Raw genomic sequence first — 461,373 nt, forward strand, 5'->3', positions numbered from 1 at the left:
ACACGACGAGCCACATGGCGACGAGGCCAAGCCATGCGGTCAAGCGGTTGCGAGAACGTGGAGTCATGATGGTCGAAAGAGGAACGCGGCGATTCTAGCACTGCCACGCGGTCTTTTTCTTCGAAATACGCAGCATAGCGGCGAATTAGACGGCAAAAAGCCGCTCAGTTCGGCGCGCTGGAGTCGCGACGGATCGCCTAAGCTGGAAGATCGCGGAAGGTGCGTCCGTTGTTGCCGCGGCACTGGCGCAGCGGCTCGACATCACCACAACACGCGCGACTTTCTTCGCCACGACTCATGACGCCCACGCCTGTTGCTTCGACTACGTCTTCGCTCGCCGACATCAACCAGCGGGCCGCTTTGCTCTGTTCGACCGGACAGTTCGCCGAGGCGTTGCCGCTCGTTGCGCCGTTTCTCGACGATGCGTCGTTGCCGCGCGATGCGCGGGCCGACGCGTTGAATATCGCCGGTGTCTGTGCGTTCGCGTTGAACCGGGCCGCGGATGCGGAGCACTACTGGCGTCAATGTCTGTACCTGAAGCCCGACTACGCCGACGTGTACGCGAGTCTTGGCTCGCTGCTGAGTTCGCTTGGCCGCCTGTCGGCCGCGAAATCGGTGTATCGGCAACTCGTGTTGCTGCGCCCGCACGATGCGCACGCGCACTATCAGCTGGGCAATGTGCTGTACGGACTCGGCTATAAGGACGAGGCGCAGGCGTCGTATCGCGACGCGGTGACGCTTCGTCCCGACCATGCGGAGGCGCACTACAACCGCGGCGTCGTATTGCGTGAACTGCGGCACTTGCACGAAGCCGAAGCGTCTTTCCGCCACGCGTTGCGCGGGCTGCCGGACCATGCGGAAGCTCACAACCACCTCGGCGGCGTGCTGATGCAACTCGGGCGCATCGAGGAAGCGGACGCCGCGTTTCGCCAGGCACTCACACTGAAACCGCAGTATCCGGAGGCGCTGAACAATCTCGGCAGCACGCTGAAAGCGATGCAGCGTCTCGCAGAAGCCGAACTGGCCTTCCGGCTCGCGTTGGCTATCCGGCCCGACTACGCGGAGGCACATGTGAACCTCGGCGTGGTGCTGTTCGAAGTCCAGCGAGTGCCGGAAGCCGAGTCGGCTTATCGCACAGCGCTGACTCATCGTGAGGATTATGCGGACGCGCATTACAACCTCGGTGTCGCGTTGTTCGGGCAGCAGCGCTTCGCGGAAGCGGAGCAGGCGTACCGCGATGCGATTCGCGCGCAGCCGGATTTTGCGCATGCGTATAACAACCTCGGTTGCGTGTTGCGCGTGCTCGATCGTTTGCCCGAAGCCGTCGAGGTCTTCCAGCAAGCGCTCGTCGTCGATCCGCAACTCGCGCAGGCGCATGCAAACCTCGCCATTGCGCTGGTGCAACTCAGGCGCTTTGCCGAAGCCGAATGCGCGTATCGCGACGCGCTCGCGTTGCGAGCCGATTACGCGGAAGCGCGTTTCGGACTAGGCGTGTTGCTGCTCGGCATGGGGCGCTTCGATGAAGGCTGGCCGCTGTACGAAGGCCGCTATGAGCAACCGGGCTTTATTCATCGCAAGACGCGGGCAATGCTTGGCGCTTCGCAATGGGCGGGTGATTCGCTCGGCGGCAAGTCCGTGTTGCTATGGCAGGAGGACGGTCTCGGCGACATGCTGCAATTCAGCCGCTACATCGCGTTGCTGAAGGCGCAGGGTGCCTCGCGTATCGACTTTGCGTGCGCGCCGGCATTGCATCGACTGATGGCAAACGTCGACGGTGTGGATGCCGTGCTCGATCACAGCACCGCGCTCGCGCGTGTATCGACTTACGATTGCTGGACGAGTCTGCTGAGCGTGCCCTTCTATCTGCGCACGACCATCGATACGATTCCACGGCCCACGCGGCTGCAACTCGATCCTGCACTCATCGAGCAGTGGGCTCCGGCGCTCGACGCGCTACCGCCTGGCCACAGAATCGGGCTCGTATGGAAGGGCAACGCAAAGCACCATAACGACGTGCATCGCTCGCTGCCTTCACTGGCCACGCTCGCACCGCTGTGGACTGTGCCTGGCCTTAGCTTCGTGAGCCTGCAAATAGGTCAGGGCGACGATGAGGCGCGCAATCCGCCCGCGGATCAACCACTGCTCGACATCGGATCACGCGTAACGGATCTCGCCGACAGCGCGGCTATCGTCGCGCAGCTCGATCTGGTGATCTGTGTCGATACATCGATTGCGCACCTGGCCGCGTCGCTCGGCAAGTCGTGCTGGATGATGCTGCCGGAGCGGGATGTCGATTGGCGCTGGATGCACGAACGCGAGGATTCGCCGTGGTATCCGCACACGTTGCGGCTGTTTCGTCGCGCGCCGGGCGAGGGCTGGGCGGATTCGGTCGAGCGCGTTCGGCGCGCGTGTATCGAGCGATTCGGCGCAAGCAACTAGTTGGCGTCGATGCTGACGGTACGTGCAACGTCGACGACCGACAGACGGATCGCATCGATCAACGCGCGCGCGGCCGGCGACGGCGCGCTCGCCGCGCGCATCGTTAGCCCGATATCGCGCCGCGTATTGTGCAGCGGCACATCGAGCACGACCAGTTGCCCGGCTTGAATCTCGTGATGCAACTGCTGCGCCGACAGCACGGCCGCCATATCGGTGCCGAGCAGCAAGCCGCGAATCACCGCGAGATCGGCGGTCTCGACGGTCGGCAGCGGCGGTCTGACCTTGAGCCGCTTGAATTGCGCGTCGAACAGCGCGCGCGTCGGTGCCTGGCTGCGCGGCAGAATCCACTGCGCGTCGCGCAGGCCCGTGATCGTCAGGTTGCGTGCGCGCGCAAGCGGATGATCGCGCCGTACCAGCACCACGAGTTCTTCCGACATCAACCGTTCGTTTTTCAGGCCACTCGTTGCATCGTTGTCGCGCAGCGCGCCCAGAATAAAGTCGACGTCGCCCGCGCGCAGACTGGCCACGAGTGTTTCGTACGCGCTTTCGTCGGTGACGACGCGCACGCCCGGATGCTCGGCGCTCATACGCGCGATCGCTCTGGGCAGGATCAACGTGCGTCCAAGCGGCAATGCGCCGACTATCACGGAGCCCTGAATCTTGCCGTGCAACGCGGCGATATCGTCGGGCACGTGCCGCAGTTCGTTCAGCGCGCGGCGCACATGTAGCACGAATGTTTCGCCTTCGGCCGTCAGCAGCAGGCCGCGCGGACTGCGATGAAACAGACTCAGACCACAGCCGCTTTCGAGCACGCGAATCGCGGTACTGACCGCGGGCTGACTGATGCCGAACGTTTTCGCGGCGCTCGGCATGTGCCGATGCCGCGCGAGCGCGACGAACAGTTGCAGCCGCCGCGTATTCAGCAGATAGGCAGGCAGTGCGCCGTCCGCGACAGCGCGGCGGCGCGTCTGACGCGCCGCGCACCATTGCGCGAGTTCTTCGAGTTCGGCGAAGATGCGCTCGCAACGATGCAGCACCGCGCGGCCGACCGGCGTCGGCAGCATGCCCGATGGACCGCGATCGAATAGCGGTTCGCCGAGCGCCGTTTCGAGTTCCTGCACGGAACGCGTGACCGCCGATTGCGCGCGAAACAATGCGGCAGCCGCGCGCGTTGCGCTGCCCATGTCGGCGACGAGTTTGAATGCGCGCAATTGCGCGAGATTGAGCAGGTCGTTGCTGCTTGCCGGTGGCGGCGTTCTGGCCGTTGCCGGTTTGGTGCCGGCGCGCGCGGTGTCGTTCGTCATGCCGCACCCGCGATCAGATGCAATGCCGGCAGCGACAGGTTCAGGCTCTCTTTCGAAATATGCGTGTGTTCCCTCATCAACGCATCCACGCGCGCGCCTTCGCCTTTCTTCAGCGCGTCGGCGATTGCATGGTGCTGCCGATGCGCGTACGTCAGCATTATGAACTGGTGTTCTCGCGCGGATTCGTCGAATGCGATCGTGGACGGCGCGACGAACGGGATCTTGTCGTTCAGACTCAGCGCGGCCGTGACAGCCATGTTTTGCGCCGCGTCGACGATCAATGCATGAAAGCGGCCATTCATTTGCGCATAGCGCACGTCGTCGCCGTGCTTCAGATGCTTTTGATTGAAGATGTCGTCACCTTCGCGCAGACAGTCGTCGAGTGCTACGGCGAGCGCGTGGCTCACGCCGCTTTCCGCGACCGAGCGCGCGGCGAGTCCTTCCAGCACGCCGCGCACGTCGATGGCGTTGAGCACGTCGCGCACGCTGAAGCGGCGCACCACATAACCACGCGAGCCGGAACGATCGAGCAGACCTTCCGACGACAGCACACTCAACGCATAACGCAACGGCGTGCGCGATACGCCGAGCCACTGTGCAAGCTGCGCTTCGACGAGGCGTTGGCCGGGCGACAGTTCGCCCGACAGAATCCTCTCGCGTAAGGTCTGGACAATCGCCTGCTGGGTCGTCTCGTTCATCGTCGTCTAACTCGTCGGGAGCACCGAAGTATAGCCATGTGCGCAGCGCCGTACCAAGCGTTAATAAGTGCCTTGCGAGTTGTTTTCCTTGGCATCTATTTTATTTATCGGCTATTGGCCTCTAGAAGTATGATTCATAGTCTGCTGCGTGGGTTTGGGATACCAAATGAGTCATACGCGGTACGGCTCCTGGAGATGTGAAGATCTTGATCGAAGCCTCATTTACGCTGGTTTTACGGTTATGGTGCTGATGATCGAGGTTTACCCGTCCTTCCGGAAAAGCGGCACAATCCCTATCTTTGTATCCCAAAGTGGTTGCTGTGGCTAGCAGGGCGAAAACCCGATCCTATCCGATCGACTCACATTCGACCCGCGACGAACCAGCAACCCGGACACGATCGACACGCAACACGAAGTGACGGAAGAGAGTGAATATGGCAATTATCATTGGTGGTATCGGCACATCGCACGTGCCCACTATTGGCCTCGCGTACGACAAGGGCAAACAGAACGAGCCGGCGTGGGCGCCGCTGTTCAAAGGTTATGAGCCGGTGGCGCAGTGGCTCGCGGACCGCAAGCCCGACGTGATGGTGATGTTCTATAACGATCACGCCAACAGTTTCTTCTTCGATTGCTATCCGACCTTCGCGCTGGGTGTGTCACCTAATCACGAATTCGCCGATGAAGGCGCGGGCAAGCGTCCGCTGCCGGACATCGCCGGTCATCCCGATCTGGCGATTCATATCGCCGAGCAACTGGTTGCCGACGAGTTCGATATGACGATCTTCCAGGACCGGCCGCTCGATCATGGCTGCAATTCGCCGCTGTCGTTGATGCTGCCGCATCGGGACGGCTGGCCGCTGTCGCTGGTGCCGCTCGAAGTCAACGTGTTGCAATATCCGCTGCCCACCGCGAATCGCTGCTATCGGCTCGGTCAGGCGCTGCGTCGCGCGATCGAATCGTTCGAGCAGGATCTGAAGGTCGTGGTGGTCGGAACGGGTGGGCTGTCTCATCAAGTGCACGGCGAGCGCAGCGGCTTTAACAACACCGAATGGGATATGGAGTTTCTCGATCTGATCGTCAGCGATCCGCAGCGTCTTGCCGCGATGAAGCATGTCGACTATGTGCGCCTCGGCGGCGCGGAGAGTGTCGAGACGATCATGTGGCTCGCGATGCGCGGCGCGCTCGGCGACAAGGTTCGCGAACTGCACCGCAACTACTATCTGGCGACCAGCACCGCGATGGCCGTGACGATCTACGAAGACGAGGTGGCGCAATGAACCCACAACTGGTCGGCATCGAGGAACTGACGGGCACCTATCCGTTCGATATTCGCCAGAGCATCAAGGCGATGCGCCTGAACCGTTTCTTCTGGCAGATGCGCGAAGCGCCGGCGCGTACGCTGTGGCTGGAGAACCGCGCGGCCGCTTACGATGCGGCGAAACTCACGCAGGAAGAGCGCACACTGGTCGACAACACGGACTGGATCGGCCTCGTGCGCTATGGTGTGTGCTTCTTCGTGCTGGAGAAGTTTGCGCGCGTGGTGAAGATCACGAACCTCGGCATGTACGCGAGCATGCGCGGTGAAACGCTCGAAGCGTTTCTGAAAACGCGCAAGGTGCCCGAGGCGGTTTAAAGCCGCCGGGGGCTGGTTGGCCGATCCGGTTGCCTGGTATCAGTGTGCCGAATCACTCGCCCAATCGCGTGAAGATCATGCCGACGCCATCACGACTCTGAAAAACGACGCGGTCTGGCAGTTCATCGTCACCGTCGGCATTTGCCGGTGCGGCGTCGACGTTTATCGGCAGCATGAACTCGGTCGCCTGCACCTGAGCGTCGGGATCGTTGTCGAGAAAACATCGAACCACCGCATCGATGACGGACGTGCGGCAAAACGGTTGCATCGTCCATGCGCGCTGCGTGCCGGTAGCAAGTACTTGCGATGGTCCGAGATAAACACGCTCGCCGTTGTCGATTTCCTCGGCTTGCTGTTTGGCGGTCGACCTTTGCTCATCGATTTGAGTACGAGTAGGCCGACGAACTCTTTCTTGCGTGTCCGAGGGGATCAATGCGGATGCGAGCGTATTCAGACCGAGCAGAAAGAACGCATTGGTGTAATTGACTCGCTGGACAGAGCGCACGGCGCCCGGATTAGGAGAACCTTGCTGCTTTGCCTTGACGGATTTCGCGCTGCCGGCTGAGAACTTGCCATGCGCTGTGACGAGATCCAGCCCGGTGGGCGTGAGAGCGGAAGCGATAACGCGTCCCTCCGTCGGCGCTCCACCGAGTTTCATCTTGGCCTTGGCGTTCGAGTAAATCTGGCGTTTCCATTCGCTTTTCGCCATGCCGCCGATCTCGCTGAATGCGCTTGCGGATCCTTTCGCATCGACGAGACAAACCTCATTCGCCGAAGCAAACACGAAGTCCGGATACGCGCTAGCCGTCGTGGAGGCGACGCAGTCCTCCCAATGACCGCTCCACGCATAACCGAGTCCCTGCATTTCCAGATATGCAATTGCGGCGCCGATCGTTCCTTTGATGCTCGAAGCCACGAAGTCTTTGGCGTTTGCGAAATTGTGGTGCAGATAGATGCGCTTCGTGGGCGGTGCCGCAATTCCCTTAGGAGGATAGAGCGTCAAATAGGACAGTGACGCCGTCGCCAGCCCAGCGCCTGCCAGATGACCCCTCAATCCGATCCTGGGGCCCAATATCGAGGCGCGCGTCGCGGCATACGCGAATAGCAAAGGATTGATACTAAGCGGCGTGCTGCTGTATGGGGAAACCACCTTGTCCCATACGGCGTTTGTTGTCTTGATGTGCCTGAACTTGTAATACTCGCGACGCGGTACGTCCGCGTTACCTAAGAACCACATCGATTTCCCCGTTTTTTGTGCCGGCCGAAAAGTGTCTAAGTTGCTATTCGCGTATTGGAAGCAAAGAGTCGTTCGGTACTTTATGTTTGTTTTGCCACACACGAGCTGCACTAAAGAACACACGTGCGCAGGCAGCCCGGGATCATAGCGCAGGTTGCCTCAGGCAGTGTTCACCGGTTCGACTCGCATTCCGACGCATATGCGAAGGGCATGGATGTCGTGACTTTTCTGTGAAACGCAGCAAGTCATTCGCGAATGAGTCTTTTCCGCTTTACTCAATGTTCTCCGTCGCATTGCAATGAGCGCATCGGTACTCATCGGGTTTTCCCGCATCGCCTGTCGCTTCTCCACGTTTCTCCTAATGCGCTAAACCCCTCATCCGTAAATAAAAAAACCTACCGACCTCAATGGAATGTGCTAGAAAATAACAATTGCACGGGCACGAGAAATAGCCGCACGGGGCAAGTCGTTTTCGGCTTTCAAAACTCTTATCGGCCGCGAGGTGGATCATGAGAACAAAGACCCTATTAGGGTTTGGGGTGACGGCGGTTGTCTCGGCGTTAACGCTGCAATGTGCCCCAGCCTGGGCCGACGGACCGGAAAAGGCTTATGCGACCGCTGACGACGACGTGCCTACCGGCTCGCTCAGTCCGAACGAGTATCAGGTCAATGCGGACGGCATGAAAGAAGATCCGAATGCCAAGATGTCCGAAGTGGCCCGCGCTTATCGCAACGGCTATATCAATCGCGGCAAACAGGATCAGGCCGATTACCAGGCCATGATCGACTCGCACAATCACGGACAACGGCAACCCGCGAAGACCGATGTCGCGCGGGTGGACGTACCGCCGCTGCCGGCCGGTGGCGTTCCCGAAGACGACAACTCGAAGTACACGAGCATTCCGCCGCAACCTCGGCAATACGCACAGCGTCAGGTGCCGCAACCCGTACAGCCGGCGCAACCGCTCCAACCCGCACCGCAGCCGCAGTATCGGCAGGCTTATCAGGAGCCGCAATACGCACCGGCCATGCCTATGCAATACCAGCAGGCGCCCGCTTATGCGCAGATGCAGCCGCAACCGATGTACGCCGATAATCAACCCATGTACGTGCAGCAGGAATATGCGCCGCGTCCGCCTGTGCAGTACGTGCCGGTCTATGCACAGCCGCAGTACGACGAAATGCCGGTCGTGGAAACGGTGATGCAACCGGTCGCGCCTGCCGTTGCTTATCAGGTTTATCGGCCGCCGGTCTATTGGGGGCAGCCGCGTATGTACGCGTATCGCGCGCCGATGGTCAGCTATCGCGTGTGGCGGTGATGTAGCTTGTAATCGCAGCGACGAACTTGAAGCGGTGGCGCGGCGAATACGGCGCACGCTCTACATGCTCGCTGCGCGGTCATCGATCTGAATCAGCCCGGCGAAGGCGTGCCGGGCTGAGTACTTTTCGCGTGGTATTCCGCAATTGCCGTAATACGGCATGCGTTTAATTGCGCATTGTTCTATTGCTCGCCAGTTCTCTTTGTTCTCACCGTCACTCTGCCTGGACTATTCGCGGCGATCCGGGTGACAGCGGCAAATGCATTTTCAGCTTCGCCGAGTCCCGCTTCGTTCCTCTTCCTCCCGCCACGGCAGCGCATCGTCCGTTGAAGCAGAGTGACGATGTCGACTTTTGGCGTGTTGGCGAAAAGCTGGCTGGTAGTCGCAATGTCCGATCACAATGAAGGTGCCTAGCTGTCTTCGCGCAGCAGCGCGTCCGTGGTAACGACGGTGCAGTATTCCAAGTGCAGATTCGCGAGTGACATCGCATGAACCTCTTCCGCGCTGCGACGCGTTCCGTTCCAGTCGATTCGCGCGAAAGTGAAGCAGCCGTCGGCAACGAGGTAGGTATCGAAACTGAGATTGCCAGCCATCCGGACCGTAGCTTCCACGGAGTTGTTGGTGATGACGCCGGCGACGACCAGCGTATGGTGGCCCGCGGCTCTCAGCCGATCCTCCAGACCGGTCCTGATGAACGCATTGTTCGTCTGTTTGGCAATAACGGGTTCACCGGCAATGGGTGTGTTCGACGCTTTGAATTCATGTCCAGGTTGGCCGGGTCGATAGTGGGACATGGCCTCGGTAGAGTCGTGCCGGATATGCCATACGGGCCAGCCCCGGCTGCGCCAATACGCGAGTAGTCGGCTCACCTGCGTTTCAGCGTGAGGGTTGTTGCGTTCTCCCCAGCTGGGATGATCGATCGCCTGTTGCAGGTCGATCAGCAGGAGGACGGCGCCAGCGGAGGGAAGCGGAGGACGCATGTGTCGAATGAATCGATGTGGGTCGAAGGCCGGAATCGCGAGCCGGATATATGCGGACTCTATCGCATGACGGCCACTGTACTCTGCAAAGAATCTACTGTCGCACGGCTAGCTCGCGATTTCCCCGCCCGAGAGCCATGTATGATGGCGGGCTCGCGCCCGGGCACTGTGCCCACGGGAGCGGTCGGCAGCAGACTGCTCGCCGCGCCGACCCGGCGCCCACGCATCCATTCACGATGATCCAGAGGAACACCGCCATGACGGCTGCAACGCAATTCGATCAGGTTTCTGTTGTTAAGAAAGCCAACGTCTACTTCGACGGCAAGTGCGTGTCGCACACCGTTCTTTTCGCCGACGGCACGCGCAAGACGCTCGGCGTGATCCTGCCGGGCACGCTGAACTTCGGCACCGACGCACCGGAGCTGATGGAAGTGCAGGCCGGCAAGTGCCGTATTCGCCTCGATGGCAGCGACGAGTGGAAAACCTACGCCGCGGGCGAATCGTTTTCGGTGCCGGGCGAGAGCCGCTTCGATATCGATGTGGTCGAAACGCTCGATTACGTTTGCAGCTATCTGTAAGCAGTAGTGGGTGCGGGCTTACGCCTCATCAACCACACTCATCCGCACCCCCAGCGTCTCGTACAACTGCGCCCAGCCACGCGGCGTAACCTGCACCGCGCGCGACGAAGGCGAACGCATCAGCCAGCCGTTATCGCATAGCGTCGACATGAATTTCGCGCCGAGCGGACCAGCAAGATGGTGCTGCCGCTCGGTCCAGTCGAGGCACTGGCGGGCGATGCCATGCTTACCCGGCCGCAGCGTCGCGACATCGATACCGAGATCGCCGAAAAACTGCGTGCCGGTGGGCGTCACCTCGAAGCGCTTGTCGCTTCCGGCCGCGAGAAAACCGCGCTCCATCAATTGCTGCGTGATCGCCACGCCGACCTGACCCGCCAGATGGTCGTAACAGCATCGCGCGACACGCAGTGTCCGCGCCTCGCGCCCATGCGGTTTGCGGCGCACTGGCGTTCGCGCGGCGATCGTCGCAAGGTTTTCGAGCAGCGCGGCCACTTGCGCATCCGCAAGCCGGTAGTAGCGGTGACGCCCTTCTTTTTCGACGCTGAGCAGGCCGCCATCCAGCAATTTCGCGAGGTGGCTGCTCGCGGTCTGCGCCGTGACGCCGGCCGCGTAGGCCAACTCGCCGGCGGGCAGCGCGCGGCCATCCGCGAGGGCCATCAGCATGGCCGCGCGGGCGGCGTCCGCGATCAGGAACGCCGTGGCGGCGACTTTCGGTTGAACGTCCATATCTGTCTCCTGCACATTTATTCACAGCGTAGCCGAATCTCGCAGTCGCATACTTCGACGCGTGTCGAAGCATCCCGGGTGGCCGATCCTGAATACTGAAGCGATACCCGCCGGAATTTACCGGCTTCGCTTCGGGAAATCGCCTGATGAACACTCGAATACAGCAGCGTGCCGTACTGCTCGCGACCAGCATCAGCTACGTCGTCGTGATCCTCGATACGTCGATCGTCAATGTCGCGCTCGCGCCGATAGCCACGAGTCTCGCAAGCGGGCTGAGCGGTCTGCAATGGGTCGTCAACGCCTATACGCTGACGTTTGCGAGCCTGCTATTGTCGGGCGGCACGCTGGGCGACCGCGTCGGCGCGCGCAACGTCTATATCGCCGGGCTCGCGATTTTCACCGGCGCGTCGGCGCTGTGCGGCATTGCGTCCGGCCTCGCGATGCTGATCGGCGCGCGCATTGCGCAGGGCATCGGCGCGGCGCTGCTGGTGCCCGCATCGCTCGCGCTGATCAATCGCGCGTGCCCGCATCCTCGCGAGCGCGCGGCTGCGTTCGGCGTATGGGCGGCACTCGGTGGTCTCGCGATGGCGGCCGGGCCATTGATTGGCGGTGTGCTGATCGGCCTTATCGGTTGGCGCAGCATTTTTCTGCTGAACGTGCCGGTCTGTCTGGCCGGCATTGTGCTCGCGCTCAGAGTCGATACACAGGTGTCGGCCACGGCCTCGCGTCGTTTCGATATTGCCGGACAGATCGCGGCCATCGCGACGCTCGCGCTGTTGAATATCACGGTGATTGAATTGCCGGCCTACGGGTGGTCGGCGCCGATTATCGTCGCCGGCTTTGCGGCTACGCTGGCGGCGGGTTGCGCATTCGTTGCAATCGAAACCAGACGTTCGCAGCCGATGCTGCCCATCGTGCTTTTTCGCCATGCCGGCTTTTCCAGCGCGATTTTCGTGTCGATGGTGTCGGCGTTTGCGTTTTACGGGCTGATGTTCGATCTCAGCCTGTACTTCCAGCATCAGCGTGGCGACACGCCGATGCAGACCGGACTCGCATTTTTGCCGCTGACGGTGGTCGTGCCGATCGGCAGTCTGCTGTCGAAACGCGCGGTGAGCTGGCTGGGACCGGGACGTCTCGTGGCCGGCGCGTGCATGCTTGCGGCGCTGGGTTATATCGGCCTCTGGGTGATCGTTGGCCGTTTTCCGTCGTTGCCGTTTGCGTTGGCGTTGCCCGCGATCGGCGTTGCCGCGAGTCTGATCACGCCCGCGACAACCGCAACGTTGATGGCATCGGTCGACAGCAGCCGCTCCGGCATCGCGGCGGCGGTGCTCAATGCCGCGCGTCAGACCGGCGCGGTGCTCGGCGTCGCGATTTCGGGGAGCATGATCGCGATCGCGCATTCGATCGCAGGCGGCATGCGCGGCGGGCTACTGCTTTCGGGCGCGCTGTCGATTGCAGCCGGCGTGTTCTGGTGGCTTGCGTCGATCCCGACCCAAGCCATCCGCAATCAGACATCCGGCTGATCGCGGGTCAGGCTTCTTCGGCGTCGCCCTTCGCGACGATCTGCTGGATCGCCTGCACGAATTGCTCGACCGGCTGTCCGCCCGTCACCAGATAGCGCTGGTTGAAGATAATCGACGGCACCGACTGAATGCCCATCTGCTGATTGCTTTGCTCCGCCTCGCGAACCTCGTCGGCATAGGCGCCGCTCGTCAGCACTTCGCGCGCTTCGTCGGCATCGAGTCCGACCGATTGAGCCGTTTCGACCAGTACGTCATGGTTACCGGGGTTCTTGCCGTCGGCGTGATAGGCGCGCAGCAGCGCGAGCTTGAGCGGCAGCTGTTGCCCCTTCAGGCCCGCCCAGTGCAGCAGGCGGTGCGCGTCGAACGTGTTGTAAGTGCGCGTGCGCGGGCCGAAATCGAAGCCGACGCTCGCGCCGCGTTCGCGGATCATCGCCTGCGTTTCGGCGATTTGCGCGGGCGTGCGGCCGTATTTCTTGCCGAGATAATCGACGATGTCTTCGCCGTCCGGTCCCATCTCCGGATTCAGTTCGAACGGATGGACGACGATCTGTGCGTCGACGCTGTCGTGCAGGCGCTCGAGCGCGAGCTGAAGCGACGACAGGCCGATTGCGCACCACGGGCACGCGATGTCGGAGACGAAATCGATCGTGAGCTGCTGTTTCATGACGGTCCTTGCGGGAGTAACGTGCTGGCGCGCCGACTGGATGCCGGAGCAACGAATAGCGACAGCGTAGCGTGAATCGTCCCTGCGTGCAGCCGTGCCGAATTTGACCGCAAGAGCCGGAGTGTTTTGGCGTCGGCGCGCTCGTACACTAGCGTATCGAACCATTTCCATAGCGCTGCCGGCGAAGCCGGCCGCCAGCCAACCGACGATGAACTCACACCGAACCGCGACTTCCCCACTCGCCGCGACGATCTCCCCCGCGCCAACCATCGATAGCCGCGTCGATGCGCTCGACTGGCGCCAGATCGAACAGGACCTCGATCAATACGGTTGTGCCGCCGTACCGCAACTGATCAGCCCGCGCGAGTGCGACGCGCTCGCGGCGCTCTATCCGCGCGACGACCTTTATCGCAGCCGCGTCGTGATGGCACGCCACGGTTTCGGCCGCGGCGAATACAAGTACTTTGCCTATCCGCTGCCGACGCTCATCGGCGAATTGCGCGGCGCGATCTATCCGCATCTGGTGCCGGTTGCGAACCGCTGGAACCGCGCCATGGGCATCGACGTGCGTTACCCGGAAGAACACGCGGAATTCATTCGACGCTGCCACGACGCCGGCCAGGTTCGCCCGACGCCGCTGATCCTGCAATACGGCGAAGGCGATTACAACTGCCTGCATCAGGATCTTTATGGCGAGCATGTATTTCCGCTGCAGGTCGCGATACTGCTATCGGAGCCGGGGCGTGATTTCACCGGCGGCGAGTTCGTGATGACCGAGCAGCGTCCGCGCATGCAATCGCGCGCCGAAGTCGTGCCGCTCGCGAAGGGCGACGCGGTCGTGTTTACCGTGAATAGTCGGCCGGTGCAGGGCACGCGCGGGCCGTATCGCGTGAATCTGCGGCATGGCGTGAGCCGTTTGCGCTCCGGGCATCGGCATACGGTCGGGATCATCTTTCACGACGCGCAGTAAGCGCTCTAAAGGCAATGGCGCGGCACCGAGCTCCATGAGACGATAAAGGCCGCGTTTTCAGCGATTCCCGAAGCTCAGCGAAATAGCCGCCACGTCCGATGGAAAACCTGCTCAAGAAACTCGACCTCACTTCGCTGCGCCTGTTCGTCGCCGTCTGTCAGGAGCGCAACATCGCGCGCGCGGCGGAGCGCGAGTTCATCGCATCGTCGGCGGTGAGCCGGCGCATCGCCGAGATCGAGGCAATGATCGGTCTGCCGGTCATTCAGCGCCAGTCGCGCGGCATCACCGTGACACCGGTCGGCGAAACCGTGCTGCGCTACGCGCTCGCGATCATCGGCAACATCGAGCAGATGAGCGCGGAGTTGTCGCGCTTTTCGTCGGGCGTGAAAGGGCGCGTGCGGGTGGTCGCGAATCTGTCGTCGATCGTGCAGTTTCTGCCCGAAGACGTCGCCGCGTTCGGCCGCGCGTTTCCGGACGTGTCGATCGAACTCGAAGAAGAAAACAGCGCGGACGTGCTGCGTATCGTCGATGAACACGGCGCGGATTTCGGCATCTGCAACCGGGTAGAAGGCAGCGAGGCGTTCGAGCAGGTGCCGTATCGCCAGGACCGGCTTGCGGTGCTGGTACCGGGCGGTCATCGGCTCGCGGGCACCACGCGCGTCGCGTTCGATGAACTGCTCGACGACAGCTTCGTCGGGCTACGCAGCGAAAGCGCGCTGACGCGTCTGCTCGCGCAGCAGGCCACGAGCGCCGGGCGGCCGCTCGATGTGCGGATCCGCGTGAGCAGTCTCGACGCGCTGTGCCGGATGGTGCATGCGGGGCTCGGCATTGCGATCGTGCCCGAGCAGGTCGCGCAGCTGTATGTGAATACGCTCGACGTGCGCCTGCTGTCGCTCGGCGATGCATGGGCCGAGCGACATCTGATCATGATCTTCAAGGCACGCGAGCAGTTGAGCGCGAGCGCGGCCGCATTGGTCGCGTTTCTCGGCAGCCAGGGCCAGAGTCAGGCTTAGACAGCTCACGTAAAACACTGTGCCGAACGCCGCGGGCAACGCAAGTACCGCGGCCAACTCATACCGCGGCGCAGCATTCGAGCATTCGCGAAACGAGACGGCAGCATTGCCAGACCAACACTTCGGCATCGACATTGCGCGCCGTATAGTGGGCGCAAGGAGATGCCTCGATGAGCGATACGATTCGTCTGGACGGCCGTGTGCTGTACCTGTCGCAGGACCCGGCGGTGATCGAAGCGCAACTGGCCGGCGAAAACTTCACGTGCGCGACGGCAGGGCCGCTGCGCGACAACGTTTCCACCGACGAAATCACACCGGTCACCGTGATGCTCACGTACGACGAGCGCCTCGGCCAGTATCCGTACGTCGGCTTCAAGGCGGGCGAGCGTGTGCCGATCGGCCGCAACGCGGTGAAGGACGGCGGCTTCCAGGTGACGGTGGCGGGCAAGCGCTATGGCAAGGGTTCGTCGCGCGAATCGAGTCCGCTCGCGGAGTTGTCGGCCGGTATCCGGCTGATCGTCGCGGAGAGCTTCGAGCGGATCTATCAGCAGAACTGCGACAACATCGGCATTCTGACCACCACTGATTTTCCGGTGCTCGATCGCCTGGTTGCGGGCGAAGCCGTGCCGATCGACGAATTCCTGAAGGGCCGCGATGCGCTGACGCAACAGATCATCCGCAGCGGCGGATTGCTCGCGTACAGCAAATTCGCGGACTGGCCGGTGCCGGGCGAGCGCGATAGCGCGACCGCAATCGATGCGGCGTCCACCGAACCGAAGACGCTGGTCGAGAAGATCATCGAGCGTCATCTGCATCCGGGTACCGTGAGCGCGCGACGGGGCGATGGCGTATTCATCGCCGCCGACTGGCGCTTCAGCCACGACTATTTCACCGGGATGTGCGCGCACCTGATGCATCGCGCGTTCGGCAAGCCGGCGCCGTTGCATGCGCCCGATCACATCATCGCGTTTCAGGATCATCTGGTGCTCGCGCCGCAAAGTATTCCGCACGTGCGCGACGGCTTGCTGCCTGGTGTCGCGAATCTGATGGAAGGCCATACGTCGTTCGCACGCGACTATCCGGTGCGCGCGCATGGCGCGCTCGACGGCGCGCCGGGTTCGGAAGGGATCTGTCATGCGTTGATGGCCGAGCAATACGTGTTGCCGGGCCAGGTCGCGTGCGGCACCGATTCGCACACGCCGCATTCGGGCGCGCTCGGCTGCCTCGCGTTCGGTGCGGGCGCAACCGAGATCGCGAATAGCTGGGTAACGGGCTACGTGCGCTGCAAGGTGCCGCAGACGCTGCGTATCGAGATCGACGGCCGCCTGCGCGATGGCGTCAGCGCGAAGGACGTCGTGCTGCATCTGTTGCATCTCGATGCGATCCGCTCAGGCGGCGCGATCGGTCTCGTGTTCGAATATGGCGGCGAGGCGGTGCGCGCGATGTCGATCGACGAACGCGCGACGCTGGCCAACATGGTCGCGGAACTCGGCGGCTTTACCGGCATCGTCGAGCCTGACGAACGCACGGTCGCGTTTCTGAAGGAACGGCGTGGCATCGATTTCGCGCTTGAAAGCTGGATGAAAAGCGATGCGGGCGCGAGCTATCACGACACGATCCGTATCGATGCGAACGCAATCGAACCGATGCTCGCGCGTCCGGGCGACCCCGGCAACGGCATGCCGGCGCCGCAACTGAACGAGGACGTCGCGATCGATATCGCGTACGGCGGCTCGTGCACCGCGGGCAAGCGCGAAGACTTCGATTTCTATCACGAGGTGCTGCGCTGGGGTGTCGAGCATGGTATTCGCGTTGCGGACGGCACGCGTCTGTATCTGCAGTTCGGCACGATGGCGGTGCGCGCGTACTGTGAAGAGCAGGGCTATCTGCCGGTGTTCGAACGCGCGGGCGTGACACTCGTGATGCCGGGCTGCGGCTCGTGTGCGAACTGCGGGCCGGGGCAATCGGCCGATGCGAAGGACGTGACGATCAGCGCGATCAACCGCAATTTCCCGGGCCGCTCGGGGCCTGGCGATGTATGGCTCGCGAGTCCCTATACGGTCGCGGCGAGCGCGTTGGCCGGAAAAATTATGACCTTCGAACAATTGAAGCGCGCGCACGGCTAGAATGCTGGCCGGAATTCGGCCCGGCAGCGCAGCCTGACAGCGCGATCCGGCAGCAGCGTGACAAAGGAGACACACAACATGGCATCCCCCGACCAAGCGGGGTCCGTCGCGCGCAGCGGCGGCAACGCAGCCTATCCCGCCGGCGCGGCGACTCAATCCGCCGACACGGCCGACACGCCCGGTACCACCGGCGCCACCGCGTCGCTCGACGCAGGCAGCATTTCCGCACGCCTCGACAGGCTGCCCGCCACGCGTTCCATCTGGAAGTTCGTGGTGCTGCTGAGCCTCGGCTTCTTCTTCGAACTCTACGACCTGCTTTATTCCGGCTATGTCGCGCCGGGTCTCGTCAAGAGCGGAATACTCACCGCGACCACGCACGGGCTGTTCGGCTCGACCGGTGTCGCGAGCTTTATCGCCGCGCTGTTCAGCGGCCTGTTTATCGGCACGATCGCGTGCGGTTTTCTCGCGGATCGCTTCGGGCGCCGCGCGGTGTTCACGTATTCGCTGCTGTGGTACACGGCGGCCAATGTCGTGATGGCGTTTCAGGAGACCGCCACTGGCCTCAATTTCTGGCGCTTTATCGCGGGTGTCGGCATCGGCGTCGAACTGGTGACGATCGGTACTTACATTTCCGAGCTGGTCCCCAAGCAGATTCGCGGCCGTGCATTCGCGTGCGAGCAGGCGGTCGGTTTTACCGCGGTGCCGGTCGTCGCGTTTCTGTCGTGGTTTCTGGTGCCGCGCACGCTGCTCGGTCTCGACGGCTGGCGCTGGGTCGTGCTGATCGGCGCGCACGGCGCGTTGTTCGTGTGGTGGATTCGTCGCGCGCTGCCGGAAAGCCCGCGCTGGCTCGCGCAGCGCGGACGTCTTGCCGAAGCCGATAGCGTGATGCGCACACTCGAAGCAAAAGTACGCAGCGAATACGGCCGCGAGTTGCCGCCGCCCGCGCCGCCGGTGCCGGTCGCGCCGCGCGGCAGCTTCCGCGACATGTGGGTGCCGCCGTACCGCAGCCGCACGCTGATGATGACGATCTTCAACATCTTCCAGACGGTCGGCTTCTACGGCTTCGCGAACTGGGTGCCGACGCTGCTGATCAAGCAGGGCATCACGATTACGACGAGCCTGATGTATTCGAGCGTGATCGCACTGGCCGCGCCGATCGGTCCGGTGATCGGCCTCTTTATCGGCGATCGTTTCGAGCGCAAGACCGTGATCGTCGTGATGGCCGGCGTGAATATCGTGTGCGGGCTATGGTTCAGCCAGGCATCGGGCGCGGTGCTGCTGGTGAGCCTCGGCGTGTGCCTGACGCTCGCCGGCAACATCATTTCGTATAGCTATCACGCGTATCAGACCGAGCTGTTCCCGACCAGCATCCGGGCGCGCGCAGTCGGCTTCGTCTACTCGTGGAGCCGTTTTTCCGCGATTTTCACCGCGTTCATGATCGCGGCCGTGCTGCGCAACTTCGGCACGACCGGCGTGTTCGTGTTCATCGCCGGCGCGATGCTGATCGTGATGCTGGCGATCGGTTTGATGGGTCCGCGCACCAACGGGCTCGAACTCGAGAAGATCTCCGAGTAACGAGCAAGTAGCGCGCGTTCAGAACAACTGCCTTTGCCCCGACATCAGCGTCGTGAAGTCGTCGCGCAGCATAGGCAGAATCGCATCGGCCACCGGCTGCAATTGCCGCGTCAGATAGTGCTCGTAGTCGATGGCCGAGCTCAGCGTTTCGAGCGGTTCGGGGCCGGCCACCGTCATCACGTAGCTGATCCAGCCGCCGTTCTGATATTGCAGCGGACGTCCCTGCTTGCGGTTGAAGTCATCGGCAACGCGCGCGGCGCGCACATGCGGCGGCACGTTGCGTTCGTAAGCATCGATTGGCCGGCGCAACTGCTTGCGATACACGAGCTGTTCGTCGAGCCGGCCCGCGAGCGTATCGCGTACATAGTCGCGCACGTAATCCTGATACGGCTGCTGTCTGAAGATGCGCCCGTATAGCTCCTGCTGGAATTGCTGCGCGAGCGGCGTCCAGTCCGTGCGCACGGTTTCGAGCCCTTTGTAGACGACGTCCTCGCTGCCGTCCGGCAGCACGGTGAGACCCGCATAGCGTTTCTTGCTGCCTTCCTCGGCACCGCGCACCGTCGGCATGAAAAAGCGCCGGTAGTGCCGCTCGAATTGCAGTTCGAGTGCGCTGTCGAGTCCGAAACGGGCCTGCAGTGTGTCGCGCCACGCCGCGTTGATATGTTCGACCAGCGCGCGTCCGATGCGCGCGGCGTCGTCCTCGCCGTGCGCATGCTTCAGCCACACGAAGGTCGAATCGGTGTCGCCGTAGATCACTTCATAGCCTTGCGCCTGAATCAGCTCGCGCGTCGTATGCATGATCTCGTGACCGCGCATCGTGATCGACGACGCAAGACGTGGGTCGAAAAAGCGGCAACCGGTCGAGCCGAGCACACCGTAGAACGCGTTCATGATGATCTTCAGCGCCTGCGACAACGGCTTGTTGTGTTCGCGCTTGGCTGCTTCGCGCGCCTGCCAGACCTGCGTGACCACCGACGGCAGACAGTGGCGCGTGCGTGAGAAGCGCGCGCCGAGAAAGCCCGGCACCGAGTGCTCATCGTCGGGATGCCGCATCCCTTCGATCAGACCTAGCGGATCGATCAGAAACGTCCGGATGATCGACGGATAAAGGCTCTTGTAGTCGAGCACCAGCACCGAATCGTAGAGGCCAGGCCGCGAGTCCATCACGAAGCCGCCGGGGCTCGCGGCACCGGCCACGTCGCCGAGATTCGGCGCGACATAGCCTTGCCGATGCATGCGCGGCATGTACAGATGCGTGAATGCCGCAACCGAGCCGCCGCTGCGATCGGCGGCGAGACCGGTGACGGTCGCGCGTTCGAGCAGGAACGGCAGCAGCTCCGTCTTCGCGAAGATGCGCGTGACCAGCTCGCAATCCTTCAGGTTGTAGCGCGCGAGTTCGGGCTTGTCCTCGTCGAAGCGGCGCTGGATTTCATCCATCCGCTGATACGGGTTGTCGATCGCCTTGCCTTCGCCGAGCACCGAACGCGACACGTATTCGAGGCTGAACGACGGGAAGGTCCACGTCGCCGATTTCAGCGCCTCGATACCGTCAATGATCAAGCGGCCCGCCGCGCCCGCGAAGAAGTGATTGCGCGTGACGCCATGTTCGCGCCACTCCATCACCGCACCGCCGCGGCCGATGCGCAGCGGCACCCGATACTGCTCCGAATGTTGCTGCAGCACTTTCAGATCGAACTGCACGAGATTCCAGCCGATGATCGCATCGGGATCGTGCCGCTCCATCCATTCGATCAGCTTTTCGAGCAGTTGCGCGCGGGTGTCGCAGTATTCGAGTTTGAAGTCGAGCGGGCCCGCTTCGGCATTTGGCGGTCCGAGCATATAGACCTGCCGTTCGCCGCAGCCTTCGAGCGCGATCGAATACAGCTCCGCGTGCGCACTCGTTTCGATATCGAGCGACACGAGTTTCAGCGGCGGACGATAACCGGTGGCGGGTTTCAGTTCGCCATTCACTAACGAAGCCGGCGCTGCAGCCGGGGAACCGTTCTGTTGCGCGTCGCCGGTGAAGTACACGGGCGCGGTGATGAAGCGCTCCATCATGTAGCGCTCGTGAGGCTGGATATCGGCTTCGTAGACGTCGACGCCGCCTTCTCTCAAGCGCTTTTCGAGCCCCTTCAGTTGACGATATTGCGGGCAGTAAAGCCCGATGACCGGCCGATGCTGGAAGTCGTACAGGTCGAGCGCGCGCAGCTCCGTTTGCGTTTCGCGGCGCAGGATCGTTTCGGCGCGTTCGCGCTGTTCGGCGGGAATGAAGGCGACCGAAGGTTGAGGGCGCAAGCGGATGTGGCGCGGCCCGCTGTCCGTGGCCAGCCAGAATTCGATCTCCGTGCCGGCGGGAGTGTCCCGCCAATGCCGGGTCAGAATGAAACCCTGCTCAAGCTCAGTCAAACTTCCACCTTTTATCGGACGTCATCGCCTCGCGCGATTTTACCGCCGTGGGCGGCGACGCAGAGGTCCGCAGAGGTGCGGGATTCTGTAGTTTGACCGGCCGATAGAGGGTAGAGCAGGGTAGCGTGCGGTGAATAAAAAAGGCGCTTCGTATGAAGCGCCTCAATGAAGAAAAACACCAATCCGTCAGTCAAGCATGCTCAGGCTTCCAGCGCCAAGGTCGCGAACGTACCCAGCCAGTGTTCGCCCATGTAGTCGCCGGCCACATGCGCCAGCGCGCTTTGCAGATGATGTTCGGCGGTGTCGAACAGCACGGTGCGGCGCACGTCGCCGGCCGGCAGCGCCCGCGCGAGCGAGCGCTGGCACCATGCGCGGCTCAGATTCAGGCCGTCCAGATGCGCGATCTTGCCGTCACTGCGATCGGTTACGGTGGCCGGCTCGAATAGCGTCGCCGGCTGTTTCGCGCCGAGGTCGGGCAGGAAGCGGCCGAACCACGTGGCGAACTGCGCGGGCGGCAGCACGCGGCGCATCAACTCCGCTTCCATCAGCGACGGCGACAGGAATTCGTCGCCGGCCGGCTCCCAGGCCTGACACGCGACGTCGTTCAGAAACCAGCGCTCCGCGGTACTGACGATCAGCGCTTCGAGCGATTCGCGCGAGGTTTGCCGCGCGAAATCGAGCGTCAGTGCGAGCGCGAACGCCATGTTGAAGTGCGTGCCGACGCGCAGCGGGTAGGTCGCCTTCGGCAAAAATTCCTCGAAGCGGTCGACGAAGGTAGCCGTCAGCGGCGCGAAGGATTTGTTCCAACGCGCGGCTTCCGAAATCTTCATCGACTGCAATTGCGCGCTGAGCGCGAGCAGCCACGCCCAGCCATACGGCCGCTCGAAACCGCGGTTGTGCGGCAGGTCGAGATAGGCGAGTTCACCGGCAACGTTCGCGTCGGTGAAATGCTCGTCGACCACCGCGACGATGCGCGCGGCCTCCGGCAGATCCGGAAAGCGCTCCAGCAGATGCAGGATCAGCCAGTAGCCGTGCACGCACGAATGCCAGTCGTAGCTGCCGTAAAAGATCGGATGCAGCGCGCGCGGACCCTGCACGTCCTGCGGCCCGTCGAGCGAGTGCGTGAGCTTGTTCGGATATTCGCGCGTCAGATGCGCAAGCGCGAGATTGGCGAATTTGGATGCGAGTTCGCGGGTGAGTTGGGCAGTCATCGGCGGCTCCTCAGAAGCGGAATACGAACAGGTACAACAGTATGGTGTTGACCATCAGCAATAGTAAAGCGGTCGGCCATTGCGCCTTGATCACGCCGTTCTGGTCTTTCAGTTCCAGCAGCGCGGCGGGGACGATGTTGAAGTTCGCCGCCATCGGCGTCATCAGCGTGCCGCAGAAGCCGGACAGCATGCCGATCGCGCCCAGAATCGCCGGGTTGCCGTGGAACTGATGCACGATCAACGGCAGGCCGATGCCGGCGGTCATCACCGGAAACGCGGCGAATGCGTTGCCCATGATCATCGTAAAGAGCGCCATGCCGAACGTGTAAGCCGCGACGACCGCGAATGAGGAATCGACCGGTATCCACGTCTTGACGAGATCCGACACGACATGACCGACGCCGGCCACCGCGAACAGCGCGCCGAGCGCGGCCAGCATCTGCGGCAGGATCGCGGCCCAGCCGACGGTATCCATCGTGTGGCGGGCGTCCTTCAGCGCATGCACTGGGGAGTCGCGCAGCATGAACAGCGCCGCGCCGAATGCGACCAGCGTGCCGAGCACCAGCGAAATCAGCGTGACGTTCTTCGCTTCGACGAACGGCACGTATTTCAGCGTCAACGTGCCCACCAGCGTGATGACCGGAATCAGCAGCGCAGGGATGAACAGCTTGTTGCCGAAGCGTTGCGCGTTCGCTTCGCGGCGCGCGGCGGCCGCTTCGCCGGCGTTGTCGTTGCGGCCTTTGCCGAGCTTGCCGGAACCGGCGATCAGCGCCAGCGCGATCGCGAGGCAGCCGGTGACGAAATGCGGCAGTTCCGCGCCGAACAGGAACGTCAGCGCGTAAATGCCCCAGAACAGAAAGTTGACCACGCGGCGCGGGTTCGAACGGTCGCGCAGATTGAAGAACGCGAACGCGGCGAACATCAGGCCGGCGAGCACGTACAGCGATTCGAGCTTGATCATCGCGCGGCGCCTCGTCCCAGGGTGTTCATCTTGTGCGACAGATTGCGATCGAGCAGAATCAGACGCACGACATGAATGACGAGCGCGGCGATCGCGGTCGGAATCGCCCATACCGACACCTGCAACGGCTCGACGATGACGCCGTTCTGTTCGAGAAAGCCCTTGATTAGCAGGATCGATTGAATCGCGATGAAGATGTCTTCGCCGAAGAACACGGCGATATTGTCGACCGCCGATGCATTCGCGCGAATCTGCTGACGCACCGCGTCGGGCAGTTCGCCGTAGCGGTTCGCGGCAGCCGCTTCGGCCATCGGCGCGATCAGCGGACGCACCATTTGCGCGTGACCGCCGAGCGACGTCAGACCGAGCGCGGCGGTAATCTGCCGGATCACGAAGTACAGCATCAGCACACGGCCGGTAGTCGCCGCGCGCAGCCGCGAAATCAGATTGCGCGCCTGTTCCTTCAGGCCGTTGCGTTCGAGCAAGGCAATCACCGGCAGCGTGAGCCAGATCAGGCCCATATAGCGGTTATCCGCGAAGGCTTTGCCGAATGCGCTGATGATCTCGACCGTGTGCAGGCCGCCGGCAATACCGGTTGCGATGCCCGCAATCGTCACCACCAGCAGCGCATTGAAGCGCAATGCGAAGCCGAGTACCACGATCGGCACGCCAATCAACACCCCCATCCGACTCTCCTTTTGATCTTCCCCGATGACCCCGTTGTATTGCCGTTGCGCGTCAGCGCGGCGACGGAATCTACCACGATAATTTATCGATAAATAGTTAAGAAAATGTTTTTATGGGGTAAACGCCAGGACGAGCGATTGCGCGATGGAACGCAGTGGTGAAGGAAATGCAGTGAAGGGCGGACGTGATGCGCACACGCTTGCTCGCTCGCGAAGATGCAAGCGTCGCATGTGTGAAGGTCGATGCTGGAGTAGCGGACGAATGAGCGTCGCGCTAAAGCGCGCCTTTACAGGTGCTCGCCCATTGAGCTATCGCCCTGAGTGGTCAACTGCCGCAATTGCTCCAGCAGCTTCACCGCCGGACTCGGCAAGATGCCTTGGCGCCGGCGAAACGCCGTCAACGTACGGCGCCCGACCGCGCCCGGCATCGCCAGCGTATCGAACACACGCGCCTTGCTCTCGGTCACGTACATCGTCGACGCCATCCAGCTCAGGAAGCCGGAGCGCGCAACCAGACTTTTCAATGCGGTAATCGAGCGCGTTTCGACGACCACATTCGGCAGTCCCAGCCCCTGCTCGGCAAACACGCTTTGCATATGCTCGAACGGCGCGGTGCCGCGCGGCGGAATCGCCCAGCGCTCGTTCAGCGTATCGGCGAGCGTCAGACCGGACTTACTCCGCAACGGATGATCGGTTGCGGCGACCACATAGCTGGTGTCTTCCCAGCGGCAATCGGCGATCGCCGTGATCTCGTCGGTATCGGGCACCACCATGCTGAGCGCGAGATCGATTTCGCGTTTGACGAGCGCATCGGCGAGCCGGTCCCACACGCCTTCGATGATCTGCACACGCAGATTCGGCCACTTGCCGAGCACGCCGCTCACCGCGAGCGGCAGCACGAGGCTCGCGACACTGCCCACCGCGCCCACGCGGATCGTGCCGCGCGCAAGGCCGCGCAGCGCGTCGATTTCCTCGCGCGCCTGTTCGGCTTCGCGTTGCAGCAGAATGGCATGCGGCAGCAGTGCCTCGCCGACCGCGGTCAGATGCATGCCGCGCGAGTGCCGCTCGAACAGCGGCGCGCCGACCTGTTCTTCGAGCCGCCGGATGGTCCGGCTCAGCGCCGGCTGCGTGATATGCAGCGCGTCCGCGGCGCGGCCGAGACTGCCGCTGGCGACGATCGTCGCGAACGCCTGCAATTGCTGAAGGTTATAAGTCATGCCGAAAGGTAATGCCTTTTCTCAAAATAGGCAATTTTGGGTTGGCGAAGCGGCGATGATAATGGCTGTCGGATCTTTCGCGGTTACAAGACAGGAGACTTCGCATGACAGGCAGCGCGCCGCAACACAATCACGGGCAGGCGGACAAACCGGGCGCTCAGGACGCTCAGGCTCAGGTCACCCCGCAATGGACCGTTCGCGACGCGGTGATCGACTTCGCGCGCCGCGTCGGCATCACGACGATCTTCGCGAACCCCGGCTCGACCGAGCTGCCGATGTTCCGCGATTTCCCGGCCGATTTCCGCTACGTGCTCGGTCTGCAGGAAGCGGTGGTGGTCGGCATGGCCGACGGCCACGCACAGATCACCGGCAACGCGGCGCTCGTCAATCTGCATTCGGCGGCCGGCGTCGGCAACGCGATGGGCAACATCTTCACCGCGTTTCGCAACCGCACGCCGCTCATCGTCACCGCGGGTCAGCAGGCCCGCTCGATTCTTCCTTTCGATCCGTTCCTCGCCGCGACCCAGGCCACCGAATTGCCGAAGCCCTATGTGAAATGGAGCATCGAACCGGCGCGCGCCGAGGACGTGCCGCTCGCAATCGCGCGCGCTTACGCGATCGCGATGCAGGAGCCGCGCGGCCCGGTGTTCGTATCGATTCCCGCCGACGACTGGGACCAGCCGGCCGCGCGCGTGGCCGAACGCGAGGTCGCGCACGTGATGCGCCCGGACCCTGCGATGCTCGCGCGCATCGGCGCGCTGCTCGACGCGTGCGAGCGGCCCGCGTTCGTGGTCGGCAGCGCGGTCGATCGCGCGGGTGCGGCGGCGGATGTCGTGCAGCTCGCGGAGCGGCATCGCGCGCGCGTCTACGTGGCGCCGATGACCGCGCGTTGCAGCTTCCCCGAACAACATCGGCTGTTCGCGGGCTTTCTGCCTGCGATGCGCGAGCGCATCGTCGAACTGCTCGACGGGCACGATGCGATCTTCGTGATCGGCGCGCCTGCATTTACGTATCACGTCGAAGGCAGCGGCCCGCATGTACCGGCGGGCGCGCAGCTGTGTCAGCTGATCGACGACCCGGGTGTCGCCGCGTGGACGCCGCAAGGCATCGCGGCGGCCGGCAACGTGCGGCTCGGCGTGCAGGAACTGCTCGCGCGCGCCGCGCCGAAAGCACGCGAATTGCCGGCGCCACGAGCAGTAGCGCCGCGCGCTCTGCCGCCGGCCGCAGGCGAGCGGATGTCGGCCGCCTTCGCGTTGCAGACGCTCGCCGAGGTGCGCGATCCCGATGGCATCGTCGTCGAGGAAGCGCCCAGCTCGCGGCCCGCGATGCAGACCTACCTGCCGATCCCACGCGCCGGCGCATTCGTGACGATGGACAGCGGCGGCCTCGGCTATGCGATGCCGGCGGCGGTCGGCGTTGCGCTGGCACGACCGGGCGAGCGCGTGATCGCGCTGGTCGGCGACGGTTCGAGCATGTACTCGATCCAGGCGATCTGGAGCGCGGTGCAATTGCGGCTGCCGATTACGTTCGTGATTCTGAACAACGCACGCTACGCGGCGCTGCAGGATTTCGCGCCGGTCTTCGGCTTCGCGCCGCACGAGACGGTGCAGGGCACGGATCTGACGGGCCTCGACTTCGTCACGCTCGCGGCGGGCATGGGCTGCCCCGGTGCGCGGGTCAGCGACGCGGCGCAACTGGCGGACACATTGCGACACGCGCTGTCGGTCGATTCAGCTAATAGCGCGCACGGCGGCCCGACGCTGGTCGAAGTGATCATCGCGTAATAGCCGATGTGTGACGCGCATTCCCATTCAAAACGGAGACAAACGATGAAGACCGTATCAATGCTGATCGCTGGCGAGCAGGTGCAGGCACGTAACGGCGCGACCTTCGAGCGCCGCAACCCGCTCGATGGCGAAGTGGCGACGCGCGCGCCGGCCGCGAGCGTCGAAGATGCGGTGGCCGCCGTCGATGCCGCCGCCGCCGCGTTTCCCGTGTGGTCGGCGATGGGCCCGAGCGAGCGCCGCGCGTTGCTGACGAAGGCCGCCCATGCACTCGAAGCGAAGGCCGACGCATTTGCCGCCGCGATGGCCGCCGAGACCGGCGCATCGGGTATCTGGGCCGGCTTCAACGTGCATCTGGCGGCGGCGGGTTTGATCGAAGCGGCTGCACTCACCACGCAGGTGGCCGGCGAACTGATTCCATCCGATGTGCCGGGCAGCCTCGCGATGGGCGTGCGCCAGCCGGCGGGCGTGGTGCTCGGCATGGCACCGTGGAATGCGCCGGTGATCCTCGCGGTCCGTGCGATCGCGCTGCCGCTCGCATGCGGCAACACGGTGGTGCTGAAGGGCTCGGAGATTTGCCCGGCAACTCACGGCCTGATCATCGAAGCGATGCAGCAAGCAGGCTTGCCGCGCGGCACCGTGAACTTCGTCACGAACGCGCCGGCCGACGCCGCGCGTATCGTCGACGCGATGATCGGACATCCGGCCGTGCGGCGCGTGAACTTCACTGGCTCGACGCGCGTGGGCCGCATCATCGCCGAGATCTGTGCGCGCAATCTGAAGCCCGCGGTGCTCGAACTCGGCGGCAAGGCGCCGCTCGTCGTGCTCGACGATGCCGATATCGGCGCGGCGGTGAACGCAGCCGTGTTCGGCGCGTTCGCAAATTCCGGGCAGATCTGCATGTCGACGGAACGCATCATCGTCGACGAAAGCATCGCCGATATGTTCGTCGATCAACTCGCCGCGCGGGCGCGCGCGTTGCCGCTCGGCGATCCGCGCAAGGGTCCGGTCGTGCTCGGCTCGGTGGTCGATATGAGTACCGTCGAGCGCTGCAACGCGCTGATCGACGACGCGCTCGCGAAAGGCGCGACGCTCGTATGCGGCGGCAAGAGCGAAACCACGCTGATGCCCGCGACGCTGCTCGATCGCGTGACGCCCGACATGCGCATCTACCACGACGAATCGTTCGGCCCGGTGAAGCCGATCGTGCGAGTGCGCGGCGAAGACGCCGCGATTGCATGCGCGAACGACAACGAATACGGGCTATCCGCCGCCGTGTTCAGCTGCGACACGGCGCGCGCGTTGAACGTCGCGAAGCGCATCGAATCGGGCATCTGCCATGTGAACGGCCCGACCGTGCACGACGAAGCGCAGATGCCGTTCGGCGGCGTGAAGGCGAGCGGCTTCGGCCGCTTCGGCGGCAAGGCGGGGATCGCGGAATTTACCGATCTGCGCTGGGTCACGCTGCAAACGACGCCGCGTCACTATCCGTTCTAAACCGAAGCGTCGCGATGCCGGAGGCTGCGGGTAGCGCGGTTTCCGGCGTGGGCGCGATGGTTGCGCAGGCCAACAACCCACTTGCTTTCGACGAAGTGCACGTCGCCGATAACGTGCGGCATGCGCTCGCGCCGTCGACGCGCGCGGCTCGTCTTGACACGTCAAAGCAAAGTCCGAAGTAAAGCCCGTAGTAAAGCCCGTAGTAAAGCCGCCGGAGCCGCGGCCAAAGTCATGCCGAAACGTCATGGCTTTTGCGCGAATCGGAAATGCCCATCGCATCCGGCGCTGGCCATACTTGACGGCACCCAAAAAAGATAAACGCGCACCCAGCGCAAATCATGGAGACAAGCTGATGAATTACGTTCCTCCGGCTTCCGCGACGGCTTCGAGCGCGCGCGACGAAGCGGCGCTTGCCGGCATCACGCGCAGCGGCGCGGTCGATATCGGTCACGCGCTCGACGATGGTCCGTACACGCTATTGCAGAAGATCGCGGTGGTGCTCGCGGCACTGTCGATCATCGTCGATGGGTTCGACAGCCAGTTGATCGGCTTCGCGATTCCGATGCTGATCAAGGAGTGGAATATCACGCGCAATGCGTTTGCACCGGTGGTTGCGTCGGGGCTGATCGGCATGGGCATCGGCAGCGCATTCGCGGGTTTGTTCGCCGATCGCTTTGGCCGGCGCTGGGCGGTGATCGGCAGCGTGTTCGTGTTCGGCATTGCAACGTGCTCGATCAGCCTCGCGCCGAACGTCGCGGCAATCGCGGCGCTGCGCTTTGTCGCGGGGCTTGGCATCGGCGGCGCGTTGCCTTCGTCGACCACGCTGACCGCTGAATTTACGCCCGCGCGCTTTCGTACCTTCGCGGTGACTGCGACGATTCTGTGCGTGCCGGCTGGCGGCATGATCGCGGGTCTGTTCGCCGCCCAGGTGCTGCCGGTGTATGGCTGGCGTGGGCTGTTCGTCGCGGGCGGCGTGCTGCCGCTTCTGCTCGCGATCGTGCTGCTGTTTGCGTTGCCGGAATCGCCGCGCTTTCTCGCTCGCCGTCCGCGCCGCTGGCCGGAGCTCGTCAAGCTGCTGCGGCGCATGGAGCGCGACGTGCCGGCCGAGGCGAGCTTCACCGACGTGCGCGAGCAAAGCGCGGAGAAACACGTCGGCTTCACCGCGTTGTTCCGCGACGGCCGTTCGCGCGACACCGTGGCGATCTGGGGCGCGTTCTTCATGTGTCTGCTCGCGGTATATGCGGCCTTTAGCTGGTTGCCGTCGATGCTGACGAGCGAAGGCCTCAGCGTTTCGCTGGCGGGCTACGGTCTGAGCGCTTACAACCTCGGCGGCGTGATCGGCGCAGTGCTGTGCGCGCTGGCGATCGGCCGCTATGGTTCGCGCTGGCCGCTGCTGCTGTGCTGCGCGGGCGGCGTCGCGAGCGCGTGGATGCTGCTCGGCGTCAGCGCAACGCACAGCACGACGCTGATGATCGTCGGCCTCGCGCTGCATGGCCTGTTCGTCAATGCAGTGCAATCGACGATGTACGCACTGTGCGCGTACGTCTATCCGACCAGCGTGCGGGCCACGGGCACCGCGTCGGCGCTCGCATTCGGCCGCGTCGGCGCGATTCTGAGCGCATTCGCGGGCGCGGCGGTGATCACCGCGGGCGGCGCATTCGGTTATCTGCTGATGCTCGGTATTGCGATGGCTGTGGTGCTGGTCGCATTGGCGGTGGTGCGCCGGCATATTCCGCGGGCAGGTGCCGCACCGGCGCACTGATCGACGCTCCCTCGCGATGTGTTCGTATCGCGAGGGGCCGCTCGACACGATCTGATTTTTCCCCTGCTGTCATTCATTCCTCGCGTACCGCGAGGGGATCGCGCACGCGCATTCGATACGCGTTGTGAACTAAAAAATTGCCGGGTGCGCAGCGCGACGCGCATTCAAAACAAGCCTTAAAACAGGAAGCGATGGAGACTATGAAACTTCGGATTGCAGCAGCATTGGTGTTGTCGAGCATCAGCACGATGGTGTGCGCGCAGAGCAGCGTGACGCTCTATGGCATCGTCGATACCGGCATCGAATATGTGTCGCATGCGAATGCGGCGGGCGATAGCGTCGTGCGCATGCCGGGCATCACCGGCGAATTCCCGTCGCGCTGGGGCATACGCGGCACGGAAGGATTGGGCGGCGGCGTGTCGGCGATCTTCGCGCTCGAAAGCGGCTTCAACCTGCGCAACGGTTCGCTGAATCAGGGCGGCCGATTGTTCGGCCGCCAGGCATGGGTCGGCCTGAATACGGCGTATGGTGCGCTGACTTTTGGGCGCCAGTACACGATGACGTTCTGGGCGTTGTCGGATGCCGATCTGTTCGGCCCCGATATCTACGGCGGAACCGCGTCGTTCGATCAATACCTGCCGAGTTCGCGCAGCGACAACACGATCGCGTACAAGGGCAGCTACGGCGGCTTTACGTTGGGCGCGACGTGGTCGTTCGGGCGCGACGCGACCGGCACCGGCAATTCGCCGGGACAGGGCACGTGCGCGGGTCCGACGGCAGGAAATGGACCCACCTGTCGCGAGTGGTCGGCGATGCTGCGCTATGACCGCAACGGCTATGGCGTCGCGGCGGCCTACGATCAGCAGCACGGCGGCCCAGGCGCGCTGGCCAATCTGTACGACGGCACGCCTTCGTTCGACTTCTCGAACCCGAACGACACGGACGTGCGCATGCAATTGAACGGCTATGGTCACGTCGGCAACCTGAAGCTCGGCGGCGGCTGGATCGGCCGACGTGTCGACACCGTCTCGCCGGCCACGCCGAATGTGCATTCCGATCAGTTTTATCTGACGGCCTCATATCCGGTGACGCCGGCGTTTATCGTCGATAGCGGCGTGTATCGCATCGTCAATAGCCGCGACGACGCGCGCGGCACGATTGCCGCGCTACGCACCACGTATCTGCTGTCCAAGCGTACCGCCGTGTATCTGCAGGGTGCGTATCTGTGGAATAGCGACAAGGCCGCCTATACGGTCAGTCAGGGTGGCGGCGGCACGACGCCGGCGCCGGGAGCGGGGCAGCTCGGTTTGATGGCGGGGCTGCGGCATAGCTTCTGAGCGCGCAAGCGCGAACAGCACGCCGGATTCGCGGGCGCTTATTGCTGGTGTTGCTGATGAGCCCCGAAGCGGCGTACCGCGGTCCAGCCCCACTCGGGCCTGACCGCGGTGTTGTTTGTGCTCAACCTTGCCGAATGAAATCCGGCAACGGACGCGCGTTCGGAGTCGGATTGCCTTTCGCATTGGTCGGAAGCTGCTGCGTCTGAAACGCGGTGAACATCGCGGCGAAGCCATCGGGGCGCTGCACGATCACCGCGCCGTCCTGGAACGCGCCGTTTTCCTTGTAGTGCTTGCCCGGCGGATTGCCTTGATTCATATGGGTCTCGTGAAGCCCGTCTTTTTTCGGCAGGAACAGAAAGCCGAAGCCGTACACGATGATTCCGGCCGTTGTCGGCGTCCAGTAATCGCGGTTGCGCAACTGGCCGCTGCCATTGTCGAACGGCAGGCTCTGTGACGGCTGGCTTTCATCGATGGTCAGGATTTCGTCGATGATGTCGTTGACGTCCGCGCGCTGGCCGTTTTCATCTTCATACGGCACCGGACGCATCCGGTGGATGTCGAGCAGGCTGCTGTCCTGCCAGTAGTCGAGCCGCGGAAAGCCGCTCGTGTAGAGGCCGGGATCGAGCGCCTCGAGCTTCGCGGTCAACGGGTCGGTGAAGTTCAGATCGGCATAGAAATACACGTCGTCGTTGCCGTCTTCTCCTGGTTCCGTCGAAGCGGAATTCACGACGAGGTTGAATGGCACGTTGTCCGCCGCGCAGATCGTGATCACGTAGTGCGGGCTGCCCACATACGAATCCTTGAACGGCGCCGCGCGCAGAAGCTTGCCCTTGAACATGCAGTATTCGTTCATTGCTGAATAGCCTTATGAAGTTGACCGGATAGCGATTCCATGATCGGGCGGGTCTGTTGCCGCAGCATGACCGGCTTGGTATTTCTATCTCAAGATCCGGCATCCGGCCGGCATCCGGCCATGCGTGCGACCAGCCTGGTTATAGACGCAAACATGCGCGAAAAAATCCGTGCACGTCATGTCGGGCACGCGCGATGCGCGTGGTTCAAAGGCGAGCGGGCAAGGAGCTGACCATGCGCGTGCAGACGATAGAAATAGCGGACTTCCTCGTGACCTCGACAGTCATCCGCGATTCGGAGGGAGCGTTTCAATGGGTCGTGCTCGTGACCGAGCGTACCGGCGAACATCGCACGCTTGTGGAGCGCAGAGGTGTATGCGGCCACGTGTCGTGGGGCGATGCGCTGGATATGCCGCGCAGGCGGCGAGTCGCATTGCATCGGGACTGGACCGGGCGGGCTACGGAGGCCAGTTGCACGAGCAGCAGCGTAAGCCGGCAGACGGCGCGCAGAACAAGTCTGACAGCCACGCGGACAGCGGACCGGAGAACAACCCGCGGCGTGAGCCCATGCGCCGGCCGCCAGGCGCGCATTGTTAATACGCCGTCAGGCGCGGCGTGACATCGGTGAGAGGAAGCTATGCGTGGACGGCCATGCTCATGACCGGAGTCGCGGCGTCGTTGTCGTGCTCGACCATGTCGTCGATGATGCGGCGGCCCGCGCTGTATCCGCCCATCAGCGCATCGACCTCGGTATCGAACGGTTGCGCGCCCGCATTGCTGAAGCGCAGCGGCGAGAAAATCGCGATCGCGTGGCCGTTGCGATACAGGGTGACGATCGCAACATGGCGCGAGCGGACCGCTTGGCGTTCGCAGGGGCGAAGCACAAAGTCGGACTCGACCGCCACGTCGATGATCAATCCGCGGTGTTGATAGGTTCGCATCATCGTTTGCTTCCTCCGTGGGTATTGACGCTTTGTAAGGAAGATCCGGCTTTGCGCTGTGCTGGTTCATTCAGTACGTCAGCAACCGGCGGGCGTATGCGCACGCTGCTCGATAACCGCATCGATCGCATCGAGTCGATGTAGCAATACCTGGGCCTGAGGTTCCAGTTCCGGCGGAACATCGAGATTGGCTTCGATGCGCGCTCGCCAGTAAGCGGGCAGCGTGACTACCGTCGCCTGCAGATCGATATGGTCATGGTCGTGCCGTACGAGCTGTTCGAGTCGCTGGATCATCGCGCTGATATGCGCGAGTTCGTTGGCTACATCGTCGTGGTTACGCAGAAATTTCACAGGATTGCTCCGTGCATTTCGCATGCTCGTAAGTTACGCGCGGGCGGCGACATCTGAAGCATAGGACGGCGGCTTTTAAAAAGTACATCGGAATTTGCGTGTGCGTATTTCGCGGCTTCTGAACAGCCGCGCCAACGCGGTCGCTGCGCGGGCCGTGAGCCGGTGATGAAGACTGTTTCGCGCGGGAACGCCACATGCTGAAACAGCATGGCGTGATATGTCGAGGGTGAGGGGACTCATCGGTAGAAGCCGGCACGGGCTTGCGCGCAAGCCCGTGCCGGAACGACATCGCGCGTTACAGCTTGCCAAATGCTCGCGCGGTCGCGTCGATCGCCACCTTGGCCTTCGACACGATCTCGTCGATTTCCGGCCGGCTGACCACGAGCGGCGGCGACAACAGCATCCGATCGCCGCTCGCGCGCATGATCAGATTGCCGTTGAAGCAGAAATCGCGGCATACGCTGCCGACTTCGCCGCCATTCGCGAAACGCTTGCGCATGCGTGGCTCCTCGGCAAGTTGCAGACCAGCAACAAGCCCAGCGCCGCTAATTTCACCGACGATCGGATGATCGGCGAACGTATCGCGCAGCTTGCTCTGAAAGTACGGACCCGTATCCGTTTTCACGCGCTCGACGATCTTCTCGTCGCGCAGCAGCTTCAGATTCGCGAGCGCGACAGCGGCCGCGACAGGATGTCCGGAGTAGGTGAGCCCATGGTTGAAGTCGCCGTTGTCGATCAGCGCGCGGGCGATGCGATCATGCAGACCCACGGCGCCCATCGGCACATAACCGCTGGTTAGCCCCTTCGCAAGCGTGATCAGGTCGGGTTCGAAGCCGAAATGCTGATGCGCGAACCATTCGCCGGTACGGCCGAAGCCGCCGATCACTTCGTCGGCGACGAGCAGCACATCGTATTTGCGACAGATGCGCTGAATCTCGGGCCAGTAGCTAGCGGCCGGAAAGATCACGCCGCCTGCTCCCTGGAAAGGCTCACCGATAAACGCGGCGACGTTGTTCGCGCCGAGTTCGAGGATCTTCGCTTCGAGCTGACGCGCGCGGGCCAGCGCGAATTCTTCCGGCGTTTGATCGGCAGCGGCCTCGCCGAAGAAATACGGCTGATCGATATGGACGATGTTCTCGACTTTCGACGGCATCTGCTCGTGCATATAGGCCATGCCGCCGAGCGTGCCGCCTGCAATCGTCGAACCGTGATAAGCGTTGTTGCGCGCAATCACGACCTTCTTCGCAGGCTGGCGCTGCGTTGCCCAGTATTGATGGACGATGCGCAGCACCGTGTCGTTGCCTTCCGAGCCGCTATTGCAGTAGAAGAAGTGATTGAACGGTTCGGGCGCCAGCTCCGCGAGCAGCGCCGATAGTTCGATCACCGGCGGATGCGTGGTCTTGAAGAACGTGTTGTAGTACGGCAGTTCGCGCATCTGCCGATACGCGGCATCGGCCAGTTCCTCGCGGCCATAGCCGACATTCACGCACCACAGCCCGGCCATGCCGTCGATGATCTTGTTGCCGTCCGAATCCCATAGATACACGTCCTGTGCTTTCACGATCACGCGGCTGCCGCTGCGATTGAGCGCGCCCATATCCGAGAACGGATGAAGATGATGCGCGGCATCGAGTGCGCGGTATTCGGCGGTGCTGCGCGAGGAGCTTTGCCGCGTTTGCGAGCCTGTGGGTTCATGCGTGGCTTTTTCGAGCGTTTGCGTGCACGCGATTGCTTCGTTGTAGCTCATGTTGCTCTCCGTATTTTTCGACGTGACCTTCACTTATTGCACTCACACGTGCAGCAGCAAATGGCGGCGTTCCCACGAGCTGATCACGCGGAAGAACGCCTCGTATTCGGTCTCTTTCAACGCGAGATAGGCTTTCACGAATTTGTCGCCGAGCACTTCGGCGAGCGGCTCGCACGCGTTCATCAACGTGAGGCCGTCTTCGAGATTGCGTGGCAACTGATAGGGCAGTGCGTAGCCGTCGCTGGCGAGCGGTTCGGTCGCGGCGAGCCGCTGTGTGATACCCAGATAGCCGGCGGCCAGCGTCCCGGCTATCGCCAGATAAGGATTGCAGTCCACCCCCGGAATGCGATTCTCGACACGGCGTGCGGCCGGCCCCGAATGCGGAACCCGGAAGCCCACCGTGCGATTGTCGTAACCCCACGCGACATTGATCGGCGCGGCCATAAAGCGCGACAGCCGCCGGTATGAATTGATATACGGCGCGAAGATCGGCATCAGCGCGGGCGTGTATTTCTGCAAACCGCCGATATAGCTGGTAAACAGCGCGGTCGGCTCGCCGTCGGCGGCTGTGAACAGATTGCGGCCGGTTTCCGCGTCGACGAGACTCTGGTGCATATGCATCGCCGAACCGGGTTCGCCTTCCATCGGCTTCGCCATGAACGTCGCGTACATCTTGTGGCGCAATGCCGCTTCGCGCACCGTGCGCTTGAACAGAAACACACTGTCCGCCAGTTTCAACGGATCGCCGTGCATGAAGTTGATTTCCATCTGCGCGGCGCCGACTTCGTGAATCAGCGTATCGACTTCGAGCTCCTGCACGTCGCAGTACTCGTAGATGTCTTCGAACAGCGGATCGAATTCGTTGACCGCTTCGATCGAATACGCCTGGCGTCCCGTTTCCGCGCGACCGGTACGGCCGATTGGCGGCTGCAGTGGCAGGTCGGGGTCGCGATTCATATCGACCAGATAGAACTCGAGTTCCGGCGCGATCACCGGCTTCCAGCCGCGCGCTTTATAAAGATCGAGCACGCGGCGCAGTACGCAGCGTGGCGAGATTTCGACCGGCGTGCCATCGAAATGAACGCAATCGTGAATCACCTGCGCGGTGGGATCGACCGCCCACGGGATCATCCGGATCGTGCTCGCGTCGGGCACGCACACCATGTCGGGGTCGGTCACGCCGGTGAGCGAGCCGCCTTCCGGATACTCGCCGGTCACGGTCTGCACCATCACCGCTTGCGGCAGACGCATCGACTCGCCGGATTCGAACTTGCTGCGCGGAATGATCTTGCCGCGCGCGATGCCGGCCATGTCCGGAATGATCGCTTCGATTTCGGTGACGTGGTGCTTCTTAAGGAATTCATCGATGTCATGCATGATTGTTCTCGCTGTTTTGATCCGCGAATGACTCGCGTGTGCATGGCGTTTCTGTCGCGTGACGAGTGTTGTGAGTGTCGTGAGCGTTGCGCGCGAGCATGCGCTGGCGGCAGGCGTCGCCGAATGCGCGGAATATCGCGCTCGATAACGCGTCGTCGGCATGCTTCCATTCCGGGTGCCATTGCACGCCGAGCGCGAAAGCACGCGCGTCGCGCACGCTGATGGCTTCGATCAGACCGTCTGTCGCGGTGGCTTCAACCGTGAGCCTTGCGCCGAGCCGATCGATGCCCTGGCCATGCAGCGAATTCACACGCGCTTCGCTCGCCCCGCCCGCGATGCGTTGCAATAGACCGCCTGCCGTCAATGTGATCGTGTGCGACGCGGCGTATTGCGTGTCCAGTGGATCGTCCTTGTTCTCGCGATGGTCGTTCAGTCCCGCCACCGCATGAATGCTTTGATGCAGGCTGCCGCCGAACGCGACGTTCATCTCCTGCAAGCCGCGGCAGATCGCAAGCACTGGGATACCCCGGTCGATCGCTGCGCGCAGCAGCGGCAACGTAGTCGCATCGCGCGCGGCGTCGTGCGGTGTTCCCGTCGCGCTGGGAACACCGTCATAGTGCTGGGGTTCGACGTTCGTATAGCTGCCGGTGAACAGCAGGCCATCGACCTCAGCGAGAACGTGATCGATGCGCTGACGTTCGCCGAGTGCCGGCAGCAGCATCGCGAGAGCCTGAGCGCCATCGACGATCGCGGCGATGTATTTCTCGCCGACCGCATGGACCGGATGCGGACCGATCAGGGTTCTGTCGGCACTGATTGCCACGAGTGGTTTGTCTCGCATAACGGATAGGTAAAACGAATAGGTAAAGCGAATAGACGTGTTGAGCCGACACCGTGCATCGAGTGAACGGTGTTGAATAAGCGCGAACGATTAAAAGCAGACGTTTGGCAAAAAACGCAAAAGCGAATACCAGACCGTGCAGCGCTTATCAGACGAAAAGGCGGTTCAATTCAGTTCGTTGCCCAGCTAATGCCGCGCAAAAACGTATAGGCGGCCGAACACATCGCGTGCATCGCGTGGATTACGCGAACGCAAGCCGACAATTTGCCGGCCACGCATGCACGCACGCGCAGCGCCAACGGGCAAACAAACGAATCGAACAGCGAAAGGAGAGAGGCGCTACGGCAGCAGCGAAGCGACGTCGTCTTTGCGCACGGCGATGAAGGCGCGGGAGATCGTATTGCGGCGCCGAATGCAACGGCGCGACGGGACTGTGAGGACGGACAGGAAGCGGCGAAACGCAAGGCTGCCGTTGCTGCCGTCGGCGATGGCGCGGTCAGCGCGGATACCACTCGCGTGACTGCGATTCCAGCTCACCAAGGGGCCTCGGACTCTCACGATGACACTCTGCGTTGTTGAGGGTATGGTGCGGCCTGATTCGAACAACGATGGACATTGAAGAAGCAGGACGCGCGGTGATCGTCGTCAGCGAATGCGAAACGGATTCGCGGCACAGTAAAACATAGGACAGTACTTAATACAGTATCTGTTTCATTGTTTTATCGATGCAGCCACGACGAACACCTGATAGCAAGCATATACGAGCCATTAATGCCGTCAATTTATTTTTGTTATTGCGACCCGTGGCATCGGGCGCGATAAGCGTTACTCCTGCGTTATTTCCCGTTATTCCGCGAGCCGCGCGCGCACCGTGTATTCGCCTTCGTTGCCCTGGTCTTCGAGCAAATGCGCCATCGCCGTATTGAAGTCGGGCGGCAGCGGCTCGACCGGATAACCGCGCTTTTCCCATGCATCGAGGCCGCCCTTCAGCGCGCGCACATGATGGATGTTCTTGCGATGCAATTGTTTGACGATATGCTTGGCGGTTGCTTCGTTCGGGCACACGCAATAGACGACGATCGGCCGCTTCAGATACGCCGGATGAATCGGATCGGGAGACTCGAGATCGAGCGGCCGCGCGCCGGCAATACGATGCGATTCCTTGTCGCGCACGGTGGCGGGACGCGCATCGAGAATCAGCGGCGGTTCGTTCGACTTCATCATCTCGTCGAGCTGGTCGGGCGAAATGCGCACATGCGCGAGCCAGCGGCGAAACTGCAAACGGCGCAGCCAGCGATAAAGCAGCACCGCCGCGAAGATTGCCGCGAACGTATCGAAGATCGTGCCGCCGTTGTGCCGCACGAGCAGCATCAATTGCACGATCTGATCGTGCAGCGCGCCACCGCCGATGATCCATGCGCTCGCCCACAGCGTCGCGCCGACCAGATCCCACCACAGGAATACGCCGATACCGATGGCCGTCGTGCCGAGCAGCGGCGCGGAAACGAGCCCGAGCCCCGGCAGAAACTTCGCGATCGTCAGAATCGGCGCGCCATAGCGTTCATAGGTATTGCGCGCGATGCCTACGGCTGTATCGAGCGACAGCGAGAAGCGCACCAAAGCATTCAACAGACGGCGGCCATACGCGCGGCCGGTGAAAAACCATAGCGTATCAGCGAGCAGTGTCGCGCCGACCGCCGCGCCGATCACGCTGGCATACGAGGTTTGTCCCATCTCGGCCATGGTTCCCGCGAGAATCAGCATCGGCGCGGCCGGTACCGGCAGGCCGAGTTGCGTAACCAGCACGCTCATGAAGACGGCCCATACGCCGAGGGTAGGTGGAATAGCAACCGGGAAATGCCACACAACCGCGCTCCTGTGAAAGCAGGGAAAGAGAGGGGAAAGATTCACGCGTGCTTGCGTTGCGTGCGTTGCATAGCTCGAACGAAGCGATGCAAGCTCGCAGGCATGCGGCTGACACACACGGCGGCATCACGCGCGCCGGCGCGAAACACGGATTTAAGCACAGGTGACGCGCAGGCGTTGTGAAAGGATACGAGCCTGTGGGGTCACGAACGGCGAGCACGCACGGCGGCGATGCGATGCCAGCGCTCAGACCATCTGCAACGAGCTGCTTAACAGATGAACGCAAACGCGGCTTACATCGCGGCCTAACTGCTCAAGCAGGCTCAGTCATCCTCTGACGGATCGTACGGCACCACGCGTTCATGTTCGTCCGCATGGTTGCGCGCGACGATCGCGCGCGCGGCGTGGGTAGCGTCGAGATTGAACGGCTGATGCGGAACGCCCGGCGCAATGAACAGAAAGTCGCCCGCTTCGGTGATGATCGACTCGCGCAAACCCGGCCCGTAGCGCGTTTCGATCCTGCCTTCGAGCTGATAGATCGCGGTTTCGTAGTCGGCGTGATAGTGCGGCTCCGCATGGCCGCCCGGCGGCACGACGACCATATACATCGACAGGCCCGTAGTGCCCGCGGTGCTCGCCGAAATACCGACGAAGTAGGGCAGCCGCTGCATCGTCGCCATTTCGTGCTCGGGGCGTACCTTGACGACGCGTGCTCGCGCGTCGCGCGTATCGTTGGACATGGTCACTCCTGTAGTGGTCGCCGCGTCGTGCGGCTCACGCATGCCGAACTGGAAGTCTAGACGATACAGGCGGCAATGTCCGACGCAATGCAGCCGCAGTGGACCATGAGCCGCACAGTGCAGCGCGCGTTGCTAGAATCGTCCCCATACCCATACAGACGTCACGGAGACAGCGTATGACCCCCCTTCAGCCGATCAGCCGTTACCCGGTGCCGGAGCCCGCCGAGTGGCCCGCGGACATCAGCGCCCGTATCCTCGAAGTGCAGGAAAAAGCGGGTTTCGTACCGAACGTGTTTCTGACGCTCGCGCATCGGCCCGACGAATTCCGCGCGTTTTTCGCCTATCACGATGCGTTGATGTTGAAGGAAGGCGGCCTGACCAAAGGCGAGCGCGAGATGATCGTGGTCGCGACGAGCGCGGTCAACGATTGCCTGTATTGCGTGGTGGCCCACGGCGCGATTCTGCGCATCTACGAGAAGGCGCCACTGCTTGCCGATCAGGTCGCGGTCAACCATCGCAAGGCCGATATCACCGAGCGTCAGAAAGCGATGCTCGATTTCGCGCTGAAGGTGTGCCGCGCGTCCGGCACCGTCGGCGAAGAAGATTTCCAGACGCTGCGCGGCCATGGCTTCACGGATGAAGACATCTGGGACATCGCGGCAATCACCGCGTTTTTCGGTCTGTCGAACCGGATGGCCAATGTGATCTCGATGCGTCCGAACGACGAGTTCTACCTGATGGGACGCGTGCCGAAAGCCGTCGCGGATGCGCCGAAAAAATAGCGTCGGCTGGATATAGCAACGCAACGGCGGCATCGAAGCAGTCCGGCCACGTTAGCCGCGCGCGGGTTCCGCATGCGGCGCGCCGGTTCGCACCGCCGTATCGTTGATCGGAAAGTGCAGCATCGCGGCCATCAGGCCGGCGATGACCGTTGCGTCCCACAGCAACGCATACGAGCCGGTCAGATCGAACACGAGGCCGCCGAGCCACGCGCCGAGAAACGAGCCGATCTGATGGCTCAGAAAGCATATGCCGAACAGCGTGCCGAGATGGCGCGTGCCGAACACTTTGGCGACGAGTCCGCTCGTCAGCGGCACGGTGCCGAGCCATGTGAGCCCCATCACCGCCGCGAAAATCACTACGGAGGTCGGGCTTTTCGGCAGCAGGAAAAACGCGCCGATCGTTACGCTGCGGACCACGTACAGCCAGCCGAGCACATGATGCTGACGATACCGGCCGCCCAGCCAGCCGCATGCCCAACTGCCGGCCATATTGAACAGCCCGATCAGCGCGAGCGCGGTCGCGCCGAGTCCGAGCGGCATATGGCACAGCGTCAGATATTCGGGCAGATGCGTCGCGATAAACGCGAGCTGGAAGCCGCAGGTGAAAAAGCCGAGCGTCAGCAGCAGATAGCCGCGATGGCGCGTGGCCTGCGCGAGCACCTCGCGCAGCGGCACGGCTTTTTCCTCCGTTGAGTCCTGAAGCTGGCCGGCCGCGCGTGCCGGATTGCGGCGGTCGAGCACGATGCCGAGCGGCGCGACCAGCAGCATCACGAACGCGAGCACGACGAGCGACGTCGCGATGCCGCCATGCAGCCGGACCACCTGCACGAGCGGCACCATCAGCACCTGCCCCACGGAGCCGCCGGCGCTGACGAGTCCCATCGCGACACTGCGTTTTTCGGGCGACGCGATGCGGCCGACCGCCGGCAGCACCACGCCAAACGTCGTGCAACTGACGCCGATGCCGACCAGCAGCCCCATGCCGACGATCAGCAGCGCACCGCCTGGCGCGACGGCCGCGATCCCGAGGCCGGCCGCGAACGTCGTCGCGCCGAACGCGACGACCGGCGCCGAGCCGTAGCGATCGGCGGCCGCGCCCGCGAACGGCTGCGCGAAACCCCACACGAGATTGTGCAGCGCGATCGCGAACGCGATCTGCGTGACGGGTACGCCGCGATCGAACGAGAACGGCCCGATGAACAGGCCGAAGGTCTGCCGGATGCCCATCGCGGCGCTCAGAACGAGCGCGCCGGCGATGATCACCAGCGTGGTTGTCGTGGGATTGAGAGCGGGGGCGTAGCGTTTGCTAGAGGCAGTCGACATGATGGTTTCTCCTTGGCCATCATCGTGTCAGCCCGCCGCGCGGGCGGCAAAAGAAAAATTTTCGACGACAGGTGAGCGCGGCTCACCTATATGTGCCGAACTGACCGTTCCCCGGCCGCGCTAGCTGTCGGCCGATGGCGGCGCGTCGAATTGCGCCGCCTCGTCGGCCAGCCAGTGCTTGAAGGCGGCCAGTTCGGGCCGCCGGATCGCGCTTTCCGCGTTCTCGGCGCTGACCAGCCAGTAGGCGGTGCTCGATTCGATCGCGGCCGTATGCGCGGCGACCAGCGTGCCGCTCGCGAGATCGCTGTCGACCAGCGGCTGGCGACCGAGCGCGACACCCAAGCCCATGCTGGCCGCTTCGAACGCCAGCTGGATCGTGTCGACGCGCAGGCCGCCGGCCGCCGCGTCGATGCCCTCGGTGCCGGTCGCGTCGAGCCATGCCCGCCAGTCCTCGCTCGCGGCGTTCACGTGAATCAGCGTCGCGTGTCGCAGGCTGATTTCGCCGCGTTCGTCGCGCAATGTGTCCAGATAGGCGGGGCTGCATACCGGCACCAGCCGCTCGCCGAACAGACGCGTCCACGCGGTGCCGGCGACCGGTGCGCGGCTCATGCGCACCGCGAAATCGAAGCCATCGACCGGGAAGCCCACTTGCCGATGCGACGTGTCCACGCTGACATGGACGTTCGGCCAGCGCGCGCGAAACGCGGCGAGACGCGGCAGCAGCCAGCGCGACGCGAAGGTCGGCGCGCAACTGAGCGCGATCGGACGATCGGCGCGATGATTCGGCAGACGTTGCGTGCCGATCGCGATCAGCGAAAAAGCTTCGGCGACATACGACAGATAATCGGCGCCGACCGCGGTCAGCGAGATGCCGCGCGGCTCGCGCACGAACAGTTCGACGCCGAGCGCCGCTTCGAGACCGACGATGCCATGGCTGATCGCGCTCGGCGTGACATTCAGCTCGGCGGCCGCGAGCTTGAAACTCTGATGCCTGCCGGCCGCTTCGAAAAAACGCAGCGCGGGCAAAGGTGGCAGACGAAGCGGCATAAGCGTTCCCCAGGGCGGCCGTCGCGTGGGCCGTGTCGCAGTGGCGGATGGCATGTGGCATGTGTCGTGTCGCGCAAGCATACCTTGTGGCGGCGTTTGTCGAGCGTGCAGCGGCCGGGCTGGCAAATCGCGCTGGGAGATTGCGGTGGGTGCCGCTGTCGCGCGGCATCTCGCGCTGCAAAAGCCTCCAGCAAGTGGCGCTGCAAAAAACCGCCGCAACAATTTTCACAACGACTGTCGATTCACCGTCGCCCCATTCGTCGTCATTGCAGGGGCGGCCGACATCTCGCGCGGCCGCTCGCCTTTCGTCCGTTTTTCGCCCGATTTCTCACGAGGAGATAGCTGATGACTGACGCACACGTATCGACGCAAATCCTGAAACCGGCCCGCGAACTGGCCGACATGCCGTCGCGTTTTCCTGGCGAGAGCGCCGAATACCGGCGCGCGCGCAACGAATTGCTCGCGGCGGAAATCGAATTGCGCCGCCAGATCGAACGGGTCGCCGAGCAGCGCCGCGCGCTGCCGCCGGGTGGCATCGTGCCCGAGGATTACCGCTTCGACGGTGAAGCGGGGCCGGTCACGCTATCGCAGATGTTCGGCAGCCACGACACGCTGATCACGTACAACTGGATGTTCGGTCCGCAACGCGCGCGGTCGTGCCCGATGTGCGCGTCGCTGCTGAGTGCCTGGGATGGCGAAATGCCCGACATCCTGCAACGTGTCGCGTTCGCGGTGATTGGCCGCGCGCCGATCGACAAACTGGTCGCGTTCAAACAGGAGCGCGGCTGGCGGCATCTGCGGATTTATTCGTCGGGCGGCAACACGTTCAATCGCGACTATGCGGGCGAAGATCCGGCCGGCGATGACAATCCCGCGTTCAACGTCTTCACGCGTTCGGGCGGCGTGATCCGGCACTTCTGGGCGGAGGAGATGGGACCGTCGACCGCGGACCCTGGGCAGGATCCGCGCGGCGCGCCTGATTTGATGCCGTTATGGACGATTCTGGATACGACGCCGGGTGGGCGTGGGACTGATTGGTATCCGAGGCTGGAGTATTGAGCTGCATTGTGGTGGGGTCGAACCATTGGAGCCGACGTGCCGAAGTATGCGGTCATGGCTGCAATTCCGGCGGCAGGGGAGGCAGCATCGGTGCGGCCCCCGCCTTGCCGACAACAAAAATTCTTTCGGGCATCTGGAACCCGCGCAGCTTCAGCAGTTCGAGCGGACCGGCTCCGACCTGCGTGCGCAGCACGTAGCGCAACGGGTCACCATTCGCATCGTTCCACATGAGCTGGTAGCGGGTGCTGTCCAGTTGCTTCACGTCGGCTTTCGCGAGCAGGCGCAGGAACGCCCAGTCGCCCGTCGAATCGAACGCCTGCCTGAGGCCCGCGTTGATTGTCTGCCACGTCAGACCGGCGTGCCCGTTGAGGCCGTCACCGGGCCATGCGAGCGGCGTCCAGCTTTCCTGCTGGTTGAAGTAGACGATCTGCTTGCCGTCGATCGACAGTTCCGAGCGCGTCACGTTCGGCGTCGGCAAGGCCATGATCTCGAAGCGTTCGTTGGCATCGCCCTTCATGTAGAACTGCGCGCCGACCGTCGATAGCTGGCGCAGCCCCGCAAGAAACTTCGGATCGAATTGCAGTGCCTGCGGCGCCAGTTCGTTCGGTGCCCAGTGATCGCCTTCGAGCTTCAGCACACCTGCCAGTTGCGTCGACATGAAACGGACGATCAGTCCGGTGTCGGGACGCACGAAACGGCCGAGTTCGGCGAAGGATGCATCGGCCTGCGTATCGAAGAACGGGTAGCGGCCGCTCATCGCGGCATTGAACGGTGCGGCGACGCTGGTGCGCCATGCTTCGTTCAGACTTGCCGCGGCCGGTTGCAGGATCGTTTGCCACGCGGCTTCGAGCGGCTGCTCAAACGCCGCGTTGCCGAAGCCCGCCCATGAGGAGCCGAGACTTGCGGCTGTCAGTGCCGCGTCATCGCGGGCTTGCGACAACTCGGAGAGCTTGCCCTGAAATACTGCCTGTGCAAGCGAGCGCGCCATCGCCTGCGCGTCGGGACTGCTCGCGATCTGCTGCAGCTTCAGGCGCATCGTCGTGAGGGCCGTCAGATAGCGTGACAGGCTCACGCCATTCAACGCGATATTCGCCGACGTCCCTGCGTTGCCGCTTGTGCCGTTCGCGCCGTCCATCGCGGCGCCGCCAGTCTCTCCCATCAATGCGAGCAGCGGGCCGAATGATTTGTTCAGCGGATTGACGGTCGATGCCTGCGCGTTGTCGTCGTTGCCGACGCCCTGCAGAAAGTCCCCTTGGGGGATCAGACTTTGCGCCTTGCGCACCAGCTTGTCGGTGAGTGCCTGCGAGGGGCGTCCCGCCTGTGCCTGATACTGCACCGACTTCATCAACGCGATCAGCGGCGAGGTCTGCGCGTCGGCGAGGCGGGTGAGTTGATCGATTGCGCCATTCAGGTTCGTCGCTGGCTGCCACTGGAGGCTGTTGAGCATGGTCTGCCAGGCCGCGGTGTACTCCGCGAAGTACCGTGCGGTGAGCCGCTGCTTCAGTGCTTCGGCGGCCCGCTTTTCATCGCTCGCGGCGCCGGTGCGGATCGATCCCTGTGCAAGCGTGTTACCGATGGTCTGCGACGGCTGCGCGCCGGTCAACACCCAGTCGCCACTCACGCGTCGCTCGCTTGCGGCCTTGTCGATGGCATCCGCGATGATGCCGTCCCATGCAGCCCGCGTGTAGATGCCTGGCACCGTCTGGGACGTATTGAAAAGCCCCTGCGCGTCCGCGCCGTTGAGCAACGTTTGCAGCGACGTATCCGCGTATTTGCCTTTGACGTCGTCGAGAATGCTCTGGTACACGGTGTCGTCGGCTGACGCGAGTCCCATCTGCGTGACCAGCATGTTGCGGGTCGTACTCACGAGGATGTCGTCGGGTGTGATGCGCCATTCGGGATGGGTCTTCAGATGATCCGCATAGAAGGTCACAAGCCGACGGCCCGTATCGTCGCGCTCGCCTTCGGACATTTCTACTGGACGTCGCCACAGGGAGACGAGCGTGCGTTGGAGAAACTTCGCATCGGCGTGAGCGGGATCGCCGAGCATCAGGTAGGTCTTGAGCGCGTTATAGGTGCTGCCGCGAGCGTCCTGCGATTGCAGTGCATCGACGCGGGCTTTACCCGCAGCCTCGAGCAGATCGGTGATGGTTCGTACGACCGGCGCCTGTAGATTGCGGGTCGCGACGGTACGGTATGGCTGCCACAGGGTATCCAGCAGCGCGTCGTTGGAAGCAAGGCCGGCGCGCAGGTACCACGGCGCGCCGTGCTGCCGACGGTATTCGAGTTGTTCCATCAGTTGCTGAAGCGCAAGTTGGGCGCGCCAGGATTCGGCGGTTTGCGGTTTTGCATCGACAGCGGTCTGCGCTGTGTGATTTGCCACGCGCGCCAGTTGCCGGTTGCCGATAAAGGAGACCGTCATCCACGCACACCACGCGATTGCCGCTGCGGTGACCAGTGTCGCGATTGCGTTGGGCCAGTAGAAGCCGACGCGGCGGCCCCGGTATTGGGGCGATCCGTCCGCGATTTCGCGCCATACGGGCAACAGCGCGGCGGGCTGCGTGCGCGTCACGGTTATTGCGAGCGGTGCGTTGGCGGGCTCGTCGGGTGTTCCGTCGCCATTGGCTACCGGCATCGGTACGGCGGTTGACCCCGGAAAAACCGGCGCAAACATGACGCCTGCGAGTGGTGCGCGCAGCCAGTTCGACGCAGCGAGTTTCCGCAGGCCTTCGACGATGCGCGCGCTATGATCGCCGACGTACTTCGAGACTTCGATCAGCCATATCACCCGAAGGTTATTCCGCGTGCAAAGGACCAGGCCCGCGTCCGCGGACTTCTGCTCGATCTCGTTCAGCAGTCTGGGTAGTCTGGCGACGGCCTCTGTCTGTCTGCGCGAATTGTTCGGCATGAACGCGCCGACGGCATCGAAGCGCTCCGACGGGTTGCCATGTGCGTCGACCGGATACAGAAGCGTAACGGGCGCGGCCCAGCCGAGCGCGGTCGCGATGCCCGAGAGTGCGCGGGGCAGTTCGGTTTCCGTGTGGTCCGCGCGGGCGACATGCACGACAGCATCGACTGGACGGCGGCGACGCAACTGCCGGATCTGGCCGAGCCACTTCGCCGTCTCGACTCCATCCGGTGACACATGCACGAGGATGGTTTCGTCCATATGCATGATGCCCTGCTGCTTGAGTCCGGGCGCTATCCGATCGATGTGTTCGTCCGCGCCGTTGATCAGCAGCCAGCGCAGGCGGCGACGCCAGAGCCAGCCGTGCGAGACGCGCAGTTCGTCGTAAATGCGTTGCAGACGAGCGTCGCGCTTGAGTGGCTTCGCCGCGGTCGTGCGATCGCCGGTCTCGCCGCGAAAGACCCGTTCCGTGAAGCGGTAAGCGCCGGTCGCGAACAGCACGAGATGAGCGATGACGACGATCGCGAGAGTGATGAGAATGGCGATAATCGCTTTGAGTCGCGGCTCGCCCGCGGTCACGCCAACCATGTCGCCGCGCAGCGATACGATGCCGATGGCAAGCAGCGCGACGACGAAGGCCGCGACGGGTAGCCCCCAGATCGCGAGACGGCTCGACGGCGCGGTTCCCTCTGTCGCAGCAGCGGGCTCAAGCGAATGCAGGGTAAGCCTGGGGTCTGTCATCAGTATTCCGGTTGTTATCTGTTGTTGCAGGCGTTATGTGCAGCAGCGCGGACTGTGCGCCGTCTATGACGAGTTGTGGCCCGTCTGCCGCGCCTGACTCGATGGCCGCCGCGACGGAAAGCCAGCCATTCCCGTGACCGAAGTCACCGACGATACGGTCGGGGCGCCGCTGCGCCTCGTCTTTTGCAATGGCATTCATATTGGCCGCGCGCAATGCCTTGTCGCATCCATCTACCGGACGGGTTATCCACGCGCTTACGATCGAGGCGAAGTCAGCGTTGCCCCATACCGCGGCGTTTGCAAAGCCATATTCGACTTCCGTGGCGAGTCCCGCGACGGGACGATGTAGTAGTGCGGCGACCTTGACCGTGTCCGGCAACTGAAGATATCCCGTCGCAAGAAGTACGGCGACGCATCCTTCGGCGCTGCCTTCAGGCGGACCAGCCTCATGCCATGCGGTTGCTACGACGAGCAGCGGTCGTGCTTCCTGCGCGTCGAGCCATGCATCGGCGACCATCAACCCCTCTGCATCGGACGTCGCCTGGACCGCGAGTGGCGGCAGGTCTGCGATGCGTAGCGCCTCGGTTACCCGCGCGACGTCTGCCTGCTCGCTGCCTTGGGCGCTCAGTACGCGAACCTGCGGCCACCACACCCGCTCGTAGCACGTCAGGGCGCGCAGACTCGTCTCCAGAGGGGCAAGTGCCTGCGCGATCTTGAGCGTCAGCAGCTGAATCTTTTTTGACGGTTGCTCCGAGCCAATGTGTTCTTCGCCAGGATTGGGACTAGACATAACGGGCTCGTCGACCATCCAGTTCGCTTCGTTGAAGCGGGCGTGAATAACGAGTTCCGAACCGGAACGCGGTATCTGCGCCATGGGCAGACGCTTCCCCGAGACAATCGCATCGGCGAGTGTCTGTTCGCCGAGCGGCAGGCAGTAGCCGACGCCGAGTACCTGGAGCGGCTTGCGCGCTGTGCGTAGGCGTTCCGCCAACCACCGGCTACGATGATGATTGCGCCAATACGCGCGGTACCAGAGGCCTTCGTAGCCGGCGCGCTCGATGGCAAACAGAATCAGGAACACGCCGTTAGGGGCCGCGACGAAGCAAAACCAGAACCATGCTCCGCTAGCCGCCAGGCCCTTCGGCCAGAGCAGCATCGCGATGGCAACGCCGCACAAGTTGCAGGCGAGCCAGATGCAGAACCACCATGGCCAGAACCGGGGCCGACGCGGATAAGCGCTCGGGCGTCCCGCTGCAGAAAGGTCGACCGGCATTATTCGATATTGACGTTCTGAAGCGATGAGATCAGGCGGCATCCACATGCGCAATGGTGGTGGTGCATAGCGACTGGCTTACCGTCGCGGTCGGGGAATTTGTCGTAGCCCTCGTCGATGATGGTCGGACCGTGTCTGTCGCAAAGCGCGGTGTCGCCTTTGCGCGCGAGTGGGCGGCCCATGAATTCGGTCCAGGGTGAGCCGGTTGTGACTTCGCCGCCGTTTTCGAGTTTGTCGCCTTTGCGGATGGGGGATTTCATTTCGACGATTTCATTTTCATTTAAAGAGTGCGGAGCAGGCGTCATCCGTCGCCACGACATGTCGGTTGCGATAGACGTCCCACACTCCCGGATACGCATCTTGTGAGCAGTCCATTTGCCCAGTGGGCGCAACATAACGCCCGTCGGGAGAGATGATTGCAGTTCCCGCCTCGCCGCTACCACCAAAAGCGGCTTTCTGCAGTTCGCTAAATTTCTGGCCTTTAACATACGCGCCCTTTAACGACACAAGGTTTCGCGATGTTCCAATATGGGCAACGGTAGCTAGATATGCGAATGGCTGCGTGCTAACAAAATCGAGGGCAACATAGATACCTTTCGAGAGGTTTATATCGGATAGCACACCCACGTTCGATGGAATCGAGAGGACGTGTACCGCTCGTCCAATCCGACAATTAGTCAGTTCTTGTTTCGTGACATAGCCTGCCTCAGAGACTATGACCGCCGATTTGTCGAAGCTCTCGACTGCGTAAAGCGGAGTCTTATCAAGCAAACACATTCTAGAATCGTCGATTTTTAGTGATGATTCTGCTACCTGGTAAGTAGTATTTGCATATGCGATTCCGACGATAAAAATCGATGCCAACGCAAACAAACCTTTTTCGATTTCGTGCATTTTCGAACTCTCCCGAAGTGATATATTTGTCAGAGTGGAGGAGATCAAGATGTTGATCAAAATCGATATAATCGCCATTTTAATTTATTATTAATTGTTGTAATTTTTTGATTTCAAAAATATCAATCTCCGAATTCAATCTGCGCGGATGCGGGTCGTTGAGATAAAATATTTTGAAATCTCCTCAATTTTCGCTAAATCGAAGGGTTTTCATCATATTGAAAAACAAATCATAACTAAATCCGTTTTCCAAGCTATATTCGCGCTTCCGTAATAAGCAAACGCCGTTCAATTGCGCAGACATTTTGTCGTTACCCACCATTACATGAATGCATCTGTAGCGGTCTGTATATTCCTTGGCCGGTACACAGCGCCCGCTCGCTTTGGAGAATGATTCTTCGGCGATCCAGCCGTGCCAATTTCCTCTCCTAATCGGTGAAATTGTTGTCTTGATTACAGGGTTCCCGCAATTCGATTCCTTGTACGCAACTTCGGGAGACAAATTAAGATGGTCGCCATCAAGGCTTATCTGAAATATGCTACCGCGTCCGTCAGATATTTTCTTGTCAACACTCACTTGTTCAACAATGAAGCTAATATTGTCTCCGCCGCGCGGATTAAAATTTGGATCATATTGAAAATCCATATCCATAACTGCTTTTTCGCCGTTCTTGTACGAACCCGTGCATCCAAATCCAATAGTTTGATCAGATACACTTTTTAAATCGGGAGTGTCAAATGACATCCCGCACTGATCGACCACCTTTGGATTGGTGGGATTACTGCCAACCCCCTGAATGTGAGCTGCATCAGACTTCGACTGACCATAAACCACGGAGGTCAATAGCAAACAAAGCATAACAAGTTGACGCTTCATTACTTCAAGTTCTATGATTTGCATGATTTATTAATCAGGGAGACATTGGCCAGGCGCTGTCGTGCGAAATTGAGGGATAATTCGCTACCAATCCACCCCGTCAGATTGGCGGTTTGTTTTTCGATCATGCTTTCCATATGCGAGGCTTCAGTTAAATAGTTATCTGCAAGGTTTGCGCATGCAATCCCATTTCTGGTCTTGATATCATTTTTTAGCTTGGTTATCTGATTGTTTATGTCCGCAATTCCTTCGTCGTAGCATTGCTGAACAATCATTCCGCAGCCAGTCTGACAACTAAGGCGATCATGTTTCGTCCGGGCTATACACTGTGTGTAAATATCAGCAGCCGGCGTCTGTGAAAACGTACCGCCGGATACAAGCGCCATAGATGTCAGTAAAAAAATGAAGAAAGCAATTTTCATGGAAATAGTCCTTTATGCGGGTCGCGTCAGATCAATTGCGACTGTAGTATGTCTCGGGGTTGCTACATTAACGCTCGTAGCAGAAGGTAGCCAGTCGGTAAATATATCTCTCGCATACCAGGTAAAAGCAAATCTTTCAAAATAGCCGAAAAAACCACCATTCACAAGAATATTAACTCTGTGAATTGTTTCCGGTGAAATGCCCAAGTCGGCAACTCGGTTAATATTTCTGCTCCCGTCATGATGCTTCCAAACCCAAAAGAATCCTCCGCTATCACATGCCGTCAACGAATTAGTCCCAACGGCGTCGGGATCATGCCGCGGCCCCCAACGCTTCGGGATTCCAACTATAGTAATGTGCCCATTAGCATCTTTATGTCTTGGGTCGTCAAAATAATGAAGAGATGTTTGGGTAATTCGTGGATCAATATACACCCCAGGATTATCTGATTTTGCTGAAAATTTCCCATACGCTTCATATGCACTAGCCCATGTCAACTGCATGATCCCTCGACCATAGAATGCGGCATAGTATTGGGCTCCCGGAATATTGGGGTTGGTAGCACCTTGTCCATATTCCTTGAAGGTCTTCCATCGATCGGTCTCGAGATATGTTTGTGCCAAAAAAATCGCAAGCCTTTCCGGAGAGGAGTTAAGTGAGTATTTTCTAATCGTCTTGTTCAGACTTGAAAGATGCGGGGAAATTCGGGCAACTACTTGTGTCGACGTCAGCGTATTAGACGTCGGTGTTCGAAGCGATCCGCTTTGAGTTAGCCATGCGTGCGCTGGGATTAATTGCTGCAACTCCTCTGTCCCAATCCATCCACACGTTCTAAACTGCCGAATAAACGCAAGCGGATGAAAGAACCACAAATTCTCCTCATCCGGCAACCCAGTAACCTCCCAAAATTGAATCTGTTTCAGGTAATCGAGAAACTTGTTATAACCCGTCTCGTTGCCGTAATAAAAACCACCCTCACCGAGCAGCCCCGCATAACGCGTATCGTTGTTCCTGCTATTCCATTCACTGGGCGCATTGCAGATAAAACCACGTAACGCCTGCCGTACCCCATCGCGGCTCCTGACGTAACCCGAAAGCGCATCCGCCCGTTGCACTTCCGTCGTCTGTGCCGACTCCGCAGGCTGTGCGTTTTCCGCGGCATCCTTGACGAGCTTTTTGAGCTCGTCGATATCACACATTCCATCGTTGGCGAACGGCGTATTACCCTCGCTGATTTTTTGCCAGCCCATGAACGACGGGAAATCAGCGTCGGACAGCTTTTTGATCTCCGACCTGTTGATGTCGATATAGCCGTGCTTTCCCGCCGCGTAGGTCACTTTCACCCACGTTGCACAGGCTGTCCCGGAAAGGGTCGCGGGCGTTGAGAGAATGCGTCCGAAGCGCAGCATCTCGTAGCCGTCGCTCGGGCACGCTCCGTAGAGGGCTGTCGCACGGCGATAAAGATCGTATTCGTAATCGGCCTCGGCGACTGGCTGCTCCGTCAGCAATGTGCGCGAGCCGTCTGTCGCGACGCTCCAGACGTTGGTGTATTTCGTCCCCTTGCTGAAGTAGGCCTCGACAACGAGCGGTGACGCGTTCGTATCCGTCTGGCCGGCTTCGAACGCGATGCCATGCAGTTTGTTGTGCGCGTCCGTTCCCGGCGGCAGTGCAAAGAACTGCTGTCCGGCCGGAATCGTGTAGTACGTGTGCCCCCAGCAGTCTGAACCTGTCGGCGTGTCCGGCGCGGCGCTATCGAGTTGCGTATTGCCAAAGTACGTATCGAAATCATGGGACGTCATGAAGATTTCGAAGTGCGTGTAGGTCACGCCCTCGTAGCGCCCGAGAAACCCGATGACGTCCTTGCGCCGCACCGTGTTGTTACCGTCGGCCACCGCAGGTTCCACCGCGCCTTCGGCAACCTGACCGGTAGGTTTGCGTAGAAACTCGGGCAACCGTCTCCCGTCGTGCCCGAACGACTGGTACTCGGCGAGTGGCAGCAGATGCATATACAGCGAATAGAACGTCAGGTTGCGACCATCGCCCGTTTCGGTCGAATGCCTGAGCAGGACGAAGCCCGCGTTGCTATTGCCCGAGTCAATCGCGTTCTGGCAGACCCGGTACGCGACGACCTGACCATCGGCAATCGCATGGACCGGGCCATGCACGTCGGGCGCCAGATGGACACCGCAATGCCAGCGCCGGTCGAACGCGATCGGGTAAATGCCATGGGCGAGTTCGAATTTGTCGACCGTGTCCATCATAGGGTCGGGCTTCGATCCGTCAGCAGAGGTGAGACCGGATTCCGGCAAAAACGGAGGGCTGATAATCATGAGATGTCAGTTCGTATGGGAGTACCGCTCGTTGAGCGTCAGATCGCTTTTCGGCAGGACGGGCAGGACGGCGGGCACATTGTCGGGGCCGACAAAGGTGAATGAACCGGCCTTGATGGTGAACGCGCCAGGACAGTGAAATGTCATGTTGCCGTTCTCGATCACAAGCGAAGCACCGCCACTGTTGAGTGTGATTTTCGACTTCGCTGCGACCTGCACGTCCGCGCTTTCGCTCGCGACGCGTAACTGCTTCTGCGCAAACAGGTCCATGCCGTCCGTCAGCGCTGCAACCGAAACCTTCCCCTTCGCTGCGGTGAGGCTGATGCCAAGCTTGTGTGCGCACAGCGAGATGAGCTCGCCCGCCACCATGCGCAAACGCTTCGCCACGCTCACGTCCATGTCTTTCCCCGCGGTCGCGATCACGTTCTCGCCCGCCGAGTGCTGCGCCGACTTCGGCGTCACGAACGCCATGCCGCCGGGAGCACTGGCAAGTAGCCCCGCATCTCGAAGCCCGTTGAGCCCATCGAGCAGCGCCGCTTGCGTAGCGCGATCGGCTGGTTCGGCGGCGGCCTGCTTCGTCGCCGCTGCCAATTCCGTTACACGCTGCAATGCCGTCTTGAGTTGCGCGACGGCGGCAGCCATCTCAAGATGCGGCGTGTCAGCGCCGGCTGCCGCGTCCGCCGAAAGGAATAGCCCTTTAGGCGCGCGCATCGTGCCCCACGCCTGTGTGGAAATTTCGAACCCTTCACCGCGTTGCAGTTTTTTGCTGTTGAGCAGATAACCGAGATTGATCGCCGACTGGCTATACACGGTCGCGATGCGCGCGCTTTCCTTTTTCTGCAGATCGTTGAAGACGATCTCCGCGCCGCGCAGCGGCGAGCGCCATATCGCGTAGCTAAACATCGCCTGCGCGCCATGGACGACGTCAGGGTGCGAATAGTCGTGAAGGGCGCCGGATATATGGAGACGGTCGACATCGTTGTGGGCCGCTTCGAGCAGAACCTCGGTGCTCGGAAGCAGTGGCGAGTGAAAGCCGCCCTGATAGGACGACGACGGACGCAGCAGGCGCAGATAGAGCACCTGCTTTTCGGCGCTCGCCGAGCCCTGGAGGAACTTCGGGAGGACGGGGTAGCGTCCGTATTCGTCGAGACACGCATAAGGTGCGGCATCAAACGTCGTCACCACGCCGACGACGGGGCCGCCCAGGAATCTCCAGTCCCGCTCGTAAATGAATTCCGGACGATAGGCGAGGTGCGCGGGCATCGCCTTGAACTTCGTATAGGCGGGCTTCGTGCGGCTGCCTTTCATCTTCATCGAAGTGACCACGAGGCCATATTCGGCGCTCGCGAGCTTCGTGTTGGTCAGCTTCATGACGATGCCCGGCGTCACGCCTAAGGCATTGGTCGTACCGGATAGCGTGACCTGCCGCGCGACCTGTTCGTCGCGCCGTACCTGCGCCAGTGTTTCGCCCTGTTCAAGCGTCAGATGGAACTCCGCGCTGCGACTGATCGTTCCGAATACCGAGCGGTCGTCAGCTTCGCTGGAGATGTTCGCCGTCGCCCGTAGCGGGTCATCGGGCGTACGGTAGTTGCGCTCCCACAGCTCGACGGCGGCGGCGACCAGCGTGCGTTGACTGTTGACCTCGAGTACCGCTTCGTGCCAGTTACCTGTCAGACCTGAATCCGGCATCAGCGGAAGTTCGAGCGAGCGGATATAGGCGCGCGGATTATCCGCGAATACGATCGTGTCGAGCTTGCCTGCCTGGCCGCGTCCCTGCTTGTAGAACCAGAAGATACCTTTGCGCTTCGCGTGCCGGGCAATAAATGCCCACACCGACTCCTCGTACATGACGACCTGTTCGAGCCTTTCCTGCGCGCCTTCGAGATTGAACTCGATATCGAAGGCATCGAAGTTTTTGCGGTCGACGACCAGCTCGGTGACGATTTCCTGAAACGTCCTGTCCCTGAACGTTTCGGACTTGTGCACGCGCTTGAGGAGCGCCGCGAAGCGCGGCTCGATACGCAGCCGGTAGGCAGCTTCGTCGCGGCTCGTGCGGATGCGTTTCCAGCGCGTGACAATCCCATTGAAGGTAGCCGCCTCATGGTTGACAGGATCGACGTAATTCACTGAAGGGACCGCGGCCAGTTCATCGATCTGGAGTCCCGCCCGCCGCCCAACGCAGAGCTTGCCGTCGATATCCAGTTGTGTCGACGTAACCGTTACGTCGACCGTGTAGTCATCGCAGAAGCCCGCGTGAATTTTGAAATCGAGCACGTCGAGGCCGACATCGAGCGTACCGATCCAGATTCGAAGATGCTGGGTCAGGCGTGCGCCTGGATGGCGTAGGGCATCCGTGAAACGCTTTGTCACAGCATTCATATGCATTCCGATTCGTTGAAAGCAATGAGGCGAAACCGCGGGAATCGGAGGTCATTCTCCGAATCGCGGATTGCGAAGTATCGAATTAGGAATTGAGGAGGGAGAAACGTCAATGCAGGTCACGATCCGCGTCTGCAATTGCCAACGGATGTGTGAACAAGCGTTACAAGATGACCGAATCGATTTTTTGAGATTGAATAACGTGGTATGCGAGCATGGCTCGCCGGAAAAAGAAACTTCGGCGGAAGCTCACATGCATGCAGCGCGACGTGTGCCTACGCCTACGCCTGCGTCTCCGTATGCGCCTGCGCCAGCTCGGTCCACAGATAAGTGCCCACCGAGCTCGCGCTCATCGGCAGGCTGAACAGATACCCCTGCACCGCGCGTGCGCCGAGCGCTTTCACGACCGCGGCCTGCGCCGGCGTTTCGAGTCCTTCCACCACGCATTCGAGGCCGAGGTTGCGGCACAGGTCGATCACCGACTTGACGATCTTCTTCGATGCGCTATTCGTGTCGACATCGGTCACGAAGCTACGGTCGATTTTGATCGCGTCGAACGGCAGGCGGTGCACGTAGCTGAGGCTCGAATAGCCGGTGCCGAAATCGTCGAGCGACACGCGGCAGCCGGCCTGCTTGAGCATCGTGATCGCGCTGTGCGCCTGCGCGAAATCACGCGTCAACGCGGTCTCGGTGATCTCGAACGTGACGCGATACGGCACTACGCCGCTCGCCGCGACGATGTCGATCAAGCGGCGCGCGCGCGCCGAAGTCGAGATATCGACCGCGGACAGATTGAACGACAGATACGGTTGCGAAGGCCAATGCGCGACTTCCGCGAGCGCCTGGCGCAGCAGTTCGTCGGTGATACTCAGAATCAGTTCGGTACGCTCAGCAATACGGATGAACTCTTCCGGTCTGACCATGCCGAGCCGCGCGTTATGCCAGCGGCCGAGCGCTTCGAGTCCGATCGGGCGACGCGTGAGCAGATCGTAGATCGGCTGGAACTCGAGAAACAGTTCCGTCTCGAGATCGGCATGGCGCAGCTCCTGCGTGACGAGGCTCAGGCGTCGCATGCGCGTTTCGTGTTCGGCCGAAAAGATCACCGGTCTGCCGCGGCGATTTTCCTTGCCGACGTAGAGCGCGGCGTCCGCGCGCTCGAAGACCTGCGCGACCGTCGCGCCTGCTTCGGGAAACGCGGCCCAGCCGATCGTGCCCGACAGATCCGCGACGTTATCCGCGACCAGATACGATTGACTGAGCGCATCGCAGATGCGCTGCCCCAGTGCGACGAGCGCTTCGTTCGACAAGCGGTGCTGCACCACCACGCCGAATTCATCGCCGCCGAGACGCGCGAACGTGACGCCCGTTTCGCCGAGCGACAGCAGCCGCGTGCCGACTTCCTGCAGCACGAGATCGCCGCTCGCGTGTCCGTAGATATCGTTGACCTGCTTGAAGCCGTCCAGATCGATCACGCCAACGTTGAAGCCGCCGCCGTCGGCGAGCGTATGCTCGGCCAGCGCGCGCAGCGATGCGAAGAAACTGCGGCGGTTCGGCAGGCCGGTCAAACTGTCGAGGTTCGCGAGCCGGTGGTTGTCGTCGCTCAGGCGTTGCGTGTTGTGCTGACTCGCCTGTAATTCGTGCTGCGCATGAACGGCGTCGGCGAAGGTCCGGCAATACAGCTGGATCACGAGCGCAAGCGCGACGCCGACGAGCGTCATATCGACGGCGATTGCGATGAACACCGGGCGCCCGGTGAACACGAGAAACACCGAAAGACTCGCGGTGACGATGCCGATCAGCAGCAGCGAGGGCACGCGCAGATGGATCAGGCAGAACACGCAGCCGACCAGCGTCGTGCCCATATAAAACGCGACCTGCGTTTGTTCGAACGCGCTGCCGTACGGAAGCAGCAGCAACGACCAGCTACTGAACGCGACGCCGAATAGTCCGACGAGCCACGTGAGCTTGCGCAATTCGGGCATCGCCTGTTCGCGCGTCAACACGCGATGACGAACCCGCCACCAGTGCCAGCAGCGCATCAAACACAGCGCGCCGAGCGCCGCGGGGATATACACCGATAACCACAGCGGCGCGCTGCCCACATGCGTGATCGCAACCGCCGCGGTGTTGACCAGCAGAATGAAATAAAGAAGCGGCACTTGCCGGCTGAATGCCTGCAATTGCGCGCGCACGAGTCCCGGGTCGCTTTGCGTGACCGAGAGCGCTTCTTTCAATCTGGCTAGTCGAACCATCGCCATGTCATCCCTGTTTCCGTACCAAGCGCATCTATTGATAACGGCGCGTCTGAATTTATCTTGAGCGTGTCGGCGGGTGAGCGAGCGATGACGAATAGGGGGAGGTTCGGTAAGTGCTACCTGGTGTTGAGCTCGAGAGAGTGAGAATCAGTCGTTTCTGCCGGATCTGATGTGAACCTTAGAGCGCAGGGCGTGGAGCGTGATGCGAAAAACGCACTGCACAACGTGATGTTTTTCAAAGCGCGGGGCAGGACAGTACGTGTTGCGGCGGCATCGTGACGCCGGGGCCGCCGTTGGGCGCGGGGCTGCCCTGTGGCGCGGATTCGACCAGTCGCACCGCATTGGTATCCGCATTCGCGAGTACGTATTTCTGGGGGCGATCGTCGGGCTGCCAGTACACGCGGAACATGTCGCCGTTGCTGAAAACGAGCAGTTTGCCGTGAACCGTTTTGGTGGCGCTGACGAAGTCGACCGGTTCGCCGTCGCGTAACTGGAACCCTTGCGGCGACTCGGAATGACCGGCGCCGACGAGTGTCGCGCAGCTTTCGTCAGCGGCCGTGGCGAGCGCCGGACAGAGCGCGGCGAGCAATACGCATGTTGCAATCAGGCGATTTTTCACTTTTTTTGTTTCTTGCGGAAAGTTAACTTGCACCCGGTTATGCAAGTGCCGTGCCGCTTCATCGTGTGCCGCGCCGCGCTGCCGGAACACCTGCCGCATTCGCTCGCAGTGCGCTAAAGCACTGAAATTGCAACGGATTGTGATGCGCGGGCGGCGCGTGCAAAACGGTACGCGCGGATAAGCCCGCGATTCTTATGGCACTTTGCCGCGCAAAATCGTCAAATTGGCTCTGGGCCGGTGATACAAGCCTTACACCAAGGGGTTTGCGCGAAAGCACGCCTATGCGTTAACGTGTCGGTCCCGGCGCCATAGAGTGGCGCCGGTTCCATGATTACCATACGGGAAGTGCTATGAACAAACAGGAACTGATTGACGCAGTCGCCGCAGCGACGGGCGAAAGCAAAGCGGCCACCGGCCAGACCATCGACGCGATCGTCGAAGCGGTGACCAAGGCAGTGGTGAGCGGCGATACGGTGCAACTGGTCGGTTTCGGTTCTTTCTCGACCGGCGCGCGCGCTGCACGCGTGGGCCGCAATCCGTCGACCGGCGAGGAAATCCAGATCGCTGCCGCCAAGACGGTGAAGTTCACCGCGGGCAAGGCGTTCAAGGAAGCCGTCAACGCGTCGTAATGCAACGCGCTTCACGCCGCGGTATCGACGGTGCGCTGCGCAGCCTGCTGCAACGCGCGCAACAGACGATCGATCGGGCGAGAAGCATCACGCGCTGCGCGACCAGACCCTGGCGGTCCCGCCAGACGGCTGGCGCGGCGCGTGTGCCTGGCTCTTTAGCCGGGTATTCAGTTGGCTTCGGTTGGCCTCGGTTGGCTTTCCATCTGGCTGCCTGCCTGGGGCTTCAGCGGGCTCTGTAGTCAGGGGAGATAGTCAGGCAGGACCGGACACCTTGGACGCCGCCTTGCGCGGCGCCCTTGCCATCTCTGTCAGCTTGCGCGACGCTTGCGCGCGGCATCGGCGAGCGTGGCGAGCACCGGCTCCGTTTGCGCCCAGCTCACACACGCATCGGTAATCGATACGCCGTAACGCAACGGCACGCCTTCCTTCAGATCCTGACGGCCCTCTTCCAGATGACTTTCGAGCATCACACCGATGATGCGGCGATCGCCATCGGACAATTGCCGCGCGATATCCTCCGCCACTTCGATCTGCCGCAAGTGCGACTTGTTCGAGTTCGCATGCGAGCAATCGATCATCACCTGTTCACGCAGACCCGCTGAACGCAGCGATTCGCAGGTGGCTTGCACCGACGCGGCATCGTAGTTCGAGCCTCGCTTGCCGCCGCGCAGAATCACGTGAGCGTCATCGTTGCCGCGCGTTTCGAAGATCGCGGCCATGCCCATTTTCGTCATGCCCATGAACGCGTGACTCGCGCGCGCCGCGACGATCGCGTCCGCCGCGATCTGCACGCCGCCGTCGGTGCCGTTCTTGAAACCGATCGGGCAGCTCAGACCCGACGCGAGCTGACGATGACTCTGGCTCTCGGTCGTGCGCGCGCCGATCGCGCCCCACGCGACCAGGTCGGCGATGTATTGCGGGCTCAACAGATCGAGGAATTCGGTCGCGACGGGCAGCCCCAGACCGTTGATGTCGAGCAGCAGTTGCCGCGCGAGACGCAGCCCTTCGTTGATGCGGAAGCTGCCGTCGAGGCGCGGATCGTTGATATAGCCTTTCCAGCCGACGGTCGTGCGCGGCTTCTCGAAGTACACGCGCATCACGATCAGCAGATCGTCCTTGTAGTGATCGGCGGCGGCTTTCAGCTTGCGTGCGTATTCGATCGCCTGGTCGTGGTCGTGGATCGAGCAGGGGCCCGTGATCAGCACGAGACGGTCGTCGCGGCCGTGCAGCACGTCGGCGATTTCGACGCGGGTCTTCTCGACCAGCGTTTGCACCGTGGGCGGCACGGGCAGTTCGTCCTGCAGCAGCGCGGGCGAGATCAGCGGACGGACCGCGCCGATCCGCACGTCGTCGATGCGTGTAGTGTCCTGGGTGGCGTCGGCCGAGCCGACTTCCTGATCGTGCAGCGGATTGTCGAGGGCGCTCAAGATATTCTCCGGAATCGATGGATAAGGCGGCAGCGCGAGCCGGTCGTGGCAGTTGCCGGTCCGAGCCGGCGCACAGGCGCTGCGTGGGTTTGACGTGGGCCGTGCGTGGCTTGGCGAGATCGAGCGCGCGATGATCGGGAAACGATTCGCGCGCGAACCTCGCCCGGGACTTTGCGCGTTTGCGCGGCATCTCGCGCCGGGCTCTACCCGAACCGGCAATGAACTGGGACCCAGGCAGGCAAGCGGGAGCGAGGCTGAGGCGAAGTCGGAACGCCAGCGCACGGCTGCGCTGGCGCGATTATGACACCCGCGCGTGACGGTACGCAGCGTGACGTGTCAGAGCTTGCGCAGCAGCGCCATCGCGGCGGCCGGATTGCGCTCCTTGAAGCCGCTGATCACGTACAGATAGACGTCGCGCGCGGCTGCTTTAGCGGTCGTTTTCGCGAGCGGCTCGCCGCAGGTTTCCAGATCGTCGGGCGTGGTGCCGGCGGCAAGCTGGTGCGCGCGTTCGGCCCATGCGTCGAGCGCTTTCGCCGAATAGCCGTGTGCTTCCTTTTCGCTCGTGCCCATGATGCGCGCGTACACGAACGGCGCAGTGATATCGGCGATCTGCGGATAGTCGCTGTCGGCCGCGAGCACGACCGCGACCTGGTATTTGCGCGCGAGCGCGATGAATTCCGGCGTCTTGAACGACTCGTGACGGACTTCGATCGCATGCCGCAGCGGCTGTCCTTCGATGCTCGCCGGCAGCAGCTTCAGAAAGGCCTCGAAATCGTCGGGATCGAATTTCTTGGTGGTCGCGAACTGCCAGTTGATCGCGCCGAGCTTCTGTTTGAGCAGCAGCACGCCGCTCGCGAAGAAGCGTTCGATCGTTTCGCCCGCTTCGGCGAGCACCCGTCGATTGGTCGCATAACGCGGCGCTTTCAGCGAAAAGACGAAATCGTCCGGCGTTTCCTGATACCACTTCTGATAGCTCGACGGCTTCTGCGAACCGTAGAACGTGCCGTTGACTTCGATCGACGTCAGTTGTCGGCTCGCGTATTCGAGTTCGCGGCTTTGCGTCAGATCGGCGGGGTAGAACGGGCCGCGCCATGGCGCGAAAGTCCAGCCGCCGATGCCGACGCGGATGCGGGTGGTGGATGCGGATTGGGGCTTGGTTTGCGGGACGTTTTGGGTTGCCGCCTCGGTTGTGCGCTGGGTGGTGGTGGCTGTAGCGGTGGTAGTGGTAGTGCGTTTTTCAGGTCGAATGGCAGGCTTTGGTGCAGGTGTGGCTTTCGATGCAGGCGCAGCCTTTGGCGCGCGTGCAGCCTTCGGCACAGACGCAGCCTTCGACACCGGCGCGGCTTTTACACCGGTCCCGCCTTTCTTCGCGGCCGTCTTTCGAGCTGGCTTGTCGGCTTGCGGTTGGCGTTGCTTTTCGCTGGCGTTTTCGCTTTTGTTGCGGCTTTCCTTCGCGCTTTTCGCTGCGGGCACTTGGGCTCTCCTTCGGGCTGCGGCGGGAAGCTCGTAGATTAGCCGCTTTTCGCGCGCCGCGCGGTCTTTGCCGCGCTGCTCGCCTTCACCACACCGCCTGCCTTCGCACTGCCAGCTACACCCGCCGCGCCGGCCGCCAGCTCGAAACGCCGATTCGCCTCGGCCACCTCCGCCCTGAAGCGCTGCAATGCGCTGACGTCGAGCGCGGGCGGTGTCAGCGCAACCCACAGCACGTCGATCAGTTGATCGGCGGTCGCATCGATATCGATCTGCCGGTTCGCCAGCGTCGCGTCCCACAGCACGTGCTCCATCGGCCCGAACACCATCGAGCGCAACAGACGCAGCGGCATATCGGCGCGAATCTCGCCGCTTTGCTGGCCTTGCGCGAGCACCCGCATCAGCGGCGCGGTATAGCGGCGTTGCAACTCAGTCAGCGCTTCACTCAATTCGTGGTGCCGAGCGCGGCCTTCGGACAGCACCAGCGCGCATAGATCGGTGCCGTTCACGAGCATCAGCCGCAAATGCATGCGCACGATGAACGCGAACTGCTGGCGCACGCTGCCGTCGCGCGGTAGGCCCGCTTCGATCGCGTCGATGATCTCGTCGTACCAGTCGCCGATCACGCGCGCGCATAGCTCGCGCTTGCCGCGGAAGTAGCTGAATACGGTGGCCTCCGAAATGCCGAGGCGCTGCGCGATTTCGGCGGTCGTGGCGCGCTCGTAGCCCTTTTCGGAGAACACGTCGCGGCCCGCCTGAAGAATTTCCTTCACGCGCTGTTGCGACTTGCGCCCGGCCGGCTCGCGGCGCGATACGGGCAATCCGGCTTTCACGGCAACCGTCATATGAGTCGAAGTCAGATTTGTGACGTAGGGGGAGGCGAGGCAGAGTCTATCTATGCCCGATGAACGCGATCCTAGCACCGAATACGCTGTCTGGAGCGGCTGTCGGCAAATTTCTGAGTAACACTCAAAAATACCTATTGACGCATACGTCAATCTGGCGTGAAATGCGCGTTGACACGATCGATGATCCGCGCGCCGCCGCCATTGCCCGCTGGCCGCCCCGAACCCTGGAGACACCGCAATGCTCAACCTGCCCGGTTTGCAATTCCCGCTCGGCGAAGAAATCGAAATGCTGCGCGACAGCATTGCGTCGTTCGCCGCCAAAGAAATCGCGCCGCGCGCGGGCGAAATCGACCATACCGACCAGTTCCCGATGGATCTGTGGAAAAAGTTCGGCGATCTCGGCGTGCTCGGTATGACCGTCGCCGAGGAATACGGCGGCGCGAACATGGGCTACACCGCGCACATGGTCGCGATGGAGGAAATCTCGCGCGCGTCGGCATCGGTCGGACTGTCGTACGGCGCGCATTCGAATCTGTGCGTGAACCAGATTCATCGCAACGGCACGGAGCAGCAGAAGCAGAAGTATCTGCCGAAGCTCGTGTCCGGCGAACACGTCGGCGCGCTCGCGATGAGCGAGCCGAACGCGGGCTCGGACGTAGTCAGCATGAAACTGCGCGCCGAAAAGAAGGGCGACCGCTACGTGCTGAACGGCACCAAGATGTGGATCACCAATGGCCCGGATTGCGACACGCTGGTCGTCTATGCAAAGACCGATCCGGAAGCCCAATCGCGCGGCATTACCGCGTTTATCGTCGAGAAGGGCATGAAGGGTTTCTCGGTTGCACAGAAGCTCGACAAGCTCGGCATGCGCGGCTCGCATACCGGCGAGCTGGTGTTCCAGGACGTCGAAGTGCCGGAAGAAAACATCCTGGGCCAGTTGAACGGCGGCGTGAAGGTGCTGATGAGCGGCCTCGACTACGAACGCGCGGTGCTCGCGGGCGGCCCGACCGGCATCATGGTCGCGGTGATGGACTCGGTCGTGCCGTATATCCACGACCGCAAACAGTTCGGTCAGCCGATCGGCGAATTCCAGCTGATCCAGGGCAAGGTCGCCGATCTTTATACGACGTTGCAGGCGTGCCGCGCGTATCTGTACGCGGTGGGCCGTCAACTCGACACGCTCGGCAAAGAGCACGTGCGCCAGGTGCGCAAGGACTGCGCCGGCGTGATTCTCTATACCGCCGAAAAGGCGACGTGGATGGCCGGCGAGGCGATCCAGATTCTCGGCGGCAATGGCTATATCAACGAGTATCCGGTCGGACGTCTGTGGCGCGACGCGAAGCTCTACGAAATCGGCGCGGGTACCAGTGAGATTCGCCGGATGCTGATCGGCCGTGAGTTGTTTGCCGAAACGCTGTGATGCGGGCTTTTCTAAAGCTCTAAAAGCTCTTAAAAAACCGGACTTCCGGAGAACCCACGTCATGCCGATCATCGAATCGAAACTGAACCCGCGCTCGGATGATTTTCGCGCCAACGCGGCGGCGCTCGAAGCGCTCGTCGCGGATCTGCGCGCGAAGGTCGAGCAACTGGCGCAGGGCGGTGGCCAGGCCGCGCGCGACAAACACACGAGCCGCGGCAAACTGCTGCCGCGCGATCGCATCGCGCAACTGCTCGATCCGGGCACGCCGTTTCTCGAGCTGTCGCAACTGGCCGCGTACGGCATGTATAACGACGACGCGCCGGGCGCCGGGGTGATCACCGGTATCGGCAGGATCGCCGGGCAGGAATGCGTGATCGTCTGCAACGACGCGACCGTGAAAGGCGGCACCTACTATCCGGTCACCGTGAAGAAGCATGTGCGCGCGCAGGAAATCGCCAGCGAAAACCGCTTGCCGTGCGTGTATCTGGTCGACTCCGGCGGCGCGAATCTGCCGAATCAGGACGACGTGTTTCCCGATCGCGATCACTTCGGCCGCATCTTCTACAACCAGGCGAATCTATCGGCGGCCGGCATTCCGCAGATCGCGGTCGTGATGGGCTCGTGTACCGCGGGCGGCGCGTATGTGCCGGCGATGAGCGACGAGTCGATCATCGTGAAGAACCAGGGGACGATTTTTCTCGGCGGCCCGCCGCTCGTGAAGGCGGCAACTGGCGAGGTGGTCAGCGCCGAAGACCTCGGCGGCGGCGACGTGCATACGCGGCTGTCAGGTGTCGTCGATCATCTCGCGCAGAACGATGCGCATGCGCTCGGTATCGCGCGTAGCATCGTCGGCAATCTGAATCGCGCGAAGCAGGCACCGCTCGTGTTGCAGGAACCGAAGCCGCCGCGCTACGACCCGCACAGCCTCTACGGCGTGATTCCGGTCGATACGCGCAAGCCGTTCGATATCCGCGAAGTGATCGCGCGCATCGTCGACGATTCCGCCTTCGACGAATTCAAGGCACGTTACGGCACCACGCTCGTGTGCGGCTTTGCGCATATCTGGGGGCATCCGGTTGGCATCATCGCGAACAACGGCATTCTGTTTTCGGAGTCGGCGTTAAAGGGCACGCACTTTATCGAGCTTTGCTGCCAGCGCAAGATTCCGCTGGTGTTTCTGCAGAACATCACCGGCTTTATGGTGGGCCGCAAGTACGAAAACGAAGGCATCGCGCGCAACGGCGCGAAGATGGTTACGGCGGTGGCCACTGCGAAGGTGCCAAAGTTCACGGTGATCATCGGCGGCTCGTTCGGCGCCGGCAATTACGGCATGTGCGGGCGTGCGTATTCACCGCGTTTCCTGTGGATGTGGCCGAACGCGCGCATCTCGGTGATGGGCGGCGAGCAGGCCGCGTCGGTGCTGGCCACGGTCAAGCGCGACGGCATCGAGGCGAAGGGCGGAAGCTGGAGTCCGGAAGAAGAAGAGGCGTTCAAGCAGCCGATTCGCGAGCAATACGAACATCAGGGACATCCGTACTATGCGAGCGCGCGTCTGTGGGACGACGGCGTGATCGACCCGGCGCAAACACGCGACGTGCTCGGCCTCGGCCTGTCGGCGAGCATGAACGCGCCGATCGAAGATACGCGCTTCGGCGTGTTCAGAATGTGATCGGCTTGTTGCAACGACGTATGGCTCAACGATGTATGACGCGATCGCATATGACGCAACGATACGGCGCGAAGGAGTGACACGCATGCAATACGAAACGCTGAAAGTGGACTTTGCCGGGCAGATCGCGACGGTCACGCTGAATCGTCCGGACGTGCGCAACGCCTTCAACGAAACGATGATCGCCGAGCTGACGTCGGCGTTTACGACGCTCGATACGCGCGACGACGTGCGCGCGGTCGTGCTGGCCGCGAACGGCAAGGCGTTCTGCGCGGGCGCCGATCTGAACTGGATGAAGAAGATGGCCGGCTACTCGGACGACGAGAACCGCGCCGATGCGATGCTGCTCGCGAACATGCTGTCGTCGGTGTATCGCTGCAACAAGCCGGTGATCGCGCGCGTGAACGGCGATGCGTACGCGGGCGGCATGGGCCTGATTGCCGCGTGCGATATCGTCGTGGCCGTCGACAGCGCGCATTTTTGTTTGTCCGAAGCGCGGCTCGGCCTGATTCCCGCGACGATCGCGCCGTACGTGATTCGCGCGCTCGGCGAGCAGGCATCGCGCCGCTATTTCATCAGCGCGGAAGCATTCGATTGCGCGACTGCGTTGCGTCTCGGTCTGGTCAGCGAAGCGGTCAGCGCGGAACAGTTCGATGCGACCGTCGCGAAGCTCGCGCAAACGCTGTGCGCGAACGGCCCGCAGGCGGTGCGCGCGTGCAAGCGGCTCGTGCAGGACGTCGCGGGCCGTGAACTGAACGACGCGCTGATCGAAGACACGGCCGCGCGCATCGCGCGTACGCGAGCCGGCGCGGAAGGCCGCGAAGGCGTCGCGTCGTTTCTCGAAAAGCGCACGCCAGGCTGGCGCAACTGATGCGGGTTTTTGCGTGTTTGCCTGAGCACCGTTCGTTAATAACAACCGCCCCGTAGCGCCTATTTCATCGAGATACTTATGTTCAACAAGATCCTGATTGCCAACCGGGGCGAGATTGCGTGCCGCGTCGCCGCCACTTGCAAGCGGCTCGGCATCGCGAGCGTGGCCGTTTATTCCGACGCGGATGCCAACGCGAAACACGTCGCGGCTTGCGACGAAGCGGTTCATATCGGCGGCTCGACGGCGGCGGAAAGTTATCTGCGTATCGAACGCATCATCGAGGCCGCGCGCGCGACCGGCGCGCAGGCCGTGCATCCGGGCTACGGCTTTCTGTCCGAGAACGAGGATTTCGCGCATGCGTGCGCGGCGGCCGGCATCGTGTTCATCGGGCCGCCGGTCGAGGCGATCGCCGCGATGGGTTCGAAGGCCGCCGCGAAAGCGCTGATGCATGCAGCCGCGGTGCCGCTCGTGCCCGGCTACCACGGCGACGACCAGGACCCGCAGCTATTGCAGCGCGAAGCGGATGCGATCGCCTATCCGGTGCTGCTGAAGGCGAGCGCGGGCGGCGGCGGCAAGGGCATGCGCGTGGTCGAGCGCAGCGCGGATTTCGCGGCGGCGTTGCAGTCGTGCAAGCGCGAAGCGGCGAGCAGCTTCGGCAACGATCGCGTGCTGATCGAAAAGTATCTGATGCGGCCGCGTCACGTCGAAGTACAGGTGTTCGCCGACCGGCACGGCGGCGCGGTCTATCTGTTCGATCGCGATTGCTCGGTGCAGCGGCGTCATCAGAAAGTGCTCGAGGAAGCACCCGCGCCGGGGCTCGCAGCCGATGTGAAGCGCGCGATGGGCGAAGCGGCGGTGGCCGCCGCGCGCGCGGTCAACTATGTCGGCGCGGGTACCGTCGAGTTCATCATGACGCCGGGCGGCGAGTTCTATTTCATGGAGATGAACACGCGTCTGCAGGTCGAGCATCCGGTCACCGAGATGGTGACGGGGCAGGACCTCGTCGAATGGCAACTACGTGTCGCGGCGGGCGAACCGTTGCCGCTGATGCAGGATCAGTTGAAGCTCGACGGCCATGCGATCGAAGCGCGCATCTACGCCGAGCATCCGGCGCGCGGCTTCCTGCCGTCGACCGGCACGCTCAAGCATCTGCGCATGCCGGAAGGCGTCGAGTTCGCGATCGACGCGGCCGGGCTCGGCGAGCCGGGCCGTAAGGCGCCGGTGCGTATCGACAGCGGCGTGCGCGAGGGCGATACGATCACGCCGTTTTACGATCCGATGATCGCGAAGCTGATCGTGCATGGCGCGACGCGTGAGGAAGCACTGGCGCGGCTGTCGCGCGCGCTGCATGCGTGCGAGGTGGTCGGGCCGCATACGAACGTCGAGTTCTTGCAGCGGATCGTCGCGAGCGAGCCGTTTGCGAGCGGCGATCTCGATACCGGTTTGATCGAGCGTCATCACGATGCGCTGTTCGCGCCGGCCAACAAGCCGTTCAAGGAAGCGCTGGCGCTCGCGTGCGCCGCGCTGCTGACGCGCGAGGGCGGCACTGCGCACGGCGCGTCGCCGTGGGATGCGTTGTCGCACTGGCGCGTCAATAGCGGCTATACGCAAACGCTCGGCTGGCGCGCGATCGACGACAGCGCCCGCGACGACAGCGACGACGCGTTCACCGTCGTATTCGCGCGCAATGGCGACACGCAGTCGCTCGAACACGACGGCGTGCGCGAAGACTTCACATGGTCGGCCGGCACGGGCGCGCATGAATTCCGCGCGACGATCGGCGATGCGCGCGTGACCGGGCGCGTGTTCGTCGATGGCGACAGGTTCCATGTGTTCTGTCATGGCGAGACCTTGGCGTTCGAGTGGCAGAACCTGCTCGCGCATGCCGGCGATATTGAGGGCGGCGAAGGACGGTTGACCGCGCCGATGCCGGGCAAGGTGATCGCGGTGCTGGTGGAGCCGGGCGCGGTGGTCGAGAAGGGCACGCCGCTGATCGTGATGGAAGCGATGAAGATGGAGCACACGATCGGCGCGCCGGCGGCGGGTACCGTGGCCGAGGTGCTGTATGCGGTGGGCGATCAGGTGACGGATGGTGCGCAGTTGCTGGTGCTTGATGTGGGGTGAGTTGGGGAGTGGGGATGCGTCGGCTGATTGGTTGGGGGAGGGGTGGTTGAGGGTTTGCGGTTGGGGTGGGATTTGAGGTTGGGTCTGGTGGGTGCCGTGTGTTGAAGGTGGTTGGACGCTGTCGGCGTCCTGGCTGGTGGTTGTGACGCTGGTGGATGACGAGGAGGTGATCGGGTAGGCGGGCAAGTGAGGCGAATCAAATCAGGCCAGACGCGCGTACCCCGCGGCGCGCGCTTCACTTTCCATCTGGCGGATACGCGCGTAGTCGGCGAGCGGCAGCGTCGAAAAACCTGTTAGACGCAGGCGCCGTGCGCGCTCGGGCCGGACCGTCAGCGTGTCGTTCAGTGCGTCGCGCAGCGCCGCGATCGTGGTCGGCGGCACGTTGGCTGCCGCGATCAACGGCAAACCCGGCGACGCGGCGGTCATGCCGATCGCGCGAACTCGCATCGCCAGTTCCGGCAACACATCGCGAACGAAAGCGAACGTCACGCAGTCGATTGCGGCGATGTCCGCGCGATCGTCGGCGACCGCGCGCAGCGAGCCGAGATGCGAGCCGGTGCGCAGCACGGTGCCGAAGAACATGCCGGCGCGAGCGAGCGGCGCGACCGCGTGACGAAACGCATTCATACCGCTGTTCGAATCGTCCTGGTTGTAGGCGGCGCGTGCGCCGCGGCAGGACGCGAGCGTGTCGAACTGTGCGTCGGCGCGCGTGATCAGCACGCTCGAATAATGCGCGCCGTCGCAGCCCGGCGCATCGAAGCAGGGCGTCGCGACCAGTTGGACCTGCTCGTGCAGGCCGCGCATCAGCGGATAGCCGCAGGTTTGCGAAATCAGCAGATTCGGACGCCGCCAGAAGCCGTGCAATTCCTCGTCCGGTTCGACGATGCGGCACGCGGGTTTCACCCGGCGTAGCACGTCGTCGAGCCACTCGCGCCACTCGAGGTCGAGCGCGGGTGTGACGTTGTACATAGGCAGGGCGGCGATCCAGGTCATTGCACGCGATTCGGACTAATGTCTGACCATCTTGAATTCGTCGAGCCCGAGCCGTACCGATTCGGTCGGCACGAACCTCCATTTCTGCGCGGCGACCGACAGGATTTCGTCCTGCGCGTCCTCGAACGCAACCAGCAGGTCCTGCCTGCGGTTGCTCACCGCGCCGCAGAAAGCCACCAGTGCCTCCGCGCTCACTTCGAAAATCTGCGCACGATCGTCGCAGCACACGCGGAACGCGACCGTCTCGCTTTCCGTCACACAGGGCCGAAACCCTTCATCGACATAGACCGACATGGCGAACTCCTTCGGACGCCCGAAACGACAGAATGACAAACCGCGAATGCCGGGTATGTTAGAGAACCGGCATTTACGGCGAAATGCCCGGTGCCGTGGTTCACACGGCAGGCCGGTCGCTGGCTGAACGTATGCCAGAAGCTGGCCGGGACAGCTCGTGTGGAGCCGGGGCCAGGACCACGGTGGAGAACCATGGCCGGAACAAAGCCGGTCGCGGCCAGCGCCGCGAGCAGGCAATGACTTGAATGGGCGCTCGACAGGCTTCCGGGTAGACCCTGAATGACGGTTCGAGCGAGCGGCCTGACACTGTTCGGAAGGCGCTTAAATCGACTCCAGAAGTGATACACGAACTGCCCGCGCGACCTGTCCTAGGCCTGCCTGCAAAAGCGAACCGTGCCGCGGTTCTTTCCTGCGCGGTTCGCACCGGTCTCGGACGCTGTTTGGAATTTTCCCTTCAACTTTGCTGCTTACGCTCAGCTCGCCGTACTCCGCTGACCAGCCGCGCGTTAGCATCCACTTTACGATCTCCACGCGTTTCGTGCAGGCGATAGTTCGGGCCTACCGCGTGCATCGCGTGCGATGCACGGGAAGGCTTGCGGCTTGCGCGGTGTGCGGAAGAGCTGAGCGAGTGTGTTTTGACACTGGCAAGTACTAAAAGTTGACCCTCCGATTTGCCTGACGAACGGCTTGACCATTGCTGATCAAATCCTGTTGAGCTTCGATCAGCTTGCTTCGTCGTGAAGCCCCGCGCCGTGCCTGCCGAGCACGACATGGCGCGCCAACTCAGCCACGACACGGAGCGCAAACACGTCGCGCGTTCATTCCATCGCTGCAACGTCGGGACTTCGTGGTGGCGCTACGGCACTGGCCTGCGTTCCCGCGAAATTGAGCCGCCGGATCAACAGCCCCAGCGTGGTTGCCTGAATCAGAAGGCTGAATACGACCACCAGATAAGTAACGCCGATCAACATTTCACGCCCATGAAATTCCGGCAACGACAGCGCGAGCGCGATCGAAATGCCGCCGCGTAGCCCGCCCCAGGTCAGCACGACCGTCGAATGTGGATTGAGCCGGCGGAAATTCTGCAGCGCGAGCAACGGGATCGCGACGCTGACGCCGCGCGCGATGAGCACGACCGGAATCGCCGCGAGTCCGAGCCACACGATATGGATGCGCAGCGATAGCGCGATGATTTCGAGCCCAATCAGGCCGAACAGCAGCAGGTTCAGCAGTTCGTCAAGCAGGTCCCAGAAGTTGAACAGATGCTCGCGAGTCTTCTCCGACATCGACGTGAGCGCGCCATGATTGCCGATCACGAGCCCGATGATGACGACCGCGAGCGGCGCCGAAACATGCAGTGCTTCCGCGAGACTGTAGCCACCGGTGGCAAGCGCCAGCGTGATCAGAATTTCGACCGGATAGCTGTCGATGCCACGCAGCAGCAGCGATGCGCCGAAGCCGAGTACCACGCCGAGCACCAGCGCGCCCGCGACTTCGCGGAACAGTTCGAGCGCGACCGCGTTGACGGAGAACTCGTTCGCGCCGCTCGCGAGCCCGACCAGCGTGACGAACGCGACGACCGCGGTGCCGTCATTGAACAACGACTCGCCGGTGATCTTGGTTTCGAGGCTTTCAGGCGCCGCCGCGCGCTTGAGCACGCTCAGCACCGCGATCGGATCGGTCGGCGAAATCAGCGCGCCGAACGTCAGACACCACAGCAGACTGATCGGATGACCGAGCCATTGCGCGACGTAGAAAAAGCCGAAACCGACCACCGCGACCGAAATCAGCACGCCCACCGTGGCCAGCATCAGCACCGCGCGCCGCTGCGTGCGCATCTTCGACAGATCGACGTGCAACGCACCGGCAAACAACAGCAGACTGAGCAGCCCGTGAAACACGATGTCCGCGAAATCGACCTGCACGACGATCTTGCGCGCGGCGACCGCCATCGCGGGATAGTAAAAGCCGAGCGCCGAAATAGCGAGGCAGACGACGAGCCCCACCGCGGTGATGCCGAGCGTGTCGGGCAGCTTGATGAACCGGTAGTTGATGACGCCGAACAGCGCGACGATGGTGAACAGCACACCTGTGATCTGGAATACGCTCATCGTAATTTAATTCGAGACGGCATCTGGAACGACACAGCTACTTCGGTTGATAAAAGATCGAGATATCCGCGTGGACGGGTAAAAGCCGTTCAACACGATGATTGCTTGATTCAACCTGGTAGACCGCGTCGGCCGGACACTGCGTCTTTTTAATCGGACCGCAGCAACGCCGCTCGCGGCGCACGCTACGAACGGATGGTGGCAAGCCGCGCTGGATGCGGTACTCACCGTCGGATCGCCACGAAATGAAATGACTATACTCGGACCGGGCTTGAGCGAGCCGAGTTCCGGTTTGACGGTTTATATCCGGCTATCTTCTATTTCAAGAAATTTTATTTCGAGACAATTCGACTGCCGACGGACAGCGCAATTGACCAGTCTTTGCTTCGACTAGATTTGAGATTTGCTGCGGGTAGCGGTTTGAGATCCGACGACGGCAACACACGGAAAGTCATGGCCACCACGCGCGCCTACGTGTGACGGTTCCTCTATGCCACCTCGGTGCGGTGCTTTTCGTCCGCTCGCTGCGCTTGACGGGCTATTGTCGACCGCTTGCAACGAATTGTGTGTAAAACAACAGCTTTGACCTTTCTTTACACCGAATCCTTCGCTAAATCGTTATAGTGCGTTCGATATCTCTAAAATGGCCACGAAGTAGAACGGAGAAGTGCGCACCCGGTTCGATATGCAATCACGACAAACGAACACAATTGCGCGACTTGAGGTGTTGATCACTCGGGTCAAGCGAACCGTGGATGAAGAAGAAAGCGGGGTCGATAATGATTATTCGAAAATCTATTTTGTTTATCGGTAGTTTCGCGATTGCCGCCGCGGCAATATCGGCTTACGTCAACCTGACGGCGAATGGGCAGGCCGACGCGGTCGCGCAACCTCACTGGATGATCGCGCTGCATATCGGCTCGGCATTTGTGGGTGCGCTTTTGCTGGCGAATTTTATTGCCGGCAGTCCCGCGGCGTTGCAGGGGCCCACGGAAAAATCGAGTTACGGAGTCGGCATGGTGCCTCGTGTCGGCGCGGTGAAATTCTTTATCCCAGGCAAAAACAGTTTCTTTTCCAGCCGGCGCAGTATTCAGCTGATTGGCGTGCTGCTCTGTCTGATGCTGCAGTTCATCTCCGTTGCCGGCACGGCGGACGACGGCAATCCCGATCATCGCCAACCGCCTGCCCGGATGAATGCGACAGCCGGCACATTGGCAACCTGAATGACTTTCGGATGCTAAAAAATAAGCCTCGAAAGCAAACAGGCAATCGAGGCTTCTGAAGGACAGGTTCCAACGCCTGTCCGGGAGAGTCGATCGGACCCGTGATCGACGGCTTCTACTATATCGAGATTCAAGCGCGTGAATGTGAACAAATGTAGCGTTGATATGCGTTGCTGTACCGGTACCTTTAGGCATATGGGGGTAACCGAATGATTCCTGGAGAGTACTGATGCAAACCAGTTTTGGCTCCCGGCGAGTACGAAAAGGAGTGGCTTCGCTGCTCCTCGTACTTCTCAGCGTATCCGCGCAAGCCGCCGTACAAACTAATGCGGCTACAGAGGCTTTGATCGATAGAGTCGTTTCGTTGACCGAGCGCGGAGACCCTGCCACGATGGAAAAGACAACGGCAGGCTATCTGATCGATGCTGTGAAAAAATTCAATGCCGGGGCTTCGGACGACACGTGGAAATCTGTTCGCAGTGACGTCAATGAGATTATTGCAAACAAAATCAGACCGGGATACGGAGAGCAAGCGCTTCTAACAAGATACTTCGTAGAAGACGCAAAGTTCTCCGATGATGAACTGAGGCATCTAATAACGATGCTGCAAGATCCCGTCATGCAAAGGTGGACCGTGGCGATGCGAGACAGCAACACGGCCAACTATATGGCGACGCTATCGCAGCAGGTAAATAATCAGATGTGGTTTGTCGTTTCTATCGTTTTGCGACGACACGGGCTACAAACAACGGACACGTCGTCTACGACGGCGAAACAGAGCCATTGAACGCGCGGGTTTGCGCAGGTCAATACGTGTATGGCGCGCCTTACACCCGCTCCTGTATCCGTCGCCTCACATACAACCGCCCCGGCGGCTCGAAGTAAGTTCCGAACCGCACAAGCCCGGCTTTCTTTAGATGGCACGTCATTTCGAAACTGACGAGCACACCGGGGTCCCCATCCTCGAGAATGTCGATATCGATTGCGCGAATACGTGGCTCATATTTCAGCAGCGTCGCCTCCATCTGCTGCCGGAGCGCGTGCGCCGACGACGGCAGCGCCTTGTAGATATTCGTCATATCCGGTAGCCCGTAGTCGGGCAGATGCTTGAGCGCGCCCGCGCGCGTGTTCAGGATGCGCTGTACGTTCTGCTGCACGCTCAGGCATTCGAGTGTGCGATCGTCGTATGCGTCGAGCGACTCGCCGCCGATCTGGCCGAGCAGCATGTCATAGAGAGAGGGTCCGGCGGGCATGATGCGGCTCCTGTCAAGCGATCACCGGTGTTGTCGTCGTATGCTCCACCGCGGCCTCTTCACGGTCCACAAAGTCGATCGTCAAATTGCCTTCCGGCGAACTGGTCAGTTGAATTTTTGCGGACGGGGTACCGCTTGCCATGCGCGCGAGCAATTCACGCGATATCGTGGGCAGGATGCGCTGATTAAGAAAAGCATCGACGTTGCGCGCACCCGATTCGCGCGCCAGACACAACTGTGCGATCGCGTCGATCAGCGATTCATCGCAGCTCAGTTCGACATCGTGCACGCGGCGCAAGCGCTCCGTGATCTTCGCGAGCTTCAGACGCACGATCGACGCAAGCGCGATTGCATCGAGTGGCCGATACACGAGCGTCTGGAAGCGCGCGAGCAGCGCCGGCTGAAAATGCGCGACGAGCTGCGGATGAATCGCGTCGAGCAGTTCGCTCTGCGAGACCACCGGGTTCTCCGTGGTCGCTTCGTCGATCTGCGCGCTGCCGAGATTCGACGTCATCAAGATCACGCAATGGCGGAAGTCGATCTCGCGCCCTTCGCCGTCGCGCATCATGCCGCGATCGAACACCTGATAGAACATGTCGAGCACGTCGCGATGTGCTTTTTCGACTTCATCGAGCAGTACCACGCTATACGGCCGTTGCCGTACCGCTTCGGTCAGGACGCCACCGCGACCGTAACCGACGTAGCCGGGCGGCGAGCCTTTAAGTTGCGAGACCGTGTGCGACTCCTGATATTCCGACATGTTGATCGTCGTGAGCGCGGCTTCGCCGCCGAACAGCAGGTCGGCGAGCGCCAGCGCCGTCTCGGTCTTGCCGACACCGGACGGTCCAGCAAGCAGAAACACGCCGAGTGGCGCATGTTCATTCGACAGCCCGGCCTTGCCGGTGCGCAGGCTTTCCGACAACGCCGCGAGCGCATCGTCTTGCGCGACGACGCGTGCCGCGAGCTGTGCTTCCAGCGTGAGCAGGCTTTGCAGTTCGTCTTCGACAAGACTGCCGACCGGCACACCGGTCCATTCGGCGACGACGCGCGCGATGGCCTGTGCGTCGACGTCCGCGAAGATCAGCGGCGCCTTGCCTTGAGCGCGCGCGAGTGCATGACGGGCCTGAGTGAACGCCACGGCATCGCGTGTGGCGGGATCGCCGTCGCGCTGCAGATGCAGTGTCTGGACGAGTTCGCGTTCCCTGTCGTAACGCGCTTGCAGGTCGGCGAGGTCGGCGTGGGCCGTGGCGAGCGCGGCGTCGAGCGTGTTGTGACGTGCTTCGAGCGCGTCGATGCCGGCGCGGCTGTCATCGTCGAGGGTCGCATGTTCGAGTTCCAGCGCCGCGACCACCGCGCGCGCGCGTTGCAGTTCCGCGGGCGGCGCCTCCAGACCCATGCGTACGCGCGCGGCGGCAGTGTCGATCAGATCGACGGCCTTGTCCGGCAGTTGCCGCGCGGGGATGTAGCGGCGCGACAGTTTGACGGCAGCGATCAGTGCTTCGTCGCGGATATGCACGTTGTGGTACGTCGCATAGCGGCTCTTCAGGCCGCGTAGCATCAGGCAGGCCGCGTCGTCGTCCGGCTCATCCACTTTGATCATCTGGAAGCGGCGTTCGAGCGCGGCGTCGCGCTCGAAGAACTCCTTGTATTCGGACCAGGTGGTTGCAGCGATTGTGCGCAACTCGCCGCGCGCGAGCGCCGGCTTCAGCAGATTCGCGGCATCGGCGCCGCCGGCCGCGTTGCCCGCGCCGATCAGCGTATGTGCTTCGTCGATAAAGAGCAGGATCGGCTCGGCCGATGCCTGTACTTCATCGATCACGTTCTTCAGCCGCTGTTCGAATTCGCCCTTGACGCCGGCGCCCGCCTGCAACAGTCCGAGATCGAGCGTGAGGATGCGTACGTCGCGAATCACGTTCGGCACGCTGCCTTCGGCGACGCGCAGCGCGAGACCTTCGACGAGCGCCGTCTTGCCGACGCCCGGCTCGCCGACGAGGATCGGATTGTTCTTGCGGCGTCGCGCGAGCACGTCGACCATCTGCTGGATTTCGCGATCGCGGCCGAACACCGGATCGATGCCGCCGCGCCTGGCCTTGTCGGTCAGATCGATGGCGAAGCGGGCGAGGGCGTCGGCGCTGGCAAATGATGTCTGTTTTGCTCGCGTCTCGCCCGTTGTAGTTGACGTGTTTTCCGCGCGTTGGGGTGTTCGCACGTTACCTGCATGCACTGCGGTGATCGGACCGTCCGCCGACGTGGGTGTTGCAGGCTCGGAATCGTCCACCGCGGGCTCTTCCGGTTCGCTTTCACACGATCGATGCGCGATACGCGGCAGCACCCGCTGGACCTGCGCGCTGCTGACCGACAACAGCGGCCATGCGTTCTGTGCGCGCAGCAGATGCGGCGCATCGGCGAGCGCCTGCAACAGATTAGCTGAGCGGATCTGCGCGTCGTCAGTCTGCGACGATGCATGCACCCATGCATCCTTGAGCAACGCGGCGAGTTGCGGCGCGAGCGCCGGCTTGCCGCGCAGGTTACGCGGCAGATGATCGATCGCGGCGAGCAGCGCATCCCAAACCGCTTCGATATCGATCGTGTAATGCCGCAGGATCGCCGGGATGTCGCCGTCGGCGGCTTCGATCAGCTTCAGCAGCCAGTGCTCGACGGTGATCTCGTCGGCGAGCCGCGTCTGGCAAAGACTCGCCGCCGCTTCCAGTGCTTTCGCGCAGTGCGGATTGAGTCGGCGCAGCAGATGAGTGGTGTCCCAAAGGGCGTTTCTTCGGTCGTCGCGCAAGGTCATGTCGGCAGTCCGGTCGCGGAAGGCAATGGCGGGCGCCAGATTCGCTCGCCGCCAGAAAAGGAATAAGGGACCAGCCCGGGATGCGGACTGGTCGGCATGCGTTGATGCACGTCAGTGCGTCAATGCAACGGTGCATTGACGCGTCGGCGTACCGGTTGCATCAACAGGCCGGCCGCAACACACCGGCTGCTCGTGCATGCTCAAACGCGCGGATCTCAGGAACGCTCGTTCCACGTGTCCTTATGGATGATGTTGCCGTCCTTGTACGACCACGTGATCGTCTCGTAGCGCAACTCGACGTCTTCGAGATGGTTGTGCTTCTCGTAGTCCGGGTTCTTGATGTCGAACATTTTCGGCCGCACCGCGACGATCTTCACGTTATCCAGCTTGGTGTTGAAGTACTCCTTCTCCTTGCCGGCATCGTCGATCTTGTACCACTTGATTTCGACCGACTTCAGCGTCTGGCCGCTCGTCACTGCCTTGTACAGATAGGGCGTCGACGCATCGGTTTCCTTCGTCAGCGTGATCGGCTTGTGCACGCGCGTTCCGGTCAGCTTGCCGGTGTTGCCGTCGGTTGGAATATGGACGCCATGATCGAACGCGACGAGTTCGACGCTGCCTTCGCGTTCCTGCACCGTCACCGACCCCTTGATGTCGGCGCCGCCATCGTCCTTGAGCCACATGTAGGCTGGAATTGCCATGCTTTACTCCTATCTTTACTGCTACGACAACCGCCCGGAGCTAGCCCCCGAGCTTCAGAATCCCGAAGCGCGGTGCTTCGGGGACTAAAGATCTGTTTGCCTGAGGAGGGGGGACTACTTCCCGGCGTCCGGCACGAGCGTGATCTCCACGCGCCGGTTTTTCGCGCGACCCTCCGGTGTTTCGTTACTCGCGATCGGGCGCGTATCGCCGTATCCCTGGATCGCGAATTGCGTGGCCGCGATACCTGATGCATCGGTCAGCCAATCGCGCACAGCCTCGGCGCGCGCCGTGGAGAGCTTCAGGTTGCTCTGCGGATTGCCGACGTCGTCGGTATGACCGGCAACCAGAATCCGCTTGTCCGGATGCGTCTTGATCATTTCGAGCGCGCCGACCATCGCGCGCGTCGAACCGGGCTTCAGTTGCGCACGGCCACTGTCGAACAGCGACATGCTGTCGAGCGTGACGATCGCCGGCGGTGGGGGCGGCGGCACGTACGATCCGATCGCATCATTGAGCGCCGGCAGCAATCGCGCGCCGCGATACATGCCGAACGACAGATGCAGTGGCACGCCGATGCGCGCGTAACGATCGAGCCGGTCACGGTCGCTAACGAGCGCTTGCAGCGCGTCGCGCTTCGCCGCATCGTGCGCGGCGGGGATCATCGAATAGCGACCGAGATCGGCGCTGATGCGGCCGAACAGTGCTTCGTTGTTTTTCGCGCTGGACCAGAACGTGACGGCTGCCGCGCAGGCGAGCAGCGCGAGCGCATGCGCGAGGGCGGCGCTGCGCGGCGATATCCAGTAGCGCCGCGGCATCGCCTCGATCAGCGGCTGCGGCAATGGCCACGGCAGTGGTGATGCGGCGACGGCGGCGAGCGTCACGCACGTTTGCCGCTGCACGTCGCGTTCCCACGGATTGGGCGGGCCGCTCGCGGGACCGCGGTCGATCCAGCCCGCGCCGAATAGCGCCCACGGCGTGGCCGGTTGCAGACGGTCGGTCAGCGTGCCGATCACGACGCGCTGCGTCCAGCCGATCAGCGCCGCCAGAGCTGCGGCGCGCGCCGCGCTTGTTGTCGCGGCGATGCTCGTGCCGGCGTTCGCAGCGCTCATGGTGCTGCAGTTCCCCGTGGACGCGCGTTGCACTTCGGTTTCAGCCGCGTGGATCACCGCGTCAAAACGCGCTGTATCGACGCTGCCCGAAGCCGACGACGCCCCATACCACGTGGGCACTGAAACATCGGCCGTGCCACGCGTAAGCCGCTGATAGACCGCGACATAGCCAGGCAGACGCGTGCCGAGCGTGCGAGCCGCATCGGCGAGCGCCTGACGCGTGACGCGCAGTTTTTGCGTGAGCATGTCCGTGTCGACATGCAGCGCAGGCGCAACCGATAACACCACGCCATCGGGTGCGCGTCCGTCCCGCCACTGCCTGACGGCGACCGCGAGATGTCGTAGCTCCTGCGGCTGGTCGACGCGCAGCCAGATCGCGCCTTCGCCGACGTGCGCGAAGCGTTCTTCATCGTTGCGGTTGAAGATGGCCGGCAAGCCGTCGCCCGTGACCAGCATGAGCGGCATGCGGATGCGCAGTTTGGGCGGAATATCGACGGTCGCGGCGCCAAGCGCGGCCAGCGCGTGTTGACTCTGTTCGCGCGCACGAGACAGCCACACGCTGCGCCACACCACCAGCACCAACGCGACCAGGCCAATGATGGCGGTCAGCGCCCACACCGTACCGTGTCCCGTCGGCAGCATGAACCAGCTCACCGCCAGCGCCAACGCAGCCGCAAATACGATCAACGTGCGCAACGGATAACCGAGCCCTTCGTAAGCACGATCGGGCACACGTGTCGGCGTCGCGGACAGCACAGGCAGATCGGACTTCACGGCTGGTTGATCCTCGCGTGCACGAGCTGGGCCACTTGCGCGTCGAGCGCGGCCGACCAGACCAACCAGACGATCGCCGCGATGACGCACGTGAGCCCCGCAATCGCCCACGGCGACAACCGATAAAGCCAGTCAGAGAGCCGGCGCCCGGGACGGTCCGCAATAAAGGTTTGTGTCGGCGTTGCGCGCAGCTTTTCTAGTTGTGTATTCAGCGAAGCGATCAGCGCCGAGCGTTTCGCCTCGCCGTCGCGCGCGTAACGGCCGATAAAGCCGAGGCTCAGAATGGCCGCATAGCATTCGAGCAGATCGACTTGCGGCGACGCCTCGCGCATACGCGCTTCGAGACGTTCGAACACCCGCTCGCCCGCGTCATGCAGGTTGAAACGGTCGACCTGCAGCGGCTTCATCTCCCAGCCGGCGCGGCTTTCAGCGGATAGATGGCGTAGCGCGATTTCGTCGAGCAGCCCGCATTGCGCGACGAGCGCGTCTTGTTGCACGTCGCGTGCATAGCCGCGGCGCTCGAGCGCGCTCGAAAAATTCTCGATCAGTTGTCTGCAACGGTCGCGGAAGTCGGCCGGGTTATCGGCTTGACCATTGGGCGCGAACGTCGTGACGAGCAGTGCGGTGTCGCGCAGCAGATCGCGGATACCCGTGCGTGTCTCGCGGCCCACGCCGGGACCGCCGTCGAGCAGCGCTGATTCATGGTGGCTTCGGGTCAGTGCGTTCATGAGCGCAGCACCGCATAGAGTTCGAGCGACGCGTCGGGCACCGACGCCGGCAGATAAATCTGGCATGCGCGCGCCGCGAGCATCTTCGCGTGCGCGACGCTGGCTGGATCGAGCGCGAAGTATTGATTGTCCAGACGCACGGGAATTGCGGCCGGCACGCGCGGCACCGCCTTCAGCGGAATGCCGAGCAGCGCTGAATTGATGATGTGTTCGACGTCGTCGGGCGCGCCGATCTTGCATAGGCGCGGGAACTGTTCGGCAAGCTCGAACGCCGGCAGCGGCGCATTGACCGACAGATACCAGTCGGCCGCGCCTTCGACGATGCGCTCGTCGAGGAACTGGCCGGCCCATGTGGTCGTGCTTTTGCGGGTGAGGCCGATCGACACCACGCGCGACGGAATGATCGCGTCGAGCAGATCGCGGATCGTCGTTTCGAGCTTCGCGAAGATCTCGTCGGCACGCGCGTGATCGTAGGCGGGAATGTCGGTGAGTTGCGCGAGCGTTGAAAACGTCATCAGCGCGCTCGCCAACTGCGCGAGCGTGCCGTACAGCTGTTCCGGCGAGCGGCGCGGATGCGATGCGTAAAGCCGCAACTGGGGCCACGCCGCGTGAATGCAATGCAACAGCCAGAACAGTTGCACATCGGCGACGCCATATTCGGCGACCTGTTCGAGCCGTTCGCTGCGGCGCGCGCCGAGCGCCGCGCTCTTCGCCTGCAGGATTTCGGCGACACGACTGATGCGTTCGAGATGCAGCGGATGACTGCCGAGCGTCAGACACGGCGGCACGAAGCGATGATCGACCTGGAACTGACCGCTGGTCGTGCGCACGAGCCGCGCGATCGCACAGACCGTGTCGTCCGCGTGCGATTCGAAATCGAATAGCAGGCGCAGCGCATGACGTTCCGCGGCGATTTCGGTTTCGCCGCTGCCGTTCAGATCCGCGACCTTGACGAACTCGCGATACGCGCGACGTGGACGCGCAAGCGGCGTTTCGTCGAAGCGACAGTTGTTGCCGTTTGCATCGGGTAGAGCGAGCGCGGCCAGTACGACGACGCTCTGCCGATCGGCGGGCACACCTTGCGTCAGATCACGCGCGAGCGGCAACGCATCGGCCGCGGTAGTGTCGACTGGCGTGCCGTCCGGAAAGCGCAGCTTGAGCCGTGTGAGCTTCAGGCGCCCCGTGGCCAAAGCCTCTTCGTCGACTTCGACGCCGAGCGTGCCCCAAGGCTCGGCGAGCGCGGCGGTTGCGAATTGCTGCAGCGCGAATCCGGCCCATCGTTCCTGTTGCTGGAAGTGCTGCTGCGTGAGGATGAGCCCCTCATGCCACAGCGGTTTGTCGATCCGCATAGGTGTGGTGTGTCGCTGGATGTTGATTATGTCGGGTTATTCGAAGCGCGAATTATATATGGAGTTTTTGCTAATCGTATACCCATATTTTATTTTATGTAGAAAATTCACACATATTCAGATTGAGTTTATTTTGATATAGAAGAAATCGTCAATTTTATCTGTCATGAAGTGTGTCTTTTCCGGATGAATGTCAAATCAATGTTCGGTGAATTAACGAATATCTAAAAAATCAATGGAAGATGGAAGGGCCTGCAGATAAGGGTTTGGGCGATTTTTTGATGCGCCTATACACTGACAATGAACCACAAGTCAAATCGACGTTATCTTTAAAAAGTATGATCGTGACCATTGTTGACAATTGTTCGTGTATAAATGTGCAGAATGAGCTTCGGCGATGTATCGTTAGCCCTGTTTTAATACCGCCTGCGCTAAATGTCGCGCGAATTGCCGCGCAATAAGGCGTCGGCGTTATTTCCTTTGCGTGTCGCATATAAACGCGTCTGAGTGCATGCGCACGAAAGGTGTCACCGCATCGCAACGGACGGGTTCTGCGGGGCGTCTCGAACCTGATTACATGAGGAACACAAATGGACAGCTTTCAGCGCGAAATTCCGAAGAGTCGCGTCTCCATCACACTGGATCTGCACACCGGCGGCGCCCAGAAGAAGATCGAGCTGCCGCTCAAGCTGCTCGTCGCGGGCGACTTCAGCGCAGGCCGCGAGCAGGCGCCGCTTGCCGAGCGCAAGAAGGTGAACATCGATAAAAACAACTTCGACGCAGTGCTCGCCGACTATGCGCCGGACCTGAAGATTGCGGCCGAGAACACGCTCGCCGACGACGGTTCCGAGCTGCCGGTCAAGCTGTCGTTCCGTTCGATGAAGGACTTCGAGCCGGAGCAGGTGGCTCGGCAGATTCCGGAACTGCAGGCGTTGCTCGCGATGCGCAATCTGCTGCGCGACCTCAAATCGAACCTGCTCGACAACGGCACGTTCCGCCGCGAGTTCGAAAAAATCCTGAAGGACAAGCGCCTGTCGGACAGGCTGCGCGGCGAACTCGCGCAGATCGCGACGGCCGCTACCCAGCCGGAAGGCCATGCCTGAGCGGCGCCGATCGAAGACCGCCTTTACCGCATTTCGTACCCACCTAGCTCCAGGAACGCAGACAGGAACAACCATGGAACAGAACGAATCCCGCCGGGGTGCAACCGAGACCGTTGTGCTCAACGCAGCGCAGGAAGCGTCGGTCGCCGGTGACAGCGTGTATGCATCGCTGTGCAATAAGATCAACCTCAAGCCCGTGTCCGAAGCACGTCCGCTCGAGGCGTTCCGCGACAACGACATGCTCTCCGAGGCCTCGGCCGACGAGCGCATCGCGCGCGGCATCGGCGCGTTTCTCGATCTGGTCGCGCAATCGAGCCAGCCGGTCGATCGTCTCGACAAGTCGTTGCTCGACTTTCATATCGGCCAGCTCGACCGGCAGATCGGCCGCCAACTCGACGCGGTGCTGCACACGCCCGAGTTCCAGGCGCTCGAAGGCCGCTGGCGCGGCCTGAAGATGCTCGTGTCGCGCACGGACTTCCGTAAGAACGCGCGCATCGAAGTGCTCGATGTGTCGAAGGAGGCGCTGCAACGCGACTTCGAAGATACGCCGGAACTGATCCAGAGCGGCCTGTATCGCCTCACGTACATCGAGGAATACGACACGCCGGGTGGTCAGCCGATCAGCGCGCTGATCAGCGATTTCGAGTTCGCGAATTCGCCGCAGGACGTCGCGCTGTTGCGCAATATCTCGAAGGTTGCCGCCGCCGCGCACATGCCGTTCATCGGTTCGGTGGGGGCCGCGTTCTTCGGCAAGAAGTCGATGGAGGAGGTCGCCGCGATTCAGGACATCGGCAACTACTTCGATCGGGCCGAGTACATCAAGTGGAAGAGCTTCCGCGATACCGACGACGCACGTTATGTCGGCCTGACGATGCCGCGAGTGCTTGGTCGCCTGCCGTACGGTAAGGACACGACACCGGTGCGTGCGTTCAACTACGAGGAAGCGGTCAAGGGTCCGGATCACGACCGTTACCTGTGGGTCAATGCATCGTTTGCGTTCGCGGCCAACATGACCCGCAGCTTTGTCAACAACGGCTGGTGCGTGCAGATTCGCGGTCCGCAGGCTGGCGGCAAGGTCGAGGACCTGCCGGTTCATCTGTATGACCTCGGCACGGGCGTACAGCCGAAGATTCCAACGGAAGTGCTGATTCCGGAAACCCGCGAGTTCGAATTTGCCAATCTCGGCTTCATTCCGCTGTCGTTCTACAAGAACCACGACTTTGCATGCTTCTTCTCGGCCAATTCGACGCAGAAGCCCGCGCTCTACGAGACGAAGGAAGCCACCGCGAACAGCCGCATCAATGCGCGGCTGCCGTACATCTTCCTGCTGTCGCGTATCGCGCATTACCTGAAGCTGATTCAGCGCGAGAACATCGGCACGACCAAAGACCGGCGTCTGCTCGAAATCGAGCTGAACAACTGGATCAAGGGTCTCGTGACCGAAATGAAGGACCCGGGCGATGAGTTGCAGGCATCGCATCCGCTGCGCGAGGCGAAAGTGACGGTCGAGGATATCGAGGACAACCCCGGCTTCTTCCGCATCAAGCTGTTCATCATCCCGCACTTCCAGGTTGAGGGCATGGACATCGGGCTTTCTCTGGTGTCGCAGATGCCGAAAGCGAAGAGCTGATCCGAGGTTTTCGGTGTGAACTGCCGGGGCACTCGTGCGTGCCCCGGTGGTGCTGCTTTGATTGCGTATCCGGAGGGAATTGCATGTCGATGGTTATGCCGTTGCAGGCTTATGAATTGAAACTGGCGCCGCATCCGGCGCCGTTCTCGATCCTGAAGTTCACTGGCGTCGATCGCGTCAGTGAGCTGTACAGGTACGAGATTGAATTCACAAGCGCGGTAGCGGGTATTCCGATGGATCAGGTTCTCGGGCGTCCGGCACGGTTCACTGTCGAGCCGGGCGATCCGAATATCGACTATCTGCGCAAGATGTTCGGCGAGAACGCCGAGAAGTTCAGCACGAAGCCGCCGGCGCATACGATCCACGGCATTGTGACGAAGTTCGACGAATTCGACACGTCGGAGGATGAAACGCGTTATCGGGTGATCGTCGAGCCGAAGCTCGCCGATCTCGATCGAGGTGTGACGAGTCGGCTGTTTCAGAAGCAATCGGTCGAGGAAATCATCACCGATACGTTGCGGCACTTCGGGTATCGAAGCGGAGTGGATTTTGTATTTCAGCTGCGTGGTCAGTACAAACGCCACGAGTACGTCACGCAGTATCACGAGACGACGTTCGCGTTTATTCAGCGCTTGTGCGCGCGCGAAGGGATCTGGTTCCGCTGGGAGCAGAAGAAGGATCGCGCGACGATTGTGTTTGGCGACGATCTCGACGCGTACGCGCGCAAGCAACGGACGGTGCCGTTTCGACGCGATACGGGGCTCGAGAGTGTGGGTGCCGATGCGATCAAGACGCTTCGGCGACGCACGCGACGGGTGCCCGAGTCGGTGCGGTTGCACGACTATAACCATCGGCAGGCTGGGGTTTCGCTGCTCGTCGAACAGAATACGTCGCGCGGTGACGACACGACGAATGCCGTCGATTATCACTGGGGCGAGCATTACGAAACGCCGGAAGAAGGTCAGCGCATTGCACAGTTGCGGCATGAAGCGCATCTGGCTAAACAGATTACTTTTATCGGGACTGGCAATCCGTTCTGGCTTGAGGCGGGCGAGGTCATGGCCGTCGATCCGAATCCGGCCGATGCTAAGTACGGGATCTTCGTTACGTCAGTGCGCTCGCATGGGGCGCGGAATCAGGCGTATCGGGTGACGTTCGAGGGGATTCCTTCGGATCGGGTGTGGCGCACTTCGATGGAGTCGATTCAGCGGCCTGCTATCGATGGCATTTTGCCGGCGCGGGTGACGTCGCCGGGTAGCTATAAGTATGCGTATCTGACCGAGCAGGGCTGGTATGTGATCGTGTTGCCGTTCGATCTGGACACGTGGAGTCCGGGTGGGACGAGTCGGCCAGTGCGGTTTGCCAAGCCCTATAGTGGGGATGACTATGGGCATCATTTTCCGCTGATTGACGGGGCGGAAGTGGCGATCGTGTTTACCGCCGGCGATCCGGATCGGCCTGTGATCATCGGCGCGATGCACGATAGTCTGCATCTGGATCTCGTCAATAACCTCAATAACACCCGGAATATCGTTCGTACCGCTGCTCAGAATGAGATGCGGATGGAAGATAAGGAAGGGGTTGAGCATATTCATCTCACTACGCCGTTTCAGACCAGTGAGCTCAATCTTGGGCATATGGTCGATGCCGATCGGAAGGAGCGGGGGCGGGGGGCGGAGCTGCGCACGGATGAGCACGTGGCGGTGCGTGGGGCGAAGGGGGTGTTGATTTCGGCCGAACAGCAAGCCGCCGCGGCTGGTCAGCAGCTCGCGATGCAGGATGCCGACGACACGTTCCGGCAATCCGAAGACATTCTGAGGTCGCTCAATGAAAGTGCTGATGCGGCAAAGGCATTGTTGGCGGAAGTCACAAGACAACGTGCTCTTGTCGAACAGAATCTGTCTCAACTGAAGAAGTCTGTGGTAGTCGCGACTGCGCCAGACGGGATGGGCCTTGCGAGCGGCAGCGACTTTCAACTCGCGGCGCGTAAGCAACTGTTTCTTACCGCTGGCGACGGGCTCGATATCGGCGTGATGAAGCGCATTGCGATCGCCGCGGGCGAAGCGATTTCCGTTTTTGCAGCCAGATTCGGCATCCGCATTTTCGCCGCGAAAGGCAAGGTTCAAATGCAGGCGCAAGGCGACGCAATGGAGCTGATGGCACTCAAAAGCATGACGATCAGTTCATCGACCGATGAGGTGAAGATCACGGCATCGAAGGGCATCACGTTGGGTGACGGCGCGGGAGCCTACGTCAAGATCGCGAACGGACGGATTGAACTGGCCAGCCCGAGCGGGCAGGTCGACGTGAAGGGCAACCTGGAAGTGGATGGTCCGGCTGGTGGGAATTTCGCGTTCCCAAGTTGGTCTGGTGTTCCTGTCAAAGATGTCAAAGGGAACATGAGTTTCGGGTTTTCGGAGTAAAAGTAATCATGGCAAATACGACTCCACCGAATCCGCCTAGCACGCCCGTGAAGCTGCTTTCGTTTGCGTTTCCGTTTCGCAAGAAAGGACAGACGAACGGAGGTGCGGCGACAGACTTTACTGACGAGCACGAGATATACCAACTTCTGAAACAGGAGTCTTCAGGCGCTTTCCCGGTTAGCAGCGGCGGGATGTGGCACGGAGGTATTCACATCACCGAGGCGGGCGCCGGTCAGTCGATGGATATCCAGGGTGGGATACGCTGCATTGCTGATGGCGAAGTCGTCGCGTGGCGTCTGAATCGTGCCTACCCAGTCAGCGAGATCCCGGCTCATGATGGACAATCCGCAGTCCAGGCGCCGTACAGCACGGGTTTTGCATTGGTCAAACACACGATGGAGTTTCCGCCGGGCACGAAGCTCACGTTCTTCAGCCTGTACATGCATCTGCAGGACTACGCTGGTTATGAAAGCGACCCGACGCTTCCTTGGCCGGCTTATTGGGCTGCCAAGGTCGAAGTGACACAGGACACTATTGACAAACCGAATCCCGGCGCAAACGGGCAGCCAGTGCCGGGTGGACAGACAGGACTGAATGTCCATGTCAGCAAGCCTAACGGAGCCGTTCTCGGCATTCTCCCGCAGGGTACGCAGGTGAGTCTTTCCAGGCGGGAGGGGAACTGGGGGCAAATAGCGGACGATCCGGGTGCGTTATATCCGCCCACGATCGGTACATATGTGCCATCCAGCGTTGCGAAAGATCGGTGGATTTTTTTGGGCAAGGAGATCGGCCGCGAGGGTCCCGTCGTGAAAAACGTCGTGCCGGATTCGTCCTTTGACTGTGTGAATGTCGTACCCGAGGAGAAGCGGGTCAAGGTCAAGGCTGGTGACGTGGTCGGTTTCCTGGGGCGCTACGACTCCTTGCGCGATTCAACCTCGACCCGGATGGTGCATATCGAGGTGTTCTGCGATGACAGTATCAAGCAGTTCATCGCGGCAGGACGGGCTTGGGTCAACAGCAATGTTGGGAACGCGTCCCAGTGGAGTCAACTGGGGTTGTCATCGCAGCCAACGATCCTGCGCGTCGGCACTGGAGTGCAACTGTACCAGGCACCGCCACCCGGGCAACCTGGTCAGGACCAGAAGCAGACCGATGTGATACAGGTTTATCAGCTTGCGTCACTGCCGCGTGATTCCAATCACATGGTCGCGGAAACCGCTACTGGCAATGACGGACAGAAGCGCAATTGGTGGAAAGTCGACAGCGCGGATATACAACGCAATCCCATTTCAGGATGGGTGCGTGAGCAGAGCTTCGCCGGCGGTATGGTTGCCAGCGAGCATGCGCAAAGCTGGGTAGATTTTGTCTGTCACGACGAGGACCATGATCCAACACATACCATTTTTGCGGCGAGCCAGGACTATGTCGACTACAAGACCGATAAGCAGACGCCTAACCCGGGCTCCAAAGACAAGCTTAGCCCACTCATGGCCGCAATCTACAGTGAGCTCTTTCCGACTGGTGACGGTGCTCATGCTGCCGACGAACTGGCCGACATAGGGCAGGGCCCACAGGGTTCTGGATTTCCGTGGGTTGCGTTCCGGGCTTCACGTCTGATTCCGAAGCATGAGAGCGAATGGGCCAACCCCGCGAAATGGCAGGAATTGGTCAGTGCGATTGAGCAGCACACCGGCCCGAAACCTGAACACGAAGAGGAAAAGAAGCGTATTGCCAATCTGGTCTGGTGGGATGAGGTCCAGGCGGGTGTGCAGGGGTTTCCGGGGTCGGATGTTTTTCATATTCATCCGGTTGGGCTGGTGGGGAATTTTTGCCAAGGTGGTTTTCGCTTTACCCTGCCGATGATGCAGCACATGTTTCCTAACGCGAACTCGGTGATTCTGCAACAGGTTATAGACGAGCTTAATCCCCATCTAGATCTATTCAGGTTGGACAGCCTTGTCCGTCGTAATCATTTCTTCGCACAGGTTAAACAGGAGGTTGGACCCAGCTTGGCAATTGACGACGAAAGTCTAAATTATTCCGCCACGGCACTGGCAACTGGTGGAATATATACCTACTTCACTTCTCATCCGGCAGACGCGCAGACGTATGGAAGAACAAACCAACATCCTGCAAATCAAGAGGCTATTGCTAACCATGCATACGCTGGGCAAGATGGAAACGGCGGTATTTTGACTGGCGATGGATATCGCTATCGAGGCCGAGGGATGATTCAGTTGACGCATAGAGGTGGATATAGACGCTTTACTCTTTGGCATCGTCAAAATGGTGAAAACTGGATTGCAGACGAGAATATAAATTTCGAAGAAACTCCTGACATAGTGGGCCAAGTGAAGTTCGCCGTTCGTTCAGCCTGCTATTTTTGGGTGGTGAACCGTCTATACAATGTGGCGGATGCTGGTTCGGCATTGACCGTTGTTGACAATGTCACGAGAGTTGTAAATCCAGGATTGTTTCACGGAGCACCAAGTTCACAGAAAACCGCAAGTATTACTGGACGGCGAACTAACTTCAGTGAAATCGATAATTGGGGAGGTCTACAGTGATGTTTAGATTATTTGGCAATATGGCCTTTGCCTATTTGATTTTCGCATTCAATTGGTGTCATGCTGATTTGATTGATCCGCAACGATCTACGTCTCTCTGTGCAGATAGTGAAGATATCTACTTTAGCTGCGAAATAGAGGATACAAACAAGGTTGTGTCTATCTGTGCTGCGCAGAACACGTCGCCTAATGATGGCTATGTGCAATATCGATATGGAACCAGATCTCAAATTGAATTTAGATATCCGGAATCGTTTGTGCCACCGCAGAATATATTTTCCATCGTTGACGTCTCCAGACTTTCCGCGGGAATTGGCACACATCTCAAATTCAAGAATGGTGACTACCACTACGTTGTATCGAATGCTCTTGTTCCGGGTGAAGTGTATGTCGTGAGAAAGGGGAAGCTCGTGTTTGACAAAGCGTGTAAAGGTACTGGATACATTCCATATTCGCAAAAAACGCGACAAGGTGTACCGTGGGGAACCTTGGACATAACAGACGGCCTTAATAATCATTGAAGGAAGTGAGCGTATAGGGCAACTCCGAACTTCCGATTATATGAACGCAGTGCAGCGCCACGTTCGACCGCGCCCTAGCGATATCACCATTCGATTCAGGTCGTGGAAATACCATCTTGAAAAGTGCGACTTCAAAATTGATGAAGACAAGTATTCAACCGTTTGGCACCGGCTTACTGAGTGTCCATGCCGTTCGTATCGGTGCAGTGATTACCACCGTCTTGCTGCTGACAGATGGTGCTTCCAAGCCAGCACTCGCTTTTGCGCCGTTATCCACGTTCCGGTTCGCTTTGCCGGGTGGGGCGGCTATTCTCTATAGCAAGGCCTCGAACCCTCAAGCGCCACTGCCCGAACGTGCCTGGCAACAGGCGGTATTTTATTTTCCAAGCGGAGCGACGTTCAGCCTGCTGCCAAGAGCCGGCAAATCGAACGCGGGCGGTACAGAGATTGAACCGCCGAGCGAGAGCAATATTTCCCCGTCTGGCCGATATGTTGTCATCGCGCGAATCGAGTCTGGGCTTGTATCGTCGGGGCCGGGGCAGCCGGAGTTTAACGCGAGTCGTGAATACTGTTCGGCCATTGAGATTCGCTCGGGATGTATCACTGCTGACCAAACCGGCGAAATATGTGGAGAGGGATGGCAGGCTGGCCAGCATGCGCAATGGGGAACAAACGACCAGACAAGTTTAATGCTCAAGAGCGATCGTCCGTCGGCTGGCCGGTTGCTGCACTTTATCAATGCTGGTCAGTCACCGCAGTTACTTGTCGATACTAATTCTGGTGCCGACAATCTCCTACGGTGCGATCCGCCGTCGCCGGCGAATCGTGATGTCTATCAGAAGATTGCGAGCATCTTGCATGCGGCAGGTGCTAGTTACGACGCGCGGCTGATCGACGCTGCGATTTCTGAAACGGAAGTCGGCGTCGGTGGTACGTCAGAGCTAAAAACTGCGAAAAACGAAGATCGTACGGCGACCGTATCGGCGCAAAAAGCGACGCTTTATACGGCACCTGATGATGCTCATCCGAGTCGAGCCTATTTGGTCCAGAATGACTCGGTGACTGTATTAAAGCAATCACCGTCCGGCTGGGCCTATGTGGATTACGTCAGCGCTTCTGGAAAACATCTGCTTAGATGGATCAAGGCCGACCAACTGGTGATTGCACCGTGATGCGATCCGCTAGTTCCATTGCTATTGGTAACGAGAGGCCTAAGAAGCATAGTGAGTTTTTTCCGGCTGGTGACGGTACTCATGACGCTGACGAACTATCCAGTAGCAAAGCGCGGAGGGTCCCGGATTTCCGTGGGTGCGTTCCGGACTTCGCGTCTGATTCCGAAGCATGAGACCGAATGGACCAATCCCGCGAAGTGGCAGGATCCGGTCAGTGCTATTGAGCAGCAATTGCGAGTAGATTGGTTTTAAAAACGACGTGATGGTAAATATTTTTCGGAAATTGATTTTGATGTCGTCGTTGATTCTGTTGATGTTCGCATCACCGTGTGAGGCGCATGACATTGCGATTGGGACGGATGCAGCCTTACCGATTCGTTTGGCTGATCCATTGACAGAGAAGAATAGATCTATTTTTGGAGATGGTTGGGTCACCGCATTTTTACACACGAAAGATGAGAGCCTCATTCAACTATTTCAGGATGAACGGCTAACTAATACTGGTGGAGTAGTTTTTGAGCGATTTGATCGAAGCAATATCTCCCCAAGCGGTGACTACGCGGTTTTGCCATTAGTAAGACAAGGCATTCTGGATATGCCGGGCGAGAATTCAAAGGTACAAGGTAGAGAGTACTGTCCTGTTGTGGAGCTCCATACTGGATGTGTTATCAGTATGCCGACAGGAGAGGTATGTGGGGGAAAGTGGTCGGCGATGCATGACAGGTGGTTTGATGGAAGTGTAGATAAAACACCGGAAATGTTGAATAGGACGACGATTGGGGCGCAGCATTTGTGGATCAAGTTTTCCGATCAGATTGTCACGATAAAAATGCATGATTTGATGTTTGAAAACTTGGGTGTGGAAAATATTCTGATTTGTGACCCTGTTACTGATAAAAATAAATCATATTATGTGGATATCGCGCGACAGTTGAATAATGAGTTTTATACAGGAGAGGCTAAATATATAGAAGGGAAGTTGGGTGTAAGCGGTGTCAGATCTTTGAAATGGCGAGTTCAAATCGAGAGGGCTCCGCTTTACGGCGACCGGAGCGAGCAAAGTAAGTCAAAGATGTATTTGGTGAAAAATGACGTCGTTCATGAAATTCAATCGACACCTGATGGCTGGATGAAAATTAAGTATGTCTCAAGAAATGGAGTGGCGTTGATAAAATGGATGAAAGCTGCCGATCTCGAAAATCTGTAATGGCTTCTTGAGGGAAGAGGTTTTAACCTGTTTGAAGAATCTCACGTGCGAAGGCGGCGGGAAAATCAGCTTTCCTCTATTGAGTCGCAACCCGAAGCGCGAATTCAATCGCGTATAGCGGAATGCCATGACGATCATGCAAGAGATTAACGAAGGGTGAAATGGAATCGCAGAAACACACGGGGCATATAAAAAGATTTCTGTCCTCCTGGGTCTTTTGCAGGAGCAAGATTAGACTGATATTTGGATGTTTGTTTGGTAATGCATTGCTGTTATCTGCAACGCTTGTTTCCGCAAGCGCCGAGGAACGACCTGTCTGTCCCATCGCAGCACCTGCCGCTAGTATACTTTCTAGCGAAAAAATATACAAAAAATCGACTATTGAAATTAAAAAAGACAATGGGGAATATCCAATAATCTTGTCACTATATCGTTTGACCGGAAGTGAATGTAAAAAGACAACGTTTGCAAGATATTCGAAAGACGGCGGCAACCCGAATGTTGATTCGATATTTTTCATGCGTTTTGACAGGGTGCCTAACGTCTTTGTTATTGTTCATTGGGAGGTCAATTCGCGAGGTGTTGGAACGTACGGAAATTATTATCAAGTATATGCGTACGTTTTGGATGGGCGCGGTGGGCTGAAAGAAAATAAAGTGTTAATTAATAATAGTGCAATGTCGGGGATGGACGGATATCAAGAGGGTCGGCAGGTTTCATTTCAACTGAAGAGCGCCAATGCTTTGAGAAAATTTTTAAAAAATAAGGACCGTGCGCGCGGATGACTTACGCTGCGAAAGTTGGGTTTGGTGGCTAAGCCGCAAGAAGCCGCCGATTCAGGGCATATAAAATCATGAGCATAATTTGTAAAAAATTGCTGTTGGTGTTGTTGATAACTTGGACCTCGATGGGACTCGTCCAAAACGCCATTGCATATGAGGTTGTATCAGGAAACTGCAGCGACGCAAACGAATGCGTGGTTTTTTTGAAAAATCCGGTTCCAACACAGGATAAATTGTGTAATTCATCTGATTTTTCAGTTACTTGGACCCCGGGGGACGGGAAATACCTGATTCAATGCAGAAGCAGCGGCTCTGACGAGGACAATGTCGTGTGGATCGTCGACTCTAACGCTAGGATTTTCGCTAGATTAAATTACGGTAGATTCATAAAAAAGAGTGTGCTTGAAAAAACTCCAAATATGGAAATTCCGGATAAGTTTCGTTCACGCAGTCTTTGCAGCCCGATAGACATGTCAATGCTTAGGGCAGGAGATTTCGTCCTTCTTGACAAAAGGCCTGCCGATGAGGGTGAGAATCCATATTGCTATGCACCGGTTTATTTGATGCTTAAAGGGGGAAAACTCGTTGTCAGCATTAATGGCGGTTCCGCGAGGCGCAGCGATCCGGATCATGCAGTTCACTCGGTTTCGGCTCGTGATAAGCAACTTCTAAATCGTTTGCTGGATGTGCTACGTCAATGGCATCCGTAATCGTAGAGGGGCAGGAAATCAACCAGACCGACCCAAAAGAAGACCATTGAAAAATGAAAAACCTCGCCTACGAAGGTGACAGCACGAGCCACGGCGGCAAAGTCCTCTCAGGCTCCGACCGTATCAAAGTGAACGGCCGGCGTGCCGCAAAGGTCGGCGTCCTCGTATCGTGCCCAATCCACGGCGACAACCCGATCGTCGAGGGGAGCAGTCGGATGAAGGACGCAGGTACACCGTTATCCAGAGACGGCGACGCAACGCAGTGCGGCAGCGTTCTGATTGCGTCCTCCGATGGCGCAAAGGTCCGCTAAGACTCATGCCTGTCGATTTTTTGCGCATCCCTCCAAGAAGCGATGTGCCAAATGTCTCCCAGCCTTCGATTCTGGCGTGGGCGTTATTGCTTTGCCTGATGCTCGCGGGGAGTACTGCCGTGGCGGTCGTTATCCGGCCGGCAGGCAAGCCAGACAGCCTGTTGTTCTGGTTTTGCGCGGTTGGTCTTCCGATTCTGGCATGGAGTTTCCTGCTGAGTTGTCGATTCGCCTATATGTACGGTTGCGTCAACGCGGTATTGGCGACCAACAGGACCAGCGACGCAATCGAAACGCAATGTCACGAGTCGTCGAGTCAGCCACTTGCCGTACTGGGGCACGCATGGAGATTCAGTTCTAGCGATGGGGAAAATGGCATCGATGCGCTGATTGAGGGAAAAACAAAGCTACGTCCGGTATCGAGTCAAGCCGCGCCCAACACCGACGTCATTGCCCGATGGCTCGATGTGCCCGGTCGTCGTTTTTACGCGGGTAATGCGTTGACCGAGCATGCCCGTCAAGCCGCTGTTTGCGAGTGGTTGCTCAATCAGTTAGTGCACGACTTGGTTCGTCAGTTTGCTGGGCTTCCCGCAGGAGTGTCGATGAATGTCGATCTTTGTATCGACTCTGTATTGGACGCGGAAACCGTCGGTAAGCGCGTGCTTTCCCTTCTTCAGGACACGTTCCGCACTTCGCGCATCGACATCAATCCGCCGAAGAGCGCGTTGTCGTTATTTCACATGGACTCGTGGTTCGATGACATGCGTTCCGATGAAATCAAACTGCTGGTGGCCGTTCAATTGCGTAAGGCGACAAGCGAAGTCCTGATCGATGGAGTTGCCGAAGCGGGAAGTATGTTGCTCGTTTCGGCTCCTTCGGTTGCCCGAAAAATGGGCGAGCTATCACCGCTATGCATCCATCGCCCGGCGACGGATATGGCGGAGCAAGTGGCCGACACACTCAAGTTAGCCATTCGTTGGGGAAGAGCATCGTTCGACAACATCGGGGCGATCTGGCGCACCGGTCTTGCCGGCGAAACCGCACGAATAATCCACTCGTCATGCCACTTCGCGAGCGGGATGGAAACGGTCGATCTCGACACGACTATAGGAAAGGCGGGCGTCGCAAGCGCCTGGCTGGCTACGACGCTGGCAACTGCAAATGCTGCGCTGACGAATGAACCGCAGCTAATCACCGTGCAAGAAGGTGATGAAACGCTTGCACTGGTATGCGAGAAGCAGATATGAAAGAACACAAACCACGGCCCGCAGCGTTTTTTATCGGTATTGCACTCGTTATTCTGTTTCTTGTTCTTGCCTTTGCGACGTTGATTGTCGCGCGGGAGCAGAGGTGGAATACGGAGAGGCTCATCATTGTCGAGCTTCTGCTTCTGTGCGGGCTGCTGTTATCGCTGATTTTCGCGAAGTTCTTCGAAGGCATTCTGCTCTGGATCGCTTCCATGCGGGCGACACGATGGCTAATGCGATATGACGAGCAAAAGTACATTCAGAAGCCGAAAGACGCCACCGAAACATCACTTCCTCTAGCGGACGCGATGAGAAACCGCCATGGATCCTGGTGGCGCTATCGTGACCGCTGGCTGCTTGTCGTCGGCGATGAGCCGCTTGTCAAGCGCCTGGCGCCGGGTCTTGTCGACACAGGCTACTTGATTACCAACGACGCGGTGTTGCTCTATGCGAAGCAGACAGGCGACATGCTCGACACTACCTGGCTCGACAAGATCCGCCGCATGCGACGCCGTCGTCCGGTCGATGCGATCGTGGCGGTGACGCGTAATCGCGGTTCGGTAAATGCGCCATTCGATGCCGACGGGCTCGCCCGACGACTTGCCCGTCATGCCCGCACGCTACGCTGGGCCGCGCCGGTCTATCTGCTCAACGTGACGGATTTTGGTGCCGGCCATGAAAGTCCGGACGAGGCTATCGGTTTCACGTGGGCGAACGTCCGCGTGAACGCCGACGAAATAGACGCGTCGCTACGGAATCTCAGCAGCAACCTCGCAGACGCGGGAGTCGTCCGTGTCGCCAGGAACGCAGTTGACCGCTATCCGGCCGAACTGTCCCGGCACATTGAAACGTTGGGCAGCGCGTTGTCGGGGCTCGTACTGCAGACGGCCCGCTCGCGTTACTGGCGACATGCGGTGCATGGTCTTCTGTTCACACCGCTTTTCACGCCGCGGGAACTGACTTTGGCCGCATCCACGGATAAAACGTCTGATGGAGCAGAAGCTGATCCGGTAACGCTGAAATCCCGAACAATCTGGCAAACCATCGCCACCCACAGCCGCAACCTCCACGGCCGCCGCGTCGGCTTCTCCCTGTCGACCGCCGCCGCCTGGGCAACCACCGCGGCAGTGGCCCTGTGGATCACCGGCACGATGCTCTCCGGCTTCACCAACCGCGCGACGATCCACACCGCCGGCACCACGCTAGCAACACTCGCCAACCCACAGAACAGCACTCAGTCGCTACAAACTCTCGAAAGCCTCGACAAACAGATCGACACACTGGAATCGCACCAACGCGACGGCGCGCCACGCTTCACCCGTTTCGGCCTGAATCACGACACCGCATTACTCGACGCCCTCTGGCCTAGCTACGAAATTGCCGCCGGCCGCATCCTCGTCGGCCCGATCCGCGAAAAACTCGAGGCGCGTCTACATCAACTGGCATCGCTGACCGACGCCGAAATCGCCAGCGGCGGTAACTCCCAGGTACAAGCTGCCTACGACACGCTAAAGGCCTACATGATGCTCGCAAAGCCTGAGCGCGCGGTCGCGGCGTTTCTCACGCCTCAGCTCGTCGCAACAACAGCCCCCACGCGCCCGGACAACTCAGCGCTCACAGTCGGCGCATGGGAAGACCTACGCCAGCACGCAATCACATTCTTCGCAAATCACCTGGGGCGCCGCGTTTCAACGACTGGTTCATCGTTGGCGATCGTGGCCGACAATGGCCTGATCGCGGCAGCGCGCCAGACCATCATCGGCGTGCGCGGCATCCAGAACTCGACCGACGCGGTCTATCAGCAGATTCTCGACGACGCCAAAGCCAAGTACCCGCCCGTGTCGCTCGCGACGCTGCTCGGCGACACGTCGAGCCACGGCCTCTTCAGCACGACCGCGACGATTCCCGGCGTCTTCACGCGCGCCGCGTGGGACGAGCGCATCGCGAAGGCAATCGACGACGCGAGCGAGCAGAGCAACGTCGCTGGCGACTGGGTGCTGTCGGACATTAAGGCTGTGAACGAGCCGCCGTCGTCGCTGAAAGCCGCGCTGCGACAGCGCTATTTCGACGACTACGCGCGCGCGTGGGGGCAGTTCCTCAATAGCCTGCGCTGGCAGTCGGCACCGACGCTGTCCGCCACCGCCGATCAATTGACGCTGCTCGGCGATCCGCAACGCTCGCCGCTCGTCACGCTGATGAACGCAATCGTCTACCAGGCGGGCACGGGCGCGAGCACGCAGTCGCTATCCGATACGCTGATCAGCAAGGCGCAGCAACTGGTCGGCGCCGACGAGAAAGATCCGTCGAAAAGGGCGCAACCGCAACTCGCGCCGCTCGCGGTCGCGTTCGGTCCGATCCTGCGCCTGACCGGCAGCGATCTGTCGTCTGCCGCCGCGCCGGCCAACGGCAAGGCTGCCGCCGTGCAAATCGCGGCGACCGGCGATCTGAGTCTCGCGCGCTATCTCGAACGCGTGACCGCGATGCGTCTGAAGATCGAGCAGATGGTGTCGAGTCCCGACACCGACGCGATGTCACGTATCGCCGCGCAAGCCGTGCTGCAAGGCAAGACTTCGGACATCGCCGACAGCCGCGACTACGCGAGCCGCCTTGCGGCGAGTCTCGGCGAGCAGTGGGCCGGGTTCGGCCAGCTATTCCAGGCGCCGCTCGATCAGACCTGGCAGGTGCTCGTGCAACCGGCCGCCGCGAGCCTCAACGACATCTGGCGTAGCGCGATCGTCGCCGACTGGAATGGCGCGTTCGGCGGCCGCTATCCGTTCGCCGACTCGGACAACGATGCGTCTCTACCGGAAATGGCGCGTTTCATGCGCCCGGACAACGGCGTCATCACGCAGTTCGTGACGACGCAACTGGCGGGTGTCGTCGAGCGCCAGGGCGACCGCTGGGTCGCATCGCAAGGCGCGAGCCACGGCGCGTTGACGCTCGATCCGACGTTCCTCGATGGTCTGAACCGGATGACGCGCGTATCGACGGTGCTGTTCCCGGCCGGCGACGCGCACGTGCGCTACGAGTTGCGCGCGGTGCCGACACCGGGTATCACCGACATGCGCTTCGTACTGTCGGGCCGCGAGCTGCACTACTTCAATCAGAAGGAAGAATGGACGCCGTTTCTGTGGCCCGGCGATTCGCTCGAAAACCTGTCGCATATCGAATGGCAAACCGATCACGGCGGCTTGCGCTCGGCGCTCGATGCGCAAGGGCGCTTCGGGCTGATTCGCCTGCTCGAACGCGCGCAGGTGTCGCAACAGGACGGCGCGCGCTATCTGCTGTCGTGGCTGCCCGATCAGAGCGAGAGCATCCCATTGCGCGTGCAGCTACGCAGCGAAGCGGGCTCGGGACCGCTACAGGTGCTCGAACTGCGTCATTTCAAGCTGCCCACGCGGATCTTCGTGACCGGTAGCGCGAAGGGCGTGCCGAAGATGTCGGCCGCCAATCCGCCGCCGTTGCCGCCGGCCGCGCTCAGCGCGGCGAAGCACGCCGCTGTGCCGTTGCCGCAGGGCGCGTTGCCGGAGATCGAATAAATGCTGTCCAGTCTGCTGAAATCGCTGTTTCCATCGCGCGATGAAGAGCAACGCGTACGTGCGCGTCTCGATGCCTGGAGTACGTGGCTGCAACCTCTGCCGGGCGAGCATGGTGTAGGCCGCGATCCGGGCTATGAAGACGTGTTCTTCGAGCTGCGCGAAGAAACCCAAAAACTTTCCGGCATCGACGATGCGCTGATCGTCCGCTCATGCGAGCAGTTGCTCAAGGAGACCGGCAAGGATCTGCGGGTTGCCGGTTACTACGCGTTGGCGCGGCTGCGCCAGGACGGGGCGGCCGGTTTCGCCGACGGGCTCGAACTCGCGGCGTCGCTCGTCGAGCGCTTTGGCGAGAACGTGTTGCCCGTGCGCGCCGAGGCGAAGAAGGGCGCGCTCGACATGCTCGCCACCACCCGCATGATCGACCTGCTCGACAGCCGTGGTCCTTTCGCACCGGCCGATCTCGAACGCGCGATCGCCGCACTCGATCTGCTCGTCACGCGCACCGCCGCATGGCCGGAAGCAGCGCTGCCGAACCTCGTTGCGCTGGTCGCGCGCTTCGAGCAGAAGGACGAATCGGCACGCGGCGCGCAGACGGATGCCGCCGTGTCTTCGGCGTCGACAGGCATGTCGTCAGCGGGCGGTGCGAACGCAACGAATGCAGCGCATGCATCGAGCGCATCAATTACATCCACCCGCGATCTGCTCGAACAAGCCCGCGCAATGGCGATCTGGTTACGCGATCAGGAGAACGGCTACCTGCCGTCGGTGCGGCTCGTGCGCAGCGTACGCTGGGACACGCTGCACGAGGTGCCGCCAGCCGATGCGGCGTCGCGCACGCGTCTGACGCCACCGCGCGGCGAGTTGCGTCAGCAGATGAAGCGATTGGTATTGCAGAAGCAGTGGCATGAACTGCTGGAGCGCGTCGAGGGCGCGTTCATGGAGGGCGTCAATCACCTGTGGTTCGACCTGCAGTATTTCCAGCATGTCGCGCTCGATCATGTCGGCGCGCCGTCGCAGCGGGGCACGTCTTCCGGCGCGCATAGCGCGTGGCGCGAACAGTTGCGCGCGGATTTCGCGCTGTTTCTCGAACGGCTGCCGGGCATCGAGCGGCTTGCGTTCAACGACGGCACGCCGTTCTCCGACGACGCGACGCTCGAATGGATCGCGCGCCATGCGGTCGTGCGCAATCTCGAAGCGGGCGAGAGCGTCGCGCCGCTGCCGGTCTCGGCCGGCAACGACGACGTGGCGACCGGCGATTGGCCCGAGATCGAAGCGCAGGCACGCGATGTCGCCGCGCAGGACGGCATCGAAGCCGCGTTCGCATGGCTCGAAGCGCTGCCGGGTCTGAAGACCGATCGTCATCGCTATCTGCAACGTCTGGTGATGGCCCGCCTCGCCGATCACATCGGCCGCGTGGACACGGCGCTCGCGCTGCTCACCGAACTCGACACCCGTGCGCGCTCGCTGCCGCTGACGCACTGGGAGCCGGCGCTCGTCTTCGAGGTCAAGCAGCAGTTGCTGCGCGCGCTGAAGGCGCTGAGCAACCGCAAGGACGCGGACAAGGCCGCGCTTGCTCGCCGTATCGGCGAACTGCAGGCGGAACTGACCGTGCTCGATCCGGCGCGGGCGCTGACTTTTTCATAAATAAGCCGTCTCACAAGAACTCACACGCATGCAACACGACGATCCCATCCTGCGCTATTACGAAGCCGAAATGCGCTATCTGCGCGAGGCCGGCAAGGAATTCGCGAACGCGCATCCCGACCGCGCGCGCATGCTGAACCTCGATCGCGTCGGCGATCGCGATCCATACGTCGAGCGGCTGCATGAGGGCTTTGCGTTCCTCACCGGACGTCTCCAGCAAAAGCTCGACGACGAGCTGCCTGAATTGACCGAAGGCCTGGTGAGCCTGCTATGGCCGCATTATCTGCGGATGATTCCGTCGCTATCGATCGTCGAGCTTCAACCGCTCGCGGAAAAACTGCAGAAAACCGAGATCGTGGCGGCGGGCGTGCCGGTGCGGTCCGCGCCGATCGCGGTGCCGGCCGCAGGCGGCGTCGAGGGCTCGGCGCCAAGGACCGTGCAATGTCTGTACCGAACCACCCAGCCGGTCACGCTGCAACCGTTATCGATCACGCACGCGGGGCCGGGCGTGCGCCACGATGGCCGCTCGATCATCCGGCTGGGCTTCGAACTCGATGAATCGGCGCGTCGCAAGGAAACCGATCTGTCGCGTCTGCGACTGCATCTGAGCGCCGATCTGCCGACCGCGTTTGCGATGCATCTCGCACTCACGCGCGACATCGATACGATCCATTGGCGCATTCCGGAACTGCGCGACGGCGAGCCTGTGCCGCTCGCCGACGTGACGATCGAGCCGGCCGGCTTTTCCGCCGACGAGCGTCTATGGCCGAAAGCCGATGCGGCGTTTTCCGGCTATCAACTGCTGCTCGAATACTTTACGTTTCGCGAGAAATTCCTGTTCGTCGATTTATGCGGACTCGACGTGCTGAAGCTGCCGGAAAAGTCGACGCGCTTCGAACTCGAAATCGTGCTCAAGCACGCGTATCCGTCCGACCAGCGCTTCGATGCGCGCAACGTGCGGCTGTTCTGCACGCCGGTGATCAACCTGTTCGAACTGGACGCGGAGCCGATCGAGATCGATCACCACGAAACCGAATACCGCGTACGGCCGGCGGGTCATCAGGGCGAGCATGTCGAGACCTATTCGGTCGACGCGATCGAGGCGTTCGATCACGATACCGCCGAGCGCTACGAATACGTGCCGTTCGCGACGTTCCGGCATCGCGGCGGCATGCTGCGGCACGAGGCGCCGGAGCGTTATTTCCATGCACGCGTGCGCGCGGGTGCCGCGGGTCTGCACGAGACGTGGGTCGTGCTGGGCGGTCACGCATGGGACACGATGAACACGTTGCCGGAGGAAAGCCTGTCGCTGCGCGTCACAGGCACGAACGGCATGCTGCCGCGCAAGGGGCTGCGCGAGGCGAGCATCGCCGAACTCGCGACGAGCACGCCGAATATCGTCGGCGTGAAGAATCTGGTCGCGCCGACGTTGCCGCTTTATCCGCCGACCGGCGATCGCTTTCAGTGGCGTGTGTTGTCGCATCTCGCACCGAATTTCCTGTCGATGATGAATGCGGAAGTGCTGCGCGGCGCGCTCGCGCTCTACGACTGGACCAACGACGAACTGAATCGACGGCGCCTCGCGGGCATTCTGTGGGTGTCGCAGCAACTGCTCGAGGAAGTATCGGGCGGCTCGGTCGAGCGCGGTGTGCATATTGAGGTGACGCTCGATTCGCACGCGTTCGCGGGCGACGGTGATGTGATGCTGTTCGGCGAACTGCTGCAACGTTTTTTTGCGCTGTACGCGGAGATCAATCTGTTCACGAAGCTGTCGATCGTGAGCCTGCCGTCGCAGACCCGTACGGTCTGGCCGCGCAGCAAGGCGCAACGGGCACCTCTATGAGCGCTTCCACGAACGCATTCGCGGCGCGCGACGAGCCGCCGGATCTCGAACCGCTGGTTGCCGCGCTGCTCGCGCGCGCGCCGCGGATGAATTTCATGCAGTTGTGCCGGCTGCTGGAGGTGTGCGTACCGGCGCTGCCAGGCTTCGGCACGCGCGATACAGCCGAACACGAACCGGTGCGCTTCCGGCCGCGCGCGCGTACTGGCTTTCCGGCGGGCGAGATCGCGGCGGTCGAGTTCGACGACGATCCGGACGCGTTCGGACCGCCCGCGCCGCCGACTGTGCGTACGACCTTCATGGGGCTGTACGGCGTCGATGCGGCGATGCCGTCGCACATGATCGACGAGATCGTGCTGCGCGAGGAAGGGCACGAGGTGGTAGAAGCGTTTCTCGATCAGTTCAATCATCGCTTCGTCACGCTGCTGTATCGCGCGTGGAAAAAGTATCGCTATGCGGAGAGTTTCCGTCCCGGCGGCAGCGACGCGCATTCGCGCAATCTGCTGTGTCTCGCCGGTTTCGGCTGGGGTGACAAGCCGCAACGCGCGGGCTTGCCCGACTCGCGAATGCTTGCGCTGCTCGGGCTGCTGATTCAGCGTACGCGCACGCCGGAGGGTCTTGCCGGTGTGATCGCGCTCGCGGTGCGTGGGGCTGACGTGCGCGTCGATGAGTTCTTTCCGGTCGTGACGCAGGCGGGCGTGCAGCCGCCGCTGTCGTCGTCATCGGCTGCTGCTGCCGTGGCTTCTGGTGATGGCGTGCGTCGCGGACTCGGCGGCGGTTATGTGCTCGGCAAGCGGCTCGCGTATCGCAGCCGCGCGGTGCGCGTGACGCTACGGCCCGCCGATGCGCGGCAGGCGCATGATCTTTTGCCCGGCGCATGGCTGCATCGCGAGTTGATCGCGTTCGTGCAGTTGTATGTGGGCCTGAAGGCCGACGTGCATTTGCGCATGGAGATGTCGTCGCGGCTTGCTCCGCAGCCGTCAATCGGCGCGGCGGACTCGGACGACGCGATTCATACCGCGTCGGCGAATCCGATGCCGCGCCTCGGCTGGACCACCGTGCTGCCCGCCGCCTCCGAGCGGCTGATCAACGTCGCGCTTGGCGTCTACGAGGCGTTTCCGAAGCCCGCGCCCAATCCGTATCTGAATCAATTCGCGTGATGATCGACGCGCCAAAGGACTTTTCAATGAACCTTCGCTTCACCATTTTGAGTGCGGTCTCCGTTGTGCTGCTGTCCGCATGCGGCGCGTGGCAAACCGTATCGGACACGTCGTCGAATGCGTATCACGCGGTGTTTTTCAAGCAGATCAAGGTACTCGATGTCGACCTGTCCGCGCGCGACGCGCTGAATCCGGACGACGCCGGCCGCGCGACATCGGTGGCGGTGCGCGTGTATCAGTTGAAGGATCGCAAGATGTTCGATGGCGCGTCGTACGAAGACCTGCTGAAGAACGATCGCACCGTGCTCGCGCAGGATCTGCAGGCGAGCATGGCGTCGGTACTGAATCCGGGCGCGTCGGCGAGCCTGTCGCAACCGATGCAGGCCGAGACGAAGTATGTCGCGGTGGTGGCGTTCTATCGCAATCCGGGTAACGGCGACGGCTGGAAGTATGTGATCGAGAAGAAGAAGCTCGATGCGGATAAGCCGTTGAGGATTTCGTTGATGGATCAGTTGCTACTGGCGCAAGGCAGCGCACCGCGCGACGCGTCGCGGTGAGCATAAGCGCCATGCTCCCGAAAATCGTTCGGTGTTGGTGGGCGCGAGCCTTCACCCCCGCACCCCCAACAAAACCCCTCACACCTCGCGCAGCAACCTCCCAAACCCCTGCACCGGCTCGCCGATGCCGCTGACGCGAAGCGCATTCCACATCATTGCCGACGCCGCGGATATCACCGGCTTGCGCAAATCCTGTTCGAGCAGTTCGAGCACGTCCAAAGTCGGCATCCCGACGCCGCTCAGGAACACCGCATCGGCCTCCGGCACATCGACCTTGCGTGCGACCGAATACGCGCGCTCATCGCTCTCTTCGTAGATGTTGCGCACATCCGCGAGGCGGCCGTAGTTCACCACGTCGATACCGTGTACGCGAAGATGCTCGACGCCCTGCAACGTGGTGGCTTCGCTGTACGGCGTCGCATAGGCAATGCGCTTGATGCCGAGCTTCGAAAACGCCGCCATCACGGACCCGAAGGCGGTGATGAACGGTATGTTCCAGCGCTTTTCGATGCGCGCCACCAGCTCGGCCTCGGCGGCGCGCCCCAGCGTGTAGCTCGTCGCCGTATGCGCCATCACCACCACGTTCGGCGAGACCATCGCGAGCAGTTCCATGCAGTTGTCGAAGCTCTCGATCTGACTGCGGTTGCGCTCGTCCTGTCCATCGTGCGTGCCCGCCGCGCCGCTCGCGCTCATGCGCGTAAAGTGCAGCGATACACCACGCGGCGCCATCCCGTACATCTCCGGCTCGACGGTCGGATTGCCCGGAGGCACCATGAAGCCGATGCGCGCTCTCCATCCTTTCATAGGTTCACCTTTCGACTGATTTCTGTTTAATGTCCGGCGGCAAGGCCGTCGATGAATGCCGCGGCCGCGCGCGCGCAATCGTCCGGATGGCTTGCTGCGATGTGGTACGAATCCGCGGGCACCTCGGTCCACGCCGAACCGGGCACGCTGTCACGCAGACGCTGCAAGTCGGCCGCGGCCGGACGTTGCTGGTACTTCGAGCCGGTATCCACCGGCGGCGCGCCGGCCGCGATGAACAGCGTCGGACATTGCACGCGATGCGGATTGCTCGGGCCATCGATCGCGGGCAGCAGCCGCAGACACGCCGCCACGCTCGCGGCGGGCGCGGTGCCCATCAGTTCCGTCCACCATTGCAGCGCGTTGGTCGACAGACTGCTGCCCATGCGGCCAGGCATCGTCGCATCGGCCCAGCGCTCGACGCCATTGCCAGGACCTTCGACCATCGCGAGCCAATCGTCGAGCCACGGCCCCAGCGACTTGTTCGGCGACGGCAGCATGCCCGCCAGCGTCATCGAGCGGATCCAGGGCAGGCGGCGCTGCGCCAGTTCGAAAGCGACCAGCGCGCCGAGCTTCGTCGCGACCAGATGCACACGCTTGCGTCCGAGCGCGGCAACCAGTTGCTCGATGTCGTCGGCCCAATCGGCAATGCCGAAGCCCGCCGGCATCGCACTCGAACGGCCGAAGCCGCACAGGTCGACCCGCAGCACGCGGTGCTTGCGCGCGAGTTGAGGCGTCCACGCCCGCCAGATCTCGGCGCGCTCCGCGATGCCATGCAGCATCAGTATCGTGTCGGGTTCCCGCCAGCCGTCGGTGAAGTCGTCTTCGACGCAATACAGCTCACGGCTCGCAGCGTCCTTGCTGCCTTTTACCGTGACGCGATGCGCGTGGGTCGCCGGTTCTTCGTTGAACCGCGATGGTTCGGTCATGTCGTTTTGCTCCTTTGCTTTGCTGTTTGTTGCTTCGGATCCGCTCATCGATTGATCGGTCCGCGTTCCGTATCCGTTCAACGCGCCTGCCGCGCGGCGCCGTCAGCGAACCCTGGCGCAATGTCCGCCGGCCGCTCGCGTCTGAGCGTCAGCGTGACGAGCGTACCGATCAGCGCGAGCACGACCATCGGCAGCAGGCCCATGCGAAAGTTGCCGGTCAGATCGCGAATCCAGCCAACGAGCGTCGGACACAGCACGCCCGCGATATTGCCGATTGCGCAAACCTGCCCGATGCCCGCCGCGGAGGTCCGCGCCGACAGCGATTCGGCGCACAGCGCAAACATTGGCGCCTTCACCGAGTAGCAGCCGGCCAGCGCCACGGTCAGCGCGATCACGGTGGGCGCCAGCGTGTTCAGAAACATGCAGGCGATCAGGCCCGCCGCCGACACCATCAGCGGCAATGCCGTGTGCCAGACGCGCTCGCCGCGTCGATCGGAACGCCGCGCCCACAGAATCATCACCGCGCTTGCGATGCCAAACGGAATCGCGTTGATCAGACCGGTGTCGAAATTGCTGAGGCCAAAGGACTTGATCATCTGCGGCTGCCAGTAGCTCAACGCATAGTTGCAGCCGACCGATCCCGCGTAGATCACCGCGAGACCCAGCACGCGCGGATGCCGCAGCACCTGCCAGATCGAGGTCGCTTCCACGCGCGCCGGCTGACGTCGCTCCTCGGCGAGGCTGGCGGTCAGCCATTCGCGGCCTTCGTCGGACAGCCAGCGCGCGCGGGATGGATCGTCGGGCAGCGCGACCAGTGCCAGCAGGCCCATCACGACGGCGGGCACGGCTTCGATCAGGAACAGCCACTGCCAGCCGTGCAGTCCGAGTACGCCGTCGAGTCCGAGCAACGCGCCCGAAATCGGCGAACCGATGAAATTGGCCAGCGGCATCGCCATCAGGAACAGGCTCAGCACGCGCGCCCGGTGCTGGCTCGGAAACCAGGTGCCGAGGTACAGGATCACGCCGGGGAAAAAGCCGGCTTCGGCTACGCCGAGCAGAAACCGCAACGCGAGAAACGACTTTTCGCCGGTGACGAACGCGGTCGCGCCGGAGACGAGCCCCCAACTGATCATGATCCGGCAGATCCACAGGCGCGCGCCGACCTTCGCCATCAGCACGTTCGCCGGCACCTCGAACAGACACAGCGATACGAAAAAGGCCCCCACACCCCAGCCGAATGCCGTCGCAGTGAAACCCAGTTGCCGGTTCATCTCCAGCGCGGCGAAGCCGACGTTGACCCGGTCGATGAACGAGATGAAAAACGCGAGCACGAGAAACGGCACGATGCGGCCTGAAATTTTCGCGATCGTTCGTGTCTCGATCGACGCGTTCGCTGCTTGTGGCGCGTTCGGCGCGTGTGGCGCTTGTGGCATAGGCGGCAGTCTCCGTAAGTCTTCTTATCGAAATGCGGCCGATACCGATGCGGCTCGACCAGGAGAAAGAGGTTAAGAAAAACTGTCACCGCGCGCCATCGACATTTTGTTGGTCCGGCTTGCAGTTTTTATTGGCGTGCCGACAGGTGTTGGTGTTTGCCCGTGGGCGCGAGAGGGCGCGCGTCGTCATCGCCGGCATCGGCGGCATGGCCCGTTCACGGGCGAAACGATCGATCGCGTGACTCGCGTAATGAACGCGCGGACGTAGCCGCGAGGAACAAGGACAGTCCGGTTCGACATTGAACGACGCCGACCGGAACAGACGAAGATCAGGCCGCGCTCAGGGCGCCAGTTCGTGTGGCTTCGGCAGGCTTTCGATCCACCTGATAAAAGCCTCGACGGCCGGCACGTTCATCGTTTCGGGGCGGCACACCAGATGAAAACCGCGGTCGCGTTTGAGCACGACCGGCGAGATCATATGCAGCCTGCCGGCCGCCAGATCCTGAGTCAGATAGCAGCGTTGCGACAGGCCGACGCCCAGACCGTCGAGCGCGCCCTGGAAGATCAGCGCCATGTCGTTGAGCGGCATGCGCCGCGCCGGAATGACGTCGCTCAAGCCCGCTTCCTCGAACCAGTCGGGCCAGTCGTCGAGGCGCAGCGTGTGCGTGAGCAGCGTCACGGATGCAAACGCTTCGGCCAGCGTCTCGTGCTCGAACACGTCGCGCAGACCGGTGCCGCAGAAGGCGACGAGTTCGTCGTGAAACAGCAGCGTCGAGTGCAGGCCGGGCCAATTGCCGTGTCCGTAGCGCACGCCGAGTTCGACGTTGTCGCGGTTGAAGTCGACGGCATCGAATGCGGTGGTGAGCCGCAGATCGACTTCCGGATGCTGGCGCTGGAAATCGGGCAGTTGAGGAATCAGCCAGCGCACCAGCAACGTGGTGTACGCGCGCAGCGTGATCGGGCTGCGGCTCGTCGTATCGAGCAGCAGATCGGTTGCCTCGCCCATCATTTCGAATGCGCGGCCGAGCGCTCGCGCGTATTGACGGCCCTGGTGAGTCAGCGTCAGCGTGCCGCCGTCGCGTTCGAACAACTGGGCGCCGAGCGAGTCTTCGAGATTCTTCACGTGGCGGCCGACCGCGGTCGGCGTGACCAGCAATTCCTCCGCCGCGCGGGTCAGGGTGCCGTGGCGGGCGGCGGTTTCGAACGCACGCAGTGCATTCAGGGGCGGGAGTCGACGCATACGCGGAGTCTCCAGCGGAGGCCCGCTGGAGTGCCTTGACGAGAATGTTTCAGGCTTTTTACTTTACCGCAGAAGGCCGCTGGTGTTGCGGGTCATCGTTGCGAGCGGGTTCCGATGCCGGCGATGCTTATCCGCGGCGCACGCGATTTCACGACCTGATGACCGCGCGCGCCGCATTACGTTCGCTCTGATGTCCCGCCGCGCGGCGCGACATCTGGCGCGCGAAGATCACGCTCGCGGTGAGCCCGCACACGGCGCCGATGCTCATCCAGATGCCGGGCGCAGCCTTGTTGTCCAGCACATGGACGAGCCACGTTGCGATCGCCGGCGTAAAGCCGCCGAAGACCGCCGCGCTGACGCCGAACGCCAGCGAAAAAGCGGCCGTGCGGATTTCCATCGGCATCACTTCCGCGAGCGCAATGTACATCGCGCCGTTATAGCCCGAGTACAGGAACGAAAGCCACAGCGACACGATCAGCAGATGCGCGAAATCCGGCGTGCCGATCAGCCACAGCATCGCCGGATAGGCGGTCGTGATCGCCAGCGCCGAGAAGCCGATCAGCACCGGCCAGCGGCCCACGCGGTCCGACAGCGCGCCCATGATCGGCAGCCAGAACGCGTTCGACACGCCCACCGCGAGCGCGGCCAGCAAGCTGTGCGCGGTACTCAGGCGCAGCACCTTGTCGCCGAACGTCGGGGTGTAGACGGCGAGCAGATAGAACGACACGTTCGTCATCGACACCAGCAGGATGCCCGTCAGCACGACACCGATATGACTGCCCAGCTGGACGAAGATGTCGCGCGTGCCAGGCCGCGTGCGGCGCGCGAGGAATTCATCGCTTTCCTCCAGCGAGCGCCGGATCAGGAACAGGAACGGCACCATCAGACAGCCGATGCCGAACGGGATCCGCCAGCCCCAGGCCGAGATTACGTCGGGCGCCATCCACGCGTTGATCGCATAACCGAGCAGCGCCGCGATGATCACGCCGATCTGCTGCGCCACCGATTGCCACGCGACATAAAAGCCCTTATGGCCGGGCGTCGCCATCTCGGCGAGGTAGACCGCGACGCCGCCCAATTCCGCGCCCGCCGAGAAGCCCTGCAACAGCCGTCCAATCAGCACCAGCAGCGGCGCGAGCACGCCGATGCTCGCGTAGCCGGGCGTGAACGCAATGATCAGCGTCGCGATCGCCATCATCATCAGCGTGACGATCAGACCTTTGCGCCGACCCACCCGGTCGATGTAGCCGCCGAGGATGATCCCGCCCAACGGCCGCATCAGAAAGCCCGCGCCGAAGGTGGCGAAGGTCAGCATCAGCGAAGCGAATTCGCTGCTCGCCGGAAAGAAGGCTTTCGCGATATGCGACGCGTAAAAGCCGAACAGGATGAAGTCGAACATCTCGAGAAAATGGCCGCTCGTCGCTCGCAACAGGGCCTTGACCTGCCTCAGCGGATCGACCGGCGTGGGAGTGTTCATTCGTTTTGTCTCCTGGCTTGGTGGAAGTCCGACCATTGAGATAGCGAATCTCGGGGATCAGGGCGTCGCGGTGCGCGGGCGGGGTGCCGCGTCAGCGCAAGACGCCGATCGGGTCGGCTTGCCGCCTCCCGGCGCGATCGCCCCGCGCTTTGCAAGCCGCTGAGGTCGACCCCGCGTTCGGGGGCGGAAATATAGTCGACAAAGAATATGGCGTGGGCGCGCCCCGCACCATCGACTTTATTTACGCTCGATGCGGAGTTTTTGTTCGGCTTAAGGGCTTCCGTCGCGGCAAGGGTTTCATCGGCGGTAGTGCCGATAAGAGCATGGCTCGCCACATCGCCCACGCGGTGCTGCGCCGCTTTCTTTATTGCTATAGTATCGATTATCGAGATAATAGCCCGATTAGCGGAACACTATAGCGGGTGCAGTGAAACGCGAGCGGGCAAACCGGGTGAAAAGATGACCGTCATGCATGAGCAAAAACCTGCGCAATCGTCGGATGCCGTCGCAGCGGCGCCGATCGCGGTTCAGTTGGGCGCATTCGTTGCCGGTACGCGCGTCGAAGATATGCCGGCCCACGTGCTGGAGCAGGCGAGAAGCCGCCTGCTCGATTCGATTGCCACCGCGATCGAGGCGCGCGGCTTGCCGGTGCCGGCCGTCGCGCAGCGGTTCGTCGGCGCGTCGCAGGGGCCGGCCACGATGATCGGCAGCGCGCAGCAGGTGGCGGCCGTCGATGCGGCATTCGTCAATGCGGCGCTCGTCAATGGCTGCACGCATGACGACTTCCTCGCGAAGTCTCATGCGGGCGCCGTGGTGATACCCGCCGCGCTCGCGGTCGGTGAAGAGGTCGACGCTAGCGGCGCCGATCTGCTGGTGGCAATCGTGCTTGGCTACGATGTGGTGGCCCGCGCATACCTCGGCGGGCCGGGTATGCTGCCGCGCTTTCGGGCCTCGGGCGTGCCGGGCGCGGTCGGCGCCTCGGCGGCCGCGGCGCGGATGCTCGGCTTGTCCGCGGCGCAGACGGCCAACGCGCTGGGGTTGTCCACGATGTTTGCGTCGGGCTTCGGTGAGGGGTTCCTCGCGGGCACGACGGACGTCAAGCTCAATGTCGCATGGGCCTCGCGCAGCGGCGTGTCCGCCGCGCAGCTCGCGCGTTGCGGCGCGACCGCCGCACCGAGCGCGTTCGAAGGGAAATCCGGCTATTTCAATGCCTTCGCGAATTCGGCGGAGCGCGCGGGCGAAGCGATTCGAGACCTGGGTCAGCGATTTCTGATCGAGGACACGGTCTACAAGGAACGGCCCGTGTGCATCTTCGTGCAGACTCCGGTCGAGCTTGCTCACAGATTGACGACGGCTCACCGTTTCGATGCCGCGAAGATCGAGCGCGTGCGAATTCGCGCTCCGCTTGAGACGTTGACCAACCCCGGCTACCAGAACGTCGCGCCTTTTGCGAGCCAGTTGCAGGCCCGGATCAGCGTGCGCTTCTGTGTGGCCGCCGCGCTATTGGGTCGCCCGGTCGATACCTATGCGTACTTCGATCAACTGGACGATGCGCAGGTATTGGCGCTGGCCGAGCGCATCGATTTGCTGCCTCCCGAGGACACCCGCAGCGTGTTCGTCGAGGTGCTGCATGACGGCAAGTCGTATAGCGAAGAAGGCTTCGAGATGGATCACCTGTTGCCGTCGCAGGAAAAGATCATCGCCAAATTCCGGCATCTGACGGCGGGATTGCCGGCCGGCCTGAGCGAAAAGCTGCTCGATAGCGTGATGAATCTGGAGAAGCTGCCTGGCCTACGCAGCGTGACGGCGTTGCTGCGCGATATCTGAGCGGGTTGGGTACGGCTTGCGCGGACTAGACCCGTCCGAGCCGATGCGTCAATTCATTGGCGGCGCGTTGCAACAGCGCGATGAATCCATCGACACGCGATTCGTCGAAACGAAAGTGCGGAATGGTCAGCATCACGCTGCCTCGCACCGCGCCGGAGGCATCGAAAAACGGCACCGCGATGCCATGCATGTCGGGCGCGCGTTCGGAATAGCTCAGCGCGTAGCCCTGTTTGCGGATCGATTCGAGTGTCGTACGTAGCGCGTCTGCACTCAGCGCGCGGCCATCGAGCGGCGACGCTTCTTCGCGGGCCAGGACCGAGTCGATTTCTTCCGGACTGAGAAAGGCCAGCAGCGATTGTCCGGCCGCGCCCCACGCGAGCGATTCAAGCCGGTTGAGTTCGCTCGTATAGCGCAGCGGATGCACCGGAGAGGCGATGTGCGAGAAGAACATTTTCTGTTCCTGGCGCGCCAGTATCACGAGTAGCGTGGTTTCGTCGGTTTCGTCGCGAATCGCTTGCAGCAGAGGATCGGCGAGCTGGTTGATCGGCATGTTCGCGCTCAGCCGTCCGGCTATCCGGTACAACTCGACACCGGGCATATAAAGGCCTGCGGCATCCTGTTCGACGTAGCCGAGCGGCTTGCAAAGACCGAGCAGCCGATGCGTGCTTGCGCGCGGCAGCGACAGCGCTCTCGCGAGTTCGTTGACCGACCATCGGTCCTTGATGGCAAACGCGGACAGGATCCGTAGGACTCGATTGACCGTGCCGCCATCGGCGGAAGATGCTGGCAGTGTGGGATCGGGCGATGCCATGAAAACCGCGCGGTGACTGAGGCTATGAGGTGGGGCAAACCCGCGCCGGGCGGGCGTAAGAGCGGCGAGTATAGCATCGCGTTTCTGCGGCCCGGCGTCGGGTCTGTGCGTTGCGATGGAGGACTTTTCGCGGGCTATGGCGAAGCAATTTCACTGCAAGCTGTGGCCGTTGGTCGAAACCATCTGGCTCGGTATTCGCACCGCGTTTTGCAGAGCTTGTCGCGATGACGATGGCCTGCCGTCGGTCTGTGTGACCCAGAATTCGAAAAAATCCAAATCTGTCATCCACACCGGTCACGCATAACGCGCGAGAAACATATCGGCAGCCGATTCCGCGACGCGCTGTTGTTCCCGTTTGCCGAGCGCCGGCTGACCCATCGTCACCTGCGGCCAGAACGCGAACGCCTTGACCAGCGCCTGCAACTGTAGCGCGGCCAGCATCGGATCGTCGATCTTCAGACGGCCGTCAGCGACGGCGGCCCGCACCCACACGGTCAGGTCTTCCTCGCGTTCGCCGAGGCGGGCCACCATGTCCCGCGCGCGTTCCGGCGAATGAATGGCGGCCGCGATCGCCACGCGCGCCAGCGACAGAAACGCCTCGTCGTTCAGCAGCCGCAGCTTGCGTCCCAGCAGATCGAGCAACTGCGCGCGCAACGGTTCGTCCGCGCGGTAGGTGGGCGCGTCGCCCTCCAGGCTGGCGCTCCACAACTGATGAAGAATCGCCGCGAAAAGGGCTTCCTTGCTGGGGAAATGGTTATAGACCGTGCGTTTCGACACGTTCGCGCGCGCCGCGATACGGTCCATGCTGGTCGCGTCGTAACCGGACGCGAGAAATTCCTCGATCGCGGCGTCGACGATAGCGACACGCTTGCGGTCAGTCAGCCGTTGGTGGGTGGTATCGGGATCCATCGCGAGATTTTACTGTTCCTCAACGACAAACTTAAAAAACGAAAATGTTAGCTAGGTGTCAGGCGTTGGGGAGTCAATGGTCACCGATCCAGATATCGTGGATACACAAGCGTCGGCAAGTTCTTTTCCCTTGACTCTGAAATGATCGCGGAAGAACTGGTTGTGCTCTTCGGTTGCATGATATTTATGTGGTGTGAGCACGCCCGACAGGACCGGAACATCTGTTTCGATCTGAATCTGCATAAGCGCACTGACAACCGTCTGTGCAACGAAATCGTGCCGATAGATACCACCATCGACAACGAATGCTGCTGTAACGATGGTCGCATACTTCCCGCTGGCTGCAAGCCTCTTTGCCGCCAGCGGAATTTCAAACGCCCCCGCAACCTGCTGGATATCGAGGTCTTTCCGGTCGAATCCGTGCGATTTCATCGCCTCAAAAAATGCATCGCGACATTGGCCGACGATATCCTCATGCCAGCCTGCCTGAATAAAGGCAATTTTAGGTCGTACGCCACATTGGGAAACGTTAGAAAGAAGGGACTGTGTGAGCGGGGAATTCATTTTGTTCTAAACCTGAAATCTTGATGGTTACACCCTGTCGTGAGTCGATTGCCGCGATTGCTCCCAACGAGCAACGTTGTCGAACGATTGCATCAAACGCTGATGACGCTTCTCGATCCATTCGCGCGGCGCGCTCGCGGTGAAGATAAAGAATTCATCGTTTCTGATTGCATGCAGCACGCGCTCGCCCGCTTCCTCGGGTGTGAGACCATCTTTCACGAGCTCACGCAGGAAATGATTTTGTGGGCGTTCCACCGCACCGCCGAAACGGACCGGACGCGCGCCGCCCGACTGATCCAGGTTCGTTTGCACCGCCGCCGGGCACAGAACCGACACGCCGATACCGCTGCCTTCCAGATCCTGTTCCAGCGCTTCGGTGAGCGCCACAACGGCATACTTCGTCATCGAATACGGCCCGGTGTGCCAGTCCGGATGAATCTGGAAGCCGCCGATCGAAGCCGTGTTCACGATATGACCGCCTTCGCCGGTTTTGCGAATCAGTGGCACGAACGTTTGCATGCCGTTGATCACGCCGCGCACATTTACGCCGATTACCCAGTCCCAATCGGCCTGCGGCAGTTCGAGCATGGGCACGCCGTGCATCGCAACGCCCGCGTTATTGAAGGCCATGTGCAGTTTGCCGAATTTCTCCATGACGGCTGCGCCCGCGGCCTGTACGGATTCCGGCGATGACGTATCGATTTCGATGGCGAGCGCCTCTACGCCTTCCGACTCGATTGCGGTCACGGCTTCGTTGAGTTTGTCGCGACGAATATCCGCTATCGCGACGTGAACGCCGGCACGCGCGAGGTTCAACGCAATGCCGTAGCCGATACCGGACGCCGCGCCTGTGACGATTGCCACCTTGCCTTTCAGGTCTTTCATCTGTGTCTCCGTTCGGTTTGAATCGGGAGGTGCTGCGTCAGGCAGCCATGCAGCCGCCGTCGATCGGGATGGCCGTACCGGTGATAAAGCTGCTGGCGGGCGAGGCGAGCAGCAACGCGAGGCCCTTTATTTCGTCCGTACTCGCCACGCGGCCGAGCGGAACCGACACGCGGAACTGCTCAGCCACTTCCGGCAAATTCATTCGGCCACCCGCAATATTCGTCATGAACGGCCCCGGACAGATCGCGTTCACCGTAACACCATCAGGTGCCAGGTCGATCGCCGCCTGGCGTACGACGTTGACGATTGCGGCTTTTGTTGCCACGTAACCGTAACCGCAAAAACGCTCGGCCCTCAGACCGCCTATCGATGCCGTGACGATGATGCGCCCGTACTTTCGCGCGCTCATGTGCCTTGCCGCCGATCTGATTGTGCATGTCGCGGCCGTCAGGTTGATATCCAGCACGCGCCGCCAATTGTCCACGTCGAGATTCGCGAGCCGGCCGCTTTCGGTAAAGATCAGGCCGGGACCGGCGCTGATACCAGCGTTCGCAAACACCGCATCGATCCTTTTGTGGCGAGCGACCGCCGTATCCATCACGGCATCGATCGCTTCGAGATCCGCGACATCCAGAACCTGCGCATCGACACTCAGGCCTGTCGCAAGCAGACGCGCAACCTCGGCGCGCAGCGCGGGGCCGTTGATGTCCGTCATCACGACGTGCCCGCCGGCTTCCGCGACGCTTTCCGCCATCGCCAGACCCAGACCGCTTGCCGCACCCGTAACGAGTGCAACGCGCCCCTTCATATCCATTAATTCGGTCACTTTCACGCGACGTTTTCCTTGGGAGCAATGCCACCCTGGTCACTCTCATGACCAGGATTCTTAAGTACCAGTGGAAAGAAACAGTCCAACGGATCAGCCCCACAGATCAGGTGGGGCTGCGAGAATCAGGTGTTCTCGATAGGTTGCCGGCTGAGGAAGAAGCAGGCGATCGTGCCGATGATGGTGAGGCTCGACAGCATCTGGAAGATCGTCGGCGCCGAAACATGATTGGCAATCAGCGCACCGCCGATCAGCGGTCCGACAGCGGCGCCACAGCGACCGATGCCGAAACAGCTGCCGATACCATTCGCGCGGACTTCCGTTGGAAACAGGATTCCCGACATGCCGTTCAGGCCGCATTGCAAACCAAGCAGCACGACGCCGATGATGAACATCCCGGCGAGATAAACCGGATCCGATGCCTGGACAACATAGCCGGTGAGTGCAACGACCGGAATAGCCAGCACGGAAATCCAGACCAGCAATTTCATGCCGTACCTGTCGGTCGGACGCGCAATCGCGAAACTGGCGAGCGTACCGCCGATCTGGAACATGGTGAGGCCCATCACTGCCGTTTGCTTCGCGATGCCTGCCTGGACCGCAAGGGTAGGGACCCAGCTATTGACGAAATAAAACGTGCCCAGATTCGCGATGAACACAATCCAGATGAGTGGCGTGACTTTCGCCAACCGGCCTTCAAACAGCTTGCGGAAACGGTCCTTACGCGAGCCTTTTTGAGTCGAAGCCATCACCTCAGTGTGCAGCACCGCGTCATCATCCACGCTCACGTCGGGCAGTAACCGACGCAACGTGATGATTGCACGTTCACGGTGTTTCGGATCGAGCGCGAGGAAACGGATCGACTCGGGAAGAGCCGCCATAAAGAATGCCGCGATCAGCAGGGGCAGAATACCGCCAACCCACATGATGGCCTGCCATCCATGGGTCGGCACCAGCATCATACTGACCAGAATAGGAAGCGACGAGCCGAACGTATTACCGCAGAACATGATGATGACGGCCGTTGCACGGTATTTCTTCGGTGCGTATTCGGAAGTCAGCGCAATCGAATTCGGCATCACGCCGCCGATACCCATACCGCCCAGGAAACGGAAGATAACCATTTCGGTGACATTCGTCGACGTACCGGCGAGAAGCGTCAGCGCACCGAATGCAATGCAGGAAAGGATCAGTGCGCCTTTGCGGCCGATACGATCACCGATATAACCGAAGATCAGCGAACCACACAAAATGCCGAACAGACTCGAGCTAAAGATTGGTCCGAGGTCAGACGGCGGAATATGCCACGCGTCTACCAGGTGCGGCGCGATGAAGCCAACGGCCATAATGTCGTAGCCATCGAGCAACATCACAATGAACATACACAGCAGCAGAAACAGATTGAAGCGGCCGATTTTCTGTTTGTCCAGTAGCTCATCCACATTGAGCACTGGCGCTTTGAGTACCGTTGACACGTTCGTGTCTCCTTGAGGTTATAAAGGCCGGTTTCAATCGTAGCCGGCCTGGGCGGCTATGTCAGAAGAACAGTTGCGTGCCCATGTAGGCCGCGAACTGCGAATGCGTGGACGACGGAGCAAGCATTGCCATTGCGGCAGTCCCTTGACCGGTCGTGTGCTGGTACACCGTCGAAACGAACAGTTGCGTGCGTTTCGAGAGGAAATACACGTCGCTCAGGCCCGCGGTGTAGTAGTTCGTGTCGTTGACATGCTGATACGAGACAGCACCTGCAATCACGTTGAACGCGCTCGTGTGCCAGTTCGCGCCACCTTCACCCACGTCCATGTTCTCGGTCGTGCCACTCTGGGCGACAAAGTGCACGTGGGAATAACCGGCGTGCACCATCCATGACTGGTTGAATGTGTACATACCGAACGCATGCATACTTTCCTGCGACTCGGCGATGAAATTGCCGCCAGGAATCAGATTCTCGCCTGCGAACTCCGTATAACCCACCTTGGAGTTCAATGCGATTGCGCGGTCGTGCACCGCACTGTAGACGAAGGCTGCACGCAGAGGACCATTGTTGTACGTCACGCCCGCGCCCAGATAACGGCCGGGCTGCGTGCTCGGGTCATCGAAGCCGTACATCACCGACGTCGTGAAGCCGCGGTAATCCGGCGACGTGTACTTGATGCCGTTGTTGAAAAACGTGGAACCGATGTCATCGACGTTGGCGATGTGGTAGAGCTGATAGATCGTCGTGTTGTAGCCACTCGCCAGCGGCATGATCATTTCGTTCGTGATGTCGAACTGACGGCCGAGTGTGATCTTGCCGAAGTTGTTTTGCAATCCGACATACGATTGACGGCTGAACATTTCGCCCGGAATCGTGCTGGATCCCGATGCGGTAATGATGCCTTCTTCCAGTTTGAAGAGTGCCTTGAGACCGCCGCCCAGGTCCTCAGTGCCAGTGAAGCCGATCCATTCCGGCGTCGTACCGCCGCCCATGAACACGCGGTGACTACCGTGTTCGTTACTGCTGTACGCGATGCTGTCGCCCAGAGATCCGTAGATCGTGACGCTGTTTTGCGCCATTGCCGATGCACAGCAAACCATAGCGCCCGCGGAAATAACCAGATGCTTCTTCATTATCGAGATGTCTCCAACGCTTCTTATTGAACTCATACTTGGTAACTACCCTAATAGCGAGATCGACTATCAGGAATGCTGTCCCGTATCGACGTAGTCCTTTCGATTTCTGTTATTGCGAGGCAACTCTACGGTTTTGCCTGTTGATATGTCGATGCGTTGCGTGTGATAGTCCCTATCAATTTTGTTGATCTATCACCGCTGCCAGCGTGAAAGGCCGCTGGATAGCGCCTGCCACCTATTTACCGACGTACCCGTCCGATAAGCACCAGGGTTTTTACGTGTGAGTATGATACATAACAATAAGTACACTTAGCATTTCCTAACCAGAGGAAATTTCAATGACTGACGTTGCGGAAATCTTCCACGAACTCAACGGCTGCAAGGTTCGTGTATTGCGTGGTGGAAAAGGTGCGCCCGTCCTGTTCCTGCATGGCGCTCGCGGCGCGACGAACTGGACACCGTTCATGCACAAGCTGGCTGAACGCTACGATCTGATCGTCCCGGAACATCCTGGCTATGGGGGATCGGACACACCTGAATGGCTCGATAACGTGGGGGATCTAGCGTACTTCTACCTCGACTTCATCAAGTCGCTGGGCCTGACCGGCGTGCGCGTGATCGGCAATTCGCTTGGCGGCTGGATCGCTACCGAAATCGCGGTGCGCAGCACGGCGGCGATCAAGTCGCTCGTTCTCATTTCACCGGCAGGCATTTATGTACAGGGTGTGCAGCGTGGCGATATCTTCCTGTGGAATCACGCACAGACCACGCGCAACCTGTTCCACGATCAGGCGATTGCCGAACGGCTGCTTGCCGTCGAACCGGCCGAAGCCGAAATCGACCTGATGCTGAAGAACAACCTCATGACCGCGAAGCTCACGTGGGCGCCGCGCCTGTATAACCCCGATCTTTACAAGTGGATGCACCGCATCGATGTGCCGACACAGATCATCTGGGGTGACGATGACAAGCTGATCCCGGTCGCGTACGCAGACGCATTCCAGAAGCTGATTCCCGGTTCGCGCATGCAGGTCATTGCGAATTGTGGTCACCTGCCGCAGATCGAGAAGGCTGACGAAACGCTGGCAATCATCGCTGAATTCGACGGAGAAGCACAATGAAGTTCCACATGATGCATCTGATGCCGTACGCGGATCTGGATCCGTCCTATTCCGAGAAGTACCCGTCATCATGGCTCACGTTGCCGAACAGCTACTACGATCCGAAGAAGGGCGCGAAGCTGTACAACCGCTATATCGATGAACTGGTGTATGCGGATACGTGCGGCTTCGACGGCGTGTGCGTGAACGAGCACCACAGCAATGCTTATGGCCTGATGCCGATTCCCGGCGTGATTGCCGGCGCACTTGCCCGGGCGACGAAGAGGGCAACCATTGCCGTGCTCGGTCGCGCGCTGCCGCTGCTCAACAATCCGCTGACCGTCGCGGAAGAGTACGCAATGCTCGACAACATCACGGAAGGCCGTCTGATCGCCGGTTTCGTTCGTGGCATCGGCGCGGAATATCACGCGTGGTCGTCGAACCCGGCCAATTCGCACGAGCGCTTTCACGAGGCGCATGACATGATCGTTCGTGCGTGGGCCGAGACGGAGCCGTTCGCGTTCTACGGCAAGCACTACCAGTTCAATTACGTCAACGTGTGGCCGCGCATTTACCAGCAGCCGCGCCCAAAAATCTGGATTCCGTCGCAGGGTTCGACCGAAACGATCCAGTGGGCCGCGGACACGTCGCGCCGTTACACGTACCTGCAAACGTTCAGCCCACTGGCCGCGCTGCGCAAGTACATGACGATGTATCGGGAGCAGGCCGACAGGAACGGTTGGACGGCAGGCCCGGAACACATGGGCTGGTCGTGCCCGGTGTACGTGGCGGAAACCGATGAGCAGGCACGTGCCGAGGCGAAGCCGCACATCGAATTCATGTTCAACAAGCTCCTGCGCATGACGCCGGAAATGCTGCTGCCGCCTGGCTACACATCGGTCGCATCGATCAAGGGCATGTTGCTTGCAAAGGGAAATGTCACCGCCGCAGGCAAGGCAGAGAAGACGATTGATGATCTGATCGCGAGCGGTATGTTCCTGTGCGGTTCGCCCGCCACGGTTCGCGAGCAGATCACGACCATGCAGAAGGAACTTGGTTTCGGCGTATTCATCAGCCTGATGCAGTTCGGCTCGCTGCCGCATGAGCTCACGATGAAGAACATCAGGACGTTCGCAGATGAAGTGATTCCACACATTCGTCCGTTGGGTGAAACCGTCACGGAAACGGCGGTGGCCTGAACCTGCCGTACCCGCGAGCGGCGTTGTGCCGCCGCTCGAGTCTTATCAGTAACCACACTGGAAATACACGTATGTCCGAAACTACACCCCTGCGCATCGTTGGTATTGGCGGCACGACGCGTGCGGGATCTTCCTGCGAAACGGCCTTGCGGATTGCACTGCAAGCTGCCGGGAAGGCCGGCGCGCAGACCGAAATTATTGCGGGTGACGATCTGGTGCTGCCAATGTACTCGCCAGAGAATCGCGTGGAAGATGCACGCTCGGAGCGGCTGGTGAAGCTGCTGCGCGAAGCCGACGGCGTCATTATCGCGTCGCCGGGCTATCACGGTTCGCTGTCCGGCCTCGTGAAGAACGCGCTCGACTATACCGAGGATATGCGCACCGACAATCGCCCTTATTTCGAGGGCCGTGCGGTCGGCAGCATCGTGTGCGCCGCGGGCTGGCAGGCGGTCGGTACGACGCTGACGACGCTTCGCTCCATCATTCACGCTTTGCGCGGCTGGCCCACGCCGGTCGGTGCGGGCATCAATACCGCGACGAAGCAGTTCGATCAGGGTGAGGCAATCGATCCCGCCGTGGCGGCCCAGTTGCGCCTCGTCGCGCAGCAGGTCGTGGAATTCGCGCGCATGCGTGTGGCAAATTCGACTGCGGGATGAGTGCCATGACGCGTCTATTGGATAACATCGATTTAAAGACGCTTCATCTTCTTCTCGAATTGCATCAGACTCGCAGTGTTTCGGAAACCGCCGAGAACCTGCATGTAACTCAATCGTCCATCAGCATGACGCTTGCGCGTCTGCGCAAGCATTTCAATGACGCGTTGTTCGTGCGGACGTCGCTCGGCATGGAACCGACATCACTTGCGGAAGAACTGATTATCCGCGCTAGTGAAGTATCAATGAAGCTGAAGGCGTTGCTCGGATACGAGGCTGCATTCGATGCCGGTTCAACCAGGCGTGTGTTCCGTATTGCACTAGCCGATGTCGGTCAAATCGTGACCTTGCCAGTGCTGATTCGCGAGTTTCAGGCGCATGCGCCGAATAGCATGCTCCAGGTCTCCCTGATATCCGACAGGACGCCTTCGCTGCTAGAATCGGGTGAGATAGATCTTGCCATCGGATTTCTGCCTCCCTTCAGCGCCGGATTCTTTCAACAGCGGCTCTTTCTGGATCATTTCGTGTGCGTGCTGCGTGAGGAGCACCCGCGTATTACGGATAAGCTGACGCTGGACATGTTTAGGGAAGAATTCCATGCGATCATCCTGCCGAATGGTACTGGGCACAGTGTGCTTGAGCAGGCCATGCGTGATCACAGGATAGACCGCAAATGTGGTATTGAAATTCCGAATTTTTTAGGTGTATCGGCCGTCATCGAGCATACCGACTACCTGGCAGTCGTGCCGTCACGCCTGGCAGAACATTGGCGGAATTGCAGATTAGGGATACGTACGCTTCCGTTGCCTTTTGAGGTACCCGAGTATATGGTGATGATGCACTGGCACGAGCGCTACAAGCGTTCGCCCGAATTGAACTGGTTACGTAATCTGGTTTCCGAAATTTATATCTGATACACGCCGTTATGCCTACTCAGCACAATGCAGAAATCCCGAGCGACTTTCGAGTCAATCACATTCCGGGATTTTTAATCCGCCGCATCCAGCAAATCCTCACGGCGATGGTGTTCGAAGAAACCGAAGGTTATGAAGTGACACCGGTTCAGGTCGCCGTGATGATGTCGGTGCGGGAATTCCCCGGTAGCGATCAACGGCGCATTGCCGAAATCCTGGCGATTGATCAGTCGACGATGGGTAACGTCGCTGGTCGCCTGGAGCAGCGCGGTGTGCTGGTACGCAAGACCTTACCTCACGATCGCCGCTCGAAGGTGCTCGAATTGACACGCGAAGGCAGGAATTTGCTGACGAAGTCCGAGCCTGGCGTATGGGTGGCTCAAGACAAGTTTCTTGCCTGTCTGACCGCGCACGAGCGCGAAGCGTTCGTGAACACACTTCACAAGCTCGTGAAGTTCAACGGCGATCATGTGCGCGTGCCGCAGGATTTGCCGCCAGCATCGACACGGGTAACAAAACGTTCGCGCTAGAAACACGGAGGCCATCTGGCCTCCGTTGCGCTTAAGCCTGTTCGCGCCACAGACCTAGCACCTGCTGGGCAGGCCGGTCGGAGAAGCTGAACAATACGGCTTCGTCATCTGGCGTGTGGTGCGAAACCGGTATCCATGACGGCACGACAAATACATCGCGGTGCGTCCAGTCAAAACGCTGCCCACCGATCATGCTGTAGCCGCGACCCTCAGCGGCAACGAAGACAGTCGAATCGGTGCTGCGGTATTCGATACCGTCAAAACCCTTCGGAAGGAGCTGCAGATAAGCACCGATGGTCGGCATCGGCGCTCCCCCCGTGGTCGGGTTGCTGTATTGCGCCTTGAATCCGTGTGACGGATCAGGATCGCCACGCTTCGCAAGTTGCGCGAGAGCCGCACGTGATGGTTCATAGCGATACGCAAAAAGCGGGCTGTTAAGACCGTGGACCTCATAGCCGAAGGGCAACATGTTAGTGCCGTAAAGCGCCAGCGCGTCGCCCTCCGCGCGCGTGACCGGCTGCGTTTCGTTCGGGTAACGATTGGCAAAGCTCGTGCTGAACAGATTGACGATGGGCACGTCCAGACCGTCCAGCCAGATCACCGGTTCATCGCCCGTATTGCCGTGATCGTGATAAGTCCACGACGGGGTGAGAACGAAGTCACCGGGACTCATCGAAACGCGTTCGCCATCAACGGCCGTGTATGCACCCGTCCCTTCCAGCACGAATCGTAGCGCGCAGGCTGCGTGCCGATGGCTCGGCGCTATTTCTCCCGGCAGGATCAGTTGCAGACCAGAATAGAGACTTCCTGTAATCTGCGACTGGCCCGGAATGCCCGGGTTCTCCATGACGAGTACCCGGCGCTCAGCCTCGGCGGCGGTGATCAGCGAGCCCGCTTCCATCAGAAATTCGCGCGTGTCGTCATACTTCCACAGCGCGGGCAAGCAGGCCGGACGCGGTTGTGGCGTCACGAGACTGGCAAGGTTCTCCCATAGCGGCGACAGATCTTTTTTGCCGATGCGACCGTAAAATTCCTCACGTTCCGGCGTAGTCGCCGGTTTTGCATGTTCCTGCGCGCTCATCTCTCCCTCCATGAATTAGGCGGCGTTGATTCAGGCAGCGCTGACCTGTACGGTCAGCGTGCCGACACGCTCAATCGTGGCGACCATCGTGTCACCTGGCACGATGGGGGATACGCCCTCGGGTGTACCCGTGATGATCACGTCACCCGCGTGCAGTGTGTAAAAGGACGACGCGAATGCAATCAGGCCGGGCACATCGATGATCAGATCGCTGGTATTGGCTTTCTGACGCACTTCGCCGTTGACCGCGATCGACAGATCGAGCGCGCCGGGATTGTCGATTTCGTCTTTCGTCACGAGCCACGGGCCGAGCACGGTGTATGTATCAGGTGACTTACGGAAGCTGCGCTCTTCCGGCCCGCGAATTGTCATGTCCAGGCCGATGCTGTAACCGGCGACATAGTCGAGTGCCTGTTCGCGCGCAATGTTGCGTCCGCACTTGCCGATCACGACAGCAAGCTCCACTTCGTGGTCGTTGCGCCGGTCCGTGTGCACGAGACGCACGTTGTCACCCGCGCCGATCAACGAACTGCCTGCCTTCAGAAACAGGCCTGCCTTCTCGATGTGGTTGATCATGTTGCCATGATGTAGATGCTGATCCGCGAGTACTTCCTGCAGGTGCTTCGTGTAGTTGACGGGCGCTGCAATGATCTTGCCCGGGTTTGCAACGGGACTCAGCAGTCGCACCTTGTCGAGCGGGATGGCGGGTGCGTCCTTCTTTAATTGGGTCGCCCGTTCACGCACCGCGTCGAGGTTTGCGATCAATAGATCACTAGCGGGGAACGGATAGCGCACCTGTGGTAGAACGTCCAGTGCCTGCGTCACGTCATAAACCACGTCTGCTTCGACAATGCCGAAGCAGTTTGCACCGAACCGACAGAATTTCATTGTTTGCGTCTCCTGGGTATGCTGCCGACCCTATATCGGCACAACACCGAACGTTATTCTCTGCGACATAATCCGTCGAGGTCTGGCCCGTGATAGGCCCTATCAAAATTATTGATCGCTTATTGCAGGAGAGTTGCCATTAACGGCAATTAACACGGGAGAGTACGGCGGGACGAAGATCAGACATCAAGGCCCGGATCGGGGAGGCGACAGGAGCGTTGAGTGGTTGGGCGCTCGCCTGTTTGACGACGCGCCTATGGCTGATATCCGTAGGGAATGTTGCGCAGTGACGTTCGGAGTGGACCGTTCGCGATAGGGCGCTTCGGTAGGCTGGCCGGGTGAGAATGGAAGGTCGCTACGCGCAGCGCACTGCGCGCTGCGCGACTCACCGCTTCGTTACATCTGTGCGCCGATCATCCAGGGGACGAATTCTTCATTGCCGACGCCCAGCGCTTCGCTCCTGCTCTGACGGCCCGACGCGACCTCGATGATCATCCGGAAGATCTCTTCGCCCTTTTGCTCGACAGTCGCCGTGCCTTCCATGATGTCGCCGCAATTGATGTCCATGTCGTCGGCCATCCGCTTGAACATCGCCGAGTTGGTCGCGAGCTTGATCGACGGTGCCGGCTTTGCGCCGAAGCACGAGCCGCGGCCCGTGGTGAACACGACGAGATTCGCACCGCTCGCGATCTGACCGGTCGCGCCCATCGGGTCGTAACCCGGCGCATCCATGAAGACGAGCCCGTTCGTGTCGATCGGTTCGGCGTAGCGATACACGCCCATCAGTGGCGACGAGCCGCTCTTTGCAACCGCGCCGAGCGACTTCTCGAGAATGGTCGTAAGACCGCCGGTCTTGTTACCGGGAGTAGGATTGTTGTCGATGCTGCCTTTCTCGCGCCTGGCATAGTCTTCCCACCAGTGAATCCGCTCGACGATCTTCTCGCCGACGTCCTTGCTGATCGCGCGGCGAGTCAGCAGATGCTCGGCGCCGTAAATTTCGGGCGTTTCCGACAGAATTGCGGTGCCGCCATGGCGCACCAGCAAGTCGACCGCCGCACCGAGTGCCGGGTTCGCGGTGATGCCCGAATAACCATCGGAGCCGCCGCATTGAAGCGCAACGTTGATGTGAGAAACAGGCAGCGGTTCGCGCTCGGCCTGGTTCGCGACGGGCAGCATCTTTTCGATTGCGGCGATGGCCGTGTCGACGGTTTTTTGCGTGCCGCCCTCGTCCTGCATCACGAGCGGCACCAGCAATGGCCCCGGCTCGACACCTTCCGCGATGAACATCGCGCCCATCTGGTTCGCTTCGCAGCCCAGTCCGATAATCACGATGCCGGCAAAGTTCGGATGCTTTACATAGCCGCCGATCGTGCGGCGCAACTGCTGGATACCCTCGCCGTGATGGTCGATGCAGCAGCCAAAGCTATGAGTGATCGGCACGATGCCATCGACGTTTGGATAGGCGGCGAGCGCGCCCGGTTGTGAAAAGTGTTGCGCGACCAGCTTCGTGACGGTCGCCGAGCAGTTGACGGTGCTGACCACGCCGATATAGTTGCGCGTCGCGACGCGGCCGCTCTCGCGTTTGAAGCCGTTGAACGTAAGCGGCGCGGCAGCGGGTTCAACGGCCCTGACGTCCTCGCCGAAAGCGTAGTCGCGCGCGAACTCGCCCATCGACATGTTGTGGACATGTACGTGATCGCCGGCGCGAATAGGCTGAGTCGCGAAGCCGATGATCTGCCCATAGCGCCGCAGCGGCGCGCCCTGCGCGACGTCGCGGCAAGCGACCTTGTGTGCGGCGGGAATGTCCGTGGCAACCACGAGCTTATTGAAATCGGTGAGAATAGTGCCTGCTGCTAACGCGCCGCGTGCGATCAGCACATCGTCGTTGTCGTGCAGTTTGATGGCAAGCGTGGCCTGGCTCATTCCGGTTCTCCTGAGTCGTAATGTGAGGTGTGCCGGACGCTGCTCTTCGTTTAAGCAGCACGCGTTTTCCGGCGCGGGCTAATCATGCGACCGATGAAGCAGCACGTGCAAAATGGTCAGACCACTTTGCCGTAAGCTCGGAAACAAAGCTCCCAGGAAGCCGCATAGGGTGGACAGTGGAAAGTCGTTCGAAAAGTACGAGTGTGCTGAGCCGGACAATTCGCAGCATCGAGTCGGGCATTCAGGACGGTCGCTGGCAGGCCGGCGAGCGTCTGCCGTCGGAGCGGGCGCTCGCTGAATCTTTCGGTGTCTCGCGCGCGACGGTGCGTGAAGCGATCGCGCGGCTCGCGAGCAATGGGCTGCTCGAGGCGCGGCACGGCAGCGGTGTCTATCTGCTGCAAAGGAAGCCGGCTACCTTATCGGCGCCGTGGCTGCAATTGATCGCGGACACACCGCCGCTGCGCTCGGAAACGCTCGAGTTCCGACTCGTGTTCGAGTGTGCGGCGGCGCGCTTCGCCGCGCAGCGTTCGTCGCAGCGGGAGGTAGAACATTTCGCGGCGATTCTCGAGCACATGCGCGACGCAGTCGCACGAGCGGACGTTCACGCTGAAGCCGCAATGGATGGCGAGTTTCATACCGCGCTCGCCGCGGCTTCGCACAATCGTGTGCTCGATCAGTTCTATGCAAGCATGATCGGCATGTTGCGCGAACATATCGCGAGCAATACCTACGAGGCGAGCGCTAATAATGCGAACGCGGCGCGACAGTCACGCGACCGTCTGATTCAGCACGAGTCGATCTTTCTTGCAATTCGCGAGCGTAACCCGGACGCGGCGCAGCAGGCCATGTATGCGCACATCGACTATGTGGGGAAGCAGTTCAACGTTTAGAGTGGCCAAGCCAAGCTGGGATGCCGTCGGCGATCACCCACTAGCAGAGCAAATACGGCGGTATCTATAGAAACGATGCAAACCGGAACGGGTTCGACGTAAGCGCTTCCGTGGAGGTCGGCCAGTCTTGGCTGACCCGGTCCACGAGCGTGGCAGGGTTTTCTTTCTGATATTTGCGATGGGCAATATTGCACTGATCAGTGTACTTTTAACGAAAATAAACTACACTGCCGGGTGTACATTTTTCCCCGGATGGCCTTGCTCATGACGTCGCTTCCCTCTGTTGTCAGCCGCATGCTCGGTTTTGCCGCCGCGAAACGCGGCCGCGCGTTGTCCAGTCATTCGCCGCAGCATGACGGCGAGCGTTTTCGCAACGTCAAGCCGCGCCCCGCGGAAGGGCTGCGCAAGACGCTCGGCATCGCGTGGAACGTGCTGTTCAACAAACCGAACGGCACGATGCCCGCCGCCGCGTTACCGATCGATGCGCTGAGCCGCGAGCAACTCGATACGGCGCCCGATCGCAGCCTCTACCGGCTCGGTCATTCAACGATGTTGCTGAAGCTGCGTGGTGAGTTCTGGCTGACCGATCCGGTGTTCGCCGAGCGCGCGTCGCCGTTCCGCAATGTTGGCCCAAAGCGTTTTCATGCGCCGCCGATTGCGCTCGCCGATTTGCCGCAGCTGCGAGGCGTGATCCTGTCGCACGACCATTACGACCACCTCGATCGTGACACCGTGCTCGCGCTCGCACACAGCACCGGTGTGTTTCTGACACCGCTCGGCGTCGGCGACCGGCTGATCGAATGGGGCATCGACGCATCGAAAGTAAGGCAGCTCGACTGGTGGCAAGGCGCGGAGATCGACGGCATGCAGTTCAGCGCGACGCCCGCGCAGCATTTTTCGGGGCGCAGCCTGTTCGACGGCAACAGTACGTTGTGGGCGTCGTGGGTGATCGTCGACAACGATCTGCGAGTGTTCTTCAGCGGCGACACCGGTTACTTCGACGGCTTCCGGATGATCGGCGAGCGTCTTGGGCCATTCGATGTCACGCTGATCGAAACCGGCGCGTACGACGCGCAATGGCCGTACGTTCATATGCAGCCGGAAGAGACTGTGCAGGCGCACATCGATCTGCGCGGCCGCCGGCTCGTGCCGATTCACAACGGCACGTTCGATCTCGCGATGCACCGCTGGCAGGAGCCGTTCGAGCGGGTGATGGGCCTTGCCCTCGCGCGCGGCGTCGCGCTGTCGACACCACGCATGGGCGAACGGCTGGACCTGGCCGCGCCGCATCGCGGCGAACTCTGGTGGCGCGATGTCGCCGAGTCCGTTGCGGTGCCGAAGGCGGCACGAGGTGTGCGCGCCGACTCGTTGTGCGGCTGAGCGTGTCGCGTTGCGCGCTGGCGTTCAGCGGCGCGGCGTGCCGAACATCCGGCTGAGCATCCGCGCGAGTTCCTTGACGACCGGATCGGCGGTCGGCCGATGCAGTAGCGCGATGTCCATCGTCTCGATCGGCGGCAATCCGCTTTTGCGCGTCAACACGACATGCTCGGCCGTGACCGCGCGCGCGGGCAGCAGACTGATGCCGAGGCCGTCGGCGACGGCCGCCTGAATGCCGCTCAAGCTTGAACTGATAAAGCTGATCCGGCAGCGGCGTCCGAGTCCTTCAATCGTGTTGATCATGTCGTCGCGGTATATGCCACGCGGCGGGAACGCGACGAGTGGAATCGGATCAAGGTGGATCGACGGGCTTTTCGCGCTGTCGATCCACCTCAACTGCTCGGGCCAGCACGCGACGGCTTCACGGCTATTGCGCCGCTGCTTGACGAGGATCAGGTCGAGTTCGCCGCGATCGTAGCTATTGCTTAAATCGCGGCTCAAGCCGCTGGTGACTTCGAGTTTGACTTGCGGATGCTTGCGATTGAACGTCGCGAGCATATGGGTAGTGGGGCCGCCGACGAAGTCTTCCGGTACGCCGAGCCGGACCGTCGAACCCACTGTCGCGCCAGCCAGCGCTTCGATCATTTCATCGTTGAGCGCGAGCATCCGGCGCGCGTAGGCCAGCAGCAGTTCACCGGCATCGGTCGGCCGCACGTCGCGGCTGCCGCGATCGAGCAGCTTATGGCCGGCCATCTCTTCGAGGCGCCGCACTTTCTGACTTACGGTCGACTGGGTCGAATGAAGCCGTGCGGACGCGGCGGTGAAAGTGCCGCAATCGGCGACCATCACGACCGCTTTCAGCAGATCCAGATCGAACAGCGGCCTGCGTGTTTTTGCGGTTGCTTTTGCGCTCGTTGTTGTGCTCGCCTTTGCACTCGGTTTTTCACTGATCTTCATCGAATTATTCGAATTCCGAATGGGTTAGCCGACTTGTACCATGCGTCCCGGTGGAGGGCAATTGCGTATTGCCCGCCAGCCGCCCGCTTTCATATCGTTGGCGTAGTTCGCCATATTTGGATTTCAACTGAGTCCCAGTGGAACATTTCATTTTTTGAATGTGGTGGTGTGTGGATACCATGCAATGATTAGCGCCACAGCGTGTGGCGGTATTCTTGTCGTCACCCTGCGCGCCCCCATCGCAACTCCGGTCAAATCATCATGACATCTTCCCAGCCGTCTCTCGTCGTTACCAATGTCCGCTTGCCCGACGGGCAGCAGGTGGCCGTGTCGATTTCAGGCACGCGCATCGTCGCGCTCGGCGCGGACGTCGTGCCGCCACCGGGCGTCGCGGTGGAAGACGGTGGCGGCGCGCTGCTGTTGCCCGGTTTCGTCGAAGGCCACACGCATATCGACAAGACCAACTGGGGCCTGCGCTGGTATCGCAACGAAGTCGGCGCGACCTTGCGCGATCGTATCGATAACGAGCGCCGCTGGCGCAAGGAATCCGGTCACGATGCCGCCGCGCAGTCGCTTGCGATCGCGCGCGCATTCGTGCAGGCGGGCACCACGCGTTTGCGTACGCACGTCGACGTCGATACCGATGCGGGATTGCGCCATATCGAAGGCGTACTGCGGACCCGCGAGACGATGCGCGATCTGCTCGACATCCAGATCGTCGCGTTTCCGCAGTCGGGTCTGCTCGGGCGTCCGGGTACGGACGAACTGCTGGCGCGCGCGCTGGCCGCCGGAGCGGACGTACTCGGTGCGCTGGACCCGGCATTGATCGACGGCGATCCGGTTGCGTCGCTCGACGCGACGTTTGCGCTGGCCGGGCGCTATGGCAAGCCGATCGATATCCACCTGCACGAGCCCGGCGAAGTCGGCGCGTTCACCTTCAAGCTGCTGCTCGACCGCGTCGAGGCATTGAGCATGCAGGGGCAGGTGGTGGTGAGCCACGCGTTCTGCCTTGGCGCATTGCCGGAGCGTCAGCGCGATCTGCTGCTCGAACGGATCACACGGCTGAATGTGGCGCTGCTGACGTCCGCGCCGCCGTCGACACCGGTTCCGCCGTTAAAGATCTGTCGGCAGAAAGGCATCACAATCTTCGGCGGCAATGACGGGATTCGCGATACGTGGTCGCCGTATGGCTCGCCCGACATGCTCGAGCGCGCGATGTTGATCGGCATGCGCTATGACATGCGCCGCGATGACGAGCTGGAGATCGCGTTCGATTGCGTGAGTATGGCGGCGGCGCGCGGCTGCGGGTTCGACGACTACGGTCTGCATGCGGGCGCGCGCGCCGATCTGGTTCTGGTCGACGCCGAGACGGTTGCACATGCGGTGGCGGCGCGGCCGAAGCGCAAGCTGGTGATGTCCGGCGGACGCATCGTTGCGCGAGATGGTGAACTGCTCGCGGAAGTGTGACTTATGAGGCGAGGCCTTTTTGAAGACCTCGCACCTCATTGAATTCACGGCGCGACGCCGCGTTGCGAACGATGCAAACCAAACTGATCGCATCAATCGTCTGCCGCCACACCAAGCCCACCGGCCAAGCCGCAAGATTTCTAACGAAGCCTACAGTTTGTCGATAAGCGCCATGCTGCGCCGATAGCTGGCCGGCGAAAACGCGGCGGTCAGCGCGCCCATTGCGACAGCCACCGCGAGGTGCATCGACCATGCGGCGGCAAAACCGCCGCCCGCATCGCGCAACCAGCCGATCAGCCACGGCCCTGTCGCGGCGAGCAAAAATCCCACACCCTGGACGAACGCAGCGAGCGCGCCGGCGCGTTGCGCATCCGACAGATGGTCGAGCGTGACGATCAGGCTCAACGCGAAGAAACCGCCTAGCCCGACGCCCGCGCAGGCGACCCAACACCACGGCGCGAAAGAGGGGAGCGTCGCGAAGCCGGCAAAGCCGACGGCCTGCAGCGCGAGCGTGAGCCACAACGCGCCGCGCCGGTCGGTTGCGCGACGCGCGAGCATCGGCACCAGCAGCGCGCCGGCGGCCTGGAACACGGCCATCCACGCGAGCAGGTTGCCGCTCGCCTGCGGGCTCATGCCGACTTGCCGGTAAAACGATGGCAGCCACGCGACCAGACTCGAATAGCCGCTGTTCGCCAGGCCGAAATAGATTGCGAGCTGCCACGCTCGCGGGTTGCGGAAAAACGCGGAGATCGCGATTCCGTTGCCGTTCGTGCCCGTCGCGATTCCCGCGCGTGCTCCAATGCCCGCCGTGCCGCGCGGCGCATTCGCGAGCCACAGCGCGAGCGTGCCGAGCGCCGGCACCGCCCAGACGGCGAGCGCGAGATGCCATCCACCGTGCGTGGCGAGCCACGGGCTCGTGACAGCGCCGAATGCGCCGCCGCCGACCAGCGCCGCCGAGTAGAGTCCCATCGCGAGCGGCAAGCGGTCGGGAAACCAGCGCTTCGCGAGCCCCGGCATCATGGCCTGGATCATCGCCACGCCCGCGCCGGCGATGCCGGCACCCGTGATCAGGCTTGCGCCGTTCGCGGCCCACAGCCGCGACGTGCAGCCAGCGGCAAGCAGTAGCAGCGCGGCGCCCAAAGCACGCTTTTCGCCGAAACGCCGCGCGAGTCCAGCACCGACGCCGGCGCCCACGCCCATCAGCACGAACGGCAGCGTGGTCAGCATGGCGACGGCACGGAAGTCGAGACCGGTGTCGGCGCGCACGATGTCCAGCACAGGGCCGACGGAAGTCAGGAAGGGGCGCAGGTTGAGACCCACCAGCACCAGCAGGATCATCGCGGCGGGCGCCGCCGCGACACCGCGCGCGACCGCGCGGGGGGCATTCGCCGGGTTCAGATCAGACATGGCGCGCGCATCCTTTCAGGGGCCAGCCAGGGTCGGTGGCGGTAGCAGCAAAGTTCGGCACGCGCTGCATTGGCGTTCTGCAATCAGTCATACGGATATTCCTCAGGTCTGAAAACTGGCTGCGTTATCAGCCCTGTCAAAAAGAGTAAGCGGGCGCGTCACTATTTGGAAATTAAATATCCGACTGGAGGGCAGTGGGGAATGCGATAGTGCAAAGAAGATGGATGCCGGCAGGCCGCCGCTTTGATTTCGATCGCGCGGCTATCGGTTGCCACGACGGTTTGCCGCCGCCCGCCAAGGCGCCGCACCCCCCCGCAAAAATATTTCGCGAGTTATCCGCCTGCGCCACAATATTTCGCTTCCCGGATCGTCAACACGGGTATGGAACCGCCGAACACGCCGACCTCGCTAAGCGCGCAAGACCGCGAAATCGCCGACGCGGTCGCTCGCGAGCGGCCGCGGTTGCGCAATTTCATCCGCCGCCGCGTCATCGATCAGGACGAAGCCGAGGACATCCTTCAGGATGTTTTCGAAGAACTCGTGGAAGCCTGGCGGCTGCCGGATCCCGTCGAGCAGGTCGGCGCGTGGCTGTTTCGGGTCGCGAGAAACCGGATCATCGACCGCTTTCGCAAGAAGAAGGAAGTGTCGTTGCCCGATGCCGCCGATGCGATCGACGCCGCCGATCCCGACGCCGCCGACAGCGACTACCGTCTGGACCTCACGCTGCCGTCGGCCGATACCGGCCCGGAGGCCGCCTACGCACGCGCGGCGTTGCTCGACACGCTGCGCGCCGCGCTCGACGAATTGCCCGCGAACCAGCGCGAGGTCTTTATCGCCCACGAACTGGACGGCCGCAGCTTCAAGGAGATGGCGGCCGCGACCGGCATCGGCGTCAACACGTTGCTCGCGCGCAAGCGTTACGCGGTGCTGCATCTGCGCGAGCGTCTGCGATCGTCGTATGACGGTTTCGAAAACTGAATCAGGGAGAACGTTATGAAGTTTCGCCGCAAATTTTTTGCCAAGCTATTGCTGCTCGTGTTGATCATGGCGCTGTTGGGCTGGGTCGTCATGAGGCTGTGGAACTGGGTCGTGCCCGCGCTCATCGTCGATGCGCATGCGATCGACTATCCACACGCCCTCGGTTTGCTGGTGCTGTGCCGGATCCTGTTCGGCGGCTTCCGCGGCCACGGCGGCTGCCATAAAGCCCGTCACTGGCAGCACTGGCAACAGATGACGCAGCAGGAGCGTGAGCGCCTGCGTCACGATTCGACGGGCGCGCAATAAATAGCAGTCTTATCTCGAAGTGGAGAAAACGACCATGCTGAGCCCACATGAACTGGCGACGCTGATGCTCGTCCGCAGCGCGCCAGACCAGATCGACACGACGCGTGGCGAACTCGCGACGTTGCTGGATTGCCGGCTGATTTCCATCGAGCCGCGCGGCGCCGGCTGGCTTCGCCCGATGCTGACGGCCGCCGGCAAGTATGTGCTGGACGCCGCCGCACGCGTCGAACGAAAACGTTACGATGACGCGTCGACGCGGGAAGACGACAATCCGGTCTGGTGATGGATCGACCGATAGACCGATCGAACGACAAGCCGCGCCCCCGGCTTGCAGCCCGCCAAACGACACACCACTCACATCCTTTCCGCTTCATACGGGAATCTTCATGCCAACTGCCACGCCGCGCACGAAACCGGTCGCGCCGCTGTTTGCCCTGCTGCCGTTTCTGCGTCCGTATGCGACGCGCTGGGCGCTCGCGTTCGTCGCGCTGCTGACGTCGGCCGGCGCGACGCTGGCGCTGCCGGTGGCTTTCAGATACCTGATCGACCGTGGTTTCGCGAGCGGCGAGCGCACGCATATCGATCGCTATTTCATTTCACTGTTCGTCGTCTCGCTGATCCTCGCCGCCGCGACGGCGCTGCGTTTTTACTGGGTTTCGTGGCTCGGCGAACGGGTCACCGCCGATCTGCGGCGCGCCGTCTACGACCACGTGGTGCGGATGAGCCCGCAGTTCTTCGAGACCACGCAAACCGGCGAGGTGCTGTCGCGCCTGACGACCGACACGACGCTGATCCAGACCGTGGTCGGCACGAGCCTGTCGCTCGGGCTGCGCAATCTGCTGTTGACGGTCGGCGGTGTCGCGATGCTGGTCACGACGAGCCCGGTGCTGTCGGGGTACATCATCGCGACGCTGATCGTGGTGGTTGCACCGATCGTGATCTTCGGCCGGCGCGTGCGGCGGCTGTCGCGCGCGAGCCAGGACAAGGTCGCGAACGCCAGCGCGCTGGCCGGTGAAGTGCTCAACGCGATGCCGACCGTGCAGTCGTATACGCAGGAACGCTACGAGTCGGCGCGTTTCGGCAACGCGGTGGAAATGGCGTTCAATACGGCGCTGACGCGCATCCGCGCGCGCGCTTCGCTGACCGCGGTGGTGATCGTATTCGTGTTCGGCGCGATCGTGTTCGTGCTGTGGCTGGGTGCACAGGCGGTGCTGGCCGGGCAGATGACGGCAGGCCAACTGTCGCAGTTCATCCTCTACGCGGTGTTCACGGCTGGTGCGGTCGGCGCCGTCGCCGAGGTGTGGGGCGATCTGCAGCGCGCCGCCGGCGCAACCGAGCGGCTGCTGCAACTGCTGGCCGCGCGCTCGCCGGTGGTCGACGCCGCAACGACCGTGCCGTTGCCGGCTCGAGGCGAAGGGATCCGTTTCGATAACGTCGCCTTTTCTTATCCATCGCGTCCCGGCAGCGCGGCGCTGGCCGGCTTCTCGCTCGATGTGCGTCCGGGCGAACACGTCGCGCTGGTGGGCCCATCCGGTGCGGGCAAGACGACGCTATTTCAACTGCTGTTGCGCTTTTACGATCCACAGTCCGGCCGCATCCTGATCAACGGCGTCGCGACGAATCAGGTCCCGCTTGCGTCGTTGCGCAATGCGATTGGCGTCGTGCTGCAGGAATCGGTGATCTTTTCTGGCAGCGTGCTCGACAACATCCGTTACGGGATGCCCGACGCGACGCTCGCCGACGTGCAACGCGCAGCCGAGATGGCAGCCGCGGCCGGCTTTATCGAAGAACTGCCGCAAGGCTATGACACGTTCCTCGGCGAGCGCGGCGTGCGGCTCTCCGGCGGACAGCGGCAGCGTCTTGCGATTGCGCGCGCGATTCTGAAGAATCCGCCGATCCTGCTGCTCGACGAAGCCACTAGCGCGCTCGATGCCGCGAGCGAGCGCCTCGTGCAAACGGCATTGGACAATGCCGCGCTGAACCGCACGACGCTCGTCATTGCCCATCGTCTCGCCACCGTGCAGCAGGCGGACCGTATCGTCGTGCTGGAGGCGGGGCGCATTGTCGCGCAGGGTCGCCACGCGGAGCTGCTGCATAGTTCGCCGCTGTATCGGCAGCTCGCGGCATTGCAGTTCGGCGAAGCGCAGGGCAGAACCGTGGAGCCTGATCTCCCGCCTGCTCACGTCGATTTGCAGTGAGCGCGTCGCGCGCGAGCAGGTTCGTCGTTCGTCACCCACGAAGCGCGGCAAGTAGCACCACACCACCACCGGACAAATGTGCGTGACTACGCGAGGTTCGGCGGCGCGGCCTTCAGCACGTCGAGGTGCGTGGGAATCAGCCCCAACTCGTGGAATGTGTCGGCGATCTGTTGCTGCTCGCCGAGAATCGCGCGCGTGATCGGCTGCGTACCGAACTGCTGGCGTTGCACCGCGACGTCCACGACCGCCTTCGGCACGCCCCACAACTGCGCCAGTTCACTCGCCAACTGATCGCGGTTCTGTTGACCCCATTGATCGATCTTCTTCAGTTCGTCGATCACGATGCGGATCACGTCGGGATGATTCGCAGCGTAACTCTGCGACGAAAAGTAGAACGCGCGGTTGCCTACCACGCCGGTCGCATCGGCAATCACGCGGGCGCCCAGCGATTTCTGCGCCGCCGCGTAGAACGGATCCCAGATCACCCACGCGTCGATCGACGCGCGCTCGAACGCCGCGCGCGCATCGGCGGGTGCGAGAAATACCAGATTCACGTCACCGTATTGCAGGCCATGCTGACGCAGTAGCTTGACGAGAAAGTAGTGGACGTTGCTGCCTTTGTTCAGCGCAATCCGTTTGCCTTTCAAGTCCGCGACCGAGCGGATCGTCGATTGCGGCGGTACGAGCACAGCTTCCGACTGCGGACGGGCAACGGTCGCGGCGACATAGGCGAGCGGTGCACCCGCGGCCTGCGCGAAGATCGGCGGCGCTTCGCCGACGTCGCCGAAATCGATCGAGCCGACATTGAGCGCTTCGAGTTGCACGGGGCCCGCCGCGAACTCTGTCCAGCTGACCGATACGTTGAGCGGCGCGAGCCGCTTTTCGAGCGTGCCGCGGCCCTTCAGCAGATTCAGATAGCCTTTCTGGTTGCCGATGCGCAGCGTGTGGGGCTTCTGTTGCGCGAAGGATAGCGGCGAGTGAGCAGCCGATACGGCAGCCGCCGCGGCGCCAACGGAGAGTTTCAGGAAGGCGCGGCGGTCCTGTAGCGTTGTGGTGATCGACATGGCGAGTAGCGAGGTGAAAGAGGGCGGACGCCGTTGGTGCGATGCGGGCGTGCGAAGGTGTGAAACCGTGTTCGCGGCGGCGCTCTTCCAGGCGAATGCGCCGCGCGCGCTGGGCGTAATTCGCGCGTGATTCACGCGTTACGGATGCTGAGGCGCACCCTCCCACGCGGGCAACGTGGCGCCGTGATAAACCGTCAGGATCGACGACGCGACATTAGCCTGCTGATAACTGTCGACGATGGTCTTCACCCAGGCCGCGTGGGTATCTTTGGCGTTGACCGCGATGAAGTTGCGATACGGATTGCCTGGCACCTGCTCCTGTGCAATGCGCTCCTGCGGAATCCTGATGCCGGCTTTGATCGCCCAGTCGGTATTGACGACGGCGGCGTCCACGTCGTCGATCGCGCGGCCGACGATGCCCGCGTCGAGTTCCTTGATCTGGATGTGCTTCGGATTGTCCGAAATATCGCGAGCGGTCGGCAACAGACCGACGTCGGGCCGCAGCTTGATCAGCCCGTTCGCCTGCAGAAGCAGCAGCGCGCGGCCTTCGTTGCTCGGATCGTTCGGCACGCCGATGGTCGCGTTTTGCGGTAACGCAGCGACCGATTTCACCTTGTGCGAATAGAGGCCAATCGGCTGCACATAGGTGAAGCCGACCGGCACGATCGCATAGTGGCGCGCCGCGATCTGTGCATCCAGATACGGCTTGTGCTGGAACGAGTTCGCGTCGAGGTCGTGCTGCGCGAGCGCTTCGTTCGGCTGCGTATAGTCGGAGAATGTGGTGACTTTGACCGTGATGCCCTGTTTGGCCGCATTTGCCGCGACCACGCGCCATACGTCTTCGTCCTCACCGGACATGATGCCGACGCGCACTGTCTGCCCGGCGGCAAGCGTCGATTGCGCGCTGACGACGCCGCATATGACGAGAAGGGAGAAGAGGGCGGCTTTGAGCGCTTTGGCCGTATTCATGTTTTCGGAACTCTCATCGAAGTGAAGATCAGCAGATCGTAGAGAGCCGGGTGCCGCCACGCAAATAATATGGAACGCTATTCTTATCGCGATTGAGAACAAGCGGTGGGTGGTAATGCGGGGAATAAAGCGGAGATGAAACGAAGATAAGCTACTGCTTCCTCGTGCTATTAAGCGCGGTCGCCGCTTGACGAGTAACTAGCGGCGGAAAGCACGGCGGCCGGCGTCTGTTCGAGGCGATTCCCGCCGAGCGATTTGGCGCGATATAACGCCTGATCGGCAGCCGACAGCAGTTCGGTCAGCGACGCTATTTCGCCGCTCGATTCGGCGAGGCCGATGCTGACCGTGGCGCGAATCGTGTCACCGTCGGTGCCATGCGACAGCGCGGCGAACCGGTTGGCCACCGTCTCGCCGATCTGTTTCGCGCGCTGGCTGTCGTAGCCCGGCAGCAGCGCGGCAAACTCTTCACCGCCGATGCGCGCAAGAATCGCGTCGGCATCCGTGACCGAGCGAACCGTTTCCGCGAATGATCTCAAGACTTCGTCGCCGGTCTTGTGGCCATGACGATCGTTGATTCGCTTGAAGTGATCGAGGTCGAACGCGAGCAGCGTGACGGGCCGCCGATGCATCGCGTAGTCGCGGATCACCCGCTCTCCATCTTCGAAGAACAGTTTGCGATTACCCAGCCGGGTCAGATAATCCGTGCGGGACTCCTGCAAAAGCTCGCCGTGAATTTCTTCGCGCGTGAGCCGTAGCAAGGTCATCGGCATGACGACCGAGTAGAGCACCCCTTCGTACATCGTGATGACGCTGGAAAGAGACAACGCGCGCGCGCCGAACAGCGGCACTATCCACGGCAGCACGAACGCTCTGGCCGCGTAAAACAGCGCGTGGATCGCCGTCACCGCCACCGCGACGCGCCGGGATTGGACCGCCGGCATGCCGTCGTTTCGCATCAATTCAACGGATGTCATCCCGCTAGCCAGCGCGATCGGTACGGCGCTGACATAGAGCCACACGACAGCCTGCCAGCGCTGACCCGCCGCGGCCCACGTGAGCCCCATCAACAGCAGCAAAGCGATCGAACCGACGAGATAGCGCCGGCCATTGAACATGGCCACGCCGTGCAGCACGGTCAGATAGCCGGCGAGAATAACGAGGTTACTCACCGCGGGACCCGCGGCACCCAGCAGCGGGCTCCTGAATGCCGCCAGCGCGCAGCCGATTCCGAGCGTCGCATAGCCGGCGGCTAGCGCGCGCAATTCTTTGCGGCGCTTGGGATGGGACAGGTGCTCCCAATACGTCATCGCGGAACTGACGAACAGGGTTCCGATTACAAGAAAATAGAGAGTGGCTAAATCGACTTTCATCGCTGACATCAGAGCGCGTGCCCGCCACGACAGGGAAAAAGATTAAACATACAACACGGGATAACGGCCGCTGCCGTATTCGTTGGCGAAATGATAACGGAAGGCGCGGCAGGAAAGTCCGTTAAAGCGGGGGGCGAGCATGCGGCCGGTCGGTAATTTTTTCGTCTCGAGCCTTGTTTGCTGGCTTATCGGCAGCGTGACGATAGCGCATATCCGTTGCGCGTCGAAGCTGTCGTTGATTTGATGCATGCCGAGGGGCGGTTGGATCGACGTCCCATGCGCGTCGCGTTTTCGGCGCGTGCCAGTGCCCAGTGCCCGAACAAAGGGCGGGGCGATTCGCCCGCCTACGCGGACGTCGTGGTGTTCGCGAGCATCGATCGACGGCAGGCGGGGCTGCCGCAACGGCACGCATATTGTCGGCCGATGTCGTCGGTAATATCGCCATCGACGACGAGGCCGTAATCGATGAATAGCTCTTCGCCAGGCTCGATGGCGGTGACGGCATGGATAAAAACGCGCTCGCCGGTCTCGATCGCCTCGCAGTTCGGCGTGCACGCATGGTTCAGGAAGCGGGCGCTGTTGCCGCCACGGCTGCCGTCGATCACGCGGCCGTTGGACAGACCGAAGACGAAGGTATGTCCGTCGTCGGACTGCTGACGGGCCGCTGCGCGACGCCAGCTGGTCACTTCGCCTTTGTATTCGATCAGGCGGTCACCGGCCGCGATGGGTTGCAGCGCAAATAGCCCGGTGCCGTGGACGGACGAACGTCGTGCCGTGAAGCGTCGAAGTGTCATGCTGGGATTGGCGGTTGGTGACGCATGGCGGAATGCGTGATTCCTCGAAGGCGCTCAGCATACAGGCCCGGCCGCGCGCGTTCAACTTGCCGCCGCGCCGTATGGTGTCCAACCGGTGTGCGACCAGATGTGCAACTAATCGTCTGTCGCGCGCGCTGACCGAAAAGCGCCACCGCGCGACAGCTCGCCGGACCCGGCCCGGCAGATCGAACTCGGCGGCGCCCCCGGAATTCAAGGGGCCGAAGGCTACGCCGCCAGCTTCAGCGCCTGCGCGAAATCCGCTATCAGGTCGTCGATATCCTCGATGCCGGCGGACAGCCGCAGCATGCCGTCGGAAATGCCCATCGCCTTGCGCGTTTCCGCCCCGGCTTCGAAAAAGATCGTCGGCGCAACGGGGATGATCAGCGTGCGCGTGTCGCCGAGGCCGGTCGCCTTGATCGGCAGCCTGAGCGCGTTGACGACTTCGATCATGCGATCCGCGTTCAGCAATTCGAACGACAACAGCCACGATGCGCCTTTGAACAGCGCCTGCGCGATGTCGTATTGCGGATGGCTCTTCAGGCCCGGATAGAACACCTTGCCGATCGCTGCGTGCCCTTCGAGAAACTGCGCGAGCGCGAGCGCATTGTCGCTGCTTTGCTTGACGCGCAACGCGAGCGTTTCCGCGCCCATCGCGATCGAGTGCGCCTGCTCGGACGACAACGCCGCCCCCATGTCGCGCAGGCCCTTCTTGCGAATCTGCAGAAGCCCCTGATCTTTCGCCGCCGAGCGCCGGTAGTCGTCGGCGATATTCGGGTAGGCGCTCCAGTCGAACAGGCCCGTATCCGTCACCGCGCCGCCGAGTGCCGCGCCATGACCCGCGATGGTCTTCGTCAACGAGTTGATGACGAGGCTCGCGCCGACCGCCTTGGGCTTGAACACGGCGGGCGAGGTGATCGTGTTGTCGACGAAGTACACGATGCCGCGCTCGCGGCACACGTCGCCGATGCCTTGCAGGTCGGGAATCTGCGTGCCCGGATTCGCGATGGTCTCGACGAATACCATGCGCGTATTCGGCCGGATCGCGTTTTTGACTTCATCGATATTGGCCGCGTCGACGGTCGTGACTTCGACGCCGAGCGTGCGCAACGTGCCGAACAGACTATTGGTGTTGCCGAACACGTAACGGCTCGACACCAGATGATCGCCCGCGCGCAGCAGCGTCAGGAACGTCGCGGTGATCGCGGCCATACCGGTGCTGAAGCAGATCGTGCCGACGCCTTCTTCGAGACTGGTGATCTTGCGCTCGAGCGCGGCGGTCGTCGGGGTGCCCTGCCGGGCGTAATTGAAGCCGCCTTTCTTCGTGCCCTGGAACACGCCGATCAGGTCCTCGACGCGTTCGAAACCATATTGCACGGACGTATGAATTGGCTGGCGCAAGGCGCCGTGCTCGGTGCCCGCGATTCTGTCGCCGTGAACGATGCCAGTGGTGAAACCCTGCTTGTCCATTCCTTCTCCGCTTTTGAGGTCGATTGCTTGCTGTCGATTATCGCCTGTAACCGTTCGGCCGCGAAGTTTTTGGCGTCCACGGCGGCCGCACGGGCGGCCCGGGGCGGCGGTTATCGGAGGCTGTCGGCGCAAATGTTACGCAACATTGGACATTCCCGTGCCATATCGATCGACTAACTTTCGTGATCGAAGGATCGTGCGGTGACGCGTTGATCGTCAGGCTGGGCGTGCGGAAGAAGCTTGACCAGTTTGAATTCCAGACGGGGCTGATGGCGCCGCTTTGCGGCGATCCTTGCGCGTGGAGACCACCATGAATAAACAGCGCTTCGCTGGACCGGTCGCGATCGTAGTCGCCGTCGCAGTCGGGAAACCGCGGCTCGATGCGGAATGTGCGCCCGGTAAGCGTGAAAGCCGTGACGTGACGCGTGAGTCGCAGGGTACGGCGCTCGCCGTGCCGGTTGACATCGGCGTGTGGACGGCCGATGCGCGTGTGGGCGGACTGGATGTCGATCGCGCTGTCGATTGCGTCGAGACCGGCAGCGGCTCGCGACTTTCGTTGCGTCATTGACATGCCGATGTGGCAGATGCGGACAGTAACGAGGCAACGCCGCTCATCGCGCGGCCGCGCGCGCTCCGCGCAGGGCTTCACGCTGATCGAAGTGCTGGTGGCGTTGGCGATCGTTGCGATCGCCCTCGGCGCGGTGACGCGTGCAATCGGCGCGCTCGCCACCGATACCGACAGCGCGCGGCTCAGACTGCTCGCGCTCTGGAGCGCCGACAACGCACTCAGCGCGATAAGGATTCCGATGGCGTGGCCAGCGGTGGGACGAACGACTTTCGACTGTCCACAGGGGCCTTATCGGTTCGTCTGCCGTCAATCGGTGACGTCGCTTTCGAGTCCGCTGGTGCGCCAGGTCGCGGTGAGCGTGTACCCGTCGGCGTCGAGTGGATCCGTGCTCGCGGAGGTGGTGACGGTGGTCGAGAATGAAGCGCGTCACTAAGGGGAGCCGCAGCGGGCGGCGCGCACGGATCGGTGGTTTCACGCTGATCGAGATGCTCGTCGCGATTACGCTCCTCGCGGTGATCGCGATGCTGTCATGGCGCGGTCTCGATGCGACGATTCGCGGCCGCGACGGCATCATCACCAACCTGAGCCAGACCCGCCTGCTGGGCCGCTATTTCTCGCAGATGCAATTCGATCTGCTCAATCTCGTTACCGCCGACGAAGTGTTCGGGCCGCCATTGCGTATTCGCCCGAACGAACTCGTGCTGGTGCGGCATCTGAACGTCGGTGGCGGTCCCACGTTCGTGCAGGTCGTCCGTTATCGACGCGACGGCGATCAGCTGATTCGCAGCGCATCGGCACCGCTCGCATCGCTGGCCGAACTCGATGACGCGCTCCATCACATGGATCAGTTCGCCGGCGTCGTGGTCGCGAACTCCGCGCGTTCGATGCAACTCGCCGTATGGCTCGCGCCGACTGGATGGACGACTAGCCAGGCGGTGGTCGATCAGGCGTATGCGGATTTTCTGTCGCAGCACGGGATCGCGAATATCACCGCGCTCTATACGCCATTGCCGCGCGGGCTGCGGTTTTCGGTGACGCTCGGCACGCCGCCGGTCGAGTATGTGCGGATGCTGCCCTTGGGGCAGTGAGGCAGCGTAAATCGCAGCAGCGTTGCCACGTTAATGCGCCATGCATTGAGACGGACGCTGTTTCCACGATCGGCCGATCGGTGCCGTATCAAAGCACATAGGGCGGAACACGGGCCTCAAGCGCATTTGTCAAAATGGTCCGTAACATTCGTCATACCCCTGTTACTGCCTGTCCGCTAGTCTCGCGTAGGACATCAATCAGAGTGGCGCGCCGTGTTTGGCGGCGCGGCGACCGAAGCGTTTTTTCGCGAAACGGCAGGGGCGAATATGGACGTCGACAACGCATCCAATGCGGATGCAAATGCGGTGGTTGAAGCGGCCGCAAAGCGGCCCGCGGCGGCGGCGAATTTCTCGCGCGCGCAGGAGCTGCACAGCAGCGGACGATTCGATGCGGCGGCGCACGAGTATGAGGGCGTGCTGGCGCGGGAACCGGACAACGCGAAGGCACTGCATCTGTACGGTGTGTTGCAGTATCAGCGCGGGGCGCGTGACGATGCGGAGCGGTTGATACGGAAATCGCTCGCGCTCGATTCAGCCGATGTGAGTTCACTATCTGATCTCGGCGCGATTCTGGCCGACAGTGGTCGCGTGAGCGAAGGTATTGAACAGTTCGAAGCGGCGCTGCGTATTGATCCAGATAACGTTCAGGTGCTCGTCAGACTGGGCAATACGCGGCTTGGCCAGCGTCAGTTCGAAGCGGCGCTGGCTGTGTTCGACCGGGTGCTGCAGGTGTCGCCGCTCGTCATCGATGCGCTGTGTAACCGGGGCAGCGCGCTACGCGCGCTGGGGCGTCATAAGGAAGCGTTGGAGACTTATGACCGCGCGCTGATGGTCGATCCGCGATCGTTCGAATCGTGGTTCAACCGCGCGCTGGTGTTGCGCGAAATGAAGCGTGATGCCGAAGCGCTGCATTGCCTTGATCAGGCTATCGGGATCCAGCCGGGTATTGCGGCGATGTACTCGTTGCAAGGGCAGACGCTGGTTGAGCTGGGGCGGTTGAATGAGGCGCTGTCGGCGTTTAATGAAGCGATTGCGATCGAGCCGGGGATGGTCGAGGCGCTTGTTAACAGCGCTGTCGTACTGGAGCGTCTGAATCGTGCGGCTGAGGCATTGAACCGGTGCGAGCGCGTACTTGCGTTGGTGCCGGGGCATGGGGCGACGCTCGCATGCCGGGGCAATGTGCTTCAGCAGATGAAGCGCTACGACGAAGCGCTTGCAAGTTATGACCTGGCGCTTCAGGCCCAGCCGGATACGGTGGACGTGCTGTGCAATCGGGGCACCGTGCTGCGTTTCCTGAAGCGCTATGACGACGCGCTGGAGTGCTACGACAAGGCGATTGCCGGTGATGGACAACTCGCGCAGGCGTGGACCAATCGTGCGAGCGTGCTGCAGGATCTGCACCGCTATGACGAAGCAGTGGTTGCGTCGAACAAGGCGCTGGAGCTGCGGCCCGAGAATGCGACGAACTGGCTCAATCACGGCAATCTCCATTATGAAACGGGCCAGGAAGCTGACGCATTGCACGCGTATGGTCGTGCCGTCGCGATCGATCCCGACTATGCGGAAGCGCACTGTTCGCTGGCCGTGCTAAATCTGCTTCGGGGCGACTTCGAGCCGGGCTGGCGGGAATACGAATGGCGTTTCAAAGATCCGACGTTCGTGAGCAGTTTCCGGCAGTTCGTGCAGCCGCAGTGGAGCGGACGCGAATCGCTCGATGGCAAAACCATTTTGGTGCATGCGGAGCAGGGCTTTGGCGACACCTTGCAGTTCTGCCGATACGCGTCTCTGCTGGCGGATCGGGGTGTTCGCGTGATCCTCGCCGTACAGTCACCGTTGCACTCTCTGCTGACCACCTTGAGTGGCTCCGCGCAACTGCTGGGCAAAGGCGATTCGTTGCCGGCATTCGATTTCCATTGTCCGCTGCTGAGCCTGCCGCTCGCATTCAGCACGACCGTGGAGACGATTCCGCGGCAGACGCCGTACCTGCATGCCGATCCGCAGCGCGTGCGTGACTGGGAAGCGTTGCTGGGAGAAAAGCGCCGGCCACGTATCGGAATTGCGTGGGCCGGGAATCCCGAGCACCGTCACGACCATAAGCGGTCGATCGAGCTGGCCGCGCTGTCATCGCTGTTTTCGCTCGCCGTCGAATGGATCAGCCTGCAAAAGCAGATTCCCGAGCGTGACGAACAGCAACTGCGCGCTGCACCGATACGCCGCTTCGATGACGAACTGATCGATTTCGCCGACACCGCCGCGCTCATCAAAACGCTTGATCTGGTGATTTCCGTCGATTCCGCGGTCGCGCATCTAGCTGGCGCGATCGGACACCCTGTCTGGATTCTATTGGCCGATCCGCCGGAGTGGCGCTGGATGCGCGCACGTGACGACAGCCCGTGGTATCCCGGGGCCAGGCTGTTCCGCCAGACCGTTCCTGGGCAGTGGTCTCACGTAGTTGACGCGCTCGCGCGCGAGATTTCAGCAATCAGACGTTAAAGCAGCAAATAGCCAAATCAACAGGGGCGAGGGCATGACTTCGAATGGGGATGGGACAACGCTTGCAGTACCTGTGGGGCTGAAGCAGCCCGCCGCTAATCCGCGGCCGGATGCTTCGACGCTGGACCGGCTGTTTCTGAGGGCTCGCAAACTCCATCAGGAAGGCGCACTTGATCAAGCGGTGAAGGCCTACGATCAACTGCTTGCGCTAGACCCGGAACATGTGGAAGGTTTGCATATGCTCGGTGCGGCCCGCTTCCAGCAGGGCCGCTTCGAGGAAGCGGAAGCGTTGATGCGGCTGTCGATCGGGCACAAGCCGGCTCCGCTGTCGCTTGCCAATTACGCCGCGGTGCTGGCGAGTCTCGGCCGCTATGACGAAGCGGTGAGCCGTCTCGATGATGCGCTTGCGATCAATCCATCTCACCAGCGCACGTTGTTTCAGCGTGCCACTTTGCTGTCGCAGCTGGGCCGGCATCAGGAGGCACTGGCTGGCTACGATCGTTTGCTCGAGTTGAACCCAGGCTTCACGGAAGGGTTGCTTAAACGCAGCGAGACGCTGCGCGCACTGGGACGCTTCGATGACGCACTGGCGAGCGCGAATCGCGCGCTGACGAGCGCCGGTTTGTCGTTCGATGTGTGCCGCGAGCGCGGTCTCGTGCTGCGCTCGTTGGGCCGCTATCGTGACGCGGCCGATTGCTATGGGCACGCGCTGTCGGCCAGACCCGATAGCGCCGAGTTGCTGTTTCTGCGCGGCGTTACGTATCTCGATCAAAACGCCGACGATCTGGCGCTGGCCGATTTCAATTCGGCGATGGCGATCAGCCCGGACTTTATCGATGCGATTTTCAACAGCTCGGTGGCGTTGGAGCGGCTTGGGCGCCACGCCGAGAGCATCGCGCGCTGTGATCGGCTACTTTCGATGAACCCACGACATGCGGCGGCGCTTGCCAACCGCGGCAATGCGTCGAGACATCTCGGCCGCAATCGCGAAGCGGTCGATCACTATGCTCGCTCGCTCGAAGTGGAACCGGACAGCCTTGGCGTACTGTGCAATTACGCGAGTGTGCTGATGCGCGTGAACCGCTACGACGACGCGCGCGCTGCATGCGATCGCGCGCTCGCCTGCGACACGAATTATGTTGCCGCGCGTCTGACGCGCGGCCGCGTATTTCTGGAAACGCACCACTACGACGATGCGCTGATCGACTTCGACGACGTGCTGGCCGCGACACCGGGCGACAAGCTCGCGCACTTCCATCGCGCCAATGCACTGCGCTCGCTGCGGCGCCACGAAGAGTCGAAGAGCGCGTACCTGCAAGCCATCGAACTCGATCCGGACTACGTCGAAGCGCACTGCGTGCTGTCATTCCTGTGTCTGTCGATCGGCGATTTCGAGACCGGCTGGGAAGAATACGAATGGCGTTGGCGTGATTCTCAACTCGATTCGAGCCGCCGCCAGTTCGCACAGCCGCGCTGGACCGCCGACATGCCGCTCGAAGGGCGCACGATCCTCCTGTACGCGGAACAGGGCTTGGGCGACACGCTGCAGTTCTGTCGTTACGCGAGGCTCGTCAAGGAGGCCGGTGCGCGGGTCGTGCTCGAAGCGTCGGAAGACCTGCGGCCGCTGCTGGCGAGCCTTGGCGGCGTCGACATCGTGGTCGCGCGCGGCACGCCGTTGCCGCCGTTCGATCTGCACTGTCCGCTGCTGAGTTTGCCGCGCGAGTTTCACACCGGTCTGGCTTCGATTCCTGCCGATGTGCCGTATCTGCGCGCCGATCGGGAGCGTGTCGAACGATGGCGCGAACGGCTGGGTCCGTCGACGCGTCCGCGCGTGGGGCTCGTATGGTCTGGCAACCCGAACCACCTTAACGACCGTAATCGTTCGATGGCGTTGAGCGAGTTGCTGCCGCTCCTCGACGATAGTTGCGAATGGATCAGCTTGCAGAAGGTGATTCGTGACGAAGACAAACCGGCGCTCGAATCGAGTTCGATTCGTCATGTCGGCGAACAGCTCGCTGATTTCGGCGACACCGCCGCGCTGGCGCAGTTGATGGACTGCGTGGTGAGCGTTGATACGTCGGTCGCGCACCTCGCGGGCGCATTGGGTGTGCCGCTAGCGGTGATGGTGCCGCACACGCCTGACTTCCGCTGGCTTCTCGATCGTGACGACAGTCCTTGGTATCCGCGCGCAAGACTGTTCCGGCAGGCGCAGGCGGGCCAGTGGGCGTCGGTCGTCGAGGCCGTTAAGGCGGTGCTCCCCGAGATGACGCGTGGAGCGGCGACGTGAGCCCGCAGCAGCGGCAGGCTGCGCCTTTTCTCGGCTCTCCGATGATCGGTCAGAATCCCGTGCAGGCGGCCGTCGGTGATGCGTTGCGTCGTGCGCGCATGCTTCTCGATAAAGACGATCTGGCCCAGGCTCGACCGCTTTACGAGGGCGTGTTGGCGATCGCTCCGCACAACGTCGAGGCGATGCATCTGCTGGGGCTTGTTTATCTGCGGGCCGGCGATGCCGCGCGTGCCGAACCACTGATTGCCCGCTCGATCCAGGCGGGTTGGCGGCAACCGTGGAATCTCGTGAACTATGGCGCGGCATTGACTGGCGTGGGGCGTCACGAGGAAGCGCTGACGGTTATCCAGGAGGCGCTTTGCGTCGATCTTGGGCACGGGTCGGCGCACGCGGTCGGACACTCGGTTCGCGGCGACGCACTGCTTGCACTGGCAAGGTTCGAAGAGGCGGTGGCGTCCTATGATACGGCGCTGCGGCAGGCGTCGGGCATCGGCAGCGCATGGCGTGGGCGAGGTGTCGCGCTGGTGCGCCTCGATCTTCCCGCCGACGCGCTGATCTGCCTCGAAAACGCGCTGCGCATCGATCCCAACGACGCGCTCGCGCATACCGAACGTGGGCACGCATTGCGGGCGCTGAAGCGATACGAAGAGGCACTGTATTGTTATCAGCTCGCGATGGTCGTGCTGGGCCGAACGCGCGATCTGCTGCTGGCGACGGGAACGATCCTGACGGATATGGGCCGGGCAGTGGAAGGACTCGCACGTCTCGACGAGGGGCTGGCCGTTGCCCCCAATGATGAGGCGCTGCTTTACGCGAGTTGTGTCGCGCTGGACTTGCTTCATGACCGTGATGAACTGCTGCGCCGTTCCGACCGTCTGCTCGCCCATTACCCGGACAACGTTGCCGCGTGGATGGGCCGTGGCAATGCACTGCTCGGTCTCGCGAGAAACGCCGAGGCGGCGCAGGCGTATGGGGAAGCGCTGAAACGTGAGCCGGCGTGGATCGATGCGCTGAGAAACCGCGCGGCAGCACTGCGAGCAGTCGGCGAACTGGCGGAGGCACTCGATCATTACGATCGCGCGCTGGCGCTGACGGGAGCCGATCCCACGCTGTTGTACAACCGCGCGATCACCTATCAGTTGCTGGGCCGCTATGACGAAGCGCTGACGGATCATCAGGCTGCGGCAATTGCGCCGGCGAGTTCACCCGAACAGCTCTATGCGCGCGGCACGGCCCGGCAGCAGACCGGGGCACACGAGGCTGCGCTCGGCGATTTCGAACTCGCGCTCACGGACGATCCGAATCATGGTGTCGCTCGACGCTCCGAGGCCTATTGCCGGCTGCTGCTCGGTGATTTCGACAAGGGCTGGCGACAGCACGAGTCGCGCTGGGTGGCCGGCGATGCGATGTTGACTCGCCGTTACGTAGACCGCCCGTTGTGGCTCGGCGCCGAGTCGATCGCCGGTAAAACGCTGCTGCTTCACGCAGAACAGGGGTACGGCGACACGTTGCAGTTCTGTCGCTATGCGTCCCTCGCGCATGCACGCGGCGCGACAGTGATCCTCCATGTGCCGCCGGCGCTCGCGACGCTGGTCCGCTCAGTGCCCGGTGTGGATCGAGTCCTGCCGGACACGGAGGCGCCGCCCCGATTCGATCTGCATTGCCCGCTGCTCAGCTTGCCATTGGCGTTCGGCACGATGCTGGATACGGTTCCGGCAGACGTTCCGTATATGAGCGCCGATCCGGCGCTGTGCGAACAATGGGCCAGTCGCGTCGACGCGCTCGCAGGTCCTGGACGTCTGCGAGTCGGGCTCGCATGGTCGGGCAATCCGCGCCACAACAACGACGAGAACCGCTCGCTTCCGTTCGCGATGTTGGCGCCGCTTCTTGCGCTAGACGTGGCTTTCGTGAGCCTGCAACCGCAGGTGCGCGAACGTGACATGGAAGCGCTCGCGGCAAGCGGCGCTCTCCGTTTTGAGGATGCACTGTCCGACTTCGCGCAAACCGCCGCGCTGATCGCGGCGCTCGACGTCGTCATCACCGTCGATACCTCGGTTGCGCATCTGGCCGGCGCGCTCGGCAAATCGGTGTGGGTTCTGCTGCCGACCGTGCCGGACTGGCGATGGCTGATCGGCCGCGAAGACAGTCCGTGGTACCCGAGCGCTCGACTTTTCCGCCAGCACCGACCCGGCGATTGGCCCTCAGTGATCGCCTGCGTGCGCGATGCACTACAACACGCGGCCAATGAACCACGCATTCGCTGAACACCCGAATTTGACAAAAGGTACGGACCTTTTCGGGTGGCGAAAATGGTCCGTACCTTTGGCCACGTCGCTGCCATATGCAATTCGTATTTTCTTCTGATTTAGCTGGCCGCACGTAGCCAGTGGCATTGACCTTCGCGTCGCGCAACCCTCTTGCGCGCGACGCGCAGGCCGTCAACTTCTTATCTTGCTTCGGGGTAGAAACATGGCAGCGCGAGCACGTTACGCACAACAACAGAACAATTTCTCGCGATATAGCCTCAGTTCGGATGTGCGTCCGCTGTGCCGCGCGATTGCCGTGATGCTGGCGGCGGGGATGTCGATGCATGCGCATGCGGGCGGACTTGTGAACCTCGGTCAGACGACGCGTACTGTGGCGGGCGGTGTCGGCGGCGTTGGCGGCGGGGCCATGCCGAATCTCGGCATGACGCCGCAGCAGGCGCTGCAGGCGAGCCAGCCGTCGATCCGGAACCTCGGCCACGCCGCGCAGACGATTGCCGCGCAGATCGCCGCTCAGCAAAACGCCGCCGCGGCGGCCGCGGCGACTGGCTCGAATGTGCCGAACGGTCTCACGCCGGGCGGTCTGCAGGTCGCGCCTGGCGTGACGGCGGATACCAACAGCTCGCTGCTCTGGTACAACGCGAACGCGCCGACGCAAACCGTGGACGCCAACGGGCACGTGAACGTCGATATCCAGCAGACCGGCCAGAATGCGGTGCTGACCTGGCAGACGATGAACGTCGGGCGCCAGACCACATTGAATTTCGATCAGTCCGGCGGCACCCAGACGAACGGTGCGAACAACTGGGCGGTGCTGAACCGGATCATGGACCCGTCCGGCCTGCCGAGCCAGATTCTCGGCAGTATTACCGCGCAGGGCGCGGTGTATGTGATCAACCGCAACGGGATTCTGTTCGGCGCGGGGTCGCAGATCAATGTGCATTCGCTGGTGGCGTCGTCGTTGAATCTGCTGGATATGAGGAACGAGGCGATGCCGAGCGCCGCGGGTATCGTTGCGAGTAACCAGGAGTTTTTGAGTCTGCCGGCGGGGACGACAGGGGGGCTGGCCTTTCCTGAGTCGGGCAATTCAAGCACGGTAAACGGAAGCGGCATTACGCCGAACGAGATACTGGGTCTCGGCAACATTGCGACGACGACGGGGCCGTACCAGGCGCCGGGCGACATTACGATCGAACAGGGCGCGTCGATCACGACACACGTTAACGGCACGGTCAGCGACGGCGGCTTCGTGATGGTGGCCGCGCCGAATGTCACGAATGCCGGCAGTATCAGCGCGACCGACGGACAGGTCGTGCTGGCGGCTGGTGTCGGCGTGAGCGTCACGCCGAATGCGCAGAGCGCCAAGAATCCACAGGTGCTGTTGCCGGAGCTGAGCGGTGAGGTCGTGACATCGCAGAACGGCTCGACGTTCGACATCACGCCGGCGGGCACGCTGAACAACACCGGCATCGTGCAGGCGGCGCGTGGCAACGTGAACCTGCTGGGCAGCAGCGTTGAGCAGAACGGTGTGGTGGGCGTGACGACGAGCGTCAATACGCCCGGCACGATCACAATTTCAACTGTCGACGAATACCAGTCGAACAATCCGCTAGGCCAGGCTTACTCCGGTGCGGCGCAGGTCCTCGATACCGCAAACGGCGGCGGGCTGGATACGCACCGTGCCGGTCTGCTGAGCTTCGGTCCCGATTCGGTCACGACGGTACTTCCGGACACGGATGGGCAGACCGCAACCTCGACGCCGGGCACGACCTTCACGCCGGGCAGCATTCAGATGACGGGCGGATCGGTGTGGTTTCAGGGCGGCTCGCTGATCGAGGCGCCGGGCTCGGGCGTGACGGTGACGGCGCTGACGCCCTTGACGACAGGCGTGCGCTACACCACACCTGCGGGCGATACTGCGGTGCCGGGGCGCATCCTGCTCGACGACGGCGCCACGATCGACGTATCGGGACTCGCCAACGTCGAACTGCCGATCTCCGACATCCTGCTCACCATCCCCCTGATCGGGCAGAACGAACTGGCCGACTCGCCGCTGCTGCGGAACAGCTTCCTGAATGGCTTGAAGAACGTCGTGGTGGACAGCACGCTTTCCGGTACGCGCAGCGACGGTGTGCAGTGGGTGGGCAGTCCGCTCCTGAATCTGAGCGGCTATGTGAACGACATGCCGCGCACGATCGACCAGTTGCTGACCAATGGCGGCACGATCACGCTGTCCGGCAACGAGGTGATGACCGCGGCGGGTTCGTCGATGAACCTCAACGGCGGCTACGTGCACTACGACGGCGGCATCGTGAATACGACCCGGCTCGTCGATGCGAATGGCGTGATCGTGCCGATCGGCCAGGCGAGCCCTTTCGACACTTATGTCGGGATTGCCGGCGAATTTGTCGAGAGCCATCCGCGCTGGGGCGTGACGAATGACTGGTATAACCCGCTACTGACGGGCGGCGTTTACGAACCAGATTTCATTGTCGGCGGTAATGCGGGCACGCTCAATCTCTACGCGACCCAGACGCTGGTTCTCGACGGCGATGTCACCGCTCAGGCGTTCGGCGGCTCGAAACAGACGCAGGGCAACGCGTTGCCAGTTGGTGGCACATTCAATCTTGGCGCCGATCCGAATTCGGCTAGCGCGGGATCCCTCGTGAACCTGACCATGAACGGCCAGGGAGGTGACACCACCGGAGAACTGAGCCAGGTGATCCTGCAGAACAGCGCGCCGAATCTGGACGATCTGGCGTCGGGCTCTCCTTCCGGGTTCTCGATCGATACTCCGCTCGACACGACAGCCCTCGGCGCGTTGCCCGCCACTGATCCCAACAACGTGCTGGCGACGATCGTGGTACCTGTCGATACGCTTAATAACGGCGGATTCGCGAACCTCAATGTTACGAGCGACAAGGGCCACGGCAACGGCTTTGCCTTGACCGAGGGCACCACGCTTGCACTGCAGCCGGGAGGCTCGGTTACGCTGAATGGTGGCTTTTCTGGCAACGCCACGGTGGCCGGTCAGATCGTCATTCCGTCGGGCAAGGTGACCATATCGAGTGGTGCCGATCTTACCGTGACGTCGACCGGCCGGATCGACGCCGCCGGTCAATGGGTGAACAACGATACGCAAGCGGCGCCAGACTCGACGCCGGGTAACAGCCAGTACATCAACGGCGGCAGCATCAGCCTGACGGCAGGTAGCCATCTCGACCTGCAGGCAGGCAGCGTGCTGGACGTATCGGGCGGCGGCGAGATGCAGGCCAACGGCCAGTTGCTGATGAGTAACGGCATTCCGGAGGGCAAGGGCGGCAGCGTTTCGCTGATCGCCGATAACGTCAGTTACCTCGCGCAGATTCCGACCGATCCGTATCTCACGATGAACGGCGAGATCAGGAGCCTCGGGTTCTCGGGGGGCGGCACGCTGACGCTCGCCGCACCGGGCTTCCAGATCGGCGGAGATCCTTCGGCTGCGCCGGTATGGGATGTCACGCTGCCCGCCGATTTTTTCGAGCAGCAGGGCTTCGGCGAGTACGTGCTGAACGCGCATTACGACGCGGACGTAGCGCCCGACACGACGGTGCGGCTCACGCAGCAAAACCTGATCCCGGACGCCACCGCGCTACAACTGGCCGCCAGCGGCGCGAACCTGAGCGCCGGCGGTCTGACGACGGTGGGCACGCTCGACGCATACCATCGCCAGCCGACCGGGCTCGTGATGACGGCGGGTGATGGGGTTGCCTGGGCAGCGACGTTCCAGGGTAATGGCACACCCTTCGAGATTCCCGCCACGGTAACGGGGGCAGTAACGATCGGGCAGGGCGCATCGGTCATAGCCGATGCGGGAGCCAGTATCGGACTCGGCTCACCGGTACAGGTCACGGTGTTGGGCTCGCTGATCGCACCGGGTGGTTCGATCACCTTGAGCGCCGATCAATCTGGACCTTATCTTCAAAGCGGTCAATTTAGCGACACGGAACTTTATAATGCGCCGCCCGGGGCGGCAGGTAATGGAGTAGCCGCAGCTGATTATTTCAGCACGAGCAAATCCGTGTGGCTTGGCGCCGACGCGGTACTCGATGTCGCAGGCGTGGCGCTGACCGATCCGCTTGCATCGCCGGTGAAAAGCGGACTGACCACGTTGATACCGGACACCGGTAAGGTGCTCGCGGGCGGCTCCGTCACGATATCGAGCGACAGCGGCTATGTCGTCGCACAAACCGGCTCGCAAATCAATGTATCGGGTGCATCCGCGAATTTCGACCAGTTGCAGGCGAATGGGACCTATGCGTCGCAGCCGGTGTGGAGCAATGCCGGCTCCATTACGCTCGGCGCGGCCAACGGCCTGCTATTCGACGGCACGTTGCGCGCCCAACCCGGCGCGCCGCAGGCGGTGGGGGGCACGCTGACAATCCTGCCGGAACAGCTCGTTGGCAGCGGCATTGGGGCGACTGCCATCGTCGTGCAGCAAAGCGGTAATCTGGTCCCAGCCGGACTTGCGCCCGGTCAGGATATTACTGCGCTCGTTGGCGCGCCTGTGACGGATGGAAACGGCAATCTGACGTCCAGCCCCACATACGTGCTGCAGTTTGCCGCCGACCGCCTCACTGGATCCGGTATCTCAACTCTGGTGCTGGGAGGCGACTCGGGCGAGGCGGCGAATGTGCCGGTTGCTTTTGCGGGCGACGTGAACATTGCGGTGCCCGGCGCGGTGCAGATTATTACGAACCAGTTAGTGGCGCTCAACGCCGATCAGCTCGATCAGCTGACGCACAGCGTTATGAATGCGTCGGGCGATTACGTGATTCCGACGATCAGTTCATTGCTGAACGACGAGGCCAATTCCGCTACGTCGACTTCGATCGGCTCGACGGTGAACATCAGCGCGCCCTATGTCGAGCTGACAGGAGGCGCCCAGAGCAATGGCGCGACCAACCTGGGCACGGTTGCCGCCGCTTCTGACGCGACACTTAACGTCAACGCGTCGTTCATCGATCTGGTGAACCAGTTCCAGTTGAACAATTTCGGGCAAGCCAACTTCACGAGCAGCGGCGACATTCGCCTGACCTCGACGAACCCGGCCGACAATCAAATGGCGCTGGGCTTGCTTTACACCCCTGGCAACCTGACGTTCAAGGCAGCGGACCTGTATCCGTCGACGGGTACGAGCTTCGTTCTCGACGCGGTCGGACCGACGGACCCGTCCACCGGCCAACCCGCGCCAACGACGATTACCTTCGAGGCAAACGGTGCGTCGTCCACGCCGTTGTCCGCGGGAGGCACCCTGCTCGTCGACGCGACCAACATCGTGCAGGGCGGCACGGTCCGCGCACCGTCGGGTTCGCTCGTGTTCGGCGTGGGCGATCCGAACGACAGCGCGACGCAGCAGCAGTTCGGCAACCTGCCGCTGGTCGCGACGAATTCGGTCGCGTTCGCGAGCGGCAGTTTGACCTCAGTATCGAATGGCGACACGGTCATTCCATACGGCACGACCGTCGACGGTGTCGAATGGCAGTTCAACCCCGTCGCGGGCATCCCAGCGCCCGATCTGACAGCACCGCCCGCGAAGTACATCGGCGCGAACGGCGGCAATGTCGCGCTGAACAGCGGGGCAGTGATCGACCTGTCTGGTGGCGGCAACCTGCAGGCCGAGGAATGGGTGGCCGGCACGGGCGGCACACGCGATGTGCTGTCGCAATACAGCGTGAGCTATGCGAATAGTTCGAGCGGCGTCGCTGTACCGGTCAATGCCAACGGCGGCAACGTGTACGCGATCATTCCGGGCATGCAGTCGCCGGTGGCCGCCTACGATCCGATATTCGCGCAGACAGTACAGCCGGCGGCCACGCGTAGCGGCCCATCCACGACGACGAGTTTGCTCGGTGTCGGTCAGGCAGGCATGGGCAGCGCGATCGGACAATCGGTGTATCTGTCGGGCGTCCCTGGGCTCGCGCCTGGCTACTACACGCTGCTGCCCGGCAAATATGCGACGCTGCCCGGCGCATTCCGGGTGACGGTCTCGGGTATTGGTGGCAGCGCGGCGCCAGGTGCCAGCCAGGTCTTGCCTGACGGCACCGTAGTGACGTCGGGGTACTTCGGCAATGCGCTGACGGGCAGCCGTGACGCGACACCGACGCTGTTTGATGTGCAGTCGAACGCTGTGTGGCAGCAGTATTCGCAATACAACCTGACGGGCGCGAACAGCTTCTTTACCGCGCTGGCGGCAAGCAAAGGTAACGTGACGCCGCCGCTGCCGACGGACGGCGGCCAACTGGTGCTGGCAGCGACGCAGGCATTGACGCTCGGCGCGACGCTGAATACAGCGGCCGCGCAGGGCGGTGCGCCGGCCGAAGTGGATATCGCGTCGCAAGATATCCAGATCACTGGCAACGGCAGCGTCGTGCTGCCGGGTTATCTGCAAATCAGCGCGGACGCACTCGATTCGCTCGATGCCGGCAGTCTGCTGATCGGCGGCACGCGCACGGCGACGGCCAGCGGCATCACGATCACACCGATCGCAAATAGTGTCGTCGTCTCGAACGACAGCAATAGCGCGCTCACGGGCCCAGAAATCATGCTGGTGACGAAGACCGATTCGTCCGGCACCGATCCCGACGCGGCCAATGGTCTGCGCGTCGACGCGGGCGCAGTGATCACGGCAACGAGCGTCTATCCGGCAGCGAAGGACGTGCCGATCGCGATCACCGGCGACGGCGCGTTGCTGCGCGTATCGGACGGCACGACCGCGCCGCTGTCCCGCACCGGCAACACGGGGACGGGGCTGCTGACCGTCGGCGCGGGCGCGACGCTGTCGGGCGGTCAGTCGCTGCTGCTCGATTCGTCCGGCAATCTGACGGTGGACCCGACGGCCGTACTGTCGGCACAGGCCATTACCGCCGACGGCTCGGCCATTACCTTTACGAATGAGAGCGGCAGTGCGGCGGCCAGCCTGCCGGGCTTCGTGCTCGATTCCGCGAGCCTCGCCCAGTTCGCGAACGCGCAGCAGGTGACGCTGCGCAGCTACGGTGCGATCAACTTCGTCGGCGACGTTGACGTGACGTTCGGCAGCAGCGTGGATCTCAGCGCGGGCACTTTCGTGAGCGACGGCGGCAACGTCACGCTCAACGCGCAGCAGATCGCATTCACGAACGAAGCCGGCGCGCCGCAAAGCACCGCGACCACCGGTAGCGGCACGCTGACGGTCAACGCGAAGGAGATCGACTTCGGCACCGGCGACAAGAACGTGAGCGGCTTCGGCGCGGCAACGATGAATGCGACCGGCGGCATCGTCGGTCAGAACACAGGTACGTTCGACTTCGGCGCGCTGCCGGTCACGCTTAATGCACCGGTGTATGTCGCGGATACCGGGTCGAATGCGACCGTGAAGACCTCGGGTCTGCTGACGCTCAACAGCGCAGCAGGCACGGCGCTGAACGACACACCGGTCGGCGGCGCGATCAGCTTTATCGGCGGCACGCTGAACGACAACGGCGCGACAATCTCCGCTCCGGCGGGCAATGCGAGCCTGGAAGCAACCACCGGCGACTTGACCATCGGCGCCGGCTCGTTAGTGAGCGCCGCGGGCGTGTCGAAGCAGTTCTTCGATGTGACCGAGTACGCGCCCGCGGGCACGATCACGCTGACAGCGGATGCTGGCACGGTGAACGTGCAATCGGGTTCGACGCTCGATTTCTCCGGTGCGAGCGGTGGCGGCGCAGCCGGCGCGATGGTGCTATCGGCACCGCAGCAGGTCGTGAATCTCGATGGCACGATCAAGGGCGGCGCGGCCAGCGGCTATGCGGGCGGTTCGTTCTCGCTCGACATCGGCGGCGCGGCGGACCTGGACAGTCTGACGAACACGCTCGCGGCGAGTGGCGTGAACCAGGCGGTGGTGATCCATTCAAGGACGGGCAACCTGACGCTGTCCGCGGGCAATACATTGACCGCGCAGACGGTTTCGCTGATCGCCGACGGCGGCGCAGGCAACGCGTCGGATACGGCCAACGGCAACGTGAACGTACTCGGTACGATCGACGCGTCGGGCACGGCCGGCGGTGAGATCGACCTGTATGGCCGCAGCGGCGTCGACGTTGAAGGCACGCTGCTCGCTCGCGGCTCGGATGCGAACCAGCGCGGCGGCACGGTCAATATCGGCACAAGCGGCACGTTCGATCCGAATGAGGCGAACCCGTACAACACGGCCTACGGCTACGAGAACATCGATCCCGCGAATTCAGGCCGGATCCTGGTGGGCGCCGATGCGCTGATCGACGTGTCGGGTGGTACGGCGGGTGGTTTGTCAGGCGGCACGGTCAACTTCCGCGCGCCGCTGCTTTCCGATGGCACGGTCGACGTACAACTGCCGGGTAGTGGTTTCAATACGGGCCGTGGCATCGTAGGCTCGCGCGCGACCACGCTCGAAGCGTACGCGGTATGGAGCACGACGGACGCGACGAGCGGCGCGCAGCATTTCGACGGCATCGTCGATCCGGCGGGCTGGTACGACAGCAACGGCAATCTTCTCGGCGGCACGTTCACGAGCCAGGACGGCAGCACGACGATTACGTACACCCCGGCGAGTGGCGATACGCCAGCGAGCCTGTCGAGCGACCCCGGCGCGACGGCGGCACAGATCGCGACGGACCTCACGAATTTGCTGCAGAACGACTACTTCGCGCCGACCAACGCGAACCCTGACCATCAGACGTTCTATGGTTATACGGATGGCGACCCAACGAAGGCGCCGGGCACGCTGATGGGCTTTGTCGAGAACGGACTCAATACGGTGAACAACCCGTTCGCTGGAACGGGTATCGCGAATGCGCACATCGCGCCGGGGATCGAACTGGACAATCCGTCGTCGGCGATCAATAACGGCAATATCGAGATTCTGACGAACTGGAATCTCGGCGCGGGCACGTCGCCGACCGATCTCGCGTTCCGCTTCAACGGCCGGGCGCCGATCATCACGTTCCGCGCCGAAAACAACGTGCAGGTCAAGGCCAGCCTGACGGACGGGTTTTTCCAGATCGCCAATCCGGTTGCGGGCGGAGCGAGCATCACCGTACCGTCTTTTGAGCAGTACGGACTCTATTCCGCGGCCGAATATGCATTCAACGCGGCGGGTGGTTCCTATCCCGGCAAGGGAACATCCGGGTCCGGGCTTGCGTACTATGCATCGCAGGGGCTCATACCGGAATTCGCCGCCCTTAGCGGGACCGATCCACAGACGATGGAAGAGTATTACGCGTTGTATACGGCGTATGCGCACTTCCTCGATCAGACGTTGCCGGGCAGCGAAGCCGCCGCGTTCAATATGCCGTCCAATTTCAGCTACCTGCAATACTTCTGGTATCAGCGTGCGACCGCAACGGTAAATAGTAGGCCTCCGGCGCCATCGGCTCCGGGCACATCGGGGGCGGATCTCGCCGGCTATGCGCAGCAATATTTCGTGTATCTCAACCAGTACGCCGCCTATATACAGAATCTGGCGAATCAAGGCCCGTCAAGACCGTCTGCACTTCCGCCGCAAGCGCCGGCCATGGCAGTAAACATCGCGCCGATCAATGGGTCGAGTATTTCGTTGCCAACGCCGGTAGACAATACGCCGTCACCGACCGCCGTCGCAACGAATCCGCTGCCGTTGTCGGCGGCTTCCCTGATCGGCGGATCAAGTACGTCCTGGCGGGTAATCGCGGGAGCGGACAACGGCAGTGCCGATCCGCTGAGCTTGCAGGCAGCGTCGATTGTCCAGAACGGCACCTGCGTCGGGAGTGTGACGCTCGATGGACACACGGCCTACGTCGATCCCAACGGCCAGACGCTGCTCACGCCGACGATGATTCGAACCGGCACGGGCTTCATCGACGTCGCGGCAGGAAACGATATCGCTCTTCTCGATACCGTTGCGCCGGGCGTGATCTACACTGCGGGCGCGCCATCGGCGAATGCGCCTGCACTCGGGAATGCCGCGACGATCGTCAGAGGGCAGAACGGTGCGGACACGCTTGTATCGCCGACCGTGAATCCGGACTCGGGGGGCGACATCACGCTGCATGCGCAGGGCGATATCCAGGGAATCGAATACACGCTCACGACCGATTCGTCGGGTGGGCTCGTCGGAACTCCCGGCCAGTTCTGGGCGCCGTGGATGGAGATCGCCGCCAATCCTTCGTCGCCGCTTACAAGTACGTCAATTGATTTCGGCGCATTCGACCAGGGTGTGATGAGCGTCGGCGGAAACGTATCGGTGTCGGCCGGCGGCAATGTCTCGGATCTCGCGGTATCGCTGCCCACGACCTGGTATCTGACGAGTTCCAGTACGGGTAGTCAAACCGTCAATACGGTCGGCGGCGGAAACCTGACCGTTCATGCGGGCGGCGACATTCTCAGCGGCGACTACTTCGTCGCGAAGGGCACCGGAACGATTACCGCGGGCGGTCTGATCGGATCGGACTTGGAAGCGGTGTCCAAAATTGTCGGTGGCGGGTTGGTTCCGGCAGCGACGATACTCGCGCTGCAGGACGGAGTACTCGATGTCACTGCCCGGCAGGGAGTCGATATTGGTGCGGTACTGAATCCCTCGTACTCGAGCGGTGCCGTTACCGGAACCGGGCAGACGATAGACAGTCAGGGCTATTCGGCGACCTCCAGCGTAAGCATCCTCTCGACGACAGGCGATGTTACGTTCGGCTCGCTCGCTGGCTTGCTCACCAATGCCAGTGGAACGTTGCCCGCGAGTCTTGACCTGATCGCATTTAATGGCGGAATCAACGTGGAGTCGGGGGGGACGTTATACCCGTCGGCGGTCGGCCAATTGAACCTCGTTGCCGAGCAGTCCATCAACCTTTCCAATCTCGCCGGCACGCTGACGAACGCGTCGGTTACCAATACGATCGGCAACACCTTCGATACCGGCGAGGGTAATTCGACGAGTAACGAGTTCGGCATGTCCGACGCGGATCCATCGCAAATGCCGTCGCCGGCGCAACCTCTCGCGAATCCGCGTACGCACGACACGAGCGCATTGCATGGAGACGATACGGAGCCCGCACGAATCTATAGTGCGAACGGCAGTATCGTGGACGGAACGCTTGCGAGTTCAGGCTTCTACAACAACCTGGTCACCGTATCGATCGACAAACCGGCGCTGATCCAGGCGGGTCAGGACATCGTCAATCTCGCGTTCAATGGGCAGAATCTCAGCAGTTCGGACGTTACGCGGATCCTGGCCGGGCGCGACATTTATGACACACCGGTGCCGAACACCGGGGGCGGGGCCGCCCCTGTTCTGACGCTGGGCGGTCCCGGTACGTTCGACGTCGAAGCGGGGCGCAACATCGGCCCGCTCACCAGCCAGCAGCAGCTATTCGACGCTCACGTGACCGGGACGTCCACCAATGTCCTGACCGGTATCGATGCGGTCGGGAATAGCAACAATCCGAACCTGCCGCACGAAAGCGCAAATATCAATGTGCTGTTCGGCGTCGGGCCGGGGATCGACCTCGCAACCTTCGAGTCTGACTATATCGCGCCAGGTAGCGCGGTGACGGGCGTTCCCAGTACGACGCCTGCGCTGATTGCTTTTATGGAGCAATACGACGCGGGGCTGGGTGTTGATACGGGCCTTCAGTCCGATCAAACCGCTGCCCGGAACAAAGTGGGCACCCTCACTGCCGCGCAAGCGTGGACGCAGTTTCAGGCCTTACCCTCGTATGTCCGGCAACTCTTCGCCGAACAGGTGCTGTTCAACGTGCTGACTCAGGTCGGCGAGGACTATAACAACGCCGCCAGCCCGTATTTTCAGCAGTATGCACGCGGTTATCAGGCGATCAACACGCTGTTCCCGGCCTCGTTCGGCTACACGGCGAACAATCTGGACGGGGGCACCAACGGCGCAAATCAGCTCGCGAGTACGGGGAATCTCGATATCCGCAGCACGACGATCCAGACGCAGCAGGGCGGTAACGTGTCGATCCTCGGGCCGGGTGGACAGGCGCTGGTCGGCAGCACGACCGCACCGCCGGCGATCGTCGACAGCGACGGCAACGTGGTTGCGGGTCCCGGCACGATGGGTATCCTGACGCTCGAGAAAGGCGACATCGATATTTTCACGGACCAGAGCGTGCTCCTTGCCCAAAGCCGGATCTTTACGGAGCAGGGCGGCGACATGACGATCTGGAGCTCGAACGGCGACATCAACGCGGGCAAGGGGGCGAAGACGTCGGCGGACACACCGGCGCCGCAGTACGTGTGCGATCCGAACCATTACTGCACGGTCGATGCACGCGGTGAAGTAACTGGTGCCGGCATTGCGACGCTGCAGAGCATCCCAGGCGTGCCGCTGGGTACGATCAATCTGATCGCCCCACGAGGGACCGTCGACGCAGGCGATGCGGGTATTCGTGCCGGCAACCTGAACGTCGCCGCGCTGCAGGTGCTCAACGCGGACAACATTCAGGTGACGGGCAAGGCGACGGGCATTCCGGTGGTGCAGGCGGTCAACACCGGCGCGTTGACCGCCGCGAGTTCGGCGGCATCGGCTGCGAGCCAGATGGCGCAGGACATCGTCAAGAACAATGCATCCGGTGTCGGGCCGCGCCGATGGGTGATTTCCGTGCAGGTGGAGGGCTTTGGAGATGCCGGAAGCGATGGCGATCCGAAGAAGAAACGCGGCGTGGAGCGAGTGGGTTATGACAGTTCCAGTGCTGTTTCGATTCTGGGCTTTGGTTCGGTCGGGCCGGCACAGCGATCCGCGCTTGATGCCGATGAGCGCGAGCGGTTGGGCAGAATGTGATTGCGCTGCCGGCGGGCAATAGGAGCTCGATGAACCGCGGATGAAAAAGCGGCGCGCCCGGTGATGTCTCGGGTGCGCCGCCGACACTACAAACTGATTTCAGCGTCTCGAAATATTAGCGACCCTTGCCGCCGCAAACCGTCGAATTGTTGATGTTCAGGTGGGCTTTGTTGCCCACGACGAAAACGTCGACGATGTGGGTCGTGAAGACTGTCGGGAGCGTAGCGAAGCCATAGCCTTGCGCGAGCGAGATGAACGAGGCATCGGTGTAGTGATCGTTCAGGAAGTCGTACATCGCTTGACCGACGGTCGCATCCCTATAGCACTGGCTCAGGATTATCTGGCTCGTACCTGAAATCGGATAGCCGGCGGTCGGATTGGCGAGCGCCGTATAGGCGGAGCCGGACGTCGGGCCCCATTGCGTCTGGTCAGCCGGATTCGATGTCAAGATCATGCCGCCGCTGACTGCGGCGCTCGCGTTCGCAGCCGTCGGCGCGACGATCGGGGCGCCTGAGGCGGCCGAGTTCTGCAAGCTTGCGACCGACAGTTGGACCGCGCCGCTCGACGTCACCACCGCGCTCTTCGGTGCGAGGAACGTGTTCGTGTAGTCCGGGCCCAGGTAGGCGACCAGCGCCGTCGTTGCTGAAGTCAGCGCATGACGTACACCGGCGCTGTTGCTAACGCCGACGAAGCTCGTCGGGACGGTTTTACCCGGGAACGAATCCCCGAGCGCCAGCGAATCAACGAACGTCACGCCCGCCTTCGTCGTGTTGGCAGCTAACAACGGGCATACGGCGGCCAGGTGGCGGGTCAGCAGTTCGTTCGTGCCACTGGCGTCGGCACGGTAGACCACCGTGATTGCCGAGTTCAACCCATACGTTGCGCCCGTTTCGGGGTTCGTGACCTGGTTCCAGTTGGTGAAGTTGCCGGAGAAGATGCCGCACAGGTCCGCGTCATTCAGCGCAATGCTATGCAACTGGTTCGGATTCGTTTGCGGCGTCGTCGTGCTGGTGACGGTCGGGCCATTCGCGAGCGAAATCGTGACCGGCGTAATGAGGTACGGAATCTGGATCAGCGGACCGTCCGTGGCGGTACGCGTGTAGCCGGTGATCTGAGCGGTCGTCAGTGCGGCATCGCTGTTGGCGAAGTCGACCGTGCCGGTGACGCCAGCGCCGAACGATGCCGGCAGGTTGTTCAGGAACGCGGTCTGGCCTGCGCCCGAATCGACCGAGTAATACGTGAGCGTTGCTTCGCTGGTGCCGAAGATGCCGATTTCATTTGACGTGGTGGCGGCTCCGAACCCGTCGATTAGCGGACCGACGAGCGACGAACCGCCGCCTTGAACGAGCGGGCCGGCCATCGCGGCCGATGCGCCCATGCTCGCGATGACGACAGTCAAGGCCTGACAGATCTTGAGTTTGCTGGATTTTATGAGCATTTAATTTCTTGACGAAGATGAAAAGGAGATATGTACGCCAGCCAACTGGGTTGTACTGGCCGTCAAATGAAAAAAGCGGCGCACCCCACCGCATCTCGGGGTGCGCCGCCGGCACTACCAGCTGACTTCAGCGTATCGAGGTATTAGCGGCCCTTGCCGCTGCAAATCGTCGAATTGTTGATGTTCAGGTTGGCTTTGGTGCCCACGAGGAAGTCGCTGACGACCGCGGTGGTGAAGGCCGACGGGAGCGTATTGAAGCCATTGCCTTGAACGACCGAGATGAACGAGGCGCTGGTGAAGTGATCGTTCAGGAAGTCGTGCATTGCCTGACCAACGGTCGCATCCTTATAGCACTGGCTCAGGATGATCTGGCTCGTACCCGAAATCGGATAACCGGCGGTCGGATTGGCGAGCGCCGTATAGGCGGAGCCGGACGTCGGGACCCATTGCGTCTGGTCAGCCGGATTCGTCGGCAACGTCATGGTGGCGACCGCGGCGCTAGCGTTCGCGGCCGTCGGCGCGACGATCGGGGCGCCCGTGGCGGCCGAGTTCTGCAAGCTTGCGACCGACAGTTGGACCGCGCCGGTCGTCGTCACGACCGTGCTCTTCGGTGCGAGGAACGTGTTCGTGTAGTCCGGGCTCAGGTAGGCGACGAGCGCCGGTGCGCCCGACGACGTCGAGATTGCCGCCAGCAGCGCATTACGTACACCGGCGCTGTTGCTAACGCCGACGAAGCTCGTCGGGACAGTGTGACCCGGGAACGAATCGCCGAGCGCCAGCGAATCAACGAACGTCACGCCCGTTTTCGTCGTGGTGGGAGTTACGTTGGGGCAAACGTTGGCCAGGTGGCGGGTCAGCAGTTCGTTCGTGCCGCTGGCGTCGGTGCGGTAGACGACCGTGATCGTGCTCGCCGCGTACTTCGCGCCGGTTTCAGGGTTCGTGACCTGGTTCCAGTTGGTGAAGTTGCCGGAGAAGATGCCGCACAGATCCGCGTCATTCAGCGCAATACTATGCGACTGGTTCGGATTCGTTTGCGGCGTCGTCGTGCTGGTGACGGCCGGGCCATTCGCGAGCGAAATCGTGATCGGCGTAACGATGTACGGAATCTGGATCAGCGGGCCGTCCGTGGCGGTACGCGTGTAGCCGGTGATCTGAGCGGTCGTCAGTGCAGCATCGCTGTTGGCGAAGTCGACTGTGCCGGTGACGCCAGCGCCGAACGATGCCGGCAGGTTGTTCAGGAACGCGGTCTGGCCTGCGCCCGAGCCAACCGAGTAATACGTGAGCGTTGCTTCGGTGGTGCCGAACAGGCCGATTTCATTCAGCGTGCTGGCCGTCAGGCCGATCGTCGGAGCGACGAGCGACGAGCCGCCACCTTGAACGAGCGGGCCGGCCATCGCGGCCGATGCGCCCATGGCGGAGATAAGGAGAGCTAGGGCCTGGCAAATCTTGCGTTGGTTGGATTTCACGAGAATTCCTTAGGACGAAGATAAAAAGGGAAACCTGCTTTCGCGCCCAGCGGAAGGGTAGTGCCGGGCGCCAAATCACTTTAGAGCAAAATCTGGAAATAACTCGTGAAATTTTTATAGCAAATGGTCCGTAACTTTTTGGAAGATTTGATAAGCATATTTCAATTCGGATGCATGTTGAAATTAATGGCATTTTTTGTAATTAGCATAGCTCTGTCCGTTATATGGGAAAGGACGGTTGCCACATAAAGGGGCATTGGGAGAAAGACGGTCGCGAAACAGAGAGCATGGGGCCAACGACCATTGCGCAAGACGCTTATCTGGCAAGGCTGTGCGGCATTATCACGCCGGCGCACCGCCGACACGCCGCCGTCATAAGTCAATCCGTTAACTCCTCAAAACGGCATTTTCATGTCGAATGTTACGGACTATTTTGCACGCACAAAAATGTCCGTAACACTCGCCACGAAAACTTCAAATAATCAAATTTTCGAAATAACGAAAACCACAATTAAATTAATTGTGACGCAATCACGAATATCCGATGCGATCCATGTTTCAACTATGTCCAATGAATAAAGCATTAGACCTTTCATAAAAATAAGCACAAAAAGGTAGCCCAACATCCGTCACAATTCTGAGCCACTTCATTGCTTAGTCTTTGCCGGGCGAATTCGTCCGGCCCGCTGCTTCGAAGTGCCGGTGACCCAACAACATACGTGACCTTACGGGGTGTGTTATGGACCATCGATGCGCAGCAGCGTGTGTTCGTCATAGCGTGCCCGTTGTCCCGGCATCGCAATCAGGTCTATGACACGTACTCGTCTTTCGCACTCCCTGCCTGTCGTTCGTTGCGTGGCCCGTTGCATGGCATTTGCCACTGCACTCACCGTCACGCAGATCGCCGGCGCGCAGGTCAATCTCAGTTTCTCGAATGCCGACATCAGCGAGGTCGCGAAAGCGATCGGCACCGCGACGGACACGACGATCATCGTCGATCCGCGTGTGAAGGGGCAGCTGAACCTCACGTCGGATAACTCGGTGAGCAAGGAGCGTGCGCTGAAAACGCTCGAGGCGGCGCTGCGCATGCAGGGCTTCGCGCTCGTGCGCGATCACGGCATTCTGAAGGTGCTGCCCGAAGCCGACGCGAAGCTGCAGGGCGTGCCGACCTATGTCGGCAACGCGCCGGTTGCGCGCGGCGATCATGTGATCACGCAGGTGTTCCGGCTCCGAAACGAATCGGCCACCAATCTGCTGCCGGTGCTGAAGCCGCTCGTCAGTCCGAACAATGCGATCGCCGCCTACGCGAACGACAACACGCTGATCGTGACCGACTACGCGGACAACGTGCGTCGCATCGCGGACATCATCGCCGGCGTCGACGGCAGCGCATCGCGCAACTTCGCGATCGTGCCGCTCAATCACGAAAGCGCGATCGACCTCGCGCCGATCGTGCAGAAGATGCTGGACCCGAGCGGCGTCGGCAATACCGATTCGACGTTGAAGGTCTCGGTCACGCCGGACCCGCGACTCAACACGCTATTGCTGCGCGCCACCGATCCCGGCCGCGTCGCCGATGCGCGCGCCATCATCGCGCAACTCGACGCGCCGACGCGCGTGCCGGGCAACATGCACGTCGTGCGTCTGCAATACGCCGATGCGACCGATCTCGCGAAAGTACTGCGCGGCATGCTGGGACTCGCGACCGATACGTCCAGCTCCAGCGACAAGTCCTCGTTTAAAAGTTTCGAGGACGGCAACGGCTCGAAGAGCGGCAGCGGCAGTGGTACTGGCAGCAGCAGCGGCACGGGCACCAACTCGTCGACGGGAACACCCGGTGAGCCGCCGCTGCCTGGCGGCGCCGACAGTTCGTATGGTGGGAGCGCGAGCGGCGGCGCGGCGGGATCGAAGGGCGGATTGATCGGCAGCGCGAGTGGTGGCGACAACGCCGAGAGCGGCATGATCCAGCCCGATCCGGCGACGAACTCGCTCGTCATCACCGCGCCCGAACCGGTCTACCAGAACCTGCGCAATGTGATCGACCGGCTCGACGTGCGGCGCGAGCAGGTCTATCTGGAAGCGATGATCGTCGAAATGAGCGCGACGTCCGCCGCCAATCTCGGCGTGCAATGGCAGGGCGCGTTGCAGTCGAACGGCGGCAATAACGCGCTGTACGGCAGCACGAACTTCGGCACATCGACGAGCCAGAGCATCGTCGATCTCACCGCGCAGGGCCAGAATCTTGGCCAGACTCTCGCGTCGACGACCGCGACAACACTGCTGAACAACGGCATCAATATCGGTCTGCTGCATAAGTTCGGCAATATCTTCGGGCTCGGCGCGTTGGTGCAGGCGCTCGCAACCACCACCAACGCGACCATCCTGTCGTCGCCGAATCTGATCACGCTCGATAACGCGGAGGCGCGCATCGTCGTCGGTTCGAACGTGCCGGTGCAGACCGGTTCGTATTCGACGGCGTCCGCGGTGTCGAACACCGGCGTCAGTGCGTTCAACACGTTCGATCGCGAGGATGTCGGCATCGTGTTGCACGTCAAGCCGCAAATTGTGAAGGGCGGTGTGATCAAGCTGCAGATCTATTCGGAAGACTCGTCCGTCGATCCCACGTCGATCAATAATCCGGGCGGCGTGACGATCACCAAGCGCTCGGTCCAGTCGACCGTGCTCACCGACGATGGCGAAATTCTGGTGCTCGGCGGGCTGATTCAGGACAACTATTCCGACGGCAACAACAAGGTGCCGCTGCTTGGCGATATTCCGTGGATCGGCTCGCTGTTCCGCGCGGAGAACAAGAACCGCACCAAAACCAATGTGATGGTGTTTCTGCGCCCGGTCGTCCTGCATGACGGCGAGACGGCCGCGAGCCTGTCGGAGAACCGCTACGACGAACTGCAGCAACAGATGCACGATGGCAAGACCGATAACCGCATCGTGCGCGACAAGGATGTGCCGGTGCTGCCGCCGCGCGCGCCTGGGCCGGCAGATGGCGTTGCGCCGGCAAGCGGCGTGTTCGACCTGCAACGGATGCGGCGCGAGCCGGCTGCGGGGGCCGCGACGGGCTCGATTACCGGGTCGGTCTCCGCGGTGCCCGAGGGCACGGTGCCGCCGGCCGGTTCGATGTCCGCAACGGGTGGCAATGCCGCGGCTTCATCGATGCCGGTGCCGCAGCCTTCCGGCAGCTCATCAGCCGAACCGGCGACCGTACCTTCATCCAATCCGATCAGGACGCAGCCATGAACGCGGACGTCGCCATCGCGATGCCGGCCGTCGAACCGCAGCATTCAGCACCGGTGTCGCGCAGCACACCGGATTTGCGGCTGCCGTATGCATTCGCACGCAACGGACAGATCCTGATCGTCGACGAGCAGAGCACCGAACAGATAGGACAGACAGGCCTGCCATCGGTCTGGATCAGCGAGCGCACGCCGGCGAGTTCGATCGCGGAAGTCGCGCGTCATCTGGGCCCGTTCGCGCTGGTGTGCAAACCCGCCGACGAACTCGCGCAGGCGATCAACACCGCGTACGCGCGCCAGGATGGCAGCGCGGCGCAGGTGGTCGGCGAAGTGGAAGGTGAAGTCGATCTGTCGCGTCTGATGCAGGACATCCCCGAGGTCGAGGATCTGCTCGAATCGGAAGACGATGCGCCGATCATCCGCATGATCAACGCGCTGCTCACACAAGCGGCGCGCGAGCAGGCGTCGGATATCCATATCGAGCCGTTCGAGAATGCGTCGGTCGTTCGCTTTCGTGTCGACGGCACGTTGCGTGATGTCGTGCGGCCGAAAAAAGCACTGCATGGCGCGCTGATCTCGCGGATCAAGATCATGGCGCAGCTCGATATCGCGGAGAAACGTCTGCCGCAGGATGGTCGTATCACGCTGCGCGTCGGCGGCCGTCCGGTCGACGTGCGGGTGTCGACACTGCCGACCGGTCACGGCGAGCGCGCGGTGCTGCGTCTGCTTGAAAAGGACGCCGCGCGTTTGAATCTCGAAGCACTCGGCATGGGCGCCGACACGCTCGGCAAATTCGACAAGCTGATCGGCAAGCCGCACGGCATTGTGCTCGTCACAGGCCCGACCGGTTCCGGTAAAACCACCACGCTGTATGCGTCGATGTCGCGGCTCGAAACGGCGACCACCAACATCATGACGGTCGAAGATCCGATCGAATACGACCTGTCGGGCATCGGCCAGACCCAGGTCAACGAGCGGATCGGCATGACCTTCGCGCGCGCACTGCGCTCGATTCTGCGTCAGGACCCGGACGTGATCATGATCGGCGAAATCCGCGACCTCGAAACCGCGCAGATCGCGGTGCAGGCCTCGCTGACCGGTCACCTGGTGCTCGCAACGCTGCACACGAACGATGCGGCCTCGGCAGTTACGCGTCTGACCGATATGGGTGTCGAGCCGTATCTGCTCGCGTCATCGTTGCTTGGCGTGCTCGCGCAGCGGCTGGTGCGGCGTCTGTGTCCGCACTGCAAGGAAGAACGTACCGAGGAAGACGGCCGCAAGCGCTGGCATCCGGTCGGCTGCGATCGCTGCGGTCATTCCGGTTATGCAGGACGTCGCGGTGTCTACGAACTGCTGATCGTCGACGATGCAATCCGCGCGCTGATCCACCGCAATGCCGCCGATGCGGAAATCCTCGCGACAGGATGTGCGAACGGCATGCGCACGTTGCATGACGACGCTGAACGGTGGCTCGCGACGGGCCTCACGTCGCTCGAAGAGGTGTTGCGCGTAACAGGAGGACATTGATATGTCGGCATTCCGGTACGAAGCGATTGATCCTGCAGGCAAGACCCTGCGTGGCGTGCTCGAAGCGGACAGTGCCCGCGCCGGGCGTGGCCAGTTGCGCGCGCAAGGGCTTACGCCGATGGTGGTGGAACTGGCGGCGTCGCGCCTGAATGGCGAGCGCAGCCAGCGGCTCGCGCTGGGCCGCAAGCTGTCGCAGCGCGAGCAGGCCATTCTGACGCGGCAGCTTGCGAGTCTGCTGATTGCGGGGCTGCCGCTCGACGAGACGCTGTCGGTGCTCAGCGAGCAGGCCGAGCGCGACTATGTGCGCGAGTTGACCGCGTCGATTCGCGGCGAGGTGGTCGGCGGCCATTCGTTCGCGAATGCGCTTGCGCAGCATCCGCGAGATTTTCCGGACATCTATCGCGCGCTCGTCGCGGCCGGCGAGCATACCGGCAAGCTCGGTCTCGTGTTGTCGCGGCTCGCCGACTATATCGAACAGAGCAACGGGCTCAGGCAGAAGATCGTGCTGGCGTTCACGTATCCGATCGTCGTCACGTTCATCGCGCTCGGCATCGTCACGTTCCTGTTGAGCTATGTGGTGCCGCAGGTCGCGAACGTGTTCACGAGCACCAAGCAGCAACTGCCGTTTCTGACCGTGATGATGCTTGCGCTGTCGGACTACGTGCGTCACTGGTGGTGGGCGACGTTGATCGCAATCGGTGCGCTGGTCTATCTGGTGCGCTCGGTGCTGAAACAGCCCGGACCGCGTCTCGCCTTCGATACCTGGATACTCACCACGCCGCTAGCCGGCCGGCTCGTACGCGGCTACAACACCGTGCGTTTCGCGAGCACGCTCGGCATTCTGACGGCCGCCGGCGTGCCGATTCTGCGCGCGCTGCAGGCGGCGGGCGAAACGCTCAGCAATCGCGCGATGCTCGGCAAGGTGGAGGACGCGATCGTGCGGGTGCGCGAAGGCTCGGCGCTGTCGCGCGCGCTCGGCAATACGAAGACCTTTCCGCCGGTGCTCGTGCATCTGATCCGCTCGGGCGAAGCAACCGGCGACGTGACGACGATGCTCGACCGCGCCTCCGAAGGCGAGTCGCGCGAACTCGAACGGCGCACGATGTTCCTGACCAGTCTGCTCGAACCGCTGCTGATTCTGGCGATGGGCGGCATCGTGCTGGTGATCGTGCTGGCGGTGATGATGCCGATCATCGACCTGAACAACATGGTGCAGTGAGCGGCGCGGCAGGTGGCGAATAAGTTGGCGAATCAGTTAGCGCTTCAAGTAGCGCGTTAAGTAGCACATCGTGCAGCGCGCGCGTCAGCGCACATAGGCGTTCGGGTTCTGAGCGGCTGGCAGCGCGATTTCGCGGCGCAGGCCGTGGCGTTCGACGACGATCGACTTCGGATGGATTTCAGCGAGCGTCATGTCGTTGTTGAACGTGCCGCCGACGTGAATGACACGCGCGGCATCGCCGCCGACGCTGACGATTGCCGCGGCATGACGCGGATCGAAGGACAGGATGCCGAGCAGTTGGACCGCGTTGTTTTGCGCGCTCTCGGGGCTGGCGCCAAAGAGGTTCGCGCCGGCCGCGCCATCGAGCGGCGCGCGCGGTGCGGTGGCAACGGCGGCGGAAGGTTGCGGGGCGCTCAGCGAACGGGCCGACCACAACGCGGCGGCGAGCAGCGCGGCGGCGGCCACCGTCGCAAGAGCGGGAACGGGGGCAATCCGGGTCGAGAGGCTGCGAAGCATGGTGGGTGTCCTTGAGTTGAGACATGAGCTGAAACGGCTGCCGTCGATATGTGGACCGTCCGCTGAACAGAAGACCGAGACGATCGAAACGAACGAGCCGAACGACAAAAGCAACACAACGTGCTGACATTTTTTGACGCGAGGGTGAACGCATGATGACGACGTTTATGAATCCCGCCCAGCCCCGCTACATAGCGCGGCGCAACGCAGAGGCGCAAAGCGGCAAACGAGACAGCAAGCGGTACGGCAAACGCGACGGCCAGCGCGGCTTCACGCTGATCGAGATCATGGTCGTGATCGCGATCCTCGGTATTCTCGCCGCGCTGATCGTGCCGAAGATCATGAGCCGTCCGGATGAAGCACGCCGGGTCGCGGCCAAACAGGACATCGGCTCGATCATGCAGGCGATGAACCTGTACCGCCTCGACAACGGCCGCTATCCGACCCAGGACCAGGGCCTGCGCGCGCTCGTCGAAAAGCCCGCCACGGACCCGGTGCCGAACAACTGGAAGGACGGCGGTTATCTCGAACGGCTGCCGGTCGATCCATGGGGCAATCCGTATCAGTATCTGAGCCCGGGCACGCATGGCGACATCGACATCTTCAGCTTCGGAGCGGACGGCAAGGCCGGCGGGGAGGCGAACGATGCGGACATCGGTTCCTGGCAGTAAGCGCGTGCTCCGCGCCGCACGCGCGGCAGCACCGCCGCCGAGTCATGGCCGGCGGCAGGCCGGCTTTACGCTGCTCGAAATGATGGTCGTGATGCTGATCGTCGGTCTGCTGGTGGCGGTCGTGTCGCTCGCGCCGGCACGTAACCGCCGCACCGATCTGTCCGAGGAGGCGCAGCGGCTTGCGTCGCTGCTGGAGTCGGCCGGCGACGAAGCCGAAGTGCGTTCGGTGCCGATCGCATGGCAACCGGTCGACGGCGGCTACCGGTTTTATCAGCAGGCCGATAACGGCGCGTGGACACCGCTTGGCGGCGACGTTTTTCGTGCGCATCAGTGGGCGGTGGACGTGACCGACGTATCGATCCGTTACCAGGGCAGCGACAAGGAGGCGAAGCGCGTGGTATTCGGCGACGAAAGCATCGATGTGCCCGTCAGGATCACGCTGGTCTCGGGTGGTGTGCGGCTGCAGGTCGTCGGCACCGGTATCGGCAACTTCGTCGTGAAACGGCCATGAACGCCTACGAGCCTGCGACGCGAATGCGACAGGAGGGACAAAAAGCGGCGGTGACGTCGCTGACGGTCCTGCTGCCGTCGATCGAGCAATTCGATCCGCACGCGTGGATGACGATGCCGCTGAGATACGGCGCGGCGGATCGCAACGGCGGCATCGAGACCGGCGAGGCGCCGCTCGAACACTTGCCGCGCGCGGCGAAGCTCGTGCTGGTGCTGTCGGCACGGGACACGCTGTTGCTGGAGGTCAGTCTGCCGCCGGTCGATGGCGTGAAGCTGCGGCGTCTGCTGCCGCATGCGGTCGAAGAATTTCTGATCGACGATCCGCAGCGCGGCCATATCGCGGTCGGGCCGGCTTCCGCTCAGGAAGGGCGCCGAGCGGTGGCCGTGATCGACCGTGCCCGCTTCGCCGCATTGCTCGACTGGTTCGCCGAAGCGGGCTATCGACGCGTGCGCGCGGTGCCGTTGATTCTGTGCGTGCCGCTGGACGATGAGGCGGGCGATAAGGCGAGCGCAGCCGATGATCGAACCGAGCCCGCGCTGAAGACCGACGAACCCAACGCGAATACGCCGCTTGCCGAAGAGACCGCTGTGACGGTCGAGGACACGTCGTTACCCGCAGCGGCCCAGCCACGCATCACCAGCGTGCTGGTTCTGCCACATCGCGGGCTCGACAATGCGAAGGCGAGCGTCGGCCTCCGCTTCGATGAACACGCAACAGCAGAACCGGACCCAACCTACGAACTCGCGGTGCGCCAGCACGCGACCGGCTTCGCGATCGTGACGCCACGCCGGCTGGTCGAAGCGACGCTGGCCGAACTGGCGCGGCGTGAGCCGCTGCGTATCAGCGTGCTCGCGCAGCCGGCGCGCGATGCCGTACCGGCCGGCGCACGGCCGATGAGCTGGACGGAGCTGGCCGCGCACGCGAATGCCTGCCCGCTCGATCTTTGCCAGTTCGAATTCGCGAATCGCAGCCGCGCGCAGTCGGGCGCCGGCGGTCTGCGGGCATGGCGATGGGCGATCGGGCTCGCCGCCGCAGCGGTGGCGGTATCGATCGGCGTGGTGAACGTGCAGTGGTTCCAGTTGCGTCATCGCGAGGCTGCGCTGAACGCGCAGTGGGAGGGCATCGTCAAGGCGGCGTTGCCCGGCACGGCGGTGATCCTGGACCCGCGCAGCCAGATGCAGTCGGGCCTCGCGCGGCTGCGCGGCGCCGCGGGCGAACTGCGGCCGGACGACTACCTGGTGCTCGCGGCGGGGCTGTCGCGCGCGCTGGCGCCGGTGCCGTCCGATGCGATCGCCGTGCTCGACTACAGCGACGGCGCGCTGGACGTCAGCTTCAAGCCCGGCACGACGATGGATGGCGGCGCGCTGCGGCATCGGTTGCAGGCGCTGGGCCTGACCGTACACGAGGACAACGGCAAATGGACTATCGGCTCGGCACCGCCCGGCTCGCATTGAAGACATGGTTCGACGAGCGCGCGCCGCGCGAGCGCTGGCTGCTCGCCGGCGGTGGCGGCGTGATGTTTGCGGCGCTCGTCTATAGCGTGCTGTGGGCGCCGGCATTCGACGGACGCGAGCGGATTGCCGCGCGTCTGCCCGCGCTCGAACAGGGCATCGCCGACGCGCAGTTGCAGCTGGAGGAGGCGCGCCGGCTGCGGGCGGCTGCCGCGGTGCGGGCGCCGGCGGGGACGGCGTTGCGCGAGGCGCTGGCCGCGTCGCTCGCGCAGGCCGGCATCGAGCATGCACAGCTCAGCGTGGTCGGCCGTGGGATTCAGATCGATGCGAAAGACGCGCCGTTCGGCGTATGGATGACGTGGCTCGACACGGTGCGACGCGACGACCACGTGCGGGTCGTGAACGCGCATGCGAGCGCGGCGGCGAAGCCCGGCGTGGCGACGGTGTCGGCGACGCTCGAACAGTCGCAGTAAGCGCGCAATCGCAAATTTCCCAAATAGTCGCTACAACGTCCTTCCCCGACCCCCTCGCAACCTCCCGAACGTCATTGGTATGACGGTAGTCACCCAGCCGTCATATTCGCTTCTTAAGATGCTTTGTCTCTTTTACGGGAGTTCTCGCGGGTGCGGTTGCCAAGATTGCTCCTCACCCCTGGTCATTCGTTCATGCCACGTTCACGGGCCGCGGAGGGTGTATTGGCGCTGGTCCTGTGCGTTGCACTTGGCGGCTTGTCCGTCAGGGCCGTGCGGGCGCAGCAAACGGACGATGGCGCTCTTCAGCAGGAACTCCGGCTTCACTTCGATTTGCCCGCGGAATCGCTCGAACTCGCGCTGCAGGCGTTCGGGCGTATCTCGGAGCTGGCGGTGGTGGCACCCGCGCCGTTGCTGGCCGGGCGCACCAGCTCGGCGGTGAGTGGGGATTATTCGCCGCGCGAGGCGCTCGATCTGGTGATGGAAGGGACGGGGTTGCAAGCGGAATTCATGGGCACGGACGAGGCCATCATCGTGGCCCGGCCAGAGGCGGTGGCACCGGCACCGCCCGCGGCGGCGTCCGCGGCGCAAGCCGCGTGGCCTATCGACGGAATCGGTGACGATGCGGGCAGCCTCGCTTATGCCGGCATGCTGCAGGCGCGCCTGACGCAGTCGCTGTGCGAGCAGCCTTTAACAGTGCCGGGCGGCTATCGTCTGGCCGCGCAAATACGAATTGATGACAAGGGGACTGTGGTGGCGGCCAGCATGGTGGCTTCAAGCGGCATGGCATCGCGCGACGCGATGATCATGCGCGCGCTGCGTTCGTTGAAGCTCGACGCGCCGCCCGGTGATCTGCCCGAGCCCGTGACGATTCTGTTGCGTCCCACGGGCAATGGCGTACATATCCAGTGCCCCCAACCTGGCGGGCAGGGCTAGCCGTGTCGGAAATCAACCGGACGCACCTGAGGGAAATTCTCGTCTCGCGCTACACCTATCTGGTGAGGCGGCTCGAGCGGGTTGTCGGTTCGAAGGACGGCGCGAGCGACGCACTGCACGAAACGTGGATGCGGATCGGCAACGCGAATGTCTCGACGCCGATTGCGAATGCCGATGCCTATATACTTCGCATGGCCAACAACGTGGCGATCGATCAGCATCGGCATGATCGGCGGCACGCGCATGACGATGATCTCGACATGCTGCTCGAAGTACCCGACGAACTTTCTGATCCGGAGCGTGTCGTAGCCGCACGTCGGAAGATCGATGCGCTGAAGGAAGTTTTGCGCGGTTTGCCAGCACGCCGCCGGGACATTCTGATTGCCGCGCGCGTCGACGGTCTTCTCAACCGGGAAATCGCCGAGCGGTTCGGAATTTCACTGCGTCTGGTGGAAAGCGAACTGAGTGCGGCGCTTAAATATTGCCTTCAGCGGATGCAGGAAGAGGGCGATGGTTACGCTGATTCGCGAAACGGGCCACGAAAATTTTGAGTATCGCAACAATGACGAAAGCAGATCTCGAGTCTGCAAAACTCGCGCGGGAGGAGGCATGCGCGTGGTTATTGCACCTGCGCTCCGACCATCCGGATGGGTCGGACGCCGCGGCGTTTCGTCAGTGGTCCGATGATCACCCGGGCGCGGCGGATCTGCTGCGCGACACGTGGGGCAGCTTGCGTGTCGCTGCCGCGGAAGTCGCGCAGGAAGAGCAGGCCAAAGCCCGCGCTTCGGCTGCGAAGCGCAATTCATCACGGAATTTGCGCACCGGCCGCCGCGCGTTCGTCGGCTTCGCACTGGCCGCCGGAGTCTCGTGGCTCGCGGTCAGCCCGCCGCTCGGACTGTGGCCGTCAATTGCCGATCTCGCTTCCGACTATCGCACCGGCACGGGCGAGCAGCGTCGCGTCGTGCTGTCGGAGCGTATCGCGGTCGAGATGAACACGCAGACCAGCCTCGAACTGATGAAGCAGCAGGACGGCGTGCATGGCGTCAAGCTGCTCGCCGGCGAGGCCGAATTCGATGCGATGGCACCGGACGCCGCTCGCTCGCGGCCGCTGATGCCGGTCGCCGTGGTGGCCGGCAACGGCCGCATCGGCGCCGATGTCGGGCGCTTCAATGTGCGGCGCACCGCGACCTCGGTATGCGTGACCTGTCTCGCCGGCGCGCTCACGCTCGATCATCCGCAGGGAAAGCTCACGCTGCAAGCGGGCGATCAGGTGACCTACGACGATCGCCGTGTACGCCCGGTCTCCCGCATCGATACCGACAACGTCACCGCGTGGCGCCGCGGTCTGCTCGTGTTCAACAACGTGCCGCTTGTCGAAGTGGTCGACGAGATCAACCGCTATCGGCCCGGCAAGATCATCATCAGAAACGCCGCGCTCGGTGCTAATCGGGTCCAGGCGCAGTTCCCCATCACACGGCTCGACGATGCCGTCAACATGCTCTGCCGTCTGTACGACGGACACATCACACGGCTGCCAGGGCGCATCGAACTGATGACCTGACGGCTTCATCATCCGCTTCCGTATTTGCGGGTTAGCGCCGCTCGCTACGACCTTATAGTTGAACACCCGGACAACGCCTCGGAGGCTATGGCGCGGGTCGGCAACCCTATCGTGCGGCGGGCAGCGAACATGATCTGGAAAGCAGTCCCGGAGAGCCTTTTCCATCCGGCGAATATCTCACCTGGCGTCGTCGACGCGGCCGTTCGATGGGTGATCTGGCTGCGCTCCGACGCCGCCGACGAGCGGGACATCGCGGCCTTCACGCACTGGTGCGCGCGCAGCGGCGAGCATGAGCGCGCGGCGCTCGAAGTGATTCATTTCTGGTCGCTGCTGGCGATGGCGATTCATCCCGATTGCGACGATCCGCTTGCATCGTGACTGCCCGTTCCGCTCGTGTGATGCCTTTCGCATCAAGACGACGGGAAAAAAGAAACGAGAAAAAAATCCTGCGGGTTAGCCCTATCCGTTTCGACCTTGTTTATGTGGGCGTTGTGATTGCGATGACGCTCACGATGCAGCCGGATCCCGGCGCGTCGCATCCCATGCTTCGTCGAGCGGATCACCGCCTTTCACGTAGGGCTCCAGCAGGAACGGGAACCGTTCCGCGAAGGTCCCGGATTTTTGCAAGGTCACGAGATGGCTGATCATCCACTGCAGAAGATCGGTGCCCCGGCGGATCTGCGCCGTGTCCCAGCGGGGCATGTCGCCGAACAGGCTGGCGAACGCTTGCCAGCGCGACGGGCGACCGTTGTCCGCGGGATGCAGATAGGTGTTGATGCCGACGTCTTCGCTTGGCGTCATCTCGCCGACGAACAGACCATCGGGCGTGGGCACGGCGACCTGCTTCCACTTCTGCATGCGCGCGAGCGGGCGGATCGCCCGGGCCAGCACGAACGCGGTGGCGGCTTCGGGTTCGATCTGTTCGATCGACATCACGCCGTTGCGCTGCATGCAGCGCGCGACCGCATGCGGCCGGATCACGGTCGTCGCGAAGCAGTCGAGCCGCAGATCATGCACCGTCAGTTGCATCTGGAATTCGCGCAGCCCATGCACCGGACTCATGGTCGCGAACGTCATCAGCAATCCTTCCCTGGGACCGAAGCGGCCGATATACGGCTCCAGTCCCATACGCGCGAGCCGCGGCGCCACCTGGCGTTCGAGCAGACGCATCAGACTGCGCCGGCTGTGAGGCTCGGGAAGGGTCCGCAGACACTGGACGATCACGTCGCGCAGCGCGGCACGGCGCTCCTCCTCGAACATGCGCGGAGACCGGTTCAGATCAAAGGTGGCGCGGCCATGGGCCACACGGGGATCGACATACATGAGGGAAGCTCGCGGCGGCGTGATGAACAGGCGCTCGCGATGAGTTGGGCGAAAAGCCGACGGCACTGATATTCGGACGATGGAATCCGTCCGTCAAGAGTTGGAATGCTTCGTAAGGGACTTGCTGTTGTGTGCGCGCGGCAGTGTCGCCGCGCTGTGAGCCGGGAACGGATCAATAAAGAATCGATAAAGCGTCGATAGAGAGTGAGTGAACGAGGGTGTGTGCCGCTGGCAGTAGCGCGGCGGGTCGATGGGGAGATCCGTATGCGGCACACGCGGATGCGAGCAAACAATAACGGAGTGATCACGTGATACGTACGGTCATGGAGCGTTTCGTGGAGCAGAGTCCCGCGGCGGTGATGGCGAGACTGGTGATGCAGTGCGCGTTGCACGCCGAATGGGTCGACGATGCGCTTCGCGGCGACAGCGATCCGGATGGAGAAGAGACGCGTGAGCTGCTCTGTTCGCAGATCGTCGCGGCCATGGACCTACTCGCTCAGCGCCAGCGTCCGCGCGCGCCGCAATGGTCGTCGCCTTATGCGCTATCGCAACTCGGGCCGGCGGTCGCGAAGCTGCATGACAGCATGAGCCGGCTGCGTCCGGATTGGGGACGCGCGCTGCTCAAGGACGGCGTCGGGTTGCTGCTCGGCGGCGGTTCGCGCTTCGGCCGCAGGGGGCAGACATCGGTCGGTGGCTATCAATTGAGAGTGCTGGATGGCGAGCGCGCATCGTTGAAATGCACGCCGGGTCCGCACGGATGCGTTCACGAAATCGCGACGGACGAGCCGGCCGCCGGCTCGTTCGCGAGGTTGAGAGCGTTGCCGGTTTATGCGCCGGAGTCGGGCATGATCGTCGATCTGGTGCCGTATGAACGCGGGCAGATTCACGAGCGCGCATTCATTGGATCGCTGCTCGAATCGGTCGGCGACAACGAGCTATGGATCGTGCGCGGACGTTTCGGCGCGGACGCGCTGCTTGGCGGCTGGCCGCGCGTAGGCAGCGCGTTCGTCATGCAGGATCACGGCTGCGCGCCGGCCTATCAGACGCTCGATGATCCGCAAGATATGGGTGAACTGGACGGTGGACGCGTGTATGAACAGCGGGTCGTGCTCGCCGGCAATCCGCAGAGTTCGCCGACGTTCCGCCGTATCGAATGGCGTGACGGCAAGGACGGCGAGCAGGCGGCCAGCGCGCTGGCGATGTTGACGAACGTGCCGGAATCGCGGCTCGGCGCGCATGCGATCGTCGCGTTGCTGCGCATGCAGCCGGAGCGGATCACGTCGCTGTCGATGGACGCGGTGTTCAACGGCGCGGCGCTCGCCGATGTACCGCCGCGCGCCGCGCTGCTGGCGGCGGCGATTCTGGCGATTGCGCACAACACGCTGGTCGCGATGGTGAATGCGGTCGATGGCGAGCTGGGGCTCGGTGTGCGCGATATCGAGCGCTTGTGCATCCAGATGGCGTCGGGCGTGTGCGAAACGTACAAGGGCATGATGATCGCGCTGCCGCCGGAGTGCTGGCGGCGCTACGACCAGATGATCGTGCCCGAGGTCGGCGAGATCGTGCGCTGCCTCGCCGAGCATGTCGATCCGCGTAGCCGGCGCCGGCAGAAGCGCGACCGCGCCGCGTCGAAAGCGCAGGAAGAGGGGCGCGCGCTGACGCTCGAACGTCTGCTGTACGGACACGGCGAGACGGTGCTGACAGGCTCGTTCAACATGCGCACGATCGCGATGGCGACGCGCGATTTCAGCAGCAATCCGTCGAAGGCACTACGCCACGCGAGCGAGGCGCTCGTGATGGTGACCAAATACAACCGGCCGATTGCGTTGCTCGTATCGATCGAAGACTGGAACCGGCTGATGCTCGAAGTACGTGAAAGCGGTTTTAGCCGCGGCGGTGACAGCTATATCGCGCCGACGCCGATCGTGGATCTGCGTCGCAGTGGTTCTTCGCTGAACTGAAGTCATCGTCTTCGCCATCGATGCAATAGATCGATGCAATAAGCGCCGCAACGCGGACCCGCGAGCCTGATTCCTCTCAACACGGATCAGGCTCGCTTTTTTTGAGGGCGTTAACCCGCGAGTCGGTGAACCCAGACGACCGACGTCCATGCGAAGTTGCCGGAGCTATGAAGCCCGATCAGCGTATCGACCCGCATTCTGAGCCTCGGTGATCGAACATGGCAGTGCACGAGGAAATAGCCGCTCGTGACGCCGACGATCGCGCCCTCCGGCAGCGTGGCATTCGTGCTGACCGGCAGCAGGATTTCAGCAATATCGGCGGTACTGTTGAAATAGGCGGTGGCACGCCGCTCCACCAGCCGCTGTGCCTGCGTGTGCGACAGCGTGGGGATCGCGGCCATCAGTGCCGGCTCCGCTGCGGTGTTGGCATTGACGGTCGTCTGGTCCGGCAGGATCGTCGCATAGGGCGCGAGCGTCTCGACCGTATGCGCGTCGTAGCCGGGAATGCGCGCGAGGTCGGCGAGCGTCACCGGCTGCAGCGGCCAGTTGCCGCCACGGGTGGGCCGCAATGAGTCCACCAGATAGTCGGCGGTTTGCTGCGCGAGTGCCGGTGACAGTCCCAGTCCGGACAGCAGACGCCGATACGCAAGCACGCCTGGACCATAGGCCGCGTACGGTTGTCCCGGCGACACGCGCGCGACGATGTTCATCACGTTGAACTTCGCCTGCGCGTCTTCGACCTGCCCGGAAATCCATGCGCGCGCAAGCTCGCCGTTGACGGCCGCGGCATCGCGCGGCAACAGATCAACGAGCTGAACCTCGCTGACAGGCGACGACCACGCCTGCCCGACATAAGTGACGTTCGATGACCTCGCATCTTCCCGTACCGTGGCGCGAGCCCACTCGACTGCCGCGCGTTCGACCCACAGCCCCTGAGTGGCGAGCCGCTGATTTTCCACGTCGTGCGTGGCCACGTGTTGCCGCCATAACACGCTCGCCGCGAGCGCCGCGGCGAGCGCGACGACCAGCAGAACAGTCACGATCGCAATGCCACGCTGGCGATGCGAGCGGGCGCGAAGAACGCCGACATTGCGACACATGAGCCTGTGCATGAGAGGGTCAGCCTGAACGTGAATGAATGAGCGCTGCACTGCGAATATTGGCACACGTCGATGACTTTCTGCATGCGTATCGACGACTCATCCACGCAATGTCATAAAAAATGACCTGTTCAAATATAACGATAGGCCACATCAATAGACCTACACATTACAGACCAGATCTCAGCCAACTATGCGCGCTGGTTGATATCACCGAATCCGTCATTGAGGGCCGCGAGGGCATGGGCCGCAATCTCATCGGCATGCCGGCTGCCACGGCATGCAGTGCGATGTCGACGCGTCTTTGTCCGCGCGATGCATAAAAAAGTCTGCGGCTCTCGATACGAGGTTACGTCTAGTAAGTAAAGGCATCGGCTGCATCGTCGGCCGGTGCGTGCGTCCTGACGCGATGCGATCGCGTGAAGTCGCGCTGGACAACGGAGTAGTTAGCAGATGCACATGCAGGTGCAAACCGCAGATACACACGCAGGCGCAAACGGGTACATGAACGTGGAACAGCGTGCCAATGATCCGGCAGTCAATCCGACGATTGCCGAAACGGAAGCGAGTCACGGGGATAACGACTCGCCGCTCATCAATCTGCGCGATACGGGCCGCTTTCTGGCGGTGCTCGAATCGCTGCAATGCTCGCTTGCGATAAGCCGCCGGCCATCCGGTGTCGCGATACTCGGCGTCGACAACGGTGTGCCGACATTGTCGGCCTGTCTGCTGCCGCGCTCGATGGGCATGGCGGTGTCCGGCAATCGGCTGGCGGTGGCGACGACCCACGAATTGCTGGTGTTTTCGAACGTATCGAACCTCGCACCGCTTTATCCGGTGCGGCCCGATTACTACGACGCGATATTCGTGCCGCGTCAGTCGTATTACACGGGCGATCTCGATCTGCATGACATGGCGTTCGAAAAGCAGGTGGTGCTCGCGGTCAACACGCGTTACTCGTGCATCAGCGTCATCGACGGGTACTTCAATTTCACGCCGATCTGGCAACCGCCGTTTATTAGCGGATTTGGCCCCGACGATCGCTGCCATCTGAACGGTATGGCATTTCACGACGGCAAGGTGCGCTATGCGACCGCACTCGGCCATAGCGACAAACCGTTTGGCTGGCGCAGCGGCATGGCCGATGGCGGGATCCTCATGGAAGTGCCGTCGGGCCGCATCGTGGCCGCGGGTCTGTCGATGCCGCATTCGCCGAGGCTGATCGATAACCAGTTGTACGTGCTCGAAGGCGGTCGCGGGCAGGTGCTGCAGCTCGATTCGCAGTCCGGCGCGAAGCGGGTCGTCGCGACGCTGCCCGGTTTCACGCACGGGCTGGCGGAGTACGGCGGCGTGCTGTTCGTGGGGCTGTCGAGGCTGCGGGACAAGCGCGGTCCTCAAGGCTTGCCGATCGAAGGAGCGGCAGAGCGGCTGGTCGCCGGTGTCGCGGCAATCGATCGCCGTAGCGGCGAAGTACTGGGCATCCTGCAGTTCTATAACGGCGTCGACGAAGTATTCGATGTGCAGGTGATGCCGGGCATCCGCCGCGCGGAGATTCTGAGCCCTCAGCAGTGGAGAGAGACGCCATCGATCACGACGATGAAAGGCGGTTTCTGGCAGTCCCGTCCGCGCGAGGAAGACGAAAACGCGCAGCGGGCGCAGTAAGAATCATCGGTACAAAAAAATTCTGCGGGTTGCGCGAAGTGCCCTCGTCCTTGATATAGAAGCCGGGAAATCTATCGGGCATCAAGGTGAGAGCGGCGCGAATGTGAATGGATTCTGGACCCAATACGGAGAATCGTTCGCAGCACTGCATTCAGGAATCGGACCGGCACGTGAGCGATGAATTTCACGCTGCCGGTGGTTCCCGAATGACGCGTCGAGTTGATATGACTCACGTTGGGCGGGGCTTGTCTTCGTCGTTGAGTTAGCTCTACTACGATGCCGTCAAATATCTGAAACAGGCTTCTGTTAGCTGCGCGCAAGTGCATCGCGCAGAAGTACTGGCGATTTGAAACACAAGGGGAAGGGCGCATGCCGCCGAATGTAGACGGGGATCAGTACGGACCGGGGCGAATCCGGCTAAGGTGTCTTGCGGGACTCATGGTGGCGGGCGTGGCGAGTTTCTCGGTGCCGGTTCGTGCTCAGGTAGCGGCTGGCGCCGCGCCGGCCGAGCGCACAGCAGGCGCGGCAGCGGGCATGCCGAGAACATTCGATCTCAATGAATTCATCGTGCGGGGCAATACGGTTCTTCCGGGTGTCGATATCGAGAAGGCCGTTTATCCGTTCGAAGGTCCGGGCAAAACGCTCGATGATGTCAATGCCGCGCGCGATGCATTACAGAAGGTTTATCAGGACCGCGGTTATCAATCGGTCGTCGTCGAATTGCCGCAGCAACAAGTAAAGAACGGCGTGATCCTGCTGCAGGTCGTCGAGGCGAAGGTGGGGCGGCTGCGCGTCGATGGCGCGAAATACAGCTCGCTGCAGAACATCCGCGACGGTGTTCCCGCGCTGGCGGAAGGCACGGTGCCCGACTTTACCGAGGCACAGCAGCAACTGACCGATCTGAACCGTTCCGCCGATCGCCAGGTGATTCCAGTGCTGAAGCCGGGCGTGCAGCCGCAAACGGTCGATGTCGATCTGAAGGTCGACGATCATAGCCCGCTGCACGGCACGTTGGACGTGAACAACGACAACAGCCCGGGCACGACTCCATTGCGCACCAGCGCGACACTCAGCTATTCGAACCTGTGGCAGCTCGGACACGTGATTTCAGGCACGTATCTGATTGCGCCGCAGCATCCGGACGATGCGCGCGTCTATTCGTTTTCCTATCTCGCGCCGCTGAAGGACTCTCACTGGAGCCTGCTCGCTTCGGTCTTGCATTCGGACAGCAACGTCGCATCGGTCGGCGGAACCAACGTACTGGGCAAGGGCACGTCGTTCGGGCTGACCGCGATCTACGCGCTGCCGTCGACGGATACCTACGCGCAGTCGGCCAGCGTCGAGATCGATCGCAAGCATTTCGACGAGAACGTCAGTATCGCGGGGCAGCAGTCCACCGCGCCGCTCACCTATGTGCCGGTCACGTTCTCGTATAACGGCCAGCTCAATCTGAAGAGTTCGCAGACGGCATTCTCGGCGTCGCTGACGACCAACATCCGCGGCATCGGCAGCGATGCGGATGCATGGGACACCAAGCGCTTCAACGCAACGCCGGATTTCGTCTACGGCAAGTTCGACGTCAATCACACGCAGAACCTCGCCAACGATATCAACGCGAACGCGCACATCACCGCGCAGCTTGCCAATTCGCCATTGGTGTCGAGCGAGCAGTTCGCCGCGGGCGGCATGAATAGCGTGCGCGGCTATATGCAGGCCGAGGACACCGCCGACAGCGGCGTGATCGGCTCGCTCGAATTGCGCAGCCCGTCGATCGCGAAGTACCTGAACGGCCGCGTGAACGAATGGCGTTTCCACGTGTTCGTCGACGCCGCGCATTTGTGGCTGCTGAGTCCGCTGCCGGAACAGACGTCCACGTTCAACCTGCTGAGCGTCGGCTTTGGCACGCGTATGCAACTGCTCAAGTATGCAAGCGCGGACTTCGAGGCGGGATGGCCATTGAAGCCGGGCGTCTACACGAAACAGTACAGCCCACGTTTCGACTTCTATGTGCGATTGAGCTTTTGACGGATTTTTTTCATCGTGCTGTGCCGACGCGTTGCGTACCGGGACAGTTCATTCGGGGAGTGGATTGTGAAGCGAGTCTTGTTCTTAATGATGGCGGTACTGATGGGAGTACTGCCCGGTGTCGCGAATGCCTGGTGGCAGAACGACTGGTCGTATCGCAAGGCGATCACGATCGATGCGAGCCCGAAAGGCGCGAATCTGACGGAATCGGCGGGACGTGTGCCGCTTTTGATCCGTCTGCATTCGGGCAACTTCCAGTTCGACGGACTGGCCGACGGCGGCAGCGACATCCGCTTCGTGGACAGCGATGACAAGACGCCGCTGAACTACCACATCGAGCAGTACGATCCGATGCTCGGCGTCGCGCTGATCTGGGTCGATATCCCGAAGATGCCGGCCGGCAGCGCGCAGCAGATCTGGATGTACTACGGCAACAAGAAAGCACCCGACGGCGGCAAGCCGGCTGAGACCTTCGACGCCGACTACGCGCTCGTCTATCACTTCAGCGGCACGTCGGGCACGCCGCCGAAAGATGCGACCGCCTATGCGAACAATGCGCAAAACGCACCGTTCAAAACGGTCGAGGACGGCATCATCGGCCGTGCCGCGCAATTCGACGGCAGCCAGCCGCTGATGTTGCCGGCGAGCCCGTCGCTGAATGTCGCGGCCGGCGGCAGCTTCTCGTTCAGCGCGTGGGTCAAGCCGTCGGCACTCGCGGCCAACCAGTTGCTGTATAGCCGCCGCGATGGTGCAAACGCATTGCTGATCGGCCTTGATAACGGTGTGCCGTTTGCCGAGATCGACAACGGCGGCGCGCCGGTTCGCACGCCGGCCTCGCCGGCGGTTGCCGCGAACCAGTGGACCCAGATCGGCGTCACGGCCGACGGCAAGAACGTCACGCTGTTCGTGAACGGCAAACAGGTTGCACAAGTCGCGGCCACATTGCCGGCGCTGACGACGGCAGCGGCGATCGCCGGTGACGTCACGGGAGCGCCCGCCGGCTTTGCCGGCTTCGCCGGCACGCTCGACGAACTGCGTCTGTCGAAGATCGCGCGCTCGCCGGCGACCTTCGCGATCGACACGCTCGCGCAGGGCTCCGAATCGAAACTCGTCGCGTACGGCGCCGACGAAAAGCAGTCCGGCTTCGGCTTTGGCTACTTCGGCGTGATCGTGCATTCGGTGACGATCGACGCATGGGTGGTGATCGGCATCCTGCTCGTGATGGCGTTCATTTCGTGGGTCGTGATGTGGAGCAAGGCCCGTTACGTCGGCACCGTCGACAAGGCCAATGCCTATTTCGTCGAACGCTTCCGCCGCGTGGCCGGCCGTCATCTGGTCGGTCTCGCGCATGTCGCCGAGTCGAGCGACGAAGGCCGGCGTCTGCATCAATCGTCGCTTTATCGCCTGTATAAGTCCGGTGTCGATGAGATTCACAACCGCGTCAACGAAAACGGCCGCACGGTGATCACGAGCGAATCGATCGAAGCGATCCGCGCGTCGATGGATGCGACGCTGGTACGCGAAAACCAGCGTCTTTCGAAGTCGATGGTGCTGCTGACGATCGCGATTTCGGGTGGTCCGTTCCTCGGCCTGCTCGGTACGGTGGTCGGCGTGATGATCACGTTCGCCGCGATCGCGGCAGCCGGCGACGTGAACGTGAACGCGATCGCACCGGGTATCGCGGCCGCGTTGCTCGCGACCGTCACCGGTCTGTTCGTCGCGATTCCGGCGCTGTTTGGCTACAACTATCTGCTAATCCGCAACAAGAACGTGACCGCGAACATGCAGGTGTTCGTCGACGAATTCGTCACGCGTCTCGCGGAAGCGCATCGCAGCCCCGACCACGCGCTCGCCGCGGACTGATTAGAGACGGAGGAACGTGCGATGCAGGTTCAGGATGACGACAAGCCCTACGACGACATCAACATCACGCCGATGCTCGACCTGGCGTATGTGCTGCTGATCATTTTCATCATCATGACGACCGCGTCGGTTCAGGGCATCAAAGTGGACCTGCCGAAGGCGAGTTCGTCGGCGAGTCTGGCCAAGCCCAAGACGAAGGCGATCACGGTGGCGGATTCGGGGCAGATCTATCTGGATGCCTATCCGGTTTCGATGGAAGAACTGGAGAGCCGTCTGCGCACTGAAAAAGCCAGTAATCCCGACTTCCCGATCGTGCTGAAGGGCGACTCGACCGTTGCCTATCAGCGGGTCATGGACGTACTCGATCTGTTGCGCCGCCTCGACCTGTCGCAGGTTGGACTCGTCACGGGCAAGGCGAAGCAGGGCAGCTAGGGACGCGCAATGGAAACGACCTATACCGGTGGTTCGCCGGACAAAGGCCCGGGCCGCTTCGTGAAGCCTGTGGTCATCGCGCTGGTGCTCGCGGGCCTCGCGTGGCTGATCTGGCATTTCGCGAGCGACACCGCGGGCGTCAAGCGCGTGTCGGCGCCGCAGGTGACGACGGTGATCCCGCTGCCGCCACCACCGCCGCCGCCGCAACAGAAGCCGCCGCCCGAGAAGATCAAGGAAGAGGTGAAGACGCCGGTGGACCGGCCGACGCCGACACCCAAGCCTGCTGAAGCGCCGAAGCCTACGGACAACGAGCCGAAGCAGATGACGATGAACGCGCCGGCGCAGGCGGGCACCGACAGCTTCAACATCGGCGCGGGCGATGGCTCGGGCATGGTCGGCAGCGGCGGTGGCGGACGTTTCGGCAACGCCAGCTACTCGCAATACATGGTGTACGTGCTGCAGCACGCGATCGAACAGGACAAGGGCGTGCAGGACGCGGGCGGCGCGCGCTTCGCCGGCAACCTGAATCTGTGGATGGATGGCGCCGGGCACATCACCAAGGTGACGGTCGCGCAGTCGACCGGCGATCCGAAGATCGATGCGGCGGTGGTGGCCGCGGTGGAGTCGCTGGGCAAGGTGGACGAACCGCCGCCGCCCGGCACCGCGTATCCGGTCCTCGTGAAGTTGCTGGGCCACAAGCCGGTCTAGTCGGAAACAGAAAACAGTACGGAACACGGGGCGGGCGCGCCGGGCAAACGGCGGCAGCCAGCAAACAGCAGATATGCGGAGATCGTTGATGGTGCAGAAAATGAGAATTCGGGGTGAGGGTTGCAGCGCTGGGGCACTGTCGTTGCGGCGCTCGCGCATGAGCGCGGCGCTGTTCGCGCTGGGGATCACCTGTTCGGCGTTCGCGCACGCGCAGTCGCTGGAGACGCAGGCCGCCGATGCGTCGGCCAACGCCGCATCGACGCCGACCGGCAGCACGGTGATCAACCTGATCAATCTGCTGGTCAAGCGTGGCGTGCTGACGAAGGAGAACGCCACCGAGCTGATCGCGCAGGCGCAGAGCGAGGCGGCCCAGGCGAGGACCAGCCGAGTGGCGACAGCGGGCGTGGCGGGGGCGGCAGGGGCAGCAGGAGCCGCGGTCGTGAACGCGCCGACGCAGCCAGGCGACGTCGCGGTGCCGTACGTGCCGCAGGTCGTGCGCGACCAGATCCGCGACCAGGTCAAGCAGGAAGTGGTCGCGCAGGCGAAAGCCGAGAACTGGGCGCAGCCGAATACGTTTCCGGACTGGGTGTCGCGCATTCACCTGAACGGCGATCTGCGCGTGCGCGACCAGTACGACTTCTTCTCGTCACGCAACGCGACCGGACTGACGAACTTCGCCGCGGCCAATGCCGGCGGTGGCATCGACGTCAACCAGAACACCAATACGCGTCCATATCCGGTGCTGAACACTACGCAGGATCGCGACAACCAGCTCAGCGTGCGCGCGCGTCTGGGCGTCACGGCCGATATCTCCAGCCAGCTGATCGCGGGCCTGCAGCTCGCGAGCGGCAACGACAACGGGCCGGTGTCGACGACCAGCCTGCTGGGCGGCGGCTTCGCGAAGAACAACATCTGGCTGAATCAGGCGTTCCTGAAATACGCGCCGTTGCCGTGGGTCAATATCACGGCGGGCCGCTTCGACAATCCGTTCTTCTCGTCGGACCTCCTGTTCTCGAACGATCTGCAGTTCGACGGTATCGCGGCGAATTTCCGCCATCTTCTGCCGGGTCACAACGACGTGACGCTGTTCGGCACGATCGGCGCATTCCCGATCCAGTACGCGTCGGACGGCTTCCTGGGCCAGAATCCGGATAACCCCGGCGGCACCACCAAGTGGATGGTCGGCGGCCAGGTGGGCGCCGAGTGGCAGGTCAACGACCAGAACAAACTCAAGGGCGCATTCGCGTACTACGACTTCATGAACCTGCGCGGCCAGTTGTCGTCGCCGTGCGCGATGTATCTGGGCGCAACGAGCTGCAGCACGGATAGCGACGCACCGGCGTTCATGCAGAAGGGCAACACGCTGATCGCGCTGCGCAACATCGCGCAGAACCCGAATCTGGCGCCGGGACTGACGCCGGAGCAGCAGGTGTTCGGTCTCGCCTACAACTATCGTCTGTTCGACTCGAAGCTGCAGTGGGATACGAACGTCGCCGGCCGCATGAAGCTGCGTCTCGACGGCGAGTACGTGCGCAACCTCGCGTTCAACCAGAACAAGGCATTCGCGGCGGCGTCGACGCCGATCAACAACTACAACAACCCGAGCACCACGAACACGGTGACGGAAGCCAACTACAAGAGCGGCGGCGACGGTTTTATGTTCAAGGCGACGCTGGGCAGTCCGGAGACGGTCGAGCCGGGTCAGTGGAACTTCTCGGTGACCTACAAGTACCTGGAACCGGATGCAGTACTCGACGCGTTCACCGATCCGGACTTCAATCTGGGCGGCACGAACGCGAAGGGTTACATCGTCGGTGCACAGTACGCGGTGGCGAAGAATGCGTGGCTGCAGGCGCGCTATCTGAGCGCGCGCGAAGTCTACGGGCCGCCGCTGTCGATCGACGTGCTGCAGCTTGAAATGAACGCACGCTTCTAATGGGGTCGTCCATGAACCTGTCTACCGGGATGCGTTCTTCCGTTCTCATGGGCGCGCTGCTGTGTGGTCTGTTGAGTGGTCTGTTCGCGACGGGCAGCGCGTCGGCTCAAAGTCAAAGCATCGAGGACCGGTTGCGTAGCCAGTTGCGCGAGACGACGCAGCAGTTGCGTCAGCTGCAGGACGGCCAGGCGCAGATGCAAAGTGATGTGAGCACCGCACAGCAGCAGCGCGACCAGGCGCTGGCTCAGCTGAAGCAGGCGCAGGCGGATCTGGCAGCGGCCAAAGGCAAGTCCGACGGCGAGGTGGCGGCCGAGCGCGCGCTGTCTACTGAAAAGGCGAGCCATGCGCGCGACAGCCAGCAGCTGACGAAATACAAGTCGGCGTATGACGATCTGCTGACGGTGTCGCGCTCGCACGATACGCAGGCGCAGACGCAGCTGAAGACGACGCAGTCACAGTTGCAGATGTGCGAGGCGAAAAACGTGCAGCTGTATCAGGTGGGTCACGAGATCCTTGATGCGTACGAGCATGTGGGCTTCGGCACCGTGATGAGTTCACGCGAGCCGTTCGCGCAGAGCGCGCGCGTGAAATACGACGAGATCGCGCAGCGCTACGGCGATACGTTGTATGGCGGGAAGTACGACCCGAATGCGCGGCCGGTGGCGGCGTCGCCAGCTTCGGCCGCGACGGGTAAGCAGTGAAAATACAGTGAACATGCAGTGAGAGTCGAGCGGGCCATCCGCTGCCGGCGGATGGTCTGACGGACGACCTGAGAGCGTGAGGGCGGGCACGTATCCCGTCGAAATCAAGTCGAGAAAGGAAAGCTGAGATGGCGCAGAAGAGCACGGAGACCACGGGCGAGCAGCCGGTGGCGCAGGCATTGATCGAGGCGGTCGAAATCGGCCAGCTTGCCGACCTGTTGCAGTCGGCGGGTTACCGCGTGAATACGGTGGAGCAGGGCGGCACGGTGCAATTGATGAGCGCGAGCCAGGGCGTCGGCTTTGCGGTGCGCTTCGGCAATGTGGCCGCGGCCCGCTCGCAGGACCCGTCGGCCAGCGCCACGCCGGTGCGCTACATGGACTACACGCTGAGCTGCCTGTTGCAGGTGCAGGGCGAACTGCCGGTCGAGCTGGTGGCCAGCTGGAACCGCACCAAGCGGTTTGCCCGTCTCGCCAATCATGGCGCGTTCCTGTCGCTGGAGATGGACGTGATCGTCGGGGGCGGCGTGTCCGCGCGTTATCTGCGCGGCACGATCGAACTGTGGGAGCGCCTGATGCAGGAGTTTCTGCTGCATCTGCGCAACCGTCCGGCGATGTCGGCGCAAACGCCGGTGACGCAGGCGGTGGCTGAGTCGGAAGGCTCGGCAGCGGCGGCCCACGCGACGGATGAACGCGCCGACGCTGACGCCCAATGATCGACGGCCCGCGCTCAAGCGATCACGCGCGAGCAGCGGCGCAGACCCGCTTTTTTCGGGCGCTACGTCGCGCCCACGAACGGTAGTCCGGTAGGAGGAAGAATCATGAAGAAGTTCGTTATCGCCATGGCGGGCTTGCTGGCGTGCGCGCCGCTCGTCGCGTTCTCGCAGGACGACGTGATCGCGCGCGCGGGCGACGCATCGGTGACGCAGTCGGACGTAGAGACGCTGCTGAAGGGCGTCGATCCGCGTGCGCGCCAGGCGGCCGACGCCGCCGCGATGGACGGTCTGGTGCGCGCGGCGCTCGCGCAGAAGATCGTGCTCGCGCAGGCGAAGCAGAAAGGCTGGGACAAGCAGCCGCAAGTGCAGGCGCAGATCGAGCAGGCGCAGCGGGAGATCATCGAGCGCAGCTATCTGGCGTCCGTCAACACGCCGGATGCCGCTTATCCGTCGGACGCCGAGATTCAGGCCGCGTATGACGGCAATCCGCGCGCATTCACCGTGCCGGCCTCGCTGCATCTCGCGCAGATCTACCTGGAGTTGCCGCCGAACGCGGACGCCGCGACGGTCGCCAAGCTGCACAAGCAGGCCGACGATCTCGCCGTGCGTGCGCGCAAGGGCGATTTCGCCGCGCTCGCGAAGGCGAATTCGCAGGACAAGACGAGCGCGGCAAACGGCGGCGATATGGGCTTCATGCCGGAGGCGGTGCTGTTGCCCGCCGTGCGTCAGGCGGCCGCGACGCTGAAGCCGGGCGAGGTTTCAGCGCCGATCCAGACGCCGACCGGCTTTCACGTCGTGAAGCTGATCGACACGAAGGCCGCGACCGTGCGTCCGCTGCCCGAGGTCAAGGAACAGATCCGCGCGATGCTGCGTACGCAGCGCACGCAGCAAAACGCTCAGGCGTATCTGGCGAAGCTGACCGACAAGGCGCCGATCAACGAAGACGCGCTGAAAAAAGCGGTCGCGTCGACGCAATAGGGGCGCGGCATGCGGACCGATGATCCGGAGCAAAGCGTGAACGCCGCAGCGCAAGCCGCCGATAGCCGGCGCGCGCCGGCCGATCAGGCGCGGCGGGTGCCGGTGGTCGAAGCCGGCACGTGGCTCACCCTGGCGGACGACGGCTTGACGCGGTGTCCGCTGTGCTTCGGTGCGATGGAGCCGGCGCCGGGCATGGCGGGGTTCGTGCGTCACAAGAATGCGCGCCGTGCCGCGCAATGCGTGCTGACGACCTCGCACTATCAGCCCGACGATCTGGCCGTGCGGCGCGTCGCCAATCCGGCGCTATCGGCGCTCAATCGCCGCCGCTTCGTCGAGTGCTGGGAATTTCATTACGCGCTCGTCAGGCAGATGTGGCCGGGTATCACGATCCAGCGCTTCATCAACATGCTGGCGCTCGCGGACGTGCTGGGTCTGTGGTCCTACGCCGGCCTGCGCGACGACGATCTCGCGGCGGTGTTGCTGGTGCTTACGGGCTTTATCAAGGTTCGGCCGGGCGATGGGCTGCCCATTGCATTGCCTGTTGCGCCGTCCACGAAACCTGGCGCCGAAGCGGCTGCCGTCACGGAACGCCCGCGCGGTACGACGACGAACTGGGTCAGGTTCTGGTTCGATTCGAGCGTGCATGACGTGGGCGATCTGTGGATGCCGCGCGACAGACCCGCGGAGCTGTTCCGTGTCGATTACCGCGAGGCGGACGCGACGCCGTTTCCGACCGGCAATGAGGTGCTGCGCTGCGAGCGTGTCGCGGGTGTGCGCGAAGCATGGGCAGCGCGGGGCGAAGGGTCGGCGCAGACTATCGATGCGGCGGAGCGGCATGCCTTTCTATCGTTTGCATCCCGCACGCACGCGCTGGGTGGCGCGGATTCGTCGGTAGCGTCGAAGCGCCAGGGATCGAAAGGAGGAGGCTGACGATGAGATTGCGTTCAATACGGTGGTGTGTCGTCGTTGCGGGCCTGTGCGTGGCTAGTGTGAGTCACGCGCAGGACGCCCGATCGAAAGCGGATACGACGGGCCAGCCCGCGTCGGCGAGCAAACCGGTGTGCGTCGACGCGGAGGTCAACGGGCAGCGGGCGCTGTCGTATGACTGTCTGTCGACGCAGTTGCAGCCCAAGCCGGTGGCGACGGTCGCTGCGTCGCAGACCGCGGCGGAGGCGTTGGCGACGCAGCCGTCGAACAAGGTCGGCACGTTCAATCTGTCGACCGAACAGAATCGCTTCGGCTCCAACTGGGGCAAATCCGTGACACCGCAGCGGCCCGCGCCGCCCGCGCCACCGCCGCCATCAGCGCCGCCGAAATGAAGCGGATCCCGGCAGCGGGCGGAAAGGTGCATCGACAGACGCGAGCGCTAGCAACGCGACGAGCCACGGGCATGACCCACGCGTGATTCTGACCAATCGGCACGTGGTCGGCGATTCGACCACGGTCGATGTGAAGCTCACGGACAAGCGCGAGTTCAAAGGCCGCGTGATCGGCCGCGATCCGATGTCGGATGTGGCGGTCTTGAAGATCGATGCGCACGATCTGCCGGCGGTGGTCACCGGCGATCCGGCGCGTACCGAGGTCGGCGACTGGGTGATGGCGATCGGTTCGCCGTATGGGTTCGCCAATACGGTCACGCAGGGCATCGTCAGCGCGAAATCGCGCTCGCTGCCGGGCGAGAGCTATATCCCGTTCCTGCAAACCGATGTGCCGATCAATCCGGGTAATTCGGGCGGCCCGCTGTTCGATCTGCATGGTCGCGTGATTGCGATCAACTCGATGATCTATTCGAAGACCGGTGGCTACCAGGGGCTGTCGTTCGCCATCCCTATCGATATCGCGCTCGACGTCAAGGACCAACTGCTCAAGTCCGGGCACGTGACGCGCGGGCGGCTCGGTGTCGCGGCGCAGGAAGTCAGCCAGTCGCTGGCGCGGTCTTTCGGTCTGCCGAAGCCTGACGGCGCGTTGATCAGCGCGGTCGAAAGCGGCGGTCCGGCCGAGCGCGCGGGCATCCATCCGGGCGATGTCGTGCTCGCGGTGAACGGCGTCGCGCTCGACGACTCCGCCGACCTGTTGACGCTCGCCGCGAAGCTGAAGCCCGGATCGACCGCCGATCTCACGGTATGGCGCTCCGGCGCGGCCGTTCATGTCGACGTGACGATCGGCGCGCTGACCGTTGCGTCGAACGACGCGGCGAGCACGGGCCAGCGATATCCCGGCATTGTCGCGCGTGAGCTGACGCCCGCCGAGCTGCAGAGCGCCCACGTGGACCACGGGCTGCTGGTCGAGCAGGTGAGCGGGGCGGCGTCGAGCACGGGGCTGAAGGCGGGCGACATCGTGCTCGCGGTCAACCGCGCGACGGTCGCCACGCTCGCGGAGTTCGCCGCGCAACTCAGACAGGCGGGACCGGATGCGGCGTTGCTGGTTCAGCGTGGCGACGCGCGCCAGTACGTGCCGATGCATGGAGACTGATTGCTCCGATATGCGGATTTCCGATTGGGTTGAAAGTGGCGGCGGCGCGAGCGGCGTGGGCGTTGCGCGCTGGCGTGCGGGCGCGGGCGTGAGTCAGGTCGTGAAGCAGGTCGCAAATCAGGTGACGAAGTGGTCGAGGCCGGTCGGCTGGATGCTGCTCGCGATCTTTTACGTTGCGTTGTGCGTGAACTACGAAGCGGTCTGCACATGGTGCGGACGACTTGAACTGGCTGCGCTGACGAGCGCGAGATCGTGGCGGATACGGTGACGGCAATGATGACGAACCTCGGATACTGGCGCCGTCTCGGCGCGGCGGTGATCGCGATGCTGAGCGGCTTGCCCGCGGTCCAGTCCTACGCGGCGACGACCGACGCGCCGGCGGCGTGGGTGGCCTACGCGCAACTGGTCGGGCAGACGTTCCAGACATGGATCGAATCGGACGACGCCGATGCCGGCCGTTTCCAGCAATACCTCGATGCGCGGATGGCCGCCGCGCACGCGGATAGTTCGCCGGTCTCGACGATCCTGATCCAGACATGGATCGGCCCGGATGGCCGGGTGACCGACGTGCGTTTCGATTCGCTCGGCAATGCCGACGCGGACAGCGCGCTGCGCACGTTACTGACCGCGCATCCGATCTCGAACCCGCCGCCGCGCGACATGCGCCAGCCATTGCGGGTTCGTCTAAGTATCCGGCCGAATCCCGACGCACCGAATTCATAGCGCAGTGGTGCGAATTCGCCGCTGTTCTCCGGGATAAGCCGGATGCATTTCATCTGACTTTTCTGCTGTAATTCCTACCGAAACGAACGGATGTGCGTTAATTCGTTTGCCGTTTTGCAACGCTTATTGCTTTGCGTGAAGCCCGGCAATAAGATTTTGACCCGATTAAAAGCAAACGTTTGGCTTATTGAGGTTGGTAGTTTTAATTGTATTTATCAAACCGCAAACGTTTGCCTTGCTATATTTGACATTCAATCGCTTAACTCCCACTCTCGACTGACGGATAATGCACCCTAATTGTTCGGGGCCGCGCATTAAATTCCGCTGCTACAATGTGCGCCGCTCAACCAGAGCACTGAGACTATCTCCAGACTACACGCCGTTATCGAAATGGCGAGGATTTTTAGCTCATCCGATTGAAAATCGGACGCCAGCACCGCACTAAAGCGCTTTTCTAAAGGGTGAATGGGCGAACGCACCAGGTGCGTGACGCTTAACGATTTGCGAATATTACGGCAGACATATGGCTGTAATGGAGCCAACGGGGTTTTTATTCGGTAGGTAAAAATTACGGCGGATTGTCCGGCGGGTGCGCGGTGCAATCTGCAAACAGACAGTATGGCCAGTACGGCGGGGACCACGCATGAGCAGTGCATCAGATATTTCTAATCTTTTTCAAATGTTGGGCGCAAGCCCGTCGCATTATCAAGAAGTAGAAAAAACGGAGCAGATGCACGGTTCGCGCGGACGTTGGTCCATGCCGACCATGCCGTCGCCGGCGGATATCGTCCGCGACGGTGACGCGGCCAGCGATGCTGAAGACCTTGCTGCCGTTGTTCCCGCCGATACCGCTGAAATGGCTTCGGACGAACCGCCGCATCCGGCTGTATCAGCCGAGGAGGCAGCGGAAGGGGCAGCGGAGGCGGCGAATGAGGTATCAGCCGAGCCCGCTGCCGAGTCCATCTCTCCCGCGCAATCGCAAGCCGCCGCCGAACAGCCGGTCCCGCAATCCGCTCCCGAACCTGTGATCGCTGCCGAACAGCCGGGCTCGCTGAGCGCGATGTTTGCGCGCCTGCGGGAACAGAGTCGCGCTCAGGAAGACGTCGCGCAACGCCAGACGTCATGAGCTTCGCCACAGTCGTTTCCGTCAATGACGGCCCGCTTAAAACCACGATAGCCGCGAGCCCGCGCGTCGTGCCGAACCGGCGCACGCGCCAGTAGAACTCTCCATGGCACAGATCAAATTCAGGCTGAAGAAGCAGGAGCAGCCGCAGCACACGCGTGACGCCGATCAGCATCAGCATGAGGATGCCCGGGATTGGGACGACAAGCTGCTGGACGCGGGCGCGCCGCTATTCGCCTCGAACTGGCTGCGGCTCGCCGCGACGCTGCTCGCCGTGCTGTTGTTCGCTTCCGCGATGACGGTCAATCTGGCCGCGTCGAACCAGTGGATGTTCGGCATCCTGTGCATGGTCGTCGCGATTCTGCTGAACCGTGTTCGCGGCAGGATCATCACGGTGTCGATGGTGACGCTGTCGGTGTTCGTGTCGTTGCGTTATCTGTACTGGCGGCTGACGCAGACGCTGTCGTTTACGAGTTCGCTCGACATGACCTTCGGCTATCTGCTGCTGGTGGCCGAAGGCTACGCGGTGCTGATGCTGTTGTGCAGCTACTTTCAGACGCTGTGGCCTCTGCATCGCCGGCCCGCGCGATTGCCGGCCGATAGCTCGACATGGCCGACGGTCGATGTGTACATCCCCACCTACAACGAGCCGCTGCAGGTCGTGCGGCAGTCGGTGCTGGCCGCGACGCTGCTCGACTGGCCGGCCGACAAGCTGCGCGTGTACGTGCTCGACGACGGCCGTCGTGAAGAATTCCGGCAATTCTGCGAGCAGGCCGGTGTCGACTATCTGACCCGGCCGGACAACAAGCATGCGAAAGCGGGCAACCTGAATGCCGCGCTGTCCAAGACGAGCGGCGAGTACGTCGCGGTGTTCGACTGCGATCACGTCACCACGCGCTCGTTCCTGCAGGTCTGCATGGGCTGGTTCCTGAAGGATCCGAAGATGGCGATGGTGCAGACGCCGCACGTCTTCTATTCGCCCGATCCGTTCGAACGCAATCTCGAAACCTTCCGCAAGGTGCCCAACGAGGGCGATCTGTTTTACGGCGTGCTGCAAAACGGCAACGACTTGTGGAATGCGGCTTTCTTCTGCGGCTCGTGCGCGGTGTTGCGGCGCTCGGCGCTGGAGGATGTCGGCGGCGTGGCGACCGAAAGCGTGACGGAAGATGCGCTCACCGCGCTGAAGATGAGCATGCGGGGCTACAACACCGCGTATCTCGCGATTCCTCAGGCAGCGGGTCTCGCCACCGAGAGCCTGGGCCGCCACGTCGGTCAGCGCATCCGCTGGGCACGCGGCATGGCCGAAATTTTCCGGCGCTTCAACCCGCTGTTGATCTCGGGGCTCACGCTGCCACAGCGGCTGTGTTACCTGAGCGCGATGATGCACTTCTTCTTCGGCTTGCCGCGCATCGTGTTTCTGCTGACGCCGATGGCCTATCTGTTCTTCGGCGCGCACGTCTTCCATGCTTCGGCGCTGATGGTGCTGGCCTATGTCGTGCCGCATCTGGTCATTTCGAGCGTCGGCGCGTCGCGTATTCAAGGGCGCTTCCGGCATTCGTTCTGGAGCGAAGTCTACGAAACGGTACTGGCCTGGTACGTCATTCTGCCCGCGCTGCAGGCGGTACTTTTCCCCGGCAGCAAAGGCTTCAACGTGACGTCGAAGGGCGGCGTGATCCGGCAGTCCTTCGTGGACTGGGCGATGGCGCGGCCGTACATCGTTCTGCTGCTGATCAATCTGAGCGGCTTCCTGGTCGGGGTCATCGGTCTGATCCGCAGTCCGGGCTGGCCCGAAGCGACCAGTATTCTGTTCAACCTGGTGTGGGTCACCTACAACATCATGAATCTGAGCGCGGCCGCGGGTGTCGCGAGCGAATCGAAACAGCTGCGCGTTACGCCGCGCGTTCCGATCGAGCTGCCGGCCGCGGTGATCCAGGCCGACGGACGCCGCATCGACTGTCAGACCAGCGACTATTCGCATGGTGGTCTGGGGCTCGTGCTGCCCGAGGGCGAAGCGCTGCCGGAGCGCGGCGATCGCATCACGGTGGCGGTCTTGCGCGACGACTACGAGGACGTGTTCCCGGCCGAAGTGCAGGTGTGCCGTGGCCGCACTATCGGCGTGAGTTTCCCGACGCTGACGATCGCTCAGGAGCGCGCATGGATCGGCGCGACGTTCTCGCGCGCCGATAGCTGGATCGCGTCATGGGGCCGATATCGTCCCGACCGGCCGCTGCGCAGCCTGGTCGAGGTGCTCGGCATCGGCATGCGCGGCTTCAGGGATTTGTTCCGGCATCTGTTCCTGGGTGGGAATGAGCGCGTTGGCCGCTCATCCGCGGTCCCGGCAAGCGACCTGGGAACCAAGCAATCGTGACTGTCGGTTACCTGTCGCTTGTGCGCTCCCTGACGAGCGCGCGCCGTGTGAGTGCGCTGCTGTGCGCGGCCTTGTTGTCCGCGGGGGGCGGTGTGCTGGCCGCGTCCGCGCCTGCCGCGTCGGCGGCATCGGCATCGGCAGCGGTTGCATCGCAGCCGTCCTCGCCCGAGCCGTCCGCATCGGCGATGCCGGCCGATCCTGCACTGCAAAGCCCGCAACCGGACGCCGGCGCCGCGCCGCCGGCCGGTGCATATACCTACCGGATTCCGCTGTTGCGGCAAAACGCGGAGCAAGGTTTGACCTTGCGCGGCGAAGACGCGTATGCGGGCACGGACTTCGGTTTGCGCCGCGACGAGCGCGTGGTCAGCGCGCGGCTCGTGCTGGACTACAGCTATTCGCCGACGTTGCTGCCCGTGCTGTCGCATCTGAATGTGCTGGTCAACAGCGTGGTGGGCGCGACGATCGCACTGCCCGAGCCGGCACCGCAAACGCCGGCGCATATCTCGGTGGATCTGCCTGTGTCGCTGCTGTCGGGCTTCAACGAGCTGACCCTCGAATTGATCGCGCATAGCAAGGCCAGCGATCAGGGCAACAATCCGCTGAGTGCCGATCTGTGGCTGAAGGCCGGCCCGGACAGCGCGCTCGAACTGACGGTGGTGCCGACGGCGCTTGCCGGTGACCTGTCGCAACTGCCCGCGCCGTTTCTCGACGTACGTGATGCGCGCGCGGTGGAGTTGCCCGTCGTGCTGCCGCAAGCACCGCTCGCGCAGCGGCTCGAGTCGGCCGGTATCGTGACCTCGTGGCTGGGCGCGCAGGCGGGCTATCGCGGCGCGCATTTTTCCGCGAGCCTGGGTGCGATACCCGCGCATGGACATGCGGTCGTGCTGGCGCTGCCGGGCGAGTTGCCCGGTCTCGCGCTGCCCGCGGTCAACGGGCCGATGATCGCCATCGTGGCGAACCCCAACGACCCCAACGGCAAGCTGCTGGTGATCACCGGCCGCGACGACGCACAGATCCGCGAGGCCGCGACCGCGCTGGTGCTCGGCGCGAAGACGCTGTCGGGCTCGTGGGTCAAGATCGACGCGCCGGTTGCCGTCGTGCCGCGCAAGCCTTATGACGCCCCCAACTGGCTGCCGTCCGACCGTCCGGTGCAACTGGGCGAGCTGCTGTCGCCGGAACGTCTGACGGTGCAGGGTTTTCGTCCTGGCGCGATCAATCTGGACCTGCGTCTGCCGCCGGGGCTGTTCGGTTTCGACAACAGCGGCGCGGTGCTGAACCTGCACTACCGCTATACCGCGCGGCCGGAATCGACACGCTCGGAACTCGGTGTGCTGGCCGGCAACACACCGCTCCAGACGTTGCCGCTGCCAGGCGATACGTCGGACGGCCAGGCGACGATCCGTATTCCGACCTATCTGCTGCCGCCGCTGACGACGCTGCGATTCGACTATCGCTACGAGTCCGTCGAGCCGAAAGATCACTACGAGGATGTGCCCGGCGGCCCGCTGTCGAGCGCGATCGATCCGACGTCGACGATCGATATTTCGCGGCTGCCGCGCTACGCGGCGATGCCCGATTTGCGCGCGTTCGGCGACGCGGGCTTTCCGTTCACGCGGATGGCCGATCTGTCCGCGACCGCGGTGATCCTGCCCACGCAGCCCGTTGCTGGCGACTATTCCGCGTATCTGACGCTAATGGGCAGCATGGGCCAAACCACCGGTTATCCGGTGCTCGGCGTGACGGTGGGCGCGCCGGACCAGGCCGACGCGCTGCGTCGCAAGGACCTGCTCGTGCTGGCGTCGGGCGACAACCAGCCGCTGCTCGATGCATGGCGTCATGATCTGCCGCGCGGTTTCTTCGCGCCGGTTGCCGCATCGAACCACTGGCTCGCCACGTGGTGGGACAAGCTGACGGGCGGCCATGCGCAGGCTCAACGCGAGGCCGCCACCGCCTCGCTGTATAGCAGCGACGACCACGACGGCATGGTCGCGGGACTCGAGTCGCCGCTCGCGAGCGGCCGCAGCGTGGTGGTCGTATCGGGCAATACGCCGGACGGTCTCGACGCCGTCGTGAAGGTGCTGCAGGCGGACCGTTACCTCGTCAGCAAGCGTCCGGACGACAAGCTCAGCGGCAGCCTCGTGGTCGTGCACGACGGCACGCTGACCACGTTGAATCGCGATCAAAGCTATTTCATCGGCTCGTTGCCGCTCGGGCTCGCGCTCGAATGGTTCTTCGCGAGCCACATTCTGCTGCTGCTCGTGGCGACGCTTGCGAGCGTCGCACTGATCGGTCTGCTCGGCGGCGTGGTGCTGCACCGGCGCGCGCTGAATCGACTGGACCCGGATCTTCCCCAGACATCGCAACGTGAAGAAGGACAAAGAGGTTCTCATGTTTAGAAGACGGCCTGACATCTCCCGGGCACGCCTCGCGCGTTGCATGACTGCGCAACCTGTGTGGCCGGCACTGCTGCTCGGTTGTGCGCTCGTTACATCGACGGTGACCCACGCCGCGCAACCCGCGGCTGCGCCGGCATCGGTTGCGCAGCCGGCAGCGGGTGATAGCGGCGCGGCGAATAACGCGGCAAGCAACGCAGCGAGCAACGACGCAAACGGCGCGGCAAATAGTGCGGCCAACAACGCAGCGTCGCCGCAGTCCGCTCCCGAAGCCGGCGCCGCGACCGGGGCTTCGTCGACGGTCACCTATTCGTTGCGGCAACTCGGCGCGCAATATGCGCTGAACCTGCGCGGCGTCGACGGCAGCAATACACTGCCGGTCGGCGTGCGCGACGACCGTGTCGTCACCGGCGCGCGGCTGAATCTGCGCTACGCGTATTCGCCGGCGCTGCTGCCCGATCTGTCGCACATCAACGTGCTGGTCAACGATCAGGTGGCGGCCTCGATCGAGGTGCCCAAGAACACGGCCGGCACCAATCTTCAGCGCACGATCACGCTGCCGCCGTATCTGTTCACCGCGAACAGCAAGCTGCGTCTGCAACTGATCGGCCACTACACGAATCAGTGCGAAGACCCGCTGCATTCGAGCCTGTGGGCCAATATCGGCAACGACAGCACGCTGAGCATCGACACGCAGCCGCTCGCGCAAGCGGGCGATCTCGCGCGTCTGCCGCATCCGTTCTTCGACGAGCACGATATTCGCCGTCTGCATCTGCCGTTCGTGTTCGCCGGCAATCCCGATACGGCCGCGCTCGAAGCGGCCGGCGCGGTGTCGTCGTGGTTCGGCGCATTGGCAAGTTATCGCGGCGCGGATTTCCCGGTATCGATCACCAGCATTCCGGCGACGGGCAACGCGGTCGTCATCGTCGAAGGCACGGCGCAGGCGAGCGTGGCCGGCGCGCCGCTGCAAGGGCCGACCGTTGCGGTCGTGGCCAACCCGAACGATCCGAACGGCAAGCTGCTGCTGGTGATGGGCCGTGACGCGAAGGAACTGAAGAAGGCCGCCGACGCGCTGGTCACCGGCAGCCAGACGCTGGCGGGTTCGAGCGCGCTGATCACGCGCTTCGCCGACCTCGAGCCGCGCAAGCCGTACGATGCGCCGCGCTGGCTGCGCACCGATCGTCCGGTGTCGTTCGGCGAGCTGGTCGACGCGAAGCAGTTGCAGGTGTCGGGCTACAGCCCCGATCTGATCCGTATCGACACGCGCGTGCCGCCCGACCTGTTCGGCTGGCATGAACCGAACGTGCCGATCGACCTGCATTACCGCTATACGCCGCAGCCTTATATGGTCAATTCGTCGCTGCTGTTCAGCGTCAATGACCAGTTCATGAAGTCGATGCCGCTGCTCGCGCTCGAACGGCTCGAGGGCGGCAGCAAGCTGCGCGCCGACGTGTTGCCCGACAGCAGCCTGCCGCGCCAGGCGAAACTGGAAGTGCCGCTGCAGGCGCTGTTGCAGCCGAACACGCAGCTGCAGTTCCGCTACATGTACGACTACATCAAGCAGGGCGAGTGCCGCGACATCATCATCGACAACGTGCGCGGCGCGATCGATCCCGAATCGACGATCGATCTGTCGCAGTACCCGCACTACATCGCGATGCCGAACCTGGCCTCGTTCGCCGAGGCGGGCTTCCCGTTCACGCGGATGGCCGACCTGTCCGGCACCGACGTCGTGCTGGGCGCCAACGCGGGCACGCCGGAGTACAGCGCGTATCTGGCGGTGATGGGCCGCATGGGCAATTCGACCGGCTATCCGGCGCGCGGCGTCACCGTGCTGCGCGGTCAGCGCATCGACGCGATGCCGTCCGACAAGGATCTGCTGGTGATCGCATCGGGCGCGGATCAGGCGTGGCTCAAGGACTGGGCGCAGAACATGCCCGCCGCGTACGAGCACGGCGCGCAGTTCGCCGTATCGGATCTGCCGGCGCGTGTGCTCGGCTGGTTCCATGCGAACCCGCGCCTCGACGCCGAACCGAGCCGCCTGTCGCTCGCATGGACGGGGCCGGGTGTCAGCGCCGTGCTCGCCGGCTTCGAATCGCCGAAGCAGACGGGCCGCAGCGTGGTCATGCTGGCCAGCAATCAGCCCGACGGCCTGAAGGACGCGGTCGCCGCGCTGCTCGATGTGTCGAACTACGCGAAGCAGCCGATTCAGGGCAGCCTTGTGTCGATCCGTGGCAAGGAAGTCGATTCGCTCGTCAGCGAGCCGACCTACTACGTCGGGCATCTCGGCATCTGGCGCGGTCTCGACTGGTGGCTTGCATCGTTCGGCCTGTCGCTCATCGGTGTGCTGAAGGCGCTCGGTATCATCGCGCTCGTGCTGATCGCCGCCGGTTTCTTTGTGTTCCTGCGACGCCGTCAGGCGCGCAGCGATGCCGAAGCCCGCGAGCGTCTGCGGGCCGCGCGGCAGCAGCAACAACAATAACAAGAAGGGAAAGTCATGTTAGTCAGACGCAGCCGCAAGCTGGCCGGGATTGTCGGGCTGTTGGCCGCCTCGGCCGGCCACCCGGTATGGGCGCAGGATGCGACGTCCAACATGCTGGTCGAGCAGGGCCGCTACTGGCAGGCGCATGACAAGCCCGATCTGGCCGCGCAGTCGTGGTCGAAGCTGCTGTTGAGCGATCCGAAGCAACCCGAGGCGCTGTATGGGATGGGGACGATCGCCGTCGGCAAGCAGCAGTTCGCGGCGGCGAACGGCTATCTGACGAGACTGCGCGCGGCCGCGCCGGGCAGCCGCTTCGTGCTGCTGCTCGAACAGAACCTGCGGCTCGCGGCCGAGCCGGGCAAGTCGGAGTTCGCCAAGGCGCGCCAGATGGCGCAAGACGCGGTGAACCAGAAGGATCAGGCCGGACTCGCGGCCGCTATCGCCGAATACGACAAGGCGCTGGGCGGCAAGCCGCCGCAAGGCAGCGTGGCGCGCGAGTACTACAGCTATCTGGGCTATACGGATAACGGTCTGGGTCAGGCGATCCAGGGACTGCAGCGCCTGAATACCGAAACGCCGAACGACCCGAACACGATGTTGTCGCTCGCCCAGCATATGGTGCGCGACGAAAAGACTCGCGCGGCGGGCATCGCGCTGCTCGAGAAGCTGGCCGCGCGTCCCGACGTCGGCGGCGAAGCGACCGAAGTGTGGCGCTCGGTGCTGACCTGGGTCACGCCGACGCCGCAAGACAAAGCGTGGTTCGACGACTATCTGAAGCTGCATCCGGACGATGACGAAATCCGTCATCAGATGGTCGCGCCGCATGCGGCCGCACCGACCGGGCCGGTCGTCGATGCGCGGCTCACGCGCGGTTTCGCCGCGTTCAAGGCGGGCGACATCACCACCGCCGAGCAGTCGTTTACCGCGGTGCTGCATGACAAACCCGACAGCACCGATGCGCTCGGCGGCCTCGGCCTCGTGCGTATGCAGCAAGGCGATCTCGCGCAGGCCGAGAAGCTGTTGTCGCGCGCGGTATCGCGTCCGGGCGCGGGCGCGAACTGGGCGAAGGCACTCAATTCCGCGCGCTACTGGCTGCTGGTGAACCAGGCCGAGGGCGCGCAAAACGTCGGCGACTTCACGGCTGCGCGACGCGATCTCGATCAGGCGCTGCGGCTGGATCCGGCCGAGCCGGGCGGACGCAACGCGTCGGCCCGGCTGTACGCCGCGCAAGGCGATCTGAAGCGCGCGGAAAAGGGCTACCGCGATGTGTTGGCGACGAGCCCGAATAACCGCGAGGCGCTCACCGGCCTCATCGATATCCTCGCGCAGACCGGACGCGCCGATGAAGGCCAGAAGTTGATCGACGGTATGTCGGCGGAACAGAAAACCGGCATCGGCGGACTCGACCGGCTGCGTGCGTCGGTTGCCGCGGGCCGCGCCGACGCCGCCGTGCAGCGCGGCGATCTGAAGGCTGCGAGGCAGATTCTCGAAGACGCGCAGCGCAACGCGCCCAACAATCCGTGGATTCGTCTCGAACTGGCGCGCTACGAATTGAAGCAGGGCCACGCGGACCAGGCGAAGCAACTGGTCGACGGTCTGCTCGTCACGAACCCGGACGATCCCGAAGCGCTCTATGCGAGCGCATTGCTGGCGATGCAGATGGGCGACTGGACTCGCGCGCAGAACACGATGGCGCGCATCCCCAGCACGTCGCGCACGCCGAACATGGTCGCGACCGCGCAGCAGATCGACTTTCAGGTGGTCGTCGCGCAGGCATCGCAAACGGCGCTCGAAGGCAATCTGGAAGACGCGCGCAGCATGCTGGCGCGGCTCGAGCCGGCGGCGGGCCAGGACCCGGCCAAGGTCGGCGCGTTGGCGCAGGCCTATGTCGACGCGGGCAACACGCCGCGCGCGATGAGCCTGATGCACGGGCTGATGCCGAATGGTCTGAAGGGCAGCGGCCCGGATGTGCAGCTCGCGTATCTGGGCCTGTTGCTGAAGACCGGCCAGAACGTGCAGGCCGGGCTCGCGATGCGCGAGCTGCAAGGCGAGACGCTGAGCGCGGACCAGCGTCAGCAACTGGACGAGCTGAACTACCTGTACACGGTGCGACTCGCCGATCAGCAACGTCAGCAGGGCGATCTCGCGCAGGCCTACGACACGCTGGCGCCGATCCTCGCGAAGCGCCCCAACGACAGCCTCGCCATCGCCGCGCTCGCGCGCATGTATGCCGCCGATGACAAGTACGATCAGGCGCTGTCGCTCTATCAGAAAGCCCTCGCGAACGACCCCGACAATCCGGGTCTGCAACTGGGCGTCGCGATGGCGGCGGTACAGGCCGGCAAGAACAGCGTTGCCGATGCGGCATTGAAAGACGCCGTCGCGAAGGCGCCCAACGATCCCGACGTGCTGGCCGGCGCCGCGCGTATTTACGTGATGCAGGGCAAGACCCGCGAAGCGCAGTCGCTGCTCGAAGCCGCGATTGCCGCGAAGGAAAAGCGGCTCGGCGTGCAGGCGCAAGACGTCCACGTGGCGGGCAATCCTTTTGTTCACGACGACGATGCTCGTCGCCGTCAGGCGCGCAATGCTCGCCAGCCGGCCGCGAATCCTTTCGCGCGGCAACCGGCAGACGCAGATAGCGTGCTGGCGAATCAGCCGGCTGGTTTCGGCGCTGCGGGTTCGAGTTCGGCTTCGGGCTCGGCTGCGGTTTCCTCCACGGCCGGCGCGAGCGCATCGAACATGACATCCACGGCCGCGCGCGAGCGCTCGTCGTCATCCACTCCGTCTATCGTGCCGACCGTTGCGGGCACACCGGTCGGCGGCGCGTTGCCGCAAGACACGGTCGCGGCGAGCGAGCCTCAGGACGGTTCGCCGTCGCTCGAAGACATGCGCAACGAACTCAGCGATTTGCGCGCGCAGCGTTCGCCGGAAATCAAGGGTGGGCTCTTCGTATCGTCGAACAACGCGGCACCCGGCGCGGGTCAGTTGACGAACGTGCAGCAGGCGCTGGAAGCGGTGGTGCCGGTCGACAACGGCAAGCTGTCGATTCGCGTGAGCCCGGTCGAACTCGAAGGCGGCACGCTCGGCACCGACGTCTATAGCGCCAGTCAGTTCGGCGGCGGCCCGGCGGCCACCCGCGCGCAGCAGGCCGGCAAGGTCGCCGCGCCGGGCAAGCAGAGCGCCTACGGGGTCGGTCTGGGCCTCGGCTACGAGACCGGCAACTGGATGGCCGATATCGGCACCACGCCGTTGGGCTTCAAGTACAGCAATGTGGTCGGCGGCGTGACGTTCAGGAATTCGATCGATGCCGGCCAAGGCAGCTGGTTCAACGCGGGCGTGTCGCGTCGCGCGGTGACCGACAGCATCACGTCGTTCGCCGGCTCGACCGATTCGCGCTCCGGCCTCACCTGGGGTGGCGTGACGTCCACTGGCGTGCATGGCGCGATCGGCCTCGACAATCAGGATTTCGGCGTCTACGGCTACGGTTCCTTCAAATACCTGGACGGTCATAACGTGCAGTCCAACGTGGGCGCCGAGGTGGGTGGCGGCACGTACTGGTATCTGCTGCGGACGCAGAACAGCATGCTCAGTGCGGGCTTCAACCTGAACGGCATGATCTACGACCACAACGAAAACAACTTCACGTACGGCAATGGCGGCTATTTCAGCCCGCAGCGGTTCTATGCGTTCAACCTGCCGCTCACATGGGCGCAGCGTTCCGAGCGTTGGACTTACAAGCTGCAGGGCGCGGTCGGTGTGCAGTACTACCACCAGGCCGGCACGCCGTATTTCCCGAACGACGGTGGCTTGCAGGCGGCGGCGGTGTCGGCGGCTTCGGCGATTGGCCTCGCCGACGGCGCGGTCCATCCCGACCAGTCGTCGACCGGCTTCGGCTACAACCTGCTTGCCACGGCCGAATACCGTTTCACCAATCACCTGATCGGCGGAGCGTCGGTGGGTGCCAACAACTCGTCGAGCTACCGGCAGTGGGCGGCGGGCCTGTATCTGCGCTATACACTCGCGCCGCAGACCAAGGCGCTGGATATGCCGGTCATTCCTTATCAATCGCATTACAGCGATCAGTAACGTGACACATTGATCGATCGAACATTGGATTATTTTTCAGGAGTCTTAGAGTCATGCTTGCTTCCGTACTAGCTGGCCTCAGCATTTTGATGATCGGCGATAGCCATCTGAGCGAACCGGGTTATCTGATCGATACGTTGCAGGATCAACTGATCGCCGCCGGTGCTCAGGTGCATACCTATAGCGTCTGCGGCAGCGTGCCGGGCGACTGGGTGAAGTCCGTGCCCGGCACGTGCGGCGGCGCCGAGCGTAACGGCAAGGCGCCCCTCGTGATCGACCACAACGCGAAGACCCAACCGGTCGATCAACTGATCGCCGCGAACAAGGCCAAGCTCGTGATCATCGTGCAGGGCGACACGATCGGCGGATACGGCAAGGACGACTTCCCGAAGGCGTGGGCATGGCAACAGGTCACCGCGCTCACGCAAGATCTCGCCGCCAACAAGACGGCCTGCGTATGGATCGGGCCGGTGTGGGGCACGGAAGGCGGCAAGTATCAGAAGAGCTTTGGCCGCGTGAAGCAACTGTCGGCGTTCCTCTCCGCGAATGTCGCGCCGTGTCAGTACATCGATTCGCTGACGTTCTCCAAACCGGGTGAATGGGCGACCGTCGATGGTCAGCATTTGACGACGACCGGCTACAAGCACTGGGGCGACGACATCATGAAGACCCTGGTCAAGCTGCCCATCACTCCGCAGAAATGATGCGCGGGGCTTCGCGACGCTTCGCCTGCCCAGTTATCCGCTAGAGACAAGAATGAAAAATTTTCTCTCACGCCTGTTGTGGTCCGGCTTCGCGCTGTGCGGCGCCGGTTTGTCGGTGCAGCCGGCGATGGCCGCTGACATTCCGCTCTATCCGACCGGTCCCGCCGCGGACTCGTCGTTCGTGCGTTTTGTCGATGGTGGCTCGCATGAACTCGACGTCAGCGCGGCGGGCTCGAAAGCGCGTCTGACGCTGGACGCCGCGAATCCCGCCAGCCACTTCTTCCCGATCGCCGCCGGCAAACCGGTGGCCGGTTCGCTGAGCGCCGGCGGCGCGCACGCGGACGTATCGGCGACCGTGCAGCCCGGTGAGTTCGTCAGCATCGTCGCGCTCGATGGCGCGGATAAAGCGGGTGGTCTGCATACCGTGACGGTTCGCGAAAAGCCCGATGACTTCAATGCGCTCAAAGCGTCCGTCGCGTTCTACAACCTCGACGCAGGCTGCGCGACGCCCACGCTGAAAGTGCCGGGCCGCGACATCGTGCTGCTCGACGGCGTAGCGGTCGGACAGGCGAAGCGTCGTCAGGTCAACCCGGTCGCGCTGTCGGTGCAACTGGTGTGCGGTGGCCAGCCCGTGGGGCAGCCGCTGAGCCTCGGCACGCTCGCGGCGGGGCAGCGTTACACGGTGTTGCTGGTGCCGGGCGGCGCGCATTCGCGAATCTTCTTTGCGAACGACGCGGTGAGCCGCTGATCTCTCCTTCGACTGAGAACGTTGCATGGTTTTCGCGTCCCTCGAATTCCTGACGCTATTTCTGCCGGCCTTTCTCGCGATCTACGTCGCGTTGCCGGCGCGTTGGCGCAATGGCGTGCTGCTGTTTTGCAGCTGGTTTTTCTATGGCTGGTGGAGCCCGGTTTTTCTGCTGCTGTTCATCGCGCTGACTTTCTGGGGCTGGTTCGGCGGCATGGTGATCGACCGGGCACCGAGTCAGCGCGCGCGCGGCGGCTGGCTCGCGGTCTTTATCGTCGTCAACGTGCTGACCCTGTGCTGGTACAAGTACGCGAACATCGTCGTCGATAGTCTCGATAGCGTGCTCGGCGCGGGCCATGCCGGGCCGATTCCGTGGCGGCACGTCGTGCTGCCGATCGGGCTGTCGTTCATCGTGCTGCAATCGATCTCGTATCTGATCGACGTGCAGCGCGGCACGGTGGCCGCCGATCGCAGCATGATCCGTTACGGCGCGTATCAGGGCATGTTCGTGCATCTGATCGCCGGGCCGATCATTCGCTATGCGTGGGTGAGGCGCGAGCTGGTGTCGCGCGAGGTCGAATGGGACGGTTTTGCGGCCGGCGCGCGGCGGCTGATGGTCGGCATGAGCATGAAGGTGCTGGTGGCCGACACGCTATCGCCGATGGTCGACGCGATCTTCTCGCTGCATGCGCCGACGCTCGCCGACGCGTGGCTCGGCTGCGGCTTCTACACGCTGCAATTGTTCTTCGATTTCGCGGGCTACAGCGCGATGGCGATCGGCCTCGGGCAGATGCTGGGCTTCCGCTTTCCGGAGAACTTCAACCATCCGTATCTGGCCAGCAGCATTCAGGATTTCTGGCGCCGTTGGCATCTGTCGTTGTCGAGCTGGATTCGCGACTACCTGTATATCCCGCTAGGCGGCAATCGTCAGGGCGAGTGGCAAGCCTGCCGCAATCTGTTACTGACGATGGCGATTGCCGGCCTGTGGCACGGCGGCGATAGCTGGAACTTCCTGCTGTGGGGCATTCTGCATGGCCTCGCGCTGATGGTCGCGCGCCTTTGGCGCCGCTTCGGTCTGGTCGCTGTACCGAGCTGGCTGTCGCACGTGCTGACGCTGCTGTTCGTGATGCTCGCGTGGACGCTGTTTCGCGCCGCGGGTTTCGATGCCGCGCTCGCGATGTATCGCGGTCAGTTCGGTTTGAACGGCATCGGCCTGAGCGACGCGACGATCGTGCTGCTGCGGCCCGTGCATGCGCTGGCGGCTGCGCTCGGTATCGTCTGCGTGCTGCTGCCGCTGTGGCAACAGCGGTGGGACAGCGTGCCGGACACGACGCTGAAGCAGCTATGGCAGGCCGCGTGGCCGCTCGCGGGTTTTCTGTTGTCGTTCGGTCTGATCGTCGCGCGCGGCGCGGTGCCTTTCCTCTACTTCCAGTTCTGACGCCATGGAAGATCCGAAGCCGCTACCTCAATTACCCGCGACGCGCGCCAGTAAGATTGCCGCCGTCATCCTGATGGTTTTCCTGTTCGGGGGCCTGGCTTCCAATCTGTGGTTCGCGTCGACGTCCGCATCGGTGCTGCCCCATGCGGTGACGCGGGCAGGCATCGAGGACGGCACGGTCTCGAAAGAACTCGCCAATCGGATGGCCGATGCGCCGGTCGCCGCCGACGCGGCGCGCATGCAGCGCGCGGTCGGCTGGCTGACGTTGCACGATCTGGGGCCGCGCGTGCGGCAGGGCTGCCCGGGGTGGCTGTTCCTGCGCGACGAACTCAGCGTGTACGCCGATAGCGACAGCCATCTCGCCACGCGCGCGGCGACGGTGGCCACCGTGCAGCGCGATCTGGCGAAGCACGGCATCGCGTTGCTGGTCGTCGTGGTGCCCGACAAGTCGCGTATCGAGCCGCAGCATCTGTGCAGTCTGTATCGGCCGGTGTCGTTGAACGCGCGTCTCGCGGACTGGACCTCGCGTCTTGCCGCCGACAGCGTGCCGGTGCTCGATCTGAGCACAGCGCTGCATGGCGCGCCGGGCGGCGCGTTTTTCCGCACCGATACGCACTGGACCGAAGACGGCGCGGGCGCCGCGGCGCAGGCCGTCGCGCAGCGCATCCGCGCGATGGGCGTGCCGCTCGGTTCGAGCAAGCCCGACTATCGCGTGACGGACCAGCCTCCGCATCGCCGCCCCGGCGATCTGGTGCGTCTGGCCGGCCTCGACGATTTGCCACCGTCGTGGCAGCCGAGGCCCGAGATGGCGACGGGCCGTGACTACGTTCATCAGGCGCAGACGGCCGCATCGGCCGACGATCTGTTCGGCGACGCGGATCTGCCGGACATCGCCGTGATCGGCACGTCGTATTCGACGACCTCCGATTTCGTGCCGCAGCTCGCGCTGGCACTCGGCACCGGCGTGGGCAATTTCGCGCGCGAGGGCGGCAAGTTCGGCGGCTCGGCGCGCGCCTACTTCGCGAGTCCCGCTTATGCGCAGACGCCGCCCAAGCTGATCGTCTGGGAACTGGATGAGCGGGATCTGCAGTCGCCGCTCGAAGCTGAGGATACGGTCGTCGTGCCGAAATCGAACGCCACCGACTCACGGACTCCGCATGTCGAAGCCAGCACGCTCTAGCGGCCAGCGCCTGCTGGCGACGCTGTTCGCGACGGGCGCGCTGCTGCCTGGCGCCGACCTGCTCATGGCAGCTCCGCTGCCGGTAAACATCACCGTGGATGCCGCGGCTAACCGGCATCCAATCAGCCCGCTGATCTACGGCTTGAACTTCGCGACGCCGCAAATCCTGCGTGATCTGCGCGCGCCGATCAACCGCTCGGGCGGCAACACCGCTTCGGCGTACAACTGGCGCGTCGATGCGCACAACACCGGGCAGGACTGGTTTTTCGAAAGCGTGCCGACCGACCCGAAAGACGTCTATCAATACAACGAGCGGTTCGTCGCACTGACCCGCGACGGACACGCGAGCCCGATGCTGACCATCCCGATGATCGGCAGGGTGGCGCGGCTCGATAAGAACGGCAAGCCGCTCGTCAGCTTCTCGATCAACAAATACGGCAAGCAGCAGAGTGCCGATGCTCACGGTCTGTCTGATGCGGGCAACGGCATCGCACCCGACGGCACACCGATCAAAAACGATCCCGACGATGCGTCGATACCGGACGATCCGCAGAGCCAGCAGGAGCGCGTTAAACAACTCGTGCGTGGCGCCGCGAGCGCCGGTGCGGACAGTGCGCGCTACTACCTGATGGATAACGAGCCGAGCCTGTGGCAAGTCAACCATCGCGACATGCATCCGGTCGGCGCCCATGCGAGCGAGGTCGCGAACAAGGTGATCGCCTATTCGCGTGCGGTGAAAGCAGCAGATCCGGCTGCGCGGATCGTCGCGCCGGAAGAGTGGGGCTGGGCCGGATATCGTTTCAGCGGCTTCGATCAGCAGTCTTTCGCGTCGCATGCGCAGGGCAATCCGTCGGACCGGGACAACGAAACGCGTGGTATGGATTACGTGCCCTGGTTGCTCGCGCAATGGAAGCAGGCCGGCCATCCGGTCGATGTTTTCAGCCTGCATTTCTATCCGCAGGGCGGAGAATTCAGCGAAACGCAGAATGCGGGCGCCGCTGAATCGCCTGCAATCGAACTAACCCGTAATCGCTCCACGCGCGACCTGTGGGATACGAGCTACAAGGATCCGACCTGGATCAATAGCGTGGTCGCGCTGATCCCGTTGATGCGGCGCTGGGTCGACAGCTATTACTACGCGGGCACGCCGATTGCGCTGACCGAATACAGTTGGGGCGGCGATAACACGATGAACGGCGCGACGACCCAGGCCGACGTGCTCGGCATCTTCGGCCGCGAAGGGCTGGACATTGCGACGCGCTGGGGCATCCTGAATCCGGATATGCCGGTGTACAAGGCGATCAAGCTGTATCGCAACTACGATGGCCAGGGCTCGGGTTTCGGCACCACCAGCATCGCCGACACGCAGCCGGACCCGGATCGGGTGTCGTCGTTTGCCGCCGTACGGGACAACGACCGCGTGATGACCATCGTGGTGATCAACAAGCAGCTCGATCAGGCGGCCGATGCGACGATTGCGATCAGCAACTTTGCCGCGACTCAAGGAAAAGCCGAGACCTGGCAGCTAGCGGACAACGCGCTATCGCATCTGCACGACACCGATTACGCGAGCGGCCATTTGCACGTTACTCTGCCGCCGAAAAGCGTGACGCTGCTGGTGTTGCGAGGTGCGGGGCGGCAGTAAGCCGTTAAGCGCATGCGCGCGCGGATCCGGTGTTCCGCATGTGGCAGACTCATGTGAACGGCTGGACCGACGAAGGTAACACCGCGCCTGCTTTTCTGCGAGCAATCATGATCCATGTACCGCATCGCAAGAAGTCGTCCACTGCATCGCCAGTACGTATCGGATGTGCTGGATGGGGACTGTCGGCCAGCGTGGCGGAACGGTTTCCCGCAGGAGGAAGTCATCTGGAGCGGTATGCGCAGGTCTTTTCCGCGGTTGAAATCAATTCATCGTTCTATCGTTCGCACCAGCCGAAAACTTACGCCCGATGGGCGGCAAGCGTGCCTGGCACATTCCGCTTCGCTGTCAAGATTCCGCGCAGGATTTCTCACGAATTGAAGCTGCGCGACGCGGAGTCCGACGTCAGCGAATTCGTGCAGCAGATCGCGCCGTTGGGCGAAAAGCTCGGATGTCTGTTGCTGCAGTTGCCGCCCAGCCTGGCGTTGGATGAGATCTCGGCACGAGATTTCTTCTCGCTGCTACGAGGCCTCACTCAAGCGCGCGTTGTCTGCGAACCGCGTCACGCAAGCTGGTTTACCGACGAGGGCGCGCAAATGCTGAAAAGCGCGGGGGTTGCCTGCGTGCGCGCGCATCCATCGCCGGTCGCCGGCCTCGAACCGGTGGGTGACCCGCGCACGTTCTACATCCGTCTACATGGCTCGCCGGAGATTTACTACTCGGCATACGATGAACCGTTCATCGAAGCGGTGGCCGAGCGCATCATTGAGGCCCGACACTCAAGCTCCGAAATCTGGTGCATTTTCGACAATACCGCGCGCGGTGAGGCGATTCCCAATGCGCTAATGCTGATGGAGAAACTGGCGAGGTGAGCATGTCTGGCTATGCTCGTGTGCCTGTCGATCGGCCTTGCAGTGTCGTGAAACACGCTGCCGCATCTGCTCGAATCCTGGCAAGCTGAAACTCACAATTGACGGATTCACGCATCAGCGCACATCAGGCATATTTATCGCCTGACGGCGGCCACACTGGTGGCGGCAACCGTACCGCCCATTCGCACTCGTTGATCAGGGAACTCGATGTCACCAGACGAATTCGCCAGTCGCTACCCAAGGCTCTATCACATCACCGGTCCCGAAGCGGTTGCTGGTATCCGCAGACACGGCTTGCTGGCGACCACCGAGTTGCTGACGTTGTTCGAAGCCAGTAGCGCGACGCGCCAGCAAATCGTCGGCAGGATCAGGCCGGCATCGGTGCGCATCAGTCATCCCGTGCTGGGCAGCGCGACGATTACCGACAACATACCGATGAACGAACGCGCGCTGTCCGCGTGTCTCGATGACGGTTTGTCGACCGCGGACTGGCTCGCGATACTGAACCGGCGAGTCTTCTTCTGGCCCGACGAGAAAAGCGTCGCGATACATGTTGGCGCAAGCGCCAGAAGAGGAATCGACAGGATCGTGATGGTCTTCGACACGACGAGCATTGCGCAAGCGCATCATCAGCAAATCGAGGTATCACCGATCAACAGCGGATCGACGATCCGAAAGCCAGCCAGAAGAGGGCTCGGCACGTTCTCGGCGATTCACCGATACGAGTACGGCGAGTGGCAACGTCTCAGAGGCATGCGCGACACGATCAAGGAGATCACCGTCATCGGCGGGGTGCGCGATGTCGAGCGTCATCTGCTCGAGTGCCGCGACGCCGCGGGCTTCACGCAGCAGCGGTGTTCGTGAATTCGCCCGACGTGAGATGGTCGGCAAGCCCCGACACGCTACCTGCCTGCCGCCGTGACGCGATCCGCGACGGTATTGTCTACCAGCGCCGCATCGGTCAGTGTCGCGGGAATATCGAAGAATTGACGTGCCGTCGCGACGTTCGGAGGATTCAGCCGCAGCGTCGCCGCAACGTACGGCAGCATGTTCTTCCACGCGGCGTCGGAGATCGCCGGGTCGGCGTGTGTACCGTGCGTGTCATGAAAGAGGCGCCCAGGTCCGAAAGACGCGCTCCGCGCGCTACGCACTACGCGCGAGTTCGCCCGAGCTCTGATCAAACCCGCTTTCGGCGCGCCTGCGCGTTGCGTTGGCGGTCGCCGTCGTTTGCCGGTCTGGCGTTTTGAGTGCACGGGCGTCCCGGAGCGCACCGCGTGCATCGACGAGTTGCGCGTACAGCGCGAGATAATTCGACGCCGGAATTTGCCAGCCGGAATCGCGGTTCATCGCATTGCGCTGCAACGCGTGCCATGACGACGGACTCATGAAGGCTGCCAACGCGCGGTCCATCGCGTGCACGACATTGTGCGGATGGTCGCCGTCGAATAGAAAACCGGTCGGGCAACCGTCATCGGGCGTCTGATGCGGCGCATAGTCGATGATCGTATCGGCGAGGCCGCCGACACGCGAGGCAACCGGAATCGTGCCGTAACGCATTGCGTACAGTTGTGTCAGTCCACATGGCTCGAAGCGGCTACCGTGCAGCAGGATGTCGGCGCCCGCGTGGAGCATATGGGCGCGACGCTCGTCGTAGCCGATCTGCACGCCAAGACGGCCAGGCCACGCGGCGGCCAGTTCCTGCATCGCGCGCTCGAGGCTGCGCTCGCCCTGTCCGAGCACGGCGAACTGCAGGCGCGGATGTTGTTGCAGCAGTTCGGGCAGCGCGCGCACGATGACATCCGCCATTTTCTGTTCAGTCAGACGGCTGCCGATCGCGACGAGCGGTGCAAAGGGATCGCGCGTCAGGCCAAACGCCTGTTGCAATTCGCGTTTGCACGCCTGCTTGCCGACCGTGTCGTCGACGCTATAGCGGCGTGCGATATATTCGTCCGTGGCCGGATCCCACACCGACGTATCGATGCCGTTCACGATGCCACTCAGCTTCGCCCGCTGCGCCTGCAGCACACCTTCCATGCCGTGCCCGAACTGCGGCGTCATGATTTCGTTCGCATAGCGCTCGCTCACAGTCGTGACGCGATGCGCGTGAACAATGCCCGCCTTCATCATGCTGAGCGAACCATAAAACTCGATGCTGCGTTCGTCCGTTAGCGCGGGCACGACCAATTCGGGCGGCACGCCAATCCAGCCGGCCAGTGCAAGCGGATGGTTGCCTTGAAAGGCGAGGTTATGGATCGTGAAGACGCTTTTCGCCGCGACGCCGGCAACGCGCATGAAGAGCGGCGTGAGACCCGCGTGCCAATCATGCGCGTGCACGATATCGGGGCGCCTCAGATTGCGAACGCCGCGTGCGACTCGCGTGGCCGCTGCGGCGAGCGACGCAAAACGCGTCAGGTTGTCGAGATAATCATGACCCTGCGGATCGCGGTACAAGCCTTCGCGCGCGAATAGATGGTCCATTTGCAACAACAGCACGGTGACGTCGCTACCGGGCATGCGTGCCCGCAGCAGACGTGCGTCACCGCCGGGCAGACCGGTCATCCGCGCAACGGGGACAATATCGACCGCGCATGCAAGCGCCGCCGGGTAGGCGGGCATCAGTATCGAGACGTCCACGTTCGCATCGCGCAAGGCGACGGCGTAGGCGCTGACCATATCGCCGAGGCCGCCGGATTTGGCGAGCGGGAAAGCTTCAGAAGCGACAAGAAGGACGTTAAGCGGCAAGGTAGCCCCCACAAGGACGCGTTTTTGCACTGATCAGTGCGGAAAGGACAGGGCATCGTGACAGCAAGCCCTGTGCCCAGACGTCCCAGTTGGAGGCGCGGATACCGTACTTACGCGCCGACCCCGACTGGCGCGGATTCGCGAATGTCTCTACAGCGGTCGGTCATGAACGAATTCCGACGACACGTACGCGGCTGCGCGTAAAAACGCGCGACTCGGCAACGGTAGCGCAGGTCGAGCCTCGAAACCCATCGTCATTTAAGCCCCGAGGTCAGCGCTCCGCGGGGATGACTTGTAGAAGCGGTTCGGGCGTCAGCGCGATCTTCCCTGTAAAGGGCCGGTCGTGAGCAAGGATGAGCACGATTGTCGTTGCGAATACAGCGGAAAACAGACTGATTGCCACAGCAGATGCCCGCCGGTTTTCACAATGAACCAACGCGATCGCGAACAGCAGGCAGACGCCCAAAAATATCAGGCACGCCCATTTAACGGCGTTCACTTCGGTTCGGCTAATCAGAATCCGCTCGCGACGGGCTTCGAGCGCCTGTCGCAGGGATGCCACCACCTCGCGCTGCGCTGTCTGCTGTCCGGGCGTATTCACGGCGAGAGAAAGCGTGGACTGAATTGCCTTGTTTAACGACGGAGGACTGATGTTGAGCGTGACAACTCCCTTCGCCATCAACGGCCATTCGGTCGTTGCCGTGTATTGGATATAGTCGCGTACCAGCCTTCGCAATTCGACTTGTGATTCGGGTGGCAGAACGGCGGACATGACAACGATCGAGCGCAGCGCACCGGCTTCCATGTCGACCGCGGCATTGGCGCGAGCCGTGTCGTTCCAGACTTCTGCGGCAGTAAATGCGATGAACAGGCCGAAGATAATGCCGATTGGAGAAAGCAAGGCGGGGGAAATAGCCCCATATGACCGGCCATGCTGGCCGCCAGCGAGCCTGGCCGTGATGACATGAAGCGCTGCGCCCGTGAGAAATGTCGCGCCGAAGGCGACGAGTGTCATCAGCCATATCGGCAGATCGTGCAACCATGTGCTCATCATTGTGGCTTCCTCCACGCGCGGCTTGACTTGAATGCAGGTGAATACGCGCTCAACCAAACCATGGGAGTCAATCGACAGTCTGTACGCGCGACCACTATCCACCGCAAGAATCGGCGGGGTAGATTCTGCGCAATTGAGAGCGGGGCTTACTGCAAACGAAATACGAGAGGCGACGGACCACGCGGGGGGGGGGATCAATCAATTATGTCGGATCGAGCCCGGTGAATCAGCGGCCGTCCGGGATAACAATAGGCAGGCGCGCCAAAACGCGCGCGTATGAAAGTTACCTTCGATTTGCTTGCTATTTGCCTGCAAAACCGACGGAAGCAGGCGGATTTCCCTGGAAGTAGTCGGACTCTACGTTCGCCACTGGATGTACAACCGGCGCGAATGCGTAGTTCCTCAACCACTCGCTGTAACCGTTGACCAGAAAGTTTCCGGAGCGCTCGACATATTGCTGGTGGGACATCTGATAGACCTTGCCAAGCGCAAACCAGGGCACCTGCGGCAAGTCATGGTGAACCAGATGATAGTTATTGTTCAGAAACAGTAACCGCCACCACCATCCCGCTTCATTGATCACCGTGCGATGCGCATGCTCGTGCGCGACTCGATGCTCATGAAACGAACGCACCGAGGCAAGCGATAGCGAGCCATACCCCGCGCCGACGATAAACAGCCACGCGGGTATTCCGCAGATACGCTGCAACCACGTGGTCAGCGCGGCCAACGCGGCAAGATGCGCGAGCCACGCGGGCACGTCGCGCCAGTCGCCATCGGTGATCTTGCCAAGCGCTTGCGCGCCGGTCGCGGCAAGCGAAAACGCCGGCCCGACCAGCATGCGGCCGATCAACGTATTGCGAAGAACGAGCAGCGCGCGCATCGCCGTTCCCGCGCGTTGCCATTCATCGGCAGTGACGAAATAGCTCTCGGGATCGTGAGCGGGTTGCGTCAGATGCGCATCGTCGTGATGCCGCAGATGCGACTCGCGATAGATGCGATAAGGAAACCACACCGCCAGCGGCGCGAAGCCGATCAACGCATTGACTAAGCGCGAACGCGTCGGATGACCGTGCAGCAGTTCGTGTTGCAACGACATATACGAGGTGCCGAGCACCGCAAGCAGCAGCGTCGTGATCGGCAGACCGAGTGTGCGCGCATGCATCGCGACGCCGAACCAGCCGCCGTAGATCATGGCAATCAGCATCCATGTCGGCCATTGCGTGCGCCACGTCCAGCTTGTCGTGAGACGGGCGATGTGGTTGCGCTGAGTGTCGTCGAGATAGATCGCCATCGTCGGATCGGTCGTGATGCAGGTTCAGACCGATCGTACGAGGCAATGCTGTGAGTCCGAACCAATTTGTTCGGCAATGCATCTGTGCAAACGTGGATAGTGCGTGGATAACGCGTGGATAGCGGGCATGTGTGTGCATTCCGGCCCGCCCACGCTCATCGATCGTCGGCCACCTTGCACGCGTGATCGAGCAGCCCTTCGGCGGTGCCGCTGCCGTTGTCGACATCGAGGCCGCTATTGACGATCAGCCAGCCGTCCGTGTTCGCCGACGCGCCCGCGCCCGTCACGAGGATCGTTTGCGAGGCCATCGTCGCGGTATTCGGATTGTCCCGCGCGACGATTCTGAACGGGTTGTCCGCGCCCGTCAGTGAGGTCACGCGCATGATCCGGTAACGCTCGCCATCGATCGTGTCCCAACGCCATTCACCGGGCGCGTCGTGCGCGTGAGTCGCGAGCGCCGCGCTGATGTCGCGTCGCATACAGTCGATATGGATATGCAACTGATTCTGCGAGCGGCGATATTCGGAGTTGATTTCGAGGCCCAACTGATCGTCGGGCAAGTCGCGTTTGACTGCTTGCTGAACGTAACGACGCGAATCCCACGCGTCGCTCCAATAATCCTTGGCACCGGGCGCAAGGATCAGCGGACTCTCGATGCCGGTAATCCGGTCGGTCGGCATCAGCAGATACTGCGAGCGGCCGAAAATATCCTTCAGAACCACATAGCGTTTGTCGAGATCGACAACCGTGCATTGGCCCGGCGTGCCGGTGGCCTGTTGCGACGGCACGCAGCGGATATCGACGATCTTCCACAGCGCATTGGAATCGACGTGCGAAAGATGCGCGCAGGAGGTCGCGCCGAGCGCGGCCGCGAGCGTGACGCTCAGGCGGGGAAGCTGGCGCAAAAAACGCTGTAAAAAGCGGCGCGGAACGTTGGATTGTGTGCGGGCGGTGGCGGGTGTCGTCATCGTCACTTTGAGTGGTTGTTTGGGAAAGCGTAGCGAAGTTGCGGGTTGGCGGATCAGGAATCAAAGCACGGGCGCGGGCGGTGCGCCGAGCACCTGTTCGACCGCGATGCCGATCGCGAGTAGCCGGCGGTCCGAGCCGAGCGGTCCATCGAGTTCGAGTCCGACCGGCAACCCGTTCGCGCTGATGCCGGCCGGCAGCGAGAGCCCCGGAATGCCGGCCGTGCTGGCCGGATCGGTATTGCGCAGAAAGGCTTCCATCGTATCGATCGGCGCGCCGCCGTTTATCGTCACTGTCGACGAACCGTTCAGATCGTCGATCGGCACCGCGGCGAGCCGCGTGGTCGGGAACAGCAGTGCATCGACTCGCGCGTCGGCGAACGTTGCGGCCATATAGCGCTGCAGACGCGGGCGCCAGTAATTGAGCGCCGTCGCGTAATGCGAGCCGAGCACGTCGGCGAGCACTTCGTCGTAGATCGCGCGCACGTCCGGGCTCGCAATGCGCGCGGCAAGCTCGGCAACCGTCTGCACCGGCGCGCGGTTCGCGACCAGCCACGCGAGCACGTCGTCGCGCGCCTCGTGAATGGCAATTGGGCCGCCGACCATCCCGTTCAGATACGCGAGATCTTCCATCGCGACCGGCACGAAGATGACGCCCGCCGCTTCGAGCTTTTTCAACGCGGCACGCGCGACGTCTTCGACCTGTCGTTCGAGCGCGTCCCACAGCGGCGCGGGCAGGCCGATGCGCAAACCGACGAGCGCGACTTCGGGCAGTGCGCCCGCGCCGGTGATCACACCGTCGAGCAGCGCCAGATCGGCGACGCTACGCGCCATCGGCCCAACCGTGTCACGCGTATGACTGATCGGCACGACCGCATCGGGATCGTGATAGCGCCGCTCGCCGGCGCCGTTGCCGACCGAGGGACGAAAGCCCGCAGTGCCCGTCAGCGCGGCGGGGATACGGGTCGAGCCGCCGGTATCGGTGCCGAGTCCGGCGGGCACGATGCGCGCCGCGATCGCGACGGCGGTGCCGCCCGACGAGCCGCCCGGCATCAGCGACGGGTCGTACGGATTGCGCACCGGCCCCGCATGCGCGGCCAGGTTCGTGCTCGTGATACCGAACGCGAGCTCGTGCATATTGGCCTTGCCGAGCACGATCGCGCCCGCGTCGACGAGACGTTGCACCGACGGCGCGGTCGTCGCCGGTACGAAGCCTTCGAGTGCGGGCGTGCCCGCTGAAGTCGGCAAGCCGGCTGTGTTGATGTTGTCCTTGACGACGATCGGCAGGCCGCACAGAGGCAACTGTGCTCGTGCTGTCGCGGGCAAGCCGTCGATGCGCCGCGCGGCCGCGAGCGCGCCGTCGAGATCGAGGGTGGTGAGCGCGTTCAGATGCGAGAGGGCGGCGGCGCGCGCGAGCAACGTTGCCACGTAGTCGGAGGCTTGCAGGCGGCCGGACTGCAACGCAACGACTGCTTGCGTCGCGCTCAGCGCGAGTTGTGCGTCGACGGTCCAGCTCATGGCCGGGGTCTCCGTATCGATGGATGTATGGCTGCCGGTGTCGTGGCACAGAGGCGCGCGCGAGGCCACGGCCTGGCTTCGCGCGAATGCGAAGCGGGGCGAGTGCGAGTCACGCGAAGAGGGTGTGGGAGTTCCAGCGGCATCCGTAGAGGTGGCGGGCAGGTCACGCGCAGAAAGCGAACACAACGGTTCACCTATTCTGGCACAACCGCCTGAAAGCGGATGCCGGGCAATGCACTGTCACGGTGGCGACCGTGACGATGGTGGCGCCAACTCGACGGCGGCACGTGATCCGTGCGCGTTGCGGCCGTCTTCAGCGGTGCCGCTGCGCCTACTGGTGATTGTCGATCCACATGCGTCCCCAGTCGGACGCATAGGCGAGTGCGTGTTCTTCGTCGAAGAAGTAATCGAGGGCGTCGAACGAATACGCGCGGCGCTTATTGGCATTGCTTTCCTCGATCGTCAGATTCGCGGCGAATAGTCCATTGGGCAGTAGTTGTGTGGCCGCTTCGACCTCGTAGCCCTTATAGCGAATGTGTGAGTTCATGATCTTGACTTGTCAGTATGTCCGCGTGTCTCGCGCGGATAACCAGTGCGTACGACGCCGCCCCGTCACGCCGGACGTTTGTTCGTGAAGCGGCGAGCAGAGGTTAGCGTAGGACGCGCTGCGCAGCGGGTGAACCAATCTTTCGTCGTATGCAAATCAGCGCGGCGCGGGAGGGATAGTCAGGAACCCGGATCGGAACAAAACCGCTATGTTCGATCACACTATTCGCGGTGGGGATAGGTGTCTGTTATGTGGCGCACGGAGCGCGCGAAGCCCGCAGAGCTGGGCTTCGCAACAGAGGTGTCAGGCGGTCTGAGGCACGCGCTCGAAGTTGGCCGCGATGGAAGAGGTTTGCGTAGCAGTATGAGTCGAAGCGGGCTGCGCCAGCGTGGCCGCGATGCTCGGCGTGCGATGTGTGTTGAACGCCAGCGCGAATTGCGCGGCCTGCTGGCCGACCGTTGCGAGCTGTTCGACGACCTTCGCATCGGAGCAGCTATCGGCTGTGTCGAAGCGTGTCTCCAGCGTATTGATACCGGCGCCGAACGGCGTCGGCCAGCCGCGCAACGCATGCACGATCGAGCGCAGCGAGGTCAGCACGGACCCCGCTGCCTGCCATCCATACGAGGTGACGATGCAGCCGACCGCGCGGCCGTCCAGATACGGACGCTCGTCGGCGCGCAGGTCTTCGAGCGTGTCGAGCGCGTTCTTCACGAGACCCGATACGCCGCCGTGATAGCCGGGTGTCGCGATGATCAACGCATCCGCGTGACGCACGGCTTCGACCAGTTCGAGCTGCTCGTCGGTACGCGCTGAGTGCTCCGGAGCGTAGTGCGGCAGGCTGTGCAAAAAGGCGCCGCCGAATAGGCGGGTGTGGGCGCCGGCGGCTTCGGCGCCGCGCAGCGCGAAAGCGAGCGCGCGCTCGGTCGACGACGCCGCGCGCGTCGTGCCGCCAATGCCGACAATCAGCGGCCGGCGGGAATGATCGGATCTGTTCAAGCGAATGCTCCTTCCTTCGATGGCGGCTCATCACATGGTCTGTCGCGCGGCGCGTAGCGAAGCTGCCATGCAGCGCTCGCGATACGGCGGCGCGCGCGTTGACCGCGGCGAACCGGACTTTGAAGTGTCATCTTAATGAGCGGCCGCCGCGGGACTAAGCGACTTTTTGTGATAACAATATAACCACGCCTCTGCGCCACTGCGCGCGCGTGCAAAGGCACAGTGCAAGCTCGCGCATGGAGATCCACATGAACGCGCGGTCGATAAGCATATGGCGAACCGTTGGTTGGGCGCCGGGCGAGCGACGGTTATGATGAATCCGTCTCCTCCATGACATCTCCTTTGACATGGGACTCGGCCTCGTTGCGTTAGTGACGAGGCCTTTTTTTCGTCGATCGTTTGGGGGCTTGCGAAGGCGCTGCTGTTTGCCGCCGTGGTGTCGCCGCGATGTCGTTGCCATGTCGTTGCGTCTAGCGGTGCGTGCCCGCATCAGCCAGCGTCGCATCACAATTGCGCCGCGTCTCGCATGCTACGATGCCCGCCTGGATTCCCGGCGAGATCGAGCAGACAATGGCAACCCTGTATGACATGCTCGGCGTGCCCGTGCACGCCACCGATGAAGAAATCAAGCGGGCTTACCGGAAAGCCGCGATGAAATGGCATCCGGACCGCAATCACGGCACCGAAGACATCGCGCGCGCGAAGTTTCAGGAAATCAAGGACGCTTACGCGATCCTCTCCGACGCCGAACAGCGCAAGGTCTACGACAAGGTGTACACCGAGCAGATGCGCGACTGGGAGGCGCAGCGCGCGCGCCGGCAGCGGACCCAGGCAAAGCGCGAGGCAGGGGCGCGCGCGGCCGACGAAGCGGCGTATGCGGAGATGGTGTCGATCGCGATCCGCTTCGCCGACCAGGGCCACAATCGCGACGTGCTGTTCGGCGTGCTGCTCGGACGGCAATGCGAACCGCGCCGCGCGGCGCAGATTGCGGACAGCGTCGCGGCGTTGCAAGCGGCGCGCCGCGAAGAAGCCGAGCTTGCGCGCAAGGCGCAGGACGCGAGCAAGCCGGCGAGGAACGCCGGCAAGAGCGGCGCGAAGAATGCGAAGGGCGCGAAGGCGGAGCCGGCCGCGCACGCAGCGACCGGATCGAGAGCCGGTCGGGCTGGTTCAGCTGATGCGGCCGCCAAAGCGGGCTCCGCTTCGGGGAACCCGCGGCAAACCACCCATCACGACGCGCCGCAATCCGCACGCGCGAACCATGCGAAGCGCGATGAACCCGCCGGCGATGGAAACCCGGCGAGTGCGCTCGGCAATCTCTGGTTCCAGTTTCTGAACAGCCTGAAGTTCTGACGGCTCGTCACGTACCTGTCCGCTCGCCAGACGATCGACTGGCTTACGCTTACACGCCCCAGCGGCCAACGAGCCACCAGTCTGCACTTATGAATATTGACAGGGTAACGTAAGACGTCTTTCACGCTGTTACACTGCACTTCGGCCATCATGCGCTATGCTTCGTGCCCGTGAATCGAGATTCCTGGCGCGAACTCCCGTGGCGCAAAAAATGGTGACGCCGTCGTGTCACGGGAGCGCAAGACTGGCGCGGCAAAATGCGATCCAGAAGCCAATAAAAACAAGGTACGGGGAAAGCGTTGACCAGAAAATATAAGGTGCTGTTTCTTTGCCGGGACAATTCGATTCGCAGCATCATGGCCGAAGCGTTGCTGCATGAACTGGCGGGACACCGTTTTGACGCGTTCAGTGCGGGTCCGGAGCCATCCGCGCGAATTCATCCGCTGGCCGCCGCGCAATTGCAGCCCGGCATTTCAGGCCGCGCGATGCTGAGCCCGAAAAGCTGGCTCGAATTTACCGGTGAATGGGCGCCGCACATGGACATCGTCATCGCGCTCGATGAGTCCGTGGGTGGGCATCATGCGCCGGCATTTCCGGGCGAACCGTTATTTCTCGACTGGATGATTGCGGATCCGCTCGTGGGTAACGCGCGCGATGACGAACAGGCGCGTCTTTTCGACAAGACTTTCTGGCAGATCGTGCGGCAGGTCAGCGCGTTTATCGAATTGCCGCAATACGCGGCGAACGCCACGAGCGGCACAAAGCCGGTGCGCGGCGGCGCGACTCATTTCGGCGCCAGCGTGGTTTCGCCCGCATCGTAAAGCGGGGCCGAGTTTAGCGGCTAGTCTGACGAGCGAGCGGCGTTCCGGCGAACGGGTCGTTCGACCAGTCCACCTGCTTTTTCGGTTGGGGGGGCGGCGCGGTCTTTTCCGACAATTCGAAGTGCTCGATTGTCTGCCCCGCGCTAATGGCCTGCTTAAGCCATTGAGGCATTTCGCCTTTGCCGTCCCAACTGTCCCCGGTCGCACTGCGATAGCGCTCAGCCTTTTTCGCCATCGACTCGGACGCGAGCGCGGCGGCGAGGTCTTCTGGTTTGATACCAAACTCGTCCATACGATGGCGGAGATACGCAATCATGCTATCTCGCTTCCTTTCGTCCATAAGATATTCGTCCTTCTAAAACGTCCAGCGTTTTGTCAATTACAGACTGCAAGCAATAGTTGCGAAGCATCGAGCCCAAACAGGATGGGGCCGGCCCGCGAGGGGTTGTCGATTGAAGGAAAAGCCACGAGCCGCGTTAAAAAACGTTGCTCCCTGAATTGCAACGCGCTCTATGCCAAAGCGGCCTGCACCAAAAGCGGCCGCGTGAAAAATCGACCATCAACTGGATGTCTCAATCAGCAAATATTTCAGCATGTAGCGGCGCGGCAAACGAGGCCGGTAAGCCTGATGTCCGCGAGGAAAATTCCTTGTCTCGATGCATGGATTGCGAATAGCTGGAGTTACTCCCACGCTTGTCCGTCTTTCATCGGACTTCACCGATGCGCGGGCGCCGCTTTTTGTGCTTTATAACGACATCATAACGCAATGCGCGGACAAAGCACGCTTTGTCCACACTGATTTTGCCGGCAAATGTGGTTTATCCAACCGTGTGGACGTTTGACCACACCCGCGGAACCCCCGGATTGAATTCCCCGCTTCGCGAACTATAAAAGAATTACGAAAAACTGCGCAACGCAGATCGACTGCCGGCTTGTGGCCACCGTTTTCGATGACGCGCGAAAGCGTGTCGCGGATCGGCGACAAGCGAGGCAATTCTTCATCTATTTAGTTCGATGACCCGTCGCGGCAGTGGCGCATTGGCATCGACCCGTTCCTCAGCCCGCTTGGGCAGATTGGCTGTTCGTGGAGCAATCCTTCTGGAGGACGAAAACTGCTGCGTCGGATTCCAGGAGTCCGGAAATGAGAATACGTATATTGACGATCGCCGCAAGCGCCGTTCTGTTTCTCGCGCCGAGAACGGCCACCGCCGAGCAGCCGGGCAGTCAGCCGGAGCCCGCTATGTCGGGCCGGGCAGTGATGCAGCAGAACGCCAACGAATCGGCGCAGGCGACGACCGACATGTCGTTCGGCCAAAGCTGGCAGCCGCGCCAGGGCGTACAGGACGCGTCGTATGGCGGCGTGGCGACGGGCCAGTCGGAAGCGGGCGGCAAGCGCGGGCAATCATGCAGTGCGGGATCCGACTGCCGGATTTATTTCGGTCAGTAGGCGATCGATGAATGAATAGTCGATCAGCGGTCGATGAGGATCAACGTGTCCTCATCGACCGGCTCGTGAACGGAAAGCGGGGTCTGCCGGTGCAACGCGCCGTTGGAAACGACACGGCAGGCGCCGGCATGCCGGTCATGACCTATCAATAGCGACCCATCAGCGCGCGCCGCGCCGTCTGTCACGCAAGTGCCATGTCCCGCATCGCCGGCGCTGGGCGCTCGCTCAAACGCGCGACGATATCGTCGACACCGCGCGCGGTGTCATTCGTCTCCGTCGTTTCTTCGTGGTAATCGCGGAATTCGTCGAGCAAGGCGCGCCATGACGCGTGCCAGCGCGTTTCCTTGATGCACGTGCCCGACGGATCGGCGATACGCAATACGCCGTTGTCCGGATAGAACGTCAGCGTGACGAGCTTGCCGTCGATCACGCAGGCGGCGGTGCAGGGGCGGGTGGTGACCATGAATACTTTTCCTTGAATAGCGTATGGGTTGCTCAGACGGCGACGCGAGCTTCAGCAAGTGCTGTACCTGCCGCTTGCCCTGCGTTTGAGCGTCCTGAAGCGGGTCGCCTCGCCGTCGATTTCTTCGCATGCTTAACGGCAATTGCGCCGGCAAATAAAGCGTTATTCGAAGTATTGCAGCGATTCACTACAGTTTTTTGTATCGTGTGTGCGCATTGCATTACGCGGCACGGTGTCAACCATTACGGGTTTTTACTCATCGATTGTTCTGTGTCCGTTGTGCTGCGCTCGTGCTCCCGTGCGCGCATCGGCACGCGATATGCTGCTCGCCCTGCAAAAGCAGCGCCCCATGGAGGCAGCCATGCGCGAAAACGCAGCACAGGGTTCATCTTCGGATCGCCTCGATACGGTGCCGGACACGTCGAGTCCGGCCTTTGCGGTCAGGCATCCCGTCTCGCGCGCATTCGATGCCTTCGCGAGCACGGTGACGCGGCTGGCCGGTTCGCCGGTCGCGTTCGGCATCGCGGCGATCACGATCGTCGTGTGGGCCGTCAGCGGGCCGCTGTTTCACTTCTCCGATGGCTGGCAGCTGGTCATCAATACGAGCACGACGATCATCACGTTTCTGATGGTTTTTCTGATCCAGCAGAGCCAGAACAAGGACAGTGTCGCCGTGCACCTGAAGCTCAATGAACTGCTGGCTTCGCATCGTCATGCGAACAATGAGTTGATCGGTATCGAGGACGCGTCCGAAGACGATCTTCGCCGTCTCGCCGCCGCTTATTTGCGGCTCGCGGCAAAAGCGGCCAGCGCGGGTAACGACGAAGAGCGCATCGACGTCACGCCGTCGGTGCAGAACACACCGAAGCCTCGCGGACCCACCGACGCATAATTATGGCTTTGCTTCACAGCGGCTTTTCACATAAAGCGAATTGCGAAACCGCGATAATGATTTGGCGCGGCGGAGTTCAATAATTCGCGAATTACAACTCATTGTGGCTTGCCTTGCCATTCCTTTACGCGTTTGCTAGCATCCCCGAGACAATCCGAAATAGTCATAACGTCGTCGATCCGGGCCTGCCTCACGCGGGCCGTGCGGTACTCCGTATCCCTGCGAGGAATAAGTTATGGCTAGTCATCCACCAGTCCGCTAACACGCGGGCGTAGGGGCGCAAAGCGATGCAGGCATTGCGCGCCGCCACTCCCGCAAAGCCACGAACCCAGCAGATCCGTTCAGCCATTGCAGCAGGCAGAACAGGTGCTTTTCACGATTTTTTATCGCGACTATCGAGCACGTCGGACAGCAATCGCGTTGGTATTCGTTGTTTGTCCGAAAAGCACGGGCGGTCCGATAAAAGCAATTAAGTGTCCATTGTTTTGTTAATGGTGGCGCTTGTCGTTTTTCGTGCAATTGTTTTCGCTAGCCTGGGTTTTTCAGGGAGCGAGCGTCGCACGCCATATGTACTCATTGCCTGTCCAACCGTGCAATCAAAAGGAGAATGTCATGGCTTGCTATACATCGGGTTCGGGATGCGTACGGGTGAAGGCCGTCACGATGGCGCTGGCGGTTTTCGTCGCGGTGGCGGCCCCCGCGCTCGCGCAGCAGAGCGACGCGCCGGCCTCTGCACCGCAGGCGATTGGCGCGGTTGCGCTGCTGCACGTACAGGCGCGCGTCGTCGCGATCGATCCCGCGACCAATAGCGTGACGCTGCGCGGTCCGCAGGGCGGCGAGGATACCTTCGACGTGAACCCGCAAGCCGCGGACGTGAGCAAGCTGCATATCGGCGATATCGTGAACATCGCGTACAAGAAAGCGATGCTGGTCGGTGTCGACAAGCTCGCGCCGAACGGCATCCGCCAACGCATCGATACGGAGGTCACGCAGCCGGCGGCCAATGGTGTCGTTGCGTCGGCACGGCGCGTCGAGGTGGTGGCGACGGTACGCAAGATCGACCGGAAGAATCGCACGATCACGCTGCGCGGTGCGACGCGCACGGAAACGCTCGATGTGTCGCCGGACATCCCGCTGGAGAAACTGAAGGTCGGCGATTCGGTGCATGCCGTGTTCGTTTCCGCAGTCGCGGCATCCGTCGAGCGAGGCGGTGCCGAGGTCAAATAAAGCGTATCGTGGAACGCGGTGCCGGTTGACCGCGTCGCGCGCGAAGGAGCAGCACATGGAACAGAAGGAATCGGAATCCACTGCCGAATCGGAGCGCAGGAAACTTATTCGCAGCAAGATCCACGTCGGTCTGGCCGCGTTCGGCACGTTGTCCGCGGTCGCCGGAATCGGCGTGGTGATCAACGGCGGTTTGTATTTCGACCGGACCAAGGTGCTGGTCGGCGTCGGCATCATCGTCGTGTCGACCATTCTTTATGTGTCGATGCTTTTTGTTGCGGCCGACGATTGACGGTGTACTTCATCGTCCCCCGATCCACTTTTGCTATCACCCCCTCCGATACTCGAATTGTTGGCGCATCGCCGCGCCCGTATATTGACTGAACCGTCAGCACGGACAGCAGCGATACAACAACTCGACGGCGCGCCGCAACGGCCGCCCACAGGAGCATGGCAATGAATCGGATCGATCTGGAGGGGCGCGCGGTCGTCATCACCGGCGGCGCGCGCGGCATCGGCTACGCGGTTGCAGAGCGCGCGTTGCGCTCGGGCGCGTCGGTGGCGTTGTGGGATGTAGACGGCGAACGCCTCGCGCGCAGCCAGCGCGAGCTGGGCGAACTCGGCAAGGTCAGCGCGATGACGGTCGAACTGACCGACGAGGCCGCGGTGGCGAACGCCACCGCGCAAACCGTCGCCGCGCATGGCTCGATCGACGTGCTGATCAATTGCGCGGGCATTACCGGCGGCAACGGCACGACGTGGGAACTCGAGCCCGACGTGTGGCGCCGTGTGATCGACGTGAACCTGATCGGCCCTTATCTGACCTGCCGCGCGATCGTGCCGCAGATGCTCAAGCAGGGCTATGGCCGCATCGTCAATATCGCGTCGGTGGCGGGCAAGGAGGGCAATCCCAATGCCTCGCACTACAGCGCATCGAAAGCGGGCTTGATCGGCCTGACCAAATCGCTCGGCAAGGAACTGGCGACGAAGAACATTCTCGTCAATGCGGTCACGCCGGCGGCGGCTAAAACCGAGATCTTCGATTCGATGTCGCAGCAGCATATCGACTACATGCTGGCGAAGATTCCGATGAATCGCTTTCTGCTTCCCGAGGAAGCGGCGTCGCTGATTCTGTGGCTGTCTTCGGAAGACTGCGCGTTCAGCACCGGTTCGGTGTTCGATCTGTCCGGCGGCCGCGCGACCTATTGAGCGTGGTTGCAAACTCGCTGCAAACACGCCACACATGTCACACGCGCGGCGATAGCAGCGGGTCGAATTGCCTCGACCGAATTGCTTCGATCGCATTGCTTCAATCGCATTGCTTCGATATTTCCTCGCGCATTCCTCACGGAGCCCCTTCATGGCCATGCCTACCATTCGGCACGTGCGTGCCTTCATCGTCCGCGGCGGCGGCGCCGACTATCACGATCAGGCCGGCGGTCATTGGATCGACGATCACATCGCAACACCGATGGCGCGTTATCCCGAGTATCGCCAGAGCCGTCAGTCGTTCGGCATCAACGTGCTCGGCACGCTGGTCGTCGAGATCGAAGCGAGCGACGGCACGGTCGGCTTCGCGGTGACGACCGGCGGCGAGATCGGCGCGTTTATCGTCGAGAAGCATCTCGCGCGCTTTCTCGAAGGGCAACTGGTGACCGACATCGAGAAGATGTGGGATCAGATGTACTTCGCGACGCTGTACTACGGGCGCAAAGGCATCGTGCTCAATACGATTTCCGGTGTCGATCTCGCACTGTGGGATCTGCTCGCGAAAGTGCGTAAAGAGCCGGTGTACCAGTTATTGGGTGGCCCGGTGCGCGATGAACTGGAGTTCTACGCAACCGGCGCACGGCCCGATCTCGCGAAGAAAATGGGCTTTATCGGCGGCAAGCTGCCATTGCAGCACGGTCCCGCCGAGGGCGATGCCGGCTTGCGGCAGAACCTCGACAAGCTCGCCGACATGCGCAACCGTGTCGGCGACGACTTCTGGCTGATGTACGACTGCTGGATGAGCCTCGACGTACCTTACGCGACGCGGCTCGCGCAAGGCGCGCACGAGTATGGCCTCAAATGGCTCGAAGAGTGTCTGCCGCCCGACGATTACTGGGGTTACGCCGAACTGCGCCGCAACGTGCCGCGCGGCATGATGGTGTCCACCGGCGAACACGAGGCGACGCGCTGGGGTTTCAGAATGCTGCTCGAAATGCAGTGCTGCGATCTGATTCAACCCGACGTCGGCTGGTGCGGCGGCATCACCGAGCTGATCAAGATTTCCGCGCTCGCCGATGCGCACAATGTGATGGTGGTGCCGCATGGGTCGTCGGTGTATAGCTATCACTTCGTCGTCACGCGTCACAACTCGCCGTTCTCGGAGTTCCTGATGATGGCGCCTGGCGCCGATCAGGTCGTGCCGATGTTCAACCCATTGCTGCTGGACGAGCCGGTGCCCGTCAACGGCCGGATGAAAGTGCCGGACACGCCGGGCTTCGGCGTGCGGCTCAATCCCGAATGCGCGTTGACGCGGCCCTATCAGCATTGAACACGTCGCGCGCCTGCAGCGCGCGCTGAACCCGCCGAAGGAGAATCAGGTGCTGCTCAAGGACAAAGTCGTGATCGTCACCGGCGGTTCGCGCGGGATTGGCCGCGCGATTGCGGTGGCGTGTGCTCGCGAAGGCGCGGACGTGGCGATCAACTATTGGGGCGATAACGACGCATCCTATGGACGCCGCTCCGCGGTCGCGGAAGTCGTCGGCGAAATCGAGCCATTGGGACGGCGCGTGATCGCGGTGGAGGGCAACGTCGCCGCGCGCGAGACCGGTCAGGAACTGGTGCGCCGTACCGTCGATGCTTTCGGCAAGGTCGACGTGCTCGCGAGCAATGCCGGCATCTGCCCGTTCCATGCATTTCTCGACGTGCCGCCGGACGTGCTCGAAGCGACGGTCGCGGTCAATCTGAATGGCGCGTTCTTCGTGACGCAGGCTGCCGCGCAGCAGATGAAAAAGCAGGGCAGCGGCGGCGCGATCGTCGCGACGAGTTCCATCAGTGCGCTGGTCGGCGGCGCGATGCAGACGCATTACACGCCGACCAAGGCCGGCGTGCATTCGCTGATGCAGTCGTGCGCGATCGCGTTGGGACCGTTCGGCATCCGTTGCAATTCGGTGATGCCGGGCACGATCGCGACGGATCTGAATGCCGAAGACCTCGCCGACGAAACGAAGAAAGCCTACTTCGAAAAGCGCATTCCGCTTGGCCGCCTGGGCCGCCCGGATGACGTCGCCGATTGCGTGGTGTTTCTCGCGTCGGATCGCGCGCGCTATGTGACGGGCGCCGCGTTGCTGGTGGACGGTGGCCTGTTCGTGAACCTGCAATGAGCGCCGAGCGATGACGCTGTCAACTGATCGTCGCGGGTGTATCGACGATGTCGTCGCGCGCGAGATTGCGCGAGAAACCGCGCAGCAGTTCGATCAAACGCAGCGCCGGGGCGGCGAGCGGTTCCTGCTTGCGCGTCAGAATGCCGAAGCCGGCGAGGCTCTTGCCGATTTCGAGCGGCAACGCGACGAGCAGCCCGCCACGCACATAGTCGCGCACGACAGATTCCGGCAGCATCGCAATCGCGTCGTAATTCTCGAGCAATTGCAGTGTGGCGAAGATCGACGCGCATTCAGTCAGATTGACCGGCGTCGCGAGTCCCGCGCGCGCAAGTTCTTCCTCGAACAGCACGCGCGCCGGACTGGTCACCGGTTGCGCGACCCACGGCCAGTCGACCAGTTCGCGCAGCGTGATGCGCGGGCGCGCGACGAGCGGATGCACCGCGCGCACGACGAGCAGCAGCGTTTCGCGCGCAAGCGGCTCGAAATCGAAATCGTTGTGCTGCAGAGGATTGGTCAGACGCCCAAGCGCGAGGTCCACTTCACGGCGGTGCAGCAATTGCACGACCTGATCGCTGGTCTCGCCGAGAATGCGCACGTTCAGCAGCGGGCTTTCGGTCTTCAGCGCGGCGACGGACATCGCCAGCAGATCGGGCGCGGCGCCCATGATCGCGCCGACGGTCAACTGACCATGGCCGCCGCGGCGTTTGACTTCGAGGTCGTCGGCAAAGCGCGTCAGCTCGGCGAGCGCGCGCCGCGCGTAAGCGAGCGTCACGACGCCAAGCGGTGTCGGCGTCATGCCGCGCGCGTTGCGCTCGAACAGCAGAAAGCCGAACGCTTCTTCGATATCGCCGAGCATGCGGCTCGCGCTCGGCTGTGCGACGTTGACGGCCTCGGCGGCCTGATGAAGATTGCGGGTGTCGTCGAGTGCGACGAGCAGCGCGAGGTGCTTGAACTTGAGCCTGTTGACGAGTGCGACGGCGGCTGAATGTTGGCTCATGGTGCTCGTGCGATCCGGTTTGTGTATCGCCCAATCCCAACAACGGATTGAAAGGCTATCGATGCAGGAATTATAGTCATTCCAGACGCTTCTCCGACAAGGCGCGAACATCACTCTAACCATCTGGAGACAGGCCGCAATGGAGACAATCGCTTTCCGGATGGTGCTCAATCCTGGTATGCGCGAGGAATACGAACGGCGTCATACGGAGATCTGGCCAGAACTCGTTGACGCGTTGCACAATGCCGGCGTGCGCGATTACCGGATTTTCTTCGACCCGGACACCAACTATCTTTTCGCGGTGCTCGCGCGCAACAGCGACCATACGATGGACCAGTTGCCGCAACTCGATGTGATGCGCAAATGGTGGGATTACATGGCCGACATCATGCACACCGCGCCGGACCATACACCGCTTCAGCAAACGCTCGAACCGGTCTTTCATTTGAGCTCATTCAGGAGTTCACTCGGTTGATGGCTCGATTAAATGGCTTACCGCCGGCTTGCTGAAAGCCACCAAAAAGCAATCTGTTGAACGCCGCAACAACGAACGAACCTCGAAACGCTTTTCACCCGACGAAGGTGCCGCATGCAGGTTGTCGATTCGCATATCCATCTGTGGGATCTGAAAACACATCGCTATCCGTGGCTGGAAAACCCTGGCGTGTCGTTCGTCGGCGATGCGCGCGATCTGAAGCATGACTACCTGCTCGACGATCTGCTTGCCGACGCGGGTGAGATCGAGGTGCTGAAGCTCGTGCATGTCGAAGCGAATCACGATCCCGCCGATCCGGTCGAGGAAACGCGCTGGCTGCAGGGGATTGCCGATCGCGACGGCTCGCGCGGCATGCCGAATGCGATCGTCGCCGCGGTCGATCTGTCTGCGCCGAACGCGCCCGCGCTGCTCGAAGCGCATGCATCGTTCGCGAATACGCGCGGCATCCGGCAGATTCTCAATGTGCACGACAACAAGCTGTTCGATTACGTCGGCCGGCATTTCATGCGCGAATCGCAGTGGCGCGAGCACTTTGCGCTGCTGCGTCGGTATAACCTTTCGTTCGACCTGCAACTGTATCCGTCGCAGATGGAAGACGCGGCCGCGCTCGCGCGCGCGCATGCGGACACGCTTTTTATCGTCAATCACGCGGGTATGTTCGTCGACCGCAGCAGCGTTGCTGGTTATCGCGCGTGGCGTGACGGGATGCGGTTGCTTGCGGGCTGCCCGAATGTTGTGGCGAAGATCAGTGGCCTCGCGATGTTCGATCATCGCTGGAGCGTCGAAAGTCTGCGGCCTTATGTGCTCGAAACGATCGATACGTTCGGTGTCGAGCGCGCGATGTTCGCGTCGAACTTTCCGGTCGACCGCCTGTTCGGGTCTTATACGGATTTGTGGCGTGCGTATGCGTCGATAGTCGGCGATGCGAGCGATGCTGAAAAAGAAGCGTTGTTTCGCCGTAACGCGGAACGTTGCTACCGCATCTGACGTTGCCGCGAATGCGGAGACAGTCGTACGAGAAAGAGCCAGCGCTTTGCATGGGATCGAGTCAGCGCTAAAAGGAGACACGCAGTGCAGCAATCCCCATCCGCGACGCCGCGACTCGAATTACGGCACGCGAGCAAATCATTCGGCCGCGTGCGCGCGCTGTCCGACGGCGACCTCGTGCTATGGCCGGGCGAAGTGCATGCGCTGCTCGGCGAGAACGGCGCGGGCAAATCGACTGTCGTCAAGATTCTCGCGGGTGTGCATCAACCCGATGCTGGCGAGCTATTCGTCGACGGCTCGTCGCGCCGTTTCGCGACGCCGGCCGAGGCGCGCGATGCCGGCCTCGCGGTCATCTATCAGGAACCGACGCTGTTCTTCGATCTGTCGATCGCCGAAAACATCTTTATGGGCAGGCAGCCGGTCGATCGTTTCGGCCGCATCCAGTACGACGCGATGCATCGCGAAGTGGACGGCCTGCTCGCATCGCTCGGTGTCGAGTTGCGCGCGGACCAACTGGTGCGCGGCCTGTCGATTGCCGATCAGCAGGTGATCGAAATCGCCAAGGCGTTGTCGCTGAATGCGAGCGTGCTGATCATGGATGAACCGACCGCCGCGCTGTCGCTGCCCGAAGTGGAGCGGCTGTTCGCAATCGTACGCAAGCTGCGTGAGCGCGACGTCGCGATCCTGTTCATCACACACCGCCTCGACGAAGTGTTAGCACTGACGCAGCGCGTGACGATCATGCGCGACGGCGCGAAAGTGTTCGACGCGTTGACCGCCGATCTCACTACCGACGCGATCGTCGCGAAGATGGTCGGCCGCGATCTCGAAACGTTCTATCCGAAGGCTGATTGCGCACCGGGCGACGTGCGTTTGTCGGTGCGCGGCTTGACGCGTATCGGCGTGTTCAAGGACGTATCGTTCGACGTGCGCGCGGGCGAGATCGTCGCGCTCGCGGGCCTCGTCGGCGCGGGGCGCAGCGAAGTCGCGCGGGCGATCTTCGGTATCGATCCGCTCGACGCCGGCGAAGTGTGGCTGGCCGGGCGGCGTCTTGCGACTGGCAAGCCTGCTGCGGCGGTGCGCGCGGGGCTCGCGCTGGTGCCGGAGGATCGTCGTCAACAGGGGCTTGCGCTCGAACTGAGCATCGCGCGCAACGCGTCGATGACGGTACTCGGCCGCCTCGTCAGGCATGGCCTGATATCGACGCGCAGCGAAACGCAGCTGGCGAATCAATGGGGCACGCGTCTGCGCCTGAAAGCCGGCGATCCGAATGCGCCGGTCGGTACCCTGTCAGGCGGCAATCAGCAGAAAGTCGTGCTCCGCAAGTGGCTCGCGACCAACCCGAAGGTGCTGATCATCGACGAGCCGACACGCGGCATCGACGTCGGCGCGAAAGCGGAGGTGTATAGCGCGCTCGCCGAACTCGTGCGCGACGGCATGGCGGTGCTGATGATTTCGAGCGAACTGCCCGAAGTGCTCGGCATGGCCGACCGCGTGCTGGTGATGCATGAAGGCCGCATCAGCGCGGAAATCGCGCGCGCCGATGCGAACGAGGAGCGCATCATGGGCGCCGCGCTGGGTCAGGCGCTGCCCTCGCTGGGACGGGCCGCATGATGCGCCATTCTTCGACTCATCCGCCGACCCATTCCACGCCGGTGCAGCCGTCGCAAGCGAAACGCTCCGGCAACGCACCGGGCGGCTTCATCGCAAGCATCGCGAAGAGCCGCGAAACCACATTGTTCGTCGTGTTGATTCTGCTGATCGTCGGCACGGGTCTCGCGAAACCGCAGTTCCTGAATCTGCAGAATCTGCGCGACGTGCTGCTGAACGTGTCGATCATCGGCTTGCTGACGGCCGGCATGACGGTCGTGATCCTGATGCGGCATATCGATCTGTCGGTCGGCTCGACAGTTGGCATCAGCGCGTATGCGGTGGGCAGTCTGTATGTCGCGTTTCCCCATATGCCGGTGCTCGTCGCGCTGGCGGCGGGACTGGCGATCGGGCTCGTCGCGGGCGGCATCAATGCGCTGCTGGTCGCGGTAGGGCGCGTGCCTTCGCTGGTCGCGACGCTGTCCACGCTATATATCTTTCGCGGCGCCGATTACGCCTGGGTGCATGGCGGCCAGATCAACGCGACCAGTCTGCCCGATGCGTATTCGCGGCTTGCCACCGGCACGCTGCTCGGCATTCCGACGCTCGCGCTGATTGCGGTCGTCGTGCTCGCGGGTCTTTCGGTGTATCTGAAGCAGTTTCGCGGTGGCCGCGAACACTATGCGATCGGCTCGAACCCGGAGGCCGCGCGGCTCGCGGGCGTGAATGTCGAACGTCGCGTGATGTCGGGCTTTCTGTTGTCCGGTGCGATCGCCGGGTTCGCTGGCGCGTTGTGGCTCGCGCGCTTCGGCACCGTCGATGCGAGCACCGCGAAGGGCATCGAATTGCAGGTGGTCGCGGCGGCCGTGGTCGGCAGCGTCGCGATCACGGGCGGTGTCGGCACGATCCTCGGCGCGACGCTCGGCGCGCTGGTGCTCGGCGTGATCAGCATCGCGCTGGTCGTGCTGCACGTGTCGCCGTTCTGGGAGCAGGCGATCCAGGGCGCGCTGATCGTCGCCGCGATCGCCGCCGATACCTTGCTTGCCCGCTCCGTCGCCAAACGCATGATGAGGAAACGCGATCATGGCTAAACCCGATTCCGCGCTGCTCACGCGCAAACGCGAAACGCCGCTGCAATGGGAAGCGTTGCTGGTGATCGTGCTGATCGCGTCGCTTGGCCTCGGGCGCTGGTTATCGCCGGTGTTTCTGACCGGTGCGAATCTGAGCAACGTGCTCGCCGATCTGACCGAGATCGCGCTGATGGCGCTGCCGATGACGCTGATCATCGTTGCCGCCGAAATCGATCTGTCGGTTGCATCGGTGCTCGGCGCGTCGAGTGCGTTAATGGGCGTGCTGTGGCATATGGGCTTGCCGATGCCGGTCGTGATCGTGCTGGTGCTGATCGCCGGTGCATTGGCCGGCTTGCTGAACGGGCTCGTGATCGTCAGGCTGAACCTGCCTTCGCTGGCCGTCACGATCGGTACGCTTGCGCTGTTTCGCGGCCTCGCGTATGTGTTGCTCGGCGATCAGGCGGTCGCGGATTTTCCGGCTGCCTACACGGCGTTCGGCATGAACACGCTCGGTGCGAGTTTCATTCCGTTGCCGTTCGTGATCGTGATCGTCGCGGCGGTGCTGTTCACCGTGCTGTTGCAGGCCACCGCGTTCGGCCGCAGCCTCTATGCGATCGGCGCGAATCCGACCGCGGCCGCGTTCTCGGGCATCGAGGTCGCGAACATCCGGCTGCGTCTGTTCGTCGTGTCGGGCTTCGTCAGTGCGCTCGCGGGCATCGTCTATACGTTGCGCTTTACCAGCGCGCGCGGCGATAACGGCGAGGGCTTCGAGCTGTCGGTGATCGCGGCGGTGCTGTTCGGCGGCGTCAGCATTTTCGGCGGACGCGGCTCGATGATCGGCGTGCTGCTGTCGCTGCTGATCATCGGCGTTCTGAAAAACGCGTTGACGCTCGACGATGTATCGAGCGAAACGCTAACCATCGTGACCGGCGTGCTGCTGCTCGCGTCGGTGCTGATACCGAACCTCGTCGCGCGCTGGCGCGCGGCGCGTGACCGGCGTTTTATCGCGAAGTCCGCCGCGGCTTCGTCTGCCTCATAACATTCTCTGTCCAACAACAACGCAGGAGACACTTCATGTTCAAACCTCTACGTCACACCGGCGCCGCCGCGCTATGTGCCGCGTTGCTCGCGATCAGCTGCAGCGGCGCATTTGCCGCGGACCTCAAGAGCGGGCTGAAGATCGCGTTCGTGCCGAAGCAGATCAACAACCCGTACGAAGTGATCGCCGACGACGGCGGGCTTGCCGCGATCAAGGAATTCGGCGGCGTGGGCAAGGCGGTGGGGCCGTCGGATGCGGGCGCATCGTCGCAGGTGTCGTATATCAACACGCTGATTACGCAGCACCAGGACGCGATCGTGATCGCCGCGAACGACGCGAATGCGGTCGTGCCGTATCTGAAGAAAGCGATGGGTCAGGGCATCAAGGTCGTGACGTTCGATTCGGACACTGCGCCTGAAGGCCGGCAACTGTTCGTCAACCAGGCGAACGCCGAAGGCATCGGCCGTGGTCAGGTGCAACTGGTGTCGAAGCTGATGGGCGGCGAGGGCGAGTTTGCGATTCTGTCGGCGACGCCGAACGCGACCAACCAGAACACCTGGATCAAATGGATGCAGGAGGAACTGAAGAAGCCCGAGTACTCGAAGATCAAGCTGGTGAAGATCGCGTATGGCAACGATGACGATCAGAAGTCGTTCGTCGAAACGCAGGGGCTGCTGCAGGCGTATCCGAATCTGAAGGCGATCGTTGCGCCGACCACAGTCGGGATCGCGGCGGCGGCGCGCTATATCTCGACGTCGTCGAGCAAGGGCAAAGTCGCGGTGACAGGTCTGGGCACGCCGAATCAGATGCGCGCGTTCGTGAAGAACGGCACCGTGCAGGCGTTCCAGTTGTGGGATCCGAATCAGCTCGGCTATCTCGCCGCGTACGCGGCGGCCGCGCTCGCGTCGGGGCAGATCACCGGCAAGGAAGGCGAAACGTTCAACGCCGGCAAGCTCGGCACGCGCACGATCGGCGCGCAAGGCGAAATCATTCTCGGACCGCCGACCACGTTCGATGCGAGCAATATCGACAAATTCAACTTCTGACGCTGGCGGTCTGGATGTTCGCCGCCGTCGCGTGTTGCGCACGTTGCGCGCACGATGGCGGCGAGTTGGTTTCACGCGCTCACGCGCGATACGAGTCTATCCGCCGATAGGAAAACGCCGCGCATAGGCAACGGATTGCGCGTTGCTGCCCCACACTTCGCCGTCGATCAACTTCCGTTCGATATCTTCACGAGGCACTGCCACGTTCACGCGCGCGGCGGCCTCGCGATAGAGCTGCGTCTGGTTGATGCTCGCGGCAATGTCGTCGTAGTCGTCACGCGCATCGATCATGCCCCAGCGCTCGAATTGCGTGAGAAACCATGCGCCTTCGAATGGATGCGGATAGTTGACCGCGCCGCCGTCGAAGAAGCGCATCGGCAGACGGCCCACGCTCGTCGCGTCGACGTGATCGCCAAGCCGCGCTGCAATCTGCTTCTCGTCGATACCGATGTATTCCGGCCGCGCGAGCCAGTGTGCGATCTCGTCGCGATGTCCGGCGCCGTCGAGCCAGCGGCATGCTTCGAGCACGGTCTGCACGAGCGCGCGGGTCGCGCGCGGATGTGTGTCGACGAAATCCCGTCTACACGCGAGTACCTTGTCCGGATGATCGGGCCATACCTCGCTCGTATAAGCGACCGTTCTGCCGACGCCTTGTGCTTCGGCCAGCGCGTTCCACGGTTCGCCGACGCACAGGCCGTCGAGCCGGTCCTCGGCGAGCGCGGCGACCATCTGCGGCGGCGCAATCGCGACGCTCTCGACATCGCGCAATGGATCGATGCCGTGCGCGGCGAGCCAGTAGTACAGCCACAACGCGTGGGTGCCGGTCGGGTAGGTGTGTGCAAACACCGGCTTGCGGCCGAGGGTGGCGAGCGCTTCACGCAACGTGTTGTTGCCGGTGCCTTTCGCCGCGCCGGCTTCGGCGAGCGCGTCGGCGAGACGGTTCGACAGCGTGATCGCCTGGCCGTTGCGGTTGAGCACCATCAGCACCGCCATATCGGTGCGCGGGCTACCGAGCCCGAGCTGCACGCCATAAACGAGGCCGTATAGCGTGTGCGCGGCGTCGAGATCGCCGCACAGCAGCTTGTCGCGTACAGCGGCCCAGGACGGCTGACGGCACAGTTCGAGCGTGAGCCCGTGCGCGTGGCCGAACTCGAGCAGCTTCGCGGCGACGAGCGGCGCGGCATCGGACAGCGCGACGAAGCCGAGCCGCAAATGGGTCTTTTCAGGCGCTTCGGTCGAGTGAGGCGCGGCAACGGAAGTAGCTGGATTCATAAGCGCTTCATTTAAGCGAGCCGGCCGATGCGACGATTGCGCGCGCAACCTCGGCGAGTTTCACGCCCTGGTTCATCGCGCGTTTGCGCAGGCTCGCGTAGGCGGCGGGTTCGGTGAGTTTCTGCTGATCCATCAGCAGACGTTTCGCGCGATCGATCAGCTTGCGCTCGGCGAGTTCGTTCTCGGCCTGGGCGAGCCGCTCGCGCAATTGCGACTCCTGTGCGAAGCGCGCGAGCGCGACTTCGAGAATCGGCGCGAGCCGTTCGCTTGCGAGGCCTTCGACGAGATAGGCGGTGACGCCCGCGTTGATCGCGTCGCGGATCAACTGCTGGTTCGCATCGTGACTGAACATCAGCACGGGACGCGGCGAGCTTGCATGCATCACCGCGAGCTGTTCGAGCGTGTCGCGTGACGGCGATTCGGTATCGATGATGATCACGTCGGGCCGCTCGTCGCGCACCGCGCGATGCAGCGCCTGCGGCGTCGCCGTGCCGGCGAGCATGTCGCAGCCTAGCTTGGCGAGCGCGTCGCGGAGATCGCCGATGGGTTTATCGGTGTCGGTGACAAGGAGAACACGCAGCATGAGAGAGCAGGGAGCGGCAACTGGGCATGGTTTAAGCAACAGGTATGCCAACTGCTGTGCTGCAGTGTGTGGCGGTGGTGCTGTGAGGGTGCGGGCGCGCGTTCCGTGCGCTGTGTGCGTGCATCGCGGCTGTGCGCCGGGATATCGCGGGGAACGTGATACGAGCGGTGGCACCAGCGCGCGTGCGTGATAGCGCGCCGCCGATCACGTTGTGTTGCACCGGCGCGGGGCATGCCGTCGCGCTGCCGCCTGATGCACCGAAGCGGCGCATCAGGCGCCACATCGAGCCGTGGTGCCGTCCCCCGGCGGCCGGTCCGAAGGCCCGCGAAGGTGTGATAGCATCACCCGCCGAAAGTAGCCGGCTCGAGCCGGTCCGATCAAAAAATGGAGTTGAGGTTAGGAACCATGTTTAAACGTGTCACAGCGGTGCTGTTGCTGGTAGGGGGCCTGGTCATGCTGGCGGGCTGCAATACGGTTGCCGGTGCGGGTAAGGACATTTCCGATTCGGCGCACGCGGTCCAGCGCGCGCTGTAATCGACTGCGTCGCCGTTGCGGCGGCGCGACCGTCATCGGGTGATCGGCTGATCGGAATCGCGGACGATTCGTCGCCGGAAGATACCTTCGTGGTCGAGCGCGATATCGAAGATGTGTGATGGCCATTGCGTGTGCGCAATGGCTTCCGTCAGATAAGCGCGACAGCAAATACGGTCAATAGATGATGCAAAAGGCGCGAAGCCCTGACGGGTTTCGCGCCTTTGTGCAATCTGGGCGCGCGCTATTGCAGCGCATGCCCGGTTTCGCCGCGACGCGGCGTTGCGTCGTTAGCGGCGTCGCGCGCCTTGCTGCGCGGGACGCGGCGCACCGCCACCGCTGGGACGCTCGTCCTTGTGGCGGAAATTGATCCGGCCTTTGGTCAAGTCGTAGACCGACATTTCGAGCGTCACGCGATCGCCCGCGAGAATACGGATATGGTTCTTGCGCATGCGTCCGGACGCATAAGCGCCGACCACGACGCCGTTATCGAGCGTCACGCGGTAGCGGCTATCCGGAAGCACTTCGTCGACGATACCGTCAAGTTCAATCAGTTCTTCTTTCGCCATGCATAACTCCTGGTCGATGGGATAAAGGGGAGGCCGGCCGCCGGCAAACCGGGCGACACGACTGTGGATTCAGTGAATGGGCGGCGGGATAAAGCGCGGTGCCTGCAAGCGCGCCGCGCGGCGCCGATGAGATGCGGATGAGGTGCCGACCGGGGCCGCTCAAAGATCAGCGACCGATTGGCCGTTCACCTGACCGTCGATCAACCGTTCGGCATGCGCCATGCACGCGATGCGCGCCTTGCCCATGCCGTCGAACGGAAACAGATACTGCAGGCGGAACACCCGGCCTTCGGCCGCCGCATTCGCGCCGACCCGGCAGATGCGCACCGACGCGTCGTAGCCGGCGCCGGGATCGCGATTCGTCTGCGCGCCCGGTGGACGGCGCGGATAAACGAGCGGGTGAATTTCGTAGCCCTTGTAGGTCTTGACTGCTGGATTCATCAAAATACGTGTCCTGTATGGCGTGGTCCGCGTTGCGCGAATGGCGTCGGTCGTGTCGTGCACGTTGACGCGGACCGGGCGGCGCAGCACCGTGGGGCGCGCCGCGATGAAAAGGGTTGGCACAGGTCTGGCAGACCGGGCGGGCTCAATGACAATGGCTGAAGCAGCCGCGCGCAAGCGCGGATTCGACCGAAAACGCTGAAGCAGCGCGCCAATCGCGCTCGGACGTATGAAGCTGAGCCGCTCTGTTGTACAACTCGCGACGGCTAATGCAGACGGCGCATTGCCGGAATGACGGGATCGCCGACACGCGGCGCTCGAACAGTCGGGGGTGGTGCGGAGAAGCCGATTGAGACTGCCTGGTGCTGCCAGTGCTATATGGGTGCGGGATGCAACAATTGCAATATTTTGCCTTAAACGGGCCTGATTGGATAGTGCCCGTTTTCTGATGTGGCCGAAACGCCCGCCTGGCGGGGCTTGCGGGCAGATGGGCCGAGGCGGCGGCGCGACGCGAAATCAGACGCAGCGGCACTCGATACGCAATCACCAGCGTACCGGCAAGGTCATGTCCAGAATACTCTGGCCCCAGTCGCGACCCCCGCGCCATATCGCTACAATGCCGAGTTGCGCGGTAACGCGCGCTGCCGCTGCGTCGGTTGCGGGGTCGCGCAATCGAAGCGCTCCGCGTCTTGCGTGCCTTTCATGCCGCGGGCAACCGCCATCCTTCGAACTTCGCGTTTTTCCCATGCGCAATCCGAACGTGTCTCCTGTCAAAGACCTGCTGCTCAAGCGTTACGCGCCGATCGCCGACGGCATCGCGGCATTGCTGTATCCGTGTGCGGAAGTGGTGATTCACGATCTGCGCAGTCAAACCGTTGCGTATCTGGTCAACAATCTGTCGAGGCTCGAGGTCGGCGCGCCGTCGGTGCTCGACGACGTGCTGTTCGCGGCGCGCGGCCAGACCATCGGCCCGTACGAGAAGCTGAACTGGGACGGCCGCCGCATGCGCTGCGTGAGCAACATCCTGCTCGACGACGACGGCAAGCCGGCCGGCATGCTGTGCGTGAACTTCAATATCGCGGTGTTCGAGGACGTGCGCTCGACGCTCGATCTGTTCATCAAGGGCGGTGCGATGACGGAGGCGCCCGCCGAAGATCTGTTTCGCGACGACTGGCAGGACCGCATCAACACGTATCTGCATACGTGGCTGCGCGATCGGCAGATCGGCATCAATGCGCTCACGCGCGAACACAAACGCGAAATCGTCGAGGCATTGCACGCGCAGGGCGCGTTTCGCGGCCGCAGCTCGGCGAACTACGTGGCCGCGGTGCTGACGATGGGCCGCGCGACCGTCTACAAGATCCTGAAGCAGATGAAAGAGGGCGGCTAGGTGCCGCGCTCGCCAAAGCTTCATCAAGCTTTGGCATGCTTCGATAAAGCTCGTTATAAGGACACACACCGTGCGTTACCGGCACTACAAAGGCGGCATTTACGAACTGGTTTGCGAGGCCACGCTCGAACCCGATCCGTCAGTCACGATGGTCGTCTACAAGGCGGCCAATGGCACGATCTGGACCCGACCAAAGACGGTGTTTTTCGAGCTGGTCGAGCACGATGGCGTCAAGGTACCGCGCTTCGCACCGATCGCCGATTAACCGCGTCAACTCAAACTTACGAGGCCACTGCGTCCGACGCGGATCGATGCAGACCGCCGCAACGACACGTAAAGGAAAATCCAATGCGTCTACTACTTGCCATCATTCTGCCGTGGTTCCAGTTCTTCACGATCGGCCGTCCGTTCGCGGGCATCATCTGTCTGATTCTGCAGGTCACCGTGATCGGCTGGATCCCGGCCGCGATCTGGTCGGTGTATGCGCTGAGCCAGTACAACACCGATAAGAAGATCGCTCGCGCGATGGGTCACCAGCGCTAGGCACCGAGGCTACGGAGCGTCGTCCTGCATCCATATCTGAAAGCGATGACGCCTATCAAAAATCCATAGTTCCGGATTCGCATTCCGCGCGCTTACACTGCGCCGTCATGAATGCTCAGAACTATGACCTCATCGTCGTCGGAGCGGGCGCCGCCGGACTCGCTGCCGCGGCCGCCGCCGCGGTCCGCGCGCATCGCGTGCTGCTGGTCGAATGTACCGACAGGATCGGCGGCACGACCGCGATCTCCGGCGGCATGGTCTGGATTCCCGCGAATCACAAGATGAACGAAGCGGGTATCGAAGACAGCGACGCCGCGGCGCGCCGCTATCTCGACGAGACCGTTCCAGGCGCCGCGCACGATGCGCGCATGCGCGCTTTCCTTCGCCATGGCGATGCCGCGATCCGCTATCTCGAGGCACATACGGCACTGAAACTCCAGCCGGTGCGCCGCTATCCCGACTACTACCCGGATCTGCCCGGCGCGACCGCGGGCGGTCGCGTACTCGAACCGGTGCGCTTCGACGGCCGCGAACTCGGTCGCGATTTCGCGTTGCTGCGCGACCCGTTGCCCGAATTCATGCTGTTCGGCGGCATGATGATCAGCCGCGAGGACATTCCGAAGCTGCGCCGGATGGGCAAGTCGCCGGCGGCGGCGTGGGATGTATTCAAGCTCGTCTGCCGCTACGCGCGACAGCGCGTCGGTGCGCACCGCGGCACCACGCTCGTGCTCGGCAATGCGCTGGCCGCGCGGTTGTTCAAATCGGCGCGCGACGCGGGCGTCGAGATCGCGCTGAACACCTGTGTCGCCGGCTTGATCGTTGAAGACGGCCGCGTCATAGGGATCCGCACGCAGAGCGGCGAGCATGAGCAGGCGATCAGCGCGCGCGCCGTCGTGCTCGCGACGGGAGGCCTGTCGCACGACGCCGAAATGCGCGCGTCCTACGTGCCGCGGCAGGCGGGGCAGCGCTCGGCGACCGCGAATGCGCACGCGGCCCGAGGCGGCGCGCGTCTCGCGCGCGAAGCGGGCGCGGCACTGAGCGCGCCATCGAGCGGCGTCGATGACGCGCTGGCGTTCTGGGTGCCGGTTTCGAGCTGGACGCGCGACGACGGCTCGACCGCTTATTTTCCGCACACGGTGACGGACCGCGCGAAGCCCGGCTTGATCGCGGTCGGGCGGCACGGCAAACGCTTCGTCAACGAGGCGCGGTCGTATCACGAATTCGTGCGCGCGCAACTGCGCCACGGCAATGAAGCGATTCCCGCGTGGCTCATCTGCGATAGCCGTTTCCTGTGGAAATACGGGCTCGGACGCGTGCGTCCGTTCGCGTTGTCGACGCGACGCGAGATCGCGAGCGGCTATCTGAAGCAGGCTCCAACGCTCGATGTCCTTGCCGATGCGATCGGCGTGCCGCGCGACGCGCTGCGCGCAACCGTCGAACGCTTCAATGCCGATGCCCGGCAAGGACGCGATAGCGAATTCGGGCGTGGCGGCGACATCTATCAGCGGCACCTGGGCGACGGCGATCACGCGCCGAATCCGTGCGTCGCGCCGATCGAGCACGGCCCGTTCCACGCGGTCAGCGTATTTCCCGCCGATCTCGGCATGGCCGCGGGCGTCGTCACCGACGAGCACGCGCGCGTGCTGCGCGAGGACGGCAGCCCGATCGAGGGCCTCTACGCCTGCGGAAACGACATGCATTCGGTGATGAACGGCGCGTATCCGGGGCCTGGCATCACGCTCGGTCCGGCTCTCGTGTTCGGCGTGATCGCCGCGCATCACGCACTTGGCGATGCATTCGGCGACGCGTTCGGCGACGAATCCGGCCATAAGCTCGACGTATAGCTGCTCTCGGAAAACAGTAGTTTTGCTCGCGAAAACGCGCGCCTACACTGCGCTCTATCGTATGGAGTTCATTTCAATGACCGAATCAGATAGCGTGCTGCCCAACGTGAGATTGCTGATCGACGGCCGATGGGTCGACGGCGGCGACCGCATGGCGGTGCTGGACAAATACCGGCTCACGCCCGCGGCGAGCCTGCACATTGCGTCGCGCCAGCAGGTGCGCGAGGCCGTTCAAGCCGCGCAGCGCGCGTATGCGGCGGCGACGCTGACGCCGTATGAGCGCGGCGCCGTACTGGAGCGCGCGGCTACACTGCTCGAACGTGAAACGCCGCAACTGGTCGCCGCGTTGCAGATCGAGGGCGGCTTCACGCAGACGGACGCGCAAGGCGAAATCAGGCGCTGCCTGCAGACCTTCAGGCTCTCCGCGGAAGAAGCACGCCGCCTCGCGGGCGAGATGATTCCGCTCGACGGCGCGCCGCAGCAGAAAGGCCGGCTCGGCTTTACGCTGCGCATACCGCTTGGCATCGTGTGCGCGATCACGCCGTTCAATGCGCCGTTGAACACCGTCGCGCACAAGGTCGCGCCCGCGCTCGCGGCGGGTAATGCGGTGGTGCTCAAGCCGTCGACGCATACTCCGACGCTCGCCAATATCATGGCGGCGTGCCTGCTCGAAGCGGGCTTACCCGCGGGGCTCATCAGCGTGATTCACGGCGGCGCCGACGTGGCCGGCTGGCTGATCGACGAGCCCGAAGTGCGCTTCTTTGCCTTTACCGGCAGCACCGACGTGGGCCGCTCGATCCAGCAACGCGCGGGTCTGCGCCGCACGCAGATGGAGCTCGGCAGTATCGCCTTCACGATCGTCGACGACGACGCGGATCTCGATGCCGCGCTGCCGAAGATCGTCGCCGCGGGCTTTCGCAAGGCCGGGCAGGTGTGTACGTCGATTCAGATGCTGCTGGTGCAGCGCCGGCGTATCGCGGAAGTGGAGACGCGCCTCGCGCCGCTCGTGCGTGAATTGCCCTTCGGCGACCCGCGCGATCCGGCGACGCTGGTCGGCCCGGTGATCAGCGTCGCGGCGGCCGAGCGCATCGAACGCTGGATTGACGATGCGCTCGCGCACGGCGCGCGCCGGCTCGCGGGCGGCGCGCGCGAAGGCGCGGTGGTGCCGCCGACGCTGCTCGCGGATGTCGCCCCCACTGCGCAGGTAAGCTGCCAGGAAGTGTTCGGCCCGGTGATGTCGCTGGTGCCATTCGATACGCTCGACGAAGCAATCGCCCGCATCAACGCGACGCCCTATGGTCTCGCGACGGGGCTGTTCACCAACCGTCTCGACGCGGCGTTCGAAGCCGCGCGCCGTCTGCACGTGGGCGGGGTGCATATCAACGAGACGTCGAGTTCGCGGGTCGACCTGATGCCGTATGGCGGCAGCAAGGACTCCGGATTCGGCCGCGAAGGCCCGCATTACGCGGTGCGCGAAATGAGCGAAGAACGTCTGATTACGCTGAGTACCTGAAGGGGACATGCAATGCCGATGATGAAGGGCGGTCAACTGATCGCCGAGACGCTGGTGAAGGAGAAAGTGCCCTACGTGTTCGGGATTTGCGGACATGGCAATGTCGGCATTCTCGACGCGCTGTACGACGTGCGCGACAAGCTGCAACTCATTTCGCCGCGCCACGAGCAGTGCGCGGGCCATATGGCCGATGCGTACTATCGCGTCAAGCATCGTCCGGTCGCGACGCTCACGTCCACCGGTCCCGGCTCGGCGAACATGGTGATGTCGCTCGCGACCGCGCTGTCCGATTCGTCGGCGTTCATGGCGATCACCGCGAACGTGCCGACTTCGCAGCACAATCGCGGGCCGTTTCAGGAACTGTACAAGCACAATCAGGCGGATTTCGCGCAGGTGCTGCGGCCGGTCGTCAAGCGCGCATTCCAGCCGACGCGTGTCGACATGCTGCCGCTCGCGCTGCGTCAGGCGATGGACACGATGGTCACCGGCCGCCCCGGTCCGGTGAATCTCGACATCCCGTACAACGTGTTCCAGGAAGAGGCGGATGTCGAATTGCCGCCGGCGTCGCATCTGGAGCGACCGGTGCGGCCCGGCGCGAGCGAAGCGGATATCGCCGCCGTGCTCGACCTGCTGGCCGACGCACGCAAGCCGGTGATTTTCATCGGTCATGGCGCGACGCTTGCCGAAGCCGGTCCCGAACTCGCCGAATTGCAGCAGAAGCTGCGGATTCCCGTCATCACGTCGCCGAACGGCATGGGCTGCGTGCCGGCGGACGATGTCCTCACGCTCGGCTTCATCGGCCGCAACGGCGCGTTTCCGGCCAACGAAGCGGGACGTCACGCGGATCTGGTGCTGACCGTCGGCACCCGTTTCGACGATCGCTCGTCGTCGAGCTGGCAGCCGGGCTATTCGTGGAACTTCCCGAAGACGAAGCTCGTGCATGTCGATATCGACCCGCAGGAGCTGGGCCGCAATTACGCGACGGATATCGGCATCGCCGCCGATGCGAAGGTGTTCACGCGGCAACTGCTAAACGCGCTGGCCGCGCGGCCCGCGATCGACGCGAAGCGCTTCGCGCCGTGGGCCGAGCAGGTGCAGGGCTGGGTGCGCCAGTGGGAGACCTTCGTGCAGCCGCATTTCGGCGCGTCGACGAGCCCGCTGCGCCCGGAGTTCGTGGTCGGCACGTTGCAGAAGACGCTGCCCGATGACGTGATCCTGGCGCTCGACTCGGGCGTGCATCACAACTGGTTCATGCAGTTCTGGAAGCCGAAGCGTCCGCAAAGCATGCTGAACAGCTGGGGCTATTCGTCGATGGGCTTCGGCGTGTGCGGCATTCTCGGCGCGCAACTGGCCGCGCCCGATCGGCCCTGCGTCGCGGTGGTCGGCGACGGCGGCTTCACGATGACGCCTTACGTGTTGTGCACGGCGATCGAATACGAGCTGCCGGTCGTGTGGATCATCTGGAACAACTTCGCGTGGAGCGCGATCCGCGATCTGCAATACGGTCTGTTCGACGGCCGCGAGATCGGCACCGCGTTCTACAAGGGACAATCCGGCGAGCGCTACAACCCGGACTTCGCGGCATGGGCGCGCGCCTGCGGTGCGGACGGCATGACGGTCACGCGGCCGCAGGATCTGGGCGGCGCGGTCGAGCAGGCGTTGAAGAACCGGCGGCCGTGCGTGATCGACGTGCACGTCGACGCCGAAGTCAGGCCGCCGTCGACCGGCACCTGGCAATTGCCGCCGATTCCCTATAAGGAGCCGATCTACGGCAAGCCTTATATCGCGTGACGACTGAAAGCGCGCACAACGAGAGAGCAGTTTTCGACGCAAGCTCCTGGCCGCCGCACTAAAACCACGCATTCGGCGGCCATTTTCAAACGCTTTTCATGGGATCGGCGCGGGTGACGCAACACCCGCTCCGATCGACACAGGAGACAGCCATGAATTTTCGCAATCCGCATGGGCGGGTAGGGTATCGCTCGCTCATCGCTTTCGTAACGGGTCTGAGTTTCAGCGCGGCGGCGTTCGCGCAAGGCAACGAACCGGTGCGAATCGGCCTTATTTATTCGAAGCAGGGACCGGGCGCATCGATCGGTCAATTCCTCGAACGCGGCAGTGAAATCGCGTTGCAGGAAGCGGGCGGCAAGGTGCTCGGACGGCCGGTCGAAATCACCTGGCTCGACGAACCGAATCCGCAGGTCTCGCAGCAGAACATGCAGAAGCTCGTCGATGAAAACAAGGTGGTCGCGGTGGTCGGCGGCAACTACAGCTCGTCCGCGCTCGCGATGATGAGCGTCGCCAATCGCGCGAAGATTCCGCTGATTCTGCCGGGCGCGGCGGCAAGCGAAATCACCGGCAAGGACTGCAGCCGCTACACATTCCGCACCCAGGCGACGGTGCCGGTGCAGATTGCCGGCGTGATGCCGTACCTGTCGCAGATCGGCAAGAAGGTCTATTTCCTCACGCCTTCGTATGCGTTCGGTCAGGACATCCTGCGCTCCGCGCGCAGCCGTCTGAAAGAGAACGGCATGAGCGAGGTCGGCGTCGACGAAGTGCCGGTGAACACCGCGGATTACAGCTCGTACATCCTGAAGATCCGTCAGGCGAAGCCGGATGTCGTGCTGGGCGGACTCGTCGGTGGCGACTTCTCGAACTTCCTGAAGCAATGGAACGAGATGGGCATGAAGGACAAGATCCCCTACGTGGCCGTGGCGGTGACCGACACGGACTTCTGGGACGTCGGTCCGCAGGCGTCAGCGGGCATCTACGTGAAGCCCTGGTACTACAACAATCCGAAGAACACCGCGGCCGAAAAGAAGTTCACCGCCGACTTCGAGAAGAAGTATGGCCAGCCTCCGTCGGATAAGGGATGGTCCGGCTGGATCGCGATGCGCTCGCTGCTCGAATCGATCAATGCAGCGAAGTCCACCGACTCGAAGGCGATCGTCACGGCACTGGAAAACTGGAAAAACACCGACGGTCCGCTGCCGTTCTATTTCCGCTCGTGGGATCACCAGCTGGTGCGTCCGTCCGTGGTCGTCAAGGTGAAGTCGAAGATCACCGACAAATACGACTACTTCGACGTCGTCAAGGACACGTCGAGCACGGCCGCCGAGACCGAAAAGGCCTTCGGCGACAAGCAGGAAATCGGCTGCAACATGCCGTCGCTGTAAAAGCGGCGCGGGGTACGTTTTCAGGGGGCATCATGCTCGATATGCTCGTCTCCCAATCGGCCAACGGGCTGGTGCTGGGCTTCGTTTATGTGCTGATCGCGGTGGGTCTGTCCATCACGTTCGGTCTGCTTGGGGTGATCAACTTCGCGCACGGCGCCTTCTTCGCGCTCGGCGCGTACGTCGCGTATCAGCTGTTCCAGATGTTCGGCTGGCCTGCCGTCGTGTTCGCGCCGGTCGTGGTCGGCGTGATCGGCATGGTGGTCGAAGTGCTGATCATCCGGCGGCTGTACGGCAAGGATCCGCTGTCCAGCCTGATCGTCACGTTCGCGCTGGCGCTGCTGATCGAGGCGCTGATCCGCGCGTTCTGGGGCGCGGACGGCAAGCCGTTCAATCCGCCCGATTTTCTGTCGGGCATCGTCGAGGCCGGGCCGCTGCTGATCACGAAGTATCGCGTGGCGGTGCTGGTCGCGACGGTCGGCACGCTCGCCGCGCTGGCCGCGTTCTTCGCGTTCACGCCGTATGGGCGGATTCTGCGTGCGGGCAGCCGCGATCCCGAGATGGTCGAACTGCTCGGCATCAATCTGCCGCGCGTGCTGACCGGCGTGTTCGGGCTGGGCTGTGCGCTGGCGGCGATCGCGGGCGTACTCGCGGCGCCGTTGTGGACCGTGTCGCCGTCGATGTCCGCGAACGCGATCATGCCGGCTTTCGTCGTGGTCGCTATCGGCGGACTCGGCTCGTTCGCCGGCGCGGTGGTGGCGGGGCTCGCGGTCGGCGTCGTGACCTCGGTGACGATCCAGTTCCAGCCGGACGCGGCCGCCGCGTCGATGTACGCACTGATGTTTCTGGTGATGCTGCTGCGCCCGCGCGGCCTGTTTGGAGAACAATGGGAGCGCTTCGAATGACCACGCGTACGAATACCGACACCCGTAGCCATGCCGACGCGGACGCGTCCGCGGGCACGCATGCCGGCGCGCCTCGGCGCGTCCGGTTCAGCTTGATGCATCACCCCGTCATCGTGATGGCCGTCGTGCTGATCGGCGTGAGCGGCGCCGCGCTCGCGTTCGGCATGCCGATCGACCGGATCACGCAGATCGCGATCTACACGCTGTATGCGGCGGGGACCAACTTCCTGATTGGCTACCTTGGGCTCGTGCCGTTCGGCGCGTCGTTCTTTTTCGGCTGTTCGAGCTATGCACTCGCGATCGGGTTCGGCGCGTTCGGCGGCAACGAGATTTCCGGCGTGTTGATTGCGGGCCTGTTCTCGGTGCTGCTCGCACTCGTGATCGGCGCATTGATCCTGCGGCGCAAGGGTTTGTATTTTTCGCTGCTGACGCTCGCCTGCTCGCAGATCGCGTTCGAGATCGCCTACAAATGGACGTCGGTGACGGGCGGCGAAAACGGCCTGCAGAATGTGTCACGGCCGTTGTTCAACTCGGCGCTGTCGTTTCACGTATTCACGGTCGTCGTCGTGCTGGCGCTGTCGTGGCTGCTGTGGCGCATCGCGCATGCGCCGTTCGGCCGCCTGATGCAGGCGCTACGCGACAACGAACAGCGCGTGACGAGTCTCGGCTACGACGTCTATACGACGCGCCTGATCGCGCTGGTGATCGCGGGCGGCACCATCGGTGTCGCGGGCGGCTTGATGGCGCTGCTGCTGCAGGGCGTCTACGCGAACAATCTGAACTGGGCGCACGCGGGCGATCCCGTGCTGATGGCCGTGCTCGGCGGCGTGCATCAGTTTCTCGGCCCGCTGTGGGGCGCGATTACGTTCATCGTGCTGGAAGACCGCCTGAGCGCGGTTACCGAGAACTGGTGGCTGTTTTTCGCGCCGGTCATCATCCTGATGGCGTTGCTGTCGCCGGAAGGCATCCAGGGGTTCGTGCGACGCTTCGGCAAGCGCTCGCGCTGGACGCTCACGCGCGACACCATTCCGCCGCGGCCCGCGCGCATCACGCCGTATCGTCCGCTCGACGCGGGCGGCGACTCCAGCGGCACCGTGCTGTCGGTCCAGAACCTGTCGAAGCGCTTCGGCTCGATCGTCACGCAGGACGGTATTTCGCTCGACGTGAAGCGTAATCAGCTGCACAGCTTCATCGGGCCGAACGGCGCGGGCAAGACGACGTTCTTCAACATCCTGACGGGCTTCGTTTTTCCGGACGGCGGGCGCATCGTGTTCGAGGGCAAGGACGTGACGCAGTTGCAGGCGTACAGGCGCGCGCGGCTCGGTCTCGCGCGTTCGTTCCAGATTCTCAGCGTGTTTCCGAATCTTTGCGCGTTCGAGAACGTGCGCATCGCGGTGCAGGCGTCGCGCCGGCAATGGCGCGGCTTCTGGCGCGACGCGTATGGCGACGACCAAGCCAACGAGCGGGTCTGGTCGCTGCTCGACGCGGTCGGTCTGGCCGATCGTGCCGCCCACGTGTGCGCGGAACTGTCGCACGGCGAAAAGCGCCTGCTCGAAATCGCAATGACGCTCGCGACCAGCGCGCGGCTGCTGCTGCTCGACGAGCCGCTCGCCGGTCTTGCCGAATCGGACCGCAAGGTCGTCTCCGCGCTGATCCGGCGGCTCGCCAGTTCGCACGCGGTGCTGTTGATCGAACACGACATCGACCGGGTGCTGGCGCTGTCGGATCGCATCACCGTATTGCACCAGGGCCGGCTGATCGCCGACGGCCTGCCCGCCGATGTTGCGCGCAATCCGCAGGTGATCAGCGCCTATCTCGGCGATGCGAGCGCGCATGCGCAACCGGCCATCAGCGTCGACGCCGCCGCGAACGACGCGCGCCAAACGCAGCATGCGCCGCATGCGCCGCAAGCACGCCCGGCCGGCGCGGCGCTGTTACGACTTGAAAACGTAAGCGCGGGCTATGGCGGCGGCACGGTACTTGAAGGCGTCGATCTGACCGTCAACAGCGGTGAAGTGGTCGCGCTGCTCGGCCGCAACGGCGTCGGCAAGACGACGCTGTTACGCACGATCACCGGCACGTTGCCCGCGACCTCCGGCCGCGTGATGTTCGACGGTAACGACGTCAGCGCGATGCGTGCCGACCTGATCAACCGGCTCGGCGTATCGCTCGTGCCGGAAGGGCGGCGGCTGTTTCCGAACCTGACCGTGCAGGAGAATCTGAAGCTGGCTGCGCGAGCCGGTGGCGCGCCGCTCGACGAGATCTGCGAACTGTTTCCGAAGTTGCGCGTGCTGATGCGCTCGCGTGCCGCGAATCTGTCGGGAGGCGAGCGTCAGATGGTCGCGATTGCCCGCGCGCTGATGGTGCCGAGCCGGCTGATCCTGCTCGACGAACCGTTCGAGGGGCTGGCGCCGGCGGTCGTGCATGAAGTGCGCGAGGCGGTGAAGAAGCTGACCACGCGCGCAAGCCTCGTGATCGTCGAACACCATGCGCAGTCGGTGCTGAACATGGCCGATCGCGCGTATGTGCTGGTCAACGGACAGGTGGCGTTCAGCGGCGCCGCGCGCGAACTCGCGGCCGATACCGCGTTGCAGGACCGTCTGCTCGGCGTCGGCGCGGGCGATACCGACGAACTGTTGCGCAGGACCGCATGATGGCCGCGCATACCGCAACCGGCGCGAGACCGCTCGGCATCAACACTTACGGCTATATCTGGTCGACCCCGGCGGCGCAATGCGTGAGCGAGCTGGCCGCGCTCGGCTATCGCGAGTTCGAACTGGTGCTGAACCCGCCGCATCTGTCGCTCGATGAATTTTCAGCGCCGGAACGCGCGCGCTTCGCGGCATCGCTGGCGAATCGCGGCATCACGGTGCGCTCGCTGAACGTGCCGAGCCTCGATCACAACCTCGCGAGTCCGATGCGGCGCATGCGCGACTATTCGGTGGCCCTGTTCATCGATTCGATCGACCTCGCCGCCGATCTTCACGCGACGCATCTGGTGGTCGTGCCTGGGCGCATGAGTCCGCTGTTTCCACCCGCGCCCGCCGCACGCGAGGCGTGGATGCGCGAAAGCCTCGATCCGCTCATCGAGCATGCGGAGAAGCGGGGCGTGACGCTCGCGCTGGAGAACGTGCCGTTCGCGTCGTTTCCCGATGCGGGCTCGCTCGGCGCGTTCGTGCGCGGCTATGGCTCGCGGGCGCTCACCATCTGCTATGACGCCGCCAACGCGCATTTCATCGGCGAATCGCCGGCGGCGGGCTTGCGCGCGCTCGGCGGGCTCGTCAGTCTCGTTCACCTGTCGGACACGACGCGCAACGCGTGGCGCCACGACGAAATCGGTCTGGGCGACGTGCCTTTCGACGAAGTGCGCGGTGCGCTCGACGACATCGACTTCAAAGGAACCTGCATGCTTGAAATCATTGCGGCGCAACCGCAAGCCGCGATCGTGCGCAGCCATCGCGCGCTCGCGTCGCTGGGCTTCGCGGCACCCGGGGAGGCCTGTTGATGAGCCGGATTCTGGTGACAGGCGCGGCCGGTCTGCTGGGCCGCTTCGTGGTCGACGAATTGCGTTCGCACGGCTATGAAGTGCGCGGTTTCGACCGCCGCGACGGCAGCGCGGACATCGACTGGATCGTCGCCGACGTGACCGATGCCGCCGCGCTCGCGGCAGCGATGCGCGATATCGACGCGGTACTGCACATCGCGGCCTTGCCGAATATCTGGTCCGGTGACGGCGCGTCGATCATGCGCGTCAATACGCAGGGTACTTATCTGGTGTTCGACGCGGCCGAAGCCGCCGGCATCGAACGCGTGGTGTTCTGTTCGAGCGATTCGGTGGCCGGCTATACGGTGCGCGAAGGCCGCATGATCGCGCCGCGCTACGCGCCGCTCGATGTCGCGCATCCGCTGCAGGCCACCGATCCGTATGCGCTGAGCAAGGTGCTCGGCGAGGACATCGCGCGGGCCTACGCATTGCGCGGCATGGCGGTGCTGGCGCTGCGCACGGTATTCGTCGCCTATCCGGAGATGGAGGGCGAAATCGTCGCGCGCGCGAAGGATCCGGACAACTACACGGCGCCCGCGGTGGGCGGCCCGTCGACAGCCGGCGGCGGGCCGCTGCATCATCATATCGATGCGCGCGATCTCGCCCGCGCGTTCCGCCTCGCACTCGAATTGCCGATGCGGGCCGGCGAGTTCGACAGTTTCTATCTGGCCGCGAACGTGACGCTCGCGCCGGAGCCGACCGTCGAGCGTCTGCGACGCCTGCATGGCGACGCGGTCGAGATTCGCGATCCCGGCTACTACCGTAGCAATCCGTACGCGCCGCTCTACGATCTGACGCATGCGAAAGAGCGGCTTGGCTTCGTGCCCGAATATGACCTGCGACACCTGTTGACCGGCTTGCCCGGTTTCGAGAACTGACATGACGACCCTCATCCCCGACGATAAACACTTCAGAAACGCGGCCAGCGAAAAGCAGGCAGTGACGCGCAATCTCGCCGAACTGCTGTGGGTGCAATACCCGGGCCACTTCAATCAGGCGCTGTCGAAGGCGATCGTGACGCCGGAGACCACCGGCAGCCGCTTCTTCGATCACCGTATCTCGTGCTACGAGCCGGGTGCGTATGTCGAGAATCACGTGCACAAGGTGCAGGAGCAGATCTATCACGTGCTGTCGGGCGAGGGCGTGCTGACGGTCGACGGCGAGCGGCGTCTGGTGCGCGCCAACGACGTCACCTACATTCCGCCCGGCGTGCACCACGAGCTGCACTGCACGGGCACGGACACGCTGGTGTTTCTCGTCATCACGAGCCCGCCGACCGACGACGAGCCGCAGCCGCGCTGACGCGCATCGACGCAACACCTCAGGAAAGGCATATGAAGAAGATTCTGGTTACCGGCGCGAGCGGTTGGCTCGGCGCCGAAATCGTCAGGACGCTGCTCGCGCGCGGCGATGCCGTGGTCGCGGCCGACATCGTCATCAGTCCCGCGACGGCCGCGCTCGCGTCGCGCGATCCGAAGCTCACCGCCGTCGCGGTGGATCTGTGCGAGTGGCCGCAGGTGATGTCGCTGATGACCGCGCAGCGGCCGGACGCGGTGATTCACGCGGCCGCCGTTGTCGGCGTGATTCAGTGCGCGGACATCCCGATCAAGGCCAATCGCGTCAACGTGGAAGGCTCGATCAATCTGTTCGAAGCGATGCGGCTGGCCGGCGTGAAGCGCGTCGTGCACGTCAGCACGGAAGAGACCTACGGCGATTTTCTCGCGCCGACGATCGACGAGGAGCATCCGCAAAAGCCCGTCAGCGTGTATGGCGCGACCAAGCTCGCGGTGGAGCACTACGGCCGCATGTATTCGCGCGATCACGGACTGGAGTGCATCAACGTGCGCACGTGCTGGGTGTACGGTCCGCATCTGCCGCGTCCGCGGGTGCCGCGCACGTTCATCGAAGCCGCGCTGCGCGGCGAGCCGCTGCATGTCGACGACGGCGCGCAGCTCGCGGTCGATCAGGTCTATATCGCCGATACGGTGGCCGGCCTGCTGCTCGCGCTCGACAAGCCGCGGCACCGTTACGACAGCTACAACGTCGCGACGGGCGTGGCGCCGACCATCGCCGATGTCGCCGATGCGGTGAATCGGGCGGTGCCGGGCGCGCGCATCAGCGTCGGCAGCCTCGGCCCATACCGCCACGGCGGCGTGGTGCTGAGCGCGACGAAAGGGGCGCTCGACATCAGCCGGGCGCGCACGGAACTAGGCTACGAGCCGCAATACGATTTGCAGCGCGGCATCGAAGCAACCATCGAGGCAACCCGCGCGGCCTTCGCGCGCGAAGCAGTCACAGGAGATCAACGATGAACGGCAGCAGGCCCCTGGCATTGGTATTCGGCGGCTCGCGCGGCATCGGCGCCGCGTGCGTCGGCGCGCTCGTCAAAAGCGGCACCGATGTCGCATTCACCTACGCGAGTCAGCCGTCCGCGGCACAGGCTGCGCAATCCGACGCGCACGGCACGACGGTACGCGGCTATTGCGTCGACATCCGCGACGCGGCAGCGGTCGATGCGGTGTTCACGCGCGTTCGCGAAGAATTCGGCCGGCCGGTGAACGCGGTGGTCGCGAACGCCGGCATCAACGTGCCTGCCGCGCCCGTCGCCCAGTTTCCCGACGATGCGTTTCGCAGCCTCGTCGAAGTGAATATCGTCGGCGCGTTTCATGTGCTGCGCGCAGCCGCGCGGGAAGTCAGCGACGGCGGCGCGATCGTCGCGCTGACCACATCGCTGGTGCGTCACGCGGTGCCTGGCGTCGGGCCGTATAGCGCGACCAAGGCGGCGGTGGAAAGCCTCGTGCGCTCGATGTCGAAGGAACTCGCCGCGCGCCAGGTGCGCGTGAACGCGGTCGCGCCGGGGCCGGTCGATACCGATCTGTTCCGCGCGGGCAAGACCGAGGAAGCGAAGGCGCGTTCGGCGTCGATGAGTCCGCTCAATCGCATCGGCTTGCCGCACGAGGTGGCGGAAGTCGTTTCGTTCCTGCTGTCGGACAAAGCCTCGTGGGTGGACGGGCAGATCGTCCAGACCAACGGCGGCATGGTATGACCGATCCGGGGCCGCGCAGATGCTGACACCCGATCGCATTCATCCGGGCGCCGACGAAACGGTCGAAGCAACGGTCGACGTGCTCGTGGTCGGCGGTGGCGGCGCGGGACTGGCGGCCGCGATCGAAGCCGCGGAAGCAGGCGCTCGCGTCGTGCTGCTGGAAAAGAACGACGTGCCGGGTGGCTCGACCTCATGGTCGATCGGTTCGGTGAGCGCTTCGCAAACGCCGCATCAACGTGCACAGGGCATCGACGATACGCCGCAAGCGCATTGGGAAGATATGCCCGGTTTCGCCGGCGATCTCGCCGCGCGCGACAACGACGCGTTGCGCCGCGTGTTGTGCGAAGCGATGCCCGACACGTTTCAATGGCTGCTCGACAGCGGCGTGCGCTTCATGGGCCCGATGCCCGAGCCGCCGCATCGCGTGCCGCGTATGCACAACGTGCTGCCGAATTCGCGCTCGTTCATCTATCACCTGACGCGCCGCGCGCAACGCGCGGGCGTCGAAATCCGCGTACGGGCGCGCGTGGTCGACCTCGCGCTGCAAGGCGATGCGGTGAAAGGCGTGCGGTTCGAACAGCACGGCGCGGTGAAGCGCATCGACGCACGCGGCGGCGTGATCCTCGCGGCAGGCGACTTCACCAATAGCCCGGAGCTGAAAGCGCGCTTCATGGGGCCGCAGGAAGCGAAGGTCGCCGCGGTCAACCCGACGGCAACCGGTGACGGTCAGCGCATGGCCGTGCGCTGCGGCGCACGCATCGTCAACGGCGACCTCGCGCTCGGTCCCGAGCTTCGCTTCATCGCGCCCGCGAAGGAGAACTTCGTGCGCCGCCTGCCGCCGTGGCGAACGCTCGCGGCCGTGATGCAATGGTCGATGAAGCATCTGCCCGATGTGATCCTGCGGCCGTTCCTGATGAAATTCCTCACTACCGCGCTTGCACCCGCGCTCACGCTATTCGAAGACGGCGCGATTCTCGTGAACACGCGCGGTGAGCGATTCGGCGATGAAACGGACCGGCCCGCGTATCGTCTGCCGGATCAGCCGGACGGGGTGGGGTATATCGTCATCGACGGACGTATTGCCGAGCGCTATTGCCGCTGGCCGCATTTCATTTCCACCGCGCCTGGCGTCGCGTATGCGTATCTCGCCGATTACAAACGCAATCGTCCGGATGTGTATCGCGAGGCGGGCACGATCGAAGCACTGGCCGCGGCGACCGGCATGGATGCGCAGGCGCTCGCGCGCAGCATCGCGGAAGCGGGCGGGGCGAACTCATTGTCACGCGCGCCGTTTATCGCACTAGGCCCGGTGCGCGCGGTGTTCGTGCATGCGGAGGGCGGCTTGCTGGTCGACACGCGCCATCGCGTGCTCGACGCGAACGACAGGCCGATCGCGGGCCTGTTCGCCGCCGGATCGACGGGACAGGGCGGCTTGCTGCTGAAGGGCCACGGCCATCATCTCGCGTGGGCCTTCGCGTCGGGCCGGCGCGCCGGGCGCTTCGCCGCGCAACTCGCGCTGGAGCGCGGCGGATCGATCACCGGGGCGGCGCTCGCATGAGCCACCGAACGGCGAAATCAGGCCTCGTCGTGCGCCGGGATGTCCTCGAGATCGGCTTCATGCGAGGCTTCGTGCGACGAATCGAAGGCGGAGTCGAGTTCCGGCACTTCGCCCGGAGAAAACATCCGTACCCCTTGCCATTTGCCGTTTTCGATCAACGTACGCGCGACGTGCTTCAGTTCGTCGCGCACGACGGCCGCCGCGAGCGACAGCTTCTCCGGCGCGAGCGCGTACAGGTAATTGCGCCGCACCATCTGCGCGTCCGAGATGCGTACGCAACGCCAATGCTCCGGCGCGTTTTGCAGCGAGTAGACGGCGGCCATCGGCTTGATCGTCGCGCCGAGGCCGTCGGCGACGCAGTGCATCAGCAGCGGCAGCGAATCGAGCTCCGCGATCGCGTCGACGGTCAGATTGACGCGGTCGAATTCCAGCGTGATGCGGCGGCGCAGGCCATGCCCGGGACTCGGCAGGATCAGTGGCAGTTTCGCCAGCTCGGCCAGCGTGATGTCCTCGCGGCCGGGCGCGATCATCGTGCTATGACGGGGCAGGATCACGAACAGCTCTTCCTCGAACAGCGCTTCGACGGTCAGATCGAGCGCGGCGGTCGTGCTGAACAGAATCGCGAGATCGAGTTCGCCAAGGCGCGTCATATGCTCCAGATGGCCCGACAACGCCTCGACGACATTGAGCACGACGCCCGGGTATTTCGCACTCAGATGCTTGATCAGCGGCAGGCCGAGCGCGCACACGGTGGTCGGTGCCATGCCGAGATTGACACGGCCGCTGACGTTCGCATGGTCGCGGCGCGCGACGGAGACGGCCTGATCGAGCTGACGCAGGATGAAGCGCGCGTGGTGGTAAAGCGCCTCGCCGTTGTCGGTCGGCTTCACGCCGCGCGACGAGCGCACCAGCAGCGGTTTGCCGACTTCGTCCTCGAGGCGGGTCATCTGCTGGCTCAGCGCGGGCTGCGCAATGAACAGTTGACGGGAGGCTTTCGACAGGCTGCCACTCTCGACGATCTGCACGAAGTACTTCAACTGACGCATGTCCATACGTAATCCTCGGACGGAACAGGAAACGCTCCGTATGTCTCCTTTATTGGATGTGACCCATGTCGAGTGCAAGCGTGGCTTTTGCAACTGAAGACGAGGCCGAACTGCCGATCGAACTGCGGCAACTGCGCTATTTCGTCCGGGCGGTCGAGTTGGGCAGTATAAGGCGCGCCGCGTCCGAATTGGGAATCGCGCCGGGCACGCTGAGCCAGGATCTCGAGCGGCTCGAAGCGCAACTGGCAACCCGGCTGCTGCAGCGCACGCGCAACGGGCTGATTCCGACCGATGCCGGCGTGGCTTTTCTGCGCCATGCGCAGCTCACGCTGCAGCATGCGGTCAATGCAGTCGAGGCGGCCCGCGAGCCGAGACTGGTCGGCCACGTGAGCGTCGGCCTGCCGCCGAGCACGGCGTCGGTGCTCGGCGTGCCGCTGCTGCTGGCGATGCGCGAGCGTCATCCGGAATTGCGCGTGCACGTCGTTGAAGCACTGTCCGGCCATCTCGCCGCGATGCTCGACGCGCGCCAGCTCGATCTCGCGCTGGTCGCGCGCGGCAATGCCGCACGCCGCTGGCGCGTATCGCCGCTGATCGACGAGCGCGTGTATCTGCTCGGGCGCGCGGATTTGCCGGGTTTTCCGCGGCAAGACAGCGTGAGCCTCGCCGAACTCGGCGATCTGCCGCTCGTGATGCCGAGCGGCTCGCACGGCCTGCGTTCGCTGCTCGATATCGCGTTCGAACGCGCGGGCGTGCAGCCGCGCATCGCGTATGAAATCGACGGCCTCGCGCTGTTGATGGAGGCCGTCGGCGCGGGGCTGGGCGCGACGCTGCAACCGGGCTGCGTGGTGAATCAGGATCCGGGCCGTCGCTTGCGCGCACTGCTGATCGCCGATTCGGACGCGCGGCGCCAGACGATGATCGCGAGCCAGGCCGTCGATGAACTGTCGCCCGCGGCGCTTGCCGCGCGCGTCGTGATTCACGATGTGGCGCGCGAGCTGACGCAAGCCGGGCATTGGCCCGGCACCACGTTTCACGAGCTGAATCCGGGAAGCGAACCGCCATGACCGGTGTGCTCGCGATCGGCGGCGGCAATGGCGCGGCTGTCGGCGCCGGTGTCGCCATTCTTGGTGCTTCAGCGCCCCGGCGTTTGAACCGCCTCCGGCACCTCGATCACCACATCACTCTCCGCAATCGCAACACACGGCAGGATATAACCCTCCGCCTTTTCCTCGCGGCTCACGCCCGGCCATTCAATCGTGTAGCGCACGCGGCCGGCCGTCATCCGGCACAGGCATGTACGGCATGTGCCATTGCGGCATGAGCGCGGCAAACGCAGATTCGCGAAACCGGCGGCTTCGAGAATCGTCAGCGAGTCGGGGGCTTCGAACGAGACGCCGAGCGGTTCGACGCGAACCAGAGGCGGGCGGGTGGAATCGGACATCACAGGCATCGGGAACGGAGTGCGCGACACTTTACACGGATTGGCCGGTGCGTTTATATCGCGCCGCAACATGCACGCAAGTGGTCGGCAAAATCAAGGAAAACCCAGGTAAGGCTTGCGCCTTGGCCGAACTCGTCTAAAGTGAATCAATTCACCTCCGCGCGGCGCGAACTCGCGATTCCGCCGTGGGTGACGGCCCGCGTCGACTGCATGGGACAAGGAGGAAAGGGCGGCGGACGCGACAGGATGCAACCAGCGCGCGCATTACCCGTCGCACCATGCGCGGCACTCTTCCAGGTGACTCCCATGCAGATCCAGTTTCCGAACGAAGCCCCTGAATATTCAGGTCGCGAACTTACTCTGGCGTTTCCGGCGATGATCGACGGACAGAGAGTGGAGTGCATGATCACCGCGGAAGCACTCGAAGACCACTTCGGCGCGGCATCGCCGCGTCTCGAAGACATGGTCGTCGCATTCGACGCTCACCGGCCCCGCATCGAGGCCGCGACGCGCCGTCTGTTGTCGGAAACGCGCGCGCAGTGTCTCGTGCTCAGAAGCGGTTACGTACGCTTTTACGAGGCGAACTGGCGCAACTGATTCGACCGGCGTTCGATGCACCGGCACCGCCCCGGTGCCGCCGCCATCCGCCAGGCGCGGCGACCCGCTCGCTCGCTGCCTTCGGTTCAAAGCCGGCCGCGCCGCGCCGCGCTCAGATGATGCGCCGCAGCGTGCGATCCTTCAAAAGCACGTGATGCGCGATGGCCGCCAGCGCGTGCAGTCCGATCACCCAGTAGAACAGGTTGCCGAGCAACACGTGCGCGTCTTTTAACAGATGCCGCGCGATCGAGTCCGCGCCGATCAGCGTAAAGCTGACACCCGTCCACGCGAGCGTCACCGGATGACCGCCCGCATTGACCATCAACATGCCGAGCAGCGGCTGCGCAAAGATGAACACATACAGCGAGAGATGCGCGCCGCGCGCGAGAAACGCGAGTAGCCGGTTGTTTGCAATTTCCTCCGGCGCGCCGGCCCACAGTCGCCACAGCAGCCGCAGCACCGCCAGCCCGAGCACCAGCGTACCCGCCCAGTAATGCACGCCGGTCCAGAAGACGCGGCTATCGGAGCCGCGCGGGCCGCGTATTTCGATCGCCAGATAGGCTAGGGCGACCAGCAGAAAAATGGCCCAGTGGAAAAATATCGCGGGCCGTGTGTAACGGTCCGCCGCGCGACTATATGAGGACATCGGGGGCTCCTGTGGCCGGGTCAGTCGTTTTTCGAATCACCGGATGATAAACGGTGCCCGAACCGCACGACAGTTTCTCCCCCGCGCCCCGACCTTACTCGCTGCCGAGATAGAAATAGCGGAACAGGAAAATCGCCGCGATGATCCACACCACCAGCTTGACCTGACGCGCCTGGCCGGTCAGCAGCTTCAGTCCCGCGTACGAAATGAAGCCGAACGCGACGCCGTTCGCGATCGAATACGTGAACGGCATCAGCAGCGCGGTCAGCGCGGCCGGCACGACTTCGGTCGCGTCGTCCCACGGCAGGTCGACCAGTTCGCGCAGCATCAGGCACGACACGTAGAGCAGCGCGGGCGCGGTCGCGTACGGCGGCACGACTTCGGCGAGCGGCGCGAAAAACAGCGCGGCGATGAACAGCACGGCAACGGTGATCGCGGTCACGCCGGTGCGGCCGCCGGCCTGCACGCCAGACGCGCTTTCGATATACGCGGTCGTCGACGACGTACCGAGCATCGAGCCGGCAAGGATTGCGGTGCTATCGGCGAGCAGCGCGCGGTTCAGCCGGTGCATCTTGCCTTCGACGAGCAGCCCCGCGCGGTTCGCGACGCCCATCAGCGTGCCGGTCGCGTCGAACAGCTCGACGAGGAAGAACACCAGCACGACGTTCAGCACGCCGGTCGACAGCGCGCTGCGGATGTCGAGCTGCAACAGCGTCGGCGCGATCGACGGCGGCGCCGAGACGATGCCGTGAAACGCGTTGCCGCCAAAGAAGAAGCTCAGAATCGTCACGCCGACGATGCCAATCAGGATCGCGCCGCGCACGCGCAGATAGTCGAGCGTGACGATGCCGAAAAAGCCGATCGCGGCGAGCACGACATGCGGATCGTGCAGATTGCCGAGCGTGACGAGCGTGGCCGGATTGCCGACCACGATGCCGGCCGACTTCAGCGAAATGATCGCGAGAAAGAGGCCGATACCGCCGGTGATCGCAATCCGGATCGAATGCGGAATGCCCTTGACGATCACCTCGCGCACGCGAAACAGCGTGACGATCAGGAACAGGCAGCCGGAGATGAACACCGCGCCGAGCGCCGCCTCCCACGTATAGCCCATGCCCTTGACCACCGTGTACGCGAAGTACGCGTTCAGGCCCATGCCGGGCGCGAGCGCGATCGGGTAGTTCGCGTACAGACCCATGATCAGCGACGCGAGCGCGGCCACGAGGCAGGTCGCGACGAACACCGCACCCTTCGGCATGCCGGCGTCGCCGAGAATCGCCGGGTTCACGAAGATGATGTAAGCCATCGTCAGGAAGGTGGTGACGCCCGCGAGCACTTCGGTGCGCAGGTTGGTGCCGGCGGCGTCGAAGCCGAAGTAGCGTTTGATCGAGTCCATGGAGCGGGTCTTTTCTCTCTTGTCGGTCAGGGAATGTGTTTTTGTGTGTGAGGCGCTCGAAGCGTGGCATGCCGCCAACGCGCGCGGCGGCGAGTAGCGCCATTACGGCGGAATTGTAAACACGAATAACCCGGCTTCGGCGCTCGTGGCGGCTTCGGCGGCGCGTTAGGGCCCGTCAGACGAGTGGTTTGCCGGCACAGTGTGGCGCCGGCGCATCACTGTCGCGGCGCGTGCCGCGCGAGCCAGCGGTCCAGCTCGCCCGCGAAGGTCTTGCCGTCGCGCGGGCTGAAGGCGGACGGGCCGCCCGTATCGACGCCGCTCGAGCGCAACTGGTCGAGGATCGAGCGCATCCGCAGGCGTTCTTCGATCGTGCCGGGCGTGAACCAGTTGCCGCGCGGGTCGAGCGCGTGCGCGTTTTTTTCCAGCACCGCGGCGGCGAGCGGGATGTCGGCGGTAATCACGAGATCGCCGGCCGCAACCCGTTCGACGATCAGCTGATCGGCGGCATCGAAACCGGCCGGTACCTGGATCGCGCGGATCAACGGCGATGGCGGCACGCGCAGAAACGTATTGGCGACCAAGGTCAGCGGCACGCCGGTGCGGCGCGCGGCGCGGTAGAGCATGTCCTTGACGACGGCCGGGCAGGCGTCGGCATCGACCCAGATTGGCATGGTGCGGGTTCCGGCCGCGGCGCGGCGGCGTGGGTATCGAAGCGGCGGATGATACCGCGTGCGCCGCGCCACGGGCGGGTTTATCGCGAGCGACGGAGTGGTCGGGCAAACGGTGCCCGTCCCGTCCGCCAGCTGTCCGCTGGGGATGGGAATCGGGCTACTGCTAAAGCAACTGCGCAGCAACCGCTCGGCAACCGCTTACTGCACGGCCGTCTGCCCCTGCTGCCGCAGCGCGCGCCGCTCGGCGACGATGCGCCCGGCGATCTGCGCATTGATCGGATAGTCGATCGTGTCTTGCGGATCGTAGCCGGCGTCGAGCCATTCGATCAGGTCGGCGCGGACCTGGGCGCGCGTTTTCGGCGCGTAAGGGCTGATGGTTTGCGCAAACGCGGTGCTGATACCTACGGCGGCCAGCAGCGCGCCGAGTCCAAGGCGGGAAAACATCTTCATGGCAGGCTCCTCGGGAGAGGTGAAAAAAAGCCGGGCGTTGTTGGTTCTCCGGCTCATGCCTCGTAATACCGCGGTAAGCAATGAGTTATTTCATCCGGCTGCATTAAATCGTTCGACACCGTATGGGGTTTTCGCTTTGCGATGTCATGGCACCGAAGGCTTGCTGAATCGGTCCATCACCGCATTCAACAGTTCGATCGGCAGCGGAAACACGATCGTCGAATTCTTGTCGGCGGCGATCGTCGTCAGCGTTTGCAGGTAGCGCAGCTGCATCGCCTGCGGTTGTTGCGCGAGCGTCTGCGCGGCTTCGAGCAATTGCCGCGACGCCTGCAATTCGCCTTCCGCGTGAATCACCTTTGCGCGCCGCTCGCGCTCCGCTTCGGCCTGGCGAGCGATCGCGCGAATCATCGTTTCGTTGATGTCGACGTGCTTGATTTCGACGATCGATACCTTGATGCCCCACGCGTCGGTCTGCGCATCGAGCACCTTCTGGATGTCGGCGTTCAGCTGTTCGCGCTCGGACAGCAGCTGGTCGAGATCGTGTTTGCCGAGCACCGCGCGCAGCGTGGTCTGCGATAGCTGACTGGTCGCCTCGAAGTATTTGGCCACCTGAATCACGGCCTTTTCCGGATCGACGACGCGGAAGTACACGACCGCGTTGACCTTGACCGACACGTTGTCGCGCGTAATCACGTCCTGCGGCGGCACGTCGAACACGACGGTGCGCAGATCCATGCGCACCGCCTGCTGCACGACCGGGATGATCAGCACGAGCCCCGGCCCCTTGACCTTCCAGAAGCGCCCGAGCATGAACACGACGCCGCGTTCGTACTCGCGAAAGATCCGCACCGACGAGGCAATCAGCGCGGCCACGAGCAGGATCAGGATGCTGCTGAAGCCGAATGTGAAACCGATCATGAGCGTTCTCCTTGTGATGTGCCCGGCGCGCCGACCGCCGCACTGAGCGGCGCAATGGGCACCACGGTCAGCGTCAGGCCGTGGCGCGCGGTCACGCGCACGCGCTCGCCCGCCGCGGCCGGCGTCGTGCTCGCTACCCGCCAGCGCTCGCCGTGCACGCGCGCCCAGCCGGCCAGCAGGCCGCCCGCTGGGTTCTCCGGCAGCAAGCCGTCGTCCAGCACCACGCCGACGCAGCCGATCAGCGCCTCCGAGCCGGTCACGACCGGCCGCCGCCGCGCGCGCAGCGCGAGCCGCGAGACGCCGAGCACGAACGCGACGCTGAACACGACCACCGCCGCGATCAGCGGCAGCGGAATGCCGTAGCCGGGCACGTCGGTGTCCATCAGCATCATTGCGCCGATCACGAACGCGACCACGCCGCCGAAGCCGAGCGAGCCGAAGGTCGGCAGGAACGCCTCGCCGATCAGGAACGCGATACCGAGAAAGATCAGCCCGAGGCCGACGTAGCTGACGGGCAGCATCTGCATCGCGAACAGGCCGAGCAGCAGACTGATCGCGCCGACCACGCCGGGCAGCACGAAACCGGGATTCGAGAACTCGAAGAACAGGCCGTACATGCCGAGCATCAGCAGGATCAGCGCGACGCTCGGGTCGGTGATCACCGCGAGGAAGCGGCTGCGCCAGTCGGGCTCCAGCGTGATCAGCGGCGCGTGCGCGGTGTGCAGCGTGACGCTGCCGGCGGTCGTCGTGACCGTGCGGCCGTCGACCCGGCGCAGCAGATCGGGCACGTCGCGCGCGACCACGTCGACGACGTGCTGCGTCAGCGCTTCCTCGTCGGACAGGCTCACCGCCTCGCGGACTGCCCGCTCGGCCCAGTCGGCATTGCGCCCGCGCATCTGCGCGAGGCCGCGGATATAGGCGGCCGCGTCGTGAACCTGCTTGCGCATTTCGGTCGATTGGGTGTCGAGCGGCAGCGCGCTCGCGGCACCGGGAGTGGCAGCCGAAGACGCGGAGGTGTCGGAGCCGGAAGCGGTGGCCGTACCCGTACCCGACGCGGAACCGGCCGCGTTGCCGGGCAACGTGCGCATATCCGGCAGCCCCGGCGTTGCGCCGCTGTTGCCGCCACCGCCGCCAGGCTGTTCGGGGCCGCCGATTCCCATCTGGATCGGCGTCGCGGCGCCGAGATTCGTACCCGGCGCCATCGCCGCGATATGGCTGGCGTAGACGATGTAGGTGCCGGCGCTCGCGGCGCGCGCGCCGCTCGGTGCGATGAAGGTCGCGACCGGCACCGGCGAGCCGAGGATCGCCTTGATGATCTGCCGCATCGACGTGTCGAGCCCGCCCGGCGTATCGAGTTGCAGCACCGCGAGCTGCGCGTGCTGATTCGCCGCGCGTTGCAAGCCCCTGACGATGAAATCGGCGCTGCCCGGCCCGATTGCGCCGTTCACCGGAATCACGACGACGCTGTTCGCGGTCGCGGCCGCGACACGGGCCGCGGCGTTGGCGATGGTCGCCGCGCTCGCCGCCCGCCACGGCGTGACCGATTCGCGCGCCGCGAAGCCAAATGCCAACAGCATGCCGAGCACGGCGATGCCGCGCATCAAAAGGCCCACGATGCCGCCGCGGATAAGCGGTCGGCGCGGACCGGACTGCCGGAGCGGAAGACGCGGAATCGTGTTCATCGCTGGCGGCCGCCGTGCCTGCCGGGTGAGGCCGGTAAGCGCGGGCCGACACCTCGATCAAGGCTGGCCGGTTGCCGCTTAAAGCTTAGTCCGATTCCGCGCGGCGCGTGAGATCGGGCGCGGTGGTCCGCACGCTTTGCGCGCTTCGCGCCGGCCGATAGTCGGCCGGACGCATGCCGGTCCATTTGTGGAATGCGCGGTGAAACGCGCTCGGCTCCGCGAAGCCGACCATGTTCGCGATATCGGCGATCGTGCGGTTGGTGCGCTGCAGTTCGGCGATCGCGATATCGCGCCGCAGTGCGTCCTTGATCGACTGATAGGTATGGCCTTCCTGCTTCAGATAGCGGCGCATCGTCGCTTCGGCGACATGCAGGCGCGCGGCCATCTGATCGGAGCCGGGCCAGTTCGACATCGGCAGCGCGCGCAGCGTCTTGCGTACGCGCGCGGCGAGCGAGCCCGGATTGCGGTATTTGATGATGAAGCTGCCGGGCGCGTCGCGCAGAAACGTGCGTGCCGAGCGCGCGGTTTGAATCACCGGCAGTTCGAGAAACGCGGGATCGAGATCGACGTACGACTCGGGCGCGTCGAAATGCATCTGTTCGCAGAACATCAGCCGGTATTCGTGCGCGTCGGGCGGCGCCGCGCAGCGAAAGCGCGCCTCGAACAACGGAATGCGCCGTCCGACCAGCCAGCACACGAGCCCGTAGATGAGGATGAAATACGTCGCGTACGCGAACATCTTCGGGGCCGGCGTGCCCGCGCGTTCGACGAATCTGACGCGCACGTGCGCCGTGCCGGTTCGCGTGTCGGCGGCCGCGGGCGTTTCGATCGTCGCGCCGAGATCATCGAGCACGAGCCGCATGAAGCCGACCGCGCGCGTCAGTGCCTGCGCGCCGTTGCGCGCGCCGAGCGCCATTTGCGTCATCGCGATGAAGCTGCCGCTTTTCATCGGATGCGAGTCCTGGCCGAAGAATTCATCGTCGAGCGCGCGCGCGATGCCGGCCCACAGCGCGCCGTATTGTGTGGACGACACGCGGCTTTTCGGCGACGCGAGCAGCGGCGCGGCGATGCCGGCGGCTTCGGCGAGCGGCCGCGCATCGAGGCCGCGTGCCTTCGCGAGTGCGAGCGTTTCCTCGACCAGACTGACGGAAATGGTGCCTTTGTCGTTTTTCATCATGCAGTGGGTAATCTGGCAAAAGCGCTCAGCAGCGTGCCACGGATAATCTACCGGAGGCCTGAAATGACGATATGTCGCGCACGCAGATGTTAGCAGTATGGCAAATGCGCTCACGAAGATTGAGCGCAGTGAGCATCGAGTGCGACGGGCCGCTTGCCTACACTTGCGCTCAGGCGGTCGGCAGTCGAGCGGCGCTGCGATCCAGCGCCGCTTTTCGCCTGGCCAACTCGTCCGGTCTCTTCGCCCAGGCTCTTTGCTCGATCGCCTGCTCACTACAGGACGCAGTCATGGACAGCTTCTACACCGACGAACAACGGATGATCCGCGACGCCGCGCGCGACTTTGCCACCGAATGTCTCGCGCCGTATGCGTCGCAATGGGATCGCGATGCGCAGTTGCCCGCCGGCGTGGTCGCCCAACTGGGCGAGCTGGGTTTTCTCGGCATGATGGTGCCGTCCGAATGGGGCGGCTCGTACACCGACTACGTCGCCTATGCGCTCGCGCTGGAGGAAATCGCGGCCGGCTGCGCGGCCTGCGCGACGCTGATGAGCGTGCACAACTCGGTCGGCTGCGCGCCGATCCTGAACTTCGGCAGCGCCGCGCAGAAAGACCGCTATCTGCGCGAGCTGGCGAGCGGCCGCACGATCGGCGCGTTCTGCTTGACCGAGCCGCAGGCGGGCTCCGAGGCGAACAATCTGCGCACCCGCGCGGTACTGCGCGATGGCCAATGGATTCTGAACGGCAGCAAGCAATTCGTGACCAACGGCGCGCGCGCGGGCCTCGCGATCGTGTTCGCGGTTACTGATCCCGAGCGCGGCAAGCGCGGCCTGTCCGCGTTCATCGTACCGACCGGCACGCCGGGTTTCGACGTCGGCCGGCCGGAGCACAAGCTGGGCATCCGCGCGTCCGACACCTGTCCGATTTCGCTGGTCGACTGCGCGGTGCCCGAAGCCAATCTGCTCGGCGAGCCGGGCGAGGGGCTGCGCATCGCGCTGTCGAATCTGGAGGGCGGGCGTATCGGCATCGCCGCGCAGGCGGTCGGCATCGCGCGGGCTGCATTCGATGCGGCGCGCCGCTATGCGAGCGAGCGCGAGCAGTTCGGCAAGCCGCTGAAGGACCATCAGACGATCGCGAACATGCTGGCCGATATGGCGACGCGCCTGAATGCCGCGCGCCTGCTCGTGCATCACGCGGCTCGGCTGCGTTCGGCCGGGCGGCCGTGTCTGTCGGAGGCATCGCAGGCGAAGCTGTTTGCGTCCGAACTGGCCGAGGAAATCTGTTCGAACGCAATCCAGATTCATGGCGGCTATGGTTATCTGGAGGACTACGCGGTGGAGCGCCACTATCGCGATGCACGCATTACGCAGATCTACGAAGGCACGAGCGAGGTGCAGCGGATGGTGATTGCGCGGCATGTTTGAAGCAGGCGTTTGAGCGCACAATAGCCGGGCCGTTGATGCTTCGCGCCGCGCGCTTCACAGGCAATTGAGAAAAACGAGCGCACAGCGCCGACCGCGAAAAAACGATATGGGACAGGAGACGACGATGACTGCAGCGAAAGCCTTTCTCGAAGCGCGCGATCTGCTAGTGCGCCATCGGACCGACTATGACCGCGCCTATCGCGAGTTCGCGTGGCCGGCGCTCGATGAGTTCAACTGGGCGCTCGACTACTTCGATGCGATCGCGCGCGACAACCACAACCCGGCGCTGTGGATCGTCGACGACCCGGCGAGCGACGGTCTGCGGCTGTCCTACGCACAGATGTCCGAGCGCTCGTCGCGGATGGCGAACTTCCTGCGCGGCGCCGGTGTGGGCCGTGGCGACCGCGTGCTGCTGATGCTGCCGAACCGCGTCGAACTCTGGGACGTGATGCTCGCCGCGATGAAGCTCGGCGCGATCGTGCTGCCCGCCACCACGCAACTGTCCGCCGACGACGTGCGCGATCGTGTGCAGATCGGCGGCGCGAAATTCGCGGTTGTCGATAGCGCGGAACTCGGCAAATTCGATACGCTCGACGTGCCGCTGACGCGCTTCTCGGCCGGCGCGCCGCGCGAAGGCTGGATCGACCTCGCCGCCGCTTACGACGCATCGCCGCAATTCACGCCCGATGGCGTCACGCGCGCCACCGATCCGCTGCTGCTGTACTTCACCTCCGGCACGACATCGAAGCCGAAGCTCGTCGAGCACACGCATCAAAGCTATCCGGTCGGGCATCTGTCGACGATGTACTGGGTCGGCCTGCAGCCCGGCGATATCCACTGGAACATCAGTTCGCCGGGCTGGGCCAAGCACGCGTGGAGCTGCTTCTACGCGCCGTGGAACGCGCAGGCCTGCGTGTTCGTGTACAACTTCGCGCGCTTCGCGCCGAAAGATACGCTCGCCGCGCTGGTGCGTTTCAACGTGACCACGCTGTGCGCGCCGCCGACCGTGTGGCGCATGCTGGTGCAGGAGCATCTGAACGACTATCCGGTCAAGCTGCGCGAGATCGTCGGCGCGGGCGAACCGCTGAATCCGGAGATCATCGAGCGGGTCAGGCAGGCATGGGGCATCACGATTCGCGACGGCTTCGGCCAGACCGAAACCACCTGCCAGATCGGCAATTCACCGGGCCAGCCGGTCGTGCCCGGCTCGATGGGGCGTCCGCTGCCGGGCTACAAGGTGGAGCTGATCGATGCCGACGATCAGCCGGTCAGCGAAGGCGAAATCGCGCTGCCGCTGGCCGAACGCTCGCTCGGTCTGATGACTGGCTATGCGAACAACCCGAACGCGACCGCGCAGGCGATGCGCAACGGCTTCTATCGCACGTCGGATGTCGCGCTGCGCCGCGACGATGGCTACTACGTGTACGTCGGCCGCTCGGACGACGTGTTCAAGTCGTCCGATTACCGGCTGAGTCCGTTCGAACTCGAAAGCGTGCTGATCGAACACGAGGCGATCGGCGAGGCGGCGGTCGTGCCGAGTCCCGACGCGGTGCGGCTGTCGGTGCCGAAGGCGTTCGTCACCGTGCGGCAGGGCTACGAGGCCGGGCCCGAACTGGCGTGCGCGGTGTTCGCGTTCTCGCGCGAAAAACTCGCGCCGTACAAGCGGATTCGCCGCCTGCAATTCAGCGAATTGCCGAAGACGATCTCCGGCAAGATCCGCCGCGTCGAATTGCGGCGCCGTGAACTGGAGCGCACGGCCGAGCCCGCGCGCCTGACCGATGAGTACTGGGAAGAGGATTTTCCTGAGCTGCGTTAAGTGCGCGCAGCAAGCGCCTTCGTTTTATTGCCACGCCCCGGTTTGAACGGATTGCGTTGAATTCGCGGCTTGAATTCGCGACCTAAATTCAACGCGGTGGGGCGTTGTCGTTCCTTTTTCATCACTGTCCGGCCGCCGCGCGGCCATCGCCCTGGAGTTTCAGCATGAGCGCAATTGCTTCGAACGAGACCCGCCGCGACGTCACGAGCGTCCGGTTGCTGATCAACGGAGAGTTCGTCGAATCGAAGACGACCGAGTGGCGCGATATCGTGAACCCGGCTACCCAGGCCGTGCTCGCGCGCGTGCCGTTCGCGACCGCCGCCGAAGTCGACGAAGCGGTGCGCAGCGCGCAGGCCGCGTTCAAAACGTGGAAGGACACGCCGATCGGCGCGCGCATGCGCATCATGCTGAAGTACCAGGCGCTGATTCGCGAGCATATGCCGCGCATCGCGAAGACGCTGTCCGCCGAACAGGGCAAGACGATTCCGGACGCCGAGGGCGATATCTTCCGCGGTCTCGAAGTGGTCGAGCATGCGTGCTCGATCGGTACGTTGCAGCAGGGCGAATTCGCCGAGAACGTCGCCGGTGGCGTCGATACCTACACGCTGCGTCAGCCGCTCGGCGTGTGCGCCGGCATCACGCCGTTCAATTTCCCCGCGATGATCCCGCTGTGGATGTTCCCGATGGCGCTCGTCTGCGGCAACACGTTCGTGCTGAAGCCTTCGGAGCAGGATCCGCTATCGACGATGGAGCTGGTCGAACTCGCGCTCGAAGCCGGCGTGCCGAAGGGCGTGCTGAACGTCGTGCACGGCGGCAAGGAAGTCGTCGACGCGCTCTGCACGCATGAACTGGTGAAGGCGATTTCGTTCGTCGGCTCGACGGCGGTCGGCACGCACGTGTATCGACTCGGCAGCGAACACGGCAAGCGCGTGCAATCGATGATGGGCGCGAAAAATCATGCGGTCGTGCTGCCCGACGCGAATCGCGAGCAGACGTTGAACGCACTGACCGGCGCGTCATTCGGCGCGGCCGGTCAGCGCTGCATGGCGACCTCGGTGGCGGTGCTGGTCGGCGCCGCGCGTGAATGGCTGCCCGATCTGGTCGCGAAGGCGAAGACGCTGAAAGTCAACGCGGGCAACGAGCCGGGCACCGATGTCGGACCGGTCGTGTCGCGCGCGGCGAAGCAACGCATTCTGGGTTTGATCGACGCGGGCGTGAAGGAGGGCGCGACGCTTGCGCTCGATGGCCGCGGCGTGAATGTGCCCGGCTACGAGCAGGGCAACTTTATCGGCCCGACGGTGTTCGCGGATGTGACGACCGACATGGAAATCTACCGCACCGAAATCTTCGGGCCGGTGCTGGTGGTGCTGAGCGTCGACACGCTCGACGACGCGATCGCGCTCGTGAACCGCAATCCGTTCGGCAACGGCGTTGGGCTGTTCACGCAAAGCGGCGCGGCGGCGCGCAGATTCCAGAGCGAGATCGATATCGGCCAGGTCGGCATCAACATTCCGATTCCGGTGCCGGTGCCGTTTTTCAGCTTCACCGGTTCGCGCGGATCGAAGCTCGGCGATCTCGGCCCGTACGGCAAGCAGGTCGTGCAGTTCTATACGCAGACCAAGACGGTCACCGCGCGCTGGTTCGACGACGATACCGTGAACGACGGTGTCAACACGACGATCCGTTTGCGTTGAGCCCGACCGCCAAACCGGAGATTGCACGATGAAAATTGGCTTTATCGGACTCGGCAACATGGGCGCGCCGATGGCGCTGAACCTGCTGAAAGCGGGCCACGCGCTCAACGTGTTCGACCTGAGCGAGCAGGCAGTGCGCACGCTCGTCGACGCGGGCGCGCACGCCGCCGGCTCGCCGCAAGCGGCCGCCAGCGACGTCGAATGCGTGATCACGATGCTGCCCGCCGCGGCTCACGTGCGCAGCGTGCTAACGGCCGACGACGGCATCCTCGCCGGCATTGCGAAGGGCGTGCCGATCATCGATTCAAGCACGATCCATCCGGCAAGCGTCAAAGCGTTTGCCGAACTCGCGGCGCGCCACGGCAACAGCTTCGTCGACGCGCCGGTATCCGGCGGCACCGGCGGCGCGGTCGCCGGCACGCTGACGTTCATGGTCGGCGGCAGCGCGAGCGCGTACGAGCAGGCGAAACAGGTGCTGGCGGCGATGGGCCGGAACATCGTGCATTGCGGCGATACCGGCACCGGCCAGGTCGCGAAGATCTGCAACAACCTGGTGCTCGGCATTTCGATGGCGGGCGTCGCGGAAGCGATGTCGCTCGGCGAAGCGCTCGGTATCGATACGAAGGTGCTCGGCGGCATCATCAATACGTCGACCGGGCGCTGCTGGAGTTCGGACACCTATAACCCGATGCCGGGCGTGATCGACACCGCGCCGTCGTCGCGCGGTTATACCGGCGGCTTCGGCACGGACCTGATGCTGAAAGACCTCGGCCTCGCCACCGATGCCGCGCGCGGCGTGCGTCAGCCGGTCTATCTCGGCGCGCTCGCGCAACAGCTGTATCAGACGATGAGCACGCACGGCGCGGGGCGGCTGGACTTCTCGGCGGTGATCAAGCTGTACCGCCAATCGGATCGCAGCGGTAATGAAGGAGGCAAACAATGATCGAACTCGACTACCTGCACGATGGCGCGGTTGCGCTGCTGACGCTGAAGCGGCCGCCCGCCAATGCGTTCACGCCGGATGGACTGTTGCAACTGCAACAGACGATCGAGCGGCTGAATGCCGAAGCGCGGGTACGCGCGATCGTCGTGACCGGCGACGGCCCGAAGTTTTTCAGCGCGGGCGCGGATCTGAACGCGTTCGCGGATGGCAATCGCGAACTCGCGCGCGCCGCGGCGTCGCGCTTCGGTGCCGCGTTCGAAACGCTGCAGAACGCACGGCCCGTCGTGATCGCGGCGATCAACGGCTACGCGATGGGCGGCGGTCTCGAATGCGCGCTCGCGTGCGATATCCGCATCGCCGAGCAGCATGCGGTGATGGCGTTGCCCGAGACCGCGGTCGGTCTGCTGCCGTGCGGCTGCGGCACGCAAACCTTGCCCTGGCTGGTCGGCGAAGGCTGGGCCAAGCGGATGATCCTGACCGGCGAACGCGTCGATGCGGCCACCGCGCTGCGCATCGGGCTGATCGAGGAAGTCGTGGAGCGTGGCGCGGCGCGCGAAGCCGCGTTGGCGATGGCGCAGCGCGTGACCGGCTCGAGTCCGCAGGCGGTGAGCTTCAGCAAGACGCTGATTCATCAGGCGCGCCAAGGCGTGCCGCGCTCTGCGGCGCTCGCGCTCGAACGCGAACGTTTTGTCGATCTGTTCGACGGCGCCGATCAGCGCGAGGGCGTCAATGCGTTCCTCGAAAAACGCGCGCCGCGCTGGCAGACGGAGGTCGGCGAGGAGAGGCATCGATGAGTGCCGTGCCGAACGCGATACCCAATGCCCCACGTGACACAAGCCGCCGTGTTAACGCGCAAGCCGAAGCCGAGATCCTGTTTCGCGTCGTCAACCGCGTCGCGATCGTCACGCTGAACCGGCCGGCCGCGCTCAACGCGTTGTCGCACGCGATGGTGCGCGAGCTCGCGGTGCTGCTCGAACATTGCCGCAACGACGGCGGCATCGTCGCGCTGGTGCTGAAAGGCGCCGGCGACAAGGGCTTTTGCGCGGGCGGCGACGTGCGCGAGGTGGATCGGCTCGCGGCCGCCGGTGACCCGCGCTGGCTCGCGTTCTTCGTCGATGAATACCGGCTCGACTATGCGCTGCACACGTTTCCAAAACCGGTGGTCGCGCTGCTCGATGGCATCGCGATGGGCGGCGGCATGGGCCTGGGTCAGGCGGCGCGGCTGCGCATCGTCACGGAGCGCAGCCGCATCGCGATGCCGGAGACGCGTATCGGCTTCGTGCCCGATGTCGGCGCGAGCCATTTCCTGAGCGTGATGCCGGCGGAACTCGCGCTGTATGTCGGCATGACCGGCGCGACGCTGTCCGGCGCGGATGCGCTGCGGCTGCAACTGGCCGACCTGTGCGTGCCGGCCGACTGGCTCGCGAGCTTCGACGAGCGTCTGCAGCGCATGCCGCACGACGGCGAGCCGCTCGCTGCCTTGCGCGCGGTGTTCGAGCCGCCGTGCAACATCGTGCCGCATGCGCCGCTCGAATCGTTGACGCCGCTGATCATGCGGCACTTCGACCGGCGCTCGGGCGTCGAGCGGATCGTCGCGACGCTGCGCCAGGACCTCGAACGCGAGCCGCGGCGCGAGGCGCGTCAATGGCTGCAGGCGACCTGCGACGCGCTCACCAGTTTGTCGCCGACGATGCTGCATGTCACCCGCGAAGCGTTGTTGCGCGGCCGGCAGATGACGCTCGCCGAGTGCTTCCGCATGGAACTCGGCATCGTCAAGCGTGCGATCGACGAGGGCGATTTCCGCGAAGGCGTGCGCGCGCAACTGATCGACAAGGACCGTCAGCCGCGCTGGTCGCCCGCGACGCTGGCCGAGGTGCGGCCCGAGCGCGTGCGGCATTTCCTTGCGTCGCCGTGGACGGACGGCGCGCATCCGCTGGCGGGGCTGGGTGCTGGGCAGCGGTGACGCGCGCGGCGGGTGTTGCACGCGTTTTCGGCCCGTTTCGATCGGGCACCGATGGTGAGGCGATGGCAGAAAGGTGATCGCGGAAGCGCGCCCGGCGCAAGCACCGGGCAGCAGGCATTGGCGGTACACAGATGCATGGCGCGGGCACGGTGCCGGGAACGGTACGTGCTACGACTGTGAGGTTGCATAGGCGCGGAACCGCAGCACGCGAGGCGGTCCGCGCGATGACGCGGCGCGTCGCGTCGTCCGTTTGCTGTTTCGTTGCAACATCAGCAGGCAACTCCACAGCCAAACTCACCAGGAAAGCGCCATGGACAAGAATCGGATTGAAGGGACCGCGAAGGAACTGAAAGGCTCGGTCAAGGAAGCGATCGGTAAAGTGACCCACAACCGCGCCAAACAGGCCGAAGGGGCGGCTGAAAAACTCGCCGGCAGGATGCAGACCAAAGTCGGGGAGGCGGCCGACGCGGTGCGCGAGCGTCTGAAGCGGTAAGTTTTTTCCACTGCCTCGGACGCGTCACCTCGGGCGCGTATATACCCCCGTATCAGGCCGATATCACCCCGATATCCGTGGCGCGTTTCGGCCACCGGCTCGCATCATCCATTCGAGGAAACTCCATGCTGGGATTCGAAGTCGGCACGGCCAGGAAAGTCTGGACCGCGTCGCTGATCGCGCTGTTGTTCTTCATCATCTATGTCGCGTCGACCACGGTGCTCGTCGTCGTATTCGCGGTGTTCTTCAGCTACCTGATCTATCCGATGGTCGAACTCGTCGAGCGCGTGCGGCCGCGGCGCGTGCCGCGCGTTGCGTCGATCGCGCTGGTGTTCGTCGTCGTGGTCGCGCTGATCGCAGTGGTCGGCTCGCTGTTCGGCGTGCAGTTGCAGGATCAGGCAACGCATCTGCTCACGCAATTGCCGACGCTGATGCGCACCGATGTGCCGAACCGCTTGCCGTTGCCGCATTTTCTCGAACCGCTGCGCGAGCGGATCGTCGATTTCGTGCGCGGCCAGATCGAGACGGGTTCCGACAAGGCCGTGCCGATGGCGCGCAGTCTCGGGCTCGGCGTCGTGCACGCGGCGAGCAATCTGATCTATCTGGTGCTGATTCCGATCCTGAGCTTCCTGCTGATCAAGGATGGCGCGCAGATGCGCGACGCGTTTCTCGCGCTGCTGTCGAAGCGGCATCGGCGGCTGTGGAGCGATATCGTCGACGATCTGAACGTGCTGCTGTCGAAGTACGTGCGCGCGCTGCTGATTCTGTCGCTCGCGACGCTGTTCTGCTACGGCGTCGCGTTTTCGCTGCTCGGCATGCCGTATGCGTTTCTGCTGGCGGTCAGCGCGGGGCTGCTCGAATTCGTGCCGTTCGCCGGGCCGCTCGCGGCGGTCGCGATCACGCTGGTGGTCGCCGCGTTCAGCGGCTTTCCGCACTGGGCGATCCTGCTGGTTTTCATCGGGCTATACCGGCTGTTCCAGGACTACGTGCTCAATCCGTATCTGATGAGCGAGGGCGTCGAAGTCAGTCCGTTCCTGGTGATCGTCGGTTTGCTCGCCGGCGATCAGCTCGGCGGCGTCGCGGGGATTTTTCTCGCGGTGCCGGTGATCGCAACGCTGAAGATCGTGATCGGCCGCGCGCGGGTGTTTTATTCGGCATCGCACGCCGAGGGTGAGGCCGCGCGGCGGGCGTTGACGGGGGAGATGGACGAGCGGGAGTGATGGTGAATGAGGGCGAGTAAGGGCGAACGAGGGCGCGGCGACGCGGATGTTCGCGGTGTTCGCGCTCGAAGCGGACGCCGGAGCGCTGAATCGCCGGACCGCCGGACCGCCGGATCGCCGGATCGCCGGGCCGCCGGGCCGCCGCAAAACGCATACAGATAGGGCATACACGCATACGGATAGGGCATAGGGATCAGGCATACTTCGGCGCCGCCGCGATCAGAATAAACAGCCGCTCGACGTCCAGCTACGGATGCTTTGGTGCGGTTACAACGGCAACGGTCTGCCGGTTCGATGCGCACTGGGAAAACGCAGGACGCGACTCCCGCCGCGCCGCCGCTTTGTATATGATCGTCGCGAATGCCCGCTTTTTGCGGTCGGCAAAACCGCTATCCGTCTGGAATGCCATGAGCGACACGACTCAGCCACCGTTTTCCGTTCTGTTCGTCGACGACGAGGAGATGTCGCGCAACCATTTCGCCCGCGCGATTCGCGCCGACTACTGCGTACACGTCGCGCAAAGCGCCGATGAGGCGATCGAAGTGCTCGGCCAGTACGGCGCCGAGATCGCCGTGCTCGTCACCGACTACCGGATGCCGGGCCGCGACGGCGACGACCTGCTGCGCCAGGTCGCGCACGAATATCCGCAGATCGTGCGCATCCTCGTCACCGCGTATGCCGACAAGGACATGCTGCTGCAAACGGTCAATACCGGTGATGTTTTTCGCATACTCGAAAAGCCGTTGCGTACGGACAAGGTGCGCGAGGTGCTGCAACTCGCGATCGCACGCTATGCGGAGCGTGAAACCCGTCAACAGCGGCTGCTGGCGATGGACGAAACGCTCGCCTTCCTCGCGCACGAACTGAACACGCCGCTTGCGGCCATTTCGCTGTTCGCGCGCTCAGTCGAGAACGACGTTGCCGAACAGTACGATCCGGGCCGGCAAAAGGACATCGGCGACGCGGCGCGCTCGATGCTCAATAACGCGCAGTATTGCCTGACGCTGATCTCGTCGTTCTGGGCCACCGTGCATAAGAGCGGCGGCCAGCAGTCGGTCGCGGAGGCGGGCGCCCGCGAGGTCAAGGCGACGCGGCTGGTGGCGTCGCTGCTCGATACCTATCCGTTCGTCGGCGCGCAGCGCGACTGGATTCGGGTCGACGTGCAGGGCGATTTCGTCGTGCGCGCGATGCCCAATTGCGTCGCGCTCGTGTTGTCGTCGCTGTTGTCCAATGCGCTGCGCGCGCTTGGTGATATGCCGGCGCCGTCGCTATGGCTCGAAGTGACGGACAGTCCCGAACCGGAGATCCGGATTCGCGATAACGGCCCGGGCATCGCGCCGGAAATCAAGGCGCGGCTATTGCAGGATCCGGTGACGACGCACGGCGGCACCGGCGGTCACGGCATGGGCATGATCTTCTGCAATCGCATCATGCAGTCGTTCGGCGGCAGCCTCGGCATCGAATCGACGGTCGGCGAGGGCACCACGGTGACGATGGGGTTTCCCAATCTGAAGGGGCGGGTGTAGCGCGGGGATGTGGCCAGCAACGGCCAAACAAGCGGCCGGCGCAACTGACGCCCCGCGCCGCTCAATCGCTCAGCGCATCCCGATGATCGCGCCGTGTCTTCGCCGACGTGTAGTAGCGCTGCAGCGCGTCGGTCGAGCGCACGCTCAGCGTGCGGATCTGCGCGAGCCAGTCGGCTTCCAGCGGCCACTCGCCGGCGATCACGCGCGGATAGATCTGCCGCGCGTAACCGTGCAGCGCCTTCGCGCCGATATTGCCGCTGACGCCGAGCAGCGCGTGCAACGCCACATGCGTCGCCTTGATATCGACCGCCGCGGTGTTGGTCGCGAGCCGCATCACCAGTGAGCGGATCTGCTCGATACCGTTGACGAACGATTCGTCGAGCAGATCGAGCGCGGCCAGTTCTTCCAGGTGTTCCTCGTCGAGCAGGCTTTCGTCCGAGATCGCATCGAACTGGGCCGCGAGCAGGTTCACGGCCTCAGCGGGCGGCGGGACCGGGACCGCCGGTTGCGCGGAGACATACGTTGGTGCCGCAACGCCCGCCGCTCCCGTGGTTCCTTGCGCAGCGTCCGCGGGCGGCGCGGCCCGCGCGCCGAACTGCCGCGCGAGGCAGGCGTACAGCGAGCCCACCTGCACCGGCTTGATCATCACCTCGTTCATTCCGGCGGCGAGACAGGCCTGTACCGATTCGGCGTCCGAGTGGCTGGTGAGCGCGATCACCGGCACCGTTGCATAGGCATCGGTGCGCGAACGGATCGATCGGGTCGTGTCGATGCCGCTCATGCCGGGCATGTTCATGTCCATCAGGATCGCATCGATAAAGCCGTGTTCCTGCAACCTGGTCAGCACGCCCTGACCATGCTCGGCTTCGATCACGCTTGCGCCGCAGCGCTCCAGATAGGTCTTGGCGACGAGCCGGCTGTAGGTGTCGTCGTCGGCGACGACGATCGTCTTGCCGATGAAGCCATCGCGCTGCTCGCCCGAATGATGCCGCGTGCCGTTTTCGAACAACGCCTGCAGCGCGGTGATCAGTTCCTGCACGCTCGACGATTTGCTGATGATCTCGTCCATCCCGGCGCGGCGCGCGCGTAGCCGCACCGCGTTGCCGGGCTCGGCGGTATATGCGGCGATCAGCACGTTGCGATTCGGCGAGTTGCGCTCGGCGCGAATCCGTTCGGTGGCCGCATAGCCATCCATCACCGGCATGCTGATGTCCATCAGCACGAGGTCGTATTGGGAGGCGAGCCCGAGCGTCTCGAGCGCGACTTCGCCGCTTTCCGCCTCGCTGACGTAGGCGCCGGCCTTCGTCAGCACGCTGCGGGTGCGCGCGCGCAGCGTGTTGTCGTCGTCGACCACCAGCACGCGTTTGCCTTTGAACGCGGGCATCGCGCGCTCGAACAGCTGGCGTTCATGGTCCACGACTTCGCTGCTCGACACCGGCGGAAAGCGCAGCGTGAACTCGGTGTACTTGCCGACTTCCGACTGGCATTCGATGCTGCCGCCGAACGCGTGCATCGCGCGCTGGCAGTACGCGAGCCCGAGCCCGGTGCCGCTCGAATTGCCGGCCGTGCGAAACGGCTCGAACAGATGCGAGACGATTTCCGGCGCGATGCCCGCGCCGGTATCGCGCACGGTCACCATGCCGCGGTCGATCGTCAGCGTCAGGGTCGCCTGCGGATGCGCGGCGATGTGATAGAGCGCGTTCTTGATCAGGTTGAACAGCGTGAACAGATAGACCGTTTCGTCGATCTTGAAGACGAAGTCTTCCTTGACGACGAGCTTCACCTTCGCACGTTCCTTCGCGTTGTCGAAGCCGTATTCTTCGAGCGCCTTGCGCGTGGTGGCCGCCGCATGCAGATAGCCGAGGCTGTCGGAGCGGATCGATTTCGCGCTCACTTCGTCGAGCGTCATCGCGATGATGCGCAGGCCGCGCTCGATCGACAATTGCCCCTGGGCGAGATGGTTGTACAGCACCGACGCGGTGCCGTCCGTCAACGTCGGTGCCTCGCCGGGCTCGGTCACCGCCGGCAGCGCTTCTTCGACGCGGTCGAGCACATGGCGCAACTGGCTCAACGGATTGCGCATCTCATGCGCAATGGATCCCGCGAGCGCCTGCAGCGCGCGGTTCTTTTCGACGAAGATCCGTCCTTTGCTGATTGCGTGACTGAACGCCATGCTGCACAGCACGACCACCGGCAGCAGCGCGATATTCGATTTGTCTTCCGCGCTGAGAACGACCGGCAGCGGCGAACTGACGACGCCGGCAAAGCCGCCGGTGAAAACACCGATGCCGATGCAGGTCATCAGCAGCAGCGGGTTGTCGATACACAGCGCCAGAATGAAGATCATCATGACCTCGGTCATCATCCACATCGTGGAGAAACCGTTTCTGACGGTGAGAAACGTGCACACGAACGGCAGCACGTAGATCAGGCAGCAATGCCAGTAGACCAGCAGAAGCGAGTTGTAGCGCTTCGGCCAGCGTGCCTGAAACAGCAACGGCACGCACACTGCCGCCGCGCTCAAGCGCAGCGCCAGGTTGTCGTACGGCTGTGGAAGGATGTAGGTCCAGACGACGTAATAGATGGGGTGACACAGGAGGCCGAGTGCGCCTCCCCATCGGATTGCAAACCTGCTTCGTTCCAGCATGTCCCGCATACTTTCGCGCGGTCTCGCCATCAGGCCTCCGTTGTCATTACGATCCCATCAATTCATGCGTATTGAATTTTTGAGCTTCCAGTCCTTCGAGGCCGATCGATTCGCCGTTCTTGCCGTGGAACGGACCGACCGAAAAACCGTACTTCTTCAGGAGACCATGAGTATAAGAGACGGACCACACTGGCGGGCTGCCGATGATGAAATCGGATGCGATACCCTCCTGCCAGGCCGAATAGCCTTCGGCGAAACACGTGTAGCAGTCGCGGGTGGACGGCAGCCTGAACGGGAAGGCGGTGTCGAGGCCGGCGGGGCCACGAGCGAAACATTCAATATAGAGCGTCTGGCCGCGTGATGCGAGTTCCGCCTCGACGCTCGCCGCGCGCGGGTGGGAATCGTCGATCCAGAATTGCGCGCGCTTCAGATCGGCGGCGGTGAGGTAGGGCACGCTGGTGCTGCTCGCGAGAATCGCGCCGTCGAAATCCGGCAGCGGCGTATCCGGGCTGAACGTATGCACCGACACTTTCGATTTGCCGAGCAGGTCCGATGCGAGCAGTTCCTTGGCCTGGTCGATCAGCAGGGGGAGCTTGTCCGGCAGGTCGATCAGCACCAGTTCCTTCGGCGCGTCCTTGTACAGCAGGTACTTGGAAACGGTGGTGCCGAGCCGGCCGGCCGCGCCGAACAGCGCGAGCTTCGTGTTGCCGAATTCGAGGTCGAGCTGGTCGCAGCAGTGCATCGCCCAGTCCTTCAGCATCGCCGCGGTGGCCGCATGGCCGGTCGTGATGTGAGGCGGCTTGATCGGGCGCGGCAGTGCGCCGTAGTTGCACGCATACGGCGTGGATGCGCCCATGGCGACCATGTTCAGGCCGGCTTTGCGCGCGAGTTCCAATGCCGGGAAGAATTGCTTTTCACGGAAACGCTTGATGCCGCGCGGACTGCCGAGCCACATTTCGAGCGGCACCGGGCAGGCGATATTCGCGCCGATCACCTGCGATCCCGAATAGATCGGTGAAGCGATGAATGGCTTGGTATTCCACAATTCTTCTTCAAACGATTCGCTCCGATGTCGAACGTTATGAAAAGAAAATGAAAGGGTTTCCCAGTCCGTTGCGTGAAACAGAAAGCCGACTCCGCCCTGTCGGGCCGGCAAACTGTCGCGGATTTGTTCCGGGTGAATTTCGTGTTTGAGCGTCAGTGGAGCACTACTACGGCGCAAAAGAAGGCCGGTTGGTTCATGAGGGACGGTCGACACGTCCTTAAGCAGAGCGGTTTGCATTGATTTTCCTTTTGGATTTGATTTGACGCTGGAAAGGTCAGCGCGCGGCGTGGCCAGCCCGGATTGAGTGGCGGCCCTTCAACTCTAGAGAAATTCGCGGCGTTGTGCCCGTCTGTTCGTGCACACAGATTTGACGAGCTATTTAACGTTCTGTGCGCGCGGCAGTCGGGGATTAACTTTGAGCGAACTTTAGCGGCAAATCAGGAAGAAACCAGCGCTGCATTCAGGCGCGCAATGGCGTACTGATCAATGCTGAAAAGGCCGCCTGGGTGAAGCCCTGGCTTCGATCCGGCGGCCTTTCCATTGCGTGCTCCAGTCACACTGTGCTATCGCGTGATGGCGTAGCCGATTCGCGCAATCCAGCGATGCTGGTTGTAATCGAGAATATCTTCGCCATAGCCGGAGAAGAAGCCGAGCCACAGGAAGCCACCCCAGCGGCTATTGATCAGCTTCGCCAACGGGTAAGTGAACTGGGTATCGATACTGCCTTTACCGCCTTTCATCCCTTTGCGCAGCGTCGCGGCCAATTGCCAGCTGTCGGTGCTGCCGTAGATGAGCTTCAGGTCCATATAGCCGCGATAGTCGGCGATATCGTGGTTCTCGCCGGCAATGTGCGCATAGTAGTACACCTTCGGCTCGACGGTCAGATGGTTACCGTTGAGGTCGCCGAAATCCCAGATCGGCTTCACGAAGAAGATGTCGATGCCGCGCGATTCGGGGCCGTCACGTCCATTCGATTCGTGTTCGTAGCCGGCCATCAAACCCATCCTGCTCCACCATTTGCTCTTCCAGCCGGTGTCTTCGAGATAGTAGAAGAGTGCCGGCATATAGCTGGTGTCGCGAAAGGGCGCCGAGTATTCGCCGAGATCCCATAGCGAGGTTTGCGTATAGGCGAAATACATGTTGTCCGCGAAGCCGCGCGAGCGCGGATCGTCCGGCGTAACGAGGCGGAACTTGAAGCTCAGCTGGAATTTCGCGAGGTTCTCGCCATTCGAGCCATCGGCGAAATACGTCGGCTCGTAAGCGGAGAAGCGGCTCAGGAAGCTGTTGAGTTCCGGCACCGGCGCATTCGGACGCGAGGGCGGTGGCGATGAGGCAATCAAACTTGTCGACGATGGTTCGGCTGCGCTGGCGGTCGCATTCGGCATGTCGGCCGGCTTGCCGGCGCCGGACGCGACCGCCGTGTCCTTGCCCGAGTGAGGCGGACGCGTCAGCATCACGAACGATGGCGACACGTCGAGTTCCGGTACATCGATCTTCATCGCGCCGCGCGCCCATTCAGGCCATGTGCCGAAATAGCGGATCGCCTTCAGTTCACCCGCGGCGAGCTTCAGATGATCCGGCGCGCCGTTTTCGCGGGTCAGTGCCAACGGCCTTGGTATCACGTCCGGATTGCTAATCGCGATGTTCAACTGCGGTGGAACGTCGACCTCGGTGCCATTGGGTTCATCGCCGGAATAGACGATCGTTACTTCGAGCGGAGTGCTCGATAGTGCTTCACGCGGCGGACGCAATACGGAAACGCCGGCAACGCTATAGGTCGAGTAGCTGGCGCCGAGGATCAGCAGGCTCATGCATAGCGAGAGCTTCAAAGGTAACCGGATAAATGAGTTGGCAACAACCGGGTTCGCAAATGAGCGAGTGGATGAGTCTGAGAACGGGTTGAAATGTGAACTGGAAACACGCGAGCGGTGGCTGCGTACTGCGAACTTGTGGTCTTTCTTCACGCGAGACATCAATTGATTCCGCACACGGGACTCCTATTGATCGACGAAGAATTCATGTCGCACTGAGACGATAACGTTAAAGCGTGTAATTGGGTAAAAAATCGGGGTCACGTGGTTCATTGCCGAGGCGCGCTGCATCGTAGTTCCTGCTATTCACGACGGATAATTGCCAGCGCAGATTGCGTATTGCACGAGAGGCAAACAATTAGCCGCGCCAGGGATAACCAGTGGTTAAAGAACGGCTATTGGCTTTCGTCCGTTGCATTCGCGCAACGTGTATTTCAAAAGCGCTGCGGCAAGGTTCGCGCAAGCTCGATACATTGCCTGGTGTGATCGGGTATTCCCCGGATAGTAATTGAGCGGCGGTCCTTTTCTCGCGGTTCCCCGTTCACATTCTTTTCAGTTCACATTTGACCGCGCTTCGTGATATCGGCAATCCGAAACCAATGCGGAAAAGCCGAGGTTTTATTGAGCGATTCATTCCATCGGCGATACCAGCAACGACACCGGCACGCCATGACAATCGACTTCCGCGATCATCGTCGCGCCGAGTTCGCTGCCGGATTTCGCGTGCGCGTCGAACGGGCTCGTTTCCCTGTCGATCCGCAGAATGTTGAGCGGCCACGACGGCCGCGACAGCCGCTCGTGCGCGAACGCACCGACCCAGAGCGGCGCGGCGGTCATGCCGTCGTCCACCGCATAGCCGCTCGGCCAGAAACGCAGCACGTAGCGCTCGTCGCGCGTCTCGCCGGGCCGCATGAACACCAGCGACGACGGCACGCCGTTGTTCAGCTTCGGCAGCACCGGCAGCGACACTGCCGATACATCAGGCGATGCGAGCGACAGCAGGCTGTGCGCGGACACGTCGGTGCCTTCGACCCAGCCTTGCGAGCGCAACTGCTCGCGAATCGAAGCCGGCGCCGAAACCCATTGCAGCGTCAGCGGTTCCTTGTGATCGCCGCCCATGTCGGAGCGGAAGCACGGCACGCGCCGCCATCCGGACTGCTTCCATGCGGCCTGTGTCAGCAGCACAGGCGGCGGTGTGGTGTCCGGCGGCGCGGGCGGCGCGACGCCGAGCTGCACGCCGACGCTGACCAGCATCACCGCGAGCACGACGAGCGGCATGAACCAGCGGCGCGGCGGCGCCTGCGGATGTCGCCACAGCGCGCTCAGCGCGACGATCGCGACCCAGCCGTAGGCAAGCGCCGCGCCGCCGATCGCGTCGGACACCCAGTAGCGGCCGAAGTAGACGCCCGCCAGCGCGACCACGATCACGACGATGATGCTCGCGCCGCCGACTAGCACGCCTTCGAGCTTGCCGACCCGGCGCCCGAGCAGGAACGCGAGAAAGCCGTACACGATGACGGTCGCCGCGACGTGATTGCTCGGAAACACATAGTGGCCGGTCATCAGTTCGTTGGGCGGCGCGCGGTGCATCGCGAGTTGCAGGGCGAGGATCAGCAGTTGCGAGAACGCGACCGCCGCGAGCCAGTAGGTGATCGTGCGCCAGCGCCGCTCCCACACCATCCACAGCACGACGGTGACGATCAGCGCGATCAGCGTGAGGCCGCTGCCGAGCGTCGCGAGATGGGCGAGCACGGCGTCGCCCCATGGCGTGCGCACCGATTGCAGGAAGTGATAGACCGACAGGTCGACGGTGGTCAGCGGATCGCCGCTGACGACGTCCCCGAGCACGCCGAAGAAGAGTGCTCCAGCCAGCAGCACGACCAGCGACGCGACGAGGATATGGGTCGCGTCCGGCGTGTCGGGGTCGAGCAGCTTACGCGCGACGCGGCCGAGCGGCCCCGGATGGCGGCAGGCCCAGTCGCCCAGATGGCGGCCCGCCGCGCTCGACCACGCATTCGCATGCGACACCAGAAAGGCCGCGCCGCGAAAGCTCAGCCACACGATGCAGACGAGCATCGCGAGGATCACGACGAGCCGGAACGACACCGCGCCGGCGAGCAGCACCGACGCGCCGAACACGACGCCCGGCAGGATGTGCGCGGGCGCCCAGATCAGCGCCGACAGCACGTTGATCGCATAGAAGCGCAGCGGCGGCATTCCCATCATGCCCGCGACGACCGGCACGATCGCCCGCAACGGGCCGATAAAGCGCGCGAGCACGACGCTCTTCGCGCCATGCTTGATAAAGAAACGCCGGCCCGCCTCGAGCACTTCGGGATGCGTGCGAAGCGGCCATAGATGGACGATGCGCTCCTTGTAGCGCTCGCCGAGCCAGAAGCTCATGCCGTCGCCGGCGACCGCGCCGAGGAGCGCCCACACGAAGACCCAGCCGAGGCTCAGCGCGCCGGTGCCGGTCAGCGCGCCGGCGAGGAACATCGCGGTACTGCCGGGGATGAAGGTGCCGATGACCGCAATGGCTTCGAGAAACGCGGCGAGAAAGACGATCGCGAGCATCCACGTCGAGTGGCCGGCGAGCAGATGCAAAAGGTGGATGTAGGTGTGCTCCATCGTGCGCGAACGGCGGTGCTGGCGTGGTGAGGTGATGGTGTGCGGGTGTAGCGATCGATCATAGCGCGCGCGGGGGTGGTTCGGTGGGCGGTGGGAGAGGCGAGGGAGGGGGAGAGGCGGCGGCCTTCGCGGTGGCCCGCGGCGCTGCAAGCGGCGAGCGATCGGCTCAGAATAGCGAGTAGCGTCGGCGATGCACACCGACGTCGAAGCAGTGCCGGGCAGGGTATAGATCGATCGAGCTGGGGGAAGTCATGCGGAGAGTAATAGGTGGCATCGCGGGCGGCATCGCGCGGTCTGCGCTGATTGCGGTGGTGTTGACGGTGGGGTCTATCGGTGGCGTCGACGCGCAGCAGTTGGGCACGTCTCAAGGCGCGGGCGGCGCGCAGTCAGGCACAGGCGGCGCGGCCACGACGCAAGGCGCGGGCACGGGGACTAGCGGCTCCAGTGCGTTGCCAGGCGTGGGCACGTCGGCGGGCGCGAAGTATGGCATTGGCCCGGCCGGATCGGTCGGCTCGGGGCCCGCGCTGAACAACATGCGAGCCAATGGCACGGCTCTCTATATGCCGGCCGATCCGCGCGCGCCGAATGTAAGCGGCAGGGCGGCGCCGCCTCGCTAGCGCACCGCACCCATCGCGCGCAGCATGCGCGGCACCCGCCGGCACCGCAATGCCGCGGATAGAATGCAGGTCCGATCCGACAACAGGGGAAGGTCAATGGCGCACGGCGAGCACAAGTATCACGTATCGGTGCAATGGACGGGCAACCGTGGCAGCGGCACTTCGGGGTATCGCGAATACGGGCGCGATCACGTGATTTCTTCGGGCAGCAAGCCCGATATTCCGGGCTCGTCGGACCCGGCGTTTCTCGGCGATGCGCAGCGCTGGAATCCCGAAGACCTGCTGGTCGCGTCGGCGAGCGCATGCCACAAGCTCTGGTATCTGCACCTGTGTTCCGATGCAGGCATCGTCGTGCTCGATTATCGCGACGACGCCGAAGGCACGATGCTCGACAGCTCGCAGCCGGGCCGTTTTTCGGAGATCGTGCTGCGGCCGCGCGTCGTGATCCGCGCGGGCGGCGATGTCGAACTGGCCGAGCATCTGCATCACGTCGCACACGAAAAGTGCTACATCGCGAACTCGGTCAACTTTCCGATTCTCTGCGAGCCGCTGATCGAGACGGACGCTCGCTGACGCGGGCTTGCGGGCCCGAAGCCGGGGCCTGACACGGCATCATCGATGCCTTCGCCACAGGTGATCCGGACACCGGCGCAATGCCGTATGGAGATGCTCGCCGGCCGGCGCTCAACGCTTGCCGTCGAGCAGATCGCCGAGCATCTCGTCGAACGCAGCCTGCGCATCTTCGAGTTCCTGCAGCGCGGCGTCGAAAGTCTGCAGCGCAAACTGCGACGGTTGGCCGCTGCCCGCGGGCGGGAACTGCGATTGCAGGGATGCAAACGCTGTTTGCACGCGCCGCGTCGCGATCAATACGCGTTCCATCGCGGCGGTTTCTTCGGCTCGCGCCTTGTCGTGGTCCATGAAAACTCCTGGGTCGTGTGGTTTTGTCGGAGTGGCTCGCGCCGCGTCAAGGGAGGACTATGCCATGTCCGCGCGCGGCTCAGGAGAGCGGCAGGCCACCAAACGGCTTCACTTCGCGCAACGACAACGCCGATTCCACCGATGTCACGCCGGGCAGCCCGCGCAGCACGTCGCGCATGAAGGCGCCGTAGTCGTCGAGATCGCGCGCGACGATCTGCAGAATGTAGTCGGCGCTGCCCGACACGTTGTGACACGACAGGATGCGCGGCATCGCCTGCACCTCGCGTTCGAAGCGGTTCGCGACCACGCGGTCGTGCACAGCGAAGCGCACCAGCACGAACGACACCACGCCGAGGCCGAGCGCGGCGCGCGACAGCACCGCGCGGTACTGGTCGATATAGCCGTCGTTTTCGAGGCGCTTCAGACGCCGCGCGCATGGCGTCTCGCTGAGGCCGACGGTTTCGGCGAGCTTAGCGTTCGACATGCGGCCATCGTTTTGCAGCGCCGCGAGGATCGCGCGGTCGGTCTTGTCGAGGTCTTCGGAGGGCATGGTCGGAAGGTGACATTGACGTGAGTGGAAGGCACTTCTGAATGACGAAATGTTAGCGCATTCCTCCATGAATGGCGCCAGGCGGTCAGTAATTCGCCAATAAACCCTACCTCATCTGAAGCAAGATGGAGCCTTCAAGAACAAGGAGGCTGCGATGATTTCCGCTCACCTGCTGGCCGTCTACGTGGCGGCGCTGATTGTCGTTTATGCGGTGCCTGGGCCAGACATGGCGCTGATTTTGCAAACCAGCATTTCGCGCGGAGTGCGCAGCGGCTTTGCGGCGGCCGCCGGGCTTGGCCTGTCGCGCGCGACGCACGTGACGCTGTCGGCGTGCGGCATGGCTGCATTGCTGCGCAACGCACCGTGGCTGTACGACGCGGTGCGCTACGTCGGCGCGGTGTATCTCGCGTGGGTCGGGATTCAGATCTTTCGCTCGCCGGGTTTTGCGCTGCCGGCTAACGCGCGCGATGAGCGTGAGACGGTGTCCGCGAGCAGCGCGAACGCCGCGAGCGGCGAGGCGGCCGGCGCGGTGCGTCCGTTGCGGGCCGCGTTCGTCAAAGGTTTGCTGACGAATCTGCTCAACCCGAAGGCGCTGCTGTTCTGCTCGGTGCTGCTGCCGCAATTCGTGCGGCCCGAAGCGGGGCCGGTCGCGTTGCAGATGATCGAACTCGGTGTGGTGCTGCTGGTGATCGGCGCCTGTTTCGACCTGATGTATACGGTTGGCGCCGCGCGCATCGCTAACTGGATGCGCGCTCATCCGCTCGCGCAGACTTTGCAGCGATGGACGTTTTCGGCAGCGCTGATTGGGTTCGCGGTGCGGCTTTCGCTGGATTGAGGTGGGAATGGAGTTGGGCTGAGCTGCGGCCTCGGTGCAGGTCGCGGCGCAGGCCTCCGGTCGCGATGCAAGCTGCAGCGTAGACCTCCCGGTCGTAGCACAAGCCGCAGCGCAGACTTCCCGGTCCTGGCGCAAGTCGCAGCGCGCGCAGACCTCAATCTTGGCACGGACTGCACCGCAGGCTCCAGTCTTGGCGCAAGCCGCAGCCCAGGAGCCAGCAGGCTACAGTCAACCTTGACCAAGCCCGGAGTGACCGCCCCCGCTACTCACTTTTTCAGCTTGCGTTCGCGCCGAGGCCGGTCCTCGATAATTTTCTTGCGATGCTTGTCTTTCATCTTCTTCCAGCTTTTGCATTCGTCGCGTGTGCGTGTGCAGCCGATGCAAAAGCCGGTTTTGTCGTCGAACTTGCAGATATCGATGCAGGGTGACTCGATGCTCATGACCGATAGCCGTCGCGGTTGAAGTAGCGCGAATGTCGCACGCGCCGCGCGCGCGGCGCCAAGTGATTGTGTTAATAAAGCCGATAGCGCGGCCGGCACCCATGCCGGTTGCAACTCGAACAGGTCGCCGTGCCCACGCGCGGCGACACGATCACTTTCCTTTCCATCGATGAAAACCTTCCTGCTGTACGTCGCGACCGCCGTTGCCGAAATTCTGGGCTGCTACCTGCCGTGGCGCTGGCTGAAGGAGGACGGCTCCGCGTGGCTGCTATTGCCCGGTGCACTCAGCCTCGCACTGTTCGCATGGCTGCTGACGTTGCACGGCAGCGCCGCGGGCCGCGTTTATGCGGCGTACGGCGGCGTGTATGTCGCGGTGGCGATTGCGTGGCTGTGGGGCGTGGACAAGGTACGGCCCACGCTATGGGACGCCGCGGGCGTTGCACTGACACTGGCCGGCATGGCAGTGATCGCGTTCCAGCCGCGCGTTCATCTATAACGGCAAGCTGGTGCGCCATGTAATCGATGCTCGGCAACCCGTGGTACGAGCTGCCGAAGGTCAATCCCAGCGCTCCGGCTCGCGCACGCCAGTCCGAAGGCTGCGGTTACTGCATGCCGCCCAGGTAATCGAGCTTGCCGAGTTCCACGCCGTTATGACGCAGGATGCCGTATGCAGTCGTGATGTGGAAATAGAAGTTCGGCAACACGAAACCGAACAGATATGACAGGCCGGTGAATTCGAGCGGACCCGAGCGCATTTTCAACGTGATCGTGTGGCTTTCCGAGCCGTCGATCTGTGCGGCGTTGAATTCCTTCAGATAATCGATCGTCTTTTGAAGACGGGACTGCAATTCATCGAAAGTCTGCTCGACGTCTTCGAACTTCGGCGGTTCGACGCCAGCCAGCCGCGCTGCGCAACCCTTTGCGGTATCGCTCACGATATAAATCTGGCGCACAAGCGGCAGCATGTCCGGCGCGAGCCGGGCATTCGTGAATACGGACGGCTCGATCTGCTTCGCTGCGGCATGCGCTTCGGCTTTGCCCAGAATGGCCTGCAGGTTCGTAAGGCCGCGAATCAGCACGGGCAGTGACGCTTGATACATCGAAATTGACATGAGTTCCTCTGATTTCTCGATCGTGCGCGCAGGCGGCGCGCGAGGCAATGGAACGGCGGGAATGCCGCTTCAGCATCATAGCGCGACGCGCTCACGTCGCGCATTAGCCATTCGGACGAGTGCCACGGGCGCCGGAACTGTGTTCGAATGCTTGGGTCGGACGGTTGACCAGATCCTATAAGCCCGCCGCGCATAGCCATGTGCGCTCACGCCATGCGCAGGTGCGGGCTCGGGGTGTGCTAGCGAGCCCATCGGCCGCGGGAATCGCGCTTCGCTGCGCATGATCGCGCGCCGCCACGCCAACAGGAGAGTCGACACCATGAGCACCAAGCACCCATTGCCAGGCAGCGAACGAACGGTCGAGCAAGGCACGAAGCTTATCGGGCAGTGCGATCCGGCGCAGCGGATCGACGTTTACGTGATGCTGCGCCGGCAGCGCCAGGCGCAGTTCGACGCGCTGATGAGCCGGATCGAGGCCGGCGACCCGAACGTGAAGCCGCTGTCGCGCGACGAGTTGGCCAAAGACTACGGCGCCGCGCCGGATGACATCGCGAAGGTCAAGGCGTTCGCCGTCGCGCATGGGCTCACGGTTGCGCGCGAAGACGCCGCGGAGCGTTCGGTGCTGCTGAGCGGCACGATCGCGCAGTTCCAGGCCGCGTTCGAGGTCAAGCTCGAGCACTACCAGCACCATACGGCCGGGCAGTTTCGCGGTCGCACCGGCACGATCAGCGTGCCGGACGATCTGCATGGCGTCGTCGAGGCCGTGCTTGGGCTCGACAACCGTCCGCAGGCACGGCCGCACTTCCGCATCCGGCCACCGTTCGCGGCGGCGCGTGCGCGGCAGGAGTCGTTCACGCCGTTGCAGCTTGCATCGCTATACGAGTTTCCGCAGAGTGACGGCGACGGCCAGTGCGTCGGCATCATCGAGCTGGGCGGCGGCTATAACACGTCCGACCTGAAAGCCTATTTCGCGAGCCTCGGCGTCGCCGCGCCGACGGTGAAGTCGATCGGCGTCGATCAGAGCGGCAACAAGCCGAGCGGCGACCCGAACGGGCCGGACGGCGAAGTCACACTCGACGTCGAGATCGTCGGCGCACTGGTGCCGCGCGCGACCATCGCCGTCTACTTCACGCAGAACAGCGACGCGGGTTTTCTCGACGCGGTCAACCGCGCGGTACACGACACGGCCAACAAGCCGTCGGTGATCTCGATCAGTTGGGGCGCGCCGGAATCGGTCTGGACCGGCCAGTCGATGCAGGCATTCAACAGCGTGCTGCAGTCGGCGGCGGCGCTCGGCGTAACGATCTGCGCGGCGTCGGGCGACAGCGGTTCGAGCGACGGTTCGGGCGGCGGCGATCAGGTCGATTTCCCGGCGTCGAGCCCGTATGTGCTCGCGTGCGGCGGCACGAGCGTGACCGCATCGGGTTCGTCGATCACGCACGAGGTCGTGTGGAACGACGGCGAGCAGGGCGGTGCGAGCGGCGGCGGCGTGAGCACCGCGTTCCCGGTGCCCGTGTGGCAGAAGAACCTGTCGGCAACGTCGACGGGAGGCGGCAGCAAGGCGTTGAGCGGGCGCGGTGTGCCGGATGTAGCCGGCGATGCATCGCCCATTACCGGCTACAGCGTGCTGATCGATGGTACGCAGACGGTGGTCGGCGGCACCAGCGCGGTCGCGCCGTTGTGGGCCGGACTGATCGCGCGGATCAACGCGGCGAAGGGGCAGCCGGCCGGCTTCGTCAATGCAAAGCTCTACAAGGCGCCGGGCGCATGCAACGACATTACGCAAGGCAACAACGGCAGCTTCGCGGCGTCGAAGGGATGGGACGCCTGCACGGGACTTGGCAGTCCCAATGGCGGGAAGGTGGCGGCCGCACTATAGTCAGCAACACACGGGACCAATGCGGGGAAGCGCGGGATACGCGCGGAAAAGGCGGGGGACCAATCCATAACAAGCAGGCAATAAGCACGGCATGCTCGCGGCACACTCGCTGGCATCGCATGTAGAGGACGTAAGAACGAGGACGCACGACACGTAAAACAAACCCTTGGAGCGATCATGACGAACACAGAGTCAGCTTCCGGCAATCAGCATTCGTCGCACGACGCGCCCGCCGCGGCCACGGCCACGGCAGGTACAGCCACCACCACGAGCGCGCCGCACAAGGCCAAGGGCGGCGACCAGCCGTTCTTCGATCCGGTCGCCTACGGCAACGGACCGGACGACTCGGTGACCGCAACCGACGAAAGCGCCGCGATCACGCACCACGCGATCACGATCGGCGGACACAAGATCAATTACACGGCGACGGCGGGTCATCTCGTGATCGTCGACCCGAGCAGTTCTCAACCCGAAGCGCGGATGTTCTACGTCGCGTTCACGCAGGACAACCAGAAGGAAGAAACGCGGCCGGTCACGTTCTTCTATAACGGCGGGCCGGGGTCGTCGTCGGTCTTCGTGCTGCTCGGGTCGTTCGCGCCGCGCCGCATCAAGACATCGATGCCGGATTTCACGCCGCCCGCGCCGTATTCGATGGAAGACAATCCGGACAGTCTGCTGGACAAAAGCGATCTGGTCTTTATCAACCCGGTCGGCACCGGCTATTCGGCGGCGATCGCGCCGAAAAAGAATCGCGACTTCTGGGGCGTCGATCAGGACGCGGACTCGATCAAGCAGTTCATCAAGCGCTTTCTGACGAAGAACAATCGCTGGAACTCGCCGAAATACTTGTTCGGTGAGTCTTACGGCACGGCGCGCAGTTGCGTGCTCGCGTACCGGTTGCATGAAGACGGCGTCGATCTGAACGGCATCACGCTGCAATCGTCGATTCTCGATTACACGCAGGCCGGCAACCCGGTCGGCGCGCTGCCCACGGCGGCCGCGGACGCGTGGTATCACAAGAAACTCGGCGTCGCGCCGCGGCCGACCGATCTCGGCGCGTTTGCCGAAGAGGTCGCGCAATTCGCGCGCACCGACTATCTGGCCGCGCTGCGGAAGTTTCCGACCACCGACGCCGCGACCGTCGAAAAGCTCAGCGAATACACCGGCATCGACAAAACGACGCTGCTCGCATGGAGCCTCGATATCGCCGGCTACGACAGCCGCGGCAATTCGCTTTTCCTGACCACGCTGCTGAAGTCGCAGGGCCTGGCGCTCGGCGAATACGATGGCCGTGTCACGGCGATCGATACCGGCATCGCCGGCAAGATCGACCCGAACTCCGGCGGCAACGACCCGACGATGACGGCCGTCACTGGCGTCTATACGACGATGTGGAACGTGTATCTGAACGAGCAACTGAAGTACACGTCGAATTCGTCGTTCACCGACCTCAACGATCAGGCTTTCAAGTATTGGGATTTCAGCCATATCGATCCGACCGGCGCGCAGAAAGGCGTCGATTCGAAGGGCAACATCATTCTCTATACGGCCGGCGACCTTGCCGCGGTGATGGCGCTCAATCCTGACCTGAAGGTACTGTCCGCGAACGGCTTCTACGATTTCGTCACGCCGTTCTATCAGACTGTGCTCGATCTTCAGCAGATGCCGCTGGTCAGCCAGCAGGTGCGGCAGAACCTGTCCGCGCGCTTCTATCCGTCGGGGCATATGGTCTATCTCGACGGTGGCTCGCGCACCGCGCTGAAAGCCGATCTTGCGCAGATGTACGAGGCGACCGTGTCGAATACCCAGGCACTCGGGCGGATTCGCGCGTTGCAGGCGCGGGTCGCAAAGTAACGACAGGGTAGCGGTCGCCGCGAGGCGACCGCGCGCGGGATATTCGGGCGAGCAGGGCAAAACTCACGCCGGCGCGGTTCGCGTCGATACGCGGCTTTTGTACTTACGCATATTGAATGTGTTTTAATTGCCCTGCGAATTGAACTACCGCGCGCCGACGCCGGCGCGCCGACGAATGAACGCAGGCATTGCAGACCGGTGTCACAGCCGTTTTCCCAGCGGCACAATCAATAGCGACGACGAGCCCGATACGCGGCTGCTCGCGCACGAAGATCGCCTCAGCCGATGTGCGTATAAAGCTCGCCGTGGCGTGCTTCTGTGCGTGGCGGTGCTGCTTGGGTTGCACATCGGCAACGTCGCCGCCCAGGACAGCGGGATGCTCGACGAACGCGTCACACAGCAATCGATTGGCCACACGATTTGCCGTCCCGGCTATGCGGACACCGTTGCGCCGCCCTTCGACGAACTGATGGAACACAAGGACCGTCTGCTCGCCGCGCGCGGCATCGGAGCGGACGACGGCGTCACGTTCGCGCTCGACCGGCGAGTGCCGATCGTGCTCGGCGGCTCGCCGGACGCGCGCGCCAATCTCGATCTCCGGCCGTGGGCAGGCCCGCAGGGTGAACGCCGCAAGGCACGCGCGACGGTCATGCTCAAGCGCTGCGTCTGCGAAGGCAAGCTGAGTCTCGCGCAAGCGCAAGCGACGATCGTCGGCAACTGGTCGGCTGTTTATTCGGGCTTCGGGCAGACCTCCTGCGACGTGAGCCCACTCGATGTCGCGACCGGCGACGACGCCGCAGTCGACAGTGACGGTGGCGACAGCCGGCACGAAAACGGGCACGGAGACGAGCACGACGGCGCACGTTGAACGCCGGGCCAGGCATGTTCAGGCGCGGTCCGTGTACTCGCACAGGCTCGGCGCGGCGAGTCCCTCAGTTCATACCCGGATCGTTGCTCGCGCAGTCATTCGCACCGGCGAAGCCCGTTGTCCGCGATCGGTAGTTCGCATTCCGCCGCCCTCACTTTTTCGGAGAAATACATGACTCAATCCCGCCTTGCCGCCATCGCGCTTACGCTCGGCTGTCTGTGCGGCAGCGCCGCCGCGCAGGCTTCCACGCCCGCACCCGCGCATTGCGCCAGCGCCGATTCGCTGGTGATCCGCGGCGACGTGCCGGCGGCGATCAGCTTCGACGTGTACCGGCAACTGCGCCCGCTCACCGCGCAACGCGTCGCGCTGTTTCAGGCTGCAGGTTCCGTCAAGCATCTGCCTGACGGTTTGCCGGTGTGCCAGATCGCCGATGACGGCGTCGACGATCCGTCCGCGGTGCTGATCCGGCTGCCGCAGGGCAAGAACGCATGGTGGGTGAACGCGGCGAACGTGCAAGCGGCGGACTGATCCGTTCTGATCCATCCGATCGGTCCGACCTTCATGCGCCTGCTCCGCGGCAGGCCACCGGCAACGCCGATGCTAGGCGGCCTAGGAGGTTCGGGCAGATTGCCGCGACGGTCAGCCAGCGCATCCAGCCCACAGGCCGGGCATGCACCGTGCTGAATGAGCCGATGTTTTGCTATGGCCGGTCTGGCCGATTCGGGTACAGTGCCTTGACGGAATCGTTGTACCGTATCCCCATGACATCGTGTCGCGGTGCTGCCGGTGTCGACAGGACTATCCTGACAACAGGACAAAACCCGCACAGGAGATTTGAATGATGGCGTTCTATCTGTCATTGCTCGCTTTGGGCGTTGCCGGAGCCGTCGCGATTCGCGAACTTGCGCTTGCTCAGGCGAAGCAGCGCGCTGCATTGCGGCCGGTGCGCATCGAAAGCGCGGATCGTCAAACGGGCCGCGACGCGCGGCGAGGGTAGCGACATGAATCTGACCGTGCGCAATATCGCCGAGTCGTGCAGCGAGCAGCAGGTGCGGGAGTTTCTGACGCGCGAACTCGGGCATTACGCGAAAAGCGTCGAGGTGGTGGACATCGGCAAACCCGGTGCCTACGCGACGGTCGAACTGGCCGCCAATGTGCCGTATGTCGGCGACGTGATCGCGCGACAGATTCAGGGCAGGCACCTTGGCGGTCAGCCGCTCGAAGCGAGCGCCGATCTGTTTAGCGACGAGCCGCCCGCCGAGCGCTAACGCACTTCGACGCCGCGCTAGCTGCTTCTTTTTCCGCAACACTTTTGCGAGGGTGACAGGCACGCGCTCGAGGCCTTCGTTGACCGCCTTTATCGATCGCCTCGCGTTCGCCGCTTTGTTCGCTTTATCTCTTGCGGCGCTCGCGCACTCCCATCACCCTCGCCATCCCGGCATTCCGCTTTCCTATTCCCCGTCCGTGTGCTCCGGCCAGTCAAACGGCGTATACGGCAACGCGCGCTTGTGACGCGTCGCTTCATAGAACCGCAGAATCACATTGCGCGCGGCTTCGTCGACCGGCTTGCCTTCGAGGAAATCGTCGATCGCGTCGTACGGAATGCCATAGGCGTCTTCGTCGGGACGCAGCGGGCGCAGCATCTCGAGGTCGGCGGTCGGCACCTTGTGGGCCAACGCGTCGGGTGCGCCCAGTGTCTTCGCGACCGCGCGCACGCGGCGTTTGCTCAGTCCGGCAAGCGGCAGCACGTCGGCGCCGCCGTCGCCGAATTTCGTGAAGAAGCCCATTACCGATTCGGCTGCGTGGTCCGTGCCGATCACGACGCCGCCGCGCGCGCCGGCTACTGCATACTGCGCGATCATGCGCTGGCGCGCCTTGATATTGCCGTGCACGAAATCCTGCTGCGCTTCGTCGTTGAATAACACGCCGCTTTTATCGAGCGACGCGAGCATTGCATCGGCAGCGGGTTTGATATCGATCGTCAGATTTTCGTCTGCACAAATGAAACCTAATGCCTGCTGTGCGTCGGCTTCGTCTCGCTGTTCGCCGTAAGGCAGACGTATTGCAATAAATCGCGCGTCGTAATTGTCCGAGCGCAGACGTTCGACCGCGAGTTGCGCGAGACGGCCTGCCGTGGTCGAATCGACGCCGCCGCTAATGCCCAGCACATAGGTTTTCAGGCCGCTGCCGCGCAGATAGTTCGCCAGAAAATCGACTCTGCGCTCGATTTCGCGATTTGCATCGAATTGCCCGGTGACGTGCATTTCCGCTGCAATGCCCGCCTGGCGGGCGGCTGGATCGGGTTGGGTCATGATTCCTCGGTTTCCTCGTGCAAACAGGTTGAAAATCGGTTCATGCGGCGATAGCTCATCGGGTTTTTTGCCGGTTCAAGTGGCGTTCTTATACGGCGTTTAAATCGGCGCTATCCGTTTTAAATCGTTTATTGGCCGCTTTCAACGCGACACACTGGCGTTGTAAATCATCAGCTTTTACGACGCATTGAAAAATCAATCGCATTTTTATCGACATGCCGCAATGTGCTGAGTAATATCGTTGTTCCAGGCACCGCGAAAAACCCGCGGGCAATCAATAATAATCATGTTTGCTCCGACACGCGATGAACCAACCGGATAGGCCTGGCCAGCCTGGATTGGATCTTCAGACTTCCGCCCCGGTGGTTCGTCGGCGCGAGATGATGGGGATAGTGCTTTCACGCATGATGCCGCGCACGCGGCGCCGCACGCATGTTTCGCCGCGCCGTGCGCCTCAACTGACGCGCGTGCCTCGCGTGACCGTGTGGGCATCGATGGTGTTCGTAACGCTCTGCGCATGGTGGTGCGCGAGTGCGTTCTCGGCACCGGGTTATCCGACGGCGTCCGCGCAAGCGGCCGCGAAGGCCTCGGTGTCGCCGGCGTACGCGGCGAATCCCGCGAGCCGGCCGCTGCCCACGCTCAACGCGCGAGCCGTCGCCGCGCCCGATGCGGCCGGCGTCGTCGATCCGCGCCGCGCGTTCGTGTTGCGCGACGTGTTTGCGCAGGACGTGAACCGCCGCCTCAAGGTGCCGGCCGCCGAGCAGCGCGCGTACGCTGACCGTCTCGAAGCCGCGCTCGACGCGCACGTGCTCGGCAATGTGTCGGGCGAATACGTCGTGCTGGTAGATCGCAATGCCAACGTGCAGGCGCTCTTCATTTATTTCCGCGCGGCGCCGGCGGACGCCTGGCAGATGATCGGCGCATCGCCGGTGTCGACCGGACGACCCGGCGAGTACGACCACTTCATCACGCCGCTCGGCGTATTCGAACATACGCCGGACAACATGGACTTTCGCTCCGAGGGCACCGAGAACGAAAACCATATTCGCGGCTACGGCCGGCGCGACATGCGCATCTTCGACCTCGGCTGGGCGCAGGGTGAGCGCGGTTGGGGCAAGGGCGGCATGTCGCAGATGCGCCTGCAGATCCATGCGACCGATCCCACGCGGCTCGAGCCGCTACTCGGCATTCGCCATTCGAAGGGCTGCGTGCGGATTCCCGCGTCGCTCAACGCGTTTCTCGACCACTACGGCATTCTCGACGCCGAATACGCGCAGCTCGTCGATTCGGGCAAATCGCTGTGGGTGCTGAAGAGCGACCGGCAGATCATGCCGTGGGCGGGGCGCTTTATCGTCGTGGTCGATTCGCAGCGCAAAGGGCGTCCGGGGTGGTCGCCCGCGCCGGGCGCCGTCGCGCGCACGAAAATGCCGGCTCATGCGGATACGGCGGACTGACACGGCGGCCTGACACACGCGAATAGGCACGAATAGGCGCGGCTAGCTGCGCATCTCACGAGCGCGCCAGCAGCACCCCCGCCAGCGCCACGGCAAAGCCGGCGATCTGCACCGGCAGCAGCGTCTCGCCGAAGCCGATATATCCCTCGAGCGCGGCGAGTGGCGGCGCGAGGAACATCAGCGCGGTCGCGCGCGCCGCGTCGCCGCGCCGGACGATCCACACCAGCAGCGTGACGCTGATGCCGGAGAGCATCACGACGCCCCACGCGAGCGATGCCCATAGCGTCGGCGACCCGATCCAGCGATGCTCGCCGAGCGCGAGCGCCAGGCCGCCCGCGACGATGGCCGCGCCGATGTTCTGCACGGCACTCGCGCTGCGAATATCGGCCCTCGCAAGCGACGTCTTCTGGAACAGCGTGCCCGCCGTGATCGCCGCCACCGCGACGATCGATATCAGCACGACCAGCCACGCGGGCGCGGTGCCGTGCGTCGGCGGTGTCGCGGCGGCGAGTTTCGGCGTGAGCACTAGCACGACGCCTGCAAGTCCTAGCGCCATCCCGCTCCAGCCGCGCCGCGACAGCCGCTCGCCGAACAGCGGTGCGGCGACCGCGGCCGTCGCGAGCGGCTGCAGCGCGCCGAGCAACGCCATCACGCCGGCGCTCAGGCCCTGCGCGACGGCCCAGTAGCCGGCGCCGAGGTAGACGCCTTGCAGCAGCGCGCCCGCGGCCAGATGCTTGCCGAGGTCGCGGCCTGTCGGCCATGCCGCGCGCGCGGTCAGCGCGGCCAGTGTGAAGATGACGGCGGTACCGCCGAAGCGGGCGAGCAGAAACAGATTGGGGTCGGCGTAAGGCGTGATCGCGCGGGCGACCACGAAGCCGGTCGACCACAACACGACGAAAACGGCGGCGATAAAGGAAGCGAGCATCGAAACGGAGAGGCGTAAAAAAGCCGCCATCTTGGCGGCAGATACGGCGGGCGTCTTGTTCGAAGCTGCAATCGGGGTTGCAATCGAGGTTGCAATCGGCGCGGCGGTTGGGGGGCGTGGCGTCGCGTTGAAAGGTCCGTGTCCGAGCCGTCGCGCCCGGTTGTCGTCTCGCGAGATCGCCGTGCCGCACACTCACCACATCAACAGCATCGCCCCCGCGCCCAATGTAGCGCCGCACACCACGCAGCCCCATAGCAGCCAGCGCGTGCGCCGGTACTCGCGCGCGAGATCCGCGAGCAACTCCGCGTTCTGCCGCGGCGTACCCGCGCGATCGTGCTGCTGCTGAAGATAGCGCACTGCCAGTTGCGGCATCCGCGGCAGCATATGCGCGAGATGCGGCAGTTCGTGCGAGATGCGCTTGAGCCAGCCGCGATGATCGAGGTCGCGTCGCGCGATATTCGCCAGGACGCGGCGCGCGATGTTCCATGTATCGACGCCCGGATGCAGCGCCCGCGCCAGCATCTCCGCCTGCTGGAACGAACGCTGCGCGCCGGCGAGCCGGCTGGGCACCCGGCCGTCGAACGGCAGCACGCCTTGCAGCAGATGATGAAACAGCGAACCCGCCGAGCGGTCTTCCGGTTGCGCGGCGAAGTGCGCTTCGGCGCGCGTGCGCAACTCGGCTTCGAGCATTTCGGCGCGGGTGTCGTGCGGCACGTGACCGGCGTCGCGATGCATGTCGGCGAGGCGTCCGTAGTCCTGGTCGAATAGCGCGGTCGCGCCATGCACGAAGAATTCGCGCTCGCCGCTCGACAGCGTCGACATGATCGAAAATTCCGCGAGCACCAGCCGCCCGAGCGTGTCCGGTTCGATGCTCACGCGCACCCGGCGCGCGTCGAGCGTCGCATGGAAGAAGCCGTGCTCGAACGCCTGCTCGGCGACCACCTCGACGATATGCGCGGCGAGCGGCGCGAGCTTGATCCGATGCGCGTGCAGGCCCGCCAGATCGCTCGCCGGCAGCGTGTTGATGCGCTGCATCGTCAGCGTGTGGTCGGTGCACAGTTCCCAGATCACGTCCGGTATCACGACGCGCCGGTCGCCGTCGAAATGGTGGCCGGTCTGGCTCAGGTTCGCGGCTTCGGCGCGCAGGTCGAAGCGGCGCAGGATGTCGTCGGTGAAGGTTTGCGCGAGTGCGCGAAGTTGCAGGCGGCGTGCGGTGCGCGACAGCTTTTCGAGCCAGCGCGCGACCCAGCGCAGCAGTGCGAGCTCGTCACCGATCTGTTGCAACTGCTGCGTGCGCACGAGTTTGATCGCGACTTCGTGGTGGCCTTTGAACGGTGTCACGAGCCGCGCGAGATGGGTTTGCTCGGCAAAGCCGCCGCGCACCGCGACGAGATCGACCGCGCTGAATAGCTCGGCAAGCGGACGTCCGAACGCGCGTGCCAACGCTTGCTCCGATTCGGCCGGCGGCAGCGGCGTTTCCATATGATCGACCGCATCGATCGCATCGTGCAGCGTGCTGCCCGCCAGTTCCGGGTGCTCGGCGAGCGTCTGCGCGAAACGGCTCGCGAGCGGCCCGAGCGCGGGCAGCACGCTGTGCAACTGCTGGCCGCCGCGCCCCGACGCATGCACGCGGCCGACCAGCTCGATCATCCAGTGCAGCTTGTGCTCGGGCGGAGCGGCAAGCCAGATCAGGCGCGCGCCATAACGCAGCGCATGGAACAACAGCAATAGACGGCGAAACAGTGGCGGCATCGGCGATTCGGTTGATGGGCAAGGCAGGGTGCGCTGAGTCTGCTGGGTGTGGACCGCGCGCGGGCCGCGGCGGCCGGCCCGGCGAGCCCAGCCCGTCAAGGTTAGCAGGTCGGCGGCCCGCCCACTACCAACCAACGACGCGTACTACAATACGCCGGCCTTCCTCAACCACGGCGAAATCCACGCGTGCCGGCTTCCGGCTTTCACAGATGCTTGCAGAACAACGTCATCAATACATCCTCGCGCAAGTCGCAAAGAACGGAGCTCTCTCGGTCGCGGAACTGGTGCGCGAACTGAACGTTTCACGCGAGACGATCCGCCGCGATCTCAATGCTCTGGCCGGCCGCGGCCTGCTCGTGACGACCCATGGCGGCGCCTTGTCGAGCGACCGGCGCGAGCCCGATCTCGATACGCGCGAAGCCGAGAACGCGAGCGCCAAGCGCGCGATCGGCGAGCGCGCGGCCGAGTTCGTGCCGGACGGCGCATCGCTGATCATCGACTCGGGCAGCACCACGCAGGCGGTCGCGCGGGCGCTGCTCGACCGGCATCGGCTGACGGTCTATACCAACGACTGGCGCATCGCGCTGCTGCTCGGCCGGCGCAACGAGAACCGCGTGACGCTGCTCGGCGGCGAGTTGTCGGAGATCGAAGACGCGACCTTCGGCCTCGACACCGTGCACCAGCTCACGCAGTACCACGCGGATTTCGCGTTTATCGGCGCGGGCGGCATTTCGCCGGACGGCTATCTGAGCGATTACAGCCGCATGGCCGCCGAGGTGCGCAGCCGGATGATCGCCGCGGCCGACATGGTGGTGATCGTCGCCGACCATTCGAAGTTCGGACGCGTGACGCCGGTGCGTATCAACGGCATCGAGTCGGCGCGTTATCTGGTCACCGAGCTGGCGCCGGAGCGCGCGCTCGGTAAGGCGATCACCGCGCACGGTCCGGAAATTCTGATCGCGTGAACGGCGGCGGACGGGGCGTAGGCGTGTGCGTCCCGTTTGCAGGTGGTTGGCGCGATTTCGCTATGAGCCGGGCGATGCTATCCGTGCTGCCGTCGGCAGCCGAACACAACCCGAACAGGCAGCCCAAACGGCCAACCCAAACGATCCGGACACCCGTCCGAAGATCATTGCAAGCGGGCGCGAAGCCCATTCCCCGTCCGCCAAAATCTCAATAAAAAAAGCCTCCCGCCAGGCAGCGGGATCCCGATCGGGCAAGCGCGATAAACGCCACAATCCGTAGTCCACCCGCCACCAGCACGGCGAGTACGGCGCGCGCGGCAGTCGACGTATTCGCCGGCATTACCGGCGTCGATCCCCGCCCCGCGAGCCGCACAATTTTCCCGACGCTGCCTGCATACATCGTCATTTTTGCCATGTACGATCCAGACGGAATCAGGCGCATCAGGCTTCGCGTTTTCGATCACGCCGCAGCGCGTACGGACGATTCGCAGTTGGCGCAATTTGGCGAATTGTGTTGTTTTTTGGAATTCGACAGAATAGTCACGGCGTTGTCATCGAAACCTGTGATTCTTGCCGGGCCCGTTCAGGTATGGCAGGCAGCGCGGGTCTTGCAGGCGCGCCTTCAGTCAGGCTGGACGAGAAGCGGCAAAGTTGTTGGCAATCTGCAATTTGCGACAGACCGGTGCGGCAACGGCAGCGGGCAACACAAAGCGGCGCGGCGCGAGCCGCCGTTCAATCACAACAGGTATGGGGTTACCCCGACCGTCTGGTTTTTTGCCTTTCGGAGAGCGAGATGAAAAAGACGAATTCTGTGCACGCTGCGGCGGGCCTTGCGCGCAAACTGCTGCCGGCGCTGGTCGCCGCCGCCGCGTTTGGCGGCGTCGCGATGCAAGCTCATGCGGCCGATGCCGTGGTGCTGTACACCGCCGACGGCCTCGAAAATCTGTACAAGGACGTGCTGCCGGCCTTCGAAAAGAAGGAAGGCGTGAAGGTCAATATCGTCACGGCGGGTAGCGGTGAAGTCGTCAATCGCGCGACCATCGAGAAAGATCAGCCGAAGGCCGACGTGCTCGTCACGCTGCCGCCGTTCATCCAGCAAGCCGACCAGAGCGGCCTGCTGCAGGCGTACCAGAGCGCCAACTACAAGAACGTGCCGGCCATCGCGAAGGCGCCGAACGGCGCATGGGCGACTTTCGTGAACAACTATTTCTCGTTCGCGATCAACCCGGAAGTCACGAAGACCCAGCCGAAGACTTTCGCCGATCTGCTGCACCCGGATTTCACCGGCAAGGTTGCCTATTCGAATCCGGCGACCGCCGGCGACGGCATGGCCGTGATCATCCTGACCTCGTCGCTGATGGGCGAAGACAAGGCGTTCGACTATCTGAAGAAGCTCGAGCAGAGCGCCAAGTTCCACACCAAGGGCACGGGCTACCTCGACGTGCTGCTGTCGCGTAACGAAATCGCGGTGGCCAACGGCGATCTGCAGATGGATCTCGATGATGCGGCCAACGGCGGGCTGTCGCTGAAGCCGGTGTTCCTCGCCGCCGAGCCGGGCGGCCAGCCGACCACGTTCCAACTGCCGTACGCGATCGGCCTGATCAAGAACGGCCCGAACCAGGCCGAGGGCAAGAAGCTGATCGACTATCTGATGTCGACGGAAGTGCAGTCGAAGGTGCCGGACATCTTCGGCATTCCGGGTCGCAGCGACGTGCCGCTCGCCGGCAAGAACGGCGCGGCGGTCAAGCAGGCGATCGCTGGCGTGAAGCTGATTCCGGTCGACTGGAACCAGGTGATGGCGAAGAAGGCCGACTGGACCGCGCGCTGGAAGAACGACGTGATCGGTTCGTCGGGCAAAGAGACCGAAGTGGTCAAGCCGAAGTAAATCGCGCAGGCAAATTCGCTGGCGGCAGGCACGGCTCGTTCCCGGATGAGCCGCGATATGCCGAAGCGGATCGATGTAACCGATTCAGGCGGCGCTTTGCCGATAGCCGGACCCGCGGTGTGGGTCCGGCATCGTGCGCGGCGCCGCGTCAGCTTTAATCCTGTTGGAGGAAGACCCCGGTGAATACGGCCAGTCTCGCTCACCCCAACGCGCCTGGCGCTTCAGCGGATGCGCTCGATGCCGCGCCTTCGGAGCTGCCCGGCGGCGTGCAGATCGATCACCTGACGGTGCGCTTCGGTACGCGCACGGTGCTCGACGATCTCTCGTTGACTATCCAGCGCGGCGAGCTGCTCACCGTGCTCGGCCGCAGCGGTTGCGGCAAGACCACGTTGCTGCGTTTCATCGCGGGCTTCATCGAGGCGGACGGTCTCGCCGGCACGCTGACCGTCGCCGGTCACGACCTCACGCACGTGCCGCCGCACAGGCGCAATCTCGGTCTGCTGTTCCAGAGCTATGCGCTGTTCCCGCATCTGTCCGTATTCGAGAACGTCGCGTTCGGTTTGCGCGCGCGCCGTATCCCCGCGCGCGACGTCGCGCGCCGCGTCGCGGATGCGCTGAAGCTGGTGCAACTCGGCGACGCCGGTCACGTGATGCCCGCGCAACTGTCGGGCGGCATGCAGCAGCGCGTGGCGCTCGCCCGCGCGCTGGTGATCGAGCCCGACGTGCTGCTGCTCGACGAACCGCTATCGGCGCTCGACGCCAATCTGCGCGCGTCGGTGCGCTCCGAACTGAAGGCGCTGCATGAGCGTCTGCCGAATCTGACGATCGTCTGCGTCACGCACGATCAGGACGACGCGCTGGTGCTGTCCGACCGCACGCTGCTGATGCGCGACGGCCGCATCGCGCAGCTCGGCACGCCGCAGCAGTTGTACGACACGCCGGCCGATGGCTTCGTCGCGCGTTATCTCGGCGCGGCCAATCTGCTGCCGCCGCAAGTCGCGTTCGGCATGGACGACGCGCGCCACAACGAGCGCGAACGGGTTGCCTGTCTGCGTCCGGAATCGCTGCGGATCGTGCCGCTCGGCGAAGGGCAGTTGCATGGCGCGATCACGTCGGTCGAATGGTATGGCGCGGTGGTGTCGGTATCGGTCGTGCTCGATGCGCTGCCGAACGAACCCGTGCTCGTGACGATGCAGCGCGGCCACGGCATGTCGCCGGAAAAAGGCGCGCGCGTTTCCCTGCGTTACGAGGCTGACGATGTCGTCCTTATCAAGCCCTGATACGTCTACGCCGCTCGGCCTGTCCGCCGAAGCCGAGGCGGCCGCCGACGCACGCCGGCTCGCGAGCGCCGCGGCACACACCGCCGCGGTGAAGCGGCGCGAACGCCGCGCGCAATGGCATCTGCTGTTCATCGCGGTGGTGGTGCTCGGCCCGCTCGTGATTTATCCGCTGGTGCGGCTCGTGCTGCTGAGCCTCTCCGACGCGCACGGCCTGAGCGTGCATGCGTACGCAACGTTTTTCGGCAATCCCGAAACGCGCGGCGTGATCGGCACGACGCTCGGCATCCTGTTTGCGAGCGCGAGCCTTGCTTCGCTGCTCGGCGTGGCGCTCGCGGCGCTGCTGTTCTTCAAGCCGTTTCCCGGCGCGCGGATGGTCACGCGTTTTCTGGAGCTGTTCGTCGCGTTCCCGTCGTTTCTCGTCGCGTTCACGCTGATCTTTCTGTACGGCTCGCAGGGTTCGGTCAGTATCGGCTTGCAGCGGCTTTTCAATCTGCAGAACCCGCCGCTCGATTTTCTGTTCGGCATCGGCGGCGTGATTCTCGCGGAAGTGGTGTTCTATACGCCGTTCGTCGTGCGGCCGACGCTCGCATCGTTCGCGCTGCTCGACCAACGGCTGATCGAAGCCGCGCGCAGCCTCGGCGCGAACGGTCTGATGGTTGCGTTCCGCGTGATCCTGCCGCTCGCGTGGCCGGGTATCGCGGCGGGCACGATCCTGTGTTTTCTGCTGACGCTGAACGAGTTCGGCATCCTGCTCGTGCTTGGCAGCGCGCATCTGATCACGCTGCCGGTGGCGATCTATAGCGCGGCGACCGTCGATCTCGATCTGCCGACCGCCGCCGCGGGCGCGGTCGTGATGCTGCTGATGTCGTTGTCGCTGTACGCGTTGTACCGGCGCGTCAATCGTCGCAAGGTCAAAGGAGCCGGTCATGGCCGTTGAACTCGATCCGACCGTGCTGCCGGTCATGCACAAGAAGGGCCGGCCGGTGCGGCACAGCCTCGCGGTGCGTCTATTGGGCAGTCTGTTTCTCGGCTTTGCCGCGCTGCTGTGCTTCTGGCTGTTCGTGCTGCCGGTGCTGGTCGTCGCGCTATCGAGCGTCGCGTCGCACTGGTCCGGCACGATCCTGCCCGACGGCTTCAGCATGCGCTGGTTTGAGCGCCTGAGTTCGAGCGACTTCGATGCGCTGACGACGAGCCTCGAAGTCGGCATGGGCGTCGCGATACTCGGCACGGCGATCGGGCTGTGGCTCGCGCTGGCGCTCGAAGGACGCGACCGGCGCGGCCTCGGCGCGGTCGTCGATACGATTGCGATGATGCCCAACGGCGTGCCGAGCGTGGTGCTCGGCCTCGCGGTGCTGATCGCGTATCACAAGCGGCCGCTCGACCTGTCGAGCTCCGCCGCGATCGTCGTGTTCGTGCAGCTCGCGCTGGTGCTGCCGTTCTGCTACCGCTGCGCAGCCGCCGCGCTGCGCCCGGAACTCACTGTGCTGCGCGAGGCGGCCGCGAGCCTCGGTGCGCCGCCGTCGATGGTGCTGCGCCGCGTCGTGCTGCCGCAGCTGGTGCCGGCGATCCGCGCGAGCCTTGCGCTCGGCTTCGCGCTGTCGCTCGGCGAGCTGGGCGCGACGCTGACCGTCTATCCGCCTGGATTCGCGACCGTGCCGATCGTCGTGGTCGGGCAGGTCGAGCGTGGTTATTACCTGCCGGCTTCCGCGTTGTCGCTGATTCTGCTACTGGTGTCGCTGGTCGCGTTGCTGCTGATCGCGGCCCGCGCGCCGCGTCGCCGGATCGACTGACGGCCGGCCCGCGGCTTCACTGATTCGACGTGCGCGCGCAAAGTGGCGCGCGAACCGCTGCACGGCGATATTCGTGTGGCAAAAATTGTCAAAGTGACCGAAAATATGCAGTCTGCTTCCGTCGATCCGATCGAGGTGGTGCGCCGGCATTCGTTGACGACGCTGGTGCGTGACGCCATCGAGCGGCATATCGTCGACGGCACGCTCGCGCCGGGCGACAAGCTCAACGAAGCCGACTGGGCGGCGCGGCTGCAGGTGTCGCGCGGACCCGTGCGCGAGGCGTTTCGCGCGCTCGAACAGGCCGGCCTCGTGCGCACCGAGAAGAACCGCGGCGTGTTCGTGCGGACGGTGTCGCTGGCGGAGGCGGATGAGATTTACGCGGTGCGCGCGGTGCTCGAAGAGGCCGCGTGCCGGATGCTGGCCGCGCGCATCGACGCCAGCAAGCTTGCGGCGCTGCGCGATTGGGTCGACACGATGCGCGCCGCGCTCGCTTCGCGCGATCACGACGCGTACGCGCGCGCGAACGTCGCGTTTCATGACTCGCTCGTCGCGGCGGCGGGCAATGTGAAGCTGTACGACACGTATCGAAGACTGGTTAGCGAGTTGAGCCTGTTCCGGCGAGTCGCGTTGGTGGTGCAGGCCGACGCGATGGAGCGCTCGCTTGCCGAGCATCGCGCGATCCTGACCGCGCTCGCGTCGCGCGACGCCGAGCAGGCCGCGGCGCTGATGCATGCGCATGTGAACGGCGGTTTGCAGCGCGCGCATGTGGCGTGCGAATCGGCACGCAAGCCGGCGCGCGACGCGGCGGAGGATACGGCGGAGGGTTCCGCCGAGGCGGATGCTGCCGCCTGCTTGCGAGGCTCGCGCGCAAGATGACGTAACGGCGAAGCTGCGGGAGCGAGCCGGCAACACAACCGCGCCGAAGACGGCCGGCACGCAAAATCGGCACGACCCAGCGGCAATGGAAAACCTGGCGATGACACATTCCGACCCACGCACGATCGAAGTCAACGGCCGCGGCTACCGGCTGCCCTCGCAACCGACGGTCGTCGTCTGCGTCGACGGCTGCGAGTTCGCTTATCTCGAAGCGGCGGTCGCGGCGGGCGTCGCACCGTTCATCGCGTCGATGCTCGAGGGCGGCGCTGCTTTCCGCGGCGACTGCGTGATTCCGTCGTTCACGAACCCGAACAACCTGTCGATCGTGACCGGCGTGCCGCCGTCGGTGCACGGCATCTGCGGCAACTACTTCTGGGATCCGGATGCGAACGGCGGCGCGGGCGCGGCGGTGATGATGAACGACCCCGCCTATCTGCGTGCCGGCACGCTGCTCGCGGCCGCTGCCGATGCGGGCGCCGCGGTCGCCGTCGTCACCGCGAAGGACAAGTTGCGCGGCCTGCTCGGCTGGCAGATGAAGGGCATCTGCTTTTCGGCGGAAAAGGCCGATAAGGTCACGCTGCAGGAAAACGGTATCGACAATGTGCTCGAACTGGTCGGGTTGCCGCTGCCTGACGTGTACAGCGCGGGGCTATCCGAATTCGTGTTCGCGGCCGGCGTGCGGCTTGCGCAGACGCGCAAGCTCGACCTGATGTACCTGTCGACCACCGATTACATCCAGCACAAATGGGCGCCCGGCACCGAAGGCGCGAACGCGTTCTACGCAATGATGGACGGCTACCTCGCGAAACTCGACGCGCTCGGCTGGGTAATCGGCCTCACCGCCGATCACGGCATGAACGCGAAGCACGATCCGCAAACCGGCGAGCCGAATGTGATCTATCTGCAGGACCTGCTCGACGATTGGCTTGGCGATTCGGCGGCGCGTGTGATTTTGCCGATTACCGATCCGTATGTCGTGCATCACGGTGCGCTCGGGTCGTTCGCGACGGTTTATCTGCCGCCGGAGATTGATGTCGCGCCGGTGATTGCGCGGATCGGGCTGCTACCGGGTATCGAAACCGTGCTCGAGCGGCGCGCCGCGTGTGCCCGTTTCGAACTGCCGGCGGATCGCATCGGCGATATTGTCGTGATCGGCACGAAGCACGTGGTGATTGGTACGCGGCGCGACGAGCATGATCTGTCCGGGCTGACCGTGCCGTTGCGCTCGCACGGCGGGGTGTCGGAGCAGGAGGTGCCGTTGCTGTTCAATCGGCGTGTTCTGGGGTTGGATGGTGATGGTGGTGAAGGCAGAAGACTGCGCAATTTCGATATCTTTGATATTGCGCTTAACCGGATGGCGGTCTCGTGAGCACTGTGCCGCAGGAGCGTCCGGCGTGCAGTACCGAAGCGCTGCTGCGGCTCGGCAGTGAACGCGCGACGCGCGCACCGTACGTTCGACATGTTCGATCCGTATGCTGCAGATGCTGCGCGGCGACCCGCGAGAAAGCGCCGATAAGTTAGTTGCTGATGCGCGAAGCGGTCGAGTAGCTTGCGTTTGCCGATGGCATTGTGATCCGCAAGTCTATCGCCCCGAAGGCCGTATATCGGTGCGTGATGCCGGAGGTGGGCTGCAACGATCCGCTGATCGTGCTCGACCACGCCGATCCGTCGATGACACTCGTGTACGAGGAAACGTTCGGGCCGGTGTCGCCGGTCATCGCGTTCGATTCGCTCGATCACGCGATCCATATCGGCAACGGGACGCCGTTCGGCGGCATCAAGGATTCTGGGTTCGGCTACAAGGAAGCCGTTCAGGAAGTGATGAAGAGCTTTACTAACCTGAAGACCCTTTCATTATTGTGGGGAGTAATAGAGTGGCATTGAGTCTGGACGATATCCGATCGCTATTCGAGCGATACGGGAGTCTCGCGTATAGCGGCGAGCCGGTGACGCAACTCGAGCACGCGCTGCAGAGTGGTGCGCTGGCCGAGCAGGGTGGCGCGAACGATGAACTGATCTCCGCGGCGGTTTTGCACGACCTCGGGCATCTGCTTAATCTGCAAGGTGAAACGCCGACGCAGCGTGGTATCGACGATCTGCATCAGTATTACGCGCTGCCATTCTTGCGGCCGGTGTTTCCGGAGGCGGTGCTGGAGCCGATTCGCCTGCACGTCGATGCGAAGCGGTGCCTGTGTGCAATCGACGCGACTTATTTCGGCCAGCTTTCCGCCGATTCGGTGCGTAGCCTGGCATTGCAGGGCGGCATTTTCAGCAAGGAGGAGGCCGACGCGTTTTTGCAGAAGCCCTATGCCGAGGATGCGTTGCGTCTACGTAAATGGGACGATCGCGCAAAAGAAGAAAATTGCCCGACACCGGATCTTGATCATTATCTGGGCGTGGTCGAGCGGGTGATGCGCAGGCATCTGACTACCTGAGGATTCTCTTCGGGTAGCGCCGCCGGATCGTGGTTAGTTCTGCGGCACGCTTGCCTCTTTCTCGTCGTTTTTTTGTTTCGCCGGCGCGACCTATACCGATCTTTTTACCCGTTCCATCACAGTCGCCTACGCGGAAACAAGGCTTGCAAGCCCTGGCCGTGGCGGCTAGAATTCCGCTCTTTCGTGCGCCGGATGCCGGGGCACGGAGAAGCGGGAGAGCCTTTGATGGCAAGGGCTTCAGCGGGGTGAACAGGTTGGGGTGGTGATAAAAACCTGTTGACGATCGTGTGAAAGTTCTCCATAATCTCGCTTCTCTGCTGCAGACGCAGCGACGTGAAACGAAGCGGTGCCGGAGGTTGCGGTGCTGTGATTCACGAACGATCTTTAAAAACTAACAGCCGATAAGTGTGGGCGCTTGATGCGGAATGCGCAGCCGGTTCTTCGGAGCCGGTGATGGCAAAAGTATCAGAAGCCTCACACAGTAATTGAAGGAAGGTTTGCCTGTTGAGAGACAGGCTGATCATCGTCAGTACGTTGAGTGAGCGACCGGTTTCTAACGAAACCGAAAACAGTAACAGGTTTGAACTGAAGAGTTTGATCCTGGCTCAGATTGAACGCTGGCGGCATGCCTTACACATGCAAGTCGGACGGCAGCACGGGAGCAATCCTGGTGGCGAGTGGCGAACGGGTGAGTAATACATCGGAACGTGTCCTGGAGTGGGGGATAGCCCGGCGAAAGCCGGATTAATACCGCATACGCTCTGTGGAGGAAAGCGGGGGATCTTCGGACCTCGCGCTCAAGGGGCGGCCGATGGCAGATTAGGTAGTTGGTGGGGTAAAGGCCTACCAAGCCGACGATCTGTAGCTGGTCTGAGAGGACGACCAGCCACACTGGGACTGAGACACGGCCCAGACTCCTACGGGAGGCAGCAGTGGGGAATTTTGGACAATGGGGGCAACCCTGATCCAGCAATGCCGCGTGTGTGAAGAAGGCCTTCGGGTTGTAAAGCACTTTTGTCCGGAAAGAAAACTTCGGGGTTAATACCTCTGGAGGATGACGGTACCGGAAGAATAAGCACCGGCTAACTACGTGCCAGCAGCCGCGGTAATACGTAGGGTGCGAGCGTTAATCGGAATTACTGGGCGTAAAGCGTGCGCAGGCGGTTCGTTAAGACAGATGTGAAATCCCCGGGCTTAACCTGGGAACTGCATTTGTGACTGGCGGGCTTGAGTATGGCAGAGGGGGGTAGAATTCCACGTGTAGCAGTGAAATGCGTAGAGATGTGGAGGAATACCGATGGCGAAGGCAGCCCCCTGGGCCAATACTGACGCTCATGCACGAAAGCGTGGGGAGCAAACAGGATTAGATACCCTGGTAGTCCACGCCCTAAACGATGTCAACTGGTTGTCGGGCCTTCATTGGCTTGGTAACGTAGCTAACGCGTGAAGTTGACCGCCTGGGGAGTACGGTCGCAAGATTAAAACTCAAAGGAATTGACGGGGACCCGCACAAGCGGTGGATGATGTGGATTAATTCGATGCAACGCGAAAAACCTTACCTACCCTTGACATGTACGGAAGTCCGCTGAGAGGTGGATGTGCCCGAAAGGGAGCCGTAACACAGGTGCTGCATGGCTGTCGTCAGCTCGTGTCGTGAGATGTTGGGTTAAGTCCCGCAACGAGCGCAACCCTTGTCCCTAGTTGCTACGCAAGAGCACTCCAGGGAGACTGCCGGTGACAAACCGGAGGAAGGTGGGGATGACGTCAAGTCCTCATGGCCCTTATGGGTAGGGCTTCACACGTCATACAATGGTCGGAACAGAGGGTTGCCAAGCCGCGAGGTGGAGCCAATCCCAGAAAACCGATCGTAGTCCGGATCGCACTCTGCAACTCGAGTGCGTGAAGCTGGAATCGCTAGTAATCGCGGATCAGCATGCCGCGGTGAATACGTTCCCGGGTCTTGTACACACCGCCCGTCACACCATGGGAGTGGGTTTTACCAGAAGTGGCTAGTCTAACCGCAAGGAGGACGGTCACCACGGTAGGATTCATGACTGGGGTGAAGTCGTAACAAGGTAGCCGTATCGGAAGGTGCGGCTGGATCACCTCCTTTCCAGAGCCCGCGTGTTCTGACATCGAAGCGCTCACGCTTATCGGCTGTAGTTAGAAGAAGATCAGACAGACTCAGGGGTCTGTAGCTCAGTCGGTTAGAGCACCGTCTTGATAAGGCGGGGGTCGATGGTTCGAATCCATCCAGACCCACCAGTGCCTGTCTGTGGTGCTGGCTGAAGACCCGCTGGGGCTGAACGGATGAGGTATCTGTCTGTTGCATGACTGGGGGATTAGCTCAGCTGGGAGAGCACCTGCTTTGCAAGCAGGGGGTCGTCGGTTCGATCCCGTCATCCTCCACCAATCCTCAATGCCAAGGGTTCAGCATGAAGCGATGCTGAGTACTTCGCATTGGCGATTGAGCCAGTCAGAGCGATATGAGGCAACTCATAATCGGCTGTCGTTCTTTAACAATCAGGAAGAAGTAGTAAAGAGATTCACGAAAGCGTACTTAGAGATGGGTGCGTGAGTAGGTGAATCAGGGTTGTGATTGTATCGATGTATTTTTAAGTGATCGAAAGATCGCTTTGGAATACGGCGCAACACGAATACTCAACCTGTAGCGAGTGCGTCTCGAGATGAGACATACCCGTTATAGGGTCAAGCGAACAAGTGCATGTGGTGGATGCCTTGGCGATCACAGGCGATGAAGGACGCGGTAGCCTGCGAAAAGCTCCGGGGAGCTGGCAAACGAGCATTGATCCGGAGATGTCCGAATGGGGAAACCCACCTCTTATGAGGTATCCGTAGCTGAATACATAGGCTACGTGAAGCGAACGCGGTGAACTGAAACATCTAAGTAACCGCAGGAAAAGAAATCAACCGAGATTCCCAAAGTAGTGGCGAGCGAAATGGGATCAGCCTGTACTCTTTATTCTCATTGTTAGTCGAACGCTCTGGAAAGTGCGGCCATAGCAGGTGATAGCCCTGTAGACGAAAACAGCGGGAAAGAACTGGGTGTACGACAAGTAGGGCGGGACACGTGAAATCCTGTCTGAAGATGGGGGGACCATCCTCCAAGGCTAAATACTCGTGATCGACCGATAGTGAACCAGTACCGTGAGGGAAAGGCGAAAAGAACCCCGGGAGGGGAGTGAAACAGATCCTGAAACCGCATGCATACAAACAGTCGGAGCCTCGCAAGGGGTGACGGCGTACCTTTTGTATAATGGGTCAGCGACTTACATTCAGTGGCAAGCTTAACCGATTAGGGCAGGCGTAGCGAAAGCGAGTCCGAACAGGGCGTCCAGTCGCTGGGTGTAGACCCGAAACCAGGTGATCTATCCATGGCCAGGTTGAAGGCACGGTAACACGTGCTGGAGGACCGAACCCACTAACGTTGAAAAGTTAGGGGATGAGCTGTGGATAGGGGTGAAAGGCTAAACAAACCTGGAAATAGCTGGTTCTCTCCGAAAACTATTTAGGTAGTGCCTCGTGTATCACCTTCGGGGGTAGAGCACTGTCATGGTTGTGGGGTCCATTGCGGATTACTACGCCATAGCAAACTCCGAATACCGAAGAGTGCAATCACGGGAGACAGACATCGGGTGCTAACGTCCGGTGTCAAGAGGGAAACAACCCAGACCGCCAGCTAAGGTCCCCAAATATGACTAAGTGGGAAACGAAGTGGGAAGGCTAAAACAGTCAGGAGGTTGGCTTAGAAGCAGCCATCCTTTAAAGAAAGCGTAATAGCTCACTGATCGAGTCGTCCTGCGCGGAAGATGTAACGGGGCTAAGTCATATACCGAAGCTGCGGATGCATATTTATATGCATGGTAGGAGAGCGTTCCGTAAGCCTGCGAAGGTGCACTGGAAAGTGTGCTGGAGGTATCGGAAGTGCGAATGCTGACATGAGTAGCGATAAAGGGGGTGAAAGGCCCCCTCGCCGTAAGCCCAAGGTTTCCTACGCAACGTTCATCGGCGTAGGGTGAGTCGGCCCCTAAGGCGAGGCAGAAATGCGTAGCTGATGGGAAGCAGATTAATATTTCTGCACCATTGTGAAATGCGATGGGGGGACGGATCGCGGAAGGTTGTCCGGGTGTTGGAAGTCCCGGTCGCTGCATTGGAGAAGGCGCTTTGGCAAATCCGGGCGCAGGATTCAAGGGTGTGGCGCGAGCGACTTAGGTCGCGAAGCAACTGGAAGGGGTTCCAGGAAAAGCCTCTAAGCTTCAGTTTCACAGTGACCGTACCGCAAACCGACACAGGTGGGCGAGATGAGTATTCTAAGGCGCTTGAGAGAACTCGGGAGAAGGAACTCGGCAAATTGGTACCGTAACTTCGGGATAAGGTACGCCCTTGTAGCTTGACTGGCCTGCGCCAGAAGGGTGAAAGGGTTGCAATAAACTGGTGGCTGCGACTGTTTAATAAAAACACAGCACTCTGCAAACACGAAAGTGGACGTATAGGGTGTGACGCCTGCCCGGTGCCGGAAGATTAAATGATGGGGTGCAAGCTCCTGATTGAAGTCCCGGTAAACGGCGGCCGTAACTATAACGGTCCTAAGGTAGCGAAATTCCTTGTCGGGTAAGTTCCGACCTGCACGAATGGCGTAACGATGGCCACACTGTCTCCTCCCGAGACTCAGCGAAGTTGAAGTGTTTGTGATGATGCAATCTCCCCGCGGCTAGACGGAAAGACCCCATGAACCTTTACTGTAGCTTTGCATTGGACTTTGAACCGGTCTGTGTAGGATAGGTGGGAGGCTTTGAAGCTGGGACGCTAGTCTCAGTGGAGCCGTCCTTGAAATACCACCCTGATCTGTTTGAGGTTCTAACCTTGGTCCGTAATCCGGATCGGGGACAGTGCATGGTAGGCAGTTTGACTGGGGCGGTCTCCTCCCAAAGTGTAACGGAGGAGTACGAAGGTACGCTAGGTACGGTCGGAAATCGTGCTGATAGTGCAATGGCATAAGCGTGCTTGACTGTGAGACTGACAAGTCGAACAGGTGCGAAAGCAGGTCATAGTGATCCGGTGGTTCTGTATGGAAGGGCCATCGCTCAACGGATAAAAGGTACTCTGGGGATAACAGGCTGATACCGCCCAAGAGTTCATATCGACGGCGGTGTTTGGCACCTCGATGTCGGCTCATCTCATCCTGGGGCTGTAGCCGGTCCCAAGGGTATGGCTGTTCGCCATTTAAAGAGGTACGTGAGCTGGGTTTAAAACGTCGTGAGACAGTTTGGTCCCTATCTGCCGTGGGCGCTGGATATTTGAAGGGACCTGCTCCTAGTACGAGAGGACCGGAGTGGACGAACCTCTGGTGTACCGGTTGTCACGCCAGTGGCATCGCCGGGTAGCTATGTTCGGAAGAGATAACCGCTGAAAGCATCTAAGCGGGAAACTCGCCTTGAGATGAGATATCCCCGGGGCTTTAAGCCCCTTGAAGGGTCGTTCAAGACCAGGACGTTGATAGGTCAGGTGTGCACGTACAGTAATGTACTGAGCTAACTGATACTAATTGCCCGTAAGGCTTGATCCTATAACAGGTGTGTCTCGACAACCGTTAGTGCTTCAGCACTTACGGATGTCCGATCCCCGAAGGGGATACGAACCTCCACAGGAGGTGACAGGACGCACGGTTGAGATCAGTGTTGTGCCAGAACCAACACAACCCCCCAACACGATTCACACACGAATCCTTTACGCTTCTTCCCGATTGGCTGTGGCGCTCACCGGTTGACTCCAACCCCCAGCGACGCAGCAACCCGTCATGCCTGATGACCATAGCGAGTCGGTCCCACCCCTTCCCATCCCGAACAGGACCGTGAAACGACTCCACGCCGATGATAGTGCGGATTGCCCGTGTGAAAGTAGGTAATCGTCAGGCTCCCCTCAAGACAGAAACCCCACCCAATGCGGTGGGGTTTCTGCGTTTACGGGCCACTACTCAGTTCCTCCCTTCATCTCTTCCCGTGCGCAGCGCGTCCGCATATCCCGTCAGCTCCAGATAGGCTCGGCCGACGTCCGCACCCGCACGGCTTACCCGCGCCGCGCCTTCCCAGTACACCGCGCCGGTTGATTGCCGTGAATCGAGTTCCTGGTCATTCATCAGTGGTTCGATTTGCCACGTCACAGTCCCTGTCCTGACCGTCATCGAGACCGGATAGGATGTGCCCGTGCGAGGTGAGCGCCACGTACGAACCGGTACCATGTGCACTCCTGCGATCCATGCGCTTTCACTACTTTGCTTGATGCTCGCATCGGTCTTGGCGTCGGGCGCGTGTACGGCCATGCTAGGAGAAGCGACAAGGCATGGGGTTGGCTTTTGCTGCTTTTTGCCTGCCTATCGGAACCGACTACGTCCTCAGTTGTGCTCCCGAACTGCACATCAGTAATAACATTGCGCTCACAACATCGATATTGCTTGTGGCTTTTATCTTCCACGCCGTTTCCCCGGCAACAAACAAAACGAGTCCGCAAAGAAAAAGCGCCAGCAGCGAAAGCCGTCTGGCGCTTCATCACATCGGATACCGTGCTCACGAACCTCGTCGCACGAGCCGGATGATAAACAGCAGAATGACCGCGCCGATCACGGCGGTAATGATCGAGCCGATCCAGCCGCTGCCGAGCGAAATGTGCAGCACGCCGGCGAGCCAGCCACCGATAAACGCACCGACGATACCGACAATGATGTCGACGATCAGGCCGAAGCCGCCGCCCCTGACGAGCACACCAGCGAGCCAGCCCGCAATCGCGCCGATGATGATCCATGCGATGACGCCGTGTTCCATATTCGAGACTCCATGGTTGAGTGTGAAAAAATCACTGCGATAGAGCTTAGTCGAAGGTTATGGGACAGCCCATGTGCAGGACGCTGAATTAACGTTGTCTGAAACTGTTGCAAGCTAAGTGTAGACGATGCGCGCGCATAAAGGAGGCTTACGCGCCGCGCGTCACTCGGGCGTCGGTTCCGCTTCTTTCGCCGTCCAACTCACGCTTGAAACGCTTTTCTCCATACTCAGACGACTCGCCATCTGTTCAAGCTTCGACTGATCCTTCGGATGCATCTTGAGCGTCGCGGTCACGCGGATGCGTCCAGGATCGTCGTCGACGTCTTCGCTCGTCAGGCTCTGGAAAGACAGCGGCGTCGAATACATCGAGTTGGAAATCGCGGTGCGGATGTGGATCTCGTCGGCCTCGCGGCAAACGATCGTCAGCATGTACTCGCGAACGAGGTCGGCGTTGGAGACGGGCGTCGCGTTGATCATGCGGCTTACTTCACGCAGTACCGTATTGGTCAGCAGTACGACGCCGGTGCCGGCGAGCGCCGGCACGTAGTGTCCCGCGCCGCTCAATACGCCTACCGCCGCCGAGCACCACAGCGTCGCGGCGGTGTTGATCCCCTGAATCGAACCTTTGTCGCGCATGATGACCCCGCCGCCGAGAAAGCCGACACCGGACACCACATACGCGGCGATCTGCGTAATGCCCGCCGTGCCATTGCTGGTCAGCACGCCGAGCGTGACGAACAGGCACGCGCCGCTCGCGACGAGCGTAATCGTGCGCAGGCCTGCATTGCGCTGCCGTATCTGCCGTTCGAAGCCGATCGCGACACCGCAGGAGAAAGCGGTCAGAAGCCGCAGGAAGAATTCGAGTGTCATCGTTCAGAAAGGTTGGTGCTCGTACTGTCGCAGTGTGAAGCCTACGCGTGACGGCACGGCGTCGTCTATCGTCGTTTGCGAAAGGGACCGGCGCGAAGCAACGCCGCGAAAAATGGAATCGCCGCACCCGACGCGTGTAGCGACGGCATGACGTCGGTGCGATGCAGTGCGTCACCTGCAGTACGCGAATGTGAATGAAATGAGAGCGACGTGCGCCATCGAGCCTTGGAGCAGGACGGCGACAGGGAAAAACTGACGCGGAAATCCCGCCTAACAGGCGATCGGGCGAATCGATACTCGACGAGTACTACTACTGTCCAAGATCGTGATTCCGGTTAATTGAATGGGGCGAATTCTAAGGGGCTGCGCAAAGCCTGGTCAAGCTGACAGAAGGATGCCTGGGGTTCCTTGAGAACTGCTATAACGGAACGATCGAGAAAGCCATGCGCTGCATGCCTAATACCACTTGATACTCAGCGAAAAGGACACGCCGTCCGCGCCCGAGTACTTTGAAGAACATCGCACGATGCAATCACGTTCTGCCTTTTGCCGTGTTGCCTTCGCATTCATGCACGGGTGCATAGATGCATACATGTGCGAACGCAATCACTCGAACACTTCCCACCACCGCGCTATAGCTCGCACAACGCTCAATCCGGCTCACCAGGAACAAGCCGCACACGCGTGATTTCCGACGGTGCACCGAGCCGCTTCGGCGGCCCCCAATAGCCCGTCCCGCGGCTCGTATAAACCCACAACCCGTTCAGCCGCGCAAGGCCGGCAGTAAACGGCTGCTGGAGTCGCACGAAGAAATTCCACGGAAAGAACTGTCCGCCGTGCGTGTGCCCGGATAGCTGCAGCGTGAAGCCAGCCGCCGCCGCCGCTTCGGCCGAACGCGGCTGATGAGCGAGCAGCACCTTGATCAACACATCGCCCGGCGCGCCGGCGAGCGCCGCCACCGGGTCGCTGCGATGCGCGGGATCATGATGGCCCGCCGAGTAATCGGTGACGCCCGCAATCACCGCGCGCGCGCCGTCATGATCGACGACGACGTGTTCGTTCATCAGCACTCGCAAGCCGAGACGGCGGAACTCGTCGATCCACGAGTTCGCACCGGAGTAATACTCGTGATTGCCGGTCACGAGAAAAGCGCCGTGCCGTGCGGTGAGTCGCGACAGTGGCTGCGTATGTTTGCTCAGCTTCTGCACGCTGCCGTCCACGACGTCGCCGGTCACCGCGATCAGATCGGGTTTCAGCCGGTTCACCGCGTCAACGATGGCGTCGACATAACGTCCCTTGATCGTCGGGCCGACGTGAATATCGCTGATCTGCACGATCGTGAAACCGTCGAGCTCGCGCGGCAGATCGTCGATCGGCACGTTGATCGTCACGACGCGTGCGCGGCGCCGCGCATTGACGAGGCCGATCAGCGTGGACAGTAGCGCTAACAACGGCACCGCCGCCGCGGAACCGGTTCTCCAGTGGCTGATGGCGAGCGTGTTCGGCCAGATGGCATCGATCGTCAGCAGGGAGGCGAGCACGAGATCGCGAGCGAACGTCAGCACCAGCAGCGATGAGAAGAAACCCATCGCGAGCAGGCCGACCCACGCGAGCCGGTCGCCGAGCGGCTGCCGCTTGATGCCGCGCGCCATCATGCCGACCGGGATCAGCAAGACCGACAGCACGAGCCATAGCGCGCACAGCCAGCGGCTGGCCGCACTGACCGGCATATCGGGAATCACGCGTAAGCCGACATAGATATGCAGCAGGATGCCAATCAGGATGATGCGAACGAGAAACGATGAACGGCGCATAGAAAGGATCGGGCGGGAAAGGGGCGCGGAGTGGCTTGGCGAAGTGCCCGCGGTGCACCGGTTGGCGGCCGGTACAACGCGTTCGCGCGGCGAGTCATTCTACCGACATGTCTGGACCCTTGCTGATCCCGCAAGATTCGTGCTTCGGCACGTCACCGCGCGCAGATCAGCGAATCCCGTAGGCCTCTGAAAGTCTTTTCGCGGGCTTTTCCGGCCGCGGTTCAATAAGTGCTTCACGGTGGACCGAAGGGATCGAAAGCAGCGCTCGTAACGCATTCAATGTCTGCGCAACCAGAATTAAATGGGCTTTGAATCGTATTCGCGCGTGGACTATGCTTGACCTAAACCAGCGTGTTTCCGGGCCATCGCAGCGGCGTTAAAAGCGGCACACAACGCCGGCCGCGCAGCCCGGTCGCCACTGGCGCTGTCGCCCGCAAATGCGATCCGGGCGAGGGGGAGACACGATGAAGCTGCTCAAACTGGGCCACCACCCGCGCGATCCGCGCGACGCGCATCACGCTCATCATCCACACCACGTCGGGCGCGAGGGCAGTCATGTGATGCTGCCGCTCGTCGGCATCTCTCTGATGGCGATCGCGCTGTACATCGGCGTGCGCAATATCGACTTCTCCGAACTCGGCAAGGACGCGCTCTTCGGCGTGGTGATGGTATGCGTCGCGCTCGGCATCGCGGGGCTGTTCGGCGTCGCCGGCGCGTGGCTGCGCTCGAATGGCGATGAGGCCGACGAAGGTTTCTGCTTCGTCGGTGCGCTGATCGGCGCCGTGGTGTTTTATATCGCGGTGCTGGGCTGAACTGAGACAAAGCCCGCGGGCCGGCATCACGATGCAGTGCCGCATAACGAAGGAGCGGCGCGCGCCACGCCATGCCCCAACACATCTCAAACAGGCGTCAAACCACGCGCGCCGCTTCGTCGAACGAAAAACGCGGGCTGCGCGCGAACAGTTTCGACGCATCGCCATAACCGAGGTTGATCAGGAAATTCGACTTGACGGTCGTGCCGGCGAAGAACGCGGCGTCGACCTTGGCCGCATCGAAGCCCGACATCGGCCCCGTGTCGAGACCGAGCGCGCGGGCAGCGAGAATCAGATAGCCGCCTTGCAGCGTCGAGTTACGGAACGCCGTATCCGCGATCGCGCGCTCGTTGCCGGCGAACCAGCTACGCGCGTCCGCATGCGGAAAGAGCTTCGGCAGATGCTCGTAAAACGCCATGTCCATGCCGACGATCACCGTGACCGGCGCGGCCATCGTTTTCTCGAGATTGCCCGCCGATAACGCCGGGCGCAGTTTTTCCTTGCCCTCCGGCGTCTTCACGAACACGAAGCGGCCGGGGCTCGAATTGGCCGAGGTCGGCCCGAGCAGCACGAGTTCGATGAGTTGATGGAGCACGGCATCGTCGATGGGTTTGTTCTGCCAGCCGTTATGCGTGCGTGCTTCGCGAAACAGCTGATCGAGCGCTTGATCGGAAAGAGTCATGGGAGTAGTCCGTGCAAAAAAGAAGAAGCTAGCCCAAAAATCTGCAGCCCGCATCGAATGACAGAGCAACATGCGCGGATGAGCAGGCATGCCGTTGCAGCCATAATAGCCAGGGTTCTCACCGGCCCGCTGGCACCCACTGCATTCACGTATTCCCCGCATTTCAATGAACGATCTTTTCAACGACCTGCCCACACCCGACGTCGACTGGTATCCCGATTGGCTTGCGCTGGCCGCGGCCGCGCAAATGCTCACGCGCCTGATCGACGAAGTGCAATGGCGCCAGGACATGATGGGCACGCCCGCCGGTCGTGTTGCACTGCCGCGTCTGACCGCCTGGCAAGGCGAGCCGGACGCCGTGTACGTCTATTCAGGCATCCGGAACGTACCGCAACCGTGGACGCCGGCCGTCGCCGAACTGAAGGCCGCCGCCGAGGCAACGAGCGGCGCGCGTTTTAACAGCGTGCTGCTGAATCGCTACCGCAGCGGTGCCGACAGCATGGGCTGGCACGCGGACCGCGAGCCCGAACTCGGCAAACAGCCGGTGATCGCGTCGGTGAGCCTCGGCGTCGCGCGTACGTTCGATCTGCGGCATAACAAAACTGCCGTCGTGCAATCGTTCGCGCTGAAGGGCGGCAGCCTGCTCGTGATGAAGGGCGATACCCAGGCGGAGTGGCGTCATCGGGTGCCGAAGGAACCGCGTGTGAGCGGCGAGCGCATCAACCTGACGTTTCGCTGGGTCACCCCGCGAACCTGACCTATGCCGAACCCGTGCGCTATACCAAAAATGGTATCGAGGCCGCGAATCATATGATTGGACGGTTAACGCGACGCACAGTACGCTACATCACGATCCACGCACCGTCGGGGGCCGCGAGGGCCGCTCAGGTCGCTGGGTCGCACACAACAACTGCGATAAATCACATGGATCCGGAGTAAGCGCGCGAGCGTTCGCTCTGGCCGACATAGGAGACAGTCATGGCGAATACACGACGTGCCGCGTGTCGCGCTCTGGGCGCGCTCGCGCTTTCCGCGAGTCTCGGTGCTTTGACGCTGGCCACGCCCGGCGCACATGCCGAGGACAAGCAGATCACGCTCGGTTTTGCACAGGTCGGCGCGGAAAGCGCATGGCGCACCGCGAATACCGAATCGGTGAAGTCGGCGGCCGCTGACGCGAAGATCAAGCTCAAATTCTCCGACGCTCAACAGAAGCAGGAAAACCAGATCAAGGCGATCCGCTCGTATATCGCGCAGAAGGTCGACGTGATCGCGTTCTCGCCGGTGGTCGAATCGGGCTGGGAGCCGGTGCTGCTCGAAGCCAAGGCCGCGAAGATTCCGGTGATCCTGACCGACCGCAATATCGACGTGAAAGATCAGTCACTGTACGTGACGATGATCGGCTCGGACTTCCTCGAAGAAGGACGGCGCGGCGGCAAATGGCTCGAAGATCACTACAAGGACGATAAAGGTCCGATCAACATCGCCGAGCTGCAAGGCACGGTCGGTTCCGCGCCGGCTAACGACCGGCACTCGGGCCTGATGGAAGTGATCAAGAACGATCCGAAGTTCAAGATCATCGCGTCGCAGAGCGGCGACTTCACGCTGGCCGGCGGCAAGCAGGTGATGGAAGCGTTCATCAAGACCTACGGCAACAAGATCAACGTCGTGTATGCGCATAACGACGACATGGCGCTCGGCGCGATCCAGGCGATGGAAGAAGCCGGCATGCATCCGGGCAAGGACGTCACGATCGTGTCGTTCGACGCGACCAAGGGCGGCTTCCAGGCGATGGTCGCCGGCAAGATGAACGTCGATGTCGAATGCAGCCCGCTGCTCGGACCGCAGCTGATGTCGGCCGTGAAGGACGTCGTGGCCGGCAAGCAACTGCCGAAGCGCATCGTCACGGAGGAGACCGTCTTCCCGATGAGCGTCGCCGCGCAGACGCTGCCGCAGCGTAAATACTGATGTTGCCGACGCGGGAGAACGCGATCGCGTTCTCCTGACGCTCAGGCATCCAGACCGTGGCGCGAACCAGAGGCGCGGCACGGTCAGATCGAACAGGGTTCTCCAGTGGTGCCTGACCGCCCGGGCTGCGTTGGCAGCGGGCGGTCTCTTTTCAGGAGCCTGCCGCTGGCGCAGCCCGCCGAACCACGCATAGCCGATCGAGCGAGGTCCATGACCCATTCCGCTTCCGAACCGAATCAGCCGGGCCAGCCGACTCGCGGCGCGCACAACGCACAGGGCGCGCAGGACGGCGCGCGCGAGCCGATCCTCGCCACCTCCGGCGTCAGCAAGACATTCCCCGGCGTGAAGGCGCTGCAAGGCGTCGATTTTCGCCTGTTCCCCGGCGAGGTGCATACGCTGATGGGACAGAACGGCGCCGGCAAATCCACGTTGATCAACGTACTCACCGGGGTGCTTGCACCCGATGCCGGCACGATCCGCCTCGGCGGCGAAGTGGTCGCGTTCGGTTCGCCGCAGGAAGCCGAAGCGGCCGGCGTGCGCACGCTGTATCAGGAAGTGAATCTGTGCCCGAACCTGTCGGTCGCGGAGAATATTTTCGCGGGCCGTCAGCCGCGCCGTTTCGGCGCGATCGACTGGCCCGACATCAAGCGCCGCGCGCAGGCCGCGCTCGCGCGCCTCGACGTATCGCTCGACGTCACCCGCTCGCTCGACGCGTATCCGATCGCGGTGCAGCAGATGGTCGCGATCGCGCGGGCGCTGTCGGTCGATGCGCGCGTGCTGATCCTCGACGAGCCGACGTCGAGTCTCGACGACAGCGAAGTCGCGCAGCTTTTCAAAATACTTCGGCATCTGAAGCAATCCGGCATCGCGATTCTGTTTGTCACGCACTTCATCGAACAGACCTACGCGATCTCCGATCGCATCACGGTGATGCGCAACGGCGAGCGCGAAGGCGAATATCTGGCGCGCGATCTGCCGGCCGATCAGCTGGTCGCGAAGATGGTCGGTCATGAACGGATGAGCGCGCGTTTGCGCGAAGCGGCGCATGAAGGGCAGGCCGCGGATGAGCTTCAGCAGGTGACGGACGAGCCATCCGAGCACACGCCGCACGCGCAGGCCGCGACACCGTTCGTCGAATTGCGCGGCGTCGGCCGGCGCGGCACGCTGCAGCCGATCGATCTCGACGTGCAGTCCGGCCAGATTCTCGGCCTCGCCGGTCTGCTCGGCTCGGGCCGCACCGAAACCGCGCGTCTGTTGTTCGGCGCCGATCGCGCGGATAGCGGCACGATTCTCGTCAACGGCAAGCCGGTGCGGCTGCGCACACCGCGCGATGCGGTGCGTCACGGTATCGGCTATTGCGCGGAAGATCGCAAGAAGGAAGGCATCGTCGCCGAGCTGTCGATCCGCGAGAACATCGTGCTGGCGTTGCAGGCGCGGCGCGGCTGGTGGCGCAAGATCAGCCGGCCGCGCGCGAAAGAGATCGCCGATCAGTGGATCGAACGGCTCGGCATCAAGGCGTCCGACGCCGAACAGCCGATCGCGTTGCTGTCCGGCGGCAACCAGCAGAAAGCGCTGCTCGCGCGCTGGCTCGCGACCGATCCGAAGCTGCTGATACTCGACGAACCGACTCGCGGCATCGACGTCGCCGCGAAGTTCGACATCATGGACCGGCTGCTGGCGTTGTGCGCGAATGGCCTCTCTATCCTGTTCATTTCATCGGAGATCAGCGAGGTGCTGCGCGTGAGCCATCGCGTCGCGGTGCTGCGCGATCGCCGCAAGATCGCCGAGGTCGCCGGCAAGGCGTCCAACGAGGACAACATCTACCGACTCATCGCAGGGAGCGGCGAATGAAGCTATCGAACTGGTTCGCGCGCGACGGGGGCGAGCGTCCGCTGCTGTGGCCCTGCGTGACGCTGGCCTTGCTGTTCGGACTGAACCTGCTGGTCAATCCGCATTTCCTCGCGCTGCGCACGCTCGACGGCCACCTGTTCGGTGCACCGATCGACATCCTCAATCGCGCCGCGCCGCTGGTGCTGGTCGCGATCGGCATGACGCTCGTGATCGCAACGCGCGGCATCGACATTTCGGTCGGCGCGGTGGTCGCGATCGCCGGCGCGGCGGCCGCGACGATCCTGTCGACCCAGGCGGTGCCGAGCGGTGCGCTGGTCGCGCAGGCGTTGGTGGCGGCGCTGGTCGTCGGCTTGCTGAGCGGCATGTGGAATGGGCTGCTGGTGTCGTTCGTCGGCATGCAGCCGATCATCGCGACATTGATTCTGATGGTGGCCGGCCGCGGCATCGCGCAATTGCTGACCGCCGGGCAGATCATTCCGATCGGCGCACCCGGTTATCTGTTCGTCGGCGGCGGCTACTGGCTCGGCGTGCCGTGTTCGGTATGGATCGCGACGGTGGCGGTGCTCGCAACCGCCGCGCTCGTCGAAGGCACCGCGCTCGGGTTGTTCATTCGCGCGATCGGCGTCAATCCGGTGGCGACGCGGCTCGTCGGACTGCGCTCGAAAGCGATCGTGTTCGCGGTGTATGGCTTCTCGGGCCTGACCGCGGCAATGGCAGGCATCCTGATCAGTTCGAACGTGCGCAGTGCGGACGGCAACAACGCCGGGCTGCTGCTCGAACTCGATGCGATTCTGGCGGTGACGCTCGGCGGCACGTCGCTGCTCGGCGGGCGCTTCAGCTTCGCGGGCACGGTGCTCGGCGCGTTGATCATCCAGACGCTGACATACACCACCTATTCGATCGGCGTGCCGCCGGAAGCGACGCTGGTCGTCAAGGCTGCTGTCGTGCTCGCGGTCAGTGTGATCCAGTCGCCGGCGGCACGCGCGCTCGCGGTGTCGTTCGGTTCGTCGCTCGTCAAACGTCGCGAGGTGGCACGATGAGGCGTCTTTTCGAAGCACTCGCCCGCGTGGTCGATCCGCGCACGCTGCCGATCGCGGTCACGATCCTGCTGTTCTGCGCGCTGTTCGGTTTCGGCTCGGTGATGTACACCGGTTTCTTCTCATGGCAGGTGCTGCTCGATCTGCTGGTCGACAACGCGTTCCTGCTGATCGTCGCGATCGGCATGACGTTCGTGATCGTGTCGGGCGGCATCGATCTGTCGGTGGGCTCGGTGGTGGCACTGACGACGATCGTCGAGGCGGTGCTGTCCGAGCATATGCATGTGTCGGTGTGGATCATCATTCCGATCGTGCTGCTGATGGGCACGGTGTTCGGCGCGGTGCAGGGCGCGCTGATTCATTTCTTCCGCCTGCAGGCCTTTATCGTGACGCTGGCGGGGATGTTCTTCGCGCGCGGTCTGTGCTTCCTGATCACCACGCAGTCGATCACGATTACCGATCCGACGTTCCAGAAGATCTCCGCGTTTCGGTTGAATGTCGGCGTCGGTTCGGTGTCGGCGAACGTGCTGATCGCGCTCGTGACGCTTGCCGCCGCGATCTACGTCGCGCATTTCACGCGCTTTGGACGCAACGTGTATGCGGTCGGCGGCAACCCGCGTTCGGCGCTGCTAATGGGGCTGCCGGTCGCGCATACGCGGATCGGCGTGTACGCATTGAGCGGCTTCTGCTCGGCGCTCGGCGGTGCGGTGTTCACGTTCTACGTGCTGTCGGGTTATGGGCTGCAAGGGCAGGGCATGGAACTCGATGCGATTGCGGCGACCGTGATCGGCGGCACGCTGCTGACTGGCGGCGTCGGTTATGTGCTCGGCTCGCTGTTCGGCGTCGGCATTCTCGGCACGATCCAGACGCTGATTACGTTCGACGGCACGCTGAGTTCGTGGTGGACGCGGATCGTGATCGGCGCGCTGCTGTGCGCGTTCTGTCTGCTGCAGCGCTTGATCGAGCGGCATGCGAAGTCGGTCACGCGATCGGGTGGCACAGGCGCGGTGGCGACGAGCGGGCATCGACATGTGCATGCGGAGGCGCCGGCGCCGAAGCCGGATTCGCAGGTGTTGGGGCGGGCGCCGGGGTAACGCGCAACAACGAAGACTGCCGATGGTTTGGCTGGAGGGAGTGGCGACGAAAGTCGCCACTCCCTCTTTCTTATTTGGCGACGCCGAATGGTCTCAGGCAAACAACCGACGAGTGTCAAAAGCGAGGAATAGGGTAAACCTTCGTTGGCGCGCGTTTTAACACGATTTATTTTTCAGCAAAGCCAATGGCTCGCTGTCGTTACTATTAATCGAATAACCAGAAATACAGCAGTCCGCGAACTCGACGCACGAAGTTCTCCTTGTCGTTCTCCTCGTGACGCCAGGTATTCGCAAAGTTCGAATCGCCGTAAATAAAGAATTCCAACAAAACCGATACGAATGGGGAAGCGTGATGAACAGGCGCAAGAGGTGGGGAGAGCGGTCGCTCGGGGGATTAGTGCGTATTGGCAATTCAATATCACTTCGTCAATTGCGCACTCGCACATCTAAATTCTGGCTCGGGGCTCTCGGGTTAATCGCCGCGTGTACTACCCCGACATTTAAACCGCATATTCCGGAATCGCAGCAGGAAGCTGCCAGCGTTCATGTCGCCATTCTTTCGGTGGGCAGGTGGAGCGAATACGAGCCGGTTCTGCAGCCGGACATGTCGGTCACGATACAGGACGCCGAGAAAATGGCGCTGCCTGTGACGTCGAATTATGTGCGCAACGTTTATGACGCGTTCAACGGCAAGCTCCAACTCGGGTGGGGTCCGGGCAAGGGAACCGTCGGTGGCGGTGGCGCTGGAGGCGGAGGCGACCAGACGGACACGGCCGCGTCGCCTGCGTCAGGCGCCAGTGCAACGGATGGCGGGGGCGGGGGTGGAAAGGGCGGAAAGACGGGGGATAAAGGCGGTGCCTCGGCGCCCAGTACTGCGAGCGCGCCGAAAAGCGCAAGCGCGCCCGATGCCGCGAGTACAAGCGACGTCGGTAGCGTTCCGATTCCCGCCATCGAAACCAATCCGCTATTGCAGCATGAGCTTGCACTGAGCATTTATCAGGAAATGCAGATTCTGAGCCGTTATCTGAAGGATGCGGCGTTCAAGAAGGATTGGGAGCCTTATGTCGTGCGTGCGCAGATCAGCGTGTCGCCGTATGCGCACTATCAGCCTTTCGACGTCTACGTCGACATGGGGCTCTTTGCCACTTGCCTCGACAGCAAAAACCATCCAGTCGAGGGCCGCTCTACGCAAGCAGCGCTGGTCATACCGCTACTCGTGACGGATAGCATCGAAGCGCAACAGGCTTCCAATACCGTCCAGCTTGCCCGCGATCTCGCACTGGGCTTGGGCGGCAATATCGGCAATGTTGCGCTGCAGGGAGATATGGAGAAGGTCACCAAAAATCTTCAATCTATTCTTGGTACGGATTACAACAGCCTGTACATGGTGTCCCGCGTTGCCGACAGCATCATGCAGGTCCGCTTCGGCGCACCGGCTAACGCGATGTCGCAATACTCGATGTCGACGGTGACGCACAACGTGACGGCTGTCGTGCTGACGCCGGCCTGCCGCGCGGACCATACGCAGTTGAACGTCGCCACCGTCAGTCACTTGCGCAATGCGGTATCTGGACAGGTACTCAATTCGGATTCCGGCTACGGCTATAACGAAGCGCAAAAGGTCATCACGCGCATTGTGGGAGATTGGTTCAGAAACTCACCGTCGAACAATCTCGACGATGTCGGAAAAATGGTGAGTGCCGTTCGCGCTGGACAATACGACAAGTTTCGCCGAAGGCTCAAGAAGGCTCAGATCCGCCCCGGTTACGAACAGATACTCTGGACCGCTCTGGGCGAGGTCGGCGCGAGCAGCGAGTTCGACGTGGCCTATGTCGACTTGCCGAAGGCGAACAAGGGAGCACTGACACAGACCAACCAGCTCGTTTATCTGCAGGACGGCGCGTCCTCCAGTACCGCGACTATCGGCATCAACCCCGAAATGCTGCCCGTTACGCAATCGGCCCAGTTGCAGTTGGCTGGTGGCAAGCTCGTATTGCAGGCCAATTCCGTTACGTCGGCAAACGACGGGCGCACGTTGCAAATTCAGTTTCAATCGCTCGCGCCGCTGAAATCGATGCCCGGTATTGTGTTGCCCGGCAAGGGCGGCCCACTGCAAGGCAAGCTGGTCCTTCAGCCCGCAACCGAGCCGTGGGACAGTACGGCGCAAGCCGGCGCAACGAACGGGCAATTCGTGTTTTCGTCGCTGCTGTATGTGCCGAAAGCCGAGACACCAAAGACCCCCGCGCCCGCCGCACAGAAGCCGCCGGCTCATAAACCCCCGGCCGGCAAGAAAGATCCAGCTGTCGCGGCAGCAGCAAGTGCGGCAAGCACGGTGGGAGCCCCACCCTTGCCGACCCAACCGGCCGCGCCCGCGCATGGCACTCACGATGCACCTGCCTCAGGTAGCCATGGCGCACATCAAAAGAAAGCCGATCGGACTCCTGCTGCAGCGAGCGCAACGCAGGACGGCTGACAGAATTTCTCACTCCCTTCGATTCGCTCTAAACGAGGAGGCTTGCCATGGCAAAAAATGGAAAAGAGAAAAAGAAGCAAACGGACAAGCAGGCCGAACCTGGGAACGAGCGTTCGGAGGGGCCGTGGTATGACCCTCCGATCTATCCATTGCAGGCAAAACCACGTCGCCGCTCGAAGCAGGTAGGCATCACCGACGATCCGCAGGAAGGGCCTTACTACCACGACGGTGATGACCTGCCTCTGCTTGCTCATCACGAGCAGGCTGTCCGTCCGTCGAAAGCAGGCGCGCCGAACACGAGTGGTATGCCGCTTTTCCCGGTGACAGCGCACCACACGCACGTACGCACGATAAAAGGCTTCGGCTGGACGCGGGACGTCCCCGACATGCGCGATCACTACTACTCGGCACCGCTATTTCTCGAATTGCCCATCAGGTATAGCCTGCGTGCATCGTTTCCACCGGTGTACGACCAGAAAGATCTCGGCAGTTGCTCCGCGAATGCGATCGCCGCGGCGGTTCAGTTCGATCGGATGAAACAGTCGTTGCCGCTCGCCGGCCGTGTGCCGTCGCGGCTGTTCATCTACTACAACCAACGTTCGATCGAAGGGGCCGAGAATCAGGATCGCGGCGCGCAGATACGCGACGGCATCAAATGCGTTGCCGCGCTTGGTGCGTGTTTCGAAGGCGGACACAAAGGCGAGTGGGCGTACGAGCAGAAGAAGTTCGCGGAGCGCCCGCCTAAAGCATGTTACGAACAGGCGTTGCGCGACCGTTCCGTGGGCTACAGCCGTGTTCGGCAACAACTCGATCAGTTGAAGGGATGCCTTGCTTCCGGGTGGCCGGTCATCTTCGGCATGACCTGCTATGAGTCATTCAAGTCGGAAGCCGTTTCCCGAAGCGGCGTGTTGCGCTTGCCCAGGCAATCGGAACACGTGATCGGCGGACATGCGGTGTTGGCGGTCGGTTACGACGATTCAAGCGCCACCTTCCAGATTCGAAATTCGTGGGGCGGCGACTGGGGAGACGGCGGGTATTTCACGATGCCCTACAGCTATGTGACCGATCCGAATTTGTGCGCCGATTTCTGGACGATTAGGCTTGTATCGGCGGTGGGTTGATAGAAGCGGGCGCATCGCATGATACGCACGGCGACAGATGCACTCGAATCAAGGACGTCGACGATAAACCGGCAGAGGAGCCATGCCGCTCATCACCCGCCCAGCAAAATAATCGCTATCGTCAGCACAACGCCAAGCAACATCATCGCGAACCCTGCCTTCATCGCGCCCGCACCGGTGTAACGGCCGAGCGCAAAGCCCGCGATAAACAGCATCACAAGCGTGAGAATCCGCGAGATCACCAGCGCCACCGTGCGATCGTTGACGAGGATAAACGGCAGCGCCACTGGAAACGTCGCGATGACGACGAGCAGAAACACGCCGAGCGCGCCGACAAAGTCGTCGCGAATCAAATGCGCGCGCGGCGGCAGCGTCGATGTGCCCGCGAGACGCTGGCGAATCAGCTCCAGCTCGGCATCGTCGACGAGCGGTTCCAGCGACTCCGGCAACGCGTCGCGCAAAGTCCGCACGGCGACCGCATGATTCGGCTCGCGCTTGATGGACAGCGCGAGCGTCAGACGCTGTCCGCGATCCGCCAGATTGCGCACGATAAACATCACAGCGTCCGCGAGGCCCCACGCAAGATTGCAGCCGAGCGCGGCGAAGAAGAGCTTGCGTCCGGCATCGTCGCCGGCGGTGGCGGCCTTGACCGCGCCGACGAAAGTCAACGCCATGAAGAGCCCAAAACACAGCTCGGTCACGCGATCGACTGTATTGAGAATCGGCTGACGCTTTTCGGGTACCGGTTGCTGGATCGACGGGGCGGTATTCATGGCACCTCGACCTCCTGATTCCTGCTGGCGCGTCTGCCCGATCGCGTGCTTACGAACGCACGGCCTGGGCGCCCTCGATGAGGCGCGGCACGCAATAGAGCCTGGAGTGTCTGCAGATATTTGGCGCGCGCGGGTGGCGTTTCCATGATGTCACACCCGTGTGGATTGGAAATGAGCCCATGGTCCTATAGCCGGTCGTCGGTGCGGCGAGGGAAGCGGGGGCGTCCCTTTCGTCAGCCGTCAGTCCTGCTCCAGCCGCCGGCGAATAGTAGGCACGAGCCGATCGAACGGCAGCGTACTGGCCGCAAGCGCAACAGTATCGGGAAACTGCTCCCGCGCGATATCGGTCAGCACCTGCCCCGGCGGCGCCTCGACCAGCACGCTCGCGCCGATCTCCCGCATCGCCGTCAGCGCATCGAACCAGCGCACCGTGTAGCGCATATTGGTGGCGAGATCCTCGCGAATCGCCTCGGCCGAATACAGCGGACGTCCGCCGCGATTGCCGATATAGATGTCGCGAGGCCGTTGAAAAGGCAATTCACGCGACCAGGCGAGCAGTTCATCGCTGGCCTGTGCGAGCAGTTCGCAATGGGACGGCACGCTGACCGCAAGCCGCGTCGCTTTACGCGCGCCGGCCGCCAGGGCCCGCGCAATGAATGCATCGAGCGCATCGTTGGCACCGGCGATCACGATCTGGCGCGGCGCGTTCACGTTGCCGATATATACGCGTTGCCGCGCTTGTTGCCCCACTTCATCCGCGTGTTGCGCGGCCAGCGTTTCCGTCTGGTGTTCGGTCAAACCGGCGATCGCCGCGAGTCCATATCCCGACGGATAAGCCGCTTCCATCAGCTCGGCGCGGCGCCGCACCATCGTCAATGCATGACGAAATTCGAGCGCGCCGCAACTCACCGCCGCCGGATACGCACCGACCGACAGGCCCGCGCTAATCTGCGCCGTCAAGCCCTGCTCGGCGAGCGCTCGCGTCAGCGCGACGCCCGAGATCGTCAGGCCGATTTGCACCGCAACCGTCGAATCTAATGCGGGACCGGTATCGAGCGTCAGCACATCGAGGCCGAGCACATCAGACGCTTCCGCGAGCGTGTCGTTGACCACGCGATGCTGCGGCAGGCGATGCAGAAAGCCTTCGCTCTGCGCGCCCTGGCCGGGAAAGAGCAGCGCGAGCATCACGCGCCGCCGTCTTGAACAGCAACGGCCCACGGATCGGCGACCAGGTGCGGTCCGCTTGCATGCCGCGCGAGCACCCGTGTTTTGCCCGCCGCCCATTCGGCGAGCGCGACGCCGCCCGCGAGTGTTTCGAGTTGCGCATCGACGCGGATGCCGATGCGTTGCGCGAGCGTTTGCAAGTGCTCGAACAGCGCTCTCGCAGCGTTACGCGCAAGCGGCTCGGGCGTACGGATCAACAGATCGAGATCGCTGGCTTCGGTGACGCTCGGTGTTTGCGTGGCCAGTTCGAAACCGGCGCTGCCTGTCGGTCCCCAGACAAACGTAGTAAGTGCAGCGCATGCATCACGCTGCAAAGCGGCAAGCGCGATGAACGACGGCAGCGCACGGCGCGCATCGGCAGGCTGCGCCTGCTGCAACGATTCCGGCGACACCACGTTGACGATATCGTCCGCATGCGCCCAAGTCCCGTAACGCTGTGCACGGCCAGCACCGCGCACACCGATCGCGACGAAACCATTCGCGCCTAGCGCGCGCCGAACCACCGCGTACGGCGCACGCGCAAACGCGTCGCGCACCCATGCCGGCTCGTCATCGAATGGGCGCAGGCATTGCAAACGCAGCAGATCATGCGGCCGCCAGCGCACGTCGTTCGCCTCGGCGGAGGCCTCCGCAGCCTCCGCGGCACTCGACATCTCAAACGGCGCGGCCGCGCAGACCCGCATCACACCGCATCCCACTGCTCGGCAAGCCGCCGCCGCACCTCGATCGACGCCGCGCGCGTCAATCGCGCGCTCGCCGATTCCAGCCGACGCGCCAACGTACGATCGCCGCCGCGCGCACTGCGAATCTGCGCGACAAGCACATCGCGCACGCGCCCGATCTGCGCATCATCCGGCGCATCCGCATCGACGCCGCCGATCAGCTGATCGAGCAAGCCGAGCTTCGCAAACGACGCCATCGAATACGACATCGGCACGATCGTCTCGCCGAGTGCATCGAGTGCTTCGACGGTGCGGCGCGTGACGCGCGCGGCCGCTTCCTTGCCCATCGCGTGCACCATCGTGCCGGGCGCGTCGAGCGCGACGATCCGGTTCGCCTGATAGCCGTGTGCCAGAAACGCGCCCGACATCGCCGGTCCGACGATCAGCGCGATCACCGGATGGCCCGCGTCGCGCGCGCTCGCATACGCATCGACCGCCGCCGCGCACGCCAGATGAATGCCGAGCATTTCCTCGCGATAGCCATACGCCTGGCTCTTGACGTCGACGATCGCGACGATCGGACGGCGCGCGCCGTCCGCCGCGCCTGAATCCGCATCGATCACCTCACGCACCGCGCGCGCAAGCAACCAGCCCTGTTCGAGCCCGACCACGTTCGTGGTCGCGCGCGTAAAGCGGTTGGCCGGATCGGGCACGACCGTGATGAAGCGCGCGGTTTCGCCGCCGAGCAGCGCATCGCCGCTCCAGACCGGTGCGTCGCTGGCCGGCTCGCCTGCCAGCGCATGAAACCAGCGCGCGCCGCGCGTAAGCGTCGTATCGTTCATGCCTGCTCTCCATTCGATGCGTGCTGCGCGGATGGGTTGTACACGTCGCGCAACGTCTGTGGCGTGACACTCGCGGGGTCGATCAGCGCCAGCCGCCGCAGGAACGTATCGACCTGTTCGCTGCGATGCTCGGCCGGCACGCCCTGCACGAACGCCGCGTGGACGGCGGCGCGCACCGCATCGGTGTCGTCGTCGACGAGCCGGTCAGCCAGCGCGCTCGCAGCCCGCTGCTCGCCGCCGATCAACTGCCACACGCGGCGTCGATCGCTCGCATCGAGTTCTTCGATGCCGGCCTCCTGTTCGATCACCTCGGGCCCGTTCATGCCGAGCCGCGCCTGCTTCGTCACCACCAGATACGAACACAACGCGGCCGCCAGCGACATCCCGCCGAAGCAACCGACCATTCCCGCGATCACGCCGACCACCGGCACATGCCGGCGTAACGCAACGATCGCCGCCTGAATCTCGGCGATCGTCGCGAGCCCGAGGTTCGCTTCCTGCAGCCGCACGCCGCCGGTTTCGAACAGCACGACAGGGCGCACGCGCTTGCCGCGCTCGCAATCGCGCAACGCCAGTTCGAGCGCCGCGGCGATCTTGCTGCCCGACACTTCGCCGATGCTGCCGCCCTGGAACGCGGATTCGATTGCGGCGACCACGGCCGGCTCGCCGTCGATCGTGCCGCGCGCGATCACGCAGCCGTCGTCGGACTGGCAGACGACGCCCTGCAACGGCAGCCACGGGGACTCGATGCGATCGAACGGCCCCAGCAATTCGCGGAAGCTGCCCACATCGAGCAGTGCGCGCGCGCGTTCGCGCGCAGGCAATTCGATGAAGCTGTCGCGCAGTCGCGGGGTCGCTTGAGCGTCGGCTTGGTCCGTGGCTTGAACGGTAGTTTGAACATCAGCGGCGTAACTCATACGGCGTCTCCTTCCTCGGCGGCTTCGACCGCTTCCGCGAGGCGCAATGCGACCACGCCGGGCGTCGCGCCGAAGTCGTTGATTTCGATCTGCGCGGCGCCGTCGTAGCGCGTGAAGAAGCGGTCGAACACGCTTTTCCAGATGTGGCTATAGCCGTCCACGCTCGTGCGCACGACCACGTGCGCGCTCAGTGCATTGCCGGTATGGGCGCCGCTCGCGGGCGAAAGCAACACTTCCAGATCGCCCGAACCGACCACGCCGACATGCGCGCGGGTCGTGACGGCGCGTCGCGCCGGATAGTCGAAGGTCAGATGTTCCATGGGGCTCAGCTCCGGCCGGCGTCGCGAGGCGCCAGCATGTCGAGAAAGAGGGTGGCGGCGAGCAGATCGGCCGCGCCGCCAGGCGATGCGTTCAGCGACAACAGTTCGCTCTCCAGCGCGTCGAGCGCGACGCGCCCAGCGTGTGTCGAACTGCCGCCGGCATCGAGCACGCGTTGCGCGCCGCGCTGGCCGGCGTGCAAACCGGCAAGGCCCGCGCGATGCAGCAGGCAGGTGTCGTCGAGCGTACTCATGATCGCGAGCAGTGCGTCGACGCGCGCGGCGTTTTCATCGACCCCGCGTGCGCGCGCCGCGTGCAATGCGGGCAGGCCGATGTCGAGCGCGTGCGGAAAGCCGTCCTGCGCTTCGCGCCGTGCGCCGCCGACCTGATAGCGTTGGCGCACGCGCTCGCCGTGACTATCGGTGGGCGCGGCGAAGCGGTCCGGAAAGCAGGCGATCCGCGCGGCCAGCGCGCATATGCGCGCGGCAGCGTTCGATATCCGCATCGACGCCGGAGCGCTTGCCGGCATGTCGATCGCGACACCCGCGACCAGCAAACCGATGATCCAGATTGCGCCGCGATGCGCGTTGCTGCCGCCGGTCGCGCGCATCATCTGCTGTTCGCCCGCGCGGCCGATCTGCGCGAGCTCGGTGCGCAGCAGCGCGGAGGGTTCGCCACGGCGGCGCGCGGCGCGTGCGAGCGCGGCGAAAGTCGGTTCGAGCGCATAGGCCGAGCGCCGCATCGTCGCGAGATCGAGGTCGCGGTGCGCGCCGCTGCCGCGCCGGTCGACCAGCGCAGGTTTGGGCGTGAGTTCGGCTTCATCGATCAGCGCGGCGACCGCGTCACGCGCAAGTTGCGCATCGTCGGCAAATGATGCGTCGGAACATTGCGCGTCGGCAAACGGCGTCGAGCAAACGTCACCGCAAGCAGCGCGCGCCGTCGACACCGGCGATACGCACGACGGCTCCAATCGTTCGAGCAGAGCAGCGGGCGCCATCGTCACCAGCTCCTGAAGCGCGCGGGCGGTGCGTACAGTCCGCCCGACCACGTGACCAGATCGTCGATGCTGCGCGCCGCGAGCAGCGAACGCTTGGCGTCGCCGCGCCGGATGCCGAGATCTTCCGGATACGCGACGATGCCGCGGCGGCGCAACTCGGCGGTTTTCTCCGGCTTCGCGCGCAGGCCGATCGGCGTGACACCGGCCACCGCGGCGATCGCCGCGCGCCGCTCGTCGATGCCTTCGGCGCGGTGCAGATGCGCAATGCCTTCTTCGGTGACCACATGGCTGACGTCGTCGCCGTAGATCATCACCGGCGCCACCGGCATGCCGCTTTTCGCGCCGACCGCGACCGCGTCGAGTTCATCGACGAAGGTCGGCTCACCGCCTTTCTTGTACGTCTCGGCCAGTTGCACGACGAGCTTCTGGCCGCGCGCGACGGGGCCGTCGCCCTTCAGCAGCTTCAACCACGCGGTGCTCGAATGGCGCCGGCCGCGCGGATCGTGGCCCATGTTCGGCGCGCCGCCGAAGCCGGCCAGCCGCCCGCGCGTCACCGTCGACGAATTCGCGTCGGCATCGATCTGCAGCGTCGAGCCGATGAACAGATCGACGCCGTATTGCCCGGCCAGCTGGCACAGCACGCGATTCGAACGCAGGCTGCCGTCGTTGCCGGTGAAGAACACGTCGGGGCGCGCCTCGATATACGCCTCCATGCCGACTTCGCTGCCGAAGCAATGGATGCTGTCGACCCAGCCCGACTCGATCGCCGGGATCATCGTCGGGTGCGGATTGAGCGTCCAGTTGCGGCAGATCTTGCCTTTGAGGCCGAGCGATTCGCCGTAGGTCGGCAGCAGCAGTTCGATCGCCGCGGTATCGAAGCCGATGCCGTGATTCAGCGCGGTCACACCGTATGGCTCGTAGATGCCGCGAATCACCATCATCGCGGTCAGCACCTGCAGATCGCCGATATGACGCGGATCGCGCGTGAACAGCGGCTCGACCGCGAACGGCCGGTCCGCCTGCACGACCACGTCGACCCACGAGCCGGGGATATCGACGCGCGGCAGTTCATCGACGATCTCGTTGACCTGCACGATCACGATGCCATGCCGGAACGCGGCGGCTTCGGCGATCGTCGGCGTGTCCTCGGTATTCGGGCCGGTGTACAGATTGCCGTGACGGTCGGCCTTTTCCGCGCACAGCAGCGCGACGTGCGGACACAGGTCGACGAACATCCGCGCGTACAGCTCGACGTATGTGTAGATCGCGCCGATCTCCAGCTGACCGTCTTCGAGCAGTTGCGCGACGCGCAGACTTTGCGGCCCGGCGAACGAGAAATCGACCTTGTGCGCGATGCCGCGTTCGAACAGCGTCAGATGCTCGGGGCGGCTGATGCTCGAAATCAGCAGATGGATGTCGTGCAGTTTTTGCGGATCGACCTTCGCGAGCGAGCGCGACAGGAAGTCCGCCTGCTTCTGGTTGTCGCCTTCGAGCGCGACACGGTCGCCAGGCTGGATCAGCGTTTCGAGCGCATCGACGACGCGGTGCGCGGGCAGCACGCCGTCTTCGAGCCACGGCGCAATGGCCGCGAGGCGGCGCCGCTTTTCATCGCGGCGGGTCGTCCATGAGCGGGCGGTGGTTGAGGAGGCAGCGTCGGCGGGTTGGTTCATCGGCTCGGTCAACTCCCGGTGGTGGCGCGCGGACGTCGGCCGCGCGGCTTCGGTTGATTCGCAAGCGCAGCTTCGGCTTGCGCGCGTTCGGTCAGAAAACGATGCAGCAATTCGCCGGTGCCGAGCAGATGCGCGACGACCAGCGCCTGTGCTTGCGCGATGTCGTGGCGCCGCACCGCGTCGAGCAACGCGGCGTGCTCGCTGTCGGACTCGCCCTTGTACGACGGCAAGCCGAACTTCAGACGCAGATAGCGTTCGCCGCGGCGGTGCAGCAGTCCGATCATGTCGTGCAGATGCGGTCGGCCGGCGGGCGCATACAGGCTCATGTGAAACGCTTCGTTGCGCGCGACGTAGAGCGAAGGGTCGGCTTCGCGCTCGGCGGCGCGGCACAGGTGGGTGGCTTCGCGCAGCGTCGCGTCGGTGTGATGCGGGATCGCGAGGCTCAATGCGAGGCTTTCGAGCGCCGAGCGGATCTCGTAGATTTCGCGCGCTTCGTCGGCGGACAGCGGCGCGACCGTCGCGCCTTTGTTGACCGCCGCGCAAGCCCAGCCCTCGCTTGTGAGCTGGCGCAGCGCCTCGCGCACCGGAATGGCGCTCACCGAGAAATGCCGCGCGATCGCGTCCTGACGCAGCGGCGCGCCAGGCGCGAGCGTGCCGTCGACGATCGCCGCGCGCAGCGCCTGCGCGATTACGTGCGAAGTGCTCTCGCGCGGTGGCGCCGCCGGCAGAAGCGGTCCTCTTGCGGTCGACTCCAGGGGAAAACCTTCAGTTGCGTCGCTCATGATTCCAAATATTATATATAAAAAGACGCGTTTTACAGCACGGGCAAACCCGGAAAAGAGGTAGCGCGCCAACTCCCGGAAAGCCCCCGCACGTGGTTCTCATCCCGAGAAGTATGAGGACATCGCTGATGAATCAACAAGCGCGCACCCGTCGTTTTCGTTACGTTCGTCAACTGCAGGCAGGAGGAGCACGATGAATACATTGACCGACCGCGGCGCTGCCGCAAGGCGGCGCACGCCGCTGAACCGTTCGCAGATCGCCGGGTTCTGGGGCGCATGGGCCGGCTGGACGCTCGACGGCATGGACTCGTTCATTTACGCGCTGGTGCTGACGCCCGCGCTGACCGAGCTGCTGCCGCGCTCGGGTTTCGCGGCGACGCCGTCGAACGTCGGGCTGGCCGGTTCGATTCTGTTCGCGCTGTTTCTGGTCGGCTGGGGGCTGTCGTTCATCTGGGGGCCGCTCGCCGATCGCTTCGGCCGCACCAAGGTGCTGGCCGCGACGATCTTCACGTTCGCGATTTTCACCGGACTCGCCGCGACGTCGACCAATGTGTGGCAGCTCGGTATCTATCGCTTCATTGCCGGGGTCGGCATCGGCGGCGAATGGGCGCTAGCCGGCACCTATGTGGCCGAGGCGTGGCCGGAGGATCGACGCAAGATGGGCGCCGGTTATCTGCAGACCGGCTATTACGCGGGCTTCTTTCTCGCCGCCGCGCTCAATTACACGATCGGCGTGCATTTCGGCTGGCGCGCGATGTTCCTGACCGGCGCGGTGCCGGTCGTGGTCGCGATTCTGATCCTGCTGCGTGTGAAGGAGCCGGAAAAGTGGCAGAAGGCCGAAGCGAACACCGCGCGCGTGAAACCGATGCGCGAAATTCTCGGGCCGGCGTACCGGCGCCGTACGTGGATCGCGTGCATTCTGCTGACGATTGCAATCATCGGCTTGTGGGCGGGCGCGGTGTACGAGCCGTCCGCGGTGATTCAACTGGCGGCGCGCGCCGGCATGTCGAAGGGCGATTCGATCCGCACTGCGTCGCTGGCCACCGGGCTGTTGTCGATCGGCACGATCCTCGGCTGTCTCGCGTTGCCGCCGCTGGCCGAGCGCATCGGCCGCAAGATGACGCTTGCGGTGTATTTCGCGGGCATGGCGGTGTCGATCGCGGCGAGTTTCGGCTGGGCGTTCTATCTGCCGAACGGGCTGGCACCGTTTATCGCGTGGCTGTTCGTGCTGGGCTTCTTCGGCGGCAATTTCGCGCTGTTCAGCCTGTGGCTGCCCGAGCAGTTCGAAACCCGCGTACGTGCGACGGCGTTTGCGTTCTGTACGTCGTTCGGGCGGTTCGTTGGCGCTGGCGTGAACTTCCTGCTGGGCGCGGCCGTGCTGCATATGCAGACGCTTGGCGTGCCGGTTGCGTTGACGGCGATCGTGTTCGTGCTCGGTCTGTTCGTGATTCCGTTCGCGCCGGAGACGAGGGGTGAGACGTTGCCGCAGTGAGAGGATTGCGCGGTGAAAGCCGCGCGTTGAACGCGGTGTCGGGCGGCGCGTATTTCACGTGACCTATTTCGCGTGACTACGTGTCCGCCCGCCCGGATGCAACAGCGATAGCAGCGGCCAGCCGAGATTGACGCCGAGACTCGCGGCGACGATCAGCACCATGCCCACGAGCTGCGACGGCGACAACGCGCGGCCGTACACCACGGCGTCCACCACGATCGCGGTCAGCGGATAGACGAACAGCAGCACCGCGATTACCGGCGTGGTCAGCTTCGGCAGCGCGCCGTAAATCAGCACATACGACAGCCCCGTGTGCAGCACGCCCATCCCGATCAGCCAGAACCATTGCATCGGGCCGATATGCGTCAGCGTCAGGGTTCCGGCGAACGGCGCAATCATCGGCAGGCACACGATGCCGACCGCGCATTGCATGAGTGTCAGCAGATGAGGCCGCAATTCGCCGAGGCTCTTCGCGATCAACGTGACGGCCGCGTAGAGCAATGAGCCGAACAGTGCCTCGCCGACGCCGATCAGATAGCTCGTGTGACCGTACAGATTGTTGCTGGCGGCGACGCCCGAAGCGAGCACGAGCCCGACGAACGCGGTCGCGATCCAGCCGAGCCGGTCCACTCCCAGCCGTTCGTTGAACAGCGCCGCGCCGATCAGCACGACCCAGAACGGCTGCACATGAAAGACGACGGTCGCGACCGCGATGCTGGTGCGATGAATCGCGTCGAAAAAACCGACCCACTGCGTGATCATCAGGATGCCGGAGATCAGCGCGAGCGCGACCGTACGGCGCGTGAACTGCGCGCGCGTGAAAAAGCCTTTCCACACGCAATACGCGGCTAGCGACAGAAAACCGAATACGCAGCGAAAGAACACCAGCGTCAGCGCATCGAGCCGCGCTTCCTCGACGAAAACGCCGAGCGTGCCCATCAGCAGTCCGCCGCTCGCTAGCGTGATCGCGCCTTGTTGACGGGGGGTGAGGGACATGCGCAACGACTCCGGAGAAATGATGTTCCCGAGTATTGCGCGGCTTGCGGGTCACTCACAAACGAATTAAATTGAGAAATTCCATAAGCCGGATTGATAAATCGTGAACCCTGAATTCGACATCGACCTGTTGCGCAGCTTCGTCGCGGTCGTCGACGCGGGCAGCTTCACGAAGGCGGCGGCGAACGTGCATCGTTCGCAGGCGGCGGTCAGCATGCAGATCAAGCGGCTCGAAGCGATGCTCGGCACCACGCTGTTCGCGCGCAATACACGCAGCCTCGCGCTGACGCGGCCCGGCAATACGCTGCTCGAATACGCGCGGCGCTCGCTGGCACTGCAGGAAGAGGCATGGTCGGCGATCGTGCGGCCCGAGGTCAGCGGGCGCGTGGTGCTCGGCGCGCCGGACGACTACGTGTCGTCGCTGCTGTCGCCGGTGCTGCGGCGTTTCGCGACGCTCTATCCGCGCGTTGAAATCGAGATCGTCTGCGCGCAGAGCACGGCGCTCGCGCCGATGCTCGCGGACAACAAGATCGACCTCGCGTTCGTCACGCGCGACCGCAAGCTGCGCGGCGAATTCGTGCGCAGCGAGCCGATGGTGTGGGTGGGCGCATCGGTCGATACGCCGGTGCTCGCGGTATCGCCATTGCCGGTGGGACTGTACGAGCCGGGCTGCCTCGCGCGGCAGCATACGCTTGTCGCGCTCGACGCCGCGCGCATCCGCTATCGTGCGGCATTCAGCAGCGCGAGCCTGATGGGGCTCGTCGCGACCGTCGATGCGGGTTTATCGGTGATTGCGCTGACACGTTGCAGCGTGCCGTCGCGGCTGGCGATTCTCGGCGAGGCACAGGGCCTGCCGAAGATCGCGCCGCTCGACATCGTGGTCGCGCGCAGTGCGAAATCTGATCGGCCGACTTGCGATTATCTGGCGCAGCAGATGGTGCAGGATCTGTCGATGCGCGCGAACGGCAGGAGCGTGGGTGCAGCGTGACGAAGCGCGCTGAGGCGTGCTGAGGCGCGCCACGCGAAGCATCCCGGTCACGCGCGCAAATAGGCGGTCACGTCGCCATCCACCGCGATTTTCACGCGGTCGCCCGCGCGCGGACACAAGTATCCCGGCACGCGCGCGCGCACCATCGTGCGCGCCGCGGATTGCAATTGCAGCGCGACGCTCGCGTCCTGCCCCTGGAAGATCACATCGGTCACGAGCGCATCATGCGCGCTGCCGTTTTGCGTGCTCTCGCCGGCGCGCAGCAAACGGATCTGCTCGGGGCGCAGCATCACGTCGACCGCACCGTTGCCGGGCGCGTCGGCCAACGTCAACTCGCCCAGCTCGCAACTCACGCGACCCTGCCGCGCGTCGCCCGGCAACAACACCGCCTCGCCGACGAACGACGCGAGCTCGCGTGTCACCGGTCGGCGATACAGCGCCTCGGGCGTCGCGGTCTGGATCAACTGTCCGTTCCATAGCACCGCGACCTCGTGTCCGAGCGACAACGCCTCGGCCTGATCGTGCGTGACCAGCACCGCGGTCGCGCCGGCTACGGCGAGCGCACTCGTCACAGCCTGACGGGTTTCGACGCGCAACGCCGCATCGAGCGAAGAAAACGGTTCGTCGAGCATCACCAGCGTCGGCGCCGGAGCGAGTGCGCGCGCGAGTGCGACACGCTGCTGCTGGCCGCCCGATAGTTGCTGCGGCGCACGCTCGCCGAAATGCACGGGCAGGCCGACCAGTTCGAGCAATTCGGCGACGCGATGGCGCGCGCGGCGCTGCGTGCGCGGCAAGCCGAACACGATGTTCTCCGCGACCGATAAATGCGGAAACAGCGCGCCTTCCTGTGGCACATAGCCGATATGGCGCTGTTCCGACGGCACGTGCAGGTTGTCGCCGGCCACGCGCCGGCCATCGATTTCGACGCTGCCGCCATCCGCGCGCTCGAAGCCGCACAGCAGACGCAACAGCGTGGTCTTGCCGCTGCCGGACGGACCCAGCAGCGCGAGCAGCGTGCCGCGCTCGACCGACAGATCGATGCCGTGCAGCACCGGATGACCGTCGAACGATTTCCGCAGTCCGCGGATACGAAGTTCGCTCATGAATATCCGCTAGTAAAAAACAGTCGATTCAACCGCGGTCGCCGAGCAGCGCCGAGCGGCCGAACAGCATGAACAGCAGGCCCGACGCACACAGCGAAATGCCGGTGAGCAGCGCCGCATACGGCGCGGCGGCCGCGAACGCCATCGTCGACGTATCGGCCCACACCTGGGTCGCGAGTGTTTGCGTATCGAGCGGCGATAGCAGCAGTGTCGCGTTCAATTCGGTGACGACCGAGATGAACACCATCGCCGCGGCCGCGCCGAGCCCGGGGCCGGCGAGCGGCAGCACCACCCGCACGAGCGTTTGCGTCCAGTTCAGCCCGAGCGCGCGCGCGGTTTCTTCGAGGCGCGGCTGCGCCTGCATCAACGCGGCGCGCACGCTGACGAGTGCAAGCGGCATGAACAGGATCGCGTATGCGATGACCAGCAGCGTCGCGCTTTGATAGAGCGGCTGCAGCGCATGCACCGCGAGCGACACGATCGCCAGCGCAATCACGAGTCCCGGCACACCCTGCGCGAGAAACACGCTGCGTTCGAACAGCGTCGCGAAGCGCGTCGGATAACGCACCAGCAAGAACGCGAGCGGCACCACCAGCAGCGTGGTCAGCAACGCGGCGGCGAGGCCGAAGCCGAGCGACGACAGGGTTGCGTTCAGCAGCAGTTCGGGCGATACGTCGGCGGGCGTCACCGCGGCGGCGCCCGGTTGCGTGAGCCAGAAGCCGATCATGCCGAGCGGCACGCCGAGCGTCGCGAGCGTGAGTAGCGCAAAGCCCGCGACGACGATCCAGCGCCATACGCCGAGTTCGTAGCGCAGCACCGCGCGGCGAGTGCCGCGATCGACGCGCTCATAGCGCGCCGCGCCGCGCACGCGAAACTCGAATGCGAGCACGACGAGGCAGATCGCGATCAGCAGACAGGCCAGCAGCGATGCGCCGCCGCCATCGAAACTGGTGCGGAATTCCGCGTAGATCTGCGTGGTGAACGTGCGATAGCGCAACAGCGTGAAGGCACCGAACTCGGACAGCACGCCGAGCGCGACCAGCAGCATGCCGCCGAGCAGCGCCGGCCGCAGTTGCGGCAGCACGACGCGCACGAAGCTGCTCCAGCGATTGCAGCCGAGTGCGCGCGCGCTTTCTTCGAGCGCGGGGTCCATGCCGCGCAGCGCGGCGGCAACCGGCAGATAGACGAGCGGAAAATACGCGCAGGTGAGCACCAGCAAGGCGCCGTTGAAGTCCTGCAGATCCTCGCTCAACGACACCCATGCATAGCTCGAAATGAAAGCCGGCATCGCGAGCGGCGCGGCGCACAGCACGGCCCATGCGCGGCGCCCGGGCAGATTCGTGCGCTCGACGAACCACGCAGCGGCGGTGCCGATCACCGCGCACACGAGCGTGGTCGCAACGGTAATCAGCACCGTATTGACGAGCAGTTCGCCGACGAGCGGACGCCAGATCAGATCGAGCGCGTCGCCGACGCCGAAGCTCGCGGCGCGCCAGAACGTGAACGCGATCGGCAGCAGCACCAGCAACGCGCTGAGTGCCGCCGCCGCGAACAGACCGCGCGGCGCGCGCTTACGAGCGCGCGCCGGGGCGAGGGAGACAGCCGGCGAACCGGCTGACAGAGCGTCGCTCATTTACAGCAGACCGGCCTGACGCAGCAGCTTGCCGGCCTGGCTGTCGTCGCCGAGTTGCTGGATCGTCAGCGCGGGCGGGCTCAGTTCGGCGAGCGGCTTGAGCGCCGGGTCCGGCGCGACGCCCGCGTGCAGCGGATATTCGAACATCACGTGGCTATTGGCCATCAGTTGCTGCGCACGTTCGCTGACCAGATAGGCGAGAAATTTCTGCGCGCCGTCCGGGTTGTGCGCTGTCTTCAGCACGCCCGCGCCCGACACGTTGACGAGCGCGCCCGCGTCGCCGTTGCCGAAGTGATAGATCGCGCTGCGCGTTTTCGCGTCGCCGATTTCCGCGTGCAGACGCGACCAGTAGTAGTTGTTGATCAGACCGGTCGCGACCGCGCCGCGATTGACCGCGGCCACCACGCCTTCGTCGTCGTCGAAGATCTGCGAGTTGGTCTTCAGGCCTTTGAGCCATGCGAGCGTTTGTTCCTCGCCCTTCAGCGCGAGCACCGCGCTCACGAGCGGCAGGAAGTCGCCGTCGCTCGGTGCGATGCCGACCTTGCCTTTCCATTCCGGCTTCGCGAGATCGAACAGCGATGTCGGCAATTGCGACGCCTGCAGTTTCGCGGTGTTGTACGCGAGCACGTTCTCACGCGCGGTCACCGCGACCCACACGCCGGTCGGCGAGTTGAAACGCGCCGGCACCGCGGCGAGCGTCGCCGCGTCGACCTTCGTGAGCAGGCCTTTTTCTTCCAGCAGCATCAGCTCCGGCGAGTTCTCCGTGAAGTACACGTCGGCGGGCGACGCCGCGCCTTCCGCGACGATCTGCGCGGCGAGCGCCGGGCCTTCGCCGTTGCGGATTTTCACCGAGATGCCCGACTCTTTTTCGAAGTCTTTCGCGAGCAGATTGACGACCTGCTCGTGCTGCGCGTTGTACAGCGTGATCGACGCCGCATGGGCCGCCGACGGCATCGTCGCGAGCGCGGTGAACGTGAGCGCGGCTACGCCGCCGAGCGCGCGCAGGCGGGTGGCAAACCAGGAATAAGCCATGTTGCTGAAGTCCGTAGTGTTGGTGTTGGTTGAGCCGGGCGCGGCACGCCCGGCGTGCTTCATTGCTTCGTCACGCTTCGAACAGCCCCGCGCCGACATACGAACCCGGCTTCGCGCCCGGCGGCACCACGAAGATCGCGCTGCCGACGTGCGTCGTGAACTGGTTCATCATGTCGAACTTCGCGAGGCGGTTATTGATCGGGATAAAGCCGGTACGCGGGTCGCTCTGGTGCGCGATGAAAATCAGCCCCGCGTCGTACTCGGTTTCCTGGCGCCACGGCGGCCAGCGCTCGATATAGAAGTTCGTGCCTTCGTTGTACGAATACGAGCGGCGCAGAATCTGCGCGCCGTCGTTGGTCGCCTGATTCGACAGCCGCACGTGCGAGTTCTCCGCGATCACCGGATTGCCGTCCTTGTCTTCCGCTTTCAGATCGACCGGATCGAACTCGTTCTTGCCGCCGATCGGCGCGCCGCTGTACTTGTGACGGCCGAACACCTGTTCCTGAAAACCAAGCTCGGTGTTGTCCCAGTGTTCGAGCGTGATGCGGATGCGGCGCACGACCGTATAAGTGCCGCCTTCCATCCACGGCGCGTCGTCGCTCGCGCGTGCCCAGACGAACTGGTTCATCAGCGCCGGCTTCGCAATCGACGGATTGTTGGTGCCGTCCTTGAAGCCCATCAGATTGCGCGGCGTCTGGCCGCGCGGACCGGACAGGAACCCGGCCTGGCCCCAGCGCATCGTCGCGACGCCGTACGCGCGGCGCGACAGTTGCCGCACCGCGTGAAACGCAACCTGCGCGTCGTTCGCGCAGGCCTGGATAAAGAGGTCGCCGCCGGTCTTCTCCTTGATCAGCTGATCGCCGTTGAAGCGCGGCAGATCGACGAGCGCGGCGGGGCGGCGCGATTCGAGTCCGTAGCGGTCCTTGCCGTCTTTCGTGAACAGGCCGGGGCCGAAGCCGAACGTGATCGTCAGGCCATTGGGCCCAAGCCCGAGCACGTCGCCGGAATCGGGCGCGGCCTGGTTGTCGCCGGCATCGCCCGCCGGCAACGCGGCGGCCGTGCCGCCTTGCGTCAGACGCGCGGCCGCTTCGGTCCAGGTGCGCAACAGCGCGATCACGTCGTCGCGCTTGTCGGTGGTCAGATCGAGCGCGGCAACATAGGTATGGCTCTGCTGCGGCGTGACGATGCCGGCTTGATGCGCGCCGTAAAACGGCTCGACCGCGAGTTGCGGATCGGCGACTGGCGCACTATGAGCGGGCGCTTTCGCGAGCGCGGCCTGCGATGTCGCGAGGCCGGCCGCCACCGCCGCGCCGCCCGCTTTCAGAAAGCCGCGTCGCGATGGCCGTGGGGGTTGATCGTTGTTCATGGTCACTTCACCTTCATGATTCGCCAGCTTATTTCGCGAGCACCAGCGTATTCACGTCGTCTTCGACGTAGTAAAAGCCGTCGCCTTCCGGCGTCATCGCGATACCGAACAGGTCGCCGTTGCCGGGTGGCGATTGCGCTTTGTCGGTATCGATCCAGCGTGCGTACAACTGCTTGCCGGTCGCCGGATCGATCTCGACGACCTGGCCGTTCAGCGCGTTGGTGACGAGCAGGTGGCCGTTCGGCGCGGTCACCATCGCAAGCGGACGATGCAGCAGGCCGTCGGCGGTCAACTGGCGGCCGACGCCCGCGCTGGTGTCGCGCGTGAGCGGATCGTCGATCGCGGTGATGCGGTTGCCGATCGCGTCGGACACGTACAGCAGCTTCTGATCGCCCGACAGCGCGAGGCCGGTCGGCCCGACGAGGAACACGCCCCTGTCGGCCTGCGCGCCGAAGCCGCTGCCGATCACGGTTTCCTTCTTCACGACGGGCGGCTTGCCTTCCGGCACGTCGAGGTCGAGACGCAGCACGGTGGCCTGCTTGAACACCGGCGGCGTGCCGTCCGCGCCGCCGACGCCGAAGCCCGCGTTGCTGACGAACAGCGTCGCGCTCGTGCCGTTGTCGACGACCGCCATGTTGCCCCACGGGTCGTTGATGTTCGGCGTCGAGATCGTCGAGGCGATCTTGCCCTGCGGATCGATCACGATCAGACAGCCGGCGCCCTTGGTGCCGGTCGTGCCGTCATTGCTCGGCGTGCTGCCGACGATCACCCAGCCCGACTTGAGCATCGTCATCGCAGTCGATAGGCCGATGCCGCCCGGGCATTCCTTCAGATCGCGCGGCACCGTCGCGAACACGGTCATCTGCTTCGTGTCCGGGTGATAGTTGACGATCGTGCTGCCGGTGCCCTGCAGATTGGTCGAGTTGTTGAAGTTGTCGATCAGCACGTCGCCTTGCTTGATCGTGCCCGCGCTGACCGGCGCGACCACGAGCGCGTACGGATTCTGATCGCCGTTGTCGGGCACGGTGTTGATCAGCGTCGTGTGATGCTTGATGGTCTCGAGGAAGCCTTGTGGCTCGGCATGGGCGCCGACGGCTGTCGCGAGGACGGCGGCGCCTGCCGTCATGGCCAGCAGGGTGCGCGCGGCGCGCGGCCAGAGCATGCGCGTGAGGTGGTTCACGATTGGGCCTCCGTGCGGGTGCACAAAGCGATAGGGGCGGTGGGGATCGAAGGCATGGGAAGCGCGGGTCCGGGGGAGCGTGTGGTTGCGTGTGATTGCATGTGGTTGCGCGTGGTGTCGTAGCGGCTGCCGTACGCGGTATCAGAAATTGATCATGGTCCGTACGCCGACGACGAACGTATTGCGCAGCGGCTGCGTCGGGTCGTTCGGGTTCTGGCCGGCGCCGGCATTGAACGTGTATTGCGCATCGGCTTGCAGTTGCCACCACGGATTGACCTGATACTGATAGGTCGCTTCGAGCGTGGTTTCGCTGGTGCGCACGCCGTACGGCGGGCCGTTGAAGGCGAGGAAGTCCTGGTCGAGCCCGTTCACGTGACTGCCGACCTTGATGTACGTCAGCGCGAGGCCCGCGCTGTCGTTGTCGCGGCCCTTGAACGGCGCCTTCAGCACGACGCCGAGGTTGGCCGCGACCTGCACCAGATTGCGGTCGCCCGGCGCGCCCATCACGCGCGCGAATACGCCGAGGCTGCGCGGCTCGTCCGGGTCCGGACGCCAGATCATCTGGTCGGCGACCGCGTAAATGCTGTAGTTGCCGCTGTGATTCGCGGGGATACCGTTCGACGCCGGATTCGCGAGCGACAGACCCAGCGTGTCGTAGCGCTGATCCGGGAACTTGTTGGTGTTGTACCAGACGCCAATCTTGTAGGTGCCCGGCAGACCGGTGTTGCCCATGCCGACCATTTCGCCGTCGGCCGGCTGATTGATCGCGTACTGCAACTCGCCGATCCACAACGCGCCGTTGTGCAGGTTGAAGTTGGTCCCGCTCATGTTGTCGGGATTGTTGCCGAGCGGATCGCCCGAATACACGCCGGCAAGCGCGGTCAGCGACGGCGTGATCTGGCCGCGCACCCGCACGCCGAGCGCCGACAGCGGATACGCGGGGCCGCCCGACGGCATGTCGTATGACGGCAGCGCGGGCCAGCCGAACATCGTGTTGAGAAACAGCGCCGAGTACGAACTGGTGATGAATTCCTGGTCGATACTCTGCTGACCGACCTTGATGTCGATCCGCTTGTTCAGGAACGACTGCTGATACCACAGCTCCCACAGACGCGTCGCATCATCGGCTTCGATGCCGCTTGCCGTATTCAGCGTGCCGAGTTTGTTCGCGCTCAGATTGGCGCCGTGAATCTGCAACGCGCTGACATTGAAGAGGCCGCCTTGCAGGCCGAACGCCTTTTGCGTATCCATCTGCACGGTGGCGGTCGTAAGGCCGTCGTAGTCCGCGCCGCGCGCGAGACCGCCGCGCAGATTCGCGAGCACCTCGCTGGTCTCGGTCAGCGTGAAGGTCACGCCATATTTGCCGAGCCACGGACGCAGGCCGCCCATGTCGCCGAGCATCTGCTGACGATTCCAGAAACCGGTCCACTGGTTGGTCTGGGTCGCCTGGATTTTCAGGTCTGCTTCGGGCGCTTCCGGGGTCGCATCGGGATTGGCTTCGGCCATCGCCGCGCTGGCGGCCAGCGAAGCACACGCGAACGCGGTGCAGAGCGCGACGCGCCGCATCGAAGGCAAACGCGTACGATGAATTGCGCCGACGCGCGCCGGGAGGTCACGCAAAGCGCGTGCGCGTTGTCCATTGAGTTGGGCGAACTTCATCGAGATCCTTTTTAGTGTTGTTTCGACTGATCTAAGCCATGGTGCGACTGGCTGACGCGAATTCGCGTACTTCTCTGAACCCAAGCAGTAGATGCGGTGATCGTACTCATCGCTACTAGCAGAGTCAACACAAATGAGAACGATTCTCAACAATATTACTGACATATAAACCTACGATTTACGGATTGCTGGGAAAACGTACTAGCCGGTAACCGGTCGTTAATGTCGATGTAATTGAAGCGTATTGCTGTGGTTATACAGAACGTGTACCGAGGCGACTTGTCGAAGCGCACGATTAACCCGTAAGCCAGATAAGGAGATGGAAATGAATCGACGCATTCTTCTGATTTCGCTGCTGACGAGCGCGGGTCTGTGGCTGGGCGGCGCGGCGCACGCGCAGTTGAACCTGAAGCAGTTCGGTGTCGGCGGCGGCGACAGTTCGGCCGGAGGCGGCGCGGCCGGCGCGCTGGGTAATGCGCTGGGCGGCAATACAGCAAGCACTTCATCGGGGGGCGTGTCGCAGTTGCTGCAGAGTTACGTGGGCGCGAACCAGCAGGTGCTGAGCGGGCAGTCGAGCCTCGCGTCGGCGATGGGCATGACGAGCGCGGCCGGTCAGGCGCAGCAGGCTGCGGGGCTGCTGAGCGGCGGTACGCCGTCGGTGAGTCAGTTGACGCAGGTGGGCAGCACGCAGCAGTCGCTGTCGCAGAAGCTGACCGATGCGTTCGCGAGTCACGCGAGCGGCGGCGCGTCGTCGACACCGGTCGACAAGCAGGCGTTCACCGACGGACTGTCGTCGCTCGGCAAGGGCGTGAGCCAGTATTCGAGCCTCAAATCAGGGCTCGGCAGCATCGGTCAGATGAGTCCGACCGCGCTGCTGCAATCCGGTGTGAATCCGCAGACCGCGCAAAGCGCGTCGTATATCGCGCAGTCGGCGCCGGGGCAGTTGCAGTCGCTGATGTCGACGCTCAGTTCGGCGGTGCAGTTCGCGTCGAGCCATGGGATTACGGTGCCGTCGATCGCGACGTCGGCGTTGCAGGGGATGTAGGCGGGCGCGTGCCTGTCGTGCGGCGTGCGGAGCTGATCAACACATCGACGTATGCGGCTAGCGGGCACCGCGCGCGGCTACGGAAATACACTGCTTCACGGCGTGGCCACGCTGTGTCGCGCACACGCCAAAAGCAGCTATGATCGTTGCGCCCGGCGTACCGGCTGGCGCGCGTGACGCGCGCCAGCGCTAGCGTCGCCGGCCGTCTGGCCGCGCACGCCGCATACGCAAACCAACTGGAACCTCGCCGATGTCAGACACCGTGAATCTGGACCGCTATTTCGCCCGCATCGGCTACACCGGCCCGCGTACGGCCACACTGGACGTGCTGCGGGCGATTCACCGGCTGCATCCCGCGGCCATCCCGTTCGAGAATCTGAATCCGCTGACGCGCCGACCGGTCAGGCTCGATCTCGAATCGCTGCAACGCAAGCTCGTCAGCGAACAGCGCGGCGGCTACTGCTTCGAACACAACACGCTGTTCGCAAACGTGCTGATGCAACTCGGCTTCAAAATCACGCCGATGCTCGGGCGCGTGCTGTGGGGCCGCGAACGCGGCGCGATCACACCGCGCACGCATATGGTGCTGCGTATCGATATCGACGGCGATGCGTGGATCGCCGATGTCGGCTTCGGCAGCGTGACGCTGACCGCGCCGCTGCGTCTGATTCCAGCGCTCGCGCAGCCGCTTCCGCTCGGCACGTTTCGTCTCGCCGAGGCCGGGCACGACATGCTGTATCTCGAAGTGCAGGTGCCGGGCGAAAGCTGGGCGCCGGTCTATCGCATCGATCTGCGCCCGGTCGAATGGATCGATTACGAGACGTCGAACTGGTACACATCGGCGTCGCCGGATTCGATGTTCACGCATAGCCTGATCGTGTGCCGCGTATTTCCTGGCGTGTGCGTCACGCTGTTCAACGATCAGTTGAACGAGCGCGATGGTGCCGGGCAACTGGTCGCCGAGCGGCGCATCGAGAGTGCCGCCGAACTCGCGGACTGTCTGCGCGAGCGCTTCGGTTTGAAACTCGACGGCATCGATATCGCCGACGTATTCGAGCGCGTGCGCACGCGTGACGAGACCGCGTAACCGACGCGCGAGTGGCCACATAACAGAACTTATGAAGGAGCGCCGCGATGCTCACGCGCATGATCGTGCAAACGCTTGCCTGGCTGGTGTTCATGGGCGTGCTGCTGTTCGGCGCGGCCGGCACGTTCGCGTGGCCGGCCGCATGGTGGTATCTGATCGAGCTTGCGCTGTTGAGCCTGTGGATCGGCGTATGGCTCGCGCGTTACGATCCCGCGCTGCTCGCCGAGCGGCTTTCGCCGTTCATGCAGGCGCAGCAGAGCCGCTGGGATCGTCTGTTCGTGGCCGCGGTCGGCATCGTGTGGGTCGTCTGGATGATCCTGATGGGCGTCGACGCAATGCGCTTTCGCTGGTCCGCGCCGTTGCCGCTCTGGCTCGTGATCTTCGGCGCACTGTGCGTGTTTCTGTGCATCGTGTCGTGCCGCTCGGTGTTTCGCGCGAACAGTTACGCGGCACCGACCGTCAAGATCCAGGCGAGCCGTGGGCATAAGGTGGCCGATACCGGTCCGTATGCATACGTGCGCCATCCGATGTACGCAGACGCGCTGCTATTCTTTCTCGGCTCGCCGCTGATGCTCGGCTCGTGGTGGGGACTCGTCGCGGTGCCCGTGATGGCGTATGCGTTCGGCTGGCGCGCGCTGCGCGAAGAGCGTGTGCTCGCCGAACAGCTCGACGGCTACGTCGAGTACATGGAGCGGGTGCGCTACCGTTTCGTGCCGTTTATCTGGTAGCGCGGCGAGTGGTGTAGGCGCGATGCAAGCGTGGCGGTTCTTGAGGGCAGGCCGCCACGAACCCACGCCGACAAATCGTTCGTCGGTGTCGCCGAACCGGGTAAGATTGGGCCCGGCCGCCGGAGAATTCGGCCACGATCGATAACCTGCACGACCGGCGCACCACCCATGAGGTTTGGAGTGAAAACAACGATACCGACGCACCGCGCACCCACCGCGCAGGCCGAGCACAAGCCGGATCCCGCCAACCCCGACGCCGAACGCAATCGCGACACACCCGTCAAGGCGTTGCCCGCCTATGAACAGATCAAACGCTATGTGATGCAGCGCATCGGCGAAGGCGTATGGAAGCCGGGCGGGCTGATCCCATCCGAAACGGAGCTGGTCAAGGAATTCGGCGTTGCGCGCATGACGGTGTCGCGCGCATTGCGCGAACTGACCGCCGAGCGCGTGCTCACACGGGTGCAAGGCTCGGGCACATTCGTCGCGCCGCAGCGCTATGAATCGACGGTGCTCGAAATCCGCAATATCGCCGATGAAATCGCCGCGCGCGGTCATCGCCACGCGGCGCGCGTGCTGACGCTCGAACCGAGCGACGACCCCGATGCGCTCGAAGCGCTCGGTCTCGCGAGCGGCCCCGCGTTTCACTCGTGCATCGTACACAGCGAAGAGGACGAGCCGATCCAGTACGAGGACCGCTTCGTAAATCCCAAGGTGTTTCCGGAATACCTGCAACAGGACTTTTCGGTCGAAACACCGAATCACTACATGGTGCGGCTCGCGCCGGTGCAGCGCGCCGAGTTTCGCATCTATGCGCAGAAGCCCGATGCCTACATACGGCGGCATCTGATGATGGATATCGGCGAGCCGTGTCTGTTGCTGTGGCGGCGCACATGGGTCGGCGAAAACGTCGCGACGTCGGTGCAGCTGTGGCATCCGGCGTCGCGTTTCCATCTGGCGGGAACGGTGTAGCGGTGTTTTTTAGCCGCGCGCGTTGGCTTCGAAGTTAGCGCCGAAGTTAGCCCTGACGTTGCGACGTATTCGGCGAAAAGCGGCAGCCGAGCCGATAGCGCGAGCCCGGATGCACGAAACGCGCGAACGTCACCGCGACGCCATTCGTCCACGTGCGGCGCGTCAGTGTCAGGCACGGTTCTTCCGCGGAGATTTCGAGCAGTTCGGTTTCGGATGGTGTGGGTAGCGCCGCATCGACCACATGTTCGAGATCGTGCATCGGCACGACCGTCAGCAGATATTCGGACGGCTTCAGCGCCGAGAAATCGTGCTGTAGAAAATCCGGCGCGACGGCCGGATTCACGTAGCGATCTTCGAGCTGCACCGGCAGACCGTTCTCGCGATGCACGCAGACCACATGGAACACCGATGCGCCGGGCGCGAGTCCCAACGCATTCGATACCGTGACTGACGCGGTTTCGCGCTGCAGTAACACCATGTCGCAACGATAGGCATGGCCGCGCGAGCGGATTTCGTCGCCGATATGAGCGATCATCAGCAGCGTCGATTGCGGCTTGTTCGGCGCGACGAAGGTGCCGACACCGGACACGCGCGTGACGAGCCCCGCATCGGCGAGTTCGCGCAGCGCGCGATTGACCGTCATGCGCGATACGCCGAGCGTCGCGACGAGGTCCAGCTCAGAGGGCAGCCGATCGCCTGCCTGGCGCTCGCCCGAATCGATGATCTGACGGATGTGCTGCTTGACCTGCTCGTAGCGCGCGGCCGGCGGCTCGCCAGCGCCGCGCGCGCTTCCGGCCGCGGCGCTTACCGCGCTCGCGACGGACTTGCCGTGAGGTTTAGGACGAACGGTCGTGCTCATAGCGGCTGGGTGTCGTCCGGGCCGCGCGTCCAGAACGCATTGCGGTCGAAGTAGTTCTGCAGGAATTGCCGCAGACGCGGCTGCGCGGCGTCGTGAAAGACTTCGCGCGGCTTGCCCTGCACGGCGATGCGCCCCTGGTCGATGAACACCACCTTGTCGGCGACTTGCGCGGCAAAGCCCATTTCATGCGTGACCACCGCCATCGTCATACCGTCGCGCGCGAGTTGCTTCATCACCTGCAGCACTTCGCCGACCAACTCGGGGTCGAGCGCCGAAGTCGGTTCGTCGAACAGCATGATGTGCGGCTCCATCGCCAGCGCGCGCGCAATCGCGACACGCTGCTGCTGACCACCCGACAGCTTCGCCGGATACGCGTCGCCCTTATGCGCGAGACCGACCGTCTCCAGCATCGCATTCGCACGGCGGCGCGCTTCATCGTTCGACAGGTGCCGTACGCGCAACAGCGCTTCCATCACGTTGCCGAGCGCCGTCATATGCGGCCACAGATTGAACTGCTGGAACACCATGCCGACATTGCGGCGCACGCGATTGATTTCACCTTGCGACGCGCGCACGCGGCGGCCATTGCGCTCGGTATAACCAAGCAGTTCGCCTTCGATACGCACGTCGCCCTGATCGTAGGTTTCGAGCGCGGCGAGGCAACGCAGCAGTGTGCTTTTGCCCGAGCCCGACGGCCCGATGATGCAGACCACCTCCGAGCGCGCGATGTCCAGATCGACGCCGCGCAATACTTCGACCTCGCCGAAGCGCTTGCGCAGATCGCGCACTTCGATCAGCGGCGCGGCCTGAGACGAGCCTTGCATCGCGGCGCTGGCGGGAGACATGGAGGAGGGCATGTCGGCGATGGCGTTCATAGGGGTTCCTGGATCATGCCATGAAGCGCGCGAGGCGGGCTTCGGCCCACATGCCCGCGCGCGAGGTCAGCTCGACCAGCGCGAGGTAGCACACGCACAGCACCAGCAGGGTTTCGACGAAAGCAAACGTGGCCGAGCCGATGCCGGTCAGCACGAACGTGAGTTCGGGCACGGTGACGATCGACAGCACCGCGGTTTCCTTGCTCAACACGATGATCAGATTGGTCAGCGCGGGCACGATCAGCACCAGCATCTGCGGCGCCTGGATGCGCAGGATCGCTTGCCAGCGCGTGAGCCCAAGACACGACGCCGCTTCGAGATGGCCGCGCGGCACCGACTGGAAACCGGAGCGAAACGCTTCGGCGAAATACGCGCTGCCATACAGACCGAGGCCGAGTATGCCTGCCGTCATCGGTTCGAGCGTGAGACCGATCGACGGGCCGCCGTAGTACAGCAGAAACAGTTGTACGAGAAACGGCGTGCCGCGAAACAGCTCGATATAGATGCGCAACAGGCCGCGCACCCAGCGTCCGCAGAACAGTTGCAGCACCGCGATCAGAAAGCCGATCGCGAGACCGATCGCGACGCCCGCGGCCCAACTGCCGAGCGTCGTCGCGAGGCCGGTGGCGATCGGCTGCAGGTTGTGCGTGATGACGGTGGGATCGAACGTTTGCATAGGGAGTGCGGCTCGGTCAGGCGTGCTGCAAACGGTATTCGGCGGCGTGCGCGACGAGCGCGAGCGTGCCGCAGATCACGAAGTAGATGAGCCCCGCCGCCACATACGCTTCAAGCGGCCGGTACGTGCTCGCGGCGATGTTCTGCGCGGTGCGGGTGATTTCGGCGACGCCGACCACCGAGATCAGCGACGACGCCTTGATCAACAGCACCATTTCGTTGACGAGCGACGGCAGCGTCAGACGGAATGCCTGCGGCACCAGAATGCGCCGCAGCGTATCGAGCGGCGAAAGCCCCAGCATGCGAGCCGCTTCGAGATGTCCGGGCGGAATGCTCAGAAAGCCTCCGCGCAGAATCTCGGCGATATACGACGCCGAGCACAACGACACCGCACTGATCGCGGCCATGATCGGCGACACGTTGATACCCGCGAACGGCAGCAGGTAGTACACGAGCAGCAGTTGCACGAGCATCGGCACGCCGCGAAAGAAGAACACATACGCACCGCCCGCGAGACGCGCGGCGCGATGCTGCGAGAGCCGCGCGCTGCACACGCCGATGCCGACGAAAAAGCCGATCACGAGCCCCGTCAGCGAAATGCCGATGGTGGCGAGCGCCGCGTGCAATAGCAGCGGCAGGCCCTGAATAAAGACGGTCGTGTCGAACATGATGGTGACGGTCAGCGAGCCCGTGCTAGTGAAGCGGAAAGGGCGACGCAGGCGATGACGAAACGCGCATCGCCCGCATCAGACGCGCTCAGTAGTTCGGCGTGGGCAGCGTGGTCGGCACATCCATTGCGACGCCGAACCATTTCTTCTGCAATGTCGCGAGGCGGCCGTCGTTGTGCATCTTCACGAGCGCGGCGTTGAACGCGTCGGCGAGCGGCTTGCTGTCCGCGTCCTTGCGCAGCGCGTACGCGAAATACACGTTCGCGCCGAACGGCGGTTGTACGACCGCGAACATTTCCGGGCGCTGCTTCGCGACATACGCGATGTTGGTCACCGAGTTCGCGACCGCCGCGATGCGGCCGGCAGCGAGGTCCGCGTAAGCCTGATTGTTGTCGACGTATTCGCGGATTTCTGGCGGCTTCGGCAGCGTGGCCGTATAGCTCTTCAACTGATCGAGCTGCGCGGTGCCCTTGCCCGCGCCGACCGTCTTGCCCGCGATATCCGCCGACTTCTTGATCGACGCATCGTTCGCGCGCTTGAGAAGCGCGTCGGTTGCGTCGGCAACGGGCAGCGTGTACGTGTAGCGTTCCATGCGCGCTTTCGTGACCGTCAGCGGGCCGCCGACCATGTCGAACTTGCCCGCTTCGAGCCCCGGCAATACGCTCGGCCACGGCAGATCGATGAAGCGTACCTTCACGCCGAGTTCCTTTCCGATCTCCGCGAACAGGTCCTTGTTGAAGCCGGCCTGCTGTCCGTTTTCGAGGAAGTCGAACGGCGCGAACTGCATTTCGGTGCCGACTACCAGTTCGCCGGCTTTCTTCACTTTGGTCAGCTGATCGTCGGCGTAAGCGGCGACGCTTGCCGCGCACAGCGCGACCATGACCAGACTCGATTTCCAGCCTGCAAAGATACGCATGGGATTCTCCGGGGCGAACAGGTATTGAGCTGTCGGGTTGTTGAAATCGTCTCAGAACCCGTCGCGCGCGCCGCGCGTCGCGGTTCATGCAGGGCAGTATATACCGCGTTTCCGGCGGAAAATAAATCGCCGAACGAGTAGAGAAAAGCCCTGATATGCAGGCATTAAATGCAACTTGCGGGTGTGCTTTTGGCGGTATATACAACTGCAATGCAAGTGGCCACGTCGCGTGTCTTTCGCACACGTTTCGCGAAACCTCGCGCGGCGTTTTTCATCTGCTGAATGAGCAGGTGAATTGTCGCGGCCGATATCACTCATCCCCTCGATCCCTGAAGGAGCAGCGCGATGTCCGTGACCCGCATTCCGATCATCGATCTTGCCGGCGTACGCGCGGGCGATCCGCAGGCACTGCGGCGCGTCGCGACGCAAATTCATCAAGCGTGTACGACGATCGGATTTTTCTACATCGTCAATCACGGCGTGCCGCAAGCGACGATCGACGCGGCCGCGCAGGCCGCGCGCACGTTCTTTGCATTCCCGGTCGACACCAAGCGGCGCGCGGCGGTCAATCAGCGGCATCGCGGTTTCAATGCGCTCGGCGACGCGACGATGTATCAGGCCAAACGCCCCGACTACAAGGAGTTCTTCAGCATCGGCCTCGAATTGCCGGAAGACGATCCCGACGTGCTCGCGGGCCAGGCGCTGCGCGGGCCGAACAACTGGCCGGACTTCATGCCCGAGTTGCAGCCGGTGCTGTACGGGTATTACGAAGCGGTCGGCGCGTGCGGGGCCGATCTGCTGCGCGCGGTTGCGATGAGCCTCGGCGTCGATGAGAATTTCTTCGCGCCGCGCTACACGAAGCGGATGCAGCGCACGCAGATGGTGTATTACCCGCCGCAGCCGCCGCAATCGGACGAAGATCAGTTCGGTGTCGCGCCGCATACCGACTACGGCTGCATCACGCTGCTGTGGCAGGATCAGGTGGGCGGTCTGCAGGTGCGCGAAATCGCCAACGATACGTGGATCGAAGCTCCGCCGGTGGAAGGCAGCTTCGTCGTGAACGTCGGCGATCTGCTCGCGCGCTGGACCAATGACCGCTTCCGTTCGACGTTGCATCGCGTGATCAATGCGTCGGGGCGCGAGCGCTATTCGATCGCGACGTTCTACGATCCGACCTACGGCGCGCTCGTCGATCCGCGCGAACTCGGCGCGAGCGACGCGCAGGTCAAATATCAACCTGTCGCCGCCGGCGACTACATTCTCGGCCGCATCAACGATTCGATGGGCTATCGCAAGAAACACGCGGCTTCGACGCAACAAGGAACCCCTGCATGACGGATCACGGCATCACTGACGACACAACCACCGCGGCTGCGCCGCTTGCCGCGACACTCGATGCATTGCGCGCCGCACTCGGCGAAGACGCGGTACGCGTCGGCGCGCAGATCGGCGAACACGCGATGACCGACTGGACGCGTCACGAGCCGACGCGGCCGGTGGCACTGCTGCTGCCGCGCACGACCGGAGAAGTGTCGCGCGCGCTGGCGATCTGTCACGCCGCGCATCAACCGGTGGTGCCGCAGGGCGGTATGACCGGACTCGCGGGCGGCGCGATTGCGCGTGCCACCGATATCGCGCTGTCTCTCGAACGCCTGACCGGCATCGAAGAGCTCGACACCGCGTCGGCCACCCTGACCGTGCGCGCCGGCACCACGTTGCAAAGGGCGCAGCAGGCCGCCGAGCAGGCGGGTTTCGAACTCGCGCTCGATCTCGGCGCGCGCGGCTCGTGTCAGATCGGCGGCAATCTCGCCACCAACGCCGGCGGCAATCGCGTGATCCAGTCGGGCACCGCGCGCGACCAGGTGCTCGGGCTCGAAGTGGTGCTCGCGAACGGCGACGTGCTCAGTTCGCTCGGCAAGATGGTCAAGAACAATACTGGCTATGACCTGAAGCACTGGTTCATCGGTTCGGAGGGCACGCTCGGCGTGATCACGCGCGCGGTACTGCGGCTGCATCCGCGGCGCGCGGCGCGGCATACGGCGCTCGTCGCGTTCGATAATTACGATGCCGCGGTGAACCTGCTGCGCCGTCTGACGACACGCTTTGGCAACGATATCGGCGCGTTCGAGATCATGTGGCCGGACTTCTACGACTTCGGCGTGAAGCTGACCGGCACGCGCTCGCCGTTCGACGCGTCGCATCCGCTGTATGCGTTGATCGAGCACGCGGGCTTTGACGCGAACGACAACGGCGAGCGCTTTGCACAAGCGCTGACCGAAGCGCTCGAAGCGGGCGCACTACGCGATGCGGTGATCGCGCAGTCGGTTGCCGATGCGCGTGCGCTATGGGCGATTCGCGAATGCACCGCGGAGTTTCCAGTCAAGCTCGATCCGATCAACTTCGACGTGAGCCTGCCGATCGGCGGCATTGGTGCGTTCGTCGATCGTTGCCGCGCGGCGCTCGATCAGCGCTGGCCCGGCAACGAATCGTATTTCTTCGGGCATATCGGCGATTCGAATCTGCATCTGACGGTGGACGGTCATTCGGTACCGGGCATCGACCATCACGCGGTCTATGCGTTCGTCTACGAGATGCTGGGGCCGTTGGGCGGGTCGGTGTCGGCGGAACACGGCATCGGTTTGCTCAAGCGCGAGTTTTTGCCGATTTCGCGTTCGCCGGCCGAGCTTGCGGCGATGGTCGCGATCAAGCACGCGCTCGATCCGCACGGCATTCTGAATCCGGGTAAGCTGTTCTGATTGGTGGACGTAGTGGGCGAGGTGGGCACGCCGATTGAAAATACGGCACCCGTAGGGGCACTTTGTAAGAGCCCTCACGTGCGCCGTATCGATCGTCAATGCGTGCTGACCGAATCGAGGCCGGTCGCATGAACCGTCTGCTGCGCGGCGGGCGACGCCAGATAGTCGAGCAGCGCCTTGGCTTCTTGCGGATGCGGCGCATTGACCGGAATACCCGCGGCGTAGCGCGTGACCGATTGCACCGACTCCGGAATCTTGCCGACGAAGGCCGCGCCCTTCACCGGCAGCAACTCGCTGACCTGCTGGAAGCCGACTTCGTATTCGCCGTTCGCCACGACTGACGCGACCGGAATCTTCGGCACCATCTTCGCCTTCGCGCTGACCTGGTCTTCGATGCCGAGCCGCTTGAACATCTCGCGTTGAATATAGACACCGCTCGCGCTGTCCGAATAGGCAATCGATTTCGCGTGCAGCAGCGCTTCCTTCAAACCTTCGACCGTGCTGATGTCGGGTTTCGGCGCGCCGTCGCGCACCACCATGCCGATGCGTGAATCGGCCAGCTCCACGCGCGAAGCGGGGATCACCTTACCCTGCTTGATCAGATCGTCGAGTGCATAGCCGACCATGATGACAACGTCCGCGGATTCGCCGCGCGCGAGCCGGTTCGGAATCGCTTCGCGCGATTGACCCATCGACGGCCCGAGGATCGTATCGAGCGTGTTGCCGCTCGATGCCGCGAACTTCGGCCCGAGTACCTGATAGGCGGCGGTAAAGCCGCCTGATGTCATCACATGAAGGTCCGCTGCCTGCACCTGCGTCGCGGCGACGGTATTGCCAAGCAGGCCGGCGGTGAATACGGCCAGGAAGAATTTTTTCATCGGAGGAGGGGGAGTGTGCGAAACGTGGCGTGTACGAGGCGTATGGAAAACGCGTTCGAAATGAATGAAGGCGCAATGAAAGCGACGCGCGGTGTGAGCCACGCGTCGCTCAACAGCAACCATACCGGAAGGCGCGCGCGCGGAAAACCCGCGACGCGCAGATTACGCACCGTGCATTGCGCGCCCGTCAATGCGCATTCAGATACTGCACGATCACCGGATAAACATCGACCGCCGCATTCTTGCCGAACATACAGTCAATATGTCCATAGCCCGGAATCAGATGCCGCTCATAAGGCTGCTCGGGGAAGCGGCCGCGCAGCATGTCATAGGTGAGCTCGGTGCTTTTCGGCAGATAGGTTTCGTTTTTCTCGCCATGGATAAAGCCGATCGGCAGACGCATGCCCTCCAGTCCCTTCATGCCGTTCGCGCCGGTCAAATAAACGTCGTCGCCGTTCGCATCGACGACCTTGCCCGCCCGCACCATCGCGGCCAGATGCTTGAACAGCGCCATGTCGTGAATGCCGAACAGTTCCTGCAGGTTTTCATGCAGCGTCTCGTTGAGCTTTTCGTGTTCATACAGCAAGCCGTACAGGAACGTCGCGCGATGACAGATCGGACTGCCGCAGCCCTCGTCGTGATCGATCGGATAGAGACGTAACGCTTCGTCGAGCAGGTTATCGGGCCACGAATCTTCCTGCGTATAAGCGGTGAGATCGCGCACGCGCAGATGCTGCATCAGATCGGGAATATGCAAGCCGGCCTTGATGCGTTGCAGCGTGCCCGGCACCGGATGCGTCGATACCTGCGAAATCACCGCCGAACGTACACCGTCGAGCCCCTGCATCAGCGACATGCTGAACGCCAACGCGCCCATGCAATGCGCGAGTACCTGAATGTTCGGCGCGCCGGTCAATTCTCGAATCTTCGCGACCGCGGCGGGAATATCTTCGCGCGCGACCTTGTCGACATTGGTCGGCACCAGCACGCTCGGCAGTTCGATGCTGACGCGCAGATCGACGAGCCATACGTCGTAGCCCGATGCGCACAGATATTCGACGAGGTTGGTCGCAATCAGATCGGTCGAAAAGATCCGGCTCGATACGCCCGAGCCGTGAATCAGCAGCAGCGGCTTCGCGGGCTTGCCGGCAGCCTGATCGAAGTAACGTGTGAGTTTCAGCGTGGTGCCGTCGACGGTCTTGAAGAACGTGACTTGCGGCGGCGGCGCGCGCAGCGAGCGCTTCGCGCGCGGCGGCTGGTTCGGATCGAGGAACTGCAGCGGTGCGGCCACGCCGCCGTACTCGGTGAACAACACGCCGGCGAAGAACTTGCCGAACTTCAGCGTCCATTCGAGGCGCGTTTTCAGATCGGGCGCGTGCGTGACTTCGAGCGTGCGCTGTTGCTTCAGGAAGTTCTCCGGCGTGATGATCAGCGTCGCGGTGCCGAGCGCGGGCGCGTCGTCGGCTGCTTCCGCGCGAATCTCCGCATACAGCGTGTTGGTCTGCTCCCACAGGTTGATCGGCGACGTGCGCGTGATGATCTTCTTGCCGGTCAGATAGTAGGTCTTGCCCTCGGCCGAATTGAGCGTCATGTGGTATGTCATGTTGCGCTCGTCCACATCGGATGCATCGACGATGAACAGGTTGAACGTGCCCTTCGTGATCGTCAGCGGTTGAGCGGACAACGCGGGGCAAGTCAGCGTGCCGGCCGTGCGCGCCAGATGATCGGGATTGGCGAGCATATCGGCGAGATCGTCGGACTCGACCGTCAGCGTGAATTCGATCGGGCTCTTCACCGGTGCACCAGCGATCGTCGACGAGTAAGTGCCGACCATCGTCTCTGTAAAGCGCAGGCCGATTTTCTGCTCGGGCGGCGTGGCGGCGGTGCCCTTCGACGCGTAATCGATCGGCCAGCCATGCGCCTGGGCGAGCAGCGCGCAATTGCGTTCGGCGAGCGCGGAAATCGTCAGCAGCGGATTCACGCCGAGCGACATCGGCATCACCGCGCCGTCCATCACATAGAGACCGTCGTGTACCGCGTCGCCGGCCGCACCGCTGAACACGCGGCCCTGATGATCGACCACGCCGCGCGCGGCATCCTCACCCATGCCGCAGCCGCCGAGCGGATGCACGGTCACGGTGCGCCGGCCGGCAATCGGCGTCGAAATCGGATTGCGCAGATATTTGCCGCCGAGCGGCACGGTGGCCTTGATCAGCACATCTTCGATCTGCTGGAACACGGGCTGGCGTCCGGCGTCTTTCCATTCGATGCGCGCGCGGCCTTTGTCGCCGATTTTGATCTGGCCGTTTTCGTCGTCGTGCGCCATCACCAGATAGCTTTGCGTGTGATTGAGCGCGCCGTGATACGGGCCGCGAATCACACTCTCAAGCTTGCGTGCCTCGTAGGCGGCGCGTTCGAGCAGCGACGGCGGGCCGGCGGGATCGATGCCTTCGAACGGCGCGACCGCACCGAGCATGCCGACCAGCGCTTCGCCGACAGCGCCCGCGAGCGAGCCTTCCTCGATTACATAGCCATCCTTGACGTTCGGCACGTACTTCGCGGCGCGATTGTCGATCAGCCCGGTGATGGTCGGCCCGACCGCCGGAATGTCGCCCTTCTTGTGCGGGCCCCAGCCGACGCCGTTGATCGTCTCTTTCGTGTTGTACGCGAACGCGAGCACGTCGCCGTTGCCGGTGAAATGCCGGCCCAGCATATCGGAGGTGCTCAAGCCCGCTTCGCGCGAGCGCAGCAGCAGCGCCGAAGAACCGATCGTGCCCGCCGCGACGATGACGATATCGGCCAGCACGAACAGATCCGGTGCGTCATAGCTTTCGCGCCCGAGCGCCACGAGCTGGAAATTGATCTTCCATTGCTGGGTATCCGGATCGCGCAACACCGAATGCACGGCGGTGCCGGTGAAAATCTGCGCGCCGTGCGCGACCGCATCGGGCAGATAGTTCATATGCGTCGAGTTCTTCGCATCGTAGTTGCAACCCGAGTTGCAATCGCCGCAACCGACGCACGGCTGCTGCTCGACGCCGGCCGCGTTAGGACCGGCCTTGAACGTGACGGTGATCGGCGGCCGGCAGAAGCGGTCGGCCATGCCGAGCGCCTGTGCCGATTGTTCGAGCGCTTGCAGCTTCGGCAGCGTCGGAAAGTCGGCGGGGACCGGCGACGGCGACAGCATCTTGCGCGCGCGCTCATAGCCTTTGTCGCGGCCGGCCTTGTCGTCACGCAGCGCGGCTGGCCAGCGCGGGTCGTCCCACAGGCGCGGGTCGGCTTCGAGCGCGACGTTCGCATTGATCAGCGAGGTGCCCCCCAGACCGCAGCCGACTACCGCGTTGACGTCGTCGTTCACGTGCACTTCCAGCAGCGCGAGCGGCGAACCGATCTGCGCCATGGCCGTGTTGTACTGGATCTGCTCCACGCCCTGCACCGGCGTGCGCGGATATTCGCCGGCCATGAATTCGCGTCCGCGTTCGAGCACGCATACGCTACGTCCGGCGCGTGCCATGCGGCTCGCGGCGATCGCGCCGCCGTAGCCCGAACCAATCACGACTACCTCGTAGTGCGGTTGCAGCGCCGTCGGCGCGCTCGATAAGCGGTTCATCAGGACCACCTCGTCTGAACTTGGATGCGGGGAACGGAAGCCGTGCTTCGGAACAAAGACGGCGTGCGGTGGCAGCTTTTTTATCGTAGGCGGAATGCAAGCGCAACAAAAGCGCGCAAAAAAAGCGCGCCGTGGAGGGCGCGCACCCGTAGCGTGCGATGTGTCAGGAGGCATGGCGACGCGGCGACTGCCCGTTTCCCCGGCCGTTCCGCTCATGCATGGGTCCCATCGCTTTCGGCGTGGCCCGCGATGCGGCTTTCTGCGAAGCCGGTTGCGCGGGCGGGTCGTCAGGGGCCTTGTGTGCGCCCTCTACGATTATTCATGGTTGATCCCCGCATTGTTGATCCCCGACGTCATCTGCGTGACTTTTATCTGCATGACTTCCAAGTGGTCTCTTCGTGTGCAACTACGCAGCCACTTCATTCATTTCGCTGTCGTTCGATTCGGCCGCGAGCAGATTCAGCGCAACCAGAATTGCCGCGCGGTTTTCAACGTCGATGTCGATGCCGAGCACGTCGGTGAGCCAGCGGCCGATCTTCGTATTGGAAAATTCCTCGGCACCGGCCGTCTTTTTCATCGTGACGCCGAGTTTGACGGCGCGATAGTGATAGGAGGGGACGCGATGCTGAGCCGCTACCGCCGACAGACCGCCTTTGCCTTCCGAGCACCAGCCGAGGCTGCCGGCCAGCACGATACGCTCGGGTTCGTCGAGACCTTCGATGAACTCGCGCGCCGCAACACGCACACGCTGTTCATTGAGGCCGTGCTGCAGCAGCACGCTTTGCACCGGGTCTTCGAGCGCCTGCGCGTGCAGATCGATTTCCTGCGCCACGCCTTCGGTTTCCATCGACACGTTGCGCTGGTGGCACGCGCTGCGCAGGCAGTCGATCAGATAGCGGCGGAAATACGCGCATACCGCATAGCTGTTGGACGGCGCGCTGTCGGCGCAGGCGCTGGTTTCGGTGTGGCCCGGCGCGAGGCGCAGCACCTTCGCATAGATGAACTGCGCGACCAGTTCTTCCTTGTCCTCGCCGAGCGCCTGCAATTCGAGCGGATGGTAGGTCCGCAATGCGCGCTTGACCAGTTCGACCATCGACACCATTTCGTCCGCGGACAAGCGGGTGCGTCTGCGCCACAGGTCGGGCAGGATTGCGTCGTCGAGTCGGCGGGCGAACTCACAGCTCGGTACTGCGCCCATGAAAACCTCCGTCTGGGGTGGGGCAAGGAGCGCGGTGGACCTGAGCGGTAATAAGTCAGGTATTCGATGGAACCTGTGATGCCGCGCTGAAACGTGAATGCAGTATGGATCGCGACAGGCCCGTCGCCTATATGGATTAAGTGTTAGCTGATGGGTAAACTGCCGGGTAAACCATCTGACGAGTTGTAATCGTTTCGTCAGACAGGTGGGTATCCGGCGATCCGGATACCGCGCCGCGCGGGAGGGGGTTCCGTGCGCCGTCTCAACGAAGTTGCCGTGCCCGACAAGGAGACCGCGCGATGCGCGCCGACCCGATTCAGCGTGCAATCGACGAAGACGTGGTGCGCGTGCTGTATGCGCAAGACCCGATTGCATTCTTTTCTCACTGGTTTTCGATCGCGGTGTTCATCGCGATCTACTGGCCGCACGTGCCGTCGCCGTCGCTGTTTATCGCGTGCTTCGGCTTTTACGCGGCGGCCAATTGCGCGAGCCTCGCGCTGTGGATCTGCAATCGCCGCTATCCGCGGCTGGTGTCGCCGCGAGACTGGATCTATCTGCACGCGGTGCGCAGCGTGCTGCTCTATACCGGGCCGGGCTTCGCGGTGTGGTTCGCGTTCCAGAGTCCGCAAACCGATCTGCCGCTGCTGCATACCGTGCTGCTCGTCACGCTCGCGGCCGGCGTGTTCATGTCGAACGGCTTCGACCTGCTGAACTTCTCGACCTCGATTCCGTTCCTGCTGTTTCCATCGATCCTGCTGCATTTCGGCTCGCATACGTTCGACCGCACGATTCTGGCGATCGTCCTCGCGTTCTTCTTCTGCGCGATCAACGTCTATGCGATGAGCTACCGCAAACTGTTTCGCCAGGTCGTGCAGGCCCGTGTCGATCAGCAATATCTGGCGGAATCGCTGGCGGCGCAAAAGCGCGTCGCCGAGGACGCGAGCCTCGCGAAGACGCGCTTTTTCGCGGCGGCGAGCCACGATCTGCGGCAGCCGCTGCATGCGATCGGGCTGCTCGCGGCATCGCTGAACGATCCGGCGGCGACGCCCGCGCAGCATGCGAAGACGGCCGGGCATATCGTCTATAACGTCGAGGCGCTGAACCAGCTGTTCAACCAGGTGCTGGATCTGGCGCGGCTCGAAAGCGGCTCGACTCAGGTGGTCCGGCTGCATTTCCGGCTCTCCGAGCTATTCGAGCGGGTCGGCAGCCAGTACCGTCCGCAGGCCGCCGCGAAGGGGCTCGCGCTGCGTATCGCGCCGACCTCGATGGTCGTGTATGACGATCCGGTGCTGCTCGAACGCGTGCTGAGCAATCTGCTGTCGAACGCGGTGCGGTACACGGAGGAAGGCGCGATCTGGCTGGGTTTGCGTCGCGCGGGACGGCAGAACGGTGGCTATATCGAAGTGCGCGATTCGGGCGTCGGCATCGCGCCGGCGGAACACGCGCGTATTTTCGAAGAGTTCTATCAGGTCGCGAATCCGCAGCGCGACGCGCGCCAGGGGCATGGGCTCGGGCTGCCGACTGTCAAGCGTCTGGTCGGCCTGCTCGGCGGCGAGTTGTTGCTGCGCTCGGCGCCGGGACGCGGCTCGGTGTTCCGCTTTGCGGTGCAGGCGGGCGACGCGAGCGGCATCGTCGCGAGCCTGAACGATCCAGTGACGGGCGTCTCGGCCGCACAGGGGCGGCAGGTGCTGTGCATCGACGATGACCCATCGATTCTCGAAGGCCTGTCGAGTCTGCTGCAGCGCTGGGGCTGCAGCGTCCACGGTGTGCCCGATGAAGCCGGCGCGCTCGCGGTGCTGGCCGGCGGCTTCGTGCCCGACGCGGTGCTGTGCGATTACCAGCTCGCGAATCACCGCACCGGCGCGCAGGCGCTGACGGCGGTGCGCGGTGCGCTCGCGCGCGCGGGGCATGGCAAGGTCGTGACGCTGCTGATTACCGGCGATATGGCGTCGGCCGAACTGACGGCGCTCGCATTGCAGGGGATTCCGGTGCTGCATAAACCGGTCACGCCCGCGCGTCTGCGGCGCACGCTTGATATGCTGTGGCAGCAGGCGGAACTGGACAACGGGCGGCCGGCTGGCGCGCTGTTGGGGGACGATACGGTGGGCGCGGTTGGTGCCGTGGGCGCCGGCGCGGCGTGTGCCGCGGCCGATCGCGCCGGCGAGGCGGGCAAGTCGCGCGAAGCGGCAGGCTCGCCGTAAGCGGGGAGGGGGACCGGGCGCGAGGCGAAGCGAACTGGCTCGCTGCCCGACCGCCCGGCAAAACTCGCGATAGGAAGTGCTACAGCGTTCTGCCCGCTTCGAGCCAGCCGTTGATCACCGCGATCGCGGTCGAGCGGTTATGCACGCCGAGCGCCCGGAAGATCACCGACAGATGCACCTTGACCGTACCTTCCGCGACGCCGAGTTCGCGCGCGATCATCTTGTTGGTCCAGCCGCGATGCACGAGCCGCATGATGTCCTGCTGACGCGGCGACAGGTTTTCCAGCAGATGCTGTTGATGCGGCTGCAGCGCCGGAGCGAGCGTCAGCGGTTCGGTCTGTACCGCAGTGGCCTGGCCTGATACGGCGGCGCTTTGCGTGGACATGCCGGCCGTTGCTGGTTGCGCGTTGGTACTTGCAGCGGTGTTTGCCGCGGTGCTTGCGTAAGCGCCGGCGGACTCGCGCGAGCCCAGCAGACTCAGCGCCTCCATCGGCACATAGGCGCCACCGGAGAGCACCAGTTCGATCGCCTTCAGCATCACGCTGGCCGGCTGCCGCTTCGGAACGAAACCGAGCGCGCCGGCCGCGAGCACCGCGCGCATTTCGTCGGGCGATTCCTCGGCGGACAGCACCACGACCGGCAATGCCGGATTCGCGCTGAGCAGAGCTTCGAGTGACGTCGCGCCGTTCATGCCGGGCATATGCAGATCGACGATCGCGAGATCGTGATTCTCATCGGGCCGCGCGGCGGTCGCGAGGGTTTCCCAACTATCGGCTTCGTCGAACTGGGCTTCCGGATCGAAGCCGCGCAGCATCCCTTTGACGCCTTGCCGGATCAGTTCATGGTCGTCGGCCACAAGAAACTTCATGATGTCTCCGCGAGTCGAGCCTGTCTGTTAAGGGCCGTTGCCGTTGCAGGGGGCGCCGTTGCAAAGTCTCTTGCTTCTGTTCTCGTGAAACGCATCATGGCCGGTTTTCCCGCGCTTCTGTATCGATCTTCGGGCCGCCTGGCGGACCGGTTCGTATGCTGCCTGTCATGCGATTTTTTTGCCGCCTGATTGCCGCATCCAATACCGTTTCTACCTGCTGTTGTCCCGCTCCCTTGCCGGGTTTCGCGCATTTTTACAGACTGCTTCGACGCGCGTTACCGGCTGCCGGCATCGTTCGATGCGCTACGTGATGTGTAAGGCAGGTCTCCCGCGCATAGGTTCCGGCTTACCACGTAGACGAGCCGCGCGAACCATTTTTGAAGTGGTTCGCGCGGCTTCGTCAGGATATGCCCGCTGGATCAGCGGATTTTCGCGCGCTGCTATCTGACTGCAAACAGCGTCGCATTCATCAGAAGCTTGAACGCGAAGCCGAGCGACATCGCCCCGGCCACACCGGCGCACCACAGCGCGATGAACCACAGCCAGCCCGGCAGTTTAAGCCGGCGCGAGGCAACTGTAACGGTGTCAGGCGCCGCGCGGGAGTCCCGGCGTTCGGCTTCAATGATAGTGATGTTGGTCGCCATGACGCACCTTGCCTCGAAAGATCCAGTAACCCAACGTCGTGTACGCGATGATGATCGGCAGAATCACCGCCGCGCCGGCCAGCGTGAAGGTCTGGCTCGAGCGCGGCGCGGCGGCTTCCCACAGCGTCACGCTCGACGGAATCGCATACGGCCACAGGCTGACGAGCAGCCCGAGATAGCCGAGCAGCACCAGCGTCAGCGCGAGCACGAACGGCGTGTTGTGATGCCGCGCGCGCACCGCGCGATGCATGAAGAACGCGCAGATCGCGACGAAGAACGGCACCGGCAGCAACCGGAAGAAGATGCCGTCGTGGAACCAGCGCTGCGCGATGCCGGCGTCCATCAGCGGCGTCCACAGGCTGACGATCGCGATGAAGCCGAGCAGCACGAGCGTCAGCGGCCACACGACGCGATGCAGCCGCCGCTGCAGATCGCCCTCGGTCTTCGCGACCAGCCAGCAGCAGCCGAGCAGCGCATAGGTGGTGACGAGCCCGAGGCCCGTCAGCAGACTGAACGGCGTGAGCCAGTCGAACACGTCGCCGGCGTACGCGCCGTCGACGACCGGAATGCCTTGCAGAAACGCGCCGAGCACGATGCCCTGGAAAAACGCCGCGCCCGCCGAGCCGCCTATGAATGCGAGGTCCCACAGATGCTTGGTGCGGCGCGCCTTCGCGCGGATCTCGAACGACACGCCGCGAAAGATCAGACACACGAGCATGAAGACGAGCGGCAGATAGAGCGCCGACAGCACGGTCGAATAGACGATCGGAAACACGGCGAACAGCGCGGCACCGCCGAGCACCAGCCAGGTTTCGTTGCCGTCCCACACCGGCGCGACCGTATTCATCATCAGGTCGCGCTCTTTTTCATCGGGGAAGAACGGGAAGACGATGCCGATGCCGAGGTCGAAGCCGTCCAGCACGACATACATGAAAAGGCCCAGCGCGATGATCGCGGCCCATACGACGGTGACGTCCATGTTTTTCTCGCTTGTTGCAGGCTTGTTGCAGGTTAGGCGGCGTCGATGATCTGATCGACGGCGGACAGCGGGCGGCGCGCGGTCCGCGACGGTGACTGTGACGGCACGTCCGGCGTGCCGCCGGGCAGCGCCGGTCCTTTGCGCATCAGCTTCAGCATGTAGTAGATGCCGGTGCCGAACACGAGGAAGTAGACGACCACGAAGGTCATCAGCGACAGGCCGACCTGTTGCGTGGTCAGCGGCGACACCGCCTGCGACGTGCGCATCACGCCGTACACGACCCACGGCTGGCGGCCCGCTTCGGTGGTGACCCAGCCGGCCAGCAGCGTGATGAAGCCGCTCGGGCCCATCGCGACGCACAGGCGCTGGAACCACTTCGCGTCGAACAGACGGCCGCGGCGGCGCAGTACCCAGGCCGCGGCCGACATCACGATCATCAGCACGCCGAGGCCGGCCATGATGCGGAAGCTCCAGAACACGACCGTCGAATTCGGCCGGTCCTGCGGGGGGAATGATTTGAGGCCGCGGATTTCGCCGTCCCAGCTATGCGTGAGGATCAGGCTGCCGAGGTGCGGAATCGATACCGCGTAGCGCGTGGTTTCCGCTTTCATGTCGGGGATGCCGAACAGGTTCAACGCGGTGCCGTCTTTTTCGGTGTTCCACAGTCCTTCGATGGCCGCGATTTTTGCCGGCTGATACTCGCGCGTATTCAGGCCATGCTGATCGCCGACGAATGCCTGGATCGGCGTCAGAATCAGCAGCAGCCACAGCGCCATCGAGAACATCTTCTTCACCGCCGGATCGCGCCGGCCGCGCAGCAGATGCCATGCGCTGACCGCCGCGACCACCAGCCCCGCGACGATGAACGCCGCGAGCGCCATATGCGCGAGCCGGTACGGGAACGACGGATTGAAGATGATCTTGAACCAGTCGAGCGGCACCACCTGGCCGTTGACGACTTCGAAGCCTTGCGGCGTTTGCATCCAGCTATTGGACGCGAGAATCCAGAACGTCGAGATCAGCGTGCCGATCGCGACCATCAGCGTCGCGCCGAAATGCGCGCGCGGACTCACGCGGTGCCAGCCGAACAGCATGATGCCGAGGAAGCCCGCTTCGAGAAAGAAAGCGGTCATCACTTCATACATCAGCAGCGGGCCGGTAATCGGCCCGGCGAAACTCGAGAAGCCCGACCAGTTGGTGCCGAACTGATAGCTCATCACGACGCCGGAGACGACGCCCATACCGAAGGCCACGGCGAAGATCTTCGACCAGAACAGACAAAGATCTTTGTAGTACGCCTTGCCGGTCTTTAGCCAACGCCATTCGAGAACAGCGATGAAACTGGCGAGACCGATGCTGAGAGCGGGAAAAACGATATGAAAAGAAACGGTGAACGCAAATTGAATGCGGGCGAGATCGAATGCCGATATTGCGGAGTTCATGATCGTGTTGTGCGTGATAGCCGATAAGCGGACTTATGCGCGTCGACCGATGTCGGTGCGCACTGCGTTGGCAGATGGCGCAAGAGTAGGGGATCGAACGCAATCGTGTTGCGATGCGGCGTGCGTCAAAAAACCACGTTGTTTTCCGCGCGAGGCGCCTATTTGTCTCGCAAACTATTGATAAGCATCAGATTGTTCTTATTGCGCGACGAGACTTGCGCCGTACGTTACGATGCGCGCTGCGTCAATCGACCGCGCTGCAGCAATGCGGTGTGCCACGCCCGATGAGCATTGCTCTAGTCTCCAATCGGTATCGTCGCGCGCAGTCGTCGTCGGCCGACAGACGGTGCCGAAACGACTTCCTTCGCCGGTCACCTAGCCAGACGATTTTTTAACATTTACGATGGCGGCTGCCGTATTGCCATTGCGGCTATTTCTCTTCACTACTGCTTGCGCATTAGCCATTCTTGCCAATCTCTTTTGCATTATTTTTCGCGTAATTCGTATTGCACTGTCCGTATTGCGCCGTTCTTATTGCGTCGTCGTATTGCATCGTGATTGGCAGCACGATTCGCCTGACTATTTGCAGCCGTCTTTTCGGCGCGGCCATTGCATGGATCGTCGAGCCGGTTTTTGCAAAGCGTTTGCGGTATTCATTTCAGACAGTCATCACATGCAGACATGCTGATGCCGGCACGCGCGGCGTCGTGTCATGCGCGGCCTGCATGATTCGCAACACACAGCAGCTTCATCCACCTGCCGGCGACGGCAGACTTCATCCACAAGGAGTCAGCAGATGAGCACGATCAAGACGAAAGACGGCACCTCGATTTTCTACAAGGACTGGGGCCGTGGCCGCCCGGTTGTGTTTTCGCATGGCTGGCCGCTGACCGCCGACGCGTGGGATGCGCAGATGCTGTTTCTCGGCAACAAGGGCTTTCGCGTGATCGCGCATGACAGGCGCGGTCATGGCCGCTCGGAGCAGCCGTGGGACGGCAACGACATGGATACCTACGCGGACGATCTGGCCGCGCTGATCGAACACCTCGATCTGCAGGATGCGACGCTGGTCGGCCATTCGACGGGCGGCGGCGAAGTCGCGCATTACATCGGCCGGCATGGCACCGCGCGTGTCGCAAAGGCCGTGCTGATCGGCGCCGTGCCGCCGCTGATGCTGAAGACCGAAGCGAATCCGCTCGGTTTGCCGATGGATGTGTTCGACGGCATCCGCAAGGCCACGCTCGAAGATCGCTCGCAGTTCTTCAAGGAACTGGCGGTGCCGTTCTACGGCTACAACCGGGCGGGCGCGAAGGTGTCGCAAGGCGTGATCGATTCGTTCTGGCGCCAGGGCATGACCGGCTCGATCAAGGGGATTTACGACTGCATCAAGCAGTTTTCGGAAGTCGACTACACCGAAGATCTGAAGAAGATCGATGTGCCTACACTGGTGCTGCACGGCGACGACGATCAGATCGTGCCGATCGATGCGGCTGGTCGGCAGACCGCGAAGATCGTCAAGGATGCGACGCTGAGGGTCTATGAGGGCGGACAGCACGGCATGTGCACGGTCGAGGCCGATAAGGTCAACGCCGATCTGCTCGAATTTATCGGTTCGTAATCGCATGGCGGCGCGGGAGTATGGCAACGGAAGGGCGCAAGTGTTGCGGCCGTTGCCTGCTTGCCGTGCCACCTTTGTTTTTGTTGCTTCGTTTTAGTGCTTTGCTCCCGCGCTGTCTGTTTATCTGTTGATCACGCCGTAAATCCCATTGGCCGATAAAGGCAGCATCGCGGACGAGGTACACTGCCCGCGCTCTGCGTAGCCCGCGCAGGAACAAAATCCTTCCCTAGTTATACGATGTCGCATCAATTGATCGGACATATCCTGTTGTTTTACAAGAGTTTTCGAATTTGATCGCCTTGAGTTTAAGGGTAAATGCTTAGTTGAATTTAGCTTGGCCATCAACGATAGTACGTTATCGTACAACTTGGGTGAATCGTGCGGCGTGCATGGCACGGTTCGCCGGCTCACTCGATTCCTCCCCCTCCTCCGATTCGATTTCGCGCGCGGCGCACTTAAAGGAACTCCCATGAAGAAGATTGCCCTGAGTGGCGCCGGCGGTCAGCTCGGCGCAGTAGTACGTGCTGCATTCGTCGCGCGCGGCATTCCGTTGCGCTCGGCCGCGGGCACGAAAGTGCTGATGCCGCTCGTCGACGGCGAAGACGTGATGAACGGCGATCTGCGCGACCCCGCTGTCGTCGACCGCCTGCTCAACGGCGTGGACCTGCTGATCCACTTCGCCGGCACGAGCGTCGAGCGTCCGCTGCCGGAGATCATCGAGAACAATCTGCGCGGCCTCGTCGAAGTCTATGAAGGCGCGCGCCGCAACGGCGTGAAGCGCATCGTGTTCGCGAGTTCGAATCACGCGATCGGCATGTACCCGGTGACCGAGCATCTGAGCCTCGACTGCGAACTGCGTCCGGACGGTTTCTACGGCCTGTCGAAGGTGTGGGGCGAAGCGCTCGCGAGAATGTACTGGGACAAGCACGGTATCGAAAGCGTGTGCGTGCGCATCGGCAGCTGCCTCGAGCGTCCGACCGAGCCGCGCCATCTGAGCACGTGGTTTGGCCATGAAGATCTGATGCACTTCCTCGATCGCTGCATCGAAGCGGAAGACGTCGGCTTCCTGACGATCTGGGGTGTATCGGCGAATACACGTAGCTGGTGGGACAACAGCGGCGCCGCGCGTTTCGGCTATCAGCCGAAGCAGAATTCCGAAGACTACGCGGCCGACATCCTGTCGCGCCCGAATCCGCTCGACGCGCTCGGCCAGCGCTTCCAGGGCGGCGGCTTCGTCGGCATCGATTATTCGCGCAAGGAAGACCCGGCAGTCTGACGGGTGTCGTACTCGGGTCTGTTTGCATCCGCAAGCGGACCCTAAAGGAGTTGCAATATGAAGATCAAGGGTATCCGCTGGTGGATGGTCGGGCTCGTCGCGGCCGGGCTGGTCATCAATTATCTTGCGCGTAATACGCTGTCGGTCGCGGCGCCGACGTTGATGAAGGACCTCAACATCACGACCGAGCAGTATTCGCACGTGGTGGTGGCGTGGCAGCTTTGCTATGCGTTCATGCAGCCGGTCGCCGGCTTCGTGCTCGACACGATCGGCACCAAGCTCGGCTTCGCGGTGTTCGCGCTGGCGTGGTCGGTGGCGTGCGCGGCGGCGGCATGGGCGACGGGCTGGCAGAGCCTCGCGGTGTTCCGCGGTCTGCTCGGCCTCGCCGAATCGGCGGGTATCCCGGCTGGCGTGAAAGCGACGAGCGAATGGTTTCCCGCGAAGGAACGCTCGGTCGCGATCGGCTGGTTCAACATCGGCTCGTCGATCGGCGCGCTGCTCGCGCCGCCGCTGGTGGTGTGGGCGCTGCTGCGCGGCCAGTGGCAACTCGCGTTCGTGATCGTCGGCGTGGCGGGTATTGCCTGGAGCGTGCTATGGATGTTCGTCTACAAGCATCCGCGCAGCCAGAGGCTGCTGGGCGATGCCGAGCGCGACTACATTCTGAGCGGCCAGGAAGCGAAGCACAGCGACGACGTCAATACGCCGAAGCGCAACTGGCGCGCGATGCTCACGAGCCGCGATTTCTGGGCGATCGGTATTCCGCGGATTCTTTCCGAGCCGGCATGGCAAACGTTTAACGCGTGGATTCCGCTGTACATGATGACCGAGCGTCACATGAATCTGAAGGAAGTCGCGATGTTCGCGTGGATGCCGTTCCTTGCCGCCGATATCGGTTGCGTGCTCGGTGGTTATCTGAGCCCGCTGTTCCACAAGCATCTGAAGGTGTCGTTGTTCACGTCGCGCAAGATGGTGTTCGTCGTCGGTGCGCTGTTCATGATCGGGCCGGCGTGCGTGGGTCTGGTCGCGAGTCCGTATATGGCGGTGGCGCTGTTGTGCATCGGCGGCTTTGCGCACCAGACGCTGTCGGGAGCGCTGTACGCGATCACGTCGGATATGTTCGGCAAGAACGAAGTCGCGACCGCGACGGGCATGGGCGGCATGGCCGGCTATCTGGGCGCTGCCGCGTTCACCGCGCTGTTCGGCGTGCTCGTCACGCGGATCGGTTATAGCCCGCTGTTCGTCGTGCTTGCGGTGTTCGATCTGATTGCCGCGGTCGTGGTTTGTCTGATGGCGAAGAGCTCGGAGAAGATGCCGGAGCCGACGTGGGCATCGGGGCGGCCGGCTGTCGCGAAGTGAAATGAGTGACTGCTGAGGCTAGATGGCTGAGTTGGGAGTGAGAAGAGGCGGCGCCCAGAAGTGGGCGCCGTTTTTTGTTGGCGGGTTGGCGTAGTTGGCAAGCTGCTAATGCGGCATCACGCATGCGTGCACCGGCATCGGGTAGGGGGGCTACTCGCTTAGAAGGCGTTGTATTTCGTCGAGGAACGAAGCGGTGGTGTAGCCCAACCCCTCGGGACGAAAGCCCCGCCTGAACAACTGTTTGAACACCGCGTCCAGGTTATCCGGGTGTTCGCTCCTGAAAGTGTCTATTTCGCGAATCAGATTCTCGTAATCGTAAGGGCTGTCTTTCTTGTAGCACGCGACGATTTCTGGAACAGTTTCTCCAAAAAGGTCGAAGTCCTGGCCGAAGTACACGCTAAAGATATGGTCCATCGCTGGATAACGCTCTGAGGAACTCATCTCTTTCTCATTCAAGGTAAGCGGTAAGGATGTAATACGGCATTCCGTTACAGGTTTCGTATTTCAGGACGACGACAACCTTGTTCATTCGCTTAAGTTTGCCAGTTTCTCGCGTGACCCCGTAGCCAATGTCGCCAGAGACTACTTTGCTTACCATTGCCGTAGCCCTGCGAGTCGGAGTCCGCGCCCACGCGCTGATTTTTGCGGCGTTGACATGCATTGTTTCCGAAATAGCGCGCTCGACCTGCTCAATGGTTGTAAATGACGATACGACGTCTCGTGAGGGTTCGCGTCTCAGACGGTCCCTGAGCCATGCTTCGTCCTTGCCTACGTGCTTCAGAAGTGTGTGTCCCCCCGAGCCGTGGACTAAGCGCGTTCGCCTCATGCATCTGCAGATTGATCCGGCCCACGGCAATCCGCGAAACCCGCGCAGCCTTGATCGACCCGGCAAAGCCGAACGGCACGGCCAGATCGAGCGACAGGCCGATACTGTTCGCCATGTCCGGACTGGCCTTCATCGCCTCGGCCAGCTTCGTTGTGCCCTGCTGGATCAGTGTGGTCGTGTCTTGTGCCGTCCACATCTGCCGTAGACCGGCCGCTGCCGTATCGACACCATGGCTGCCGAACGCGATACATCCGGCCTTGCTCACCATCGTGGGTTCCGGCATCACGCACAGTGCACCGGCTCCCACCATTTCCAGCAGGCCGCCGACAAGTTGCAATCCGCCCCATAGCCGATTGGTCGCCATTTCGGCGGGGCCGATCGAATGGCGGCCGAGTACCGCCACCAGTTGCGGTGCACTGAGCACGACGCGCACGCCGTCCGGATTTTCTTCACGCGACATTCCGTTGTTCTCTGTGATTGTTTGGGGTCACCAAACTAGCAACCGATCACAGGGCAAGGAATGGGCGAAGGATGATTCTCGCGTTTGATGGCGCGAGTTTCTAAGGGCACGGGCAGGGCATCGCGCGCAGACTGCGCGTGATAATCAGGCAACCAAAGGAATCGAGCCCGCCGTCCCTCTTATGAAAACGGACGGCGGGCTCGATCACTACTTGGTGTAAAGGACTACAGGCGTAAAGGTGCGCCTCGCGACGCAATGCGTCGCCATGCTGAACGAACGTTCCTCGCGTGAGGCAACAGAGGTCGCGTCGCGACGTCTGTGTGCCGCATCCACTAAATCACGCCGGCTTCTGCCCGATCTCGTGATTCGCTAGCACTTCCAGCGCGCGCACCATCGCGGAGTGATCCCAGGCCTTGCCGCCATGCGCGACGCACGCGTTGAAAAGCGCCTGGCAGGTCGCGGTGTTCGGCAGCGACACGCCGAGTGCCTGCGCGGTCGACAGCGCAAGGTTCAGATCCTTCTGGTGCAGTTCGATACGGAAGCCCGGATCGAACGTGCGTTTGGTCATGCGCTCGCCGTGCACTTCGAGAATGCGCGACGACGCAAAGCCGCCCATCAGCGCCTCACGCACGCGCGCCGCGTCGACACCGGCCTTCGACGCAAGCAGCAGCGCTTCGCCGACCGCCTCGATGGTCGCCGCGACGATCACCTGGTTCGCGACCTTGCACACCTGGCCCGCGCCGACCGCGCCGATCAGCGTAATGTTCTTGCCCATCATGTCGAACAGCGGCTTGACGGTATCGAACGTCGCCTGCTCGCCGCCGACCATGATCGTGAGCGAACCGGCCTTCGCGCCGACTTCGCCGCCCGACACCGGCGCATCCAGATAGTCAGCGCCGGTTTCGCGCACGCGCGCCGCGAATTCGCGCGTTGCCATCGGCGAGATCGAGCTCATATCGACGACGATCTGACCTGCGCGCAGCGCGCTCGCCAGACCGTTCTCGCCGAACAGAACTCTCTCGACGTCCGGCGTGTCCGGCACCATCACGAAGATCACGTCCGCGTGCGCGGCCACCGCCGCCGGGTTGTCGCACGCGACGGCGCCGGCCTGCGTGAGATCGGCGGGCACGCCGCTGCGCGTGAACGCGGCGAGCGGCACGCCGTTCTTCAGAATGTTGGCGGCCATGGGCTTGCCCATGATGCCGAGTCCGATAAAGCCTGCTTTTTTCATGGAATGCTCCGAGGATGTCGTGGCGGCGGCGTTCAAGCCGTCCCCGCCGGTTTCTGCATGAAGTGTTTCTGCACCGCTTGCGCGGCGCCTTTGAGCAGCCCGAGATCCGCGCAGACGGCGACGACGCGCGCGCCCATCGACAGATAACGTTCCGCGTCGGCTTGCGCCGGCGCGAGAATGCCGCTGGATTTGCCGGCCGCTTTCGCACGCTCGAAGACGTGCGCGATTGCCTGCTGTACATCGGGATGGCTCGCGTTGCCGAGGTGGCCATACGATGCCGCGAGGTCGGACGGGCCGACGAAGACCGCGTCGATCCCATCTACTGCCAGAATACTGTCGATTGCGTCGACTGCCTTGTGGCTTTCGATCTGCGGGATCACGCAGACGTTGTCGTTAGCGATGCTGAAGTAGTCGGCGACGCTGCCGTAACGGTTGCCGCGATGGCCGACCGACACGCCGCGAATACCCTGCGGCGGGTAGCGTGTCGATGCGACCGCGCGCGCGGCGTCGTCGGCGCTGTCGACGAAGGGCACGAGGAAGTTGGAAAAGCCGCTATCGAGAAAGCGCTTGATGACGACGCTATCGTTGGCCGGCGGACGCACGACCGGGGCGCTGCCGCTGTCCTTGAGTGCCATCAGTTGCGGGATCAGCGTGAGCACGTCGTTGGGTGCGTGCTCGGCATCCAGCAGCATCCAGTCGAAGCCGATCGTGCCCAGCAGTTCGGTGACGATCGGACTGGCGAGCGACGCCCAGCAGCCGATCTGGGTCTCACCGGCGCGCACCGCGTGCCGGAAGCGGTTGGGCAAAGCCTGGTAGGGCGTGACTGCGGGCATGCGGTATCTCCTCGGCAGCAATGGATCGGGAAAAACTGGAACGGCGACCGACAAGCGCGGGCTATAACGTGGCAAAAAGCGGAGTTATAAGTCGTCGTACGTCTTGTTGAAGATTAGCATTGACCTCCGAGGTTGTAATCGTCACGTAAACCCGAATATCCTGATCTGACGGGCGTTTCGGGTTGCATGTAGCCCTCCCATTGTTGTAGGATGACCTATATCTAAAGCCTTTATTCGAGGAAAGCCAAAATGCCTATTACCGGCGAAATGCTGATCGGTCGTAAAGCGGTGCGCGGCGCGGAAAAACCGCTGCGCGCATTCAATCCTGCCACGGGTTCCGAGATTGCCGAGCCGGTGTTCGGCAGCGGCACCGTCGCCAATGTCGACGAGGCTTGCGCGCTCGCGCAACAGGCGTTCGACTCGTATCGTCAACTGCCGCTCGCGGTGCGCGCCGAGTTTCTGGATCGTATCGCCGATGGCATCACCGCGCTCGGCGATGAGCTGATCGAGCGCGCGCAGGCCGAATCCGGTTTGCCGAAAGCGCGTCTCGAGGGCGAGCGCGGCCGTACCACTGGCCAGCTGAAGCTGTTCGCGCAAACCGTGCGCGCGGGCCAGTGGCTCAACGCCACGCTCGATTCGCCGCTGCCGGATCGCAAGCCGCTGCCGCGCTCGGATCTGCGCATGCAGAAAATCGCGCTCGGCCCGGTCGCCGTGTTCGGCGCCAGCAATTTCCCGCTCGCGTTTTCGGTGGCGGGCGGCGACACCGCCGCGGCGCTCGCGGCTGGCTGCCCGGTCGTCGTCAAGGCGCACCGTGCGCACCTCGGTACGTCGGAGCTGGTCGGCCGCGTGATCCAGCGCGTCGCGCAAGAAATGGATCTGCCGGAAGGCGTGTTCTCGATGATCGTCGGCGCGGGCAACTCCGTCGGCGAAGCGCTGGTTGCGCATCCGGCGATCAAGGCGGTCGGCTTCACCGGCTCGCGCGCGGGCGGCACGTCGCTGATGCGCGTCGCGGCCGCGCGTCCGGAGCCGATTCCGGTCTACGCCGAAATGAGCAGCATCAACCCGGTGTTCCTGCTGTCGAACGCGCTGACTGCGCGCGGCGACAGCATTGCGCGCGGTTTCGTCGACTCGCTCGTGCTCGGCGCGGGCCAGTTCTGCACGAACCCGGGTCTCGCGATTGCAATCGACAGCGATGCGCTGAAGGGTTTCGTCGCGACGGCATCGGAAGCGCTCGCGGCCAAGCCGGCGCAGACCATGCTGACCTCGGGCATCCACGCCGCGTATGAAGACGGCGAGAGCAAGCTCGCGGCAACGAAGGGTGTGGAGGCGGTAGCGCGCGGTGTTGCGGCAACCGGTCCGACGCAGGCCTGTGCGGCGCTGTTCGTGACCGATGCGCAGACGTTCCTCGCGACCCCGGCGCTCGAAGACGAAGTGTTCGGCCCGGCTTCGACGATCATCCGCTGCAAGGACGAGCAGGAAATGCTGCAAGTCGCCGAGCACTTCGCCGGCCAGCTGACCGCCACGCTGCAGATGGACAACGCCGACGTCGCGGCCGCGCGCAAGCTCGTGCCGATTCTCGAGCGCAAGGCCGGCCGGATTCTGGTCAACGGTTTCCCGACTGGCGTCGAAGTGTGTCACGCGATGGTCCACGGCGGCCCGTTCCCCGCAACGTCGGACAGCCGCGCGACATCGGTCGGCACGACCTCGATCGATCGCTTCCTGCGCCCGGTGTGCTATCAGGATTTCCCGGCCGAGCTGCTGCCGGAAACGCTGGCTGACGGCAATCCGCTGGAACTGTGGCGCCGTCGTGATGGCGAGCTGACGCGTGGTTAACGCGTGAGTCTTTCCTGACCGCGCTGACTGAATTCGTGCCTGTGCCCATTGCCTGGGCACGAATTCAGAGAAGGGCGCAGACAAAGACGATAACCATTACGCGATAAAAGCCGCGAGAAATAAAAAATGGCCGGGAAATTTCCCGGCCATTTTTTTCGTCAGCGATTTGCGCGTAATCAGCTATTCGCTTCGCTTGCCTCATTCGCGCGACGCAGCCGCTCACGGCTATTCGACAGATGCATACGCATTGCCGCGCGTGCGCCCTCAGCGTCGTGCCGCGTGATCGCTTCGAGAATGCTCTCGTGTTCGAGATTGACGAGCGACAGATACGCATCCGGATCGGCGCGCGCAATGCCGGCCGAATCGAGCCGGTTGCGCGGAATCAGCGCACTGCCCATCTGCGAGAGGATGTCGACGAAATAGCGGTTGCCGGTTGCCCGCGCGACCGAGATGTGGAACTGAAGGTCGGCTTCCACGCTATCGAGCCCGTTGTGACGCGTGGCTTCGATCGCGTCGAGAGCGATGCGCATGCGTTCGAGGTCGTCCGGCTTCGCGCGTTGCGCGGCGAGACCCGCACATTCGGTTTCGAGGCTGATACGTAGCTCGAGAATGGACAGCACGTCGCGCAGCGTGGTGGCGGGCACCATGTCGATGCCGAGCTTTTCGCGCTGCGGCTCGAGCACGAAGCTGCCGATACCATGGCGCGTCTCGATGATCTTGCCCGCCTGCAGACGCGAAATTGCTTCGCGAATCACCGTGCGGCTGACGCTCAGCGTGTTCATCAGCTGCGATTCGGTCGGAAGTTTGTCGCCGGGCTTCAGCGCATTGGTTGCAATCTGCTCGGTGACGTAGTTGACGACGAACTCGGCAAGATTGCGAGCGCGTCGTGGCGGTGCCGCGGATGCCAGTGGTGTAGCCATCGAAAACGCTCCTTGAGCGGATGTTTGCAGAGAGACCTGTATTTTCATTATATCGTCGTCTGACGACTGATTATATAAGCGCCCGATCATTTTAGGCGCAAATGTCACATATATCGGCGGATGCCCGCCGGGCGGCGCACGGCGGCCACTGATGCAGCGTGCATGAAGGCCTCCCGGGGGCTGGAAGTACGATAACTGCGACGGCTCAGATGCCGCGCAACTCGACGCGCTTGATGTCCTTGACGATCACCAGGTAGCTGATCACCGTGAGCAACGCGTTGGCGCCGACGAACACCAGCGCGCCGTTGAACGACCCCGAGCGCGCAACCAGATAGCCGATCACGATCGGCGTCACGATACCGGCGGCGTTGCCGAACATATTGAAAATCGCGCCGGAGAGCCCCAGCGCCTGCTTCGGCGACGTATCGGCGACCACAGCCCAGCCGAGCGCGCCGATACCCTTGCCGAAGAACGCGAGCGACATCAGCGCGACGACGATCCAGTCGGTCGACACGTAGTTGCAGCCGATGATGCAGGTCGACAGCAGCATCCCGCCGACGATCGGCACCTTGCGCGCGACGGTCAACGAACAGCCGCGGCGGATCAGCCCATCCGACAGCACGCCGCCGAGCACTCCGCCGAGAAAGCCGCAGATCGCCGGCAGCGATGCCACGAGGCCCGCATGCAGGATCGTCATGCCGCGCGCTTGCACGAGGTAGATCGGAAACCACGTCAGGAAGAAGTAGGTGAGCACGTTGATGCAGAACTGCGCGAGATAGACGCCGAGCAGCATGCGGTTGGCAAGCAACTGGCGCAGCAGCGCCCAACCGCCGGTCTCCGGCAGGTCGGCGGGACTGGTCTTGCGCGCGCCGCTCACGAGGCCGCCGCCTTGCTCGATGTATTCGAGTTCGGCGCGCGATACGCGCGGGTGGTCGGTGGGGTTCTTCATCACCTTGAGCCACGTGAGCGCGAGCAGCAGCCCGATCACGCCCATCACCACATAGACCGAATGCCAGCCGAACGCGTGGGTGAGCCAGGCCATCAGCGGCGTGAACACGACCGCGGCGAAGTACTGCGCCGCGTTGAAGATCGCCGACGCGGTGCCGCGCTCGTTGGTCGGAAACCAGCTCGCGACGACTTTCGCATTAGCCGGGAACGCCGGCGATTCGGCCGCGCCCATCGCGAAGCGCAGCACGAACAGCGCGGTGACCGCGGCTGCGGCGCTACCGAGCAGTCCAATCGCGCCTTGCAGCAGCGTGAACAGCGACCACGAGAAGATGCTCGCCGCGTACACGCGTCGCGCGCCGAAACGATCGAGCAGCCAGCCGGCCGGCAGTTGCGACAGCACGTAGGCCCAGCTGAATGCGGAGAAGATGTAGCCCATGCGGATTGCGTCGAGGCTGAACGCCGCGCGCATTGCCGAGCCGGTGATGGACAGCGTCGCGCGGTCCGCGTAGTTGAGCGTGGTGATCAGAAAGATCAGCAGCAGAATCGCATAGCGGACCTTGGTGCGCACCGCTGTGTTGGCGCCGTCGGCGCTATTGGTGCTATCGCTGGCATGAGTGGAACCGGCCGTGCGGCTCATGTCCATGAGGCATCTCCTGTAGGGGCTGGCGAGAGGGGGCGACTCGCCGGGGTACTCGTTGGCCGTCTGCCTGTTGGGCAAAACCCGGCGCAAAAGTCGGGCAAAAAACAAGAACGCCCGGCGACGTTGCCGTGCCGGGCGCTCTCGACGGGGCCATCTATGTGGCCCTCGTTCATCAGGTTCGCGCGGTGCGCGCAAACCTTGACGCCAATCTATTACTGCGGTCCAAGCTTCTTGATCAGTGCATCGAGCTGTTCCATTTCTTCCGGCGTCAGATCGGTCAGCGGTGCGCGCACCGGACCCGCGTCGTGACCGACCAGCTTTGCGCCAGCCTTGACGATGCTGACCGCGTAGCCTGCGCGGCGATTGCGGATCTTCAGGTACGGCATGAAGAATTCGTCGAGCAGCTTGCCGACCGTTGCGTGATCGTCAGCGGCGATCGCGTGGTAGAAGTCCATCGCGGTCTTCGGAATGAAGTTGAACACCGCCGACGAGTACACCGGCACGCCCAGCGCCTTGTACGCGGCCGCGTAGACTTCCGCGGTCGGCAGGCCGCCGAGGTACGAGAAGCGGTCGCCCATGCGGCGGCGGATCGTCACCATGTTTTCGATCTCACCGACGCCGTCCTTGAAACCGATCAGGTTCGGGCAGCGCTCGGCCAGACGCTCGAGCATGTCGGCGTTCAGCTTCGAGTTCGCGCGGTTGTAGATGATCACGCCCATGTTCGGCACGGCCTTGCAGACTTCTTCCGCGTGCACCGCGATGCCTTCCACGCTCGCTTCGGTCAGGTAGTGCGGCATCAGCAGGATGCCGTGCGCGCCGAGGCGCTCCGCTTCCTTCGCGTACGCAATCGCGACGCGGGTCGGGCCGCCGGCGCCGGCGAGGATCGGCACCTTGCCCTTGCAGACTTCAGTCGCGGTACGCACCACGTTCGAGTAGTCGTCTTGCGTGAGCGAGAAGAATTCGCCCGTGCCGCCGGCGACGAACAGGGCCGAAGCGCCGTACGGAGCGAGCCATTCGAGGCGCTTCGCGTACGTGTCGGCGCGGAAGTTGCCCTGTGCGTCGAAGTCGGTAACGGGGAAGGACAGGAGGCCTTCCGAAACGATCTGCTTGAGTTCCTGCGGTGTCGTCATGATTGAATATCCAGGCTTCGGTTTGAGTCGGGTTTGAGTCGATTAGTCAGTTCCGACTAGTCTTACAGAGGTCAGACTAGTAGAGATTTTTTAGAAATGTAGATTTCTTATACGTCATCGTACAACAACAAATTCAGTAACTCAACGGGGTTTCGCGGCATAATGCATCCCATAGGGTAAATACGGAACATCCTCATAAAGTTTGATGTTGTAGGATGACGTATGATTAGCTCGCGCAGCGATTTTATAGCGCGTTAAGGATCGATCAATGGAACAGACTCCGCTCTACATTCGCGTTCACCCCAATGACAATGTCGCGATCGTCGTCAACGATGGCGGTCTGGGTGAGGGCGCGGTATTCCCCGATGGTCTGCGGTTGCGCGAGCGCGTGCCGCAAGGCCACAAGGTCGCGCTGGCCGATCTCGCCGAGGGCGACGAGGTTATCCGCTACAACGTGGTCATCGGCTACGCGCTCAAGCCGCTGCCGAAGGGCAGCTGGATCAACGAACACGTAATCCGCATGCCGAGCCCGCCGGGGCTCGAAGACCTGCCGATCGCGACCACCAAAGCGCCCGAAATGCCGCCGCTCGACGGCTACACATTCGAGGGCTACCGCAACGCCGACGGCTCGGTCGGTACCCGCAACATCCTCGCGATCACGACGACGGTGCAGTGCGTGGCCGACGTGGTTCAACACGCGGTCACCCGCATCAAGGCCGAGCTGCTGCCGAAATACCCGAACGTCGACGACGTGGTGAGCCTCGGCCATACCTACGGCTGCGGCGTCGCGATCGACGCGCCGGACGCGATGGTGCCGATCCGCACCGTACGCAATATCGCTCTGAATCCGAACTTCGGCGGCGAGGTAATGATGGTGAGCCTCGGCTGCGAAAAGCTGCAGCCCGAGCGCCTGATGCCGCCGGGCACGATTCCGATCGCGGCGGCCGCGATGGTCGACGACGTTGCCGACATCGGCGACGTTGCGCTGGATCAGAACGGCGACGTCGTCGTGTTGCAGGACGAATCGCACGTCGGCTTCCAGTCGATGATCACGTCGATCATGAAGATGGCCGAAGGCCATCTGAAGCGGCTGAATAACCGCCGCCGCGAAACCTGCCCGGCATCCGATCTCGTGATCGGCGTGCAGTGCGGCGGCAGCGATGCTTTCTCCGGCCTGACCGCGAACCCGGCCGTCGGTTTCGCGACCGATCTGCTGGTGCGCGCCGGCGCGACGGTGATGTTCTCCGAAGTGACCGAAGTGCGCGACGGCGTCGATCAACTGACCGCGCGCGCGGCCAACGCGGACGTCGCCGCGGCGATCATCCGCGAGATGCAATGGTATGACGATTATCTGAAGCGCGGCGGCGCCGATCGCAGCGCGAACACCACGCCCGGCAACAAGAAGGGCGGCCTGTCGAACATCGTCGAAAAGGCGATGGGCTCGATCATCAAGTCGGGAAACTCGGCTATTTCCGGCGTGCTGTCGCCGGGCGAGAAGGTCAACCAGAAGGGGCTGATTTACGCGGCCACGCCAGCCAGCGACTTCATCTGCGGCACGCTGCAGGTTGCCTCGGGCATCACGCTGCACGTGTTCACGACCGGCCGCGGCACACCGTACAGCCTCGCCGAAGTGCCGGTCATCAAGGTCGCGACGCGCTCGGACCTCGCGCGCCGCTGGTTCGACCTGATGGACATCAACGCCGGCACGATCGCGACCGGTCAGTCGACCATCGAAGAGGTGGGCTGGGAGTTGTTCCGCCTGATGCTCGAAGTCGCGAGCGGCCGCCAGGAAACCTGCGCGGAGAAGCTCAAACTGCATAACGCGTTGACGCTGTTCAACCCGGCGCCGGTGACCTGATTCAGGACATTTGCTCCGTCAAGCCTCGAACGAGCGCCGGCTGATACCGGCGCTCGCTTTTCTGTTCAGTTGATCCGATCGCAATCACAGAAACAAAGACATGACCGATTCGAACGTTGACCGCTCCGCGGTAAAGAAACCCTTCCGCCGTCTGCTGCTCACCGGCGCGGCCGGCAACCTCGGCAAGCAGTTGCGCCCGGCGCTCGCAGACTGGGCGGATATCGTGCGCGTCTCCGACATCGCGTCGCTCGGCGAAGTCGCGGCGCACGAGGAAGCCGCCGTCGTCAATCTCGCTGACGAAGCGGCGGTTCACGCGCTGCTCGACGGTGTGGACGCTGTGGTGCATCTCGGCGGCATTTCCGTCGAGGCGCCGTTCGAGGACCTGCTCGAAGCGAATATCCGCGGGCTGTACAACCTGTATTCGGCCGCGCAGAAGCAGGGCGTCAAGCGCGTCATCTATGCAAGCTCGAATCATGCGGTGGGCTTCCATCCGGTGACGTCGGTCGTCGGTACGGACGCGCCGTTGCGTCCTGATGGCCTGTACGGCGTGACCAAGTGCTTCGGCGAATCGCTGTCGCGCTACTACTTCGACCGCTTCGGTCTGGAGACCGTCTGCCTGCGGATCGGCTCGTCGTTCGAGCAACCGAAGTCCGCGCGCATGCTCGTCACGTATCTGAGCTATCGCGATTTCATCGAACTGGTGCGCTGCTCGCTATTCACAAATCGCGTCGGTCACGCGATCGTCTACGGCGTGTCGAACAACCGCATTTCGTGGGTCGACAATACGAACGCGTCGTTCCTCGGCTTCCGTCCGAAAGACAGCTCCGAGCAATTCGAGCACCTGTTCCCGCCGAGCGCGCCCGATACCCGTTACGACGATCCGACCCAGCAGTTCCAGGGCGGTCCGTTCGTGCTCGCGGGGCCGATGGAGCCGAAGCGGACAGGGGAATCAAAATAATGGGCGCGACGGCTGGTCCGAAAGTCGAGCGGCTCGAAGCAGCCGGCCCGCTGCCGGCGGCGACCGGTGAAAGCCCGGTTTGGCGCGCGGCGGAGCAGGCGCTGTACTGGGTCGATATCCCGGCGAAGAAAATCGTACGTGCGCGCATCGAATCCGGTGAGCGCACCGAATGGCAGTTGCCCGAGCAGGTCGCCTGCATCGCGTTCAATCGCGAGGGCACGGTGCTTGCCGGTTGCGAGACCGGGCTCTTCGCGGTCACGTTGGGGCAAGGTTTGGGCGCGCAAAGCGGCGAACCGCTGCCGGTGACCGTGCGCAAGCTCGCGGCCCCTGAATTCCCGCGCGCCGGCATGCGCTTCAACGATGGCCGCTGTGACCGGCAAGGGCGCTTCTGGGCCGGCACGATGGTGCAGGACATGGCGGCGGCGATTCCGGATGGCGCGCTCTACCGCTTCGACGAACAAGGCGTGTTATCCGCGCCGGTCGTCGATTCGCTGATTACGCAAAACGGCCTCGGCTGGTCGCCGGACGGTACGACGATGTATCTGTCCGATTCGCATCCGCTGCGCCGGCTGATCTGGGCGTTCGACTACGACATCGAGACCGGCGAGCCGCGCAACCAGCGCGTATTCGCCGATCTGAACCATTACTCGGGACGCCCCGATGGCGCCGCGGTCGACGCCGACGGCTGCTACTGGATCTGCGCGAACGATGCCGGCCTGCTGCTTCGCTTTACGCCGCAAGGCAAACTCGACCGGCAGATCGCGCTGCCGGCCGTGAAGCCGGCAATGTGCGCATTCGGCGGAAGCAGTCTGGACACGCTGTTCGTCACATCGATTCGCCCGGGCAACGGCGCGAGCGAGCATGACGGTCATGTGTTCGCGGTGCGGCCCGGCGTGACCGGGCTGCCCGAGCCCGAATTCGCGGGCCAACTGTAATCGGGCTTGCACCGCATCGACGCCGGGACGAAGCAGTTCTCCCGGCGTTTTGTTTTGGGGCGCATTCTATGGCCCTTTATTCGTCACTCGTCGTACAACATACCGCATTAAGACGGTAGTCGCTTCGCATTTAATCTCAAAAAAACAACACTTCACGAGACCTTTTTCCTATCCGTGTCGGCACCGCGCCAAGCCAGTGTGCGCGCCGACGCCGTGCCACACCGGTCATTGATACCGGCCATCGCCTGGGTGCGGGTAAATACCGTCTGTACAAGTCAAAAGCGCTTTACTAGACTTCGTATGTCGTCGTACAACATATGAGCCCAAACAAATTGCTTTCTGCTGGTTTGGGCCCCGTAGTAGTGCGAACACGGCGGCTTTTCTGGGCAGACATTTTTCATGCAAGCCGAAAAGCTCGCCGACGTGACCGAAGTAAGAAGTCGACTTGTCGGCTGGAGTGCTGGGTAACTGTGCCGGGGACGTTGCACAGCCAGTACGGCAACGCGTGCGCAACCCGCGAAGGGATGAGCGCGAAGCCGGAGACGCATTAAAACCATGTCGCATCCGCAATCGATGGGATGGTCTATTTTTCAAGGAATGTCACGATGAACAAGAAGTTTGCCTCTTCCCGTGTTTCGATGATCGTCGCAGCCGCGGCGCTGGCGTTCAGCACGATGTCGGCCGAAGCGCGCGTGTTCCGCTCCGCGGACGTGCATGGCGACACTTTCCCGACCAACATGGCCGTCAAGCACATGGGCGAGGAGATCAGCAAGGCGACAGATGGCAAGGACTCGATCAAGGTCTTCGGCAACAGCGCGCTCGGCTCCGAAAACGATACGATTGACCAGATCCGCATCGGCGCACTCGACATGGGGCGTATCAACGGCGCAGCGTTCAACGAGATCGTGCCGGAATCGATGATCCCGTCGCTGCCGTTCCTGTTCCGCGATATCGACCATTTCCGCAAGGTGATGTATGGCCCGGAAGGCCAGAAGATTCTCGACGCGTTCGCGGCGAAGGGCATGATCGCGCTGACGTTCTACGAGAGCGGCGCGCGTTCGATGTACGCGAAGAAGCCGATCAAATCGCCGGCTGACATGAAGGGCGTGAAGGTGCGCGTGCAACCGTCGGACCTGATGGTCGACGAGATCAAGGCGATGGGCGGCACGCCGACCCCGATGCCTTTCGCGGAAGTCTATACGGGGCTGAAGACCGGCCTCGTCGACGGCGCGGAAAACAACCTGCCGTCGTACGAAGAAACCAAGCACTTCGAAGTCGCGACCGTCTACTCGGAAACCGAGCATTCGATGACGCCGGAAGTGGTGGTGTTCTCGAAGAAGGTGTGGGACACGCTGACCCCCCAAGAGCAACAGATCATCAAGAAGGCAGCGGCCGATTCGGTGCCGTACTACGTGAAGCTGTGGACCGCGCGTGAAGCCGAAGCACAGAACACGGTCACGAAGGGTGGCGCAACGATCATCCCGGCCGCGCAAATCGACCGTGCGGCTTTCGTGAAGGCGATGCAGCCGGTGTGGGCGAAGTATGAAAAGACCCCGCAGATGAAGCAGATCGTCGACGAAATCGAAGCAATCAAGTAAGTCTCGCGTCCCGGACGCAATCGGCATAGGCCAATCGTGACAGCAGCGGCGTGAATAGCCTCGTGGGGAAACTCAAGGGCTTTTCCGCCGCGTCATGTTGTGTGTGCGATTGCATGCCGTGGAGGTGGTGGTGAGTGTTAAAGACAGGTCGGTCGTAAGCCAGGACGGGGTCAATGAGTTTCCTTAAACGCCCAAATGATTTTCTCTTTCGCACGCTGCTGGTAGTGGCATCGCTGAGTCTCGCGATCCTCTGCCTGCTCGTGATCTATAGCGTCGTGATGCGGTACATCTTCAACGACGCACCGGATTTCGTCGAACCCATCGCGCTGCTGCTGGTGATCGCAATCGCCATGTTCGGCGCGGCGCTGAAAGTGCGCGAGGGCGGCCATATCGGACTCGACTCGTTCGTGAAGAAGTTGCCGCCGAAAGGCCAGGTCGCCGTGACGGCCATTCAACATATCTGCCTGACTGCTTTTGCGGTCGCGGTATTCGTCGGTTGCTTCGAGATGGCGGAAACCACGATGCACGATCGTATTCCGATCATTGGTGTGCCAGAAGGGCTGCGCTATTGCATTCCGATCGTCGCGAGCGTGTGCATCGCGTTGTTCTCGATCGAGCATCTGCTCGCGCTCTTCGCCAGGAAACAAAAGTAGAACAATCATGGAACTTGCCCTCCTTACCGTCAGTTTTCTCGTCTTCCTCTTTCTAGGGGTTCCTGTTTCATTCTCGTTGGGACTGGCCTGCGTTCTGACGTATCTGTACGAAGGTCTGCCGACCGCTACCGCGATGCAGGCAATGATCTCGGGGATGAACGGTTTTTCGTTTCTCGCGGTCCCGTTCTTCATTTTCTCCGGCGAGCTGATGCTTCATGGCGGTATCGCCGATCGCATTCTGCGTTTCGCGCAGGCAACGGTCGGTCATTTCCGCGGTGGTCTCGGCATGGCCAACGTGGTTGCCTGTACGTTGTTCGGCGGCGTGTCGGGTTCGCCGACCGCGGATACGTCGGCAATGGGCGGCGTGGTCATTCCGTTGATGAAGCGTGAAGGTTATAGCGCGGCCTACGCGGTGAACGTGACGACGCACTCGTCGCTCGCCGGCGCGCTGATGCCGACGTCGACCAACATGATCATCTACGCGTTCGCGGCGCAAGGCGTGAGCGGCGTGCTGAACGGCCAGCAGATGAGCGGCGTGTCGATCGGCGATCTGCTGTTCTCCGGTCTGCTGCCGGTGCTGTGGGTGATGGGCTTCGTGCTGATCGCCGCTTACTGGCAAGCAGTCAAGTACGGCTACCCGCGTCGCGCGGATGGTTCGACGGCGCTGCAGAAATTCCCGGGCTGGATGGCGGTATTGCGCGCGTTCATCGGCGCGGTGCCGGGTCTGATGGTGATCGCGATCATCCTGTTCTGCGTGGCGCGCGGTATTGCCACCGCGACGGAAGCGGCGGCGATTGCGGTCGGCTACTCGCTCGTCCTCACGATCGTCGTGTACCGCTCGATGACGCTCGCCAAGCTCGGCCATGCGCTCGGCAAGGCCGCGAAAACCACCGGCGTGGTGCTGCTGCTGATCGGCGTGTCGAACATGCTGCGCTTCCAGATGGCGTACCTGGAGATTCCGGATGCGATCGAACGCATGCTCGATGGCGCGACCAGCCTGCCGTGGCTGATGCTGCTGTACATCAACGTGATTCAGGTGTTCCTCGGTACGTTCGTCGATATGGCGGCGCACATCCTGATCACGACGCCGCTGTTTCTGCCGATGGCCATGCATAACGGCGTGGGTCCGGTGCAGTTCGGCATCATGATTCTGTTGAATTGCGCATTGGGTCTCGTGCATCCGCCGATTGGCTCTGTGCAGTTCATCGGATGCGCGATTGGCAATGTGTCGATTGGTGAAACTACCAAGGTGGCGTGGCCGTATTACCTCGCTATCTTTTCGGCCATCAATATCGTCACCTACATGCCGTGGTTTTCGACCTGGCTGCCAAGCGTGATCAACGGTCACCCGGTGTTCTGATCAAACAATCATCTTCCACACTCAGCGGCGCTTGCACAGGCCGTCTATAGAAAGTTTTTAACAGAGGAGTAAAAATGAAAAAGGCACTCGTAACTTCGGCCTTGGGGTTGGTCGCCCTGGGCGCGCATGCACAAAGCAGCGTGACGTTGTACGGTATTGTCGATACGGGGTTGGGTTATCAAAGCAGCTCGGCAGCACTGGGTTCGAACTCGGGTGGCCGCTCGCAAGTCAAGATGGTCAACGGCGTTTGGGCCGGTAGCCGTTTCGGCCTGAAGGGCTCGGAAGATCTGGGCGGCGGCACGAAGGCGATTTTCCAGTTGGAGCAGGGCTTTAACAGCGCAACCGGCGCGGAAGGCGTGTCGGGTCTGGCGTTCAACCGTCAGGCATGGGTTGGTATGACGAACAATACGTTCGGTACCCTGACGGCTGGTCGTCAGTACACCTCGTACTACACGCTGCTGTCGCCGTACAGCCCGACCACGTGGCTGACCGGCGCATATGGCGCGCACCCGGGTGATATCGACTCGCTGGATACGCTGTATCGCGCGAACAATTCGCTGGTCTACACGTCGCCGAACTTCCACGGCCTGACGGTTAGCGGTTCGTACTCGCTGGGCGGCACGCCGGGCAGCTTCAGCGCCGGTCAAACCTGGAGCGCGGCAGCACAGTACATCGCCGGCCCGATCGGTATCGCAGCAGGTATCCAGCGCATCGACAACGGCAACACGGCCGGCGGTGCATGGGGCGCGAACTCGACGACGTCGAACAACGGCTCGCAAGCAGGCGTGTCGGCTATCAACAACGGTTTCCAGTCGGCAGCGAAGCAGCAGCGCGTTGCAGTGACCGGCGGCTACGCGTTCAACTCGGCATGGGATGTTTCGTTCGCGTACTCGAACGTGCAATATGCCGCGGGCACCGCGTCGCTGTTCCACGGCACGCAGATCTGGAACACCGGCGGCGCAGTGCTGCACTGGAAGCCGATCTCGGTGCTGGACCTGGCCGCTGGCTATAGCTACACCCGTGCAACGTCGTCGAATGGCATCCAGAACACGGCTAGCTACAACCAGTTCAACCTGTCCCAGTACTACACGCTGTCGAAGCGTACCGGCCTGTACGCGCTGGAAGCTTACCAACGTGCTGGCGGTCAGACGCTGGGCACGAACGGCAAGACCATCATCAACGCAACGGCAGACATCGGCGACGGCCAGAACAGCGCACCGTCGTCGTCGCGCAGCATGGTTGCTGTCGGCGTGGGCATCATCCACAAGTTCTAAGCACTTAGGTGAAAGGCGGCACGTTGTATTGCCGCCACGGCAACGCGTTGAAAATACGCGTTGCCCTTCATACGGGCTGCGTACGATAAGTGCGCAGCTTTTTTTTCGCGCCGTGAAAGATCTGTCGCTCGCGTTGCGCGAAAGCTATTGCACGGCACGGATCGCTGTTGCATCGATGCGACATCGACGTCATCTCGATGCGATGCCGCCGCGATGAAATCGCAATCAGGCTACTCAGGCCTCCGACCATAAACGGCCACCCGTTGCCCAGTTTTCGCGTTTCACGTCGGTGAGAATAATGTCGACAGAATTCGGTTCGACGCCGAGCGATTCGCAGGTCGCCTTCGTGATGGCTTCGACGAATTCGCGTTTCTGTTCCAGCGTGCGGCCTTCGAAGAGTTCGATACGAAACGTGGGCATGACATGACTCCGTGAAGAAAACAATTGAGAAGTGAGTAAAGCGGATTCGCGTGGGATTGCTGATTCAATTGCAATTTCAGTTGCGAATACAAGCACCGATTCAATCGCGATAACCGCGATCGAACCGGTCGAGCTTGCGTAACAGCGCAGGCCATTCGAGCGCGCCTTCGATCGCGCCACCGTCGTAGAGCTGCTCGGCGGTACGCGCGGCGATCGTGTCGGTCGGCATCACGAGCGGCGCGCCACAAGCTTGCGCCTGCAACTGGATTTCACAGGCCTTCAGTAGCGTCGCCATCAGTACATAGGCTTCGGCGATCGTGCGGCCTACGGTTAGCGTGCCGTGATTACGCAACAGCATCGCCGGATGACTAGCGAGATGCGCGACGAGGCGTTCGCCTTCGGGCGGCGAGAACGCGAGGCCCTCGTAGTCGTGATACGCGAGTTGGCCGTAAAAGCGCAGCGCGTGCTGCGACGCGGGCAACAAACCGGCCGGCTGCGCGGACACCGCGACCCCTGCAGTGTTATGCAGATGCATCGCGCAGAATGCGTCGGCGCGTGCGGCATGCACGGCGGCGTGCAGCGCGAAGCCCGTCGCGTTCACCGGATGTTCGCTGGCGCCGACGATATTGCCGGCGATGTCGATCTTGACGAGATTCGACGCGCGCACTTCATCGAAGGCGAGACCGAATGGATTGATCAGGAAGTGGCCCGGTTCGCCAGGGACGCTCGCCGAAATATGCGTATAGATCAGATCGTCCCAGCCGTTGAGCGCGGCGAGCCGGTAGGCGGCGGCGAGATCGATGCGGGTCTGCTGCTCTGCTTCCGACAGCGGACCGCTCGCGGCGATACGGCCGGCGGGTGAATGCGCGAACGACATATCCATCTCCCATGCAAAGCTGTCGACCCGGAGTCAGCGCTTCAGCGCTTATTCCGATCCCATGCGAAGCCCGCTCTATCGCAACATCGCTGAAGCGGGCTTGCGATCCTACCGCACGACAGCTAGTTCGTGCTCGCGCTTTCCGCGCCGCTCGCCTGTGCCACCGGCTCGTGCGTGTTACGGCGCTGCAGCCACTGGATGCTCCACGCCGCGAGCACGAACGGCGCGGTCAGCGCGGGCCAGCCGAAATGCGCGGCGGCCATCTGCAGCAGCACCGATATCGCGACGCCACCCAGCACCGGCGCGAAACCGATGCCGAGGCCCGCCAGTGCGAGCGCGGTGAGCGCGCCATTGAATCCCAGCATACCGCTATCGAGCAAACCGGGACTGGCGTGAAGCAACAGATGCATCGCGCAGCCGAGTGCCGCGCCGATCAGCCCATACAGCGCCTGCTTGCGTGAAGCACCGGCAATCCCGATCAGCACCAGCACACCGGCCAGCGGGCCGGGCGCAAAGGCGCTTTGCGCGAGACTCGTGAGCACACCGTTGCCGAACCGCAGCGCGTCGAGCGAATGAACGGGCAGCGCGCTTGCGGCCCGCATGTGGCCAGCGAGGAATGGCAGCCAGAGCCACGTGATGATCAGGTACGGGCTCGAAAAGCAGCAGAGGCCGCGCATGCGCAGCCAGCGCGATAAGGGCCGCAGAAGCCACGCGGTACAGCTCGCGGCGGCGATCGACACGATCGCCGCAAGCAACGGATCGGCAATCAGAATGAAGGCGACGAGGCCTGCGAGCGCGCCGTTGAAGCCGTGCATGCCGACACGGGTATCGGCCTCGGGACAACCGGCGAGCGTCGCGTTCAGGTTCGCCGCGATGGCGCCGATCAACGCGGCGCAGGCAAGCCGCGGTCCGCTCAACAGCCATGCGGCGAGCAGGCAGACGCCGGTAAAGGCGTTCGGTTGCAGGACGACCTGGCCCAGGCTGCGCAGCAGCGTGCGCAACCAGGCACGGAGCGCGGTACTGAGCGCGGTATTGGGCGCATTCGGTTGCGGGGCGGTCACGGTGACGGAGTCAAAGTCAAAGCCAGAAGCGGAGTCAAAGCCGAAGTCGAAGTCGGAGACTGGATGATTACACACGCGAGCATAGATCAACGATGCCGCGCGAATCACTGCCGCGCGTTGATAGTGGCTATTTGTCGTCCGTGCATGCCTGGGTCCGATGCGCTGTGCCCGCACGCTTTCGCGCTACGATTAAGCTATCGGCGCGCCGCGCCGTTTCGCGAGGAGAAGCCGATGCGTGAATTACGATGGGCCTCGGAGGAGGGGGACGGCATCGAACATCTGATTTTCGACGCGCGCGACGATGGCTTCGCGGTCGAGAGCGTCGTTATCGGGCAGCGCTACGGCAAAGCGTATGGATTGCACTACACGGTGCGCTGCGATGCTCGATGGCGTACGCGTCATGCGTGGCTGAAGATCGTCGGCGGCGGCGAACTCGAGTTGCGCAGCGATGGCGCGGGCCATTGGCGCGACGGCCACGGCCTCACGCTGAGTGCGCTCGAAGGCTGTATCGACATCGATATCGCGGCGACACCGTTTACCAACACGCTGCCGATCCGCCGGCTGCAACTGGCGCAAGGCGAGCGCCGGCCGATCGAGGTCGCCTATATCTCGACACCGGATTTACAGGTCACGCGTGCGGAGCAGGCGTACACGTGCATCGAATTGAATCGCGAGTATCGCTACGAAGGCATTTTCCGTGACTTCATCGCGGACATGAAGATAGATAACGACGGTCTCGTGATCGACTATCCGACGTTGTTCGCACGCTTGCCGCGCGCGCGTTAGGGGCGCTCGTCGGGCGCACTCGATGCGCCGTCGCCGAGCGTACGCTGCATCAGCGTCGTGTCGAGCCAGCGGCCGTGCTTGTAGCCGACCGCTTTCAGCGTGCCGGTCAGCTCGAAGCCTAGCTGTCTATGCAACGACAGCGAGCCGCCGTTGCCGCCATCGGCGATCACCGCAATCATCTGGCGCCACGGTCCGCTTTCGCAACGTTCGATCAGTGCCTGCAGCAGCACGCGTCCGATACCGCGTCCGCGATACGCATCGCTGACATAGATCGAATCTTCGATCGTGTTGCGATAGGCAGCACGTGGACGATACGGCGTCGCATAGCAATAGCCGGCGACCACGCCGTCGATTTCCGCAACCATATAGGGCAAACCATGGCCGCGTACGGCCGCGAGCCGTGCGCGCAAGTCGTCGACGGACGGCGGGGTTTCTTCGAACGACGCGACGCCGGTCAGTACGTGGTGCGCGTAGATCGCCTGGATCGCGGGGAGATCGGCGTCGATGGCGTCGCGGATGTGCGGTGCGTGAGGGGTGTTGTTCATCGGCGTTCGGGAATCAAAGATCGAACTGGTCGAATTCGCTTTGCAACTCGCGGTTGTGCGCGACGCGTTCGTCGATCGCCGGCCCGAGCCGTTCGACGACTGCGGAGATCAGCAGATTGAACAGGCAGGTGAGCGGTGCGAGCGAATCCCAGAACTGGCCGACATCGGTCTTGACCTGCAGAAGGTCGCCGTCGAAATCGCGTGCCCACGGGCAGTAGATATCGGTGACGAGCGCGAACGGCAGACCGCGGCGCGACGCGGCTTCGCAATAGCGGCGCGCGATCGCCGAGTACGCGCGCGTGTCGGTGACGAGCAGATAGGGCGCGGCGAATTCCGAGTTCAGCGAATCGACGTACGAGCCCGACATGCCGTCGGAATAGAACACGCGCGGGCGGATGTATTCGAGGTAGCTGTAGAACGCGTTGCTGATGCCGCGCGTCGATTGAATGCCGAGGATGTAGATCGCGTCGGCGTTGGCGATGCGCTCGGCAACGCGCGCGAACATCGGCGAGCGCGCGAGTTCGTACACGTGCTGGATCGCGCCGATTTCGAGTTCGAGCGACTGGGCGAGTGCGGCATCGCGGGGCGACGAGTTAGTGGTGCCGGCGGCGCGCGGCGCGGACTCGCTGGTCTGGGCCACCTGATCCGCGCCGCGGCGGAATGCATCGAGCCGGTCGGTGATCAGCCACGGACGCTCCTGGGTGCCGCGCAGTTCGCGCTTCAGGTCGTCGAGGTTCTGATAGCCGATGCTGCGCAGAAAGCGGCCCACCGAAATACCGCTCGTGCCGGCCTGCTGCGCGATCTGATCGGCGGTTTCGAGACCGAGCCGGTCGAGATTCGCGAGCATGTAGCTGGCGACGCGTTTCGAGGTCGGTGTGAGTTCGGCAAAACGGGCTTCGACGGTTTGGGCAAAAGCGGTCGGCATCGTAAGTCGTGGCGCTGAGCGGTGGTTAAGTCATCGCAGGAATGATGACATATCGATCCACCGGACGCCCAATTCCGTCCTGAAAAGGACGGTTGCCCACGGGCTTGCGGTTTGCGTCAGACAGCCGGCCGCGCCGGTGCCGCGCGCGAGAAGCGCCGCGCGCCCACCACGCAGGCGACCACGACGACGGTGACGATAATCATCGACGGCGGCACCTGTTCGTGCAGCAGCAAGCCGGCGAGCAGCAGGCCGAAGAACGGCTGCAGCAACTGCAGTTGCCCGACCGCCGCGATGCCGCCGAGCGCGAGCCCGCGATACCAGAACACGAAGCCGATCAGCATACTGAACAGCGACACATACGCGAGGCCCCACAGTGCCGCGGCGCTGACGCCTTCGAACGACACCGGCCGCGTCCACCACGCGAGCGGCAGCATCAGCGGCAGCGACAGCACCAGCGCCCACGAAATAACCTGCCAGCCGCCGAGATCGCGCGACAGCCGCGCGCCTTCCGCATAGCCGAGCCCGCACACGACGATCGCGGCGAGCATCAGCGCATCGCCGAGCGGCGATGTATCGACGCCATGACGCAGCGCGAACGCGGCCACCGCGATGCTGCCGAATGCCGAGAACACCCAGAACGCCGGCTGCGGCCGCTCGCCGCCGCGCAGCACACCGAAGATCGCGGTGGAGAGCGGCAGCAGGCCGATGAAGACGATTGCGTGCGCGGAGCTGACGTGACGCAGCGCGAGCGCGGTCAGCAGCGGAAAGCCGACCACCACGCCGAGCGCGACGATCACCAGCGGCAGCAGATCGCGGCGCGCGGGGCGTGTTTCACGAAACATCAGCAACAGCAGCAGACCCAGCACGCCCGCGATCGTTGCGCGTGCGACGGTCAGAAACACCGGATCGAGCCCCTGCACCGCCAGCCGCGTGGCCGGCAGCGAGCCGCTGAAAATCAGTACGCCGGCAAAGCCGCTGAGCCAGCCGCTGGTTGTCTTTTCCATTGAAAGAATCCATTGCGAGCAAAGAAGCCATGATGCTCCGCGCCGCTGAAAACGGTAAGCTACAGATCAGTACAATTCGTACAAACTGTACCGAACATGGAGCAGTACAGATGGCGAAAAGCGATCATGGCGGCAGCCGCGCCGCGACCTCGGGCACGCGCGTCGATCTCGTGATGGACAGTCTGCGCGAGCGCATCGCGAGCCGTTCGCTGATGCCGGGTGCGCGCGTGCCGTCGATTCGCGCGATGACCGACACGCTCGGCGTATCGAAATCGACCGTGGTGGAAGCATACGACCGTCTGGTCGCGCAAGGGGCGATCGTCGCGCGGCGCGGCTCCGGTTTCTTCGTGTCCGGACATGCGCCGCCGCTCGCGCTGGCCGATCTCGGGCCGCGGCTCGATCGCGAGGTCGATCCGCTGTGGCTTACGCGGCAGTCGCTGCAGGCGGCGTCGAAGGATCTGAAGCCGGGCTGCGGCTGGATGCCCGCTTCGTGGCTGCCGGAAGACGGCGTGCGCCGCGCGCTGCGGGCCGTGGCGCGCGATCCGCAGTCGCCGCTCGCCGATTATGCGAGCCCGGCGGGCTTGCCCGCGCTGCGTCAGCAACTGGCATGGCGGCTGTCGCAGCATGGCGTCGATGCGCCGCCCGAGCAGATCATGCTGACCGATGGCGGCACGCATGCGCTCGATCTGGTGTGCCGCTTCCTGCTCGAACCGGGCGACACCGTGTTGATCGACGATCCGTGTTACTTCAATTTCCAGGCGTTGCTGCGCGCGCACCGCGTGCGCATCGCGAGCGTGCCGTACACGCCGCAAGGGCCCGACCTCGCGGCGTTCGAGCGCGTATTGATCGAGCGCCGTCCGCGGCTTTATGTGACCAACTCGGCGATCCACAATCCGACCGGCGCGACGCTGGCGCCGGCCGTCGCGCACCGGTTGCTGAAGCTCGCGGGCGAGCATGATCTGCTGATCGTCGAGGACGATATCTTCGCGGACTTCGAGGACGAGGCCGCGCCGCGTCTCGCGGCCTTCGACGGGCTCGCGCGCGTGGTGTCGATCGGCAGCTTTTCGAAGACGCTATCGGCGGCGGTGCGCTGCGGCTATATCGCGGCGCGCGCTGAATGGATCGAGCCGCTGATCGATCTGAAACTCGCGACGTCGTTCGGCAACGGTCAGCTCACCGCGAGCGTCGTGCATCGGATGCTGATCGACGGCACCTATCGGCGCCATCTCGAAGCGATGCGCGCGAAGCTCGCCGACGCGATGGGCGAGACGGTCCGGCGCCTCGGCTATGCGGGTCTCGATATCTGGACGCTGCCGCGCGCGGGTCTGTTCGTGTGGGCGCGCCTGCCCGATGAGCTCGATGCCGCCGATATCGCGCGTCACGCGTTGAGCGCGGGCGTGGTGTTCGCGCCGGGCAACGTGTTCAGCGCGTCGCAGGCGGCCGCGGGTTTTCTGCGCTTTAACGTGTCGCAATGCAATCGGCCGAAGGTGTACGAGGCGCTGCAACGGGCGATGGATGCCGCCGCGGGCTCACGCGCGGTAATGCGCGAGCGCGTTTGAGCGCTCGCGTTGGTTCGTCATTGAGTTTGAGTCGGCGGCGGACCTTCCCCAGTGGTCCCGGCCATCGCGTGTCCGCCGTTCAGCCACGCGCTACTACTTGCACAGCAAAAGCATCCGCTCCTGCTCCGAGCAGGGCACGCGCGGCTTCGGCGCGGCTTGCGCGGTAGCCGCCGCGTTGATAGCCGCGCCACGATTTGCGATGCACGCACGCAGATGTTTTTCGACCGGGCCGTAGTACTTCCATCCGCGTACGAGCGTCGGCAGTTCGAGCTTCACCTGCTTCCATTTCGGATGACCGTGCTCCTGCAGATTGTCGAAGTTCGCGCACAGCGAGTCGGCGAAATGATTCAGATTGCTGACGGTATCGCGCAGACCGTAGTCGTAGGTGACCAGAAACGCCTTCACGGTCACCGCGGGCACGTCTTCCTTCAGCCAGCCTGGATAGCTGCTCTGACGGATCGTCGTCGGGAAGTAGGTCTGCTTCGCGCGCGTGGTTTCCGGCGCGTTGGGATCGGCGGGCAGCAATCGCAACTGTTGCAGCAGGTCGGGTTTCATACCGTTGAACAGATTCGCCGGCTGTCCGACCACGATAATTGCGACGTCGATCTTCTTCACGATCAGCGCGGCGAGTGCATCCTCGTTGCTCAGATGCACGACGTTCTGCTCGGGAATCGGCTGACCGAACATCAGGTGATAGAGCGTCGTCGCCGATTGCGCGGTGCCGCTGCCGAGCAGGCCGACGCTGATGGTCTTGTCCTTGATATCGGCAAGCGTTTTCAGCGGCGAATCCGCGCGGACGACAACGTTAATTTCCTCGTCATACAGCGGCATGATGAGCCGTAGCGGCCGGATCGTTGTACCTGCATCCGGATTGCCCGAGTTGGCCATGTCGACGAACGCCTGATACACGTCGGATTGCACGAGCGCGAGCTTCACGCCGGGCTCGAAGCGCATGCGCTGCACGTTTTCCGCCGATCCCTTCGAGGCAACGACTTCCAGATCGATGCCGACAGGCTGCGCGACCCATTTCGACAGGTCATTACCGAACTGGATATAGGTGCCGCGCTCGGGCCCCGTGACGATCTTGTAGTGCGCGGGTTCCGCACCACTCGCCAGCGAACATGCGATCAGCGCCGCCAGTCCCAGCCACCCCGCGAGAAGTCTCTTCAGCATGGTCTCTCTACCTATCGGTCAGGTTGATTACGCTTCGCGCGCGGTGCGCGAAAGCACCAGTGATCCGGCTGCGATGTCATTTCAATGCGCGGCGAGAGCCGAGTCCGTCTGTTTCCGCGCAGAAGACGCGCGAAAACGTGCGGGTCGGCACAGACAGCGGTGATTCGATCTGATAGCGACGGCAATTTTTCGCAAACCCGGCGGCGGGGTTTTTTGATGTGACGACGCCGGTGCCTTTGATTGAGCGTTCACGTATGCCGCGAGCAGTCGCGACGCTCGGCTGTGAGGCCCGGCTGTGAGGCTCGACTGTGATGCGTGGCTCTAAGCGCGCTCACGATGCGCGCGGCACCGCCACGTGTTGCTAACGCCGTCGCTGTCGCCGCGCGTCCGCTAGTTGCCCGCTTGCCGGTCCGCTTTGTCCGCTGCGTTTGTTGCGATTGCCTCGCTTGTCTCCGTTGTCTTCTCGTGTGTTCTCTCGTTTATCTATTTGCCCGCAGGCAGCGGCGGCTGCAACTGCGTTTGCGCGAGCGGCGCGCCTTGTCCGCTGCTGGTGGTCGTCGCGTGCTGATTCAGTGGTGCCCAACCGGTCTCGCGAATTACGCGTTCGAGGATGGTCTTCGCCGCGTCGTTGCCACTGTCGATCGCCAATGCTTCGTTCGCATGCTGGCGAGCGCATGGCCACGACTGCTGCGCGACACATGCCTGCGCTGCTTGCAATGCGCTATCGCGACGCTCGGTAATCGGCCGCAATTGCGCGGCCAGATCCTTTGCGTCGGCGTCGCCGGGCTGCAATGTTTGCGCGGCGGCGAGCGCGGCTTGCGCCTTCGACAGATCGTTGGCGCGGAACGCGAGCCGCGCGCTTTGCAATGCCTGCGTGGCATCGCGGAACTGCGGTGTGGATCTAGGTGCGGGTGTCGCGGCAATCGACGGTAGCGCTGCCGCCATCACCGGCGCGGGTGCGACGGACGCCACTGAAACCACGGGTGCGGGCTTTGCCGGCAGATCGGGCGCGGCGGGTAGGGGCGGCGTGACAGGTTTCGGCGTAACGGAAGCATGGGCCGCTTGGGCTTGCGCGTGCGCTTGAACTTGCGGTTGAGCCTGAGCAACCGCGGGCGCTGCTGTCGTCGCAGCCAACGGCGCTATCGTGCCCGTTGTCGTTCGGGCATCCCGACTGATCTGCTCGACACCCGTCTCTTCGGATTCTCCGCTGTCGCTGAATAGCGTGTAGCCGACATACGCCAGGCCTATTGCGACAAACACGCCGACGCCGCACAGAACACGCCAGATGGTGCGCGTGGTGTAGCGTCGCGCATACACCGTCTCCTCCAGCTGATCTAGCGGATCGGCTGTCTGTGGCACCGGCGCAACGAGCGCCGTGTTCCTGGCAGGTTCATCGTGAAGGAACTGCGACGCAGGCATCGCGCGAGCGGCGAGGGCGATTTCGTCGGGCATGTCCGGCGACTCCGCCGCGAAGCGGTGCAACGGCTTATGCATAGCACTGGCGCGGCTGCCGGGAACGGCCGTGCGTTTATGCGGAGTCGCTTCGAGCGGATGCGGGACGCCGCAATACGGGCAGTAATCGACCTGCCGGTACAGCGTGCCACCACAACGTTTGCAGGGCGTGGGAAAACTATGGCCGGTTGCTGTCTGGGTGGACATGGGATGGACCCACCTGTGGAAAACGATGCCATTGAAGGCATGCTCCGGATCGTGTTGAGGCAGGAGCCTTGTCCGCGGAAACACGATCCACATGCGCCGGAGTGTATCGGGGACGTAAGTCGCGCTTACGCTCGCCGAATTTCCAATATGTGGCGTTTCATAAGGAACGTCAATTAACGTTCATACCTGACAATGTGGGCTACCGCACATTCGCAGGTATGACGAAACATTGCACATGTGCAGATAACGAGTGTATGCGCGGATTTTTTTAGTGCGTTCGTGAGCCAGCGCTGCGTCGAACGCGCGTGAATCAGACACTCGTCATCATTGCTTGCGCAGCGGGTGATCCTTCAGCAACCACGCGAGCGCGAATGCAAACACCACGACACAGGCGGCCGATAGATACACGGTATGCAGCGCACCCGCGAACGCATGCAGATAGTCGTTGCGCAATGCTTCGGGTAGCTGATGGATCGCGGCGGGTCCCAACGCATGCGGCAGTTCGGTATCGGGTGGAATCAGTCTTTCGAGGCGCGACGCGAGTCCGTTCGAGAACACCGCGCCGAAACTGGCCACGCCGATCGAACCGCCGATCGAGCGGAACAGTGTGACGCCCGACGTCGCCACGCCCATATGCTTGAATTCGACGGTGTTCTGCACTGCGAGAACCAGCACCTGCATCACCATGCCGAGACCGCAGCCGAGCAGGCCGACGTACAGGTACATCACATGAATCGGCGTGTCGATCTGCAGGCGCGCGAGCAGCACCATCGCGATCGATACGAGCAGCGTGCCGATGATCGGGAATATCCGGTACTTGCCGATCTTGCTGATGATGCGTCCGGTCACCATCGACATGATGAACAGGCCGCCCATCATCGGCAGCATCTGCATACCGGCTTCCGACGGCGTGGAGCCCTTCACGACCTGCAGATAAAGCGGCAGAAACGTGACCGAGCCGAATAGCGATACGCCAATGATGAAGCTGATCAGACTACCGAGCAAAAACGTAGGCTGCCTGAACAGTTCGAGCGGCATGATCGGTTCGACCGCGCTGCGCTCCTCGTGAATGAAGCCCCAGATCGATACGAGCCCCATGCCGAGCGTGAACCACAGTTGCGGCGACGTCCACGGCAGAATCGTGCCGCCCTGACTCGTGAACAGGATGATGCAGGTCAGCGCGCCGGCGAGAAACGCGGCGCCCATGTAGTCGATCGTGTGCTTCACGTGATGCACGCGCGGCTTGAAAACCGCGCCGATCACGATCAGCGACACGATACCGAGCGGCAGGTTGATATAGAAAATCCAGCGCCACGTCAGATGTTCGACCAGAAAGCCGCCGAGCAGCGGACCGATCACCGTCGCGAGACCGAACACGCCGCCGAACACGCCCTGATAGCGGCCGCGCTCGGCCGGCGGAATCACATCGGCAATTGCAGCCATCGTGACGACGAGCAGGCCGCCGCCACCGAGCCCTTGCAGCGCGCGCAGCACGATCAGTTGACCCATGTTCTGCGCAATGCCGCACAGCGCCGAGCCGACGAGGAACACGACGATCGCGGTCTGCAACACGATCTTGCGGCCGAACAGATCGCCGAATTTGCCATATAGCGGCACGACGATGGTCGAGCTGAGCAGGTAAGCGGTGACGACCCACGACAGATTGTTGAGTCCGCCGAGTTCGCCGACGATGGTAGGCAGCGCGGTCGAGACGATCGTCTGATCGAGCGCCGCGAGCAGCATGACCAGCAGCAGCGCTGGAAACAGCAGCCGGATCGGCGGATGGTCGGTAGCAGGCGAGGCCGGCCGCGAATCCGGTTGGGCGGCGTCGACGGGCGAGGTCGTGACGGGGTGTTCCATGATGGCGATGCGTTGAAATTAATTAACTTGGCGATTAATATATGCGACATCGCTTTCCCAGTCAAATTCAATGCAATGGCAAGGATTCAGTCAGACGACTCCGCGGTCGATTCCGCGACGAAACCCGTGGCAAAGCGGGGCGTAGGCACCACGCAGCGCGCGCGAGCCAAAGCGAAAGAGCCCGCGGCGTCGAAGCGCGTGGTCAGCGCAACACAAGCCGATACCGACGCGGCGAGTGCTGTTTCCGCTGCGGCGGCGGTCCGCCGTCCAGGCCGGCCGACCGGTGCCGCGCGCGGTCCCGAGCAGCGCGCCCGCTTGCTCGACGCCGCGCTGACGCTGTTCGCAAAACAGGGCATCGTCGATACGTCGCTGGGCGAGATTGCCCGTGAAGCGGGTTTCACGCCTGCGATGATGCATTACTACTTCAAGACCCGCGATCAACTGCTCGACGTGCTGATCGATGAGCGTTTCACGCCGTTGCGCACGAGCCTCGGGCTGCCGTTTCAGGAGAATCCCGATGATCCGGTCGCGGCCATCACGCAACTGGCGCAGCGGCTCGTACAGGTGGCGAGCGATAACCCGTGGTTCGCGCCGTTATGGGTACGCGAAGTGATGAGCGATAGCGGGCTGTTGCGTCAGCGCATGCACGAGCGATTCGGCTACGCGCACCAGAAGGCGTCGCTGTCGGCGATCGAGCGCTGGCAGAAGGAAGGCCGCCTGAACCCATCGCTCGAACCCGCGCTCGTGTTCGTCACGGTGCTTGGTATGACGATCTTGCCGCTCGCGGCGTCGAAGCTGTGGTGCAACGATCCCGTGCGGCGCAACTTCGGTGGTGACGAGATCGCGCGGCACGCCGTTGCGTTGCTGGTGCAGGGAATCGGCGCCAAGGAGAAGGGCAGCGCCTGACGCGCTGCGCGTGTCCGACGAAATTCGCGGGGTGCCGATGTGGCTTAAACCTGCCTCTGCTTCTTCCACTCGTCAAACGCGGCCTTCGTTGCGTCGTTCGGCGGGTAAGTGCCCGGCAGCGCGGCGCCGTCGCGAATCCGCTCGGTCAGAAACTCCTCCATCTGTTCCTGCTCGGCGGCCGCTTGCGCGACGTCGTCGACCATCTTCAGCGGAATCACGACGACGCCATCCACATCGCCGACGATCACGTCGCCGGGAAACACCGCGACGCCGCCGCAGCCGATCGGCACATTGATATCGACCGCGTGATGGCGGATCAGATTGGGCGGCGCGCTCGCGCCCGCGCAGAACACCGGCATGTCGAGCGCGGCGATCGTCGCACTATCGCGCACCGGACCGTCGGACACCATTCCCGCGACACCACGCACTTGCAGACGCAACGAAAGAATCGAACCGAACGACGCGCTGCCGCGTTCGCCCCGGCAGTCCTGCACGAGCACATGGCCGGGTGGAATCGTCTCGACGCATTTGCGTTGCGCGTACTCGGGGTCCGCGAACAGTTCGAGTACGTCGATGTCTTCGCGCGACGGGATGTTGCGCAGCGTGAATGCCGGCCCGACCAGGTTCGCGTCGTGGCGCGGGGCGAGCGGCGCGACGCCCTGCATGAAGGTATTGCGTAGACCGCGCTTGAACAATTGTGTGGTCAGCGTGGCGGTGCTGACGTGACGGAGGATCTCGAGCGTCGTGGCGGACAACGTGATTGGGGTGGCGCACATGGTGTCGGTTGATGTCGGATGGTCGAAGGTTCAGGGTGCTGGGTACCCGCGATGATAGCGCCGCCCGCGCAACGCATTTGCAATCCATCGGCAAGCTCTCTGTAGCGTACTGTTCGCTCGTCGCGAAGCATCGTGCCACGGCACGCGACGTGCTATCACAGGAGTGGATTTGATGCCGCGCTGCATGCACTGATGCGCGCACATCACGCAAACGGATACGAGGGACGGAAACGATGCCGGGCAGAGAACGCCGTGCGAATGGGGTTGGCACGGACCGCGCCGGCGCATCGGGTGCCGGCAGTCGGCCGAGTCGCGGAATCGGGGCAACATGGGTACACGAATCGCGACACACGCAGGCGGCCGTTTTTTCATCGGCGTGCAATTTTGGCGCGTTACCGTGCGCACGCGTTGTACTCGGGAAAGTTGTGGCGGCGATGTTTTACAATCGCGGACCTGTCTGCAACTCGGCGCGCGAAATCGAGTCGGAACCATGGACAGCAACATCTTCGCCGCGCGGATCGGCGGCAAGCAGCAGAGCGAAGTAACGGCCAGTTCAGATGGCCTAACCGGTTTTCCAGAGCAACAACAGACAATGAACGCAGCAATGAGGCTCGATCAGGTAACGATCGTGCTGGTGGAAGACGACCCGGACAGCCGGGAGTCGCTGACCTTGCTACTCGAGGCAGAAGGCGCGCAGGTTTGCGCGGTGGCGGATGCGGAAGAAGGCGTCGAAGCGGCGATGCGGTTGTTGCCCGACGCCGTGGTCTGCGATCTCGACCTGCCGGCGATGGACGGTTTCTACCTGATCCAGCGGTTGCGCGATCACGAGATTTGCGGCGGTCATTCGCCCGCGGTGGCGGTGGCGCTCACCGGCCATACCGACGACGCGTACCGTCTGCGCAGCATCGGCGAAGGCTTCCAGTTTTTTATGACCAAACCCGCGTTGCCCGACGATCTCGTGACCCTGCTGCACGACGCGATCGACGCGCGCGCGGCGGGTTGATCCAGGCTTCCGATCGTCACGATACGGACATCGGCGGATATCGGCGCCACCCCGCGGCGGGTGGCGGCATGTGCCGTTATTTATTTCGCCTGATTCGTTTCGCCTGATTCGTCTACTTGGTCTACTTCGCGGCGGCAGCCGGCGCTGCGCTCTTGACGTCCGCCGCTTCGGCCGCCTGACAGGCTGAACACAAGCCCTTCAATTCGATTTCGTCGCTTGCGAGGCGGTAGCCCGCGTCTTCGATCTGCACGACGAGCGCCTGGCGCAGTTTCGGCTGGTGCAGTTCGGTGACCGTGCCGCATTGCTGACACACAACCAGGATGCCGTGCTGACATTGGGTCAGATCGTGGCACACGGTGAATGCATTGATCGATTCGATCCGATGTACGAGCCCGGCTGACAACAGAAAGTCGAGGGCGCGGTAGACAGTGGGTGGCGCGGATCCGGGGTGGATGTGGCGCATTTCGTCGAGCAATGAATACGCCTTGGTCGCGCGCCCGGAATTCAGCAGCAGTTCGAGCACTTTGCGCCGGATCGGCGTGAGTTTTTCGCCGCGTTCGCGGCAATATTCGTCGGCGAGAGCGAGCGCGGCTTCCTGGGATGCACCGTGCGAATGCGCGGGGTCCCGCGTGCCGTGATGCTGATGAGCGTCGTGGGCATCGGCGGAATGGGCGGGAGTGGCCGGACGGCCGGTCGCGGCGGATTTGGCGGGCTTGGCGGTCTTCATGCGTCGATTATAGAGGCCCGAGCGCGGCGCCGCCGCTGCCGGGTTGGGTTGCCTGGCGGTGTTGCCAAGGTTTGGAAGCCCGAGTCGATAGTGGCGTCACGCATGGGCAGCGGGTGGCGGCCAGCCGCTGACCGGCGGCCATCCGCATCAGCACGAGCGCAGGCACTGCCGCGCCGTCCAGCGGATAGCCGGCGCGGCAAGCGGAACGGCCGACCACGCCATCAACCAGGCCACCAACACAGCCGCCAGCCAGCCACCATCACGTCAACGGAAAATCCACATACTTCTTGAACCCCGAGCGCGTCGCGATCCGCGAATACCAGCGCTCCAGATTCGGCAGCGGCGGGCGCTCGACGCCGTTGAGCCCAAACCAGCGCTTCGCATACGAGCCGATCACGATATCGGCAAGCGAAAACTTCTCGCCTTCGAGAAAGAAGCGTCCTTGCAGATGCGTATCGAGCAGACGCCACAGCACGGTGACCGCGGCGATATCGGTGGCGAGCTTCGCCGCGTTGCGCTCGGCTTCGGGCGCGCGCACGAGCGTCCAGAACACCGGCCGCTCGGCCGGCTGCAGCGTCGACAGCGACCAGTCCAGCCAGCGGTTGATGCTCGCGCGCAGTTTCGGCTCGTCCGGATACAGCAGGCTCGATTCGCCGTATTGCATCGCGAGGTAACGCAGGATCGAGTTGGATTCCCACAGCACGAAGTCGTCGTCGACCAGCGTCGGCACCTTGCCGGTCGGGTTCATCGCGAGGTATTCGGGGTCGTTGTTGCGGCCGAATTGCAGGCCGGCGTCGATGCGCTCGAATGGCAGCACGAGTTCGTCGCAGCACCACAAGATTTTCTGGACGTTGACCGAATTGGCGCGTCCCCAGATCGTAATCATCCGGTAAATTCCCTTCCCTTACGGTTTGGCAAGCCGCGCCCGGCGCGCGGCGTTCAGCCAGTAACGATACACGATGCACGTCGCGTTGCGCGTCATGCCATCCATGCGGGCCGCCGCGGAACCGCACGCGCCGGGGTTTTCGACGCCCCGGCGCCCCGACGCCCCGGCGTAATACGCGCTTGCGTACAATGACCGCACCCTGAATTTGCGCGGCTGGTTCGCGCATCTGAACTACGCATCCCAACCCGTTGAGGCACCGCATGGCCCGCATTGTTCCCGACGACTGGAAAAGCCTCGAAGCGGCCGGCGCGGCGGCGCGCGAACGTGAAACGCTGGCGCTGCTGGAAAAGGCGCTGCCCGCCGACTACACGGTCTACCACGGTGTGCACTGGACCCGCCTGAACCAGAATTTCTCGGTGTTCGGCGAGGCCGATTTCGTGATCGTGAGCCCGGCGGGGCGCGTAATGATCATCGAGCAGAAAACCGGCTTTCTGCGCGAAACGCCGAAGGGGCTCGTCAAGGTCTATCTGCAAACGGAACGTAATGTCGCTATCGCGCTCGCTCATACGATCGAGGGGCTGCACCGGCGTTTTACCGCGGCATTCGGCGCGGGCACGTATTTCATCGAGGAGTTGCTGTACTGCCCGGATCACATCGTCAAGGACGCGGCGATCGCCGGCGTGAATCCCGCGCGCATCGTCGATGCGACGCGGCGCGACCAGCTCGCGGCCGTGATCCGCGACGCACTGCCGGCCGACGAGCTGCGCCTCGCGTGCGCATCGAAGATCCATCACTTTCTCGCCGACGAACTCGCGCTGGCGCCCGACACGAGCGCGCTCGTTGGTCAGGCCGGCACGCTTGTCACGCGTCTTTCCGGCGGACTCGCGAGCTGGGCGCGGCGGCTCGAATTCGCGCCGTTCCGCCTGCGCGTGATCGGCACCGCCGGCTCCGGCAAGACGCAGCTCGCGGTGCAGGTGATGAAGGACGCGGTCGCGCGCGGCGCGCGACCGTTGTACGTGTGCTTCAACCGGCCGCTCGCCGACCATATCGCGCGAGTCGCGCCGCCGGAGGCCAAGGTCGCGAATTACCACCAGTTGTGCGACTGGATAGCGCGCGACGCGGGCCGCGCGCCCGACTTCCAGTCCGCGCAGGTATTCGAGCAACTCGAAACCCTGTTCGTCGAGACCCCGATCAAACCGCACTGGCAATTCGACGTATTGATCGTCGACGAAGGGCAGGACTTCCAGCAGCCGTGGGTCGCCGCGCTCGAACGGCTGCTGCGACCCGAAGGCGCGTGGTGGTGGCTCGAGGATCCACTGCAGAACCTGTATATGCGCGAGCCGGTCGCGTTGCCGGGCTGGACCACGTTGAAGGAAACCACCAACTACCGCAGCCCGCGCGACATTCTCGACTATCTGCGCGACGTGCTCGGCGGCCCGGTGCCGCTTGCCGCGGCGCTCGCGTCGGGCAGCCCGTTCGACGGCTCCGAGATTTCCTCGTCGATCTACGATGAAACGCAGGGGCCCGAAAGCACCATCGACGCAACCAAGCGCGCGATCACCCAGGCGCTGTCACTCGGCTTTCGCAAGCAGGACATCGCAGTGCTGTCGTTTCGCGGCCGCGAAGGCTCGGCGATGAGCGCGCTCGATCATCTCGGGCCGCATCGGCTGCGCAGCTTTACCGGCAAATACGATCTGTTCGGCAACCCCGAATATCGCGAAGGCGACGTGCTGTTCGAGTCGATCTATCGCTTCAAGGGACAGGCGGCGCCGTGCGTGATCTTCACCGAAATCGACTTCGAGTCGTTCGACGAGCGCAGTGCGCGCAAGCTGTTCGTCGGCGCGACGCGCGCGACGATGAAGCTGATCGTCGTCGCGTCACAGCGCGCCGCGCTGCATTTGCGGTTGCGTGACGTCAAGGACCGGTAGCGTCAGTTCCACGCCCGCGCGCCCACCAGCATGCCGGTGCGCGTCGCCGCGTCCCACCAGATCACGCGTAACAGCGGCGCCTGCTGCGCGATCAGCAGCGCCTGCGCCGGATCGCTTTCGACGAAATGCGTGACACCGCCGCGCAACGCCGCGCCGGCCTTGTGCGCGGCGGCGCCGGCGGGGCTGTCGTCGTGTGTGCCGGGCGCGCGCATCACCAGTTGCATATGACCGAAGCCGTGGCGCGCAAGCCAGGCTTCGGTGCGCACGCGATCGATCTCCGGGCGGCCGGTGATGATCGTGCGTACGCGCTGCAAGTCGATGCCGGGCAGTACCTCGAACGGCAGCAGCGCGTCGCGCTCGGCGAGCGCGGCGTCGAGATCCGCGTCGTAGCGCGCGAGCGGCACGTCGGGCAGCAGGATGCCGTCGAGATCGATTGCATAGGTCGCGTATTCGTGGTCGTCGGCCATCGCCGGCGCGGCGCCGGCTTCGACGCGCGCCCAGTCGTCGCGATAGCGTTCGGTGTACGCCTGGCGCTCCCACGGAAACAGCGCGAAGTAGCCGCGTGCGTCGATCGCGTAGTCCGGCTGCGTGCGGCTCAGATCGTCGACGGCGCCGGTCAGCGTTCTGACTTCGAGCCCTTGCCCGCGCAGGAACGCGATGCAGTCGACCAGCGTAAAGCCGCGTCCGGCGATGTCCTCGCATAGCAGCACTTTCGATCCCGCCGGCGGAGCCGGCAGCGTCGAATCCCACGCAACCGTGCGCGAGGCGCGGTCGTAGCGCAGAAACGCGACCGGCGTGCCGACCGCGTGCGACACCATCAGCGCGAGCGGCGCGCCGCCGCGCAGGATGCCGAGCGCCATCGTGAAACGCTCGGCGAGCAACGCGGGTTGCAGCGATTCGATCCAGTGATCGAGCTGTTCGTACGTCAGGGGCAGAACCGGCTTGTTCATGACTGTTCAGACGCGAGGGGCGCGTGGACGGAAGTGTCCGCGAGGGCGCGGGGCAATGGCATGGCAACGGCGTGGCAATCGGTAATCAGGCGGCCGATGCATCGGCGCCACGTTGCGGAGCCCCGCTTTTGAGACATTGGATTTTGGCGATATTATGCATGCGGGTCAAAGATAGCGTGTCGGGGTGGCACGCGTTTGACCGCGCCGGTCTCGCGGCACAACGGAAAACGGATAAGAAAATAAATGGCCAACGTGATTGCAACGCTGCGTGGTGGTTCCGGCGTCGCCGGTCGGATGCGCTGGATGACGAGTCTGCTGCTCGCGCTGGCCGTCTGTTTTGCGCAGGCGCAGCCGGCGGCCCACGCGGTGCCGCCGCTGACGCTCGACGTGCTGGGCAAGATCGCCAACACGAACGACCCGCAGCACCGCGTCTACCATTTCAGCGAGGCGCAACTGCTTGCACTGCCGGTCCACTCGATTACGACCGCCACCACGTGGACACCGCGCTCCACCTTCACGGGGCCGCTGCTCGGCGATATTCTGAAGACGGTCGGCGCGTACGGCACCGAAATCGAATTCCATACCTTCGACGATTACTCGTACACCGTACCGGTGTCGGACAGCGATCGCTACGGCGTGATCGTCGCGTACAGCATGAATGGCGAGCGCCTGAAGCTCAGCGACTTCGGACCGCTGTTTCTCATCTATCCGCGCGACGCGTTTCCCGATGAACTGACGGGCGCGGTTGGCGACTCGAAATTCGTATGGCAGATCAAGGCCCTCATCGTCCGATAGTGCGCCGTCCATGGCGCCGCGTGCTGCATGTGCTGATCTGGCTGACTGCGCTCGCGGCGCCGGCCGGCGCGATCGGCTACCTGCTGTACGCGAATCTGCTGAACCCGCGCGCCACCGAGCAACTGACCGGCACTTACGACGGCTTCTACTGGGACGCCGCGCAGTTGCAGATCGCGTACGCCCGCTTCGAGAACCAGCTGCTGCAGTATCAGTCCGGCGCCGATAACGATTATCAGCGGCTGCTGCTGCGCTTCCAACTGCTGCAATCGAAACTGCACGTGATGGCCGGCTCGACGCATCGACTTTCCGCGCAGCTCGCGCTGCTGCAGCGGCAGCTCGACGAGATCCGCTCGCTGGATCATCTGCTCGACGATATCCAGCCCGAGATCGATGCGTTGCCGGCGGATCGAACCCGCGGCGGCCAGATCGTTGCGCAGATGCGCGAGCACTGGGCGGAGGTCAACGATCTCGCGCTGTCGCGCCGGTTCGCCGACGTCGCCGATCGCGAAGCGATGAACCGCGATTTCATCGACAAACGCCGCATGCTGTTCGCGGGCGGGCTGTTGCTGCTGCTGTTATCGGCGGCGGCGACGCTGCTACTCGTGCTGAACGGCCGGCGCCGCACGCGGCTCATGCATCAGCAGCGCGCGGCGCTCGACGCCGAGCATCAGGCGAGCCGCGCGGCGCGCGAGGCGAGTCTCGCGAAGGACGCGTTTCTCGGCATGATCGGCCACGAACTGCGCACGCCGTTGCACGCGATCGTGTCGTCGGTGGAATTGCTGGGCTTTAACTATCACTCCGAGGCCGACCGCAAGGTGATCCAGCGGCTGGAAACCGCCGCGCGTCATCTCGAAGCGCAGATGAAGGACCTGACCGACTACGCGCGCCTCGGCGCGGGCAAGCTCGAACTGCGTCACGAGCATTTCGAGCCGCGCGAACTGCTGGCGTCGATCGTCGACGAGCACACGATGTCCGCCGGCGCGCGCGGGCTCAAGCTCGAAAGCGAGGCGAGCGGCGTCAGCGGGCTCGTCGAGTCGGACCCGCACCGGATCCGGCAGATCGTCAACAACCTCGTCACCAACGCGATCCGCTATACCGAAACCGGCACCGTGCGGGTCGAGCTGCGGCAGCAGCCGGCGCTGCTGATCTTCGTCGTCAGCGATACGGGGCCGGGCGTGCCGCATGCGCAGATTCCGCTGATCTTCGAGGAGTTCACGCAGCTCGACGCGTCGCGCACGCGCCGTTTCGAAGGCGCGGGGATGGGGCTCACGATCGTGCAGGGGCTCGTCAAACTGTTTGGCGGCACGGTCGATGTCGCCAGCACGGTCGGCAAGGGCACCACCTTCACGGTGACCATTCCGGTCGTGCCGGTGGCGACCGTCGAGCCGCCCGACGTCGCCGCGCAGGCGGAGCCGGGCGGCGCGCGGCCGGCCGTGCTGATCGTCGACGACAACCGGCTGATTCGCGAGTCGCTCAGCGAAATGGTCGAGCATATGGATTTCGACGCGTACGCGCTCGGCAATGCCGACGACGCGCTCGCATGGCTCGATACGCATCGCTGCGACGTGGTGCTGTTGGATCTGCATATGCCGGAGCGCGACGGCTATACGTTTCTCGCCGACTTCGCGATGCGCGGCGGGCCGTCGGCGGGAGTGCCGGTGATCGTGGTCAGCGCGTATGCACCGGAGGTCGTGCAGGAGGGAGAGAGCGGCACGACGCCGTTTTTCGAGGCGTTATTGAAGCCGGTACATTACGAGGATCTGAAGAACGCGCTGCAGCGCGCGTTGGCGGCGCGGCATCAGGCGGGTTGACAGCGCTTCAGGGCCGCGATGCATTAAAGCCGATGCATCAAGGCCGATGCATCAAGGACGATTCAACCGCTTCGACAGATCGGCGACCAGAATCGCCATGCGCGCGGGCTTCTCATAGCACGCGACGTTGTAATCGCGGATCACCTGGCTGATCTCCGATTCGCTGGCCTTGCCGGTCATCAGCTCGCCGGTCAGCACGAAGATCGGCGCATCCGGGTTCTCCGACGCGCGCACCGCGCGAATCGCGGCCGCCGACGTCTGCGCGCCGAACAACCAGTCGATGATCACGCCGTCGAACACCTGGGACTGCAACTGTTCGCTGAAGGCCGTGAGCCCGTAGATCGCCACCGCCGCGAAGCCGCTGCGCTCCAGGTAGTCGCGCAGGTTGTCGGCGCTCGCCTGATCGTCGTCGACGACCGCGATGGTCGGTTTGTCGGTCTCGGCGCGGCGCGGATAGATTTCGATCTTGTGGACCTCGTACGCGCTCTGATACAGCGCGCCGTCGTGGCGCGCGACGCGCCACTGACCGAGCCGCGAATACGCGATGAATTCCGGGCGACTGCCCGCTTCGAGCGCGGCGCCGACCCACGCGGTGCAGGCGATTTCGGTTGCACCGATGCAGAACACCGCTTCCTGGGCAATCGCGCCGACCACGCCCGGATCGAGCGATTGCGCGCCGAACAGTTGCGCCGCCGGCTCGTCGAACACCTCGGCGACTTTCTTGATCTGCGACAGGGTCCACGGACTATTTCCGCGCAGCTTGCGATGCCCCTGAGAAAAACTCAGGTCGAGGATGCGGCACAGCTCCGTGGTTTGCTGGCGTTTGCCGATTCCATGCCGGCTCATCAACTCGCGCACGCGCTCGGCAACCGCGATGGAGTCTGGTGAGTGTGTTTCGTTGGCCATACTGCTTGAAAATCCGCCGTCTTTTAAGGAGTACAGGAAGAGCGCAATGCGTCAGGCGCGGCGCGGCCGTGCGCATGCGATGCACAGGAAGCGCCAGCGCGGGAGGACAGCAAATGTACCGTAAAAAAATTCACAAATCGCATTTTTGTCTGAGCGCCGCGGGAGCCGTCGGTTCGAAATATGTCACGGCCGGCCATCGATTTTTTTGATGCGCTACGCATCAATGGCATTTTACCGGCGAAACGGTGACGCAACGGTAGGGAATGCGCGAATGGAGTGGCAACAAAGGACAATCACACGGTGAAGCGACACCGGAACGCATGCCGGCGCCCCGGCGCGTCTTCAGCTTGCCGGCATCTTGTCCAGCTTCGCCGCCGACGTTTTCAGGCCCTTGAAGATCCGTTCCGCGACCCTGGCCGGAAAGCGCTCGGGCAATGCCGCTGCGACCCGCTCGATCACCGCGGGCGTCTGTTCGATCAGGCGCTCGATCAGCGGCTCGGCGTCGGCGCCGTACGAGCATTTCACGGCCATCGCGTTGAAGTGCCGCCGCTGGATGTCGCGAAACGCGTCGTGCTTGCTGCGCGACCACATGCCCATCGCGAGCCGCGCCTTGTACCACGACCACTGGTTCGGACCGTTGCCTTCGACCGGCCAGATCGACATCACGTCGTACAGCGGCGTGAGCCGGAAGCGGCCGCCCGCGAGCAGGCGGATGCTGAAGTTTTTCGCGTGACCGTCCGGCGCCGCCAGCATCCAGAACAGGATCTGGCTCGCGAGCAGCGTTTCGAGGTCTTCGCGTGCATCGACCGATTGCTGCAGGATCCGCGCGAGTTCGCGCACGCCGGGGCCGCCCTCGTTTTCGTATTTGCGGTGCGACGGCACGCCGTACACCTGGCAGAAGTCTTCCTGCGGCAGACGCAGCAGCCACTTGCCGCTCGAATGCATCTGCCGGTCGAAGCGCTCGACGGCCAGCACCCGTTGCTTGCCGAAACGAAGCACCTCGGCGTTCGCGACCGGCAGCCCGTATTCGCGCAGAATCCGCAGACACAGCCATTCGTTTTCCACCGACGTGCTGAGATCGGCGAGCCGGTTGCCGACCAGTCCGAGCGGCAGCTTGAAAATATGCGTGGTCGGCGTCGCGCCGTGCGGCCGCTGCCATTTGCCGTCGTGCCACAGCAGCGCGGTTTTTTCCTGCGCGCCGGCGAGCGAGATGCGGAAGTCGTCAGTCGGATCGGGGGAGCCGAGCGCCGGGCCGCCGACCGTTTGCGCGAGCAGCGCTTCGATTTCGTCGTCCGAAAGAGGCGTGCCTTCGATCCTGTCGACACCCGTCGGCGCGTCGTCTTCGCCAAGCAGTTGGACCGCGCCGACGCAATCGCGGCCGATGGCCTGCAGCAGATCGAACGCATCGAGCGTTTCGGTTTGATAACGCTGCGCGATGCGTTTGCGGATCGCGTCGCTGTCGGGCAGCAGGTTGTCGAAGTAATTGAGCACCCGTGGCCCCCGGTGCGGCAGGTTGCCGGGCATGAACGGCAACGACAGCGACAGCGGCCGGCCCGCGGGCGAGGCGGTCCATTGCGGGTCGTAGCTGAACGTCATCGGGCCGCGTGCCGGCAGGCGCCAGACACCCACGCGCTCGCCATTGGCCCATACCGACAGTGCCCGTGAGTGGGTTGCCCGCGCCATTGTCACCACTCGACGGTCGATGCCGGCACGGAGACCGTCTGGTGCTTGTCGAGCACTTGCAGCTGCAGGCCGTACGCGCCGCACAGCGCCAGCAACTGGGTCAGCGTGAGCGCGCTCGCGTCGGTTTCCAGCGCCGAAATGCGGCTTTGACTGACGCCGATGCGCGAGGCCGCTTCGATTTGCGTGAGACCGGCTTGCCGCCGGCTGGCGGCGAGCAACTGCGCTAGCTGGCTCGACGTGGCAATGGCATGGAGCATGGCGAATTATCCGTGAGACGAATAAATGCATTTTATTCGTGACACAGATATTCGTCAAATATGCGTGTCACGAATATTTGACGAATATCTGTGTGGCAAATAATCGACGCGAAGCCGGCGAGCCCGGCGCGCGGGGCCTGCACTTCACCCGCCAGGCCGGCATTCGCGGCGAGCGACATTGCGGAGCACCCCTTCGGCCTGCGAAGATGACGCCCACCTTCGACACCGTCCCACCTGATGACCACCACGTACCCGCTGCATTCGAATTTCACCCGCGCCGACCAGCCATTCCCGACTCATGCCGATGCCGTGATCGCCGGCGCCGGCATCATGGGCTGCGCGGCGGCTTATTATCTGGCGCGCCGCGGCATGTCCGTGGTCGTGCTCGACAAGTCGCGCATCGCCGGCCAGCAGTCGTCGCGCGCATGGGGCTTCGTGCGGCAGCAGGGCCGCGAAGCCGCCGAGGTGCCGCTGATGATGGCGAGCATCCCGTTGTGGAAGGAACTCGAACGCGAGCTGAACTTCGATCTCGAATGGCGCCAGGGCGGTTGCCTGTACGTCGCGACCGATGAAGAGGATTGGGCCTCGTTCCAGCAATGGATGGACGTCGCGCGTCAGTACGGGCTCGACACGCGCACGCTCGATCGCCGGCAGATCGATACGGTCGTCACCGGCATGCAAGGCCCGGCGCTCGGCGGCCTGTACACGCCGAGCGATGGCCAGGCCGAACCGCGTCGCGCCGCTGCCGCGTTCGCGGCGCGGGCGACCGAAGCCGGCGCGTTGTTCTTCGAAGGCTGCGGGGTGGTCGCGCTCGAGCGCGCGGGCGGCGCGATTGCCGGTGTCGTTACCGAGCGCGGCACGGTGCGCACGTCGCGTTTTATCTGCGCGGCCGGCGCGAGCAGTTGGCGGCTATTGCGCACGCTGGGCCTCGAATTGCCGCAGCAGGCCGTGCGCGGCACGTGCATGCGCACCAATCCGCTGCCGCCGATTACCGCGTCGACGTTCTGGGGGCACGGCCTCGGCGTGCGGCAGCGTGCGAACGGCACGATCAATCTCGCCGACGACATGCAGGCCGATGTCGATATGACGCTCGGCCATTTCCGCGCGCTCAAATGGTATTGGCCCGAACTGTGGAAGCAGCGCGAGAAATTCAGCTTCCATCTGAACGGCGCCTGTCTGCGCGATCTGCGTGCGCGTCTGCCGGGCGGCGTGCCCGACGCCGAGCGCGTGCTGTACCCACGCGACCCGCAGCCGCAGCCGAACGCGAGCCATGCGCCGCGCGCGCTGCAGAAGCTGCGCGCGCTGTTTCCGGCGTTGAAGGACGCGCAGGTCGTCGAGGCGTGGGCCGGTTTGATCGACGTGCTGCCCGACGGCATTCCGGTGATCGACGCGCCGCCGCAGGTCCCGGGTCTCACCATCGCTACCGGCTTCTGCGGTCATGGTTTCGCGATGGGGCCGATCGTCGGCAAACTGCTCGCGGAAATGAACGATGGCGTCGCGGCGTCGCTCGATCTGTCCGCGTTCCGTCTGCGGCGTTTCTTCGACGGCACGATGCAGCGGCCGCGCAGCATGCTGTGACGCCGCGTCTTTTCCGTTTTCCACCGCGCAAGCCCGAGGACCGATCCACACGATGAACGAACCCGTACTCCGTCACGCCGATGTGCCGTACTACACGCAATGGGGCAGCCCCGAATGGGTGCGCGATATCGTCGAGCGCCAGTGCGACCCGTGCGACGATCCGCACTGGCGGCGCAGCGGTTTCGCCGATCCCGAGCGCTACCGCTTCTGGGCACAACGGCTGTGCGGGCTGACGTGCCTCGAATCGGCGCTCGATTACTGGCGCATCGGCCACGCGCCGCGGGCGGCCCTGCTCGACGAAGCACTGCGGCACGGCGTCTACCGGATGCGCGAGGACGGCGGTGTCGATGGCCTGATCTATCGGCCGTTCGCCGACTGGGCGGCGCAGGCGTTCGGCCTTCAGATCGACGTGCTGCCGCAGGCGTCGCTCGAGGACATCGCCGCGCGGCTGGACGCCGATACGCTCGCGATCATCTCGGTGAGCCCGGAGATCCGTTATCCGGAGCGGCCGAACCAGCGGCAGGGTGGGCATCTGATCCTGCTGCACGGGCGCGATCGCGAAGGCGTGTGGTTTCATAATCCGTCGGGCGTCGTGCCGCATCAGGCCGATGTCTATCTGCCGTTCAAGACGATCGAGCGGTTTTACGCGGGCCGCGGGATGACGCTGCGCCGTCGCGATGCAGGCGAGGTCTAGCGCTCACGTGTGACGCTCAGGCCCGTTTTCTGCTGCCGCAGCTTTCATCGAGTTTCGACGAGCGGATTTGCCATGAATCGAGCCTACTGCCTGATTGCCGCCGGCCTCGTTGCGCTGGGCGCCACCGCTTACGCGAATGGCGCGACGCGTGATGAACAGGCCCAGGCATGCCGCGGCGACGCCATCCATTTCTGCGCCGCGGAGATTCCCGACAAGGAGAAGATCACCGCGTGCATGAAGCAGCACATCGACGAACTGAGCCCGGCTTGTCGCGCGATGTTCAGGAACGGCAAGGGTGGCGATAAGAACGGAGCGCGGTAAGGGGCGCTTACCGAGGGGCTTGCTAAAGGACCTTGCTAAAGGACCTTGCTGAAGGGCCAGCAAAGGGGGCGTACCAAGGCGGCTCGACGCGCGATCCATCCTCATCCACGCCGCCCGGCTAGTCATTTTCGTGCCGCTCGGTTACGGTGATGCGATCCCCGCCATCGACGGGCCGGCCCGCAGCCCGCTCGCGAGCCAACGACCGATCGATGGCGGACCCGGCTGGCTCCCGCGTTCTCACGCAGCATCAGGCGAGCGATAAAGCAGCCGGGCTCAACCCTTCACCTGCACTGGAAAGCCCGCTCATGACCCGCCCGACCACGCCGATTTTCGATGCCGCCGAGACCGCGCGGCTGATGCCGTGCGCAGCGCTCGTCGACGCGTTGAAGCGCGCGAGCATCGACTACGCGCGGCAGCGCATCACGAGTCCCGAGCGGCTGGTCGTGCCGCTCAACGCGGGCGGCATCATGCTGTCGATGCCCGCCACCGCGCCCGATCTCGCGATCCACAAGCTCGTCAACGTGTGCGCGAGCAACGGCGCGCGCAATCTGCCGACGATTCACGGCCAGGTGATGGCCTTCGACGCCGATACCGGCGAGACGCTGTTCGTGCTTGACGGTCCGACCGTGACCGGGCGCCGTACCGCGGCGATGTCGATGCTCGGCATCGATACGTTCGCCGCCCACGCGCCGCGAGAATTCCTGCTGATCGGCACCGGCACGCAGGCGCTCAATCATCTCGACGCGATCGCCGAGCTATACCCCGATGCGCGCGTGTGGGTGAAGGGCAGCGCGCCCGCGCGCGCCGACGCGTTCTGCGCGGCGCGGCAAGGCAAGGTGCGCGAGCTGCGGCCGCTCGCGAGCGACGACGCGTCGATTCCCGCTTCGGTCGATGTCGTGATCGCGCTGACCACCAGCAGACAGCCGGTCTACGACGAAGCGGCGCGCGACGGACGGCTGGTGATCGGCGTCGGCGCATTTACGCCGGAGATGGTCGAGATCGGGGCGAATACGATCTCTGGCAGCGCGCTGTTCGTCGACGATCTGGCCGGTGCGAAGCACGAGGCCGGCGACTTCATTCAGGCGGGCGTGGACTGGGCGCGCGTCGGCGGGATTGCCGATGTGCTGGCGGACGCGACGCTGTCGCCGACGAAGCCGGTGGTGTTCAAGAGCGTTGGCTGCGCGGCATGGGATCTGGCCGCGTGCCGGGTGGCGCGCGACGCGCTGGGCGCGGGCTGAGGTTCGCGCGTGCCGGCGGGCGGCGCGTACGTTCGTTCGTAAGAATCGGACAGGAGAGCGGGTGAGCGCGGCGCGCGTAGTTGCGATGCACGAAACCCACGCGCGTCATCAGTCGATTCGCCGGCAAAAAGTCCCTAATAAACAGACCTCTGTCGCGCAGGCTTGGCATCTTGCGCCAAGCTGCGGCAGATGTTGCCGTGCAAACTCCGCGAAAACGTTGCACCATACACGTCTGCCGGAACGAACGCCGCCGCGGCCATTTGCCATTTGCGTGTTTGTCCGTGTGTGCGCCGGCCGGCTGCCGAATTCCCTCGAAGCCTTCTCCATCAAGACGCTGCGACCCTTGCCATGACGATCCAACAAGCTTCCGCTACACCCGACCTGCCGCTCGACATGATCATCTTCGGCGGCACTGGCGACCTGTCGTTCCGCAAGCTGCTGCCCGCGCTTTACATGGCGCATCTGCACTGCAATCTGCCCCCGGACACCCGCATTCTGACGATCGGCCGCAAGCCCTGGTCGCGCGCCGAATACATCGCCGAATTCATGGAGCAGAAGGCGAAGCCGTTTATCGAAAAGAAGGCGTTCGATGCGGCCGCATGGGACAAATTTCTCGCGCTGTTCGAATACGTGCGCATGGATGTCGATTCGCAGGAGGACTACCTGCGCCTGAAGGAAGCGTCGCGCGACGGCGTGCGCCGTGTGTTCTATCTCGCGACGTCGCCTGATCTGTTCATGCATATCTGCGACAACCTGTCGAGCGCGGGCCTCGTCGACGAGCACTCGCGCGTTGTGCTCGAAAAGCCGCTCGGCCACGATCTCGCGTCCGCGCAGGAGATCAACACCGCGGTCGGCAAGCATTTCAGCGAAGCGCAGATCTACCGGATCGACCACTATCTTGGCAAGGAAACCGTGCAGAACCTGATGGTGCTGCGCTTCGGCAATCCGATCTTCGGGCCGCTGTGGCAGGCGCCGTACATCAAGAGCGTGCAGATCACCGTGGCTGAAACGGTGGGTGTCGGCAGCCGCGCGGGGTTCTACGACAAGACCGGCGCGTTGCGCGACATGGTGCAGAACCACCTGTTGCAACTGCTGTGCATCGTTGCGATGGAACCGCCGGTGTCGCTCGATCCGGACGCGGTGCGCGACGAAAAGCTCAAGGTGCTGCGCTCGCTGCGTCCGATGACGCCCGAGGACATCGTGCGCGACACGGTGCGCGGCCAGTACACGGCGGGCGCGGTGGACGGCGAAGCGGTCAAGGGCTATCTCGAGGAAGACAACGTGCCGGCGGGCAGCCGCGCGGAGACTTTCGTCGCGCTGCGCGCGCATATCAACAACTGGCGCTGGGCCAACGTGCCGTTCTTCCTGCGCACCGGCAAGCGGATGCAGAAGAAGCTGTCGGAGATCGTGATCGAATTCTCCGAACTGCCGTTCTCGATCATTCCGAGCGGTGGGCGCAACTATGGCAACCGTCTCGTGATCCAGTTGCAGCCCGAGGAGTCGATCCAGTTGCAGGTGCTCGCGAAGGAGCCGGGCAGCGGCATGCATATGCTGCCGGTCAGCCTGAATCTGGACTTGCAGCAGGCGTTCGCCGAGCGTCGCGCGGAGGCGTACGAGCGTCTGCTGATCGATGTGATCCGCGGGCGTCTGACGCACTTCATGCGGCGCGACGAACTCGAAGCGGCATGGGCGTGGGCCGAGCCGATTCTCGACGGCTGGGCGAAGTCCGGCGAGCGGCCGCGCTCGTATTCGGCGGGCACCTTCGGGCCGGCGGCATCGACCGCGCTGATGGCGCGTGAAAATGCGGTGTGGTCGGAAGAGGAACAGTAAGTCTTCGGTTTTGGAAGCAATGATGAAAGGGGCGCGCGGTCCTGAGGACGGCGCGCCCCTTTTGCATCCGGCGAATGTATTGGGCCGCAATTGCTGGAATCGCCGGCATTGATGGTGCAGTGACGCATCTGCAGTTGCGCGCATCGACACGCATACAGAACGCCATGGCGCGGTGCTTAAGTGCGGCCGCCATGACGCTGCTCATATAGCCGCGATCAAGCAGCAGATCGGTGCGCGGCTGCAGTACATTGAGCCAGTACGCCCGTCAGTCAGCGTCTCTATTGGCACGCAATTCAATCTCAAAAAATAGGATAAATCGTATTTGCTAATTATTAACAAAATCGTTGATTAATTCCGACATCTCTTTTTAATTCGATTGACGATTTTTTGGCGCAACCCCTAAATTCCGGTGTCGATAACTGCAAATGCAACGGTTTCACCTCGTGCTTTTCAACCGGAATGGGATGTGTGTATGAATGCAGTGACAAAAAGTTTCACCGATGCGCTGCGCCACCCGAGCGCGCGTCTCAGTCAGCGTTTGCGGGTCTGGGTCGGGATACCCGAACACGACTTCGATGTCGTCAGGTTCCGGGTGCGCGGGGGATTCTGCAACGACTATACAGCCGATGTAACGGTGACTTCGTCACGACTCGATATCGACGGCAAGCAGTACGTTGGACGGCGAGCGGGGCTGCAGATCGACGAACGCGTGGCCGTGCCGTCGGTCAACTATGTTGACCCCGTCGATCATGAAGCCGCCACCTTCAACGGCGTGATCACGCGCATCAAACGGATCGGCGTAAGCCGCGACGAAGCCACCTACCGGCTACGTATCGAGCCGCGCTTTGCTGCCCTCTGCAAGCGGATCGTCAAGTCGGACACCTTCAAGGACGTGACGCTGCAGGAGTTGATCAGACAGGCGCTGGTCGATCGCAAGAACTTCGACGCATTCGACGTGGAGTTCCAGATAGAAGGGCTGCAGGAAAAAATGGAAGAAGTAGTGATGTACGAAGAGTCATTATGGAACTTCATCACCCGTCACTGCCGCCGCAAGGGCGTTTTCTGGTTTTACAAGCAGGGGCGAGGCAAGAGTGGCCGGCTCGATACGATAGTCTTTGCCAACGATCCACTCGCCTATGTCCGTTCAGTCGATGTCCCGTTTATCCCGGATTCGGGCCTTTCGGCCGGGTGTCACGAGGCGGTACTGTCGCTCAACGACGCGCGTGCCCTTGTGCCCGCCACGATCGAGCTGTATGAGCGGAACTACCGGACGCCCGAGGACCCACTACGGGCAACGGCGAACATCTCCAGCGAAGCAGACGACCGCTCGGTGTTCGGACAGATCAGCCGCAGCGCAGAGTTCCACCTGACGCAACGGCAGGGCGAGGCACTCACGCAGACGCGACGTGACGAACAGATTGCGCGCCAGGTGACGCTCTCCGGCACGACGAACGCCTTGGGCATTGCGCCGGGCGTCGTGATGAAAACGACCAATGTGAAGGTGCCTCGCGCTGAATACGGGTTCGTGATCACGTCGATGGTCATGAAAGGCAGTCGCACGAAACCGGCACACGCCCGCTTCAAGGCGATGCCTGCGCATCTGGCCTACAGGCCGAAATTCGACTATGAGCGGGACTGGCGTTTTCTGAAAGGTCCCGTCGCAGGCGTTGTCACGACTTTTGATTCGACGCCCTACGGATGTATGGACGAGCACGGTCGTTACCCCGTCCTGCCGAAGTTCCTGCAGGGTGCGGGCAACACCGACCGGCAACTGCTGAAACTGCGCCTGCTGCGCGTGTCGTCATCGGATCAGGGCGGTTTGCATGCGCCTTTGCTGCCGGGGACCGAAGTGTTGCTGGAGGGCGCGCACGCGGATGTGGACCGTTTGCATATCACCGGCGCCCTGCATGACTATGCGCACCGCGATCCGGTTCGGAGTACGGATGCGTTGTATAGCTATGCCATCTGGCGTTCTCCATTGCTCGGTGCCGAGGTCGTTTTCAACGATCTGAAGGACAAGGAAAGCGCACGCCTCGCAACGGTGTACAGCCAGTCGGCGGTGAACCTCGGTTATCTGCTCGATAGCAAAAAGCTGCCGCGCGGGACGGGCTACGAGGCGACGACCCTGGCGTGGGCGACCATGCGCGCAGCGAAGGGACTGTTCTTTTCGGCGGACGCGGCATCAGGGGCCGACACGCAACACCTGGACATGCCCGCCGCCGTCGCGCAGCTAAAGGCGGCTCTTCAGCGCGTGACGGATCTAGCAACGGCGACAACACAGGCTGGGGCCGATCCTGCCGATCGTGCCACCCAGTCGGCGTTGCTCGACGGGCTGAATGAACTGCGCGACGCGGGGTTGCTCGCCAGCGCCCCCGGCGGCATGGCGTTCGTCACGCCGAAATCGATGCAGCACTCGGCGGGGCAGAACGCGATCGTTACGGCAGGCCAGGATATGGACGTGAGTGTCGTCCAGCGCCTGCGCATGGCGGTGGGCGGGATGATCTCGCTGTGCGCGCACAAGCTCGGCATCAACCTCACCGCTGCGAAGGGCAAGTTCACGGCCTCGGCGCTCACTGATGGCATGGACCTGTTCGCGAAGCAGCAGGTCCGCATTGCCAGCGAAAGCGCAGACATTCAGCTTGCCGCGAAAACGAAGATCGCGCTCAACAGCGGCGGGGCCTCGCTTGAAATCGAGGGCGGCAGCATGACGTTCCGTTGTCCCGGTGCGTTCAAGATCAAGGCGGGCTCGTTCACGTTCGTCGGTCCCGACAACGTGCCGACCCAGTTGCCGTCCCTGCCGAAAAGCAGCCTGAAGATTTCCGATCCGTATTCGTCATCCCACTGAAGCCATGATTATCAGCCCTCCCTTTCTTCCGGCGTCGGGCCTCGCGGCTAGCGATGCGTCGAAACCGGATCCCATGATGGACTTCGTCGACCAGTTCGAGATCGGTCATCACGGAGTCTGGCCGGTCACCTTCGACCGGCGTTCTCATTGCGCTATCCATCTGAATCCTGGCACGCGGGGTGCGGGCCTGGCAGAGCCGGTGCGCGCGATCGCCGATGGAGAAGTCGTCGCATATCGCGTTTGCAAGAACGCTGTCTCGGACGGCACGCCCGATTCGGCGACCGGGCTGCCCGTGCTGAATTCGAACGCTGGCTTCGTCCTGCTGCGGCATAAGACCGATACCGGCGACGGACGCACGATTACGTATTACTCGCTCTACATGCACCTGAAGGACATGACTAACCAGGACGACATCGTCCCCCAGCCTAACGACCCGCCGGAAACCGGCTCGGCGAACGCGTTACCCAAATGGCTGCTTGATACGGCGGGGGGCAAGGACGGGGTGGTCCAGATGGGCGGCACGAAGAAGGTGTACCGCAAGGACGTGCTCGGCTACATAGGTCAGCATCAAGGTGTCTCGCATCTGCACTTCGAAATCTTCATGGCAGACGACGATTTCACAGCCTGGTTCGACAAGGTACAGATCGGCGTGAAACAACCGGCTCAGCCGACCACGGCCGACTACTGGGGGCACAGCTACTTCGTCATTTCCGGCCCGCAGGAGTTTTATCCGCAGCCTGCGGGTATGGATGAGAAGTGGTTTCCTCTCGTGCCGGGGGGCTCGCTTGGCGCAGGCGATACGCTCTATGTGGAGGCTTGGTTCAACAAGGGGCGGCGCTTTGCGCGCGCGTGGATCGATAGGGGCGGCAGCGGCAAAGTGACACTGCTCACGCCCGACCCCATTGCTGATCCATATGACAGCGGGACCGACAGCCACCACAACCCAAAGCGCTATGAATACGATTTGTGTGATCGTGCGATGGCGCTCTATCCGGCGTGCCCGAGTGATGGCTATGAAATGCTGCGGTTCGGACGCATTCTCTCTGACCATCCGACGTTGACAGGGGCGGCATGTGCCACATGGATCGCAGTGCCATTCGACGAAAACGGCACGCTGGGCTATGTCAACATCGCGCCGGATGCGATCAAGAAGCTGTCCGACGCGGATTTTCCATTCTTCACGGGATGGCAAAAGGTCGATGGCGACAACACGCCGTTCAACGACGCCGGACGATGTGATTACGCCACGCTTTGCGGGTTGACCTGCATCCAGGATTCGATGCCATCGGCGCAACCTCTCGAAGTCGATCCAAACAATAACAATGAGGTCGACCTGCAGCTTGCCAGTTACGTGCAGAACACAGATGGTGTAGACGAAAAGCTCCGGGGGATGGTGTTCAAGGCGCGCAGCGAGTGGGATCCGTCCAACAACGAAGAGCGCTACAAGGATTTGAACGACCCATATGGGTTCTTCGGCAAGCAGAAAGATACCAATCCCGATGGATACGCCAAGTTCACCGATTTCCTGAGCAAGTTCCAGTTTCTGAACAAGACGCCGCTTGCCGGGCAGCAACTCTGGTTTTTTCACCCGCTGGCGTTTATTCGGCACTTTAGGAAGTGCGGGTGGCTTAATGCTCAGGAAATGGCAGAGTGCTTCCCGCGTAGCTTGCTGCAGTTAGAGTTGGCTCAATTTCGACCATCAAAGCTCGCGTGGAATAGCGCGCTTTCACATGCGGAGAAATGGAATAAATCGTTCAATATAGGAACAAGGAAGTATGGAATTAATTCGATTCGTCTATTGCATTTTTTGTCGCACGTTATTCCTGAGACCGGCAGACTGAGCTTGGTCAAGGAGGTTGGTGGTGAGCACAAATCTTATAACCCTTATTATGGGCGAGGGCTTATTCAGCTAACGCACCTCGAAAACTATACGTCTTATGGGAGTTTTCGGAAATTTCATTCCGAAGTCGTGCCCGAAAAATTTCATGCACTTGGATGGAATCCTGATGTCTTGATCGCTAAAGACAATAGTGGTGCACAAAATTCTGATAATTGTGTCGATAGCGCTTGCTTTTATGTTGTGAAACGAAGTGGAATGCTATCGCACGTGGATTCTGGTGTTGCGCAGAACGACGCGATCAGGGTAAGTAAAGATGTTAACGGTTATGTGGCTATCGAAAATCTTAATGGATTGGAGGTTCGTCTTCAATCGATCGTGTATTTGCGAAATATTCTTACTGACGAGATATTCAAAAGTGAGCAGGTGGCCATAATTTTTGAGTGGCGGAGAAACTCTCAAAAAGAACCGGTCTTGGACGCGCAGGGTGTTCCCGTTATGGAAGGCCACCCACCGCATCAGCATCCGAAAAAGAAATTTTACAAAACGACTCACACCATCAATGCATCTATTGAACGGCAGATCCCTTAATGAAAAAAAAACTTAGCCAACTATGCGCCGTCGCTGTCATATTGCTGCCAGCAGTCGCACACTGTGAAGTTTCAGAGGAGATATATTGCTTCGATTCCAACGGGACGGGATCAAAGAATTTCGGCCTTCATGTTTTGTACGACGATGCCGCAAAGTGGTCTGGAGCTTTTGTGAAGTATCGCGGTGCGAAATCGGCAATAACGTTGGTATCAAAAAATGAAGAACCGGAAGAGATTAGTCCGGGACGTCCAGATCAGGTGACAACCACATGGTATGAAGTCTACGGAGGAAAAATCACAGGGGAGTATGAAATGATGAGTCAAGGTGCAAATATATATTCCATGATTTACAAGAATTATGGGAATCGCAAGCAGATTTCGTTTATTTTTGATCCCGAGGCGCTAGCGAAGAATGGCTCTGAATGCATTTGGTGATATGGCGAGCCCTTTTATTTGCGCAGGGAGGTTGCTTTCCACCGCAAACGACAATCCAATGACGAATCAACGTTCATGATTTTTTAATTTTTATTACATTGTTTTTTTCTCTGGACTGGCGTGCGCTTGCGGGACTGATGCGCAACGCGAGAAGATGACAGAAAAGCTGTACGCAGACGCGGAAATGCAGAAATTTGTTTGTGGCGAAAGCGACTCGTGCTCCATGGAAGATTTCAAGGCCGGGCTGCAATTTCAAAAATACGAAGGTCGATTCAACGGACAGGCCCTTTCGGTGTGCCTGGTTGAGCCGATCTTGACGGCGACCAACTTCTACACCGGAGTATTCGTTGGGAAAAATGGCGGCTATGCGTTTCAATTTATCTCGTATGGAACCGCGTCAAAGTCCGGCTCAACAAGGCCGGGATTCTAACGATTCTTGAGTACAGTACCAGCGATCCAGATAATCCGGACTATTCGTTGAATCAATATTTGTGGAATGGTCAGGCGTTCATCTTCTATCACACGGTGCCACTGCGTAACTGAACCCACAACAAGTTAGATGAAATCCCCCATCCGCAAAGGCGACAAACTCGAACACGGCGGCGAAGTCACCGGCGGCTCACCATGGTTCGAAGTAATGGGCCGCCCGCTTGCCCGGAAGGGCGACGAGGCGATCTGCGAGCAGCGCGGGCCGACCGCAATCGACGAGGGTTACGCCAAATTTCCCGATCGCGACGGCAAGGAGGTTGCCTTCCATCATTACCGCTGCGCGTGTGGCTGCCGTCTGCTCTCGTCGCTCATGAATTTCAACATCGAGTAATGCCAGTTGATCTTTCTCCCGCCGGACGCCCCAGCGGGTATCCGCCCAGAATGCGTTTCTGGCCATGGGCGGCAAAGTGGTTCGTGTGCAACGTGTTCGGTTCGGTGTGTGTGCTGCTTGCGTGGCCGAAGGGTGAGCCTGCGCGTGGTCTCGAATTCTGGAGTTGGATTGTCGGAGCACCGAACGGCGTGTTTCTGGTCCTGCTCGGCTTGGCCCGGGCAGGTTACGAGATCCTGTGGTATCGCTCGTACTGGCGCAACCATCATCGCGACCGCTGGCTTGCGGAAAAAATCCGGCTCGCACAGCGCCCGCTGCATGTAGTTGGTGCCGGGTATTGCCTGCCGCTCGCGGGCAAATCCCTTGTCGGCGTTCTTGCAGACAAGCAGTCGCTCCTGAAGATGCAGAGCCCCCGACATGGCTCAGGTAAGGTCTCGTGCAGCCGCTTTGAGGACCGTGACCCCCTGCTGGCCGGGCTGCCAGTGGCGGGTGAAGACGATAGCGAGGGCGACGACGCTGGCGTGCTGGTGAAGGTTGCTCCCGCTGTCCAGATGATCCGTGTTGCGCTTGAACCGCTGGTCGGCAATATTCAAGCGCTGACCCGATACGAAAAGCCTTACTGGCCGCAGGTACGCGTGCTGGCCGTGCCGGAGACTGCCGACCTGTACGTGGCCCATGTTCGGGAGGCTTTGCGGCTGGCTGCGCTTCCACCACTCGATGTTCAGGCTGTCCCCGCGACCGATGGTCTGCTCGTGGCCGACAGCTGGCTCGACGCGCGCGAGAGCCGTCCGCTTCTTGCGGTCGCCGCAGCATGGTACGACGATGCCATCGACGAAGGCTGTGCCGAAGGCAGCGTCGCCGTGCTGCTCGATCCCGGTTACTTTCGGCTTCCGCCCGAAGTCCGCCGCAAGGCTGTGTTGCACCGTCCCGTCCAGGCCATCAATGGCGAGGCCGAGTACGGTTTTGCGAATGCCGCGATCTGGGGCAAGGCCAAGGCCGCAGCGGTGACGCGTGCGTGGATCACGCGCCCGGTTGAGCACAGCGGCCGCGCGCTCGCTGCCGCCGGTTTTCAGGCCGCGTCGAAGGACGCCGCACAGCACAGGCTCGATCGCATTGTCGGCAACATGGGCGCGGCAAACAGCCTGCTGGCGATTGCAGCTGCCATTGAGGCCGGTGCCACGGTCGGCCCACAACTGGTGGTCGATGGCCTGCAGTCAGCCATCCTCCACGTCATACCGGCAGAACAAACCAACGCTTCCACGCATGACGACTCCCCAAAATAACCTGCGGAACATGGCGCCCGAAGCCGTCGCCAGCAAACCGGCTCCGAGCCGCGTGGCGATCTGGGGCATGCCCCTCGCAGCGCTCGTCCTCGCCATTGCCGCCCTCCTGGTGGTCTGGTTCGGGAATGACCGTCTTGGCATCGCTGATGGCGCACTTCGCACGCAGCTGTTGATCGGTATTCCGGTCGTGCTGGTTGTCGTTGTGATCGCCCATCTGTTCGCGGTATCGACGGGTGCATACGGCGGGGCCGCCAGACTGTTCCGCGCTGAAACCGGCGACCGCACGAACGCGGCGAAGCCGCCCAGGCGCGATGCGCGACTGCAGCGCGTGTACGAGGAACTACGTGTTTCGCGCGGCTGGCGCTGGCGCCACCGCCCACGCTGGCTGCTGGTGCACGGCACGGACGAGCGCATCGACCAGGTTGCCCCCGGCCTGAAACAGGCGGGGGTCATGCAAGTGGCCGACGCCATTCTGGTACACGCGTCGCCGGACGGCATCGACAGGCAGAGGTGGCTGAGCCAGATCAGACGGTTACGGTGGCGCTACCCGGTCGATGCCATGGTGCATGTCACCCGCGCGGGCGATCCCGAAACTGAACTGCCGCGCACGCTGTCGGTAATTGCGACGGCGCTGGGCTGGGCCGCGCCGGTCACGTTCCTGCATCCGGTCGCCACACATGGCAGCCAGCCCGAACAGTTCGATGCTGTGGGTACGTTCATGCGGAACGATTCACATCGACAGACGGAGTTCGCCGCCATGTTGCCGGCGCTGCTTAACTCGGTCGAGCAGAGGTCCGCGGCCGCGGGCGTTCACCTTTGCACCCGGAATGACCTTCGGGCGACAGGGTTGATGGAAATCTCGAAGTATTTGGGCGAGCATTGCGAGCGCATCGTCAATGGCTTGCGGACGCTGGCTGCGTCGCACTGGCTACGTGCGCCGCTCGCGGGCATCATGTTCGCACCAGTTTTTCCGGGCCCTGTCGTCGCTCCTGAGCCGGTGACCAACGGTGATGGGATGTCTGTCCAGCCTATCGACGTGTCGTCAGCAGTCACGGTCGAACGCGCACAGCCTGCCGCGGTGCTGCCGGTGTGGGGCGCGATCGCGAGTGGATCGTCCGATTACCGAGGCCGACGCGTCGGGTTCTACTGGCCCAACGCGCTGGCCACACTCGTTACGGCGGTAGCAGTTGCCTGGTGCGTATGGATGACCCTGTCGTTCATCGGGCAACAGCAACTGATGCGCGAAGCCAGACAGGTTGCGCAGACCGCCGTCGATGCAAAGCCTCAAGCGGCCGATTCCTGGCGCGCCCAGCTTGCGCTCCAGCAATTGATGGAAAAACTCGAATATCGCCAACATTCCGGCGCGCCTTGGTACCTGCGCGCGGGCCTGTCGCGTAACGACGATCTTCTCGCGACGCTCTGGCAGCCGTACCGTATCGCCGCGACCGGCAACCTGCAGGCGCCGGTCGTGCGAACCATCACCGATCTGCTCAAAGCCGCGGGCAATGCTCGCGCCGACGCATTGCAGTCCCGCGACATGCGTGGCAGCACTTACGACGCACTGAAGTCTTACCTGATGCTCGGCGATCCCACTGGTGCCGACGCCGCATTCCTCCGTCACACGCTCGTCTCCCTGTGGCGACGTCCAGTAGAAATGTCCGAAGGCGAGCGGGACGATACCGGTCGTCGTCTTGCAGCTTTCTACGCCGATCACCTGAATGCGCATCCCGAATGGCGCATCGTGCCCGATGCGAGCCTTGTGAATGCGACCCGCAACATGCTGGTCACGCAGATGGGACTCGCGTCCGCCGACGACACCGTGTACCGGCGCATCCTCGACGAGGTCAAAGGCAAATATGCGGATGTATCGCTTGCGACGCTGCTCAACGGCGCCGATGCAAAGGGGCTCTTCAGCAGTTCGCTAACTGTGCCGGGCATCTACACGCGGGCAGCGTGGGACGGCATGATCGCGGACGCCATCGACAAGGCCGCAAGCGAGCGACGCGTGAGTGGCGACTGGGTGTTGACCGGCGCGCAGCCGTCGCAGACCATCGGTAACACGCTTGCACAGGGGTCGATCCGCACCGGCGCCGCGAGCGATGAAAAGCGGGCCGCCGAAGCACTGAAGCAGCGGCTTACAGCACGCTACTTCGCGGAGTACACCGCGGCCTGGCAGACCATGCTCAACAGCCTCCAGTGGCAGCCAGCGACGAACCTGAATGGCGCAATCGATCAACTCACCCGCCTCGCCGACGCGCAGACCTCGCCGCTGATCGCGTTGATGAAGTCGGTGCAGTATCAGGCACAGGCGGGACGCCCCTCGCAGGCACTCACGGACAAGCTGGTACGCAAGGCGCAAAGTCTGATCCCCCAAGGGGACTTTCTGCAGGGCGTCGGCAACGACGACAACGCGCAGGCATCGACCGTCAATCCGCTGGACAAATCATTCGGCCCGCTGCTCGCATTGATGGGAGAGACTGGCGGCGCCGCGACGGACGGCGCGAACGGCACAAGCGTCAACGCAGGGACGTCGGCGAATATCGCGTTGAATGGCGTGAGCCTGTCACGCTATCTGACGGCCCTCACGACGATGCGCCTGAAGCTGCAGCAGATCGCGAGCAGTCCCGACGCGCAGGCGATGGCGCGCTCGCTTGCACAGGCAGTATTTCAGGGCAAGCTCTCCGAGTTGTCGCAAGCCCGCGATGACGCGGCACTGACAGCCGCAAGTCTCGGCTCCGCATGGGCGGGTTTCGGCAAGGCGGCGTTTGAGCAGCCGCTCGAAGCCGCGTGGCAAACGATCCTGCAACCGGCCGCGGCAAGCCTGAACGAAGCATGGCGCACCAGCGTCGCCGCACCGTTCAATGCCGCGATGAGCGGTCGCTACCCATTCTTCGATACGCAGGCCGATGCATCCTTCGCCGAACTCGGCCGTTTCGTGCGTCCCGACACCGGACTGATTGCCCGTTTCATGTCGACGCAACTGGCAGGTGTGCTGAAGCTCGAAGGCGATCACTGGGCGCCGAACGAACTGGCGCCGCAGGCACTGCAATTCGATCCGAAGTTTCTTGCGGGGCTGCGCCAGCTATCGACGGTCGGCGCGCAGTTCTACATGAAGGGCGATGCCAACGAACGCTTCGAGATCATGGCCTTGCCGACGCCGAACGTGACGCGCTCGGAACTGTCGATCGACGGCAAGCAGATCGTCTACTTCAACCAGCAGGAAAGCTGGACGCCGCTCGCATGGCCCGGTGACGGCCTCAACGGGCACGCCGGTCTGACGTGGCAGACAATCAACGCGGGCCTCAGGCAGGCGTTCGATTCGACGGGCGACTGGGCGTTCCTGCGCCTGCTCGCGAAAGCCGACGTGAAGCAACTGGACAGCACCCGCTACCAGCTCATGTGGAACGATGCGAATGGTGACCCGTTGCGCTACGTGCTGCGCACGCAGGTCGGAGCCGGTCCGCTCGAACTGCTGAAGCTGCGCGGGTTCCAGATGCCCGAAAGAATTTTTGTTGTCGGCAAGGCGGGGGCCGCACCGATGCTGCCTCCGCTGCCCACGGAGCTACAGCCATGACGGGGCGCGGGTTGTGCCACTAAGGTTTGGCCCGTCGACGCGGCTGTGGCAGGTCATCGATCCCGTGCGCAACGGGGCGGTCGGCCGCGAGCAGACAAAGCGAGGCGTCGCAGGCAAAAAGCGTCAACCAAAAAGCCCGCGCCGCATGCAAAAAAACCATCCATTGCGCGGGCAAATTCCAATTACTTCCGCAACGAATTCATATCCACCACAGCCCGATACTTCGCATCGCTCTTGAACATCCGCTCGTACGCATCATCGATCTTTTGCATCGGAATTATCTCAATATCAGAAATAATCCCATGAGGTGGTAATTCCGCTCGACGTAACCGGTACGGTGCAGATGGACAAGGCGCTTTACGATCGCGTCGCGCATGATCCGGCGAAGCGGACCCTCATCACGCAACTGTTCAGGAAGCTGAACGGCTATGGTTTCGACGGCAAGAACGGCTTCGAGACGAACCGGAATTTCACGACGAACTCTGGATTTGCAGAAGGCCTTCGCCGAACGTCGCGCGAAGGCCTACGAGCGTTTGCTGATCGATGTAATCCGCGGGCGTCTGACGCACTTCATGCGCCGCGACGAACTCGAAGCGGCATGGGCGTGGGCCGAGCCGATTCTTGACGGCTGGGCGAAGTCCGGCGAGCGGCCGCGTTCGTATTCGGCGGGCACCTTCGGGCCGGCGGCATCGACTGCGCTGATTGCGCATGAAAATGCGGTGTGGGCGGAAGAGGAACAGTAAGTCGCGGGTTTCAGAAGCAATGGTAAAGCGGCGCGCCGTCTTGGAGATGGCGCGCCGCTTTACCATTGGGCCGAACATCGTGAGCTGGATACCATGCTTATTCCGCGCATCGATGATGCGGTGAATGACTGGGGCAGCATCACAGGTTGATTTCGTCCAGCGTGCGTCTATGATGATTTGCCCTGGCCGTGGCACGGCGGCATTTCAAAGAGGCATCGATGAGGCGAATTCTGATGGCATTGATCTGCGCAGCGAGCGTGACCACCGTTGTTCATCACTCCGCTTACGCCGGCAACACGCTCAATGCCCCGGCGGGTCCGCCGAAAATCATCATCGATAGCGACTACAACACGCTCAGCGACGACGGTCAGTTGGGCGTGATGGCCGCGCAATTGCAGGCGCAGGGTTCACTGAAAGTACTCGGCATTACCGTGGTGTCCGGCAATCAATGGCTGAAGCAGGGCGTTGCCGATGCATTGAAATCGGTCGAGCGCCTCGGTGTTGAAAACCAGGTCGGCGTGTACGCAGGCGCCAATTACCCGCTATCGCACGACTTCGCGACGATTCGGGCGGAGCTGAAAGCATTCCCCGGCGGCGACGGTTATCTCGGCGCATGGAATACGCCCGAGCCGAAATCGGATAGCGACCTCGTCGCGCCACCAGATGGTTTTGCGACCCATACGAAGGTGCAAAGCCAGAGCGCGGTGGATTTCATCGTCGAGTCGGTGAAGCGCTATCCCGGCGAGGTGACGATACTCGCGATCGGGCCGCTGACTAACATTGCATTGGCGACGCGCGCGCATCCCGAGATCGTGCCGCTGATCAAGCAAATCATTTATATGGGCGGCGCGATCGACGTGCCCGGCAATACCACGCGAACCGCCGAATTCAACTGGTGGTTCGATCCCGAAGCGGCGAAAACGGTTCTGCATTTGCCGATCAAACAGGTGGTGATTCCGCTCGACGTGACCGATACCGTGCAGATGGACAAGGCACTTTACGATCGGGTCGCGCATGATCCGGCGAAGCAGACCATCATCACGCAACTGTTCAAGACGCTGAACGGCTATGGTTTCGACGGCAAGAACGGCTTCGAGACGAATCCCAATTACACGACGAACATCTGGGACACGCTGACGCTCGCGTATCTGATGCATCCATCGTTCGCGACGCAGACGGTCGACGAGTGGGTGGACGTGGATACGAGCTTCGGCACCAATGACGGCAAGGCAACCGGCTATACGAGTTCGCCGCCGGCGGGTTTGCGGAAGATGACGGTCGTCAAACGCTTCGACAATCCGGCCTTCTTCGATTTCTACGTGGATCTTCTGACGCGGCCGGTACCGGTCAAGCTACCGGACTGATACGCGCGTGACGAGTACCGCGCGCCTGCTCCCGCTTTACGCGGGATGCAGGCCACGCAGCAATTGACGCACGTGCGACAGATCCTGCTCGACATGTCCGGCGTTTTCGAACAGCTCCGCGAGCCAGTCGACGAATGCACGCACGCGCGGCGACACACGACGGTTCTTCACATACGCGACCGACACCGGCATCGGCACGGGTTTCCATTGCGGCAGGACTTCGCGCAGCATCCCCGAGTCGAGAAACGGCTGCGCGGCGATTCGCGCGGGCTGAATCAGACCGAGGCCTTGCAATCCGCAATTCAGATACGCCTGTTCGTCGCTGACCCGAACGAAGCCGTCGAGCTTGACGCTGAGCGCTTCGCCATCCACTTCGAAATCGAAGTCGCATTCGCGGCCGTTATGCGGCGAGATGAAATTGACCGCGACGTGCGCGCGCAAATCGTCGAGATCGGTGGGCGTGCCATGACGGGCCAGATAGACCGGACTCGCGCAGGTCACGTGTTCGAGCGTGCCGAGGTGCCGCGCGACGAGATTCGAATCCGGCAATTCGCCGAGCTGGATGCTGCAGTCGATTGCTTCGGAGATCAGATCGACGCTGCGATTGCTGACACCGATCGCGAGATCGAGATTCGGATAGCGGGCATGGAAGTCGTCGAGTGCGGGCAACACGATTGCGCTGGCGACGGCGCTGGGCATTTCGATACGCAGACGGCCGGCCAGGTTATCGGTGGCATGACGGATGCTGGCTTCCATTTCGTCGATGTCGGCGAGGATTTGCGCGCAACGTTCGTAATAGGAAGCGCCTTCCGGCGTGACGCTTAGACGGCGTGTCGTGCGCACGAGGAGCGCTGTTCCTAGCAGCGCTTCCAGGTTCTGGACGATGGTGGTTGCCGTCGCGCGCGGGATGTTCAGGGATTCCGCTGCGCGGGTGAAGCTGTTGGTGTCCACGATCCGGATGAATGTGCGCATGGCGGTTATTCTGTCAATCATGGGGTGGGGCTCCAATTGAAGTGGCTTTTTTCCGCGAAGCTTTTTGCCTGCGGCGCCTTGGTTTTTTCGTTGTTCTTTTGGTTTTTGGCCTTTCCTTGATTTGTTATTGGTCTATTAGCGCTGCCCCTGTGCGGGGCGGCACCTACTTTCTTTGCGGCTGTGTACAGACTGGAGACATCGCTGACAGGTGTACGGGGACATGGTTGACACTTTCGGGCAATCGAACGCCCGGAATCATTCATGCCCTGGAACGTAAAAGACACCATGAGCCTCCGAGAGGAATTTGTTAGTCTGGCCAGCGAACAGACCCTGAGCTTCAGTGAGCTATGCCGGCGTTTCAACATCAGCCGCCAGACCGGCTACAAATGGCTGCAACGCCACGCGGCGCATGGCCCCGAGGGCCGTCCGATCGCTCGCGCCGCCCGCATGAGAGCCCCACGCGCTCACCGGATGCGATCGTCGCACTCGTGCTCGAGCTGCGCCGCGAGCACGGCTGGGGCGGGCGCAAGATCCAGCGACGCCTGCGCGATCTGGGTCACGCGCAGGTGCCCGCGCCAGCCACCATCACCGAGATCCTGCGCCGTCACGGCCTGCTCGACGAACAGGAGCGCGCGCAGCGCCAGCACTGGCAGCGCTTCGAACACGAGTACCCGAACTCGTTGTGGCAGATGGACTTCAAGGGCGACTTCCCCACCCTGGAGGCAGGCCGTTGCAGTGCGCTAACGGTGCTCGACGATCACTCGCGCTTTAACGTCGTGCTGGCGGCCTGCGCGCGAACCACCACGCAGGTCGTGCAGGGCGAACTGGAGCGGGCGTTCCGCTGCTACGGGCTGCCTTCGCGTATCAATACCGACAACGGCGCGCCCTGGGGCTCGCCCAGCGCACCGGGACAACTCACCGAACTGGCCGTGTGGCTGATCCGGCTGGGTATCCACGTGAGCTACAGCCGGCCCTACCACCCGCAGACCAATGGCAAGGACGAGCGGTTTCATCGCTCGCTGAAGGCCGAGGTGTTGCAGAGGCATGCATTTACCACGCACGCCCACGTGCAGCAGCAACTGGAACGATGGCGTCACGTGTACAACAACGAGCGACCCCACGAAGCGCTGGCCATGGCCACGCCGCTCTCCCGTTACCGGCCCAGCCCCCGGAGCGTGCCCTCAACGCTGCCCGAGCCGCAATACAGCGCCACGGACGAGGTCCTGCAGGTCAATTCGAATGGTCTGGTGCGTTTCAGGGGCCGCGCGCTGCGCCTGTCGATTGCACTCAAAGGACTACGCGTGGCGGCCCGGCCCACAAACGACGAAGACGGCGTGATCGAGTTCTGGTTTGCCCATCATCGTGTCGCCAGACTTGACCTGAACCAGCCCGCACCCATGACCATCATGTGTCAACGATGTCCCCGTACGGGTGTCAATCATGTCTCCAGTCTGTACACAGCCGCAAAGAAAGTAGGTGCCGCCCCGCACAGGGGCAGAGCTAATAGACCAATAAAAAATCAAGGAAAGGCCAAAAACCAAAAGAACAACGACAAAACCAAGGTGCCGCAGGCAAAAAACCGTTAACTAAAGAGCCCACGCCGCAGGCAGAAAAAAACCACCATCCGCTGCGCGGGCAAAACCAAAAACCATTTACTTCCGCAAGGAATTCATATCAACCACAAACCGATACTTCACATCACTCTTGAGCATGCGTTCATACGCATCATTGATCTTCTGCATCGGAATCATCTCGATATCAGAAATAATTCCATGCTGACCGCAAAAATCCAGCATCTCCTGCGTCTCGGCGATACCGCCGATCAACGACCCGGCAAGGCGCCGCCGCTTCATGATCAGATTGAACACTTGCGGCGACGGATGATCGTGCTCCGGTGCACCGACCAGCGCCATCGTCCCATCCCGCTTCAGCAGATTCAAGAACGGATTCAGATCGTGCTGCGCCGCCACCGTATTCACGATCAGATCGAAGCTGTTCGCATGCGCTTCCATCTCTTCCGGGTTCTTCGAAATCACCACTTCATCCGCGCCGAGCCGCTTCGCATCCTCGATCTTCGACGGCGACGTCGTGAACAGCACCACATGCGCACCCAAGGCGTGCGCCAGTTTGACGCCCATATGGCCGAGGCCGCCGAGGCCCACGATGCCGACTTTCTTGCCCGGACCCGCGCCCCATGTGCGCAGCGGTGAATACGTGGTGATGCCCGCGCACAGCAGCGGTGCCACACCGGCGGGGTCGAGATTGGCCGGCACGCTCAGCGTGAATGCTTCGTCGACGACCAGTTGCGTCGAGTAGCCGCCGTACGTGATCTGACCGTCGACACGATCAACGCCGTTATATGTGCCGACCCAACCGTTTTCGCAATACTGTTCGAGACCTTCCTCGCAACTCGCGCAGGTGCGGCACGAGTCGACCAGGCAGCCGACCGCGACGAGATCGCCGACCTTGTACTTCGTCACGTCGGAGCCGATCGCGGTGACGCGGCCCACGATCTCATGACCCGGCACGACCGGATAGATCGAGTTCTTCCATTCATTGCGTGCCTGATGCAAATCGGAATGGCACACGCCGCAGAACAGCACGTCCATCTGCACATCGTGGGCGCGCGGTGCGCGGCGCTGGAATTCGAACGGGGCGAGCGGCGCGGTCGCGTCGGTCGCTGCATAGGCATAAGTCGTGCTCATGGATAGCTCCGGCAAAGAGGATGTGGGTGCAAAGGTGCAAGGCGTCTGCGATACGCAACGTGTGCCGCGGATGCAACGCCTGCCTCGGGAACCGGAATCGCGGCGCGAGCGGCAGTGGACGCCATTCGCGGCATGGCGGCGACAAAGCGCGGCTTATGGCGGCGAACGTCCGAACCTGTGTCGCGTGGCGAACAAGGCGATCCGGCAGGGTTCCCATAATAGGAGCGTGGGTGGTCTCAGGGAATACCTGAATGTCTTGAAGATTTGCCTAAAACTCCTGGGCGGAAGCGCAGCAGGCTGTTTGATGCTAAATTTCAAGCATTATTCTCTTTGCAGTCACCATACCGTCATGTCAACTCAAGTCGTCGCCCCGGTTACGCACGATCCCGCGCAGCAGCGCATGCTCGAATTGTTCGACGTGCTGGCGCCCAATGCCGGCATGACGCGCACGAATCTCGAAGGTGTCAACCTGTTCCGCGCCAATAAGCCGATGCCGCGCATGCCGGTGATGTACGAGCCGAGCATCGTGATCGTCTGTCAGGGACGCAAGCGCGGCTATCTCGGCGATCACGTGTTCCAGTACGACGCGCAGCAGTATCTGGTGCTGTCGGTGCCGCTGCCGTTCGAATGCGAGACCGAGGCGAGCGCGCAGGAACCGTTCCTCGGCATCTCGGTGCGGGTCGATCTGACGATGGTCGCCGAGCTGCTGATGGCGCTCAACGAAACCGAGGGTGTGCCACGGCATGAGCCGTCCGGCATCTATTCGACGCCGCTCGATCCGGCGTTGAGCAATGCAGTGCAGCGTCTGATGGATGCGCTCGCATCGCCGCTCGACGCGCGCATTCTCGCGCCCGCGATCGTGCGCGAAATCTGCTATCGCGTGCTGACCGGCGAGCAGGGCGGCGCGATTCGCGCGGCGCTCACGCATCAGAATCACTTCGGCCGGATTGCAAAGGCGCTGCGGCGCATTCACGCGGAGTACCACGGCACGCTCGACGTCGATACGCTGGCCGCCGAAGCGGGCATGAGCCTCGCGGTATTTCATGCGCAGTTCAAGGCGGTCACGGCGACGTCGCCGATGCAATACGTGAAGACCACGCGTCTGCATCACGCGCGATTGTTGATGGTGCAGGATGGTTTGAACGCGGGCGCGGCCGCGGCGCGGGTCGGTTACGAAAGCGCGTCGCAATTCAGCCGCGAATTCAAGCGGCTGTTTGGACTCACTCCCGTCGACGAAGTTAAACGCATGCGCGCGGCGCACGATGCGCCGCCGCCACCGCGCGTGCAGAAGCCGGTGCCGCGTTACGTGACCGCCGTATAGAACGGCCGGCGGATCGTCAAAGTCCGCTGAACCAGTTGTAGCCCTGGTCTTCCCAGTAGCCGCCCGGATTCGTGTTAGTCACGAAAATCGCCGCGATATGCTTCGGGTTCTTGAAGCCGAGCTTGGTCGGCACGCGCAGCTTCAGCGGATAGCCGTACTTGGCCGGCAGCGGTTCGGTGCCGAAATCGAGCGTCAATTGCGTTTGCGGATGCAGCGCGGTCTCCATATCGAGGCTCGAGTAATAGCGGTCCGCGCATTTGAAGCCCACGTAGCGCGCGTTCAGATCGGCGCCGATACGTTCGAGAAACGTGCGAAACGGCACGCCGCGCCATTGCCCGATCGCGCTCCATCCTTCGATGCAGATATGCCGCGTGATCTGCGAGACCTGCGGCAACGCGCGCAACTGATCGAGATTCCAGTCGCGCTTGTCGGCGACGAGCCCCGACACTTCGAGCCGATAAGTCGAGCCGTCGATATCCGGCGCATCGAACTCCTGGTAGAACGCGTTGAATGGAAACGGGTTGGTGATATCGCGCGCCGAATAGGTCGGCGCGAGCTTGTTGTGATTGAACAGCCACGCCTGCACGCGATCGTTCCAGCGCGACATTGCCCACAGCACCTTGTCGACGGAATCGTTGTCCTGCATGTTGCAGCCGGACAGCATCGCCAGCGCGCCGACCGATAGCGACGAGCGCAAAAACAGACGCCGTTGCAAACGTTCGAGTTGCGGCCGATGCTCGGCGAGCATGATGCGCGACGCGGCGCGACGCGGTGTGTCGTTGGCGTTGCCCGTGGTATCGGAGCGGCCATCAGGGCTTTCAGGGCCTTCCGGACGTGTAGCGGCGCTCATGCGCGGGTCCTTTCGTGTGCTTCGGGCAAGGGATGCGAGTGACGGCGCGCGCGGCCGGTGAGCATCGGCGGCAACGTGCGCGGCACCAGCAGCACCAGCATCAGATGCACGACGACAAAGCCGACCACGCCCGCCATCGCGACAAAATGCACGCGCCGGGCGAAGTCGAAACCGCCGAACACGGCGGTCAGCCACGAGAATTGCACGGGTTTCCAGATCGACAGGCCGGACGCGACGAGCAGCACGCCGAGCACCAGCACGAGCAGATACAGCGCGCGCTGCACCGCGTTGTACTTGCCGGTGTCGTGCGGCAATCTGAAGCGCAGCGCCAGCACGGCATCGCGTACCACGTCGCGGGGGCGAACCGGCAGCAGCTTGCGTCGCAGATGCCCGCTCGCGATGCCGTACGTGAGGTATAGCAAGCCGTTCGCGCACAGCAGCCACATCGCCGCGAAATGCCACGCGATTGAGCCGCCCAGCCAGCCGCCGACGGTCGCCCACACCGGAAAGTGGAACGGAAAGATCGGCGACGCGTTGTAGATCGCCCAGCCGCTCATCACCATGCAGACCATCGCGAACGCGTTGATCCAGTGCGTGACGCGGACGACGAGCGGGTGAACGACCACGAATTTTTTCGGCTCGGCTTGCGGCTCGGACTTCGACATCGGCGAAAAATACAGCGCGGAAATGACAACGTAGAAAGTGCAACGAGCCGCGTTCTTTCAGCAGAACGCGGCCGTTCGAATCAGGCGCTAAAGAAGCGCGCGCTGCTTTACATCGGCGGCGTTATGCCATGTTCGCCGGCCGAAATGGCGTTCGCCGCCAGCGAGCCGTCCGCATCCTTATGCGCGAACAGCACGACCTTGGTGCCCGGCACCAGCATCGCGCGGCTGCCCGGTTCCAGGCTGACGATAGGCACGTCCTGAGGAATCACGACCTTCTTTTCGCCTTCCTTGTACTTGACGGTGATCGTGCGGCCGTTGCTGCCGACCAGCGAACCGACCGTACCGTTTGTCATCGTGCTGTTCGCGCCCAGATCCCATGCGCGATGGCCTTCACCGGCGCCGCGCATGCTGGCCGGGAACACGTGCACTTCGAGTGCCTTCAGCGTACCGTCGGCTTGCGGGATCGCGGCGGTGCCGACATAGCTGTCCGGCTTGATGTCGTTGATGTTGGCGAGCGCGACGCCGCGAATCGGCGTGTCTGCGGCCAGCTTTACGTCGACGTCCTTGCCGTCGCGCGTGTGGACTTTCAGCACATCGCCGGTGAGCGACGTAACCGTGCCGCGTACGCCGGTCGGCTTGGCGTCCTGCGCGAAAGCGCCGGACATCGTCGTGGCGAACAGGGCTGCGGCGAGCGCGGGGACGGCGAGTGCGCGCAACGTCCGCGCGGAAACGGTCTTCATGAGGCTGCTCCAGGAAGGGAAAACAGGGTAGGGAAGGTGCGGACAGCCTAGCTTCCGTATCGGCTCGACAACGTGACATCTGAATGACAAAAACGTCATCAATGGCATGCGGCAGCCACGTAAAATGGCCGCCGGGGCGCTTTTACGTTGATTTTGTGTCGATTTCGGCGCTGTTGCGCCGCCGCGGCGGCATGCCCCTCAAGTCGAACAGCAGGCAGGAGTAGCGAGCATCATGAGTATTCTCGTCATCGAAGACGATCCGAAGACTGGCGATTACCTGAAAAAAGGCTTACGCGAAAACGGCTATGCGGTCGACCTCGCGCGCACCGGCACGGACGGTCTGCATATGGCGCTCGAGAACGAATACGATCTGGTGGTGCTCGATGTGATGCTGCCGGGCATCGACGGTTGGGAAATCATGCGCGCGCTACGCACGCGCCGCGATTTGCCGGTGATTTTCCTGACCGCTCGCGACCACGTGAGCGACCGCATCCGTGGTCTGGAGCTTGGCGCGGATGATTACCTCGTCAAGCCGTTTTCGTTTACCGAGCTGGTGCTGCGCATTCGCACGCTGCTGCGCCGCGGTGTGATTCGCGAGAGCGACGTGTTCGAAGTGGCCGATCTGAAGCTCGACGTGCTGCGCCGTCGCGTCACGCGCGAAGGCGTCGACATTCCGCTGACCAACAAGGAATTCATGCTGCTGCATCTGCTGGTGCGCCGCGAGGGCGAGGCGTTGTCGCGTTCGCAGATCGCGTCGGAAGTGTGGGATATGAATTTCGACAGCGACACCAACGTCGTCGATGTGGCGATCAAACGGCTGCGCGCGAAGATTGACCATCCGTTCGAGAAAAAGCTGATCCACACGGTGCGCAGCATCGGCTACACATTTGGCGACGGCGCATGAAGCTCTGCACCGAACGCTCGCTGACCGCGCGCACCACCATTCTGTTCGCGCTGATCGCGTGCGTGGTGATCGGCTCGCTCGGCGCGTACTTCTATCATTCCGCGGAAGTCTCGCTAAAGCGCCGCGCCGATGTCGTGCTGACCGGCCGCGTCGAGCATTTCAGCCGGCTCGTGCACGATCTTTATTCGGTTAGCGAATTGAAGAAGCGGCCGCTGCTGTTCGAGACGATGCTCGGCGCGGAACAGGACGTGCTGCTGTTTCGCCGTCCCGGCGAAGCACCGTTCGTCGACGTGAATCCGGCGCACGTTGCGGTGCCCGCGTTGCTGGCGAAGCCGGCTGGCAGCGTGCCGGGTGTGGCCGATATCCGTCAGACGAGCCTGCCCGACGGCGTGCCGGTGCATTGGGCGATCGCTACCGCCACGGCGCGCGAGGATGGTACGGAAGTCGAAGTGATTGCCGGCCATCCGATGACCCAGGAAATGCGCATGCTGGCCGAGTACCGCAACCGCATCGTGCTGGCGACGCTGATCGGTATGCTGGCGGCGACGCTGCTCGCCTACTACGTACTGCGCCGCGCGTTGCGGCCGGTGCGCGAGATCGCGACGCAGGCCGCGCAGATCAGTCCGGCGAATCTCACGATGCGCCTCGACAGCGAGGCCGCGCCGCTCGAACTGCGTCAGCTCACGCATGCGTTCAACGCGATGCTCGACCGTCTCGCCGACGGCTACCAGCGCCTGCAGCAGTTTTCCGCCGATCTCGCGCACGAGATTCGCACGCCGGTCGGTGCGCTGATCGGCCAGACCCAGGTGGCGCTCGCGCAAACGCGCGACATCGACGAATATCAGCAACTGCTCGAATCGAATCTCGAGGAACTGAACCGCCTCAGTCATATCGCCGAGAACATTCTGTTTCTCGCGCACGCGGATCATGCGGGTTTATCGATCGAGCGTCAGCCGGTCGATCTGTGCTCGGAACTGGCCAGAATCGCCGACTATTTCGAAGGCCTCGCCGACGAACGTGGAATGCGCTTCGAAGTCGACGCGGCAGGCGTCGCATCGGCGAATCCGATGCTGTGCCGCCGCGCAATCAACAACCTGGTCGTCAACGCGGTGCGCTATGGCGCGGGCGATACGGTCGTGCGTTTGAGCGGCACGCAGGACGAAGGCGGCGCGACCGTCATCGTCGAAAACGCGGGCGAGCCGATTCCGCCCGCGCAACTGGATCGTCTGTTCGACCGTTTCTATCGCGGCGACGCGGCGCGCAGCGCCTTCACCGAATCGAACGGGCTAGGGCTCGCGATCGTGAAGGCGATCATGCATCTGCATGGAGGCAGCGCGCGCGTGGTGTGTCCGCTGCCGGGCGTCGTGCGTTTCGAGCTGCGGTTTCCGGGCGCGTGAATCGCGCCTTCAATCTGACGAACCCGGCGTGACCGATCTCTGCTGAGCGCTTCAGCAGACGCTCGCCGTGGGCGAGATGCTGACGCGCGTCCTTTCGTTGTGATGCGATACGAACTTCTCGAGAAGCTTTAGAAATACCTCTCCCTCTTCTTTGGTGAAGACGTCGAGCAGTACCTTCATTTCCCGGTTCGCGAGCTTCTGTATCTGCGCGAGCGTCTCGCGGCCTTGCTCGGTAATCAGGATTTCGGCTTTCCGCGCATCCTCCACGCTCTGCCTTTTCATCAGCAGCCCGCGGTCGGTCAGCAGACGCACGACGAGTGCCGTGGTCGAGCGGTCGAGACCGATCAGCCGCGATATGCCGATCTGGCTGACCGGGCCGATCGTATCGACAATATAGAGCACGCCATATTGGCTCGGTGTGACGTCGACAGGGGCACACGCTTCGATGAACAGATCGATTGAGATCTGATGCGCGCGGCGAATCATGAAACCTGGGCGCGCATAAAGGCGGGCCAGCTTTGCTTTGTCGGCCGCTGTCGGGTGTCCGGCTTTTGTCGTCATTGTGTTCGTGAGTGCGTTCAGGTTCGTTGAGCGAGTCGATTGATTTTAACGGAAGCTCGCCTGAACTCGTCCTGAATCCCGATTCTTTCTCCAGGGAAAACCCTGTCTCGTCAGCAGATTGACTTGCCTTGTGTCGTTCTCTAATATTCGGCAGACGTCTGCTTAATATTAGACAGACGTCTGATGAAATACGGCTGAGGAAGAGAATGAGCAAGGAATGTGAAGTTGCAATCATCGGGGCGGGCAATGGCGGTCTGACGCTTGCGCTTGCGCTGCACGAGGCGGGCATCAATTGCCGCGTTTATGAAGCTGTACCCGAACTCAAGCCGCTCGGCGTAGGCATCAACATCTTGCCGCACGCAACCGGCGTGCTGGGCCGTCTGGGCGCAAACGAAGCGCTGGCGAAGATTTCGATTTCCACGCAAAACGCCGCGTTCTTCAATCAGCACGGCCAGCACATCTACACGGAAGCGCTCGGCACGAACGCCGGCTACGCGACGCCGCAGTTTTCGATTCACCGCGGCGAGTTGCAACTGGCGCTGTTGAAGATCGTCAAGGAACGGCTGGGTGATGATGCGGTCATGATGGATCGTCGCTGCGTCGGCGCGGCCACCGTTGGCGATGAAGCGCACGTGGATTTCGTCAACACGGCGGGCGAGCAGTTCACCGTGAAGGCATCCGTTGCCGTGTCGTGCGACGGTCTGCATTCGGCGATTCGCAAGCAGTTTTATCCCAACGAAGGTGCGCCGCACTACACGGGGGTGAACATGTGGCGCGGCGCGCTGAACTGGTCGCCGTTCCTCGATGGCGCGACCTTCGCTCGTGCAGGCGCGCTGACGGCGGATACCGGCAAGATGGTGATCTACCCGATCCTGAACAATCCCGACGGCACTCAACTGATGAACTGGGTGGCCGAAACCATTTCGCCGCAACCAGCGCAGCGCGACTGGAACGGGCAGGGCAGTCTCGACGACTTTTTCCCGGTGTTCAAGGACTGGCATTTCGATTGGATCGACGTTGCGAAGATGATCGAGTCCACCGAAAACATTCTTGTCTTCCCGATGGTCGATCAGGATCCGCTGCCGCGCTGGACGCATGGTCGCGTAACGCTGCTGGGCGACGCCGCACACCCGATGGTGCCGCGCGGTTCGAACGGTGCGGGTCAGGCCATCATGGACGCGGATTATCTCGCGGCGCAATTCGCCAGGTTCGGCGTCGGCGAAGAAGCACTGCAAGCGTACGACCACGAACGCGTCACCGCGACGGGCAATGTCGTGTTGACGAACCGCAAGGCGCCACCCGACAAGATTCTGCAAGTCGTGCACGAACGCACGGGCGGCAAGCCGTTCGCGTCGATCACGGATGTGATCGACATCGACGAATTGCGCGAAATCACGAGCAACTACAAAGCTGTTGCTGGGTACACGCTCGAAGGCCTGGCAGAAAAATCCCGCTAACGTGAGGCAACAAAATGACTGACGTGAAATCCGAACGCGCCGAATACTACGGCCAGATCAAGCAAAGCAACATGGCGCCGCTGTGGGAATCGCTGCACCATCTGGTGCCGCCGCAGCCGCGTCCTCAAGCACAGGCTGCGATCTGGAAATTCGCGGAAGTTCGCGATCTGGTCATGCAGTCGGGCAGTCTGATCACGGCGGAAGAAGCCGTGCGTCGCGTGCTGTTCCTCGAAAATCCCGGCCTGCCCGACAAGGCGAGCATTACGCCCGCGCTGTACGCTGGCCTGCAATTGATCATGCCGGGCGAAATCGCGCCCAGCCATCGTCATACGCAATCTGCTTTGCGCTTCATCGTGGAGGGATCTACCGCGTACACGGCTGTCGATGGTGAACGTGTGCCGATGAAACCCGGCGATTTCATCATCACGCCGTCGTGGACGTGGCATGACCATGGCAACAAGGCACTGGAAGAGGGCGGTGAGCCGGTCATCTGGCTGGACGGTCTCGACATACCGATCGTGTATCACCTCGATCAGGGCTTCGCTGAAAACTATCCCGACAAGGTGCAGCCGCTGCAGCGCGAATCGGGCGACAGCATCGCGCGTTACGCGCAAAACATGCTGCCCGTACGACATCGCATCAGCAATCCGACCTCGCCGCTTTTCAGCTACCCGTACGAACGCACACGCGAAGCACTCGACACGCTCTACAAAAACGGCGAACTGGACGAATGGGACGGCGTGAAGCTGCGCTACATCAATCCGGCGACCGGCGGCTCTCCGATGCCGACGATGGCGACATTCATGCAGTTCCTGCCGGCGGGGTTCCGCGGCCGTCAGTATCGCAGCACGGATGCGACCGTCTATTCGGTTGTAGAGGGCTCGGGCGTGGCAAAAATCGGCGATACGGTTTTCCAGTTCGATGCGAAGGATATTTTCGTCGCTCCGTCCTGGGCCACCGTGAGTCTCGATGCGACCGTCGACACCGTGCTCTTCAGCTATTCCGATCGCCCGATTCTTACTGCGCTGAATCTGCTTCGCGAAGAACGCATTTAAAGATCATCTCTCGTTTAACAAGGAATTCCGATAATGGCTTTCATTTTTCCGCCCGAACAACACGTTGTTGTTCCCGTCGCGAATAGCGACGATTCGATCGCAGTGCGCCGTGTCTACTGTGTCGGGCGCAACTATGCCGCGCACGCACGCGAAATGGGCTTCGATCCGGACCGCGAGCCGCCGTTCTTCTTCTGCAAACCGGATAACGCGGTGACACCGATTGCCTACGGCGACACACTGGATTTCGCCTATCCGTCGCAGACACAAAACCTTCACTACGAAGCCGAACTGGTCGCGGTGATTGGTAAGGCAGGTTCGGATATCGCGATTGAAACGGCACTCGATTACGTATTCGGCTATGCGGTAGGACTCGATATGACGCGACGCGATCGTCAGATGGAAATGCGCGAGGCCGGCCGCCCGTGGGAACTCGGCAAGGCATTCGACCGCTCCGCGCCGATCGGCCCGATCCATCGCGCGAGTGAAGTCGGCCATTTCGACAAGGGCGGTCTGTGGCTGACGGTGAACGGCGCAACGAAGCAGAAAAGCGATGTGACGCACCTGATCTGGTCGGTTGCGGAAACGGTTGCGTATCTGTCGAAGTTCTTCCGTCTCGAACCGGGTGATCTGATTTACACGGGTACACCGGAAGGCGTCGGTCCTGTCGTTGCCGGAGATACAGTCAAGGTTGGCGTCGAAAGGCTGGGCGAATTGACGATGAAGATCACCGGATGAAGCTCTACAGTTTTTTCAACAGCTCTGCGTCGTATCGTGTTCGGATCGCTTTGAACCTCAAGGGCCTGCCCTACGAGTTCGTGCCGGTGAACATCCGCACTGGTGAGCACCGCGACCAGAACTATGTTGCAAACGTCAATCCATCTGCTTCGGTTCCCGCGCTGCTCAACGGTGATTTCAATCTCGGCCAGTCGCTTGCGATCATCGACTGGCTGGACAGGGAGCATCCGGAACCGCTGCTGATTCCGAACGAAACGAACGCACGCGCTCGCGCACTGGAAATTGCCTACCTGATTTCGTGCGATATCCACCCGGTGAATAACCTGCGCATCCTGAAGTATCTGCAAACGGAATTGCACGTTTCCGATCAGCAGAAATCCGCGTGGTATCAGCACTGGATCGCGGAGGGCATGCAAAGCGTCGAGCTGCTATTGCAGGCCGCGGGTAGCGATGTGTGGTGCCTCGATATCGGGCCCTCGCTCGCGGACTGCTGCCTGATTCCGCAGATCGCCAACGCCGAGCGCATGGGCTGCGACTTGACGCCGTATCCGCGCAGCATGCGGATTTATCAACACGCGATGCAACATCCGGCCTTCCTGGCCGCATCGCCAAAACAACAACCCGACTATCGGGATTAAGTGCAGTAGTAGTAGATAACGCGGTATTAAATAAATCAGGGGACTAGATGAAGAACTTTCGCATGAAGGCGCTTGCCGCTGCTGTTTTGTTGAGTGCGGCATTGCCCGTCATGGCCACGGAAGGGGGTAATTCCTCGTATGTGATCGGCGCGCAGACGATCTACCCAGGCACACTGGACGAAGGCGCGCAGCTGCAGGCATTTACGGTGTTTTATAACTCGTCGAAATTCGCGGATTCGAACGGCAACGCGAAATTCAAGGATTTCTCGACGAACGTGGTGGTGCAGGCATTTCGCTTGCAGTACGTGCTGCCACAGCACTACACGCCGGGTTTCCATGTCGGCTTTGCTGTGCTGACGCCGTTCTTCAACATCAACACCTATCGTCAGCCGTTTGGCGCACCGACCATTCACGGCAGCGATACGGGGCTTTCCGATCCGCTCGTCACGCCGCTGATGATCGGCAACAGCTTCAGTGCACCCTTGCTCGGGCATGTGAATCAGGCTCTCCGTCTGACGGTCAACGTGCCGATCGGCAACTACGATGCGAGCCAGCCGATCAATGTCGGCCACCATTATTGGGCTTTTCTGCCGAGCTATGGCATCGATATTCATCCCGACGACAAAACGACAATCGGGATGAACTTCACGTATATCTGGAACGGCCGCAACCTGTCCGACGGCTACCGCAGCGGTCAGGAAACTGTGACAGAATTCGTCGCCATGCGAAAGGTGACGGACAAGCTGTCGCTTGGCCTGAACGGCTATTACTACAAGCAGATTTCCGGCGACGTGCAGGAAAACGGTACGCCATTCAATGGTGACGGCTTCTATGGGCGCGCCGTTGCACTCGGCCCTCAGGTGCAGTACCAGTTCAGCAAGTCCTTTGGTGCAACGTTCAAATGGCAACACGAAATGCTGGTGCAGAACCGTCCGGAAGGTGACCGCTTCTGGATGCAATTGTCGTTCAAGCTTTGATATAGCGCCGCCCCCATTCCGGGGCGGCGTTTTATTGAAGCATGGAAAAATAAGTGGGTGTAAATGAAACGTTTGATAGTAGGCATCACCGGAGCTTCCGGTGCGATTTACGGCATCAGGACACTCGAAATTCTGCGTGACCAGGCGGATGTTGAGACGC

384 protein-coding genes, 2 tRNA genes, 3 rRNA genes and 7 pseudogenes (2 of these 396 running past the window's edge) are annotated in these 461,373 nt (G+C 62.8%); 224 read left to right on the top strand and 172 right to left on the bottom strand.

What is annotated here, in order from left to right; all coding sequences use genetic code 11:
- A protein-coding gene (locus L0U82_RS22440; protein WP_233834601.1) for a DUF2946 domain-containing protein crosses the window boundary here: on the bottom strand, positions 1-67 show its start. Its footprint begins 353 nt before the window's first position; 67 of the gene's 420 nt are visible here — the first part of the coding sequence; its start codon is at positions 65-67; its stop codon lies off the left edge, out of view.
- A 230-nt stretch (positions 68-297) separates the two neighbouring features.
- Here L0U82_RS22440 and L0U82_RS22445 point away from each other — a divergent pair, with 230 nt between their 5' ends.
- Positions 298-2,439: a tetratricopeptide repeat protein gene (locus L0U82_RS22445; protein ID WP_233834603.1), complete on the top strand. Its 2,142-nt coding sequence runs from the start codon at positions 298-300 to the stop codon at positions 2,437-2,439.
- Here L0U82_RS22445 and L0U82_RS22450 read toward each other — a convergent pair.
- Both L0U82_RS22450 and L0U82_RS22455 read right to left on the bottom strand, forming a co-directional pair.
- A complete protein-coding gene (locus L0U82_RS22450; protein WP_233834605.1) occupies positions 2,436-3,743 on the bottom strand; it encodes a LysR family transcriptional regulator in 1,308 nt (435 codons plus the stop codon). The genes L0U82_RS22445 and L0U82_RS22450 overlap by 4 nt on opposite strands.
- Positions 3,740-4,441: a GntR family transcriptional regulator gene (locus L0U82_RS22455; RefSeq protein ID WP_233834607.1), complete on the bottom strand. Its 702-nt coding sequence runs from the start codon at positions 4,439-4,441 to the stop codon at positions 3,740-3,742. Before L0U82_RS22455 ends, L0U82_RS22450 begins: the two co-directional genes overlap by 4 nt.
- Before the next feature lie 434 nt (positions 4,442-4,875).
- On the opposite strand from L0U82_RS22455, the gene L0U82_RS22460 reads away from it, so the two are divergent.
- Positions 4,876-5,721, top strand: a complete 846-nt coding sequence (locus L0U82_RS22460) for a gallate dioxygenase (RefSeq protein WP_233834608.1) — start codon at positions 4,876-4,878, stop codon at positions 5,719-5,721.
- Positions 5,718-6,077 carry a protocatechuate 3,4-dioxygenase gene (locus L0U82_RS22465; protein ID WP_233834610.1) on the top strand — a complete coding sequence of 120 codons (360 nt, stop codon included), beginning with the start codon at positions 5,718-5,720 and terminating at the stop codon, positions 6,075-6,077. The genes L0U82_RS22460 and L0U82_RS22465 overlap by 4 nt, the downstream gene beginning before the upstream one ends.
- Before the next feature lie 52 nt (positions 6,078-6,129).
- Here the strand turns inward: L0U82_RS22465 and L0U82_RS22470 are convergent, their stop codons facing one another.
- Positions 6,130-7,314: a hypothetical protein gene (locus tag L0U82_RS22470; RefSeq protein ID WP_233834612.1), complete on the bottom strand. Its 1,185-nt coding sequence runs from the start codon at positions 7,312-7,314 to the stop codon at positions 6,130-6,132.
- A 509-nt stretch (positions 7,315-7,823) separates the two neighbouring features.
- On the opposite strand from L0U82_RS22470, the gene L0U82_RS22475 reads away from it, so the two are divergent.
- Complete coding sequence (locus tag L0U82_RS22475; RefSeq protein ID WP_233834614.1) at positions 7,824-8,633, top strand: hypothetical protein; 810 nt, start codon at positions 7,824-7,826, stop codon at positions 8,631-8,633.
- Positions 8,634-9,043: 410 nt separating this feature from the next.
- On the opposite strand, the gene L0U82_RS22480 is transcribed toward L0U82_RS22475, so the two are convergent.
- The gene (locus tag L0U82_RS22480; RefSeq protein ID WP_233834616.1) at positions 9,044-9,613 is read right to left on the bottom strand and encodes a cysteine hydrolase family protein; all 570 of its coding nucleotides are present in this window, start codon (positions 9,611-9,613) and stop codon (positions 9,044-9,046) included.
- Between the two features lie 257 nt (positions 9,614-9,870).
- Here L0U82_RS22480 and ppnP point away from each other — a divergent pair, with 257 nt between their 5' ends.
- Entirely contained in the window at positions 9,871-10,191 is a 321-nt protein-coding gene (ppnP, locus tag L0U82_RS22485; RefSeq protein WP_233834618.1) for a pyrimidine/purine nucleoside phosphorylase, read from the top strand.
- A gap of 18 nt (positions 10,192-10,209) precedes the next feature.
- Here ppnP and L0U82_RS22490 read toward each other — a convergent pair whose 3' ends face one another.
- Complete coding sequence (locus L0U82_RS22490) at positions 10,210-10,917, bottom strand: ArsR/SmtB family transcription factor (RefSeq protein ID WP_233834620.1); 708 nt, start codon at positions 10,915-10,917, stop codon at positions 10,210-10,212.
- 146 nt (positions 10,918-11,063) lie between these two features.
- Here L0U82_RS22490 and L0U82_RS22495 point away from each other — a divergent pair, with 146 nt between their 5' ends.
- Positions 11,064-12,440: an MFS transporter gene (locus tag L0U82_RS22495; RefSeq protein WP_233834622.1), complete on the top strand. Its 1,377-nt coding sequence runs from the start codon at positions 11,064-11,066 to the stop codon at positions 12,438-12,440.
- 7 nt (positions 12,441-12,447) lie between these two features.
- On the opposite strand, the gene L0U82_RS22500 is transcribed toward L0U82_RS22495, so the two are convergent.
- Positions 12,448-13,104: a DsbA family oxidoreductase gene (locus L0U82_RS22500; RefSeq protein ID WP_233834624.1), complete on the bottom strand. Its 657-nt coding sequence runs from the start codon at positions 13,102-13,104 to the stop codon at positions 12,448-12,450.
- A 208-nt stretch (positions 13,105-13,312) separates the two neighbouring features.
- Between L0U82_RS22500 and L0U82_RS22505 the strand changes: the two genes are divergently transcribed.
- From L0U82_RS22505 to L0U82_RS22520, 4 genes are all read left to right on the top strand, one after another.
- Positions 13,313-14,074, top strand: a complete 762-nt coding sequence (locus tag L0U82_RS22505) for a 2OG-Fe(II) oxygenase (RefSeq protein ID WP_233834626.1) — start codon at positions 13,313-13,315, stop codon at positions 14,072-14,074.
- Between the two features lie 98 nt (positions 14,075-14,172).
- On the top strand, positions 14,173-15,087 hold the full coding sequence (locus L0U82_RS22510; RefSeq protein ID WP_233834628.1) for a LysR family transcriptional regulator: 915 nt from the start codon (positions 14,173-14,175) through the stop codon (positions 15,085-15,087).
- Positions 15,088-15,257: 170 nt separating this feature from the next.
- On the top strand, positions 15,258-17,213 hold the full coding sequence (locus L0U82_RS22515; protein WP_233834630.1) for an aconitase family protein: 1,956 nt from the start codon (positions 15,258-15,260) through the stop codon (positions 17,211-17,213).
- A gap of 78 nt (positions 17,214-17,291) precedes the next feature.
- On the top strand, positions 17,292-18,788 hold the full coding sequence (locus L0U82_RS22520) for an MFS transporter (RefSeq protein WP_233834632.1): 1,497 nt from the start codon (positions 17,292-17,294) through the stop codon (positions 18,786-18,788).
- An 18-nt stretch (positions 18,789-18,806) separates the two neighbouring features.
- Here the strand turns inward: L0U82_RS22520 and L0U82_RS22525 are convergent, their stop codons facing one another.
- The 5 genes from L0U82_RS22525 to L0U82_RS22545 form a co-directional block, all read right to left on the bottom strand.
- The gene (locus tag L0U82_RS22525; RefSeq protein WP_233834634.1) at positions 18,807-21,194 is read right to left on the bottom strand and encodes a DNA polymerase II; all 2,388 of its coding nucleotides are present in this window, start codon (positions 21,192-21,194) and stop codon (positions 18,807-18,809) included.
- 200 nt (positions 21,195-21,394) lie between these two features.
- Positions 21,395-22,405, bottom strand: coding sequence for a DUF2891 domain-containing protein (locus tag L0U82_RS22530; protein WP_233834635.1), 1,011 nt, complete (start codon positions 22,403-22,405; stop codon positions 21,395-21,397).
- Positions 22,406-22,415: 10 nt separating this feature from the next.
- Positions 22,416-23,366 (bottom strand): DUF979 domain-containing protein, encoded by a 951-nt coding sequence (locus L0U82_RS22535; protein WP_233834637.1) that lies wholly within the window; start codon positions 23,364-23,366, stop codon positions 22,416-22,418.
- Positions 23,363-24,052, bottom strand: a complete 690-nt coding sequence (locus tag L0U82_RS22540) for a DUF969 domain-containing protein (protein WP_233834639.1) — start codon at positions 24,050-24,052, stop codon at positions 23,363-23,365. The genes L0U82_RS22535 and L0U82_RS22540 overlap by 4 nt, the downstream gene beginning before the upstream one ends.
- A gap of 287 nt (positions 24,053-24,339) precedes the next feature.
- The gene (locus L0U82_RS22545) at positions 24,340-25,269 is read right to left on the bottom strand and encodes a LysR family transcriptional regulator (protein WP_233834641.1); all 930 of its coding nucleotides are present in this window, start codon (positions 25,267-25,269) and stop codon (positions 24,340-24,342) included.
- 104 nt (positions 25,270-25,373) lie between these two features.
- Here L0U82_RS22545 and mdlC point away from each other — a divergent pair, with 104 nt between their 5' ends.
- The 5 genes from mdlC (at position 25,374) to L0U82_RS22570 (ending at position 31,649) form a co-directional block, all read left to right on the top strand.
- The gene (mdlC, locus tag L0U82_RS22550) at positions 25,374-27,053 is read left to right on the top strand and encodes a benzoylformate decarboxylase (protein ID WP_233834642.1); all 1,680 of its coding nucleotides are present in this window, start codon (positions 25,374-25,376) and stop codon (positions 27,051-27,053) included.
- Between the two features lie 45 nt (positions 27,054-27,098).
- The gene (locus L0U82_RS22555) at positions 27,099-28,550 is read left to right on the top strand and encodes an aldehyde dehydrogenase (protein ID WP_233834644.1); all 1,452 of its coding nucleotides are present in this window, start codon (positions 27,099-27,101) and stop codon (positions 28,548-28,550) included.
- A 14-nt stretch (positions 28,551-28,564) separates the two neighbouring features.
- Complete coding sequence (locus tag L0U82_RS22560) at positions 28,565-28,732, top strand: hypothetical protein (RefSeq protein ID WP_233834646.1); 168 nt, start codon at positions 28,565-28,567, stop codon at positions 28,730-28,732.
- Positions 28,733-28,902: 170 nt separating this feature from the next.
- Positions 28,903-30,312: an MFS transporter gene (locus L0U82_RS22565; protein ID WP_233834648.1), complete on the top strand. Its 1,410-nt coding sequence runs from the start codon at positions 28,903-28,905 to the stop codon at positions 30,310-30,312.
- A gap of 200 nt (positions 30,313-30,512) precedes the next feature.
- Positions 30,513-31,649 (top strand): porin, encoded by a 1,137-nt coding sequence (locus tag L0U82_RS22570; RefSeq protein WP_233834650.1) that lies wholly within the window; start codon positions 30,513-30,515, stop codon positions 31,647-31,649.
- A gap of 121 nt (positions 31,650-31,770) precedes the next feature.
- Here the strand turns inward: L0U82_RS22570 and L0U82_RS22575 are convergent, their stop codons facing one another.
- The 9 genes from L0U82_RS22575 to L0U82_RS22615 all read right to left on the bottom strand — a co-directional run bounded on the left by L0U82_RS22575 (position 31,771) and on the right by L0U82_RS22615 (position 40,363).
- Positions 31,771-32,502 (bottom strand): DUF2278 family protein, encoded by a 732-nt coding sequence (locus L0U82_RS22575; RefSeq protein WP_233834652.1) that lies wholly within the window; start codon positions 32,500-32,502, stop codon positions 31,771-31,773.
- 633 nt (positions 32,503-33,135) lie between these two features.
- Positions 33,136-33,417, bottom strand: coding sequence for a hypothetical protein (locus L0U82_RS22580; protein WP_233834654.1), 282 nt, complete (start codon positions 33,415-33,417; stop codon positions 33,136-33,138).
- Positions 33,418-33,519: 102 nt separating this feature from the next.
- Entirely contained in the window at positions 33,520-33,792 is a 273-nt protein-coding gene (locus L0U82_RS22585) for a hypothetical protein (RefSeq protein WP_233834656.1), read from the bottom strand.
- A gap of 295 nt (positions 33,793-34,087) precedes the next feature.
- On the bottom strand, positions 34,088-35,539 hold the full coding sequence (locus L0U82_RS22590; protein ID WP_233834657.1) for an aspartate aminotransferase family protein: 1,452 nt from the start codon (positions 35,537-35,539) through the stop codon (positions 34,088-34,090).
- A gap of 42 nt (positions 35,540-35,581) precedes the next feature.
- Positions 35,582-36,916 (bottom strand): glutamine synthetase family protein, encoded by a 1,335-nt coding sequence (locus tag L0U82_RS22595; RefSeq protein ID WP_233834659.1) that lies wholly within the window; start codon positions 36,914-36,916, stop codon positions 35,582-35,584.
- Positions 36,909-37,757, bottom strand: a complete 849-nt coding sequence (locus tag L0U82_RS22600; RefSeq protein WP_233834661.1) for a gamma-glutamyl-gamma-aminobutyrate hydrolase family protein — start codon at positions 37,755-37,757, stop codon at positions 36,909-36,911. Before L0U82_RS22600 ends, L0U82_RS22595 begins: the two co-directional genes overlap by 8 nt.
- Positions 37,758-38,096: 339 nt before the next feature.
- Positions 38,097-38,294 (bottom strand): hypothetical protein, encoded by a 198-nt coding sequence (locus L0U82_RS22605; protein WP_442793650.1) that lies wholly within the window; start codon positions 38,292-38,294, stop codon positions 38,097-38,099.
- Positions 38,295-38,603: 309 nt separating this feature from the next.
- A complete protein-coding gene (locus L0U82_RS22610) occupies positions 38,604-39,623 on the bottom strand; it encodes a rhodanese-like domain-containing protein (protein WP_233834666.1) in 1,020 nt (339 codons plus the stop codon).
- Between the two features lie 323 nt (positions 39,624-39,946).
- Positions 39,947-40,363, bottom strand: coding sequence for a cupin domain-containing protein (locus tag L0U82_RS22615; protein ID WP_233834668.1), 417 nt, complete (start codon positions 40,361-40,363; stop codon positions 39,947-39,949).
- A 176-nt stretch (positions 40,364-40,539) separates the two neighbouring features.
- On the opposite strand from L0U82_RS22615, the gene L0U82_RS22620 reads away from it, so the two are divergent.
- Positions 40,540-41,145 carry a peroxidase-related enzyme gene (locus tag L0U82_RS22620; protein ID WP_233834670.1) on the top strand — a complete coding sequence of 202 codons (606 nt, stop codon included), beginning with the start codon at positions 40,540-40,542 and terminating at the stop codon, positions 41,143-41,145.
- 51 nt (positions 41,146-41,196) lie between these two features.
- Here the strand turns inward: L0U82_RS22620 and L0U82_RS22625 are convergent, their stop codons facing one another.
- Both L0U82_RS22625 and L0U82_RS22630 read right to left on the bottom strand, forming a co-directional pair.
- Positions 41,197-42,468, bottom strand: a complete 1,272-nt coding sequence (locus L0U82_RS22625) for an MFS transporter (RefSeq protein WP_233834671.1) — start codon at positions 42,466-42,468, stop codon at positions 41,197-41,199.
- A 120-nt stretch (positions 42,469-42,588) separates the two neighbouring features.
- Complete coding sequence (locus L0U82_RS22630; RefSeq protein ID WP_233834673.1) at positions 42,589-43,515, bottom strand: LysR substrate-binding domain-containing protein; 927 nt, start codon at positions 43,513-43,515, stop codon at positions 42,589-42,591.
- Between the two features lie 345 nt (positions 43,516-43,860).
- Here L0U82_RS22630 and L0U82_RS22635 point away from each other — a divergent pair, with 345 nt between their 5' ends.
- Entirely contained in the window at positions 43,861-44,574 is a 714-nt protein-coding gene (locus L0U82_RS22635) for a DUF899 family protein (RefSeq protein ID WP_233834675.1), read from the top strand.
- 52 nt (positions 44,575-44,626) lie between these two features.
- On the opposite strand, the gene L0U82_RS22640 is transcribed toward L0U82_RS22635, so the two are convergent.
- The 10 genes from L0U82_RS22640 to L0U82_RS22685 form a co-directional block, all read right to left on the bottom strand.
- Positions 44,627-48,223, bottom strand: a complete 3,597-nt coding sequence (locus L0U82_RS22640) for an ImcF-related family protein (RefSeq protein ID WP_233834677.1) — start codon at positions 48,221-48,223, stop codon at positions 44,627-44,629.
- Entirely contained in the window at positions 48,189-49,538 is a 1,350-nt protein-coding gene (locus tag L0U82_RS22645; RefSeq protein WP_233834679.1) for a hypothetical protein, read from the bottom strand. Before L0U82_RS22645 ends, L0U82_RS22640 begins: the two co-directional genes overlap by 35 nt.
- Entirely contained in the window at positions 49,496-49,756 is a 261-nt protein-coding gene (locus L0U82_RS22650; protein ID WP_233837449.1) for a PAAR domain-containing protein, read from the bottom strand. Before L0U82_RS22650 ends, L0U82_RS22645 begins: the two co-directional genes overlap by 43 nt.
- A 16-nt stretch (positions 49,757-49,772) precedes the next feature.
- Positions 49,773-50,390: a hypothetical protein gene (locus L0U82_RS22655; protein ID WP_233834681.1), complete on the bottom strand. Its 618-nt coding sequence runs from the start codon at positions 50,388-50,390 to the stop codon at positions 49,773-49,775.
- Positions 50,391-50,574: 184 nt separating this feature from the next.
- Positions 50,575-51,291 (bottom strand): hypothetical protein, encoded by a 717-nt coding sequence (locus tag L0U82_RS22660; protein WP_233834682.1) that lies wholly within the window; start codon positions 51,289-51,291, stop codon positions 50,575-50,577.
- A complete protein-coding gene (locus L0U82_RS22665) occupies positions 51,279-51,689 on the bottom strand; it encodes a hypothetical protein (RefSeq protein WP_233834684.1) in 411 nt (136 codons plus the stop codon). Before L0U82_RS22665 ends, L0U82_RS22660 begins: the two co-directional genes overlap by 13 nt.
- Positions 51,690-51,701: 12 nt before the next feature.
- A complete protein-coding gene (locus tag L0U82_RS22670; protein ID WP_233834686.1) occupies positions 51,702-54,020 on the bottom strand; it encodes a M23 family metallopeptidase in 2,319 nt (772 codons plus the stop codon).
- 6 nt (positions 54,021-54,026) lie between these two features.
- Entirely contained in the window at positions 54,027-56,399 is a 2,373-nt protein-coding gene (locus tag L0U82_RS22675) for a type VI secretion system Vgr family protein (protein ID WP_233834688.1), read from the bottom strand.
- 281 nt (positions 56,400-56,680) lie between these two features.
- On the bottom strand, positions 56,681-58,651 hold the full coding sequence (locus tag L0U82_RS22680) for a putative bifunctional diguanylate cyclase/phosphodiesterase (RefSeq protein WP_233834690.1): 1,971 nt from the start codon (positions 58,649-58,651) through the stop codon (positions 56,681-56,683).
- A 238-nt stretch (positions 58,652-58,889) separates the two neighbouring features.
- Complete coding sequence (locus L0U82_RS22685) at positions 58,890-59,273, bottom strand: hypothetical protein (RefSeq protein ID WP_233834692.1); 384 nt, start codon at positions 59,271-59,273, stop codon at positions 58,890-58,892.
- 350 nt (positions 59,274-59,623) lie between these two features.
- On the opposite strand from L0U82_RS22685, the gene L0U82_RS22690 reads away from it, so the two are divergent.
- A complete protein-coding gene (locus tag L0U82_RS22690) occupies positions 59,624-59,902 on the top strand; it encodes an HU family DNA-binding protein (RefSeq protein ID WP_013092091.1) in 279 nt (92 codons plus the stop codon).
- A 308-nt stretch (positions 59,903-60,210) separates the two neighbouring features.
- On the opposite strand, the gene L0U82_RS22695 is transcribed toward L0U82_RS22690, so the two are convergent.
- From L0U82_RS22695 to L0U82_RS22705, 3 genes are all read right to left on the bottom strand, one after another.
- The gene (locus L0U82_RS22695) at positions 60,211-61,329 is read right to left on the bottom strand and encodes a 3-deoxy-7-phosphoheptulonate synthase (protein WP_326489752.1); all 1,119 of its coding nucleotides are present in this window, start codon (positions 61,327-61,329) and stop codon (positions 60,211-60,213) included.
- 336 nt (positions 61,330-61,665) lie between these two features.
- The gene (locus L0U82_RS22700; RefSeq protein ID WP_233837453.1) at positions 61,666-62,457 is read right to left on the bottom strand and encodes a DUF72 domain-containing protein; all 792 of its coding nucleotides are present in this window, start codon (positions 62,455-62,457) and stop codon (positions 61,666-61,668) included.
- A 383-nt stretch (positions 62,458-62,840) separates the two neighbouring features.
- Positions 62,841-63,644: a TetR/AcrR family transcriptional regulator gene (locus L0U82_RS22705; protein ID WP_233834694.1), complete on the bottom strand. Its 804-nt coding sequence runs from the start codon at positions 63,642-63,644 to the stop codon at positions 62,841-62,843.
- 241 nt (positions 63,645-63,885) lie between these two features.
- Between L0U82_RS22705 and L0U82_RS22710 the strand changes: the two genes are divergently transcribed.
- From L0U82_RS22710 to L0U82_RS22725, 4 genes are all read left to right on the top strand, one after another.
- Positions 63,886-65,067, top strand: a complete 1,182-nt coding sequence (locus L0U82_RS22710) for an isovaleryl-CoA dehydrogenase (RefSeq protein ID WP_233834695.1) — start codon at positions 63,886-63,888, stop codon at positions 65,065-65,067.
- 61 nt (positions 65,068-65,128) lie between these two features.
- Positions 65,129-66,736, top strand: a complete 1,608-nt coding sequence (locus L0U82_RS22715; RefSeq protein ID WP_233834697.1) for a carboxyl transferase domain-containing protein — start codon at positions 65,129-65,131, stop codon at positions 66,734-66,736.
- 85 nt (positions 66,737-66,821) lie between these two features.
- Positions 66,822-67,607, top strand: coding sequence for an enoyl-CoA hydratase/isomerase family protein (locus tag L0U82_RS22720; protein ID WP_233834699.1), 786 nt, complete (start codon positions 66,822-66,824; stop codon positions 67,605-67,607).
- 78 nt (positions 67,608-67,685) lie between these two features.
- Entirely contained in the window at positions 67,686-69,731 is a 2,046-nt protein-coding gene (locus L0U82_RS22725) for an acetyl/propionyl/methylcrotonyl-CoA carboxylase subunit alpha (protein ID WP_233834700.1), read from the top strand.
- A gap of 201 nt (positions 69,732-69,932) precedes the next feature.
- Here L0U82_RS22725 and L0U82_RS22730 read toward each other — a convergent pair whose 3' ends face one another.
- The 3 genes from L0U82_RS22730 to L0U82_RS22740 form a co-directional block, all read right to left on the bottom strand.
- The gene (locus tag L0U82_RS22730) at positions 69,933-70,724 is read right to left on the bottom strand and encodes a phosphate/phosphite/phosphonate ABC transporter substrate-binding protein (RefSeq protein ID WP_233834702.1); all 792 of its coding nucleotides are present in this window, start codon (positions 70,722-70,724) and stop codon (positions 69,933-69,935) included.
- A gap of 15 nt (positions 70,725-70,739) precedes the next feature.
- Entirely contained in the window at positions 70,740-71,018 is a 279-nt protein-coding gene (locus tag L0U82_RS22735; protein WP_233834704.1) for a DUF1488 family protein, read from the bottom strand.
- Between the two features lie 818 nt (positions 71,019-71,836).
- Positions 71,837-73,129: a cation:proton antiporter gene (locus L0U82_RS22740; protein ID WP_233834706.1), complete on the bottom strand. Its 1,293-nt coding sequence runs from the start codon at positions 73,127-73,129 to the stop codon at positions 71,837-71,839.
- Between the two features lie 755 nt (positions 73,130-73,884).
- On the opposite strand from L0U82_RS22740, the gene L0U82_RS22745 reads away from it, so the two are divergent.
- Both L0U82_RS22745 and L0U82_RS22750 read left to right on the top strand, forming a co-directional pair.
- Positions 73,885-74,352 carry a hypothetical protein gene (locus L0U82_RS22745; protein ID WP_233834708.1) on the top strand — a complete coding sequence of 156 codons (468 nt, stop codon included), beginning with the start codon at positions 73,885-73,887 and terminating at the stop codon, positions 74,350-74,352.
- A gap of 229 nt (positions 74,353-74,581) precedes the next feature.
- Positions 74,582-75,139: a hypothetical protein gene (locus L0U82_RS22750; protein ID WP_233834710.1), complete on the top strand. Its 558-nt coding sequence runs from the start codon at positions 74,582-74,584 to the stop codon at positions 75,137-75,139.
- A 40-nt stretch (positions 75,140-75,179) separates the two neighbouring features.
- Here the strand turns inward: L0U82_RS22750 and tssE are convergent, their stop codons facing one another.
- From tssE to tssK, 6 genes are all read right to left on the bottom strand, one after another.
- Entirely contained in the window at positions 75,180-75,605 is a 426-nt protein-coding gene (gene tssE, locus L0U82_RS22755; RefSeq protein ID WP_233834712.1) for a type VI secretion system baseplate subunit TssE, read from the bottom strand.
- Positions 75,606-75,618: 13 nt separating this feature from the next.
- Positions 75,619-78,399 (bottom strand): type VI secretion system ATPase TssH, encoded by a 2,781-nt coding sequence (tssH, locus tag L0U82_RS22760; protein WP_233834714.1) that lies wholly within the window; start codon positions 78,397-78,399, stop codon positions 75,619-75,621.
- A gap of 215 nt (positions 78,400-78,614) precedes the next feature.
- Positions 78,615-79,100, bottom strand: a complete 486-nt coding sequence (locus tag L0U82_RS22765) for an Hcp family type VI secretion system effector (RefSeq protein WP_233834716.1) — start codon at positions 79,098-79,100, stop codon at positions 78,615-78,617.
- Between the two features lie 114 nt (positions 79,101-79,214).
- Entirely contained in the window at positions 79,215-80,984 is a 1,770-nt protein-coding gene (locus L0U82_RS22770; RefSeq protein ID WP_233834718.1) for an OmpA family protein, read from the bottom strand.
- On the bottom strand, positions 80,981-81,712 hold the full coding sequence (locus tag L0U82_RS22775) for a DotU family type IV/VI secretion system protein (RefSeq protein ID WP_233834720.1): 732 nt from the start codon (positions 81,710-81,712) through the stop codon (positions 80,981-80,983). The genes L0U82_RS22770 and L0U82_RS22775 overlap by 4 nt, the downstream gene beginning before the upstream one ends.
- Positions 81,709-83,061, bottom strand: a complete 1,353-nt coding sequence (gene tssK, locus L0U82_RS22780; protein ID WP_233834722.1) for a type VI secretion system baseplate subunit TssK — start codon at positions 83,059-83,061, stop codon at positions 81,709-81,711. The genes L0U82_RS22775 and tssK overlap by 4 nt, the downstream gene beginning before the upstream one ends.
- Positions 83,062-83,651: 590 nt before the next feature.
- Here tssK and tssB point away from each other — a divergent pair.
- The 15 genes from tssB (at position 83,652) to tssJ (ending at position 105,471) form a co-directional block, all read left to right on the top strand.
- Positions 83,652-84,164, top strand: coding sequence for a type VI secretion system contractile sheath small subunit (gene tssB, locus L0U82_RS22785; RefSeq protein ID WP_233834724.1), 513 nt, complete (start codon positions 83,652-83,654; stop codon positions 84,162-84,164).
- Between the two features lie 73 nt (positions 84,165-84,237).
- Entirely contained in the window at positions 84,238-85,794 is a 1,557-nt protein-coding gene (gene tssC, locus L0U82_RS22790; protein WP_233834725.1) for a type VI secretion system contractile sheath large subunit, read from the top strand.
- Positions 85,795-85,877: 83 nt separating this feature from the next.
- Complete coding sequence (locus L0U82_RS22795) at positions 85,878-88,217, top strand: type VI secretion system Vgr family protein (protein WP_233834727.1); 2,340 nt, start codon at positions 85,878-85,880, stop codon at positions 88,215-88,217.
- A gap of 8 nt (positions 88,218-88,225) precedes the next feature.
- Entirely contained in the window at positions 88,226-90,784 is a 2,559-nt protein-coding gene (locus L0U82_RS22800) for a glycoside hydrolase family 19 protein (protein ID WP_233834729.1), read from the top strand.
- Between the two features lie 637 nt (positions 90,785-91,421).
- Entirely contained in the window at positions 91,422-92,477 is a 1,056-nt protein-coding gene (locus L0U82_RS22805) for a hypothetical protein (RefSeq protein WP_233834731.1), read from the top strand.
- Positions 92,478-92,769: 292 nt separating this feature from the next.
- Positions 92,770-93,684: a hypothetical protein gene (locus L0U82_RS22810; protein ID WP_233834733.1), complete on the top strand. Its 915-nt coding sequence runs from the start codon at positions 92,770-92,772 to the stop codon at positions 93,682-93,684.
- 161 nt (positions 93,685-93,845) lie between these two features.
- Positions 93,846-94,469, top strand: a complete 624-nt coding sequence (locus L0U82_RS22815; protein WP_233834735.1) for a hypothetical protein — start codon at positions 93,846-93,848, stop codon at positions 94,467-94,469.
- A gap of 68 nt (positions 94,470-94,537) precedes the next feature.
- Positions 94,538-95,176, top strand: coding sequence for a hypothetical protein (locus L0U82_RS22820; RefSeq protein ID WP_233834737.1), 639 nt, complete (start codon positions 94,538-94,540; stop codon positions 95,174-95,176).
- 53 nt (positions 95,177-95,229) lie between these two features.
- The gene (locus tag L0U82_RS22825; protein ID WP_233834739.1) at positions 95,230-95,487 is read left to right on the top strand and encodes a PAAR domain-containing protein; all 258 of its coding nucleotides are present in this window, start codon (positions 95,230-95,232) and stop codon (positions 95,485-95,487) included.
- Positions 95,488-95,492: 5 nt separating this feature from the next.
- Positions 95,493-96,731, top strand: coding sequence for a hypothetical protein (locus L0U82_RS22830; protein WP_233834741.1), 1,239 nt, complete (start codon positions 95,493-95,495; stop codon positions 96,729-96,731).
- A gap of 308 nt (positions 96,732-97,039) precedes the next feature.
- Positions 97,040-100,270, top strand: a complete 3,231-nt coding sequence (locus L0U82_RS22835; RefSeq protein WP_442793651.1) for an ImcF-related family protein — start codon at positions 97,040-97,042, stop codon at positions 100,268-100,270.
- Positions 100,271-101,914, top strand: coding sequence for a type VI secretion system protein TssA (gene tssA / locus L0U82_RS22840; RefSeq protein WP_233834745.1), 1,644 nt, complete (start codon positions 100,271-100,273; stop codon positions 101,912-101,914). It begins immediately after the preceding gene.
- Between the two features lie 28 nt (positions 101,915-101,942).
- Positions 101,943-103,757 (top strand): type VI secretion system baseplate subunit TssF, encoded by a 1,815-nt coding sequence (gene tssF, locus L0U82_RS22845; protein ID WP_233834747.1) that lies wholly within the window; start codon positions 101,943-101,945, stop codon positions 103,755-103,757.
- Complete coding sequence (gene tssG / locus L0U82_RS22850; RefSeq protein WP_233834749.1) at positions 103,754-104,914, top strand: type VI secretion system baseplate subunit TssG; 1,161 nt, start codon at positions 103,754-103,756, stop codon at positions 104,912-104,914. The genes tssF and tssG overlap by 4 nt, the downstream gene beginning before the upstream one ends.
- A gap of 26 nt (positions 104,915-104,940) precedes the next feature.
- Positions 104,941-105,471 (top strand): type VI secretion system lipoprotein TssJ, encoded by a 531-nt coding sequence (gene tssJ / locus L0U82_RS22855; RefSeq protein ID WP_233834751.1) that lies wholly within the window; start codon positions 104,941-104,943, stop codon positions 105,469-105,471.
- A gap of 78 nt (positions 105,472-105,549) precedes the next feature.
- On the opposite strand, the gene L0U82_RS22860 is transcribed toward tssJ, so the two are convergent.
- The 5 genes from L0U82_RS22860 to L0U82_RS22880 all read right to left on the bottom strand — a co-directional run bounded on the left by L0U82_RS22860 (position 105,550) and on the right by L0U82_RS22880 (position 111,351).
- The gene (locus L0U82_RS22860) at positions 105,550-106,275 is read right to left on the bottom strand and encodes a maleate cis-trans isomerase family protein (RefSeq protein ID WP_233834753.1); all 726 of its coding nucleotides are present in this window, start codon (positions 106,273-106,275) and stop codon (positions 105,550-105,552) included.
- Positions 106,276-106,301: 26 nt separating this feature from the next.
- Complete coding sequence (locus tag L0U82_RS22865; RefSeq protein ID WP_233834755.1) at positions 106,302-107,201, bottom strand: alpha/beta fold hydrolase; 900 nt, start codon at positions 107,199-107,201, stop codon at positions 106,302-106,304.
- Positions 107,202-107,278: 77 nt separating this feature from the next.
- The gene (locus L0U82_RS22870; RefSeq protein WP_233834757.1) at positions 107,279-108,634 is read right to left on the bottom strand and encodes an MFS transporter; all 1,356 of its coding nucleotides are present in this window, start codon (positions 108,632-108,634) and stop codon (positions 107,279-107,281) included.
- 340 nt (positions 108,635-108,974) lie between these two features.
- Positions 108,975-109,874: a LysR substrate-binding domain-containing protein gene (locus L0U82_RS22875; protein WP_233834758.1), complete on the bottom strand. Its 900-nt coding sequence runs from the start codon at positions 109,872-109,874 to the stop codon at positions 108,975-108,977.
- Positions 109,875-110,022: 148 nt separating this feature from the next.
- On the bottom strand, positions 110,023-111,351 hold the full coding sequence (locus tag L0U82_RS22880; RefSeq protein WP_233834760.1) for an MFS transporter: 1,329 nt from the start codon (positions 111,349-111,351) through the stop codon (positions 110,023-110,025).
- Positions 111,352-111,558: 207 nt separating this feature from the next.
- Between L0U82_RS22880 and L0U82_RS22885 the strand changes: the two genes are divergently transcribed.
- Positions 111,559-113,178, top strand: coding sequence for an MmgE/PrpD family protein (locus tag L0U82_RS22885; protein WP_233834762.1), 1,620 nt, complete (start codon positions 111,559-111,561; stop codon positions 113,176-113,178).
- 25 nt (positions 113,179-113,203) lie between these two features.
- On the opposite strand, the gene L0U82_RS22890 is transcribed toward L0U82_RS22885, so the two are convergent.
- From L0U82_RS22890 to L0U82_RS22920, 7 genes are all read right to left on the bottom strand, one after another.
- A complete protein-coding gene (locus L0U82_RS22890) occupies positions 113,204-113,989 on the bottom strand; it encodes an IclR family transcriptional regulator (RefSeq protein ID WP_233834764.1) in 786 nt (261 codons plus the stop codon).
- Positions 113,990-114,283: 294 nt separating this feature from the next.
- The gene (locus L0U82_RS22895; protein WP_233834766.1) at positions 114,284-114,898 is read right to left on the bottom strand and encodes a TetR/AcrR family transcriptional regulator; all 615 of its coding nucleotides are present in this window, start codon (positions 114,896-114,898) and stop codon (positions 114,284-114,286) included.
- A 51-nt stretch (positions 114,899-114,949) separates the two neighbouring features.
- Positions 114,950-115,462: a 6,7-dimethyl-8-ribityllumazine synthase gene (locus L0U82_RS22900; RefSeq protein ID WP_233834768.1), complete on the bottom strand. Its 513-nt coding sequence runs from the start codon at positions 115,460-115,462 to the stop codon at positions 114,950-114,952.
- 27 nt (positions 115,463-115,489) lie between these two features.
- Positions 115,490-116,347, bottom strand: a complete 858-nt coding sequence (locus tag L0U82_RS22905) for an SDR family NAD(P)-dependent oxidoreductase (protein WP_233834770.1) — start codon at positions 116,345-116,347, stop codon at positions 115,490-115,492.
- Positions 116,348-116,384: 37 nt separating this feature from the next.
- A complete protein-coding gene (locus tag L0U82_RS22910; RefSeq protein ID WP_326489775.1) occupies positions 116,385-117,161 on the bottom strand; it encodes an SDR family NAD(P)-dependent oxidoreductase in 777 nt (258 codons plus the stop codon).
- A 137-nt stretch (positions 117,162-117,298) separates the two neighbouring features.
- On the bottom strand, positions 117,299-118,648 hold the full coding sequence (locus L0U82_RS22915; RefSeq protein ID WP_233834772.1) for an MFS transporter: 1,350 nt from the start codon (positions 118,646-118,648) through the stop codon (positions 117,299-117,301).
- Positions 118,649-118,709: 61 nt separating this feature from the next.
- Positions 118,710-119,819, bottom strand: coding sequence for a porin (locus L0U82_RS22920; RefSeq protein WP_326489753.1), 1,110 nt, complete (start codon positions 119,817-119,819; stop codon positions 118,710-118,712).
- Between the two features lie 305 nt (positions 119,820-120,124).
- Here L0U82_RS22920 and L0U82_RS22925 point away from each other — a divergent pair, with 305 nt between their 5' ends.
- The 5 genes from L0U82_RS22925 to L0U82_RS22945 all read left to right on the top strand — a co-directional run bounded on the left by L0U82_RS22925 (position 120,125) and on the right by L0U82_RS22945 (position 124,182).
- Positions 120,125-120,907: an alpha/beta fold hydrolase gene (locus tag L0U82_RS22925; protein WP_233834776.1), complete on the top strand. Its 783-nt coding sequence runs from the start codon at positions 120,125-120,127 to the stop codon at positions 120,905-120,907.
- Positions 120,904-122,085, top strand: coding sequence for an LLM class flavin-dependent oxidoreductase (locus L0U82_RS22930; RefSeq protein ID WP_233834778.1), 1,182 nt, complete (start codon positions 120,904-120,906; stop codon positions 122,083-122,085). Before L0U82_RS22925 ends, L0U82_RS22930 begins: the two co-directional genes overlap by 4 nt.
- Before the next feature lie 71 nt (positions 122,086-122,156).
- Positions 122,157-122,741 carry an NADPH-dependent FMN reductase gene (locus L0U82_RS22935; protein WP_233834780.1) on the top strand — a complete coding sequence of 195 codons (585 nt, stop codon included), beginning with the start codon at positions 122,157-122,159 and terminating at the stop codon, positions 122,739-122,741.
- A gap of 5 nt (positions 122,742-122,746) precedes the next feature.
- Complete coding sequence (locus L0U82_RS22940; RefSeq protein WP_233834782.1) at positions 122,747-123,652, top strand: LysR family transcriptional regulator; 906 nt, start codon at positions 122,747-122,749, stop codon at positions 123,650-123,652.
- Between the two features lie 11 nt (positions 123,653-123,663).
- The gene (locus tag L0U82_RS22945; RefSeq protein ID WP_233834784.1) at positions 123,664-124,182 is read left to right on the top strand and encodes a MarR family winged helix-turn-helix transcriptional regulator; all 519 of its coding nucleotides are present in this window, start codon (positions 123,664-123,666) and stop codon (positions 124,180-124,182) included.
- 31 nt (positions 124,183-124,213) lie between these two features.
- Here the strand turns inward: L0U82_RS22945 and gtdA (L0U82_RS22950) are convergent, their stop codons facing one another.
- The 3 genes from gtdA (L0U82_RS22950) to L0U82_RS22960 all read right to left on the bottom strand — a co-directional run bounded on the left by gtdA (L0U82_RS22950) (position 124,214) and on the right by L0U82_RS22960 (position 128,074).
- Positions 124,214-125,263 (bottom strand): gentisate 1,2-dioxygenase, encoded by a 1,050-nt coding sequence (gtdA, locus tag L0U82_RS22950; protein WP_233834785.1) that lies wholly within the window; start codon positions 125,261-125,263, stop codon positions 124,214-124,216.
- 30 nt (positions 125,264-125,293) lie between these two features.
- Complete coding sequence (locus tag L0U82_RS22955; protein WP_233834787.1) at positions 125,294-126,151, bottom strand: fumarylacetoacetate hydrolase family protein; 858 nt, start codon at positions 126,149-126,151, stop codon at positions 125,294-125,296.
- Between the two features lie 396 nt (positions 126,152-126,547).
- Positions 126,548-128,074, bottom strand: coding sequence for a UxaA family hydrolase (locus tag L0U82_RS22960; RefSeq protein WP_233834789.1), 1,527 nt, complete (start codon positions 128,072-128,074; stop codon positions 126,548-126,550).
- Between the two features lie 203 nt (positions 128,075-128,277).
- Between L0U82_RS22960 and L0U82_RS22965 the strand changes: the two genes are divergently transcribed.
- Together L0U82_RS22965 and L0U82_RS22970 are read left to right on the top strand one after the other, a co-directional pair.
- On the top strand, positions 128,278-128,964 hold the full coding sequence (locus L0U82_RS22965; protein ID WP_233834791.1) for a FadR/GntR family transcriptional regulator: 687 nt from the start codon (positions 128,278-128,280) through the stop codon (positions 128,962-128,964).
- A 264-nt stretch (positions 128,965-129,228) separates the two neighbouring features.
- Positions 129,229-130,344 carry an MBL fold metallo-hydrolase gene (locus tag L0U82_RS22970; protein WP_233834793.1) on the top strand — a complete coding sequence of 372 codons (1,116 nt, stop codon included), beginning with the start codon at positions 129,229-129,231 and terminating at the stop codon, positions 130,342-130,344.
- Between the two features lie 24 nt (positions 130,345-130,368).
- On the opposite strand, the gene L0U82_RS22975 is transcribed toward L0U82_RS22970, so the two are convergent.
- Positions 130,369-131,220, bottom strand: coding sequence for a LysR family transcriptional regulator (locus L0U82_RS22975; RefSeq protein WP_267929790.1), 852 nt, complete (start codon positions 131,218-131,220; stop codon positions 130,369-130,371).
- Between the two features lie 339 nt (positions 131,221-131,559).
- On the opposite strand from L0U82_RS22975, the gene L0U82_RS22980 reads away from it, so the two are divergent.
- Positions 131,560-132,765, top strand: coding sequence for an amidohydrolase family protein (locus tag L0U82_RS22980; RefSeq protein ID WP_233834794.1), 1,206 nt, complete (start codon positions 131,560-131,562; stop codon positions 132,763-132,765).
- Positions 132,766-132,915: 150 nt separating this feature from the next.
- Here the strand turns inward: L0U82_RS22980 and L0U82_RS22985 are convergent, their stop codons facing one another.
- A complete protein-coding gene (locus tag L0U82_RS22985; RefSeq protein WP_233834796.1) occupies positions 132,916-134,172 on the bottom strand; it encodes a cyanate transporter in 1,257 nt (418 codons plus the stop codon).
- A 381-nt stretch (positions 134,173-134,553) separates the two neighbouring features.
- On the opposite strand from L0U82_RS22985, the gene L0U82_RS22990 reads away from it, so the two are divergent.
- The 4 genes from L0U82_RS22990 (at position 134,554) to L0U82_RS23005 (ending at position 137,654) form a co-directional block, all read left to right on the top strand.
- On the top strand, positions 134,554-135,150 hold the full coding sequence (locus L0U82_RS22990; RefSeq protein WP_233834799.1) for an RNA polymerase sigma factor: 597 nt from the start codon (positions 134,554-134,556) through the stop codon (positions 135,148-135,150).
- Between the two features lie 15 nt (positions 135,151-135,165).
- Positions 135,166-135,456 carry a hypothetical protein gene (locus L0U82_RS22995; RefSeq protein ID WP_233834801.1) on the top strand — a complete coding sequence of 97 codons (291 nt, stop codon included), beginning with the start codon at positions 135,166-135,168 and terminating at the stop codon, positions 135,454-135,456.
- Between the two features lie 34 nt (positions 135,457-135,490).
- Positions 135,491-135,739, top strand: a complete 249-nt coding sequence (locus tag L0U82_RS23000) for a hypothetical protein (RefSeq protein ID WP_233834803.1) — start codon at positions 135,491-135,493, stop codon at positions 135,737-135,739.
- Positions 135,740-135,842: 103 nt separating this feature from the next.
- Positions 135,843-137,654 carry an ABC transporter transmembrane domain-containing protein gene (locus L0U82_RS23005; protein ID WP_233834805.1) on the top strand — a complete coding sequence of 604 codons (1,812 nt, stop codon included), beginning with the start codon at positions 135,843-135,845 and terminating at the stop codon, positions 137,652-137,654.
- A gap of 86 nt (positions 137,655-137,740) precedes the next feature.
- On the opposite strand, the gene L0U82_RS23010 is transcribed toward L0U82_RS23005, so the two are convergent.
- The 6 genes from L0U82_RS23010 to L0U82_RS23035 form a co-directional block, all read right to left on the bottom strand.
- Complete coding sequence (locus L0U82_RS23010) at positions 137,741-138,718, bottom strand: sulfonate ABC transporter substrate-binding protein (protein ID WP_233834807.1); 978 nt, start codon at positions 138,716-138,718, stop codon at positions 137,741-137,743.
- A gap of 138 nt (positions 138,719-138,856) precedes the next feature.
- Complete coding sequence (locus L0U82_RS23015) at positions 138,857-139,687, bottom strand: MetQ/NlpA family lipoprotein (RefSeq protein WP_233834809.1); 831 nt, start codon at positions 139,685-139,687, stop codon at positions 138,857-138,859.
- 170 nt (positions 139,688-139,857) lie between these two features.
- Positions 139,858-141,057 carry a GGDEF domain-containing protein gene (locus L0U82_RS23020; protein ID WP_233834811.1) on the bottom strand — a complete coding sequence of 400 codons (1,200 nt, stop codon included), beginning with the start codon at positions 141,055-141,057 and terminating at the stop codon, positions 139,858-139,860.
- 42 nt (positions 141,058-141,099) lie between these two features.
- Positions 141,100-141,306, bottom strand: coding sequence for a hypothetical protein (locus L0U82_RS23025; RefSeq protein WP_233834813.1), 207 nt, complete (start codon positions 141,304-141,306; stop codon positions 141,100-141,102).
- Between the two features lie 95 nt (positions 141,307-141,401).
- Positions 141,402-141,851, bottom strand: coding sequence for an SET domain-containing protein (locus L0U82_RS23030; protein WP_233834814.1), 450 nt, complete (start codon positions 141,849-141,851; stop codon positions 141,402-141,404).
- Between the two features lie 246 nt (positions 141,852-142,097).
- Complete coding sequence (locus L0U82_RS23035) at positions 142,098-143,339, bottom strand: cystathionine gamma-synthase family protein (protein WP_233834816.1); 1,242 nt, start codon at positions 143,337-143,339, stop codon at positions 142,098-142,100.
- Positions 143,340-143,649: 310 nt separating this feature from the next.
- Between L0U82_RS23035 and L0U82_RS23040 the strand changes: the two genes are divergently transcribed.
- From L0U82_RS23040 to L0U82_RS23070, 7 genes are all read left to right on the top strand, one after another.
- Complete coding sequence (locus L0U82_RS23040) at positions 143,650-143,907, top strand: hypothetical protein (protein ID WP_233834817.1); 258 nt, start codon at positions 143,650-143,652, stop codon at positions 143,905-143,907.
- Between the two features lie 16 nt (positions 143,908-143,923).
- Positions 143,924-144,340: a type II secretion system minor pseudopilin GspI gene (gspI, locus tag L0U82_RS23045; protein ID WP_442793652.1), complete on the top strand. Its 417-nt coding sequence runs from the start codon at positions 143,924-143,926 to the stop codon at positions 144,338-144,340.
- Positions 144,324-144,995 carry a PulJ/GspJ family protein gene (locus L0U82_RS23050; RefSeq protein ID WP_233834821.1) on the top strand — a complete coding sequence of 224 codons (672 nt, stop codon included), beginning with the start codon at positions 144,324-144,326 and terminating at the stop codon, positions 144,993-144,995. Before gspI ends, L0U82_RS23050 begins: the two co-directional genes overlap by 17 nt.
- 267 nt (positions 144,996-145,262) lie before the next feature.
- Positions 145,263-147,488: a tetratricopeptide repeat protein gene (locus L0U82_RS23055; RefSeq protein ID WP_233834823.1), complete on the top strand. Its 2,226-nt coding sequence runs from the start codon at positions 145,263-145,265 to the stop codon at positions 147,486-147,488.
- Positions 147,489-147,522: 34 nt separating this feature from the next.
- Entirely contained in the window at positions 147,523-149,775 is a 2,253-nt protein-coding gene (locus L0U82_RS23060) for a tetratricopeptide repeat protein (protein WP_233834825.1), read from the top strand.
- A complete protein-coding gene (locus L0U82_RS23065; RefSeq protein WP_326489754.1) occupies positions 149,772-152,039 on the top strand; it encodes a tetratricopeptide repeat protein in 2,268 nt (755 codons plus the stop codon). The genes L0U82_RS23060 and L0U82_RS23065 overlap by 4 nt, the downstream gene beginning before the upstream one ends.
- Positions 152,040-152,244: 205 nt before the next feature.
- A complete protein-coding gene (locus L0U82_RS23070; RefSeq protein WP_233834827.1) occupies positions 152,245-164,844 on the top strand; it encodes a filamentous haemagglutinin family protein in 12,600 nt (4,199 codons plus the stop codon).
- A gap of 115 nt (positions 164,845-164,959) precedes the next feature.
- Here L0U82_RS23070 and L0U82_RS23075 read toward each other — a convergent pair whose 3' ends face one another.
- Together L0U82_RS23075 and L0U82_RS23080 are read right to left on the bottom strand one after the other, a co-directional pair.
- The gene (locus L0U82_RS23075; RefSeq protein WP_267929671.1) at positions 164,960-166,282 is read right to left on the bottom strand and encodes a substrate-binding domain-containing protein; all 1,323 of its coding nucleotides are present in this window, start codon (positions 166,280-166,282) and stop codon (positions 164,960-164,962) included.
- A gap of 143 nt (positions 166,283-166,425) precedes the next feature.
- Positions 166,426-167,748, bottom strand: a complete 1,323-nt coding sequence (locus tag L0U82_RS23080; RefSeq protein WP_233834828.1) for a substrate-binding domain-containing protein — start codon at positions 167,746-167,748, stop codon at positions 166,426-166,428.
- 810 nt (positions 167,749-168,558) lie between these two features.
- On the opposite strand from L0U82_RS23080, the gene gspD reads away from it, so the two are divergent.
- From gspD to gspF, 3 genes are read left to right on the top strand one after another with little or no spacing between them, the layout of a single operon-like run.
- Entirely contained in the window at positions 168,559-171,003 is a 2,445-nt protein-coding gene (gspD, locus tag L0U82_RS23085) for a type II secretion system secretin GspD (protein WP_233834830.1), read from the top strand.
- Positions 171,004-171,023: 20 nt separating this feature from the next.
- Positions 171,024-172,526, top strand: a complete 1,503-nt coding sequence (gene gspE, locus L0U82_RS23090) for a type II secretion system ATPase GspE (RefSeq protein ID WP_233837461.1) — start codon at positions 171,024-171,026, stop codon at positions 172,524-172,526.
- 1 nt (position 172,527) lies between these two features.
- Complete coding sequence (gspF, locus tag L0U82_RS23095) at positions 172,528-173,745, top strand: type II secretion system inner membrane protein GspF (protein ID WP_233834832.1); 1,218 nt, start codon at positions 172,528-172,530, stop codon at positions 173,743-173,745.
- An 84-nt stretch (positions 173,746-173,829) separates the two neighbouring features.
- Here gspF and L0U82_RS23100 read toward each other — a convergent pair whose 3' ends face one another.
- Positions 173,830-174,261 (bottom strand): type II secretion system protein N, encoded by a 432-nt coding sequence (locus tag L0U82_RS23100; RefSeq protein ID WP_233834834.1) that lies wholly within the window; start codon positions 174,259-174,261, stop codon positions 173,830-173,832.
- A gap of 287 nt (positions 174,262-174,548) precedes the next feature.
- On the opposite strand from L0U82_RS23100, the gene gspG reads away from it, so the two are divergent.
- The 8 genes from gspG (at position 174,549) to L0U82_RS23140 (ending at position 180,239) form a co-directional block, all read left to right on the top strand.
- Entirely contained in the window at positions 174,549-174,932 is a 384-nt protein-coding gene (gene gspG / locus L0U82_RS23105; RefSeq protein ID WP_233837462.1) for a type II secretion system major pseudopilin GspG, read from the top strand.
- On the top strand, positions 174,907-175,443 hold the full coding sequence (locus tag L0U82_RS23110) for a GspH/FimT family pseudopilin (RefSeq protein WP_442793653.1): 537 nt from the start codon (positions 174,907-174,909) through the stop codon (positions 175,441-175,443). Before gspG ends, L0U82_RS23110 begins: the two co-directional genes overlap by 26 nt.
- A gap of 23 nt (positions 175,444-175,466) precedes the next feature.
- Positions 175,467-176,897, top strand: coding sequence for a type II secretion system protein GspL (gspL, locus tag L0U82_RS23115; RefSeq protein ID WP_233834853.1), 1,431 nt, complete (start codon positions 175,467-175,469; stop codon positions 176,895-176,897).
- Positions 176,861-177,367 (top strand): type II secretion system protein GspM, encoded by a 507-nt coding sequence (gene gspM, locus L0U82_RS23120; RefSeq protein WP_233834855.1) that lies wholly within the window; start codon positions 176,861-176,863, stop codon positions 177,365-177,367. Before gspL ends, gspM begins: the two co-directional genes overlap by 37 nt.
- A gap of 222 nt (positions 177,368-177,589) precedes the next feature.
- Positions 177,590-178,300, top strand: a complete 711-nt coding sequence (locus L0U82_RS23125; protein ID WP_326489756.1) for a secretin and TonB N-terminal domain-containing protein — start codon at positions 177,590-177,592, stop codon at positions 178,298-178,300.
- Between the two features lie 2 nt (positions 178,301-178,302).
- Complete coding sequence (locus L0U82_RS23130; RefSeq protein WP_233834859.1) at positions 178,303-178,851, top strand: RNA polymerase sigma factor; 549 nt, start codon at positions 178,303-178,305, stop codon at positions 178,849-178,851.
- An 11-nt stretch (positions 178,852-178,862) separates the two neighbouring features.
- Positions 178,863-179,861 carry a FecR family protein gene (locus L0U82_RS23135; protein WP_233834860.1) on the top strand — a complete coding sequence of 333 codons (999 nt, stop codon included), beginning with the start codon at positions 178,863-178,865 and terminating at the stop codon, positions 179,859-179,861.
- 129 nt (positions 179,862-179,990) lie between these two features.
- Positions 179,991-180,239 (top strand): FecR/PupR family sigma factor regulator, encoded by a 249-nt coding sequence (locus L0U82_RS23140; protein ID WP_233834862.1) that lies wholly within the window; start codon positions 179,991-179,993, stop codon positions 180,237-180,239.
- A gap of 129 nt (positions 180,240-180,368) precedes the next feature.
- Here L0U82_RS23140 and L0U82_RS23145 read toward each other — a convergent pair whose 3' ends face one another.
- Positions 180,369-181,184 carry a hypothetical protein gene (locus L0U82_RS23145; protein WP_233834864.1) on the bottom strand — a complete coding sequence of 272 codons (816 nt, stop codon included), beginning with the start codon at positions 181,182-181,184 and terminating at the stop codon, positions 180,369-180,371.
- 335 nt (positions 181,185-181,519) lie between these two features.
- On the opposite strand from L0U82_RS23145, the gene L0U82_RS23150 reads away from it, so the two are divergent.
- Positions 181,520-183,145: a type II toxin-antitoxin system Phd/YefM family antitoxin gene (locus tag L0U82_RS23150; RefSeq protein ID WP_233834866.1), complete on the top strand. Its 1,626-nt coding sequence runs from the start codon at positions 181,520-181,522 to the stop codon at positions 183,143-183,145.
- Positions 183,146-183,255: 110 nt separating this feature from the next.
- Here L0U82_RS23150 and gspK read toward each other — a convergent pair whose 3' ends face one another.
- The gene (gene gspK, locus L0U82_RS23155) at positions 183,256-184,257 is read right to left on the bottom strand and encodes a type II secretion system minor pseudopilin GspK (RefSeq protein WP_326489757.1); all 1,002 of its coding nucleotides are present in this window, start codon (positions 184,255-184,257) and stop codon (positions 183,256-183,258) included.
- Positions 184,258-184,749: 492 nt separating this feature from the next.
- Here gspK and L0U82_RS23160 point away from each other — a divergent pair, with 492 nt between their 5' ends.
- From L0U82_RS23160 to L0U82_RS23285, 26 genes are all read left to right on the top strand, one after another.
- Positions 184,750-185,907, top strand: coding sequence for a TIGR03032 family protein (locus L0U82_RS23160; protein ID WP_233834870.1), 1,158 nt, complete (start codon positions 184,750-184,752; stop codon positions 185,905-185,907).
- Positions 185,908-186,276: 369 nt separating this feature from the next.
- On the top strand, positions 186,277-187,932 hold the full coding sequence (locus L0U82_RS23165) for a ShlB/FhaC/HecB family hemolysin secretion/activation protein (protein WP_442793654.1): 1,656 nt from the start codon (positions 186,277-186,279) through the stop codon (positions 187,930-187,932).
- 102 nt (positions 187,933-188,034) lie between these two features.
- Positions 188,035-189,795 carry a DUF2341 domain-containing protein gene (locus tag L0U82_RS23170; RefSeq protein ID WP_233834872.1) on the top strand — a complete coding sequence of 587 codons (1,761 nt, stop codon included), beginning with the start codon at positions 188,035-188,037 and terminating at the stop codon, positions 189,793-189,795.
- A 21-nt stretch (positions 189,796-189,816) separates the two neighbouring features.
- Positions 189,817-190,227 (top strand): ExbD/TolR family protein, encoded by a 411-nt coding sequence (locus tag L0U82_RS23175; protein WP_233834874.1) that lies wholly within the window; start codon positions 189,817-189,819, stop codon positions 190,225-190,227.
- 9 nt (positions 190,228-190,236) lie between these two features.
- The gene (locus L0U82_RS23180; RefSeq protein WP_233834875.1) at positions 190,237-190,935 is read left to right on the top strand and encodes an energy transducer TonB family protein; all 699 of its coding nucleotides are present in this window, start codon (positions 190,237-190,239) and stop codon (positions 190,933-190,935) included.
- A gap of 88 nt (positions 190,936-191,023) precedes the next feature.
- The gene (locus L0U82_RS23185; protein WP_442793655.1) at positions 191,024-192,871 is read left to right on the top strand and encodes a putative porin; all 1,848 of its coding nucleotides are present in this window, start codon (positions 191,024-191,026) and stop codon (positions 192,869-192,871) included.
- An 11-nt stretch (positions 192,872-192,882) separates the two neighbouring features.
- Positions 192,883-193,572: a hypothetical protein gene (locus tag L0U82_RS23190; protein WP_233834879.1), complete on the top strand. Its 690-nt coding sequence runs from the start codon at positions 192,883-192,885 to the stop codon at positions 193,570-193,572.
- 128 nt (positions 193,573-193,700) lie between these two features.
- The gene (locus L0U82_RS23195; protein WP_233834881.1) at positions 193,701-194,285 is read left to right on the top strand and encodes a YbjN domain-containing protein; all 585 of its coding nucleotides are present in this window, start codon (positions 193,701-193,703) and stop codon (positions 194,283-194,285) included.
- Between the two features lie 105 nt (positions 194,286-194,390).
- A complete protein-coding gene (locus tag L0U82_RS23200; protein WP_233834883.1) occupies positions 194,391-195,263 on the top strand; it encodes a peptidylprolyl isomerase in 873 nt (290 codons plus the stop codon).
- Between the two features lie 36 nt (positions 195,264-195,299).
- The gene (locus L0U82_RS23205; protein WP_233834885.1) at positions 195,300-196,193 is read left to right on the top strand and encodes a hypothetical protein; all 894 of its coding nucleotides are present in this window, start codon (positions 195,300-195,302) and stop codon (positions 196,191-196,193) included.
- 2 nt (positions 196,194-196,195) lie between these two features.
- Positions 196,196-196,582, top strand: coding sequence for a hypothetical protein (locus L0U82_RS23210; RefSeq protein WP_233834887.1), 387 nt, complete (start codon positions 196,196-196,198; stop codon positions 196,580-196,582).
- Positions 196,583-196,664: 82 nt separating this feature from the next.
- Entirely contained in the window at positions 196,665-197,735 is a 1,071-nt protein-coding gene (locus L0U82_RS23215) for a trypsin-like peptidase domain-containing protein (RefSeq protein WP_326489758.1), read from the top strand.
- Between the two features lie 10 nt (positions 197,736-197,745).
- Positions 197,746-198,003: a hypothetical protein gene (locus L0U82_RS23220; protein WP_233834889.1), complete on the top strand. Its 258-nt coding sequence runs from the start codon at positions 197,746-197,748 to the stop codon at positions 198,001-198,003.
- Between the two features lie 5 nt (positions 198,004-198,008).
- Positions 198,009-198,458: a YbaB/EbfC family DNA-binding protein gene (locus L0U82_RS23225; RefSeq protein ID WP_233834891.1), complete on the top strand. Its 450-nt coding sequence runs from the start codon at positions 198,009-198,011 to the stop codon at positions 198,456-198,458.
- A 643-nt stretch (positions 198,459-199,101) separates the two neighbouring features.
- Complete coding sequence (bcsR, locus tag L0U82_RS23230; protein ID WP_233834893.1) at positions 199,102-199,584, top strand: BcsR/BcsP family cellulose biosynthesis protein; 483 nt, start codon at positions 199,102-199,104, stop codon at positions 199,582-199,584.
- A 103-nt stretch (positions 199,585-199,687) separates the two neighbouring features.
- Entirely contained in the window at positions 199,688-201,949 is a 2,262-nt protein-coding gene (gene bcsA / locus L0U82_RS23235) for a UDP-forming cellulose synthase catalytic subunit (protein WP_233834895.1), read from the top strand.
- Entirely contained in the window at positions 201,946-204,345 is a 2,400-nt protein-coding gene (gene bcsB / locus L0U82_RS23240; protein WP_233834897.1) for a cellulose biosynthesis cyclic di-GMP-binding regulatory protein BcsB, read from the top strand. Before bcsA ends, bcsB (L0U82_RS23240) begins: the two co-directional genes overlap by 4 nt.
- Positions 204,346-204,385: 40 nt before the next feature.
- On the top strand, positions 204,386-206,824 hold the full coding sequence (gene bcsB, locus L0U82_RS23245; RefSeq protein WP_233834899.1) for a cellulose biosynthesis cyclic di-GMP-binding regulatory protein BcsB: 2,439 nt from the start codon (positions 204,386-204,388) through the stop codon (positions 206,822-206,824).
- A gap of 15 nt (positions 206,825-206,839) precedes the next feature.
- On the top strand, positions 206,840-210,910 hold the full coding sequence (locus tag L0U82_RS23250; RefSeq protein ID WP_233834901.1) for a cellulose biosynthesis protein BcsC: 4,071 nt from the start codon (positions 206,840-206,842) through the stop codon (positions 210,908-210,910).
- Positions 210,911-210,963: 53 nt separating this feature from the next.
- Positions 210,964-211,614, top strand: a complete 651-nt coding sequence (locus L0U82_RS23255) for an SGNH/GDSL hydrolase family protein (RefSeq protein ID WP_233834903.1) — start codon at positions 210,964-210,966, stop codon at positions 211,612-211,614.
- 52 nt (positions 211,615-211,666) lie between these two features.
- Positions 211,667-212,362 carry an alginate O-acetyltransferase AlgF gene (locus tag L0U82_RS23260; RefSeq protein WP_233834905.1) on the top strand — a complete coding sequence of 232 codons (696 nt, stop codon included), beginning with the start codon at positions 211,667-211,669 and terminating at the stop codon, positions 212,360-212,362.
- 25 nt (positions 212,363-212,387) lie between these two features.
- Positions 212,388-213,797 (top strand): MBOAT family O-acyltransferase, encoded by a 1,410-nt coding sequence (locus L0U82_RS23265; RefSeq protein WP_233834907.1) that lies wholly within the window; start codon positions 212,388-212,390, stop codon positions 213,795-213,797.
- A 4-nt stretch (positions 213,798-213,801) separates the two neighbouring features.
- Entirely contained in the window at positions 213,802-214,977 is a 1,176-nt protein-coding gene (locus L0U82_RS23270; RefSeq protein ID WP_233834909.1) for an alginate O-acetyltransferase AlgX-related protein, read from the top strand.
- Positions 214,955-216,622 (top strand): glycoside hydrolase family 44 protein, encoded by a 1,668-nt coding sequence (locus L0U82_RS23275; protein WP_233834911.1) that lies wholly within the window; start codon positions 214,955-214,957, stop codon positions 216,620-216,622. Before L0U82_RS23270 ends, L0U82_RS23275 begins: the two co-directional genes overlap by 23 nt.
- A gap of 107 nt (positions 216,623-216,729) precedes the next feature.
- The gene (locus L0U82_RS23280; protein WP_233837464.1) at positions 216,730-217,491 is read left to right on the top strand and encodes a DUF72 domain-containing protein; all 762 of its coding nucleotides are present in this window, start codon (positions 216,730-216,732) and stop codon (positions 217,489-217,491) included.
- A gap of 207 nt (positions 217,492-217,698) precedes the next feature.
- Positions 217,699-218,355, top strand: coding sequence for a DUF7002 family protein (locus L0U82_RS23285; RefSeq protein ID WP_233834912.1), 657 nt, complete (start codon positions 217,699-217,701; stop codon positions 218,353-218,355).
- A 38-nt stretch (positions 218,356-218,393) separates the two neighbouring features.
- Here the strand turns inward: L0U82_RS23285 and L0U82_RS23290 are convergent, their stop codons facing one another.
- The 8 genes from L0U82_RS23290 to L0U82_RS23325 all read right to left on the bottom strand — a co-directional run bounded on the left by L0U82_RS23290 (position 218,394) and on the right by L0U82_RS23325 (position 226,607).
- On the bottom strand, positions 218,394-218,540 hold the full coding sequence (locus L0U82_RS23290; protein ID WP_233834913.1) for a hypothetical protein: 147 nt from the start codon (positions 218,538-218,540) through the stop codon (positions 218,394-218,396).
- A 94-nt stretch (positions 218,541-218,634) separates the two neighbouring features.
- Entirely contained in the window at positions 218,635-220,233 is a 1,599-nt protein-coding gene (glgA, locus tag L0U82_RS23295) for a glycogen synthase GlgA (protein ID WP_233834914.1), read from the bottom strand.
- 271 nt (positions 220,234-220,504) lie between these two features.
- Positions 220,505-221,287: a bestrophin-like domain gene (locus L0U82_RS23300; RefSeq protein WP_233834915.1), complete on the bottom strand. Its 783-nt coding sequence runs from the start codon at positions 221,285-221,287 to the stop codon at positions 220,505-220,507.
- Between the two features lie 301 nt (positions 221,288-221,588).
- Positions 221,589-222,581, bottom strand: coding sequence for a fatty acid desaturase (locus L0U82_RS23305; RefSeq protein ID WP_233834917.1), 993 nt, complete (start codon positions 222,579-222,581; stop codon positions 221,589-221,591).
- Between the two features lie 155 nt (positions 222,582-222,736).
- Positions 222,737-223,549, bottom strand: a complete 813-nt coding sequence (locus L0U82_RS23310) for a CDP-diacylglycerol diphosphatase (protein ID WP_442793656.1) — start codon at positions 223,547-223,549, stop codon at positions 222,737-222,739.
- Between the two features lie 60 nt (positions 223,550-223,609).
- Entirely contained in the window at positions 223,610-225,064 is a 1,455-nt protein-coding gene (iaaH, locus tag L0U82_RS23315; RefSeq protein WP_233834921.1) for an indoleacetamide hydrolase, read from the bottom strand.
- Positions 225,065-225,395: 331 nt separating this feature from the next.
- Complete coding sequence (locus L0U82_RS23320) at positions 225,396-225,611, bottom strand: transcriptional regulator (protein WP_233834923.1); 216 nt, start codon at positions 225,609-225,611, stop codon at positions 225,396-225,398.
- Positions 225,612-225,914: 303 nt separating this feature from the next.
- Positions 225,915-226,607 carry an NADPH-dependent FMN reductase gene (locus tag L0U82_RS23325; RefSeq protein WP_233834925.1) on the bottom strand — a complete coding sequence of 231 codons (693 nt, stop codon included), beginning with the start codon at positions 226,605-226,607 and terminating at the stop codon, positions 225,915-225,917.
- A 570-nt stretch (positions 226,608-227,177) separates the two neighbouring features.
- On the opposite strand from L0U82_RS23325, the gene L0U82_RS23330 reads away from it, so the two are divergent.
- Both L0U82_RS23330 and L0U82_RS23335 read left to right on the top strand, forming a co-directional pair.
- The gene (locus tag L0U82_RS23330; RefSeq protein ID WP_233834927.1) at positions 227,178-227,957 is read left to right on the top strand and encodes a J domain-containing protein; all 780 of its coding nucleotides are present in this window, start codon (positions 227,178-227,180) and stop codon (positions 227,955-227,957) included.
- 299 nt (positions 227,958-228,256) lie between these two features.
- A complete protein-coding gene (locus L0U82_RS23335) occupies positions 228,257-228,778 on the top strand; it encodes an arsenate-mycothiol transferase ArsC (RefSeq protein ID WP_233834929.1) in 522 nt (173 codons plus the stop codon).
- 13 nt (positions 228,779-228,791) lie between these two features.
- Here L0U82_RS23335 and L0U82_RS23340 read toward each other — a convergent pair whose 3' ends face one another.
- The gene (locus L0U82_RS23340; RefSeq protein WP_233834931.1) at positions 228,792-229,118 is read right to left on the bottom strand and encodes an H-NS histone family protein; all 327 of its coding nucleotides are present in this window, start codon (positions 229,116-229,118) and stop codon (positions 228,792-228,794) included.
- Between the two features lie 801 nt (positions 229,119-229,919).
- Between L0U82_RS23340 and L0U82_RS23345 the strand changes: the two genes are divergently transcribed.
- Positions 229,920-230,225, top strand: a complete 306-nt coding sequence (locus L0U82_RS23345; protein ID WP_233834932.1) for a hypothetical protein — start codon at positions 229,920-229,922, stop codon at positions 230,223-230,225.
- Between the two features lie 181 nt (positions 230,226-230,406).
- On the opposite strand, the gene L0U82_RS23350 is transcribed toward L0U82_RS23345, so the two are convergent.
- A complete protein-coding gene (locus tag L0U82_RS23350) occupies positions 230,407-230,688 on the bottom strand; it encodes a hypothetical protein (RefSeq protein WP_233834934.1) in 282 nt (93 codons plus the stop codon).
- A 361-nt stretch (positions 230,689-231,049) separates the two neighbouring features.
- Between L0U82_RS23350 and L0U82_RS23355 the strand changes: the two genes are divergently transcribed.
- From L0U82_RS23355 to L0U82_RS23380, 6 genes are all read left to right on the top strand, one after another.
- Complete coding sequence (locus L0U82_RS23355) at positions 231,050-231,580, top strand: low affinity iron permease family protein (protein WP_233834936.1); 531 nt, start codon at positions 231,050-231,052, stop codon at positions 231,578-231,580.
- Positions 231,581-232,192: 612 nt separating this feature from the next.
- Positions 232,193-232,807, top strand: a complete 615-nt coding sequence (locus L0U82_RS23360; protein ID WP_233834938.1) for a copper-binding protein — start codon at positions 232,193-232,195, stop codon at positions 232,805-232,807.
- A gap of 55 nt (positions 232,808-232,862) precedes the next feature.
- The gene (locus L0U82_RS23365) at positions 232,863-233,096 is read left to right on the top strand and encodes a DUF2964 family protein (RefSeq protein WP_233834940.1); all 234 of its coding nucleotides are present in this window, start codon (positions 232,863-232,865) and stop codon (positions 233,094-233,096) included.
- Positions 233,097-233,260: 164 nt separating this feature from the next.
- Complete coding sequence (locus L0U82_RS23370; RefSeq protein ID WP_233834942.1) at positions 233,261-234,013, top strand: SDR family NAD(P)-dependent oxidoreductase; 753 nt, start codon at positions 233,261-233,263, stop codon at positions 234,011-234,013.
- Between the two features lie 151 nt (positions 234,014-234,164).
- Positions 234,165-235,343 (top strand): L-rhamnonate dehydratase, encoded by a 1,179-nt coding sequence (gene rhmD / locus L0U82_RS23375; RefSeq protein ID WP_233834944.1) that lies wholly within the window; start codon positions 234,165-234,167, stop codon positions 235,341-235,343.
- A gap of 49 nt (positions 235,344-235,392) precedes the next feature.
- A complete protein-coding gene (locus tag L0U82_RS23380; protein ID WP_233834946.1) occupies positions 235,393-236,175 on the top strand; it encodes an SDR family NAD(P)-dependent oxidoreductase in 783 nt (260 codons plus the stop codon).
- Between the two features lie 19 nt (positions 236,176-236,194).
- Here L0U82_RS23380 and L0U82_RS23385 read toward each other — a convergent pair whose 3' ends face one another.
- The gene (locus L0U82_RS23385) at positions 236,195-237,172 is read right to left on the bottom strand and encodes a LysR family transcriptional regulator (protein WP_233834948.1); all 978 of its coding nucleotides are present in this window, start codon (positions 237,170-237,172) and stop codon (positions 236,195-236,197) included.
- Between the two features lie 139 nt (positions 237,173-237,311).
- On the opposite strand from L0U82_RS23385, the gene rhaM reads away from it, so the two are divergent.
- From rhaM to rhaS, 6 genes are all read left to right on the top strand, one after another.
- The gene (rhaM, locus tag L0U82_RS23390) at positions 237,312-237,647 is read left to right on the top strand and encodes an L-rhamnose mutarotase (protein WP_233834950.1); all 336 of its coding nucleotides are present in this window, start codon (positions 237,312-237,314) and stop codon (positions 237,645-237,647) included.
- Between the two features lie 114 nt (positions 237,648-237,761).
- The gene (locus L0U82_RS23395) at positions 237,762-238,655 is read left to right on the top strand and encodes an amidohydrolase family protein (protein WP_233834952.1); all 894 of its coding nucleotides are present in this window, start codon (positions 237,762-237,764) and stop codon (positions 238,653-238,655) included.
- A gap of 84 nt (positions 238,656-238,739) precedes the next feature.
- On the top strand, positions 238,740-240,269 hold the full coding sequence (locus L0U82_RS23400; protein WP_233834954.1) for a sugar ABC transporter ATP-binding protein: 1,530 nt from the start codon (positions 238,740-238,742) through the stop codon (positions 240,267-240,269).
- Positions 240,266-241,336 (top strand): ABC transporter permease, encoded by a 1,071-nt coding sequence (locus L0U82_RS23405; RefSeq protein ID WP_233834956.1) that lies wholly within the window; start codon positions 240,266-240,268, stop codon positions 241,334-241,336. Before L0U82_RS23400 ends, L0U82_RS23405 begins: the two co-directional genes overlap by 4 nt.
- Positions 241,329-242,354 carry an ABC transporter permease gene (locus tag L0U82_RS23410; RefSeq protein WP_233834958.1) on the top strand — a complete coding sequence of 342 codons (1,026 nt, stop codon included), beginning with the start codon at positions 241,329-241,331 and terminating at the stop codon, positions 242,352-242,354. The genes L0U82_RS23405 and L0U82_RS23410 overlap by 8 nt, the downstream gene beginning before the upstream one ends.
- A 35-nt stretch (positions 242,355-242,389) precedes the next feature.
- A complete protein-coding gene (gene rhaS, locus L0U82_RS23415) occupies positions 242,390-243,400 on the top strand; it encodes a rhamnose ABC transporter substrate-binding protein (RefSeq protein WP_233834960.1) in 1,011 nt (336 codons plus the stop codon).
- 96 nt (positions 243,401-243,496) lie between these two features.
- On the opposite strand, the gene L0U82_RS23420 is transcribed toward rhaS, so the two are convergent.
- Together L0U82_RS23420 and L0U82_RS23425 are read right to left on the bottom strand one after the other, a co-directional pair.
- The gene (locus L0U82_RS23420; RefSeq protein ID WP_233834962.1) at positions 243,497-244,672 is read right to left on the bottom strand and encodes a CmpA/NrtA family ABC transporter substrate-binding protein; all 1,176 of its coding nucleotides are present in this window, start codon (positions 244,670-244,672) and stop codon (positions 243,497-243,499) included.
- Between the two features lie 7 nt (positions 244,673-244,679).
- Entirely contained in the window at positions 244,680-245,255 is a 576-nt protein-coding gene (locus tag L0U82_RS23425) for an ANTAR domain-containing response regulator (protein WP_233834963.1), read from the bottom strand.
- A gap of 405 nt (positions 245,256-245,660) precedes the next feature.
- Between L0U82_RS23425 and L0U82_RS39755 the strand changes: the two genes are divergently transcribed.
- The gene (locus L0U82_RS39755) at positions 245,661-245,789 is read left to right on the top strand and encodes a hypothetical protein (RefSeq protein WP_267929673.1); all 129 of its coding nucleotides are present in this window, start codon (positions 245,661-245,663) and stop codon (positions 245,787-245,789) included.
- A 287-nt stretch (positions 245,790-246,076) separates the two neighbouring features.
- On the opposite strand, the gene infA is transcribed toward L0U82_RS39755, so the two are convergent.
- Positions 246,077-246,355, bottom strand: coding sequence for a translation initiation factor IF-1 (gene infA, locus L0U82_RS23430; RefSeq protein WP_233834965.1), 279 nt, complete (start codon positions 246,353-246,355; stop codon positions 246,077-246,079).
- A 159-nt stretch (positions 246,356-246,514) separates the two neighbouring features.
- Positions 246,515-246,796: a hypothetical protein gene (locus L0U82_RS23435; RefSeq protein ID WP_233834967.1), complete on the bottom strand. Its 282-nt coding sequence runs from the start codon at positions 246,794-246,796 to the stop codon at positions 246,515-246,517.
- Between the two features lie 745 nt (positions 246,797-247,541).
- Between L0U82_RS23435 and L0U82_RS23440 the strand changes: the two genes are divergently transcribed.
- From L0U82_RS23440 to L0U82_RS23510, 15 genes are all read left to right on the top strand, one after another.
- Positions 247,542-248,186, top strand: a complete 645-nt coding sequence (locus tag L0U82_RS23440) for a helix-turn-helix transcriptional regulator (RefSeq protein WP_233834969.1) — start codon at positions 247,542-247,544, stop codon at positions 248,184-248,186.
- Between the two features lie 70 nt (positions 248,187-248,256).
- Entirely contained in the window at positions 248,257-248,451 is a 195-nt protein-coding gene (locus L0U82_RS23445; protein ID WP_233834971.1) for a DUF1653 domain-containing protein, read from the top strand.
- 83 nt (positions 248,452-248,534) lie between these two features.
- Positions 248,535-248,729 carry a YqaE/Pmp3 family membrane protein gene (locus L0U82_RS23450; RefSeq protein ID WP_233834973.1) on the top strand — a complete coding sequence of 65 codons (195 nt, stop codon included), beginning with the start codon at positions 248,535-248,537 and terminating at the stop codon, positions 248,727-248,729.
- A 107-nt stretch (positions 248,730-248,836) separates the two neighbouring features.
- Positions 248,837-250,573 (top strand): FAD-dependent oxidoreductase, encoded by a 1,737-nt coding sequence (locus L0U82_RS23455; RefSeq protein ID WP_233834975.1) that lies wholly within the window; start codon positions 248,837-248,839, stop codon positions 250,571-250,573.
- Positions 250,574-250,649: 76 nt separating this feature from the next.
- On the top strand, positions 250,650-252,086 hold the full coding sequence (locus L0U82_RS23460) for an aldehyde dehydrogenase family protein (protein WP_233834976.1): 1,437 nt from the start codon (positions 250,650-250,652) through the stop codon (positions 252,084-252,086).
- A 12-nt stretch (positions 252,087-252,098) separates the two neighbouring features.
- Complete coding sequence (locus tag L0U82_RS23465; protein ID WP_233834978.1) at positions 252,099-253,877, top strand: thiamine pyrophosphate-binding protein; 1,779 nt, start codon at positions 252,099-252,101, stop codon at positions 253,875-253,877.
- Between the two features lie 152 nt (positions 253,878-254,029).
- Entirely contained in the window at positions 254,030-255,262 is a 1,233-nt protein-coding gene (locus L0U82_RS23470; RefSeq protein WP_233834980.1) for an ABC transporter substrate-binding protein, read from the top strand.
- Between the two features lie 32 nt (positions 255,263-255,294).
- Positions 255,295-256,164, top strand: a complete 870-nt coding sequence (locus L0U82_RS23475) for a branched-chain amino acid ABC transporter permease (protein WP_233834982.1) — start codon at positions 255,295-255,297, stop codon at positions 256,162-256,164.
- Positions 256,161-258,818, top strand: coding sequence for a branched-chain amino acid ABC transporter ATP-binding protein/permease (locus L0U82_RS23480; protein WP_233834984.1), 2,658 nt, complete (start codon positions 256,161-256,163; stop codon positions 258,816-258,818). Before L0U82_RS23475 ends, L0U82_RS23480 begins: the two co-directional genes overlap by 4 nt.
- Complete coding sequence (locus L0U82_RS23485; protein WP_233834986.1) at positions 258,818-259,669, top strand: sugar phosphate isomerase/epimerase family protein; 852 nt, start codon at positions 258,818-258,820, stop codon at positions 259,667-259,669. The genes L0U82_RS23480 and L0U82_RS23485 overlap by 1 nt, the downstream gene beginning before the upstream one ends.
- Positions 259,669-260,586 (top strand): NAD-dependent epimerase/dehydratase family protein, encoded by a 918-nt coding sequence (locus L0U82_RS23490; protein WP_233834988.1) that lies wholly within the window; start codon positions 259,669-259,671, stop codon positions 260,584-260,586. Before L0U82_RS23485 ends, L0U82_RS23490 begins: the two co-directional genes overlap by 1 nt.
- Position 260,587: 1 nt before the next feature.
- Complete coding sequence (locus L0U82_RS23495; RefSeq protein ID WP_233834990.1) at positions 260,588-261,010, top strand: cupin domain-containing protein; 423 nt, start codon at positions 260,588-260,590, stop codon at positions 261,008-261,010.
- A gap of 32 nt (positions 261,011-261,042) precedes the next feature.
- Positions 261,043-262,020: an NAD-dependent epimerase/dehydratase family protein gene (locus tag L0U82_RS23500; RefSeq protein ID WP_233834992.1), complete on the top strand. Its 978-nt coding sequence runs from the start codon at positions 261,043-261,045 to the stop codon at positions 262,018-262,020.
- Positions 262,017-262,754 carry an SDR family NAD(P)-dependent oxidoreductase gene (locus L0U82_RS23505; RefSeq protein ID WP_233834994.1) on the top strand — a complete coding sequence of 246 codons (738 nt, stop codon included), beginning with the start codon at positions 262,017-262,019 and terminating at the stop codon, positions 262,752-262,754. The genes L0U82_RS23500 and L0U82_RS23505 overlap by 4 nt, the downstream gene beginning before the upstream one ends.
- A gap of 19 nt (positions 262,755-262,773) precedes the next feature.
- Positions 262,774-264,312: an FAD-dependent oxidoreductase gene (locus L0U82_RS23510; RefSeq protein ID WP_233834996.1), complete on the top strand. Its 1,539-nt coding sequence runs from the start codon at positions 262,774-262,776 to the stop codon at positions 264,310-264,312.
- A gap of 17 nt (positions 264,313-264,329) precedes the next feature.
- Here the strand turns inward: L0U82_RS23510 and L0U82_RS23515 are convergent, their stop codons facing one another.
- A complete protein-coding gene (locus L0U82_RS23515; RefSeq protein WP_233834998.1) occupies positions 264,330-265,364 on the bottom strand; it encodes a LysR substrate-binding domain-containing protein in 1,035 nt (344 codons plus the stop codon).
- Positions 265,365-265,474: 110 nt separating this feature from the next.
- Between L0U82_RS23515 and L0U82_RS23520 the strand changes: the two genes are divergently transcribed.
- Positions 265,475-266,422 carry a LysR family transcriptional regulator gene (locus tag L0U82_RS23520; RefSeq protein ID WP_233837465.1) on the top strand — a complete coding sequence of 316 codons (948 nt, stop codon included), beginning with the start codon at positions 265,475-265,477 and terminating at the stop codon, positions 266,420-266,422.
- A 68-nt stretch (positions 266,423-266,490) separates the two neighbouring features.
- Here the strand turns inward: L0U82_RS23520 and L0U82_RS23525 are convergent, their stop codons facing one another.
- On the bottom strand, positions 266,491-266,799 hold the full coding sequence (locus L0U82_RS23525; RefSeq protein ID WP_233834999.1) for a 2Fe-2S iron-sulfur cluster-binding protein: 309 nt from the start codon (positions 266,797-266,799) through the stop codon (positions 266,491-266,493).
- Between the two features lie 306 nt (positions 266,800-267,105).
- Here L0U82_RS23525 and L0U82_RS23530 point away from each other — a divergent pair, with 306 nt between their 5' ends.
- A complete protein-coding gene (locus tag L0U82_RS23530; RefSeq protein ID WP_233835001.1) occupies positions 267,106-267,396 on the top strand; it encodes a DUF1488 domain-containing protein in 291 nt (96 codons plus the stop codon).
- Positions 267,397-267,508: 112 nt separating this feature from the next.
- Here the strand turns inward: L0U82_RS23530 and L0U82_RS23535 are convergent, their stop codons facing one another.
- The 7 genes from L0U82_RS23535 to L0U82_RS23565 all read right to left on the bottom strand — a co-directional run bounded on the left by L0U82_RS23535 (position 267,509) and on the right by L0U82_RS23565 (position 274,333).
- A complete protein-coding gene (locus L0U82_RS23535) occupies positions 267,509-268,042 on the bottom strand; it encodes a cytochrome b (protein ID WP_233835003.1) in 534 nt (177 codons plus the stop codon).
- A 94-nt stretch (positions 268,043-268,136) separates the two neighbouring features.
- The gene (locus L0U82_RS23540) at positions 268,137-269,438 is read right to left on the bottom strand and encodes an NCS2 family permease (RefSeq protein WP_233835005.1); all 1,302 of its coding nucleotides are present in this window, start codon (positions 269,436-269,438) and stop codon (positions 268,137-268,139) included.
- A gap of 215 nt (positions 269,439-269,653) precedes the next feature.
- Positions 269,654-270,109 (bottom strand): YaiI/YqxD family protein, encoded by a 456-nt coding sequence (locus tag L0U82_RS23545; protein ID WP_233835007.1) that lies wholly within the window; start codon positions 270,107-270,109, stop codon positions 269,654-269,656.
- A 198-nt stretch (positions 270,110-270,307) separates the two neighbouring features.
- Positions 270,308-270,559 carry a DUF4148 domain-containing protein gene (locus L0U82_RS23550; RefSeq protein WP_233835009.1) on the bottom strand — a complete coding sequence of 84 codons (252 nt, stop codon included), beginning with the start codon at positions 270,557-270,559 and terminating at the stop codon, positions 270,308-270,310.
- Positions 270,560-270,703: 144 nt separating this feature from the next.
- Positions 270,704-271,477, bottom strand: coding sequence for a slipin family protein (locus L0U82_RS23555; RefSeq protein WP_233835010.1), 774 nt, complete (start codon positions 271,475-271,477; stop codon positions 270,704-270,706).
- A complete protein-coding gene (locus tag L0U82_RS23560; RefSeq protein ID WP_233835012.1) occupies positions 271,474-273,159 on the bottom strand; it encodes an NfeD family protein in 1,686 nt (561 codons plus the stop codon). The genes L0U82_RS23555 and L0U82_RS23560 overlap by 4 nt, the downstream gene beginning before the upstream one ends.
- An 85-nt stretch (positions 273,160-273,244) precedes the next feature.
- The gene (locus tag L0U82_RS23565) at positions 273,245-274,333 is read right to left on the bottom strand and encodes an AraC family transcriptional regulator (RefSeq protein WP_233835014.1); all 1,089 of its coding nucleotides are present in this window, start codon (positions 274,331-274,333) and stop codon (positions 273,245-273,247) included.
- 290 nt (positions 274,334-274,623) lie between these two features.
- Between L0U82_RS23565 and L0U82_RS23570 the strand changes: the two genes are divergently transcribed.
- The 9 genes from L0U82_RS23570 (at position 274,624) to L0U82_RS23610 (ending at position 285,412) form a co-directional block, all read left to right on the top strand.
- Complete coding sequence (locus L0U82_RS23570; protein WP_233835016.1) at positions 274,624-275,757, top strand: acyl-CoA dehydrogenase family protein; 1,134 nt, start codon at positions 274,624-274,626, stop codon at positions 275,755-275,757.
- A gap of 124 nt (positions 275,758-275,881) precedes the next feature.
- Positions 275,882-277,573, top strand: coding sequence for an AMP-binding protein (locus L0U82_RS23575; protein ID WP_233835019.1), 1,692 nt, complete (start codon positions 275,882-275,884; stop codon positions 277,571-277,573).
- Between the two features lie 164 nt (positions 277,574-277,737).
- A complete protein-coding gene (locus tag L0U82_RS23580) occupies positions 277,738-279,267 on the top strand; it encodes a CoA-acylating methylmalonate-semialdehyde dehydrogenase (RefSeq protein WP_233835021.1) in 1,530 nt (509 codons plus the stop codon).
- Positions 279,268-279,295: 28 nt separating this feature from the next.
- A complete protein-coding gene (mmsB, locus tag L0U82_RS23585; protein ID WP_233835023.1) occupies positions 279,296-280,210 on the top strand; it encodes a 3-hydroxyisobutyrate dehydrogenase in 915 nt (304 codons plus the stop codon).
- A complete protein-coding gene (locus L0U82_RS23590) occupies positions 280,207-281,004 on the top strand; it encodes an enoyl-CoA hydratase (protein ID WP_233835025.1) in 798 nt (265 codons plus the stop codon). The genes mmsB and L0U82_RS23590 overlap by 4 nt, the downstream gene beginning before the upstream one ends.
- On the top strand, positions 281,001-282,173 hold the full coding sequence (locus tag L0U82_RS23595) for an enoyl-CoA hydratase/isomerase family protein (RefSeq protein WP_233835027.1): 1,173 nt from the start codon (positions 281,001-281,003) through the stop codon (positions 282,171-282,173). Before L0U82_RS23590 ends, L0U82_RS23595 begins: the two co-directional genes overlap by 4 nt.
- A gap of 310 nt (positions 282,174-282,483) precedes the next feature.
- Positions 282,484-282,666 (top strand): CsbD family protein, encoded by a 183-nt coding sequence (locus tag L0U82_RS23600; RefSeq protein ID WP_233835029.1) that lies wholly within the window; start codon positions 282,484-282,486, stop codon positions 282,664-282,666.
- Between the two features lie 125 nt (positions 282,667-282,791).
- A complete protein-coding gene (locus tag L0U82_RS23605; RefSeq protein WP_233835031.1) occupies positions 282,792-283,886 on the top strand; it encodes an AI-2E family transporter in 1,095 nt (364 codons plus the stop codon).
- A gap of 407 nt (positions 283,887-284,293) precedes the next feature.
- On the top strand, positions 284,294-285,412 hold the full coding sequence (locus tag L0U82_RS23610; protein WP_233835033.1) for a hybrid sensor histidine kinase/response regulator: 1,119 nt from the start codon (positions 284,294-284,296) through the stop codon (positions 285,410-285,412).
- Between the two features lie 61 nt (positions 285,413-285,473).
- On the opposite strand, the gene L0U82_RS23615 is transcribed toward L0U82_RS23610, so the two are convergent.
- The 4 genes from L0U82_RS23615 to L0U82_RS23630 form a co-directional block, all read right to left on the bottom strand.
- Positions 285,474-288,089, bottom strand: a complete 2,616-nt coding sequence (locus L0U82_RS23615; protein ID WP_233835035.1) for an ATP-binding response regulator — start codon at positions 288,087-288,089, stop codon at positions 285,474-285,476.
- Between the two features lie 16 nt (positions 288,090-288,105).
- Entirely contained in the window at positions 288,106-289,341 is a 1,236-nt protein-coding gene (locus tag L0U82_RS23620) for a hypothetical protein (RefSeq protein WP_233835037.1), read from the bottom strand.
- Between the two features lie 326 nt (positions 289,342-289,667).
- On the bottom strand, positions 289,668-290,915 hold the full coding sequence (locus L0U82_RS23625; protein WP_233835039.1) for a phospholipase A: 1,248 nt from the start codon (positions 290,913-290,915) through the stop codon (positions 289,668-289,670).
- A 630-nt stretch (positions 290,916-291,545) separates the two neighbouring features.
- A complete protein-coding gene (locus L0U82_RS23630; RefSeq protein WP_233835041.1) occupies positions 291,546-293,543 on the bottom strand; it encodes a bifunctional DedA family/phosphatase PAP2 family protein in 1,998 nt (665 codons plus the stop codon).
- A 251-nt stretch (positions 293,544-293,794) separates the two neighbouring features.
- On the opposite strand from L0U82_RS23630, the gene L0U82_RS23635 reads away from it, so the two are divergent.
- Both L0U82_RS23635 and L0U82_RS23640 read left to right on the top strand, forming a co-directional pair.
- On the top strand, positions 293,795-294,160 hold the full coding sequence (locus L0U82_RS23635; RefSeq protein ID WP_233835043.1) for a hypothetical protein: 366 nt from the start codon (positions 293,795-293,797) through the stop codon (positions 294,158-294,160).
- 96 nt (positions 294,161-294,256) lie between these two features.
- Positions 294,257-294,733: an OsmC family protein gene (locus L0U82_RS23640; RefSeq protein WP_233835045.1), complete on the top strand. Its 477-nt coding sequence runs from the start codon at positions 294,257-294,259 to the stop codon at positions 294,731-294,733.
- Between the two features lie 111 nt (positions 294,734-294,844).
- Here the strand turns inward: L0U82_RS23640 and L0U82_RS23645 are convergent, their stop codons facing one another.
- Complete coding sequence (locus L0U82_RS23645; RefSeq protein ID WP_233835047.1) at positions 294,845-295,078, bottom strand: hypothetical protein; 234 nt, start codon at positions 295,076-295,078, stop codon at positions 294,845-294,847.
- A gap of 79 nt (positions 295,079-295,157) precedes the next feature.
- Complete coding sequence (locus L0U82_RS23650; RefSeq protein WP_233835049.1) at positions 295,158-295,628, bottom strand: Lrp/AsnC family transcriptional regulator; 471 nt, start codon at positions 295,626-295,628, stop codon at positions 295,158-295,160.
- Positions 295,629-295,782: 154 nt separating this feature from the next.
- Here L0U82_RS23650 and L0U82_RS23655 point away from each other — a divergent pair, with 154 nt between their 5' ends.
- Positions 295,783-296,463 carry a LysE family translocator gene (locus L0U82_RS23655; RefSeq protein WP_233835051.1) on the top strand — a complete coding sequence of 227 codons (681 nt, stop codon included), beginning with the start codon at positions 295,783-295,785 and terminating at the stop codon, positions 296,461-296,463.
- A gap of 266 nt (positions 296,464-296,729) precedes the next feature.
- On the opposite strand, the gene L0U82_RS23660 is transcribed toward L0U82_RS23655, so the two are convergent.
- Positions 296,730-296,903 carry a DUF1289 domain-containing protein gene (locus tag L0U82_RS23660; protein WP_233835053.1) on the bottom strand — a complete coding sequence of 58 codons (174 nt, stop codon included), beginning with the start codon at positions 296,901-296,903 and terminating at the stop codon, positions 296,730-296,732.
- Between the two features lie 169 nt (positions 296,904-297,072).
- On the opposite strand from L0U82_RS23660, the gene L0U82_RS23665 reads away from it, so the two are divergent.
- On the top strand, positions 297,073-297,399 hold the full coding sequence (locus tag L0U82_RS23665; protein ID WP_233835055.1) for a YnfA family protein: 327 nt from the start codon (positions 297,073-297,075) through the stop codon (positions 297,397-297,399).
- A 106-nt stretch (positions 297,400-297,505) separates the two neighbouring features.
- Here L0U82_RS23665 and L0U82_RS23670 read toward each other — a convergent pair whose 3' ends face one another.
- Complete coding sequence (locus L0U82_RS23670; RefSeq protein ID WP_233835056.1) at positions 297,506-298,015, bottom strand: DUF1993 domain-containing protein; 510 nt, start codon at positions 298,013-298,015, stop codon at positions 297,506-297,508.
- Positions 298,016-298,334: 319 nt separating this feature from the next.
- On the opposite strand from L0U82_RS23670, the gene L0U82_RS23675 reads away from it, so the two are divergent.
- The 6 genes from L0U82_RS23675 to L0U82_RS23700 all read left to right on the top strand — a co-directional run bounded on the left by L0U82_RS23675 (position 298,335) and on the right by L0U82_RS23700 (position 303,884).
- The gene (locus tag L0U82_RS23675; RefSeq protein ID WP_233835058.1) at positions 298,335-299,894 is read left to right on the top strand and encodes a S53 family peptidase; all 1,560 of its coding nucleotides are present in this window, start codon (positions 298,335-298,337) and stop codon (positions 299,892-299,894) included.
- 177 nt (positions 299,895-300,071) lie between these two features.
- Positions 300,072-301,748: a S10 family peptidase gene (locus tag L0U82_RS23680; RefSeq protein WP_233835059.1), complete on the top strand. Its 1,677-nt coding sequence runs from the start codon at positions 300,072-300,074 to the stop codon at positions 301,746-301,748.
- Positions 301,749-301,923: 175 nt separating this feature from the next.
- Positions 301,924-302,616: a hypothetical protein gene (locus L0U82_RS23685; RefSeq protein ID WP_233835061.1), complete on the top strand. Its 693-nt coding sequence runs from the start codon at positions 301,924-301,926 to the stop codon at positions 302,614-302,616.
- Positions 302,617-302,787: 171 nt separating this feature from the next.
- Positions 302,788-303,144, top strand: coding sequence for a hypothetical protein (locus tag L0U82_RS23690; protein WP_233835063.1), 357 nt, complete (start codon positions 302,788-302,790; stop codon positions 303,142-303,144).
- A 310-nt stretch (positions 303,145-303,454) separates the two neighbouring features.
- Positions 303,455-303,613 carry a hypothetical protein gene (locus tag L0U82_RS23695; RefSeq protein ID WP_233835065.1) on the top strand — a complete coding sequence of 53 codons (159 nt, stop codon included), beginning with the start codon at positions 303,455-303,457 and terminating at the stop codon, positions 303,611-303,613.
- A gap of 4 nt (positions 303,614-303,617) precedes the next feature.
- Positions 303,618-303,884 (top strand): RNA-binding protein, encoded by a 267-nt coding sequence (locus L0U82_RS23700; RefSeq protein WP_233835067.1) that lies wholly within the window; start codon positions 303,618-303,620, stop codon positions 303,882-303,884.
- 183 nt (positions 303,885-304,067) lie between these two features.
- Here L0U82_RS23700 and nadE read toward each other — a convergent pair whose 3' ends face one another.
- Positions 304,068-304,928 (bottom strand): ammonia-dependent NAD(+) synthetase, encoded by an 861-nt coding sequence (gene nadE, locus L0U82_RS23705; RefSeq protein WP_267929675.1) that lies wholly within the window; start codon positions 304,926-304,928, stop codon positions 304,068-304,070.
- A 494-nt stretch (positions 304,929-305,422) separates the two neighbouring features.
- Between nadE and L0U82_RS23710 the strand changes: the two genes are divergently transcribed.
- The gene (locus L0U82_RS23710; RefSeq protein WP_442793693.1) at positions 305,423-306,382 is read left to right on the top strand and encodes a L,D-transpeptidase; all 960 of its coding nucleotides are present in this window, start codon (positions 305,423-305,425) and stop codon (positions 306,380-306,382) included.
- A gap of 55 nt (positions 306,383-306,437) precedes the next feature.
- Here L0U82_RS23710 and L0U82_RS23715 read toward each other — a convergent pair whose 3' ends face one another.
- Both L0U82_RS23715 and L0U82_RS23720 read right to left on the bottom strand, forming a co-directional pair.
- Entirely contained in the window at positions 306,438-307,307 is an 870-nt protein-coding gene (locus tag L0U82_RS23715; RefSeq protein ID WP_233835071.1) for a DMT family transporter, read from the bottom strand.
- A gap of 192 nt (positions 307,308-307,499) precedes the next feature.
- Positions 307,500-309,059 carry an ABC1 kinase family protein gene (locus L0U82_RS23720; RefSeq protein WP_233835073.1) on the bottom strand — a complete coding sequence of 520 codons (1,560 nt, stop codon included), beginning with the start codon at positions 309,057-309,059 and terminating at the stop codon, positions 307,500-307,502.
- A 209-nt stretch (positions 309,060-309,268) separates the two neighbouring features.
- On the opposite strand from L0U82_RS23720, the gene L0U82_RS23725 reads away from it, so the two are divergent.
- A complete protein-coding gene (locus L0U82_RS23725) occupies positions 309,269-310,024 on the top strand; it encodes a DeoR/GlpR family DNA-binding transcription regulator (protein WP_233835074.1) in 756 nt (251 codons plus the stop codon).
- 208 nt (positions 310,025-310,232) lie between these two features.
- Here L0U82_RS23725 and L0U82_RS23730 read toward each other — a convergent pair whose 3' ends face one another.
- The gene (locus L0U82_RS23730; RefSeq protein ID WP_233835076.1) at positions 310,233-310,439 is read right to left on the bottom strand and encodes a hypothetical protein; all 207 of its coding nucleotides are present in this window, start codon (positions 310,437-310,439) and stop codon (positions 310,233-310,235) included.
- A gap of 378 nt (positions 310,440-310,817) precedes the next feature.
- On the opposite strand from L0U82_RS23730, the gene phnS reads away from it, so the two are divergent.
- From phnS to rrf, 13 genes and pseudogenes are all read left to right on the top strand, one after another.
- Complete coding sequence (gene phnS / locus L0U82_RS23735; RefSeq protein ID WP_233835078.1) at positions 310,818-311,909, top strand: 2-aminoethylphosphonate ABC transporter substrate-binding protein; 1,092 nt, start codon at positions 310,818-310,820, stop codon at positions 311,907-311,909.
- Positions 311,910-312,088: 179 nt separating this feature from the next.
- Positions 312,089-313,189 (top strand): 2-aminoethylphosphonate ABC transport system ATP-binding subunit PhnT, encoded by a 1,101-nt coding sequence (phnT, locus tag L0U82_RS23740; RefSeq protein WP_233835080.1) that lies wholly within the window; start codon positions 312,089-312,091, stop codon positions 313,187-313,189.
- On the top strand, positions 313,167-314,126 hold the full coding sequence (locus tag L0U82_RS23745) for a 2-aminoethylphosphonate ABC transporter permease subunit (RefSeq protein ID WP_233835082.1): 960 nt from the start codon (positions 313,167-313,169) through the stop codon (positions 314,124-314,126). Before phnT ends, L0U82_RS23745 begins: the two co-directional genes overlap by 23 nt.
- Positions 314,116-314,979 (top strand): 2-aminoethylphosphonate ABC transport system, membrane component PhnV, encoded by an 864-nt coding sequence (phnV, locus tag L0U82_RS23750; protein WP_233835084.1) that lies wholly within the window; start codon positions 314,116-314,118, stop codon positions 314,977-314,979. Before L0U82_RS23745 ends, phnV begins: the two co-directional genes overlap by 11 nt.
- A 93-nt stretch (positions 314,980-315,072) precedes the next feature.
- Positions 315,073-315,855 carry a phosphonate utilization associated transcriptional regulator gene (locus L0U82_RS23755; protein ID WP_233837468.1) on the top strand — a complete coding sequence of 261 codons (783 nt, stop codon included), beginning with the start codon at positions 315,073-315,075 and terminating at the stop codon, positions 315,853-315,855.
- 100 nt (positions 315,856-315,955) lie between these two features.
- Positions 315,956-317,224, top strand: coding sequence for a phosphonoacetate hydrolase (gene phnA, locus L0U82_RS23760; RefSeq protein ID WP_442793657.1), 1,269 nt, complete (start codon positions 315,956-315,958; stop codon positions 317,222-317,224).
- Positions 317,225-317,502: 278 nt separating this feature from the next.
- Positions 317,503-317,739: pseudogene (locus L0U82_RS39990) on the top strand (aldehyde dehydrogenase family protein); the annotation flags it as partial.
- Positions 317,730-318,290, top strand: a complete 561-nt coding sequence (locus L0U82_RS23770) for a phosphonate degradation HD-domain oxygenase (protein WP_233835088.1) — start codon at positions 317,730-317,732, stop codon at positions 318,288-318,290. The pseudogene L0U82_RS39990 and the gene L0U82_RS23770, both read left to right, overlap by 10 nt.
- Positions 318,291-318,872: 582 nt before the next feature.
- Positions 318,873-320,403, top strand: a 16S ribosomal RNA gene (locus tag L0U82_RS23775).
- 75 nt (positions 320,404-320,478) lie between these two features.
- Positions 320,479-320,555, top strand: a tRNA-Ile gene (locus L0U82_RS23780).
- A 71-nt stretch (positions 320,556-320,626) separates the two neighbouring features.
- Positions 320,627-320,702 (top strand) — tRNA-Ala (locus L0U82_RS23785).
- A 295-nt stretch (positions 320,703-320,997) separates the two neighbouring features.
- Positions 320,998-323,877, top strand: a 23S ribosomal RNA gene (locus L0U82_RS23790).
- Between the two features lie 234 nt (positions 323,878-324,111).
- Positions 324,112-324,225, top strand: a 5S ribosomal RNA gene (gene rrf, locus L0U82_RS23795).
- The 16S, 23S and 5S rRNA genes sit together here with 2 tRNA genes alongside, the layout of an rRNA operon.
- A 60-nt stretch (positions 324,226-324,285) precedes the next feature.
- Here rrf and L0U82_RS23800 read toward each other — a convergent pair.
- From L0U82_RS23800 to L0U82_RS23815, 4 genes and pseudogenes are all read right to left on the bottom strand, one after another.
- Positions 324,286-324,555 (bottom strand): annotated as a pseudogene (locus L0U82_RS23800) (lipocalin family protein); the annotation flags it as partial.
- 319 nt (positions 324,556-324,874) lie between these two features.
- Complete coding sequence (locus L0U82_RS23805; protein ID WP_233835090.1) at positions 324,875-325,129, bottom strand: GlsB/YeaQ/YmgE family stress response membrane protein; 255 nt, start codon at positions 325,127-325,129, stop codon at positions 324,875-324,877.
- A gap of 162 nt (positions 325,130-325,291) precedes the next feature.
- A complete protein-coding gene (locus L0U82_RS23810) occupies positions 325,292-325,999 on the bottom strand; it encodes an MgtC/SapB family protein (protein WP_233835092.1) in 708 nt (235 codons plus the stop codon).
- Between the two features lie 650 nt (positions 326,000-326,649).
- Positions 326,650-327,813, bottom strand: a complete 1,164-nt coding sequence (locus L0U82_RS23815) for a metallophosphoesterase (RefSeq protein WP_233835094.1) — start codon at positions 327,811-327,813, stop codon at positions 326,650-326,652.
- Positions 327,814-328,277: 464 nt separating this feature from the next.
- Here L0U82_RS23815 and L0U82_RS23820 point away from each other — a divergent pair, with 464 nt between their 5' ends.
- Positions 328,278-328,625, top strand: a complete 348-nt coding sequence (locus tag L0U82_RS23820) for a hypothetical protein (RefSeq protein ID WP_233835096.1) — start codon at positions 328,278-328,280, stop codon at positions 328,623-328,625.
- Between the two features lie 97 nt (positions 328,626-328,722).
- On the opposite strand, the gene L0U82_RS23825 is transcribed toward L0U82_RS23820, so the two are convergent.
- Positions 328,723-329,307, bottom strand: coding sequence for a malonic semialdehyde reductase (locus tag L0U82_RS23825; RefSeq protein ID WP_233835098.1), 585 nt, complete (start codon positions 329,305-329,307; stop codon positions 328,723-328,725).
- Between the two features lie 166 nt (positions 329,308-329,473).
- Between L0U82_RS23825 and L0U82_RS23830 the strand changes: the two genes are divergently transcribed.
- The 7 genes from L0U82_RS23830 (at position 329,474) to L0U82_RS23860 (ending at position 338,848) form a co-directional block, all read left to right on the top strand.
- On the top strand, positions 329,474-330,064 hold the full coding sequence (locus L0U82_RS23830) for an alpha-ketoglutarate-dependent dioxygenase AlkB family protein (protein WP_233835100.1): 591 nt from the start codon (positions 329,474-329,476) through the stop codon (positions 330,062-330,064).
- A gap of 221 nt (positions 330,065-330,285) precedes the next feature.
- Positions 330,286-331,272 carry an ABC transporter substrate-binding protein gene (locus tag L0U82_RS23835; protein ID WP_233835102.1) on the top strand — a complete coding sequence of 329 codons (987 nt, stop codon included), beginning with the start codon at positions 330,286-330,288 and terminating at the stop codon, positions 331,270-331,272.
- Positions 331,273-331,482: 210 nt separating this feature from the next.
- On the top strand, positions 331,483-333,123 hold the full coding sequence (locus L0U82_RS23840) for a sugar ABC transporter ATP-binding protein (RefSeq protein ID WP_233835104.1): 1,641 nt from the start codon (positions 331,483-331,485) through the stop codon (positions 333,121-333,123).
- Entirely contained in the window at positions 333,120-334,163 is a 1,044-nt protein-coding gene (locus tag L0U82_RS23845; RefSeq protein ID WP_233835106.1) for an ABC transporter permease, read from the top strand. The genes L0U82_RS23840 and L0U82_RS23845 overlap by 4 nt, the downstream gene beginning before the upstream one ends.
- A complete protein-coding gene (yjfF, locus tag L0U82_RS23850; protein ID WP_233835108.1) occupies positions 334,160-335,254 on the top strand; it encodes a galactofuranose ABC transporter, permease protein YjfF in 1,095 nt (364 codons plus the stop codon). The genes L0U82_RS23845 and yjfF overlap by 4 nt, the downstream gene beginning before the upstream one ends.
- A gap of 274 nt (positions 335,255-335,528) precedes the next feature.
- Positions 335,529-337,727 carry a hypothetical protein gene (locus L0U82_RS23855; RefSeq protein ID WP_233835110.1) on the top strand — a complete coding sequence of 733 codons (2,199 nt, stop codon included), beginning with the start codon at positions 335,529-335,531 and terminating at the stop codon, positions 337,725-337,727.
- Positions 337,728-337,774: 47 nt separating this feature from the next.
- Positions 337,775-338,848, top strand: a complete 1,074-nt coding sequence (locus L0U82_RS23860) for a C1 family peptidase (protein WP_233835111.1) — start codon at positions 337,775-337,777, stop codon at positions 338,846-338,848.
- Positions 338,849-338,940: 92 nt separating this feature from the next.
- Here the strand turns inward: L0U82_RS23860 and L0U82_RS23865 are convergent, their stop codons facing one another.
- The 9 genes from L0U82_RS23865 to L0U82_RS23905 all read right to left on the bottom strand — a co-directional run bounded on the left by L0U82_RS23865 (position 338,941) and on the right by L0U82_RS23905 (position 347,033).
- Positions 338,941-339,621, bottom strand: a complete 681-nt coding sequence (locus L0U82_RS23865; protein ID WP_233835113.1) for a VIT1/CCC1 transporter family protein — start codon at positions 339,619-339,621, stop codon at positions 338,941-338,943.
- Positions 339,622-339,861: 240 nt separating this feature from the next.
- Positions 339,862-340,806: a malonate decarboxylase subunit epsilon gene (mdcH, locus tag L0U82_RS23870; protein WP_233835115.1), complete on the bottom strand. Its 945-nt coding sequence runs from the start codon at positions 340,804-340,806 to the stop codon at positions 339,862-339,864.
- Positions 340,806-341,528 carry a malonate decarboxylase holo-ACP synthase gene (locus L0U82_RS23875; RefSeq protein ID WP_233837470.1) on the bottom strand — a complete coding sequence of 241 codons (723 nt, stop codon included), beginning with the start codon at positions 341,526-341,528 and terminating at the stop codon, positions 340,806-340,808. The genes mdcH and L0U82_RS23875 overlap by 1 nt, the downstream gene beginning before the upstream one ends.
- Positions 341,528-342,349 (bottom strand): biotin-independent malonate decarboxylase subunit gamma, encoded by an 822-nt coding sequence (gene mdcE, locus L0U82_RS23880; RefSeq protein WP_233835117.1) that lies wholly within the window; start codon positions 342,347-342,349, stop codon positions 341,528-341,530. The genes L0U82_RS23875 and mdcE overlap by 1 nt, the downstream gene beginning before the upstream one ends.
- Positions 342,346-343,266 (bottom strand): biotin-independent malonate decarboxylase subunit beta, encoded by a 921-nt coding sequence (locus L0U82_RS23885; RefSeq protein ID WP_233835119.1) that lies wholly within the window; start codon positions 343,264-343,266, stop codon positions 342,346-342,348. The genes mdcE and L0U82_RS23885 overlap by 4 nt, the downstream gene beginning before the upstream one ends.
- Entirely contained in the window at positions 343,263-343,586 is a 324-nt protein-coding gene (locus L0U82_RS23890) for a malonate decarboxylase subunit delta (RefSeq protein WP_233835121.1), read from the bottom strand. Before L0U82_RS23890 ends, L0U82_RS23885 begins: the two co-directional genes overlap by 4 nt.
- Before the next feature lie 5 nt (positions 343,587-343,591).
- Complete coding sequence (locus tag L0U82_RS23895) at positions 343,592-344,581, bottom strand: triphosphoribosyl-dephospho-CoA synthase (RefSeq protein ID WP_233835123.1); 990 nt, start codon at positions 344,579-344,581, stop codon at positions 343,592-343,594.
- 2 nt (positions 344,582-344,583) lie between these two features.
- A complete protein-coding gene (gene mdcA / locus L0U82_RS23900) occupies positions 344,584-346,251 on the bottom strand; it encodes a malonate decarboxylase subunit alpha (RefSeq protein ID WP_233835125.1) in 1,668 nt (555 codons plus the stop codon).
- 8 nt (positions 346,252-346,259) lie between these two features.
- On the bottom strand, positions 346,260-347,033 hold the full coding sequence (locus L0U82_RS23905) for a GntR family transcriptional regulator (protein ID WP_233835127.1): 774 nt from the start codon (positions 347,031-347,033) through the stop codon (positions 346,260-346,262).
- Between the two features lie 193 nt (positions 347,034-347,226).
- On the opposite strand from L0U82_RS23905, the gene L0U82_RS23910 reads away from it, so the two are divergent.
- Positions 347,227-348,525: an MFS transporter gene (locus tag L0U82_RS23910; protein WP_233835129.1), complete on the top strand. Its 1,299-nt coding sequence runs from the start codon at positions 347,227-347,229 to the stop codon at positions 348,523-348,525.
- A gap of 63 nt (positions 348,526-348,588) precedes the next feature.
- Here the strand turns inward: L0U82_RS23910 and L0U82_RS23915 are convergent, their stop codons facing one another.
- On the bottom strand, positions 348,589-349,521 hold the full coding sequence (locus L0U82_RS23915; RefSeq protein WP_233835131.1) for a DMT family transporter: 933 nt from the start codon (positions 349,519-349,521) through the stop codon (positions 348,589-348,591).
- Positions 349,522-349,624: 103 nt separating this feature from the next.
- Here L0U82_RS23915 and L0U82_RS23920 point away from each other — a divergent pair, with 103 nt between their 5' ends.
- Positions 349,625-350,509 (top strand): LysR family transcriptional regulator, encoded by an 885-nt coding sequence (locus tag L0U82_RS23920; protein WP_233835133.1) that lies wholly within the window; start codon positions 349,625-349,627, stop codon positions 350,507-350,509.
- Between the two features lie 47 nt (positions 350,510-350,556).
- Here the strand turns inward: L0U82_RS23920 and L0U82_RS23925 are convergent, their stop codons facing one another.
- From L0U82_RS23925 to L0U82_RS23950, 6 genes are all read right to left on the bottom strand, one after another.
- Positions 350,557-351,612 carry an ABC transporter ATP-binding protein gene (locus L0U82_RS23925; RefSeq protein WP_233835135.1) on the bottom strand — a complete coding sequence of 352 codons (1,056 nt, stop codon included), beginning with the start codon at positions 351,610-351,612 and terminating at the stop codon, positions 350,557-350,559.
- 28 nt (positions 351,613-351,640) lie between these two features.
- A complete protein-coding gene (locus L0U82_RS23930; RefSeq protein WP_233835137.1) occupies positions 351,641-353,245 on the bottom strand; it encodes an ABC transporter permease in 1,605 nt (534 codons plus the stop codon).
- Positions 353,246-354,277, bottom strand: a complete 1,032-nt coding sequence (locus L0U82_RS23935; RefSeq protein WP_233835139.1) for an iron ABC transporter substrate-binding protein — start codon at positions 354,275-354,277, stop codon at positions 353,246-353,248. It lies immediately after the preceding gene.
- A 70-nt stretch (positions 354,278-354,347) separates the two neighbouring features.
- The gene (efeB, locus tag L0U82_RS23940) at positions 354,348-355,643 is read right to left on the bottom strand and encodes an iron uptake transporter deferrochelatase/peroxidase subunit (RefSeq protein WP_233835141.1); all 1,296 of its coding nucleotides are present in this window, start codon (positions 355,641-355,643) and stop codon (positions 354,348-354,350) included.
- A 28-nt stretch (positions 355,644-355,671) separates the two neighbouring features.
- Positions 355,672-356,769 (bottom strand): hypothetical protein, encoded by a 1,098-nt coding sequence (locus L0U82_RS23945; protein WP_233837471.1) that lies wholly within the window; start codon positions 356,767-356,769, stop codon positions 355,672-355,674.
- Positions 356,770-356,964: 195 nt separating this feature from the next.
- A complete protein-coding gene (locus L0U82_RS23950) occupies positions 356,965-358,482 on the bottom strand; it encodes a carbohydrate porin (RefSeq protein WP_233835143.1) in 1,518 nt (505 codons plus the stop codon).
- Between the two features lie 325 nt (positions 358,483-358,807).
- On the opposite strand from L0U82_RS23950, the gene L0U82_RS23955 reads away from it, so the two are divergent.
- From L0U82_RS23955 to hutC (L0U82_RS23970), 4 genes are all read left to right on the top strand, one after another.
- Complete coding sequence (locus L0U82_RS23955; protein ID WP_233835145.1) at positions 358,808-359,527, top strand: hypothetical protein; 720 nt, start codon at positions 358,808-358,810, stop codon at positions 359,525-359,527.
- Between the two features lie 250 nt (positions 359,528-359,777).
- Positions 359,778-360,614 carry an arylamine N-acetyltransferase family protein gene (locus L0U82_RS23960; RefSeq protein ID WP_233835147.1) on the top strand — a complete coding sequence of 279 codons (837 nt, stop codon included), beginning with the start codon at positions 359,778-359,780 and terminating at the stop codon, positions 360,612-360,614.
- A gap of 47 nt (positions 360,615-360,661) precedes the next feature.
- Positions 360,662-361,342: a methyltransferase family protein gene (locus L0U82_RS23965; protein WP_233835149.1), complete on the top strand. Its 681-nt coding sequence runs from the start codon at positions 360,662-360,664 to the stop codon at positions 361,340-361,342.
- A 288-nt stretch (positions 361,343-361,630) separates the two neighbouring features.
- Positions 361,631-362,314 (top strand): histidine utilization repressor, encoded by a 684-nt coding sequence (gene hutC / locus L0U82_RS23970; RefSeq protein ID WP_267929800.1) that lies wholly within the window; start codon positions 361,631-361,633, stop codon positions 362,312-362,314.
- Between the two features lie 46 nt (positions 362,315-362,360).
- Here the strand turns inward: hutC (L0U82_RS23970) and hutC (L0U82_RS23975) are convergent, their stop codons facing one another.
- The 5 genes from hutC (L0U82_RS23975) to L0U82_RS23995 form a co-directional block, all read right to left on the bottom strand.
- Positions 362,361-363,173: a histidine utilization repressor gene (hutC, locus tag L0U82_RS23975; protein WP_233835153.1), complete on the bottom strand. Its 813-nt coding sequence runs from the start codon at positions 363,171-363,173 to the stop codon at positions 362,361-362,363.
- Positions 363,170-364,048: an amino acid ABC transporter ATP-binding protein gene (locus L0U82_RS23980; protein ID WP_326489759.1), complete on the bottom strand. Its 879-nt coding sequence runs from the start codon at positions 364,046-364,048 to the stop codon at positions 363,170-363,172. The genes hutC (L0U82_RS23975) and L0U82_RS23980 overlap by 4 nt, the downstream gene beginning before the upstream one ends.
- A gap of 13 nt (positions 364,049-364,061) precedes the next feature.
- On the bottom strand, positions 364,062-364,724 hold the full coding sequence (locus L0U82_RS23985; protein ID WP_233835155.1) for an amino acid ABC transporter permease: 663 nt from the start codon (positions 364,722-364,724) through the stop codon (positions 364,062-364,064).
- Between the two features lie 16 nt (positions 364,725-364,740).
- On the bottom strand, positions 364,741-365,391 hold the full coding sequence (locus tag L0U82_RS23990) for an amino acid ABC transporter permease (protein WP_233835157.1): 651 nt from the start codon (positions 365,389-365,391) through the stop codon (positions 364,741-364,743).
- Between the two features lie 88 nt (positions 365,392-365,479).
- A complete protein-coding gene (locus L0U82_RS23995) occupies positions 365,480-366,307 on the bottom strand; it encodes a transporter substrate-binding domain-containing protein (protein WP_233835159.1) in 828 nt (275 codons plus the stop codon).
- A gap of 345 nt (positions 366,308-366,652) precedes the next feature.
- On the opposite strand from L0U82_RS23995, the gene L0U82_RS24000 reads away from it, so the two are divergent.
- Both L0U82_RS24000 and L0U82_RS24005 read left to right on the top strand, forming a co-directional pair.
- Positions 366,653-367,642, top strand: a complete 990-nt coding sequence (locus L0U82_RS24000) for an isopenicillin N synthase family dioxygenase (protein ID WP_233835161.1) — start codon at positions 366,653-366,655, stop codon at positions 367,640-367,642.
- Positions 367,639-369,063: an FAD-binding oxidoreductase gene (locus tag L0U82_RS24005; RefSeq protein WP_233835163.1), complete on the top strand. Its 1,425-nt coding sequence runs from the start codon at positions 367,639-367,641 to the stop codon at positions 369,061-369,063. Before L0U82_RS24000 ends, L0U82_RS24005 begins: the two co-directional genes overlap by 4 nt.
- A gap of 95 nt (positions 369,064-369,158) precedes the next feature.
- Here L0U82_RS24005 and L0U82_RS24010 read toward each other — a convergent pair whose 3' ends face one another.
- The 3 genes from L0U82_RS24010 to L0U82_RS24020 all read right to left on the bottom strand — a co-directional run bounded on the left by L0U82_RS24010 (position 369,159) and on the right by L0U82_RS24020 (position 374,749).
- Complete coding sequence (locus L0U82_RS24010) at positions 369,159-369,941, bottom strand: substrate-binding domain-containing protein (protein WP_233835165.1); 783 nt, start codon at positions 369,939-369,941, stop codon at positions 369,159-369,161.
- A 187-nt stretch (positions 369,942-370,128) separates the two neighbouring features.
- Positions 370,129-373,551, bottom strand: coding sequence for an alpha/beta fold hydrolase (locus tag L0U82_RS24015; protein ID WP_233835167.1), 3,423 nt, complete (start codon positions 373,549-373,551; stop codon positions 370,129-370,131).
- Between the two features lie 406 nt (positions 373,552-373,957).
- Entirely contained in the window at positions 373,958-374,749 is a 792-nt protein-coding gene (locus L0U82_RS24020; protein WP_233835169.1) for a hypothetical protein, read from the bottom strand.
- A gap of 299 nt (positions 374,750-375,048) precedes the next feature.
- Here L0U82_RS24020 and L0U82_RS24025 point away from each other — a divergent pair, with 299 nt between their 5' ends.
- Positions 375,049-376,950 carry a hybrid sensor histidine kinase/response regulator gene (locus L0U82_RS24025; RefSeq protein WP_233835171.1) on the top strand — a complete coding sequence of 634 codons (1,902 nt, stop codon included), beginning with the start codon at positions 375,049-375,051 and terminating at the stop codon, positions 376,948-376,950.
- Positions 376,951-377,029: 79 nt separating this feature from the next.
- Here the strand turns inward: L0U82_RS24025 and L0U82_RS24030 are convergent, their stop codons facing one another.
- From L0U82_RS24030 to L0U82_RS24045, 4 genes are all read right to left on the bottom strand, one after another.
- The gene (locus L0U82_RS24030) at positions 377,030-377,818 is read right to left on the bottom strand and encodes a response regulator transcription factor (protein WP_233835173.1); all 789 of its coding nucleotides are present in this window, start codon (positions 377,816-377,818) and stop codon (positions 377,030-377,032) included.
- A 440-nt stretch (positions 377,819-378,258) separates the two neighbouring features.
- Complete coding sequence (locus L0U82_RS24035; RefSeq protein WP_233835175.1) at positions 378,259-378,462, bottom strand: hypothetical protein; 204 nt, start codon at positions 378,460-378,462, stop codon at positions 378,259-378,261.
- Complete coding sequence (cydB, locus tag L0U82_RS24040; protein ID WP_233835176.1) at positions 378,437-379,441, bottom strand: cytochrome d ubiquinol oxidase subunit II; 1,005 nt, start codon at positions 379,439-379,441, stop codon at positions 378,437-378,439. The genes L0U82_RS24035 and cydB overlap by 26 nt, the downstream gene beginning before the upstream one ends.
- A gap of 32 nt (positions 379,442-379,473) precedes the next feature.
- On the bottom strand, positions 379,474-380,883 hold the full coding sequence (locus L0U82_RS24045; protein ID WP_233835178.1) for a cytochrome ubiquinol oxidase subunit I: 1,410 nt from the start codon (positions 380,881-380,883) through the stop codon (positions 379,474-379,476).
- A 796-nt stretch (positions 380,884-381,679) separates the two neighbouring features.
- Between L0U82_RS24045 and L0U82_RS24050 the strand changes: the two genes are divergently transcribed.
- From L0U82_RS24050 to L0U82_RS24060, 3 genes are all read left to right on the top strand, one after another.
- Positions 381,680-382,501: an alpha/beta fold hydrolase gene (locus L0U82_RS24050; protein ID WP_233835180.1), complete on the top strand. Its 822-nt coding sequence runs from the start codon at positions 381,680-381,682 to the stop codon at positions 382,499-382,501.
- 469 nt (positions 382,502-382,970) lie between these two features.
- Positions 382,971-383,777 carry an NAD-dependent epimerase/dehydratase family protein gene (locus L0U82_RS24055; protein ID WP_233835182.1) on the top strand — a complete coding sequence of 269 codons (807 nt, stop codon included), beginning with the start codon at positions 382,971-382,973 and terminating at the stop codon, positions 383,775-383,777.
- Between the two features lie 57 nt (positions 383,778-383,834).
- Positions 383,835-385,133, top strand: coding sequence for an MFS transporter (locus L0U82_RS24060; protein ID WP_233835184.1), 1,299 nt, complete (start codon positions 383,835-383,837; stop codon positions 385,131-385,133).
- Positions 385,134-385,283: 150 nt separating this feature from the next.
- Here L0U82_RS24060 and L0U82_RS24065 read toward each other — a convergent pair whose 3' ends face one another.
- From L0U82_RS24065 to garL, 4 genes and pseudogenes are all read right to left on the bottom strand, one after another.
- The gene (locus L0U82_RS24065) at positions 385,284-385,574 is read right to left on the bottom strand and encodes a contact-dependent growth inhibition system immunity protein (protein ID WP_233835186.1); all 291 of its coding nucleotides are present in this window, start codon (positions 385,572-385,574) and stop codon (positions 385,284-385,286) included.
- A gap of 7 nt (positions 385,575-385,581) precedes the next feature.
- Positions 385,582-386,419 (bottom strand): annotated as a pseudogene (locus L0U82_RS24070) (RNase A-like domain-containing protein).
- A 337-nt stretch (positions 386,420-386,756) separates the two neighbouring features.
- Positions 386,757-387,686: a 2-hydroxy-3-oxopropionate reductase gene (locus L0U82_RS24075; protein WP_442793658.1), complete on the bottom strand. Its 930-nt coding sequence runs from the start codon at positions 387,684-387,686 to the stop codon at positions 386,757-386,759.
- Entirely contained in the window at positions 387,683-388,483 is an 801-nt protein-coding gene (gene garL, locus L0U82_RS24080; protein ID WP_233835190.1) for a 2-dehydro-3-deoxyglucarate aldolase, read from the bottom strand. The genes L0U82_RS24075 and garL overlap by 4 nt, the downstream gene beginning before the upstream one ends.
- Positions 388,484-388,732: 249 nt before the next feature.
- Between garL and L0U82_RS24085 the strand changes: the two genes are divergently transcribed.
- Positions 388,733-390,316 carry an aldehyde dehydrogenase (NADP(+)) gene (locus tag L0U82_RS24085; RefSeq protein WP_233835192.1) on the top strand — a complete coding sequence of 528 codons (1,584 nt, stop codon included), beginning with the start codon at positions 388,733-388,735 and terminating at the stop codon, positions 390,314-390,316.
- A gap of 176 nt (positions 390,317-390,492) precedes the next feature.
- Here L0U82_RS24085 and L0U82_RS24090 read toward each other — a convergent pair whose 3' ends face one another.
- From L0U82_RS24090 to kdgD, 3 genes are all read right to left on the bottom strand, one after another.
- Entirely contained in the window at positions 390,493-391,236 is a 744-nt protein-coding gene (locus L0U82_RS24090; RefSeq protein WP_233835194.1) for a FadR/GntR family transcriptional regulator, read from the bottom strand.
- Positions 391,237-391,441: 205 nt separating this feature from the next.
- Entirely contained in the window at positions 391,442-392,827 is a 1,386-nt protein-coding gene (locus tag L0U82_RS24095; RefSeq protein ID WP_233835195.1) for an MFS transporter, read from the bottom strand.
- A 209-nt stretch (positions 392,828-393,036) separates the two neighbouring features.
- Positions 393,037-393,954 (bottom strand): 5-dehydro-4-deoxyglucarate dehydratase, encoded by a 918-nt coding sequence (gene kdgD / locus L0U82_RS24100; protein WP_233835196.1) that lies wholly within the window; start codon positions 393,952-393,954, stop codon positions 393,037-393,039.
- A gap of 268 nt (positions 393,955-394,222) precedes the next feature.
- Here kdgD and garD point away from each other — a divergent pair, with 268 nt between their 5' ends.
- From garD to L0U82_RS24135, 7 genes are all read left to right on the top strand, one after another.
- Complete coding sequence (garD, locus tag L0U82_RS24105; RefSeq protein WP_233835197.1) at positions 394,223-395,812, top strand: galactarate dehydratase; 1,590 nt, start codon at positions 394,223-394,225, stop codon at positions 395,810-395,812.
- Positions 395,813-395,912: 100 nt separating this feature from the next.
- Positions 395,913-396,770, top strand: a complete 858-nt coding sequence (locus tag L0U82_RS24110) for an NAD-dependent epimerase/dehydratase family protein (protein ID WP_233835198.1) — start codon at positions 395,913-395,915, stop codon at positions 396,768-396,770.
- Complete coding sequence (locus L0U82_RS24115) at positions 396,770-397,705, top strand: SMP-30/gluconolactonase/LRE family protein (protein ID WP_233835199.1); 936 nt, start codon at positions 396,770-396,772, stop codon at positions 397,703-397,705. The genes L0U82_RS24110 and L0U82_RS24115 overlap by 1 nt, the downstream gene beginning before the upstream one ends.
- Before the next feature lie 605 nt (positions 397,706-398,310).
- Entirely contained in the window at positions 398,311-399,303 is a 993-nt protein-coding gene (locus L0U82_RS24120) for a TRAP transporter substrate-binding protein (protein WP_233835200.1), read from the top strand.
- A 173-nt stretch (positions 399,304-399,476) separates the two neighbouring features.
- On the top strand, positions 399,477-399,956 hold the full coding sequence (locus L0U82_RS24125; RefSeq protein ID WP_233835201.1) for a TRAP transporter small permease: 480 nt from the start codon (positions 399,477-399,479) through the stop codon (positions 399,954-399,956).
- Positions 399,957-399,963: 7 nt separating this feature from the next.
- Complete coding sequence (locus tag L0U82_RS24130; protein WP_233835202.1) at positions 399,964-401,316, top strand: TRAP transporter large permease; 1,353 nt, start codon at positions 399,964-399,966, stop codon at positions 401,314-401,316.
- Between the two features lie 74 nt (positions 401,317-401,390).
- Positions 401,391-402,590 (top strand): porin, encoded by a 1,200-nt coding sequence (locus L0U82_RS24135; protein ID WP_233835203.1) that lies wholly within the window; start codon positions 401,391-401,393, stop codon positions 402,588-402,590.
- Positions 402,591-402,824: 234 nt separating this feature from the next.
- Here L0U82_RS24135 and L0U82_RS24140 read toward each other — a convergent pair whose 3' ends face one another.
- From L0U82_RS24140 to L0U82_RS24150, 3 genes are all read right to left on the bottom strand, one after another.
- Complete coding sequence (locus L0U82_RS24140) at positions 402,825-403,034, bottom strand: 4-oxalocrotonate tautomerase (protein ID WP_267929801.1); 210 nt, start codon at positions 403,032-403,034, stop codon at positions 402,825-402,827.
- A 76-nt stretch (positions 403,035-403,110) separates the two neighbouring features.
- The gene (locus tag L0U82_RS24145; RefSeq protein WP_233835205.1) at positions 403,111-403,887 is read right to left on the bottom strand and encodes a class II aldolase/adducin family protein; all 777 of its coding nucleotides are present in this window, start codon (positions 403,885-403,887) and stop codon (positions 403,111-403,113) included.
- A gap of 122 nt (positions 403,888-404,009) precedes the next feature.
- Positions 404,010-404,948, bottom strand: coding sequence for an urea transporter (locus L0U82_RS24150; RefSeq protein ID WP_233835206.1), 939 nt, complete (start codon positions 404,946-404,948; stop codon positions 404,010-404,012).
- 231 nt (positions 404,949-405,179) lie between these two features.
- Between L0U82_RS24150 and L0U82_RS24155 the strand changes: the two genes are divergently transcribed.
- Positions 405,180-405,734 carry a putative glycolipid-binding domain-containing protein gene (locus L0U82_RS24155; protein WP_233835207.1) on the top strand — a complete coding sequence of 185 codons (555 nt, stop codon included), beginning with the start codon at positions 405,180-405,182 and terminating at the stop codon, positions 405,732-405,734.
- Here the strand turns inward: L0U82_RS24155 and L0U82_RS24160 are convergent.
- From L0U82_RS24160 to L0U82_RS24170, 3 genes are all read right to left on the bottom strand, one after another.
- Positions 405,731-406,279 carry a GNAT family N-acetyltransferase gene (locus L0U82_RS24160; RefSeq protein WP_233835208.1) on the bottom strand — a complete coding sequence of 183 codons (549 nt, stop codon included), beginning with the start codon at positions 406,277-406,279 and terminating at the stop codon, positions 405,731-405,733. The genes L0U82_RS24155 and L0U82_RS24160 overlap by 4 nt on opposite strands.
- Positions 406,280-406,292: 13 nt before the next feature.
- The gene (sapR, locus tag L0U82_RS24165; protein ID WP_233835209.1) at positions 406,293-407,204 is read right to left on the bottom strand and encodes a sap1 transcriptional regulator SapR; all 912 of its coding nucleotides are present in this window, start codon (positions 407,202-407,204) and stop codon (positions 406,293-406,295) included.
- A gap of 116 nt (positions 407,205-407,320) precedes the next feature.
- On the bottom strand, positions 407,321-408,208 hold the full coding sequence (locus L0U82_RS24170; RefSeq protein WP_233835210.1) for a DMT family transporter: 888 nt from the start codon (positions 408,206-408,208) through the stop codon (positions 407,321-407,323).
- 110 nt (positions 408,209-408,318) lie between these two features.
- Between L0U82_RS24170 and L0U82_RS24175 the strand changes: the two genes are divergently transcribed.
- The gene (locus L0U82_RS24175; protein ID WP_233835211.1) at positions 408,319-409,767 is read left to right on the top strand and encodes an aminotransferase-like domain-containing protein; all 1,449 of its coding nucleotides are present in this window, start codon (positions 408,319-408,321) and stop codon (positions 409,765-409,767) included.
- A 93-nt stretch (positions 409,768-409,860) separates the two neighbouring features.
- Here L0U82_RS24175 and L0U82_RS24180 read toward each other — a convergent pair whose 3' ends face one another.
- From L0U82_RS24180 to L0U82_RS24190, 3 genes are all read right to left on the bottom strand, one after another.
- The gene (locus L0U82_RS24180) at positions 409,861-410,940 is read right to left on the bottom strand and encodes a TAXI family TRAP transporter solute-binding subunit (RefSeq protein ID WP_233835212.1); all 1,080 of its coding nucleotides are present in this window, start codon (positions 410,938-410,940) and stop codon (positions 409,861-409,863) included.
- Positions 410,941-411,423: 483 nt separating this feature from the next.
- Positions 411,424-412,599, bottom strand: a complete 1,176-nt coding sequence (locus L0U82_RS24185) for a hypothetical protein (protein WP_233835213.1) — start codon at positions 412,597-412,599, stop codon at positions 411,424-411,426.
- 324 nt (positions 412,600-412,923) lie between these two features.
- A complete protein-coding gene (locus L0U82_RS24190; RefSeq protein WP_233835214.1) occupies positions 412,924-414,459 on the bottom strand; it encodes an MDR family MFS transporter in 1,536 nt (511 codons plus the stop codon).
- 75 nt (positions 414,460-414,534) lie between these two features.
- Here L0U82_RS24190 and L0U82_RS24195 point away from each other — a divergent pair, with 75 nt between their 5' ends.
- The gene (locus tag L0U82_RS24195; protein WP_233835215.1) at positions 414,535-415,365 is read left to right on the top strand and encodes a TetR/AcrR family transcriptional regulator; all 831 of its coding nucleotides are present in this window, start codon (positions 414,535-414,537) and stop codon (positions 415,363-415,365) included.
- A 44-nt stretch (positions 415,366-415,409) separates the two neighbouring features.
- Here the strand turns inward: L0U82_RS24195 and L0U82_RS24200 are convergent, their stop codons facing one another.
- Positions 415,410-416,141 carry a ribonuclease activity regulator RraA gene (locus L0U82_RS24200; RefSeq protein WP_233835217.1) on the bottom strand — a complete coding sequence of 244 codons (732 nt, stop codon included), beginning with the start codon at positions 416,139-416,141 and terminating at the stop codon, positions 415,410-415,412.
- A gap of 490 nt (positions 416,142-416,631) precedes the next feature.
- On the opposite strand from L0U82_RS24200, the gene L0U82_RS24205 reads away from it, so the two are divergent.
- Positions 416,632-417,144 (top strand): response regulator, encoded by a 513-nt coding sequence (locus L0U82_RS24205; RefSeq protein ID WP_233837473.1) that lies wholly within the window; start codon positions 416,632-416,634, stop codon positions 417,142-417,144.
- Between the two features lie 121 nt (positions 417,145-417,265).
- On the opposite strand, the gene L0U82_RS24210 is transcribed toward L0U82_RS24205, so the two are convergent.
- Together L0U82_RS24210 and L0U82_RS24215 are read right to left on the bottom strand one after the other, a co-directional pair.
- Positions 417,266-417,871: a Fur family transcriptional regulator gene (locus L0U82_RS24210; protein WP_233835218.1), complete on the bottom strand. Its 606-nt coding sequence runs from the start codon at positions 417,869-417,871 to the stop codon at positions 417,266-417,268.
- A gap of 259 nt (positions 417,872-418,130) precedes the next feature.
- Positions 418,131-418,757, bottom strand: a complete 627-nt coding sequence (locus tag L0U82_RS24215) for a glutathione S-transferase family protein (protein WP_233835219.1) — start codon at positions 418,755-418,757, stop codon at positions 418,131-418,133.
- Between the two features lie 260 nt (positions 418,758-419,017).
- On the opposite strand from L0U82_RS24215, the gene L0U82_RS24220 reads away from it, so the two are divergent.
- Positions 419,018-420,685 (top strand): ATP-binding domain-containing protein, encoded by a 1,668-nt coding sequence (locus L0U82_RS24220; protein WP_233835220.1) that lies wholly within the window; start codon positions 419,018-419,020, stop codon positions 420,683-420,685.
- A gap of 2 nt (positions 420,686-420,687) precedes the next feature.
- Here the strand turns inward: L0U82_RS24220 and L0U82_RS24225 are convergent, their stop codons facing one another.
- Positions 420,688-421,635, bottom strand: a complete 948-nt coding sequence (locus tag L0U82_RS24225) for a phosphoribosyltransferase (protein ID WP_233835221.1) — start codon at positions 421,633-421,635, stop codon at positions 420,688-420,690.
- Between the two features lie 243 nt (positions 421,636-421,878).
- Between L0U82_RS24225 and L0U82_RS24230 the strand changes: the two genes are divergently transcribed.
- Both L0U82_RS24230 and L0U82_RS24235 read left to right on the top strand, forming a co-directional pair.
- Entirely contained in the window at positions 421,879-422,430 is a 552-nt protein-coding gene (locus tag L0U82_RS24230) for a molybdopterin-dependent oxidoreductase (protein ID WP_233835222.1), read from the top strand.
- Positions 422,400-424,241 carry an ATP-binding response regulator gene (locus L0U82_RS24235; protein WP_233835223.1) on the top strand — a complete coding sequence of 614 codons (1,842 nt, stop codon included), beginning with the start codon at positions 422,400-422,402 and terminating at the stop codon, positions 424,239-424,241. The genes L0U82_RS24230 and L0U82_RS24235 overlap by 31 nt, the downstream gene beginning before the upstream one ends.
- Before the next feature lie 51 nt (positions 424,242-424,292).
- Here L0U82_RS24235 and L0U82_RS24240 read toward each other — a convergent pair whose 3' ends face one another.
- The 3 genes from L0U82_RS24240 to L0U82_RS24250 all read right to left on the bottom strand — a co-directional run bounded on the left by L0U82_RS24240 (position 424,293) and on the right by L0U82_RS24250 (position 427,087).
- The gene (locus L0U82_RS24240) at positions 424,293-425,147 is read right to left on the bottom strand and encodes a helix-turn-helix domain-containing protein (protein WP_233835224.1); all 855 of its coding nucleotides are present in this window, start codon (positions 425,145-425,147) and stop codon (positions 424,293-424,295) included.
- Positions 425,148-425,489: 342 nt separating this feature from the next.
- Positions 425,490-426,830: a type II toxin-antitoxin system HipA family toxin gene (locus L0U82_RS24245; RefSeq protein WP_233835225.1), complete on the bottom strand. Its 1,341-nt coding sequence runs from the start codon at positions 426,828-426,830 to the stop codon at positions 425,490-425,492.
- A 2-nt stretch (positions 426,831-426,832) separates the two neighbouring features.
- Complete coding sequence (locus L0U82_RS24250) at positions 426,833-427,087, bottom strand: helix-turn-helix domain-containing protein (protein ID WP_233835227.1); 255 nt, start codon at positions 427,085-427,087, stop codon at positions 426,833-426,835.
- Between the two features lie 237 nt (positions 427,088-427,324).
- Here L0U82_RS24250 and L0U82_RS24255 point away from each other — a divergent pair, with 237 nt between their 5' ends.
- The 12 genes from L0U82_RS24255 to L0U82_RS24310 all read left to right on the top strand — a co-directional run bounded on the left by L0U82_RS24255 (position 427,325) and on the right by L0U82_RS24310 (position 444,129).
- Positions 427,325-428,665 (top strand): NAD(P)/FAD-dependent oxidoreductase, encoded by a 1,341-nt coding sequence (locus L0U82_RS24255; protein ID WP_233835228.1) that lies wholly within the window; start codon positions 427,325-427,327, stop codon positions 428,663-428,665.
- 52 nt (positions 428,666-428,717) lie between these two features.
- On the top strand, positions 428,718-429,359 hold the full coding sequence (locus L0U82_RS24260; protein WP_233835229.1) for a C39 family peptidase: 642 nt from the start codon (positions 428,718-428,720) through the stop codon (positions 429,357-429,359).
- 72 nt (positions 429,360-429,431) lie between these two features.
- A complete protein-coding gene (locus L0U82_RS24265; protein ID WP_233835230.1) occupies positions 429,432-429,680 on the top strand; it encodes a hypothetical protein in 249 nt (82 codons plus the stop codon).
- A gap of 305 nt (positions 429,681-429,985) precedes the next feature.
- Positions 429,986-430,918, top strand: coding sequence for a bifunctional Delta(1)-pyrroline-2-carboxylate/Delta(1)-piperideine-2-carboxylate reductase (gene lhpI / locus L0U82_RS24270; RefSeq protein ID WP_233835231.1), 933 nt, complete (start codon positions 429,986-429,988; stop codon positions 430,916-430,918).
- Positions 430,919-431,266: 348 nt separating this feature from the next.
- Positions 431,267-432,748, top strand: coding sequence for a glucose-6-phosphate dehydrogenase (gene zwf, locus L0U82_RS24275; RefSeq protein ID WP_233835232.1), 1,482 nt, complete (start codon positions 431,267-431,269; stop codon positions 432,746-432,748).
- Positions 432,749-433,220: 472 nt separating this feature from the next.
- The gene (locus L0U82_RS24280; RefSeq protein ID WP_233835233.1) at positions 433,221-435,593 is read left to right on the top strand and encodes a type VI secretion system Vgr family protein; all 2,373 of its coding nucleotides are present in this window, start codon (positions 433,221-433,223) and stop codon (positions 435,591-435,593) included.
- Between the two features lie 73 nt (positions 435,594-435,666).
- Complete coding sequence (locus tag L0U82_RS24285) at positions 435,667-438,021, top strand: hypothetical protein (protein WP_233835235.1); 2,355 nt, start codon at positions 435,667-435,669, stop codon at positions 438,019-438,021.
- Positions 438,021-438,455, top strand: a complete 435-nt coding sequence (locus tag L0U82_RS24290; RefSeq protein WP_233835237.1) for a hypothetical protein — start codon at positions 438,021-438,023, stop codon at positions 438,453-438,455. The genes L0U82_RS24285 and L0U82_RS24290 overlap by 1 nt, the downstream gene beginning before the upstream one ends.
- A gap of 154 nt (positions 438,456-438,609) precedes the next feature.
- Positions 438,610-438,885, top strand: coding sequence for a hypothetical protein (locus tag L0U82_RS24295; protein ID WP_233835239.1), 276 nt, complete (start codon positions 438,610-438,612; stop codon positions 438,883-438,885).
- Between the two features lie 129 nt (positions 438,886-439,014).
- A complete protein-coding gene (locus L0U82_RS24300) occupies positions 439,015-439,275 on the top strand; it encodes a PAAR domain-containing protein (RefSeq protein WP_233835240.1) in 261 nt (86 codons plus the stop codon).
- Positions 439,275-440,555 carry a hypothetical protein gene (locus tag L0U82_RS24305; RefSeq protein WP_233835241.1) on the top strand — a complete coding sequence of 427 codons (1,281 nt, stop codon included), beginning with the start codon at positions 439,275-439,277 and terminating at the stop codon, positions 440,553-440,555. The genes L0U82_RS24300 and L0U82_RS24305 overlap by 1 nt, the downstream gene beginning before the upstream one ends.
- A complete protein-coding gene (locus L0U82_RS24310; protein ID WP_233835242.1) occupies positions 440,536-444,129 on the top strand; it encodes an ImcF-related family protein in 3,594 nt (1,197 codons plus the stop codon). Before L0U82_RS24305 ends, L0U82_RS24310 begins: the two co-directional genes overlap by 20 nt.
- A 182-nt stretch (positions 444,130-444,311) precedes the next feature.
- Here L0U82_RS24310 and L0U82_RS24315 read toward each other — a convergent pair.
- Positions 444,312-444,434, bottom strand: a pseudogene (locus L0U82_RS24315) (NAD(P)-dependent alcohol dehydrogenase); the annotation flags it as partial.
- On the opposite strand from L0U82_RS24315, the pseudogene L0U82_RS24320 reads away from it, so the two are divergent.
- The 3 genes and pseudogenes from L0U82_RS24320 to L0U82_RS24330 all read left to right on the top strand — a co-directional run.
- Positions 444,434-444,610, top strand: a pseudogene (locus tag L0U82_RS24320) (nucleoside hydrolase); the annotation flags it as partial. The pseudogenes L0U82_RS24315 and L0U82_RS24320 sit on opposite strands and share 1 nt — an antisense overlap.
- 1 nt (position 444,611) lies before the next feature.
- A pseudogene (locus L0U82_RS24325) lies at positions 444,612-444,872 on the top strand (glucose-6-phosphate dehydrogenase); the annotation flags it as partial.
- 218 nt (positions 444,873-445,090) lie between these two features.
- The gene (locus L0U82_RS24330) at positions 445,091-446,236 is read left to right on the top strand and encodes a nucleoside hydrolase (RefSeq protein WP_233835243.1); all 1,146 of its coding nucleotides are present in this window, start codon (positions 445,091-445,093) and stop codon (positions 446,234-446,236) included.
- A gap of 36 nt (positions 446,237-446,272) precedes the next feature.
- On the opposite strand, the gene L0U82_RS24335 is transcribed toward L0U82_RS24330, so the two are convergent.
- Entirely contained in the window at positions 446,273-447,229 is a 957-nt protein-coding gene (locus tag L0U82_RS24335; protein ID WP_233835244.1) for a LysR family transcriptional regulator, read from the bottom strand.
- A 240-nt stretch (positions 447,230-447,469) separates the two neighbouring features.
- Between L0U82_RS24335 and L0U82_RS24340 the strand changes: the two are divergent.
- A pseudogene (locus L0U82_RS24340) lies at positions 447,470-448,596 on the top strand (IS481 family transposase); the annotation flags it as partial.
- Between the two features lie 264 nt (positions 448,597-448,860).
- Here the strand turns inward: L0U82_RS24340 and L0U82_RS24345 are convergent.
- Complete coding sequence (locus tag L0U82_RS24345) at positions 448,861-449,913, bottom strand: NAD(P)-dependent alcohol dehydrogenase (protein WP_233835245.1); 1,053 nt, start codon at positions 449,911-449,913, stop codon at positions 448,861-448,863.
- A 349-nt stretch (positions 449,914-450,262) separates the two neighbouring features.
- On the opposite strand from L0U82_RS24345, the gene L0U82_RS24350 reads away from it, so the two are divergent.
- A complete protein-coding gene (locus L0U82_RS24350) occupies positions 450,263-451,234 on the top strand; it encodes an AraC family transcriptional regulator (RefSeq protein WP_233835246.1) in 972 nt (323 codons plus the stop codon).
- Positions 451,235-451,250: 16 nt separating this feature from the next.
- On the opposite strand, the gene L0U82_RS24355 is transcribed toward L0U82_RS24350, so the two are convergent.
- From L0U82_RS24355 to L0U82_RS24365, 3 genes are all read right to left on the bottom strand, one after another.
- Positions 451,251-451,982, bottom strand: a complete 732-nt coding sequence (locus L0U82_RS24355) for a molybdopterin-dependent oxidoreductase (RefSeq protein ID WP_233837474.1) — start codon at positions 451,980-451,982, stop codon at positions 451,251-451,253.
- Between the two features lie 98 nt (positions 451,983-452,080).
- Complete coding sequence (locus L0U82_RS24360; protein ID WP_233835248.1) at positions 452,081-452,749, bottom strand: cytochrome b/b6 domain-containing protein; 669 nt, start codon at positions 452,747-452,749, stop codon at positions 452,081-452,083.
- A 107-nt stretch (positions 452,750-452,856) separates the two neighbouring features.
- Positions 452,857-453,489, bottom strand: coding sequence for a DUF5666 domain-containing protein (locus L0U82_RS24365; RefSeq protein ID WP_233835249.1), 633 nt, complete (start codon positions 453,487-453,489; stop codon positions 452,857-452,859).
- A gap of 232 nt (positions 453,490-453,721) precedes the next feature.
- On the opposite strand from L0U82_RS24365, the gene L0U82_RS24370 reads away from it, so the two are divergent.
- On the top strand, positions 453,722-454,393 hold the full coding sequence (locus L0U82_RS24370; RefSeq protein ID WP_233835251.1) for a heavy metal response regulator transcription factor: 672 nt from the start codon (positions 453,722-453,724) through the stop codon (positions 454,391-454,393).
- The gene (locus L0U82_RS24375; protein WP_233835252.1) at positions 454,390-455,790 is read left to right on the top strand and encodes a heavy metal sensor histidine kinase; all 1,401 of its coding nucleotides are present in this window, start codon (positions 454,390-454,392) and stop codon (positions 455,788-455,790) included. The genes L0U82_RS24370 and L0U82_RS24375 overlap by 4 nt, the downstream gene beginning before the upstream one ends.
- Positions 455,791-455,841: 51 nt before the next feature.
- Here L0U82_RS24375 and L0U82_RS24380 read toward each other — a convergent pair whose 3' ends face one another.
- Positions 455,842-456,351 (bottom strand): MarR family winged helix-turn-helix transcriptional regulator, encoded by a 510-nt coding sequence (locus L0U82_RS24380; protein WP_233835253.1) that lies wholly within the window; start codon positions 456,349-456,351, stop codon positions 455,842-455,844.
- A gap of 206 nt (positions 456,352-456,557) precedes the next feature.
- Between L0U82_RS24380 and L0U82_RS24385 the strand changes: the two genes are divergently transcribed.
- From L0U82_RS24385 to L0U82_RS24410, 6 genes are all read left to right on the top strand, one after another.
- Positions 456,558-457,808 (top strand): flavin-dependent oxidoreductase, encoded by a 1,251-nt coding sequence (locus tag L0U82_RS24385; RefSeq protein ID WP_233835254.1) that lies wholly within the window; start codon positions 456,558-456,560, stop codon positions 457,806-457,808.
- A gap of 14 nt (positions 457,809-457,822) precedes the next feature.
- A complete protein-coding gene (gene gtdA, locus L0U82_RS24390) occupies positions 457,823-458,863 on the top strand; it encodes a gentisate 1,2-dioxygenase (protein WP_233835255.1) in 1,041 nt (346 codons plus the stop codon).
- Between the two features lie 33 nt (positions 458,864-458,896).
- Positions 458,897-459,598 carry a fumarylacetoacetate hydrolase family protein gene (locus L0U82_RS24395; protein ID WP_233835256.1) on the top strand — a complete coding sequence of 234 codons (702 nt, stop codon included), beginning with the start codon at positions 458,897-458,899 and terminating at the stop codon, positions 459,596-459,598.
- The gene (maiA, locus tag L0U82_RS24400; RefSeq protein WP_233835257.1) at positions 459,595-460,236 is read left to right on the top strand and encodes a maleylacetoacetate isomerase; all 642 of its coding nucleotides are present in this window, start codon (positions 459,595-459,597) and stop codon (positions 460,234-460,236) included. Before L0U82_RS24395 ends, maiA begins: the two co-directional genes overlap by 4 nt.
- Before the next feature lie 47 nt (positions 460,237-460,283).
- Positions 460,284-461,213, top strand: a complete 930-nt coding sequence (locus L0U82_RS24405) for a SphA family protein (RefSeq protein ID WP_233835258.1) — start codon at positions 460,284-460,286, stop codon at positions 461,211-461,213.
- 63 nt (positions 461,214-461,276) lie between these two features.
- A protein-coding gene (locus L0U82_RS24410; protein ID WP_233835260.1) for a UbiX family flavin prenyltransferase crosses the window boundary here: on the top strand, positions 461,277-461,373 show its start. Its footprint extends 500 nt past the window's final position; 97 of the gene's 597 nt are visible here — the first part of the coding sequence; its start codon is at positions 461,277-461,279; the stop codon falls past the right edge of the window.

Origin of the sequence: Paraburkholderia sp. ZP32-5 (genome assembly GCF_021390495.1) — a bacterium.
In the GTDB taxonomy this organism is placed as follows: domain Bacteria; phylum Pseudomonadota; class Gammaproteobacteria; order Burkholderiales; family Burkholderiaceae; genus Paraburkholderia.

Excerpts from the sequence above, each read along its gene's own strand:
- cydB (WP_233835176.1), bottom strand. The coding sequence starts at position 379,441 with ATGGACGTCACCGTCGTATGGGCCGCGATCATCGCGCTGGGCCTTTTC.
- L0U82_RS24020 (WP_233835169.1), bottom strand. The coding sequence starts at position 374,749 with ATGGGCGCAGTACCGAGCTGTGAGTTCGCCCGCCGACTCGACGACGCA.
- L0U82_RS24025 (WP_233835171.1), top strand. The coding sequence starts at position 375,049 with ATGCGCGCCGACCCGATTCAGCGTGCAATCGACGAAGACGTGGTGCGC.
- L0U82_RS23885 (WP_233835119.1), bottom strand. The coding sequence starts at position 343,266 with ATGAGTTACGCCGCTGATGTTCAAACTACCGTTCAAGCCACGGACCAA.
- gspK (WP_326489757.1), bottom strand. The coding sequence starts at position 184,257 with ATGCACAGGCTCATGTGTCGCAATGTCGGCGTTCTTCGCGCCCGCTCG.
- phnV (WP_233835084.1), top strand. The coding sequence starts at position 314,116 with ATGGCCGTTGAACTCGATCCGACCGTGCTGCCGGTCATGCACAAGAAG.
- L0U82_RS23035 (WP_233834816.1), bottom strand. The coding sequence starts at position 143,339 with ATGGACAAGCAGGGTTTCACCACTGGCATCGTTCACGGCGACAGAATC.
- L0U82_RS22595 (WP_233834659.1), bottom strand. The coding sequence starts at position 36,916 with ATGCATGACATCGATGAATTCCTTAAGAAGCACCACGTCACCGAAATC.
- mdlC (WP_233834642.1), top strand. The coding sequence starts at position 25,374 with ATGACAGGCAGCGCGCCGCAACACAATCACGGGCAGGCGGACAAACCG.
- L0U82_RS22665 (WP_233834684.1), bottom strand. The coding sequence starts at position 51,689 with ATGAAAATTGCTTTCTTCATTTTTTTACTGACATCTATGGCGCTTGTA.
- L0U82_RS23675 (WP_233835058.1), top strand. The coding sequence starts at position 298,335 with ATGAGCACCAAGCACCCATTGCCAGGCAGCGAACGAACGGTCGAGCAA.
- L0U82_RS22515 (WP_233834630.1), top strand. The coding sequence starts at position 15,258 with ATGAGCGATACGATTCGTCTGGACGGCCGTGTGCTGTACCTGTCGCAG.
- L0U82_RS23275 (WP_233834911.1), top strand. The coding sequence starts at position 214,955 with ATGTCGAAGCCAGCACGCTCTAGCGGCCAGCGCCTGCTGGCGACGCTG.
- L0U82_RS23530 (WP_233835001.1), top strand. The coding sequence starts at position 267,106 with ATGCAGATCCAGTTTCCGAACGAAGCCCCTGAATATTCAGGTCGCGAA.
- L0U82_RS24335 (WP_233835244.1), bottom strand. The coding sequence starts at position 447,229 with ATGATTGACAGAATAACCGCCATGCGCACATTCATCCGGATCGTGGAC.
- L0U82_RS23455 (WP_233834975.1), top strand. The coding sequence starts at position 248,837 with ATGAATGCTCAGAACTATGACCTCATCGTCGTCGGAGCGGGCGCCGCC.
- L0U82_RS22810 (WP_233834733.1), top strand. The coding sequence starts at position 92,770 with ATGTCGTCGTTGATTCTGTTGATGTTCGCATCACCGTGTGAGGCGCAT.
- L0U82_RS22715 (WP_233834697.1), top strand. The coding sequence starts at position 65,129 with ATGCCGATCATCGAATCGAAACTGAACCCGCGCTCGGATGATTTTCGC.
- L0U82_RS23420 (WP_233834962.1), bottom strand. The coding sequence starts at position 244,672 with ATGAATCCAGCTACTTCCGTTGCCGCGCCTCACTCGACCGAAGCGCCT.
- L0U82_RS23925 (WP_233835135.1), bottom strand. The coding sequence starts at position 351,612 with ATGAGCGAACTTCGTATCCGCGGACTGCGGAAATCGTTCGACGGTCAT.
- L0U82_RS23715 (WP_233835071.1), bottom strand. The coding sequence starts at position 307,307 with ATGCTCGCTTCCTTTATCGCCGCCGTTTTCGTCGTGTTGTGGTCGACC.
- L0U82_RS23460 (WP_233834976.1), top strand. The coding sequence starts at position 250,650 with ATGACCGAATCAGATAGCGTGCTGCCCAACGTGAGATTGCTGATCGAC.
- L0U82_RS23440 (WP_233834969.1), top strand. The coding sequence starts at position 247,542 with ATGCGCAATCCGAACGTGTCTCCTGTCAAAGACCTGCTGCTCAAGCGT.
- L0U82_RS23470 (WP_233834980.1), top strand. The coding sequence starts at position 254,030 with ATGAATTTTCGCAATCCGCATGGGCGGGTAGGGTATCGCTCGCTCATC.
- L0U82_RS23490 (WP_233834988.1), top strand. The coding sequence starts at position 259,669 with ATGAGCCGGATTCTGGTGACAGGCGCGGCCGGTCTGCTGGGCCGCTTC.
- L0U82_RS23290 (WP_233834913.1), bottom strand. The coding sequence starts at position 218,540 with ATGCTGCCGTACGTTGCGGCGACGCTGCGGCTGAATCCTCCGAACGTC.
- L0U82_RS23070 (WP_233834827.1), top strand. The coding sequence starts at position 152,245 with ATGGCAGCGCGAGCACGTTACGCACAACAACAGAACAATTTCTCGCGA.
- L0U82_RS24185 (WP_233835213.1), bottom strand. The coding sequence starts at position 412,599 with ATGTCCACCCAGACAGCAACCGGCCATAGTTTTCCCACGCCCTGCAAA.
- zwf (WP_233835232.1), top strand. The coding sequence starts at position 431,267 with ATGACGATCCAACAAGCTTCCGCTACACCCGACCTGCCGCTCGACATG.
- L0U82_RS23135 (WP_233834860.1), top strand. The coding sequence starts at position 178,863 with ATGACGAAAGCAGATCTCGAGTCTGCAAAACTCGCGCGGGAGGAGGCA.
- L0U82_RS22885 (WP_233834762.1), top strand. The coding sequence starts at position 111,559 with ATGGCGTGGGCGCGCCCCGCACCATCGACTTTATTTACGCTCGATGCG.
- L0U82_RS24360 (WP_233835248.1), bottom strand. The coding sequence starts at position 452,749 with ATGTCGAAGTCCGAGCCGCAAGCCGAGCCGAAAAAATTCGTGGTCGTT.
- L0U82_RS22630 (WP_233834673.1), bottom strand. The coding sequence starts at position 43,515 with ATGCCGCTTCGTCTGCCACCTTTGCCCGCGCTGCGTTTTTTCGAAGCG.
- L0U82_RS23435 (WP_233834967.1), bottom strand. The coding sequence starts at position 246,796 with ATGAATCCAGCAGTCAAGACCTACAAGGGCTACGAAATTCACCCGCTC.
- L0U82_RS23590 (WP_233835025.1), top strand. The coding sequence starts at position 280,207 with ATGATCGAACTCGACTACCTGCACGATGGCGCGGTTGCGCTGCTGACG.
- bcsR (WP_233834893.1), top strand. The coding sequence starts at position 199,102 with ATGAGCAGTGCATCAGATATTTCTAATCTTTTTCAAATGTTGGGCGCA.
- L0U82_RS24235 (WP_233835223.1), top strand. The coding sequence starts at position 422,400 with ATGGCAGATCAAGGCCCTCATCGTCCGATAGTGCGCCGTCCATGGCGC.
- ppnP (WP_233834618.1), top strand. The coding sequence starts at position 9,871 with ATGACGGCTGCAACGCAATTCGATCAGGTTTCTGTTGTTAAGAAAGCC.
- L0U82_RS22690 (WP_013092091.1), top strand. The coding sequence starts at position 59,624 with ATGAACAAACAGGAACTGATTGACGCAGTCGCCGCAGCGACGGGCGAA.
- rhaS (WP_233834960.1), top strand. The coding sequence starts at position 242,390 with ATGTTCAAACCTCTACGTCACACCGGCGCCGCCGCGCTATGTGCCGCG.
- L0U82_RS23665 (WP_233835055.1), top strand. The coding sequence starts at position 297,073 with ATGAAAACCTTCCTGCTGTACGTCGCGACCGCCGTTGCCGAAATTCTG.
- L0U82_RS23485 (WP_233834986.1), top strand. The coding sequence starts at position 258,818 with ATGGCCGCGCATACCGCAACCGGCGCGAGACCGCTCGGCATCAACACT.
- tssJ (WP_233834751.1), top strand. The coding sequence starts at position 104,941 with ATGAACCTTCGCTTCACCATTTTGAGTGCGGTCTCCGTTGTGCTGCTG.
- L0U82_RS24225 (WP_233835221.1), bottom strand. The coding sequence starts at position 421,635 with ATGAACAAGCCGGTTCTGCCCCTGACGTACGAACAGCTCGATCACTGG.
- L0U82_RS23170 (WP_233834872.1), top strand. The coding sequence starts at position 188,035 with ATGGGAGTACTGCCCGGTGTCGCGAATGCCTGGTGGCAGAACGACTGG.
- tssF (WP_233834747.1), top strand. The coding sequence starts at position 101,943 with ATGCAACACGACGATCCCATCCTGCGCTATTACGAAGCCGAAATGCGC.
- L0U82_RS22820 (WP_233834737.1), top strand. The coding sequence starts at position 94,538 with ATGAGCATAATTTGTAAAAAATTGCTGTTGGTGTTGTTGATAACTTGG.
- L0U82_RS22730 (WP_233834702.1), bottom strand. The coding sequence starts at position 70,724 with ATGACCTGGATCGCCGCCCTGCCTATGTACAACGTCACACCCGCGCTC.
- gspI (WP_442793652.1), top strand. The coding sequence starts at position 143,924 with ATGCGGACAGTAACGAGGCAACGCCGCTCATCGCGCGGCCGCGCGCGC.
- L0U82_RS23660 (WP_233835053.1), bottom strand. The coding sequence starts at position 296,903 with ATGAGCATCGAGTCACCCTGCATCGATATCTGCAAGTTCGACGACAAA.
- L0U82_RS24090 (WP_233835194.1), bottom strand. The coding sequence starts at position 391,236 with ATGGCTACACCACTGGCATCCGCGGCACCGCCACGACGCGCTCGCAAT.
- L0U82_RS22945 (WP_233834784.1), top strand. The coding sequence starts at position 123,664 with ATGCCTACTCAGCACAATGCAGAAATCCCGAGCGACTTTCGAGTCAAT.
- L0U82_RS23350 (WP_233834934.1), bottom strand. The coding sequence starts at position 230,688 with ATGGTCACCACCCGCCCCTGCACCGCCGCCTGCGTGATCGACGGCAAG.
- L0U82_RS23985 (WP_233835155.1), bottom strand. The coding sequence starts at position 364,724 with ATGCAAACGTTCGATCCCACCGTCATCACGCACAACCTGCAGCCGATC.
- L0U82_RS22775 (WP_233834720.1), bottom strand. The coding sequence starts at position 81,712 with ATGAACGCACTGACCCGAAGCCACCATGAATCAGCGCTGCTCGACGGC.
- L0U82_RS23175 (WP_233834874.1), top strand. The coding sequence starts at position 189,817 with ATGCAGGTTCAGGATGACGACAAGCCCTACGACGACATCAACATCACG.
- bcsA (WP_233834895.1), top strand. The coding sequence starts at position 199,688 with ATGGCACAGATCAAATTCAGGCTGAAGAAGCAGGAGCAGCCGCAGCAC.
- L0U82_RS22765 (WP_233834716.1), bottom strand. The coding sequence starts at position 79,100 with ATGGCAATTCCAGCCTACATGTGGCTCAAGGACGATGGCGGCGCCGAC.
- gspD (WP_233834830.1), top strand. The coding sequence starts at position 168,559 with ATGACACGTACTCGTCTTTCGCACTCCCTGCCTGTCGTTCGTTGCGTG.
- L0U82_RS23550 (WP_233835009.1), bottom strand. The coding sequence starts at position 270,559 with ATGAAGATGTTTTCCCGCCTTGGACTCGGCGCGCTGCTGGCCGCCGTA.
- L0U82_RS23560 (WP_233835012.1), bottom strand. The coding sequence starts at position 273,159 with ATGAACACGATTCCGCGTCTTCCGCTCCGGCAGTCCGGTCCGCGCCGA.
- L0U82_RS22990 (WP_233834799.1), top strand. The coding sequence starts at position 134,554 with ATGGAACCGCCGAACACGCCGACCTCGCTAAGCGCGCAAGACCGCGAA.
- L0U82_RS23685 (WP_233835061.1), top strand. The coding sequence starts at position 301,924 with ATGAACGCAGGCATTGCAGACCGGTGTCACAGCCGTTTTCCCAGCGGC.
- L0U82_RS24180 (WP_233835212.1), bottom strand. The coding sequence starts at position 410,940 with ATGCTGAAGAGACTTCTCGCGGGGTGGCTGGGACTGGCGGCGCTGATC.
- gspM (WP_233834855.1), top strand. The coding sequence starts at position 176,861 with ATGGACTATCGGCTCGGCACCGCCCGGCTCGCATTGAAGACATGGTTC.
- rhmD (WP_233834944.1), top strand. The coding sequence starts at position 234,165 with ATGGCCATGCCTACCATTCGGCACGTGCGTGCCTTCATCGTCCGCGGC.
- L0U82_RS23450 (WP_233834973.1), top strand. The coding sequence starts at position 248,535 with ATGCGTCTACTACTTGCCATCATTCTGCCGTGGTTCCAGTTCTTCACG.
- L0U82_RS22985 (WP_233834796.1), bottom strand. The coding sequence starts at position 134,172 with ATGTCTGATCTGAACCCGGCGAATGCCCCCCGCGCGGTCGCGCGCGGT.
- L0U82_RS22835 (WP_442793651.1), top strand. The coding sequence starts at position 97,040 with ATGAGAAACCGCCATGGATCCTGGTGGCGCTATCGTGACCGCTGGCTG.
- L0U82_RS22745 (WP_233834708.1), top strand. The coding sequence starts at position 73,885 with ATGAAGAAGAAAGCGGGGTCGATAATGATTATTCGAAAATCTATTTTG.
- L0U82_RS23480 (WP_233834984.1), top strand. The coding sequence starts at position 256,161 with ATGACCACGCGTACGAATACCGACACCCGTAGCCATGCCGACGCGGAC.
- L0U82_RS24330 (WP_233835243.1), top strand. The coding sequence starts at position 445,091 with ATGAGGCGAATTCTGATGGCATTGATCTGCGCAGCGAGCGTGACCACC.
- L0U82_RS24205 (WP_233837473.1), top strand. The coding sequence starts at position 416,632 with ATGGACAGCAACATCTTCGCCGCGCGGATCGGCGGCAAGCAGCAGAGC.
- L0U82_RS23845 (WP_233835106.1), top strand. The coding sequence starts at position 333,120 with ATGAAGCTATCGAACTGGTTCGCGCGCGACGGGGGCGAGCGTCCGCTG.
- L0U82_RS24065 (WP_233835186.1), bottom strand. The coding sequence starts at position 385,574 with ATGAGTTCCTCAGAGCGTTATCCAGCGATGGACCATATCTTTAGCGTG.
- L0U82_RS23340 (WP_233834931.1), bottom strand. The coding sequence starts at position 229,118 with ATGGACGAAAGGAAGCGAGATAGCATGATTGCGTATCTCCGCCATCGT.
- L0U82_RS22625 (WP_233834671.1), bottom strand. The coding sequence starts at position 42,468 with ATGTCGACTGCCTCTAGCAAACGCTACGCCCCCGCTCTCAATCCCACG.
- L0U82_RS24240 (WP_233835224.1), bottom strand. The coding sequence starts at position 425,147 with ATGGCCAACGAAACACACTCACCAGACTCCATCGCGGTTGCCGAGCGC.
- gspL (WP_233834853.1), top strand. The coding sequence starts at position 175,467 with ATGCGACAGGAGGGACAAAAAGCGGCGGTGACGTCGCTGACGGTCCTG.
- L0U82_RS23960 (WP_233835147.1), top strand. The coding sequence starts at position 359,778 with ATGTCAGACACCGTGAATCTGGACCGCTATTTCGCCCGCATCGGCTAC.
- L0U82_RS23025 (WP_233834813.1), bottom strand. The coding sequence starts at position 141,306 with ATGCATCAAATCAACGACAGCTTCGACGCGCAACGGATATGCGCTATC.
- gspE (WP_233837461.1), top strand. The coding sequence starts at position 171,024 with ATGCCGGCCGTCGAACCGCAGCATTCAGCACCGGTGTCGCGCAGCACA.
- nadE (WP_267929675.1), bottom strand. The coding sequence starts at position 304,928 with ATGACCCAACCCGATCCAGCCGCCCGCCAGGCGGGCATTGCAGCGGAA.
- L0U82_RS24200 (WP_233835217.1), bottom strand. The coding sequence starts at position 416,141 with ATGTGCGCCACCCCAATCACGTTGTCCGCCACGACGCTCGAGATCCTC.
- L0U82_RS23145 (WP_233834864.1), bottom strand. The coding sequence starts at position 181,184 with ATGTATGTCGATCCCCGTGTGGCCCATGGCCGCGCCACCTTTGATCTG.
- L0U82_RS23810 (WP_233835092.1), bottom strand. The coding sequence starts at position 325,999 with ATGACACTCGAATTCTTCCTGCGGCTTCTGACCGCTTTCTCCTGCGGT.
- L0U82_RS23700 (WP_233835067.1), top strand. The coding sequence starts at position 303,618 with ATGAATCTGACCGTGCGCAATATCGCCGAGTCGTGCAGCGAGCAGCAG.
- L0U82_RS24135 (WP_233835203.1), top strand. The coding sequence starts at position 401,391 with ATGAAAAAGGCACTCGTAACTTCGGCCTTGGGGTTGGTCGCCCTGGGC.
- L0U82_RS22455 (WP_233834607.1), bottom strand. The coding sequence starts at position 4,441 with ATGAACGAGACGACCCAGCAGGCGATTGTCCAGACCTTACGCGAGAGG.
- tssK (WP_233834722.1), bottom strand. The coding sequence starts at position 83,061 with ATGCGGATCGACAAACCGCTGTGGCATGAGGGGCTCATCCTCACGCAG.
- L0U82_RS22545 (WP_233834641.1), bottom strand. The coding sequence starts at position 25,269 with ATGACTTATAACCTTCAGCAATTGCAGGCGTTCGCGACGATCGTCGCC.
- L0U82_RS23165 (WP_442793654.1), top strand. The coding sequence starts at position 186,277 with ATGCCGCCGAATGTAGACGGGGATCAGTACGGACCGGGGCGAATCCGG.
- L0U82_RS24045 (WP_233835178.1), bottom strand. The coding sequence starts at position 380,883 with ATGAACTCCGCAATATCGGCATTCGATCTCGCCCGCATTCAATTTGCG.
- L0U82_RS22825 (WP_233834739.1), top strand. The coding sequence starts at position 95,230 with ATGAAAAACCTCGCCTACGAAGGTGACAGCACGAGCCACGGCGGCAAA.
- phnS (WP_233835078.1), top strand. The coding sequence starts at position 310,818 with ATGAAAAAGACGAATTCTGTGCACGCTGCGGCGGGCCTTGCGCGCAAA.
- L0U82_RS23495 (WP_233834990.1), top strand. The coding sequence starts at position 260,588 with ATGACGACCCTCATCCCCGACGATAAACACTTCAGAAACGCGGCCAGC.
- L0U82_RS23160 (WP_233834870.1), top strand. The coding sequence starts at position 184,750 with ATGAACGTGGAACAGCGTGCCAATGATCCGGCAGTCAATCCGACGATT.
- L0U82_RS22555 (WP_233834644.1), top strand. The coding sequence starts at position 27,099 with ATGAAGACCGTATCAATGCTGATCGCTGGCGAGCAGGTGCAGGCACGT.
- L0U82_RS23805 (WP_233835090.1), bottom strand. The coding sequence starts at position 325,129 with ATGGAACACGGCGTCATCGCATGGATCATCATCGGCGCGATTGCGGGC.
- L0U82_RS22980 (WP_233834794.1), top strand. The coding sequence starts at position 131,560 with ATGACATCTTCCCAGCCGTCTCTCGTCGTTACCAATGTCCGCTTGCCC.
- L0U82_RS23475 (WP_233834982.1), top strand. The coding sequence starts at position 255,295 with ATGCTCGATATGCTCGTCTCCCAATCGGCCAACGGGCTGGTGCTGGGC.
- L0U82_RS24295 (WP_233835239.1), top strand. The coding sequence starts at position 438,610 with ATGACAGAAAAGCTGTACGCAGACGCGGAAATGCAGAAATTTGTTTGT.
- L0U82_RS23725 (WP_233835074.1), top strand. The coding sequence starts at position 309,269 with ATGCTTGCAGAACAACGTCATCAATACATCCTCGCGCAAGTCGCAAAG.
- kdgD (WP_233835196.1), bottom strand. The coding sequence starts at position 393,954 with ATGACGACACCGCAGGAACTCAAGCAGATCGTTTCGGAAGGCCTCCTG.
- L0U82_RS23015 (WP_233834809.1), bottom strand. The coding sequence starts at position 139,687 with ATGAATACGGCCAAAGCGCTCAAAGCCGCCCTCTTCTCCCTTCTCGTC.
- L0U82_RS24155 (WP_233835207.1), top strand. The coding sequence starts at position 405,180 with ATGCGTGAATTACGATGGGCCTCGGAGGAGGGGGACGGCATCGAACAT.
- L0U82_RS23370 (WP_233834942.1), top strand. The coding sequence starts at position 233,261 with ATGAATCGGATCGATCTGGAGGGGCGCGCGGTCGTCATCACCGGCGGC.
- L0U82_RS22880 (WP_233834760.1), bottom strand. The coding sequence starts at position 111,351 with ATGAACACTCCCACGCCGGTCGATCCGCTGAGGCAGGTCAAGGCCCTG.
- L0U82_RS24060 (WP_233835184.1), top strand. The coding sequence starts at position 383,835 with ATGAAGATCAAGGGTATCCGCTGGTGGATGGTCGGGCTCGTCGCGGCC.
- L0U82_RS23260 (WP_233834905.1), top strand. The coding sequence starts at position 211,667 with ATGAAAAATTTTCTCTCACGCCTGTTGTGGTCCGGCTTCGCGCTGTGC.
- L0U82_RS22970 (WP_233834793.1), top strand. The coding sequence starts at position 129,229 with ATGACGTCGCTTCCCTCTGTTGTCAGCCGCATGCTCGGTTTTGCCGCC.
- L0U82_RS24350 (WP_233835246.1), top strand. The coding sequence starts at position 450,263 with ATGTCAACTCAAGTCGTCGCCCCGGTTACGCACGATCCCGCGCAGCAG.
- L0U82_RS23995 (WP_233835159.1), bottom strand. The coding sequence starts at position 366,307 with ATGCGTATCTTTGCAGGCTGGAAATCGAGTCTGGTCATGGTCGCGCTG.
- L0U82_RS39755 (WP_267929673.1), top strand. The coding sequence starts at position 245,661 with ATGTTTAAACGTGTCACAGCGGTGCTGTTGCTGGTAGGGGGCCTGGTC.
- L0U82_RS23670 (WP_233835056.1), bottom strand. The coding sequence starts at position 298,015 with ATGTCAATTTCGATGTATCAAGCGTCACTGCCCGTGCTGATTCGCGGC.
- L0U82_RS24305 (WP_233835241.1), top strand. The coding sequence starts at position 439,275 with ATGCCAGTTGATCTTTCTCCCGCCGGACGCCCCAGCGGGTATCCGCCC.
- L0U82_RS23690 (WP_233835063.1), top strand. The coding sequence starts at position 302,788 with ATGACTCAATCCCGCCTTGCCGCCATCGCGCTTACGCTCGGCTGTCTG.
- L0U82_RS23330 (WP_233834927.1), top strand. The coding sequence starts at position 227,178 with ATGGCAACCCTGTATGACATGCTCGGCGTGCCCGTGCACGCCACCGAT.
- L0U82_RS22680 (WP_233834690.1), bottom strand. The coding sequence starts at position 58,651 with ATGGTTCGACTAGCCAGATTGAAAGAAGCGCTCTCGGTCACGCAAAGC.
- L0U82_RS23815 (WP_233835094.1), bottom strand. The coding sequence starts at position 327,813 with ATGCGCCGTTCATCGTTTCTCGTTCGCATCATCCTGATTGGCATCCTG.
- L0U82_RS22650 (WP_233837449.1), bottom strand. The coding sequence starts at position 49,756 with ATGAAATCCCCCATCCGCAAAGGCGACAAACTCGAAAACGGCGGCGAA.
- L0U82_RS23100 (WP_233834834.1), bottom strand. The coding sequence starts at position 174,261 with ATGCTTCGCAGCCTCTCGACCCGGATTGCCCCCGTTCCCGCTCTTGCG.
- L0U82_RS22660 (WP_233834682.1), bottom strand. The coding sequence starts at position 51,291 with ATGCAAATCATAGAACTTGAAGTAATGAAGCGTCAACTTGTTATGCTT.
- L0U82_RS23395 (WP_233834952.1), top strand. The coding sequence starts at position 237,762 with ATGCAGGTTGTCGATTCGCATATCCATCTGTGGGATCTGAAAACACAT.
- rhaM (WP_233834950.1), top strand. The coding sequence starts at position 237,312 with ATGGAGACAATCGCTTTCCGGATGGTGCTCAATCCTGGTATGCGCGAG.
- L0U82_RS22710 (WP_233834695.1), top strand. The coding sequence starts at position 63,886 with ATGCTCAACCTGCCCGGTTTGCAATTCCCGCTCGGCGAAGAAATCGAA.
- L0U82_RS23140 (WP_233834862.1), top strand. The coding sequence starts at position 179,991 with ATGATCTGGAAAGCAGTCCCGGAGAGCCTTTTCCATCCGGCGAATATC.
- L0U82_RS23255 (WP_233834903.1), top strand. The coding sequence starts at position 210,964 with ATGCTTGCTTCCGTACTAGCTGGCCTCAGCATTTTGATGATCGGCGAT.
- L0U82_RS22955 (WP_233834787.1), bottom strand. The coding sequence starts at position 126,151 with ATGAAATTCTGTCGGTTCGGTGCAAACTGCTTCGGCATTGTCGAAGCA.
- L0U82_RS23555 (WP_233835010.1), bottom strand. The coding sequence starts at position 271,477 with ATGATCGGTTTCACATTCGGCTTCAGCAGCATCCTGATCCTGCTCGTG.
- L0U82_RS24250 (WP_233835227.1), bottom strand. The coding sequence starts at position 427,087 with ATGCTCCATGCCATTGCCACGTCGAGCCAGCTAGCGCAGTTGCTCGCC.
- L0U82_RS23280 (WP_233837464.1), top strand. The coding sequence starts at position 216,730 with ATGATCCATGTACCGCATCGCAAGAAGTCGTCCACTGCATCGCCAGTA.
- L0U82_RS22830 (WP_233834741.1), top strand. The coding sequence starts at position 95,493 with ATGCCTGTCGATTTTTTGCGCATCCCTCCAAGAAGCGATGTGCCAAAT.
- L0U82_RS22475 (WP_233834614.1), top strand. The coding sequence starts at position 7,824 with ATGAGAACAAAGACCCTATTAGGGTTTGGGGTGACGGCGGTTGTCTCG.
- L0U82_RS24405 (WP_233835258.1), top strand. The coding sequence starts at position 460,284 with ATGAAGAACTTTCGCATGAAGGCGCTTGCCGCTGCTGTTTTGTTGAGT.
- L0U82_RS24255 (WP_233835228.1), top strand. The coding sequence starts at position 427,325 with ATGACCACCACGTACCCGCTGCATTCGAATTTCACCCGCGCCGACCAG.
- L0U82_RS23510 (WP_233834996.1), top strand. The coding sequence starts at position 262,774 with ATGCTGACACCCGATCGCATTCATCCGGGCGCCGACGAAACGGTCGAA.
- mdcE (WP_233835117.1), bottom strand. The coding sequence starts at position 342,349 with ATGAACGATACGACGCTTACGCGCGGCGCGCGCTGGTTTCATGCGCTG.
- infA (WP_233834965.1), bottom strand. The coding sequence starts at position 246,355 with ATGGCGAAAGAAGAACTGATTGAACTTGACGGTATCGTCGACGAAGTG.
- L0U82_RS23405 (WP_233834956.1), top strand. The coding sequence starts at position 240,266 with ATGATGCGCCATTCTTCGACTCATCCGCCGACCCATTCCACGCCGGTG.
- L0U82_RS24290 (WP_233835237.1), top strand. The coding sequence starts at position 438,021 with ATGAAAAAAAAACTTAGCCAACTATGCGCCGTCGCTGTCATATTGCTG.
- maiA (WP_233835257.1), top strand. The coding sequence starts at position 459,595 with ATGAAGCTCTACAGTTTTTTCAACAGCTCTGCGTCGTATCGTGTTCGG.
- L0U82_RS23610 (WP_233835033.1), top strand. The coding sequence starts at position 284,294 with ATGAGCGACACGACTCAGCCACCGTTTTCCGTTCTGTTCGTCGACGAC.
- L0U82_RS23345 (WP_233834932.1), top strand. The coding sequence starts at position 229,920 with ATGAGAATACGTATATTGACGATCGCCGCAAGCGCCGTTCTGTTTCTC.
- L0U82_RS24365 (WP_233835249.1), bottom strand. The coding sequence starts at position 453,489 with ATGAAGACCGTTTCCGCGCGGACGTTGCGCGCACTCGCCGTCCCCGCG.
- L0U82_RS23500 (WP_233834992.1), top strand. The coding sequence starts at position 261,043 with ATGAAGAAGATTCTGGTTACCGGCGCGAGCGGTTGGCTCGGCGCCGAA.
- L0U82_RS22860 (WP_233834753.1), bottom strand. The coding sequence starts at position 106,275 with ATGAAAGGATGGAGAGCGCGCATCGGCTTCATGGTGCCTCCGGGCAAT.
- L0U82_RS23030 (WP_233834814.1), bottom strand. The coding sequence starts at position 141,851 with ATGACACTTCGACGCTTCACGGCACGACGTTCGTCCGTCCACGGCACC.
- L0U82_RS24175 (WP_233835211.1), top strand. The coding sequence starts at position 408,319 with ATGGCGAAAAGCGATCATGGCGGCAGCCGCGCCGCGACCTCGGGCACG.
- L0U82_RS23200 (WP_233834883.1), top strand. The coding sequence starts at position 194,391 with ATGAAGAAGTTCGTTATCGCCATGGCGGGCTTGCTGGCGTGCGCGCCG.
- L0U82_RS22675 (WP_233834688.1), bottom strand. The coding sequence starts at position 56,399 with ATGAATGCTGTGACAAAGCGTTTCACGGATGCCCTACGCCATCCAGGC.
- L0U82_RS23605 (WP_233835031.1), top strand. The coding sequence starts at position 282,792 with ATGCTGGGATTCGAAGTCGGCACGGCCAGGAAAGTCTGGACCGCGTCG.
- L0U82_RS24145 (WP_233835205.1), bottom strand. The coding sequence starts at position 403,887 with ATGTCGTTCGCGCATTCACCCGCCGGCCGTATCGCCGCGAGCGGTCCG.
- L0U82_RS24035 (WP_233835175.1), bottom strand. The coding sequence starts at position 378,462 with ATGGCGACCAACATCACTATCATTGAAGCCGAACGCCGGGACTCCCGC.
- L0U82_RS22450 (WP_233834605.1), bottom strand. The coding sequence starts at position 3,743 with ATGACGAACGACACCGCGCGCGCCGGCACCAAACCGGCAACGGCCAGA.
- L0U82_RS23110 (WP_442793653.1), top strand. The coding sequence starts at position 174,907 with ATGCGGACATCGGTTCCTGGCAGTAAGCGCGTGCTCCGCGCCGCACGC.
- L0U82_RS24380 (WP_233835253.1), bottom strand. The coding sequence starts at position 456,351 with ATGACGACAAAAGCCGGACACCCGACAGCGGCCGACAAAGCAAAGCTG.
- L0U82_RS24125 (WP_233835201.1), top strand. The coding sequence starts at position 399,477 with ATGAGTTTCCTTAAACGCCCAAATGATTTTCTCTTTCGCACGCTGCTG.
- L0U82_RS23680 (WP_233835059.1), top strand. The coding sequence starts at position 300,072 with ATGACGAACACAGAGTCAGCTTCCGGCAATCAGCATTCGTCGCACGAC.
- L0U82_RS23545 (WP_233835007.1), bottom strand. The coding sequence starts at position 270,109 with ATGCCAATCTGGGTCGATGCCGACGCCTGCCCGGCCGTCGTCAAGGAC.
- L0U82_RS24215 (WP_233835219.1), bottom strand. The coding sequence starts at position 418,757 with ATGATTACGATCTGGGGACGCGCCAATTCGGTCAACGTCCAGAAAATC.
- L0U82_RS24195 (WP_233835215.1), top strand. The coding sequence starts at position 414,535 with ATGGCAAGGATTCAGTCAGACGACTCCGCGGTCGATTCCGCGACGAAA.
- mmsB (WP_233835023.1), top strand. The coding sequence starts at position 279,296 with ATGAAAATTGGCTTTATCGGACTCGGCAACATGGGCGCGCCGATGGCG.
- L0U82_RS23965 (WP_233835149.1), top strand. The coding sequence starts at position 360,662 with ATGCTCACGCGCATGATCGTGCAAACGCTTGCCTGGCTGGTGTTCATG.
- L0U82_RS22890 (WP_233834764.1), bottom strand. The coding sequence starts at position 113,989 with ATGGCATCGCCCGATCCCACACTGCCAGCATCTTCCGCCGATGGCGGC.
- L0U82_RS23385 (WP_233834948.1), bottom strand. The coding sequence starts at position 237,172 with ATGAGCCAACATTCAGCCGCCGTCGCACTCGTCAACAGGCTCAAGTTC.
- L0U82_RS23935 (WP_233835139.1), bottom strand. The coding sequence starts at position 354,277 with ATGGCTTATTCCTGGTTTGCCACCCGCCTGCGCGCGCTCGGCGGCGTA.
- mdcA (WP_233835125.1), bottom strand. The coding sequence starts at position 346,251 with ATGAACCAACCCGCCGACGCTGCCTCCTCAACCACCGCCCGCTCATGG.
- L0U82_RS23575 (WP_233835019.1), top strand. The coding sequence starts at position 275,882 with ATGACTGCAGCGAAAGCCTTTCTCGAAGCGCGCGATCTGCTAGTGCGC.
- L0U82_RS23000 (WP_233834803.1), top strand. The coding sequence starts at position 135,491 with ATGCTGAGCCCACATGAACTGGCGACGCTGATGCTCGTCCGCAGCGCG.
- L0U82_RS22445 (WP_233834603.1), top strand. The coding sequence starts at position 298 with ATGACGCCCACGCCTGTTGCTTCGACTACGTCTTCGCTCGCCGACATC.
- L0U82_RS22705 (WP_233834694.1), bottom strand. The coding sequence starts at position 63,644 with ATGACGGTTGCCGTGAAAGCCGGATTGCCCGTATCGCGCCGCGAGCCG.
- L0U82_RS23840 (WP_233835104.1), top strand. The coding sequence starts at position 331,483 with ATGACCCATTCCGCTTCCGAACCGAATCAGCCGGGCCAGCCGACTCGC.
- L0U82_RS24130 (WP_233835202.1), top strand. The coding sequence starts at position 399,964 with ATGGAACTTGCCCTCCTTACCGTCAGTTTTCTCGTCTTCCTCTTTCTA.
- L0U82_RS23185 (WP_442793655.1), top strand. The coding sequence starts at position 191,024 with ATGGTGCAGAAAATGAGAATTCGGGGTGAGGGTTGCAGCGCTGGGGCA.
- L0U82_RS23640 (WP_233835045.1), top strand. The coding sequence starts at position 294,257 with ATGGCGCACGGCGAGCACAAGTATCACGTATCGGTGCAATGGACGGGC.
- L0U82_RS23270 (WP_233834909.1), top strand. The coding sequence starts at position 213,802 with ATGGAAGATCCGAAGCCGCTACCTCAATTACCCGCGACGCGCGCCAGT.
- L0U82_RS23285 (WP_233834912.1), top strand. The coding sequence starts at position 217,699 with ATGTCACCAGACGAATTCGCCAGTCGCTACCCAAGGCTCTATCACATC.
- L0U82_RS22670 (WP_233834686.1), bottom strand. The coding sequence starts at position 54,020 with ATGATTATCAGCCCTCCGTTTTTGCCGGAATCCGGTCTCACCTCTGCT.
- L0U82_RS23695 (WP_233835065.1), top strand. The coding sequence starts at position 303,455 with ATGATGGCGTTCTATCTGTCATTGCTCGCTTTGGGCGTTGCCGGAGCC.
- L0U82_RS24285 (WP_233835235.1), top strand. The coding sequence starts at position 435,667 with ATGATGGACTTCGTCGACCAGTTCGAGATCGGTCATCACGGAGTCTGG.
- L0U82_RS24370 (WP_233835251.1), top strand. The coding sequence starts at position 453,722 with ATGAGTATTCTCGTCATCGAAGACGATCCGAAGACTGGCGATTACCTG.
- tssB (WP_233834724.1), top strand. The coding sequence starts at position 83,652 with ATGGACAGCTTTCAGCGCGAAATTCCGAAGAGTCGCGTCTCCATCACA.
- L0U82_RS24300 (WP_233835240.1), top strand. The coding sequence starts at position 439,015 with ATGAAATCCCCCATCCGCAAAGGCGACAAACTCGAACACGGCGGCGAA.
- L0U82_RS22560 (WP_233834646.1), top strand. The coding sequence starts at position 28,565 with ATGCCGGAGGCTGCGGGTAGCGCGGTTTCCGGCGTGGGCGCGATGGTT.
- L0U82_RS23875 (WP_233837470.1), bottom strand. The coding sequence starts at position 341,528 with ATGCGGGTCTGCGCGGCCGCGCCGTTTGAGATGTCGAGTGCCGCGGAG.
- L0U82_RS24050 (WP_233835180.1), top strand. The coding sequence starts at position 381,680 with ATGAGCACGATCAAGACGAAAGACGGCACCTCGATTTTCTACAAGGAC.
- L0U82_RS22865 (WP_233834755.1), bottom strand. The coding sequence starts at position 107,201 with ATGACCGAACCATCGCGGTTCAACGAAGAACCGGCGACCCACGCGCAT.
- L0U82_RS22615 (WP_233834668.1), bottom strand. The coding sequence starts at position 40,363 with ATGTCCAACGATACGCGCGACGCGCGAGCACGCGTCGTCAAGGTACGC.
- L0U82_RS23305 (WP_233834917.1), bottom strand. The coding sequence starts at position 222,581 with ATGGCGATCTATCTCGACGACACTCAGCGCAACCACATCGCCCGTCTC.
- L0U82_RS23820 (WP_233835096.1), top strand. The coding sequence starts at position 328,278 with ATGAAGCTGCTCAAACTGGGCCACCACCCGCGCGATCCGCGCGACGCG.
- L0U82_RS22960 (WP_233834789.1), bottom strand. The coding sequence starts at position 128,074 with ATGAGCCAGGCCACGCTTGCCATCAAACTGCACGACAACGACGATGTG.
- L0U82_RS22940 (WP_233834782.1), top strand. The coding sequence starts at position 122,747 with ATGACGCGTCTATTGGATAACATCGATTTAAAGACGCTTCATCTTCTT.
- L0U82_RS22995 (WP_233834801.1), top strand. The coding sequence starts at position 135,166 with ATGAAGTTTCGCCGCAAATTTTTTGCCAAGCTATTGCTGCTCGTGTTG.
- L0U82_RS23990 (WP_233835157.1), bottom strand. The coding sequence starts at position 365,391 with ATGTTCGACACGACCGTCTTTATTCAGGGCCTGCCGCTGCTATTGCAC.
- L0U82_RS23265 (WP_233834907.1), top strand. The coding sequence starts at position 212,388 with ATGGTTTTCGCGTCCCTCGAATTCCTGACGCTATTTCTGCCGGCCTTT.
- L0U82_RS22480 (WP_233834616.1), bottom strand. The coding sequence starts at position 9,613 with ATGCGTCCTCCGCTTCCCTCCGCTGGCGCCGTCCTCCTGCTGATCGAC.
- L0U82_RS23645 (WP_233835047.1), bottom strand. The coding sequence starts at position 295,078 with ATGGACCACGACAAGGCGCGAGCCGAAGAAACCGCCGCGATGGAACGC.
- L0U82_RS23980 (WP_326489759.1), bottom strand. The coding sequence starts at position 364,048 with ATGAACGCCATCGCCGACATGCCCTCCTCCATGTCTCCCGCCAGCGCC.
- L0U82_RS23425 (WP_233834963.1), bottom strand. The coding sequence starts at position 245,255 with ATGCTGCGTGTTCTCCTTGTCACCGACACCGATAAACCCATCGGCGAT.
- bcsB (WP_233834899.1), top strand. The coding sequence starts at position 204,386 with ATGACTGCGCAACCTGTGTGGCCGGCACTGCTGCTCGGTTGTGCGCTC.
- L0U82_RS22905 (WP_233834770.1), bottom strand. The coding sequence starts at position 116,347 with ATGAAAGACCTGAAAGGCAAGGTGGCAATCGTCACAGGCGCGGCGTCC.
- L0U82_RS23745 (WP_233835082.1), top strand. The coding sequence starts at position 313,167 with ATGTCGTCCTTATCAAGCCCTGATACGTCTACGCCGCTCGGCCTGTCC.
- L0U82_RS23055 (WP_233834823.1), top strand. The coding sequence starts at position 145,263 with ATGGACGTCGACAACGCATCCAATGCGGATGCAAATGCGGTGGTTGAA.
- L0U82_RS24230 (WP_233835222.1), top strand. The coding sequence starts at position 421,879 with ATGGCCAACGTGATTGCAACGCTGCGTGGTGGTTCCGGCGTCGCCGGT.
- L0U82_RS23320 (WP_233834923.1), bottom strand. The coding sequence starts at position 225,611 with ATGAACTCACACATTCGCTATAAGGGCTACGAGGTCGAAGCGGCCACA.
- L0U82_RS22725 (WP_233834700.1), top strand. The coding sequence starts at position 67,686 with ATGTTCAACAAGATCCTGATTGCCAACCGGGGCGAGATTGCGTGCCGC.
- L0U82_RS23250 (WP_233834901.1), top strand. The coding sequence starts at position 206,840 with ATGTTAGTCAGACGCAGCCGCAAGCTGGCCGGGATTGTCGGGCTGTTG.
- L0U82_RS23620 (WP_233835037.1), bottom strand. The coding sequence starts at position 289,341 with ATGCAAACCGCTCTGCTTAAGGACGTGTCGACCGTCCCTCATGAACCA.
- L0U82_RS22735 (WP_233834704.1), bottom strand. The coding sequence starts at position 71,018 with ATGTCGGTCTATGTCGATGAAGGGTTTCGGCCCTGTGTGACGGAAAGC.
- L0U82_RS24265 (WP_233835230.1), top strand. The coding sequence starts at position 429,432 with ATGAATCGAGCCTACTGCCTGATTGCCGCCGGCCTCGTTGCGCTGGGC.
- L0U82_RS23300 (WP_233834915.1), bottom strand. The coding sequence starts at position 221,287 with ATGATGAGCACATGGTTGCACGATCTGCCGATATGGCTGATGACACTC.
- L0U82_RS22540 (WP_233834639.1), bottom strand. The coding sequence starts at position 24,052 with ATGGGGGTGTTGATTGGCGTGCCGATCGTGGTACTCGGCTTCGCATTG.
- L0U82_RS23220 (WP_233834889.1), top strand. The coding sequence starts at position 197,746 with ATGCGGATTTCCGATTGGGTTGAAAGTGGCGGCGGCGCGAGCGGCGTG.
- L0U82_RS23020 (WP_233834811.1), bottom strand. The coding sequence starts at position 141,057 with ATGAAAGTCGATTTAGCCACTCTCTATTTTCTTGTAATCGGAACCCTG.
- L0U82_RS22740 (WP_233834706.1), bottom strand. The coding sequence starts at position 73,129 with ATGAGCGTATTCCAGATCACAGGTGTGCTGTTCACCATCGTCGCGCTG.
- L0U82_RS24375 (WP_233835252.1), top strand. The coding sequence starts at position 454,390 with ATGAAGCTCTGCACCGAACGCTCGCTGACCGCGCGCACCACCATTCTG.
- tssC (WP_233834725.1), top strand. The coding sequence starts at position 84,238 with ATGGAACAGAACGAATCCCGCCGGGGTGCAACCGAGACCGTTGTGCTC.
- L0U82_RS23635 (WP_233835043.1), top strand. The coding sequence starts at position 293,795 with ATGCGGAGAGTAATAGGTGGCATCGCGGGCGGCATCGCGCGGTCTGCG.
- L0U82_RS22620 (WP_233834670.1), top strand. The coding sequence starts at position 40,540 with ATGACCCCCCTTCAGCCGATCAGCCGTTACCCGGTGCCGGAGCCCGCC.
- L0U82_RS22910 (WP_326489775.1), bottom strand. The coding sequence starts at position 117,161 with ATGGATATGAAGGGGCGCGTTGCACTCGTTACGGGTGCGGCAAGCGGT.
- L0U82_RS23655 (WP_233835051.1), top strand. The coding sequence starts at position 295,783 with ATGATTTCCGCTCACCTGCTGGCCGTCTACGTGGCGGCGCTGATTGTC.
- L0U82_RS23465 (WP_233834978.1), top strand. The coding sequence starts at position 252,099 with ATGCCGATGATGAAGGGCGGTCAACTGATCGCCGAGACGCTGGTGAAG.
- L0U82_RS23930 (WP_233835137.1), bottom strand. The coding sequence starts at position 353,245 with ATGAGCGACGCTCTGTCAGCCGGTTCGCCGGCTGTCTCCCTCGCCCCG.
- L0U82_RS23040 (WP_233834817.1), top strand. The coding sequence starts at position 143,650 with ATGAATAAACAGCGCTTCGCTGGACCGGTCGCGATCGTAGTCGCCGTC.
- L0U82_RS22460 (WP_233834608.1), top strand. The coding sequence starts at position 4,876 with ATGGCAATTATCATTGGTGGTATCGGCACATCGCACGTGCCCACTATT.
- L0U82_RS22640 (WP_233834677.1), bottom strand. The coding sequence starts at position 48,223 with ATGACAGACCCCAGGCTTACCCTGCATTCGCTTGAGCCCGCTGCTGCG.
- L0U82_RS24005 (WP_233835163.1), top strand. The coding sequence starts at position 367,639 with ATGACGGATCACGGCATCACTGACGACACAACCACCGCGGCTGCGCCG.
- L0U82_RS23010 (WP_233834807.1), bottom strand. The coding sequence starts at position 138,718 with ATGTCGATCACCACAACGCTACAGGACCGCCGCGCCTTCCTGAAACTC.
- mdcH (WP_233835115.1), bottom strand. The coding sequence starts at position 340,806 with ATGCTCGCGCTGCTCTTTCCCGGCCAGGGCGCGCAGAGCGAAGGCTTT.
- L0U82_RS23615 (WP_233835035.1), bottom strand. The coding sequence starts at position 288,089 with ATGGCGAGACCGCGCGAAAGTATGCGGGACATGCTGGAACGAAGCAGG.
- tssG (WP_233834749.1), top strand. The coding sequence starts at position 103,754 with ATGAGCGCTTCCACGAACGCATTCGCGGCGCGCGACGAGCCGCCGGAT.
- L0U82_RS23515 (WP_233834998.1), bottom strand. The coding sequence starts at position 265,364 with ATGGACATGCGTCAGTTGAAGTACTTCGTGCAGATCGTCGAGAGTGGC.
- L0U82_RS24210 (WP_233835218.1), bottom strand. The coding sequence starts at position 417,871 with ATGAAGACCGCCAAGCCCGCCAAATCCGCCGCGACCGGCCGTCCGGCC.
- tssH (WP_233834714.1), bottom strand. The coding sequence starts at position 78,399 with ATGACCTTGCGCGACGACCGAAGAAACGCCCTTTGGGACACCACTCAT.
- L0U82_RS23060 (WP_233834825.1), top strand. The coding sequence starts at position 147,523 with ATGACTTCGAATGGGGATGGGACAACGCTTGCAGTACCTGTGGGGCTG.
- L0U82_RS23955 (WP_233835145.1), top strand. The coding sequence starts at position 358,808 with ATGAATCGACGCATTCTTCTGATTTCGCTGCTGACGAGCGCGGGTCTG.
- L0U82_RS23835 (WP_233835102.1), top strand. The coding sequence starts at position 330,286 with ATGGCGAATACACGACGTGCCGCGTGTCGCGCTCTGGGCGCGCTCGCG.
- L0U82_RS23410 (WP_233834958.1), top strand. The coding sequence starts at position 241,329 with ATGGCTAAACCCGATTCCGCGCTGCTCACGCGCAAACGCGAAACGCCG.
- L0U82_RS23565 (WP_233835014.1), bottom strand. The coding sequence starts at position 274,333 with ATGAAAAACGACAAAGGCACCATTTCCGTCAGTCTGGTCGAGGAAACG.
- L0U82_RS23210 (WP_233834887.1), top strand. The coding sequence starts at position 196,196 with ATGAGATTGCGTTCAATACGGTGGTGTGTCGTCGTTGCGGGCCTGTGC.
- L0U82_RS22490 (WP_233834620.1), bottom strand. The coding sequence starts at position 10,917 with ATGGACGTTCAACCGAAAGTCGCCGCCACGGCGTTCCTGATCGCGGAC.
- L0U82_RS24015 (WP_233835167.1), bottom strand. The coding sequence starts at position 373,551 with ATGAACCGCTTATCGAGCGCGCCGACGGCGCTGCAACCGCACTACGAG.
- efeB (WP_233835141.1), bottom strand. The coding sequence starts at position 355,643 with ATGAACAACGATCAACCCCCACGGCCATCGCGACGCGGCTTTCTGAAA.
- L0U82_RS24115 (WP_233835199.1), top strand. The coding sequence starts at position 396,770 with ATGGGCGCGACGGCTGGTCCGAAAGTCGAGCGGCTCGAAGCAGCCGGC.
- L0U82_RS22495 (WP_233834622.1), top strand. The coding sequence starts at position 11,064 with ATGAACACTCGAATACAGCAGCGTGCCGTACTGCTCGCGACCAGCATC.
- yjfF (WP_233835108.1), top strand. The coding sequence starts at position 334,160 with ATGAGGCGTCTTTTCGAAGCACTCGCCCGCGTGGTCGATCCGCGCACG.
- iaaH (WP_233834921.1), bottom strand. The coding sequence starts at position 225,064 with ATGAGCTGGACCGTCGACGCACAACTCGCGCTGAGCGCGACGCAAGCA.
- L0U82_RS22565 (WP_233834648.1), top strand. The coding sequence starts at position 28,903 with ATGAATTACGTTCCTCCGGCTTCCGCGACGGCTTCGAGCGCGCGCGAC.
- L0U82_RS22575 (WP_233834652.1), bottom strand. The coding sequence starts at position 32,502 with ATGAACGAATACTGCATGTTCAAGGGCAAGCTTCTGCGCGCGGCGCCG.
- L0U82_RS24055 (WP_233835182.1), top strand. The coding sequence starts at position 382,971 with ATGAAGAAGATTGCCCTGAGTGGCGCCGGCGGTCAGCTCGGCGCAGTA.
- L0U82_RS24190 (WP_233835214.1), bottom strand. The coding sequence starts at position 414,459 with ATGGAACACCCCGTCACGACCTCGCCCGTCGACGCCGCCCAACCGGAT.
- L0U82_RS23650 (WP_233835049.1), bottom strand. The coding sequence starts at position 295,628 with ATGCCCTCCGAAGACCTCGACAAGACCGACCGCGCGATCCTCGCGGCG.
- L0U82_RS22530 (WP_233834635.1), bottom strand. The coding sequence starts at position 22,405 with ATGACTGCCCAACTCACCCGCGAACTCGCATCCAAATTCGCCAATCTC.
- garL (WP_233835190.1), bottom strand. The coding sequence starts at position 388,483 with ATGCCCGCAGTCACGCCCTACCAGGCTTTGCCCAACCGCTTCCGGCAC.
- L0U82_RS23355 (WP_233834936.1), top strand. The coding sequence starts at position 231,050 with ATGCGCGAAAACGCAGCACAGGGTTCATCTTCGGATCGCCTCGATACG.
- L0U82_RS23825 (WP_233835098.1), bottom strand. The coding sequence starts at position 329,307 with ATGACTCTTTCCGATCAAGCGCTCGATCAGCTGTTTCGCGAAGCACGC.
- L0U82_RS24385 (WP_233835254.1), top strand. The coding sequence starts at position 456,558 with ATGAGCAAGGAATGTGAAGTTGCAATCATCGGGGCGGGCAATGGCGGT.
- L0U82_RS23865 (WP_233835113.1), bottom strand. The coding sequence starts at position 339,621 with ATGAATACCGCCCCGTCGATCCAGCAACCGGTACCCGAAAAGCGTCAG.
- L0U82_RS23535 (WP_233835003.1), bottom strand. The coding sequence starts at position 268,042 with ATGTCCTCATATAGTCGCGCGGCGGACCGTTACACACGGCCCGCGATA.
- tssA (WP_233834745.1), top strand. The coding sequence starts at position 100,271 with ATGCTGTCCAGTCTGCTGAAATCGCTGTTTCCATCGCGCGATGAAGAG.
- L0U82_RS24395 (WP_233835256.1), top strand. The coding sequence starts at position 458,897 with ATGGCTTTCATTTTTCCGCCCGAACAACACGTTGTTGTTCCCGTCGCG.
- L0U82_RS23630 (WP_233835041.1), bottom strand. The coding sequence starts at position 293,543 with ATGGAGCACACCTACATCCACCTTTTGCATCTGCTCGCCGGCCACTCG.
- L0U82_RS23050 (WP_233834821.1), top strand. The coding sequence starts at position 144,324 with ATGAAGCGCGTCACTAAGGGGAGCCGCAGCGGGCGGCGCGCACGGATC.
- L0U82_RS23710 (WP_442793693.1), top strand. The coding sequence starts at position 305,423 with ATGGTGTTCGTAACGCTCTGCGCATGGTGGTGCGCGAGTGCGTTCTCG.
- L0U82_RS23600 (WP_233835029.1), top strand. The coding sequence starts at position 282,484 with ATGGACAAGAATCGGATTGAAGGGACCGCGAAGGAACTGAAAGGCTCG.
- L0U82_RS22895 (WP_233834766.1), bottom strand. The coding sequence starts at position 114,898 with ATGGATCCCGATACCACCCACCAACGGCTGACTGACCGCAAGCGTGTC.
- L0U82_RS23950 (WP_233835143.1), bottom strand. The coding sequence starts at position 358,482 with ATGAAGTTCGCCCAACTCAATGGACAACGCGCACGCGCTTTGCGTGAC.
- L0U82_RS23910 (WP_233835129.1), top strand. The coding sequence starts at position 347,227 with ATGAATACATTGACCGACCGCGGCGCTGCCGCAAGGCGGCGCACGCCG.
- L0U82_RS24120 (WP_233835200.1), top strand. The coding sequence starts at position 398,311 with ATGAACAAGAAGTTTGCCTCTTCCCGTGTTTCGATGATCGTCGCAGCC.
- L0U82_RS22635 (WP_233834675.1), top strand. The coding sequence starts at position 43,861 with ATGACTGACGCACACGTATCGACGCAAATCCTGAAACCGGCCCGCGAA.
- L0U82_RS23720 (WP_233835073.1), bottom strand. The coding sequence starts at position 309,059 with ATGCCGCCACTGTTTCGCCGTCTATTGCTGTTGTTCCATGCGCTGCGT.
- L0U82_RS23830 (WP_233835100.1), top strand. The coding sequence starts at position 329,474 with ATGAACGATCTTTTCAACGACCTGCCCACACCCGACGTCGACTGGTAT.
- L0U82_RS23180 (WP_233834875.1), top strand. The coding sequence starts at position 190,237 with ATGGAAACGACCTATACCGGTGGTTCGCCGGACAAAGGCCCGGGCCGC.
- L0U82_RS22900 (WP_233834768.1), bottom strand. The coding sequence starts at position 115,462 with ATGAATTCCCCGCTCACACAGTCCCTTCTTTCTAACGTTTCCCAATGT.
- sapR (WP_233835209.1), bottom strand. The coding sequence starts at position 407,204 with ATGCCGACCGCTTTTGCCCAAACCGTCGAAGCCCGTTTTGCCGAACTC.
- L0U82_RS22750 (WP_233834710.1), top strand. The coding sequence starts at position 74,582 with ATGCAAACCAGTTTTGGCTCCCGGCGAGTACGAAAAGGAGTGGCTTCG.
- L0U82_RS22590 (WP_233834657.1), bottom strand. The coding sequence starts at position 35,539 with ATGAGCTACAACGAAGCAATCGCGTGCACGCAAACGCTCGAAAAAGCC.
- L0U82_RS23525 (WP_233834999.1), bottom strand. The coding sequence starts at position 266,799 with ATGTCCGATTCCACCCGCCCGCCTCTGGTTCGCGTCGAACCGCTCGGC.
- L0U82_RS22935 (WP_233834780.1), top strand. The coding sequence starts at position 122,157 with ATGTCCGAAACTACACCCCTGCGCATCGTTGGTATTGGCGGCACGACG.
- L0U82_RS23570 (WP_233835016.1), top strand. The coding sequence starts at position 274,624 with ATGGACAGCTTCTACACCGACGAACAACGGATGATCCGCGACGCCGCG.
- L0U82_RS23730 (WP_233835076.1), bottom strand. The coding sequence starts at position 310,439 with ATGGCAAAAATGACGATGTATGCAGGCAGCGTCGGGAAAATTGTGCGG.
- L0U82_RS22505 (WP_233834626.1), top strand. The coding sequence starts at position 13,313 with ATGAACTCACACCGAACCGCGACTTCCCCACTCGCCGCGACGATCTCC.
- L0U82_RS23915 (WP_233835131.1), bottom strand. The coding sequence starts at position 349,521 with ATGTCCCTCACCCCCCGTCAACAAGGCGCGATCACGCTAGCGAGCGGC.
- L0U82_RS23540 (WP_233835005.1), bottom strand. The coding sequence starts at position 269,438 with ATGGACTCGATCAAACGCTACTTCGGCTTCGACGCCGCCGGCACCAAC.
- L0U82_RS22815 (WP_233834735.1), top strand. The coding sequence starts at position 93,846 with ATGGAATCGCAGAAACACACGGGGCATATAAAAAGATTTCTGTCCTCC.
- L0U82_RS22875 (WP_233834758.1), bottom strand. The coding sequence starts at position 109,874 with ATGCGTCGACTCCCGCCCCTGAATGCACTGCGTGCGTTCGAAACCGCC.
- L0U82_RS24220 (WP_233835220.1), top strand. The coding sequence starts at position 419,018 with ATGGCCCGCATTGTTCCCGACGACTGGAAAAGCCTCGAAGCGGCCGGC.
- L0U82_RS23005 (WP_233834805.1), top strand. The coding sequence starts at position 135,843 with ATGCCAACTGCCACGCCGCGCACGAAACCGGTCGCGCCGCTGTTTGCC.
- L0U82_RS24160 (WP_233835208.1), bottom strand. The coding sequence starts at position 406,279 with ATGAACAACACCCCTCACGCACCGCACATCCGCGACGCCATCGACGCC.
- tssE (WP_233834712.1), bottom strand. The coding sequence starts at position 75,605 with ATGCCCGCCGGACCCTCTCTCTATGACATGCTGCTCGGCCAGATCGGC.
- L0U82_RS23310 (WP_442793656.1), bottom strand. The coding sequence starts at position 223,549 with ATGACGACACCCGCCACCGCCCGCACACAATCCAACGTTCCGCGCCGC.
- L0U82_RS23505 (WP_233834994.1), top strand. The coding sequence starts at position 262,017 with ATGAACGGCAGCAGGCCCCTGGCATTGGTATTCGGCGGCTCGCGCGGC.
- L0U82_RS22600 (WP_233834661.1), bottom strand. The coding sequence starts at position 37,757 with ATGCGAGACAAACCACTCGTGGCAATCAGTGCCGACAGAACCCTGATC.
- L0U82_RS24345 (WP_233835245.1), bottom strand. The coding sequence starts at position 449,913 with ATGAGCACGACTTATGCCTATGCAGCGACCGACGCGACCGCGCCGCTC.
- phnA (WP_442793657.1), top strand. The coding sequence starts at position 315,956 with ATGACACATTCCGACCCACGCACGATCGAAGTCAACGGCCGCGGCTAC.
- L0U82_RS22800 (WP_233834729.1), top strand. The coding sequence starts at position 88,226 with ATGGCAAATACGACTCCACCGAATCCGCCTAGCACGCCCGTGAAGCTG.
- L0U82_RS23360 (WP_233834938.1), top strand. The coding sequence starts at position 232,193 with ATGGCTTGCTATACATCGGGTTCGGGATGCGTACGGGTGAAGGCCGTC.
- L0U82_RS22795 (WP_233834727.1), top strand. The coding sequence starts at position 85,878 with ATGTCGATGGTTATGCCGTTGCAGGCTTATGAATTGAAACTGGCGCCG.
- L0U82_RS22470 (WP_233834612.1), bottom strand. The coding sequence starts at position 7,314 with ATGTGGTTCTTAGGTAACGCGGACGTACCGCGTCGCGAGTATTACAAG.
- L0U82_RS23625 (WP_233835039.1), bottom strand. The coding sequence starts at position 290,915 with ATGAGCCTGCTGATCCTCGGCGCCAGCTACTCGACCTATAGCGTTGCC.
- L0U82_RS23190 (WP_233834879.1), top strand. The coding sequence starts at position 192,883 with ATGAACCTGTCTACCGGGATGCGTTCTTCCGTTCTCATGGGCGCGCTG.
- gspG (WP_233837462.1), top strand. The coding sequence starts at position 174,549 with ATGGTCGTGATCGCGATCCTCGGTATTCTCGCCGCGCTGATCGTGCCG.
- L0U82_RS22535 (WP_233834637.1), bottom strand. The coding sequence starts at position 23,366 with ATGATCAAGCTCGAATCGCTGTACGTGCTCGCCGGCCTGATGTTCGCC.
- L0U82_RS23595 (WP_233835027.1), top strand. The coding sequence starts at position 281,001 with ATGAGTGCCGTGCCGAACGCGATACCCAATGCCCCACGTGACACAAGC.
- garD (WP_233835197.1), top strand. The coding sequence starts at position 394,223 with ATGGAACAGACTCCGCTCTACATTCGCGTTCACCCCAATGACAATGTC.
- L0U82_RS22500 (WP_233834624.1), bottom strand. The coding sequence starts at position 13,104 with ATGAAACAGCAGCTCACGATCGATTTCGTCTCCGACATCGCGTGCCCG.
- L0U82_RS22645 (WP_233834679.1), bottom strand. The coding sequence starts at position 49,538 with ATGCCGCCTGATCTCATCGCTTCAGAACGTCAATATCGAATAATGCCG.
- L0U82_RS24355 (WP_233837474.1), bottom strand. The coding sequence starts at position 451,982 with ATGCTCGCCGAGCATCGGCCGCAACTCGAACGTTTGCAACGGCGTCTG.
- L0U82_RS23905 (WP_233835127.1), bottom strand. The coding sequence starts at position 347,033 with ATGAGCGACGCAACTGAAGGTTTTCCCCTGGAGTCGACCGCAAGAGGA.
- L0U82_RS23860 (WP_233835111.1), top strand. The coding sequence starts at position 337,775 with ATGGCAAAAAATGGAAAAGAGAAAAAGAAGCAAACGGACAAGCAGGCC.
- L0U82_RS24095 (WP_233835195.1), bottom strand. The coding sequence starts at position 392,827 with ATGGACATGAGCCGCACGGCCGGTTCCACTCATGCCAGCGATAGCACC.
- L0U82_RS24260 (WP_233835229.1), top strand. The coding sequence starts at position 428,718 with ATGAACGAACCCGTACTCCGTCACGCCGATGTGCCGTACTACACGCAA.
- L0U82_RS23365 (WP_233834940.1), top strand. The coding sequence starts at position 232,863 with ATGGAACAGAAGGAATCGGAATCCACTGCCGAATCGGAGCGCAGGAAA.
- lhpI (WP_233835231.1), top strand. The coding sequence starts at position 429,986 with ATGACCCGCCCGACCACGCCGATTTTCGATGCCGCCGAGACCGCGCGG.
- L0U82_RS24245 (WP_233835225.1), bottom strand. The coding sequence starts at position 426,830 with ATGGCGCGGGCAACCCACTCACGGGCACTGTCGGTATGGGCCAATGGC.
- L0U82_RS22520 (WP_233834632.1), top strand. The coding sequence starts at position 17,292 with ATGGCATCCCCCGACCAAGCGGGGTCCGTCGCGCGCAGCGGCGGCAAC.
- L0U82_RS24110 (WP_233835198.1), top strand. The coding sequence starts at position 395,913 with ATGACCGATTCGAACGTTGACCGCTCCGCGGTAAAGAAACCCTTCCGC.
- L0U82_RS23890 (WP_233835121.1), bottom strand. The coding sequence starts at position 343,586 with ATGGAACATCTGACCTTCGACTATCCGGCGCGACGCGCCGTCACGACC.
- L0U82_RS24000 (WP_233835161.1), top strand. The coding sequence starts at position 366,653 with ATGTCCGTGACCCGCATTCCGATCATCGATCTTGCCGGCGTACGCGCG.
- L0U82_RS24085 (WP_233835192.1), top strand. The coding sequence starts at position 388,733 with ATGCCTATTACCGGCGAAATGCTGATCGGTCGTAAAGCGGTGCGCGGC.
- L0U82_RS24170 (WP_233835210.1), bottom strand. The coding sequence starts at position 408,208 with ATGGAAAAGACAACCAGCGGCTGGCTCAGCGGCTTTGCCGGCGTACTG.
- L0U82_RS23225 (WP_233834891.1), top strand. The coding sequence starts at position 198,009 with ATGATGACGAACCTCGGATACTGGCGCCGTCTCGGCGCGGCGGTGATC.
- L0U82_RS23195 (WP_233834881.1), top strand. The coding sequence starts at position 193,701 with ATGGCGCAGAAGAGCACGGAGACCACGGGCGAGCAGCCGGTGGCGCAG.
- L0U82_RS24280 (WP_233835233.1), top strand. The coding sequence starts at position 433,221 with ATGAATGCAGTGACAAAAAGTTTCACCGATGCGCTGCGCCACCCGAGC.
- L0U82_RS23075 (WP_267929671.1), bottom strand. The coding sequence starts at position 166,282 with ATGCTCATAAAATCCAGCAAACTCAAGATCTGTCAGGCCTTGACTGTC.
- L0U82_RS23895 (WP_233835123.1), bottom strand. The coding sequence starts at position 344,581 with ATGGCGCCCGCTGCTCTGCTCGAACGATTGGAGCCGTCGTGCGTATCG.
- L0U82_RS23580 (WP_233835021.1), top strand. The coding sequence starts at position 277,738 with ATGAGCGCAATTGCTTCGAACGAGACCCGCCGCGACGTCACGAGCGTC.
- L0U82_RS22920 (WP_326489753.1), bottom strand. The coding sequence starts at position 119,819 with ATGAGTTCAATAAGAAGCGTTGGAGACATCTCGATAATGAAGAAGCAT.
- L0U82_RS24030 (WP_233835173.1), bottom strand. The coding sequence starts at position 377,818 with ATGAAGTTTCTTGTGGCCGACGACCATGAACTGATCCGGCAAGGCGTC.
- L0U82_RS22720 (WP_233834699.1), top strand. The coding sequence starts at position 66,822 with ATGCAATACGAAACGCTGAAAGTGGACTTTGCCGGGCAGATCGCGACG.
- L0U82_RS23945 (WP_233837471.1), bottom strand. The coding sequence starts at position 356,769 with ATGACGGCAGGCGCCGCCGTCCTCGCGACAGCCGTCGGCGCCCATGCC.
- L0U82_RS22870 (WP_233834757.1), bottom strand. The coding sequence starts at position 108,634 with ATGCCACAAGCGCCACACGCGCCGAACGCGCCACAAGCAGCGAACGCG.
- gspF (WP_233834832.1), top strand. The coding sequence starts at position 172,528 with ATGTCGGCATTCCGGTACGAAGCGATTGATCCTGCAGGCAAGACCCTG.
- gtdA (WP_233835255.1), top strand. The coding sequence starts at position 457,823 with ATGACTGACGTGAAATCCGAACGCGCCGAATACTACGGCCAGATCAAG.
- L0U82_RS22510 (WP_233834628.1), top strand. The coding sequence starts at position 14,173 with ATGGAAAACCTGCTCAAGAAACTCGACCTCACTTCGCTGCGCCTGTTC.
- L0U82_RS22925 (WP_233834776.1), top strand. The coding sequence starts at position 120,125 with ATGACTGACGTTGCGGAAATCTTCCACGAACTCAACGGCTGCAAGGTT.
- L0U82_RS24310 (WP_233835242.1), top strand. The coding sequence starts at position 440,536 with ATGACGACTCCCCAAAATAACCTGCGGAACATGGCGCCCGAAGCCGTC.
- gtdA (WP_233834785.1), bottom strand. The coding sequence starts at position 125,263 with ATGAGCGCGCAGGAACATGCAAAACCGGCGACTACGCCGGAACGTGAG.
- L0U82_RS22570 (WP_233834650.1), top strand. The coding sequence starts at position 30,513 with ATGAAACTTCGGATTGCAGCAGCATTGGTGTTGTCGAGCATCAGCACG.
- L0U82_RS22930 (WP_233834778.1), top strand. The coding sequence starts at position 120,904 with ATGAAGTTCCACATGATGCATCTGATGCCGTACGCGGATCTGGATCCG.
- hutC (WP_233835153.1), bottom strand. The coding sequence starts at position 363,173 with ATGAGCACGACCGTTCGTCCTAAACCTCACGGCAAGTCCGTCGCGAGC.
- L0U82_RS22465 (WP_233834610.1), top strand. The coding sequence starts at position 5,718 with ATGAACCCACAACTGGTCGGCATCGAGGAACTGACGGGCACCTATCCG.
- L0U82_RS22655 (WP_233834681.1), bottom strand. The coding sequence starts at position 50,390 with ATGCACGAAATCGAAAAAGGTTTGTTTGCGTTGGCATCGATTTTTATC.
- L0U82_RS24010 (WP_233835165.1), bottom strand. The coding sequence starts at position 369,941 with ATGAAAAAATTCTTCCTGGCCGTATTCACCGCCGGCCTGCTTGGCAAT.